This window comes from Actinophytocola oryzae, from assembly GCF_004364325.1.
Classification (GTDB): domain Bacteria; phylum Actinomycetota; class Actinomycetes; order Mycobacteriales; family Pseudonocardiaceae; genus Actinophytocola; species Actinophytocola oryzae.
The window spans coordinates 114,137-575,509 of sequence record NZ_SOCP01000001.1; the positions used below are offsets into that span (position 1 = coordinate 114,137).

Here is a 461,373-nt window from a genome sequence, read left to right on the forward strand (position 1 = left end):
CGCCAACGCGGGCGTCACCCAGCTCGACCGGGCCGCCACCCTGCGGGTCACCGCCGCACTGTCCCACCAGAGCACCGACGCCCTGACCGGCCGGGAGACCGACGTCCTGCGCATGGTCGCCTCGGGCGCCACCAACCGCGAGATCGCCGCGCGTCTCTACCTCAGCGAGGGCACGGTCAAGAACCACGTCTCCCGCATCCTCGGGCGCCTCGGCCTACGCGACCGCACCCAGGCCGCCATCTACGCCCGCGACAACGGCCTACTGTGACGTGAGCGGGTGCGCGGCCACCAGGTCGTCCGGCGCTGAGAGCCGCCACGCCTCGTAGACCAGCTCGGTCAGCTCGTCCAGCTCGATCCTGCGCAGGTGGACCACCACCCAGCCGAAGCCGCCCGCCGTGAACTGGACCTCGAACACGTCCGGCCGCTCGGACACCAGCGCCAGCTGCTCCGACAGCGTCTGCTTCAGCCCCACGGTCCTCGTGCGGGGCCAGTAGTAGCCGAAGCGCTTGCCGCACACGCTGTAGGACGTGTAGTCACGCGCCTTCGCCGCCGTGACCTCGGCCAGCTTCTCGACCATGCTCAGGAACTGACGATCGGGCACACCCACGCCGGACATTGTGGACCACGCCACCGACACTCCCGCCACCGCTCACGCGGACCGCGGTGGCGCGCCGTTAGGCTCGGCACGCCGGGAACGCCGAACAGGGGAGTGGTCGTGCGGGAGATCGCCGTCTTCAGCGGCAGTGCCCATCCGGAGCTGGCGGCGGAGATCTGCGAGCACCTCGAGGTGCCGCTGCTGCCCGTCCGCGTCACCAGGTTCGCCAACGACTGCCTCGAGGTCCAGCTCCAGGCGAACTGCCGCGAGCGCGACGTCTACCTCATCCAGCCGCTCGCCAAGCCGGTGCAGGAGAACCTGGTCGAGCTGCTCCTCATGATCGACGCGGCCCGCGGCGCGTCGGCCGCGCGCACCACCGTCGTGATGCCGCACTACGCCTACGCCAGGTCCGACAAGAAGGACGCGCCCCGCATCTCGATCGGGGGCCGCCTGGTCGCGGACCTGCTCGTCGCCGCGGGCGCGAGCCGGGTGCTCACGATGACCCTGCATTCCCCGCAGGTGCACGGTTTCTTCAGCGTCCCGGTCGACCACCTGCACGCGTTGCGGGAGCTGGCCGCCTACTTCCGGCGCTACGACCTGTCCAACACGATCGTCGTGTCCCCGGACCTGGGCAACGCCAAGGAAGCCTCGCACTTCGCGCGGCTGCTCGGCGTGCCGGTCGCGGCGGGGGCCAAACAGCGCTTCGCCGACGACCGGGTGGAGATCACCTCGATCATCGGCGACGTGAGCGACCGCGACGTGATCGTGCTCGACGACGAGATCGCCCGCGGCAGCACGGTCGTGGAGCTGCTGTCCAAGCTCGCCGACCGCGGTGTGCGTTCCGTGCGGGTCGCGTGCACCCACGGCCTGTTCGCCGACGGCGCGCTCGGCCGGATCGGCGGACGGCCCGACGTCGCCGAGATCGTCTGCACCAACACCGTGCCGATCGCGGAGCGCTCCGACAAGCTGACCGTGCTCTCCATCGCGCCCGCGCTGGCCGAGGCCGTACGCCGCATCCACGACGGCGAGTCGGTCAGCGCGTTGTTCGACGCGCCTATCGCTGCTGGTTCTGGCGGTTGACCACGGAGGTCGCGCTCTCCCCGTTGTAGAGCGGGTTCTGGGCCTGCTCCGGGATGACCGTGCCCTGTGCCCGGACGGCCGCGTCGTTGGCCTGCCTGCGCGCCTCCCGCTCCATGGTGACGTTCTCGTACCCCTCGCGGTCGCGGATCCGCGCCAGCGTCGACACCGCGATCCAGTGTGCGACACCGAGGACCAGCAGGATGATCCCGAGCCGCACCACCACACCCTTGGTGGGGTTGTCCGTCGGCACGTCGATCACGGAGATCAACGCCAGCACGCCGAGTGTGCCGAGGTGGAACAGCACGGAAACGAGCTTCGTCAGCGACTCCGCCGACGCCTTCGGGGCGGCCTCCTGCAGGAACCGCCTGCCGTTGCGGTAGATGAACTGCCCGTCGATCAGGACCAGCACGACGCCGATGACGAGATAGGCAACAAGACTGCTGTCCATGGCACACGCACCCTCGTTCTGTCAGGTAGTCAGGCGGTACGGGTACCCGGGGCCCGAGCGGGAGAAACCGAGCTTCGCACGCGTTTACCGGATGGTGTGGGGGGTAGATCAGTGGCCGGGGCACATCCGAAGAGAGAAAGGCGCGGTAATGCTTCCTCTTGTTCTCGTTCTGCTGCTCGTCCTGGTGCTGTTCGGCGTCGGCTTCGCGGTGAAGGCGCTGTGGATCGTCGCCGGCGTGCTGTTGGTCCTGTGGCTGCTCGGGTTCGTGATCCGGCGGCCCGCGGGCGGGGGCACTGGTCGCTGGTACCGCTGGTAGACGAGGTCAGACGTGCCGCGGTGGCGGCCGGGTCGCGCGGACCCGGCCGCCACCGCCATGTTTGGCCGATCACGTGCCTGGGCATTCCGACGATGTCCCGACTTCCTGAGGGAGAACCAACGATGCGGAGCGACGACCCGGAGGCCCAGGCCACCGCTCACCAGCTGGTCCACTGTGTACTCGACGCCGACTCGGACGGCCTGACCGAGACGCTGGAGACCGTGGTCGACCACCCAGGCGACGAACTGCGGCCGTACGTCCGCGAGGTGGTCGCGGAGCTCATCAACGTGGCCACGGCGGCGGTGCGCAGCAGCGCGGGACGCCTCTACGGCAACGCGGCGTTCGCGGTGGACCTGCGCGACGACGCCAACGACAAGGTCGGCATCGACGAGCTGGACCCGCCGGTGCGGGCGACCATCCGCGCGATGCTCGCCGAGCTGAACGGCAGTCCCGACGACGCGTTGTTCCAGCTGGACCTGGCCGTGCGCGGCGTGGACCGGCGGACGGGGCTGGACACCGTGCGACGTGCCCTGACGATGACCATCGGGCTGCTGCACTGGAGCGAGCAGTCGGACCCCCTGGAGGCCCTCATGGACCCCGATCCCACCGCCGACGAGGCGGATCTGCTCGAACAGCACCTGAACGCGGTCCCGGACGACGACCCGCTCGTGACCGGTGACGCGATCGAGGCCGACCCGACCGACGTGCACGAGCAGCACCAGCAGATCCCCGGAGACGATGACGAGGACCGCCGCTGAGCGTCACCAGACGTCGCCGGCCCGCCAGTCACAGGCGAGGCCGGCTTCGCTGTTCACGGGGGCGTCCGCGAGCACGAAGATGCCGTCGTCGTCGTCCTCGGTGCGCACGAGGCCGTCGGGAGTCATCGCCCATGACGGGCCCCGCAGTCGTTGCCAGCCGCGGCCCTCGTAGAACGGGACGGCCAGGTGGGAGCTGCTCAACGCACCCAGGTCGTAGGCGTCGCGGATGATCCGCTCCAGTGGTGCCATCAGCGCGCCGCCCACGCCGCGGCGGCGGTGGTCGGCCCGCACGGCGACGGCCTCGATGTAGCCGACCCGCAGCGGCCGCTCGTCGAGGCGGAACTGGCGCCGCACCACCGAAGCGTGGCCGACCAGCGTGCCGTCGTGCCAGGCGGTGGCGTGCATGCCGCCGAGGGCGTGGTCCCAGTCCTCGTCGTCGAAGTCACCGTCGAACGCGGCGTCCAGCAGTGCCCGGATCCCGGCCAGGGTCGCCGGTGGCAGGTCGGCCGTGTGATAAACGCGGATGTCCATGTCAGGACCACACCTCGAAGGGTTCGTCGACCGGCTCGCCCGCGAGGAGCGCGGGCAGCAGCTCCGGTAGCCGGCCAGGGTAGCAGCGTTGCGTGGTCGCGAGCAGCTCGTCGCGTGGCCACCAGCGGAGGCCGAGGTACGAGGCGCGTTCGTAGTCGAGCTGGGCGCTGACGTCGACCGCGGGTTCGACACCCGCCACGTCGACCAGTACCACGACCTCGTCCTGGATCCGGCGGTTCTCCCTGACCAGGAAGGTGGCCGTGCGCCGCCAGGTCGGCGGTCCGACACGCAGCGGGACCAGGCCCGTCTCCTCGCGCAGCTCGCGGTGGGCGGTGTCCAGGTAGGACTCGCCGGGGTCGACGCCGCCGCCCGGCAGCTCCCACCACAGGCCCAGCTCGGGGCGGGTGACGCTGCGGGTCCGGAACAGCAGGACGTGCCCGCCCTCGTCGACCACCACGAGCCGGACGGCGTCACGCCGCTCGACCGGGAGGTCGTCGGGCAGCTCCACTAGCCGTTCTCCTGGCAGCGGTTGGTGAGCGCGGCGCGGGTGGTGGCCCACCGCTCGTTCTCGGCGACCTCCTTGGTGGCGTGGAAGTCCATGGGCCGCAAGGGGATGCCGAGGGAGTCACGCTTGTAGTGCGCGAGATGGCAGACGTAGACGGTGAAGTGCTCGTACTCCTCCGTGTCGTGCACCCGGAGCTTGGCGTAGTGCGCGGCGGCCCCGTCGGCGGCGATCAGGGTCGCGACGCCGTTCCGCGCGAGGTTGGCCCGCCCGTTGGCACTGGCAACCGCGACGAGCAGCGCACTCCGGTCGTTGGTGGCGAGCAGTTCCGCCGTGCACAACAACATGACGTGCGGAAACCCGTCCTCGTCGACGGTGACGAAGGGAAACGCCTGCTCGTCCTGTTCCGGGCGGGGCCAGGTCTCCAGCAGCAGCGCGAGTTCCGCGGGCACGCTCATTCCGTCCACACGCGAAACTCTAGTGTGACAGGACCCTCAGAAGACATCCCGTGTCCCGGAGACCCCGAGGGCAGTCGGCGAACCGCCGAGCGAAGCTCGGCCGTGTTACAACCGCACTCGGCTCAGCATTCTGGCGACGAGGTCGGGTAGTGCTTCCTCGCCGGAGCGCTCCAGCCACAGCGCGCCGGCCGTGCGGAAGGCGGCCATCAGGGTGGCGGCCATCAGGCGGGCGAGTTCCTCGTCGGTGTCGTGGCCCCGGTCGACCAGTACGGCCGCCAGCTCCCGCTCCAGCGCGATCTGGTCGGTCGCCTGGCGGGCCACCAGCGACGGGTGGCGCCGGAGAAGTCGGAGCTGTTCCACCCACTCGACGTCGGGCAGGTCGCGGCCGACGAACAGGTCCGCCACGGCGTTGCGCAGCGCCTGCCAGGGAGCTTCCTCCACCGGGCGGTTCACCAGGAGTGACAGCAGGCGGCCGGTGCGTTCCCGGTCCGCATGGAGGATCGCGTCCTCCTTGTTGGCGAAGTAGTTGGAGAAGGTCCGCCGGGAGACGCCCGCGTCGTCCGCTATGTCCTCGACGGTGACCCCGTCCAGGCCGTAGGCCATCGCCAGGCGCAGTGCTGCCTCGTGCAGCGACTGCCGGGTCGCCGCCTTCTTGCGGTCCCGGAGTGTTTCGACGGCCTCCACACGCACCAGCCTAGAGCCGCGCTCGTGTCCGGCACTCCCGGAGACCGGGGTCGATGACCGGGGGAATATTCTGCTCATTGCGCAAGTTTGCACAGTGCGCAAGAATTAACCTTGAGACTGAGGAGGGGGCACGCATGGTGTCGTCGGACCTGGCGGCCAGCCGAGCCCAACACAGGCGGACACTCGAGTCACTGTCCGGCCTGCTGCTGGCGCTGTTCGTGGCGATGATCAGTTCGACCGTGGTGTCGACGGCCCTGCCGTTGATCATCGGCTCGCTGAACGGCACGCAGACGCAGTACACGTGGGTGGTCACGGCGACGCTGCTCACCGCGACGGCGACCACGCCGATCTGGGGCAAGCTCGCCGACCTGTTCAACAAGAAGACCCTGGTCCAGATCGCGATCGTGATCTTCGTGGTCGGGTCGATGATCGCGGGCTTCAGCCAGGACGCAGGCCAGCTCATCGCCGCGCGCGCGTTCCAGGGTGTCGGCGTCGGCGGCCTCCAGGCGCTGGTCCAGGTCGTGATCGCGGCGATCATCGCGCCCCGCGACCGCGGCAAGTACAACGGCTACCTCGGCGCCGTCATGGCCGTGGCCACCGTCGGCGGACCGCTGCTCGGCGGCCTGATCGTCGACGTGTCGTGGCTCGGCTGGCGCTGGTGCTTCTTCGTCGGCGTGCCGATCGCGGCCATCGCGTTCGTCGTGCTGCAGCGCACCCTCAAGCTCGTGACCGTGCGTCGTGAGGACGTCCACGTCGACTACCTCGGCGCGGCCCTGATCGCCGCGGGCGTGAGCGTCCTGCTGATCTGGGTGTCGTTCGTCGACAACACCTTCGGCTGGCTGTCCTGGGAGACCGCGCTCATGGTGGGCGGCGGGCTCGTGCTGCTCGCGCTGGCCGTGCTGGTGGAGACCAGGGTCCGCGAACCAGTCGTGCCGCTGAAGATCGTCGTGCAGCGCACGCCGGCACTCGCCATCCTCGCGAGCCTCGCGGTCGGCATGGCCATGTTCGGTGGCGCGGTGTTCCTCGGCCAGTACTTCCAGATCGGCCGCGGCTACACGCCGACCGAGGCGGGCCTGCTGACCATGCCGATGATGGCCGGTGTGCTGGTCGCCTCGACCGTGTCCGGCCGGATGATCAGCCGCTCCGGGCGGATCAAGCCCTACATCGTCACCGGCGCGAGCGTGCTGGTGCTCGGCTTCCTCGGCCTCGGCATGGTCGACCACGACACCTCGCTGGTGCTGGTCGGCATCGCGATGGCGGTCGTCGGCATCGGTGTCGGTATGACCATGCAGAACCTGGTGCTCGCGGTGCAGAACACCGTCGCGCTCAAGGACCTGGGCGCGGCGAGCGCCTCGGTGACGTTCTTCCGCTCGCTCGGCGGCACGATCGGGGTGTCCGTCCTGGGCGCGGTGCTCGCCAACCGGGTGGCCTCGGGGATGTCGGAGGCGCTGCACGTGCCCGCGGGCACGTCCTCGACGGGTGACATCAGCGCGCTGAACCTGACGGCGCTGCCGCCCCAGGTGCAGACGATCGTGCACACGGTCTACGGGGACGCGACGGCGCACATCTTCCTGATCTCCGCGGCCGTCGCCGTGGTGGGTGTGATCGCAGCCCTTCTCCTGAAGCCGATCACGCTGCGTACGACGATCGACCTGGAGAAGAAGGAAGAGAAGCCGGTGTCGGACCCCGTCGCGGGATGACCTCGGGATAGGTGAGGAAGATGAGCGGCAGCGCGGCCGCCTTCGAGTCCACGGTGGAGCACATGGGCCCGCGCCCCGATCCGGCGGCGCGGGCCATCCTCGTCGGGGTCGACGGCTCCGACACCGCGATGCGGGCGGCGGCGTTCGCGATCGGCCTGGCCAGGCGTCAGGGCTACCGGCTGATCGTCACGTTCGTCGCCGCGCACTCCGCACTGACGGTGCTCGGCCCCGGCGTGGCCGCGGCCCAGGAGGCGGTCGAGGAGCTGGACTGCGACCTGCGCGCCGCCGCCCGCAACGCCGCGGACGAGCTGCGGGTCCCGATCGCGTTCCTGCGGACCTACGGCGACCCGTTCACCCGTCTGCGCGAGGCCGCGGACGACTGCCAGGTGGACACCGTGGTCGTCGGCGCGTCCATGAGCGCGGGCCACCGGTTCGCCGGGTCGGTCGCGACGAAGCTCATCCGTGCCGGCCACTGGCCGGTGCTCGTGGTGCCCTGACCGTCGGTTAGAAAATTTTCGACCTTCCGATACTATGGGTTATCGTTACCCTACACAGCGTTCGGGAGGAGCCATGCACAGGCGACGGTTGATGACGGGACTGGTCGGACTCGTGCTCGCCGGAGGCGTGATCAGCGGGACCGCTGTGGCGGACGACCAGGGCGTTCTCGCCGTCGCACGGGAAGCGGCGGGCCAGCGGGTGATCTACTCCTACCCGGGGCTCACGCCGCCCGACAGCCTCCTCGCCCGCATCCGCGCCGGGGAGGCCGCCGGGGTGATCTTCTTCGGGGAGAACATCTCCAGCCTCACCCAGATCCACGACGTGATCACGAAACTCCGTGCCGCGGGTGCGCAGAGCCCCAACCGCAACCCGCTCCTGCTGATGACCGACCAGGAGGGCGGGGTCGTCCGGCGGCTGCCCGGCGAACCCGCACTGTCCCACAAGGACATCGGTGCGTCCGCCGACCCCGGTGCCGCCGCGACGAACGCCGGGCGCGGGGCGGGCAAGAACCTCGCAGGCGTGGGCATGAACGTCAACCTCGCGCCCGTGCTCGACGTCTTCCACGCGCCGGGTGACCTCATGGACCAGTACGAGCGGTCCTTCAGCAGCTCGGCCTCGGTCGTCGCGGACCTCGGCGCCGCCTACGTCACCGCCCAACAGGCGGAGGGCGTCGCCGCGACCGTCAAGCACTTCCCCGGGCTGGGCAAGGCGAACGCGGCCGACAACACCGACACCAAGCCCCTCACCCTCACCACGTCGCTGACCACGCTGCGGACCGTCGACGAGGCGCCCTACCAGCAGTCGATCGCCGCCGGGGCGAAGCTCGTCATGCTCTCGTGGGCCGTCTACTCCTCACTCGACCCCGACCGGCCCGCCGGGCTCTCGCCGACCGTCGTGGGGCAGGAGCTGCGGTCCGTCCTCGGTTTCACCGGGGTGACGATCACCGACGCGCTCGAGGCGGGCGCACTGCGGGACTACGGCTCCACCGCCAACCGGGCCGTACTGGCCGCGGCGGCAGGCGCGGACCTCATCCTGGCGTCGGCCAGGGACGTCGGCCAGGGCGACGCGGCAGGCGATGCCCTGGCCGACGCGCTCACCGCTGGCACGCTCGACAGCGGTGCCTTCGGCGAGGCGCTGGCCAGGGTCAACGCCCTGCGCGCGAGCCTGAGCTAGTGCCGCGTCCAGGCGAGGAGGGCACGTTTCTCCGCGGCCCAGGCGGCCGCTGGCGGCGTTGCCGGAAAGCCCGAGTACAACCCGGTACGAGCGGCTTCCCGGCGCCTTGCCAGCGACCACCTGGATCCACGGATAAACGACCCTCCCCACCTGGACACGGCACTAGACGGTCGCGGGAACCCGCTCCCTCGGCGGCTCGCCGCCGCCGGGGGACTCGACCAGCCCTGCGCCCTCGACGTCCACGTTCGGCAGCACCCGGTCCAGCCAGCGCGGCAGCCACCAGGCCCGGCCGCCCAGCATGGACATCACCGCGGGCACGATCGTCATCCGCACCACGAACGCGTCGACCGCGATGCCGACCGCGAGCGCGAAGCCGATCGACTGGATCAGCGTGTCCTCGGCGAAGACGAAGCCCGCGAACACGCTCGTCATGATCAGGGCGGCCGCGACGACCACCCGTGCGCCGTGGGAGAAGCCGGACACGACCGCCTCGCGCGGCTCCGTGCCGTGCACGTAGTCCTCACGCATCCGCGTGACCAGGAACACCTGGTAGTCCATCGCGAGTCCGAAGAGGACGCCGATCATCAGGATCGGCAGCATGCTCATGATCGGGCCGGTCGACTCGACGCCGAGCAGGTCGGTGAGCCAGCCCCACTGGAACACCGCGACCACCGCGCCGAACGTCGCCGCGAGCGAGGCGAGGAACCCGATCGTCGCCTTCAGCGGCACCAGCACCGACCGGAACACCAGCATCAGCAGCACGAACGCGAGGCCGACGATCAGTGCCAGGTAGGGGATCATCGCGTCGGACAGCTTCTGCGACACGTCGATGTTCGCCGCCGTCTGGCCGGTCACCGAGATCGTCGCGCCGGTGCTGTCATGCAGCTCCGCCCCGACGGCACGGATCCTCGCCACGAGGTCCTCGGTGGCCACCTCGCTCGGCCCGGTCCTCGGGATGACGTTCAGGATCGCGGTGTCGCCGGCCTTGTTGACGCGTGGCGGCAGCACGGCCGCGACGCCGAGGTCGTCGACGCGCTTGGCCGTGTCGGTGACCGCGGTCCGCGGGTCACGGGCGAACGAGGTGTCGACCACGACGATCAGCGGCCCGTTCGCTCCCGGCCCGAAACCCTCGCTGACCAGCTCGTACGCCTTGTGCTGCGAGCTCTCCGGCGCGGCGGTCGAGTCGTTGGGCAGGCCGAGCTGCATGCTCGCGGCCGGGATGGCGATGACGGCGACGCCGACGACCGCGAGGCCCAGGGCCGCGACCCGGTGCCGGCCGACGAACCGTGCCCAGCGCTCGCCCATGCTGGCGCGACCGGGCTTCGGGCCACCACGCAGGCCGGGCAGCCTGCCGCGGACCCTGTCGCCGACGAAGCCGAGGATGGCGGGCAGCAGTGTGGTCGCGATGAGCACGGCGATCACGACCGTGGCCGCGGCGGCGAGGCCCATCTCGCCGAGGAAGGGGATGCCGACGACGGTCAGGCCGGCGAGCGCGACGATCACCGTGAGCCCGGCGAACACGACGGCCGACCCGGCGGTGCCGACCGCGCGGCCGACGGCGTGCTCGTGGTCGAGGCCGGTCCCCAGCTCGTTGCGGTAGCGGGACACGATGAACAGCGCGTAGTCGATGCCGACGGCAAGGCCGATCATCAAAGCGAGGACCGGGGTGTTGTTGTTCAGCTCGGTGAAGCCGGTCAGGACGAGCAGCCCGCAGAGGCCGATGCCGACGCCGACGAGCGCGGTGAGCAGCGGCAGCCCGGCGGCGAGCAGCGAGCCGAACGTGATCACGAGCACGATCGCGGCGACCGCGACGCCGAGGATCTCCGTCGCACCCGTCTCGGGCGCGCCACGCACGGCGTCACCGCCGATCTCGGCGTGCAACCCGGTGCTGTGCGCCGCCGCGACGAGGGCCTCGCGGTCGGCGTCGGTCAGCGCGAACGCCTGCTTGGCGTAGCTGACCTGGACGAGCGCGAGGCGGCCGTCCCGCGAGATCGACTGCATCTGGAACGGGTCGGCCGCCCCGATGACCTCCGGCGCGTCGTTGAGGGCCGCGACGACCTTCCTGACCTCGGCCTGGTTGGCGGGGGACCGGACGAAGTCCTGGCCCTCCGGCGCCTCGAGCACGACCCGTGCCGTGCCACCCCCGATGTGCGCCTCCGGGAAGGTCTTCTTGAGGTGGTCGATGGCCTGCTGGGACTCCGTGCCCGGGATCGTGACCGCGTTGGACATCGTGCCGGACAACCCGAGCGCGCCGATGCCCACGATGATCAGTACGGCGGCCCAGATCCCGGTGACCAGCCACCGTCGTCTGAAGGACGCCCGTCCGAGTCGGTACAGGAATGTCGCCATCGCCGGCCCCCTTGCTCGTCTGTTCAGTCGTAGCCGAAACTAGCCGATCGGCAGGTAAGGTGCTAGCCGATCGACAAGTATGTGACTAGCCGAACAGCAAGGGCTCAACTTGCCGAACGGTAAGCTGAGGAGGTACCGTCGAACTCTCAGCGAGGAGGCGGCCATGACGGCGACCAGGGGTGAGACCCGCGCCAGGTTGCTCGACACCGCACTCGGCCTGTTCACCGTGCACGGTGTGGAGGGCACGTCACTCCAGATGATCGCGGACGCGCTCGGCGTCACGAAGGCCGCGGTGTACTACCACTTCAGGACGAAGGACGAGATCACCGAGGCGGTGGCCGAGCCCGCGGTGCGCGAGCTGGTCGGGATGCTGGACCACGCGGCCACGATGGCCCGACCGGGTGCGCGGGCGGACTACCTGATCGACGGTTTCGTGGATCTGGTGGTACGCAACAGGGTGCTGGTGGCGGTGCTGTGCAGCGACCCGGGCGTGATCCGCACGATAGACCGCATCATGCACGGCGACGAGAGCGTGATGCTGCGCCTGCCCGCGATGCTGATAGGCCCGGACGCGGACGAGTCGGCCCTGGTCGCGGCCCACGTGGCACTGGCAGGCGTAGCGATGGCGGGCGGCTCCCCAGCCCTGGCCGTCCTGGACGACGAGGCACTGCGCCACCACCTCGCCGCCGCGATGCGCCGCCTGACTGGCCGCCCCCGCCGCCCCTAGCCCTCACCCCTTGTACTGAAGGACGCCTTCGGTGCGTGGGGCGTTACGAAGGACGCCTTCGGTGCGTGGGGCGTTACGAAGGACGCTTTCAGTGCGTGGGGCGTTACGAAGGACGCTTTCAGTGCGTGGGGCGTTACGAAGGACGCCTTCGGTGCGTGGGGCGTTACGAAGGACGCCTTCGGTGCGTGGGGCGTTACGAAGGACGCCTTCAGTACGTTGGGTCGGGGCCGGGGAGGTTCCGGTCAGCGGCGTTTCAGCAGTTGCCGCAGCAGGACCAGCAGCGCCACCAGTGCGGCCAGCGTTATCACGGGTTTGCGCGTCGCCGTCGTCACGACGGGGCGGACCGGCTCGGGGAGCTTCTCGGCCAGTTCGTCGCCCTTGGTGCGCAGCTCGGCGACCTTCCCCTGCGCACGCGCCTTGATATCGGCCTTGTCCGACAGTGCGGAGACGGTCTGCGCCAGCTCCTGGCGCGTCAGCTCCACGTCCGTCCGCAGATCCTCGTCCGTCGGCGGCTGGCCCGGCATCGTCAGGCGGTCCTTCTCGGTCCTGTCGGTCATCGCCGGGCCTCCTTGACCGCCTGGATGTCTTCCTTCGCGCTCTCGATCGCCTCGGCGGGGATCGGGGGCGTGCCTTCCTTCAACTGCTTGCGCGCGACCAGCACCGCGACGCCCGCGATCACGAACAACACCCCCGCGATGATCAGCGCCGCGGCCCAGGCCGGCAGCACCAACGCCAGCGCCAGCACACACGCGGCGACCAGCACCGCCCCGCCGTAGAACGCGAACACGCCGCCCGCGCCCGCGATCGCGGCGCCCAGACCGGCGTGCCGCGCCTTGTTCTTGAGTTCTCTCGTGGCGAGGGCGACCTCGTCACGGGCGAGCCGGCTGACCTGTTCTGTGAGGTCATGGACCAGCTCTGCCGTGGACTTGTCGGCTCGGCCCGTCGTGGTAGTCATGGTTCGGGCGTACCCGGGGCCGTGACCTGCAAACAAGGGATTCGTCCGGTCACTGTCGGGTACCCGTGACATCATCGGCGACCTGCCGGACATGGAGGAGTTTCGCGGTGAATGTCAACAAGATCCTGTACAAACCCGTCGGCATGGTCGTCGGTGTGCTCGGTGGCTTACTCGCCAGCGCGGTGTTCAACAAGGTGTGGGGCAAGGTCGCGGGCACCGACGAGGCACCCGACCCCACCGACAAGAAGGCGACGTGGGGCCAGGTCCTGCTCGCGGCGACCATCCAGGGCGCGATCTTCGGCGTGGTGAAGGCGGCCGTGGACCGCGGTGGCGCGGTCGGCTACCGCAAGGTCACCGGCGAGTGGCCCGACGACTGAGCCGCGCGAGTCACGTGAGTGGCGTGGTCACGTACTGCTCCGGGATCGCGAACGCGTCGACCAGCGTGCGCGCGCACGGGCGCAGCTCCTTGCACAGCACGTTGACCTCCGCCACCACCTTCTTCGCGAGCGGTGCGGACAGGCGGCCGTGCTCCAGGAACCACGCACGGTCCGCCTCGATGTTCGCCAGCGCGTAGAGGTCGCACACCTGGTTCAGCAGTGCCTTCGCGGCCGGGTCCGCGCAGCCGTCGATCGCCTTGGTGAACGCTTCCAGCACCAGGCGGTCGATGTGTGCGCGGCCCGCCCGCAGCACGTGGTCCTGCGCGTCGTTGAACACCTCGAACGGATCCGCCTCCGACGACGCCGCCGCACGCAGCCGCCGCGCGAGGCCGTCCAGCACGTGCTCCTCGCGGTCGGCGAACAGGTCCCGGTGCCACGCCCGGTCCCTCGGTTCCGGACTCGCGATCGAGCGGGCGGGCAGACGTTCCAGCACCGCACCCATCAGCTGCTCGGCCACCAGCTTCGCGGTCGCCAGCGGGCTGAGATCGGCGAAGTTGTCGCGGTAGTCGGTGAGCAGCCCCTTCGCGACCAGCTGAAGCAGCACGGTGTTGTCACCCTCGAACGTGGTGAACACGTCCGTGTCGGCCTTCAGCCCCGGCAGCAGGCTGTCCGCGAGGTAACCCGCACCGCCACAGGCCTCGCGCGCCATCTGGATGGCCGACGTCGCGTGCCACGTGGCGACCGCCTTGATGCCGGCGGCACGCGACTCCAGCACCCGCTGCGCCCGCTCGTCCGGCTCCGCCTCGCTGTGCACCTCGTGCAGCATCGCGACCAGCTCCTCCTGGGCGAAGTGCAGTGCGTAGCTCGTCGCGAGGGCGGGCAGCAGCTTGCGCTGGTGGGCAAGGTAGTCCAGCAGGACGACCTCGGTCTCCGCATCGGGACGCCGGAACTGGCGGCGTGACTCACCACGCCGCACGGCGATCGCGAGCGCCCGCTGGGTCGCGCTGCCCGCACTGCCCGCCACGCTCACCCGACCCCGGACCAGCGCCCCCAACGTCGTGAAGAACCGCCTGCTGTCGCTCTCGATCGAACTCGTGTACTCACCGTCGGCCGACACGTCGCCGTACCGGTTGAGCAACGCCTCACGCGGCACCCGCACGCCGGAGAACCACAACCGCCCGTTGTCTACCCCGTTCAGGCCGCCCTTGGGCCCGCAGTCCTCGATGCGCACACCCGGCATCGGTCGGCCTGTCTCGTCGCGGATCGGCACCAGGAACCCGTGCACGCCGTAGCTCCGATCCCCGATGACGAGCTGCGCGAACACCACGGCCATCCGCCCGTCCCGCGCCGCGTTGCCGATGTAGTCCTTGCGTGCGTCGTCGTCGGGGGTGTCGACGACGAACTCGCCGTCCACATAGGTCGCGGTGGTCCGCAGGTGCTGGACGTCGGAGCCGTGGCCGGACTCCGTCATCGCGAAGCAGCCGGGCAGCGCCAGCGAGATGATGTCCGCCACGTACTTCTCGTGGTGGCGGGCCGTGCCGAGCATCTGCACCGCGCCGCCGAACAGGCCCCACTGGACGCCCGCCTTGACCATCAGGGACAGGTCGCCGTAACCGAGCAGCTGGAACGAGACGACGGAGCCGCCGATGTCGCCCTCGCCGCCGTACGCCCTGGCGAACCCCAGCTTCGGGTGCCCGGTGTCGACCAACTCCGCGAGCTGCTCCCACACCCGGGCGCGGTGGGTCTCGCGGTCGAGGTCGTAGGAGTCGGCCAGCTTCGTGGCGGCCATCCGGTCCCGCAGCCGTCCGCGCAGTTCGGCCCACCGCCCATCGAGGACGGTCGTGAGCGCGGCAGGGTCGACGTGGTCGTTCATGATGCATCAATACCCCACGTCAGGACAGCTCACACGGTGGCATTGGCTCTGTGGCATTGGCCTCGCTCCGCTCGGCGGCTCGCGGCCTTTACCCGACGCCTTCCCTCCTGCGCGCGAAGGTCCCTGGGCTCGTTCCTCGCGCAGGGATCTTCGTGCTCGTCAGTCCAGGCGTCGGCGGCCGCTCGCGGTGGCATTGGTCTCGCTTCGCTCGGCGGTTCGCGGGCTTTACCCGACGCCTTCCCTCCTGCGCGCGAAGGTCCCTGGGCTCGTTCCTCGCGCAGGGATCTTCGTGCTCGTCAGTCCAGGCGTCGGCGGCCGCTCGCGGTGGCATTGGTCTCGCTTCGCTCGGCGGTTCGCGGGCTTCATCCGGTGTCTTGCCTCCTGCGCGCGAAGGTTCCTGGGGCTCGTTCCTCGCGTTGGGGCCCTCGTGCTCGTCAGTCCAGCTGTCGGTGGCCGCTCACGGGACATGGCCTCGCTCCGTGAGGTGGACGCGGGCTGTGCCGGTGGCCGTTCACCGGGTAGCCGGGAGCCTTCCGTGGGCCACGAGGCTCTCGCCGCATGCGATCACTGCTTCGGCCCCGGGGCGGGGGTGCCAGCCGAGGAGGCGTTCGGCCTTTGCTGTGGTGTGGCGGGCGCGGCGGCCCAGGGCGGGCATGATCTCGCGCAGGGTCGGGTCGGTGATGGAGGCCAGGCGGACGGCCAGGTTCGGCAGGGTGCGGGTCGGTACCCTGCTCGCCGCGGCGCCGAGGCCCGCACGCAGGGCCATGGCCATGTCGTGCATCCACATGAACTCGCCGGTGGCCAGGAAGCGTTCGCCCGCGGCGGCGGGAGCCGTCATCGCGCGGAGGTGGATGTCGGCCACGTCGCGGACGTCGACCACCTCGAAGCCGATCCTCGGGGTGCCGGGCATCCCGGACAGCAGCCGCGCGACGATCTGGACCGAACCCAGCGTGTCCGGGTTCAGGACCGGGCCGAACACCGCGCCGGGCAGGACCGTGACCAGCTCGGTCTCCTTGTCCGCCATGAACTCCCACGCCGCCCGCTCGGCCAGCGTCTTCGACCGGCGGTAGGCGGGCAGCGACCGGTCGGCCGGGTCCGTCCACAGTGTCTCGTCGCTGACACTCTCGTCACGGTAGGACGACGGGCTCGCCGCGTTCGCCGCGGACGTGACCACCACCCGTGACACCCCCGCCGCCACCGCCGCGCCCAACACCCGCAGCGTGCCGTCGCGCGCCGGGCCGACGAGGCCGTTCGCGTTCGTGTCGATGCCCAGCGGGGACGCGACGTGCAGCACGTGGGAGCAGCCCTCGGCCGCCGCGCGCCAGCCCTCGTCCCCGGTCAGGTCCGCGACGGCGAAGGTGAGCCGTCCGTCGGCGTCCAGCATGCGGCGGACCGCCTCGGCCTTCGCGGCGGAGCGCACGGTCGTCCGCACCTCGTGGCCGCGGTCCAGCAGCTGCTTCACACACCAGCCCGCGACGTAACCAGTCCCGCCGGTGACGAGGACCGTCATCGTGCCTCCCAAATTCGTTAGCCATACGGCTAACGAAAATGCTAGCACGGTACCGCGTGCCCCGGGCGCCGACGGTCCGGCACCCGTGGCACGGACGGCTCAGAGCCGGTAGAAGTCGACGTAGTGGTTGGGGGAGAACCAGACCACGCCGGTGTTCAGGTCCACGATGATCCGGTAGGCGTCACGCGCGGCGCCACACGACCGCGGGAACACGTCGAACTCGCGGAACGAGTGTCCGCTGGGCAGCTCACCCTCGAGGTTGCGGTAGGTGCCGCCCGCGAAGTTGCACTGGCCGTTGGGCCAGTCGTACCACCCTCGGCTGCCCGGGTAGCCCTTCGACTGCCACGTCGTGTTGGCCGAGCGGGCGTTGGAGCAGCGGGAGATGTTGCAGGAACTGTAGACGGTCGCGTCGGCGGCGGGCGTGGCGACGACCGACACGCCGACCATCGACGCCATGGCCATCAGCGTGACGGCGAGCCGCCTCGGCCAGGCGAGCCGTGTGCGTTGCAGGGTGCGCACGATTTCCTCCTTGGCAGGGAACAAGGACACTGACGATGGTGACTTCGTTTCCGCGCCGGGCACATGAGGAGGCCCATCAAGGTTTGGTGAACGTCCTTCCCTGGGAACGTGTTACCTGGGAACCCCGCGCCCGGCCCGGAACGCACTGAAGGCGTCCTTCGTAACGCTGGGCGCACTGAAGGCGTCCTTCAGTGCGGTCGCGGCGTCAGCGGCCCGGGCGGACCACACCGCTCTCGTAGGCGAGGACCACGGCCTGCACGCGGTCGCGGCAGCCCAGCTTGGCCAGCACGTTGCCCACGTGCGTCTTGACCGTCGACGCGCTCACCACGAGTGTGTCCGCGATCTCCGTGTTGGACAGGCCCTTCGCGACCAGCAGCAGGATCTCCCGCTCCCGCTCGGTGAGGCCGGCGAGCGCCCCCGGCACCGGCGGCGGCTCGGACACGCGCGAGAACTCGGCGATCAGCCGCCTGGTGACCGCGGGCGCGACCAGCCCGTCCCCGGCCGCGACCACCCGGACCGCCGCGACGAGGTCGTCGGGTTCGGTGTCCTTCAACAGGAACCCGCTCGCCCCCGCCCGCAGCGCCGCGAACACGTACTCGTCGAGGTCGAACGTCGTGATCACCAGCACCGGCACCGGATCGGCCACCGAGGCGCCCGCCAGCTCGCGGGTCGCGGCGATGCCGTCGGTCACGGGCATCCGCACGTCCATCAGCACCACGTCCGGGCGGTGGCGTCGCGCGGCGGTGACCGCGGCCGACCCGTCCGCGGCCTCGGCGACCACCTCGATGTCCACCTCGGACTCCAGGATCGTGCGGAAACCGGCCCGCACCACGGCCTGGTCGTCGGCGACCACGACCCGGATCGTCACGCCGACTCCTGCCGGGCCAGCGGCAGCCGCGCGGCGATCTCCCACCCGCCGCCGTCCGCGGGCCCGACACGCAGTTCCCCGCCGCAGTGCCGGATCCGCTCACGCATCCCGACCAGCCCGTGCCCGCCACCGCCGGTACCCGGCGCCTCGGCCCGTCCGTTGCGGACCGTCACCGACACGCCCGCCGCCCGGTACACAACCGCGATCGAGACGGCCGCGCCCGGCGCGTGCTGGCGCGCGTTGGTCAGGCCCTCCTGCACGAGCCGGTACGCGGCGATGTCCGCGGCGGGCGACAGAGGTGCCACCGTGCCCGTGACCTCGACCGTGACGGTCATCCCCAGGTCCCGCGACGCCGTCACCAGGCCGTCCACCGTGGACAGTGAGGCGACGTCCGTGTCACCTGCCCGCATGATCCCGACCAGCTGTCGCATGGCGGTCAGCGTACGGCGCCCCTGTGTGCGGATCGCCCGCAGCGCGTCCCTCGCCTGCGCGGGGTCCCGTTCGACGAGCCGGTCGGCGGCACCCGCCTGCACGACGATCGCGGACAGGTCGTGCGCGGCCACGTCGTGCAGCTCCCGCGCGATCCGCGCCCGCTCCTGCGCGGCGGCCGCCTCGGCACGCAGCTCCCGCTCCTCCTCCAGCCTGCCGACCCTGGCGGCCAGCTCCGCCGCGTACGCACGCGTGGTCTGGACGTACAGGCCGACCAGCCCGGGGAGCGCGAACGTGCCTGCCGAGATCAGCACCACGCTGGCCGGCGCACCGCCGTCGTAGGCCCAGAACGTGGCCACGAGGTGCAGGTGCCCGCCGAGCGCCGTCGACACGATCCCGCCGACGGCGTGCGCGGCGGCGGCGACGGAGAGCGCGACGACCGCCTGCCCTCGGGGGAGCAGCGTGGCCACGGTGTACGCGCACACCACCACGCCGATCCCGGTCAGCCAGTAGGCGGCGGGCAGGGCGGTCGCGGCCAGCACCACGGCCACGGCACCGCCCAGCGCGGGCAGGGGAGTGCGGCGCCGCAGCGCGATCGCCGCGAAGTCCAGTGTGGACAGCACGGTCGCGGTCGCGACCACCCAGCCCGCCGAGGGGAGCCTGCCGTCGTTCAGCAGCAGCGCGAGCGGGATCCGGCCGAGGCCGAGGACCGCGAGCACGGCGGCGACGACGGTGTCCCGCCCGGCGGGCGTGTGACCGCCGAGCCGGGCGAGCGACCGCCGCCACCGTGTCATCGAGAGCCCGCCTCCCGCCGGATCGGGATCCGCCGCCAGTACGTCACCGTCCGCCACGACCATTCCAGCGGACCATAGCCGAAGCCGCGCAGCCACAGCGGACTCCACACCGCCTGGACGACCAGGATCGCGGCGCCGAGCAGTCCCACGGTGCCCCACTCGTTCGACCAGCGCAGGCCCAGCAGGCCGCCGAACAGCACGAAGAGCACGGTCGCGGACAGGTAGTTCGTCAGCGCCATCCTGCCGAGCGGCGCGAACACCGCCGACAGCACCGGCCCTGCCGGTGTGCGCAGCAACAGCAGGAACGCGGCGGCGTAGGCGCCTGCCATGCTCATCGAGAACAGCAGCCCGAACCAGCGGCCGACCAGCTCGCCACCCGTGTCCGTGACCACGACGAGGTAGGACACCCCGGCGAGGACCGCGCAACCCGCCACCGCGACGCCCAACGCCACGCCGAGCTGCTCGAGCCGTTCGGCGAAACCGTTCTGCGCCAGCGCGAAGCCCAGCACGAAAAGCCCTGGCAGCACGCCGAAACCGCCCACGCCCGCCAGTACGCCCGCGACCGTCAGCACCGCACCGGCGATCAGGTTCACACGTGCCGGTGCGTAGCTCAGCGGCAGCAGCACGACCAGCCCGGTGATCGCGAACGGCAGCAGCACCTCGCCCGGCTGCAGGAGGTGGTGCAGCACGCCGAGAACGCCGAGGAACACGAGCCTGCGTGCCATCGGCACCCTCGGCTTGTCCGTGCGGCGGGTCGCGGACCGCAGGAACAACCCGAAGCCGAGCCCGAACAGCAGGTAGAAGATCGGGTAGAACCGGCCGAGCACGAACAGCCTGATGCCGGCAGGCGCCTGCGACAGGTCGTGCATCATGTCCATGGTCTGGGGGATGTTGATGAAGATGATCCCGCACAACGCGAAGCCACGCAGGGCGTCCAGCGCCGCGATGCGCCGGGTGGTCGGTGCCGCGCCGGTCTCTCTCGTCGATGCCGTCATCGCCTCATCGTGGCGCGACGACGGTGCCCGCCACCTCCACCCGCGTAACGGAGTCGGCCTCGTACCTCAGGACGAGGCCGACTCGCCTATCTGGGTGAGGCGGCGTGCGTGTCGGTCTTCCCCGGCCCGCTCGGCGGCCCGTACGCGGCCAGGAACCTGTCGCGGAACTGGTCCATCGGCCAGACCGGCGCCTTCGGGCTCGGGTTCAGGCCTTCGTCCCAGCCCCACCCCCGCATGTCCCTCATGACGGCCGGGTCCTTCGCGACGATCGTGATCGGCACGTCGCGGGTGCCCTCTTGGCTCGCGATGATCGGCGCGGGCTGGTGGTCGCCGAGGAACACGACCACCAGGTCGTCGTCGCCGTAGGTCCTGATGTAGGAGATCAGCGACTGCAGCGAGTACTTGATCGACGCCGTGTACGCGGCCCGCACCTTCGTCGGGTCCGGCCACACGTCGCCCGCCTGCGGGCCCTTGGCGGGCATCGGGTCGTAGACCGAGCCGTCGCCGACCTTGTCCCAGTCGACCATGGTCGGTATCGGCGTGAACGGGGTGTGGCTCGAGACCAGGTCGATCTCGGCCATCACCGGGCCGTACCTGCGCCGCTCGTCGTGCTCGAACCGCTGGAGCGTGTACTGGTCGGGCACGGGGCCGTAGCCGAACTTCGGGCCCTCGTAGCCGACGTTGCGCGAGTCGTACACCTTGTCGAAGTGGTACATGTCGCCGTCGGGCCAGTCCTCGGTGTTGGCGGGCACGACGCCGGAGGTGCGCCAGCCCGCGCGGTTGAACGCGATGGACAGCGTCATCCGGTCCAGCTCGTTGAGCGTGAAGCGGCGTTGCTGGTTGTCGACCCAGAGGCCGGTCTGGAGCGTCGCGTGGGCGAGCCAGCTGCCGCCGCCGTAGGTCGGGGAGGTCAGGAACGCGCTCGCCGAGTCGAATCCCGCCGACTTCAGCTCCTCGGTGCCCTCGTCGAGCACCGGGTCGATCACCGGCGCGGAGTCGGACTTCTCGACGGCGACCCGCCCGTAGCTCTCGACGAACACGAACAGGACGTCCTTGCCCCGCAGGGAGGTGAGCAGGTCCTTGCCCGGGGTGTAGCGGTACTTGTCGTCCGCGGCCTGCGCGGCGAACGTCTTGCCGTCGGTGAGGCCCTCGCGGACCTGGCGCACGTCGTCGTAGACGTGGTCGGCGGCACTGCGGGACGCGATCGGCTCCTGCGGTGTGAGCTGGACGCCGGAGAGCGCGGCGACGAGCCAGACGACACCGAGCGCGGCGAGGAGGTGCGTGGCGCGGCTGCGGTGCCCGAGCCCAAGGCGGGTGAGCCGCCGGACCGCGAAGACCATCAGCACCATGATCGCGAACACGAGCAGGATGACGGCGATGACCGCGAGCACCGCGCCGACCTGCCCGACGGAGGTGACCACGAAGTCGAGTGCCGGGCCGAAGAACGTCCAGTCGAAGATGACGTGGAACGGGCGGTCGAACACCTCGTAGAAGCCCATGTCGAGGAACTTCACGATCATGAGCAGGCCGAGGCCGGCGCCGATCACGATGACGGCGACACGCCGTGCCCTGGTGCCGAGGACGAGCACGAGCGCGGCGGCCATCAGCCCCTCGACGGGGATGCGGGCGTACGCGGCGAGCCCGAGCTGACCGAGCTGGTTGGGCCCGACGAGCGCGGCGAGCACGAGCAGCCCGGCGAGGGCGGTGAGCACCCACCTGGTCTTCGTGCGGGGTTCCTCGGCGGTGTCGGTCTCGGTCTCGGGCGCGGTCTCGCGGTGCTGGTGGAGCCACCGGACGTCCTGGACGTGGAGGACGGCGAGGGTGCCGAGCGCCAGCGCGGTGACGATGATCGCGACGACGGTCGGGAGCAGCCCCGTGGCGACGGCGGTGAGCACGAACCCCTGTGCCGCCGTGACGATCGTGCGGGTCCGCTGCGGCGGCAGGTCCCCGCGCAGCCAGGTGAACCACCGTCCCGCGGCGAGGAGCAGGTAGTGCGCGAGCCCGATGGCCATGACCCACACCCCGAGCCGGGTCGCGACGAAGGCGCTGAGCGCCAGCACGAGGAAGGCGTCGACCTCGTCGGCGAACCTCCTGGCGAACTCGTCCTCCGCCCGCCTGACCAGCCCCAGCGCGAGGGCGACCACCGAGATGACGACGAGCGCGAGCACGGGGTCGGGCCGGGGGTCGGTGGTCTCCACGACGAGCGCGGCGACCCCGCCGACCGCCACGGCTCTGGCGAGCGTGACCCGCGAGGCCGTGTCGAGCCTCTCGATGCCGTAGCGCTGGATTCCGTCGGCGAGCACGGCCCACCCCAGCACCGCGTACGCGATGCCGGCGAGCCAGCCCGCCGGTCCCAGCCGGACGGCGACGGTCAGCACGACGAACAGGACGATCAGTACGTCCACCGCCGTGACCATCGCCCGAACCGGGGATTGCCCTCGTCCCGCCACGCGTTCCTCCCGAGCTTCGGTCCCTCGTACTCGATACGAGCGATCACCGGGTCCGGTTCTCACCGGACGTCCGCGCGGTGCCGACCGGGGGCGGCAGGGGATGGTTCGCCGAGGTCAGCGGCTTGGCAGGCATTCGCCGGGGGCGCCGGCAGTCCATGACCGATTTGGACGGGTGGTACCCGCTTGTCCGTCACATGCGCTTACGGGGCAAAACCGTTCGCCGAACTGTCCGAAAAGGACGGTGAGCGTGGTGGGCTTGTCTGCCCCGATACGGTGTGTTAACGTTCACATCACTTGTGCGATGGCGTTCCCTGCATCTAACCGCCATCGGATAGTTGTCTCAGCGGTCGGAATCGTCGCGGGCCTGGTGCTCTGCGCGGCCGCCGCCGCGCGCGTTCATGCGTAGGTGTTAGCGATCACATGTGGGTTTCTCAACGTGGAGGAGCTTTGGTGATGTCTCGTTCCCTCGTATCCCGGTTTTCCGGAAGTCTTCTCGCGCTCGCGACGGGCCTGGCCGGTGTCGTGTTCGCCCCGGCGACCGCCCAGGCGGCGACGCTCACCGTCGCGGCCGACGGGTCGGCCACCTACCGGACCGTCCAGGCCGCGGTCAACGCCGCGCCGACCAACAGCACCAGCCGCACCACCATCACCATCAAGGCGGGCACCTACCGGGAGATCGTGACCATCCCCGCCAACAAACCCCTGATCACGCTGCAGGGGCTCGGGTCGTCGCCGTCGCAGGTGGTCATCGTCAACAACCACTCCGCCTACAACAACGGCGGCACCTTCAACAGTGCGACCGTGTTCGTCTACGGACGTGACTTCCTCGCCACCAACCTCACCTTCTCCAACGACTTCAACGAGAGTTCCGTACCAGCCGACCCGCAGGCGCTCGCCCTGCACCTCAACTCCGACCGCGCCGTGCTGAACAACGTCCGGCTGCTCGGCGACCAGGACACCTTCCTCATCAACGACTCCGCACGCGCCTACGTCGTCAACTCCTACATCGAGGGCACCGTCGACTTCATCTTCGGCGGCGGCACCGCCGTGCTCAACGGCTGCGACATCTACGAGAAGCGCTCCACCGGCGCACCCATCACCGCCGCCCGCACGGCCTCCGGCAAGACCTACGGCTTCCTCGTCTACAAGTCCCACATCCGTGGTGGTTCGGCCGCGGGCACCACCCAGCTCGGCAGGCCGTGGGGGCCGACCGCGCAGGTGCTCTACCGAGAGTCCACTCTGGACAACGTGATCAAGACCTCGCAGCCGTGGACCGACATGTCCGGCAACGCCTGGCAGAACGCACGCTTCACCGAGTACCGCAACACCGGTGCCGGTGCGGGCACGGGCAGCAACCGCCCGCAGCTCGCCGACTCCCAGGCCGCGAACTACACCCCCCAGCGGTACCTCGCGGGTTCCGACGGCTGGAACCCCGTCGGCTGAGTGCTCCACACCCGATACTGGTCGTATGCCTGAACCGGACGACCGGGAACTGACGACGCTGCTCGACAGGCTCTCCCTCGAGGAGAAGGTGGGCCTGCTGACCGGCCGGGACTTCTGGACCACCTGGCCGTCCGAGACGATCGGCCTTCGCGCGATGCTCGTCTCGGACGGCCCGTCCGGCGTGCGCGGCGCGGTGTGGGACGAGCGCGACCCGTCCCGTGGCCACGACCGCGCTTTCGCCGACTGGCGAGCGGTGGCTGGCACCACGAGCCGGGCGGGTTCGACGTGCTGGTCGGCACGTCCGTGGAGGACCTGCCGCTGCGTGCCCGGGTGACGAGGCCCGCGGCGCCGGGCACGTAGGGCGCGCTAGTCGTGGTCGGGAAGGTCCGCGACCTGGTGTTGGGCGGTCCCCAGCGCCTCGGCGAGCATGCGCCGGACGTGGTCGCCACGCACGCGGTACAGGGCTCGCCTGCCGTCGCGGCGAGTGGTCACCAGCCCGGTCAGGCGCAGCTTGGCCAGGTGCTGTGACACCGCGGGCCGAGCGATGCCGACCGCGGCCGCGAGGGTCGTGACGTCGTACTCCCCGCCGGACAGCAGCCACATCATCCGCAGCCGTGTCGGGTCGGCCAGCATGCGGAAGGACTCCACCGCGACGTCGATCTCCTCGGCAGGCGGCAGCTCCCCCCAGTGCGGCGCGTCCGGCCCGGCGTCACGTGCGTACATGAGCAACCATCCTGCCACTGCCAGTCGCTGGCAGTTGCATCGTTGTCGCGTGCGTACATGAGCACGTATTGTGCCCGACATGCACGGACACGGTGACGGCCATGGTCACGGTCACGGACACCGGGAGCTGGAGAGCACCCGGGACGGCATGCGCGCGCTGTGGATCTCCTTCGCCGCGTTGCTGGTCACGGCGGTCGCGCAGGCGGTGCTGGTCGCGGTCACCGGCTCCGTCGCACTGCTCGGCGACACCCTCCACAACTTCGCCGACGCGCTCACCGCCGTCCCGCTCGGTGTCGCGTTCGTGCTCGGCAAGCGTGCGGCGACCCGCCGGTTCACCTACGGCCTCGGCCGCGCCGAGGACCTGGCCGGTCTCGTGATCGTCCTGGTCATCGCGTCCTCGGCGGCGCTCGCCGCCTGGCAGGCCGTCGACCGGATCGTCCACCCCCGCGACATGACCCACGTCGGCTGGGTCGCGGTCGCGGGTGTGGTCGGTTTCGCGGGCAACGAGCTGGTCGCCCGCTACCGCATCACGGTCGGCAGACGGATCGGGTCGGCCGCGCTCGTCGCCGACGGCCTGCACGCCCGCACCGACGGCTTCACGAGCCTGGCAGTCCTGGTCGCCGCGGGCGGTGCCGCGCTGGACCTGCGGTGGGTCGACCCGGTCGTCGGCCTGGCCATCGCGGCGATGATCCTCACGGTGCTGTGGGGTGCGGCGAAGGAGGTGTTCGGCCGCGTGCTCGACGCGGTCGACCCGGAGCTGACCGCCAGGGCCGAGGACGTCGTCCGCGGCACGGACGGCGTCCGCGCCGCGGGCTGGCTCCGCATCCGCTGGCACGGCCACAGCCTCACCGCCGAGGTCGACGTCGAGGTCGACCCGGCCCTGACGGTGACGGACGCCCACACCATCGCCCACCACGTCGAAAGCCGCCTGATCAGTGCCGTGCCGAGGCTGGCGCGGGCGACGGTCCACACACAGCCTGCCGGCGCCCGTCACTGACCGGGCCGAGGACACGTTTACAGTCGTCGCAGCGATTGACTCCGATGACAGGTGACCATTCCCCGTGGAGCGTGAGCCGACATGGCTGTTATGCCCGGTGTGGAGTATCTGCCCGTGGTAGGGGCCGGAGCACTCCGGATGAGCCGTTTCGACGTCGTCTGTCTACACACGATCGTGGGTAACCCACCCGCGTCCGCCGCGCACTTCTCCACGAGGGCGGACGGGCACATCTACCAGTCGCGGGACACCGTGTACCGGAGTGTGGCCAACGGCAACGGCAACCACCGGGTGATCGCGGTCGAGAACGACGACTCCGGCCCGGAGTTCGGCCCGTGGAACACCGCGGACGGGCACGCAGTCCCGGCGTTCACCCCCGAGCAGGTCGAGGCCATCGCCCAGATCTGCGCGTGGGCGTACGCGACGCACGGCATCCCGCTCGTCGCCTGCCCGGACAGCAGGCCGGGCAGCCGGGGCATCGGCTACCACCGCCAGGGCATCCCCGGGAACTTCGCGACCTACGCCTTCCCCGGGCTCGTGTCGGGCGGCGAGGTGTGGACCGAGGACTACGGCAAGGTCTGCCCCGGCGACGCACGCATCGCGCAGCTGCCGCAGATCATCACGCGTGCCCGGGTCATCGCCGGCCTCGAAGCAGACGAGATGGAGGACGACATGCAGTTGATCAAGGGCGACAAGAGCGACGCCGTGTTCGTGGTGGTGTGGAACCAGGCAGGCGCGATCGCCGTCCGCAAGCGCATCCCCAACGAGAACGACCCGGGCTTCCGCGCGGCCCGCGCCATCGGCTACGCCGTCCGCACCGTCCCCCAGGACGTCATCGACGCCATCCCCGACATGACGTGACCGCCCCGACGCACTGAAGGACGCCTTCAGTGCGTCGGGGCCCACGGTTCGTCGTCCTCGTCGCCGAGGATCGGGTCGAGGGTGGGATCGTTCGCCCGAGGTTCCGGCCAGGTCTCGCGGGGTGGGGTGGCGGGCTCGCCGAGGCCGGACGGATCGGGCCGAAGGCGGGCCCTGCCGTTGCGGAAACCCCGGTACGGCCGGATCGCGTCCTCCTGGTGCCACGGCGGCGTCCGGGGTTGCGGGCCGGGGAGCAGCCAGCGAGCCAGCTGGTACCAGGGTGCGGCGTCCGCCTCCGACTCCACGGCCGCCCGTTCGGCTCGTTCGCGCTGCCGCCGTCTCCCGAACCGCATGAACCGACCGTACCGGACGTCACACCCGACCGGGCGCGTTCCGCTAGCATCGCCGCACGCGGGCGCGGGCATGCGTCCACAGTGGAACGAGGGGCGCCAGGTGAACCCGCTGACCAAGGTGGCCCACTGGCTGGGCCGCCACCCACGATCCATGAAGCTCGCCCCGGTGATCATCCCGGTCGACCGGGTGTTGCACCGGGTCAGCCGGGGCAGGCTCAGCCTCGTCGGGCTCGCCGGGATGCCGTCGCTTCGGCTCGTCACCACCGGCCGCAGGACCGGCCTCGCCCGCGCCAGCGACCTCGTCTACACCCCCTACGGCGACGACTACGTGGTGATCGGCTCCGGCTGGGGCCGCCCCGCGCACCCGGCGTGGACGGCCAACCTCACGGCGGACCCGCACGCGACGATCATCGTGCGCGGGCGGACCCTGCCGGTGGTGGCCCGCAGGGTCGACGACGCGGCCGAGCGGGCCGAGATCTGGGCGCTGGCCGTGCGGAACTGGCCCGGCTACGAGATGGAGCGCCGCATCGCAGGCGGCCGGGAGTTCCGCTTCTTCGTCCTCACGACAGCTTGAGCACCGGCCGGTACATGTCCAGCCACAGCGCGAGGTCCAGCGTCCGCTCCAGCGCGTAACGCATCGGCCCGACCACCTGCCCGGCGGCCGCCAGCTGCGAGACCAGCGTGCGGTCGACGATCTCGAACACGGGGTGGTCGGCCGCGATGCCGCGGACGTGCTCCTGCAGCTTCCTCGCGTACGCCGGGTCCTGTGTGGACGGATACGGCGACTTCACCCGCTCCACGACCGACCGCGGCAGCACGTCGGCCGTCGCGGCACGCAGGAGCGACTTCTCCCTGCCGTCGAAGCTCTTCAGCGCCCACGGCGTGTTGTACACGTACTCGACGAGCCGGTGGTCGCAGAACGGCACCCGCACCTCCAGCCCGACCGCCATCGACGCACGGTCCTTGCGGTCCAACAGGATCCGCACGAAGTGCGTCAGGTGCAGGTAACAGATCTCCCGCATCCGCGACTCGAACGCCGACTCGCCGGGCAGCGGCTCGACGCGGGACACCGACGTCCGGTAGGCGTCGTGGACGTAGTCGTCCAGCCGCAGGTTCTCGAGCAGCCCCGGGGCGAGCAGCCCGCCCCGCTCGCCCCGGTGACGCGCGAACCGCACCAGCCACGGGAACGTGTCGGCCTCCCGGGCCTCCGGGTTGAAGAACTGCCGGTACCCGCCGAACACCTCGTCGGCCGACTCGCCGGACAGCGCGACGGTCGAGTGCCCTCGGATCGCCCTGAACAGCAGGAGGAGCGACGCGTCCATGTCGCCGAGCCCGGTCGGCAGGTCACGTGCGCGGACGACCCGCCTACGCACCTCCGGGTCGGCCAGCTCGTCGGCGCTCAGGACGATGTCCTGGTGGTCGGTGCCCGCCAGCTCGGCGACGTCGTGCACGTACGGCGTGTCCGGCGTCGAGCGCATCTCGTCCGGCACGAAGTTCTCCGCCTGCCCGGCGAAGTCGACCGCGAAGCTGCGCACCCGCTCGTCGTGCTCGCCGAGCTGCTTCGCGGCGATGGCCGTCAGCGCCGACGAGTCGAGGCCCCCCGAGAGCAGGACGCAGCGCGGCACGTCCGCGACGAGCTGGCGCGCGACGATGTCCTCGAGCAGCTCCCGCACCCGCGCGACGGTCGTGTCCCGGTCGTCGGTGTGCTCGCGTGTCCGAAGGCTCCAGTACCGGGTCGTGCGCGGCCCGCGGCGGTCGACGGTGACGACCGTGCCCGGCTCGACCTCGCGCATGCCGTCCCACACCGCGTGTCCCGGCGTCTTGACGAACCCGAACAGCTCGCGAATGCCGTCGAGCGTGACGGTCGGCTCGACGGCCGGGTTGGCGAGGATCGCCTTGGGCTCTGACCCGAAGAGCACGCCGTCGGGTGTCTCGTAGTAGTAGAAGGGCTTGATCCCCATCCGGTCGCGCACCATGACGAGCTTGTCGTGGCGCCCGTCCCAGATCGCGAACGCGTACATCCCGTTCAGCCGCTCGGCGAGGGCCGTGCCCCATTCGAGGTAGGCGTGCAGCACGACCTCGGTGTCCGACGACGTGTCGAACCGGTGGCCGCGCCTGCGCAGCTCGTCCCGCAGCTCGGTGAAGTTGTAGGTCTCACCCGAGTAGACGAGCGCCACGGGCCCGTCCGGCAGGTCCACCCGCATGGGCTGCCGCCCGCCGGGCAGGTCGATGATCGCGAGCCGCCGGTGCCCCAGGGCGGCGTGGTCGGTCGTGAACGTGCCCCGGTCGTCCGGCCCCCGGCAGGCCATGGTCTCGGTCATCGCGTCGAGCGCGTCCCGTTCGGTCCGCAGGTCCTGCCGGAAGGCCACCCAGCCGGTGATCCCACACATCGGATCCCTCCTCCGTACACGGTCTGTCACTGAACGTGCAGGTCCATTAGACACCTATGTAACTGTCTGGTATCTGCGGTGTTACGTCGGCATGTCGCAATTGCCGGGAACCCGGTCCTGTGACGTGAGCCATAGCGGGGTGGCGGGTCGCGGGAGAGTGGTTGGTCCGGCGGGCTCACGGGCTGCGGCCGGCCGGCGGAGTGGATCACGACGTTCGGCCGAAAACTCACCGAAATCGGGACTCGGTGCGGCCAGGCCGTTACGGGTGGGGTCGATGGTCAGACATTAGGGCGACGCCGGGGCCGCTGGTCGATCTTCGGATGTGTAGTGCCATCCACGCCATTCTTTTTCCTTCTGGAGGAAATAGTGATACGAGACGAGTCGTCTCCCAGCTATGCGGAGCTCTTCGGGGCGCTGGACTTTCGGGGAGACGACGACGCCAGGTCGGTGTACTCGCCGGCGGCCTACTTCGTTGACCTACTTGCCTTGTTGGATGGGACGTTCGACGGGCGGGCGCTCCTGGAGCGGCGGCCGGACCTCGGGCAGGTCCTCCTCGACGCCGAGCACACCTTCACCGAGACGCCCTATCTGGATATTGTCAACGAAGTACTGGAACGTCTCGTCGGAGAGTCTCCGTACGACATTCTCCGTAAGCGGGTCCACCCGCTCGTGCTGCCATTCTCGCTACACGACGAGGAGATCCGGAAATACCTGCACTATCTGCAGGTCACGCCGCTGGAACTGTACCGGCTGTTCTCCCCGGTGATCGACCACGACATCGCCGCCCGGGAGTTCCTGGGGCTGTCCGCCGACGACGTGGCCGTCGTGACCACGTCCGTCACCGACGACGCCGGGCTCACCGCCCGCTACGGCGCACCGCCCGCCGAGCTGCGCGACCCGCGCCGGTTCGCCGAGGCGACCGGGCTCACCGGGCCCGAGGTGCGGGAGCTGATGACCGAAGGGCTGGAGGTCACCAACGCCTGGCTCGACCTCGCCAACCGGATCATCCGGCTCGCCCGCCTGACCGGTCTCGGCCTCACCGACCTGAGCGCGGTGGTCGCCCACTGCTGCCGGGGCAGGCTCGACTCGCTCCGCACGGTCGCCGTCGTCGTCCGGCTGCACCGCGAGCACGGCCTCGCCGTCACCGACGTCTGCCGGCTCGTCGTCCCCATCGAGGACGAGGAGGTCCAGGGCTGTTCCGGCGACATCCTCGCCGCACGCAACGACGACTACCGCTTCCGCCTCGCCAACTGGATCGAGGTCGCCGAGGCCGACATCGCCACCATCGTCCGCCGCTACCGCGAGCACTACGCCGGCACGAGCCCGAGCCCCTTCGACCAGGGTGACGTCGGACTGGCGGCCATCGGGCTCCTGCGCCGCGCCGGGCAGCTCGCGTCCGCGCTCGGCGTCGGCACCGACGAGCTGTTCGACGTGCTCGTCGCCATCGACAGCGACCCCGCGCTGCGCCGGCACACGAGCTTCGCCGTGCTCGGTGACACCGCCCCGGCACGTGACTGCTTCTCGATCCTCGCCGGTGGCGACCCGGCGGAGGGCCTGTGGCTCGCCCAGACCCTCTTCGCCGTCGTCGCCTGGGCGCAGGCCGCCGGGTTCGGCGGCCGGGAGCTGACCGAGGTGCTCGGTGGCCGCCCCGACACCGACGAGGACGCCGTGACGGCCCTGGTGGACGGGCTCGTCGAGGCCTTCGACCAGGTGTCCTTCGACGACGCGCTGTTCACCGGCGACCGGTTCGGCGAGCGCGCCTCGAAGGTCGTGCACGACGTGCTCACCGCCCACGACGACGCGGTCGTCGCCCCCGCCGACGACCGGCTGCTGCGGCTGGACCTGGCCAGGACGCCGGCCGCCGCCTACGACGCCGTCACCGACCTCGGGGTGCTCGCCGAGGAGGACTTCCAGGGGCTTGGTCTCGGGGAACGCATGCGGGACAAGCTCTTCGGCAACATGGTCCACATCGGACACCTGTACGACGACGGGGTGCTGGCGGTCGTCGACACCGAGGGCCTCCAGCTGGCGAGCGACTTCGAGCCCTACCGCGAGACCCTGTTCAAGACGATCAGCTCGGTCGTCAACGGCACCGCCGCGTTCTTCCCGTCCGACCTCACCCCGCTCGGCCTGCTGCCCGAGCGCGAGGTCGAGCTGTACGACAACCTCGTCTACAACGGCTACCTGGACGAGAACGGCGACCTCACCGACCCCGAGTTCTTCCTCGACGCGGACAACGTCGAGCTGTTCGAGGTCAACGCCGACCTCGCCGACGCGACCGAGGGCGTGCGCGCGCTCATCGACGACCGCCTCACCCGGTTCCGGACCGACCCGCTCGCCATCGACCCGGAGATCTTCGCCGACCTCCGGCTCACCACGGCCGAGCTGCTCGACCTCACCGACAGCCTGACCTTCAACGGCTACCTGGACGAGAACGGCGACTACCGCGACAAGGCCGCCCTGGTCTCCCTGCCCCTCGCGGACTTCGCCCTGGCCATCGCGTTCTACCCGCGCCGCCGCGCCGTGCTCGACGCGGTGCAGACCCAGCTCCGCGCCTTCCAGAGCGAGCTGGACACGTTCACCGTCGAGGACTTCACCGGCGTCGCGGACGTGGCCATGAGCAAGCGGGTCGTCGACGCGCTGGCCGGCCCGTACACCACCGGCGGCCGGGTGGTCGACGAGACGGCGGTCCCCGACCTCGGCGGCGGGTTCACCCAGGCCGAGCAGGACCTGGTCGCGGCCAGGATCGCGGTCGTGCTGGAGGACGAACTGCCCTACCGGCTCGACGTGGCGACGCTCGCCGACCTCGGCTTCACCGAGGAGGAGGTGGTCGCGGTCAAGGCCCACCTCCTCGAGACCGGCTACGTCACCGAGGCGCTCGCGGTCGACGAGGAGTGGCTCCCGTACTTCCGCAACGTCAACAACGCCTTCAGCTTCGCGCTCCCCGGCCTCGGCGACTACGCACAGGACGTCTTCTTCGCGCTGCACTCGGTCGCGAACGAGCTGACCGGCGCCGTCAACGAGGTGGTCGACCGGCTCGACGTCCGCGCGGCCGAGCAGCGCCGGGCCGTCGACGACGTCCTCGCCGACGCGTTCGGCATCCCCGCCGAGACGGCCGCGGCCATCGCCGACGCCGTGACCGGCGGCCGGGACGAGACGTTCGACGTGCTCGTGGCACCCGCGCTCGACGCGGGCGTGCCGCCCACCGACCCGCACTTCCGCAACGCCTACCGCAGGATCCGCCGGTTCGCGGCCCTCGCCGCGAAGCTCGGTCTCGACCCGACCGAGGTCGTCGCCGTCTTCCGCGACCAGGACCTCGTCGGCAAGTACCCGGAGAACCTGACGCTCCCGCCGGGCGTGAGCTCCTTCGACGCCCTGCTGGAGGGCCACGACAAGACGATCTACCTGTTCGAGGGCGAGGGCTACTGGACCTACGCGGCCGGCACGTTCACGCTCACGAGCCCGGCGAGACGGCCACTGGGGGAGCTGTCGCCGAGGTTGGCGGGTCTGAAGGGCGTCGACGCCGCCTTCACCCTCCCGTCCGGGGTCGAGTGGCTCGTCGGCCACACCGACAACGGCACGTCCCTGGCCTTCACGCGGCAGCGGGGCGGCACCCGGTGGGCGCCGCAGGAACAGGTGTGGGGCAAGGTCAGGAACAACTTCACGGCGCCGGCCAGGATCGACGGCGCGTTCACCGACGCCGACGGCCACACCTTCCTGTTCGCCGGCGACCAGTACATCCGCTACTCCACCCCCGACTACACCCACGTCGACGAGGGCTACCCGCGCCCGGTCGCGGAGTGGCGCGCGCGTGAGGGCGTGGCGGCGACGCTGACCGGCCCGCTCGACGCCTTCCAGGCACCCGACGGAAGTGTGCACGTGCTCACCGGCTCGGCGGGGTGGGGTCGCGTCCGCAGCGACTTCGACGGCCTGACCTCGGTGGACGCCGCGTACTCCGGCGCGTCGGCCGTCCACCTGTTCGCCAAGGGCCAGGTCGTCCGGTACTCGGACAGCATCGAGAACGCCGGTGTCCGGGTCGACGAGGGCTACCCGCGCCGCATCCACGACGTCCCTGCGCCGTTCGAGGGCGGGGTCGAGGCCGCGTTCACCGGCCCGGACGGCGTCCTGCACCTGTTCAAGGGCGGCCGGACCTCCTCGGGTGGCACCGAGATCGTGCCGACGGCCGACCGCTGGGGCGTGCTGCCCCCGGTCCTGCCGAGCGGCACGGTCGACGCCGCGTTCGCCGGTCTCGACGGCCGCACCTACCTGTTCAGCGGCGACTCCTACCTGCGTTACTCCACGGCCGACTACTCGCTGGTCGACGCGGGCTACCCGAGGACGATCGGCCCGGACTGGGGTGGACTGTCCACAGTGGACACCGCGTTCGTGATGGACGGCGGCACCTACCTGTTCGGCACCGGCGGCCTGCTGTTCGACCTCACCACCGAGCTGCGCGACGACCTGACCACCGGCACGCTGACCCCGAGGCTGCGCAACCGGTTCGCCGAGCACGGCCTCGCGCTCACCGGCGTCGAGGGCACGGCCGCGCCGTGGCGGCTGCGCACCCAGGAGGGCATCACCCTCACGGTGAAGGTGGAGGGCCTGCGCACCAAGGTGTTCGGCGAGGGCACCCGCTGGTACGTCCGCTACGGCACCAGCGACTACCGCACGCCGGACGCGGGCTTCCCGAAGCCGCTGTCCGACAACTGGTGGAACATGCCCGCCGGCCTGAACCTCGGCACGGTGGACGCGGTGTTCACCGGCCGCGACGGCCACACGTACCTGTTCGCGGGCGGCACGTTCGTCCGCTTCGACGCGCGGCACCGCTGGTGGTCGGAGCCGATGTCGTTGCGGGAGAACTGGGACAGCGTGCCGTTCGAGAAGGTCGACGCCGCGTTCGTCGGCGTGGACGGCCGCACGTACCTGTTCCGCGGCAACGACTTCATCCGCTACTCGACCGCCGACACCACCGAGGTCGACGACGGCTACCCGGCGCGGGTCGCCGGCCACTGGGACAACGTGCGCAACAACATCCAGCGCACCGGCCAGGTCGACGCCACGCTCGTCACCGAGGTGACCGAGAAGGTCGACGGCGTCGACGTCGACCGCGTCTACACCTACCTGTTCTCCGGCGACCAGTACGTCCGCTACCTCGGCGCCGACTACGCCCGCGTCCAGCCCGGCTACCCGCGCCCGCTCTCCGCGCTGAACACCGAACCGGGTCTGGCCGCGCTCGACACCCGGCTGGACCGGGTCGACGCCGCGTTCGCCGACCGCCGCACCGCCTACCTGTTCAGCGGCGACCGCTGCCACGCCGTCTCGGCGCTGCCCTACCGCCGCTACGACGACCTCGGCGTCACCGAGGTCCGCTGCGCCTTCATCGAGAACGGCAGCGTCATCACCAACGGCTACTACGACGGCTGGGAGAAGCGCTCCGCACTGGAGAACCGCGGCGCCCCGGTCGCGAACACCTTCCGCCCGAGGACACTGCGCACGGTCCCGGCGGAGTTCCAGGACCACCTGGACTCGGTCCTCACGGGTGCGGACGGGAACACCTACCTGTTCAAGAAGGAACGCTGCTTCAACACCCAGCTCAACCACGCCTACCCGCTCGCGGAGGAGTGGGGCAGGCCGCGCAACACCATCTACGAACAGGGTCGGGTCGACGCCGCGTTCGTCGGTCGCGACGGGAGGACCTACCTGTTCAGCGGCGACCAGTTCGTCGTCTACCTCGACGACGGCACCACGATCGACGGTGACCCCAAGCCGATCGCCGACCACTGGGGTGGTCTGGAGAGCGTCGCGCTCGCGTACGTCCACGGCGAGAAGACCTACGTGTTCGAGCACCCGGACGTGGAGGGGATGGTCCGCCACCTCGTCTTCTCCGGCACCGACTACACCAGGCCGGACGCGGGCTACCCCGCCGTCGCCGACGACGGCCTCCTCGGCGCACCGGACGGGTTCCCCTTCCCCGACGCGGTTCTCGTCGAGGGCGACACGCTGATCCTGCTGAGCGGCGAGGACTGCGTCTCCCACCACTCGAAGACCGGCAACTGGTCGGTGGTGCGCCCGATCGCCCGGCTGTTCCCCGGTTTCGCCGACGGTGTCGACGCGCCGGACACCCTGCGCTCGGCGTTCGCCGCGAAGGACGGCACGACCTACTTCTTCTTCGACGACACCTACGCCGCCTTCACCGCCGGCGCGTTCGCCCCGCTCGCCCCCACCCGCGACCGGTGGGGTCTGTCCCGCAACCCGTTCGTCACCGACGGCGGCACGGTCGACGCCGCCTTCGTGTGGCGCCAGTACACCTACCTGTTCGCAGGCGACCGCTACGTCCGCTACACCGGCCCGTCCTACCGGGCGATCGACGCCGGGTACCCCAAGAAGATCGCCGTGAACCTGCGCACGGAGGAGCCGTTCGGGAACCTGCCGGAGTCCTTCGAGGACGCGCTCGACCGGCCGATCTCCGCGGTCGTCGGCAACGACCGCACCATCAACGTGCTCGTCGGCGGCGTCTGCCACACCGTGTCGCCGCGCCTCACGGGCAGCTACACCCTGGAGGGGCTCGGCAGGCCCCGCAACACCTTCGTCGAGTCCGGCGCGGTCGACGCGGCCATGGTCGCCGACCGCCGCGTGTACCTGTTCTCCGGGGACCAGTACATCCGCTACTCGACCGCCGACCACTCCCACGTCGACGACGGCTATCCGAAGCCGCTCACCGCGCTCGCGGACGAGCTGGGGCTGCCGAGGCTGCCCGACGCGTTCACCGACGGCGTCGACGCCGCCTTCCGCGCCCCGGACGGTACGACGTACCTGTTCCGCGGCAAGGAGTTCGTGCGCGGCCAGGGCGCCGAGCGGGTCGACGCCGTGTGGGGCAGGGTCCGCAACGACCTGACCGCGGGCGGTCTCGACGCCGCGTTCGTGGCGCCGACGGGTGAGCTGTACGTGTTCCGTGGCGACCAGTACGTCCGCTACCCGGCGAACGTGCCGCTGGAGTACGTCGACCAGGGTTTCCCCCGCACGGTGAAGGACGACTGGGGCGACCTGCCGTGGGAGTTCGAGGAGGGCGTGGACGGCGCGTTCACGTTCGAGGGCCGCGCCTACCTCACCAAGGGGGAGCGGTACGTCCGCTACTCGGGCGCCTACGAGGTGGTGGACCGCACCTACCCGCAGGACTTCCGGCACCGCTGGGCGGGCACCGCCGACTACCGGCTGTCCGACCTGCACACGACCACCCGCTTCGTCGACCTCGTCCGCTCCCGGCCGGAGGGCCTCGCGGCGCTGTTCGTCGAGGGCGCCGACGACCCGTACGAGCGGCTGACCGAGCTGTTCGGCTGGGACGCCGAGGAGCTGCGCTGGGCGCGGCGCAACAGCGGGCTGCTCACCGAGCGCACGCCGGAGGAGCAGGTCTTCGAGATCGAGTTCGTGCTCGCGCTCGTCGACCTGTTCGCCACCGCGCGCAAGATCGGCGCAGGCCCGTCACGCCTCCACGCCGAGGTGTGGTCGAAGCTCCACGACCTCGACGAGCCCGCACTGGCCGAGGCCTCGGCGGCCCTGTACGGGATGCTCGAACGCCACACCGCGCCCGCGGAGTGGCCGAAGCTGGCCGCGCAGGCGCACAACGAGCTGAACGTCCTGCGGCGGGACGCGCTCGTCGCCGCCATCGCCCCGGAGCCCGGCGGCTCACGTGAGCTGTTCGAGCGGTACCTGATCGACGTGGACATGGGGCCGGCCGGCACCACGTCCCGCGTCCGGGAGGCCATCGCCGCCACACAGCTGTATCTGCACCGCTACCTGCTCGACCTCGAGACCGTCACCTTGCCGGCGGACGCGGACCCGGACGAGGTCCGCGCGCGGATCAAGACCTGGTGGTCCTGGATGCGCAACTACCGGATGTGGGAGGCGAACCGGAAGGTCTTCCTGTACCCGGAGAACTACCTGCGTCCCGAGCTGCGTGACACGAAGACGCCTGCGTTCGCGGCGCTGGAGGACGAGCTGCTGCGCACCGAGATCACCAACGAGACCGCGCAGGCGGCGTACAAGCGCTACCTCGACGAGTACACCGAGGTGTCCCGGCTCGCCATCGCGGGCGGCTACGTGTACGCCGAGGACGGCGCGCCCGACGGCGAGCGCAGGCTCGTGCTGTTCGGCCGCACCAGGACCACGCCGCGCCGGTACTACTACCGGTCGGCGCAGTTCCGTGACGGCGAGAAGCTCTCGGCCACCTGGGAGCCGTGGCTGAAGGTGGACGTGCAGATCGACGCGGAGCGGGTCGACCCGGTGCACGCCTTCGGCCGGGTGTTCGTGTTCTGGCCGGTGGTCGAGGCGGTCACGCTCGACGACCCCTCCAACACGACGATCACGACGAAGCCGAAGGACGGCGGACAGGCGGTCTCCGCGCCGCCGCCCGTCTACCAGGTGAAGATCTACTACTCGTTCTACAACCTGAACCGGGAGTGGGTGCCAGCCCAGCTCCTCGCGGTCGACACCGAGCAGACCGGGCAGGTCACGAACCTGGGGCTGTACGTCCAGGCCTCGCGGACCGTGCCGGGTGTGAGCGCGCACGACTCGATCATCGTGCAGTGCACGTACAGGGCCGGCGAGACCGACGTCACCTCGGCGTTCACGCTCACCCCGGAGCTGTACGGGATGCGCGCCACGGAGACCGTCCCGCCGCCCCGTCCCGCGGACCTGTCCGGGCTGTTCGACGAGCCGGCCACCACCCCGATCGACCCGGTCGCGGTCGTCCGCTTCAACGCGCCGGCCGACACCGTGGACGGCTCGTGGTCGGCCGTCGACCACAAGGGCGGCAGCTTCCTGTGCCGCCCGGTGTCCGCGCCGGTCGCCCCCGCGGAGCTGACCCCGGCACAGGGCAACGCGCACCTCCTGCCCACCACGTGGTCGGGGGTCGCGGCAGGCTTCCAGCTGCGGGACAAGCCGGGCACCAGGTACTTCTTCGACACGGCCGACAAGTACGTCACCGCGCCCGACGGCGAGGCGGCGGCCGGGCGGACGAGGAAGAACACCGTCGAGCGGTTCGGCATCGTCGGCACCGCGCTGCTGCGCACCGGCGTGGTCGACGCCGTCTTCGTGCGCGGCAACCAGGTCTACCTGTACTCCGGTGACGAGTACTACTCCTACTCCCGCACCGCGTTCGGCACCCTCGACGGCGGGTTCCCGAAGCTCGTCATGAGCAACCTGGACAACCTGCCGAAGCTGCGGCGGGTGGACGCGGAGAAGCTGGTCGTCGGTGGCGCGATCGACGCGATCGTCGAGCTGGAGAGCAAGATCTACCTCCTGTTCGGGGACTACTACGTCACGCTGAACGACCAGCTGAAGCCGGCACACGACCCCCGCAAGCTGTCCGGCGAGGGCGGCCTGCCCAAGGACCGGGTCGCCGGCCCGTTCGCCGACCTCGGTCGCACCGTCGGTGTGCTCTCGTTCGACAACTCGGCCGGCGGCTACCGGATCCGGCGCGGCAACGACAGCTCCAGCGGCAACAACAAGGACCTCGGCCGGGTCGCGAACGCGTTCAACACCAAGGGCAAGATCGTGTCCGCGCACATCGCCGACGGCAAGCTGTACCTGACCGGCGACAAGGAGTTCATCCGCTACACCCTGAACACCGACGGCACCATCCCGGACTACGTCGACCCCGGCTACCCGAAGACCCTCGCACAGCCGGTCAGCGCGGTGTTCACGAGGGACGGGTTCCGTTACGTGTTCAGCGGTTCGAGCTACGGCATCCTGCCGAAGGACCAGGAGCTGGACACGAAGCCGGCAATGCGGCCCATCGCAGGCAGCTGGCGCTGCCTGCCCGCCGGGTTCCCGAAGGACTTCTCCGGCGTGGTGGAGACGACGTCGTCGCTGTTCTTCTTCATGGGCACCAACTACTCCGCCTACCCGGCGACCGACGCGGTCTCGCGGCCGTACGAGATCTCCGCGCTGCCCAACGAGATCGTCCGGCTGACCTCGTCCACGGCGTACGAGCTGAACCGGCGGCTGCTGGTCGGCGGCATCGACGCGCTGCTCGCCCCGGACACCCAGGAGATCGACGAGCTGCCGGCGTTCAGCTCGACGAGGTCGGACGCGACGACCGTGCGGGTGCTGCCGAGGACCGCGACCGCAGGCGTGCCCGTCGGGTCGCACCTGGACTTCGACAGCTCGAACGGCATCTACTACTGGGAGATCTTCTTCCACGCACCGATGCTGATCGCGCGGGCGCTGAGCGCCGCGCAGCGGTTCGACGACGCCCGCCGCTGGTACGAGTACGTGTTCGACCCGACCCAGCGGGAGCGGTACTGGCGGTTCCTGCCGTTCCTCGCGGTCGACGTCGACGCGCTCGTCCTCGGCTGCCGCGCGGACGCGGCCGAACTCGCCGACGCCACGCTCACGAGGCTGCTCGAAGACGTGCTCGCCGTCGTCGAGCCGATGGCGCCGGCGTTCCGGCAGGTCCGCGACCTGACCAGGCAGGAGCTGGACGACCTCGCCGGACTGGCCGCGACGGGCCTCGACGCCCTGCGCGCCAGGCTGGCCACCCTGGCGGCCGGCGAGGCGAGACGCGGTCTGGCCGAACGGGTGGACATGCTCGGGTTCCTCGGCAGGCAGTACCGCCTGATGGGTGACCGTGCCGGCCTCATGGCCGCCTACCGCGACGACCCGTTCGACCCGCACGCCATCGCGGCGCTGCGCCCGGCCGCCTACCGGCGCACGGTCGTCATGGCCTACCTCGACAACCTGGTCGCGTGGGCCGACATGCTGTTCGGCCAGTACACCGGGGAGAGCATCGACGAGGCGCGGATGCTCTACATCCTCGCCCACGACCTGCTCGGGCAGCGGCTGTACGACGCGGGCCTGAGGGCGTTGCCCGCCGCCACGTCCTACGACGGGCTGGACGGCGACGGCGGTGACGAGGTCGCGCACCTGACGGCCAACGGGGCGTTGCTGGAAAGCTCCGGTGCGGTCCACGCGGGCGTCGCGAACCCGTACTTCTACGTGCCGGACAACGCCACGTTCGTGGAGTACTGGAACCGGGTCGCCGACCGGCTCACGAAGATCAGGGCGTCGCTGGACATCATGGGCATCAGCCGTCCCGTGCCGCTGTTCGAGCCGCCGGCCGACGTCATGGCGCTGGTCGAGGGCGTCGCGAAGGGCGCGTCCCCGGAACAGGTCATCGCCGCGCTCGCGACACCGCTGCCTGCCTACCGGTTCACCTTCCTCTACCGCAGGGCACAGGAGCTGGCCGAGCGGCTCAAGCAGCTCGGCGGCGACCTGCTCGGCGCGTTCGAACGCCGCGACAACGAGGAGCTGTCGCTGCTCCAGACCAGGCACGAGGCGGAGATCCTCGACCTGACGAGGGCGATCAAGGAGAACCAGGTCGCGATCGCCGAGGAGGGGGTCGCCGAGGCGCTGGCGTCGCTCGCCGGCGCGGAGGAGCGCGTCACGCACTACACGCAGCTGATCGCCACGGGCATGTCCCCGATGCAGATCGCCCAGCTCGCGATGATGTCGGTCGGCGCGACCGCGCACTTCGTCGCGAGCGGCCTGAAGATCGGCGCCGCGATCGCGGCCGTGGCGCCGCAGGTCTACATAGGACCGTTCATCATCGGTACCGCCTTCGGCGGCGACCAGCTCGGCGACTCGCTCTCGACCGGCGCGGACGTGTCGTCCACGCTCGGCGAGGCGTTCAGCATGCTCGGCGAGGTGCTGGGCGTCCGGGCGGACTACGAGCGGCAGGAGGAGGACTGGCGCATCCAGCTGGCGTCCGCGAAGGCCGATGTCGCCCAGCTCGGCCACCAGGTGACGAGCGCGCGGCTCCAGGTGGCCGTCGCGCAGCGGGACCTGGCCGTGCTGGAGCGGCAGGCCAAGCAGAACCAGGAGATCAGCACGTTCCTGACGGGCAAGTTCGCGGGGGAGCGGCTCTACAGCTGGATGGTGGGCCAGCTCTCCGGGCTGTACTTCCAGACCTACCACCTCGCCCACGACATGGCCCGCGCCGCCGAGAAGGCCTACCAGTTCGAGCGTGGCGGCGGGACGTTCATCCGACCGTCCTACTGGGACAGCCAGCGGGGCGGCCTGCTCGCGGCCGACGGCCTGACGATGGACCTCGACCGGCTCGGGCAGGCCCAGGTGGCCGGCGACACGCGTGGGCTGGAGATCACCAGGCGGGTCTCCCTGCTCGCGCTCGACCCGATGGCGTTGCTGGCGCTGAAGAACGAGGGTCGGTGCGAGTTCGCGTTGACCGAGGAGCTGTTCGACCGCGACTTCCCCGGCCACTACCGCCGGCAGGTCCGGACGGTCAGCGTCACCTTCGACACCGAGGACGGTCCGGTCGGCGTCAACGCGACGCTCACCCAGCTGGACAACAAGACCGTGCTGTCCGCGGACCCGAAGGCGGTGAAGTACCTGCTGGACCCGAAGGGCACCATGCCGGACTCGCTGCGTGGCGACTGGCGCCCGAGCCAGCAGATCGCGCTGTCCGACCTGGAGGACGGCCGGGACAACAACGGCCTGTTCGAGCTGCGGTACGACGACGACCGCTACCTGCCGTTCGAGGGCACCGGCGCGGTGTCACGCTGGCGGCTGGACGCGGGCCGGGTGCCGGCGTCGCTGCTGGACGTGCTGGTCACCGTGAAATACACGGCCGTGCAGGGCGGCGACACGTTCGCGACCGCCGTGAAGGGCATGCTGCGGCCGTACCCGACGGCGCGGTACTTCGACGTGGCCGAGGAGTTCCCGGACGAGTGGGAGGCGTTCGTGGACGGCGACTCGACGCAGCTCGACCTGCCGATCACGCCGGACCAGCTCCCCGGCCTGGCGGGCCGGCAGATCACCGGGGTGCTGGCGCGGTACGAGCGGGCCGGGGAGGGCGAGGCGGAGTTCCTGCTGAACGGGGACAAGCGCCTGGCGCTGGCGGACGGCACGCTCCTGCGCACACCGGGCCTCACGACAGGTGGGTGGACGCTCGTGTTCTCGGGCGACAAGAGCGTCCTCACCAACCTCGGCCTGGTCATCACCTACCGCGCAAGCGTCCGCTGACGGGAGACGAACGGCATGACTGACAGGGTTCAGAAGAGGAAGCGGAAGCTCTCGCCGGACTCGAGCCGAAAGAAGGCCCGCGAGGGCGTCGACTCGCCCGAGCGGAACTCCAGCGACGACGAGGGCACCACGACGGCACTCGCGCTGAGGACGAGAGCCGAGTTGAAGTCGGAGGTCGAGCCCAAGTCGAACCTCGATGTGGAGTTCTCGCTCGACGACAACTCCGACATCGGTGCCCCGCGCCAAGTGACCACGACGACGGTGCCGAAGCCGGCGGTGAAGGCCGTGACCACCAAACCGGCGAATCCTTTCGTCGGTCAGGTGGCCGCCCTGCGGGGCAACTTCCCGAGCGGTTACCACGACACCGCGCACTTCGCCCCGACGACCAAGAAGCCCAAGCACGGGGTCTGGGGCAAGAAGGGCAGCAAGCCGCTGCGCAAGTGGGTCAAGTTGGCGCTGGACAGCATCAACGCGAACGACGACTTCGTCGTGGACTCGAAGCGGGGGGAGAAGGGCGGGTGGATCTACCTCGTCTCCATGGATGGTGAGACGGTCGGCTACCTGAGCGGCAGCAAGGCGCCGCCGGGGAACCCGCCGGCCAAGTACATCGAGATCTTCCTGGATGCCAAGAAGAACACGGTGTCCGCCTTCCCGTCCGACCCGAGCATGTTCTGAGAGGCACCCGTCATGAGCAGCGGTCTGCAGGCGCCCCACAAGAAGAAGAGGCCCAACTCCCCGACCCACCTGCGGAAGAAGGTGACGGAGACCCCGGAGACCACCACGACGGACACCTCCCCACCGGTGGAGACCGAGACCAAGGACCTCAAACGCAAGGCGACGGAGGACCCGTCCCCGAATCTGGACTCACCGGACGCGGTGAACAAGCGGCAGCGCATCACGCCTCCGCTGACCAACTCGGACCGGGTGCGCCTGGACGCCGAGAACAACCCGAACCGCCCGGCGATGGAGAAGATCTACAAGGAGTTCTTCACCGACGACGGCACCAGGAAGAACTCGGGCAAGGCGCTGACGGACCAGCTGGCGAAGCTGTACAAGATGATGGGCGACGGCGACGCCGAGTACGCGAGGAAACCGGTGACCAAGGACGAGTTCGTGAGCTTCCTGAGGACGCCGGACGCGGTGGTCAACTCGCAGTCGCTCCTCTTCAAGAACCCGAACGCGACCCAGTCGACCGTGGAGCGGGTGGAGAGGTGGCGCACCAAGGGTGACTACTTCTACGTCCGCAACACGAAACGCAAGTTCCCGAAGGCGGAACGGCGGATCGCCGTGAACGTCCAGACGCAGCAGGCGGCGCTGAAGGTGTCGAAGAGCATCTCCGGCCTGCACACGGACCCGGAGGTCGGTCCTTTCCTGAAGGACCACAAGATCTACCTGACCGCCGCGCCGAACCCGGGTGACGTCAAGCACGACAAGCTGGTCGCCTACTACACCCCGAACCCCGACGCGATGGACGACGACGACACGGTGGGCAACCGCATCGCGGAGACGATCGAGAACGCGGTGGACCCGGACGACGTGGGTGGCGAGTTCGCGCCGTTCTACTCCCACATCGGCCCGCACACGGCGTGGGGCGAGGAACCGGAGGCGTTCACGGAGAGCCTGAAGGGCAGCTTCACGCAGTCGAGGGAGCAGACCATAGCGAAGCTGATCCAGGCGGACACCAGCGCGAACGTGCCCGACCTGCAGACGTTCATCACCCGGATAGCGTCGGCGTTCCAGGGCGCCTACATCGACCCCGACGCCCCGCACACCCACCTGGAGAAGTGAGGACGACGTGCTGAGGCCGCGCCGGGGCGGCCGTCAGCCGTCGACGCGGTCCCGCAGCTCGTCGGACACGTCCGGGTCCACGAAGTCCGGGTAGGCGAGAGCCTGCGGCTGGTACCGCGTGGGGATGACCACCTTGATGCGGTCGGCGTAGGTGGCATCCGGGTCCTCGGGCATCGCCTTCTCCGGCAGCACCAGCGTGTCCGGTATGCCCAGACGCACCGCCACCGGCCCGGTCTCGCGGAGGGAGGCCGGCCACGCGAGCCCCGGGCCGACCGCCGCGCAGGTGCGGTGGGCGTAGACCACCGTCACCTCGTCGACAGCCGTGGCACCGGCCGGGTCGTGGCCGAAGACCCTGGCGACGCACACCAGCTCGTTGCCGTCGATGTCCGTGCGCTTGGTGGGGTTGGCGGGCTTGGCGTGGCCGTGGGCAGGGGTGACGCCGGGCTGGGCACGTTCGAGCGCCGCCACCGCGCGGCGCCCCAGCTGATCGTCCAGCGAGGGGTCGGCCGTCAGCACCACGCCGGCCACCACCACGCCCGCCGCCACGACCGCGATCCCGGCCGCCGCCGCCCAGCGCATCACCCGGCGACGCTGCCGGTCCGCGATAGGCATGCGTCGATGGTCGCACCGGTCCGGTGCTCACCGCCAGTGTCTGGGAAGTTCCGGAAGGTTACGGGAATCCCAGCATCCGGAAACCTCCAGGCAGGCTGTCGGTGGTCTCGCGGAGGATGCCCCCATGGTCACCGTTCACGTCGATCGAGCTGGGTCGCGCCCGTTCCCGAGGGTCGGCCTGGTCGCACTGGCCGGCCGCGCGCTCGGCGCGGTTCCGCCGCCCGCACAGGTGCTGGCGGGCATCATCAGCGTCCAGGTCGGGGCGGCGCTCGCCAAACAGCTCTTCGGCGCGGTCGGCAGTGCTGGCGCGGTCGCCCTGCGGCTGTTCTTCGCCGCGCTGGTGCTGGTGGCGGTGTGGCGGCCGTCTGTGCGGATGGGACGGCGCGCGTGGACCGTGGTGATCGGCTACGGCGTCGTGCTCGGCGTCATGAACCTGTGCTTCTACCTGGCGCTGGCGAGGATCCCGCTGGGTGTCGTGGTGACGATCGAGTTCCTCGGCCCGCTGGCGGTGGCCATCGGCGGCTCCCGCCGCTGGCTGGACGGCCTGTGGGCGTTGCTCGCGGCGGCCGGCGTCGTCCTGCTGACCGAGAGCGGCGGCGACCTGCACGTGGCCGGCATCCTGTTCGCCCTCGCGGCGGCGGCGTGCTGGGCCGGGTACATCCTGCTGAGCGCCGCACTGGGCCGGCACACCACCGACGGCGGCGGGCTCGCACTGGGCATGGTCCTGGCGGCGGTGGTCGTCATGCCGGTCGGTGTCGTCGACAGCGGCACGGCACTGCTCCAGCCCTGGGTGCTGATCGTCGCGCTGGGCGTGGCACTGCTCTCGTCGGTCATCCCCTACTCGCTGGAGCTGGAGGCACTGCGCCGGATCCCGCCGAAGGTGTTCGGCGTGCTGATGAGCCTGGAGCCCGCGGTCGCGGCGCTGGTCGGCCTGGCGGTCCTCGGCGAGGCACTGGGCCCACCGCAGTGGCTGGCGATCCTGCTGGTGGTCACGGCGTCGGCAGGCGCGACCCGCACGGCCCGCGGCTAGGCCGGCTCAACCGGTCCGCCTCCGCGTGCCGGTGAGGTAGTGCTGCAGCGTCGGCGCGAGCCAGTCGACGACCGTGTCCCGGTCCATGGCGACGATCGGCGGTAGGCGCAGCACGTACCGGGTGAGCGCGAGCCCGAGCCCGAGTACCTGCGCGGCGACGAGCCCCGCGCGGGCGGCGGCGTCGTCGGGGGCGATCGCCACCACGGCCGGACCCAGCTGCGTCGCGAAGATCTCCCGCGTGCGCTGGGCGGCCGCCGGGTTGGTGACGGACGCGCGCAGCAGTGCCATGAGGGTCTCGTCGCCGTCGCAGCGGTCGAGGACGTGGCGGGCGATCCTGCGTCCGACCTCCTCGCGGGGCGTCGCCGACAGGTCCGGCAGACGCAGGTCGGGCGACGCGGCCCACGTGCACTCGCCCGCCGGCGGCCAGGGCATGAACACGGGCATGCAGGACGCGGCCAACCTCAGCTGGAAGCTGGCGGCGGTCCTGCGCGGCGCTCCGGAGGCGTTGCTGGACTCCTACCAGTCCGAACGCCACCCGGTGGGCCGCGCGGTACTGCGCAGCAGTGGCGCGATCATCCGCGCGGCCATGATCCGGTCCTCGTTGGGACGGGCGGTCCGCGGCTTCCTGGGCGACCACGTCCTGTCGGTGCCGAGGATCCGCGAGAAGGTCACCGGCCAGCTGACCGGTATCGGCTACCACTACCCGGCCCCGTCGGGTGCCCACCCGTCGGTGGGTACCCGGGCGCAGGACCGGACCTTCGCGGACGGCACCCGCCTGTACGAGGCGCTGCGGGGCCAACACTTCGTCCTGACCGGTGCGGAGGACGTGACCCCGTGGTCCGACCGGGTGCGGACGACCGGCCCGACCGACGGCCCGATGACCCTCGTCCGCCCGGACGGCTACGTCGGCTGGGCAGGCACGGACCCCGGGGACCTACGCGAAACCCTCACCGCCTTGGTCGGGAAGCCCTAGCAGGCGATGGCGGCACCGTTCGCCGGTTGGTGGAAGGCGTTGTCGCGGGCCGCGCGGAAGTCGGTCAGGTACTGGCCGAACACGGTCGAGTCCTCGAGCTGCAGGATGGTCTCGTCGCTCTGGCGCAGGGAGTTCGTGCTGAAGTTGGCGCTGCCGGTCCAGACGATCTTCCGGTCCGCCACCCCGTAGTACTTCCCCTCCACCATCACGTACTTCGAGTGCGTCCACACCGCGTCGGCCTCGCAGTAGTACCGCACCACCACCCCGCCGTACACGCTGCTCGTACGCGCCAGCAGGTCCTTCAGCGACTCCTCCGCCAGTGACACCCCGGGATCGTTGTCCGGCGCGTAGTTCATGACCACCTCGACATAGCACCCGGCCGCGTCCAGCTCAGCCAGCTTCGTCGCCAGGTACGGGCGGGTGAAGGCGAGCTGGTTCACGCGGATGATCGTCCGGTGGTTGTCCGTCGTGCCGGTGGACGTGTTGCCGAAGCAGTCGATGTGGTCGAGGACCGTGTACATCGTGTCCTCGCTGGGATCGCGGTACTGGCTCGACGCCGTGGTCGACCTGGGGTAGAAGTGGATCTTCGCGGTGCCGTCGGTCACCGGGGGCCGGCCCGTGTCGTAGTAGTTGTTGTTGCTCCGCAACGCCGCCATGTCCCCGAAGTAGCCCTCGTACGCCGAGAACACCGCGTTGTGACCCGTCAGGATCAACGCGTTGTTGTACCCCTTGGTGCCGTCCCGCCCGTTGTGCAGGTTCGCCGACGACTGCACGACCACGTTCGACGTCCCGCTCGTGTTCGAGAACAGGAAGAACTTGTTGTGGTTGATCGCCGCGACCGTGCCGATCTTCAGCGTGCCGACGCAGCCCCGCCCGGCCGGGCACGTCATCACCCACGACGACGCCGACCTGTCGGTGCCGAGGCCGCTGGTGAGCTGCGACCACACCGCCTTGATCGCCGCGCTCTCACCCGTGTCGGCCATCCGGTGGTCGAAGATCGCCTGCACGCTCACGCCGCGGTTCTTCGCCGTCACCAGTGCCGTGGGGATCGCGGGATCGTCGGCGTAGAACAGCGCGACCCGGATCCGCGAGCCCGCCGCGGCGCCGTCGATCAGCGAGATGACCCGGTTCACGATGGCCCGCTGCTCGGCGTCGGTGCCGGTCGGTTTCGTGAACACCGCCTCCGTGCTCACCGCCAACGGGCCGACAGCCGCGTCCGAAGGAGTCGAAACGCCCATACCGGCCACGATGGCCAGCAATCCAGCCACTACACCAACACGCACGGTGACCTCCGATCGTCAGGGCAAGATTTTGCAGCCCAAGAGGTCATTTCGTCAAGAATTCACTTGCGCCTCCCTTGGGGAGCGTGCGCTAGTCTGGGAGCGCTCCCAGACCTGTAAGGGGTGGAACAATGGCCGTTCTACGCCGCGTCCTGCTGCTCACCGCCGTGGTACTGGCGCTCGGCGCGGTGCCGGGGGTCGCCGCTGCCGCGCCCGTCACGGGCAACGCCACCTGGTTCGACGCGCTCGGCTCGCCCTACGGCGGCTGCGGGATGCCGCAGTCGGTGCTGGACAGCCAGGACTTCGTGGCACTCAACGTGTACAACACCCCGCGCGACTACAACTGGTACCCACGCCCCCTTCCGCCGGGCGATCCCAAGACCGGGGCGTGGGACAACGGCCACAACTGCGGCCGCTGGGTGCGGGTGACGGTCAGCGACTACTGCACCGGCGTCAACGACGGCGCCCCCAACCAGGCCTTCTGCCGCAACGGTTCCTTCGTCGTCGACCGCTACAACGGCGCCACCATGGACATGGTCGTCGCCGACAGCTGCGGCGACTCCAACGCCTGGTGCCGCGACGACCCGAACCACCTCGACCTGTCACACGCGTCGCTGAACAGGTTCCGCCTCAACGGCACGGCGGTCGGCGACATGGATCCCGGACACTGGAACAACCGACATGTGACGTGGGAGTTCATCCCCGCGCCGGGCTACACGGGTGACATCAGGATCGGTTTCCTGCAGGGCGCGCAGGTCTGGTGGGGTGCGGTCTCGATCTCCCACCTGGCCAACGGCATCCACGGCGTCGACTACTTCGCGGGCGGGACGTGGCACGCCGCCCAGATGAACGGCGACATGGGCCAGTCGTACGTGCTGTCCCCGACCGTCCAGGCAGGCACGCAGTTCCAGATCCGGGTGTACGACGTCGACAACGCGCTGATCAACGGTGGTCGCGTGTACACGTTCACGCTGCCGTGCCAGTCCCGGTGCTCGACGGCCTACACCCCCGTCACGTACACGACCAGCTGATACGGACGACTCACGAGGGACACACCCGCCTGTTGCTTGACTGGCTGTTCGGTCTGCCGGTCTGGGGGTGTGAGTGAGTCTCAGCGGTTTCATCGCTCCGTGGTGGTTGCTGCTGTACCTGGTGGTCGCCGCGTTGGTGGTCGGGTACGTCGCGGTGACCAGGGGGCGCAAGAAGCAGCTGCTCCGGTTCGCGAACCTGGAGCTGCTGGAACGCGTCGCGCCCGGGAGGCTCGGGTGGAGCAGGCACCTGCCCGCCGCGCTGCTGATCGTGGCGCTGTCGCTGTTCACCCTGGGCATGGCCGGACCGACGGCCGAGGAGAAGGTGCCCCGCAACCGTGCGACGGTGATGCTCGTCATCGACGTGTCGCTGTCCATGGAGTCCGTCGACGTGCGGCCGACACGGCTGGCGGCGGCGCAGGCGGCGGCCACCACGTTCGTGAAGGACATGACACCGGGCATCAACCTGGGGTTGATCTCCTTCGCGGGCACGGCGACCGCGCTCGTGGCGCCCACGACCGAGCGGGCAGGCGTCGTGCGCGCGATCGACCACCTGGAGCTGGCCGAGTCCACCGCGACAGGCGAGGCGGTCTTCGCGGCCATGAAGGCGATCGACGGTTTCTCCACGATCGTCGGCGGCGCCGAGGGTCCGCCACCGGCTCGGATCGTGCTCATGACGGACGGGAAACAGACCGTTCCGAACACGAACCCCGAGGACCCGCGTGGCGCGTACGTGGCGGCCCGGGAGGCGCAGAAGCGCCACATCCCGATCTCGACCATCTCCTTCGGCACGGAGATCGGCACGGTCACCATCAACGGCAGGGAGGTGCTGGTCCCGGTCGACGACAACGCCATGCGGGAGATCGCACGCCTGTCCGGCGGCGACTTCCACAAGGCGGCGTCGGCGGACGAGCTGAAACGCGTGTACGGCACGCTGGGCGAGCAGATCGGCTACGAGATCAAGAACGCGGACGCCAGCCGTCCGTGGCTGATGTTGGGCACGTTGGTGCTTTTCGCCGCGGCGGGCACGTCGCTGCTGATCGGCCAGCGCCTGCCCTGACCGCGGCCTGTCGGCAGTCCATCACTCGTGTCCAACCGTGAAAGAACTGCGGTGCCGTGAGCCGATGGGGTGGACTTGGCGTGGCGCGCACGCGTTTGCGCTGGCGGCGGACTTAGCGTGACGTGCCATGGGCAATGGTTACGAGTCGGCCGCCTACCGGGAGCTGGGCGGCATGCTGCGACGGGTGCGGGAGAACGCCGGACTGTCGGGCACGGAACTCGCACGCAGGATCGACTGGCCGCTGACGAAGATCTCCCGCATCGAGCACGGCAGGCGGCCGTCCTCCACCATCGACGTGATCCTCTATGTGGTCGTGTGCGGGTCGACGATGACCGCCGCACAGCCCTACCTGGAACTCGCCAGACGAGCCGAACGCAAACAGGGCTTGTACCTCTCGGACAAGCGATCGGTGGTTCGCTCCAATCCCTCATCTTTCACGAGTCAACAGCCAACCACTCGATCATCTACGAGCCCGACCTCGTTCACGGCCTGCTCCAGACTCCCGCCTGTGCCCGCGCGCGCATCCTCTCTCTCGAACCCGGCATCACCCCGGAACGGGTGGCAGCCTCGGTTGGCACCCGAATGGAGCGGCGGCAGGTTCTTTACCGTTCCCATGCCGCGCGATTCACCTTCTATCTCCACGAGCAGGCGCTCCAACTCCGGGTCGGCACCGATCAGGAGATGCACGAACAGCTACTCCACCTCGTGCTCACCGCCGCGCTGGCCAACGTGACAGTGCGAGTCGTGCCGACCGCCGCCGGCGTGTTCGGCGACGCGTTCCATCTGATGGAACTTGATCAACACTGGCCGATCGTCTATCTCGGCGGCCTCAGGTTCGGGGGCCTGATCCTCGAAGACCCCGACTACGTGAACAGCTACCGCGGTGCACTGAAGGACGCCTTCCTGACGCTGGGCGTACTGAAGGGAGCCTTCATTACGTTGGGGCGGAGGGCTCGCCACAGGCCTCACCGCGAGGTGTTCAACGGCGCGGCCCTCGGCCGCGGCGGCCGCGCCTCTTCAGACGGCCCGCCACCGCGTCGTCTAGCAACCCGGTCACGGTCTCGGCGGCGCACGACTTGTTGACCCCGATGCCCCCGGTCGCGCCGCGTTTGATCCAGCCGACCACGTACGTGCCCGCCGCCACCCGTCCCGACTCGTTCGGGATCGTGCCGGTGGTCTCGTCGAAAGGCAGGCCAGGTACGGGAGTGCCGTGGTGACCGACCGCGCGTACCACCTGCCCCGCCGGGATCTCCGTGCCGTCGGTGAGGCGGATCGCCCGAACCTGCGTGTCGCCGACGATCGACTCGGGCGTGGCGTGGAAGCGGAACACGATGCGCCGGCCGTCCGGGGGAGTGGCCGTCCAGTCGACGTCGCCGCCCACGACAACCTCCGCCTCCCGATGCCTCAGCGCCTCGAACTCCGGCCGGGTGTACGCAGCCGACTCCGGCCCTCTCCGCCCGAGCAGCACCACCTCACGGACCTTGCTCGACCGCAACGCCGCCAACGCGTGCGGGGCGATCGTCGTGCCCGCCAGGGACTCCGGCTCGGCGGTGAGGATCCGCGCCACGTCCAGCGCCACGTTGCCCGTACCCACGACCACGACCCGCTCCGCCGACAGGTCGACCGCGCCGGGCGACACGTCCGGGTGGCCGTTGTACCAACCCACCACCGTCGCCGCGGCGAGACTCCCCGGCAGGTCCTCGCCGGGAATCCCCAGTCGCCGCCCGTTGAACGCACCCACCGCGTAGATCACCGCGTCGTGGCGGCCGGCCAGCTCCGACACCGACACGTCGACCCCCACCTCGACCCCGAGCCGCAGCCGCAGCCGAGGGTGGTGGTGAAAACGGGAGAAGACCTCGCCGATCCGCTTCGTCGACGGGTGGTCCGGCGCGACCCCGAACCGCACCAGACCACCCGCGACCGGCAGCCGGTCCATCAGCGTCACCCGGGAGTTGGTGTGCAGCAACAGGTCCTGCACGGCGTACATCCCGGCGGGCCCGGTACCCACGACCGCGACGTCCAGCGGCGCGAAGTCGCTGGGAAGCACGCGGTCGAACGAGGGCGGCCCCCAGGCGTGGAAGTTGGGCGCATGAGTGTCCACAGTGGATCTGTCGGCGTAGTACGCGGCGTTCAGCTCCGCATAACCCCGCAGTGGCGCGGAAAGCGCGTCGACCGGGAAGATCGCGTCGACCGGGCACGCGTCGGCGCAGGCGCCGCAGTCGATGCACGTCGCGGGGTCCACGTACAGCGTGTCCGTACGCCCGAAGTCCGGCTCGTCCGGCGTCGGGTGGATGCAGTTGACCGGGCACACCGCGACGCAGGACGCGTCGTTGCAACAGGTCTGCGTGATCGCGAACGCCATGGCCGTCAGATCAGGTTCGCGCGCTGGTAGAACCAGAGCGCGGGCCGGGTGAGCAGGCCGCAGGACTCGAGGAACTCCATCAGGCCTGCACAGCTCGACCGCAGCATCGACCGGTGGTGCTCGTTGGCCTTCGCCTCACGGAGCGCGCGATCCCGGTCCAGGCCGGCATTGGCGTAGACGTCGTCGTGCACCATGCTGGTGACGATGTGGTAGGCGGCCACCGCCACCACGAAAGCGTTGACCTGCCGACGAAGCAGGCCGGCTCCACGTAACCGCTCCCGGGTCTCCTCCCGGGCGAACTTCATGTGCCGCGACTCCTCCACGACGTGGATGTTGTTGATGGTCCGCACGAACGGCACCACCCGCTCGTCACGCATCCAGTCGCGCTGCATGACGTCGAGAACCTCCTCGGCGACCAGGATCGCCGCGTACGCCGCCTCACCGGAGGCGACCGTCTTGAAGAACCGGCCCAGCTCGACGACGTGCCGCCGCGGCCGGTACGCGGGTGCGCCCAGCTTCGCGGCACCCCGGGCGAACATGATCGAGTGGCGGCACTCGTCGGCGATCTCGGTCAGGGCCCACTGGAACGCGGGATCGGTCGGGTCCTTCGCGTAGAAGTCCCGCAGGACCATCTGCTGGAGGATCATCTCGAACCAGATGCCCGTGCTCGCGACCGAGGCGGCCTCCTGGCGGGTCAGTTCGCGCTGCTGGTCAGGCGTCATCTCCGCCCAGTAGGAGGTGCCGTAGAGCGTGCACCACTCCGGGCTCGCACCGTGCAGGCCGGTGTCGAGCGGCGTATCCCAGTCGACCTCGCGCACGGGGTCGTAGGACAACTCCTCGGACGAGTCCAACAGCCGTCGTGCGATCTCATGTTGCACCATGGGACGCTCTCCCTGTGACTCGGATTAACTGTTACCAACGGTAACACATACTTCGGTGTCCCTACACTCGGCCGTATGACCTGTCCAGGTAGTCGCTGATGGCGTACCTGCCCGCCGACGAGCGCAGGCGGACCATCATCGACGCGGCCGTCGAGGTGATCGCCGCGGAGGGCCTCACCGGCGCCACCACCCGGCGGATCGCCGACCGCGCGAACGCCCCGCTCGGCGCCCTGCACTACTGCTTCCGCGACAAGCAGGAGCTGCTCGGCCACGTCGCCGACCGCGGCGCGGACCGGCTGCGGCAGTGCTTCGCCGTGATCGACCCCGACCGCGGCCTCGAGGCCACCATCCGCGGCAGCGTGGCCGCGTACTGGGCGTGGGTAGAGGAGAACGTCGGGTTGCAGCTCGCGCTGCTGGAGCTGGGCATGTGGCGCATCCGCCGGGCGGCGGGGGAGAGCGTGTACGACATGTACGACCGCTTCGGCACCGATCTGCTGACCGCCAACCTGACGCGTGCGGCCGAGGTCGACGAGGCGACCCCGGCCATCAGCGTCGCGGACATGACCCGCTTCATCACCCACCGGTTCGACGGCATGATCCTCGAGTACGCCGCCTCCCGGGACCGGGCGGCGTGCCAGCGCCAGGCCGACCTGCTGGCCGACGCGGTGGTGGCGCTGGCACTGCCCGTCAGGTGAACGTCACCAGCCGAAGGTGTACCGTCCCGTCATGCCGGTGAAGACGACCCTGTCGCCGTCGAGGTGAGCGCTCACACCCGCGACCGCCCCGCCGTTCCGCCAGACGACCCGGCCGTCACGCGTGATCGTGCGTTCCCTGCCCAGTAAGGGGACCGCGATGTCGACCCGCATCGGTGAGGTGACTGTGAGCATGAACGTGTCGTGCTCGTGCCGCCAGCTGACGGAGGTCGTCCCGTCGGGCACGGGGACGTCGCCCCGCGCCCACGTCAGGTCGACCGGGTCCGGCGCGACGACCCAGCCGTTGGCCTCCGCGCGCACGCCGAGGACGTTGGCCGACAGCGCTGGTATCGCCGTGCTCCAGGCGTGGACGAGGTCGACGAACGAGCCGTCGCCGAGCGGGGTGCCCGGGCGGGCGTTGTGCGGCGTGCCGTCGACGCCGATCTCCTCCCACGGCGTACCGGGTCCGTTGTCCAGCATGTGTGTCCACGACCGGCGGATCAACGCCAGCGCCCCGGCGCCGTCGCCGTACTGGAAGCGGCCGAGCGCCTCCTGTGCCATGAGGTAGGGGGACTCGTAGCGGGCCATGAAGGGGTTGTCGGCGAACTCGGACGTGGCGGTGCCGTAGGGAGTGCCGAGCCGGTTCGCCAGGAATGCCATGGCACTGCGGGCTTTGTCGTCATCGAGGAGACCGAACAGGAGAGCACCCGCGTTGGCGTCGGCGGAGTGGTCGCGTCGGGGGTCGTCGAGGTTGAGCAGCATCGCGCCCGCCGCCGGATCCCAGAGCGTGTCCAGCAACGCGGTCCGGACCTGGTCGGCGCGGTCGTCGTGCGCGGGTGCCCGCGCCGGGTCGCCGACCTCCCGCTCCAGCTCGGCCAGTGCGCGCAGAGCGCCGAAGTAGGCCTCGTTGGTGTAAGCGTCGATACCGACGGCCTGGTCCGGCGGATGCCAGTTGTAGGCGGGTTTGCCGCTGTAGTCGTCGGTGCGGAACAGGCCGTCCCGGGTGTGGGCGCCGAAGAACCCGACCGCCCGGCGCGCGACCGGCAGCATCGCGGCGGCGAACGCCCGGTCGCCGGTGTGGCGCAGGTAGTCGGCGACGTCGATCACCCACCAGGCGGTGAAGCTGTCGATCCGCGCGAGCCCCGCCTCGGCGGGCGGCTCGAACCCCGGCGGTGACCCGTCCGGCGGTCCCGGGTCACGCGGGTCGCACGGCACGTCGACGCGGCTGGCGGCCGGGAAGGTGCCGTCGGGTGCCTGCTGGCACGCGAACAGGTTGATGGTGTCCCGCACGACCCGCCGGTACCCACCGCCCTGGTAGTAGGCGGAGCGGGCGACGACCTGGAGGTCACCGGCGTAGGCGACCCGGTCGCGCTTGGGCCCGTCGATGATCACCCACGGCTTGCCTGGCGTGCGGATCGTGGACAGGTCGACCGCGTAGGCGCTGGCGTACCAGGCCCGGTCGAGCGCGGGATCGCTGGAGCGGAAGGACCCGTCACCCGAGCCGGGGAAGTTGGTCTGCCGAACCCGGACGAAGTCGATCTCGGCCGTGCCCGCGCCGTCGAGCGAGATCGCGACGTACCGCTGCGAGCCCCGCAGGCCGGGGGAGCGCAGCACTGTCTCGCCGTCCGGTGGTGGGTAGACGTCGGCGCGGCCGTCGGGATCGTCGTCGGTGCCGAGCGTGCGGCCGAGGTAGAAGAAGTCGTCCGGGCTGGTGGAGGCGTCGCCCTCCCGGCCGAGGAACGGCAGGTACTCGGCGTAGGCGGCCCGGATCGGCGCGCCGGTCGCGTGCCGGACGCCGACCTCGACGTACCCGCTGACCGGCACCCCGAAGTCGACGACCAGCCTGCCCCCGGTGAGCGTGGCCGCGTCGCCGTCGTCGGCGAGCGCCCCGTCCGGGTCGACCCCGCCGGCCACGTGTCGCGGCCACGCGTACCGGCCCGGCACGTTCAGTCGCTGCCCGGTATCGGCTGGTCCCGGCCCCGACACCGGGGTGGGCGCCCCGCACGCCGCCGCGACCGCGCACACGACGCAGACCAGGGCGACCCGTGTGGATCTCATGGTGTTCGGCTTCCCTCCGCTGAAGTTGGTCACATGACCTGTTTGCGTGACCAAGTCTCGGGCAGGGTGACCGGGCCGACAATGGTGCTGGCCCCACCATCGAGCGCACGCCGTCAGCCGGGGAAACAACGCCCAATAGTTACCGGAAACCTGAAACGCGGCGGTGTTCTTGTCGTCGTCGCACGTCAGGCGAAGGGTTGCTGGTTGTTGTCTTCAGTGCATTGTTGGTTCCATTCTTCCAGTATTTGGGCGGGAATCATCCTTTCGAGTGGTGAAGGCCATGCGCAACCGCCAGACGGGGTTCTTCTTTGGACGCGCTGAGTAACGAGACTGCCGGTCATCGCGAGTTCCTGAGGGAGCGGGTGATGCCTCGTTCACAGGCGTCTTTCTGGAGGATTCGGTGAATCGCTACTACGAGCCACGCGGTCGGCGGCGAAGTCGTCAGGGGCTGACCAAGAACCACAAGATCGCCATTGCTTGTGCGGGGGTCGTGGTGCTGTTCGGCGGTCTCATGTACGCGGTCGGCGAGCCGGAACAGCCGCAGGCACAGGAGATCATCTGGATCGCGGAGAAGACCACGAGGTCGCCGGGGGTGATCCCGTCGGCGTTGCGGCGAAGAATCCAGGAAGCCGCGGACGAGGGCGGCGCGTCACTGACGGCGTACGCGGTGGGCCAGCGCGCGGAGAAGATCGGCTCGGTCAGCCTCGACGCCACCCTGGACGGCGACCGCATCGACGACCCGGTAAGACGTGCCTCGGTCATCGACGGCCGCGTGTCCACCCTGGCCGGCAGGCTGGCGCAGTCCCCGGCGGGCAGCGACGGTTTCTCGCTGTACCAGGCACTTCGCGTCGGCGCGGACGAGGGTGCGAGCGCCGGTGTGCCGGTCGAGGTGTGGCTGTCCACGACCGTCCTGACCGGCTCCGTCGACCCACTGAGCATCCCGACACTGACGGAGAACGAGGCCGACCCGAGCCAGGCGGTGGACGAACTGAAGAAAGGCTCCCTTGGCCGGTTGGACCTCGGCCTGGTGAACCTGCACGTCATTATGCTGAGCCCGGTCGGCGCCGGTCAGGAACCCCTGTCACCGCGCTCGGAATCCTGGCGAGCCACATTCGTCAAAACGCTGGCAGAACAACTCGGCGCGACCGTGACGGACCCGCTCCGCGAGAATTCGACCCGCCCGGCGTGGCCGAACTCGTCAGCGGTGCCGGCGATTGTGCCGATGCCGGAGCCGACCCCGGTGACACCACCGCCACCGGTGGTGAAGGACGAACCACCACCGCCGCCCCGAATCGACAACGCGGCTTTCGAACCGGACGAGGCGACGCTTCTCGACCCGGCGGCCGTACACGTCGCGGTGAGCGCGGTCGTGGCGGCGTACAAGGCCCAGCCAGGCCGGTACCGCGTGGTCGTCGTCGGCTACTGCGCACGCATCGGTGGACGCGACGGCGCGGTCCGGCTGTCGAAGGAACGTGCCGAGGCGATAGCTGCCCTGCTGCAGAACGACGGCATCGATCGGGCTGACGTCGAGACACGGGGAGCCGGTTTCGACGAGCTGGCCGACCCCACCCAACCACCCGTGTCACCGGCCCAACGCGTCGTCGTGATCCAACTCGTCACCCGCTGAGACCAGAGGCAGAACATGAAGATGTCGAAGACGACGGTGCCCGACTACCCCGGGCTGCCGCAGGGCGCGTTCCACGCCGACAACACCCCGCCCCAGGCCCTCGCGGTACTGGGCTCGGTCGACCCCGGCGTGTGGTCGGCGGCCCTGTCGACCTACGTGAGCGTGGCCGACCCGCAGACAGGCAGGCCCTACAACGGCCAACCGCTGGAAGACGCGGCGAGCGGCGCCATCCCACTGGCCGCGTCGAGTTGCAGGAGCCTCGCCGTGACGTACTCCACCAACATCGACAAGCAGGTCACCGAGCTGGAGGTCGCGGCGGCGACGCACCTCGCCACGGCCGTCGACCACATCGAGCACGCGTCCGGACTGCTGGACGAGCCGATGATCGGCCCCGACGGCGAGACCACCGACGGCAGGCGGTTGCAGGCCGTGCAGCACGCCGACGAGGAGCTGGCCAGGCAACGCAGCGCGGAGGGCGACTCCCGGCACACCGAGCAGGCGTGGGCGAGTGGATGGCGGGTGTTGGCGGCCACGCTGCTCGGCGCGCTCGACATCCTCCTGCTGTGGAAGCCGCTGCTGAACCTGTCGTTCGAGAGCAGCTCGGGCGGCATGTTCCGGTGGGCGATCGGCATCGGCCTGACCGGCCTGCAGATCCTGGCGATCGAGTGGTGCGCACGCTCCTATGTGGACAAGGAGCGGCAGAGTGTGGACAGACGGGGTTCGGTCGGCGACTACAACCGGCCGCTCAAGAAGGGCCGGATCGTCTCGGACCGGCCGACCCCCACCGTGCAGGAGGTCGCCGAGGCCGACAAGGCCATGGCGAACGCGTACCGGATGCTCGTCCTGCTGGCGTCGTTCATCGCGGCGATCGGCGGGGTCCGGGTCGCGGTGCTCGGCAAGCGTGCCGCACTGTCGATCTTCGAGGCGGCACTGTTCGGCGTGATCGTGGGGCTGATCCTCGGTGTCCTCGTGGTGCTGATGGCACGCATGTACTGCCGGGGCAACCTGCTTGGCGACCGCCTGCGGATCGAACGCGAAGCCATGGACGAGGTGAACGAGAAGCTCCAGCAGGCCCGCGAGGCGGTCGCGCAGGAGCGGGAGAACGCACTGGGCGCACTGGCCGAAGCCGAGCTGCTGTCGGCGACCGCGGCCCGGATCCGCACCCAGACGGTTGCCGACTACTGGCGTGCCGTGCAGCTCGCGTGGACGTGGTTGGGCCTCCCGCACAGCCGCCTGGACTTCGAGTCCTTCGAACGCGAGGCCCTCCCGGACCTGACCGACAGCGAGCCGATTCGCAACGACCTCCGGATGAAACTGGCCAGGGTCAACGAATGGCTGGCCGACCGCCCCACGGTGTTCGACCATGCGCTGACGGTCCCCATGCTGCCGGCCGCCACCCCACCGGCGCCGGGGACCTCACCGGCCAGGTTCATGCCGCTGATGCAGCCGAAGGACGGCCAGCTCATGATCGCCGGGCCGCAGCTGATCACGTTGCCGCCCGTGCCCGAGCCGCCGCACCTGTGGATGTTCGTCGGGGTCGGGTGCACCGTGGTTGCGGTCATCTTGTCCGCCTTCCTCAGTCCGGACACCGAAGGCCCCGGCGAAGAGGCAGCGGCGCCGGTCGTGAGTCGATACCTGGGACAGTGAGAAGGCCATGGTGACTTCGGGAACGACAGAGTACGTCGCCGCGCGACGAATCGAACCCGCCCACAGGGCGGCGATCACCTCGGTGGCGTTCACGACACTCTCGGACAGGAGCACGGTCATCGCCAGCGCCGGTGACCGCGTGATCCGGTTGTGGAACGGCGAAACCGGCACCCCGGATGGTCTGCTTCGTGGACACGGCGGGCAGGTGCGGGCGCTGGCCTTCGCACCACGGTTCGACGGCAACACCATTCTGGCGAGCGGTGGCGCCGACGAGACCGTCCGGTTGTGGAACATGGACACGAGATCGCCTACCGACGCGGTGCTCGCCTGTGGCAGTCCAGTGTGGAGTGTCCAGCTCCACGCACTTCCGGATGGCCGAACACTTCTTGCCGCGGGTCTCGCCGACGGCACGGTGCGGGTCTGGGACCTGAGCAAGGACGACCGGGACGGCAGGTCGTTGAAGGGACACACCAAGCGCGTGACCGCACTGGCGTTCGGTACTCTGGTCGATGGCAGTACCTTCCTGGCAAGCGGCAGCGAGGACAGCACCGTCAGAGTGTGGCTGCCCGAGACGGGCAGCGCTCACGGTGATCTGGTCGGCCATCAGAACTCGGTGACGTCGTTGGCGTGCCACGCCCTGCCGGGCGGTCGTCCCGTTCTCGCCAGCGGCAGCACCGATGGCACGGTGCGAACCTGGGATCCTGACGACTGCACCAAGGTGCACGTCCTGCGGGCAGACGGAGAGCAGGTCTGGTCGGTCGCGTTCGGGAAGCAACATGACGGTCGAGTTCTTCTCGCGTGCGGCGACGACTCGACCGTTCGGCTCTGGGACACGGTAGACGGCGTTTCCGTCGGGGACCCGCTGGGCGACCACGCACAGCCGGTCTACTCCGTCGCGTTCTCTCCCCGGCCCGGCGGTGTGCTCGTGAGCGGCGGGCAGGACGGCTCGGTCAACGTGTGGGACCAGACCACGGGCGGCCTGCTGCGTGGTCCGCTGTTCGCCCACGCGAGCCCGGTCAGGTCGATCACGGCGCGCCGGCCCGCCGCCACTGACATGACGAGCTTCGCCAGCTGCGGGGACGACGGGGCGGTACGGGTCTGGCATGTGCGGGACGACACCTACTCGGGCAGCGCGCTGACGGGCTACGGCGGCACCGTTCGGTCGGTCGTGGGCCTCGACCGTCTCGACGGTCGCCCCTGGTTCGTCAGCGGGGACGACGGTGGCACGGTACTGCTCTGGAACGCCGGTGACACCGACCATCCCGGCGATGTCGTCTTCGAGGACGACTCCGCGGTGCTGGCCATGGACTGCGTGACGCTGCTCGACGGACGCGTCCTCGTGGCGACCGGACACGAGGACGGCGCGGTGCGCGTCTGGGTGAAGGACCAGGGTCTGCTGGCCGAACAACCCTCCGGCCACGACGGGCCGGTGCGGTCACTCGCGTTGGCGCTTCTCAGGAGTGGTGCTCCGGTGTTGGTTACCGGCGGCGCGGACCGGACCGTTCGCGTCTGGGACCCACTCGAAGGCGGATCGGCCAAGGCCGAGCACAACGGGTTCAACGGTGTGTGGTCGGTGGCTTTGACGACACTGGCCGACGGTCGGGTGCTGTTGGCGAGCGGAGGTGAGAGGGCCATTCGCCTCTGGGAGATCGACCGCGCGCCGTCCACACCACGAAACCTCACCGGTCACAGCAAGCCGGTCCGGTCCCTCACCTTCACCAAGGGGGCAGACGGACAGGTGCTGCTGGTCAGCGGCAGTGACGACGGCACCGTTCGTCTGTGGGACACCGGCGAGTGCGAACAGCTCGGCCGCGACCTGAAAGGGCACGACGGCGCGGTCCTGGCCGTCGAGGCCATCGCCGGGAAGACCGGTGCGCCGGTGATAGTCAGTGGCGGCGAGGACGGTGCCATCCAGATCTGGGCGCCCCCCGGTACGTTTCCCGTCTCGGACGAAACCTGGACGGCCCCGGGGCCTCCGATGCCCGCGCGGACGAACATGCCCGCGGCGCGGGACGATGTCGAGACCAACGACCTGCTGCACCGATCCATCCTGGTCGAGCACCTGTACGGTCAGCTCAAGTGCCTGACGTCCGGCCGGAAGGTCAACGACGGCAGCCGCGGTACCGCCGTGGTCCACATCGAGGGACCGTGGGGTGCCGGGAAGACGACGATGGTCAGCCTGCTGCGTGAGCGGCTGCGGCAGTGCTCGCCGAGCAACGGGGCCAAGGACCGGAGCTCGCTCACGGACGCGGTCGTGGTCGAGTACGACGCCTGGCGTGAGAGCGCGGTGGCCCCGGAATGGTGGTCGCTGGCAACGGCGATCAACCGGGCGGTTCGTGGCGAACGTGCCGGAGTCACCAGAGCGGTCATGAGCGTGCTCGGCACGGCGGCCCGCGTGCTGGGCTCCCGGCCGGTGCTCGTGGCCTTCGCGTTGCTGCTCGGTGTGATGACCGCTCGTGTGCTGGGGATGTGGCGTCAGGCCGGCGATGTCAGCGGGTTGCTGACCGCGCTCACGGCGGTCACCGCGATTGGCCTATCCGCCGGGCGTGTGCTCTTCTGGACCTCCCCGACGTTCGGGAAGCTGTACGTGAAGTCCGACGGCAACCCGCTCGGTGACATCGCGAAGATCATCGAACGCCTTCGTCGCTGGACACCCCGCCAGGGGCGCCGGCACCGGATGGCCGACACCCTGGCCGCGCTGTGCGGACTCTCGGCGTTGGTCGTCGCCTGCCGCCTGGTCGTCGGGAACGACAGCTCGGGGTTGGTCGCGACCAGAGACTGGCTTTTCGGGCGCTGGGGCCTGGTGTTGCTCGTGTCGGTCGCGGTGGTCATGGTGTGGACCAGTTGGCCGAGGCGGGCCACACCGGAGGACGGTCCGGCCGACATCGCTGGGAAAGAAGGCGATTCCGGTTGGTCACCGGCCGACAGACTGGCGGGTTTCGCGAGTACCCTGCGGTGGCTGACGTTTCCGGTGAGAGTCGCGTCGGTCGTCGGTGCGTGTGCTCTGGTCTGGGGTAGCTGGTTCGTCGCGCTGCCGGAACGGATGCTCCAGAGTCCCGTCGTCTCCTCGGCCGGGCTGCTCGCGTTGGTGGTCGGCGGACATGTGGTCTGGACGTGGCGTGGGCTCGCACGCGAGCGTCGCCCGGTCATCCTGGTCATCGACGACCTGGACAGGTGCACCATCGAACGAGCCGTCAAACTCCTGGAAACCGTCCACACCCTGCTGCGACAGCGGACGCCGGTGCGGCTCCTCCGGCGCTGGCGGACACCTGCTCCACTCGTCGTCCTGGTGCTGGCGGACGGCCGGTGGATCCGAGCCGCCTTCGAGTCCACCTACCAGACCTTCAGCTCCATCGGCTCGGAGGTGCACGGCCTCGGCGCGGACTTCCTCCAGAAACTGTTCGACCACACCGTGCTCGTCCCCGCGTTGGCGGATGACCAGGTGCGCAGGCTCGTCAGGGACGTGACGGACTCACCGGACGACGAGCAGGCGAACACCGGTTCCGAGCAGGCGACGAAGGACGCGTCCGACTTCGTCGACCGTCGCGACCCCGGGCAGCTGCGGACCCGGGACGTGAACTGGAAGCTGTTCAGCGAGCCCCTGACCAGGAAGGACGCGGCCGAGGTCGAACGGCGTCGGGTCGAGAGGGAGTCAGGTCCGACCGCGACAGCAAGGCGTGTCGCGCACCTGCTCGGGAAGTACGCGCACCTGATGCCCGCCAACCCGCGGCTGATCAAACGCGTGGCCAACACGTGGGGGATGCTCCTGGCGGTGCAGAGCCATCTCCACGTCGGGCAGTGGCGGGACGTGCCACCCGAGGACCACGTGGCGCGGGCGGCCATCATGTTCGTCCGGTTTCCCAAGTTGGTCGACGAACTGCTGTCGTGTCCGACCCCGCCGAAGGTGGGGAGTCGTGCCGTCCTGGCTCCGGCGGACACGTCGGCGCCGTGGCAGCGGCCCGACGTCCGGGAACTGCTCACCTCCGAGTACGGCGAACGCATCTCTCCCGAGGAGATCGCGCGGTGCTACGGCCGCACGTTCCCTCCCGAGCAGTTCCGCCAGTGAACAGTGCCGCCCTCGGCGGGTGTCCATGACCGGGTCCGTCTACCGTGGTCACTGTGTCGGACCGTCAGATCTCTCTCAGTCGTACGGTTGCCGCGCCGGCCGGACAGATCTTCGACCTCCTCGCGGACCCCGCCCGGCACCCGGAGCTGGACGGTTCCGGCAGTGTCCGCGGTTCCCTCAGCCAGGGCCCGCGCCGACTGTCCCTCGGTGCGAGGTTCGGTATGCGGATGCGTCTCGGCCTCCCGTACACGATCCAGAACACCGTCGTCGAGTTCGAGGAAGGGCGGCTCATCGCCTGGCGGCACTTCTCGGGGCACCGGTGGCGTTGGCAGCTGACCGACCTCGGGGACGGACGCACCGAGGTCACCGAGACGTTCGACTGGTCGACCGCGGGCTCGCCCCGTGCGATCGAGCTACTCCGCTTCCCCGGCCGCAACCGTCGGGGTATCGAGGCCACGCTCGACCGGCTGGCCACCCGGTTCGGTTGACGCGCACCTCGTCAACCGCTCGGCCAGGCCGACGACCTCGGTCCGCAGCTCGTCCGGGTACTCGATCTCGAACGTGCACCCGAGCCACGCCAGGACGGCCGCCGCCCACACCCAGCTGTTGCCGCGCAACAGGACCCGGACACCGTCGGGTGTCTCGGTGACCGTCGCCACCGAGGCCGGGAGCTTCGTCCGGACGTCCTCGACCGTCGTGTGCAGCAGCACCGACGCCTCGCACGGATAGCGCACGTCGGCCAGCCCGGACAGGACCCGCGCGATCGGGTCGAAGTCAGCCGGGACCGCGAACGTCCCGGGCACCAGGGCGGCCGACGCCACGCGGTCCAGGCGGAACGTTCGCACCTCGCCGCGTCGTGAGTCCAGGCCCGTGACGTACCAGCGGCCCGAGTGGAACACCAGCCCGTACGGCTCCACCCGGCGCTCGCTCACCCCGCCCCGCCAGCTCGTGTACGTGATCTCCACCGGCTGGTGGCGGCGCGCGGCGTCCGCCAGGACCAGCAGCTGCGCTGTGCCGGGCGGGGTCGCCGACCACTCCGGGGACGTGAAGTCCGCCGCCGACTGGAGCGCGTCCAGCCTCCTGGCCAGCTCCACCGGCAGCACTCGCCGTACCTTCGCCGACGCGCTGTCCGCCGCCGCCTCCGTCGCCGCCACCAGCCCCGTTCGGCGGCCCGCTACCAGGCCCAGCACCACCGCCACCGCTTCCTCGTCGGTCAGCATCAGTGGTGGCAGCTTGTAGCCGGGCGCCAGCTGGTACCCGCCGTAGCGACCGCGGCGTGACTCGATCGGGATGCCCAGGTCCGTCAGGTGTTGGGCGTAGCGGCGGAGCGTGCGTTCGTCGACACCCAGACGGGTGGCCAGTGACGTGACCGTGTGAATTCCGCCGCTCTGCAGCAGCTCCAGGAGTGCCAGCACTCTCGCTGTGGGACGGGTCACAACCCTCATGATACCGGGCGGCTTCTGCCCGGTATTCGGCCTAGCGTCCCTGCCATGACGACCTACGTGCTGATTCCCGGTTTCTGGCTCGGCGGCTGGGCGTGGCGGCCCGTGGCGGACACACTGCGTGCTCGCGGCCACGACGTGCACACCCTCAGCCTCACCGGCATGGGCGAGCGCGTCCACCTCGCCCGACCGGACACCGACCTCGAGGTCCACGTCACCGACGTGGTGAACCTGTTGCGGTACGACGACCTCCACGACGTCGTGCTCGTCGGCCACAGTTACGCGGGCGCGGTCGTGACCACCGCCGCCGCGGACCGGATGCCCGACCGGGTCGCGAAGCTCGTCTTCGTCGACACCGGGCCGCTGCCCGACGGGGTGTCGCAGTCCGAGTTCGAGGAGCCCGACGCGCGGGCGGCTACCGCGAGGACTGTTGCCGAGCACGGGGACGGCTGGCGGATTCCCCCGCCGCCGTGGGCGCAGGTCATACCCGACCTCGACGCGGAAACCCTTGCCACACTGGAAGAACGCTCTACGCCCCAGCCCTACGCCACCACCACGCAACCCGTGTCGCTCACCGGCGCCTGGGAGAAGCTGCCCCGCCTCGGCATCCTGTGCACGTTCACAACCGAGCAGGCCCGTGCGATGGCGGGCGCGCCCCTGTTCCGGCACATGACTGACCCGCAGTGGGAGTACGCGGAGCTGCCCACCTCTCACTGGCCGATGTTCACGCGCCCAACCGAGCTGGCAGACCTCCTGTCCTGCCCCGAAGTGCACTGAAGGACGCCTTCGTAACGCTGGGCGCACTGAAGGACGCCTTCAGTACGTTCGGCCGCGGCGGTCCTAGGTGGACAGGTCCAGCTCCGCCGCGGCCACCGGGCGGCCCAGGTGGAACCCCTGGGCCGCGTCACAGCCCAGCGCACGCAGGATCCCGAGCTGGCTCTCCGTCTCCACACCCTCCGCGACCACCGTCAGGTTCACCGCGTGCGCCATCGCGATGACGCTCTTCAGGATCGCCTCCGCGTCACGGGAGTCGCCCAACCGAGCGGTGAAGGTCTGGTCGATCTTGAGCATGTCCAGCGGCAGCGTCAACAACTGCGCCAGCGACGAGTAACCCGTGCCGAAGTCGTCGATCGCGAGCTGGGCACCCATGTCCCGCAACGCGGTCAGCGTGCTCGCGGCCCGCTTCGGGTCCCGCATGATCGCGCTCTCGGTGATCTCCAGGCACAGCGCACCCGGCGGCAGCCCGGCCACCAGGGTCGCGTCCCGCACGATCGGCACCAGGCGGTCGTGGTCGAGCTGGCGCACCGACAGGTTCACCGTCAGCCCGAGGTGGGAGTTGCGTGCCCGCAGGTCGATGATCTCCTCGGTCGCGATGCGCAGCACGTGTTCGCCGAGCAGGTTGATCAGGTCGCTCTCCTCGGCGAGCGGGATGAACTCACCCGGCGAGATCGCGCCGAAGCGCGGGTGGTTCCACCTCGCCAGACCCTCGACGGCGGTGGCGCGGCCGGTACGCAGGTCCACGATCGGCTGGTACGCGAGCCACAGCTGACCCAGCGCAGGCGCCGCCCGCAGGTCCTGCTCCAGCCGGAGCCTGCGCTGGCTGCGCTCCCGCAGCTCGATGTCGAAGAACGCGTGCTGGCCGCGGCCCTGCGTCTTCGCCTGGTACATCGCGAGGTCCGCGTCCGACAGCAGCGCCTCGCCGTCGCGCGGGTCGTCCGCGCGTGCGATCACGATGCCGAGGCTCGCGTCGATGTGGAGGACCCTGCCGTCGACGCTGACCGGGCGGTTCAGCTCGGCGCGGATGTGCTCGGCGAGCGCCCGCGCGTTGTCGGGGCTCGTCATGTCGTGCGCGATCACCGCGAACTCGTCGCCGCCGAGCCGACCGACGATGTCCGTGCGGCGCGTGCTGCCCCGCAGCCGCTCGCCGATCACCTGCAGGACCCGGTCGCCGACGCCGTGGCCGAGCGAGTCGTTGATGACCTTGAACTTGTCGAGGTCGATGAACAGGACCGCGGTGGAGCCGGGGTGGCGCGCTCGTGACGTACGGCTCAGCTCGTCGATCGCGACGGTCCGGTTGACCAGGCCGGTCAGCGCGTCGTGGGTGGCCTCGTGCTCGCGGCGGCCCTCGATCTGGCGGCGCTCGGTGATGTCGGAGAACGAGATGACGACCGTCGCGGGCAGGCCGTCGTCCGGGTTGAGCGCGCGGGTGCTCATCGACAGCCACACGCGGCTGCCGTCGGGGCGCACCGAGCAGACGATCCGGCCGTTGCGTGGCTCGCCGGTGCGCCGGGTGTGCGCGGTGGGGTAGTCCTCGTACGGGATGCGCACGCCGTTCTCGTCGTACAGCTCGGCGAGTGTCGACGGCGCGCCGAGCGTCTCCTTCTCGTTGATCGCGAGGATGCGCTCGGCGGCCGGGTTCACCGACTCGACCTCGCCGTTCGCCCCGATCACGATCACGCCCTCCTCGATGGCCGCGACCACGGTCGTGAAGTACTGCTCGGCCCGCCGCCGCGCGGTCTCGTCGGCACAGATCAGCACGTAGCCGTCGGACATCCTGGCGACCGAGACGCGGACCGCGAGCGCGCCGCCGTTCGCGTCCCGGTGGTCGGCCTGCACGACACCGCCCATCTCCAGCACCGTCGCCGGGTCGAGGTCCGCGCCCACCAGCTCGTGGATCGGCTTGCCGATGGCGTCGACCGCGAAGTGGCCGTAGATGGTCTCGGCGGCGGGGTTCCAGCTGGTCACCACGCCTTGTGAGGTGGTGGCGACGAGCGCGTCACTCACATGGGTGACAAGAGCGGCCTGGTAGCGGAGTGCCGCCGCCGCGGCCTTCTGCGCGGTGACGTCCCGCATGATCACCTGGAAGGCCGGCCTGCCCTCCCACGTGGTGCGCACGGACACGGACGCGACGGCGATGCTGCCGCCGTCGAGACGACGAAGCAGGACCTCGGTCGTCTCCGTCGCGGCACCCGGTTCGGACAGGTCGGCGATCCGCCGCAGCATCGCCGCCACCGAGTCGGGGTGGACGAAGTCGACGATCGGCCGGTCGACCATCTCGGCGGCGGAGGCGGCCCGCACGAACCGCACGGCGGCCGGGTTCGCGTAGACCAGCCTGCCCGCCTCGTGCACGACGATCGCGTCGGGGCTGAGGTCGACCAGGAGCCGGTAGCGGTCGGTGATGTCGGAGAGCGCCTGGCGCTCGGTGCGTCTGCCGGTCACGTTCGTGATCACGCCGACGAGCCTGCGGCAGCCCGCGTGCGAGGTGAGCCTGGCCCGGATCTGCAGCCACCTCGGCACGTCGCCGTGGCCGGTGCAGCGCTGCTCGAGGTCGAACTCCTGCCACACCGCGGCGGTCCGCGCGGCGACGGTCAGCGGCGCGACCAGTTCGGACAGCCGGTCGCGGAGCTCGTCCGGCGGTGCGCCGGACACGCCGAGCATGTCGTCGAGGCCGCGGGTCCAGATGAGCCTGTCGGCGGTCAGGTCGAACGACCAGGCGACGGCGGTGCCGACGGACAGCGCCAGGTCGACCAGCAGCTCGGCGTCCGCGTTGGTCTCGTCCATGAACTCGTGGAAGTCATGGCGTCCGGGCCCCATGTTCTGTCCAATCCGTCGCGGGAGCGGCCACTGTGGATATTTACCTGGTCGTGGTCAACCTGACCACCCTAATCAGGGTGGGCGGAGGTACGCCGGGAGGCTCCGTTGTGGAGCAACTAAAAATCATTGTGACCACTTTGGTTCACGTGTGGATCAAAGGGCGGCTTAATTGGGACGGGGGATCTCCGTGGCGGGAGTTACGATTGGGGTACAGGGGCCGCGAGTGGGAGGGACCGCGGGATGGCCGCGCAACACGTGGGAATCTGCGGTATCGGCGTCGTGAGCGGTTACGGGTGGGGACGTGAGCTGCTGTGGGACGGTCTGCTCGCGGGCAAGCCCGCGGCGGTCGCGACCTCCGGCCTCGGTGACCCGATGTGGATCGCCCGCGTTCCCGGTGGCGGCAGCCCCGGCGACGGGGACAGCCGGTTCGCGCGCGCCATGCGTGCCTCGGCCCGCGAGGCCGTCGAGAACGCCCGCTCCCGGGGTTGGCGCCCCGGCCGCCGTGTCGGCCTGCTGCACGCGGTGGTCCTCGGCGAAGTGGATCTCTGGAAGGATTTCTACACCGTGCGGGACGGCGACGTGTCCGTCCGAGAATATCTCGGACTGATGCCGTCCACCCCGATGTCCACCCTGATGCAGGAATACGGCTTCCACGGCCCGGCGATGACCGTGTCGGCGATGTGCGCGTCCGGCAACGCGGGTTTGCTGACCGCGAAGTCGTGGTTGGACGGCGGCATTGTCGACGACGTGGTGTTCGTCGCGACGGACCTGTCCCTCACCCCCGAGAACGTCCGCCATTTCGTCCGGCTCGGGGTCGCGGTGGTCGACGCCGACCCGCTGGAGGCGTGCCGCCCGTTCCAGGAGGGCAGCCGCGGTTTCGTCATGGGCGAGGCGTCGGTGTCGTTCGTGCTGTCCCGCGGTTCCGGCCGCCCCTACGCCTACACCCTCGGCGGCGCCATGACCCACGACGCCCACCACGTGACCTCGATAGAGCCGTCGCATGCCGAAGTCTTCGCGTGTGTGCAGGAAGCGTTACGGGCAGCGGGCGTTTCCGCGGGTGACGTGCGGTACTTCAACGCCCACGGCCCGGGCACCGCCCAGTGCGACGCGGCGGAGGCGGCGGTGGTCGAGCAGCTGTTCTTCGCGGACACGGGCATCTACTCGGTCAAGCCGCTGACCGGCCACTGCCAGGGCGCGGCGTCGGCCATCGAGGTCGCGGCGGCGGCACTCGGCTACGACCGCGGCCTGATCCCGGCCCCGCCGACGGTCGCGGCGGCGCACCCCCAGCTGCTCGACGGTCCGACCCCGACCAAGGGGGGCATCACGGTGAAGTCGTCGCTCGGCATGGGCGGCCACAACTCGGCGGTGGTACTGGCGTCACCGGACGCTCCGTAGCGGCGCCAGGCCCTCCTTCCGCGAGCAGGCTGCCGAGGACATCCGCTACCGCGTGCGGGGCAGGCGCAGACGGAACGTGGCACCCTCGCCCGGCACGCTCTCGACGGTGGCGGTGCCGTGGTGGGACTCCGCCAGCTTGCGGACGATCGCCAGGCCGAGGCCGCTGCCGCCGGTGGCCCTGTTGCGTGACTTCTCCGCGCGCCAGAAGCGGTCGAACACGTGCGGGAGGTCGTCGGGGGAGATGCCGGTGCCCGTGTCGCTCACCTCCAGCACCCCGACGTCACCCGACGGGTACGCGCGGAGCGTGATCGTGCCCTCCGGCGGGGTGTGGCGGACCGCGTTGGCCACCAGGTTCCCCAGCATCTGCCGCAGCCGCATCGGGTCGGCCCGCACCGTCAGCGGCTCGGCCGCCACCACCGCGTTCGGCGGGAGCGGCAGGTCGGCGAGCAGCTCCGGCACGTCGACGTCCGCGACGTGCAGGCGCAACGTGCCCGCGTCGGCCAGCGCGAGGTCCTGGAGGTCGTCGATCACGTGCTGCAGGAGCCTCGCCTCCTCCAGCAGGGAGGCGACCAGCGGTGGGTCCAGTGTGGACACGCCGTCCTGCGTGGCCTCCAGCCAGCCGCGGATGTTCGACAGCGGGGTGCGCAGCTCGTGGGCGATGTCGCCGACCATGTCGTTGCGCTGCCGCTCCATCCGCTCCCTGGTCACCGCCATGTCGTTGAACGCGGCCGCGAGGCGGGCGATCTCGTCGTGGCCGCGGACCCGCACCCGCGTGTCCGGCACGCCGTCGCGCATCCGCTGTGCCGCGGCCGTCAGCGCACGCAGCGGACGGGTCAGGCGCCGCCCGGCCAGCACCGTGATGGCCACCGTCACCACCAGGACCGCCGCCGCGGCCAGGGCGATCCGGCCCTGGTTGCCTGCCGACAGGTCGAACGGGCTCGGCGCCGCCGCGCCTGCCTCCGTGGTCACGAACAGCATCGCCGCGGGCGCGACGAACGGGGTCAGCTGCTCGTGCCGGGCGCTCGCGACGCACCCGGTCACCGTGTTCTCGATTCCCGCCTGTGCCGGGCCGGGCGCCGTCCACGTCCACGACCGGTCCAGCGCGAGCCGCACCGGCGGCAGGCCGTTGCGGTCCAGGCACCCGTTGACCAGCGCGGACAGCTGCGTGAGCGCCGCCTGCTCGGTCGGGGTCGGGTCGTCGAGCGCGGCACCGCCGCACGAGGCCGCGGTGTACCCGTTGGGGCCCGCCACCCGGGGACGGCCGGTCGGGGTCGTGACGATCTCGCCGCCGCCGGAGCGGGTCCGCACACACTGGAGCGCCTCGGCGGCCAGACCGTCGAGGTAGGTCTTCTCGTTGTCCGGCAACCGGAACGGGCCCACCGCGCGGCTGTCGATGCGGTCGGCGGCCGCGTCGGGCACCAGCGCGGGGTCGACGGCGAGTGGGTCGACGACGGCCGAGGCGATCGAGGGCAGCGGTCCGGTCGAGGAGTCGGCGATCGGCGTGCGGTCGTGGGCGAGCAGCGTGATCCGGCGGTCGGTGTGCTGGGCCAGCGTCTCCAGTGTCGGGCCGACGCCGTCCCACGACGGGTGGGTGGCCGCGTACCCGAGCAGCGTCGTGTAGATCTGGTTGTCGGTCGCGAGGGTCCTGCCCTGCTCCTGCTCGATCGCGTTGGTCGTGGTCCTGGTCGCGAGCCACGCGGTCGCCGCGATCGCCAGCACCGCGATCAGCACGGACGCGCCGAGCAGCCGGGTGAGCAGGCTAACCCGCACCGGGACCGCCCGTGAGCTTGTAGCCGACGCCGTACACCGTGACCAGGTGCACCGGCCTGCGCGGCTCCCGCTCGATCTTCTTGCGCAGGTTGAGCACGTGCATGTCGATGGTGCGGTCGGTGAGGTAGCTGTCGAAGCCGTGCATGCTGTCGAGCAGCTGCTCGCGGGTGAACACCCGGTCGGGTTGCGCGGCGAGCGCGGCGAGCAGCCGGAACTCGCCGGGCGTGCACGGCACGGGCCGCCCCTCGCTGGTGACCTCGTGGCGCAGCGGGTCGACGGTCAGCGGCCCCACCCGCAGCACCGGGTCCGGCGTGGTGAACGGGCGGGCCCGGCGCAGCAGCGTGCGCACGCGGGCCACCAGCTCACGCGGGCTGAACGGCTTGGTCAGGTAGTCGTCGGCGCCGTGGTCGAGGCCGCGCAGCAGGTCGTCCTCCGTCGAGCGGGCGGTGAGCATCATGATCAGCAGGCCCGCACCCTCGCCGCGCAGGATCCGGCACACCTCCAGCCCGTCGAGCACCGGCAGCATCAGGTCCAGCACCAGCAGGTCGAAACGTTCGCGGCGGACGGCCTCCAGCGCGGCCCTGCCGTCGGCGGCGACGATCACGGTGTGGTGCTCGCGTTCGAGGTAGCGGCGCACCAGCTCGGCCTGCTTGACGTCGTCCTCGGCGAGCGCGATGGCTGCCATGGCGCCGATGGTAGAGCCGTCCCGCGAACACTGACGGGACCCGAACCGGACCCTGACAGCTCTCTGACAATCCTGCGACAGTCTTCTCGCCATGACCAAGCGCATCCTCCTCGCGGTCGCCGCCGCCGCCCTGCTCGGCGCGTGCTCGTCGCCGCCCTCGGCAGAGCCACCGGTAGCGTCGCTCTCGACGGCGAAGGGCACGGCGACCTCCGCCACCACCGCGCCCGCCGGTGACGCGGGCCGCCCGCAGCTCCGCCTCGACAGCTCGGACGAGGAGGTCAACCTCGCCTGGCAGGGTTACTACCTCTGCCTGGAGGCACACGGCCACAAGATGCTCGACGGGCGCACCGACGAGCACGCGGGCCCGGCGGGCAACACCAAGGTCACCTCGCCGGACATGGAGGACGACAGCCCGCAGTCGGTGCGGGCCCGCAAGGAGTGTGCGAACAAGCTCCCGTTACAGCCGCCGGAGCTGGAGCCGGAGACCAACCCGCACTACCTCGACGACTACCACGAGTACATGACCTGCCTGACCGACGGCGGCCTCAAGGTTCACCCGATCGAGCCGTTCGGGACTGGCTGGACCTACGACGACGGCGTCACCCAGACCCTGCCGGAGGACCAGCAGCGCAAGCTCGAGCACGACTGTCAGGTGGAGGCCTTCAGTGCCTGACCGGCGGGTGTTCCTGACCGCGGTCGCCGTGGTGGTGGCGGGCGGGGTCGGCGCGGGAGCCGTGGCGCTGGCCGACCACGACGACACCGCGCAGGCCGCCCCGCCCACGCCGAAGGTCGCGACGACGAGGGTGGTGCGGACCGACCTGGCCGACACGCAGAGCTTCGGTGGCACCCTCGGCTACGGCGGCGTGACCACGCTGAAGGGCACGGGGGCAGGCACGGTCACCAAGCTCCCGGCCGTCGGCGCGGTCGCGGCCAGGGGCGACGCGCTGTACTGGGTGGACGGCCGCCCGGTGCCGGTGTTCTTCGGCGACACACCGCTGTACCGGCCGGTGGACAACCCGGACCTGGTCGGCCCGGACGTGGCGGTGGTGGCCGCGAACCTGGCCGAGCTCGGCTACGCGGTCGGCGCGCGGGCGAAGGACGCGACGAAGGCGCGGGCCAACCCGACCCTGCTGGCGTCGCTGAAGAAGTGGCAGGACAGGGTGGGCATGGAGCCGACCGGGACGCTGGCACCGGGCCAGGTCGTGGTGCTCGCCGGACCCGTTCGGGTCAACTCTGTCACCGCCCAGCTGGGTGACCCGGTCGCGGAGGAGTTGCTGACGGTCACCGCCACGACCAAGGTCGTCACGATGCCGGTCGAGGCGGGCGAGGTCAGCAAGCTCACCACGGGCATGCCGGTGACGGTGGTGCGGCCGGACGGCGGGAACGTGCCCGCGACGGTCGCGTCGGTCAGCACGACCGTCACCGGCAGTGAGGACAATTCCCAGACCGGGGGACCTCCGAAGGTGGAGGTGCTGGTGACGCCGGCCGACCAGCAGGCGGTGGCCGATCTCGAGAGCGCCTCCGTGCGGGTCACCGTGACGACGGAGACCCACAAGGGCGTGCTGGCGGTGCCGGTCGGCGCGCTGGTCGCGTTGCGGGAGGGCGGTTACGCGGTCCAGCTGCCGAACGGGACCTACCGCGCGGTGACCACCGGGATGTTCTCCCGCGAGCTGGTGGAGATCTCGGGCGACGGGGTCACCGAGGGCATGACGGTGGTGACGACGTCGTGATCCTGTCGCTGAAGGAGGTGAGCAAGCACTACCCGGGTGGTGTCGTGGCACTCGACCGGGTGTCGCTGTCGCTCGACGAGGGGGAGATGCTGGCGATCGTGGGCCCGTCGGGGTCGGGGAAGTCGACGCTGCTGTCGATCGTGGGCACCCTGGACCGCCCGACCAGTGGCCGGGTGGAGATCGGGGGCGTGGACGTCACGGACCTGCCGGACCGGCGGCTGTCCGCGCTGCGCGGCCGCCGGCTGGGGTTCGTGTTCCAGCAGTTCCACCTGAGCGACGGCCTGTCGGCGGTGGACAACGTGGCCACGGCACTGCTGTACGCGGGGGTGCCACGCAGGCAGCGGCGCGACCGTGCGGTGGCCGCGCTGGAACGGGTCGGGCTCGGGCATCGCCTGTCACACAAGCCTTTCCAGCTCTCCGGCGGCGAGCGGCAGCGAGTGGCGATAGCGCGGGCGGTGGTCACCTCGCCGACACTGGTGCTGGCCGACGAACCGACCGGCGCGCTGGACAGCGACAACGGCGCGGCGGTGCTGGCACTGCTGCGTTCGCTGAACGCCGAGGGCACGACGGTCGCGGTGATCACCCACGATCGCGACATCGCGGCGTCGCTACCGCGCCGGGTGGAGCTGCGAGACGGGCGGGTGGTGGCATGACAGCGGTCAGACCGGTCCGGCTGGGCCTGGGTGACGTGCTGCGCCTTGGCCTGCTGGGCATCACGGCCCGCCGCTTCCGCGCTGCACTGTCGGCCCTGGGCATAGCGATCGGCATAGCGACGATGATCGTGGTCACGGGCATCCCCGCGACGAGCCAGCGCGCGCTGCTGGACGAGCTGACCGCACTGGGCACGAACATGCTGCGTGCGGAGCCGACCCCGGGCGACCCGCCGGTGGAGCTGTCCTCGGACGCGGTGGAACGGGTGGCACGCATAGGCCCGGTGACGGGAGCCGCGGCCGTGGCCAACACGCACACGATCGTGCGCCGCTCGGACCGCGCGCCACTGGGCGACGGCTCGGGCCTGTCGGTGCTGGCGAGCACGACGAACCTGTTGTCCCAACTGAACGGCACGGTGGCCGACGGCAGGTTCCTGGACGCGTCGACGTCCCGTTTCCCGACGGTGGTGCTGGGCTACGTGGCAGCGGGCAGGCTGGGAATAGACCGCCTGACCCCGAACCAGGCGCCGCAGGTCTACATAGGACAGACGTGGTTCACGGTGATCGGCATCCTGGCCCCGATGCCACTCGCCGCCGACGTGGAACGGGCGGTGCTGGTCGGCTGGGACGCGGCCCGCACGTGGCTCGAGTTCACCGGCCACCCGACAGTCGTCTACGCGAAGGCGAGGGAGAACGCGATCGAGGACGTGCGCGCGGTACTGGCACCCACGCTGTACCCGCGACTACCCGGGTTGGTACAGGTGTCCCGCCCGTCCGACGCACTGGCGGCGAAACGTGCGACGGAGAACAACTTCTCGGCACTGCTGCTCGGGTTGGCCGGCGTGGCGCTGCTCGTGGGCGGCATCGGCGTGGCGAACACGATGTTCATCTCGGTACTGGAACGCAGAAGGGAGATCGGACTGCGCAGGGCACTGGGTGCGACGAGATCCCACATCCGGTCGCAGTTCCTGACCGAGGCGGTGGCACTGTCCACAGTGGGCGGAGCCGCGGGCACGGCGACAGGCGCACTGGTGACGGCGGCCTACGCGCTGTACCAGGACTGGCAGGTGGTGATCCCGCCACTGGCCGTACTGGGCGGCGTGGTGGGCGCGATCGTGGTGGGCGCGGTGGCCGGCCTGCACCCGTCGATCCGCGCGTCCAGACTGACTCCGACCGAGGCTCTGGCCGCCGCGTGAGAACCGGGTGCCCCAGCGTCGAGGCGAGGGCACCCGGTACTTCGACTACGGCGTGGCGCAGGAGACGGCGGGTGTCGCCCACTGCCCGTTGGCCATCACGGTGAAGCCGAACGTGGTGCTGGCGCCTGGGCCGAGGTTGCCGTTCCCGTTGGGACGCATGGTCATGACGATCCCGCTGGAGTCCCAGCTGGGCGTGCCGCTCCACGTGGTGGAGACCCGTTGCGGGGAGGTGAGCCGCACGGTGGCGGTCCAACTGGTGATGGCGGCCGACCCGGCGCGGATGGTCACCTCACCGTTGAACCGGTCGCCCCACTGCTGCGAGGTGCGATAGGTGGCGGTGCAGGACCCGCCGGAAGGCGGCGGGTTGCCGGGGTCGCTACCGCCGGTGGGCGCCACGGCCCGACCGGTGGCCGTGGAGATCATCCCGGCACAGAGGCCGCGGCTGTTGAGGTTGGCCACGATCTGCGGGATGGCGCTGATCGTAACGAAGGACGCCTTCGTAACGCCCGGCGCAAGGAAGGGGGTCCTTCGTGACGTCCGGTGTAACGAAGGACGCCTTCGTGACGCCCGGTGTAAGGAAGGCGTCCTTCGTAACGCTTTGTCCGCCCCGCCCCGCCCCGCTGCCCCGCCCCGGCTCGGCCCACCGTGTTGCCCCGCCTGGCCGCCGCCCAAGGTCGCATCGCTTTGCCGCCTCGCGCTGCCTCGCCTCGCCGCGTCCCTCGCCGCCGCCATGCGCCGCCTCGCCGCCCGGTCTCGCCGTGCCGCCCCTGGCCGCGCCACGTCGCCCCGCCGCTTCGCCCCGCCGCCGCGTGGCCCTGTCGCGGTGTCGCCGTGCTGGTAGCGCTGCCGCGCCGCCTGGCGCGACACGCTGACCCGTTCCGAACGCCTCCGTCGGCGCGTCGGTGTTGCCAACGGCAACGTGAACCTGCCTGCTGCCCAGCACCGAAGGCGCCCTTCCCGACGTCGAGTGTCAGGAAGGGTGCCTTCAGTGCCGCCTCGGCCCCGTGAGGTGTGCCCCCTACGCGACTCGGAACGACTGGCTCGCCCCGCCGTTGCAGGTGGTCTGGGTCAGCTGGACGCTGTCGGCGGTCGAGGAGCCCGGTACGGTCAGGCACTTCGCGCTGTTGCGGTTCACGAAGTGGTAGTAACCGCCGCCCTCCGTGACCCACTGCCACTGCTGGTTCAGACCACCGCCGTACGCCCACAGCTGGATCGCGGCGTTGTCCGCCACCGACACGTCCTTGACGTCCAGCACCTGCGCCGCGTTGAGCTGGCTGTTGATCCGGCCGAAACCGCCGGACGTCGGCTGGAACTGGAAGCGTTGTGCGTTGGTGCCGTTGCACGCGTACTGCTGGACCACGGTCCCGTTCGCCGACGCCGCGGCGCGGATGTCGACGCACTTTCCACTGGCGCGGCCGGTCACGGTGTACCACGCGGTGGGGGAGATCTCGCCGGGGTCGGGCGGGGTGGTGCCGCCGCCACCGCCGAGCCACTTCAGGCCGTCGAGGATGAAACGGTTCTGGTTCGGGCTGTCGAAGGTGGACGACAGCTGCTGGTTCGTGTCGTAGTTCATCCTGTTGTGGCCGAAGTTCGCGTACAGCATGCGGAAGTTCGTGTTCGTCCACATGATCGGGTAGTAACCACTGTGCCACTGCTGCGCCGGGTCGTCACCCACCGGGAACGTCGACGCGTCCAGCGACGCCAGGACCTGGATGTTCGGGTTCTGGCGCAGGTCCCGCTCCCACGAGTACCACTCGCTCACCGACGACTGGATCGTCGTGGGCAGGTTGACCGTCGACGGGTGCGTGCGGTTGTCGATCCTCAGCGTCTCTGCGGTCGGGCCCCACGTGTTGGTCGCGAACCGGCCCGTGCCCAGGAAGTCGTTGTGGAACCAGTTCGCGTACGACGGGGTCGTGTTGTCGTTGTAGGCGGTCACGTGGAAGCCGAAGAAGCCCCCGCCCGCCTGCACGTACCGCTGGAAGCCCTGGAACTGCGCCGACGACTGCGGCTGGTCGTCGAGGAACATCACGACCTGGGCCTGCGCCGGGGTGAGCGAGGTCAGCCGGTTCCAGTCGGTCGTCGACGAGTACGTGTACCCGTTCGCCGACGCCTGCTGTGCGAACCAGACGTTCGCCTCCTTCTCGAAGGCGATGTGCGCGGCGTCCCACGTGCCGCTGTAGAACGCCAGCACGCTGAACGGCGCGGCGCTCGCCACCGGAGGCGCCAGTATGCCAAGACCGAGGAGTACGGCCGACAACAGGACCTTCACCGATCTGGACACCATGGCGGCTCCTCCCCGACGAGGTAAATACACGCCTTAAATTAACCCATGGACCGGGAGTTGGTCTAGACCTGTTTGCACGAACCTCGCGGGCCGGTAAGCCGCAAGGTAAGCGCATGCCTGGCTGGTGCGAACAAGGCGAAGCCGGCGCCCGTGGGCGCCGGCTCGAGGGTGGTCAACGGGTGGAGGTCAGCCGTCGTAGGTGGCCTGCTCGACCGCGAACACGTTGCGGCTCCCGGCGCTCTCCGTCAGCGACCACAGCAGGTCCGGGTTCACGTCGTCCTCCCAGTAGGAGATGCTCTCGGCGCCGCTCACCCACGAGTAGGTGGCGGAACCCGTCGCCGACGTCCAGTAGTACAGCTGCTTCTGGCCCGACGACGCGAACCACCAGCGTCCGTTGTGCGAGGCCACGCCGTTGAGGTTGTACCAGGGCAGCTGAAGCGCCTGGCTCGCCGTGGTCGACGCGGCGAACGTGCCGCTCGACGCGAACGGGTAGCGGATCGCCCTCGGCGCGCGGTTCGGGTAGGACGTGCAGCCCGACTGGCAGGTGTACTCGGTCATCACGATCGACTTGCTGACCCGGTCGAGCGAGATCGTCGACCACGCGAGGTTCGTGCCGGACGTCGTGCCCGCGGTGATCGTGCCGATCTGCGGCAGCGCGTAGGCGTAGTTGTGCGCGTAGTACACGCCGCTGGACTGACGGCCGATCTGGTCGGCGGTGCCGCCGGTGTTCGTCTTGAGGATCTTGCGCATGTCGAACACCCGCATGCCGCGGCCGGTGTCGGCGACGTACAGGTAGTCGCCGTACCAGGAGACCCCGCCCGCGTGGACCGGGATGTCCTTGAAGTTCGGCGTCGTCGCGGAACCGGTCGGCTCGACCAGCAGGACCTTGCGGTACTTGTTGGGGTAGGTGGCGTCCCAGTCGACGAGCGTGATCCTGCTGCGGGACTGGGCGCCGTCGCACCCTGCCTTGGTGTACCAGCTGACCACGACGAGCTGGTGGCCGTCGTAGTTGCCGCTGTTGGCGGTGCCGATCGCATCGCGGCTGGTCGTGATGCCCTGCGGGAAGTTCGTGCAGTCGGAGTTGTCGCCGCTGTCGAACCGGAACCCGGTCTCCAGCCCTGCCGGGGAGAACGAGGACGGCAGCCCGGTGCGGTCGTGGTTCGCGTTGTCCATCACCGTGTGGACGGGCGCCGTGCCGAGCGTCGACACGAGCGCGGCGTTTACCGCGTCGAACTGGTTGTAGTTCGCGCTGAGCGTGTACTGGCCGGCCGGCAGGGTCGTCGGCCCGGCCGCGGCGTTCGCGGCTCCCGGGACGGCGAACAGGGCGGCGATGAGTGCGCCGGTGGCGGCGATGGTGAGGCGGCGTCGTCGCATGAAGCCTCCGTAGTCGGAAATTAACCGAACGTGGGGCATCATAGTGAGACTCTGGCCGGTCGATCAACCGCCGGTATCCGTGTCGGCCGGGGGGACCGGGAGGCCGCGAGCGGACGAGGGCGCCCGTACGCGCGCCGGGGGTGACCTCAGCTCCGCGCCTCGTGGCAGGCCCTCGTCGCGTAGGGCCAGTCCACCCCGGCCTGGTGGAGCCCTTCGGTGCATTCCTGCAGGTCCCCCTCCTCACCGGCCGCGCAGGCGGCGTCGGTCTCGGTGTCGGCGTAGTAGCCCATCTCCTCGAGATAGCTCGTACAGGCCGCGACATCGGCCTGCGCGGGCGCGGCGACCATGGTGGGGCCCACAACGGCCACCGCCACCGCGAACATCGTGGTGATCACCCGGGAAATTCGGCTCATCGTCGAGTCTCCTTCCGCTGTCGAGACGGTTCCCGGTCATCACAGCACCCGATCACCCACGTCACCGCGATGATCAGTCACGGGAGTGACACCCACCCGACCGACGGGTGGCCCGGCCACCTCGACGGCCCCGGGACTAGTGGTGTGGCGGAGGCGGGATCGTGGCCAGGTCGGGCGCCGGTGCCGGCCAGACCAGCAGGACCGGGCACGGGGCGTGGTCGACGACGAAGCGGGTCGCGGGGCCGAGGCTCTTCGGCCCGAGGCGGTCGCGGTCGCCGTCGCGGGCCAGCACCAGCAGGGCGGCGTCCTCCAGCGCCGCCACCACCTCGCGTTCGCGGCGGCCCGTGCGGGTTTCGCGCCGGCACGGGCGGTCCAGGCGCCCGGCCGCGGCGTCGAGGAGCTCGCCTGCCGAAGCCGCGGCCAGGCCGGCCAGGCGGGTGCCGGGGTCGCGGTCCGGACGGGCGCGGCCGAGCAGCCCGGCGAACGCCCCGTGGGCGGCACCCGAGACATCGCTGACGTGCAGCAGCACGAACTCCGCGTCGCTCGGGGCATGCGTGCGGGCAGCGTCCACACAGGACCGCCACGTGCCCTCGACGACCCACACCACCACAGCGGCCATGGTCATCCTCCGATCACCTGCAGCGACCCCCACAGTGCCACCACGGCCAGCACGAGCCCAGCGGGCACGGTGAGCAGGCCCAACCTCGTGAACTCACCCAGGTTCACCTCGTGGTCGTGCGCACGCACGACCCGCCGCCACAGCAACGTCGCCAGCGAGCCCGCGTAGGTGAGGTTGGGTCCGAGGTTCACGCCGAGCAGCACGGCCAGCACCGGCCCCGGACCCGTGACCAGCGGCAACAGCACCAGCACCGCGGGCAGGTTGTTGATCACGTTCGCCAGCACGGCCGCCACCCCCGCGATCGCCAACAGCGTCGGGAACCCCGCCCCGGACGGCACCACGTGGCCCAACGCGCCACCGAGCCCGTTGTCCACGACCGCCCGCACCACGATCCCCAGCGCGAGCACGAACGCCAGGAACGGCAACGCCGCCGCCCGCACGATCCCCGTCACCCTGGTGCGCCGCCGGGCCAGCGCGCGGGCGCCGAGCACGAGCGCGCCGCCGAGCGCCGCCCACGCCGGGTCCAGCCCGACGGCCGCCGCGACCACGAAACCCACGAGTGTCCCCGCGACCGTGACCAGCGCGAACACCGGCACCTCACGGGGTTCCGGCGCACGCTCCTCGCCGGTGCCGCCGAGGTCGTTGGCGAAGAACCGCCGGAAAACGACGTACTCGACGGCGATGGCCACCAGCCACGGCAGCGCCATCAACGCCGCGAAACGCGTGAACCCCAGCCCGCTCGCCGCGAACGCCAGCAGGTTGGTCAGGTTCGACACGGGCAGGAGCAGCGACGCGCTGTTGGACAGGTGGGTGCAGGCGTAGACGTGCGGCTTCGAGCGCACCCCGACCCGCGTGGCGGTCGCGAACACGACCGGCGTCAGCAGGACGATCGTGGCGTCGAGGCTCAGGACGGCGGTGACCAGGGCCGCGGTCACGAACACCCCGCCGAGCAGGCGCTTGGGCCGCCCGCGCGTGGCGCGTGCGAGCCACGCCCCGCAGGCGCGGAACAGCCCCTCGTCGTCGCAGAGCTGTGCCAGCACGAGGATCGCGGCCAGGAACCCGATCACCGGCGCCAGCCGCCGCACCTCGCCGAGCGCGTCCTCGCCGGAAACGGCTCCGGTGAGGACCACCAGGACGGCGGCGGGCGCCGCGACCACGACCTCCGGCCATCCCCACGGCCGCACGACCGCACACCCCAGCACCAGCACGAGCAGCGCGGCGGCCTCGACGAGCGACGCGTTCAGGACGGCTCCCTCCGGATCTGAGGCCCTGACGCTACGCCACCCGCATCGGCTCCACAGAGGACTTCCGTGCCCGCCCCGGGTGGCGCGCCCGGATGCCCGGGGAGGCACACGTTCGGGTCATTCGGGCGGTGTGGGATGGCCGACCGCCGAAACGCTCGGGAAGATCGTTGCGGTGCGTTCTCGACGCAACCACGGAGGAACCATCGGGGAGTGGACATGACCGCGGTCGCCGGGCAGGGCAACAGGACTGTCACCGAGTTGTTGTCGGTGTCCGACGAGGACACCGACGTCAGGTGGCTCCGGTCCGCGCTGCAGACCGCGATGGTCATGGAGCTGGCGACGATACCGCCGTACTCGTGCGGACTGTGGTCGATCGTCGTGCCACCGCAGGCACGGGAGTTCCACCGGACGATCCGGGAGATCATCTTCGACGAGATGGCCCACTTCGGCCTCGTCGGCAACATGCTCTCGGCCATCGGCGGCGTCCCCGACCTCTCCCACCCGCCCACCTATCCGGGACAACTGCCGGGTGGCGTGCGACCGGAGCTGACCGTGTCCCTGTCCGGGCTGACCACCAAGAGCCTCGGCATGTACGCCCACATCGAGGCCCCGGAGGACCAGCACTTCCCCGAGTCCGCCGCGCAGGAGACCTACCCCTCGATCGGCGCGTTCTACCAGAAGATCAGCAGGACGTTCGAGAGGTGCCGGCCGGAGCTGAACAAGGGACCGCAGCTGGAGTTCCCGCTGTCGGGAAGGCACGGCACGGGCAACGACATCGTCGTCATGAAGGACCTCGACACCGTGCTCGACAGTCTGGACATCGTGATGGAGCAGGGCGAGGGGACCTCGGCGACACCGGGCAACCCGTACCCCGGCTACGAGGACGAGCTTGCCCACTACTACTCGTTCCGGCAGCTCGAGCTGGGGCGCAAGCTCGTTCGCAAGGACGGCGAGTGGGTGTTCGAAGGGGACAGGATCACCCGGCCGAAGGCCTATCCCGCCGCCGAGGTCCCCGCGGGTGGGTGGGCGAAGGATCCCCGGAACAAACCGGAAGCGGGCAGTGAGGCACGTCAGTACCTCGACTGGTTCAACGCCGCCTACAGCTCCTTGCTGAACAGTTTCCAGAAGGCGTGGGGCACAACGGACAAGGCGACGCGGGACAGGTTGGTCGGCGACGCGATCCAGGCCATGGCGGACATGCGGGAGTACGCCCGTCTCATCATGGCCATCCCGCTGAAGGCCGGGCCGGGGAACTACTGCCCCGAGTTCCTGTACGTCCCGGCGGGCCACTGACCCGACCGCGGTGCTTCACGGTCGGAAAGAAAGACAACGGATGACAGCGATTCGTGCCATCGCCCGCTTCGTCACGGCCGCCGCCGTCGGCGCCACACTGGCCACCGCCGCCCCGGCACAGGCGCAACCACCCGTCGGCGTGCGGGACTACGTGGTTCCCGACGGGGCGTACCGGATCAAGGACCCGGCCACGACCCTGCTGCTCACCGCGCAGGACGAGGAACCGCGTCAGCGGGTCACGATGTCCGAGCCGTCCGACGGAGAGGCGGGGACCTACCAGGTGTGGGACCTCACCTGCAGGGAAGCCCTCGGTTGCGCGCTGCGTAACAGGAAGACCACGACCTACCTCGCCCTCACGGGCCTCCCGAGCGTCGGCAAACACGTGATCACCAAGCCCACTCCCTACCAGTGGCTGATCACCGGGAGCGTCGGGCAGGGCGGCTGTGTGATCTCCCGCGCGGTCGCACCCTCGGGGCACCTGAACGTCTCCCGGTCCGACGCCCTGGTACGACCACCGCTGGTCGACCTCCAGGAGCCGAACCCGTCCGACGCCCGGCAACAGTGGGAGGTCGTCCCTCTCACCGAGTGAGCCGCGGCGGCGGCCTCACGAGGGCGGCGTCACCTGCCGGAGGCCCTGAGCGGTCGTCGCCAGTACGCCGGTGTCGGGGTGCGACGCCAGCGCGTTCACCCGGCCGGGAGACGGGTCGTGCGCGGCGGGGGTGCCGGTTTCCGCGTCCAGCCACAGGACTCCCGTGTCCAGGCCCACCGCCAGCCAGGCGCCGTCCGCCGTGAAGGACAGCCGGGCCGACGTCACCTCTCCCGGGACGCCGACGGTGTCGTCGTCCACCCGGCGGTGCCACACGGTCGCGCCGGTGTCGGTGCGGGTGGCGACCGCCATGCCCCGGTAGCCGGACTCGCCCGCGCCGTGGTGGTCGGGGCGCACCCACGTCGCGAACCGGAGGCCGTTCGGGGTGAACGCCACGTCGGAGACGATCTCCGGGACACTCGCGTTCGGGAGGTCGGCCGTGTGTTCGTAGCGGAGACTCAGCGTGCCGTCGGCCACGTCGAGCACGGTCAGCCACCACGTGCCCTGCATCGAGTTGGCCACCGCGACCGTCGCGCCGTCCGGGGAGAACCGCGGTAGCACGCTCCAGTCGCCGAAACCCGTGAGCCGCGTCGTGACCACGTCCTTGACCAGGTCGAACACGTGCAGCTCCTCGCTGGAGGGCAGCAACGTGAGGTGGCCGTCGGGGGAGACGACCGGGTGGGGGTGCAGGTCCTCGGGAAGGGCGTCGGCCGGCAGGGTGCGCACGCTGTCGAGGTCCACCCAGTCCCGCAGCCACACCGACTCGCGGTCGGAGAACGCGAGACCCGCGTCCGCCGGGCCCCACACCCGCCTGCGGTCCCCTGACCGGAGCACCTCGACCGGGGTGGTCGACGGCGACAGCGTCCAGCGCACGAGGACGGCGCCCGAGTACATCGTGGTCACGGCCTCCGTCCCGTCCGGGCGGATGGCCAGCTGTCCGTGTGCGCCCTCGGCGGTCAGCTCCGCCGACACCAGACCGTCTCGCAGCGGGTGGTCGCCAAGCAGGTCTCCCGGCAGCGCGCCGAACTCGTCACGCAGGGCGGAGTCGGCGCCGCGCTCCAGCAGCAGCGAGACCACCGGGGACCACGACGGGTCGCCCGCGGCCCGGCGGCACGCGTCGTGCAGCGGGGTGCTCGGGCGGGCCGTCCGCAGCGGGGCACCGGACTCCACCAGGAGGAGCGCCACAGCCGGGTTGTCCGCGAGGTCCAGTGGGGTGTTGCCGTAGCGGTCGAGCGCCGCGGGGTCCGCGCCCTCGGCCAGGAACGCGGCCACCACGTCCGCCCGGCCCTTGTCCGCGGCGACGTGCAGTGGCGTGTGGTCGAACAGGTACCGCGCCGCCAGGCCGGGCTTGCCCGCCGCGGTCGCGAGCAGCGTGGCCACCTCGCCGCTCGCCGCCCAGTGCAGTGCGCCGTCCCCGTTCGTCCGCACGGCGAGGGGGTCCGCGCCCGCGTCGAGCAGCAGCCGGACGACGTCGGGCGAGTCGCCCTCCCACGTCGCCGCGATCAGCGGGGTGATGTCCATCCAGCCGCGGACGTCCACCGCGTCGGGCTCCTCGGTGAGAAGGGACGTCACCTCGGAGACGTCCCCGGCCTTCGACGCGATGATCAGGGGGTGGTCGTTCTGCACGCCGGGAACCTATCGAGAGGTTAGGATCCCCGAACCCGGCCCCCGAGGAGATGTGTCGTGACCGTGGTGGTCGGAGTCGACGGCGCTGGGCGGACCCACCGCCTCCGCCGCATCGCCGACACTGCCGGCACGCCCGCGTTGTGGCTCGGTACCGACACCACAGGGCTGTCCGGTGCCGCACTCGTCATCGCCGACGACGTGCACCGGCTGGGCGCGGAGGTCCTGCGTGCCCTCACCGCGGCGGCGCGGTCCGGTGTCCGGGTGGTCGTCGCGAGGCGGCCGACCATCGGCGGCCCGGAACTGGCGGAGCTCGACGAGGCCGCCGCGGTCGACGGCGTGGAGGTGCTCGCCCCGCTCACGCGTGACGAGATCGGCACGCTGGTCGCGACCGTCACCGGGCGGCCCGTGTCCCCGGACGTCGCGGCGGCCGTGCACGAGCGGTCGGCTGGACTGCCTGGCGTCGCGGTCGCCGTCGCGTTGGGCGGCAACGACTCCCCGGCCCTGCTGGCCAGGGTGCAACGCCGGTTCGCCGTCCTCCCGCGGCAGGCCGGTGCCGTGGCACGTGTGCTGGCACTGCACCTCGACCCGTCCGACGACGCGCTGGCCGCCGCCGCCGAGGTGCCGCACGCCGAGCTGCCCGGCGTCCTCCGCACGCTGCGGGACGAGGGCATGCTCGTCCCCGGTGGCGAACGGATGGTCCCGGCGGTCGCCGACGCCGTGCTCGCGGACCTGTCCGGCGCGGAACGCAGGCGCCTGCACGACATCACGGCCCGCGCGCTCATGGCCACCGGGGCGGACCCGCTGGTCGTCGCGGGCCAGCTGCGGGCAGGCCGGGTCCGCACACCGGCCGCCGCCGACGTGTACCGGCAGGCAGGCGAGCTGACCCGCTTCACCGACCCGGCCGCGGCCCTGGCCTGGTTCGACGACGCGACCGAGGCGGGCGCCGAGTCCGCCGACGTCGTCGCCGGTCGTGCCGAGGCGAACGCCCTGCTCGGCCTGCCGCCCGACACCGACCTCCCGCACGACACCCCGAGACTGGCTCTCCTCGCGGGTGCCGCCGCGGCCCACGACGGCCGCGCCGACCGTGCCGCCGACCTGTTGGCGGCGGCGTCGCCGGCCATGGCGGTCCCGGTCCTCGTGGCGACGGGCCGACTCGTCGGGACACCCCAGGGCCCGGCGCCCGCGGTCCGGCTGGCGGAGGCGGTCCTGACCGCGGTCCGCGACCCGGACGCGGCCGTACCGCTACTGATCGAGGCCGCGGAACTTGCCGAACGCACCACGCCGACAGCGGTTCTCCCCGACACGCCCCACGCCGTCGGCGCGGTCGTGGCCGTGCTGGCAGGCGACGTGGCGGCGGCCGAGTACCTCCTGGACCGCCCCGCGCAGAACCCGGCCGCGGCCGAACGCCACCGGCTCCTGCTCGCCTGGGCGCGGATGCGTGCGGGTCAGTACGACACAGCACTGCGGGAACTGGCCAGACAACCAGGAGAGCTGCCGGCGAGGGAACGTCTGCTCCGCGCAGCGGTCGCGGCGGGCATGGCCAGACGACGCGGCGACATCGCGGGACTGCGTGCGGTGTGGAGCAGTGTCGAGCCGGTTCTGGCCCGGCGCGCGGTGGACCTGTGGCAGCTGGAGGCGGTGGAAGAGCTGCTGGTCGCGGCGGCCCGCCTGCGTCAGACCCGCCGCATCGCCCCGATCCTCGACGTGCTGGACGGCATCGTCGCCCAGCTGGGCCACCCGCCCACGTGGACGGCCGCTCTCTGTTGGCTCCACACGCAGGTGGCGGTCGCCGCCGACGATCCGGCGGCCGCGGCCACCGCGGCCAGGCGAGCGCGGGACGCGGGCCGGGGTGGACACCGGGCCGCCGCCCAGGTCGCCGCGGCCGAGGTCTGGGCGCGGCTCCTCGCGGGCGACCCCGTGGCACCCGACCACGTTCTGGCCGTCACCGAACAACTGGTGACCGCGCAGCTCCCCTGGGAAGCCGGCAGGCTCGCCGGACAGGCCGCCATCCACGCCACCGACCCCGTGACCGTCCGGCGGCTGCTCGAAAGGGCACGCGAACTGTCCGAACCGGACTCCCCGGAGGGCAGCCAGACGGCACAGACGGGCGGCCTCTCCGAGCGGGAGCTGGCGGTCGCGAAGCTCGTCCTCGCGGGCAGCACGCACCGCGAGATCGGCGCCCAGCTCTACATCTCACCCAAGACGGTCGAGCACCACGTGGCCAGGATCAGGGCAAAGCTCGGCGCGGGCTCGCGGGCGGAGCTGCTCGCCACGCTCCGCGAGATCCTCGTCGACCAAAAGTGATCTTTCGGTTTTCCCGCGCCACACCGACACACAGTGCCCCCTCCTGCCGATTACCCCCTAGCGGCCCCCCATCGTCATGGGGGTCTCCCCGATGCCCGGAGCCGGTTGCCGACCGCATTCTTGGTCTCGAGCCCGACGAAGTGACGGGCCGCACCGATCGAGGAGGAACCCGAAATGCCCATCAACGTCGGCGAAGAGATCCAGAACTTCATCCGCAGCCTGCTCACCGACCGCGGCTTCGCCGCCCAGTACGCGGAGGACCCGCGCGGCATGCTCGCCGCGCAGGGTGTCACCGACCACGACCTGTCCGGTGTGGACATGCCGGGTGCGGTCGGCGCCGTCTGCGGCGACCCGTCGGTGGCGCCGGAGACCCGCTCCGCGCTCCAGAGCTACACCGGCGGCGGCGCGGGCCCCGCCCACTCCGCCGCGAACCACAGCGTCGAGCAGGTCGTCCAGCACCTCAACTACGTCACCTACCAGACCTACGAAGGTGACGACTACATCACGAACATGATCGACCAGAGTGTCGACAACAGCGTGGACGTCGACGTGGACGGCAACGTCTTCGGCGACGTGGACGTCGACGCGGTCACCGGCGAGCAGGGCCAGATCATCGACGGCGACAACTTCGGCCAGGCCAACACCGGCGACGGCGCGGTCCAGGCGGGCGACGACGCGAGTGGCGTCAACACCGGCGTGAACACCGGCATCAACGCCGGTGACGACGTCGAGAACGCGGTGGTCGGAGACGGCAACGAGACGGCGCAGGTCTCCGGCAGCGCCGACGGGTCGGCCTTCGGGTTCGGCGACGGCGACGTCAACAACCTGCCCAACGCCGACATCGACGACAGCTCGGTCAGCTTCGGCGGCGGCGACGCCACGAACGTCTCCGGCAACACCGTCGACGACGGCTCGGCCATCGCGGTCGGCGGCGACGCGAGCGGCTCCAACGTCGAGGACAACGACACCTTCGAGGACAACGACACCACGGTCACGACCTCGTTCGAGGACAACGACACGACGGTCAACGACAACGACACGCACGTCGAGGACAACGACACCACCGTCGTCGCCGTGCAGGACAACGACACGATCGAGAGCGGCGACGACACCGAGTTCGCCAACCAGTAACCACGATGTCCGAGAAGCGAAGCGGGCCGGTGTGATCGGGAACCCGGCCCGCTGTCGCGCGTCCAAACCGCACCGTCCATCCGGGAGATCTCATGACCACCAAGGCAGGCACCGCCTCGCCCGCGGCGCGGGCCGTGGACCTGGTCGACCTTGGGCTGCGTGCGTGTGAGGCGTTCGACCGACCGGACCTCGGGGCCCGGCTGACCGAGGCCGGACGCAGGCTGGCCGACCCGGTGATCCACGTCGTCATCGCGGGCGAGTTCAAGCAGGGCAAGAGCTCGCTCGTGAACGCACTGGTCGGGGCGCCGGTGTGCCCGGTCGACGACGACGCGGCCACCGCCGTGCCGACGTTCGTCCGCCACGGCGAGAAGGCGGGCGCGCAGGTGTGGCACGAGGGAGTCGAGGGGCGCGCGTCGATCGAGCTGGCCGACGTCCGCAAGCACGTCGTGGAGAACGCGGCGGGCGACCCCCGCGTCGGCGGCGTCGAGGTCCGCATCCCCAGGGCACTGCTCGCGACCGGGCTGGTTCTCGTTGACACACCGGGGATCGGCGGCCTCGGCTCCGCGCACGCCGCGGCCAGCCTCGCCGCCATCTCCATGGCCGACGCGGTGCTGTTCGTGACCAGCGCGGCACAGGAGCTGACGCGCAGTGAGATGGACTTCCTGCGCAGGGCCCGCTCGATGTGCCCGACGGTCGCGTGTGTACTCACCAAGACCGACTTCTACCCGGCGTGGCGGCGCATCCGCGACATCGACGCCGGACACCTCGCCGCCGAGGGCGACATCCCGCTGCTGGCGGTGTCCTCCGCGCTGCGTGCCCGCGCGGTGAAGAACAGCGACGGCGAGCTGAACACCGAGTCCGGGTTCCCCGACCTGATCACGCTGGTGCGCGAGCAGGTCGGCGGGTCGGCGGAGCAGCGGCTCGCGACCGAGGCCGCCGCCGAGGTCGTGTCGCTGTGCGACCACCTGGCGACGTCGTTCGGCGCGGAGCGGGAGGCGCTGGCCGACCCCGCCAACGCACAGCGCGTGGTCGACGAGCTGACCTCGGTGAAGTCCCATGTGGAGCGGCTGACGACGGCCGCGGCCAAGTGGAGCCAGACACTCGGCGACGGCATCGGCGACCTCACCTCCGACATCGACTTCGACCTCAAGGCGCGGATCAAGGAGGTCACCGCCGAGGCCGACGCGGCCATCGAGGCGGGCGACCCGGCCGACACGTGGGCCGAGTTCGGGCCGTGGCTGCAGGCGAGGACCGCGGAGGCGTTGCTGTCCAACTACGAGCTGCTGCGGGGCCGGGCCACCGACCTGTCGGAGCGGGTCGGCGAGCACTTCCGGGAAGCGGCGGGCACCATGTACACCCGCCCGTCGGTCAACGATCCGACGCCGCTGGCCGCCGCACACGTCGACGACGACCTCGACCTGCGGAAGATGCGTGCCGTCAAGCAGGCGCTGGTGGCGATGAAGAGCGCCTACGGCGGGGCGATGATGTTCACGCTCGTCGGCAGCATGGTCGGGATCATCCTGGGGCCCATCGGGATCGGCATCGGGCTCGTGCTCGGGCACCGGGGGCTGCGCGAGGAGAAGAAGCGACAGGTGCAGAAACGCCGTGCGGACGCCAAGAACGCGGTGCGCAGGTACTGCGACAAGGTCACCTTCGTGGCCAGCAAGGACTCCCGCGACACGCTGCGCCGCGTGCAGCGTGAGCTTCGGGACCACTACACGGCCCTGGCCGAGGAGCTGAACCGGTCGAACACGCGCGCGCTGACCGCGGCGTCGGAGGCGGCGAAGCGCTCGCAGACCGACCGGGCGCAACGCCTCAAGGACGTGGACGCCGAACTGGCGCGGATCAGGCAGCTGCGGCAGCGTGCGGAGGCGGTGGCGTCATGACGTTGGTCGACCGGACCAGGTTGGTGCTCGAGCGCGGGATCGAGGTGTATCGCGGGACGCCGCACGGTGCTCGCCTCGCTGCCTTGCGTGACCGGCTGGACCAGCCGCTGCGGGTGGCCGTTGCCGGGCGGGTGAAGGCCGGGAAGTCCACTTTGCTCAACGCGTTGGTGGGGGAGCGGCTCGCGCCGACCGACGCGGGCGAGTGCACGCGGATCGTGACCTGGTACCAGGACGGGCATTCCTACCAGGTGCGCGCGCAGGTCGGGCGGGAGCAGCGGCAGCTGCGGTTCAGCCGGGAGGACGGCCAGCTCGACATCGACCTCGGCGGGCTGAACGCGTCCGAGGTGGACGAGCTGGTGGTGACGTGGCCCGCACAGGCGTTGCGTGCGGTGACCCTGGTCGACACGCCCGGAATCGGGTCGCTGACGGAGTCGGCGGCGCGGCGGACGTGGGACCTGCTGGTGCCGGACGAGGAGGAGACGCCCGCCGACGCGGTCGTCTACCTGATGCGTCACCTCCACTCCGGCGACGTCGAGTTCCTGCGTGCCTTCCACGACGCCGAGGTCTCGCGGCCCAGCCCGGTGAACGCGATCGGCGTGCTGTCGAGGGCCGACGAGATCGCCGTCGGCAGGCTGGACTCGATGGCGTCCGCGCGACGGGTGGCCGCCCGGCTCGGTGATGACCCGAACGTGCGACGGCTGGTGCAGTCCGTCGTCCCGGTGGCCGGGCTGCTGGCCGAGACCGCGGTGACGCTGACCGAGGAGGAGGTCGGGCAGCTGCGCCGCATCGCCGACCTGCCGCCGCGCGAGGCCGAGGAGCTGCTGCTGTCGGCCGACCGTTTCGTGCGGACGCGTCAGGAGCTGGGACTCACCGAACCGGAGCGCGAGAAGCTGTTGGCGCGCTTCGGGGTGTTCGGCGTGCGGCTCGCGAGCACGATGCTGCGGCGCAAGGTGGCGGGCACGGCGACGGAGCTGGCCGGGGAGCTTGCCGAGCGCAGTGGCCTCAACCAGCTGCAGGACCTGCTGTCGTCGCTGTTCTTCGAGCGCAGGGACGTGTTGAAGAGCCGCTCGGCGCTGCTCGCCGTGTCCGACCTGGTGCGGACGTTCGCGCGACCGGGCAGCGAGGCGCTGGCGGGCGAGGTCGAGGCCGTCGTGTCGTCGGCGCACCCGTTCAACGAGCTGCGCGTGCTGTCGGGGCTGCGCGCGGGCTGGGTGTCGGGCAAGGCCGAGGTCGTCGCCGAGCTGGAACGTGTGATCGGCGGGTCGGGCGGCGCGACCCACCAACGTCTGCGGCTGCCGCCCGACGCGGGCACCCGCGAGCTGACCTCCGCCGCCACGGACGCGTTGTCCCGCTGGCAGAGGCGGGCAGAGAACCCAATGACCAGCTACGAGCTGACGGTCGCCGCGAGGGTGGCCGTCCGTTCGTGCGAAGGCATGTTGGCCGACCTTCTATCGGAGCACAGTCATGTACGCACTCGGAATTGACCTGGGCACCACCTACACCGCGGCGGCGACCTGGCGAGACGGCCGGGCGCAGATCGTGTCGCTCGGTGGCCGGGGTGCCGCGATCCCGTCGGTGGTGTTGTTGCGGGCCGACGAGACCTTCCTGACGGGCGAGGCAGCCAACCGCAGGGGGTTGACGGAGCCGAACCGCGTGGCCCGCGAGTTCAAACGCCGCCTCGGTGACACGACACCACTGATGCTGGGCGGGTCGCCGTACTCGGCGGAGGCGTTGATGTCGCAGCTGCTGCGGGCGGTGGTCACGGAGGTGACGACCCGTGAGGGCGGTGCGCCGTCGGCGGTGTGCGTGTCGCACCCGGCGAACTGGGGGCCGTACAAGATCGACCTGTTACGCCAGGCCGTGCGGATGGCCGACCTGCCGTCGGTGACATTCGTGTCGGAACCGGAGGCGGCGGCGGTCAACTACGCGCAGGAACAGCGCCTCGGGGTAGGCGCGGTGGTCGCGGTGTACGACCTGGGCGGGGGGACCTTCGACGCGGCGGTGCTGCGTCGCACGCCGACGGGTTTCGCGATCCTGGGGCAGCCGGAGGGCATCGAGCGGCTGGGCGGCATCGACTTCGACGCGGCGGTGTTCAACCACGTCCGGACCACGCTCGGGGACAAGCTGGACGACCTCGACGACGATGACCCGGCCGTGATCTCGGCGGTGGGGCGGTTGCGTGAGGAGTGTGTGGAGGCGAAGGAGGCGCTGTCCGCTGACACGGACACGTCGATCCCGGTGCTGCTGCCGTCGGTGACCACGGAGGTTCGGCTCACGCGGGGTGAGCTGGAGTCGATGGTCCGGCCCGCGTTGCACGGCTCGATCGAGGCGTTGCGCAGGGCTGTTCGGTCGGCGGACCTGACGCCTGACCAGCTGCAGGCGGTGCTGTTGGTGGGGGGTTCGTCGCGGATGCCGTTGGTGGGCCAGCTGGTGAGCGCGGAGCTGGGGCGGCCGGTGGCCATGGACACCCATCCGAAGCACGCGGTAGCCCTTGGCGCCGCACGGTTGGCGGGCGGCGGCTTCAGCGCGCCGGGTATCGCCGGTGGCGCCGCCGGCATGGGCGCGGCGGCCGTCGGTTTCGGTGGAGCAGGCGGGCGGGGAGGCGCAGGTGGTGACGCGGCAGGTTCCGCCGCCGTCGGCGGACCGATGGGGCCTGGTGGTGGGGGTCCGGCCGCACCTGGTGGTGGGGCCGGTTTCGGAGCAGGCCCGGGGTCGGCTGCGGGCGGCACCGGCGGCCCTGGCGAGGGGACGCGGTTTGGTTCGGGTCCGGGTTCGGGCGGTGGTGGGGCGGGTTCGGCTGTCGGTGGTTCGGCTGGAGGGCCCGGTGGTGCTGGGTTTGGCTCTGGTCCGGGTTCGGCCGGTGGTGGGGCGGGTTCGGCTGTCGGTGGTTCGGCTGGAGGGCCCGGTGGTGCTGGGTTTGGTTCGGGTCCGGGTTCGGGCGGTGGTGGGATGGGGTCGGCTGTGGGTGGTGTCGCTGGTTCGGGTGGTGGGCCTGGTGGTGCGGGGTTGGGGAGTGGTCCGGGATCGGGCGGTGGCCGGGCGGGATCGCCCGCCGGTGGTTATGGCGCGGCTGGTGGTGGAGCCGGCGGGGCTGTCGGTGAGGGAGCTGGTTCGGCGGCTGGTGGGTCCGGGGGACCGGTTCCAGCCGGGGCTGTCGGCGGTTTCGGTGGTGCGGCGGGATTTGGCGGCCGTCAGGGGTCGTCTGGTGGTCCTGCGGCACTGGGCGCGGACAGCGGGCGGGCCGGTGGATTCGGTGACGGCCCGACCGGCAGGGTCGGGCGGCAGAACCCGGGTGCGTCGGGTGCGGGTGCCGGGCGTGGGTACGAGACCCGTGGGTCCGGGCCTGGTCGTGCTTCTGGTGGTGGCTGGGAAGGGAACCGGGCCGAACGGTCGGGCGTCACCCATCCGGTCGACCGGGACGGCGACCGGGTCGGTCCGCCGCCCACCGGGAAGAAGCGCCGGGGCGTTGTGGTGGCCGCAGGGGCCGTCGCGCTCGTACTGCTGGCCGGCGTGGGGATCGGTTTCGCCGTCCTCAACGGGAACGACGAAGGCGACGACAAGACCCGCGACGTCGCGGCCAGTACCCCGTCGACCGCGGCGTCCTCCCTGCCGGCGGACGAGCAGTGCACCGACGCGATCATGAGCAACCCGCGGTGGGTGTGTCTCACCTCGGCGATCATCGCCGACGGCAGGATCACCATCGACTACCGCAGCGACGGGGCGCCCATGAACGTCAACGGCGGCATCCACATGCACGTCTACGGCGGCGACGGTGTGACGCCACCCGCCGAGGTCATGGGCATGCAGGCACCCGAGAGCGAGCAGGGCAGGTGGTACGTCGAGGACCGGCGCCCGGCCGTCCTCGACCTCACCGACCAACGGTTCGTCATGGCCATCGGCGACGCGCCCAAGGTCTGTGCCCGGATCGCCACCGCCGACCACCGGCTCGTGCCCGACGCCGACGGGCACTTCGCGACCGGTAACTGCGTGCCGATCACCCGGACCGCGGAGACCACCACGACGGTCACCCAGAAGGCTCCCACCCACACCAAGAAGCCCACCAGAACAACAACCACCGAGACGACCACCACCACGGACACGACCACCACCGACACCACGACCACCACCACGGAGATCCTCGCGTCGACCACGACCCACTGAGACCCCCGGTCCGCCACAACGCACCGGGGCCCTCGGTTCGTCGCGACGCGCCGGGGCTCGCGCCTCCGTCACGACTCACTGGGGCCCCGGGTCCGTCACGAGGCGGGCCCCTCGCGCCTTCATCACGACCCACCGAGACCCTCGCGCCCGTCGCGGCGCGCCGGGGCTCGCGCGCCCATCACCGAGCCCCCGCGCGCCGGCCGCGACCCGCCGGGACTCTCGCGTTCACCACGACGCACGGAGACCCGCGGTGAGCCCAGCCAAGGGCTTGCCGCGGGTCTCAGTCGAACAGCTCGGCTCAGTCGAACAGGTCGTCGTCCGAGTCATCGCCGTCATCGTCCGTCAGGACGTCCGGCGACGGCTCGGGCGGTTCGGTGTCGTCCGGTGCGGACCAGTCCGGGGCGTCATCGTCGGCGTCGGAGTCGGCTCCGGGCGCGTCGTCCGACACGTGGGTCGGGACGTGGTCCACCGACGGGTCGTCGTCGAAGGCGCCCGCGCCGAAGTCCAGGGACAGGTCGGGGTCCGCGTCGACATCGCCCAGGGGTGCGTCGTCCAGGTCGTCCAGGTCGTCGGCGGGGTCCACCGGCGCCGACGTCAGCAGGTCGAACCAGTCGGCGGGCTCCTCGCCCGCGGTGTGGGCCGTCACGAACGGTGCCAGGTGCTCCGCCACCTCCGGCGGTGCCGTGTCCGCGAAGCTCACCACCGCCTCCGCCACCAGGTCGGGGGGCAGGTCGTGGCCGTGCTCGGCCAGGTAGGCCTCGGGGCCGCCGGCGCGTGCGCCTGCGTCGCCCACCAGGTCGGTGAGCAGCTCCCGGAGCGGACGCGCGGAATCCATGCACCCAACTGTAGAGACGCCCCGCCCCGCCGGCTTCGGGGAAACCCCCAACCGACCCCCATCCCGAGGCGACGTCAGACGCGGACGTTCTCGCGGGTCGGGGTTTCGGTGGACTTCGTGTCCACGTCCCTGGCACGGGTCAGCTGGATCACACCCAGCCCGCTGAGCAGCGCGCACACCACCGCGATGACGATCTCGACCGGCGTCGTGGCGAGGTGCTCGCCCAGGAGCAGCACGCCGATGGCGGCGGCGGTGGCCGGGTTCACCAGGTTGGTCACCGCGAGCGGCGCGCCGAGGCCCGCGCGGTAGGACCACTGCGTCAGCACCGTCGCGGCGATCGCGAACGTGACCGTCGCGGCCATCGCCACGACCATGATCGGGCTCAGCAGCTCGCCGACGCCCTTCTCGCTGGCCGTGACGACCACCGTCTTGCACATGGCCGAACACACCGAGTAGGCGATTCCCCCGGCCGTGGCTTCCCAGAGGGGTGACGCACCCCGACGGCGGCCGAACGCGCCCAGAGCGCTCACGACCACGGTCGTGGCCACCAGCAGCCAGACCAGCTCACCGGAGTCGAGGGTCCGGCCCGAACCGGACGTCGTGATGATCAGCGCGAGACCGGCGAGGCCGATCACCGTGTTGGTCATGCCGCGCAGCTCCAGCGGCGTCACCTTGCGCCTGGCCGACATCGCCGCGAACGGGACCGCGATCACCAGCGTGAGCACGCCGAGCGGCTGGATCAGCGTCAGCGGGCCGAAGCCGAGCGACGTGACGTGCAGTGCCGCGCCGAGCGCGTTGAGCGCGAGCGCCACCCACAGGATCGGCATGCGTGCCAGGGCCGAGATCGCCAGGTGGGCGTGCTTGGCCTGGATGAGCGCCGCCGCCGCGTACGCGATCGAGCACGCGAGGCACAGCGCGATAGTGATGATCAAGTTGACCAATACGTCGTCATTTCTCTCGGTCGCCCGGCGGAACGTCGTCCTCGTCGGACGTGCCGATGGCCCGGTGACGGCGACATGGACCTGGTCCCAGGTTACCGGCTTTGTCGATGCGGTGTGGTCGGAACCGGTTGAACTGGCATCCTGGAACACATGGGTCGTGACGAGATGCGGGCCGCTGACAGCGACCGACAGGCTGTGGCCGACAAGCTGAAGAAGGCGCTCGACGAGGGGCGTCTCGACCTCGGCGAGTACGACGAGCGGCTGCAGAAGACCTATGCGGCCAAGACCTACGGCGACCTGAAGGGCCTGCTCGAGGACCTGCCGATGCAGCAGCAGGCCGTCGCGGCACCCCAGGGGCCGCCACCGCTGCCCGCGAGCGTGTCCTCACGCACCGGTCAGCTCGTCAGGATGACGATGGGCGGCTTCGGCGGCATCTTCGTCGTCTGCACGGTGATCTGGCTCCTCACGGGCCTCGGGTACTTCTGGCCGGTCTGGCTGCTCATCCCGCTGGTCATGAGCATTCTCGGCCAGTTCGGCGAGGACCGGGGCCACCGCGACCGCCGCGAGCGTCGCAGGCGGGACTGAGCACTCAGGACCAGGCCGCGAGGATCGGGCCGGCGAGCAGTCCGATCGCGACCGACGCCGGGGCCGCGACGTACGCCGTGACCCCGCCCGCCACACGGGTCGTCCCCGTTCGTGCACGGAGCGTGGGCATCAGCCACCGCAGGTAGTAGAACAGGCTCGCGACGGTGTTGACGGCCGCGACGACCGCGAGCCAGCCGAGGCCCGCGTCCAGCGTCGCGGTGAACACGGTGAGTTTCCCGGCGAACACACCCGTCGGCGGCGTGCCGACCAGACCGAGCAGGCACACGGCCAGGCAGGCCACCAGCCAGGGGCGGTGCCGGGCCAACCCTGTGTAGTCGTCGATGGTGTCGGCCTTCGGGAGAGCGCAGACCACCGCGAACGCGCCGAGGTTGGTGACGGCGTAGGCCGCCAGGTACAGCAGGAGGCTGGGTAGGGCGTGGCCCGCCGCGACCGCCATCAGGAGGTAGCCGACCTGGCTGATCGTCGAGTAGGCGAGCAGGCGCCGCACGTTCTGCTGGAAGAACGCGGCGAGGTTGCCGAGCGTCATGGTCGCGGCGGCGATGATCGCGACCAGCAGCGACCAGTCCAGCGGGACGGTGGTGACGAACCGGTAGGTCGCGACCACCGCGCCGATCTTGGGGATCGTGGTGACGATCGCGCCGACGGCGGGCATCGTCCCCTCGGTGACGTCCGGGACCCAGAAGTGGCCGGGCACCGCGCCTGCCTTGAACAGCAGGCCCGCGAGCACGGCCACGGCGCCGACCGCGACCGCTTCCGTTGGGGCGTCGGGAAGTGCGTGGCGCAGGGTGGGGTAGTCGCTGCCGGTGCCCACCCCGGACACGAGCATCACGCCGAAGAGCATCGTGGTGCCCAGCAGTGCGCCGAGCAGGTAGAACTTGAGGGTCGCCTCGGTGCCGGGAGCGTCCTTGGCGAACCCGGTGAGCGCGTAGAGCGGCACACTGGCCAGCAGGTACGCGGCCGCCAGGAGCAGCAGGTCTCCCGCGCTTGCCAACAGGACCGCGCCGAGCGCGGCGAGTAACAGCAGGACGACGAACTCGGTTTCCCTTGCGTGGCCGCCGATCCTGGTCATGGCGAGTACCAGCAGGACGGACACCAGCACGATGACGCGGGTCGCGTCGGTCGCGGCGTCGACCGTGTAGGTCGCCGCGAACACCGGACCTGTCTCGCCGCCGACCGTCCACACCAGACCGGCGACGCAGGCCAGTGCCGCGACGACCCTGACGAGCCACTGGCGGTCCTTCGGCAGGAACGAACCCAGCAGGAGACCGGCGACGGCCGTGGCGGCCAGGATGATCTCGGGCAGCAGCGGGCCGAGGTCCATGTCGTTGTTCATCTGCCGACCAGCGTGCCGAGGACGCGGGCGGCCGGTTCGACGAGGTCGAGGAGGAACCTCGGGAACAGGCCGATGACCACCGCCAGCACCATGAGCGGGGCGATGGACAGCGTCTCGGTGACGGTCAGGTCGCCGACCGCCGTCTTCGGGGTGCCCAGGAACAACCGCTGGTAGGCGCGGAGGAACAGGGCGGCCGTGACGAGAATCCCCAGGAACGCCAACGCGGTCGGGACCGGCGCGCCGGGCAGCGAGCCGGTGAGGATCTGGAACTCCGCGACGAAGCCGGAGAACCCGGGCAGCCCGAGCGAGGCGAACGCGGCGACGGCCGTGAGGCCCGCGAACCGCGGCGCACCGGCCGCGATGCCGCCGTACGCGTCGAGGTCGTAGGTGCCGCCCCGCTCGTAGAGGACACCGGCGAGGAGGAACAACGCGCCGGTGACCAGGCCGTGGCTCACCATCTGCGTGACGGCGCCGGTGACCGCGAGCCCCTGGGCCTGCTCGTCCGAGGTGGACGACAGGCCCGCGGCGCCGACGGCCAGGATGACGTAACCCATGTGGTTGACCGAGGTGTAGGCCACCATGCGCTTGAAGTCCCGCTGCGCCAACGCGACCAACGCGCCGTAGAGCACGCTGACCACGCCGACGACCACGACCGCGCCTGCCCAGTCCCGCCACGCGGCCGGCAGCATCGGCATGGCGATCCGCACGAAGCCGTACGTGCCCAGCTTCAGCAGCACGCCGGCCAGGATCGCGGAGCCCTCGGCGGGTGCCTCGGTGTGCGCGGGCGGCAGCCAGGTGTGGAACGGCACGGTCGGCGTCTTGACCGCGAGGCCGACCACGACGGCCAGCAGCACGAGCGCAGAACCTGTCGGGTGCCCGGCAAGCGCGACCATGTCGAACGTGTGCGGCTCGGCGGCGAGGTAGAGGCCGATGAAGCCCAGCAGCAGGGCGAGCGAGCCGAGGAACGTGTAGAGGAAGAACTGGAGTGCCGCCCTCGCCGCGTTCCTGTGTCCCCAGCAGGCGATCACGAAGTACATGCCCACGATGGACAGGTCGAAGAACACGAAGAACAGCACCAGGTCCAGCGACACGAACACGCCGAGGCAGACGGTTTCGAGGAACAGGAACAACGTCGCGAAGGAGCGGACCCGGTCGGTGCGCCCGAACGCGTGGACCGCGCAGGCGAGGAAGATCACGGCCGTCACCGCGACCAGCGGGAGGCTGAGCCCGTCGACACCCAGGTGGTATCCGGAGCTGACGCTGGGAATCCACCGCCGCTCGACCTCGTACTCGTAGCCGGGGCCCCGGTAACCCAGCCACAGCACGGCGACGAGGGCCAGTTCCGCCGCGCTCGTGGCGATCCACGCCCAGCGCACCACGGCGTCGGTGACCCTCGGCACGGCCAGCAGCACGACGGCCACCGCGACCGGTAGGAACACGACGATGCTGAGCACGCTCACCTCTCGTTCATCGGATCAGGAGCAGCAGGGCGGCGAGGGCGGCGAGCGCGACCACGGCCTGTGCGTAGTAGTGGTGGAGCCGGCCGGTCTGGGGACGCCTCGCGAGCCTGCCGAGGGTGCGGAACCCGTGCGTGACGAGCCGTACGGCGCCGTCGATCGACCATTCGACCCGTCGGTCGACCAGCCTGGCGACGGTGGCGCCGATCCTGGCGGTCGCGTGCACGGTCCCGGCGACGGCCCTGTCGTCGAACCGTGCCAGGTGTCGCGCGGTGGCGAGCGTCGGCCGGACGACGACGGTCCGCGCGAGGTTCTCCAGGCCCAGCCAGTGAAGGAGGGGAGCCGGGGCGGTGAGGTCGCGGCGCCGCACGGCGGCGACGGTCGCGCCGGTGACGAGCAGGGCCAGCGCTCCCGACACGACCGGTTCCCACCACCCGGAGTCCGGCCGGAACCCGGGCAGGACACCGATGACCAACGCGCCGGCGGCCAGCGGGAGCAGAACTGCCTGCTGTGCCGGGGGAACGCGTGTTCGGTCCGTTGTGGAGGGTGTCCAGACCAGTGCCAGTGCGCGGCCCGCGTAGGCGGCGCTGAGCGCGGCGGCGGCAAGTCCCACCAGGTAGAGCGGCAGGGACGCGGTGAGTGCTCCCGTGAGGACCCGGTCCTTGGTCGCCCACAGGGAAAGCGGCGGGATGCCCGCGAGGGTGAGCGCGCCGGCGGTGAACGCGACGCCGGTGACGCGGTGCCGTCCGGCCACACCCCGCAGCTCGTCGAGATCCCTGGTGCCCACCGCGGTCAGCCAGGCACCCGCGCACAGGAAGAGCAGGCTCTTGGTGAGTGCGTGCGCGACGAGGTGCGCGGTGCCCGCCGACGCGCCCGCGGTGCCCGCCGCGAAGACCATGAACCCGACCTGGGCGCAGGTCGACGCGGCGAGCAGCTGCTTGAGGTCACGCTGGACCACCGCGACCGCGCCGAGCAGCAGGGCCGTGGCCGCCCCGGCCCACGCGACGACGACCGCCGCCCACGGGGTCGCGCCGAGGAGCGGTTCCGTCCGCAGCAACAGGTAGGCGCCGGCCGCGACCATGGTCGCCGAGTGGAGGAACGCTGAGACCGGGCTCGGGCCGTCCATGGCGCGGGAGAGCCAGAAGCTGAACGGCAGCTGGGCCGACTTCCCGAGCGCCGCGACGACGAGGCCCGCGGTGGCGAGGTCGCGCCAGCCGTCGGGTAGGTCCGGCAGCCGGGTGAGGTCGAGGCCGTGCGCGCCACCGGCGAGCGCGGCACCCGCGGCGAGGTAGAGCCCGAGGTCGGCGGCCCGGGTGGTGAGGAACGCGACCAGGCCGGACCGCACCCTGCGGGGCTCGCGCCACCAGTAGCCGATGAGCGCGTAGGAGGCCGCACCCATGACCTCCCACGCCATGAGCAGGGTGACCAGGGTGGTGGCGGTGACGGTCACGAGCATCGCGGCGGCGAACACGAGCATCAGCCCGTGGAAGCGGTGGTCGAGCCCGGGCTCGCCGGTGGCGAACACGAGCACCGCGACGAGCACGACCGCGACGGTGACGACCATGGCGGCCGACAAGCCGTCCACGGCGAGTCCGAAGGAGATCCCGTCGAGGAAGGCCACGCTCGCCGCGGGCCGGGCGACCGCCGCGACGACCGCGAGCACGGCCGTGGCCACCGCGGCCATGACCGCGACAGTGTGCGGTGCGCGGGTCACGAGCAGTGCCACGCCCGCGCAGAGCGGGAGTGCGACGAGGAACCAGAGCAGCACGTCAGTCCCTGAGGTCCGCGGCCATGTCGGTCATGTCGATGTCCCGCGCCCGGAAGATCGCGGTGGTGACCGCGAAACCGGCGGCCATCTCGATCGCCATGGCCGTGAGCGCCACGACGATGACCACCTGTCCGTCCGGGCGCTGCGGCGCGGTGTAGTACCAGAAGGCGGCGCCCCCGACGATGACGGCGTTGATCATCAGCTCGAGCCCCATCATGACCATCACGACGGACTGCTGGGAGAGGGCGCCGTAGAGCCCGATGCAGAAGAGCGCGGAGGCGAGCAGGAGGTACTGGGTCATCGCGGTGGTTTCCGTTCGGGCCGGTCGTACCGTCCCCGGTGGGTGGCGAGCACGACGGTGGCGACGATCGTGGCGAACAGGGCGAGACCGAGCACGACCATGGTGAGCATCTTGGGGCCCATGAGCGCCTCGCCGAGGGCCCGGGTGGGGTCCGGTGGCGGTTCGTCGGTGGTGGTGGGCCAGTCGACGAGCAGGCTGCCCGCGCCGAGGAGGAGGAAGACGCCGACGGAGATGGCGAGGGCGCCCTTCTTGTTGTGCACCATGGACATGGGCATGAGGCCGCCGGGGTTCATCATGTACATGACCATGAAGACGACCATGATCACCATCTCCATGACCATCATGAGGACGACCAGGACGCCGAGGTAGGAGAGGTCGACGAGCAGCACGGTCCCGGCGGCGAACACGAAGGACGCGAGCAGGGCGAAGGTGGCGCGGGCCATGGAGTCGACCAGGAAGACGGCGAGGCCCGCGCCGGCTGCTCCGGCGGCGCAGACCCAGAAGACGATGTCGCGCATCAGATGACCACCAGGGAGACGAGGAGGGCCTGTAGGAGGGTGGCGGGGACGAGGAGCAGCCAGGCGACCTCCATGAACCGGTCCATCCTGATGGTGGGGGTCCGGCGGCCGACCCGGACGAGGGCGGCGAGGACGAGGGCGGTCTTGACGAGGGACCAGGCCCAGTCGGGGAGGAAGGGGCCGGCGCCGCCGCCGAGGAAGAGCGGGACCGCCATGGCCGCCCCGGAGACGAGCAGGATCCGGCGGCCTGCGAGGAGGACCAGCCGGTCGACGCCGGAGGTCTCCGCCGCGGCGCCGCCCGCGAGGTCGCGTCCGAGCGCGTGGTCGAACGGCGGGGAGAACGACATGGCCAGCACGGAGAGCAGGTAGGCGAGGAAGGCGACGGGCTGCCAGACGACGAACCAGAGGCCGGTCTGGGCGTCGACGACGTCCCCGATTCGCAGCGACCCGGCACCGATGGCGACGGAGGTGAGGGCGAACATGTGGGGCAGTTCGTAGGCCAGGCCCTGGGCGACGAAACGGTAGCCGCCGACGAGGGAGAAGGCCGAGTTGGCGCTCCAGCCTGCGCTCCAGACGGCCGCCCAGGCGACGATCTCCATGGCGTTGAACCAGACGATGCCGACGGAGAGGTCGCTGACGACCCAGTGGCCGAGCGGTGTGACCGCGGAGGCCAGGACGGCGGCGGTGAGGAGTACTGCGCCGGAGGAGCGCCACAGGAGGCTGTCGGCGCTGAGCGTGCGCCTGCGTTGCTGGACGAGCAGCCCGGCGACGGTCCGGAAGGCGTCACCACCTCCACCGCGACGACCTGCCGCGCGGGCGGCGAACACGTTCTCCAGGGCCGAAGTCCCTGCGGCGAGGAGGCCCAGCACCCCGAGCAGGACGAGGCTGCCCCACCACGCTGCCTCAGTCATGGGGGTCTCCGGGGTGTGGTTCGCGAGGGGATGCCTGGTCGGTGTGCGGGCCGGGGGTGTGGTGCTCCGGCCGGGGTTGGTGGTGGGTGGTGTGGTTGGGGTTGGGTTGGTGGTGGGGTTGGTTGTCGGCACCGCGCTCGGGGCGAGGTTGGTCGTTGGTGCTGTCGTCGGGTTGTCGGAGTGATGGGTGGGGGTTGTGCTGGTGGGTCTTGGGGTGTTGGTGGTGGGGCTTTTCGTGGGTGCTGTGTTCGGGTTCCTGGGTCTCGTGGTGGGGTTCTCGGTTGGGTTGGGTGGGGGTTTCGGAGTGGGGGGTTTCGTGTTCGAGGTGGGGGTCTTGTTGGGGGCCGCGGTGGGACTGTTCGTGTGGCCTGTGGTCGAGGTTGTCGTGGGGGTCGTGGTGTGGTTTCGGGCGGGGGCGCTGATGAGGTTCGTGGCGGGGGAGTAGGTCCGGGTCGGGGTCCAGGCTTGCCACTATGAGGCGGGCGGTGGCCAGTTCCGTGCCTGCCAGCAGGGTGGGGAGAACGTCGATCGTCCACTGTGGAGACTCGGGAACGTGGTGGTGGGGTTGCGTCGTCGCGGCCAGGCGGTGGTTCAGGCGGGACAACGCGTCGCCCGCCAGAGGGGGTGGGGCGTTCACCGTCTCGCCTACTCCTTCGAGCAGCCGGCGCAGTGTGCGGGAGCCTCGGATCCTTCTCACCCACCTGTGCAGGGCTTCCGTGGGGGTGGCGTCCCTCAGTGAGTCGTCTCGGAGGCGTTGGGCCGTGGTCGCGGCGTCCGACCAGCCTGCGACGGCCAGAAGTCGGGCGGTTGAGTCGAGCGCTCGCGCCACCGGGTGCTCCGGCCAGAACGACTCGCCCGTCCCCTCGATCACCTCCACCGACGCCTCTCGGATCACGTCGCCCTGGAGGGTGGTGTGGATGATCAGGCCCGCCGGCCACAGCGGTAGTGCCGGGCCCAGCGGGACGTGCAGCTGGTCCAGCTCGAGGCCGTCGCGGTCGTCGGCGCGGTCCGCCATGGGGATCCCGCCCGGCATGGCCGTCATGTGGTCCGTGTGATCGTGTGCCATGGCGGCGTGGTCGGCGTGGTCGGCGTGGTTGGTGGGTGTCGCGGGGGTTGCTGTGGTGGCGGGTAGCCGTTGGGTCGTCGCGTCGTGGAGGGTGTTCACGGCCTCGGTCAGGTCGGTCGGGACCGTTGCCGCGGACGTCACCCGGACCCGTACCTTCGGCGCCGGCATCGCCTCCCACACCCGTGTGGCATACGGCTCGAGGCCCTCGCCCGTGATCACCAGCAGATTGGCCTCCGCCGGGCTCGACGCCGGGTGCCAACCCCGTTCTCGGGTGAGGCGCTCCACCGCCAGACGTGCCCGCGTGCCACCGGGCCCGGCCAGCAGCAGCGGGCGCGGCGGGGTGAGGCGCAGCAGCCACGACGTCAGACCCACCGCAGGGCGCCCTCCCGCCACGCGTAGACCACGCCCGCGAACAGGATGGCCAGGAACACGAACATCTCCACCACCGCCGGCGTCCCCTCCTCGGCGACGACCAGCGTCCACGGGTACATGAACACCATCTCCATGTCGAACGCCAGGAACAGCATCGTCACCGTGTACCAGCGCACGTGGAACCGCGACAGGGCGTGTTCCTTCGGCTCGTGGCCTGACAGGAACGGGCGCACGTCGGTCATCGCGCGGCCGAGGCGCGCCAGCGTCGCCACCCCGTACGCCGCGCCGGTCAGTAGCAGGACGGCCGCCAGCAGGACGAACACGCGGCCCCCTCCGGCGTTGTCGGTATACCCGGTGGGGGTAAAGGTACTCCCGTTGCGTGCTCGGCGCGCGTGGCGACACCGCGCACGTGATGTTCACGCTCACATAGCGACCCTGGCGCGGCTGTTCAGGCCGTTGTCGGCAGGCAAACAGCACGGGTTAGCGTTCACATCGGCAGCTACTGAATCGTTGACTGAACGAACCGGGCCTGGCTACATTGAGTCGCACACCGAGCACCCCCTGCTGACAACGACGTCGAGGACTGTGCCATGCCCCGCAAACCCCTGAAGCTGGTTGCCGCCCTTGTCGTGGCGCTGTCGGCAACGCTCACCCTCACCACCGGAGCCGCGCAGGCCGAGTCCAACGGGGGCGTCAGAGTGATGCCGCTCGGCGACTCGATCACCGACGGGTTCGGTGTCCCCGGCGCCTACCGCACCGGGCTCTGGCAGCGGTTCGTCAACGCCGACTACCGCGTCGACTTCGTCGGGTCCGGGTACAACGGGCCGTCGAACCTCGGTGACCACGACCACGAGGGCCACTCCGGCTGGCGCATCGACCAGATCGACGCCGCCGTCGTCGCCTGGCTGCGTACCTACACCCCGCACACCGTCCTGCTGCACATCGGCACCAACGACATCATCCAGAACCGCGACCTGGCCAACGCCCCGGCTCGACTGTCCACTGTGGTCGACAAGATCACCGCGACCGCGCCCGACGCCGAGGTCTTCGTCGCCACGCTCATCCCTCTGGGTGACGCCACGCAGGAGGCGAACGTGCGTGCCTTCAACGCGGCCGTCCCCGGCATCGTGCAGAGCAAGGTCAACGCGGGCAGGAAGGTCCACCTCGTCGACATGCACTCCGCGGTCAGCGCGGCCGACCTCTACGACGGCATCCACCCCAGCGCCGCCGGCCACGACAAGATGGCCGCCGCCTGGTACGCCGCACTCCGGGCCGTGCCGGGCAGCATCGGCAGCCCCGGTGACGATCCCACGCCGCCGACCGGCACCTGCGCCGCGACCTACGCGCTCACCGGGCAGTGGTCCGGCGGCTTCCAGGCTTCGGTCACCGTGACGGCGGGCTCCTCGCTCACCGGCTGGGCGGTCACGCTGCGGTATGGGAACGGCCAGACCGTCAACCAGGCGTGGAACGCGACCATCACCCGGACCGGCGACACGTTCACGGCCCGCGACGCCGGCTACAACGGCACCCTCGCGCCGGGTGCCAGGGCGGAGTTCGGCTTCCTCGCCAGCGGCGCGGCCGAGACCCCGACCCTCACCTGCGCCGCCGCCTGACCTGCCCCGCACACAAGGGAGAGGGGACGAGCGTGTTCCTGCGCAGAGGACTGCACGCCGCGGCGGCGGCCCCCGCTCGCCGTCGCGGCGGCGCCTGCCCCGGCCGCGCCGCCGACGAGCTTGCGGTGGTCCTCCGGCGGTGTGCTGATCAGCCCGAGGACCGACGCCTCGCCCCCGATCGTCTCCGTGCGGGAACCGACCGTGGCGCGCCACGACACCCGTTGGCTCGTCTACCTGACGACGGCCGACACCCGGGGCGCGCGTACCCGGTGTACCAGCAGGGATCGCCCGCGTTCTCGACGGCGAGCGACCCGACGCAGCCGGACAGGCGGTACTTCCGCTCGTGGACCACCGGCCGCAACGACCAGACGCTCGAGATCGGCCCGTGCCGGCCGCGATACCAGGGGATGAATCCGTCCGCCGGCGGCGACTGCTCGCAGCAGCCCCGGCGCCTCGGTCTTCTCACCCGGACCAACTCGAACTGCTGACCTGGAAGGAAAGCACCGTGACCATCAGCAGACGCACGTTCACCCGCGCGGCGGTCGCCGCCGTCGCGGCGGGTGCTGCGGCAACGACACGGGCGGGCGCGGACACCCGCGCGAACTCCGCCTACCTCATGACCTACTTCACCGAGTCGCCGCAGATGGTGGGCGCCGACTACGGGCTGCACCTCGCGGTCAGCAGAGACGGCCTGAACTGGACCCCGCTCAACCAGAACAACCCCGTGGTCACGCCGACCGCGGGCGAGCTCGGCCTGCGCGACCCGTTCGTGCTCCGCAAGCAGGACGGCACGTTCGTCGTGCTCGCGACCGACCTGCGTGGCACGGACTTCAGCCGGATCAGCCAGTACCTGCACGTGTGGGACTCGACGAACCTGACGAGCTTCTCGAACTACCGGCGCATCCGCATGCACACGCTCAACACGCACACCTGGGCGCCGACCGCGTTCTGGGACGCCGCGCGCGGGCAGTACGGCATCGTCTACTCGGCCAACAACGGCCAGGACGTGTTCATGGTCAACTACACGAGCGACTTCCGGACCGTCAGCTCGCCGCAGGTGTTCTTCAGCCCCGGTTTCGGCGTGCTCGACGGCGACATCGTGGTCGACGGCGGCACGACCTACCTGTACTACAAGAACCTGGGCAACGGGTACCTGTACGGCGCGCGGTCCACCACGGCCGCACCCAACAGCTTCACGACTTACACGAGCGGCCTGCGGCAAGGCAACTCGATCGAGGCGCCGCTGCTGCTCAGGACGAACGAGGGCGGCTGGCGCCTGTGGGGCGACTCGTTCAGCCCCGTGAACAACGACTACTACGCCTGGAGCTCGGGCAACATCACCGCGAACTCGTGGTCGGTGCTCAACCAGCGCGACTACACCCCGCCGCTGAACGCCAAGCACGGCTCGATGGTCGGCATCACCGACGCCGAGTACAGCGCGGTCGTGAGCCGGTGGGGGAGCCCGGGCTGGGTGCGGCTCAAGTCGTCGAACTACCCGGACCGGTTCGTGCGGCACGCCGACAACGTCGGCAGGCTCGACGCCTACCCGTTCGACCCGTACCAGGACCAGCTGTGGCGCATGGTCGCGGGCCTCGCCGACTCGTCGGGTGTGTCGTTCCAGTCGGTGAACTACCCGGACCGCTACCTGCGGCACTACGACTACGCGATCCGCCTGGACGTGAACGACAACACGGCGGCCTTCCGCGGCGACGCGACCTTCACCAGGGTGGCCGGTCTCGCCGACTCGTCGTGGACGTCCTTCCGCTCCTACAACTATCCGGACCGTTACCTCCGCCACGCCGACTTCCTGCTCCGCGTGGACCCCGTCGGCACCGCGGCGACCGACCGCCAGGACGCGACGTTCCGCGTCACGTCGTAGTCCCGGTGCTGTCACTGCCGGTCAGGGCGGGTCATACGGGCTGTCGCGACCCGGCCGGAAGGCGACTCCTTCCGGGTGATGCACGTGCATATGCCTTCTGCAAATTGCACATGCATTCTACAGTCACCTTCCGTGGTGGAAAACACGACTCTCCTGGGTCCCCAAAGTGACAGAAGTGACGTGAACGCGAGACGGGTGCTGCGCGACGCCGTGCGGTTCGCCCAGGACCACGTCTTACACCGCGGGTGCGACCTCGCGAACGTCAACGAGGCACTCGCGCACCTGTTCGTCACGGTGATTCCGGTGTTCGACCGGCTGAAGGCGATGGCGGCGGTCGCGCCGACCGGTCCCGTGGCGCTCGTGCTCGGGCACCTGCGCACCGCGTTCGGCAGTGCCACCCGTGGCCTTCCGGAGCCCGCGGTGGCCTCCATGATCACCGCGGCGGCGACGTCGTTCCGGCTCGACGAGGACTGATCCCGCGCGGCACGGGCCGATCGTGTTCACTCGATGTTCCGTGAACCCGATCGGAAAGGCCGTGATGAGCACCGACGCCGGCTCCCTGACCGCCGACGACCTCGACTTCCTCGGCCGTCCCCTGCACGGGTTCCTGTCCGTGGCCGCGGGACCGGTCCCGGCGCAGCCCCGGCCCGTCTGGTTCGAGGCCACCGACGAGGGCACCGTCCAGCTGTTCACCGGCCCGGACACGCTCAAGGTCCGCCGCCTGCGCCGCGACCCCCGGGCCTCGATCGTCGTCGCCGCCCCGGTCGGTGAACGCGAGCGCTGGGTGTCGGTCGCGGGCGCCGTCACGGTCGAGCCCGACGGGGCCCACGACCTTGCCTCGCGCCTGGCCGCCCGCTACTGGGACCTCGACGACCCGACCCGCGCCGCCGACCTCGCCGAGATCCTGGCGCAGGACCAGGTCCGCCTGGTTCTCCGACCGGACACCGTGAGCCGCTACCGGTACTGACCGCTCAGCGACCCAGCCGGGCCGCGAGCCCGTCGAGCACGCAGTCCAGGCCGAACGCGAACTCGACGTCCGGGTCGGGTTCCTCGGCCTCGACGACCCGGCGGGCGAGCATGGGGTGTTCGCCCGCCGCGAGCACCTCGGTGATGTAGGGGCCGACGCTGTGCTGCCACTGCTCCTCGGTCATCCCCGTGCGCTGCTCCGCGCGTCGAAGGGCCAGCTGGGTGGCGACCGAGCCCAGCACGTACGCGTGCACGGCGCCGAGCGCACGCGAGGCGAGCGTGATGTCCGGCGTCAGCGCGACGGCGGCACGCAGCGCGGACTCCGACCGCCGCAACGAGTTCGGGCCGAGCGCGGGTCTGCCCGTCAGCTCGCCCGCCAGCCACGGGTGCCGCAACAGCGTCGCGCGCGACGCGTGCGCGACCGCGCTCAGGCCGGCCCGCCAGTCCTGTGTGGACTCCGGCAGGGGGTTCTCGCCGTGCGCGGCGTCGATCATCAGGTCCACCAGCTCGTCGCGGTTGGTGATGTACCGGTAGAGCGAGGCGGTCCCGGAACCGAGGTCGCCCGCGACCCGCCGCATCGACACCGCCGCCAGTCCCTCCGCGTCCGCCACGGCCAGCGCGGCGGCCACGTACTGGTCCACCCCGGGGGCGCGTCTGCGTGGTTCGGGGCGCGGCCGTGTCCAGACCGACGAGGGAGCGGGTTCGGTCATCGGGGCGGTTCCTTTCCTCGTTGACCGGCATCCTAGCTTATGGCTACGGTGTAGCCATGACGGAAACAGCGTATCCAAGAGTGCTCGTGGTCGGTGGCGGCAGTGTCGGGCTGCTCACCACGGCACTGCTCACCCACCACGGCGTGCCCGCGGTGCTGGTCGAACGCCGCTCCGGTCCGTCGGTCCACCCGCGTGCCACCGGCATCGGGGCACGCACCGTCGAGATCCTCCGCGAGCTGGGGCTCGATGCCGCCGTGGACGCCGTCGCGGTCGACCTCAGGGGCAAGGCGGGCAAGGCGGTCGCGCGGACCGTCGTCGAGATGGGCGCCGGCGACGTCGTGACCGTGCCCATGCCGACCCCGGCCGCCGACGAGTTCGACGTGACACCGTTCAGGCTGCGCGGCGTCTGCGCACAGGACCGGCTCGACGCCGTCGTGGCCGCCGACCTCGCGCGCCGCGGCGCGGACCTGCGCTGGTCGACCCGCCTGGTCGGCATCACGCAGGACGCGTCCGGGGTCGACGTCGAACTGGAGGGACCCGAGGGCCGCTCCGCGCTGCGGTGCGCGCACGTGGTCGCCGCCGACGGCACGCACAGCACCGTGCGGACCGCACTCGGCGTCGGCATCACCGGTCCGGGCGACCTCGGCAAGTCGATGATCAACATCCTGTTCCGCGCCGACCTCCGGCCACACCTGCGCGGCACGTCCTTCGCCACCTGCACCATCACCACGCCGGAGGCACCCGGCCTGCTGGCCACGGTGGACGGCGAGGAGAACTGGGTCTTCCACGTGGCCTGCGACGTCGACGCGGGCGAACGCCCGGAGGACTTCACGCCGGAGCGCTGCGCCGCGATCGTGCGGACGGCGGTCGGCGACCCCGGCCTCGACGTCGAGGTGCGCAGCGTGCTCTCCTGGCGCCCCCGCAGTGCGGCGGCCGAGAAGTTCGCCGTCGGGCGCGTGTTCCTCGTCGGCGACGCCGCGCACACCGTGTCGCCCCTCGGTGCGTTCGGCCTCAACACCGGCGTCGCCGACGCGCACAACCTGGCGTGGAAGCTCGCCGCCGTCCACCACGGCGAGGCGGGCACCGGCCTGCTCGACACCTACGCGCGGGAACGCGAACCGGTCGCCGCGGCGACGCTGGACCAGGCGATGCGCCGGGCCGCCGACCCGGCACTGCACTGGGGCCGCGGCCCGGAGGCCGACGCGGCACGGGCGGCGGCGGGGGTGTGGGCGGCACCGGTCGTGCACCTCGGCCAGCGGTACGACTCGGCCGCCGTCGTCGACCCTCGGCCGGCGCCCCCGTCCACAGTGGACCTGGCGGCGGCACTGGACGGTTCACCGGGTTCGCGGGTGCCCCACGCGTGGGTCGACGGGGTCTCGACCCTCGACCTGGTGGCGTCCCGGTGGACCCTGCTGGTGGGCACCGAGGGCGAACGCTGGCTCACCGCGGCGGCGGAGGTCGGACTTCCCGCGCACCGCGTCGACGTCCCGTGGCTCTCGGCGCACGGCGCGATGCTCGTCCGTCCGGACGGGATCGTCGCGATGCGGACCACGACCGCCACCCCGGACCCGGCGCGGTTCCTCACCGAGGTCCTGGACCGGGTACTGGCCAGGCCGGTACCGGTGCCCAGCACGTGAAAAGCACTAGTCGTGCGCCCGGGTGCGTAGTTCGGCCGCGAGCGCGGCCGCCTGCGTGCGGCGTTGCATGCCGAGCTTGCTGAGCAGGCGTGAGACGTAGTTCTTGATGGTCTTCTCCGCGAGGAACAGCTTCTCGCCGATCTGGCGGTTGGTGAGACCCTCGCCGATGAGGTCGAACACGGCACGTTCCTGGTGGGTCAGCTCGCGGAGCGGGGCCCGGACCGAGCGTTCGCGGTGCAGCCGGCTCATCAGGGCCGCCGTGGTGCGGGGGTCGATCAGCGTGCCGCCCGCGCCGACCGTGCGGACGGCGGTGACCAGGTCGAACCCGAGCACCTCCTTCAGCACGAACCCGGACGCGCCTGCCATGACCGCGTCGAACAGGGCCTCGTCGTCGGCGTAGGAGGTGAGCATCAGGCACGCCAGGTTCGGGGTCGCGGACCGCAGCTCCCGGCACAGCTCGATGCCGCTGCCGTCGGGCATCCGCACGTCGAGCACGGCGACGTCCGGGCGCACCTGCGCCGCTCTGGTCAGCGCGTCCGCGACGCAGGACGCCTCGCCGACCACCTCGAGGTCGTCCACGTCGCCGATGATCTCCGCGAGTCCCCTGCGCACGATCTCGTGGTCGTCGACCAGCAACACGCGTACGGTCATCGCCGCCTCCTCGTCGCCACCGCAACAGTAAGCCCCCGGGAATCACCCGTTCCCCGGGGTGTGCGCGATGATGGCCGACGACGGCACTGTCCGCGACCCGAACGGACGCCGGTCAGCGGGTGCCCGACAGCGCCTCGGCTTCCGCGTCGTAGCCGAAGAGGGCCGCCTGGGCGCGGAGGTTGGCCTCGCCGTCGTCCGGCCCTCGCTCGTCGTCGGACAGGTGGAACTGCTGCTGGTTGCTGCGTGAGCGCAGCTGGACGTCGCTGGTGCGGGGGCGGCGGAACGACTCGTAGCGCAGCAACGCCTCGGGCACGGTGTCCCGGTTCGTGTCCCGCAGGCACGCGGCCAGCACGAACGCGTCCTCGACCGCCTGGTTGGCGCCCTGCGCGGCGAAGGGCAGCATCGGGTGGGCGGCGTCGCCGACCAGCGTGACCCGCGCACCGCTCCACGTGTCGAGCGGGTCGCGGTCGTGGAGCGCCCACTGGTTCACCGCGTCGGCCGCGGTCAGCAGCGCGTGCACGTCCTCGTGCCAGCCCCGGTAGCCGGTGCGCAGGTCGTCGATGCTGCCCGGTGCGGTCCACGACTCGGTGGCCCAGCCGTCGGTCGGCGCGGTGGCGCCGAAGCTGATCAGCTCGCCGCCCGCGACCGGGTAGGACACGCAGTGCCTGCCGGGACCCACCCACAGCATGACCTTCGGGTCCGCGGCGAGCCGCGGGACGCGCTCCGCGGGCACGAGACCACGGAAGATCGACTGGCCGGAGTAGCGGGGGTGGTCGTCGGCGAGGAGCCGCCGCGCGACGGAGTGGATGCCGTCGGCGCCGATGACCAGGTCCGCGGTGACCGCGCTGCCGTCGGCGAACCGGACCTCGGCGCCGTCCGCCGTCTCGTGCACGGCGACGCAGCGGTGGCCGAGCACGAGTGACTCGGCGGGCAGCAGGTCACGCAGGAGGCGGTGCAGGTCGGCGCGGTGGAAGGTGTAGTAGGGCGCGCCGAAGCGGTCGAGGCAGGCCTGGCCGAGCACGGTCGTGCCGAGCACGTCGCCGTCGTCCCACCGGTGCATCTCGATGGCCTCGGGCGCGACACCCCGGTCCTCGAGGTGGATCGACCCGAGACGCTGGAGCAGCCGGGTCGCGTTGGGCGCCAGCTGGATGCCCGCACCCACCTCACCCAGCTCGCCCGTCTGTTCGTAGACGGTGCACGGGACACCGGCGCGGGCGAGCGCCGCGGCAGTGGTGAGTCCGGCGATCCCCGCGCCGACGACGACGATGTTCATGATGACCCCCTCGTTCCTGCTGCGAGCGCATCATACGTAGTACGTGCTGGTCCAGGGCCTGACGAGAGAATCACACCGAGCCGTCCCGGCCGCCACCGTCCAGCTCCGGCGAGCAGAACCCGCCGCCGAGGTAGCGCAGGAACTCCTCGTCGGCCGCGGGCACCTCGTCGGCGTAGCGTTCCGAGTCGTCCCGCGGGTGGTAACCCAGCTTCTCCGCCTCGGCGAGGCTCCACCAGCGGCGCGTGTTGTCCGAGACCCCCCACACGACCGTGAACAGCGGCCCAGGGGCGGACAGTGCCGCCTCGACCAGGCGTGCCGCGTCGGCGGGGGAGAGCCACGTCTCGAGCATCCGCGTGTCGAGGGGTCTGGCGAAGCAGCCGCCGATGCGCAGGCACACCACGTCGAGCCCGTACCGGTCGTGGTAGAGGCTGCCGAGCGCCTCACCGGCCACTTTGGACACCCCGTAGAACGTGTCCGGCCGGGGGAACAGGTGGTCGGGCGCCTCGTGGCCGTCGCGGGGGTGGAAGCCGACGGTGTGGTTGGTGCTGGCGAACACCACACGCGGCACCCCCGCGCGCCTGGCCGCCTCGAGGACCTTGTAGGTGCCGTCGATGTTCGTCGGCAGGATCTGTTCCCACGGGTGCTCCGTCGAGAGCCCGCCGAGGTGCAGGACCGCGTCGACGTCCGCACACGCCGCCGTCATCGCGTCCAGGTCCGTGACCGACGCGGCCACCAGCTCCGCGCCGTCGCCGGTGTCCGTGAGCGCCGCGACGTCCAGCAGGCGCAGCACCCGGCCGTCCCGCGCCAGGAGGGGCCGCAACAGCGTGCCGACCCCACCCGCCGCACCGGTGATCAGTAGACGCACCCTCGTCCTCCTCCACGTGCCGCTCCCGGTGTGGCGAACTGTAGGCGCACCACGCGGGAAACCTCAGGCGGGCGCCCGGGTCTGGCGTCGCCTGCGCAGGAGGAGGGCGACGACGAGCCCCACCACGGCGACCGCGACCGGGATGGCCACGAGCGTCGCCGTCGAGAGGCCGCTCGGGGCCGGGGTGCGCGAGGTGCCGACGGGCGGCAGCTCCTCGGAGGTTATCGAGATCGTCTTCTGCGCCGCGGACGGGCTGGTGGAGGTGACCGTCACCGTCCAGTCGCCGAGCGGCAGCGGCTTCTCGCTGACGTAGAACGACTGTCCCTCCGACGAGGCCCGCAGCCGCACCGGCCCGATCGTCTTCTTCCCCGACCGGTCGACCGCCGTGTAGGTCATCACCACCTCGACCGGGACGTAGTGGTGGTCACGCAGGTAGACGGCGGTCACGGTGATGCCCTGGCCGCCGTCGCTGCGCACGTCCAGGTCGATCGGCCCGCCGTGGGCCCATGCCGGCGAGGCGCCCAGCAGCACGGTGGCGACCACCGCGACGAGGAGAGTGAGTGCTCTGCGGATCATGGTGAGTCCGTTCGGGAGGGGGTGCCCCCGCCGTGCCGGGCGGGGGCACCCCTGGTGAATCAGGACAGTCGTGCGATCAGGTCGTCGGTGTCACGGGCCAGCGTGTCCCGCACCTCCGCGACCTTGACCTTGTTCGGGTCGGTCGCGAGGGTCCGGAACTGGCCCAGCAACTTGACGACCTTCGTGTCGTTGCCGTTCGCCTCGGCCTTGCGGACCTTGGTCAGCTGGTCCTGCAACGACTTCTGGGTCGCCTGGTTGATCCAGCCGACCGCCTTGAAGCGGTCCACCAGGTTCACCATGTCCCGGGTGGACGCGCTGACCCCGAACGTGACCGTCTGGTTCGTCCGGTTGCCCGCGTTGTCCACCGCGGTGACCGTCAGCGAGTGCGTGCCGAGCGACGACGTGTACAGCGGCAGCAGCGTGCCGGTGGCGAAGTTCGCGCCGTCCAGCTTGCCGGTCAGCGTCCTGACCCCGGACGTCGAGTCCACGGCCTGCCAGCTGATCCGCAGGTCCTGGCTGTCGCCGTAGACCTGCCTGTCCGAGATACCCGAGATCAGGACCGTCGGCTTGGTGCCGTCGATCTTGACGGTGGCCGCCTTCTCCGTCTCCACGTTGCCGGCCTTGTCCGTCGACCGGTACGCCACCGTGTGCGTCCCGTCGCCGGTCACGTCCACGGCCTGCGTATAGGGCGCCCAGGCGCCACCGTCGAGCGAGTACTCGGTGCCGGCCACGCCGGACGTCGCGTCCGTCGCCGCCAGGGTCACCGGGATCGCGCCCGCGTGCCACCCGTTGTCGTTGCCCGGGGCGAACTGCGCGGTGGTGAGCGGCGCCGTGGCGTCCACGGAGACCGTCAGCGACTTCGCCTCCTCCACGTTGCCCGCCTCGTCCACCGACCGGAACCGGACCTGGTGCGCGGCGTCGCCACTCACCGGGAACGGTGCCGTGTAGGCGGTCCAGGCGCCGCCATCCACTGTGTACTCGGTGCGGTCGACGCCGCTCTCCTCGTCCACACCGGCCAGCGTCACCGTCACCGGACCCGTGTACCAGCCGCTCGCACCCGGGTTCGCCGGGTCCGTGGTCGCGCTGGTCACCGGTGCCGTCTCGTCCGGCTGCTCCGTCGTCCAGGACGCGTGGAAGTAGTCGAACTTGGCGGTCGCCGACGCCGTCTGGTTGACCCCGAAGGCGAACAACCCGACCTTGGCGTTGCCGACCGCCGAGTTGGTGACGGCCTCACCGACCTCGGTCCAGGTGACCCCGTCCGCGGAGTAGAACCCGTGGTAGGTGGTCCCGGACTTGGTGAGCCGGAGGTACCAGACGCCCTGTGTGAGGTTGTTGGCCGTCGGCTGCGGGTTCTGTACCGCGTCCCCGACCTCGCTGCGCAGCTCGATCCGCTTCGTCGTCGCACTGTCGGCGACGAAGTCGAGCTTCACGTAGTTCGCGTCGTCGGTGTACGCGATCAGGCCGCCCTGGTGGTAGGCCTGGTTGAACGCGCTGCCGTCCACCTTCGTCTCCACCGTCCAGTCCCCGGCCGGCGGGGTCTGCAGGGTGAAGTTCTTCGGGCCGGAGTTGTCCGTCCCGTAGATGTCACCGGTGCTGGTGTCGATCTCCAGGTTGCCACCGGTCACCCGGGTGGCCGAGGCGTCCGGCCGCACGACCGTCGTCCACCGGCAACCGTCCACACTGGACCCGTCGAACTCGTCGTCCGGGTCCGTCGGACCCGTCGCCGAGTCGTCCGGCGTCAGCTGGAACCAGTCGAACGCCGCGTCGACCACCGGGCGAGCGCCCGTGCCCGAGAGCGAGACCAGGCCGATGCGCGGGTTCGCGATCCCCGCGATCAGCTTGTCCGTCTGCGGCATGTTCGTCCACGACAACCCGTCCGCCGAGTACGACGCGGTGAGGCGGGTGCCGTCACTGGAGAGTCGCACGTACGCGGTGTCCGGGTAGGCCGCGCCGAGGTTCGCCGTGTTGGAGTCGGCCACCTCGTTCGGCTGACCGGCCTCCTCGCGGATGTACTGGAAGATCCGCGCCCCGGCGTCCGCCGTGCCACGGCCCTGCAGCACCATCTTGGCGTAGTTGTCGTCGTCCCCGTAGAGGATCAGACCGGCCTGCTGGTAGGCGTCCCTGGCCGTCAGCGACACCTTCGTCGTGGCCTGCCACGCACCACCGGGTGCGGGCTGGAGAACCAGGTTCGGCGTGGGCTGGCTGTTGTCCGTGCCGTAGATGTCGGTGTTGGTCGTCGGGATGTGCAGCCCGCCGTCCCGCACCACGAGGTCCTGGTTCTGCCGGACCACCTGCCACCGGCCCGCGTCGAGTGACGTCCCGAGGAAGTCGTCCGACCTGCCCGAGAGACACGTGACGCTCGGGCTGTCGACCACGACCCCGACGTGCTGGGTCGTCGCCGCGCCACGCGTGTCGGTGACCGTCACCGTCGCGTCGTAGCTGCCCGGGGCGGTGTAGGTGTACGACGCGTCCGGCGTGTTCGCCGTCGCGCCCGCCACACCGAAGTTCCACTGGTACGTCAGGGGGTTGTCGCCCTCGGCGTCCGTGGCCTCGGAGTGGAAGTCCACCGTCAGCGGGGCGGTGCCTCGGGTCGGGGTACCCGACGCGGTGACCTCCGGGCGCTGGTTGTCTGTGACACCCTTGCCGTTGAAGTCGACCCAGTTGACGTTGAACATGCCGCCGGTGTTGGTGCTGCCCTCCGGCCTGCGTGCCACGAAGTACAGCCCCGCGGTGCCGGTCGGTGGGTTCTCCAGCTGCAGCGTCACGTCGGTGTAGGTCTGCCAGTCACCCGTGACCGGCACGTTCACCCTGCCGACCAGCGTGCCGTCGGCCGCACCGGAGTGCACCTCGATGACACCGCCACCGCCGTTGGACGCGACCCGGAACCCGATCGAGTCGATCTGGGACAGGTTCGCGGGGTCGAACGACCACCAGTCGCCGTCCTCGATGAACCCGATGTCCCGGAACCCGCCAGCGGTGTCGGACGCGGTCTCCACCGTGACACCGGGGTCACCGGTGCCCGCGCCGTCGGCCACGCGGCCGGTGGCGGTGAAGAACTCGGCCTGCTTGTGCTTGGGTTGCAGGATCGCCTGCGCCCGGCCGGTCAACGGCGATGCGCCACCGGCGCCACCCTTGTCCGTGTAGCTGGCCTCGAACACCGCGAACACGTTGTCACCCTCGGAGTGCCCGGAGGACAACGTGGTCTGCACGGTCCCGTCACAACCGGTGTACTGGTCGAGCGGGTGGCCGTGCGTGTCGTGACCCAGGATCGACTGCAGCTGCACGTCGTCGCAGTCGACTGTGCCGTCTTCCGGGTCGGTGACCGTGATCGTGAACTTCACCTGGTCACCCCAGTCGAAGAACCCGCCGTTGGGCGGCAGGTTCAACCGTACTGTCGGTGCGGTGTTGCCGACGACGACAGGCACGTTCGCGGTGGCCGTTCGCCCGTCGGCGTCGGTCACCGTCAGCGTGGCGCTGAAGTTCCCGTTGGCCGTGTAGGTGAACGACGGGTTCGCCTCGGTCGAGTCGACGGTCCCGTCGCTGGTGAAGTCCCAGGCGTACGTGACCGGCGTGCCGTCCGGGTCGAGCGAGCCGTCACTGGAGAAGTTCACCGTCAGGGGAGCGACGCCGGACGTCTTGTCCGCCTTGGCCCGCGCGATCGGCGCCCTGTTGCCCTGCACGTAGTCGATGCGGTAGACGCCGGAGTCGGTGTTGTCGCCACCGAAGCCGGAGCCCCACTCGATCAGGTACAGCGCGCCGTCCGGACCGAACTTCATGTCCATCGGCTTCAGGAAGCTGAACGTCGGGAACATCCGGTTGATGTCCACGAGCTTGCTGCCGTCCTCGTCGAGCTGGAACGAGAACAGGTTGTTCTGGTTCCACTCGCCGAAGATCGCCTTGCCGTCCCAGTAGGCGGGCCACTTCCGGTCCGACGCCAGGTTCTCGTCGTACCGGTAGACCGGACCGGCCATGGGTGCGCCGCCGCCACCGATCTCCGGGAACAGCGGGTTGGCGTTGTAGTGGTAGTCGACCGTGGCCGGGATCGCCGGTGGCAGCTCGGTGAGCCCGGTGTTGTTGGGCGAGTTGTTCACCGGGTGCGCGCAGTCGAACTTCGCACCCGAGGTGGCGGTGGCGAAGTCGTAGTCGTTGTACGCGGCGTTGTTGCCGATGCAGTACGGCCAGCCGTAGAAGCCCGGCCGGTTGAGGATGTCCCACTCGACCGTGTTCTCCGGCCCCCGGTTCGGGTTCGCGGTGCCCGCGTCCGGCCCGTAGTTGCCGACCATGATCTTGTGGGTCTGCGGGTCGACACCGATCCGGAACGGGTTGCGGAAGCCCATCGCGTAGATCTCGGGACGGGTCTTCTCCGTGCCGGGTGCGAAGAGGTTGCCCTCCGGGATGGAGTAGGTGCCGTCGTCCTCCGGGTGGATCCGCAGCACCTTGCCGCGCAGGTCGTTGGTGTTGGCCGCGGACTTCTGCGCGTCCCAGTCGGAACGGCCGGCACGCTCGTCGATCGGGGCGTAACCGTCCGAGTCGAACGGGTTGGTGTTGTCGCCGTTGGCGAGCCACAGGTCGCCGGTGCCGGGGTCGAAGACCATGCCCCCGCCGTGGTGGCAGCACTGCGACCGCTGGACCGGGACCTTCATGACGACCTTCTCACTCGCCAGGTCCAGCGTGGAGTCGGTGTTCACGGTGAACCGGGACAGCTGGTCGACCGACTCGGCGGTGTTCGGCGAGTAGTACAGGTAGATCCACTTGTTCGTGGCGAAGTCGGGGTCGAGCGCCATGCCGAGCAGGCCGCTCTCGTTCGCGGTGAACACGTCCATGTGTGCCGAGGTGGCGACAGAACCGCCTGGCTGCACGACCTTCACGTCACCGAGCCGGTCGATGTAGAACACCCGGCCGTCGCTCGCGATGTCCAGCATCATCGGGTTCGACGTGTTGTCGTCGAGCGTGACCTTCTCGAAGCTCGTGTCCTGCGACGCCGAGCAGTCCGCGGGCACCACGCCCGCCGCGGTCTGGATGCCGCCGAGCAGCAGGTGCAGGAAGTTCGGCTCGACGTAGCTGTCCTTGGTGTGGCCGAGGCCGGTGTACCAGGACCGGCCGCCGTCGTAGTCCTGGCACCAGGTGTTCGGGTGGTCGAAGCCCATCGAGCCGCCCGTGTAGGTCTTCTCGTCCAGTGAGGTCAGGACGTGGACCTTGCCGCGCGGGTTCGTCTGGTAGTCGTACCACTCGTCGGTGCGTGACCAGGTGGTCGGCAGGCCCTCGGTCGAGGGGTGCGCCGGGTCTTCCACCTTGACGGTCGCCTGCTGCTCCGCCGGGTGCTGCTTGAAGTAGGCGCCGACCAGGCCGCCGTACCACTCCCAGTTGTAGCCGGAGTCAGCCGCCGCGTGCACGCCCGCGTACCCGCCGCCGTGCTGGATGTAGCGCTGGAACGCGTCCTTCTCCTCCTGCGTGCCCAGCGGGTCGCCCGTGGTGGACATGAAGATCACGACGTTGTACTGCGCGAGGTTCGCGTCGGTGAACAGCGACGAGTCCTCGGTGGTGTCGACCGTGAAGTTGTGCTCCTGGCCCAGCTTCTGGACCGCGGCGATACCGTCGGGGATCGAGTCGTGACGGAAGCCGGTTGTCTTGGAGAACACGAGTGCCTTGAAGGCCGGATCGGCCTCCTGCGCCGCGGCCGTCGGGGCCACTGACGCCATACTCGCGGTGACCGCGGCGGCGACGAGAGTCGCCGCCAACGGTCTGCCGAGTCGAGCGAAACGACGTAACCGCGGCTTGACAGCCGCGGACGCCCTGCTCGTCAGGGACATCTACTAACCTCCCAAGGGGTGCCCGGGAATACGGGCGGGGTGTGACGTGGCGTTGCTTCCCCTGAACAGGTGGGGATTCGTTGTCCCTCCTTTTCGCGTCCGTGGTGCACCTGCCGTGGTGCGGGGCGCTGCCACGCTCCGCACCACGGCCCGTCTCATCTGGTGGGATGTCGCAGCGGGGCCAGCGTCGGGTCGTCGAGCACGGCCTCCAGGGCGACGTGCGCGCCACCGCGTGCGGCGGCCGTGAAGCCGAGGGTGGACAGGACGACCTCGCAGGCCTCCGGCGCCATCACGCGGGCCCGCAGCTCGGCGAGCATCGGCGCCAGCAGGTAGCCGCCCAGGCTCGCGAAGTAACCCCCGAGCACCAGGACGCGGGGGTTGAACACGTTGAGCAGGATGGAGGCGCCGAGGCCGAGCGCCTCGCCGACCAGCTTCAGCGCGTCGAGGGTGCGCGGCTCGCCTTCGTCGGCACGGTCCCGCACGACGGCCAGGCGCTGCTCGAGGTCCAGTGACGGGTCGCGCACCGGGTCGTCCGGCGTCGCGGCCATCCGCAGCAGCGCGGCGAGGCCGACCATGGTCTCCCAGCAACCGCGCCGCCCGCAGCCGCACAGGTCGCCGCCGGGGTTGAGCGGCATGTGCCCGATCTCGCCGGAGAACCCCTCCGCGCCACGCAGGAGCTGCCCGTCGACCATGACCCCGCCGCCGACGCCCGTCTCGCCGGTGAGGTAGACGAGGTGGGCGGTGCCCGCGCGGCAGCCCATGGCGAACTCGCCGAGCGCGGCCAGGTTGGCGTCGTTCTCGACCCGGATGGCGAACCCCGGCCGCCCGAGGCGGTGCCGCAGCCCGTCGACGGCGTTCACCTGCGTCCAGTGCAGGTTCGGGGCGAACGCGACCACGCCGTCCTCCCGCTCGACCAGCGCGGGGATGGCGAGCGTCATGCCGACCGCCATGATGTCCCGTTTGTCGCATACCGCGAGTGCCATGATCGAAAGCTCGGTGACGGCGTCGAGCACGGCCTCCGGGGGGAGCGCCTGCACGTCGAGGGCCACGCGGTGCTCGAAGACCGGTGTGTTGGAGAGGTCCAGGACGATCGCGGTCACGTAGTCGACGTTGATCTCCACGCCGATGCCGCCGATGGTGCGCCCGTCCAGCTCGACGGTCTGCCCCGGCCGACCGACCGAGCCCTCCCGCTGGACGTCGCCCTCGCGGACCAGACCGCGGTCGATCAGCTCACTGACCAGGCTGGACACCGTGCCGCGGTTGAGCCCCGTCTCGACGGCGACCGTGGCACGACTGCGCGGGCCCGCGTCCCGCAGGTGCCGCAGCACCAGCGCGAGGTTGTTCCTGCGCACCAGCGCCAGATCGGCAGGCTGCCGCCCGTCCGGCCGTCGCACTGGTCGAGCCGCGTCCACCAAGGCCACACCGCCCTGCCGATAATTTGTCCGTTAGCCGGACAAATTAAGACGGCGTGAAGAGGCGGTCAAGGGTTAATCGAAAGTTTCGTCGAGGTAACCCGACAAGCCGCCGCCGAGTGGACAAACCGCAGGTAAGGCACTGGGCCGAACGGCCGTACTATGGCTGTCCCCGATGGCCCAATGGTCAAGAGAGTGCATTCTCGGGGAAACCGCCGACCTATGGCGTCAGAGGTCACACCACTGTGCCGGTTCCCGGGCGGGCGAGAGTGATGTCCACGCGGTGCCTGCCGGTCAGGCCGGCGGGGATCGAGAACTCCGGGCGGGGTGTGCCGTCGAGGTCGAGCCGGGTGATGGTGCCGGTGCCGGTGATGCGGAGGTCGAGCGTCATCGCGCGGTGGGGGAGGTTCGACAGGCGGACGCTCGTGAAGCCGGGCGGGACCACCGGCTGGAAGTGGATCTCCTCGTCGAAGGAGATGCCCAGCAGTCCGTGGTGGACCATCGCGAGGTAGCCGGCCGCGCTCCACAGCTGGCGGGCCGAGCCGCCGGGGCGGGCGGTGTCCGGGTGGTAGAACTCGTGGTAGGTCGTCGCCCTGGCCGCCAGTGTGGCCAGGGTCGTCAGTTCCGTCGCGAAGACGGCCGCCGCGCCCCGGCTCGCCGCCGCCCACGCCCAGTAGCCCTGGACGAACGGCCACACCATTCCGTTGTGGTAGAAGTACTCGTCGCGCAGCAGCCTGCTGGTCCACAGTGGATACGGCGGCCACAGACAGGGCAGTCCGTTGCGGGTCGGCCTGACAGTACGGAAGATCGACGCCGCCTGGTCGTCGTCGGCGACGTGCCACAGGGCGGCCAGCGCGTTGCCCAGTCCCTCCCAGCGGTCCGACGGCCGATCGTCCTCGTAGTAGGCGTAGTGGCCGCGGTCCGGTCGCCACAGCCTGTCGTCGATCGCCTTGCCGAGTGTCGTCGCCCGTGTCTCGAACGGGTCCGGGTCCTCGCCGAGCAGCCGTGCCGCGCGGGCCGCCAGTGTGTAGGCGCGGTGGTAGAGGACGTTGGTACTCAACGCCGTCGTCGCGCCGACCGCCCTGCCGCGGAACGCGAACCGCGGGGGATAGGCACTGTTGGACTCCATGAAGCTCGCGCAGCCGAGGAAAAGCCCGCCGTCGAGGACCTCCCGCTCGGCTCTCGCCAGCGTCGTCCTGGTCACGTCATGGCTCCACCGCAGGAAGTCCAGGTCGCCCGTGGCCGTGTAGCACGCCCACGCGCCGACCGCGCCCACGATCGAGTCCGTCAGGCGGGGCCACCCGCCGAAGTGCGCCGCCCGGTCCTGGGGCCACACGCTGCCCGTGCCGACGACGCCTCGCAGCGAGGCCGCGGCCACCGAGGGGTGCAGGAGCCCCGCGCCGAGGTCGATCGCGTACGCGGCGTCACGCACCCACACCGTCGGCCACGACTCGCCGGCCACGAACGTGTTGTCCGTGACACTGCCCGCGACGTCCCGGACCGCCTTGGCGTACGCGGTGTCGTGCAGTGCGTGTCCGGTGTGGAGGGTGGGGGTCAGGTGAGCCACCTGCGGCCCTGCCCGGCGAGCACGCGGCCGAACCGCAGCTCGGGGAAGTGCGCGCCCGCACCGAAGGTCACCCCGTCCTCCAGCTCGCGCCACAGCCGTTCGCGGACCCGCCCGGCCAGCTCGGGATCCACGTCGCCGATCGACTGCCACGTCGGCTCGTCCAGCTGCACCGGGCAGACGATCGCGTCGCCGAGCAACAGCGCCCGCCGGCCCCTCGACGACACGACCACGCTGAGGTGACCGGGAGTGTGCCCCGGCGTCATCATCAGGGTGATGCCCGGCGCGACGGTCGTGTCCCCGGCCACCAGCCGCAGCCGGCCCGCGGCCTCGCGGAGCCCGTGCCGGATGTGGTCGAACATCCACACGTCCGGGTCGGTGACGAAGTGGTCCCAGTCGTGGGCGCCGAACCAGACCGTCGCGTTCGGGAAGACCGGCGCCGCGTCGAGGTCGTAGAGCCAACCGCAGTGGTCGGCGTGCAGGTGGGTGCAGACGACGTCGGTGACGTCCGGTGGCGTGACCCCGGCGGCACGCAGCCCGACGAGCAGCTGCCCACCGACGAGGAGCCGCCGGGGACCGCTGTCCCGCACGGCGGGCCCCAGCCCGGCGTCGACGAGGACCGTCCGCTCACCGGTCCGCACCAGGAAGCACCCGATCGGCAGCCACGCCATGCCGTCCCGGGTGAACAGGTCCTCGTGCCCGTCCGGCGTGGCGTGCTCGCCGAAGTAGGCGGGCGACGCCCGGAAGGTCCCGTCCGCGACCGGATGGACGTCGATGTCGCCGATCAGCATGCGTACTCCTCCTGACCTGCCCGAACCCCAGTCCGACGGTACCCAGCCGAGGACCCCGGCGCCCGCCGTGGGGGTGGCGCGCGCCGAACGTACTGAAGGCGTCCTTCAGTGCGCCCGGCGTTACGAAGGCGTCCTTCAGTGCGCCCGGCGTTACGAAGGCGTCCTTCGGTGCGCCCGGCGTTACGAAGGCGTCCTTCAGTGCATGAGGCGGGCGCGGGGCCGGGGCGCGGTCAGGGGGTCAGGGTTGGGGTGGTCAGGTCGTGTAGCCGCGCCAGGGTCGCCGTGGCGCCCCGGGCGGTCGCCAGGGTGAACTCCTCCGGGGTGAGTGCGGCACGGGTTGCCGCCGTCACCTCCGCCGTGTCCTCACGCGACAGGTCGGCGGTGCCCCGGATCGCCACCTCCGCGCCCAGCAACACCGCCGCCTGCGTCGCGTCGCCCTGGTGCAGGGCCAGGTTCGCGATGCCGACGAGGATCTGCGCGACGACCGGCGCGTCCATGGACTCGATCGCCCACCCCAGTGCCGTCACGTAGTGCGCGTGGGCCGCCGCGACGTCGCCCTCCGCGACCTCGACGTAGCCGAGCGAGTCGAGGACCGTCGCGTGGAACTGGGACGCCACGGACAGGTTCTCCGCCATCGTGCACGCGTCGACCAGGTACGTGCGGGCCGCCGCCAGGTCACCGTCGCGGCGGGCGAAGTCGCCCCTCAGGTGGGCCACGGCGCTCGTGGCCGTCGGCAGGCCGAGGTGGTCGGCCTCCGCCGACGCCTCCGCGAGCGCCGTGAGCGCACCCGGCAGGTCGCCCGCACGCCTGCGCAGGGCCGCCAGCTTCACCCGGATGTGCACGACCTCGTCGCTCGACAGCAGCTCCGACAGGGCCGCGAGCGCCTGTGCGTGGTGTTCGACCGCCGTCGCCAGGTCGCCCCGCCACGCGACCAGGTCCGCGAGCGACGTCAGCGCGAACGAGGTGCCCCAGCGCTCGCCGAGCTGCCGGTACTCCGCGAGGGCCGCCTCGAAGTCGGCCTCCGCCGCCGCGTGCTCGCGGCCGACGTTGAGCAGCAGGTGTCCGTGCATCAGCCTCGCCGTGCCGCGGACCCACGGGTCCGGGTCGTCCGCCAGCGGCTCGGTCACGCCGACCGAGATCTCGGTCGTGCCGTCCTGGTAGGACGCCAGTATCTGCTCGATCGGGCCGAGCAGGCGCAGCAGCGGGTGTGCGTGCACCGTGCGACTGGCCAGCTCGTGTGCCGTGTGGAACCACCGGGCCGCGGCCTTCTCGTCCCGCAGCCCGTCCAGGACGAGCAGCGCCGCCATCGCACACGCCGCCGCCCTCGGCTCGTCGTCGACCTCGCCCTGCAACGCCAGCGCCTCACCGGCGAGCACGGCGCCCTCCGCCTTGTGCCCGCTCAGCCACCAGTACCACCCCGCGACGGCCACCAGCCGCACGGCGCTCGCCGGGTCCCCTGCCGCCACGGCGTGCCGGATCGCCGCGGTGAGGTTGTCGTGGTCGGCGGCCAGCCTGGCCAGCCACACCAGCTGGTCGTGCCTGCGCAGCCGGGGCTCGGCGGCCTCGGCGAGGTCGACGAAGTACGCCGCGTGCGCCTGCCGCACCCGTTCCCGCTCCCCGGCCTCCGCGAGCCGCTCGAGGCCGTACGCCTTGATCGTCTCCAGCATCCGGTAACGCGGCCCGTCCCCGTCCGACACGGTCAGCAGCGACTTGTCCACCAGCGCGGACAGCAGGTCGAGCACGTCCACGGCCGCCACCGGACCACCGGCGCACACGTGTTCCGCGGCGTCCTGGGTCGCGCCGCCCGCGAACACCGACAGCCGCCGCCACAGCACCCGTTCCGGCTCGGACAGCAGCTCCCAGCTCCAGTCCACGACCGCCCGCAGCGTCTGGTGGCGGGGCAGCACGACCCGGCTGCCGCCGGTGAGCAGCGGGAACCGGTCGTCGAGCCGGGTGGCGAGCTGCGCGGGGGTCATGGTCCGCAGTCGTGCCGCGGCCAGCTCGATGGCGAGCGGCATGCCGTCCAGTGCCCGGCAGATCCGCACCACCGTGGCCGGGTCGTCGACCGCGAACCCCGGACGTGCCGCGCGGGCCCGGTCCACCAGCAAACGCACCGCCGCGTAGCCGGTCCCGTCGGTGCCCGCAGGCGGCAGCGCCAGCGGCTCGACCGGCCACAGGGCCTCCCCGGTTATCCCGAGCGGCTCCCGGCTCGTGGCCAGGATCCGCAGCGCGGGACACGCACCGAGCAGCCGGTCGGCGAACTCGGCGACCGCGCCGACGACGTGCTCGCAGTTGTCCAGCACCAGCAGCACCCGCCGGTTGCCGAGCGCGGCGACGAGCAGGTCGACCGGGTCGGTGGCCGTGGGCTCGGCCCCCAGCCGCCCGCCGTGCACGTGCTCGCGGACCCCGAGCGCGGCCAGCACGGCCTGCGGCACCCCGGCCGCGTCGCCGACCCGCGCCAGCTCCACGAACCACACGCCGTCGGGCATCGCCGCCAGCAGTGTCCGCGCGGCCTCGACGGACAGCCGCGTCTTGCCTGAGCCACCCGGCCCGATCAGCGTGGTCAGGCGGTACTCCTCGACCAGCCCGCGCACCCGGACGAGGTCGTCGTCGCGTCCGACGAAGCTGGTCAGCTCCGCCCGCAGGTTGGTCCTCGGCGTGTCGGCACCGCGCAGCACCGAGACGTGCAGTGCGGCAAGCTCCGGCGACGGGTCGGTGCCCAGCTCGTCGGCGAGGACCTGCCTGGCCCGCTCGAACACGGTCAGCGCCTCGGCAGGCCGCCCCGCGGCACACAGCGCACGCATCAACGCACCGACCAGCCGCTCCCGCAGCGGGAACTCGGCCACCAGCGCGGTCAGCTCGGTGACCAGCTCGCCGCCCCGCCCCAACCGCAGGTCGGCCTCGACCCGGTCCTCCACGGCGGCCAGCCGCAGCTCGTCGAGCCGCGGGACGACCGACGCCGCGAGGTCCGACCCGGCCACGTCGAGCAGGGCCGGCCCGCGCCACAGCGCGAGGGCGTCGCGGAGCAGGACCGAGGCGGTGGCGGGATCACCGGCCAACGCCCGCCTGCCGTCGGCCACGAGCCGCTCGAACCGCGTCACGTCGACGACCTCGGGCCCGACGACGAGCCGGTACCCGGCCGGATGCGACTCGACGGTGGCCTCGGGCAGTGTGCGCCGGAGCCGGGACACCAGTGCCTGCAACGCGTTCGCCGCGCCTGCGGGCGGGTTGGCGCCCCACACGCCGTCGATCAGCCGCTGGGTCCCGGCCACGCCGTCGGTCAGGGCGAGCAGGATCAGCAGCGTGCGCAACCGCGTCCCGGCCACCTCGACCGGGGCGCCGTCACCGGCCCGCACCTCCAGAGGGCCGAGCATCGCGATCCGCACGCCCGTGATTCTGCCCGTCCCGCCGACAACCCGGATGCCCGAACCACCGGGCTCGCCTATCGTGGCCGACCAGCGCCTCCCGCTGGCCCCGACCGACATCGTCGGCGACCTGGTCGACCTCGAACTCTCGACGGTCCGCGCCGCACTGGCGGCGGCCGAGGCCCTCGACGCGTGGGACGCCGACCGCCGGGTGGCGGTGTCGCTGGCCGCGCTGAACGCCGTGTCCGACCGGACCCGGCCGCTGGGGACGCTGTCGGTGGGGCAGCGTCACCGGGTGCGCCTCGCGTGCCCGCTCGGTGCGCGCCACGCGGTCCTGCTGCTGGACGAGCCGACCAACCACCTGTCGGCGACGCTCGTGGACGAGCTGACCGCCGCCCTGGCGACCACCGAGGCGGCCGTGGTCGTGGCGACCCACGACCGCCAACTCCTGCGCGACACGGCGTCCTGGCCGAGGCTCGAGCTGTGAGCGCCGGCGTCCTCAGAGGTCGAGGACCAGGTCCGTCTCCGGGTGGCTGCAGCAGATCAGGGTGTCGCCCGGCGCCGGTGGTTCGAGTGGGTCGGGGTCGTAGCCGAGGTCACCCGACAGGACCGGGGTCACGCAGTTGTGGCAGACGCCCGTGCGGCAGCTCCAGCGGGTCGGCACGTCGCAGGCCTCGGCCAGCTCCAGCAGGGACCGGAAGTCCTCGCGCCACGGGATGGTCAGGCCGCTCCTGGCGAAGGTCACGCTCGGACCCGTGCCGACCCGACCCTCCGGCGCGTGCGGCGGGGTCCTGGACGCGCCGACCACACCGGGGTTCAGGGACGGCAGGGCACCGAACAGTTCACTGTGGACGTTCGCGCGGTTCAGCCCGGCGGCGACCAGTGCGTCCCGCATCGCGGTCATGAACGCGTCCGGGCCGCACAGGTACGCCGTCGTGTCGGGCGGCAGGTCAAGGGCGGCAAGGGTTTCCGCGCCGAGCCGGCCCTCGGTCGCCGTGTAGTGGACATGTTCGTGGCCGTGGGGGAGGGTCGCCAGCAGGTCGTGTGCCTCCGCCGCGAAGGCGTGTGTCCCGGCGGAGCGGGTGGTGTGCAGCCACCACACCTCACGCCTGCTGCCCGCCGCGGCCAGCGTGTGCAGCATGGCCAGCACCGGGGTCACGCCGATGCCCGCCGACAGCAGCAGCACCGGCGTGGTCTCGTCCTCGGCCAGGAAGAACTCACCCCGCGGCGCGGCTACCTCCAGGGACGCGCCGACGGCGAGACCCGTGTGGAGGAACGTGCTCACCACGCCGTCACGCTTCACGCTGATCCGGTACTCGGTGTCCGACGGGGTCGCGGACAGGGAGTAGCTGCGCACCGGCTGCGGCGTGCCCGGTGTGCGCAGTGTCAGGTACTGGCCCGGTCGCGGTCGCGGCAGCGGGCCGTCGCCGGACAGGTAGATCGACGTCACGGTCGTGCTCTCGGGGACCACCCGCGACACCCGCAGCGGACGGAACCCCTGCCACGTCTCGACCGTGGCCCGCGGGCCGGCGAGCAGGTCCCGGAACGAGCCCTGCCAGCCCGGGCTCAGCGCCGAGATGTCGAGCGCCCTGCGCAGGTCCTCGACGTCCCGGTCCGGCAGGTACAGCAAGGCGTCGACCGCCGCCACGCTCATCCGGTGGGGGCCCTGCCTCGTGCGGACGATCTCGTCGCCTGCCTGGACCCGCCCCTCGGTGATGACGCGGAGGTAGAAGCCGGGCCGGTGGTGCGCGACCAGCAGTGACGGCATCCTCGGCTCACCCAGTCGCATGCCGACGCGGAAACAGGTCACCCTCGGCTGGGTGACCTCGAACTCCGCCTCGCCGACGCGGTACCGGTCGCCGATGTTGACCTCGTCGTCCGGGAGCCCGTCGACGGTGAAGTTCTCGCCGAACTGGCCGTACTCGAGGTCGTCGCGGTGCAGGTGCGCCCGCCAGAAGTCGTAGGACTCCCGCTGGTACACCAGCACGGCACGGATCTCGCCGCCGTGGCCGCCGAGGTCGCCCTGGCCGTCGCCGTCCACGTTGAGCCTGCGGACCATCCTCGGGCCGTCGACCGGGTACTTGAAGATTCCCGTGTGGACGGTCCGGTCCGACCAGGCCACGTCCCTGGGCATGCCGACGTTCAGTGACAGCAGACGTGCCATCACGCCTCCCTCAGTCCTCGGAGTCCGGGCGGGTCCGTTGGTAGTGCCTGCGTGCCTTCATGCGGTTGCCGCACACCGCCATCGAGCACCAGCGTGCGCTGTTCGGCTTGCTGTGGTCGATCAGGAACAGCCGGCACTCCGGGTTGGCGCACGGGCGCAGCCTGCCGGGGCTCGTCCTGGTCAGCTCGTCCCAGGCGAGCACCGCCCGCGCCGCCGTGGACCGGCCCGCGGGCAGTTCGAGCGTCCACGTGACGCCACCGTCCACGAAGGACGCGCGGGAGAGGACGCCGTCGACGAACCGCTCCACCGGCGGGACCACGCCCTCCCGCACGGCGTCCTGCAGTGCCGCGCGGGCCGCCAGCGCGGCACGCCACTCCTGCTCCGACGCGGGCTGGTCGTGCTCGGCGAGCCAGCGCAGGCCGGCCTCCGCGTCCGCGAGGTCGTCCTGGGGCGTCCCGCCGCGGACCGGAGTGCTGTTCAGCAGGTCCAGCAACAGCGTCTCGTCCATCTCTAACCTCCAAACAACTGCTTGACAGGTTACAGCACGTCTGCCTAACCTTCAAACATTGCTTGTAAGGGTTAGAGAGGAGAGGGTCATGGGACTGTCCTGGCAGCAGGGGCCGCTGGGCGCCAAGCCGGTCGGGCACTTCCTGGTGCCGGAGCCACTCCCGGAGCGGCTGCTGTTCGCCGAGCCGCTCCGCAGGCGGATGCGGGTGCGCCTCGCCGACGAGTGGGTGGCCGACAGCGAGGACGTCGTGCTGCTGCACGAGCCGAACCGCTACCCGGTCGCGTACTTCCCGCTCACCGCCGTCGCGGACGGCGTGCTCGTGGCGGAGGACCGCGTCACCGAGCACCGCGATCTCGGGCCAACGGCGTGGTTCACCGTGCACGCCGAGGGCGGGGACGCCGCCCGTGCCGCCTGGCGGCACACGGACCTGCCGAAGCACGCGGACGTCCTGCGCGACCGGGTCGCCTTCGCGTGGCGGGCGATGGACGCCTTCTACGAGGAGGACGAGCGTGTCCTCGGGCACGCGGCCGACCAGTACCACCGCGTCGACATCCGGCAGACCTCGCGGCACCTCGTCGTCCGCGACGGGGACCGGGTCGTCGTCGACACGCACCGGCCGGTGGCGCTGTACGAGTCGGGCTTCGCGCCGCGCTGGTACGTGCACCCCGACGACGTCGACCGGGCCGCGCTGACGCGGGTCGACGGGCAGACCTTCTGCCCCTACAAGGGTGTGGCCGACTACTACGACATCGGCGACCGAGGGCGCGCCGCGTGGTCCTACCGGGACGCGTGGCCGGAGGTCGGCAGGGTGTCCGGGTTCGTGTCCTTCGAGCCGGACGTCGTGGACGTGTACCTCGACGGCGTGAAGCTGGCGCTCGAGCCGGGCCAGACCGTGACGCCCCACGGCATCGACCGGGGACTCGACGCCGGGGAGGCGAGGAACTGATGCGCGTGCTCGTCGTCGGCAGGGGCAGTGGCATCGCCCGCGCCGTCACGCAGGCGGTCCTGGCGGCGGGCGGCACCGTCGTGGTCGCGGGCCGCGACCGGGACGCCCTCGCCGGCTCCTACGCCGACACTCCCGACGTCACCGCCGAGCGGGTCGACCTCACCGACGAGGACAGCATCGCCGCCCTCGCGGCACGCCTCGGCGCCGTCGACCACGTCGTGTCGACCGCGTCGTCCCGCGCTCGTGGCACGGTCGGCGACCTCGACCACGAGACCGTGCTGAGGTCCTTCGACGTCAAGGTCCTCGGCCCGATCTTCCTGGCCAAGCACTTCGCGCCGCGCATGCCCGCCGACGGGTCGTTCGTGTTCTTCTCCGGCACGTCGGCGTCGAAGCCTGCCGTCGGCATGCTCGCGGTCGGCGCGACCAACGGGGCCGTCGACGTGGTCACCAGGAGCCTCGCGGTCGAGCTGGCGCCGATCCGCGTCAACGCGGTCTCGCCGGGCACCGTCGACACCGGCGCCTACGACGGCCTCGGCGAACAGAAGAAGGCCGAGCTGTTCGCGTCCCGCCGCGCGACCGTGCCCGCGCGGCGCGTGGGCCGGGCCGAGGACATCGCACAGGCCGTCGTCTTCGCGCTCACCAACACCTTCGTCACCGGCGTCTCCCTCGCCGTCGACGGCGGCGAACCGCTCGTCTGAGTCTCCCAGGAGGAAACCGTGGACTACCGCATCGAGGTCGTCACCCTGCCGGTCACCGACGTCGACCGTGCCGTCCGCTTCTACACCGAACAGGTCGGCTTCACCCTCGACCTCGACTACCACCCCAACGACGGCTTCCGGTTCGTCCACCTCACCCCGCCGGGCTCGCCCGCGTCCGTCCGGTTCGGCGTCGGGCTCACCGACGCGCCACCCGGGTCGGCGCTCGGCACCTACCTCGTCGTTGAGGACATCGAGCAGGCACACCGGGAGCTGACCGCACGCGGCCTCGCCGTGAGCCCCATCCGCCACAAGACCCCCGGCGAGAGCTGGCAGGGCGACTTCCGCCCGGGGGTCGACCCGGCGCGGCGGCCGTACGCGAGCTTCCTGGACTTCGCCGACCCGGACGGCAACACGTGGCTCGTCCAGGAACGTGCCTGATTTCGTCAGGTAGTCGTCAGGTTGGGAGAGCCGTTCCGCGGCGAGGATGGGCCCGAGAACCGTTTCGGGAGGGGACCCAGCCGATGAGGGGGAGCGAGCGGCGTGCCCGCGTCGCCGGGGAGGTGGCGTGATCTCGCCGCCTGCCGGCGATCCGGCCGTGCTGGTCATCCCGACGGGCGAGAACCCGTCGCCGAACGTGCTGCGGTACTGGGTGGACAGTGCGCTCACCGGAGTGCCCGTACTGCCCGGCCTGCACGTCGCGATCGTCGTCGAGGAGCTGGTGGCCAACGCCCGCGAACACGGCCGCATGCCCTGCGTGCTGCGGCTGTCCCCCGACGAGACGGGCAGGCACCTGCTGGTACTCGTCGAGGACACCGACCCCGACGACGGCGAACGCTGGCCGACCGGCGCGGGCCTGACCCTCGTCGACGCCCTCTCGCTCGACTGGGGCGTCGACCCGAGGCCGAGCGGCAAGACCGTGTGGGCCGAGATCGCGATGACGACCCGCCGGGTAGGCCTGGTGGTCCCGCCCCAGTCGTGGCCCTCCCCGGACCCGCGTTAGTCCTCGACCCACTCGAGCAGATCGCCCGGCTGGCACTCCAGCACCCGGCACATGGCCTCCAGCGTGCTGAACCGCACCGCCTTCGCCCGCCCGTTCTTCAGCACCGCCACGTTCGCGGGCGTGAGCCCGACCCGTTCCGCGAACTCCCCGACACTCATCTTCCGCCTGGCCAGCTCGACGTCGATGCGCACGACGATCGGCATCAGATCACCGCTTCCATGTCGGTGCGCAGGGTGGTGGCCTGCCGCAGCAGCGCACGCATCACCACCATCACCAGCCCGACCACGCCGACGCCGACCGCCGTCAGGAACAGCAGCAGCGGCAGCCCGGGATCGTCCGCGTTGAGGCCCACGTAGCAGAGCACCGCCGCGAGCACCACCCACCCCGCGGCGACCGCCCACACGATCGCGTCTACCCACACCATCGACGCCCGCGTGAAGATGCGGTCCTCCTTCACCAGTGTCAGCAGCTTCCAGGTCGCCACGATCACGACCTGCACGCACAGCACCCAGAACACCGACACCGCGGTCGCGGGCCACCGCAGGTACGCCATGTCCGGCGACTCCTGCGCCATGTACCTGAACTGCCCCGGCAGCGACAGGGTCTGGAACACGACCAGCACCCCGAACAACACCACCAGGAAGACCCGTAGGAGGGCGACGACACGACCCGTAGTGACCATGTGTCGAGTATCGGTCGTTATCTATCGAAAGTCAATCGACCATCGACAGTGCGGCGACGCATACCGGTGATGCGGTGTGATGGCCTCCTGACCACCCTGCTGCTCGTGGAGGACGCCCCCCGGATCCGGGGGCACTGCGCCTCGCGCTGACCGACGAGGGCTACCGCGTCATCGAGGCCGGGACCGGCGAGCAGGCACTCACGTTGCTCCACGGGGACGGCGCCGAGCCGGACGTCGTGCTGCCGGACCTGATGCTGCCGGGCGACCTGCGCCGCGTCCGCAGGATGGTCGACGACCTGCTGGAGATCTCCCGCTACGACCAGGACCGCTCGACGTTCGAGCTGGTCGACCTCACGGAGCTGGTGCTCGCGGTGACCAGGCACCACGGCGCGGTCGCGCCCGACGCGGTCGACGTGGCGGCGCGGCCGTGGATCGTGGGGAACCGCAGGCGGCTGGAACGGGTCGTGGTGAACCTGCTGGACAACGCCACCCGCCACGGGAACGGCCTGGTACGCCCGGGAATCACGCGTGCAGGCGGCCGGGCCCGCGTCGAGGTGGACGACGCGGGCCCCGGCGTGCCCGCCGCCGACCGGGAACACGTCTTCGAACGCTTCTCCCGAGGCTCACCGGCAGACCGCGAGGCGACCGACAGCGGCCTCGGCCTTGCCCTTGTCGCCCAACACGTCCACGACCACGACGGCCGCACGTGGGCGGAGGACCGCCCCGGCGGCGGCGCGCGTTTCGTGGTCGAGCTGCCGGAGGCGCCGCCACCCGCGACGGGTTAACCCTCCTCGCTCCCGGCACGCAGCCGAAGGATCCGCACGCCGACCAGCAGCCCGGCGATGGCCACCCCACCGACGGTCGCGATGAGCCGGTTCACGTCGATGGCGGGCTGCCACCACACCTTCCCGTCCTGGATCACGAAGGCGCCGACCGGCCTGGCGACGAGCCCGAGCCCGCCACCCTCCGCCTCCTGTCCGAGCTTGTCCTGGCCGTTCCCGCCGCCGCCACCCCCGAAGACCCGAGCCGCCGGGATGACCGTGATCCCGTCCTTCTCGACGGGCTCGGCGTAGACCACCCGCGCGTCCATCGTCTCCTTGGCCCGCGCGAACAACTCGGCGATCTTCATGCTCGGCTCCCTGGTGGTCGTCGGACAGTCGAGGACAACCTTGCCACGACCCGCCGGTCGACCGATCGCGCCACAAGCAAGGCCGCGCGATTTCCGAAATGTTTCGGACGGTTTTTACATTCCGGTATTAACCATTGACCGATGGTGACAATTCGTCGTAAACTATTACCGGAATATTTATGAAAGTTTCGGGGACGTTTCAGCGTCCAACAAGTCTCCGTCCATTGTGGACAAAGAGGTCCTGGTGGCCCCGGAACGCAATCGTTGCGTGCACCGGAAGGAGAGCCTGTGAACACGAGATGGGCCCGCTCCACGATCCGCTCCGCCCTGGTACTGCTCGCCGTGGCGGCGCTCGCGATCGCTGGGGTGGTGACGGTCGTCGTGGCGAGAACCGCGCCCGCGGCGGCCGACGTGTCGATCGCGGCGGTCGAGGACGACGGCGCCAACTGCCCGGTCACCCTGCCCGGCTCGCTGCCGGCCAACTCGCGGCTTCCCGATCCCTTCAAGAAGATCGACGGGAGCCGTATCACCTCGAAGGCCGACTGGCGGTGCAGGCGGGCCGAGATCAAGAGGATGGAGGAGCGGTACGTCTACGGTGAGAAGCCGGCGAAACCCGCCAGCGTCACCGGCACGGTGTCCAGCACCAACATCACCGTGAACGTGTCGCAGAACGGCCGCAGCGCCAGCTTCTCCGCCGGCGTGCAGCTGCCGACCGGCACGGGGCCCTTCCCGGCCGTCGTGGTGCTCGGCGGGTTCGGCGCGGACACGGCGACCATCCGGTCGGCGGGCGCGGCGGTCATCAACTACGACCCGCTCGCGGTCGGGCGGGAAGGCACGCCGCGCAACAACAAGCAGGGTGCCTTCTACACGATCTACGGCAACACCAGCACCACCGGCATCCTCGCCGCGTGGGCGTGGGGTGTCAGCCGGATCATCGACGTGATCGAGTCGTCCGGCGGGTCCGTCCTCAAGGCCGACTCCGTCGGTGTGACGGGATGTTCCCGCTACGGCAAGGGCGCGCTCGCGGTCGGCGCGTTCGACCAGCGCATCGCGCTGACCATGCCGATCGAGTCCGGCAGTGCCGGTGCGCCGATCTTCCGCGGCATCCCGGGCGAGTCGGGCGCGCAGCCGCTGAGCAGCGCCTACAGCGAGCAGCCGTGGCTCGGTGACGCGTTCAGCTCCTTCACCGGCAACCCGAACACGTTGCCGGTCGACCAGCACGAGACCGTGGCGATGATCGCGCCGCGCGGGTTGTTCATCATGGAGAACCCGCACATCGACTGGCTGGCCGCGCGGTCGGGCAGCGTCGCCGCGCTCGGTGCGGCGGAGGTCTACAAGGCACTCGGCGCGGGCGGCAACATCACGTACTGGTCCGACATCTCGGATGGCACCCACTGTGCCACCCGCTCCGAGTGGCGCACCCCGCTGCAGCAGAACATCCAGAAGTACCTGCTGCGCACGGGAAGCAGCACGGGTGTCTTCCGGATCTCCAGTCGCAAGCCGGGCAACCTGGCCGAGTGGCGGGACTGGACGACGCCGACCCTGTCCGACAGCCCGAGCGATCCGCCGCCGGACGACCCGGAGGACCCGGACGACCCACCGCCCACCGATCCGCCGCCTACGGGTGGCTGCGCGGCGACGGTGTCGGTCAACCAGTGGACCGGCGGCTTCACCGCCACGGTCCGGGTCACCGCGGGGTCTTCGGCGATCACCGGCTGGACCGTCTCCGCGACACTGCCGTCCGGAGCGACGATCACCAGCGGGTGGAACGCCAACCGCAGTGGTAACTCCGGCGCGGTCCAGTTCACCAACGTCGGGTTCAACGGCGCGGTGGGCGCGGGCCAGTCGGTCGAGTTCGGCTTCCAGGGCACCGGAACCGGCACCGGCATGACACCGAGCTGCGCGGCAAGCTAGCTCGGACCGGCCCAACGCACTGAAGGACGCCTTCGTAACGCCTGGCGTAAGGAAGGCGTCCTTCGTGACGGCCGACGCACTGAAGGACGCCTTCGTAACGCCGGGCGTAAGGAAGGCGTCCTTCAGTGCGGGTCTGCGGAGGGCTCGGCCGTTGCGTCGGGTCCTCCGTTCCCCAGCAGGACGCCCATGATGCGGTCGAGGTGGGCGATGTCCTGTGCGGGCAGCGCGCTCAGCGTCGCGGGCGGCTCGTCGAGGATCCGCCCGGCGCGACGGGCGAGTCGGCGGCCCGCGGCGGTGATCGCGACGATCTTGCGGCGCCGGTCGTGCGGGTCGGGCCTGCGCTCGACGAGACCGCGTGACTCGAGGTCGTCCACGACGACGGTCGTGTAGGGGGCGTCGACGGCGAGCAGGGCCGCCAGCTCGCGCATGGTCATCGGCGCGCGGTCCAGCTTGCCGAGCGCCTTGAGGCGGATGAAGCTCATGCCGAGGCGCGCGCTGACCTCGCCGCGGCGGTCGTTCAGCTCGAGCACGATCGTCCGCATGGCCTGCCACGCACTGCGTGCCGCGTCGTCCCGGCTCGGTGGGGTGCCCATGGCGCTAGCCAAGCACAGGGTCGAGAGTGGCGGCGGTGCGGTCGGCCGTGCGTTTCGCGTGTGCGGTGCTGGTCAGGAGCCCGAGGACGGCGACGGCGATCCCACAGCCGACGACGATCCCCTCCGCGAGGCACGCGTTGGCCAGCACACCGGCCCCCAGCTCGCCGTCCGTACCCGTGTTCACCAGCGACCCGATCACCGCCACGCCGAGCGACGAGCCGAGCTGACGGCTCGTCGACGCGAGCGCGGCCGCGGTGCCCGCCTGTGCGTTGGGCATCCCGGACACGGCCGCGTTGGTGATGGGCGGGTTGACGAGCCCGATCCCGGCACCGAACAGGACGAAGCTCAGCACGAGGTGGCCGTAGCTGGTGGTGTCGGAGAGGCCGAGCAGCATCGCGGCGCCGCCCGCCATGCCGAGACCGGCGAACACGAGCGGTAGCCGTGGCCCCCGGGTGCCCACGAGCCGGCCGGACAGCGGCGCCGCGACCAGCACCATCGCGGCCATGGGCGCGGTGAGCAGCCCCGCATCCAACGGCGACAGTCCACGCACGTCCTGCAGGTAGAGCGTGGCGAGGAACAGGAACCCGCCGAAGCCGCCGAGCGCGCACACCGCCGTGAGGCTCGCGCCGGAGAACGGCAGACTGCGGAAGAACCGGAACTCGATCAGCGGTTCACGCACGCGCGGCTCGTACCACAGGAGCCCGACCAGCGAGACGAGCGAGATCCCCAGCGGCACCAGAACACCCGGTGCTCCCCAGCCGGCGCGGGGCGACTCGATGATCGCGTAGACGAGCGCCGCCACCAGGGCGATGACGAGCACCTGACCGACGGGGTCGATGCGGCGTGGCCGCGGCGCCCGCGAGTCGGGCACGAACAGCGCGGTCAGCACGAGCGCCCCGATCCCGATGGGCACGTTGATCCAGAAGATCGACTCCCAGCCGACGCCGTCGGTGAGGGCGCCGCCCACGATCGGCCCGATGCCCATGCTCAGGCCCAGCACGCTGGCGAAGATCCCGATGGCCCGCGATCGTTCGCGCGGGTCGGTGAACACGTTGGTCACGATCGACATCGCGATCGGGTTGAGCATCGACCCGCCGACGGCCTGCACCATCCGGAAGGCCACAAGCCACCCGAGGCCCGGCGCGATGCTGCACAGCAGCGACCCGGCGGTGAAGACGACCAGCCCGGTCTGGAACGTGCGCTTGCGCCCGAGCCGGTCGGCCGTCGAGCCGGAAAGGATCAACAGGCCGGCGAGCACGACCGTGTAGGCGTCGATCACCCACTGCAGGTCGGCGATCCCCCCGTGCAGCTCCCGCCCGATGGACGGCAGCGCGACGTTGACGATCGTGATGTCCATGCCCACGATCAGCAGGCTCAGACAACAGATCCCCAGGACGACGTAACGCCTGCGAGAACTCAGTTCCGGCACGGATACCGCTTCCAATCGTTGTAGGACTACAACCATTTTAGTCCTACAAGTACCCGGGGTGGTGGGCCGCCTGCGCTCAGGGGCTGCGGTCTACAGGTTGGGAGCGGTCCGGGGTGGTCGGGGACGGTTCGTGGTTGGTGGCGGCGGGTGGGTTTGGTGATGGCTCGCGGGGTTGGCTGCGGTGGGTGGGCGGTGGTGCGGGTGGTGCGGGTGGGGTTGGTTGCGGTGGGTGGGCGGTGGCGGTGGTTTGTGGGTTGGTGACGGCCCGCGGGATTGGTTGCGGTGAGTGGGCGGTGGCGGTGGTTTGTGAGTTGGTGACGGCCGGCGGGCTGGCTGCGGTGAATGATGCGATGGAGGCGTTGTGCGAGGCGGGTGGCGGTCATGGGCCTGGTGGCGGCGAGTGGGGCTCGGGGCTGTGTGTGGCGTTCAAGTGCGGGCGGGTGAGCAGTTGGTGGGGCTCCAGGGTTGGCGGCGGCCTGCGCGGCGGGTGGCGGCGAATGGGGCTGATGGCGGTCTTCGGGTAAGCGGGGCTGCGGTTTGGAGGTGGGGGCGGTTGCGGTTGGTGGGGCTGCATGGGTCGGTCGCGGCCTGCGGGGGCTGGCGGTGGTATGCGTGGCTGGTGGCCATCTGCGATGTCGGGTGGTGCGATCGGTGGAAGTCGGCGGGTCTGCGAGGGTCGGCGGCGGTCTGTGGGCTTGGCTGCCGTCAGGGGCTCGGGGCTCGGGGCTCGGGGCTCGGGGCTCGGGGGCGCGTCAGCGGCGGTCGGCGCAGTGGATGCAGAGGGTGGTCGAGGGGAGTGCCTCCAGGCGGCCCGCCGCGATCGGGTTGCCGCAGCGGGTGCAGGTGCCGTAGGTGCCTGCGGCGAGCCTTTCCGTCGCCGCGTCCAGGGCGCGCAGCTCCTCGCGTGCCTGGTCGAGCAGGGCCGCGACCTGGGCACGTTCGAACGCCGTGACGCCGTCGGGATCGTGCTCGTCGTCGTTCGTGGTGTGCGCCGAGGACTCGATGATGCCCTCCAACTGCCTGTCCAGCGCCTCGATCAGCTCGATCGTCTCCCTGCGACGGGCGGCGAGCCGGTCCGGGCGGCCTGAGCCAGACTCCCCTGAGGCTGGCTCGAGCGGCGCGTCACCTGATCTCGGCGCAAGGTGTTCCATGCCTCCATTGGAACACCGCCCGCCAGCCACGGGCGCCCGTCCGGACATGCCTCATCCAGACATGGCGTTCAAGGCATGCCTGAACCACCAAAAACCAATCAATTGAAAACTATATTGATGTCCAATTTGAGTTGGGTGGGCCCACGGGTTTCCAGCGGAGCTTGCACTCCGCCGCAATGGGACTACGACGGCCGATGCACCACGCACCCGACCGACGCCAGGCGGAAGGACCCCTCGTCCGCGTTCACCCGTCTGACCTGCGCGGAGGTGGGGTGGGGTTGGCCGCCGCACTGTCCGGTCCCTAACGTTCGCTGCATGAGGAGTCGTCGCGTCGGGGTCGTGCAGGGCGCGCCCCGTCTGTTCGAGCCGGCCGAGACACACCGGCGTTTCGAGAGCCTTCTCGGCCGCGCCGTCGAGGCCGGGGCCGAGCTGGTCGCCTTCCCCGAGGCCTTCGTCGGCGGATATCCCAAGGGTGCGACCTTCGGCGCCACAGTCGGCGCGCGGACCACCGAAGGACGCGCCCTGTTCGCCCGCTACCGGCGCGCCGCCGTCGACGACTTCGCACCCCTCCAGGCGATCGTCGCCCGACACCGCGTACACGTCGTCGTGGGAGTGGTCGAACGGGCGGGCCACACGCTCTACTGCGCCTCCCTGCTCATCGCCCCGGACGGCACCCTGCTCGGCCATCACCGGAAACTCCTCCCCACCGGCACCGAGCGGCTCATCTGGGGCCAGGGCGACGCCTCCGACGTGACCGTGGTCGCCACCGACCTCGGACGGATCGGTATGGCCATCTGTTGGGAGAACTACATGCCCCTCTACCGCGCCGAGCTGTACCGCCAGGGTGTCGAGATCTACTGCGCCCCCACCGTCGACACCCGCGACACCTGGGCGGCCACCATGCGCCACGTCGGCGTCGAGGGCCGCTGCTTCGTCCTCTCCGCCACCCAGTTCGCCGTGCGCGACGACTACCCGGCCGACTTCCCCCTCGGCGACGAACCCGTCGTCATCCGTGGCGGCAGCTGCGTGGTCGACCCCTTCGGCACGTTGCTCGCCGGCCCGGTGTTCGACCGCGAGGACGTGCTCGTCACCGACCTCGACCTCGATCTCCTCGACGGTGCCTACCTCGACCTCGACGTCTCCGGTCACTACGCGCGCCCCGACCTGTTCCAGCTCACCACCACCGAAGGGACGCCCCGTGTCTGACCGGCTCGAAGAGGCACTCCACCGGGCTGCGGAGTCCACCGCGTTCATCACCGTCACCGCCGAGCGGGCCCGCCGTGAAGGGCCGGGGCCGCTCGTGGCGTGGAAGGACCTGTTCGACGTCGAGGGCACCCGCAGCACCAACGGTTCCGCCACCCGCAAGGACGCCCCGGTCGCCACGCAGGACGCCCCGGTCGTCCGGAACCTCGCCAGGGCGGGTGCGGTCTGCGTCGGCAAGACCAACCAGAGCGAGTTCGCCTTCTCCGGCCTCGGCCTGAACCCGCACTTCGGCAACCCCGTCAACCCGCTCGCCCCCGACCGGGTGCCCGGTGGCTCGTCGTCCGGTTCGGCGGTCGCGGTCGCCGACGGGATCGTCGACCTCGCCGTCGGGACCGACACCTCGGGCTCGGTGCGCGTCCCCGCGGCCTTCTGCGGCCTCGTGGGCTACAAGGCGAGCATCGACCGCTACGACCTGTCCGGCATGCTGCCCCTCGCGCCCTCCCTCGACACCATGGGTGTCCTCACCAACGACGTCGCCACCGCGGTCCAGGCCGACGCCTGGCTGCGGGGACAGCCCTGGACACACCGGGATGCCGACGCGCGGTTCGTGGTCCCGGCAGGCGAGCTGGTCGACGACTGCGACCCGGACATCCTCGACGCCTTCGAGGACGCACTGTCCACACTGGACCACGTCGAGCGGCGGACCCTGCCGGCGCTCGTCGAGGCGCAGCTGCTGATGGACCGCCACGGCACGCTCGCCGTCGCCGAGGCGCACGCGCGGTACGGCCACTTCGTCGACGACCCGAGGGGCGTGGACCCCCTGGTACGTCGGCGTCTCGCCGACTTCGACGCGGGCGGTGAACCGGTGGTCCGTGCCGCGCACGCGAGGCTGCGGGCACAGCTGGTCGACGAGTTGGCAGGCGCGGTCCTCGTCTGCCCGACGGTCCGCGACCCGGCACCCGAGGTGGCCCCGCTGCTCGCCGACCTCGACGTCATGGCGACGGCCAACCGCCGTGCCCTCCGCACCACCATGACCCTGAGCTACTTCGGGCTTCCGGGTGTCGCTCTGCCGCACGGGTCGCTGCCCGGTGGCCTGCGCGGCAGCGTCCTGCTGTCCACCCTGCCCGGCGACGACGACCGGCTGCTCGCCGTGGCCGGTGTCGTCGAGTCGTTACTGGCGGGGGAGTAGCGACATGCGTCCACGTCTGCTGCTGGTGACCGACCTGGACTACCCCGCCGCCGGGCGCCCCGAGTACCGCGACGAGGACCTCGGTCTGGCCGCCCGGCTGCGTGCCGACTTCGACGTCGCTCTCTGCCACCCGGTCGACGCCTCGGCCCTGATGGCCGGGTTCGACCTGGTCCTGGTCCGCAACAGTGGGCCGGTGCTGCGTTACGTCGACCAGTACGCGCAGTTCCGCCGCGAGGCGCTCGCGGCCGGGGCGAAGGTGTTCACGGAGCTGTCCGGGAAGGCCGACATGGCAGGCAAGCAGTACCTGTTGGACCTGACCGAGGCCGGCTTCCCGGTGATCCCGACCGTCGACCGGGCGCAGGACGCGCACCGGCTTCCCGAGTCGGCGGAGTACGTGGTGAAACCCAAGCTGGGCGCGGACTCCGTCGGTCTGCGGTTCCTCCCGCGCACGGAGCTGCCCGACGGCACGGACCACCTCATCCAGCCCAGGATCGACTTCGCCTACGAGGTCTCCTTCTACTACGTCGACCAGACCTACTGCTACGCCCTCCACACCCCGGATCCCGCCCTCCGCTGGGACCTGGCCCCCTACACGCCGACGGACGCGGACCTGGCGTTCGCGCGGCGGTTCGTCACCTGGAACGCGGTCGCACACGGTATCCAGCGCGTGGACGCCTGCCGCACAAGGGAAGGCGAGCTCCTGCTGGTCGAGCTGGAGGACCTCAACCCGTACCTGTCGCTGGACCGCGTGTCCCCCGCGACGCGCGAGACGTTCGTCGCGGCTCTGACCGACTCCCTGCTCAGGATGCTCGACTGACCGCGTAACACTTCCGCTCGGGGAGCGTTATCAGAAGAATGCGCGGAGGGGGTGTCGGTGGTGCGGGTTCTGGTGCTGGGTCCGGTCGAGCTGCGTGGCGCCGCCGGCGAGATCAACCTCGGTGGCCCGAAGCCGAGGACGCTGCTGTCCGCGCTGCTCCTGCGTCCCCGCCAGGTCGTGTCGATCGACCGGCTGATCGACCTCGTCTGGGACGAGTCGCCGCCGGTGTCGGCCACGGCGCTCGTGCACACCTACGTCTCCGCGCTGCGGCGCGGGTTCGTGGCCGCCGGGTTGGAGGGGGCCGTGGTCACCCGTGCCCCGGGCTACCTGCTGGACGTGTCGCGTGACGACAGTGACCTCGAGGTCTTCGAGCGTCACCTCGACACGGCGCGCCGGGCGGAACGCGGGGACGACCACGAGTCCGCCGCCGCGCACTACGAGTTGGCGCTGGGGCTGTGGCGCGGGCCCGCGTTCGGTGGTGTGGACGCGGTGTTCGCGCGGGTGCGGGCCGACGGCCTTGCCGAGGAGCGGCTCGGCGCCGAGGAGGGCTTCGCGCGCTGCCGGCTGGCCCAGGGCAGGGCCGGTGAGCTGACGCAGCCGTTGCGTGCGCTGGTCGCCGCGCATCCGCTGCGTGAGGAGGCCCGCGGTCTGCTGATGCGGGTCCTCTACGAGACGGGCAGGCAGGCCGACGCGCTCGCCGCGTACCGGGACGGCAGGGAGCGGCTGCTCGACGAGCTGGGCATCGAGCCGGGGGAGCGGCTGCGTGACCTGCACGGCGCGATCCTCAACGGCTCGCTGACCACGGCCCGGCGGGTGCGCACCGCACCGGTGCGGGCGGGTGGGGACCGGGAGGTGCCGAGGAACCTGCCGCCGGACATCGGTGACTTCACCGGCCGCGAAGACGCGCTGGAGACCGTGCTGCGCCTGGCGACGGCCGACGCGAGCACGCGGACGAACACGCCGACGGTCGTGGTGTCGGGGTTCGGCGGGGCGGGCAAGTCGGCGCTGGCGGTGCACGCCGCCTACCGGCTGCGCGCCGGCTACCCGGACGGGCAGCTGTTCGCGGACCTGCGTGGCTACGACCGCGAGGCGGGGGCGTTCGAGGTGCTCGGCCGGTTCCTCGCCGCGCTCGGCACCGGCACGGCCGACCTTCCGTCCACAGTGGACGACCGGGTGGAGCTGTTCCGCCGCACGGTGTCCGGGCGTCGGTTGATCATCGTGCTGGACAACGCGCGTGGCGAGCACCAGCTGCGTCCGCTGCTGCCCGGTGACCCGCGCTGTCTGGTGCTGATCACGAGCCGCTCGCGGCTGACCGGCCTGGAGAGCGCCGAGCCGGTCGAGCTGGACTTCTTCTCGACCTCGACGGCCGTCGAGATGCTCAGCAAGATCATCGGGGCCGGGCGGGTGGCGAGCCAGCGGGTGGCGGCCGAGCGGATCGCGGACCTGTGCGGTGGCGTGCCGCTCGCGATCAGGGCGGCAGGGGCGAAGCTCCTCGCCAGGCCGCACTGGCCGCTGAAGTCGTTGGCGGCGCGGCTGTCCGACGAGCGGCGCAGGCTCGACGAGCTGGCCGTCGGCGACCTCGCGATCCGCTCGACGCTGCGGATGAACTACACGGAGCTGACCGCGGCGCAGCGCCGCGCGTTCCACCTGCTGTGCGTGCTCGACCTGCCCGACTTCGGGTGGTGGGTGGCCGCGCCGCTGCTCGGGGTCCCGTTGGAGGAGGCGGAGGACACCGTCGAGCACCTGGTGGACCTGCGGCTGTTGGACGTGGCGGGCGTCGACGGCATCGGCCGGGTCCGCTACCGCTTCCACGACCTCGTGCAGCTCTTCGGCGCCGAGCAGGCGGTCGAGGCGCCGGAGGACGTCGCGGCGGCCGTGTCCCGGGTGCTGGCCACGTGGGTGGCGCTGGTCGAGGCGGCCGCGCGGCGGCTGCCGAGGGCCACGCTGGGGCTGCGGCTCCCCGTCGACGCGGCGGTCGCGGTGGACGGGCGACTGGTCGAGGAGGTCGAGGACGACCCGAGCGGCTGGTTCAAGTCCGAGACCGCCGCGGTGGTGCGGGCCGTGGAGCGGGCGGGGGAGCTGGGCATCGACACGGTGACCACGCTGCTGATCACCACGCTGCTGTCCTCGCCGTTCGCCGCCCGCAACGAGTTCGACGGCTGGCAGCGCACCCACGAGGTCGCGCTCGCCTCGGCCCGTGCGGCGGGCAACCGGCACGCGGAGGCGATGGTGCTCGTGGGCCTTGGTCAGCTGTACTACGAGAAGGACGACTTCGCGACCGCACTCACCCACTTCACCTGCGCCGAGGAGCACGCGGTGGCCGTCGGGGACGACGCGACCAGGGCCGTCGCGCTGGTGGGGATCGGCACGGTCCGCCGCGACCTCGCGGAGTTCGCGGACGCGCGCCGGGACCTGGAGGCGGCGGCGACACTCGGGACGCGGACCGGCGACGACGGCGTCGTGGCCGCGGCCAGCTACGGGCTCGGCGGGATCAGCCGTGACCACGGCGGGATCGACGAGGCGGCGGCACTCCTGACCCGGTGCGCGACGCTCTACCGGGCGGGCGGCGACCAGCGGGGCGAGGCGTTGGCGTTGCGGGGGTTGAGCCTGTGTCACCGCGCCCGCGACGAGCACGCCGAGGCGGCCGGGCTTTCCCGGCAGGCGATGGAGATCCTCGTCGCGGTGGGGGACGAGCTCGGCGCGACGTACGCGCGGCAGTCCTCGGCGAAGGCGTTGCTGCGGCTGGGCCGCACCGAGGGGCTCGCCGCGGTGCTGGCGGACTGCCTGGACACGTGCACCCGCCACGGCGACCGGTTCGGGATCGCGCTGGTGACGAGGACGCTGGGCGAGCTGCACCTGGCCGTCGGCGACCGGGACCTCGCACGCGGGACGCTGACGGCCGCGTTGGCGGACTGGGAGGCGTTGCGGCTCCCGCTGTGGCAGGCCAGAACGCTGCGGGACCTCGCGGCGGCCGATCCGGGACACGCGGCGGCACACTGGCAGCGGGCGGGGGAGCTGTTCGCCGCGTTCGGTGGCCGCGAGGTGGCCGAGCTGGCCTGCCACACGCCGGCGAGCTGGTACGAACACGTGCGCTTGTAGGCGTTCTATAGGCGGTGCGGGCCTCGTGGACACCGGTTTGCAGACGACTTGCAGCCGGGCGCGCGAGCCTTGTCCTGTCAGCGAATTCGGACAGGAGAAGGAGGCACAGGGGATGGCCACTCCGCAGAAGGTCGAGACCAGCGCCCGGCTCGGGTCGCCGATCCGGCGCAGCGAGATCATCGAGCGTGCGGAGAGCTGGTTACGGCCGTCCGTTCCGTACCACACCACGAAGTTCCACCACAACGAGTTCGGCATCTACCGCACCGACTGCTCGGGCTATGTCTCGATGGCGTGGGGCCTGCCGGCCCGCCGAGGCGGCCTGGACACCCTCGGGCTCGCGTCCGTGAGCGAGCCGATCGAACGCGACGAGCTGCGCGCCGGGGACGTGCTGCTGCGCACCGAGGGAAGCCGCCTCATCCGCCACGTCGCCGTGTTCCACGAGTGGACCGGCGAGGATCGGACAGCATACTGGGGGTTCGAGCAGTCGGGCGGTGCCGGCACGGTGCACCGCATGGTCACCTACCCGTACGGCGGGCTGGAGCACTACCTGCCGCGCCGGTACCTGAACGTCATCCAGTACTGACAACGCGTTGCGGCAAGCCCCGCCGGAGCCGTACATTTGAATTTGGGAGCGCTCCCAGAGTTGTGTACGCTCACCGACAGGAGCTCACGCATGCGCCGCAGGTCCGTATTCGCCGTGCTTTTCGCCGCGGCCGCCGTACTGATCGGGATCAGCCAGACCCCCGCCCACGCGGGCGAACCGAGAGCCGCCTGCCCGACAGGCGCGTTCTGCGACGGGTTCGAGTCCCAGACCGGCACGACGCCGGCCGGTGACTGGTCGCTGGTCTTCCCGAACTGCTCGGGCACCGGGACGGCCGCCGTCGACACCACCACCGCCCACGCGGGCACCCGCTCGATCCGGGTCAACGGCGGGACGGGGTACTGCAACCACGTCTTCGTCGCCACCACCCGGGGCGTCGGCGGGTCCACTCTGTACACGAGGTTCTTCGTCCGGCACACGACCGCGCTGCCGGACGCGCACGTGACGTTCCTGGCCATGCGCGACAGCGCGGACGGCAACCGCGACCTGCGGATGGGCGGCCAGAACCGGGCCATGCAGTGGAACCGCGAGTCCGACGACGCGACCCTGCCGGAACAGAGCCCGAACGGCGTGGCGCAGAGCGTGCCGTTCCCGCTGAACACGTGGACGTGCGTCGAGTTCGCCATCACCGGCTCGGAGCTGCGGACGTGGGTCGACGGCACCGAGGTGGCCGGCCTGCACGCCGACGCCACTCCCACCCAGGACGTCGACTCGCAGTGGCTGCGCCGGGGCAACTGGCGCCCGTCGTTGACCGACTTCCGCTTCGGCTGGGAGAGCTACGGTCAGGGCTCCGACACCCTCTGGTTCGACGACGTGGCCCTCGCACAGTCACGGGTCGGCTGCGCCTGACGTTCGCTACCGGTCGCTCCGCCAGGCGACGGACGCCGACGGCTCACCGTGCTCGACGATGTGTGCGACCGCGTCCAGCGCCTGGTCGAGCGGGACGGTGTCCCGGTCGGGGTAGGTGTCGGACTGGCCGTTGCCGAGCACGTAGCCGTCCTGCTCCCCGGGCGCGTCGGGGTCGACGGCGTGGCGGCCGGGATCGTCGGGGCCGTCCAGCAGCATGACCATCGCCCGGGCGCGGTTGGTGACCAGGGTGAGGGCGCGGCCGTCGTCGTGCGTCAGCCAGGTCTCCAGCTGCCCGTCGTCGATCCGCCGCCGGACCAGCGCGAGCGCCTGCTCACCGTTCAGCGTCGTCGTCTCGTCCTTCAGGTGCCAGCTCCCGGTCATGCGCGGACACGCTACCGGTGCGGCCGGGCAGCAGGTCCAGCGTGCGGGCCCGTTCGAAGCGGGCGTCGATGCGGGCCCACTGGTCGGCGGCGTCGGCCACCAGGGCCTCGTCGCGGGTCAGGCGGGCCCGCGCACGGGTCAGGGTCGCCGCCGCCCAGTCGTTCTCCGACGCGGCCTGGGCGGCGGCGGCCAGGAAGCGCTCCGCGTCCGGCAGGGCCGCCGTTACGGCCAGTTCGGCGCCTGCGGCGTGGGCGTAGGGCTGCCACCACGGCTCGGCGAACGGTGCGAACGCGCGTGCCACCAGGCCTGCGGCTTCCGTGAAATCGTCGGTGTGCAGAGCGAAGCGTGCGTCCACGAATGCCGCGCAGGCGGTCAGTGACGGGGAGTCCGCGGAACGGGCGACCTCGACCGCGCGGGCGCGCCACACCGCGAACTGGCCGTCACCGCGCAGGCCGTGGGCCAGGGCAGCCGCGGCGACCGCCGTCGACATCCACTCCGCAGGCGGGCAGCCCGCGGCACGCCAGCCCTCCCACATGGTCGTCGCCCAGCGGGCGGCCTCGTCGAGGCGGCCTGCGAGGGTGAGCACCCGCACCTGGCGCGGCGCGGCCACGTAGGGGTGGCCGGCGACCGGGTCGTCGGCGGGCGCACGGCGTGCCAGTGCCAGCGCAGCAGGCAGGTTCCCGACCGCGACAGCGGTGGTCGAGGCGACGTGGAAGGCGTCGACGACCTCCGTCACCGCGCCGGGTTCGTGCCAGGGCAGCGTGTGTGCGAGCGCCAGCCGGTCCTCCGCGATCCGGTACGCCTCGCGGAGCCGTCCTGCCGCGGCCGTGGCGAGCCCCAGCACGTCGAGGGCGCAGAGCCGGTCGACGACGCCCCCGGCCGACTCGACCGCCGCACGGGCCAGGTCCACGTCGTGCCGGTGCGCCCAGGCCCGCGCCGCGGGATGCCCGGAGTAGGCGGTGGGGGTGTCGGCGCCGACCATGTCGTACCGGTTGACCACCACCACCGTGTAACCGTCGGCCGCCAGCCGGGTGGCCTCGTCGCCCTCCGCCTCGGCACGGGCCGCCGCCACACGCAGCAGCCGGTAGGCCTCACCACCGTCCGCGACGACCAGTGCCGCGTCGGCACCGTCCCGGAGGTCCCGGTACGCCGTCGCGGCGTCGGCGGCCCGGCTGGCGGCGGTCTCGTAGTGCCCGCACGCCTCCACGAACCGGCCCCGGGCGAACGTCAACCGCGCCAGTCCCCTCGCGAGCCGGTGCCCGGGCCCGCCACCGACCGCCAGCCCGCCGCCGGCTGGTGGGGCGGTGCCCGGGTTGTCGTCGACCGCCAGTGCGGCTCGCAGGTCGTCGTCGACCGCGTCGAACGTGGGGCGCCACTGGTCGTCAAGACGTGCCACCAGGGCCGTCGCCAGGTCGGCTGCCCACAGCAGGTGGCGGGCCCTGACCTCGTCGGTGAGCTGTTCGGCCGCGAACGCCCGCACGGTCGCGAGCATGTGCCACCGGTCGCCGCCGCGGCGGAGCAGGCTCTTGTCGGTGAGCCTGCCCAGCAGGTCCGCCGCCTCGCCGAGGGGCACGTCGCCGACGAACGCCGCCGCGGCCAGGTCGAACCCGCCCGCGAACACCGACAGCCGGCAGAACAGCGTCCGTTCCGCGTCGTCCAGCAGTTCGTGGCTCCAGCCGATCACCGAGCGCAGCGAGCTGTGCCGCTGGTCGACGCCCCTGCTGCCGGCCAGCAGCCGCAGCCGGTCGGCCAGCCCGGCCGTCAGGCCCGCCATCCCCAGCGACCCCGCACGCGCCGCCGCCAGCTCGATCGCCAGCGGCATCCCGTCCAGCCCCGCGCACAACGCGGCCACCTCGTCCGGCGTGGCGTCGAGCGCGGCGCGGTCCACGAACAGCCGTTCGGCGTCCGAGCCGAGCGGCAGCGGCGCCACCAGCACCGGCCTCTCGCCCGCGACACCCAGCCGCTCCCGGCTCGTCACGAGGACCGTCGTGTCCGGCGCCCGCTCGAGCACCCGCGCGACGAGCACGCTGACCTCGTCGACCAGGTGCTCGCAGTTGTCCAGCACGAGCAGCGTCCGGCCCAGCCGGAGCCGGTCGAGCAGCGTGTCGGCGAGCGGCTGCGGCGGCCGGTCCGCCACCCCGAGCGCCGCGGCGGTCGCGGCCTGCACGAACCCGGCCCCCACCGGCACGAGGTCGACGAACGCCCCACCCGCGGCGTAGTCGCCCGCCACCGCCCCGGCGACGGCGACCGCCAGCCGTGTCTTCCCGACCCCACCCGGGCCGAGCAGGCTCACGAGACGGTTGCTGCCCAGCGCTCTGCGCACCTCGGCGAGGTCCCGCTCCCGCCCGACGAACGTGGTCGTCGGCGCGGGCAGCCCCGCGAACCCACCCGCCCCGGCCAGCCGCGCGAGCGCCCGCCGGTCGGGCACGTCGAGCTTGCGCAGCAGCGCCGACACGTGGCTCTCGACCGTCCGCACGCTGATCCCCAACCGCCGCGCGACCTGCGCGTTCGACCGGTCGCCCGCCAGGGCGGCCAGCACGTCGGCCTCCCGTGCCGACACGTCCATGGGTCTCGCGTTCACCCGCCCATGATGCCGTCTCAGTGGTGGTTCCGTGGTGGTTCCGTGGCGCTCACCGAGGACACCGGGTGGCGCGGCCGGGCAGGCTCGTTCGCACCGAAGGACGTACCGAACGAAAAGGAACACCGGATGGGCACCGTGGCCATCGACATCACCGTCTCGCTCGACGGGTTCGCGACCGGACCGAACGCGGGCATGGACGGCGCCCTCGGCATCGGCGGCGAGCCGCTGCACGACTGGGTGCACGACCGCCGCACCGACGTCGACGCCGCCATCCTCGACCGCGCCGACACCGCCTCCGGCGCCCTGCTGATGGGCAGGCACACCTTCGACGTCGTCGACGGCCCGAAGGGCTGGTCGGACGAGCCAGGCCCGCCGGTGTTCGTCGTGACGTCGAACCCGCCGACCAGCACCCGGCTCGGCGACCGGTTCCGCTTCGTCGGCGACCTCGAGGACGCCCTGACCCGCGCGAAGGCCGCGGCGGGCGACAAGGACGTGATGGTCATGGGCGGCGCGCACCTGTGCCGCCAGTACCTCTACGCGGGCCTGGTCGACGAGGTGCGCCTCCACGTGGCCCCCATCGTCCTCGGCGACGGCACCCCGCTGTTCGAACGCACCACGATGACGCCGATCGGTCTCGTCCAGCAGGACGTGACGGTCACCCCGGCCGCCACCCACATCACCTACCGCGTCAATGGGTGAGCACCCACTGGAGGCACGCGCCGACGCGGTCATCCAGGCCAACAAGTACCTCACGCTGTCCACAGTGGATGAACAGGGGAGACCGTGGGCGACCCCGGTCTACTTCACCCCCGACGGCCACACCCACCTCTACTGGGTGTCCTCGCCGGACTCCCTCCACTCACGCAACATCACCGCCAACCCCGACATCTCGGTCGCGATCTTCGACTCGACCGTCGCGATCGGACAGGCCCAGGGCGTGTACCTGACCGCGCACGCCCACCTCGTGCCCGAGGCGGAGCTGGCGGACCGCGCCCGGTTGTTCAGCAGCCGGTATGCGGAGCTGCGCCACCTCCCGGCCGAGGAGCTGCGTGCCCCGGCCGACCTGCGCCTCTACCGGGCGACCGTCACGCGGGCGTGGGTGCTGATCCGCGCGGGCGACCCCGACTACGGCACCGGCATCGACACGCGTCACCCGGTCTGGCCCGCCGAGTAGGGGACCATGGGGGTGTGGACTGGTGGCGTGGACTGAGCAGACGGCGACGCGGGCTGGTGGCCGTCGTGGCGGTGGTGGTGGTCGCCGTGGCCGCGGTCGTCGCCGTCCGCGTGGCGAGCGGTGGCCGGGAAGGCACGCCCGCGCAGGACCGTCCTGGCCCGATCCTGCTGGTCCCCGGCTACGGCGGCGCCCGCGACGCGCTGTCCACCCTCGCCGACCGCCTGCGCCGCGCCGGACGGGACGCGCGGGTGCTGACCCTGCCGGGCGACGGCACCGGCGACCTCAACGCCCAGGTGCGCGTCCTCGCCGACGCCGCCGAGGCGACCGGCGCCCCGTCGGTCGACGTGATCGGCTACTCGGCGGGCGGCGTCGTGGCCCGGCTGTGGGTCGGCGGTGACGGCGCCCGGCTCGTGCGGCGCGTCGTCACCCTCGGCTCGCCGCTGCACGGCACGGAGATCGCCGCGGCGGGCGGGGTGCTCGCCCCCGGCGCGTGCCCGGTCGCCTGCCGCCAGCTCAGCCCCGGCAGCGCGCTGCTCGACGGCATCGGCGACCCGGCGGGCGTGCCGTGGCTGTCACTGTGGACGGAGGACGACCAGACCGTGGTCCCGCCGGACTCCGCACGCCTGCCCGGCGCGGTCAACGTCTCACTGCAACAGATCTGTCCCGACGCCGTCGTGTCCCACTCACAGCTGCCGACCGACCCGCTCGTCACCGGCATCGTCCTGGAGGCCCTCGACGACCAACCCCTGACCGCACCCGCCGCCTCGGACTGCGCGCGGCTGCGGGCCGGTTAGCGGGTCACGTCGAGGAAGAACTCCCGGACGTCCTCGGCGAGCAGCTCGGGTACCTCCATCGCGGCGAAGTGGCCGCCCCGGTCGAACTCCGACCAGTGCCTGACGTCGTAGCGGCGTTCGGCCAGCGGACGCACCGACTGGGTGATGTCGTGCGGGAACACCGCGACGCCGAGCGGCACCGCGCACGGCTCGGACCGCCGGGGGGTGTCGCGGTGCAGTCGTGCCGAGGAGGCCGCGGTGGCGGTCAGCCAGTACAGCGAGACGTCGGTGAGCATCCGGTCGTCGCTGATCGGCGAGCGCGGGTCGGTCCACTGCGCGAAGCGTTCGGCGATCCAGGCCAGCTGGCCGACCGGTGAGTCGGTCAGCGCGTAACCGATGGTCTGCGGGGTGAGGGCCTGCAGGGCCTGGTACGGCGGGCGGTTCGCCATCAGCCGCCTGACCTTGTCCAGCCGGGCCTCGTCCGTCGCGGACAGTGCGATGCCCGCGTCGGGGTCCGGTCGGGTCGGCAGGTAGTTGACGTGCACGCCGACGACCTGTTCTGGTGCCACCGCGCCGAGCGCCATGGAGATGCCCGCGCCGAAGTCGCCGCCGTGCGCGCCGTAGCGCTCGTAGCCGAGGCGGCGCATCAGCTCGGCCCAGGCCCGTGCGATCCGGACGACGTCCCAGCCGCGTTCGTGGGTCGGCCCGGAGAAGCCGTAGCCCGGGATCGACGGGACCACCAGGTGGAAGTCGCGTGACAGCGGCTCGATCATGTCGAGGAACTCCAGGAACGAGCCGGGCCAGCCGTGGGTGAGGACCAGCGCGAGCGCGTCCGGGTTCGCGGAGCGGACGTGGACGAAGTGGACGCGCTGGCCCTCGATCTCGGTGGTGAGGTGCGGCAGTTCGTTGAGCCTGGCCTCGTGCGCGCGCCAGTCGTAGCCGGTGCGCCAGTACTCGGCCAGCTCACGCAGCCGTGTCAGCGGGAAGCCGTAGTCCCACCCGGCGTCGGCGACCTCGTTGGGCCAGCGGGTGCGGGAGAGCCGGCCGGCCAGGTCGTCGAGGTCGGCCTGGGGGATGTCGATGCGGAAAGGCTTGATCATGGTCGTTGCTCCGGAGATTCGTTCGGCACATGAACGTTTGTGTCACTAATGTTTGTGCTCCGAACGGTATCACAGTCGTTAGTGCGCCGAACGGTTCGTTAGACTCGGCGCATGGAGAACCCGTCCGCCGCCTGGGCGAGCCTGCCGAGCTGGCTGCTCACCCAGACCGCCCACCACGCGCATCGCCTGGTGGGCGAGGGATTCTCGGCCGCGGGCGCCCGCGGCTACCACTACCGCCTGCTGGCCACCCTCGAGGAGTGCGGCCCGGCCAGCCAGGCCACGCTGGGTCGCCGCAGCGGCATCCACCTCAGCGACATGGTCGCGGCGATCAACGAGCTGGCCGACCAGGAACTGGTCGAGCGTGCCCCGGACCCCGACGACCGGCGGCGCAACATCGTCTCGCTGACCGCCGCGGGCAGGCGACAGCTCCGGCGGCTGGAGAAGCGGCTGGCCGCCACCCAGGACGAACTGCTGGCTCCGCTCTCACCCGAGGAGCGACACCGGTTGACCGAGCTGCTGTCCAGGGTGTTGGCCCACCACGACGGACGAACCCCCGGGGCTAGCTCGTGACGTCCTTCGTGCCGAAGTTCGCCCACGCGGCACCGAAGAAGACCACGACGTAGCCGGCCTGCAGGAGCAGCCCCCGGTCGATGTTGGTCCACAGCACCGGATCGCGGAAGAAGTCGATCCACGACAGCCAGTAGTTCGTCGGCAGGTACGGCTTGATCGGGGCCGCCGCGTCGAGGGTCTCCAGGATGGAGCTCGCGATCAGCACCGCGAGCGACGACAGCGCCGCACCCAGCGCCGAGTCCGACAGCGTGGAGAAGAACAACGCGATCGTGCCGAACCCCAGCATCGACACCACGATGTAGCCGATCGCCGCGAGCAGCCGGACCGCCAGCTGCGCCGGTTCGAGCGTCGCGCCCGACAGCGACGTCACCGCCCCCGCCTGCCCGACCGCCTCCGCGCCCGTGCCGAACAACGCCACCCCGACCGCCAGCGACACCACGACCACGATCAGCACCGCGAGCACGATGTAGATCGCGAGCGCCACGAGCTTCGCCGACAGCAGCCTCGGCCGCCCCACCGGCCGCACGAGCAGGTACCGCAGCGTCCCCGTCCCGGCCTCGCCCGCGATCGCGTCACCCGCGTACACCGCGACGGCCAGCGGCAGGAACACCGGCAGCACCATCGCGAGCGCCGCCGCCGGGTACAGCGACCCGTTGTCCAGCACGGCCGACAGGAACGCGCCGCCCTGCCCGGGCGGGGGCGCCAGGTCCGACACCGCGAGCAGCACCGCGACGAGCGCGGGCACCGCGCACAGCAGGAAGATCGACAGCCACACCCGCGGCCGCAGCACCAGCTTGCGCAGCTCGACGACGATCATGGTGCCACCCGGTCGCTGCCGTGTCCGGTCACCTCGAGCACGACGTCCTCCAGGGTCCTGCGCCGTGTGCCGATCGCCGACACCCGGATCCCCTCGGCGACCAGCGCCGCGTTGAGCGCCGCCGGGTCCGCGTGCCGGACCACCAGCCGCTCGCCGTCGCGGTCGACCACCCGGCCGTCGAGCATGGCCACCACCCGTGCCGCGTCCGGCGTCGCCACCTCGACGTGCCCGGTCGGCGCACGCAGCGTCGCGAGGTCGTCCTGCACCACGAGCCGCCCCCGGTCCACGATCCCGACCCGCGTGCACAGCTGCTCGACCTCGGCGAGCAGGTGGCTGGACAGGAACACGGTCGTCCCCGCCTCGTTCAGCCCGGTCAGCAGGTCGCGGATCTCCCGGATGCCGCGCGGGTCCAGCCCGTTGGTCGGCTCGTCGAGGATCAGCAGGCTCGGTCTGCGCAGCAGCGCGGCGGCCAGCCCGAGCCGCTGGCGCATCCCCAGCGAGTAGGTCCGCACCGGCCTGCGGTCCACCCCCGACAGGCCCACCTGTTCGAGCGCGTCCTCGATCCGGCTCTTGCGGGTGCGCCGGGACCCGCCCGGGCCCGCCGCGTCGAGCAGTGCCAGGTTCTGCCGCCCGGACAGGTGCGGGTAGGCCGCGGGCCCCTCGACCAGCGCGCCGATCCTCGGCAGCACCGACCGCGAGCGCGCGGGCACGCGCTCGCCGAGCACCTCGATCTCCCCGCTGGTCGCGTAGACCAGCCCGAGCAGCAGCCGCACCATCGTGGTCTTGCCGGACCCGTTGGGCCCGAGGAAGCCGTACCGGTCGCCCTCCCGGACGTCCAGGTCGACCCCGTCGACGGCCAGGACCCGGCCGTACCGCTTGGTGAGGCCACGGGTGACGATCATCGGCGGCTCCACGGCCGTGCGGCGAGGTCGCTCGCGGCGGCGAGCAGCACGTCGCTGTCGGTGAGCCCGGCGAGCAGCCACGAACGCCTGCTGACGTCCGAGCGGACCACCGCGACCGACAGCGGCGCGATCGTCAGGCGCGTCACCTCACCACTCGGCACGTCCTCGGTGCTCCCGCCCGCCTTGGTGAACGCGTCCACCGCCTCGCCCCCGATCTCGCCGGGCACCGGCACCGCGATGAAAGCCGACAGGCCGCTCCCGTACACACCGACACCGCGCACGCCCGCCGCGTTGGCCTGGCGCAGGTCCCGCCCGGCCAGCTGACCCGGCAGACGGGCCCGCCCCAGCGCGCCGAGCACGTCGGCGATGCCGGGGGCCGCCACCACGCCGAACCCGCTGCCCTCCGGGTGCTTCGGCACGAGCACGTCATCGGGCGGCGTCGTCGGGTCGTACTCCACGAACGTACTGGTCAGCACTGGTCGGCTCGCGCCGCGGGGGACCACCTCCACCGCGAGCGGCACGCCGGTGTCCGGTAGCGCCCACAGGTCGACGTACCCGATCGTGGTGTCCGGGTCGCGCGGGGTCACCCGCAGCCCGGCCGCGTCCCGGCCCGCGACCCGCCGGGCGGGCAGCGCCGTGACCGGGTCGCCCTGTCCCGTCGACAGGATCCGCCTGGCCAGCTCGGGCGGGGTCAGGTCACCGGCGCGTGGCACCCGGACCGGCACCTCGCCGACGAGCCTGGTCAGCTGGTTCGCGCCGTAGTCCCATGTGTACTCGCCGTCCGGGGTGCCGTAGACGTCGCGCTCGGCGACCGGCGAGACCACGTCGAACCGCCACCGCGAGGGCCCCGCGTACCAGGTTCGCACCCGCGTCGTGCTGGTGAGCAGTGCCGTGAGGTCACGCAGGTTGGGCAACTCCGGCAGCGCCAGTGTGCCGCTGACCTCGGCGAACCCCTGGTAGGGCCGGTCGGTGGAGCCCTGGACGCGCTGTCGCAGCGTCGCCGGGTCGACCTGTGCCGCCGACACGGGCAGCCAGCCGGGCACCTGCGGGACCAGCACCGCGACCACCGCGACGGCGGCCACCACGGTCCACGCGCGCAGTGTCCTCGACCGCACCACGGACAAGGCCACCACCCACCCCTGGTCTCCCGTCGGACGCCGTCCCTGCCCTTTGTACGCCTCCCGCGCCGGACGGGTTCAGGACCGACGCACAGGTCGTAGACCTGATTGGTTCCAGAACTTGATTGATTCCAGAAAATAGGCAAGGATCGGACGGGTGCCCGCCACTTCGGACTTCGAACACCTGCTGCGCGGGGTCGCGCTGCGCGTGACACGTCCCAGGGTCGCGGTACTGGCCGCGGTGCACGACCGTCCACACGCCGACACCGATACGATCATCGGCATCGTACGCGAGGGACTGGGGGCCGTGTCCCACCAAGCGGTCTACGACGTGTTGCGAGTGCTCACCGACGCGGGTCTCCTGCGGCGCATCGAACCGCCAGGCTCGGTGGCACGCTACGAGGCGCGAGTGGGGGACAACCACCACCACGTCGTCTGCCGGTCGTGCGGTGTGATCGCCGACGTCGACTGCGCCGTGGGCGAAGCGCCCTGCCTGACCCCGTCCGAGGACCACGGGTTCGTCATCGACGAGGCCGAGGTCGTCTACCGGGGTCTGTGTCCCGACTGTTCCACTGCCACTTCCCTTGCCACACAACACTGATCCGGAAGGTAGTACCTGTGTCTGAGCGTCCTGACGCCCCCAACGCCGAAGTCGGCGAGATGAACGAGGAGAGCGCGGGCGGGTGTCCGGTCCACGCCGGTCGCTTCAACCACCCGACCGAGGGTGGGAGCAACCGTGACTGGTGGCCGAACCAGCTCAACCTCTCGATCCTGCGCAAGCACTCCGCCGTCGCCAACCCGATGGGCGGGGACTTCGACTACGCCGCCGCGTTCAAGACCGTCGACCTCGACGAGCTGGCGCGTGACGTCGACGAGGTCATGACGGCGTCGAAGGAGTGGTGGCCCGCCGACTTCGGCCACTACGGCCCCTTCATGATCCGGATGGCGTGGCACAGCGCGGGCACCTACCGCGTCGAGGACGGCCGGGGTGGCGCCGGTGCGGGCATGCAGCGCTTCGCGCCGCTGAACAGCTGGCCGGACAACGGAAACCTCGACAAGGCCCGCCGCCTGCTGTGGCCGGTCAAGAAGAAGTACGGCCGCCGCGTCTCGTGGGCCGACCTGATGATCTTCGCGGGCAACCGCGCCCTGGAGACCATGGGCTTCAGGACGTTCGGCTTCGCCGGTGGCCGCGCGGACGTGTGGGAGCCCGACGAGGACATCTACTGGGGCCCGGAGCGCACCTGGCTCGGCGACGAGCGCTACACCGGCGACCGCCAGCTCGAGGCGCCGCTCGCGGCCGTCCAGATGGGCCTCATCTACGTCAACCCCGAGGGCCCCAACGGCGTCGCGGACCCGCTCGGCGCGGCCCGCGACATCCGCGAGACCTTCGGCCGCATGGCGATGAACGACGAGGAGACCGTCGCGCTGATCGCGGGCGGCCACACCTTCGGCAAGACCCACGGCGCCGCCGACCCCGACCAGTACGTCGGCCCGGAGCCGGAGGGCGCGCCCATCGAGGAGCAGGGCCTCGGCTGGACGAACAAGTTCGGCACCGGCAAGGGCCGGGACGCCATCACCAGCGGCATCGAGGTCACCTGGTCGCAGACGCCTGCCCAGTGGAGCAACAACTTCTTCGACAACCTGTTCGGCTACGAGTGGGAGCTGACCAAGAGCCCCGCGGGCGCCAACCAGTGGAAGCCCAAGGACGGCGCGGGCGCCAACACCGTGCCCGACCCCGAGGACGGCTCGCTGGTCCGCACGCCGACCATGCTGACCACCGACCTGGCGCTGCGGTTCGACCCGATCTACGAGCCGATCTCGCGCCGCTTCCACGAGAACCCCGACCAGTTCGCCGACGCGTTCGCCCGCGCCTGGTTCAAGCTCACCCACCGCGACATGGGCCCGATCGAGCGCTACCTCGGCGCCCAGGTGCCGCAGGAGGAGCTGCTCTGGCAGGACCGCGTCCCGGCCGTCGACCACGAGCTGGTCGACGAGACCGACCAGGCCGACCTCAAGGCGAAGATCCTCGAGTCGGGGCTCTCGGTCGGCCGGCTGGTCGCCACCGCGTGGGCGTCGGCCTCGACGTTCCGCATCGGTGACAAGCGCGGCGGTGCCAACGGCGCACGTGTCCGCCTCGAGCCGCAGCGCGGCTGGGACGTCAACGAGCCGGAGAACCTGGCGCAGGTGCTGCGCACGCTCGAGGGCATCCAGGAGGCCTTCAACAGCGCGCAGACCGGCGGCAAGAAGGTCTCGATCGCCGACCTCATCGTGCTCGGCGGGTGCGCCGCGGTCGAGCAGGCCGCCAAGGCCGCGGGCCACGACGTGCGGGTGCCGTTCGTCGCGGGCCGCACCGACGCGACCCAGGAGCAGACGGACATCGAGTCGTTCGCCTACCTCGAGCCCGCAGCCGACGGGTTCCGCAACTACCGCGGCAAGGGGACCCGGCTGCCCGCCGAGTACCTGCTCGTCGACCGCGCGAACCTGCTGAACCTGACCGCGCCGGAGCTGACCGTCCTGGTCGGCGGCCTGCGGGTGCTCGGTGCCAACTACCGGCAGTCCACGGACGGCGTCCTCACCACGAACCCGGGGACCCTGTCCAACGACTTCTTCGCGAACCTGCTCGACATGGACGTCGAGTGGAAGCCGGTGTCCGAGGACGCGGAGACCTTCGAGGGCCGCGACCGCGCCACCGGCGAGGTGCGGTGGACCGGCAGCCGCGTCGACCTGGTGTTCGGCTCGAACTCCGAGCTGCGTGCCGTCGCCGAGGTCTACGCCTGCGACGACGCGAAGGAGAAGTTCGTGACGGACTTCGTCGCCGCGTGGGACAAGGTCATGAACCTCGACCGGTACGACGTCACCGCCTGATCCGTTCGTCGTGACGGCCCGGCCGCGCCACTACCCGGCGCGGCCGGGCCGTTCCCGTCGGGCCGCCTCGGTCGCCAGCACCGCCAGCTCGCTGGTCGCGGCCACCAGCTCCGGCGGGGACTCCACGCGGTAGGGGACACCCACCGCGGCCAGGATCGCCGCCAGCCACGGCCAGTCGTCCGGCGGGTGCTGTAGCGGCAGCTGTGCTCGTCTACCGCCTCCAGCCTGCCCGCCGTCGCGGCCAGGCGGGTCGAGACCTCCGCCCGCGGCGCGAGATCGTCACCCGCTGGAGGGAGCACCATCGGTTCGTGCGATTGCCGGTCTGCCGCAGTCTGAGGGCACGGGTTCGTCAGGTTCAAGCGCGGTTCCGTGACGAGGTGGCGGGGTCCCGCTTCGCAGGCCGTCCCGGCCGTCCCGGCCGTCCCGGCCGTCCCGGCCGCGAGGCCCGTTCCACCGAGCGAAACGGTCAACCCGCAGTTGGAAGCCCCAGGTTGGCGCGAGCCCAACGTTATGAAGGCGTCCTTCGGTGCGCCCAGTGTTACGAAGGCGTCCTTCAGTGCGTTCGGCCGTGAGCCGCCGAGGGTCCACGTCGGCGTCGGCGCGTGACGCTCGCGTTGCGACAGGAAGCACCCGCTGCGCGGGTGCCGGGCGCGTAGCGCCCGTCCCCGAGTTCTCACAGGCTTCACACCGGAACGCTCAACCCACTCGGGAGACCACTGGCGGGTGCGAGCCGTACGTTATGAAGGCGTCCTTCGGTACGCCCAGCGTTACGAAGGCGTCCTTCAGTGCACTGGCTTGGCTGTTACGAAGGCGTCCTTCAGTGCGGTCAGCCGGAGGGTTCGCGGTCCTGGCGCATGGCCCGGTCGGTGATCAGGTACTCGGACGTGCCCGTCCGCTCCAGCATGCGGTCCAGTGCGAGCGGCCGGTTGACGATCCGCAGGTCCAGCCCCAGCGACTCCGTGTGGCGGCGCAGCATGAGCAGCGTCGAGAGCCCACGCGAGTCGCAGATGTCGAGGCCTGCGCAGTCCAGGCGTAACTCACGCAGCCCGGGATCATCGGAGAGCAGATCGGTGACCACGCGCAGCAGCTCGTCGGCGTTGGTGTGGACGATGTTGCCCGCGAGCACGACCCTGCCGACGTGGTTGGCGGGGCGGTCCCACGTGAAGGTTAGTTCTGGCAGGGACGTCATGCGGGCCCCTCCTTCTGCACGAGTCGGTCGAGGTGGCTCGCCCCCTCGGTCAGCAGCTCGCTCGCACGGGGGAAGTCCCGGAGCTGTGCCGTCAGCAGGTCGAGTCCCACCCGCAGCGTGTACGGCGGGACGCCACGTGCCGCGAGAATACCGGTCGTCCAGCCGAGGAACCCGGTGAACAGCTCGCTGTCACCCACATAGAGCGCCGCGGCGAGGAACTCGACGATGTGCGCGAGGTCCTCCGCGGTGTACTGGCGCTGCTGCTCGGTGTACTCCCGCATCGCGGGCACCCGCTCGGCCAGCCCCGAGTACATCCCGGCGACCAGCGTCGTCGACGTCCGCATGACCAGCGAGTACTCCTGGTCGGCGAGGTGCGGCAGGTCGTCGATCGGCTGGTGCACGGCCAGTGGCCGGTCCAGCGGCTCACCGGCCAGCCGGTCGGCCGCGGCCCTGGCGTCCGGTGCCCACGCCTGCGCGCCGAGCAGCTTCGCGTAGCGGCCGTCCGGGCCGAACGCCGCGCCGCCGACGATCACCGGCACCCCGGCGGCCTGGCACGCGGTGATGGTGGCGTGCGCGGTCGGCAGCCGTGTGGGGATGGAGCTGGACAGTGCGACGGCGTCCGGCGCGGTGCGGTGCAGGTGCGCGATCAGGTGCGGGGCGGGCACCTGCGCGCCGAGGTAGTCGACCGCGAACCCGCGCAGCGTCAGGGTCTCGGCGAGCAGGCGGGCGGGCAGCGCGTGCCACTCGCCGTCCACGCACGCCACGGTCACCCGCCCGTGCCGGATCTCCCGGCGCCGCACCGGCAGCGACGCGATGACCCGCTCGTTGATCGCCGTCGCCGCGTGCTCCTGTGCCACGTTGATGCGTGCCTCGGCCCACGCCTCGCCGACGCGCCGCTGCACGGCGCCGATGACGTCGAGCAGGACGGACTCGGCGGGCAGTCCCGCGTCCAGCGCGCCTGCGACGACCTCCCGTGCCGCGTACTCGTCGCCCTCGATCACGGCGTCCCACAACAGGTCGACGTGCTCGTGTGTGTCCGTGGTGATCGTGCTGGTCATGCGGTGTACCGCCCTCGCCCGTGGCCGCCGACGGCCGTCAGGTGCTGGTTGCGCGGCGCCGTGATTGCGAGCACCGCCATGTCGTCGTGCGAGTGGCGGCCCGCCCACTGCATGGCGAGCATCTGGATGCGTTCGGTGACCGCCTCTGCGGGCATGCCCGCGCACTGGGCCAGCGAGTCGCGCAGCCGCTGCTCCCCGTACATCTCGCTGCCGAGCGGCCCGCCCCTGGCCTCGGTGATCCCGTCGGTGTAGAGCAGGCAGGTCTCGCCTGCCGCGAGCGTCACCGCCGCCGACCGCGACCGCATCGTGGACAGCGCGCCGACCAGCGTGCCCCGGGTGTCGACCTCCTCGACCTCCCCGTTGGCGCGCACGACCAGGGGCGGCGGGTGGCCTGCCGCGGTCAGGCGCAGCCGGACGGTGCCGCCGTCACGGGTGACCGAGGCGAGCACGAGCGTGGCGAACCGGGTGCTGTCGCCGCTGATCAGCGAGTCGTTGAGCAGCGTGAGCAGGCGCTGGTGGTCGGTGGACAGCGGCAGCAGCGCACGTACCGTCGTGCGGATCTTGCCGGTCAGCACGGCCGCCTCGAGGCCCTTGCCGCACACGTCACCGAGCACCGCGAGGGTCTCGCCGTCCTCGGTGGGGTGAACGTCGTAGAAGTCGCCACCGACGCGGTCGGTGTCCAGGGCGGCCCGGTACCGGCCCGCGAAGTCGACACCGGCGACCTCACGCAGCGTGGGTGGCAGCAGCTCGCGCATCAGCACCTCGGCGACGAGCGACTGCTCCGCGTAGACGTGCGCGGCGGACATGGCGACCCCGGCCCGCGCGGCGAACAGACGGGCGAAGAGCTCCTCGTCCTCGCTGAAGGCGGACTGCTCGGCGTGCCGCAGCAGCACGAGAGCACCTGCGGGCACCCCGTGGCCGGGCAGCGGCGTGACCACGAGGGAGCCGACCGTGCCGAAGTCGTCCGGCACCAGCCACTCCGGCGCCGACGCCGGATCGATCCAGCGCGAGGGCACGGGAGGAAATCCCTGCAGTGCCTCGCCGAGTCCCGGCACGTCGTCGGGCTCGAGCCTGCGGCGCCTGTGGGCCAGCCGCCCGTCCCGCGTGCACGACACGGTCGGGAACCACCCGTGGCGCCCCGGTGCGATGACCATCGCGGCGTCGGCCAGCTGGGTGGCCGCGAGCTGCGCGGTGACCTCCATGCAGCGCCGGGGGTTCAGCGACGACAGCAGTGCGGTGGACGCGGTGGCGAGGAACTCGGTGCGCTGTCGTTCCAGGCGCAGTGCTTCCTCGGCGGTGTTGTCGACGAGCCACCAGGCGACGCCGCCGTCCGGCAGGCGCACCGGATGCGCCGCGACACTGCGTTCCCCGAGCGGGCCCGTGCTGGTACCCGGCTCACCGGCGACGACCTCACCGTGGGCGGCGTGGAGCCACGAGGGCACGGTGTCAGCCAGTAGCGTGCCGGCCACCGCATCGGGTAGCGCCTCCCGACACCTGTCGTTGGTGTCGGTGATCATCCCGTCACGGTCGGCGACGACGATGGGCAGCGGGGCAGCGAGCCACCCCGGATCGGGTTCGACCCGACCTGGTGACGTGTCCAGTTCTCCCTGGTTCACGGCAGTGGCACACCTCCTTCCCGTGCCACCTACTTTTCGTCAGACTCCTCCCGAAATCAAACCGCACCGCCGGACGGCGTGCACAACCACCGGTCCCCAACCTCCGGCACGAGCCGCTGATCAGCGGCGACGAGGCCCGAAGCGCAGTGTGAAGTCCGTGGCGGCCACGGTCAGGAACGGTTCGTACGGCCGCAACCACGCGAGAGGACCGTCCACTTCCCAGGTCGCGCGGGCCGTGTGGACCCGGCCGCCCGCACGCAGCGGAGTGTGCGCGAGCCGGCCGCGCAGGGCCTGTGACGCCCTGCCCAGCAGGGGGAACGGCAGCCGCAGGCCGCGACGCCCCCGCGTGCCGTGGGCGGAGGCCACCACGGTCTTCCCGAGCCGTGCGGTGGCGTCGAACGACGGCTCGTGCGCCATCTCGAACTCCGCCATGTCCTTCGGGATGCCCCACAGCTCCCGGCCGCCCGCCATCGACGCCGCGCTGTCCACCCAGATGTCGGTGATCGAGAGGCCGGGCCGCGCACCTTCCCGGACCAGCGGCGCCACCAGCAGCTCGTGGTAGGCCAGCAGTCCACCGGGCAGGTAGTCCACGAACGCCGTCGCGACCACGGTCCGCCCGAACGTCGACACCGGCCGCAGCCCGGCGGGCAGCGGCGGCAGCTCGCGGGTCGGCACGAGCCACAGCGAGACGTACCCGTGTCCCCGCAGGTCCCACGGCTCCGGTGGGTAGCCGGCCTCCGTGGCGGACTGTTCTGGAGCGGTCATCCGGCACCTTCCTCCCGCGTGATCGTCAGGTGGAGCGCGGCGGGCGCCGCCGCGGGCACCACCGGTCGGTTCGGCGCGACCGGGGGCACCCGCTCGTAGGCAGAGCCGAGCGGCGGTCGCGGGTCTGGGTCGCCCTTGTTGGGCCACAGGGACATCGCCCGTTCGGCGAGTGCCGTGATGGTCAGCGCGGGGTTCACCCCGAGGTTCGCGCAGATGGTCGAGCCGTCCACCACGTGCAGGCCGGGGCGCCCGAACAGCCGGTGGTACGGGTCGACCACGCCGTCGGCGGCGGTCGCGCCGATCGGGCAGCCGCCGATGAAGTGGCCGGTCAGCGGGATGTTCGCCAGGTCGGGCCACGCGCCGCCGGGGATCCCGTCGAGCCTCGCGGCGACGCGCCTGGTCACGTCGTGTCCCGCCGGGATCCACACCGGGTTCGGCTCCCCGTCGCCCTGCCGGGTGGTCATCCCGCGCCCGAACAGGCCGCGGCGGGTGTAGGTGGTCAGCGAGTTGTCGTGGCTCTGCATGACGAGCAACGCGATCGTGCGCTCCGACCAGCGGCGCGGCGACAGCAGCCTGCGCAGGTCCCTTCGGCGGCGGAACAGCTCACGCAGGCCGAGCACCCAGCGGCGCCTGCCGGTCTCCGGGTCGACGAGGACCGTCATCAGCAGTCCCATCAGGTTGCTGCCCCGCCCGTACCGGACCGGCTCGACGTGCGTCGCCGCGTCGGGGTGGATCGACGACGTGATCGACACCCCGGTCGAGTAGTCCACGTCGTCGGTGCGGGATTTGGCCGCCAGCACCGCCTCCGAGTTCGTCCGCGCGAGCGTGCCGAGCCGGTCGGACACGCCGGGCAGCCGTCCCCGGTCGCGCAGCCGGTGCAGAAGTCGTTGTGTGCCGAGGGCTGCCGCCGCGAACACGACCTGCCCGGCGGTGACGGTCCCCGACCGCAGGGGGGAACCCGTCCGTCGCGTGTGGACGGTGAACCCGCCGGAGGCCAGCGGCACGACGTCGGTCACGGTGGTCAGCGGGTGGACCACCGCACCCGCCTTCTCCGCCAGGTACAGGTAGTTCTTGACGAGGGTGTTCTTCGCGCCCCGCCGGCAGCCGGTCATGCAGGCACCGCAGTGCGTGCAGCCCGTCCGTGCCGGCCCCGCACCGCCGAAGAACGGGTCGGGCACCCGCTCTCCCGGCTCCGCGCCGAAGAACACGCCGACGTCGGCGGGGTGATACGTGCCCCCGACGCCCATCTCCTCAGCGACCGCACGCATCACCTCGTCCGCCGCCGTCGTGCGCGGGTACGTGGTGACCCCCAGCATCCGCCGCGCCTGGCCGTACCAGGGCGCCAGCTCCTCCTGCCAGTCGGTGATGTCCGCCCACCTCGGGTCCCGGTAGAACGCGGCAGGCGGCTCGTACAACGTGTTGGCGTACACCAGCGAACCGCCACCGACCCCCGCGCCGCTCAGCACCAGAACGTCGCGCAGCAAGGAGATCCGCTGGATCCCGAAGCACCGCAACGCCGGCGCGAACAGGTAGTCCCGCACCCGCCAGCTGGTCCTCGCGAACTCGTCGTCGGCGAAGCGCCGCCCCGCCTCCAGCACGCCGACGCGGTAGCCCTTCTCGGTCAGGCGCAACGCGGTGACGCTGCCGCCGAAGCCGGACCCGACCACCAGCACGTCGAAGTCGTACACGTCACGCCCCCTCGACCTGAGGTGTCCGCGTGGTGACGAGCCGGTAGTCGGCGGCGTCGGCCCGTGCCGTGCGCCTGCGGTACTCGCGCACCAGGCCCGGCCAGTTGGTCGTGATCCGGCCCCGGTCGTCGCGGTACCAGCTCGCGCAGCCCGCCCACGCACTGCGCCCGAGCCGTTCGCGCATCTCGGCGTCGAACCGGTCCGCCGCCTCCCGCCGGACGTCCACACCGGACCCGGGGACGATCCGTCGCACCACGTCGAGGATGTAGGCGAACTGGCCCTCCAGCATCGCGATGACGGAGTTGCCGCCGAGGTTCGTGTTGGGCCCGTAGACCAGGAACATGTTGGGGAACCCCGGCACGGTGAGGCCGAGGTAGGCGCTCGCGCCCCCGGCCCACTCGTCTGCCAGCTCCCGGCCCTCCAGGCCGCGGATCCGCATCGGGGCGAGGAAGTCGGTCGCGGCGAACCCCGTGCCGTAGACGACCACGTCGGCCTCGTGCGCGCGGCCGTCCGCGGTCCGCACCCCGGTCGGCGTCAGCTCGGTGATCTTCTCGGTCACCACGTCCACGTTCGGGCTGGTGAGTGCCGGGTACCAGTCGTTGGAGAACAGCAGCCGCTTGCAGCCGATCTCGTAGTCGGGCACGAGCCGTTCCCGCAGCGCGCGGTCGGGCACCTGGCGTCGCAGGTGCACGCGGAACAGCAGGTCGACGAGCCGCGCGAGCGACCGGTGGCTGGTGAGCGCGCTGGTCAGCAGCTCGCCGACACCCCACGTGGCGAGCCGCCCGAGCTGTTGGACCAGCGGGTACCGCTCGAACGCGTGCCGGTGCCACGGCCGGTAGGCGCGGTCCGGCTTGGGCACCACGTACGGCGCGGACCGCTGGAACACGGTGACCCGGGTCGCGCGCGGCTGGATGCGGGGCACGAACTGGACGGCGCTCGCCCCGGTGCCGATCACCGCGATCCGCCTGCCCGCGAGGTCGACGCCGTGGTCCCACCGCGCGGAGTGGAACGTGGGCCCGGCGAACGTGCCGGGGATGTCCGGGATCGCGGGCCGGGACAGCTGTCCGACGGCCGGGACGAGCACGTCGGCGGTGACCGTGCCCGTGCTGGTCTCGATCCGCCACCGGCCGTCCTCGAAGGTCGCGCCGGTCACCTCGGTGCCGCACCGCACGCGCAGGCCCTCGGTCGCCACCGTGCGGCGCAGGTAGGCGTGGATGTCGGGCTGCCCGGCGTAGCGGCGCGGCCAGTCCGGGTTGGGGGAGAAGGAGTACGAGTACAGCGAGGACGGCACGTCGCAGGCGGCGCCGGGATAGGTGTTGTCCCGCCACACACCGCCGACGTCGTCGGCCCGCTCGAGGACGGTGACGTCGGCGAACCCGGCGCGCCGCAACACGCTGGCGACGCCGAGGCCGCCGAAACCCGCGCCGATGACGGCGACACTGGGCTTCCTCGGCGCACGCATTCCGCGAAGGTAGGGAGTCGGCGGGCACCCGGGCCAGACAACCGCGGCCAGCCGATCCATAATTCCGGCCATGACGCAGCTCGCGGAGCCGGTGATCCGGCACTGGGACTTCCCACGGAGCATCGCGGGAACCGGTCTGCTCGTCCGGTTCGGCACGGACCGCGGCGTCCCGCCGGAGCGGTTGCTCGCCGGCAGTGGTCTGACCACGACGGGTCTGTCGAACCCCAGGGCGGAGGTGACCGCGCACCAGGAGCTGCGGGTCGTGCGCAACCTGGCCGCCGCGCTGCCGGAAGCGGGCCTCGCCGTGGGCCGCGAGTACCACGCGACGACGTTCGGCATCCTGGGGTTCGCGTTCATCAGCAGCCCGACCATGCGGGACGCCGTCGCGGTCGCGTTGCGGTACCTGGATCTCAGCTTCACGTTCAGCATCCCCAGTGTGTCCATTGTGGACGGTGAGGTGCTGCTGACGATCGACGACCGACTGCTGCCCGACGACGTCGCACGCTTCCTGGTGGAACGGGACCTGGCCGCGATCCACACGGTGATCGACGAGCTGGTCCCCGGTGGGGTACCGCTCACGGGCGTGGACTTCCGTTTCCCGCCACGGGTTTCCGACGAGGAGTACCGCGAGGTCTTCGGTCTCGCACCGGAGTTCGGGTGCCGGGCGACGGTGGCCAGGTTCGCCGCCGCCTACCTCGACGAGCCGCTGCCGCAGGCAAACCCGCACACGGTCGCGATGTGTGAGGCGCAGTGTCGCGAGCTGGTGTCCAGCAGGCGGGCCCGCACGGGCATGGCACACGAGGTCCGCGAGCTGCTGTCGGGCTTCGGCGCGGTGAGCGCGCAGATGACCGACGTGGCGAGGCGGCTGGGTGTCAGCACCCGCACGCTGCGCCGCAGGCTGGAAGACGAGGGCACGAGCTTCCGGGCGTTGCTCGACGAGGTGCGGGAGGCGCTGGCCGAGGAGCTGCTGACGAGGGGAGCCGTGCCGGTCGAGGACGTTGCGTACCGGCTCGGTTACGCGGAGGCGTCGAGCTTCATCCACGCGTTCAAGCGCTGGAAGGGTGTGACACCGAGCGCGTTCCTGCGAGGTCGCTGACCGGCGTCTACTCCGGGTAGGGTAGGCGGTACGCGCCAGTACCATGCTGGGAGGGACCATGACGCGAGTAGCGGACGTGGCGAAGCCGGTCGTGCGGTGGGGCCTGAACCACGGTATGCCCCGCACCGCGCTGCGGCTGGCCGCGAGGCGGGGCGACCTGCAGGCGCGGCTGTTCACGGCTGGCGGCACGACCCCCACACTCGGGATGACCGACCTGTTCGACGAGATCCGCGCGAGGGGCGCGGTGTCGAAGGGCGCGTTCACCTACCTGACGGCGAGCCACGCCGTGGTGCGGGAAGTGCTGGGCCGCAACGACTTCCGCAGCGGGATCACCCCGGCGGCCGGGTTCTGGGGCAGGCTGGCGCGGTGGTCGTCGGTGGCGTTCCTGCACCCGATGGCGCCGCCGTCGCTGCTGGTCACGGAGCCGCCGGACCACACCCGCTACCGCAGGCTGGTGACGCGGGTGTTCACGGTGCGTGCGGTGGAGAACCTGCGCGGACGCACCGAGGAGATAGCGAACGAGCTACTGGACACGATCGACCCGACCGATCCGGTGGACCTGGTGGAGACCTACTGCGGTCAGCTGCCGGTGACCGTCATCGCGGAGATCCTGGGTGTTCCGCCCGAACAGCGCGGCACGGTGTCGACGCTGGGGTCCGCGGCGTCGCCGAGCCTGGACATGGGGTTGTCGTGGGGCCAGTTCCGGCGGGTGGAGTCGGCGCTGGCGGCGTTCGACGCGTGGCTCGCCGAGCACCTGGAGAAGCTGAAGGCGAACCCGGGGGACAACCTGCTGAGCCGGCTCGTGGCGGCACGCGAGGACGGGGTGGGCCTGACCGATCTGGAACTTCGTGCCACGGCAGGGCTGGTTCTGGCGGCCGGCTTCGAGACGACGGTGAACCTGCTGGGCAACGGCACCGCGCTGCTGCACGACAACCCGGCGGAGCTGGCCGTGCTGCGCGAAGACCCGGCGCTGTGGCCGAACGCGGTGGACGAGATCCTTCGCATCGACCCGCCGGTCATGCTGACGGGCCGGACGGCCACGCACAACACGGAAGTGGCCGGGGTCCCGGTCCCGGCGGGCGCGCTGGTCACGACGATCCTGGCGGGGGCGAACCACGATCCGGCGGTGTTCCCGGAACCGAGGCGGTTCGACGTGCGGCGGCCCAACGCGCGTGAGCACATCTCGTTCTCGGCGGGCAGACACTACTGTCTCGGCGCGGCCCTGGCCCGGATGGAGGGCGAAGTCGGCCTGCGGACACTGTTCGACCGCTACCCGAACCTCCGCCTCATCCCCGGCGCGACCCACCGCAACACCCGAATCCTGCGTGGTTTCGAGCGCCTACCGGCCCGCCTGACCCCCTGGCCCATGCACTGAAGGACTCCTTCCTGACGCCGAGCGCAAGGAAGGAGTCCTTCATAACGATGGGTCGAGCACGTTACTCGCTGTCGGTGTCCTGCGCGTCTGGTTCCTCGAGGTGCCCGAGGTCGTGCCCCAGCTCGGCGAGCAGTTCGTCGAAGATCGGTGTCGTCATCACACCTTGATCCGGCATCTGGTCCTCCCCGGTCCAGCATGGGCGCGTCGGGCTCCCACACCCCCACGCCATCCCCGAATGTTACTGCTCCCGACCCCCCACGTGCACGCGACGCACCGAGTGTCCAACTTTTGACCTGATCGACATTCCAGGCAGCGCACCCACAAGACCCGAAGCCCCGCCACCGAACCGTGCACTGACCAGGCGTTTCTCCCGTGCGCCCGGCAAGGCCGCTGCCGGACGCGTCGCCGAGCCCCCGAAATCGTGCGGTGCGCCCGGGTGACTGTCCACAAGAACGTTACCGGACAGTCCGTGTTCAGCCGGGAACACTGTGTCGCGGCCGGAAGTCCTCATCGGACAGGGTCAGACTTCACGCTTCCTGCCAGGGAACCACCACGCCCACGAGCCGAGCAACCGCATCACCGCCGGAACGACCAGACACCGGATCACCAACGCGTCGACCAACACGGCGACCGCGAGCCCGAGCCCGAACTGACGGAGCATCCGGTCCTGGTCGAGCAGGAACGCCCCGAACACCACGATCATGATCGCCGCCGCCGCGGTGATCACCCCGCCCGTCGTGGCAAGGCCCTCACGCACCGCCCGCGACGCATCCCCGGTACGACGCCACTCCTCGTGCATCCGCGTCACCAGGAACACCTCGTAGTCCATCGACAACCCGAACACGATGGCGAACACCAACACCGGCACGAACGCCTCGATCGGACCCGGCTGCTCGCCGAGCAGACCGTGCTGGAACACCAGCGTCATCGCCCCCAGCGCGGCCCCGATGCTCAGCAGGTTCAACAAAGCGGCCTTCAACGGCACCAGCAGCGAACGGAACACCACCATCAGCAGCAACGCCGACAACCCGACCACGACCAACACGAACAACGGCAACCGATCCCCGACCGCGCCGGCGAAGTCGGCGGCCGCCGCGACCGACCCACCCACCAGACAGGTCGCACCCGTCCGCGAAGCCAGTCCCGGCAACACCTTCTCCCGAAGCCGCGTCACCAACCCGGACGTCGCCGGGTCCTGCGGCGCCGTGTCCGGGTACACCATCAACACCCCGAACCCTCCGGTCATGCGCGGCTCACCCGTCCCTGCCACGCCGTCCACATCGGACACCGCCTCGGTCAGTTCCGCCATCGCCGAAGGAGAACCCTCGACCACCACGACCAACGGACCGTTGAACCCCGGCCCGAACCCCTCGGCGAGAAGGTCATACGCCTGCCGGGTCGTGGAGTCCGGCGACTCCGTGCCCTCGTCGGCGAACCCGAGATGCGTGCCGAGCGCGGGCAGCGCGAGCCCGGCCAACGCGGCGAGCGCCACCACGAGGGCCGGCCACGGACGCCCCTGCACCAGCGTGGCCCAACTCCGCCACCTCGCGCCCCGGTCACGGTCCGCCCGCCTGCGCACCGCCCGCTCCAACCGCCTCCCGAACAACGTGAGCAGTGCGGGCAGCAACGTGATCGACGCGACCATCGTGACCAGCACCGTGAGACTGACGGCCAGCGCGACGCCCCGCAGCGACCCGAGCCCGAGCGCGAGCAGGCCCAGCAACGCGATCATCACCGTGCCGCCCGCGAACAACACCGACCGGCCGTCCTGCACCGGCTCACCCCGCTCGGGGCGGTGCTCCTGTCCCGGGCCGGCTAGGGTTCCCGCAGCCGGGCTCTGAGCACGTCGAACTCGCAGCCTGGCGCGTCGGGATCGAAGCCGTGCTCGATCAGCCAGTGCGCTGCCGTGAGGCTGCGCAGTGACCACCAGGCGCGGATCACGTCCCGGTCGGCGTCGGGGCCGTAGCCGGTGAGCAGGTCGTCGAGGCGTTCCTCGTGTCCGAGGGTCAGGATGGCGAGGTCGAACATGGCGTCGCCGGGGGCGGCCTCCGACCAGTCGATGACGCCGGTGACCTCGTCTCCGTCGACGAACACGTGGGTGATCTGCAGGTCGCCGTGGATGAACGCCGGTTTCCACGGCCGGAGCGCGATCTGCGCGATCTCGCGGTTGCGCCGGATCACCTCGGCGGGCAGGACGGCGTTGGCGTGGAGCCACGCGCACTCCCTGTCCAGTTCCGCCGCGACGTCCTCGAGCGTGCGCCCGGGCCACGGCGGCAACGGCGCGTCGTGCAGCCGGCGTACGGCGGCGCCCGCCGCGGCCCACGCCGCCGGTGACGCGGTTGACGGTTCGCCGAGGACACCGAGGGCCTTGCCCGGCACGGCGGCGATCGCGAGCGCGGGCGGCTCGCGCCAGAGGACCGCCGGGGTCGGTACGGGGGCCATGGCCATCGCCGCCACCTCGACGTCGGCGTGCGCCGGGTCGACGTCGACCTTCAGGAACACCTCACCCACACGCAGCGTCGCACGCTGGCTGTGAGCGACGACGACTTCGACCCCGTCCATACCGGCCATCCTGGCGGGGACGGCAGCCGATGTCGCCGGATTTAGGCGGCTTCGGTCCTGGCCGGCTCGTCGGTGGAAACCGGCCGTCCTCGCCGACTGCGCGGTCAGCTCTCAGCGGCGGCGTCGGTCAGCCACGCGGCCAGGTAGTGGGCGAACGAGTTCCGGACCAGGAGGTGGTAGGTCGGTTCGTCGGTGGTCTGCCACAAGATCACCTGGGTTCTCGCCAGGGTGGTTTGCGCGCAGTTGCCCGCCGAGAACGATCTCGGGTGTAGGTCGAGCGTGCAGCCCTTCTCCAGGATGTCCCGGGCGTGCGGGCCGCTCAGCTCGATCGTCGTCCGGTTCGCCGAGACGTCCACCCCGTTCGGGAGTTCGAGCGGCGGGCCGTCCAGCACCAGCCACTCCGACGGCCCCAGCCACAGGACGTCGTGCTCCTCCCACCGGATGGCAGTGTTGGCGGCGGGCTTGGGAAACGGGCCACCACCCTGCACGTTCGCCGCCCTGCGGAACGGGAGTTCTCTCATGCCCGCGGGCAGGGGGTGGTCGGCCAGTGGGCTGCGGCGCAGGGAGTCAGCCGTCACGGCGCAGGCCTTCCTTGTCGTAGAACACCGGGTCCGTGATCGTCGCCTCAGCCAGGCTGTCGCCCAGTGGGGCCAGCACCTTCTCGCCAAGGCGTGATCGGCCGCCCTTGACCAGGGCCAGCGCGAACGTTCTCGACAGCGCGGCGCTGCGATAGCTCGACGTCACGTGGCCCAGCATGGGAACGGGCGGCGTCAGCGGCGTGTTCGGCGCGATCAGCTGTGTCCCTTCCGGGATCAGCAGGTTCGGGTCCGTCGGCAACAGGCCCACCAGCTGCTTCCGGTCCGGCCGCCTCGTGTCCCGGCGTCGCAGCGACCTCCTGCCCACGAAGTCCTTGCGCGTCGACACTATCCACGACATCCCCAGGTCGTGCGGAGTCACCGTGCCGTCGGTGTCCTGCCCGACTATCGGGAAGCCCTTCTCCGCCCTCAGCACGTGCATGGTTTCCGTGCCGTACGGGACGATCGCCAGGTCCTCACCCGCCTCCAGGACCGCCTCCCACGTCGCCAGGCCGTACCACGACGCCACGTTGACCTCGTACGCCAGCTCACCCGAGAACGAGATGCGGGCTATCCGCGCCGGGACCTCGTTGTGCAGCACCACGTTCCGGAACGTCATGAACGGGAAGCCCCCGGCGGACACGTCCTCCGACACCAGCCGGGAGACCACCGTGCGGGACTCCGGACCAACCACGGCGATCGTCGACCACTGCTCGGTCACCGACGTGAACGTCACGTCCAAGGTCGGCCACTCCGTCTGCGCCCACTCCTCGAACCAGTCCAGCACCTTGGCCGCACCGCCCGTCGTGGTGGTCACGTAGTAGCGGTCCTCCGCCAGGCGCATGGTCACGCCGTCGTCCATCACCATGCCGTCCGGGCCGCACATCATGCCGTAGCGGCACGCGCCGACCGCCAGCTTCTTGAACGCGTTGGTGTACATACGGTTCAGGAACTCGCCCGCGTCCGCGCCCACCACCTCGATCTTGCCGAGCGTCGACGCGTCCTGGACCGCCACGCCCGTTCTCGCGGCACCGCACTCCCTCAGGACCGCTTCTTCCATGCTCTCACCGGGCTTCGGGTAGAACCTCGGGCGCCTCCACTGTCCCACGTCCTCGAAGACCGCGCCCGCCGCCACGTGCCACGGGTGGATCGGGGTGGTACGGACGGGGTCGTGCAACGCGCCCCTGTTGCGCCCGGCCATCAACGCGAACGACACCGGCACGTACGGGGCCCGGAACGTCGTCGTGCCAAGGTCTCCCGGCGAGCCGAGGTCCAGTGCGGCGGCCAGCACCCCCAGCATCGGCAGGTTCGAGGTCCTACCCTGGTCCGACCCCGTGCCGATCGTCGTGAAGCGCTTCACGTGTTCGGGGGAGCGCATGCCCGCGCGGGTGGCGCGCAGTACGTCCGCCACCGTCGCATCTCGTTGCAAGTCAACGAAACAGCGGTCGGGCTCGAGTGGCACCCGCCACACCGGGCGCGGCGGCACGACGTCCCGGTGCGCCACGTGCGGGAGGTCCGGCAGCGATCCCGGAAAACCCACCGCTGCCGCCGCCGTCACGCCCGCTGCCGCGCCCTCCGCGCGGGCCTCCGCCGGCCCGTACACGCCGTTGGCCGCGCCCACCACCTGGTTCGCCTGTGCCGCGCGGTCCGGCACGAAAGCCGCAAGGGTGTCATCCCACCGCAGTGTGCCGCGGGACTGGCTGAACAGGTGGACCACCGGGCTCCATCCGCCCGACACCGCCAGCAGGTCGCACTCCAGCTCGACGTCCCCTGTGGACACTCCGATGACCCGGGCGTTGCCCAGCGCCCGCTCCACGAGCTGGTTCGCCCGTACCTCGATGTCCAGTGACGCCGCCCGTGTCGCGAGGTCTTCCGGTGGCGTCGCCCTGGCGTCCAGGACCACCACCCGCGCACCTGCCGACGCCAGGTCGAACGCTGTCTCGTACGCGCTGTCGTTCGTCGTGTGCACGACCACGTTCCGGCCCGGCAGCACCGCGTACCGGTTCACGTACGTCCGCACGGCCGACGCCGACATGACGCCCGGCAGGTCGTTGTCCGCGAACACCAGCGGCAGCTCGTGCGCGCCCGTCGCCAGCACGACACGCCTCGCCCGCACGTGCCACAGCCGCCGCTTCTGCGCCACCAGCACGTAGTTGCTGTCGTAGTAGCCGAAAGCCGTCGCCCCCGCCAGCATCCGCACCTCGGCGCGCCCGGCCAGCTCGGTCACGGTCGACGAGACCCACGGCAGCACAACGGGATCCGACAGCAGGCTCCCCCCGGGCGCCGGCTGGTCGTCCACCAGCAGCACCCGCGCCCCACCCGACGACGCCGCCAGCGCCGCCGCGAGCCCGGCCGGGCCTGCCCCGACCACCAACACGTCCGTGTGCACGAACTTCTTGTCGTGCACCATTTCCCCGAGCGGCTCCAGCCGGCCGACGCCGCTCAGCAGCGACACCGACAGCCCTTCCGCCAACGGGACGGTCGTCGCGGTCAGCGACGGCTCGCCGTCGACCTGTACCAGCGCGTTGGGCTCCTCGACGCCTGCCGTCACGATCCCGCGCGGTCTGCCCCTGTACTGCGACGGCCCGACTGTCACGAGACCGTCGGCCAGCATCGCCGACGCCACGGTGTCGCCGGCGAAACCCGTGCGTGCCACGCCGTCCAGGGTGTACCGCAGGGTGACCGTGCGGTCGATCCGGCCGCCGGTGGGCAGTCTCATCGGTCCTCCACGAACTCCGACGTGGTCGTGTCGCGGACCGTGTCGAACCAGCGACGGCAACCCGCGGCGTGCACCCACCGCTCGGCGAACGCGCCCTTCGGGTTGTCACGGAAGAACAGGTACTCCGCCCATTCCCTGTCGGACAACGCATCCGGGTCCGCCGGGTACGCGACACCGGCCTGTCCGCCGTAGCGGAACTCGATCTCCTCGCGCTCACCGCACCAGGGACACTTGATCAGCAGCATCTGCGGTCCAATCAGTGCGCCACGGCAGCCGCGCCGTGCTCGTCGATCAACGCCCCGGTGGTGAAGCGTGCCAGGCTGAACGGCTCGTTCAGCGGATGCGGCGCCCCGGTCGCGATGGTGTGCGCGAACACCCACCCGACCCCCGGCGTCGCCTTGAAACCCCCTGTGCCCCAACCACAGTTGACGTACAGGTTCTCCAGCGGCGTCAGTCCCACGATCGGCGACGCGTCCGGTGTGACGTCCACGATGCCGCCCCACGAGCGGATCACGTGCGCACCGGCGAAGATCGGGAACAGCTCGAGCGCCGCGGCCGTCTGGTCCTCGATGACGTGCACCGAACCCCGTTGCCCGTAGGAGTTGTACGAGTCGATGCCCGCACCCATGACCAGCTCTCCCTTGTGCGCCTGGGAGACGTACACGTGCACGTGGTTCGACATCACCACCGTCGGGTGGATCGGCTCCAGCAGCTCGGACACCAGCGCCTGCAACGGATGGCTCTGCAGCGGCAACCGCAGCCCCACGGTGTCGGCCAGCACACTCGAGTGCCCGGCCGCCGCCAGCCCGACCGAGCCCGCGTGGATCGGGCCGAGGCTCGTCTCCACGCCGACCACCCGGTTGCCGTCCCGCAGGAAGCCCGTGACCTCGCAGTGCTGGATCAGGTCGACCCCGCACTCGTCGGCCTTGCGCGCGAACGCCCACGCCACGTGGTCGTGCTTCGCGATGCCCGCACGCGGCTGCCAGGTGCCGCCAAGCACCGGATACCGGGTGTGGGGCGAGGTGTTGAGGATCGGGCACACCTTCACGACGTCCTCCGGCGAGAGCCACTCGCCGTCGATCCCGTTGAGACGGTTGGCGTTGACGCGTCGCATCGAGTCGCGGACGTCCTGCGGCGTGTGCGCGAGGTTGAGCACGCCCCGCTGGCTGAACAGGATGTCGTAGTCGAGGTCCTCGGGGAGCGTCTCCCACAGCTTCAGCGCGTGCTCGTAGATCCCCGCGCTCTCGTCCCACAGGTAGTTCGACCGGATGATCGTGGTGTTGCGGGCCATGTTCCCGCCCGCGAGCCAGCCCTTCTCCAGCACGGCGACGTTCCTGATGCCGTGGTTGCGCGCGAGATAGTACGCGGTGGCGAGACCGTGGCCGCCCGCCCCCACGATGACCACGTCGTAGGACGGCTTGGGTTCCGGGTTGCACCACAGGTGCTCGCTCATCCGCGCAGCCTCGTCATGGCCGGGTCGAACAACGGCTCCTCGGCGACCGTCGCGAGGATGCGGCGACCGAAGTATCCGATGTGGACGGTCCAGCCGGGTGTCGCCAGCTCAGCGGGAAGCCACGCGTAGGCGATGCCCGTGCCGATGGTGTGGCCGTAGGCGGCGCTGGTGACGTAGCCGACGGGATTGTCCCCGTCGTACACGGGTTCCTTGCCCAGCACGTACGCGTCGAGTGTGAGACAGGTCAGCTTCCGCGTACTCTGCCGGGTCGCGTCCTTGCCGACGAAGTCCGGTTTCGCCTTCTTCACGGCGAAATCGAGCCCGGCCTCGGACGGCGTGTGCTCGTAGGTCATGTCCGTGCCGAACGACCGGTAGCCCTTCTCCAGGCGGAGGCTGTTGAACGCCCCACGGCCCGCGGCGATCACGCCGTGCTCCCGACCGGCCGCCCACAACGTGTCCCACAGCTTGAGGCCCATGTCAGCGGTAGTGTACAGCTCCCAACCCAGTTCGCCCACATAGGACAGTCGCAGGGCGGTCACCGGGACGTTGCCGACATGGCCCCGCGCGCCACGGAAGTACCTCAGCTTCACCAGGTCCAGGTCGGTCAGCGGCTGCACGAGGTCGCGTGCCCTCGGCCCCCACACCCCGACGCAGCACGTCCCCGCCGTCGTGTCGCGGACCTGGACCGTGCCGTCCGGCGGGAGGTGGCGGGCCAGCCAGTCCAGGTCGAGCATCCCGTTGACACCGACCTGGAACGTGTCCCGGCCCAGTCGCGCGACGGTGACGTCGCTGCGGATGCCGCCGTCGTGGTCGAGCAGCAGGCAGTAGGTGACGGAGCCGACGGACTTGTCGACGTCGCCGGTGACCAGCCGCTGCAGGAACTCCGTGGCGCCGGGCCCGGTGACCTCGACGCGTTTGAGGGCGGTCATGTCGTAGAGCGCGACGGCCTCCCTGGTCACCTGCGCCTCGGCCGCGACGATCGGGGACCAGTAGCGGGCGGCCCACTCGTCGGGCCGCGGGATGTCCCTGCCGGCCACGAGACCGGCGTTGGCCTGGTACCACTGCGGCCGCTCCCAGCCGCCGGCCTCGAGGAAGGAGGCCCCCAGCTCCTGCTGCCTCGGCCGGAACGGACTGGTCCTCAGTGGACGCGGGTCCTCCATCGGCTGGGCCGGGTGCTTGATGTCGTACACCTCGACGAAGTTCTGGCACGCCCGCTCCCGCACGTACTTCGGCGCGAGCTGGTGCGGCTCGAACCGGTTGACGTCGCACTCGTGCAGGTCGAACGACGTGCAGTACCCGTCGGCGATCCACTCGGCCATCGCGCGGCCGACCCCGGCGGAGTGGGTGACCCAGACCGCCTCCGCGACCCAGAACCCGCGCACGTCACGGGAAGGGCCGAGGAGCGGCATGTCGTCGGTGGTGAACGAGAAGAGGCCGTTGATGCCCTCCTCGACCTTCGCGTCCCGGGTGGCGGGCAGGAGTTCGTGGGTCTCGCGCCAGGCCTCCGCGAAGTCCTCCTCGGTGAAGGGCTGCACGGACGGCATGACGTCTGCGGCGTCCACGCTCGGGATGTCGTCGGCCGACACGGGCATGGGCCGGTGGCCGTAGTAGCCGATGCCGATGGTGTCGAACCGTTCGCGGTAGTAGAGGTCGGCTTCCTGGTGGCGCAGGATCGGCCGGGTGATCTCCGCCGTGTGCCCGGTCAGCGGGGCGACGCGGCCGGTCCAGGCGAGTTGGTGGGCCATGGGGGACAGTGGCAGGGACATGCCGACCATGCCTGCTATGCGCGCACCCCAGATCCCGGCGCAGCACACGACGATGTCCGCGGGCAGCTCACCCCGGCTGGTGGCGACACCGGTGACGCGGTCGCCAGTGACGAGGACGTCGAGCACCTCGGTGCGGTCCAGGACGGTCACGCCGCGCTCCCGCGCGCGGTCGACCTGGGCGGCGACGGCACGGACGGCCTTGGCGACGCCGTCGGTGGGGGTGTGGAGGGCGCCGAGCGTCCTGTCGGGGTCGAGGAGGGGGAAGAGGTCGAGGCACTCGTCGGGGCCGATCACGGTGGCCGGGATGCCCCAGGAGGTGGCCCAGCCCTGGCGGCGGTGGAGGTCGTTCAGACGGGCGGGGGTGGTAGCCACCTCGAGGCCGCCGACCTGGAGGAAGCACGGCTCACCGCCTGCGGACAGGCCCGTGAGCTTCTCGACGGTGTAGCGGGCCATCTCGGCCATGGCCTTGCTGGGGTTGGTCTGGAAGACGAGGCCGGGGGCGTGGGAGGAGGAACCGCCCGGGGCGGGCAGCGGACCCTGGTCGATGATCGTGATGTCCCCGAAACGCCGTGCGGACAGCTCGTCGACCAGCGCGGCCCCGACGACACCCGCTCCGACCACCACGACCCGGGGTCCGGCCATGCCACCCTCCACAGTGCGCGATCCGCAACAGCACGCAGGCTACGCAACTCAGCGTCGTGGCCCGGATGGCCCTTGTCAAGTGCCCGAGCCCCGTCTGCACTGAAGGACGCCTTCGTAACGCTGACCGTAAGGAAGGCGTCCTTCAGTGCGTTGGGGTGGGTCGGGTCGGGGCGGTCAGGACTTCGGGAGCCAGGCCTGGATCTTGTCCTTGTTCGCGTCCACCCACTTCTTGGCGGCGGCCTCCGGGGACAGTTTGTCCTCGGCGATCGACTTCGCGACCTCGTTCTGGTCGTCGTTGGTCCACTGGAAGTTCTTCACCAGCTGGTAGGCGGGCCCACCGGCGTCGGCGAACTTCTTGCTCACGATCTTGTCCAGGTCGTAGTCCGGGTAGTCGCAGGCGATCTTCTCCGGGTCCGCGTCACACCCGGCCGTGTACTTCGGCAGGTCGACCTTCACCAGCTCGATCTCCGCGAACAGCCACTGCGGCGAGTAGAAGTACCCGATCACCGGCGTCTTGTTCGCCTCGGCCTGCCGGAACGCCTGAATCAACGCCGTTTCGCTGCCACCGTAGACGACCTTGTAGTTCAGGTTCAGGTTCTTGACCAGCGCCTCGTCGTTGGTGACGAACGACGGGTCACCGTCGAGCAGTTGCCCCTGCGCACCCGACTCCGACGTCCTGAACATGTCCGCGTACTTGTTGAGGTTGTTCCAGTCCGTGATGTCCGGGTACTTCTCGGCGAGCCACGGCGGCACGTACCACCCGATCTGCCCCTCGACCCCCGTGGAACCCGCCGACACAGCCGTCTTCTGCTCGTCGATGTACTTCTTCCTCAGGTCGTCGTGGCCCCAGTTCTCGACCACGGCGTCCACCTCGCCGGTGCCGAACCCCTGCCACGCGACCTCCTCCTTGAGGTCCTTCTTCGTTACCGTACAACCGAGTTCCGTCTCGGCCACATACGCGAGCACCGCCGCGTTGGCCTCGTAACCCACCCACGGGTTGATCGCGATGTTGAAGTCACCGCAGTCCCCGGAACCACCGCCGGACGACGACTCGCCGACCTTCGCCCCGCCGCACCCTGCCATCGCCATCGCCGCCAGCAGGACGCCGGCGCGAACCCAGGTCGAACGTGTCACTTGCCACTCCTTCGTTCTCGGTGTCACTGGGCGCGCCGTGCCGCCGCCTGCGTGAGACGGTCGAGCATCACGCCGAGCAGGACGATCGCCGCTCCTGCCGCGAGGCCCTTGCCGTAGAGCTGTGCCTGGGAGAAACCCGCCACCACGTCGTAGCCGAGCGCACCCGCGCCAACGAGACCGCCGACCACCACCATGGACAGCACGTAGATCAGCCCCTGGTTCGTCGCCAGCGTCAACGCGTGCCGTGCCATCGGCAGCTGCACCTTGGTGATCAGCTGCCACGTGCTGGACCCCGCCGACGTCGCCGCCTCGACCGTCGTCGGGGACACCCCTCTGATGCCGTCGGCCACGACCTTGATCGTCACCGGCGCCGCGAACACCACCGCCGCCACGATCGCCGTGAACCGGCTGGCGCTGAACAACGCCAGGAACGGCACCAGGTAGACGAACGGCGGCATCGTCTGACCCGCGTCGAGCAGCGGGCGCAACACCCGGTCGACCGTGCGGTTGCGGCCCATCCACACGCCGAACACGACACCCAGCGCCAGCACGATCACCGTCGCGACCAGCGTGGACGCCAGCGTCGCCATCGAGTCGGCCCACAACCCCGTGCCCCACAACAGGAGCAGACATGCCGCCGACACGATCGCCGCCCGCACCGAGCCGACCACGGCCGACACCGCCACGACCGCCGCCGCCAGCAGCCACCACGGCGACTCCGTCAGCAGCGTCTGCAGCGGGTCGATCAGCACGAGCGTGACGAAGTCCTTGACGCCACCGGTCACCGACGACAGGTTCGTCTGCACCCAGTCCGTCGCGGTCGTCGTGAACTGCGCGATCCACCGGCCCACCGGCACGTCCGGCGGGAACTCCGCCGCCCACACGTAGGTCGTCGACAGGTACACGGCGACGACCGTCAGCACGGCACCCGCACCGAGCACACCCCGTCTGACCATTGTGGACATCCGAGGGGTGTCGACCCGCGCGCGGGCAGCCGCACCGGTGGTGACCCGGTCCAGCACGATCGCCATCACGACGATCGCGAGGCCCGCGTTGAACGCCGTGCCGACATCGAGGGTCTGCAACGCCTTCACGACCGTCTTGCCGAGGCCGGGTGCGTCGATCAGCGCGGCGATCGTGACCATCGCCAGCGCGGCCATGATCGTCTGGTTGACACCGAGCACGATCGTCCGCTTCGCCGTCGGCAGCAACACCTTGAACAACGTCTGGTTCGTCGTGGCGCCAAGGGACTCACTCGCCTCGACCGTCTCGCGCGGCGCGTTGCGGATGCCGTGCGCGGTGAACCTGATCACCGGGGGCGCGGCGTAGATCAGCGTCGCGATCGTGGCCGACGCCGGACCGATGAGGAACACCAGTGTCAGCGGCGCGAGGTACACGAACGACGGCATGATCTGCATGAGGTCCAGCACCGGCGTGATGATCCGGTGGAACCGGTCGGACAACCCGGCCCAGACCCCCAGCGGCAGCCCGATGAGCAACGCGATGAGCACCGCCGCGAGCGTCAGCGCCAGCGTGTCCATGCTCTCGCGCCACAATCCCTGCAGACCAAGGAAGGTGAAGCCCGCGGCGGCCAGCAGCGCCATCCGCCACGACGCGACGGCATACGACACGTACCCGACGATCGCCACCACCCCGAGCCAGCCGATCAGCGGCACCGGCCGCCCGAACGACGGCTGCGCGATCAGCGCCTGGACGAACGACGTGAACTCGTCGACGACGAGCCGGATCTCGTTGAAGAAGTACAGGAACACCGGGTTGGTGTTGCGGCTCGCGCCGAGCGAGTCGTTGAAGTCGTTGATCGTGTGGTGCAACGGGGTCAGCTGCGCGGCGCCGAGGGACAGCGTGTGCATCCCACGCAGCACCGCCCACAGTGCCAGGAACACCACCAGGATGCCGACGACCAGCGCACCGCGGCCTGGGCGGCGCAACGACGCGGCACGAGGAAGGGCCAGCTGGGCCATCACTCACCCGCCACGGCGCTGAGGATCTCCTCGTGGCTCACGACGCCGAGCAGCTCACCGTCCCGCACGACCTTCACGGGCCGGTCGGCGGCGAGCACAGCACGCACCGCCTCCCGCACCACCACCTCAGGCGCCAGCTCCGGCCCGTCCAACACGTCGTCGGGCCGCGAGGGACGCATGATCGACCGCAGCGTGAGGACGTCCGCGCGCGGCACGTCCCGGACGAAGTCGGACACGTACTCGTCGGCAGGCGAGCGGACCAGCTCCTCGCCGGTGCCGCACTGCACGGCCTTGCCGTCACGCATGATCAGGATGCGGTCGCCCAGCTTCAGCGCCTCGGACAGGTCGTGGGTGATGAACACCATCGTCTTGCCGACCTCGCGGTGCAGGCGGATGACCTCGCTCTGCATGTCCCGGCGGATCAGCGGGTCCAGCGCGGAGAACGGCTCGTCGAAGAACAACACGTCCGGGTCGCCGGCGAGTGCGCGGGCCAGTCCGACGCGCTGCTGCATGCCGCCGGAGAGCTGGTCGGGGTAGGACCGCTCGTTGCCGTCGAGGCCGACCAGCTCGATCACCTCGAGCGCCCGCCGGTGCCGCTCCGCCCTGCCCATGCCGCGGATCTCCAGCCCGTAGGCCACGTTGTCGATCACGCGGCGGTGCGGTAGGAGCCCGAAGTGCTGGAACACCATGGAGAACTTGTCGCGCCGCAACGACCGCAACCGCCTGCGGTCCGCGGCGAGGATGTCCTCGCCCTCGAACACGACCTCCCCGGCCGTCGGCTCGATGAGCCGGGTCAGGCAGCGCACGAGTGTGGACTTGCCCGACCCGGACAGGCCCATCACGACGAAGACCTCGCCGGCGGCGACCTCGAAGTCGATGCCGCTGACCGCGGCGACGCAGCCGGTCGCGTCCATCAGCTCGCGGCGGGACAGGGCGGACAGCTCCGGGGACTCGGGCACCCGCTCCGGCCGCACGCCGAACACCTTCCACAGCGCGCGGACGGCGATCACCGGGTCGCCGGGGATCTTGGGGGTGGGTTCGGTGACTTCGGTCGGTGCGGCCACGGTTCACCTCTGCCGTGTTGCGTATGGTGCACTTCGTACCTGTTAATGGAACAGAATTGACCCTGGGTGAGTGAGCGTCAAGGGTGCGGCGTGTTTCAGAACGGTGAGGAATGTGCGGCGAGCCCGTGCCAGCCCAGCTGCCGCGAGATCTCCCGGGCCGCCTCGACGACCTTCGCGGCCACCTCGGACACTCGCTCGGCCGGGATGCGGAACGTCGGCCCCGACGCGCTCACCGACCCCGCGACCTCGCCGTCCGGCCCGGTGATCGGCGCCGCGACCGCCGTCAGCCCGACCTCCAGCTCGTCGACCGCGACCGCGTAGCCGTTCCGTCTCGTGGCCGCCACCTCGGCCAGCAGGGCGGTCACGTCGGTCTTGGTGTGGTCGGTGAACCGGCGCAGCGGCTGCGCGGTCAGCTCGGCGAACCGCGCGGGCGACACGTGCGCGAGGTGCACCTTGCCGTTGGACGTGGCGTGCAGCGGGACGCGCTGGCCGACCCAGTTGTACGGCTGGAGCGTCGAGGCCGCCGCGGTCTGGTCGAGGTAGAGCGCGTCGTGTCCGGACAGGACGGTGATGTTGACCGTCTCGCCCAACTCGTCGGCCAGGCGTCTGGTCACGGGCCTGCTGCGCTGCACGATGTCCAGGCGCGCGGTGGTGGCGCCTGCGAGCTGGAGCACCCCGACACCCAGCCGGTACTTGCCGCGGTCGGTGGTCTGCTCGACCAGTTCGTGCAGCTCCAGCGTCGTGACCAGCCGGAACGCGGTGGACTTGTGCACGTCCAGCAGGCCGGACAGCTCGGTGACGCCCAGCGGGCCGTGCTCGGCGAGCAGGGTGAGGATCGTGAGCGCCCGGTCGACCGACTGGATCGTGCTGCCGGTCATGAGCTGCTCGAATGCCGGTGGAACGGGGTCTCGAGCGGGGCCAGTGGGGTGTTGCCGAGGATCAGGTCGGCGGACTTCTCCGCCACCATCATCACCGGCGCGTAGATGTTGCCGTTCGTGACGTACGGCAGCACGGACGCGTCGACCACCCGCAGCCCGGTCAGGCCGTGCACCCGCATCGAGGCCGGGTCCACGACGGACAGCTCGTCGACGCCCATGCGTGCCGTGCACGACGGGTGGTAGGCCGTCTCGCCGTCACGGGCCACCCAGTCGAGGATCTCGTCGTCGGTCCGCACCGAAGGGCCCGGCGACAGCTCGCCGCCGCTGAATTCGGCGAACGCGGGCTGCGCCAGGATGTCCCGTGCCACGTGGACCGCCTCGACCCACTCGCGCCGGTCCTGGTCGGTGGACAGGTAGTTGAACCGGATCGCCGGGTGCTGTTTCGGATCACGCGACGTGATGCGCACGCTGCCGCGGGCGTCGGAGTACATCGGGCCGACGTGGACCTGGTAGCCGTGCTCGGCGCCGACCGGCGTGCCGTCGTAGCGGACCGCGATGGGCAGGAAGTGGAACATGAGATTCGGGTAGGCGACGGTGTCGTTGCTGCGCACGAACCCACCGGCTTCGAAGTGGTTGGTCGCCGCGGGCCCGGACTTGCCGAGAAGCCATCGCAGGCCGATCGCGGGACGGTTGCGAAGCTTCAGCGCCGGGTTGAAGGAGATCGGCTTCGTGCACGCGTGCTGGACGTAGACTTCGAGGTGGTCCTGGAGGTTCTCACCGACGCCCCGCAGCTCGTGCACCGGTTCGATGCCCAGTGGGCGCAGGTGGTCCGGGTCGCCGACACCGGAGAGCTGTAACAGTTGCGGCGTGTTGATCGCACCGCCGCACAGGATGATGTCGCCTGCCCGCACGCGATGGGTTCGCCCGCCGCGGCCGTACTCGACGCCCACCGCCCGCTTTCCGTCGAACAGCACGCGGTGCACGAGCGAGTAGCACCGCACGGTCAGGTTCGGGCGCTTCTCGACGGGGTGCAGGTAGGCGCGGGCGGCCGACCATCTTCTGCCGTCACGGATGTTGCGGTCGAACCGCGCGAAACCCTCCTGCTGGAAGCCGTTGACGTCCTTGGTCAGCGGGTAGCCCGCCTCCTGCACGGCTCCGAAGAACGCGTCGAACAGCGGGTTGGCGGCAGGGCCGCGTTCCAGGTGCAGCGGGCCGTCGTCGCCGCGCCACTCGTCGCCGCCCGCCGTGCAGTTCTCCATGCGCCGGAAGTAGGGCAGGCAGTGCGCGTAGTCCCATGTGGACATACCGGGGTCGGCGGCCCAGCGTTCGTAGTCCATCGGGTTGCCGCGCTGGAAGATCATGCCGTTGACGGAGCTGGAGCCGCCGAGGACCTTGCCCCTGCCCTGCGTGATGCGCCGGTCGTGCATGAACGGCTCGGGTTCCGAGACGTAGCGCCAGTCGTAGAACCGGTTGCCGATGACCATGGTCAGGGCGGCGGGCATGTGGATGAAGAGGTCCCAGCTCCAGTCGGGGCGTCCCGCCTCCAGGACCAGCACGGTGGTCTTCGGGTCGGCGGAGAGCCGGTTGGCCAGTGCGCAGCCGGCCGAGCCGCCGCCGACGATGATGTAGTCGTAAGACTGGTCCATTGTTGCATAATGCGGCTAGAGTGCCGGATAGTGCAACGGTGGGAGGTCATGTGTCGAAGCGTGACATCATCAACCCGTTCAACCAGGCGGTCATCGCCACGCTCGAGGACGCCACTCCGGCGGACGCGCTGGCGGCGGTCCGGGCCGCGCGTCGGGCCTTCGACGCCGGCGAATGGCCACAGTGGACTCCCGTGCATCGGGCCGAGCTGTTGCGTGAGGTAGCGGACCTGTTGGCGCGCAACAAGTCCGACCTCGCCCGCTGGGAGACCGTCGACACCGGCAAGACCCTGGTCGAGAGCGAGATCGACGTCGACGATGTCGTCTCGGTGTTCCGCTACTACGCCGACCTCGCGACGCGGGACCACACGCGGACCGTGGACGCCGGGCCGGGTGTCGTCAGCCAGGTCCGGTACGAGCCGGTCGGGGTGTGCGTGTTGATCACACCGTGGAACTATCCGCTGCTGCAGGCGTCGTGGAAGGTCGCTCCGGCGCTGGCCGCGGGCAACACGATGGTCGTGAAACCCAGTGAGGTCACGCCGCTGACCACGATCAAGCTGGTGGAGCTGATCGAGCAGGCGGGTGTACCGGCCGGGGTGGTGAACCTGGTGCTCGGCGCGGGGCCGGAGGTCGGACCGGTGCTGACGAGCGCGCCCGAGGTCGATCTGGTGTCGTTCACCGGCGGGTTGCGCACCGGGCAGACGATCATGCGCTCGGCCGCCGACACCGTGAAGAAGATCGCGCTGGAGCTGGGCGGGAAGAACCCCAACATCGTCTTCGCCGACGCTGATTTCGAGGCCGCCGTCGACCACGCGCTCACGGGGGTGTTCCTGCATGCGGGGCAGGTGTGCTCGGCGGGCACCCGGCTGATCGTCCACGAAGAGTTGCACGACGCGTTCGTCGCCGAACTGGTCCGGCGAGCCGAGAACATTCAACTGGGCAACGGTCTGGCGCCGGACAGCCGCAGTGGCCCGCTCGTTTCGGCGGAACATCGCGCGAAGGTCGAACGGCACGTGGCGCAGGGGCTGGCCGAGGGCGCGACTCTGCTGACGGGCGGCAGGCGCCCTGACGACCCGGAGTTGCAGGCCGGGTTCTTCTACCTGCCGACGATCTTCGACCACTGCCGGCGCGACATGAGCATCGTGCAGGAGGAGACGTTCGGCCCGATCCTCACGGTCGAGACTTTTACTACCGAGGACGAGGCCGTCGAGCTGGGCAACGACACGGACTACGGCCTGGCCGGGGCCGTGTGGACGGCTGATCGGGAGCGTGGGCGGCGGGTGGCGCGGCGGTTGCGGCACGGGACGGTGTGGATCAACGACTTCGGGCCGTACCTGCCGGGGGCGGAGTGGGGTGGGTTCAAGCGGTCCGGCATCGGGCGGGAGCTGGGGCCGACAGGGCTGGCCGAGTACCAGGAGGCCAAACACGTCTACGAGAACACGTCTCCGTGTGCGGAGAACTGGTTCGGCTGAGCCGCCTGGCGTGGCCTGCTACGCGATCAGTCGCCGAAGTAGCCGATCCGGGCGGAGATCTCGTCGGCGCCCGCCCGAAGCTTGTCCGTGATCGACGGGAACGAGTCCACCGTCAACCGGTACGCCGGCCCCGACACGCTCACCGCGGCCACGACCGCCCCACCCGTCCCCCGGATGGGCGCCGCGACCGCGTTGAGGCCGACCTCCAACTCCTCGTTGGTCGACGCCCAACCGCGCTCGCGCGTCAACTTCAGCTCGGCGAGCAGCCGGGACCTACTGGTGATCGTCTTCGGGGTGAAACGCTCCAAAGTGTCCAGTGCCTCCTCGAGGACCGTCCCGTCCGCCCAGGCGAGCAGGACCTTCCCGCTGGAGGTGGCGTGCAGCGGCGTGCGCTGCCCGATCCAGTTGCGGGTCGTCACGGCCGCGGAACCATACGACTGGGTGATGTTCGTGGCCGCGCCGGTGTCCAGAATGGCCAGGTTGACCGTCTCGTCCAGCTCGACCGCGAGCCGCTCACACACCGGCTGCCCCTCGCGCGGCAGGTCCAGCCGCGCCGTCGTGGCCCCCGCCAGCCGCACGATCCCGAACCCCAACCGGTACTTGCCCCGGTCACTGACCTGCTCCACCAGCTGCCGGTTCTCGAGCGCGCCGACCAGGCGGAACGCCGTCGACTTGTGGACCTCCAACTCCGCGGCGATCTCGGTGACGCCTGCCTCGCCGCGGCGGGCCAGCATGTCCAGGATCGCCAGCGCCCGATCCACGGACTGCACCTGCACCACGGGCTGTTCGTTCCCCATGCCGCAACTTTACTCAGGACTCGCCATTTTCCCCTGGTGAGCCCCTTGACGCGTGTCTGACCAAGCCTCAAAGTGTTGCGTATAGCAGCACCAGTTGTGGATAGCACAACGGAGGTCTTGCATGATCCCGGTTTGCGCGGTGGACGACCTCCCCGTCGGCGAGGCGGTCCGCGTCGAGGCCGAGGTGCCGATCGCGGTGTTCAACGCCGACGGCGTCCTCTACGCGATCGACGACACGTGCACCCACCAGGACGCGTCCCTGGCGGACGGCTGGCTGGAGGGCTGCGTGGTCGAGTGCCCGCTGCACGCCTCCTGCTTCGACCTGCGCACCGGCCAACCGACCGGCCCACCCGCGAAGAAACCGGTGCGCACACACGAGGTCGAGGTGCGGGAAGGTGTCGTGTACGTGAGACCGTCGATGTCGGCGGTCGCGTGATGCGGTCGGTGACGATCGTCGGCGCGTCGCTGGCCGGCCTGTCGACGGCACGTGCGCTGCGGGCCCTGTCCTACGAGGGCCGGATCACGGTGGTGGGGGAGGAGCGGCACGAGCCGTACGACCGGCCGCCGCTGTCGAAGGAGTTCCTGGCGGGCACGATCGGTGTGACGGACCTCGCACTGTCCACGGAGGACGACGGGGTACTGGACATCGAGTGGCGCCTGGGCCAGAAGGCGGTCGGCCTGGACCGAGGCCGCCGGGCGGTCGCGCTGTCGGGTGGCGAGGAGCTGGTCTCGGACGGGGTGGTCCTGGCGACGGGCGCGCGGGCGCGGGCCCTGCCGGGGTCGCTGCGGGGCGTGCACACACTGCGGACACTGGACGACGCGCTGGCGTTGCGCTCGGCCCTGCTGAGAGGTGGCCCGGTGGTGGTGATCGGGGCGGGGTTCGTCGGCGCGGAGGTGGCGTCGACGGCGCGAGGGCTGGGCTTGGACGTCACGGTGGTGGAGGCGTTGCCGACCCCGCTGGCCGGGCCGCTCGGCGTGGAGATGGGGGCCCACGTGGCCGCCCTGCACACCGACCACGGCACGCGCCTCGTGACGGGAGTCGGCGTGACGGGGTTCGTCGGCGGCGCCGGGGTCGAAGGGGTGCGCCTTGCCGACGGCAGGGTCCTGCCCGCCGCGACGGTGGTCGCGGGAGTGGGCGCGGTGCCGAACGTGGAGTGGCTGACCGGGTTCCCGCTGTGTCCGGGCGTGCGAACCGACGCGAGAGGCGCGACGGACGTGCCGGGCGTGGTGGCGGTGGGTGACTGCGCGTCGGCGTACAACCCCTTCGCGGGCGAGGTAGTGCGGCTGGAGCACTGGACGAACGCGTTGCGTCAACCGGCGGTGGCGGCGGCGACATTGCTGGGCAAGCAACCGTCGACACGCCAGGAGCCCCCGTACTTCTGGTCCGACCAGTACGGAGTGCGACTCCAGTTCGCAGGCCATCACCGGGTGGGGGACACCGTCGAGGTGATCGAGGGCGACACGGAGTCACGATCATTCGTGGCGGTCTACCGGCGGGAGGGCCGCGAGGTGGCCGTGCTGGCGATCGACCGGCCCAGACCGTTCGGCCGCAGGCGCCGGACGTTGGCCGTTCCGGAAGCGGAGGTAGTCGGATGACCCTGCCCGCGAGCCTGCTGGCGACGCTACCCGGAGACCACTACACCGACCCCGGGATCTTCGGGCTGGAGCAGTCGAGGATCTTCGAGTCGCACTGGATCGCCGCGGCACGCTCGGCGGACCTGCCGACCCCGGGGGTGTTCCGCACGGTCCACATAGGACGAGAGAGCATACTTCTGGTGCGGGGCAGGGACAACGGGCTGCGGGCGTTCTTCAACGTGTGCAGGCACCGCGGGGCGAAGCTGTGTGTGGCGGAGGCGGGGGAGGTGCGGCGGAACCTCCAGTGCCTGTACCACGCGTGGACGTACGGACTGGACGGCAAACTGGTCGCGGCGCCGAACCTGACGAAGATGCCGGACATAGACCGGGTCGAGTACGGCCTGGTGGGGGTACACCTGCGCGAGTGGCTGGGTTACGCGTGGGTGTGCCTGGCCGACGAGCCGCCGTCGTTCGAGGACACGGTGATGGGCGCGGCGACAACCCGCCTTGGCGACCCGGAGCTGATAAACCGGTGGGAGATGGACGAGCTGGCGGTGGGCCGACGCATAACCTATGACGTGAAGGCGAACTGGAAGCTGATCGTCGAGAACTTCATGGAGTGCTACCACTGCGCGACGATCCACCCGGAGCTGACCGACGTGCTGCCGGAGTTCGCGGACGGGTACGCGGCGCAGTACTACGTGGGTCATGGCGCGGAGTTCGCGTCCGAGGTGCGGGGCTTCACGATCGACGGCAGCGAGGGCTTCGCGAAGCTGGCGCAGCTGACGCAGGACCAGGACCGCCGCTACTACGCGGTGACGGTCAACCCGCAGGTGTTCATCAACCTGGTGCCCGACCACGTGATCTTCCACCGCATGTACCCGATGGCGCCCGACCGGACGATCGTGGAGTGCGACTGGCTGTACAGCAAGGAGGTAGTGGCGGCCGGCAAGGACGTCACCCACTCGGTGGAACTGTTCCACCGGGTGAACGAACAGGACTTCGAAGCCTGCGAACGCTGCCAACCGGCGATGTCCTCCCGCGTCTACGCGCGAGGTGGCGTCCTGGTCCCGACCGAGCACCACATAGCGGCCTTCCACGAGTGGGTGACCAGTCGCATCAGCTAGTCGACGGAGATGGCGGCGACTGCGCGCACGATCCGGCTGATGCCGTGCGTCGGTCGTCGGTCAGGGCGGCGGCGCAGCGAGCCGCGAGCTCGGCCATGGCGGCGCGTAGTTCGGGGCCGCCCTGGACGTGGAACGGGAACGGCGCGGTGGCCAGCCATTCCTGCGCGTACATCGCCGGGTTGCGGGTGCTGCCGACGAGTACGCATCCGACGCCGGACCGCTCGAGGGTGCCCATCGGCGGCCGGGCCCACCGGCGTACCTCCTCGAGCGGGGCGTCGAACGCGACCCGGGTGGTGTACTGCCACCCGGTGCCGAGGTTTTCCTCGAGGGTGACGACCGGGTCGAGGTTCTCGGGCGGGGTGAAGGACCGGGCGGTGCGTCGCACTGCTCGTACGCGGTCGATCCGGTAGGTGCGGGTGGCCGCGGCGCGGTGGGAGTGGCACAGCAGGTACCAGCGACCGTGGCGGGCCACGATGGCCCAGGGGTCCACCTCGGCCTCCCAGGAGACTCCTCGTTCGCCGCGGTAGGTGATGATCACCCCTACCCGGGCCGCGACGGCCCCGACCAGTGCGCTGGTGGTCGCCGGGTCGGGGGTGGCCGCGTAGCGGTCCGGTGCGGCCGCGGCGTGGTCGCGCAGCGCGGTGGCCTGCCTGCCCACGTCCTCCGGCAGCGCCCGGATGACCTTGGCCAGGGCGCCACCCACCAGGTCGTCACCCGAGGCGGCGGCGGGCCGGCCGTCGAGCACGGCCATCACCAGGCCGAGCGCCTCGGTCTCGGTGAACACGACCGGTGGCAGGCGGGTGCGGCGGCTGAGCCGGTAGCCACCGTGTGGGCCGCGTACCGACTCGACGGGGATGCCCGCCTCTCGCAGTATGCCGACGTAGCGGCGTGTCGCGCGTGGCGTGACCTCGAGCCGGGTCGCCAGCTCGGCTGCCGGGACAACGGCACGGGTCTGCAGGACCTCCAGCGCGCGCAGGGCCCTTGCGGTGGGACTCGGGTGGGCAGGCATGACCGGAGAGTAGAGGAAGCAGAACGTCCGCTACTGGGTCTAGCGTGGCCGCCGACCCCCGCAAGATCCATCCCGGAAGCGAGAAACACCGTGGACATCCTGCTCATCGCCGGCCTGTGGCTGGACGGCTCCGCCTGGGACGAGGTCCTACCCGGACTCGTCGAACGCGGGCACCGCCCGGTACCCGTCACCCTTCCCCAGCACGGCGCCGCCACCCTGGACGACCAGCTCACCGCGGTGCTCGCCGCGCTGGCCGAGACGACGGGCCCGGCGCTGGTCGTGGGGCACTCCGCGGCCTGCACGCTGGCCTGGCTCGCCGCTGACGCCCGGCCGGACGAGGTGGCAGGCGTCGCGTTCGTCGGCGGGTTCCCGGTCGCCGACGGGCGGGTCTACTTCGATCTGATCGAACCGGTCGGCGGCATAGTCGACTTCCCCGGTTGGGAGCCGTTTGCCGGGCCGGACTCCGCGGACCTCGACGATGCCGCCCGGGAGCGGTTCGCGACCGCCGCGATACCCGTGCCAGAGGGAGTCGCGACGGCCGTGGTGGGGCTGACTGACGCACGCCGGTACGACATTCCGGTCACCGTGGTGTGTCCCGAGTTCGGCCCGGACGACGCCCGTGGCTGGATCGCCGCCGGGCAGGTGCCGGAGCTGGCCAAGGTCTCCACCCTGGCCTACGCCGACATCGACTCCGGGCACTGGCCGATGATCACCAGGCCCGCCGAGCTCGCCGAGCTGCTGGCCGACGCGACACGCGTGTCGGGAAAGCACCCGTGACCCGCACCGTGGTCGCCCTCGGCGCGTCGAGCTGGGACGCGTTCGCCGAACTGGTCGAGCGGAACAACGGCGTGTTCGGCGGCTGCTGGTGCGTCGGCTTCCACCCCGAGGGCGCCATGCGCGGCGCCGGGCGGCGGGACGTGAAGCGTGACCGGGTGCTCGCCGGGCGCTCGCATGCCGCCCTGGTGGTCGACGGGGACGGCCGCGCCCAGGGCTGGTGCCAGTTCGGCAGCCCGGAGGAACTGCCCCGGATCAAACACCGGCGCGAGTACGACAAGTCCCCGCCCGCGGTACCCGACTGGCGGATCACGTGCATCTACGTCGACCCCAGGCACCGGGGCCAGGGCATCGCGCACGCGGCGTTGGAGGGCGCGCTGACCGCCATCGCGCGCGCCGGTGGCGGCCGCACCGAAGCGATCACGGAGGCGACCGCGGGTCGGCAGGCACAGGGCCGGTTCCTGTTCAGCGGGACCGCGGAACTGTTCGAGCAGAACGGCTTCCGCCGCGTCCGGCCGGTGGGCAGACACGCCTGGATCGTCACGAGGACCATCGAACCGTTCTGATCATCGCGGGCCGTCCCCGGCGGATCTGGGCGGCTGCGCCGCGAGGCGTCGGTCGGGGAGTGGTGGTCGGACTGGCGTCGGCCGTGGCTGGGCGCTACCTTGCTGAGTAGAACACGTTCTACTTTTTGCGGGGTGGTCATGCGGTTCGGGATCGTGTTGTTCAGTAGTGACCGGGGTATCGCGCCCGCTGCCTGTGCCAGGGCGGCCGAGGAGGCCGGGTTCTACTCGTTCTACGTGCCCGAGCACACCCACATCCCCGTGCGGCGGGACGCTGCCCATCCCCGCACCGGGGGCGCCGAGCTGCCGGACGACCGCTACCTGCGGACCCTCGATCCCTGGGTCGCCCTGGCCACCGCCGCCGCCGTGACCTCGACCATCCGGCTGTGCACGGCCGTCGCCCTGCCTGTCGAGTCCGATCCGATCACCCTGGCCAAGACGATCGCCTCCCTCGACTTCCTCTCCGGGGGGCGGGTCACGCTCGGGGCCGGTTTCGGGTGGAACACCGACGAACTCGCCGACCACGGGATCCCCGCCAGGTTCCGCTACACCGCCCTGCGCGAGTACGTCGAGGCCATGCGTGCCCTCTGGACCCAGGACGTCGCCTCCTACGACGGGCGCTTCGTCTCCTTCGGCGGCAGCTGGGCCTATCCGAAGCCCACCCAGTCGCACCTCCCGCTCCTCGTCGGCGCCAACGGGACCGAGCGGACCTTCTCCTGGCTCGCCGCCAATGCCGACGGGTGGATCACGGGTCCCTCCGAGATCGAGATCGACGACCAGGTCAGCCTCCTCGCCAAGCACTGGGTCGAGGCCGGTCGTGATGGCAGGCCCTACATTGTCGCTCTCGGTGGGCGGGCTGATCCCGATCGGGTGGCGCGGCTTGCCGCGCTCGGGGTTGACGAGGTCGTGATCGGCGTACCGGACAAGGACGAGGACGCCGTCCTCGCGTTCATCACCAAGATGGGTGGGCGCTTGCACTCGGAAACGTACTGAAGGACTCCTTCAGTACGCCCAGCGTTACGAAGGACGCCTTCAATGCATTTGGGCCGCCGGTGCGTACGGCAGTCGGAACCGCTCGACCCGGTACGGCGCCAGCCGCTCCTGTGCCACCCCGTCGCACACCTCGCGTGCCGCCAGTTCGCCCAGCAGCGGCGCCAGCGTCACCGCGCTGTGCGCCACCACGACATACCCGGCACCGACCGGGCCGACCACCGGCAGGCCGTCCGCGGCGATCGACCGGAGGCCGACATACGCCGACGCCAGGGCCACCGGGAGGCCCACCCGTTCGTGGATACGGTCGCGTAGCGTCGTCAGCACCTCGGGCGGCACCGGGTCCGACGGCGACACCAGCGGGTCCTGGTCGAGTGCGTGCACCAGCAACGCGCCGCCCCCAGCAGGACGCAGGTTGAGACTTTCCGTCGTCACCACCCGTGACAGCCGGACCGGCGCGGGCACCGTCCTCGCCAGCACACCCACCGCCGCGTTGCCGCGCACCGGCTCCACCATCGGCACGTCCGGGTGCAGCCGGCCCGTGTGCCTCCCCAGACAAGTGATCACCCGATCGGCGGTCCGGACCGTCCCGTCGGCCAGCTCCACCCCACCCGCCGACACCGCGACCACCGACGCACCCGTCTCCACCGTGACCCCGGCCGTGCCCAGCATCTCCGCGACGAACACCTCCGGGTAGCAGTGCGCCTCACCCGGGAACCACGCCACCAGCGCGTCCGGCTCCACCCGCACATCCGGTTCCAGCAAGGCGGCCGCCGACACGCTCACGAACGACGCCGGATACCCCGCCGCCTCCAGGCCCTCGACCCGGGCGGTCAGCTCCTCGCGGTGCTCGTCCGTCGACGCGAACTCCAGGTGCCCGTTCGGCACCAGCCAACCCCGCTCGACCCCCTCGAGCCGGTGGTGCTCGGCGATCGCGGACGCGTTCAGCTCCCGGTAGGACGCGGGGCGCTTCTTGTTGCCGTTGACCCACGCGTAGCTCGTCGCGGACGTGCCGGACGCCGGCGTCGGCCCGGCCTCCAGCACATGCGCCTCGTGTCCCCGGGCAGCGACCCGCGCGGCGACCGCGGCACCGAGAACTCCCGAACCCAGCACGAGAACTCGCACGACAACCTCCTCCTTCACTGCCGCCCCACGTTCGACCGCGGCGAGGAGCTTGCCGGGCACACACCGTGACGGCCCGCGCGGCCCGTGCCCCGATGCTCGACGGCGGCGTCGAGGAACGCAACCGCACCAGGGCGACGGGGACGGGCGGGTGACTGGCACCATGATCGCAACCCGGCTCGCACTGCTGGTCGGGGACCGCGGGCGACACGGGAGGGTCTCGACCCGCGACTGGGGTTGTCGGGCACACCGGTGCCGCGACCGGGGCTGACGCGCGTGCCGCCGTCGATGAGCATGACGCGACAGGGCGAGGGGACAGGCGAATGACTGACACCATGGTCTCGAGCCGGCCGACGTCGCTGGTCAGCGAGCTGGAACCGGTCGCCGCCGTGGTCGGCTCAGGCGCCGGCGGAGGTGTTGCGGGACAATGAGATCGCACCGGGCGAGTTGACGTACGTCACCCCGGGCACCCTGGAGATCCCGGCCCAGGAACACCACGCGGGCCGAGCCGGGGGCAGGACTGCGCGGATCAGCCTGACGAGCCCTTACGTGTTCGCGGCTTCGGCGGTGGTCGGGGAGATCACCGACCCCGTCCGATCCGCGCGAGGGAAGGAGCCGGTCATGCCCGTCGTCGGTGCGGTGCCGCGCGGCACGGTCCGGAAGTCTCGAGGTGGCATGCTGAGCCACCCGCCCGCACCCAGGGCGCGGCGGGCGTCGGTCGTCGAGCCGGCCGGCGCCGCGTTCGTCCGCCGCTCGTTCGACGCGGGCGGACTCGTCCCGTGCCTCGGGCGAAACCTGGTGGGTGAGACCAGTGCCTGACCTGAACCGGCTCATCAGGCCGAAGTCCGTCGCGATCATCGGCGCGTCGGACAACGAGCGCCGCATCGGTGGTCGCCCGCTGCGCATCCTGCGCCGGCGCGGCTACCCCGGCGAGATCTACCCGGTGAACCCGGAGTACGAGACAGTGCAGGGCATCCGCTGCTACCGGGACATCGAGTCACTGCCACAGGACATCGACCTGTACCTGATCTGCGTGCCCGCCGGGGCCGCGACCGACTCGTTCGAGCGCGCGGCGGCCCGGGGCGCCGGTGCGGCCGTCGTGTTCGCGGGCGGCTTCGCCGAGACGGGCGCCGAGGGCAAACGGTTGCAGGAACGGCTGTCGGAGGCGGCGTCCACCTACGACGTCGCGCTCGTCGGCCCGAACAGCCTCGGCTACGCGTCGATCGCGCCGAGGACCTACGGCACGTTCGCCACGATGCTGGAGACACTGCCCGACCTGCCCGCCGGCAACGTGGCGCTGGTGTCGCAGAGCGGCGGGACCGCGTTCAACCTGCTCACCGAGGCGCACTGGTCGGGCGTGCGGTTCTCGCACGTGATCGCCACCGGCAACGAGGCCGGGCTGACGTTCGCGGACTACGTCGAGTACCTCGCGGGCGACGACGTGACCGAGGTGATCGTCGGCTACCTGGAGGGCACGGTCGACGGCGGCCGTCTCGGCGACGCGTTCGAGGCGACGCGGCGCGCGGGCAAGCCCGTGTTCGTGCTCAAGGCGGGTGCGTCCGCGCGGGGCAGCGACTCGGTGGCGTCCCACACCGCGCAGATCTCCGGCGACGACGACGCGTTCGACGCGCTGTTCGAGCGGTACGGGGTCGTGCGGCTGCGGACCATGGACGAGGCGGTCGACGTCGCCAGAGCCGCCGCGCTGGGCACCCCGGCGGACGGGGTGGCGATCGCCAGCAACTCCGGTGGCGCCGCCGCGTACCTGTCGGACGCGGCCGAGCGGCACGGCGTCCCGCTGGTCGACTTCTCCACGCACACCATCGACGAGCTGAGGGCCGTTCTCCCGCCGTTCGCCGGTGTCCGCAACCCGCTCGACTTCACGCCGCAGGTGATCAACGAGCCCGCGCTGCTGGACAAGGTGCTCAGCATCATCGACGGCGAGGACCGCGTCGACCTGCTGCTGCTCTACCTGGGCGGCATGGAGTACCTCGCAGGCGACCTGTTACCCGCGGTGGCGGGCGCCGCGAGGCGGCTGCGTGTGCCGATCGGACTCGCGTGGTACGGGGTCAACGACGAGGTGCGCAGGAAGGCCTCCGCGGCCGGGCTGGTCGTGTGTGCCGATCCCGTGCGGCTGCTGGCCGGCGCGGGACTGCTCCGCCGCGGCTGGCAGGCGGTGGCCACCGCTCCGGGGCGGCCGGCGTCCGGCAAGGTGCTGGTGCCGGTGGCGCGGCCGGCGTTCACGCCGCGACCGGTGGGGGACGGCCGGTCGGCCGTCGACGAGGCGCAGGTGATGCGTGCGCTGGCCGGGTTCGGCCTCACCACGCCGCGCCACCGCCAGGTGAGCACGGCCGACGAGGCGGTCGCCGCGGCACGCCAGGTCGGCTTTCCCTGTGTGCTCAAGCTGATCGAGCCGATGCTGGCGCACAGGGCGAAGGTCGGTGCGGTCCACGTCGGACTCGACGACGCGGACGAGGTGCGTGCGGCCTTCGAGTCGCTCGTGCGCGACCACGACGCGCGGCAGGTCCTGGTGGCCCAGCAGATCGCCAGGAAGGACGGTGTCGAGCTGATCGCGGGAGTGGTCGCGGATCGCGTCTTCGGCACGCGGGCACTGCTCGGCGCGGGCGGGGTCGACGCCAACGACGCCGCCGACTCGCGTTCGCTGGTGCCGCCCTACGACATGGAGTCGGTGCGGCACACGCTGACCCGGCTTCGGGTGGCGGGCAGGATCCCTCGGGACCTCGACACCGTGGCCGCCGATCTCGCGGCGGTCGTGCGTGGGCTCGCGGTGCTGGTGGCCGACCCGGTCGGCAGGCCGGTGACCGAGGTGGAGTGCAACCCGATACTCGTGACCGCGTCCAGCACGATGGCGCTCGACGCGCTCGCGTTCGTGGCGGACGACGATGAGTGAACCAATGCGTGCCGAGGTCGGTCACGCGAACACCGAGCGGATCGTGTTGCGTGGCCACGACGTGGTCGAGGAACTGGTGGGGCAGGTGTCGTTCACCCAGGCCACACTCCTCGCCATCACGGGGAAGATGCCGTCGCCGAGCGCGGTGCGGGTCGCCGACGCGGTGATGGTGACGTTCATCGACCACGGCATGCAGCCCAGTGCGCTGGCCGCCCGGCTCACGTATGCCGTCGCGCCCGAGGCGATCCAGGGCGCGGTGGCGGCCGGGCTGCCCTGGCGTACCGAAGGAGGCCGTGGTGCGTGGCTTCGAGCTGCCGCTCGCGGAAGGCCTGTGCCTGGAGGGTGAGCTGTCGAGTCTCCTCACCTCGACGAAGGACCGCGTCGAGGGCGCGGCCGCTTTCGCCGAGCGCCGGGCGGCCGTCTACACGGGACAGTGACCGCCCTCCGGCAGGGAACACACGCCTACTTTCACTTATCCGCAGAACTCTTTCGGGTTAACCGTCCATGTCGGCTCGTTGTCGCGGCACGAGCGTCGTCATGATCACCTACCCTGAGTTGCCGGTGCGGTGTGGACGGAAGGTGTGGAGTGATCAACTTCGGGCGTGGTGCCCCTTCCCACGATCTCGTTCCCACGGAGTTGGTGGCCGAGGCGGCGAGCCGGGCGCTGGCCGATGCGGGCGCGAGAACACTGTCCTACTGCCCTCCCCAGGGTTACGTGCCGCTGCGTGAGTGGATCGCGCAGCGCCATGGTGTCACCGTCGAGCAGGTTCTGGTCACCAATGGCGCGATGCAGGCGGTCAGCCTGGTGCTGGACGCGACAGCGGCGAGCACGACAGGAGTCTGGGTCGAACAGCCCACCTACGACATCGTGCTGCGGGCTCTCGCTCGCCGGGGCATGCCGGTCCGCTTCGGCGAGCCGGACGGACCGCCCGCGTCGCTGCGTTATGCGATCCCGACCTTCCGCAACCCCGACGGCGCGACCATGCCCCTGTCGCGACGTCAGGCGCTGCTGGAGCAGGCCGAGCAGGACAGGGCGGTGGTCCTGGAGGACGACCCGTACGGACACCTGCGGTTCACGGGCGACCATCTTCCGACGTTGCGGGAACTGCGTGGTGGACAAGGGGTTCTGTACGTCTCGTCGTTCTCCAAGGTGATCTGCCCCGGTCTCCGCGTCGGATACCTGATCGGTGAGCCCGACCAGGTCGCGCGACTGGTCCCGGTCGCCAACACCACCTACGTCACCCCGAGCGCGTTCACCCAGGCCGTGACCCACCGCTACCTGCTCGACAACGACTTCGACGCCACGGTCAAGCGCACCAGCGAGATACTCGGCGAGCGAGCCCGTCTCATGGGCCGCCTCCTGTCCGAGCAGTTCCCAGAAGCCCGGTTCGTGATGCCCGAGGGCGGCTACTTCCTGTGGCTGCGGTTGCCCTACGGTGTGAACGCCACGGTCGTGGCCGGCGCCGCGTCCGAGTCGGGGGTGACGGTGGCTCCCGGGGCACAGTTCACGGTCACCGGCGGCGAGGACCGGCTGCGGCTGTGCTTCGCCGCCGAACCTCCGGAGCGGATCGTCGAAGGCGTGGAACGGCTCGTCGCCGGGGCGGTCAGGGCCATGGGAACCCAAGCCGCCCCGGTCTGACGACCGCTCACAGCAGACAGCGGGCCGACCACAGCTCCGGGAAGAAGCGGTGCTCGTTGACCCGCCGCAACCAACGGATCCCGCTGCTGCCTCCCGTGCCCGGCTTGGCGCCGATGACGCGCTCCACCGTGAGCAGGTGCACGGCCCGCCAGCGTGACATGCCCTCGGCCAGGTCCATGAGCGCCTCGGCGAGTTGGAAGTCCGGCGCGGCAGCCTCGGACGACCGGTAGATCTCGACCCAGGCCCGCTCCACCGACGGCGCCGGCCGGTAGGGCCGTGTCAGGTCGCGGTCGAGCACCGCCGCCTCGATGGGCGCCCCGCGGCGGACGAGCAACGCGATGGCGGCGTCGTACAGGCTCGGTCCGGTCAGGGCCGCCGCGACCTGCTCCCGCACGCCCGGCACCTTGGCGTACGGGCGCACCAGCGCAGGATCCTTGTTGCCCAGCACACACTCCACCATCCGGTACATGTACGACTGGACCCCGGACGCGTGGCCGAGGTAGTCCCGGAAGGAGTTGAACTCGGTGGGCGCCAGCGTGCCGAGCACATCCCAGGCCCGAACCAGGAGGTCCACGACCGTGCGGACCCGCCGCAGCTCACGCAGCGCGTCGGCGACCCGGTCGAGGTCCAGCAGTCCACGGACCTGGCACAGCTGCTCGTACAGCAGCTTGAACAGGAGCTCCTTGACCTGACCCATGATGTAGAAGGTCATCTCGACGGGCGCGTCGGAACGCGGATGTTGCAGCGAGAGCAACACGTCGATGCTCTGGTAGTCGATGTACGGGGTGCTCTGTCCCGCGAACCGGGTGATCGGACAGCCGCCGCCGGACGCCGCGTTCGCGGCACGCTCGGCGTCGCTTGAGGAGCCGATGTCGGGTACTTCTCTGATCATGAAGGCGCGACCGCCCGGTCTGCCAGCGGCCAGCGGTCGTTGGCCTGTGCGTAGAGCCGGACGAACAGCGGGTCGTGGACGTGCGCGTTCTCGAAGCGGTGGCCGAACCTGTCGCGGTAGCAGTCGAACCACTCGCGGTCGTCAGAGAGGAACAGGACGTCGTGGAAGGCCATGTGACGTATCGCCAACAGTGGGAGCGGCGACCGGGAGACAGGGAACCGTTCGTTGCGGGCGGCTCTCTCGTCGCAGGTTGGGTGGAACTGGCCCAGCATCAGGCCGCGCCGCACCAGGCCGGTCTTCGCGGTGGCGTGTGCCTCGTCCAGCAGCCGGTGCCGCTCCGGGACCAGTCCCGGCAGTGCCACCACGACCGCGTGCAGCGCCGCGTTGCCGCCGTTGTGTGCCGAGGTGAGGAACGCCTCCGCCATGCGGTCGATGACACTCAGCAGTTCGGTGACGGTGCACTCTGTCGTGACCGGCCATTCCCGCAGTGTCAGTGCGTCGACCCTCATCGACGGCTCCACGAACGGGCAGATCGCACCCGGCCTGCCGATGTCGTCGTGAGGTTGGGTGACATACCCGGCCAACCAGGTTCGTACCTCGTCGAGGCAGCTCGTGTTCGTCGACATCTCACCACACCACCGGCAGACTGCGCGGCCCACGCAGCAGAGAGCCGGTACGCCACGGCACATCCTGTTCGGCAACCGCCAACCGGACCCCCGGCAGGCCTCGCAGCACGGCAGTGATGACCGTGTGCAGCTCCACTGTGGCCAGAGCCGCGGCCGGGCAGTAGTGCGGCCCGTAGCCGTAGGCCACGTGCGAGTTGTCGGACCGGCCCAGGTCGAGCTGGTCGGGCTCCGGGAAGACCCGTGGATCCCGGTTGGCGGCGGCGTAGGAGACGTAGACGGCTTCCCCACGCGCGACCGTCACCCCGCCCACCCGCACGTCCTCGGTCGCGATCCGCTCCACCCCGACACCTCCCATGCGTGGAATGAACCTGAGCATCTCCTCGACAGCGGCATCCAGCCCGGCTGGCTCGGCTCGCAGCCGCTCCATCTCCCGGGGCCGGGTCAACAGGAGGTACAACATGTTCGCGCTGTGGTTTCGAATGGCCTGCCAACCCGCGTGGGTCGTGTGGAAGGCCGCCGCCGTGATCTGCTCGTCCGTGAGTCGGTCGACTCCGTCCGTCGCCAGCACACCGATCAGGTCGTCGCCGGGATCGCGTCGGGCCGCCGCGACCAGCGACGCGAACCGCTCCGCGAGGTCCTCACGAGCCCGCAGGGCGTCCCGCGCCGCGGTCGTGGTCTCGAAGACCTTCTCGAGCCCGTCGCACACGGCCGGCCACATCTCCCGCGGCACCCCGACGGTGTCGCAGGCGATCTCCAGGGCGAAGGGCGAGGTGAGTGACTCGACGAGGTCGGCCCGTGTGCCTCGGTCGCGCATCCGTTCGACCAGGCTCGTGGCGACGGACTCCACACGCGCCCGCGACCGGTCGATCCGTGCGCGAGTGAAGACCCTGGCCATGGCATGCCGAATCCGGGCGTGGGTGGCACCGTCCTGGTAGGTCGCGTCATCGTCGAGCAGCGGACGCACGACCACGTTGCGCCCTGCGTCGGCCGTCAGTACCGCCCGGCGGCTGAAACGCGCGTCCGAGGTCACGACCCTGACATCGTCGTGATGGGTGAAGACCCAGACCGGTGCGGAGCCGTGGGTCAACGTCAGGCGCTCGGCACGTGGCGCGTCCACCAGTCTCCGCAGCACCGGGTCGAAGTCGAGGGCGTGCATTCCTATTGCCGCCCAGCGGGACGGGCACTGCCCCGTCACACCGACGTCCTCGTGGGTGGGAGCACCTGGGTCCTGGTCGGTTCTCGTTGCCGCGTCTGAGCCCGTGGAGGTCACGGTATCCAAGTAGAAGCGGATCGGGCGGTGACGGCCACCGGCCGCCGCTCACATCACCCCGGAGAACGACCCATTGCACCTGAACCGGTGACCACCGTCCAAAACGGACACGCGGTCAGCCGATCAGCGCGGCGACGGCGTCATTCAGCGCCGTGCCGTCCTCGACGAGGTCGAAGCAGATGTCGAAGTGGTTGCGACCGGCGGCGACGATCTCGGCGGCCAAGCTCCCGCGCGAGGCCACTTCGGCCGCGAACTCACGGCTCTGTCGGGTGAACTCGGCGGTCTCGACCTCACCGACGGCCACCACGGTCGGGGGCAGCTCGCGCGGCAGTGTCAGCAGCGGGCTGAGTCGCCGCGCCTGCGCGCGAGTCAGGCCGAGCACGTCGTTGACATAGGTGTGCCGGAGTGGCTCGAGGTCGTACACCCCGCTGAGCAGGGCGACGCCGGCCAGCGGCACATTCAGGCACGACGCGGCGAGATGTGCCCCTGCGCTGCTGCCGGCGAGCACCACGCGCTGTGGGTCGCAACCCAGCCGTTCCGCGCTGGACACCAGCCAGCGAACCCCTCGCCTGACCATCGACACGATCACACCAAGCGGGTGTTCCGGCGCCAGGCCGTAACCCAACGCCGCGTAGGCAGTGCCACGAGCGTGCAGTCCGACAGCCGGGAACGACGCGTCCCGCTTGTCCAGCTGCTGCCAGTAGCCGCCGTGGACGAACACCACGAGAGGAGCGTTCGGGACGTCGGCGGGAAAGAAGTCCAGTCGTTCGCACGGTCTTGCGCCGTAGGGGATCTCGCGCCATGACAGAGCCTGTCGGGCTGCCTCGCTTCGTTCGGAGTAAGCGGCCAGTTCCGCACGCAGGTCGGCGACCAGTGAGCTCGGCGAGTACTCACGGGACAACTCCGCCGCCGGACCGTCGTACAGTCCGTGAGCCGTGCTCATACCTCGTTCCAGTCCATCGCGGACACCATAGCGAGCGGAGGGTCCATACTGGACGATCGTCACCTGATCCGGTAACCGCGGATCACCGTCTGGGTCACGGTGTCGCCCGCCGAGTCGGTTGCGTAAGCGCGTAGTGACACGTACCGGCCGCCGTTCGGGTGGGTGACGGTTACTGTTCCGTTCGGTCCGTCCACTGTGACCGGTGCTGGTCGCCATGTGTGGCCGTCGTCGAAGGAGACGTCGACCGTCAGTGTTGCCAGGGTGGTTTCGGGGGCGTTGTACGGTTGTTCGACCGTGACCGGGATCCGGAGTGTGGCGGCTCGGGTCTCGTTGTGTGCGGTCAGGTTCGGTGGGGCGAAGCGCACGGCCTGCAACGCCAGGCCGGTGCCGCCCTTCCCCTTGCCCTTCGGATCGTCCGGTGGGCGGGCCGACGTGAACGTCCACACGCACGACACCCGCGTCGACAGCTCCGACACGCCGTCCCGGTTCGCCGTGACCTCCAGGCGGTAGTTCGCGGGCTCCGGCGGCACCTCGAACTGGGCTACTCCCGGTACGGCCGTCTCACCCACCCTGACGCCCTCCCGGTGCAGTACCGTCCTCCCGCTGTCCACTTCGGAGGTTCCGTAGCGGTTCTCGCCCGCGTCGCCGTACAACGGGACAGTCAGGGCTATCGTGTCGCCGAAACGGCTCGCGAACTCGCCGTCAAAGGTGAAACCCGGACCGAACACGGCAGAGTTCCACTCCTCCTCGGTGGTTCTGCCGGGAGGTTGGTCGACCACGCCGCCGGTCACCACCGTGTCCGTGTGCACCTGTTTGCGCACCATCGACCACTGCTGGAACTCACCCGACCACGCCAGGCCGTCGACGTTGTGGAACTCCGTGCGTTCCAGCGGCAGCCGGAAGCCGAAGCCGAAACCGTTGGTGTCGCCGAACCTCGGCTCACGTGCTATCCACACCTTCGTGCCTCGCTTGCGGTCCGCCTGTGCTCGGTACGTGGCGTGCACCTCCGCCAGGTCGCGGTCCGCGATATGCCTTGTGAACCCCGTGGGTGCCGCGCCGTAGCCGAACCAGGACAGGTTGTAGGACACGGCACTGCGCAGCACCTCGCCGTTCGAGTCCGGCACTGCCCACACCCCGCCGACACTCGTCGTCAGCTCCTCGTCGGGTACCGGGCCGCCGACCTGGCCGATGCCGATGCGGTCGAACGTGTCGCCGAGCACGCCCGTGGTGACAGCGCTCTCCGGTGTGGCACGGGTGTACGCGACGGCCACTGCCTGCGGCTCCACGTTCGCGCGGTCGAATGTCACCCTGATCGGTCGCGCCGTGCGGGCGTCGAGTACCACCGTGGTGTCCGCGCGGACATCGACCGTGGGGTGCACGACCTTCGCGGAGTCGAACAGGCCGTCCGGTCGCGGTGTGCTGATCGCGGCGTCCACGTGGTAGCTCCCCGCCCGCACCCGTAGCGTTCCGCTGCCGCCAACGCCGGGTACCGGCCGGTATCGCACCCGGTCCAGTCCGAACACGAACGAGTAGTGGCTGTCGGTCGGTTCGCCGTTGGCGTCGACCGTCTTCAGGGTCAGGTCGTAGCTTTCCGGCTCCCGGTCCACCGCTACCGGGGTGGTGACCCGCACCGTCCCGTCGGTGGCCAGGATGTGCGCCCCGAACGCGCCCTCGGCCGCCGGTACGGCCGTGTCGACCGTGACTGTCACGTTTGCCGTCCCTCGTGGGGGAACGGTCAGGTCGTGTGTGGACAGTCGGAACATCGCCTCCGGCGCGGGTTCACCGTCGGGGCCCTTCGTCGGCAGTTCGAGGTGAAGGAGCCGCGGCTGGTTGCCGGTGTTGTGGTAGGTGACTGTTCTGGTCGCGGCCTGGTCGTCCTCGTGCGGCCAGCTCGTTCGTCCTGTCGAGACGGTCGAGGGCTCCGCGTACACGTCCTGCCCGACCGCCCGGCCCGCGTCCACCCGGCCCGCGCCCTGCTCGTAGACGCCTGCGTCGATCGGTTCGGCCGAGCCGACCAGTGCCGCCTTGAGGGCGGGCCCGGTCCAGTCCGGGTGGCGTTGCGCCAGTAGGGCCGCGCTGCCGGCCACGTGCGGGGTCGCCATCGAGGTGCCGCTCAACGCGACGTACCGGTCGCCCTTCCTGCCCAGCACGGAGAACCGGGACCTCGCCGCGGTGATCTCCACGCCCGGTGCGGTGATCTCCGGCTTCAGCGCGGCGTCCTGCACACGTGGTCCCCTGCCCGAGAACCCGGCGAGCGCGTCCTGGTCGTCCACCGCGCCCACGGCCAGCGCGGCGTCGGCGCTGGCGGGGGAGGAAACCGTTTCGGGGCCGTAGCTGCCGTCGTTGCCTGACGCGACCACGAACAGCGTGCCGTAGCGGGCGGTCAGCCGCTCCACCGCAAGCTCGAGTGGATCGTCGGCCGCGGTGTCGGGGCCGCCCAGGCTCAGGTTCACGACCTTCGCGCCTGCCGCCGCGGCCCACTCCATGCCTGCCAGGATCGCCGACTCCGGGCAGCCCATGCCACCGCACACCTTGCCCACCAACAGCTTCGCGCCTGGCGCCACCCCTGTGTACCTGCCGCCGGACGCCTTGCCGGTGCCCGCGATGGTGGAGGCGACGTGCGTGCCGTGTCCGTCGGTGTCGCGGACGCCGCCGGTGTCGGTGGTGAAGTTCCTCGTCGCGGCGATCTGCCTGCGCAGGTCGGGATGTGTGTCGTCGATCCCGGTGTCCAGCACGGCGATCTTCACGCCCGCCCCGGTGTAGCCTGCGTCCCACGCCTCGGGCGCGTGGATCTGCGGCACACTGACCTCCAGGCTGGGCCTGCGGATGCCGTCCAGCCAGACGCGGCCCGTGTGCGCCTGCCAGAAGTCCGCGGCGGTCTCCTTCGGTTGCCTCACCGCCACCGCGTCCACCGTGGACAACGCCATCGCACCCGCCGTCGGCGGGCCACCCTGGATGATCAGCGGGATCTGCGTGCTGCCCGCGTCGCCGAAGCCGTCCCGCAGCAACCCGGCCACGTCGAACAGCCGCTCGTCGACCTGGCCGTCCCGCACCGCCGTCCACGCGTCGTTCGGCACCACCAGCAGCGAGTCTGCCACCCGCGTGGTCGCGAAGTGCACGTGCTCGCGGCCGACAGCCGGTTGGACCTGCGGCACGAGCCGCTCGCCGACCTGCCGGACCGTCACGTGGTCACCGGTCACCAGCGTGACCGTGCCGACGAACCGGCCGGCCGGCGCCGACACGGTCTCCGCCTGTGCCGGCACCGGCCACCAGCTCGCCGCGACCACCGCCGCGAGCACGACCTTCGACAGCTTCGCCCCGACCGGCATGGCGCCTCCCAGTTTGCTCGTACTCCCAAACAAACCGGTCGGCGCCGCCGCGTCAAGCCGCGGAAGGTCAGAACGTGAACGCCTGCAGCTCCGAGATCCGCACGGTCTGCGCCACCGTCGGGTTGCCCGTCGTGCAGTCGCTCGTCGAGCGGGGGTCGTTGTCCTGGTCACCGGCGTACTCGGGCGCGCCGGTGCACTGGTTGGTCACCACCCTGATCATCAGGTGGGTGGCCACCGTCGGCACGATCCGGAACGACCGGGTCGTGAGATCGGGTGCCGTCGGCCTCGGCACCCCGGCCGGGTCAGGCTCGGCGCACCCGTCGCGGGGTCGATGTCCCACGCCGCACCGGTGTCCGCCGTGCTGACCGCGCGGTCGCAGCCGCGCGCCGACGTTCGGCACCACCGCTCGCGGGTGTCCCTCGACGAGTAGTCGGTCGGCGGGTTCGCCGGGAAGGCGTCCCACTCCGGGTTGTCGTTGTCGTGGTCGACGAGGTCCTCGCGGAGCAGCACGGCGCCGGTTCGCGCGTCGACGTACGTGGCGTAGCCGATGGTGTCTCCGGCCAGCAGTACCACCTGGTAGGCGCTGCGGGGTGCGCCGGACGGCATCGGTACCGCGCCGAGCCTGACGCGGGTCGTGTCCAGTGCCGCGGCGGGGACTCCTGCGTCGACCGCCGCCGAGGCGAGTGCCGCGTCCGGCGGGATGGTCGGCGGGGCAGGGGTTTCCTGGTTCGGGCTGATGGTGGCGCTGAGGTAGACCACCGCGCCGTCGTGGATGCCGAACGCGGCCAACCCGTCGACGACCGACGGCAGCTCGCCGAAACGCTGGCGCAGCAGGACGTAGGCTCCCTCGCCCATCGGGCGGCTCACCAGCACGTCCATGGCGTCGACGTCGCTGATGCGGAACGTTTCCCGGTTGTCGGCGAGGAAGTTCCTCGCCACGGCAACGGGATCGGCCGCCGTGTCGCGCCGCCGGCCGTCGGGCTTCGGCACCAGGGTCGCCGGGGTGCCGTAACGGTTCCAGCGGACCGTCGTGCCGCGTTCCTCGGCGAGTGACCGCTGCCGCTCGTTCGGCGCCGCCGAGGCGCCTCGGTTGTCGATGTCGCCGGTGCCGACCGTGTCGCCCTGTACGGCAACGGGTTCCGGGGCCGCCGGCGCGCTCGACGCGGTGCCGTTCGCGAACGACCCGGTCAGGGCCGCCGCGGCCACGAGCACGCCGGCTCTTCGGAGATGGTGTCTCCGCATGGTGTTCACGCCTCTCTGCAGGGGGAAGGGAACGGTGAACGTCCCCAGCCTTCCCTCAGAGGCCTGCGCGGACCAGACCCGAACGGTAGGCGATCACCACGAGCTGGGCGCGGTCACGGGCGTGCAGCTTGGTCATGGCGCGCTGGATGTGCGTGCGGACCGTCAGCGGGCTGACGACGAGCCGGCTCGCGATCTCCGTGTTGGACAGGCCTTCCGCGGCCAGGACCATGACCTCGCGTTCCCGCGCGGTGAGGTCGGCCAGCCGTTCGGCGGGCGCCGGTTCCGGGGTGGCCAGGAAGCGGGCGATCAGGGACTTCGTCGCGGTGGGGGACAGGAGCGCGTCGCCCGCCGCGACCGTGCGGATGCCGGCCAGCAGGGCGTCGGCGGCGACGTCCTTGCCCAGGAAACCGCTTGCTCCGGCACGCAGTGCCGTCGCCACGTACTCGTCGGTCTCGAACGTGGTCAGTATCAGGACGCGTGTCGCGGCCAGGTCCTTGTCGGCGCAGATGGTGTGCGTCGCGTCGAGGCCGTTGGTGCCTGGCATTCGGATGTCCATCAGCACGACCGTCGGGTGGTGCGTGCGGGCGAGCGTGACCGCCTCCGCGCCGTCCGCCGCCTCGCCGACGACCGCCATGTCGGCGTTGGCCTCGATGAGCATGCGGAACGTCGTGCGCAGCAGCGCCTGGTCGTCGGCGAGCAGTACGCGGATCGTCATGGCCGCGCCAGGATCGGCAGCTGCGTGGTGACCAGGAAGCCACCGTCCGGGTGCGGGCCCGCGTGGAGGTGGCCGCCCGCGGCGGAGGCGCGCTCACGCATGTCGACGATGCCGAAGCCGGGGTTGGCGGGTCGCGTGGCGGCGGCGTTGGTGACGGTCATCGTCAGCCGGTCCTCGCCGTAGGTGAGGCGCACGTGCGCGGTGTTCGTGCTGGCGTGCCTGGTGACGTTGGTGAGGGCCTCCTGCAGGATGCGGAACGCGGTCAGGTCGACGTTCGGGGTCAGGGGGCGTTCCGTGCCGTCGACGGTCACGTCGACCGCCAGGCCCGCGGAGCCGAACGCGGCCGTGAGCGCGGGCAGTTGCCCGAGCCCCGGCGCGGGTTCCAGTGGCGAGTCGTGCCGCAGGACGCCGACGGTCGCCTTCAGCTCACGCAGCGCGGAGGACGTGGTGGTGGTCAGGTCCGCGAGGATCTTCCGCACCTGGTCGGGATGTGAGCGGGCCAGGTACGCGGCCGTGCCCGCCTGCGCGTTGGCCAGGGCGAGGTGGTGGGCCACCACGTCGTGCAGGTCGCGGGCGATGCGTACCCGCTCCTCCGCGACGCGGTGGCGGGCCTCCTCAGCGAGGAAGGCGTGTCGCAGACGGGCGGTCTCGCCGAGTGCGACCGGCAGCAGCAGGAACAGGGTCGGGTTGAGCACCGCGAGCGGCCACGGGTTGCCGTAGCGGTTGCCGAGCAGCGCCGCGACGACGATCGCCGCCGTCGCCGCGGCGTAGTGCAGCCTGGTCGTCCGGCCCGGCCTGCGTACGGCCAGCTCGTACAGCGCGACCATCACGGGCGCCAGGTTGACCGGCGAGACCAGGTAGCCCAGCCCTCCCTCGGCGGCGACGCACAGTGCCGTCACCGCGACCACCGCGCGGGGATGGCCGCGCCGCCACAGCAGCGCCACCCCGGCGAGCACGGCCAGCGGCAGGGCCGACCGCCAGCCGAGGTGGCCGACCGTGTCAGGCAGGCTGCTGTTGAGCGTCGCCTGCCCGGCCGCCGCGCACAGCAGCAGCGCTATCAACACCGCGTCGACGATCCGGGGATGGTCGTTGCGCCAGCTGCTCGTCATCGCACGCTCCTCCGGCCTACATGATGCCCGTCAGCCGGGCACCGGCTCCGGGTTTCCCCTCGACGTCGACGTGCGGCAGCAGCCGGTCCAGCCATCCCGGCAGCGTCCAGGCCCGCTCGCCGAGCAGTGCGAGCACGGCGGGCACGAGCGCCATGCGGACCACGAACGCGTCGAACAGGACCGCGGCGGCCAGGCTGAAGCCGATCATCTTGATCATGGGCAGGTCGGCGCCGACGAAACCGGCGAACACCGCGATCATGATCAGCGCGGCGGCCACCACGACCCTGGCGCTGTGCCCGAAGCCCGTGCTGATCGCCTGACGGGCGGGCTCGCCCCTGGTGTGTGCCTCACGCATCCTCGTCACGAGGAAGACCTGGTAGTCCATGGCGAGGCCGAAGACGATACCCACCAGCACGATCGGCATCGTGCTGATGATCGGGCCGGTCTGCCGCAGCCCGATCAGATCGGCGGCCCAGCCCCACTGGAAGACGGCGACGACCGCGCCGAGTCCGGCGAGCACGGACAGCAGGAAGCCGAGCACGGCCGTCAGCGGCACGAGCAGGGATCGGAAGAGCACCAGCAGGAGCAGGAACGCGAGGCCCAGCACCATCGCGAGGTAGGGGACGAACGCGTCGAGCACCTTCTGCGCGACGTCGAGGTCGACCGCCGTGGTGCCGCTGACCAGGAAGGTCGCGCCGGTGCCTGCCACGGTGTCCTGCCGCTGGCCGCGGATGAGCCGGACGAGGTCCCTGGTCTGCTCGCTGGTCGGGGCGGTGGTGGGGGTGGCGGTGAACAGGGCGGTGTCGCCTGCCTCGTTGAGGCGGGTGGGGGAGACGGCGGCGATCCCGGGGGTGTCGCCGATCCGCGTGGCGATGGTCTGGACGGCTCGTCCGGTGTCGTCGGCGCCCCTGGCGTCGACGACGATGGTCAGCGGGCCGTTGACGCCGGGGCCGAAGCCGGCGGCGAGCTCGTCGTAGGCGCGGCGCTCGGTGGTCTCGGTGGACCTGGTCTCGTCGCCGGGCATGCCGAGGCGCAGGTGCAAGGCGGGGACGGCGAGCAGGACCAGGCCGAGGACCGACGCGAGGAGCACGGGCACGGGACGGCGTAGGACGTGGTGTGCCCAGCGGGTGCCCGCGCTCCTGCGTGGTCGGGGGTTGGGCAGGAAACCGAGCAGTGCCGGGACGAGCGTGAGCGCGACGAACACGGCGACGACGACGGCCCCGGCCGCGGAGACGCCCATCCTGGCCGCCGCCGGGATGCCGATGGTGGCGAGCCCGGCGAGCGCGATGATCACGGTGAGGCCCGCGAAGACCACCGCGCCGCCCGCGGTGCTCACCGCCAGGCCCGCCGCCGCCTCGGGCCGGTGCCCGTTGGCGCGTTCCTCGCGGAAGCGGGAGACGACGAACAGGGCGTAGTCGATGCCGACCGCGAGGCCCAGCATGGCGGCGAGGGTGCCACTGGTCGTGGACAGGCCGAAGAGACCGCCGACGGCGAAGATCGTCAGCATGCTGACGCCGACCCCGAGGAGGGCGGTCACGAGCGGCAGCCCGGCGGCGACGACCGAGCCGAACGTGACGAGCAGGACGAGTGCGGCGAGCACGACACCGACGACTTCGCTCACCCCGCCGACCTGGGGTTTGCTCGCCAGTACCGGGCCGCCGACGTCGACGGTGAGGCCGGTCGTGCGGGCTCGGTCGACGGCGGTGCGGAGCTGGTCCCTGCCGGCGTCGGTGACCCTGCCCGCGTAGGTGACGACGGCGTAGGCGGTCCTGCCGTCCCTGCTCACCGCGCGTGCCTGGAAGGGGTTGACGGCGGCGGCGACCAGGCTGCCCTGGCCGACCTCACGGACGACCCGCTCGACGGTCGCCCGGTTGCGGGCGTCGGTGACCTTCTGCCCGTCGGGCGCGACGAACACGATCCGCGCGGTCGGCGCGTCCGCCGCGGTGCCGGGGAAGCGTCGCTGGGCGAGGTCGAACGCCGCCTGCGCCTCGATCCCCGGCATCGAGCGGGAGTCCTCTGGCAGCTGGTCCGCCGCGCCTGCCGCGAAGGCGGCACCGCCCAGCACGGCCAGCCAGACGACGATGACGTACCAGCGGCGCCGGAAGGCAAGGCGGCCGAGCCGGTGGAGAAGGGTGGACACGGACGGGGACCTCCGGGGGCGTGAGCGGTTGCCCCGTCAGGTTCGTCGTCGCCGGCCGTCGTGTCGTCGTGCGGCTGCTGTCGGTTCAGGTACTGAAATCGCAGTACAGGACCAGGTCAGCCGTTGGGGTCGTGGTCGGGGTCCTCGCTGTAGGTCGCCTTCGCGTCGATCCAGCGCCCGGCGGGTTCCCCGTCGTCGTAGTTCAGCTCAAGGGGTGGCGCGCGGTCGTGGTGCCTAGGGTGGCCGGGTGACTCAGGTGATCGTGTTGAACGGCGGGTCCAGCTCGGGGAAGTCCGGCATCGCGCGGTGTCTGCAGGCGGTGCTGCCCAGGCCGTGGCTCGTGCTCGCGGTGGACGGGCTGGTGGACGCGATGCCCGCGACCAGGCGCGGTATCGAGTTCGCGGCGGACGGCGGTGTGGTCGTCGGGGCGGAGTTCCGGGAGCTGGAAGGCGCGTGGATGGTCGGGGTCGCCGCGATGGCCCGCGCGGGTGCCAGGGTGATCGTGGACGACGTGTTCCTCGGCGGGGCGGCGTCGCAGGAGCGGTGGCGGGGGCCTCTCGACGGCCTCGACGTGCTGTGGGTCGGCGTCCGCTGCGACCCGGCGGTCGTCGAGGGCCGGGAGATCGCCCGGGGGGACCGGGTCCGGGGCATGGCCGTGTCGCAGGCCGAGCTGGTCCACCGGGACGTGCGGTACGACGTGGAGGTGGACACCACGCACACCGAGGCACTCGCGTGTGCGCGGACCATCGCCGAGCACGTCGGCAGCTGACAGGCCGGTTTCACTCGCGCGGCGGTGCCCGGATGCCCGACGCGTTGGGTAGTTTCCGCTGAATACGCGCGTATGCCGCGCCCGGCACGGACACTGGATCCGCGTCGGTCGCCCGGCGGTGGCGGGGCCCGGGCACGTCAACGGCAGTGCGTTCGACTGGGGTCCAGCCGACATGGTCACCGTGCCCGCTGGGAAGGTGCACAAGCCATGCGCATCAACGTTCTCGCCGCGATCGTCCTCGCCGCGGCACTCACCGGGTGTGGGTCCGGGAGCGCGGCGGGAGACACCGTCACGCTGCGGGTCGTGAGCTGGAAGGGCGGCGGCGCCGAACTCGCCGACATGGCCGAGGTCAACGCCGCCTTCGAGAAGGCCAACCCGAAGATCCACCTGGACTTCGCCTACGTCCCACCCAACGACGTCTACCTGCAGAAGGTCCAGTCCCAGCTGCTCGCGGGCAACGCGGCCGACGTCGTCATGGTCGACCCGCAGAAGGTCCGGTCCTGGGGCCGGTCCGGCTACTTCGCCGACCTCGGCCAGGAACCGTGGGTCGGCCGGATCTCCCCGCCGGTCAGGGACTTCGTCAGCTACCAGGGCAGGGTCCTCGCCTCGCCGATGGAACTCACCCCCATCGGCGTCTACGTCAACCTCGACATCCTCGCCAGGGTCGGCGCCACCGCCCCCACCGACTTCCCCGGTCTCCTGGACACCCTCGCCAAGCTCGACGCCGCCGACCAGCCCGGCCTCGCCTTCCCGAACGCCCAGGGCTACATGGCCGAGTTCGTCATGCTCATGTCCGCCGCCACCACCGTCTACCGCGACACCCCCGACTGGGACCGGCAGTTCATGCGCGGCAAGGTCACCTTCCCGACGTCCTACCGCGAGCCCCTCGAACAGCTCCGGCGGCTCGGCGACGACGGCCACGTCGACTTCGCGCAGGCCGTCGGGACCGACGAGGCCACCACCGGGCAGCCCGACTTCCTCGCGGGCAGGTCCGCGTTCTTCGCGGGCGGCTCCTGGCAGGCCGCCGCGATGAAGGAGGCACCGTTCAGGCTCGGGTTCGTCCCCTGGCCGGGCGGCGACGCGGGCACCAAGCCCAGCGCGCTGCTGTTCCCCGGCACGATGTGGGCGGTCAACGCACGCGGCGAGCAGCAGGACGCCGCCAGGAAGTACGTCGACTTCTGGTCGGAGAACCTCGCGCCGTTCCTGTCCTCGGAGGCCGCGCTCAGCCCGTTCGGCGACACCCCGGACGCCGACGCGCTGCTGGCCCCCATGGTCGACGCCTACGCCGACGACCGCTACGCCCTGTTCCCGGCGAACACGTGGAACCTCGCCGAGCCCGAACAGAAGATCAGGTCGATCCTGCAGGCCTTCCTCCTCGGCAGGACCGACGTCGGCGAGACCCTCGACGCCATCCAGGACGCGGTCGCCGTTCGGTGAGACGGACTACCGGAGGGGCCACACCTGGTCGTCCCGCACAAAGACAGGCGTGAGCTCGGCGGGCAGGCTGCGCCTCCAAGGGGACACCTCTTGGAGGCGCCATGAAGACCATTCCGACGATCGCCACCGCCGGTGTGCTTGCCCTGGCCCTGGCCGCCTGCGGTGGGGGTGGTGGCGGGCAGGCGGGCGGCGGGACCCCCGTCGAGGGCGGCACGTTCACGTTCGTCATCAGCGCGGACCCCGGCAACCTCGACCCGCACTTCACCTCGCTGTCCAGCACCTACCAGGTGGACCGCTTCCTCTACGACACCCTCGTGAATATCGACACCAAGGGTCGGATGGTCGCCGGGCTCGCCGAGAAGTGGACCGCGACGGCGACCGAGGCGACCTTCACCCTCCGGGACGGCGTCACGTGTGCCGACGGCACCCCGCTGACCGCCACCCAGGTCGCCGCGAACATCAGCTTCGTGGGTGACCCCAAGAACGCGTCGTCCCGCATCGGCGTGTTCGTCCCGGCGGGCGCCACCGCCACCGCCGACGAGAAGGCCAGGACGGTCACCGTGACCTCCTCCTCGCCCGACGCCTTCCTCGACCGCAACGTCGGTGGTCTGCCCATCGTGTGCGCCAAGGGGATGGCCAACCGCGACCTGCTCAAGGAGAGCGCCGACGGCACCGGCCTGTTCACCGTCAAGGAAGCCGTCGCAGGCGACCACTACACGCTCCAGCGGCGCGAGGACTACAAGTGGGGGCCGCCCGACGCCGACGGCAAGGGCCTGCCGGACACCGTCGTGATCAAGGTCGTGCAGAACGAGAGCACCTCGGCGAACCTGCTGCTGTCCGGTGGCGCCAACGCGGCCGCGTTCGTCGGCCCCGACCAGCAGCGCCTGCGCTCGCAGAAGCTGTTCCAGCGCGACCTCCTCGCGGTGCTCGGCGAGATGTGGTTCAACCAGAAGGCAGGCCTGCCCGGTGCCGACGACGAGGTCCGGCGCGCGCTCGTGCAGGCCACCGACCTCGACCAGCTGTCCACGGTGCTGACCGGCGGCACCGGCAAGCGCGCGACCGGGCTCGTGCCACCCGGCATGGGCCCCTGCCCCGGCGACAAGGTCGGCGACTCCCTGCCGAAGTACGACAAGGACGCCGCGAAGTCCGTGCTGGAGAAGGCGAAGCCCGCGATCACGCTCTTCTACCCGACCACGCTCGGCCCGACCATGCAGGCAGGCGCTGAGCTGCTGCAGAAGGAGTGGAGCGAGCTGGGCGTCCAGGTCACCCTCAAGGGCGGCGGCGACGCGGAGACCGGTCAGCTCGTCGGCGGCCAGCTGCAGTGGGACGTGGCGTTCCTGCCGCTGAACGTCTCGCTGCCGAGCCAGGCCGTCTCGTTCCTGTCCGGACCGTCGGCGCCGGACGGCACCAACTTCGCGAGCATCGACAACGCCGACTACACGGCGAAGGTCGGCGAGGCGTCGAAGATCCCGGGTGCCGACGGCTGCGACACGTGGGGCGAGGCCGAGAAGGCGCTCTACGAGCAGGCCGACGTCGTGCCGTTCGCCAACTCCAACCGCCCGATGTTCGGCAAGGGCGCCGAGTTCGAGCTGTCCGAGGGCAGCCTCGACCCGGCCACTATCCGCATGGTCGGCTGATGACGGCCGCGCTCGCCGTCCGCGCCGGGAGCCCGTGGGCGCGGTTCACCGCACGCAGGCTGGGGCGGCTGCTCGTCTCGCTGTGGGTCGTGGTCACCGCCGCGTTCCTGATGCTCCACCTGATCCCCGGCGACCCGGTGCGGGCCGCGCTCGGGCCGACGGCGTCCGCTGAGCTGGTCGCCACCCGGCGCGCGGCCCTCGGGCTCGATCAGCCGCTGTGGCACCAGTACCTCGACTACCTGCGTGGCCTGTTCACCGGCGACTTCGGCGTCTCGATGTCCTCCGGGCTGCCGGTGTCGCAGGTGATCGGCGACCGCCTGCCGCCGACGCTCGAGCTGGCGGTCGGGGCGTTCGTGCTCGCGATCGTCCTGTCGGTGCCGCTCGGGCTGCTGTTCGCCGTGCTGACGCGTGGCGGTCGGCGGCGGCCGGCCGAGCTGACGTTCACCTCCGCCAGCGTGGTGGTCGCCGCGATCCCGGAGTTCATGCTGGCCGTCGGGCTGGTGTGGGTCTTCAGCGTGAACCTCGGCTGGGTGCCGGTCGCCGGGCGCGACGGGTTCGGTTCGTACGTGCTGCCGGTGGTGGCGCTGGCGCTCGGCCCTGCCGCGATCCTCGCGCGGATCGTCCGGGTCGAGACGCTGGCGGTGCTGCGTGCCGACTTCGTGCGGACCGCGCGGGCGAAACGGCTGCCGACCAGCGCCGTGTACCTGCGGCACGCGCTGCCCAACGCGCTGACGGCGACGATCACGTTGTGCGGCCTGCTGTTGGGGGCGCTCGTCGCCGGGACCGTGCTGGTGGAGAACGTGTTCGCGTGGCCGGGGCTGGGCAGCACGATCGTCTCGTCGATCCTCGCCAAGGACTACCCGGTGGTGCAGGGGATCGTCCTGGTCTACGGCGTCGGTGTGCTGCTGGTGAACCTCGTGGTCGACATCGCGCTCGCGCTGATCGACCCCCGCTCGACGATCAGGGAGAGCTGAGTGGCTCGGCGGTGGGGTGCGGTGCTGCGGACACCGCTCGGCGCGAGCGCGGCGACGTTGCTGGTGGCCGTGCTGGTGCTCGCGGTCGTGGCACCGCTGCTGTGGACCGACCAGGCGAACGCCGTCGACACCGGGCAGATCATGCAGGGCGGGTCGGCGGAGCACTGGGCCGGGACGGACAGCCTCGGGCGGGACATCTTCTTCCGCGTGCTGGTCGCGACCCGTCTCACTGTGCAACTCGCGCTGATGGCGACGGTCCTCGGCGTCACCGTCGGGTTGCTGCTCGGCACGGCACAGCTCATGCTGGGGCAGTGGCTCGGGCGCGTGATCACGGCGGTCGTGAACATCGCGGTCGCGTTCCCCGGCCTGCTGCTGGCGCTGTTCTTCGCGGTGATCTTCGGCGTGGGCACGGTCGGTGCGGTGCTGGCCATCGGTCTCGCGATCGCCCCCGCCTTCGCGCGGCTCACGCAGACGTTGATCGCGGGTGTCGCCGGGCTGGACTACGTCGCCGCCGCGCGGATCGCGGGTGTCGGCCGGTTCCGGGTGCTGTTCCGGCACGTGCTGCCGAACGTGGCGGAGCCGCTGGTCGTGAGCGCGACGGTCGGGGCGGGCAACACGCTGCTGGCGTTCGCAGGCCTGTCGTTCGTCGGGCTCGGTGTGCAGGCGCCGGACTACGACTGGGGCAGGCTGCTCGGCGAGGGTCTCGGCGGGCTGTACGTGCACCCGGAGGCGGCGCTCGCGCCGGGGATCGCGGTCGTCCTCGCGGGTCTGGCGTTCAACCTGTTCGGCGAGGCGATCGCGAAGGGCGTCGGCCACGCCACCCCGCGCCCGCGCCTGCGGCGGCGCCGGCCTGTGGCACCCGCACCCGACGACTCGGCGATGCTCGTGGTCGACGACCTCTCGGTCGGCTTCCCCGGCACCACGCCGGTACGCGGCGTCAGTTTCACAATGCAACGAGGTGATGCGGTCGGTCTGGTCGGCGAGTCGGGTTCCGGCAAGAGCCTGACCGCCCTCGCCGTGGCACGGCTGGTGGAGGAACCCGGCGAGGTGACGGCCGCGCGGTTGTCGTTCCAGGGCGCGGACCTTCGGGTCGGCGACCACCGGCGCCTGCTCGGCACGTCGTTCGCGATGGTGTTCCAGGACCCGATGACCTCGTTCAACCCGACTATGCGCGTGGGCAGGCAGTTGGCCGAGGTCGCGGTGCGGCACCAGGGCCTGTCCCGCCGGGCCGCGCTGGCCAGGGCCGTCGACCGCCTCGGCGCGGTGCGCCTGAGCGACCCGGAGCGCCGGGCGAGGCAGTTCCCGCACGAGTTCTCCGGCGGCATGCGCCAACGGGCGATGATCGGCATGGGCCTGATGGGCACGCCCGCGCTGATCGTCGCGGACGAGCCGACGACGGCGCTGGACGTGACCGTGCAACGCCAGGTCCTCGACCTGCTCGCCTCGATCAGGGCGGCCGACGGCGTGGGGCTGCTGCTGATCAGCCACGACCTGACCGTGGTCGAGCGGGTGTGCGACCGCGTGCTGGTCATGTACGCGGGCCGGATCGTCGAGGACCTGCCCGCGACCGCGCTCCGTTCCGGCGCGATGCACCCGTACACCCGGGCGTTGCTCGCCGCGGTCCCGGACATGACGACGGACCGCTCGCTGCCCCTGACGGTGATCCCGGGCCGCCCGGCCGACCCCGCGGACCTCCCGCCCGGCTGCGCGTTCGCCCCGCGCTGCCCACTGGCCACCGACCGGTGCCGCGAGACCGACCCGGCCCTGACCACGACCGACGACGGCCGCCGGGTGGCGTGCTGGCACGCCGAGATCCCGGCCGAGGTGGGGAAGCGATGAAGGAGCTGCGGTTCGAGAACGTCAGCGTGCGGTTCGGGTCCCGGCGGCACGCGGTCACCGCCGTCGACGGGGTCGACCTCGTGGTGCCCGCGGGTGGCGTGGTCGGGCTGGTCGGCGAGTCCGGGTGCGGCAAGTCGACCCTCGCGAGGGCCGCGGTCGGGCTCGTGCCGCTCACCGGCGGCCGGATCCTCCTGGACGGGAACCCCGTGCCCACGCGTGGTCGGCGACCGCTCCAGATGGTCTTCCAGGACCCCTACTCCTCACTCGACCCACGCATGTCCATCGGCGACACCATCGCGGAAGCCGTGGCGGACAAGGGAAACCGCCGCGCCGAGGTGACCAGCCTGCTCGAGCTGGTCGACCTGCCCGCCGAGCAGGCGAGCCGGTACCCGGCCGAGCTGTCCGGCGGGCAGCGCCAGCGTGTCGCCATCGCACGGGCGCTCGCCGCGCGGCCGGAGGTGCTCGTCGCCGACGAGATCACCTCGGCACTCGACGTGTCCATCCAGGGCACGGTCCTCAACCTCGTCCGCGAGCTGCACCAGCGGCTCAACCTCACGATCCTGTTCATCTCGCACGACCTCGCGCTCGTCAGGTACGTCAGCGACGCCGTCGCCGTCATGTACCAGGGGCGGATCGTCGAGCACGGACCCGTCGACGACGTGCTCGACGCGCCCCAGGACCCCTACACCCGTGAACTCATCTCCGCCGAAGGGAGAAGCCGGTGACCCGACGCCAGCGCATCGAGGACCTGACCGGGTTCGCCGTCCCGGAACAGCCAACCCTGTCCCCGGACGGCACCCGCACCGCCTACGTCCTGCGCACCACGAAGGACGACGAGACCCAGCGCGCGATCTGGCTCGTCGACGACGAGTTACGCCAGCTCACCAGGGGCGCCAACGACTTCGCCCCCGCGTGGTCGCCGGACGGCACGAAGCTCGCCTTCCTCCGCGCCAAGGACGGACCGCCCCAGCTCTGGGTCCTGCCGGCCAGCGGCGAGCCAGAGCAGCTCACCACCCTCGCGCTCGGCGCGGGCGCCCCGCGGTGGAGCCCGGACGGCACCATGATCGCCTTCGCCGCCGCGGTCGAGACCGGGGACAGCGACCAGAAGACGCCGATGGTCACCGAGCGCCTCGACTACCAGGCAGACGGCGCCGGCTACCTGCGCACCATCCGCAAGCACCTGCACGTCCTCGACCTCGACTCCGGCGACGTCCGCCAGGTCACCGAGGGCGACTGGCACGCCGGTGAACCGGCCTGGTCACCCGACTCGACCAGGCTCGCCTACGGCGCCGCCACCGCACCCGACGCCGACCTCGAGGCCAGGGCGCCGGTGTACGTCCTCGACGTAACCGACCCGCTCGCCACCCCGAAGCTCGCCGGCCTGCCCGACGGCATCGCGGCCTGCGCCACCTGGGTGGACGACGACACGCTCCTGGTCGTCGGCATGGCCGACTCGCCGGTCGGCCACGCGCGCCTGCTCCGCCTGCCCGTCGGTGGCGAGCCGACCGACCTGACCGGCCTCGACCGCAACCTCATGCCCGGTGGGCCCGGCTACCCGGGCGCGGAGCCGCAGCTCGGCGGCGACGGCGTCCTGTACTGCGTCCGCGACCGCGGCTGCACGCACCTGTACACGGTGTCCCTCGCCGGCGGCACGCCGCGACCGGTCGTCACCGGCGCCGGGCGTGTCGTGTCGGGTGTGTCGGTCGCGGGTGACAAGGCGGCGATCGTGCTGGCCACGCCGACGTCGTTCGGCGAGGTCGTCACCGTCGACCTCGCGACCGGCGCGGAGACCGTCCGCACGAAGCACACCGACACCGAGACGGAGCTGTTCGTCCGCGAGGAGACCGAGTTCACGATCTCCGACGGCACCACCGTGCACGGCTGGCTCGTCCGCGACCCCGCCACCACCGGCCCGAGCCCGTTGCTGGTCGACATCCACGGCGGCCCGCACAACGCGTGGAACGGCGCCGCCGACGAGGCCCACGTCTACCACCAGGAGCTGGCCGCGCTCGGCTGGACCGTGCTGCTGCTCAACCCGAGGGCGAGCGACGGCTACGGCGAGGAGTTCTACAACGCCACCATCGGCGCCTGGGGGGTGGCCGACGCCAAGGACTTCCTCGAGCCGGTCGACAAGCTCGTCGCCGAGGGCGTCGCCGACCCGGACCGCCTCGCCGTCTCGGGTTACAGCTACGGCGGCTTCATGACCTGCTACCTCACCAGCCGCGACACCCGCTTCGCCGCGGCCGTCGCCGGTGGCGTGGTCGCCGACCTCACCAGCATGGCGGGCACCTCCGACGCCGGGCACCTGCTGGCCGTCCACGAGCTGGGCGGCGGCGACTCCTACGCCGAGATGTCGCCGTTCGCGCGGGTCAGGGATGTCCGCACGCCGACCCTCGTCATCCAGGGCGACGCCGACTTCCGCTGCCCCGTCGGCCAGGCACAGCAGTGGTACTCCGCGCTGCGGGAGCAGGGTGTGCCGACCCGTCTCGTGCTCTATCCCGGTGGCACGCACCTGTTCATCCTCGAAGGGCGGCCGTCGCACCGCGTCGACTTCAACCGGCGGATCGTGGACTGGGTCGAGCAGCACGCGAACGGGCGCAAGGCGCAGTTCGACGTCGCGCACTGGCAGCGCAGGCTGGACATCCTGGCGGAGAAGCACCACGTGCCCGGCGCGACGCTCGGCATCCTGCGGGTGCAGGACGGCCACGACGACGACCTCGTCGAGGCCGCGCACGGCGTGCTCAACGTGGACACCGGCGTCGAGACCACGGTCGACTCGGTGTTCCAGATCGGGTCCATCTCCAAGGTGTGGACCACGACCGTCGTGATGCAGCTCGTCGACGAGGGCAAGCTCGACCTCGACGCGCCGATCGCCGAGGTGCTGCCGGACCTGCGGCTGTCCGACCCGGACGTCACCAAGAGTGTCACCATGCGCCACCTGCTCACCCACACGAGCGGTATCGACGGCGACGTGTTCACCGACACCGGCCGGGGTGACGACGCGCTGGAGCGTTACGTCGCGCTGCTCGCGGACGTAGCCCAGAACCACCCGCTCGGCGCGACCTGGTCGTACTGCAACTCGGGCTTCTCGCTCGTGGGCAGGGTGATCGAGAAGGTCACCGGCATGACCTGGGACGCGGCCATGCGGGAGCGGATCTTCACTCCACTGGGGCTCACCCACACGGGCACGTTGCCCGAGGAGGCGTTGAAGTTCCGTGCCGCCATCGGCCACAGCGGCGAGAAGGAGCCGGTCGTCGCGCACGCGTGGGGGCTGCCGAGGTCGGCGGGACCTGCCGGGCTGATCAACTCGACGGTCCGGGAGGTGCTCGGGTTCGCCCGCCTGCACCTCACCGGCGGCCTCGCGCCGGACGGCAGCCGCCTGCTGAGCGAGGAGAGCGCCGAGGCGATGACGTCCTTCCAGGCCGACCTGCCCGACAAGCACAGCCTCGGCGACTCGTGGGGTCTCGGCTGGATCAGGATGGGCTGGGACGGCAGGCGTCTCATCGGCCACGACGGCAACACGATCGGCCAGTCCGCGTTCCTGCGACTGCTGCCGGACGCGGGCCTCGCGGTCACGCTGCTCACCAACGGCGGCAACACCCGCGACTTCTACGAGGACCTCTACCGGGAGATCTTCGCCGAGCTGGCCGGTGTCGCCATGGCCGAGCCGATCGCGCCGCCCGCCGAGCCGGTGGAGGTGGACGCCTCGCCGCACTACGGCACCTACGAGCGCGCCAGCGTGCGGGTCGAGGTGTTCGCCGGTGAGGACGGGCCGGTCATGCGGTCCACCGTGACCGGGCCGCTCGCCGAGCTGATCCCGGAGGAGGAGCGCCAACAGGAGTACCCGATGGTGCCGGTCGACCAGAACCTGTACGTGATGCGGGAACCCACGGCACGCACGTGGATGGCGGTCACGTTCTACTCGCTGCCGACCGGCGAGCGGTATGTCCACTTCGGCGTCCGCGCGACTCCGAAAGTCGCCTGATGCTGGCCGAACTCCTCGCCGACACCGAGGAACTGGTGCGGTGCGAGTCGCCGTCCAGTGACCCCGAGGCCCTCGCCCGCAGCGCCGACGTCGTCGCCCGGGTGGGGGAGCGGCGGCTCGGCGTGGCACCGGAACGGCTCGGCATCCACCTGCGCTGGCGGCTCGGCGACGGGTCGGGAGTCCTGCTGTTGGGCCACCACGACACGGTGTGGCCGCTCGGCACGCTCGACACCCATCCGTACACGGTGGACGGCGGGGTCATGCGCGGTCCCGGCTGCTTCGACATGAAGGTGGGCCTGGCCATGGCCTTCCACGCCGCCGCGGGCCGCTCCGGCGTCACCGTCCTCGTCACCGGCGACGAGGAGATCGGCTCCCCCGGCTCCCGCGAGCTGATCGAGGAGGAGGCGCGGAAAGCAGGCGCCGCACTGGTCCTGGAGGCGTCGGCGGACGGCGGGGCGCTCAAGACCGAGCGCAAGGGCGTGTCCAACTACGAGGTCGTGGTGACCGGCCGCGCCGCACACGCCGGTCTCGAACCCGAACGCGGCCACAACGCGACGATCGAGCTGGCACACCAGATCCTGGCCATCGCCGCACTCGCCGACCCGTCCAGGGGCACGACCGTGACACCGACGCTCCTGTCCTCGGGCACGTCCGTGAACACCGTGCCCGCCAGGGGATCCGTCGCTGTGGACGTGCGGGTCCTCGACGAGGCCGAGCAAACGCGGGTCGACGTGGCCATGCGTGCGCTGCGGCCGGTCGTCCCCGGCACCACGCTCGAACTACGCGGCGGCCCCAACCGGCCGCCGCTCCAGGCGTCGGCGTCCGAGGCACTGTTCGCACGGGCCGCGGCCCTGTCGAAGGAGCTGGGGCTGCCGGACCTGCGTGGCGTCGCGGTCGGCGGCGCGTCGGACGGCAACTTCACCGCGGGGGTGGGCACACCGACGCTCGACGGGCTCGGCGCCATCGGCGGTGGCGCGCACGCCGACGACGAGCACGTGCTGGTCGACGCGTTGCCGGACCGGGCGCGGCTGCTCGCGGCGCTGGTCGAGGACCTACTGGCCGGAGCGACAACGCCGTCGGCCAGGACTGGTGCGCCTCGACCATGACGAACACCGACGGGGCCACGAGCATGGACGGCGTGACCAACCTGATCGCGGCCGACCCGCACGCGGACCGTGCCGCCCGAGCGGCAGGCGTCTCGGTGCGCGAACTCGTGACCATCGAGGACTTCGTCGCCGTCAGCCGGCTGTTTCACGGCATCTGGCGTCCGGCGGCCGACAGCCCCCTCGTCACCACCGAGCTGTTGCGGGCACTGACGAAGGCAGGCAACTACCTGGCGGGCGCGTACGACGGGGATACGCTCGTCGGCGCGTGTGTCGGGTTCTTCGGCGCCCCGGCAGACGGCACGATGCACAGCCACATCGCGGGCGTCGACCCGTCGATGGCCGGCCGCAACGTGGGTTTCGCGCTGAAGCTGCACCAGCGGGCGTGGGCGCTGCGGCGGGGCGTCGGGGTGATCGCGTGGACGTTCGACCCGCTCGTGGCCCGCAACGCCTACTTCAACCTCGCGAAGCTCGGCGCCACCGCGGCCGAGTACCTGCCGGACTTCTACGGCGGCATGGAGGACGAGGTCAACGGCGGCGACGAGACCGACAGGCTGCTCGTGCGCTGGGACCTCGGCGCGCCGGAGGTCGTCGCGGCCTGCGCGGGGCGCCCGCACCTCGTCACGCACCACCAGGCGGTCGTCGCGCTCGGCCGCACCGCGGCGGGGGCCCCGGAACCCGGGGTGCTCGACGGGTCGCCGCTGCTCGTGGGGGTGCCGCCGGACGCGGCCACGCTGCGGGGGGCCGACCCCAGCGTTCGCAAGGAATGGCGCATCGCCGTGCGGGACGTGCTCGGCGGGCTGCTCGCCGACGGCGCGCGGGTGTCCGGGTTCGACCGGGCCGGGTGGTACGTCCTGACACGGGAGGACCGATGAAACTGCAGGGTGTCGAGCTGCGGCGGATCAGGATGCCGCTGGTCTCGCCGTTCCGGACCTCGTTCGGGGTCGAGACCAACCGGGACGTGCTGCTCCTGCGCGTGGTCACCGACGACGCCGAGGGCTGGGCCGAGTGCGTCGCGATGTCCGACCCTCGCTACTCGTCCGAGTACGTCGACGCGGCCGAGGACGTGCTGCGCCGCTTCCTCGTGCCCGCCGTCGCGGCCCGCCCCGCGCTGGACGCGCACGGAGTCGCGCCCGCGTTGCACCAGTTCAAGGGCCACCGGATGGCGAAGGCGGCGCTGGAGACGGCCGTCCTCGACGCGGAGCTGCGTGCTGGGGGGCGCACGCTCGCGCGTGAGCTGGGCGCGGTCCACGACCGGGTGCCGTGCGGGGTGTCGGTCGGGATCATGGCGTCGGTGGACGAGCTGCTGGACGCGGTCGCGGGCTACCTCGACGCGGGCTACGTGCGGATCAAGCTGAAGATCCAGCCAGGCTGGGACGTCGAGCCGGTGCGGGCCGTGCGGGAGCGCTTCGGCGACGACGTGCTGCTGCAGGTCGACGCGAACACCGCCTACACGCTCGCCGACGCCCGCCACCTCGCCAGGCTCGACCCGTTCGACCTGCTGCTGATCGAGCAGCCGCTCGACGAGGAGGACGTGCTCGGCCACGCCGCGCTGTCCCGCGTCCTGACCACCCCGGTGTGCCTGGACGAGTCCATCACCTCGGCGAAGGCCGCCGCGGACGCCATCAGGCTCGGCGCCTGCTCGATCGTCAACGTCAAGCCCGGCCGGGTGGGCGGCTACCTGGAGGCGAAGCGCGTCCACGACGTGTGTGTCGCGCACGGCGTGCCGGTGTGGTGCGGCGGGATGCTCGAGACGGGGATCGGCCGGGCCGCCAACGTCGCGCTGGCCGCGCTGCCGGGCTTCACACTGCCCGGCGACACCTCCGCGTCGGACCGCTACTACCGGACCGACATCACCGAGCCGTTCGTTCTCCAGGACGGTCACCTGCCCGTGCCGACCGAACCGGGAGTGGGTGTGACGCCCGTGCCCGATGCGCTGCGTGAGACCACGACCAGCACTGAGTGGCTGTCGTTGTCCGACTGAACAACTTTCGGCGCGTACGTTGTGCACTTCGACGAACTAGGCTGGACGTCAGGCTCCTAACTTCGGGATGGTGCTCGACGCGATGAACCTCCGGCCGCGCGCCAGCCTGCGCCGCGTGCTCGACGACCTCGGCGCGACGCTGCTGGCCGTGGTCCACGGCGACGTGGACCGGGTGGCCGAGCTGGGTGGGATCGTGGTCCACGACCCGCTCGAGGAACAGGAGCTGCCCCGGCACGCGCTGGTCCTCGGCGTGGGGCTCCGGGATGTCGGCGAGATCGTCTTATTGTTGGACTCACTTGGTAGACATGGGGCGGCCGGGCTGGTGTTGCGTGCCCCGGTGCCGTCGGGCCTGGCGGAGGCGGCGACCCGGTCGGGCGTAGCGGTGCTGGCCCTGACACCCGGCGCGACCTGGGCCCAGCTGTCGGCACTGCTCCGCTCGCTCCTGGCGGAGGACCTCGGCGACGCGGGTGCGGAGACCCTCGGCGGGATGCCGTCCGGCGACCTGTTCGCCCTGGCCAACGCCATAGCCGCGCTGATCGACGCGCCGGTGACGATCGAGGACCGCAGCTCCCGCGTGCTGGCGTTCTCCGGTCGCCAGGACGAGTCGGACCCCTCCCGCGTGGAGACGATCCTCGGCAGGCAGGTCCCGGAGCGGTACACGCGCCTGCTCGTGGAGCGGGGCGTGTTCCGGGAGCTGTACCGCAGTGACCGGCCGGTGTACATCCCGCCGCTGATCGAGGGGCTGATCCTGCCGCGCGTGGCGGTGGCGGTGCGGGCAGGCGACGAGGTGCTCGGCTCGATCTGGGCGTCCGTGGGCGGCCCGCTGTCTGCCGACCGCACGCAGGCGTTCAGCGACGCGTCCCGTCTCGCGGCACTGCACATGCTGGCACTGCGGGCCGGGGCGGACGTGGCCAGGCGGTTGCGCACGGACCTGGTGAGCACGGCGTTGGAGGGCGGCCCCGGCACGCGTGAGGCGCTGGACCGGCTGGGGCTGGGGGAGCAACCGCTGGTGGTGCTGGCGCTGGGGCTGGAGCGGGCGGGGGACGACGCGGCGCTGGTGTCCGAACGGCAGCGGCTCGCGGACGGGCTCGCGATGCACCTGAGCGCGGTGCACCCGCGCAGTGCCGCGGCCCTGGTCGGCCACGTGGCGTACGGGCTGGTCCCGGTGCGGGACACGGAGGCGGCGGTGCGTGTCGCGACGGACTTCCTCGATCGGGTCGGCGACCGGGTCCACGCGGTCATCGGCATCGGCCCGGTCGCGGAGGGCACGTCGGACCTGGCGTCGGCGCGGGCGAGTGCCGACCGGGCGCTGCGGGTGCTGCGGGCGGGCACGAACGGTGGCCGGAGTGTGGCGCGCCTGGAGGACGTGCACGTCGAGGCGCTGGTGCTGGAGCTGCGTGACCTGGTGGCGGCCCGGGGCGACCGGCCGACCGGCCCGGTGGCGCGGCTGTTCGCGTACGACGAGGAGCACAACACGAACCTGGTCGCCACGCTGCGGGCGTGGCTGGACTGCTTCGGCGACGTGATCGCGGCGGCGGCGACCTTGTACGTGCACCCGAACACGTTCCGCTACCGGCTGCGGCGCCTGTCGGAGGTCGGCGGCATCGACCTGACCGACCCGGAGGCACGCTTCGCCGCGATGCTCCAGCTGCGTGTCGTGTCCCCCGCGAAGCTTGCCACGTAATTGTCGGTGCCCGCCGCTACCGTTGTCCCCATGGCCGAAAACCTGTCCCTACCAGCGCTGTTGTCCCGTGCACTGGTGGCTTTCACGATCGAGCTCGACGACGAGCTGGAGCACCGCATGCCGCACCGGACGGCGGCCGGACCGCAGGCGCGGTCCGGCCGTGGCCCGTGGCTGACCTCGCTGGCGATGTGGGCGAACTTCCTGCGTTACCTGACCGGCGGTGGCGCTCCGTTACGTGAGCTGGAGTACCGGGCCGGGCTGGTGAACCTGGCCGGGCTGGAGCGGTGGGGGTACGTGACGGTGGCCCCGGCCGACACGTCGGTGAAGTCCCGCAAGGACTTCACGGTCGAGCTGACGCGCGCGGGCAGGCGCGCGTGCGAGGCGTGGGAGCCGTTACCCGAGCTGGTCGAGACCAGCTGGCGAGAGCGCTTCGGCGAAGCACAGATCGATGCCCTGCTGACGTCACTGCGAGCGGTGGCGGCCGATCTGGAGGAACTGGAGTGGCCGTACTGCCTGCCGGTGATCCCCTTCGCCGACGGAATGCGGTCACCGGTACCCCGCGCAGGTCGACCGGACGCCGACACACTGCCCGCGCTGCTGTCGCGGGTACTGCTGGCGTTCACGCTGGAGTACGAACGCGAGTCGGAGCTGTCGCTGCCGATCAGCGCGAACGTGCTGCGGGTACTGGACGAGAAGGGCGTCCGGGTACGCGATCTGCCGGGCCTGACGGGCGTGTCGAAGGAAGCGGTGAACGCGACGCTGACGTTCGTGACGAACAGGCAGTACGTGGTGGTGGAGCCACCACCCGACGGCGGCCGGTTCAAGCTGGCCCGCCTGACGACGAAGGGCAGAACGGCGCAGACCAACTACCACACCCTGATCGAGTCGATCTCGGAACGGTGGGAGAAGGAGTTCGACCTGACACCACTACGAAATGCCCTGACGGCGCTACCGGAAGAGATCCTGCGCGCAGGAGTAGGCCGACACCCGGAAGGCTGGCGAGCCCAACGCGGTGCACCGTCGACGCTGCCGCACCACCCGATGGTGCTACACCGGGGAGGCTATCCGGACGGGAGCTGAACGTCCCGATCGCTTGTCGCTGAGTAGCCTCTGTACCCGCCTTGACCGGTTTGTGGCGTGCTGGTGTGGTCGGGGTAGGGAGCTACTGGGGAGAGGTGCGACGTGGCGACGACGAACCCGAGGGACAAACTGACGTACACCGAACCACTGGCAACGGGCGAGGTGACGTTGGAGGCATCGCCGGAACAGGTCTACCGCCTGGTCAGCGACCCGGTGGCGATGGCGGACCTCGCCGAGGAGTTCTACAAGGCAAAGTGGATCAGGGGCGCGAAAGAGGCCGCGGTGGGCAACTGGTTCTCGGGCACGAACCGAAACGGCTGGCGCCGCTGGGTGACCCACGCGGAAATCACCGAAGCCGATCCCGGCCGACGCTTCGCCTACCGAGTACGCACCCCGTTCTACGTCCCGATCTCCCGCTGGGAGTACGAGATAACCCCGACCGAGGAAGGCTGCCACCTGGCGGTGACCAACTGGCTCCGCGTCCCAGGCTGGTTCGTACCCGTGGCCATCTTCATCACCGGCCAACCAGACCGCGCGGGCACCAACAACACGAACATCGCGACAACCCTGACCCGCCTGAAACAACACGTCGAGTCCCGCCCGTAGAAGGTGTTCCAGCTCGGGACGACCAGCCATGCCGGCACCGACCGAGCTGTGCGGATCCTCCGGCAGCGCCCGGGTGAGGGACTCGCAACTCCGCTCCCGACGCGCTCGTGCTCCGAGGCGGCGACGTTTCACAGACGTTCCGACGACGGTCTTCCACCAGCGTAGGAGTCGTCGAATCCACAGGAACGAGTGAGAGGCAGTGCCATGCGCATACTCCGCCGAACCGGCACCGCGATCGCGAGTGCGATTCTCGTCATCGCCGGCTCAACGCTGACCGCATCGCCCGCCTACGCCGCCGACTACGACTGTCCGGGTGGCAGCAACCCGAACGCGCTTCCAGGCACGGCCACGACACCGGTCTCGCCGGTGCACATCGGCGGTCGGGCGATCGAGCTCCGGTACAACCGGACCGCTCGGTGCGCGTGGGGACGCATCACCCTGGGCGCGCCCGGCGACAAGATCTGGGTGGACTGGTCGAGGACGCTGACCGGTGACCACGCTCCGTGGGCACAGCTGGGGGTCACGCAGATCGCCACCGGCACGAGCAAGTTCACCAACGCCTACAACGACGCAGGTTACGTCATGCGGGCCTGCGGCCAGCCGGTCGGCTACGGCCTCGTCTGCACCGGCTGGTACTGACTTCACCGAAGTGGTGGTCCCCTGCCCCGGCGGGGACCACCACCATGCCGGTCGTTCCTGCACACATCGGGATCGTGGTGAACCACAGAATTCTCGGTAGCGGCGCCGGTTGACACCGTTGGATCAGAAACAAGCCCTTCAGGTGACCCGCAGCGTCACGACTCCGCCCGGCCATGGGCCGGCGGGTGTCTCGACGGTGAACGTGTCGGTGATGTCGAAGCCGAGGCTCTCGTAGTGGCGGAGCACCGCACCGTCCGCGCCTGCCCAGCAGTCGCCGCGTAGTACGCCGACGCCACGCGATCTCGCCAGGTCCTTGGCGCACTCCATCATCATCCCGCTGATGTTGTGGCCCTTGTGGGTCCGGTCGACGACCTGGATCGTCAGGTACAGCTCGGGCTCGGTGGGTGGCGGCACGAACGGGGGTGGGTCGCCGATGGCGAGTGCGCCGACCACCTCGCCGCCCAGGTACGCGAGAAACAGCGTGTCCTCGGTCGCCCAGCCGGTGGCCTGCTCGACCCCGCCGGGATCGGTCGAGAACGGTCTCGTGCCCCACTGCCCGGTGTGCCCGTCCGCCGCGAGCCACCGCACGGCGCCGTCCAGCAGCCGCAGCAACGCGCCCAGGTCACCAGGTCCGCCCGTGCGGACGACGAGGTCAGTCATGAGTCCCCTCCCGCTCCAGCAAGAAACGCCGCGGCCGACGCCGCCATCACAAGGCCGCACACCAGCAGCACACCGCCCGGCGAGCGCACCGCGACCAGTCCGAGCGTCGCGAACCCGACCGTCCGGCACACGAACGACGCCCACGCGTCGCCGGCCAGCACCCGCCCCATCAGCTCACCGGGCACTCTGCCCTGCAGGTACGCGGCCCACCGCACGTCGAAACCCGCTACGCAGAAACCGATCCCCGCCGCCAGGCAGTACCGCGCGGCATCGGGCGCGGACCCGAGCAGTGCCGTCCCGACCCCGGCCAGCAGCAGGAACGCCAGCGCCGCCCGCATCGGCCGCCGCCTGGCCACCAGCCCCGCCTCGGCCGCACCCAGCACCGAACCCGCCGTGAACAACGCGAAGAAGCCGCCCAGCGCCGTGCTGCCGAGCGACCCGACCATCGTCGGGACACCGACGAGCAGCGGCACGGTGACCAGCAGGTTGCCGAGGCCCGCCGCCACCATGCCCGTCCACAGTGGCCTTCGGCCCACGACGAAACGCAGGCCCGCCGCGGCCTCCGCCAGGCGCCTGGGCGCACCCTCCTCCGGTGCACGGCGTGGTGGCGGCAGGAGTGCCGCGGCGAGCAGGAACGTCACCGCGTCGACGAGGAACCACGCGTGCGCACCGAACCCGGCGATCAGCACCCCCGCCGACACCGGCCCCAGCACGGCCGCCGCGTCCAGTGCGATGGTGCGCAACATGTTCGCGGGCCCCAGCCGCCGATCGTCCACTATGGACACCATCAGCGCGCCGGTGACCGGCTGGGCGAGCGCCACCCCCGTGCCGGCCACCGCCACGATCCCCGCCACCCCGGCGGCACTCCCGGCGCTGAACAGCCACAGCGCCAGCAGCGCGCCACCTGCCGTCAGATGACCCGCACGGCTCAGCGCACGCGTCCCGTACCGGTCGGCGAGCGCGCCGCCCACGAGCCCCGCGACGAACTGCGGCACGGTGTAGGCGGCCAGGACCAGACCCAGCCGGTCGCCGTCGCCCTGCTCGACGGCGACCAGCCAGGTGAGGGCGACCAGTGTGCCGGAGCTGCCCGAGGCGGACACCGCCATGGACAGGAGCAGTCGCCGGAACCGGCCGTCCCGCAACGGTTCCAGTCCGGCGGCCAGTGCGGTGGCCGCCCGGCCGGTCACCGCGTGACGCTTCCGATGCCCCGCACGACGCGGTCCACGAGGATCTCCGTCTCCCGCTCGTCGATCACGAGCGGCGGGTAGATCACGATGTACTCGCCGCCGTGCTGGACGAGCACGCCCAGCTCCATGCACGCGGCCTGGATGCGCCGCGTCGTCTCGTACACCGACGGCGCGCCGTCGAGCTGCAGCAGCTCGAACCCGAACAGCAGCCCCACGCCGCGGATCGGCCCGACTGCCGGGTTGTCGGCCAGCCCCTCCCGCAGCCCCGCGACCGCCTGCGCGCCGCGCTCGCGTGCGTTCTCGAACACGTTCTCCGCGTACATCGCCCGCAGGGCAACGGAAGCGGCCGCACACGACACCGGGTGCCCGTCGGAGCTCGAACCGTTCGGGAAGTGTATCCCCGTCTCCTGGTCGAACGCCTGGTACACGTGCTCGGCGACCAGCACGGCGCCGAGCGGCGCGTACCCGGCCGTGATTCCCTTGGCACTGCACAGGATGTCCGGCGAGACGCCGAAGTGGGTCGCGCCGAACAACGCGCCGAGCCTGCCGAAGCCGGTGGTGACCTCGTCGTAGATCACCAGGAAACCCAGCTTCCTGGCCAGATCCCGCACGCTCTCCAGGAAGTGCCTGGTCATCGGCTGGACCGGGCCCTCCATCATCGGCTCGACGATGAACGCGGCTACCTGGCCCGCGCCGATCCCGTCGACCGTCGCACGCAGCGCCGCGGTGCAGTCACCCGTCTTCGTGGGGTCACCGGTGCAGCCGGGGCAGTCGGCGAAGGCGGGGACGGGGGTGCGTGCGAGGTGCGGCGGGGGGACCGGCACGACCTTCTCCACGAAGTCGTCCCCGGACGCGGCCAGCGTCAGGTAGGTGCTGCCGTGGAAGCTGTAGCGCAGCGAGATGATCCACGTCCGCTCCGGCTGGCCCGCGTTGAGGTGGTACAGCCGCGACATGTGCAGTGCGTTCTCCACCGACGCGCTGCCCATGTGCGTGAACCGCACGCGGGTCAGGCCCGGCGGCGCCGCGGCGACCAGCTCCGCCGCGTAGCGCACGGTCGTCAACGCGGGCTGGTCGTAGCGGATCACGCAGCTGAACGGCAGCTCGGCCGCCTGCTTGGCCATCGCGTCCACGATGTCCACCCGGCTGTAACCCAGCGCCATGTTGCATGCCCCGGACCGCGCGTCCAGGTACCTGCGGCCCGCGATGTCCTCCACCCAGCAGCCGTCGCCGCGCACGAGCAGGTGCGTCGGGTCCGAGCGGTCCAGCCGTTGCCGCATCTTCGACTGGCCGTGCCACAGCGGGTAGGCCGCGTGGTCGAACTCCGTCCGTTCCGCGACGTCCTTGTTTGCCCAGTAGGCAGTCGCGGCGTCTATTGCCGACAACTCGTTCGCTGCCGTGATCTCCACAGCGGTCACCGCACGATCTCCACTTCTGTCGCCTCTGGCACGTGTGGCGTGCGGGGCGACCGCACGCCACACGCGTCGGTCACTCCGTTCCCTTCAGGCTGCTCTTGTCGGCGCAGAACGCACCGCGAGCAGTCGTCGTCCACCGCACGTAGTTGAGCGACGCGCCCCTGGTGTTCACGAGCTGGGCGTCCTCGGTGCCGGCGTCGGGCACGGCGATGTCGAGCACGTCGGCCTCGTCGTAGCCGTAGTCCGGCCGCAGGTCTGCCATAGTTGTCACCTCCTCCCGGCAACGGGTTGGACAGGTCAGCCGGACGAGGACCAGGCGATGAGGTTGTCGTAGAACGACTCCTTGTAGCGGTTCGAGCACGCGACCTGGCCGAGCCGTCCGTCGCCGCGCAGCTGGCCGAGGTGGCAGCGACCGCCGCACACGTGCCGCAGGTCGCACACCCGGCACTCGGCCATCTTGTTGACCTGCAACAGTTCCCGCTCCTGGTCGATCCGGTCGATGAGGCCCTCGGCGCCGTCGGCGAACACGTTGCCCCGGATGAACCGGGGTGTGAGGCAGGTCGACACGTCGCCGTTGCTGTAGATCGTGAGGGTGTCGCCGTAGCCGCAGCTCTGCCGTGGCCGCACGGGAACCCCGGTCCACAGCGCGCTTCCGTCGACCCCGACCGACGACGGTTCACCTGCCGTGCCACCGGTCAGCGACGCGGAGATGGCGGCGAGGGTCTCGCGGAACTCGTCCTGGGGCAGGCCGAGGTCGAACACCTCGGCGCCGCGCCCCTCCGGCACGAGCGTGCCGAGGTCGACGTCGGTGCGGAACGGCAGCCCGGCGAGGAACGGGCGCAGGTCCGCCACCAGCTCGTCGCGGTTGCTGCGCAGCACGGTGATGTTGAGAACCTTGCGGAAGGGCGTGTCCGCGAGGCCCTGTAGGTTCCGGTACGTGCGGCGGAAGGCGTTCCTGCCGCGGACTAGGTCGTGCGTCTCCGGCGAGATCCCGTCGAGGCTGATCGCGCACACGTCGAGCAGCGGCGCGACCCTCGCCAGCCGCGCGCCGCGCAGCAGCAGCCCGTTGGTGATCATCGCCGTGAGGATCGTGCTGCCCTGCAAGGACTTCACGTGTTCGAGCAGCGGGATCAGCGACGCGGACAGCATCGGCTCGCCGCCGGAGAAGCTGACGTGGATGGGGGAGTAGCGGGCGGCGAGCTCGTCGAGGAGGCGCCGCCACCGGTCCAGCTCGGTCTCCGGCGTGATGCGCACGGCGCTGTCCATGTAGCAGTGCGTGCAGGTGAGGTTGCACCGGTTGGTGAGGTGGATCTGCACCTGCCGGTAGCGGTCCAGCTTCGCCAGGTCGGGCGGCTCCGCGAGAAAACCGGCCCGCACCAGGCGTCCGACCACCCCGAGGAGCGACTCGCGGTCGGCGGCGTCCAGGCCGTCCAGCGCCGCGCGGACGGTGGGTCTCGACCGCAGCCTGCGCAGCAGCTCGGCCTCGGCGTGATCGAGCGCGAGCCATGCCGGCCGCTCGGCGTCGATGACCAACGTCTTGTCGCCACGGGAATGCTCGGTCAGCTGTCCGAGCGGCAACGGAGAGTCAAGCGAAACACGGTGACTCGTGCCCATCGGTTCCCCACTTCCCAGGTGCGGTGAGTCCGCCGCCACGAGTATGTGTGCGGGAACTGCCTGGCACGCAAGGAAGTTGGGTACTTGTACCTACGCTAGCCGGGGTTTGGGCGCCGTTCCTCAGCGGCGGGGCGGCCGTTCGCCCGCCTTCGCGCCGTGTACGACGGCGAGGACGAGGCACGCCAGTCCGGAAAGCCAGCGGCCCGTGCCGACGTCGGTGTCCTCCGGGTCGTAGAAACCGTCCGGTTCCACCTGTCCCACGAGGAAGACGATCGCGATGATCGTGACGAGTGCGGCCACCACGAAGAAGATGTGCGTGGCCCGGCCCGACTCGCCGGTGAACGCGGCCAAGGAGCCACCGGCCGTCAGGAGCACCAGGGCGAGCGTCACCACGGCCTGCCAGCCCTCGGGAACCATGCCCCAGAGCGTGGTGGCCTGGTCGAGGTGGCCGTCGCTGTCGCTGGCCGACCGCCACGTGGTCGCGGTCAGCACGCCGAGCGCCCCCGCGACCGTGCACGCGGTCAGCGCGTAGCCGAGGGCGCCGCGGTCGTGCCGCTGCCCGCGTTCGACCTCGTCGAGGCGTTTGCGCAGGTAGGCGAGCGACTTCTCCAGCTTGTCGATCCGATCGTCGGGCACGTCGGCACCATAGCCGCCGCCGGGTCGCCGTGCGGGTGGAACGCGCGGGTCACCACTGCGCGAGACGCAGGCGACTCTCGAACCGGCGTGGCTCGCGGGTGACCGGGTCGTCGAACTCCAGCACCTTCGCGAGCAGCTGCAGCGGGCGGGTGTAGTCGTCGAGGGGGCGGTCCTCCAGGACCGGGTAGAACGGGTCGCCGATGATCGGTACGCCGAGGCCGCACATGTGCAGCCGCAGCTGGTGGGTCCGGCCGGTGGTGGGCTGCAGCCGGTACAGCCCGCGGCCGTCCCGGTGGTCGAGCAGCTCCACGCGGGTCTCCGCGTTGGGCTCGCCGGGCACCTCCCGCGCGGTGACCACCCCGCGCTCCTTGACGATCCTGCTCCGCACGACCGTCGGCAGCGCCAGGTCCGGGCGGTGCGCGGCGACGGCGACGTACTCCTTGCGCACCAACCGGTCCCGGAACATCGTCTGGTACCTGCCCCGTAGCTCGGGCCGCACCACGAACAGCACGAGCCCGGCGGTGGGCCGGTCGAGCCGGTGTGCCGGCACGAGCGCGGGCAGGTGCAGCTCCCGGCGCAGGCGCACGAGCGCGGTCTCCGTGACGTGGCGCCCGCGCGGGATCGTCGACAGGAAGTGCGGCTTGTCGGCGACGACGATGGCCTCGTCGCGGTACACGACGTCCACCTCGAACGGCACCGGCGCCTCGTCGGGCAGGTCGCGGTGGAACCACACGAACGTGCCCGGCGCGTAGGCGGCGTCGGCCGTGACCGGGCCGTGCTGGTCGACGAAACGCTCCTCCGCGAACATGGCGTCGATGCGGTCCGGGTCCACCCTCGGCAGCCGTGCGGCGAGGAACGCCCGCACGGTCGGCCACGTGCCGTCCTCGGGGAGCCGCAGGCGCGCCGGGTCGAGGCCGTGGCGTTGCGGCAGTGGAGCGGGGACGGTGCGGCGCATCCCGCCAGCCTACGGACCGGCGAGCCGCGCCAGGCCGGCACGCGCGGCGTCGAGCACCCGGTCGACCAGCGGCACCAGGTCCTCGGTGGTGTGGGCCTCGCGGGTCATGTACAGCTCGCGCAGGCCGCCGACCACGGTGTAGGCGGTCAGGCGCGGGGCCAGCGCGTCGGCGGGGAGCCCGAGGTCGGCGCCGATGGCGGCGGCGAGCAGGCGTTCCAGCTCGTAGTAGCCCGCGCGGGCACGGCCACGCAGGTCCTCGTCCTGGGCGATGAGCGTGGCGCGCTGGGTGCGCCGGGCCCAGACCGCGCCCGGCTCGGCGGCCTGGTCGTCGAGGGCATGCATGGTGTCGCGCATCCACGCGCCCACCACGTCGAGGGTCGGGCCGCCGTCGAGCCGGGCGGCCAGCGACTCCGGCGTGAACGGGTCGTCGGCGAAGAGCAGGTCCTCCTTGGTGGGGAAGTGCAGCGTGACCGTGCGGACCGCGACGTCCGCGTGCTCCGCGATAGCCGCGATCGTCGTGTTGCGATAGCCGTGCGCCGTGAACAGCTCCACGGCCGCCGACTGGATCCGCTCGCGCGTCTGCTGCTTCTTCCGCTCTCGCCTGCCTTCCACGGCTACGAACGATACCACTCGACACATTAATACCGACCGTACTACTATTGCTAGTGAACGCATCGAAGGGAGAGGGCGCGATGTCCAGGACGTGGTTCATCACCGGCACTTCGAAGGGGTTCGGCCGCGAGTGGGCGGAGGCCGCGCTGGAGCGTGGCGACCGGGTCGCGGCGACAGCACGTGACGTCGACCGGATCAAGCCGCTGGTCGACGCGTACGGCGACGCGGTGCTGACGCTGGAGCTGGACGTCACCGACCGCGAGGCGGTGTTCGAGGCCGTCGGGCAGGCGGTCGCGCGGTTCGGCGGGCTGGACGTGGTGGTCAACAACGCCGGGTACGGCCACTTCGGCATGGTGGAGGAGCTGACCGAGGCCGAGGTGCGTGCGGAGCTGGAGACCAACTTCTTCGGCACGCTGTGGGTGACGCAGGCGGTCCTGCCCGTGCTGCGTGCGCGGGGAGGCGGGCGGATCATCCAGGTCACCAGCGAGGGTGGTGTGCGGGCGTTTCCCGGGATCGGTGCCTACCACGCGTCGAAGTGGGCGGTGGAGGGTCTTTCGGACTCGCTGCGCCAGGAGGTCGCGGGCTTCGGCGTGTACGTGATCTGCCTGGAGCCCGGCCCGTACGCCACGGACTTCGGCGGCGGGAGCATGGGCACCAGCCCAGAGCACCCGGACTACGCGGAGGTCCGCGCGGCCACCGCCCCGGTGTGGGACCTCGGCGACCCGAAGGCCACCCGGGGCCCGATCCTGGAGCTGGCCGACACCGACGACCCGCCGGCCAGGGTCTTCTTCGGCAACTCGTTCGAGGCCGTCGCCGCCGACTACGAGGAGCGGCTCGCGACGTGGCGGAAGTGGCAGCCGGTGGCGGTGGCGGCGTTCCGCTGACGACCTAGGATGGTCGCCAGAGGGTCAGGGGAGGGTCGATGTTGCGTGTGGCCGTGCCTGCCGACCTGCCGATGATCGAGGCACTCATGCGGCGGTCGGTACTCGACGTGTTCCCGTCGTTCCACGACGAGACCGAGACGGCCGCCGCCGCGCGGTACCTGGCCGAGCCGGACAAGGTCCTGGTCGACGACGGCACCTACTACGTGCACGAGACGGCGGGCGAGATCGTCGCCTGCGGTGGGTGGAGCAGGCGCGACCGGCTGCACGCGGGTGCGGGGGCGGCCCCGTCGGACGACCGGCTCCTCGACCCGGCCACGGAACCGGCACGCGTGCGGGCCATGTTCGTCCGAGGCGACCAGACTCGCCGGGGTCTGGGCCGGGGGATCCTGGAGCGGGCCGCGGCGGATGCTCGCGCGGCCGGGTTCCGCACGCTGGTGCTGATGGCCACGCTGCCGGGGGTGCCGCTGTACCGCGCGTTCGGGTTCCGCGAGGTGGAGCGGGTCCGGTTGCCCATGCCCAACGGCGTGGAGCTGGGCGGGGTGTCGATGGAGTACACCCTGCCCTGACCGGCCCCCGACCGGCCCCCGCCCCTCGTGCACTGAAGGACGCCTTCCTTACGCTGGGCGTTACGAAGGACGCCTTCAGTGCATTTGGGGCCCCGCGCTCAGTCGGCGTCGTCGTCCTTGCCCTCGCCGCGGCGGCGGAGGAAGTCGAATCCGGGGATGCCCAGGATGGCCTGGCGGACGTCGTTGGCGACCTCCAGCAGGTCGTGCAGGTCGGGCCCGACCTGGTTGAGGGTGGTGAGGATGGGCAGGATGTCCTCGTTGAGGTGTTTGGACAGTCGCGGCAGCTCGTCGACCAGCTTGATCGCGGCCTGGACCTCGTGCGCGCTGAACTCCTTCATGAACTCGACCAGCGGGCGGGTCGCGGCCACCTGCACCTCGACGGCCTCGGTGACCCGGCGTGCGCGCACGACCGTGTCCTCGGCGTCGGCGACCACCTGCTCGGTGCGGCGCACCAGCCCGTCGGCCCGCTCGACGATCGACTCGGCGGCGGTCAGCAGGTCCAGCACCCGGCGCGGCACGGAGGTGGCGGTGTCGACGGACCAGCGGAACACTTCCGGCGGCCACAGACTACGGGGTAACGGCATGGCTACATCTCACACGAAAACCGCGTCGCCGGCTTGTCCAGCCACCCGTCAGGCGCTGTAGCCCTTCGGCGGGATGAGGGTGGCGAGCTGGTTGAACGTGAGCCAGTAGAGCTGGTGGCCGCCGAAGCCGGCCGGGTCGGCGATCTTCACCGTCCGGTTCGCGTCGTTGTAGCCGATCACCGTGAAGTAGTGGTAGATCGTGTAGTTGGGGTAGCCGGGCGGGTGGTTGTTCGCGGGCGCCACGATGTTCGCGACGATCGGGTAGTTGTTGTCGATGTTCAGCACGATGTCGCGCCACAGCAGGTCGCGCTGCGCCTGCGTCGGGGGATCGTCGGGCATCTCCTTGGTCTCGTACCAGCCGACATACCCGCTCAGGACGTTCGTGACCTGGCCGATCCAGTCGGTGCCGTTGGTCGTCGTGCCGAGCTGGGAGGCGAGCTGGGACTGGGTTCGATGGACGCCGCGGGCGGACAGCGCGATCCTGGTGGCCGCCGGGCCGCACCAGTAGCCGGTCTGCTGGACCTGGTACTCGACCCGCAGGACGTGTTCGCCCTGGACGCCGACGTCCGACGGCGTCATGCCGGCCGGGTTGGCGCCCGCGAGCGGCGCGGTGAGCACCGGTGCCACGGCGACCGCCGCGGTGACCAGGGCAAGGAGGGTCCTACGCATGGGGATCTCCTGACGGCAGGGGGTCGGCGAGAATTCACCAACTGTCTGGAATTTCCGTTACGTTGATGGTGGCAGCGGCGTGCGACCAGGGCCAGACCTGTCCACTGGCTCACGTGCGCCATAGCGCATCTGAGCCACGCCGGGAGGTTCCGTGTTCGACGTACTCGATCCGGACAGTGCCCAGGGTCAGGTCTACCGCGCGCTGACCCGCGTCGGTCGGTCCGATGTGGACACACTCGCGGATGTCGCCGGACTGTCCACGTCGGACGTGTCCCGGGCGCTGGGCGAACTCGCCGACCTCGACGTGGTGGTGCGCGAGCCGTCCGGTTGGGTGGCGCGACCGCCTGCGCGGGTGATGTCGGAGCTGCTGCGTGCCGAGGACGCCCGCCGGACCGCGCTGTGGCGCGCGGGTGCCGAGCTGGACGAGCTGTACCACCTGGCGCGCCATGCCGAGGGCAGACCCGAGGTGGAGCCGGTCGCGGACCTGGCCGAGCTGTTCACGTTGACGGCACGCGTGCAGGAGCGTGCGACCGAGCGGGTCCGCTGGCTGGACAGACCGCCGTACCGCAGCAGTCCGGCGCGGTTCGTGGCTCAGGAGTCTTTGCAGGTCAACAGAATGGCGGCGGGTGTGGCCTACCGGGTCCTGTACCACCGGGCGGTCTACGACGACGCCGCGCTGTTCGCCGGCATGACCAGGATGATCGAACGGGGCGAGGACGCGCGTGTGCTTGCCGGACATCCGGTGAAGCTGCTGATCGGTGACGACCGGACGGCGTTGCTGATCCCGGAGCCGGAACGCGTCGGCGCGGAGGGCTCGCTGGTGATCCATGCCTCGAGCCTGCTGGCGGCGTTCGCGGGCCTGTTCGAGACACTGTGGACACTCGGCGTGCCGGTCTCGGCGGCCGACCCGTCCGCCGCGCTGTCCGAACAGGACAGAAAGATCATCACGTTGATGGCGGCGGGCCTCACCGACGAGGCGATTGCCCGCCGCCTCAAGCTTTCTCGTCGAACTGTCGTTCGGCGGATCGCCGTGTTGCTCGACCGGTTGGGTGCCACGACGCGCTTCCAGGCCGGTGTGCAGGCGGCGAACCGCGGCTGGCTGTGACCGGTCAGCTCACCGTCAGGTTGGACAGTACTGGTTAGGCAGCGCTACGAGGGACTCCGACCGGCGTACTCACCACGGCGCAGTGTTGGTGCGGCGAATGCACTGAAGGGGCCCTTCGTAACGCTGGGCGTTACGAAGGGCCCCTTCAGTACGCCCAGTGTCAGGAAGGCGTCCTTCAGTGCACGGGGTCTCAGCCGATGGCGTCGATGATGCGGGGGCGTAGCTCCGCCGCCGAGATCACCGCGTCCACCGACCCGACCTCCACCGCGCGGTAGACGCTGTGGACGCGGTCGAACTCCGTTGCCACGTCGGACATCTTCTCCGTCCGCACCGTGCCGCGGACCTCCGCCAGCGTTGCCGCCAACTCGGCTCGGGCCGGGCCCGTGGTCTCCGCCAGGCGGGCCTCCAGCTCGGCCACCCTCGGATCCTTCGCCGTGCGGCGGTTGACCTCGCCCGTGAAGACCACCGCCGCCGCGGGGGCACCGCCGATCACCGACGCGAACGAGCCCTCCACCGCCAGCACGGTCATGTTCGGGTTCAACGCCTTCGAGAACACCACGAACGCACCGCCGTGGTACCGCGAGATAACGCAGAACACGATCGGGCCCGCGAAGTTCACGATCGCGCGGCCGATCTCCGCACCGTATTCGAGCTGCAGCTTGCGCATCGACTCCGGTGAGCCGTCGAAGCCCGACAGGTTGGCCAGCACCACCAGCGGGCGGTTGCCGCTCGCCGCGTTGATCGCCCTTGCCGCCTTCTTCGACGACCTGGGGAACAGCGTCCCCGCCGTGTACGTGTCCGGGCCGTCCGTGGGCGGGAACCCGCGCCTCGGCACCGACCGCGACTCGATCCCCAACAGGCACACCGGCCGCCCACCCAGGTGCGCGTCCTGCACCACCGCGGTGTCCGCGTCCGCCATGCCCGCCCAGCGCTCCAGCACCGGGTGGTCCTGGTCGGACACCGCGCGCATCACCGTGCGGATGTCGAACGCCTTCTTGCGGTCCGGGTTCGCGGTGACCGAGAAGATCTCGCCGACGGTCGTGAAGTCGCTGCCCGCCAACGTGTGCGGGTAGTCCGACACGTCCCGGTCGCGCGGGTCGGTCGTGGTCACGTGCCGGGGGCCCGACTCGCCCGGTGCCACGTACGTGTGGTCGTAGTGCGCCATCAGCACGTCACGCGCCGCGCTCAGGTTCGGCGCCCAGTACTGCGCCTGGCCGTTCGGACCCATCACCCGTTCGTAGCCGCCGATGCCGAAGTTGTCCTCCGCCGACACGCTGCCGGAGAAGTCCAGCGCCTGCTTGCCCGTCAGCACCATCGCCGAGTCAGGCGTCATCACCAGGATTCCCCTGGTGTGCATGAGCATCGTGGCCTCGGCGTTCCAGTACGGCTGGGCACCGACGTTGATGCCCGCCACCACGATGTTGATCTCGCCGCCCGCCTGGGTGAACGTCACGATGCGCTTGAGCGCCGCCGCGACCCAGTCCATGTTCTCGACACCGGAGTCCATCGAGATCCGCGCGCCCGCCGACACCGAGAACCACTCCACCGGCACCCGCATTCGCTCCGCGAGGTCCAGTGCGGCGATCACCCGCGAGCACTCGGCCTCCGACAGCGCGCCGAGCGCCTTCGTCGGGTCGCCGAGCAGGGCCACCCGGTACATGCCCTCCGGGTGCCTGCTGGTCGGCGTCGTCACCACGCCGACCACGATCCCCGCGGTGTTCTGGCCGGGCGCCCTGGTCACCGCGACCAGCGTGCCGCTCTCGTCGAGGTCGTACTCCGTGAACGTGCCCGCGCCGGCGAGCACCCTGGTCAGCTCGTACGGGTACACGGTGCCGCGCAGCCGCGCCCGCAGCACCTTCAGCCGGTAGTCGTCCAGCGGTTCGACCGGCTCGCTCGGCCGCTCGCCGACCTCCAGCCGCACCTTGGAGCCGACGTCGTAGGTGATGCGCAGCGCCAGGTCGGTCAGCGCGCCGGTCTCGGGGTCCCTGCGGCGCGCGAGGATCAGGATCTCCTCCAGCCCGAGGCCCGCGGTGGTCGGCAGGACGCGCTCGGCGATCATGCCGAGCTCGTCGCCTGCCAGCTCGTTCGGCGGCCACACGTAGATGACGACCCGGTTGGTGTCGAGCCGCGTGTTCGCCGGCCGCGCGGCCTGGGCGCCCCGGATCGCGTCGAGGCACGCGGCCAGCGCGTCCTCGGCCGCGGGCAGCGCGACGAGCCTGCCGTCGCTCTCCCGCAGCGGCGTCAGGTCACGCACCTGCGCCATCGCGACGAGCCGCTCGTCCGCCGGGTTCCTCGGCGCGACGCACCGGAACAGGTACACCTCCTCGTCGGCCGACGGCAGACGGGTGAGGTCGAAGTTGCGGAACCGCTCCAGCCGCAGCCGCTGCGCGATCAGCGGGTGCAGGCCGCGGATCAGGCGCTCCTCGGTGATCCCCGTGGAGGACGGCCGGAACGTGACGTGGTGGTACAGCACCGCGCCGCCGCGGCCTGCCACCGTGATGGTGATCCGGTGCAGCTGGCTGGGCAGCGGCTGCGCGGCCAGCACCGCCCGCAGCTCCGTTGCCATCGCGTTCGAGTCGTCCGGCTGGTCGTCCCACGTCACGTAGATGTCGGCGACCATGTCGTCGGCCGAGGTCAGCTCGGCGATGGCACGCATCGCGGCGGGCAGGGCCGAGAAGTCGACACCGGTGGTGACCACGGCCGACGGGGCGGTCGGGCCCCGGTAGCCCGCGACGACGACCGTGCAGCCCGCCACGTCGGTGGTCCGCACGTCGTAGAGCCGCTTGTTGCCGTAGTACCGCCGCAGCAGCACCTCCAACATCGGCGCGATGCCCGCGTCCTTGCGGCCGATCCGCTGCGCGAGCAGCCGCACCAGCGGCTCGGTGCTGGTCACCATCGAGGCGATGCGCTCGGCGCGGTCCGGCGCGGCCGGGTTCGCGTCGAGGTAGGTGAGGTGCTTGCGGACCCCCGCGTACACGCGGGCCCGGTTGCGGCGCAGCAGCGGCTGGGCGAACCAGCGGAACACGACCGAGCGCGCCAGGTCCGACACGACCGGGAAGCGCAGCTGCGTGGCCGCGACCAGGTGCTCCAGCGTCAGACCCGCGGTCTCGCGCAGCGGCTCGGCGGGCGGCGGCTCGACCAGCCACCGCCGCAGCAGCGTGGTCACCACCGCGACGTCGCCCGCCGCGCGGCGCTGCGCCAGGAAGATCCGGAGGACGGCGTTCTCGAGCTCCGGCGTGCGCTCCAGGTCCGGCACGCCGTAGTGGGCGAGCACCGTGGTGAGCCGCTGCTGGAACGACTCCGGCACCCCGGCCCGGTCCACGTCGAGGCTCTGCAGGTAGGTGTGGAAGTACTCGCGGTGGCTGTGGACCTCGCTGGCCGCGTCGGCCGGGTGGTTGCGGGTCAGCTCCGACAGGTCGGCGAACACCTCGAGCAGCGCGACCTCGCCGGCCACCGGCCGCGCGGCGCCGCCCTCGGACCGCGCCGCCAGGTAGTCGGTGAGCACCCGGTTCTCGTCGCGCGGGTCGGCGTCGAAGCCGAGCAGCACCCCGCGCAGGTCCCGCAGTCCGGCCGCGATCCGCTCGGCCGCGGGCACGCCGGCAGGTACGGCGGGCAGGTCGATCTCGACCTCGGTGGCGGCGTCCTGCTCGGCCTCCGCGCCCTCGCCGTCGCCGAGCGGCTCCAGCCGAAGCAGCGGCGCGCCGGTCTCGACCAGGGAGCCGACCTTGACCGAGCACTCCCGCAGCCGTGCGCGGAACGGCGCGCGCAGCACGTTCTCCATCTTCATCGACTCGAGCACCAGCACCGGCGCCCCGGCCTCCACCTCGGCACCCACCTCCAGCGGCGTCGCGACGACCAGCGCGGGCGCGGGGGCACGCACGACACCGCCCTCGTCGTGGCTGACGCGGTGCGCGACGCCGTCGACCTCGACCAGGTAGGTCGGGCCGTGCGCGTGGGTGACCACCCTGAACCGGGTGCCGTTGACCACGACCTGGCCGGTCTCCCGGTCGAAGCGCTCCAGCTCGACGTCCGCCGTGTGCGGCTCGCCGCCACCGGCGGTGATCGCGACGCGGAAGCGGTCCGGGACGACCCGGCTGACGTGCACGCGGTAGCCGACGCCACGCAGCTTGAGGTCGGCCGGCCTGCTCGTGTCCAGCTGGACCTGCGGGCGTCCGCCGTGCGCGGTCGACAGCAGCTGCAGACGCGCGACCTCCTCCGCGTCCTCGTACGCCTCGATCGCGGCGACCGCGAGCGCGACCGCCGAGCCGCGCTGCGACACCAGCCTGCCCTCGCCGCGCACGCGGTCGATCCAGCCGGTGTCCGCGCTCGCGTCGATGACCTCCGGCTGGGCGAGCAGGTCGAGCACGAAGCTCTTGTTGGTCGCGCCACCGGCGATGATCACCGTGGTCTGCGCCATCGCGCGACGCAGCCTGCCCAGTGCCTCGTCGCGGTCGCGGCCGTGCGCGATGATCTTCGCGATCATCGAGTCGAAGTCGCCCGGGATGGTGTCGCCCTCGCTGACGCCCGTGTCCACCCGGATGCCGGGGCCGCTGGGCAGGTCGAGGCGGACGATGCGACCAGGTGACGGCGCGAAGTCGCGGTCCGGGTCCTCGGCGTTGAGCCGCGCCTCGATGGCGTGCCCGATCTCGGCCGGCGCACCACCCTCGAGCTTGCCGCCCGATGCGACGTGCAGCTGGGCCTTGACCAGGTCCGTGCCGGTGGTCAGCTCGGTGATCGGGTGCTCGACCTGCAGGCGGGTGTTGACCTCGAGGAAGGCGAACCGCTTCTCGCCAGGGTGGTAGAGGAACTCGACGGTGCCCGCACCCCGGTAGCCGACGGCCAGCGCGAGCCGCTCGGCGGCGGCCTTCAGCTCACCGGCCTGCTCGGCGGACAGCACCGGCGACGCGGACTCCTCGATGATCTTCTGGTTGCGGCGCTGCACGGAGCAGTCCCGCACGCCCAGCGCCCACGCCGTGCCCTGGCCGTCGGCGATGACCTGCACCTCGACGTGCCGTGCGCCGGTGACCAGGCGCTCGAGGAACACGACGCCGCTGCCGAAGGCACGCTCGGCCTCCATGCGGGTGCGCTCGTAGGCCTCGGTCAGCTCCTCCGGCGAGCCGATCTTGCGGATGCCCCGGCCGCCGCCGCCTGCCGTCGCCTTCAGCATCAGGGGGTAGCCGACCTCGTCGGCCACGCGCAGCGCGGTCTCCAGGTCGTCGACCGCACCCCGGCTCCACGGCGCGACCGGGACGTCGACCTCCTCGGCGATGAGCTTCGAGCCGATCTTGTCACCGAGCTTGCGCATGGCCTCGGCGGTCGGCCCGACGAACGTCACCCCGATCCGGTCGCACAGCTCGGCGAACGCCGGGTCCTCCGCGACGAACCCCCAGCCGACCCACGCGGCGTCCGCCTCGCTCTCGATCAGCGCCTGCTCGAGTTTGGCCAGGTCGAGGTAGGGGCGGGCCGACGCAGGCCCGAGGTCGTACCCGAGATCGGCCTCGCGGACGAACGTGGAGCCGCGATCCGCGTCGGTGTAGAACGCGACGGTCTCGATCCGCGTCCCACTCTCCGCGGAGAGCTCCTGGACGGCATGGATCAACCGCATCGCGGCTTCTCCACGGTTGACGATAGCGACACGACTGAACACCGACCGAGCCTCCTGCGGAAGACAACTGTTGGGCGGACACACCCACCGTGAACATTCTCGTGTACGCGCCAGTAGGGAAAGGCTGCGAGCAACTGTGTCGCCCGAAGAAATTTTGTGGGGTCCGGACAAAAGCTCAGTCGAACCTCCCTAGGACCGCCTACCGCATGGCCCACTTCTGGTTGGTGCCGCTGCCGCACGCCCACAGGACCAGCTTCGTCGCGTTCGCGGTCCCCGAGCCCGTCGCGTCCAGGCACAGACCGGACTGGACACCCCGGACCGTGCCGTCACTGCCGAGCGTCCACCGCTGGTTCTGCTGGCCGTTGCAGTCCCAGACCACGGCTTTCGTGCCGTTCACGGTGCCCTGGTCGAGTGCGTCGAGGCACTTGCCGCCGAACACCCGCAGCTGCCCGGCGGGTGTGTGGGCCCACAGCTGGTTGCCCTGGCCGTTGCAGTCCCAGAGCTGAGCCTGCGCCCCATTGGCGCTCGACCAGTTGTCGATGTCGACGCACCGGTCGGACTGCCTGCCGACCAGCGCGCCGACCCGGTTGCCGCCCTCCGTGCCGGTGACGGTCAGCAGGACCGCCTCGCGCGGCGGCACGGTGAGGGTGACGGCCGTGGTCGCGCCGCTCTGGGTCGCGGCCCACACGTTCCTGACGGTCGCGGTGTCGCCGAGGCCGAGGTCGGCGAGGCGGACGGTGATGCTCGCGGCCGAGGTCGTGCGGTTCAGCGCCACCACCGCGCGGCGGCCCGTGCCGTTCAGGACCTTGCTGTAGACCTGCCGCCCCGGCTGGTCCTCGGCGACCTTCACGCCCTGGCGACCCAGCGGGTCCTGGTCGATGGCGATGACCTCGCGGTTGGCCAGGACGTCCCGGGTCGTGGTGCTCATCGTGGCGAGGTTGTTGCCTGCCAGCAGGGGAGCGCCGGACACGGCCCACAGGCCCAGGTGCGTGCGGTTCTGCGCCGTGGTGAAGCCGGGCATGCCGGCTATCAGCATGTCGGGGTCGTTGTAGTGGCCGGGGCTCTGCGCGGCGGGGTGCTGGGCGGCGTCGAAGTTGCCGAGCACGCGGTCCATGGACGGGCTCTCGCCGTAGTAGATGATGTCCGTGCTGGTGCGCCACATGGTCGACATACCGGGTGCCCAGTCCCACGGGTTCTGCCTGCCCCAGTTGCAGACCGACAGCACCATCGGCCGCCCGGTCGTCGCGGTCGCCCTGGCGACGGCGTCACTGATGGCCCGGTAGGTCGTGCGTGCGTCGAGCCCCTCGGCGTCGCCGCCGCACCAGTCCACCTTGACGAAGTCGAAGCCCCACCGCGAGAACTGCAGGAAGTCCTGGTCGTAGTGCCCCTCGCTGCCGGAGCCGGGTGCGGCCGGGCGGCCGGTGGGGTAGTAGTAGCCGCAGCCGTCGCGGCCGGCGTCGGTGTAGATGCCCGCCTTGAGGCCCTTGCCGTGGATGTAGTCGGCGATGGCCTTCATGCCGCCCGGCCACTCGGCGGTGTCGACGGTGATGTTGCCCGCCGCGTCGCGGGTGCCCTGCCACCAGCCCTCGTCGATGTTCACGTACTGGTAGCCGGCGCCCGCGAGCCCGCTGCTGACGAGCGCGTCGGTCTGCGTCCTGATCACGGAGGCGTCGATCCGGGCAGCGAAGGTGTTCCACGACGCCCAGCCCATCGGCGGCGTCGTCACGGCTGCGGCGACGTCCACCGAGGCGGCGACGTCCCCGGCCGAGGCCTGCTCCTCCCCGGCGACGAGCACGGCCAGCACGGCCGTGACGACCATCGTGATCCCGCGACCTCGTCGACGCAGCCCCATGACTGTCGAGTGTTAGCGCTCACAACGGCTCGTGTCAAGGCCGAGTAAACGTCGAGGGTGAACGTGCACACTCGAACCGAGTGCCGTGACCCGGTCCGAGTGTGCGGCGGTCAGGTCAGGTGCACGTGCCGCCGTTGAGGGTGAACGCGCCCGGCGCCGCGTTCGAGCCGGAGTAGGTGCCCTGGAAGCCGAAGCTCTGGTTGCCTCCCGGTGGGATCGAGCCGTTGTGACCCGCGTTCCGTGCCGTGACGGCGGTCCCGTCCTGGGTGACGGTCGCGTTCCAGGCGCTGGTGATCCGCTGGTTGCCCGCGAAGCTCCACGCCAGCGTCCAGCCGCTGACCGCCGCCGTGCCGGTGTTCGTGACCGTCACGTTGGCCGTGAAGCCGTCCTGCCAGGTCGTCGGGGCGTAGGTGACCCGGCACGCGCCGGTCGCCGGGGGCGGGTCGTCCGGCGGGGGTTCCGAGCCGAACGTCAGGCGCAGGATCCGGTCGTCGCCAGGACGCGGTGTGCCTCGGCCGTCGGTGTTGTTGGTCATCAACCACATCGAGCCGTCCGGTGCGTTGGTCACCAGGCGCAGCCGGCCGTACGTGCCGTTGAAGAAGTTCACCGGCGTGCCGTTCAACGCGCCGTTGCTCACCGGCACCGCCCACAGCCGCGTGCCGCCCAGCGCCGCGAGCCACACCGTGTCACGGGAGAACGCGATGCCCGACGGTGACGCCGCGCTCGTCGCCCACTGCACGATCGGGTCGACGAAGTTCGGGTTGCCCGCCTGGCCCTCGACCGTCGGCCACCCGTAGTTGCGGCCCGCCTGGATGAGGTTCAGCTCGTCCCACGTGTTCTGGCCGAACTCGCTCGCCCACAGCCGTCCGGCCCCGTCGAACGCGAGGCCCTGCACGTTGCGGTGCCCCATGCTCCACATCCGGTTCCCGGACACCGGGTTGCCCGGCGCCGCGGCACCGGTCGCGGGCGTGACGCGCAGGATCTTCCCGTTGGGGGAGTTCGGGTTCTGCGCGTTCGAGGACGTGCCCGCGTCACCCGTCGAGATGTACAGCAGGCCGTCGGGCCCGAAGGTCATCCGGCCGCCGTTGTGGATCGACGACTTCGCGATGCCCGAGACGAGCACCTGCGGCTGGCCGAGCGAGGTGTTGTAGGCCATCCGCACGACGCGGTTGTCACCCGACGCGGTGAAGTACGCGTACACGAACCGGTCGGTGGCGAAGCTCGGCGAGACCGCGATGCCGAGCAGGCCGCCCTCGCCGCCCGCGACCACGCCGGGCACGGTGCCGACCGAGGTGGCCGTGCCGTTCGCGATCCGCTTGATCTGCCCGGAGTTGCGCTCGGACACCAGTGCCGAGCCGTCCGGCAGGAACGCGATCGCCCACGGCGAGTTGAGGCCGGTCACGACCGTGCCGGCGACCTGCGGGGTCGGCGGCACCGCCTGGACGCCGACCGGCTCGGCCGCCGCACCCGGTGCGGCCAGCGCGGTCAGCAGTGCGACGAGCAGGGTGAGTCGTTTCATGGCGGTCATCCGTTCGCGCACGCGGTGCCGTTGACCGTGAAGGTCGTCGGCGACGCGTTGTTGCCGGAGTAGGTGCCCTGGAAGCCGAAGCTCTGGCTGCCGTTCGGTGGGATCGACCCGTTGTGCCCGGCGTTGCTCGCGGTGACCGCGTTCCCGTTCTGGGTGACGGACGCGTTCCACCCGCTCGTGATCTGCTGGTTGCCGGGGAACGTCCAGCTCAGCGTCCAGCCGTTGAGGGCCGTGGAACTGGTGTTGGTGACGGTCACGTTGGCGGTGAAGCCTCCTCCCCAGGTGGTCGGAGCGTAGGTGACCCGGCAGCCGCCGCCGGCGGGCGGCGGGTCGTCCGGCGGCGGTGTCGTACCGCCCGAGGTGACGGAGAACGAGTTCACCGCGAGGCCCGCGCCGCCGATCCACGGCTCGAACCCGGCCTGGATGCTCGTCAGGTACCAGGCGCGCTGGGCGTAGCCGCGGCTGATGGCGTCGGTGAGGAAGTCGTTGACCGCGTAGCTCAGCGACGAGGTGCCCGAGGTGCGGACGTAGGAGATGACGTTCCAGCCGATGTTGCCGTACCAGACGTCCCAGGTGCCGCCCGCCAGGCTGACCGAGGCGATCCGCGAGCCGACCGGCTGGATCGAGCCCTGGTGGTTGAGCCAGACCATGATCTCGGCGCCGGTGTTCTGCCCGTCGGTGCGCGGGGTCGGGTCGAACCAGATGTCGTAGGCGGCGTCCCAGGTGCCCGAGGACGGGTAGGTCATGGACACGCTGGTGCGCAGGCCCGCGAACGTGCTGGTGTCGGCCCGCAGGGGGAGCCCGCTGCCGCTGGTGCAGTTCGCGTAGTGGCACCCGAAGTAGACCGACGGGTACGACGCCGGTGCGCCGTTGGTCGGCTTGTTGTGGTTGGCCTGCGTGACCGTGAACCCGGTGGTGGTCACGTCGATGCACTGCGCGGTGTCCGCGCCCCACAGGTTGTTCTGGACGTTGTACCGCCCGTTCTGGATGGGAACGGTGGCGTACTTCTGACACGTCACGGCGGCCTGGGCGGCCGGCGGCGCGAGGCCGGCTGACAGGCCGCCGGCAAGCACACAGACTACGATCAATGCCCGGACGAGACGCCTCATCGCAACTCCTCGTTGACCGCGGTGGGCTGATTCCATTTGGGAGCGCTCCCAGACTGGATTGCCTTCATCGTCACCCATGGGTCACGGAATGGCAATACCGGACATGCCCCGCAAGTTTCGCCCGGTGGTACGTGCCAGGGCGCGACCGGCCCCCCGAGGGCCGGCCGCGCCGATGGGGAGGGGCCTCAGCCCGTGGCGCAGGAGACCGACGGCCACGTCGTGTTGCCGTTGGTCCTGATCGTGACGCCGAAGTCGTTGCCGCCGCCGTTGGGGGTCCCGACCATCTGCTGCGCCGTCGGCCAGGTGGCGTTGACGTTCCACGTCGAGATGATCGTCGCGGGGGACGGCACGTTCATCGTCACGGTCCACGTGCTCGAGCCGGAGACCGCGACGTTCAGGTTGTAGCGGTCGCTCCACTGCTGGCCGGCGGACAGGGTCGCGGTGCAGGCACCGCCGCCGCCCCCGCCGCCCCCGCCACCGGTGCCGAGGGTGATGTTCGAGCTGCCGCTGCTCTGGTAGCCCTCGGTCGCGAGGATCATGTAGTCGAAGCTGCCGAGGCTCATCCCGTTGCGGGACCACGCGTCGAAGTGGTTGCCGGTCGTGATGGTGCCACCGGTTTTCTTCGACTGCCGCACGCTCCAGTACTGGTTGAACGTGCGGTTGCCGTCGATCGACGGGGCGTTGTAGCGGGTGGTCTGGTAGATGTCGTACGTGCCGCCGTCGCTCGTGACCGTGCCCTTGTACGTGCCGGTCGGGCGGTAGGTGCCCCAGTTGTCGACCACGTAGTACTCGACGAGCGGGTTCCTCGTCCACCCGTACAGCGCCAGGTACGCGTTGCCCGACGGGTTGAAGCTGCCCGAGTACGCCACACTGCGGCGACCGCCGGTGGCCCAGCCCTTACCGGCCACGAAATTTCCGGTTCCGCCACGAGGTGCTGTAGTTGCCGCCCGAGCCGAGCTCCATCGAGACCGTGCCCTGGCTGTCGGTCCAGAAGGAATAGAAGTACCCGTTGTTCGTGCCGGTCCCGTTCGTGTTTATCGCGGCGGCGACACCGGGCACGACCATGGTCAGCAGGACCGCGCCCGCTGCCGCCAGTAACAGCCGCAGACGTCTCCTGGGTCGGGGTTCCATGTGCGTGCTTCCTCCTCGTCGAGGCCGGCTGACGCCGGGCAGCGTGAATACGACCCGATGGCGCGTGAAAGCGCGGATTGGGCGGCCGGGTGGTCCACCGACCGGAGATGGCGAAAGTATGAGTTCGCCGAAGTCGCACTGTCAACGATTTTCGGTGATGTTTCGGAACAGAATCCTGGTCAATGGATTCCGTCACCGAAACATTGGCCGATTACCGATAATTTCGGCACCTTTCGCGGAGTGCCGGTGCCGGAGAGGGCAGGTCGGCGACGACGGACCGGCGGAGACACCCGGGTCGCGGCAGGTGGTACCAATGGCGCCGATCGCCTGATTGACGCGCGTCGATCAACGGGCAGAGTGTGTGCGTGACGAGGAAACGCCGAGGTCTGCTCGCCATCGCGACGATGGTCATCACGGTCGGTCTGGTGCCGGTCCCGCCCGCCTCCGCGGCGCCGGACACGGTCTACGTGCCCGGCTCGCACAACAGCGCGATGGGTTGTCCCGGCGACTGGCAGCCGGACTGCCCGCAGGCGGGGCTGACCCTCGACCCCGCGGACGGCGTCTGGAAGGGCGCCTACCAGCTGCCTGCCGGTACCTACCAGTACAAGGCCGCGATCAACGGCACGTGGGACGAGAACTACGGCGCGGGTGGCGTGCCGGGTGGCGCCGACATCACCTACCAGACCGCGGGCGGATCGGTCTCTTTCTACTACTCGCCGGACACGCACTGGGTCACGAACGACGCCGAGGGGCCGATCGTCACCGCGGCGGGCAGCTTCCAGAGCGAGCTGGGCTGTCCCGGGGACTGGGCGCCGGACTGCATGCGGTCCTGGCTGCAGGACCCGGACGGCGACGGCGTCCACACGTTCTCGACCACCGCGATCCCGGCGGGGCAGTACGAGGTCAAGGCCGCGCACGGGCTGTCGTGGGCGGAGAACTACGGGGTCGGCGGGGCACGCGACGGCGCGAACATCGCGTTCACCGTGACCGCCGACGGCGACCGGACGTCGTTCTCCTACGACCAGGTCACCCACCTGCTGACGATCTCCGCCGGCATCGCGCCGCCTGACCTGCGGTCCGCGCGTGCCCAGTGGCTGCGCCGCGACGTGGTGGCCTACGACGTGCCGTCCGGCGCCGAGACGTTCCGGCTCTACCACGCGCCGGACGGCGGTCTGGCGGCCACGGGGGAGGGCGTCTCCGGCGGCGAGTACGTGTCGCTCACCGCAGGCACGCTGCCCGCGGACCTGGCCGCCCAGTACCCGCACCTCGCGGGCTACGAGGCGTTGCGGGTCCCGGCCGTGGCCGCCGGTGACCTGCTCACCGGCCAGCTCGTCGTCGCCGCCTACGACGCGAACGGCCGCCTGGTCGACGCGACGGGCGTGCAGCTCCCCGGCGTGCTGGACGACCTCTACGCGGGCGCGGCGGGCGAGCGGCTCGGGCCGGGGTGGGAACACGGCAGGCCGTCGCTGGCACTGTGGGCGCCGACGGCCCGCCGCGTCGACCTGCTGCTCGACCCGGCGGGTCCCGCGAGAGAGCGGTCGGTCGCGATGTGGCGTGACGCCAACGGTGTCTGGCACGTCCGGGGCGACAAGAGCTGGCGCGACGCCAGGTACGCGTTCGCGGTCACCGTGTACGTGCCCTCACTCGACGACGTGGTGACCAACGTGGTCACCGACCCGTACTCGCTCGGCCTGAACACGGACTCGGTGCGGTCGGTGCTCGTCGACCTCGACGACCCGGCCTTGGCGCCCGCCGGCTGGGACCACCTGCGCAAGCCGACGCTCGCCCAGCCGGAGGACTCGACGATCTACGAGCTGCACGTGCGGGACTTCTCGATCGGCGACCGGACCGTGCCGGCCGCGCACCGCGGCACGTACCTCGCGTTCACCGACCGGGGCAGTGCGGGCATGCGGCAGCTGCGCGACCTCGCCGACGCCGGGCTCAACACCGTGCACCTGTTGCCCACCAACGACATCGCGAGCATCGAGGAACGCAGGTCCGCGCAGCGGACGCCGGCCTGCGACCTGACGTCGTACGGCCCGGCCGCGCAGGACCAGCAGGCGTGCGTCGAGCCGGTCCGCGACTCCGACGGCTTCAACTGGGGCTACGACCCGCTGCACTACACGACACCGGAAGGCTCCTACAGCACGAACCCGGACGGTACGGCAAGGACGCGTGAGTTCCGGCAGATGGTCGGTGCCCTGAACGACACCGGCCTGCGGGTGGTGATGGACGTCGTGTACAACCACACCCCGGCCGCCGGCCAGGACGAGAACTCCATCCTGGACCGGATCGTCCCGGGCTACTACCACCGGCTGTCCGCCACCGGCGCCGTGGAGACCTCGACCTGCTGCGCGAACACCGCCACCGAGCACCGCATGATGGGCAAGCTCATGGTCGACTCGGTCGTCACCTGGGCGCGCGAGTACAAAGTGGACGGCTTCCGGTTCGACCTGATGGGTCACCACAGCAGGGCGAACATCCTCGCCGTGCGTGCCGCCCTCGACCGGCTGACGCCCGCGAAGGACGGCGTCGACGGCAGGAGGATCTACCTCTACGGCGAGGGCTGGAACTTCGGCGAGGTGGCGAACGACGCGCGGTTCGTGCAGGCCACCCAGCTGAACATGGCGAACACCGGCGTCGGCACGTTCTCCGACCGCCTGCGGGACGCGACGAGGGGCGGCGGCCCGTTCGACGAGGACCCGCGGATCCAGGGCTTCGCGACCGGCCTGTACACCGACCCGAACGGCGCGGCGGTGAACGGCACGCCCGACGAACAGCTGTCGCGCCTGTTGCTGAGCCAGGACCAGATCAAGGTCGGGCTGGCAGGCAACCTCAGGGACTACCGGTTCGTCGACCGCCAGGGCCAGGTCGTGTCCGGCTCGCAGGTCGACTACAACGGCCAGCCCGCCGGCTACGCGGGTGACCCGAGCGAGACGATCACCTACGTCGACGCGCACGACAACGAGACGCTGTTCGACGTGCTGCAGTACAAGCTGCCGGTCGCGACCTCGATGCCGGACCGGGTGCGGATGAACACGGTCGGCCTGGCCACGGTCGCGCTGGCGCAGGGCCCCGCGTTCTGGCACGCGGGCAGCGACCTGCTGCGGTCGAAGTCGATGGACCGCAACAGCTACAACTCCGGCGACTGGTTCAACCGCGTCGACTGGACGGGCACGCACACGACGTGGGGCTCGGGCCTGCCGCCACAGGGCGACAACGAGGCCAAGTGGGACTACATGCGCCCGTTGCTGTCCGACCCGGCACTGGCCCCGCGCCGCTCCGACATCGGCACGGCCCACGACCGGGCGCTGGACCTGCTGCGGATCAGGTTCTCCTCCCCGCTGTTCCGCCTCGGCTCGGCTGAGGCGATCCAGCGGCGGGTGAGCTTCCCGACCGGCGGCCCCGCCCAGAGCCCCGGCGTGATCGTCATGGCGCTCGACGACCGGGGCGGGGCCGATCTGGACCCGAGGTGGGAGGGCGTCGTGGTGGTGTTCAACGCGTCGGACGAGGCCACCACGCAGTCGGTGCCGTCACTGGCGGGTGCCCGCTACCGCCTGCACCCGGTGCAGGCAGGCGGCACGGACCCGGTCGTGCGACGGTCGGGCTACGACGCGCGGTCCGGCACGTTCTCGGTGCCTGCCCGCAGTGTGGCGGTGTTCGTCACGACCTGACGGCGTTCGGCGGAGCGCCTTGCCGCGAGGAGCCGCCCGAAGGGGCCGAAGTCGGTGCCCCTCGGGCGGGCATCCCGTGCGACCACCGACGTTGACCTGACACGATCCAGCCGCGCGGCGCGGACCCCGGCGGCACCCCGGCGAACGATCTCGTTATGCGCGACCGGGGTCCGGCCGATTACAGCGATCGTGACGACTACAGACACCTTGACGGAAGGCCGACTCGTCCTCGGCGCGCCCGACGACCCGAGTGAGCACGAGGCCCACCACGCGGCACACCGCGTGGTGGTCGGCGGCGCTGCCCGTGTCCTCCCCGTCGAACGCGAAGTCCGGGGGACGGAGTTCGTCGATCCGGACGTGCAGCGGCGGATCGCCATGGCGTGCAGGCACGGCAGCAGGCTGTCCGACGTGGACCGGGTGCCGCTGGAGCGGGCGTTCGGCGCCGACCTCGGCGCGGTCCGGCTGCACACCGGCGCCGAGTCGAGCGACCTGTGCCGAGCGTTGGACGCGCACGCCTTCACCGTGGGCGACCACGTCTTCCTCGGCGACGACTACCGGCCCGGCACCGAGGAGGCACGCGAGCTGCTCGCCCACGAGCTGGCGCACGTGCTGCAGCGGGAGACCGGCGTGGTGCGCCGCGTGGTGTATCGCATGGGAGTGGGCCAGCGGGTCGTCGAGATGACCGAGGAGCAGGTGCTCGAAAGGGTCAGCGGCTACGAGGACGGTGAGCTGTACACGGCCGCAACCGGGGTGTCCCTCGACCTCGTCGGCTGGATCTCGCACTTCGTGACCGGCGAGCGACGGTGGCCGCTCTCGGACGTCTACGCCGAGATCCGGCGGCTGGTCGACGACGCCCAGTTCCAGGAGGACATGCCGATGGGCATCTCCGGCGTGCGCCTCCAGTACAAGGAACACGGCGCGGAGGGCACCGACCAGTCGTTCGCCGCCGTGGAGTCGGGCGACGGGCAGAGCCTGGACGTGCATCCCGCCAGGATCATCTTCCGGGCGTCGGTCGCCGCCAAGCTCGGGGTGGACGACGGCGGTGAGAGCCAGGTCGGCAAGTGGACACTGGGCCTGGTGCAGACGGTGCTGTCCTCGGACCGGTCGCTGCGCTTCGGGCGGCCGGACGGTTCGGCCAGGACGGTGACGATGACGCTCGCGTCCGCGCACAACGACCGGCGCGAGGACGACGAGGTCCCGTGGTACGACAAGCTGCAGTCCAGGTACGCGCTCGACGCGGACTACCAGGTGGCCGACGTGCTCCTGGACGACCAACCCGGCTTCAGGGTGACCAAGCACGCGGCGGAGGTCCTCGACGAGATGTCGGGTACCGACGTGTTCCGCACGTGGCTGATCCTGCGCGGCGACTCCGACGCGTCGATCGCGTGGCTGTACTACTGGGACTGGCAGATCGACTACTCGGTCGACGGCGGCACGGTGAGCCTCACCGATGAGGGCTGGTACCCGGACGGCTCCGGCGCCGTGCTCGACGGGCCGAGGGCCAGCCAGTCGATCGTGCCCGTGTTCACCGACATCCCCGCCCCGTCAGGAGAACAGCAGCCCGACGACAGCTGGTGCCCGTCCTGCACCTGCGTGATCGTCTGAGCTGACGTGTCGCGGCTGCCGCGAACCGCGGCAGCCGCGACGCGACCGTCAGTCGATGGCCATCCAGCCGAGGACCGGGGTGCTCTGCAGGAACACCAGCACGCACATGAACAACAGGAAGACCAGGCTCCAGCCGAGCACGCGGCGGAACAGGTCACCCTCCTTGCCCTCCATGCCGACCGCGGACGCCGCGATCGCCAGGTTCTGCGGCGAGATCATCTTGCCGAGCACGCCACCCGAGGAGTTGGCCGCCGCCATGAGGGTGGCCGACAGGTCGGCGTGCTGGGCCGCGGTCACCTGCAGGACACCGAACAGCGAGTTCGACGACGTGTCCGAACCCGTCACGGCGACGCCGAGCCAGCCGAGGATGGGGGACAGGAACGCGAACGCGCCGCCCGCGCCCGCGACCCACAGGCCCAGCGTCGTGGTCTCGCCCGACTGGTTCATGATGAAACCCAGTGCCAGCACCAGCATCACGGTCAGGATCGCGAACTTCAGCTGGTCGAGCGTGCGCCCGTAGGCGCGGGCGGCACCGCCGAGGCCCATCCGCAGCAGGGGCAGCGTCAACAGGCCCGCGAACAGCAGCAGTGTGCCCGCCGCGGACAGGTAGTTGAGCTTGAACGTCGTCGCGACCTTCTCACCCGCGTCGTTGAAGATGTGCAGGCCCGGCCAGTTGACGATCTGCGTCACCGACTCCAGGCCGGTGCCGGACTGGCCCGGTTTCGTCGGCGGCTTGCCCGTGATCGCCGGGACCCGGGTGGCGAGCACGAACACGACGATGATCACCAGGTACGGCGCGTAGGCCCGGAACACCTCCATCGGCGTGTCCCGCACCTCGGTCCTGGCCTCGACCTTCGTGGTGCCGCCGGTCTGTTCGGCCGCGTGTTCCGCGCCACTGGTCTCGGTGTAGCTCTCGGCGGGATGCCAGACCCGGCTGAACAGCAGCACGGCCAGCGCCGACGCGAGCGCCGCGACGATGTCCGCGAGCGGGATGGACCAGTAGTTCGAGGCCAGGAACTGGAAGACGCCGAACACGACACCGCACAGCAGGGCAGGCGGCCACATCTGCCGCAGCCCGCGGCGCCCGTCCACGATGAACACGAGTGCCAGCGGCACGAACACCGACAGCACCGGGGTCTGGCGGCCCACCATCGAGCCGAGGTCGTCCAGCGGCAGCCCGGTGACCCCGGCGAGGGTGACGATCGGGGTCGCGAGCGCGCCGAACGCGACCGGCGCGGTGTTGGCCACCAGGGCGAGCGCCGCCGCCTTGATCGGCCGGAACCCCAGCGCTATCAACATGACCGACGAGATCGCGACCGGCGTGCCGAAGCCGGCCAGCGCCTCCATCAACGCCCCGAAGCAGAAGGCGATGATGATGGCCTGGACCCGCTGGTCGTCGCTGATCGACGCGAACGAGCGGCGCAGCACGTCGAAATGCCCGGTCTGGACGGTGAGGTTGTAGATCCAGATCGCGTTGATGACGATCCACATGATCGGGAAGAACCCGAACGCGGCACCCCACAGACCGCTGTTGAGCGCGTCGAGCACGGGCATGGAGTACACCCACACGGCGAGCACGACGGCGACGACCACGGAGACGAGCGAGGCGAGCCACGCACGGACCCGCAGCACGCCCATCAGGACGAACAGAACGAGCAGCGGCAGGATGGCGAAGATGGACGAGAGTCCCAGGGAGTCGGCGACAGGGCTGTAGTCCTGCTGATGATCGGCGAGAAACATGAAACACCCCTTTGTGCTGGCAGGGACGGGGGTTCCGCCACGATCAACATAGACCCACTGCCAAGCCCGCACACCCACTCGGCGCAGCCCGACCACGCCTCGTTGCGGTGTCCACAAAGGACACGCGGTCGGTCAGCGGTGCCGGGGCCTGCCGCGACGCCCGCCCTGCGCCGCCTTCCTCGCCGGTTTCTCCGCGGCACGGGGCTGCTTCTTCCTGGCGGCGGGCGGGGTCGGGGCGCGGCCGCGTGTGCTGTTGACGGTCCGGCCACGCACGATCCCGATGAGCTGCTCCATCAGGTCGGTGGTCTCGTCCGCCAGCCAGGCCAGGGCGACACCGGACTCCGGGGCGAAGCCGACCGGCCGGTACGTCAGGTCCCTGCGGTGGTGCAGCCGCGCGAGGGACTGCGGCACGACCAGCAGCCCGACACCGGCGGCCACCAGTTCGACGGCGTCCGCGGTCGTCGCGGGACGGTCGAGTGCCTCCCGTCCCGGCGGGCGCGCCCAGTCCAGGGTGTCGTCACGCGGGTGCAGGACCACGGCGTCGCCCAGGTCCTCCTCGGACACCTCGTCGGCCGCGGTCAGGAGGTGGTCCTTCGGGAGGACGACCACGGTCGTCTCCGTGTAGAGCGGGATGGCGGACAGGCCGGTCCTGTCGACGGGCAGGCGCAGGAGCGCGGCGTCGGCGGCCCGGTCGCGCAGCGTGCCGACGGCGTCCGCGGCGGGTACCTGGTCGAGGATGAGGGGTACCCCTGGCTCGCGTTCCTGCCAGATCCGGACCCACTTGCCCGGCGTCACCCCGGGGACGTACGCGAGCCGGAACGATGGAGATGAGCCCGTCACGAGGGCAGATTACCGGGCGTGAGCGTACCGGATACCCTCGGCCCATGACGTCGCGCAAGACCGTCCAGACGATGAAGCCCGCGACCGCGGCCAAGAAGCTGGGCGTGTACCTCGAGGCCACCCCGGCGGAGTTCCAGGAGGGGGCCGTCTCGCGCGACGAGCTGAACGCCCTGCAGGCCGACCCGCCGGAGTGGCTGCGCGACCTGCGCCGCAACGGCCCGCACCCCCGCTCGGTCATCGCGGCGCGGCTGCGGGTGTCCATCAGCGGCCTCGCCAGGGCCGGGATCACCGACGCGCTGACGAGCGACCAGATCGAGGCGCTGAAGGCCGAGAACCCCGACTGGCTGCAACGTGAACGCGCCACCCAGGTCGAGGCCCGCAAGGAGGCGGCCCGCGTCCGGCCGGACGCTCCCAGCCAGGGGCATCGTAGGTCCTCGTGACCCGACCGACCTCTCGAAGGTCACTGTTCTCCCTGTTCAGGTGATTGTCGGGTCGCCCGACGGCGCCCGGGGTGGTTCGCTGAGACACTCCGTGCCATGTCGGACGTTCCCAGGCTTGGTCGCCCGTGGGCGATGCTGGTCGGGGCGGCCCTCGTCATCGCCGCCGTGTCGTGGTGGGTGCTGCAGTTCGGGTTCCTCGCCCCGGAGGAGCAGACCCAGGCGAGCGGGTACGGGCAGTTCGTGCTCGCGGCCGTCGGGTTCGTGATCATGGTCGCCGGGCCCGTCGCGAAGGCGTTCATGGACGACGCCGTGCTCTCCGAGGGCGAACGGCTGGACATCCTGGCCGACGAGGTGCGTCTGCAGTGGGACGACGCCGCCGTGGAACGCGGCCTGGTCGGGACGACACCGGTGTCGATCCGGTGGTGCCGGTCCCGGCGGCCGGTCGCCGGTCCGGTCGGCGCGGTCGCCACCCTCGCCCTGCCGGTGCGGTTCGGTCCGCTGCCCGGGGTGAGCACAGTGGACCCCACCGATCTCGGCGAGGGGGACCAGACCGGCCTGCACGACGTGTACGGCGGCCTCGGCTCCGGCAGGCTCATGCTGATCGGGCCACCGGGTGCGGGCAAGAGCGCGGCGGCCGTCCTGCTGCTGCGTGACGCACTGCGCTTCCGCCAGGCCGCCGCCCCGGAGGACCGGAGGAACATCCCCGTGCCGGTGATGTTCCCGCTGCACGGGTGGGATCCGACGAAGGTCGGGGTCGTCGACTGGCTGGCCGGTGAGCTGGCCCGCCTGTACCCGCTGCTGCGCAGCCCCGCCCGCGCGGCCCGGCTGCTGTGGGACGGCCGCCTCGCGGTGTTCTTCGACGGCCTCGACGAGATCGACGTGTCAGCGCGGCCCGAGGTGCTGAAGGCGCTCGGGACGGCGCCGTTCCGGGTCGTCCTCTCGACACGGGCGAAGGAGGCGGAGCTCGCCGCGCGGGAGGCGCCGCTGTACGGGGCCGCCGCGCTGGAGCTGCGTCCCGTCGCCCCCGCGGCGGCGGTCGCCTACCTCCGGCAGCGTTGCGTCGACCCGCCGCCCCCGGCGTGGCAGGCCCTCTTCGCGCACGTGGTGAGCGTGCCGTGCGGCGTCGTCGCGCAGGCACTCGACACCCCGCTCGTGCTGAGCCTGGTCCACGACGTCTACTCGGACTCGGACGCGGTCGACGAGCTACTCGACGCGGACCGGTTCCCGACCAGTGCCGCCATCGAGAACCACCTGCTCGACCAGCTCGTGACCGCGACCTACACCCCGCGTCCCGGCCGACCCGCGCCGCGCTACGACGTGGCCGTCGCGCGCCGGACGATGACCTACCTCGCCGCCGTGCTGGCCGAGGCGGGCACCCGCGACCTGCGCTGGTGGCACCTCGACCAGCTGCCGCACCACGCCAGGCGGAAGCTGTTCCTCGGGTTCGTCTTCACCCTCGCGCTCAAGCTCGGGATCGTCACCAGGCTGGGTGAGAAGCCGAGCAGTCTGCTGCTGCCGCGCCTTCGCGACCTGTTCTCCGAGCGCAGGCTCAAGGTCGTGCTCGCCTTCGGGCTGGTCGGCAGCATCGCGGGAGGTCTCGTGCTCGACGCCGCGGGCGGGATGTGGCCCGTCCTCGGCGCGCTGAGCGGGTTCGTCCTCGGCGCCCTCGCGACCCTGGTGACCCTGTTCGACATCAGGCGCGAGTACGGCAGCACGGAGTTCCTCGATCCGGCGCAGGCGTGGCGCCACGACAGGAACGTCCTGCTCGTCCACGCGTTCACCGGCGCCTTCATCGGCTCGGTGTACGGCGCGATCATGGCGGGTGGGCTCCGGTTCGACCTGGTGACGGTCACGATCGGTGTTCTGGCGGGATTTCTCGTCGGATTCCTGGTCGGGGTGAGCGCCGCGTCCGCGACCATATCGACGGCGATGTTCACGTTCATCCGGATCTCCCGCACGCACCGCACCCCGCTGCGGCTCGTGGCATTCCTCGAGGACGCGCGCAGGCGCCACATCCTGCGTGTCACGGGGGACGCGTACCAGTTCCGCCACGCCAAGCTCCAGGACCGCCTCGCGGAGAGCTATCGGCACGCGTAACCACCGCACGGCGCGAATACCGGGAAAACAATCGCCTGTCGGGCAGGAATTCGGGACACTGGGCGATATGGGAAACCCGGTCGCGTCACTGCCGACTTTCGATCTTCTCGGCGCGGAGGACTCGCTCGAAGCCCTGGCTCGGGCGAGTGCGAGGACGTCGTTGAGCTGGGTGCCCGCGCTGGGGGCCTATCTCGTCACCGGGTACGACAACGTGGTGGCCGCGCTCAAGGACGGCCGGCTCCTCGCGGCCAACGCCACCCAGGGCTTCGAGCGGCTCACCGCGGCCGAGCAGGAGACCCTGCGGCCGTTGCGGATGTCCATCGACATGTGGATGGGGCACACGACCACCGAGGGGCACCACCGGTTCCAGCAGCTGCTCAAGCGGTACTTCACGCCGTCGACCGTCAACGGCCTGCGGCCGAGGGTGCGTGCACTGACCGGGGAACTGCTCGACGCGGTGGCGGACCGGGGGCGGATGGACGTCGTGCGGGACCTCGCCTACCCGCTGCCCGCCGACATCATCGCCGAGATGTTCGGGATGCCCCGTGGCGACCGCGAGCGGTTGCGTGCGTGGTCGCGGCAGCTCGGGGTGGTGTTCCGCAACCCGGACACGGCGCAGTTCCTCGTCAGCCAGGACAACGTGCTGGAGATGCAGGACTACCTGCGGGGGATCGTGGCCGCGCGGCGGGCCGAGCCGGGGGACGACCTCATCAGCATGTTCGTCGGCGCGGAGCGGGAGGGGCTCGTCACCGAGGACGAGATCGTCGCCAACTGCGGCCTGCTCCTGTTCGCCGGGCACGAGACCACGGCCAACCTCGTCACCCGGGGGCTGCACACGCTGCTGAACCACCCGGACCAGTTGGCGTTGCTGCGAGCCCGGCCCGAGCTGAACCGGTACGCGGTGGAGGAGATGCTGCGCCACGCGGGTCCGGTCGTGACCGTCGTGCGGCAGACCGTCGCGCCGGTGGTCGTCGACGGGCACGAGATCCCGGTCGGACAGCACCTCTTTCTCGCCGTGTACTCCGCGAACCACGACCCGGCGGTCTTTCCCGACCCGATGCGGTTCGACATCACCCGCAAGAACAACAGGCACGTCGCGTTCGGCATCGGTGCCTACTACTGCCTCGGCGCGGCGCTCGCCAGGGTCGAGACCGACGAGTGCCTCCGCCTCCTGCTCGACCGCTTCCCGGACCTCCGGTTCGCCGCCGACGACGCGCCGGTGATCGTCCCGGCCCCGCCCATCGGCTACCGCGTCGCGGCGTTGCCGGTGGAGTTCTGACCGGACCGTTGCGGCTGGGTGACGTCTCGGTTACGCTCAGTTCGACCCCGCAATTGAAACGTTTGAATTCACGTCGTCGGTTCGTCGAGTGGGAGCCCTGCCATGCCCCGCAACAGCCGCCGCGCGGTTTTCGCCGTGCTCATATCGTCTCTGGTCATGACCTTTCTCGCGGTGCCGGTGGCGAGTGCCGCCCCGGTGAGCCTCACCGGAGCGCACTGGATCTGGTTCGCCGAGGGCGATCCACGCGTCAGCGCACCCGCCGCGCACCGCTACTTCCGCTCGACGTTCACCGTCCCGGCAGGCGCCGTCAGCGACGCCCAGCTCGTGGTGACCGGTGACGACACGGTCGACATCTGGCTCAACGGCACCCCGCTGGCGGCCTCACCCCGCCAGACGGACGCCTGGAAGCGCGCCACGTACGTCGACCTGGCGCCTGCCATCACCCCCGGCGCCAACACGATCGCCATCGCGGCCCGCAACACGTCGCAAGGACCGGCCGGGATCGTCGCACGCGGCCGGGTCGTCACGTCGGGCGGCGCGACCGACCTGGTCACGGACGGCGGCTGGCACGCGAGCCAGACACCCGCCCAGGGCTGGGAACAGCGCGGGTTCGACGACGCGAGCTGGCCCGCCGCGGCCGACCTCGGCGCCTACGGCATCGCGCCGTGGGGGAGTGACGTCGCGGCACCGGACATCGCGGCCGCCTCGCCCCTCCGCGTCGCGGACGGGACGGTAGAGCACCGCGCCGAGCCGCTCGGCGTCGACACGCAGCGGCCTCGCTTCGGCTGGGTGCTCGCCGCGTCGGCGAACCAGCAGCGGCAGGCGGCCTACCAGCTGACGGTGTCGTCGGTGGCCGGTCCGCTGTGGGACAGCGGTCGGGTCGCCTCCGGCCGGCAGGTGGACGTCGTGTACGGCGGCCCGGCCCTGCGGTCGATGACCCGCTACACGTGGCGGGTCCGGGTGTGGGACGGCCAGGGCCGCGCGAGCGACTGGAGCGCGACGCGGTCGTTCGAGACCGGCCTCCTCGCCCCGTCCTCGGAGTTCACCGGGGCGTTCATCGGTCAGGGCGCGGTGGCGCCGGACCTGTCCGGTGCGAGCTGGATCTGGTACCCGGAAGGCGATCCGGTGGCCGGTGTGCCGCCCGCGACCCGCTACTTCCGCCGCACGCTCGACCTGACGGCCGCGCCGACGCGGGCCACACTCGTGCTCACCGGCGACGACGCGGCCGATGTGTGGGTCAACGGCACGCAGGTCAGCTCCTCGCCCCGGGTCGTGGACTCCTGGAAGACCGCGGCGGTGATCGACGTGACCGCCCGGCTCTCCACGGGCCGCAACGCGATCGCCGTGCGCAGCGAGAACACGACCGACTCGCCCGCCGGTGTCATCGGCAAGCTCGTCGTCCAGGGTGGACAGACGATCGTCACCGACGCGGCGTGGAAGGCGAGCCAGACCGGGCCGGACGGCTGGCAGCAGAACACCTTCGACGACAGCGCCTGGCCCGCCGCGCGGGCACTGACCGCGTACGGGAGCGGACCGTGGGGCTCGAACGTCCGGGTGCGTCAGCCCGCGCCATTGCTGCGCAAGGGTTTCACGGTCGACAGGCCGGTCGCGTCCGCGCGACTGGTGACCACCGCGCTCGGCCTGCACGAGACCGTGCTCAACGGCAGGCGCGTCGGCACGGACGTGCTCGCACCAGGCTGGACGGACTACGACAAGCGGGTCCAGTACAAGGTGCACGACGTCACCGGCCTGGTCAGGCAGGGCGCGAACGCACTCGGCGCCTGGCTCGGCAACGGCTGGTACTCGGGCAGCGTGGGGATCGGCGGCGCACAGCGGTACGGCACACAGCCGTGGTACGCCGCGCAGCTGCTGCTGACCTACACCGACGGCACCAGCGCCACGGTGCGGACGGACGGCAGCTGGAAGGTCACCAGCGGCCCGATCCTCGCCGACGACCTGTACGACGGCGAGACCTTCGACGCCCGGCTGACGCCCGCGAACTGGGACCAGCCGGGCTACGACGACAGCGCGTGGGCGGCCCCGGTCGTGCGCGGCGGCACCAAGCCGACGCTGGTGTCGCAAGTGGACAACGGCGTGACCGTGCAGCAGGACTTCCGCCCGGTGGCGATCACCCAGCCACGGCCGGGTGTCTGGGTGTTCGACCTCGGCCAGAACTTCACCGGCTGGAACCGGCTCGCCGTCCGGGGCCCCGCGGGCACGACCGTCACCATGCGCCACGCGGAGGTCCTCAACCCCGACGGCACGATCTACACCACCAACCTGCGTGCCGCCCAGGTCACCGACCGGTTCACCCTGGCGGGCACCGGGAGCGTGGAGACCTACGAACCGCGCTTCGCCGTGCACGGCTACCGGTACGTCGAGGTGACCGGGCTGCCGGCAGGCACCACCCCGACCGCCGACGCGGTCACCGGCCGCGCGGCGTGGGCGTCGGGCGGGCAGCCCGGCACGCTGACGACGTCCAACCCGCTCGTGAACCAGTTGCAGCACAACATCCTCTGGGGTGAGCGCGGCAACATGCTGTCCATCCCGACGGACTGCCCGCAGCGGGACGAGCGGCTCGGCTGGACCGGCGACATCGGCATCTTCGCCGCCACGTCGACGTTCAACCTCGGCACGCAGAACTTCCTCGACAAGTTCGCCGACGACCTCACCGACGCCCAGCACGCCGACGGCGCCTTCACCGACGTCGCGCCGGCCGTGCTGGACACCGCGGGCCGGGCGGGCTGGGGCGACGCGGGCGTGATCGTGCCCTACACGATCTGGCAGCGTTACGGCGACGTCGGGGTCGTCGACGAGCACTTCGCCGCGATGGCCAGGTGGGTCGACTACCTCCGCTCGACCGCGAACGCCGACCTGATCCGCGACCAGTGGACCTACGGCGACTGGTTGAACGTCAACGACAACACGGCCCAGGATCTGATCTCGACGGCGTTCTTCGGCTGGTCGGCCAGGCTGGTGTCCCGCATGGCGGCCGCGACCGGCCGCAGCGCGGAGGCCACGTCGTACGGCCGGCTCGCCGACCAGGTCGGGGCGGCGTTCACCCGGCGTTTCCTCGCGTCGGACGGGACGGTCGGCGCCAACACCCAGACCGGGTACGTGCTGGCGCTCGCGTTCGACCTGCTGCCGCCCGACCGCCGCCAGGCCGCGGCGGACAGGCTCGCGGCGAAGGTCGCGGCGAGCGGCGGTCACCTGACGGTCGGGTTCCTCGGCGTGGAGAACCTGCTGCCGGTGCTCGCCGACCACGGCCACGCCGACACCGCCTACCAGGTGTTGCTGCAGCCGGACTTCCCCGGCTGGGGCTACATGATCGCCCACGGCGCGACGACGATCTGGGAACGCTGGGACGGCATCCGCCCCGACGGCTCGTTCAACGACCCCGGCATGAACTCCTTCAACCACTACGGTCTCGGCTCGGTCGGCGACTTCCTCTACCGGCAGGTCGGCGGTCTGAACCCGGCGAGCCCCGGCTACGCGAGCCTGCTCGTCGCCCCGAAACCGGGCGGTGGCCTCACGTCGGCCCGCGCGGCGTACCAGACCCCGTACGGCGAGGCGGTGAGCGACTGGTCGACGTCGGCGGGCACCCTCACGCTGCGGGTGACCGTGCCGGCAGGCGCCACGGCGACGGTGAAGGTGCCTGGCCAGACGGCCACCTACCCGCCGGAGGCGGTCCCGTTCGGCACCGGGACCTTCCACGTGCCGTCGGGAACGTACGTGTTCACGGCAAGGTAGAGAAGTCCGGGCCGGGTCTGTCGATCCGGCCCGGGGTTGTTCGACGCACTGGTGAGAGCAAGCCACCGGAAAGGACGAACAGCCATGACCACCACCCTGCACACCACCGAGCCGACCAGGACCTCCTCCCGCACCGAGAAGATCCCCGCACTGGTCATCGCGGCGACTCGCGTGGTGGTGTCGTTCCTGTTCGTCCTCCACGGCGCCGTGGGGTTGTTCGGCGTGTTCGGCGGCGTCGACACCCAGGGCGGCACCGTCGAGGTGCTCAGCTGGCCGGGTTGGTGGGGTTCGGTGATCCACCTGGTGGCGGGCGTGTTCGTGCTCGTCGGCCTGTACACGCGTCCCGCGGCGCTGCTCTGCTCCGGCGCGATGGCCTACGCGTACTTCACCGTGCACCAGCCGATCGCGCTGTTCCCCATCCCCAACGGTGGCGAGCCCGCCGCCCTGTTCTGCTGGATCTTCCTGTTGATCGCCGCCATCGGCCCGGGCAGGTTCGCCCTGGACGCACTGCGCCGCCGCTGAACCACGCACGAGGCCCGGGTGGCAAGCGCGCCCGGGCCTCATGCGGTTCTGGTCCAGCTCTCGTCCAGGGGCGGCGGGCATGATTCGCTACCGATGAGAGCCTTTGTCAACTACCGCACCAAGGACGAGGCCGCCACCGCGCAGCTGGTCTCGCGCCACCTCTGCGACCGCCTCGGCGAGCGGAACGTCTTCCTGGACAACAGGTCGATCGAGCCGGGCACCCTGTTCGACGACGAGCTGCTGAGAAACGTCTGGCGCAGCAACCTGATGGTCTCGGTCATCGGCGAGCGCTGGCTCGATTTCCCCGGTTCCGCGGGACGGGCGATCGACGACCCTGACGACTGGGTCCACCGTGAGCTTGCCGAGGCCTTCACCCACCAGGTCCGTGTCGTGCCACTCCTCGTGGGCGCGGCGCGGTTGCCTTCGGAGGCCGAGCTGCCGCGGCCGCTCGCCACGTTGGCCCACCGCCAGTTCGTGCGGTTGGACCTCGGCATGCCCGAGACGGGTTTCGCCCGCCTCGACCGCGTCCTGGAGCTGCCGTCCCGGGGCGAGGAGCCGAAGCCGACGGGTGGCCAGTCGGGAGGGATCGGTTCGGTGCGGGGCAACCGCAACATCAGCATCACCGATCCCGGTGGAGCGGTGAACATCGGCGACCGGATCAACCTCGGACGGGATGGCGTATGACCGAACCCGACCCACCGGTCGACGAGGCCGTCGACGACTGGGACGACGACGAGCCCGACGACGAGCAGACAGGCCAGTCGGGTGGGATCGGCGTGGTGCGGGGCGACCGCAACATCAGCGTCACCGACCCGCGTGCCGCGGTCTCGATCTTCGACAGGGTGCGGGTCTACCTCCAGGCCAACGCAGAACCCGGGACCGGGCGACCGCCCAGGCTGGTGCCGGAGGACATTCTCACCGACCTCGTCGAGCGGTTCGTGCCGCCACCAGGGTACGGCGACCTGGTCGCACGGCTGCGTGCTCCGGGAACCGTTGTCGTGTCGGGAAGTCCCGGCTGCGGCCGACGCTCGGCCGCGCTCATGGTGCTGAAGGAGTCCGGCGACGGCGCGACCCGGTTCCGCGAGCTGCCGGACGACGGCGCCGACGGCGGGCTCGTCCTCGACGCCGAGGTCGTCGAGCCGGGCGAACGCCTGCTGCTGGACCTGTCCGGCCACGCGGAGCCGATCACGCGTCACTTCCTCGCGAACCTGCGTGCCTATCGCGCCTCGGTGGCCGAGCGGCAGGCCTACCTCGCGGTCGTCCTGTCGACGGAGCTGCGGTACGTGGCCGCCGAGCTGGGCACGGAGGCGGTGCTCGTCGGGCGGCCCGACGGCCGCAAGGTCTTCCTGCGCCACCTGGAGGCTCTCGGCGTCCCGGTACGTGAGCGGCTGGACGAGACGCTGGTGCGGCACCTCGACCACGACCCGATGGGCCACATCGCGGCGCTCGCCGGCCGGGTGCGGCGTGCGTGGAGCGTGGCCTCGGGACAGGGCGACTGGACCACCTGGCTCGTCTCGGCGCTCGACCCCGACGCCGAGCTGGACGCGGTCGCCCGGTTCGTGCGGGAGAACCCGGACGGCCGGGTGCGGGCGCTCCTGCTCGCCGCCGCCGTGTTCGAGCACACCACGCCCGAGGTGGTGGAGTCCATGGCGGCGGCGTTCCTCGACGTCGTCGGCTACCCGCCGCACGAGGGCCACCGCCTGGACCTGCCCGACCTCAGGGAGGCACTCGCGAGGGTCGAGGCCACCATCGACGCGGGCCGCGTCCGGTTCACCTCCGTGGCCTACGCGGATGCCGTGCGGACGCACTTCTGGCGCACCTTCCCCGACCTGCGCCAGAGCCTGCGCCGCTGGTTCGACCGAGGTGTCCGGTCCCGCGCGCTGTCCCCGGCGGACCGCACGGACGCCCTGCTCGGCTACACCACCCAGTGCCTGCGCACGGGCCATCCCGGCGATCTCTGCGGGCTCGTCGAGCAGTGGGCGAGGCGGTCACCCTCCACAGTGGACTACCTGCTCGACGCGGCGGGGGCCGCCCTCACCCAGGGTCTGCTCAGCGAGTCGCACGGTTCGTGGTTCCGGCGCCGCTTCTACGACTGGTCGACCGACCACCGGCTGTCGCCGAGCCTCGCGATACTGGTGGCCGGGTTGTGCGAGGGGGTGATCGCGCCGGCACGGCCGCACCAGGCACTCGTGCGGCTGCGCCACCTCACCCGGCACACGCGGCCGGAGGTCGTCGCCGAGGCACGTGCCGTGCTCGGGAAGCTGTGCCGGGACGGCAGGTTCGCCCGCCGCATGCTCACCCGCGTGCACGAGGACCTCACCGGCGAGCACCCGAGGGCCGTGGACTACGAGCTGTTCACCGACGTGGCCGACCCGGTGCGCCTGACCGCGGGCGCCACGTCGACCAGCCCCGGCATGGGGTCGTTCCCGCGCCTCGCCGAGCAGTCGGTCCGGGCACTGCTCGTCGACGGGTGGGCGGCGTACCTGGCGGCGGCGCTGCCGTACGAGACCGTCGTGGCCGCGGTGACGCGCTGGCTCGACGCCTCGGTGACGGAGACCGTGCTGCTCGACGTGCTCGCCGCCGCGACCCGTGGCCGGGCCCGGCCACGTGCCCTCCTGTACGCCGTGTCGCGTGACTGGGTCGCGGCGGCCACGGCGGAAGCGCGGCACGACCGGACACGCACGGCGGCACTGCTGCGGCAGGCGTGTGCCGACATCCGCCAGGAGACACAGTCCCCGGTCGCACAAGGAGCGACGTTCTGATGTTCAGTGACAAGGCCTACCTGACCACGACCATCGCGGCGTCGGTGGTCATCAACGCGTTCATGCTCGTGGCGGGCACGCCGTGGTGGATCGGCGTGGTGGTCTGCGTGCCGATCATCGTCGGCGGCCTGCTCGTGAAGCAGCGGATCGAGAACGAGCGCCTTGCCGAGGCGCCGCCGCAGGAGCACCACGAGCCGCCGCCACCGCCGCCGCCTCTGCCTCCCGGGCGGGCGCCGGTGTACGAGCTGGTGCTGCCGAGCGCCAACCCGGACTACCGGTTCCTGTTGAGCGCCAACGTGTTGTGGCGTCAGCACGGGTCGGCGCACCTGCGGCCGGACCAGCTCGCCATCGACGCCGTCCGGGAGCGGGCGGCGAGGTTCACCCAGGGCGAGAACGCCAGGGACAGCGATCTGCTGGCGCCGCGGCTGGCCGCGGACCTGTCCGTCGCCAGGCCCGATCGGACCGGGCACCTGGAGGCGTGGGCACAGGACGTCGTGCTCATGATCCCCGACGCCGATCGCAGGCGGCTCGACAAGCTCGCGGAGCTGCGCAAGGACGAGGAGGTGTGGGAGCACGAACGGGCCCACGAGAAGAACAAGCGGGCCTACCTGCGTGACGACGTCCTCACCACGACCGGCAGTGCCGTGGTGTGGTGGCTGGCCCGGGACGCCTCCCGTGTCGAGGAGGCGGTCGGCCTGATCGGCACGCTGGCGAGGCTGGTCGCCGCGGCCCAGGACCGCGACGTGGAGCCGGTGTTCCAGACGCTGATGACCGACACGCGCCAGGATGTCGACCCGATGGAGCGGGTGATGGGGATGCTCCTGCCCGAGGGGTCGGAGCCGGAGCGTGCCGACCTCGCGGACCGCCTGGCCACGATCGCGACCGAGATGGGTGCCGACGACGTGGCCCGCAGGATCCGCGAGCAGTACGACGCCCCGGACTTCGCGGAACCGGTTCCGTCACTGTTCGACGAGGCCGTGCACCCGAACGGGCAGCCCGAACCGGAGTCGCCTCACCCCGTGTGACCCTTTGTACGTGTCTTGTACGTCCGCTTGTCAGCATGTCCGGCAAGCGGCGAACGGAGCGTACTGATGGTTCAGTCACCGGACAGGGCGACCTACTCGAGGCGACGGCTGCTCTCCCGCGGTGTGGCGGTCGGGGCGGCGTTGGCGGTGCCGGCGCTGGCGGGCACCGGGAGAGCCGCCGCGTTGGCGGCGGTGGACATGGAGCAGGTGCTGATCGCCTGCCAGGTGGACCCGCCCAAGCCGGGCACGGACACCACGCCGGGCGCGGCGTCGCACGTGCTGCTCGTCGAGCAGGCGTTGCAGGCCAAGGGTTTGCTGGCCGCGGCGCAGGTCGACGGGCACTACGGGACCGCGACGCTCGACGCGTACGCGGCCTGGCAGCGCAGCCTCGGCTACACCGGCCTCGACGCCAACGGCGTGCCAGGGCGGACGTCCCTCACCCAGCTGGGGTCCGGGCGCTTCGACGTGACCCGGCCCGTGACCGCCGGTTCCCGCACCGCGACCTACGGCGGCAAGCGGGTCAACACCAGGACCGCGGACATGCTGCGTGCCGCGGACGCGACCTTCTCGTGGAACCTGACGCTGTCGCAGGGTTCCTACACGTCGAGCAACCCCGACTCGGCAGGCACGCACGACGGCGGGGGAGTCGTCGACATCAGCGTCAGCGGCCTGTCGACCACCCAGCGGTGGCAGACCGTGCAGGCGCTGCGGACGGTCGGGTTCGCGGCGTGGCTGCGCACCCCCGACGACGGGTTCGCCTACCACATCCACGCCAACGGCATCTCCGACCCGGACATGTCCCGGCAGGGGCGTGACCAGGTCAACGACTACTACTTCGGCCGCAACGGGCTGGCCGACAACGCCGCGGACAACACCCCGGCGCAGTACAAGGTCGCGTTCACGTGGTGGGAGAAGCACCTGCGCGGCTGAGCGGACCGAGACGACCACGGAGCGAGGTAGGCGATGTCATACAGGAAAGCATTCGTGACCGGCGTGGTCGCGGTGCTCACGGCGGTGCTCACGGCCGCGCCCGCCCAGGCGCGGACCCCGGCCGACGTCGGCATCACGGCTGCGCACAAGAGCCCGTTCAGCTGCGGCAAGACGTTCTACGCCAACAACTGGTCGCCAGGCCACAGCCCGTCGGGGGCGATCGACTGGCAGACCTACGGCAGCGACGCGGTCGGCGGCGAGACGGTGCGTGCCACGGCGAGCGGCACGGCCCAGTTCTCGACGACGCTGTCGCTGACCGGTGACGTGGGCATCCTGGCGTACGGCAACTACGTCGTCATCACGCACGGGGACGGCACCAGGACCCGGTACGCGCACCTCGCCACGATGGTGCGCAGCCCAGGCCAGTCGATGTCGGTGAGCCAGGGCACGGCGATCGGGACGGTGGGCGGCACCGGCGGCGACTACGCGCCACACCTGCACTACGAGCAGATCACCGCGAGCGGCGCGCTCGACACGAGTCCGACCGTCGAGGGCGTGACCGTCTCGTTGGGGCAGAAGAAGGCCGTCACGAGCACCAACAACTGCGGCGGCAACCCGTACACGCCGGAGGAGGTCTGCGGCAGCGGATTCGGCGTCGTCGACTCGGCCGCGCTCACGGGTGGTCGCGTGTACCTGTTGTACAACTCGGGCAGCAGCGACAACTGTGTCGTGACGCTCAAGTCCACGAGCCTGGGCACCGCGTCGGCGACGTCGGCTTTCCTCGAGCCACAGGGGAGCACGAGGACGACCGACTCCGGCAGTTATGCCTACTACGCCGGGCCGGTGAAGCGCCACGCCCCGAGCGTGTGCGTGAAGTGGGGCGGCTCGGTGGGCGCCAGCACCTACACGAGCCCGTTCGAACACTGCGCCTGAACCACCACGAAAAAGCCGGGTGTGGCACGACATCGTGCCACACCCGGCTTTGTGGGCTCTGTGCCCCGCGCGGCAATTGACGAACACGAAGGGCCGCCGCACCCTCCCGGCCGCGCGTTCACGCTCGTCTCCGGCATACCCACGCGAATCAGGTCGACCTGGAAATACAGATCTGGTCAAGCTCTGATCCAGGTAGCCCAGGCACGCTCTCCACAGGCAACGCAAGCGCTGACCTGGGGGCGCGATGACAACGATACGACTTCTTCGAGTCGGCGCCGGGCCCATTCCGCGCCCGGCCGGGTCGGACACCAAGATCAATTGAGTTGGTGAATTCCGACCCGTTCACACAGGCGACGAGGCCGATATGGACAACTCCTGGACAGAATCACACCCCCGCCCGCTATCGGGTATGACGGCGGCTACACTCCCGTCTACTTCGCAGGTCGAATCAGAGAGTATTCGCGTTCATTTGTCCAAACCACCGAACCTCGCCTCCGGAACCCTGCCACGGGTTCTGCGCCGGATTGCCGTAGTCTGCCTGTCGGTCGTATTCATGCTGGGTGGCGACCTGTGTTTCGCGGCAGCGCAGCCGAACACACCCAACCCGCCGTGGCCTGCCAGGTGCCCGCTGCGACTGGGTCTCGTCGTCGACCAGTCCAGTTCCATGGCGCAACGGTTCGGTGACGTCCGCGAGGCCGCACGTAACGTCGTCGACTCGTTGCGCGACAAGCATTCCGAGGTGTCGATCATCGGCTTCGACGCCGACGCCGAGGTCGTCGCCAGGGCCGTGGACGTTTCTGACGACGACGCACGCCACGACCTGAAGGACCGGATCGACGAACTCGAGGCCAACGCGGGCGCGGGCGGCGCGACGAACTGGGAAGCGGCCCTCGTCGCCGCCCGTTCGCTCGATCCGGACGTCGTCATCCTGGTGACGGACGGATTTCCCACCGTGTACGGGGACCCGGTCCGGGAGGGCGAGGAAGCCGTCGCCGCGGCAGCCGCGGCCGCCGACCAGCTGAAGAACGACGGCACACGAGTCTCCGCCGTCGGGGTCGACCTGGCGACCGGCGCCGAGGAAAACCTGCGGACCATCACCGGCCCCGCCCGAGGCAATGACTACTACACCACCGACACGACCGGCCTGCTCCGTCGGCTCTACGAGATAGTCGCGAACTCGTGCGGCGTGTCCGTGGCGGCACTGCCCCGCCCGGAACCGCCCGAGTTCCCACTGGCCCGCACGATCCTGGGGTCGCTGGCCGGGCTGGCACTGCTCACGTTCGTCGCCTTCCTGTTCCGCCGACGCCGTGGCGCGGCCACCGGCGCACGTGGCCCGGCCAGAGGCGGCAGGGCGGTCGTCGCCGACCAGCGCATCGACCACGGCCACCTGACCAGACAGTTGCGTGGCGACAGGAACCCACCCTCCACGAAGGACCAGTCATGAGCCGTCCCGTACTCGGTATCGACCTCGGAACCACGTACTCGTGCGTCGCCGCTCTCGACGAAAGCGGGCGGGCCACCGTGCTGCCCAACCAGGAGGGCGACCTGACCACGCCGTCCGTCGTGTTCTTCGAGGACAGCGGCAACGTGGTCGTCGGCAAGTTCGCGAAGAACGAGCTGGGGCACGACTCCGGCCGCGTCGTCGACCTCATCAAGCGGCACATGGGTGAGGAGGGGTTCACGGTCGGCATCGACGACAGGGAGCGGTACCCGCAGGAGATCTCCGGCCTGATCCTGCGGCAGGTCGTCGAGGACGCGCTGAACGTGCTCGGGGTGGAGGTGCCCGCCGACGGCCCGCTCGCCGACGTGGTTATCACCGTGCCCGCCTACTTCGGCGCCGCCGAGCGCCAGGCCACGCGTGACGCGGGTGAGATGGCCGGGCTGAACGTGCTCAACATCGTCAACGAACCCACCGCCGCGGCCATCGCCTACGGCCTCATCTCCTCGGGCGAGGACCGCAGTGTCCTGGTGTACGACCTCGGCGGCGGCACCTTCGACGTCACGATCATCAACGTCACGGAGAACGAGATCCGCGTCGTCGCCACGGGCGGCGACCACCACCTCGGCGGCGCGGACTGGGACAGCAAGCTCGCGGACCTCGTCTGTGAGAAGTTCGCCGAGCAGCAGTCCGGGCAGGACCCGAGAACGGACCTCGACGCGGCGGGCGCCGTCGAGCTGTTCGCCGAGGAGGCCAAGAAGGCGCTCACCCGGCGGGACACCTACAGCGGCACCATCGTCGCCCACGGCCGGCGCGCGAAGATCGAGATCACGCGCCGGGAGCTGGAGGAGACCACCGCCGACCTGCTCGGCAGGACCCTCGACTTCACCAGGGACGTCCTGGGGCACGCCAGGGAGAAGGGCGTCACCAGGATCAGCGAGCTGCTGCTGGTCGGCGGCATGTCCCACTCGCCCGCGGTGAAGCAGCGGCTCGTCGAGGAGTTCCCCGACCTGCCGACACCCCAGCTCGCCGACCCCGACCAGATCGTGGCCAAGGGCGCGGCGTTGTTCGCGGCCAACAGCGTCGCCGAGGCCGACGGCACCGCGTCGCCGGTCGCGGGCCTGCCCGGCAGGGCCGCACTGCCCAAGATCGTGGACGTCACGTCGAAGGGGTACGGCATCGCGGCGGTGCGTGACCGGCACAAGTCCGCCGACGAGCTGATGGTCGCCTGGCTGATCCGCCCCAACGACGAGATCCCCGCCTCCCACCGCGAGACGTTCTACACCATCTCGGACGGGCAGGAGACGGTCAACGTCTCCGTGTACGAGTCCACGACCGACGTGCTGAGCGACGAGCTGGAGGACAACCTCAAGCTCGTCGAGGGCGAGCTGACCGGCCTGCCGCCGAACAAGCCCGCGGGCCAGCCGCTCGAGGTCTCGTTCATCCTCGAGGCCGACGGCATCCTCCGCATCACCGCCGTGGCGAGCAACGGCAAGGAGCTGACGCTGGAGGCCAAGATCAGCGGCCTGGTGCCGGAGGAGGTGAAGCGGTCGCCGCTGCCCGCCATCCAGCGGTGAGCGAGTGGCGCTTCGACAGCGACCGGTTCGTGGACGAGGTGCTCAAGCCGGTGCAGGACGGCTGGCGCCCCGACGGGGACCTGTTCCGCGTGTACCTGCTGTCGCCGGAGGCCACCGACAGCGGCACGATCCGTGCCGCGCTCGCGGAGGTCAACCGCAGGCTCGGCGGCCAGCAGTACCGCGGCTTCAAGCGTGCCTGCGAACAGCTGCGCGCACAGCACGCCGCCGCGACGGCGACGCTCACCGACCACTCGAAGCTGACCGCCCACCGGCGCGAGGTCGCCGCCCACCGGCGCAAGCTCGGCGCGAGCCTGCGCCAGGAGCTGCGTGGCGCGCCGGGGATGTCCACGGCCGACGTGCAGGCACGCGTCCGGCAGTCGAAGGGCGCGCTGACGCCGACGACGGTGCGGGCGGCGCTGGAGGAGATCGGTGCACGCGAGCTGGACCCGGTGGAGCTGCCCGCCACGCCGGAGCCACGCCAGTGGACCGACACCCCCAACCTGCTCTCGCAGCTGCACCACAACTCGCTGTGGGAGTACTTCGCCACCACCCTCGGGAGCGCCACCCCCACCGCCCGCGACCTCGAGACCCGGCGGGAGCGGCTGCGGGTCTCCCGTGACGCGAGCACCAGCGCGGAGACGACGCTGCTCAAGCGGGTCCAGCAGTGGCTGGAGGCGGGCGAGCTGGTCACGGTGCTCCGCCACGAGCTGCTCGCCGCGCTGGCGGCACAGGTCACCTACGGCTACGCCGAGGTCGCCTCGGCCGCCGCGGGCGCCGCCGAGCGGCTGCGGCCACTCGGTCTGCCCGCCGACGCGGGCGCGGTCGCCTACGCGACGTGGTGCCGCCACCTCGCGAGCGCGGCCGCGGCGGAACCCGCCTGGCACGACGACTACCGCGCCGCGACCAGGGACCTGCGGCTGCGACATGCGCTCGCCGTGCTCGACGGGCAACCGGGACTGAGCGACGAGTGGCGCACCCGGCGCGACGAGCTGACCGCGCAGCTGGCCGCCCTCGACGCCGAGGTGGCGACGTACAGGGCGATCGAGGGCACCGACGTGGAGGCCGCCGTCGCCGGGTACCACCGGATCCGGGAGCGGCTCAGCGACCGCGAGGTCGACACCGCGATCGAACGCTGCCGTCCGGCGCCACCCGGGTCGGCGTCCGCCGTCGCGACCGGCGGCCGGGTGGTCGTGTCCTGGCGGCCGAGCACGGCGACCGAGGGTCGCATCGGCTACCGCGTCACCCGCGGCGGCACGGTCGTGTGCGAGGAGACCGCAGGCCTCGAGACCGTCGACGAGGACCCGCCGGGCGGGACGCCGCTGACCTACCAGGTCCACACGCTCCGCGAGGGCAGCCCGTCCGCGCGGGCGGCCCGCACCGGCACGGTCACGGTGCTGCGTGACGTGCTCGACCTGGACCTGCGCGGCGAGCCGGACGGCATCACCGGCCGCTGGCGGCTGCCCTCGGGTGCGTCGGGAGCCGAGGTGACCCGCGACGGCAGGCCGATCCGCGACGTGGGCTCGTCGAGGTTCGCCGACCGGGACGTGCGGCCCGGCCGGTCCCACGACTACGTGGTCCGTGCGACCTACCGCCTCGCCGACGGCACCACGGCCAGAAGCGGCGGCGTGCACGCCTCGGCCCGCTGCCAGGAGGTCCCCCTCCCGGTCACGGACCTCGCCGCCGAGGTCGACGGCGGCGAGGTGACCGCGTCCTGGACACCTCCGGCACGAGGCGACGTCGAGGTGCTGGCGCTGGCGCCCGGAGTGGACCCACCCGGCCACGACGTGCTCCCCGTGGCGAAGGCACGCTCGTACGGCACCGTGGTGAGGTCCGTCGGCCCCGCGGGCACGGGCAGGCTGCGCGGCAGGCTGGACGCGGCCGACAAACGGCAGCGGCTCGTGCCGGTCACGGTGCTCGGCGAGCTGGCCGCGATCGGCACACCGTGCACGGTGGACGTCCGGCACGGCTCGGTGCGGTCGCTGCGGACCGGCAGGCGCGGCGCGACCGTGCAGCTCACCTGGGAGTGGCCGGCGGGTGCGACGGCGGCACGGGTCGTGTGGCGCACCGCCGCGAAACCCACGGGCCCGACGGACCCCGACGCGTCGGTGCTCGACGTCACGAGGGTGACCTACGACAGCAGCGGCGTCTCGCTCCCGGTGCCCGACGGCGACCACTGGTTCGGTGTCTGCACGGTCCTGACCGACGGCAGGGCGCGGAGTTTCGGCCCGCTCGTGCTCAAGCGGGAGAAGACGCGGGCGACCGTCGACTACACGATCGAGCGAGGTCCGTTCTGGCGGCCACGCCTGCGGGTCCTCGTGGTGCGTGGCGAACCGGGTCTGGAGCTGCCCGCGATCGTGGTGACCGCCAGGTCGGGCCTGCGCCCCCTCGACGCGGACGACGGCGAGCACGTGCTGCGGGTCGAGGCGGGCACCGCGCCGGTCCGCGCGGAGTTCACCGTGCCCGCCGGGCTGCGCAGGCCGGTGCACGTGCGTGCCTTCGCCCGCGACGACCGTACGGTCCTGGTCCCCTCCCGGCCCGACCAGCTCGTACTGACCTGACCGCCGAGACCCTGGTGTCCGAGGACGAGTAGATGGCCACGACGAAATGTCCCTACTGCTGGACGAGCCACCGGCGCAACCAGCTGCACATGCGCTGCGGCGAGAGCTGCGAACACCGCGGCACGCCCTTCCCCGAGCGCGAGCTGAAGAACGAGCGCTGCCCGCACGGCAGGCTGCCGCAGAGCAGGCGGGTGTGCCCGAGCTGTGGCCGGGACCTGCTGCGTGAGTACGTCGACGGCGGCGGCCGCAACATCGCGGTGATCGGGTCCGCCGACTCCGGCAAGAGCACGTGGGTCGGCGTGCTGGTGCACGAGTTCCAGCGCGGGCAGGTGAGCGAGCGGTTCGCCGGGATGTCGCTCGACCTGCTCGGCGAGGAGTCCCGCACCCGGTACCACCGGGACTTCGACACGCCGCTGTTCGAGGAGCGCAGGCCACTGCGGCAGACCGCGTCCGCGCGCGTGAAGGCACCGGAGCCGCTGATGTTCAGCCTCCGGTTCCGCCGCACGGGGATGTTCGGCGCGACCCACGTCGCGCCGGTCGTGACCGTCTTCTACGACACCGCAGGCGAGGACGTGGCCCGTGCGGACGCGATGGACCAGCTGATCAGCTACCTCGACGCGGCCGAGGGGATCATCCTGCTGCTCGACCCGCTGCAGATGGCCAAGGTCCGCGAGCACGTCGGCTCGAACGGGGCGAGATCCGGCTACACCGAACAGCTCCACGTGCTCAACCGGCTGAGCGAGCTGCTGCGCGAGCGTGGCGGCACGAAGGCGGGCAGGCGGCTGCGGACCCCGCTCGCGATCGCGCTCACCAAGTTCGACCTGCTGTCGGACATGTTCCCCGAGGAGTCCCCGCTGCACCAGCCGTCGGGGCACGTCGGCGTCTACGACGAGGCCGACGGGCTCGACGTGCACGAGGAGGTGCGTGCGTGGCTCAACCAGTGGTACGACCCGGCCTTCGACCGCAGCATCGCCAACGCGTTCGAGACCTACCGGTACTTCGGCATGTCCGCCCTCGGCGCGCCACCCGTCGACGGCAACCACCTCGCCCCGCAGGGCGTTCACCCCTACCGCCTCGAGGACCCGATGTTGTGGCTGCTGGCCCGTTTCGGCGCGATCAGGATGACGAAAGGCAAGCGATGACCATGCACCAGCTGCACTACACCTCGTGTGAGGACGGGCTGGAGGGCATCCAGGGTTTCCAGGTCAGCGCCATGACGGCGGGTTCGCCCAGACCACTGGTGGAGCTCGCGGTGCGGGCGAGTGCCTACGAGGCAGGCCCGGGCCTCGCCGCGCAGGGCGACGGCGGCGACCTCGGCGCGTTCCCCGTCGCCTTCGGCTACGTGCCGTCCGGTCAGGCCGCGACGCTGTTCCAGAGCCGTTACACGGGGTCGGACTTCACCGGCAGGACGGGCAACTACTTCGCCCACGCGGTGCTGCTGGAGGACGCGGACCGCCAGCTCGGCAAGGCGCTGCCCATCGACATGTGGCGCAGCCCGACCTGGGTCCACACCCGGCCGGGCGGCACCGAGCTGCCCGCGCTCGACACCGTCACGCCGGGTGGCACCACGACCCGCCCCAAGGTCCGCCGGTTCCTGTCCGAGCCGGGACGCACCGGCAGGCTCGCGCTGATGACCAGCGCCGTGCAGCGGGTGCTCGCAGGCGGCCGTGGCCGGGTCGTACTCGTGGTGCGTGACGACCAGACGGCCGCGCTCTGGCTCGCCGCGCTGTGCCAGTCCTTCCCCCGCGACCTGGTCCTCGGCATCTCCTTCCTCACCTACACCTCGCGTCCCGAGGACGCGGGCGTGCTCGTCAGCTGCACGACGCCCGACGTCCACCTGCCGACGTACGGGGACTTCACGGTCGTCGACATGACCACCAACTCGGCGGAGGAGGACCCGACCCGCTACGCCGTGCTGCTGTCCCGGCTCTGGGCGACAGGGGACGTCACGTCGGCGAGCCTGGTGGGGTGGGACCGCGTGTCCCCGCCGCTCGCCGCGGGGGAGCTGGACGCGTTCGCCGTGCTCGTCGAGTGCGCGACCGGCGACCCCGTGTCCGACGTGCCGGGCCCGCTCCTGCTGGACGCGGTCGAGCTGGCCGTGCGGCGCGCACCCGGTGTGCTCGGCGACACCGGGTGGCGGCGGCTCGCAGGCCTGCTGCGGGAGGCGGGCGGGCCCGTGGACCTGACCCGCTGGTCCGACCTCGTGCGGGAGGCCGTGGACAGGCGGGAACCCCTGCCCGCCGACCTGCTGAGCGCCTACTACGTCGCGGCACTGGGCGCACCGGAACGGCTGTGGCTGCCCCGGCTCGACGCCGCGCAGCTCGACCACGTCGCGACCTCCGCCGTGCTGCCCGCCATCACCGGTACGGGATCGGACGTTCTCCTCGACCGGCTCGCCGACGACCCGAGCCTCTGCGCCGCGACGGCACGCGCGCTCGAACAGCGCCTCGCCGCGCGGGACGAGCTGGTCCCGCTCGTCGAGGCGCTGCCGCCGCGTGCGGCCGCGCTGCTGCGCCGGTGCCGGCCGGGGACGCGGGTCGCGATGCTGACCGATCTCGTGCTGGCGCGTGCGGGCAAGGAGGACCGGGTCGACGTGCTCGCCAAGGTGGCCGCGGGCGGCGACGTCGACCTGTCGCGGCTCGGTGCGGTCCTGTGGCCGGCCGAACCGTCCACACAGGACGCCGTACGCGTGCTGCGGACGCTGTCGGTCGAGGTGTTGACCCACTCCCGGCTCCTCGACCGGATCGCGGGCGCGGTGCTGCGTGAGGCCGACCGGGACGAGCAGGCACCCGAGCAGCTCCGCCTGGTCGACGCGCTGCTCGAGCCCCGGATCGCGGCAGGCCTGGCACCGACGGACGTCGTGGTGCTGCGGGCGGCCAAGCTCGCAGGCCACTTCCGCCAGGCGTCGCCGAGGAACGGGTCGGGCCGGATGGTCGAGGACAGCCTGGAGCTGTACCAGTCGCTGCCGTCCAAGGTCGGCGACCGGCTCCTCGGCAGCCTCGCGATGTTCATCCTGCGTGCGGACGCCGCCCAGCACCGCGAGCTGTTGGAGCAGTCTCTCGACGTCGGCGGCAGGCGGTTCCTCGCCGCCTACGGGGAGAAGGCGGGCGCCACGCTCGCCAAGGCGTCGCCGAACCTCGTGGCTCCCACGATCGTCGTGTGGTGGAGCATCTCCGACACGCGCGCCCGCCAGCAGCTCATCAACGAGACCCTCGCGGCGGCACTCAAACGCCGCAGGCCCAAGCAGCTCGACAAGATCGGCGACCTGCTCAAGCCGACCGCGGGCAGGCTGACGGTCGACGTGAAGCCGCCGAACGACAGCTGGGCCAAGTGGTGGCGGAACTGGCGTTCGACCCACCAGCGCAGGAGCCTGCTGGACCGCCTCGGGCTACGCAGGGAGCGCTGACCGTGCCGATCATCTACCTGGGCCTGGCCGCCGTCGCGGTCATCGTGGTCATCTCCATCGGGATGTACCTCCTCGGCTTCCTGCTCGCCGTGCTCGGCTTGGCCTTCCTGGCCGGTGCCGCGCTCGCGCTCGTCCTCGGGACCTACAAGTACATCGTCGCGTCCCTGGACGGCTTCGTGCCGAACGGCCCGATCGAGCACCTGCGCATCGGACCCAGGCAGGAGAAGGGCGCCGACCCCGCCTACCGCAGCTACTACGCGGGGCCGGTGCTGCGCGACTACCGCATGGTGCTTGCCCAGACCTACCGCGAGATGTGGACCACGCTCATCGGCGACATCGACTCGAGGAAGGCGCACCGGCCCGGCCCCGAGTCCTGGGCGTCGAAGGTGTGGGGGTGGGCGGAGAGCTCCATGCTCTACCCGGCTCTCAAGTACCCCGCCGCGGTCGTGGTGATCGCCGGGTTGTTCTTCGGCGCCCTGGCCGCCAGCACGTTCGTCGCGGTCGCCTCCCTGGTGTTCGCGGTGCTGCTGGTCCTCCTCGTGCTGTCCGCGGTGGCCACCGCGGGCGGGTCGTGGGTGTTCGAGGTGGGCGTGCTGTGGGTGCGTGGCATCACGATCGAGTGCGGCACCTGTCACGTCCGCGCGACGCGGCCGATCTACCGGTGCCCGGACTGCCGAAGCGAGCACCGGCGGCTGCTGCCGGGGATGGCGGGCGTGCTCCACCGCACGTGTGCGTGCCAGACGGTCCTGCCGACCCTGCTCGCGAACGGCAAGGCGAAGCTCCCCGCCCAGTGCGCCGAGTGCAAGGCGCAGCTGCCGATCCACGGGCTCACCGCGCCGACGGTGCACATCCCGGTGATCGCGGGACCGACCGCGGGCAAGTCGGTCTACATGCAGACGGCGGTCAGCAGGCTGATGCTGCGGGACGACGGTTTCGAGTTCGCCGACGAGCGCGCGAAGCAGGACTTCGAGCGCAACCTCAAGCTGGGCGTGCTCGAGGATCCGCGCCGTGCCGTCAAGACCGCCGTCACCCGGCCCCGGGCCTACAACGTCTACGTCGGCGCGGAGGGAAGCAGGTCCCGGCGCCTGCTGTACCTGTACGACCCGGCCGGCGAGATCCCGGAGAGCGCCGACCAGCTCGCGGAGTCGCAGTTCCTCAAGCACACCAAGGGGATCGTGTTCATCGTGGACCCGTTCTCGCTGCGGCAGGTGCGGTCGGACACCGACCGCGCGGTGCTCGGGCGGGTCGGCGCGTCCAACACGGCGCCCAAGGAGGCGCTGGAACGGTTCACCGAGGCACTGCGTGAACACCTGCGCGTCAAGTCGAGCGAGCGCATCAAGGTCCCGGTCTCCGTCGTGCTCACCAAGGCGGACGCCTTGCTGGAGCCGTCGGGACCGACCCACCCGTACGCGGGGCGGGTGCTCGGGAGCCGGGCCGACCACGACGCGGCGGCACGGGACTGGCTCACCGAGATGGGACAGCGCGACCTGCTGTCCTCGATGGACAACCAGTTCGCGACCGTGGCGTACTTCGTCGTGAGCTACCAGGACGCGCGGGACCTCGGGTCGACGGCGGGCGAGGTCGTCAACGACGACCCGGCCGCCCCGGTGCTCTGGTTACTGGACAGGAAGGCGTTGCGATGAACGACATCCCACGCGCGGTGATCACCGGCAGGCGGGTCGCGATGGCTGGACTCATCATCGCGATGGTGCTCACGGTGCTGGCCGTCGTCATGCTGATCGCCCTGTGGGCCACGCGGCCCGTGGTCGTCTAGTCGGCCGCGGCGAACTTGAACACCACGACCTCCGCGAACCGCACGACCTTCTCCTCGGTGCGGTACCCGGGCCTGCGTGCGTCGCAGACGTGCCCGTCGAGCGCCTCGTCGTCCGTCGGCCGGGTACCGACGGCGCGGTGGCGGCGCCGGTCGAACTCGCTGCCCGGCTCGGCACGGAACTCCTCGACGCCCTGGCGTTCGAGGATCATCGTGACGTCCTCGACGACCTCGCCGCACAGTCGGACGAGGTCGTCGTTCTCACGCATGGCGACCGTCCTGCTGCGCCAGTCGTCTGCCAGCTTGATCAGCTCCCGCACGGCCGACCGCGTCTGCGCGGGCGTGGGAGGTTCGGTCTCGGTCTCGTTCTCCACGGTTCGAAAATAGTAAGCGCAGGCGAGGTAATCAAGCTCATCCGAGAGAAACCATGTACCGCATATTCGTGAACTACCGGCGAGGTACGCACTCGATGTCGGTCGCGGCCCTCGCCCAAAGTCTTGCCCACCATTTCGGCGACGACGAGGTTTTCCTCGACGTCGGTATTCCGTCGGGGGAGCAGTATTCGGGGGAGATCAGGAACCGGCTGCTCGGCTGCGACGTCCTGCTGGCGGTGATCCACGACGGCTGGCTCGAGACGTTCGGCCGGACGCGCTGGAAGGACTGGGTCCTCTACGAGATAGCCACGGCGCTCGAGAAGCCCATCACCGTGATCCCGGTCCTGCTGGAGGACGCGAAGCCGCCGGTGTGGGAGGAACTCCCCGAGCAGATCGCGGACCTCTCGCTCATCCAGACCGCACGCATCCGGTCCGCCGAACTCCGTTCCGATGTGGACAACCTCATTCGGCGAATCGAACACCACATCGACGTCGACGACCCCGTACCGCCGAAAGAACGGGCGGGATCCGGGCGGAAGAGAACGGGGCTGAGAATCGCCGGGCTGGCATTTCTGCTGTTCCTGGTGACACCGGTGCTGTTCTTCGACGCCGGACCGCTGTGGCGGATGTTCGCCCTGCCGGCGTTCGCGTCGGCCGCGTTGCTCGCGCTCGCCTCCGCGTTCACGGTCGTCACGTCGTGGTCGCTGAGAAGGGTGGGGGTCCGCCTCGACCGGAACGCCGGCCGCCGATCACACCGCGAGGCGCTGTCGAGGAGCTGGCTCCTGCCGGCACTCCTGGTCCTCTTCACCGCTTTCTCCGTGTCGAGGGCCATGACCCAGGACGGTGGCTGGCAGGAGTGGGAGTGGTGGTACGTCGCCGTGATCGTCCTGGTCACCGTCTTCTACTTCCACCGCTGGTGGCGCCGGACCACCGAGGACGACGACGCGTGGCCACCGCCCGTGTCCCCGGACCACTGGGTGTTCCGGCGGGCGGCCCTGCGGCTCCACGACAGGCTGACGACCGACAAGGAGTGGCGCCATCCGCGGTCGAGGAAGACCCAGCGGCAGGCCGTGTCCGTCTACCTGGACCTGGCCCAGGCGCGACAGGACCTCGTCGACAGGGCCACGATCCCCGTCACCCGCTGGATCCGCAACGGGTACGACGGACTGACCAAGGTCTACCTCGCGTGGTTCACCAGCGTCGTGCTGCTGGACCTGGCGGCCACGGCGGCACTGGTGTTCGGCGACCCCGTGCGGGGGACGCCGTTCCGGGTCATCGCCATCACCCTCGCCGGAGCCGCCGCCTTCACCGCGGCCATGGTGACGACCTGCTTCCTCCTCGACCGCTACCGGGTCACCAGGTGGATCGACGAGCTGACGGAGTGGCAGTCGAGACTGGGCCCGTTGATCTTCTGTGCCAACGAGTCCGCACCCGTGCAGACCCGATAGGACGCGCGGTCACCGGGTCACCCTGCGTTCGCGTACGGCCGCCACGGCCTTGGCGACCTGGGCGTCGAAGGCGTCGAGCTGCTCGGCTTCCGCGGCGCTCGCGACGAAGGCGCGTCGGTCGCAGGCCGTGCCCGCGCGCCAGATCCGGTCGATCCCGCGGGTCGCGGTGATGTCGGTCAGCGGGTCACCGGACACGAGGACCAGGTCCGCGCGCTGTCCTGGCGCGACACGTCCCCGGTCGGCGAGGCCGAACACCCGTGCCGGTGCGGTCGTGGCGGCGGCCAGGGCCTGCGTCGGGCTGATGCCGCAGCGGACGAGTAGCTCCAGCTCCCGGTGCAGGCTCGCCCCGAACACCGTTCCCGGGTTCGGGGCGTCGGTGCCCGCCAGCAGGGTGACCCCAGCCTCGGCCAGTCGCCGCACGTTGTCCTCGGCCCGCGAGTAGGGCGGCATCCGGCGGCCGTTCCAGCCCGAGACACTCGTGGCCAACCGGCGTGTCCAGGCTTCCCCGAGCGCGTCGGCGAGCCTCGGGTCAGCCACCACGGCCGCGCCACCCGACTCGCCGAGGGTGTTCTCGACGGTCGCCAGCGTCGGGCCGACCGCTATGCCGGCGTCGGCGATGCGTCCGACCAGGGCCTCGTCCAGCTCGGCGTCCACGGGCACGTGGGCCACCACGTCGACACCGGCCGCCACGACCTCCCTGACCCCGGCCACCGAGGACACGTGCGCGACGACGACCAACCCGCTGGCGTGTGCGGCGGTGGTCAGCGCGGTGATGGTCCCCGCGTCCAGCGAGGGCCACAGCCCCCCGGTGCCGGAGAAGATCTTCAGGTAGTCCGAGCCCGCCGCGATCCGTTCCGCGACGAACCGCTCGGCCTGGTCGGTGGCGGTCAACGTCGGGAACGGGGCGTACATGATCGACGGGTGTCCGCCCGGTGCGGTGGCGCCGACACCCGACGACCGCACGTCGGCCACGTCCGGACGCGAGCCTGCCTGGTCCTTGGCCTCGGCCACCAGGTCGGGTTTGCTGAACATGTCGAGCACGGTGGTGACGCCGAAGGTCAGCGACTGCGCGAGGGCACCGGGTACGAGGTGCACGTGCGTGTCGATCAGCCCGGGAAGCACGGTCCCGCCACCCGCGTCGATCACCTGGTCGCCGTCACGGGTGGCCGAGGCGGCAGAGCAGTCGGCGATCACGCCGTCCGCGAACCGGACCGACGTCCAGTCCCGCGATCTGGTCCCGTCGAACACCTTCGCGTTCACGATCGTCGTCGCGGCCACGACACCCTCCCCCCGCACGCGGGCGAGTCTACGACGCCATCGCACCCGCGCCGGCCGGAACACGCAGGTCGGCCAGGAAGGGACGGTACGACGCGGAGTGGTCGTGCCCGCACGCACAGCGGTCCGGCGCGCCGAGCAGCTCGCGCGGGGTGAGGCCGGTGAGGCGCAGGCACTCGCGGCACAGGTGTGCGTGGTCGGCGTACCCGGCGTCGAGCGCCATACCCGTGAGCCCGTCGCCGACACCGGCCTGCGCGAGCGCGAGGAAGCCCTGGAAGCGGAGCGTCCGCTGGAGTGGCTTCGGTCCGATGCCGACGCGCCGCAGGAACCGGCGCCGCAGCTGGCTCGCCGAGATGGCGAGGTCGTCGGCGAGCGAGGCGACCTCGACGGGCCGCCACGGCATCAACCGCCGCACCGCCTCGGCGACCAGGGGGTCGGCGGCGCCCGGTCGCAGTCGCGACGCGAGGTGGTCCTGGACGAGGTCGAGCGTCGCCCCGGCCGGTGCGTCGGCGATGGCCTCACCCAGGCGGGACGCGTCGTGCCCCCACAGCTCGTCGAGCCCGATCCGCTGGTCGGCCAGCTCGTCGAGCGCCACCGGCAGCCGCAGCGTGCCGGGGGAGAACCGGACCCCGACGACGGTGGTGTGCGGCGCGATCACGTCGACGTCCGGCCTGGTCAGTGGTCCGGTCAGGCGTGGGAGGCCGCCGAGCCGGCAGACCAGCTCGACGCCGCCGGTGGGGAGGTTGCGCTGCGCGTACGGCTCGGCCCCCGTGTGCTGCACCCACACGGTCCGCACCACGCCGGCCAGCGCCGGCCGCGGTGCCGACTCCACATAGGTCGATGTCGGGGACCGCGGCACGCGCCCAGGGTAGTGCGCTCTCCCGGGAGTCGGCGCACCTACCGGTCCGGTGGTCGGTCCAGTACGGGGCGTTACCACTTTCGCTAGGCGGCGATTCGGATTGTGTGAGCCTTATTGTTCGGGCAACCAAATCGAGGGCCACGGTTCTGGTCAGCGGAATATGCAACGTGCAATCGGCAGTTTGATGCCCCAACCACAGCCCTCGTCACCAGCGGAAAGCGGTCGAAAACGGACTATGCGACTACGCTCTGTGATCAGGGGGGCCGGTTGTTTACTCTCGTCCTGAATGGTCTTAGAGTGGCCGCGCGGCGGGACTCCATCGATTACTGCGAATGCCGGTGATGATGTGATTTGTGCTGCGCCGAATGTCGTACCGAGGGCTGGGAGTGCTCGTCTGTGAATAGGAGAGCGAGTGGCATGAATGTCGAAACCTCTCTCAAGGAGGCCATGTCCATCGACGGCGCGGTGGGTGTCGCGCTGGTGGACTACGAGAGCGGCATGTCGCTCGGCACGATGGGGGGCGGCGACTGGCTCGAGCTGGACGTCGCCGCCGCGGGCAACACCGAGGTGGTGCGGGCCAAGATGCGCGTCATGGCCGCCCTCGCGCTCGACGACACCATCGAGGACATCCTCATCACGCTCGGCCGCCAGTACCACCTGATCCGGTTGATCAGCGACAACGTGAGCAGCTCCCCGTCGCTGTTCCTCTACCTCGTCCTCGACCGGTCGCGGTCGAACCTGGCGCTCGCCCGCCACCACCTCAGGCGCATCGAGGGTGACCTGACGGTATGAGTGACGCGGCGCGGCTGCCGAGGCGTCGGGTGTCCTCGGCATCGGGTGACATGACGCGGTCCACCCGCGGTGGGCAGGCGGACCTGTCGGTGGTGGACGACGCGCTGCGCAGCGTGAGCGGCAAGGACGCCAACATCTACGGCATGCTGGTGGCCAGCGCGGACGGGTTGGTTCTCGCCACCGACACCCGCGACATCCACGTCGAGACGGTCGCGGCGATGGCCGCCGCGGCCGCCAGCATCGCGATCCAGTTCACCAGCCAGGCCGACATCGGCGACTCCAGGGCGTCGATCTTCGAGGGCGCCACCGGGTACGTCGCCGTCTTCCCGGTCGAGCCGAGCGTGCTGCTGGTCGTGTTCGGTCAGAAGGACCTGACCATGGGCATGTTCAACATCGCGGCGCGCAACGCGCTCGCCGCGCTGCAGGAGGCGATCCGCCGCCGTCGGATGATCAAGGCACGCGAGATCTAGAACCGCAGCCAGGTGCCCGCGAGGCCCTGCTGTGCCACGCCCGGCCGGTCGTAGTCGCAGACACCGGTCGGGAACACGGCGCCCAGCCGGTCCCACTGGGCGTCGGTGAACGCGGGGTAGTCACCGCGAACCGGCTGGGTCAGCACGCACTTGACCACGTCCGCCGCGATGTCCGCGCCCGCGACCTCGCGGGGGAACGACGCCGACGGGTAGAGCGCCTCGCACGTGCTCGCCGGGTCGCGGTCGAGGGGTTCGGCGACGAACGCCGGGTTCGCCGTCCGCGTCATGCAGCCCTCCCGCAGCTCGGCGGGCTTCGCGTGGACGATCCTGTCGATGCGTGGCGCGGTCGAGGTGTCCCGCGAGAGCGCCGTCAGCCACCGGTCCATCTGGACGATCGCGTGCCGCAGCAGCGGGCTGTCCGTGCTGTACAGGCCGTAGCGCGCGTCCTCCAGCAGGCTGACCCGGTTCGCCGAGGTGCCGTTGGCCTTCTCGAGCCGCGCCTGCATGGACAGGCTGTGGTAGCGCACATGGATGTCACCGCCCGGCTGGTCGTCGACGTAGGCGCGGTAGTCGATGATCGGCACGTCCTTCAGGCCGCCGCCCCCGTTGGTGAGCCTGCCGGTGCGGTAGGCGGTGCGCACGGCCGCGAGATCCGCCTCGATGCGCCCCGGCACGATGTTCGCGTCCGCGTCGAAGCCGCCGACCCGCTCGTTGAGGTCGAGGAACTGGTCGGGGGTGACGACCCCGTCGCGCAGGGCGGCGAGTCCGTACTGCACGCCGACGTTGTCGAGCGGCCTGCGCGGCAGGCCCGTGGCGGGGTCGGTGCCGTAGACGTTGACGGCGTGGGAGAACACGTCGCAGCGGGCGCCGTCGGGGTTGGTCTCCGGGTCGTAGCGCAGTTCCTCGGGCAGCACGCCGCAGAACGCACGCGGGTCGATGCGCCGCGCGCCGACCGCCACGTTCGGCGCGGTGGCGTAGGTGGCGAACCCGGTCACCGCGCGCTTCTGCTCCGCGGACCAGCCGGTCGCGGTGGCGAGGTAGTTGTCGAGCAGCCACGCGTCGGTGATCATCGAGACGGTGCCGAAGCCGACCTCGGGGAACGAGCAGCCGGGGATGATGCCGTCGAAGATCCCCGGGTAGTCGTCGACGATCTGGTGCGCCTGGTACGAGCCGCCGGAACAGCCGAAGCCGATCGTGTGCGCGACCGTCCCGTACCGCTCGACGAAGCGCTCCTTGACCGTCATCGCCGTCTCGGCCGACGTCAGGTCGTCGCAGTTGTTGCCGAACACGTTGAGCGAGCTCGACGCGACGGCGAAGCCCTGGCCGAGCATGAACGCGTCGGTGACGCCACCGGTCGTGTTCCCCTGCCGGTACCAGCCACCCGTGCAGCCGCCACCGAGGGTGTAGATCAGCCGCCGGTTCCACCCGGCCGGGCGGGCGAACGGGCTCGGCTCGGGCTCCGCGAGCGGGTCGTGCAGCACGGCCGTCTGGTAGATGCCGCGGTTGGCCGTGCCGGTCTCCATCCGCACGACGAACGGGACCGTGACGCCCAGCGACGTCGTCGTGGTCGCCAGGTCGTCCGGGTACCGGCCGGTGTCCGGCCACGGCCGGAAGGCGCCGGAAGTGCTGCGGTAGAAGTGGTCCACGCGCGTCGCGACCGAACAGTCGTCGTCCAGCGGCTCGCCCAGGGTCCCGCCGATGACGGGCAGCGTGAACTGCTCGGTCTCACAGATGAACGGATGCTCGTGCGGGCCGGAGAACACCGGGCCCGTGAGGGGGTGGTCGAGCACCGCGAGCGAGTCGGACCCGGCGCCGGGTGCCGTCGCGCGGATGACGCTGAGCCGCAGGCCGCCGACGAGCGCGGTGATGCCGTGGACGTCCGGGTCCGGCCGGAACAGGCTGGTCACGTCCCGGGCGCCGACCGCCACCCGGATCCGCCCGAGCGGCAGGTGCGGTGGCGCGGAGACCCTGACCAGCGCGTCGCCGCCGGTCACGGTGTCCGGCCTGCCGGACAGGACGGTGACGGAGAGCCGCCCCGTGCCGTCCGGCCCGGCGAACGCCGTCTGGGGTGCCACCAGCAGTGCCAGCAGCGCGACGATCGCCGAGCCGACGATGTTCCGCATCGAACCTCGCTCACGAGCGCCGAAGGACGACCCGTAAGCAACTTACAAACCGCGTCGAGCGACGGTCAACGGGTGCCGTTGGCGCCGTCGTCCGGGGTGGTGTCCTGCGGGCCGCCCCGGCGGAACCCGCTGAACACCTTGTCCGCGACGTCGGTGATCGCGCCACCCACGTTGCTGAACACCTTGACCAGCGGGTCGGTCGAGTTGTTCCAGGCGTCCTTGTAGGACTTCGCGGCGTCCTGCATGTCCTCGGACAGCGGGTTGCGCTCGTCCTCGCCGTCGCGGCGCCTGTAGTCGCCGGTCAGGATGGTCCGGTACTCCTCCGACGCGGCCCACTGCTGGAGCTGCGAGGCACGCACGACCGCGAACGGGTGCGTCTGGCTCTCCACCGCGAGCAGCTTGATGACGCTGTCGCGGATGTCCTCGATCTCCTCGTACTCCCTGGCCTGCGCCAGGAAGGACGGGATGTCGATCTGGCTGAGGTCGGTCGCGCCCGCCAGGTACAGGTGCGCACGCAGTGCGGCCTGCGGGTCCTGGCCGGCGAGCAGCCCGGCCCGGTCACAGCTCAGCTCGGACTTGCGCTGCCACTCGTGCAGCGCCGCGATCACCGCGCGCAGGCCGATCACGCCCATCGGCACCCACGCGACCGAGCGCTGGAGGCGCAGCAGCCGGTCGAGCAGCGTGAGCAGGACGGCGTGCCCGGAGAGCACGTGCCCCATCTCGTGGCCGATGACGAAGCGCAGCGCCTCGGTGTCCAACGCCTCGACGAGCCCGGTCGACAGGACGATGAACGGCTCGTCGATGCCCCTGGTCCGCGCCACGGCGTTCGGGTCGCGGGCCACGTAGACGTTGGGCACCCTCTCCAGGTCGAGCACCTCGGCCGACTCGACGCGCAGCCGGTCGAGCACCGGGTACTGCGACGGCCCGACCCGCACGTGCGACGCGACCGCCACCAGCCGCTCGGCCCGCTCGTTGAACAGCGAGTTGAGCGTCTTCAACACGTCCGAGACCCCCGGCACGGTACGCAGGGTCGCCATGGCGCCCCTGTCGGCCGGGTGCTCGTAGGCCCGGGGGCTGATGCCCGGGAACCGCACGCGCTGGGAACCCTGCTGGACATCGGATTCAGTCACTGTTTCCCCTCCCTGTGGTTGCTGGCCAACGTACGCGGGAAAACACGCCAGACGGCCCAACGAGCCCGCATACCGGGCGAAAATCAGGGATCACCCTGAGTGGGGACCAGGGACCACTTCAGGGGATGTGCCCGTCCTTCCATACCGGCAGCGACGATCGGGCACGTCGATCGGCGCGCGGGACCTGCCGTGCGGCTTCGCCGTCCCGCCGGGCGTGGCTCCCACCCTGCTGGTCCTGAGCCTGGCGATGTGCTTGGTCTACTTCTTGACGGCCGGTGTCCGTTGGAGTCACAGTTAGGCGAACGTTCGCCTTCGCTGGGGAGGGTCGGTCGTGTACGTGTCGCTGAGGGATGTCGCGGCACGGGCAGGCGTGAGTTTCCAGACTGCGGGCAAGGTGCTCAACGGGCGGTCCGGGGTCGTGTCGGCCAGTACGCGCGAACGCATCCTCAAGGCCGCCGCCGATCTCGGGTACGTGCCCAACGCCATGGCCAGAGGGCTCGTGCGGCAGTCCTCCGTCACCGTCGGGGTCGTCGCCGACGACTTCGCGGACCTCGCGGTCTCGCAGTTCGTCCTCGCCGCCCAGCGGGCCGCCGCCAGCCGGGGCCACGCCGCACTGATCAGCAGTGTGCACGCGGGCGTCGACGCCGCGACGGCCGTCCGCAAGCTCCTCGAGTACCGGGTCGACGGGATCCTCGTCGCGGCGCCGACGCTCGAGGACGACCCCGTCCTCGGGGAGGTGCTGCGCGGCCGGCTGCCCGTCGTCAGCTTCAATCGGGTCCACGGCGGCGGCATCCCGACCATCGGGTCCGACCACGCCGTCACCGGCACGCTCGCCGCGGAACACCTCCTCGGCCTCGGCCACCGGCGGATCGGCACCATCACCGGGCCGCAGAGCCGCCAGGTCGTCGGCACCCGCACGCGGGGGTTCCGCGCGGTGCTCGACGCCGCCGACGTCCCGCTGCCCGACCAGCGGGTCGTCGAGGCCGACTGGACCTACGAGGGCGGCTGGTCGGCCACCCACCGCCTCCTCGACGCCGACCCGAGCGTCACGGCCGTCTTCGTGCACAACGACACCATGGCCGTCGGTGTGCTGAAGGCCCTGCACGAGCGCGGCCTCGACCTGCCCGCCGAGTGTTCCGTGGTCGGCTGCGACGACCTCTCCTTCGCCGGCTACCTCGTGCCGCCGCTCACCACCGTGCGGATCCCGTTCCAGGAGACCGGCGAGCGGGCGGCCCAGCTGCTCGTCGACCGGATCGGCGGCAAGGCCATCCCCAGCCGCAACCTGTTGCCCGTCGAGCTGGTCGTCCGCGAGTCGACCTCCCCACCCAACCGCTAGGGACACCAATAGGACGGTGAACGCATGTACCCTGTACCGGCGAGGAACGCGCTTTCCCGACGCGCGATGCTCCGCGCCACCCTCCTGGGCGCCATGGCCACCACCGGCTGCTCCGCCGTCGGCGCCGGTCTCCTGGACGCCGACCCGGACCGCGACACCATCGCGTACTGGAACCTCTTCGGCGGCGGTGACGGCGTCCGCATGCAGGACATGGAAGACGGGTACCGCGAGGCGAACCCCGGCATCGACCTGCAGGCCGTGACCCTCGCGTGGGGAAACCCCTACTACACCAAGCTCGCGCTCTCCACCGTCGGCGGCCGTCCGCCCGACGTCGCGGTGTCGCACCTGACCAGGATGAAGACCCTCGCGGCGGGAAACCTGTTGCAGGAACTCAAGCCCGAGGACCTGGAACGGCACGGCATGACCGCCGAGCGGTTCAACAGCCGTGCCTGGGACGCGGGCCTCGTCGACGGGAAGATCTACGCGATCCCCATCGACACCCACCCGTTCGTCCTCTTCTACAACACGAAGATCTGCGACGAGGCCGGCCTGCTCGACGGGTCCGGCAACCTCAAGCCCATCAAGGGCCCCGACGGGTTCGAGGACGCACTGACCAAGGCCAAGGCGGTCACCGGCAAGTACGGCGCGACACACGGCATCAACTCCGACACGGCGAGCCCGTGGCGCCTCTTCCAGACCCTGTACGCGCAGCTGGGCGGCGAGATCCTGGCCGAAGACGGCACCCGGATCGTGCTCGACGACGCCAGGGCGACACAGGTGCTCGACTACCTCCGGGCGCTGACCGTCGAGAAGGACCTGATGCCGGGCAGCATCGACTACCAGGGCGCGATCGCGTTGTTCGCCAGCGGCGCGGCCGGGTTCCACCTCAACGGGGAGTGGGAGATCTCCACGTTCCAGACCGCGAAGATGCCCTTCAGCATGACGTTGGTGCCCAACGTCTTCGGCGGCGACTACGCCATACAGGCCGACTCGCACACCCTCGTCCTGCCGGTCCGTCCCGACGACGACCGGGCACGGCTCGACATGTCGCTCGGCTTCGTCAGGTCGATGCTCGACCAGAGCCTCACCTGGGCCGAGGGCGGGCACGTGCCCGCGTGGCAGCCGTTCGCGACGAGCGGCGCCTACAAGGAGCTGACGCCGCAGTCGAACTACCGCGCAGCGGCCGACGCGGCCGTCTACGACCCACCGGGCTGGTACTCCGGGTCCGGCTCGAACTTCGAGAACGTCATGGGGGCGGCGGTCGGCGCCGTCGAGGCAGGCGACTTCACGCCTGCCGCAGCGATTGCGCAGATCCGTTCGAAGCTGTCCGAACTGGCCGCCACCGCGCCGCCGGTGTGACCCTCGTCGAGGAGGTTTGGCCGTGACCGTCACCGAACCGCACACCACCCACCCGGCGCCGAGTGCCCGCCGGACACCGGCCGCGAAGCGCGTGTCCACGATAGATGGACACGGGCGTCCGGCATTGCTGTTCCTCGCCCCGTTCCTGTTGCTGTACTTACTCTTCATCGTCGGGCCCGCGTTGTACGGCCTGGTGATGAGCTTCTTCGACACCAGCATGGTCTCCTCGGGTCTCGGCGGGTTCGCCGGGTTCGACAACTACGCGGAAGCGTTGTCCAGCCCCGACTTCTGGGCCGCGCTGTGGCACACGATCTGGTTCACGATCCTCACCACGCCACCGCTCATCGTGCTCGCGCTGGTGTTCGCGCTGCTCGCCGAGCGGGCGAGCCGCGGCCGGTGGTTCTTCCGGCTGGCGTTCTTCCTGCCCTACATCCTGCCCTCGGCCGTCGTCGCGCTCATCTGGATCTGGATGTACACGCCCGCGCTCGGCCTGCTGAGCCGCACGATGACCGCGCTGGGCTTCGACGAGCCGAACTGGCTCGGCGACCCGGACCTGGCGATGGTCTCCCTCGCGGTCACCACCGTGTGGTGGACGCTCGGCTTCAACTTCGTGCTGTACCTCGCGGGTCTGCAGGAGATCCCGCGCGACCTGTACGAGGCGTCCGCGATGGACGGCGCCGGGCCGTGGCAGCAGATCCGCTCGATCACGCTGCCGTTGCTGTCGCGCACCACGTCGCTCGTGGTGGTGCTGCAGGTGATCGCGTCGCTGAAGGTGTTCGACCAGATGTACATCATGACCCAGGGCGGCCCGAACTTCGCGACCCGCTCGCTGCTGCAGTACGTCTTCGACGTCGGGTTCACCGACTTCCGCACCGGCTACGCGGCCGCCGCGTCCACGCTGTTCTTCGTCGTGGTGCTCGCGGTGTCGACCGTGTGGCTCGTCATGACCCGCCGCCAGGAACCGGAGCTGTGACATGGCAACCCTCGCCCTCGAAGCACGATCGCTGACCGCCGCGCAGGCACGCCGCTACGCCGACGCCGCCGACCGCCGCACCAGGATCTTCAACCGCTGCTGCACCGGGGTGCTCGTCGCGTTCGCGATCCTCTGGCTGGTACCGCTGGCCTGGGCACTCGACACGGCGCTGAAACCCAACGGGGAGACCACGAACCCGACCTGGGCGATCGACAGTCCCACGTTCGCCTCGTTCCGGGCGCTGCTCGCCGAGGGCGACATCGTCAACTGGTACGCGGCGAGCTTCATCACCTCCGCGCTCGCGGCGGTCGGCACGGTGCTCACCGCCAGCCTCGCCGCGTACGCCCTGTCGCGCATGCGGTTCCGGTTCCGCTGGCTCGCGTTCTGGTTCATCCTCATCGGGATCATGATCCCCAGCCAGGTGCTGATCGTGCCGCAGTTCCGGGAGCTGGGCAGCGTCGACCTGCTGAACACGTACTGGGCGGTGATCCTGCCGCAGATCCCCACGGCCATCGCGGTGTTCGTGTTCAAGCAGTTCTTCGACGGCATCCCGAAGGACCTCGACGAGGCGGCCCGCATCGACGGCGCGGGGTTCTTCCGCATCTACCGCCAGGTCGTGATGCCGCTCGCGCGGCCCGCGGTGTCGGCGGTGGCGATCTTCAGCTTCGTCTGGACGTGGAACAACCTGCTGTGGCCGCTGCTCGCGCTCAGCAACCCGAAGATCATGACGATCCCGGTCGGCCTCGCGACCGTGCAGGGCACGTACGGGATCCGTTACGCGGACACCATGGCGTCCGCCATCCTCGGCGCGATCCCCCTGGTGCTGGTGTTCCTGCTGTTCCAGCGCCGCATCGTCGAGGGCATCGCGGGAACCGGACTGAAGGGATAGCTCATGCACCACGCCGCCCTGACCATCGACCCCGCCTTCCGCGTCGGCGACGTCGACCCACGGCTGTACGGGTCCTTCGTGGAGCACATGGGCCGCTGTGTCTACACGGGAATCTTCGAGCCAAGGCACGAGAGCGCCGACGACGACGGCTTCCGGGGCGACGTCGCGGCACTCGTCCGCGAGCTGGGCACGCCGGTGCTGCGGTACCCGGGCGGGAACTTCGTGTCCGGCTACACGTGGGAGGACGGCATCGGCCCACGCGAGAACCGCCCGACAAGGCTCGACCTCGCGTGGCGCTCGGTGGAGACCAACGAGATCGGCGTGGACGAGTTCACGACGTGGGCGCGGCGGATGGGCAGCGAGCCGATGATGGCGGTCAACCTCGGCACCCGGGGCATCGACGCGGCACGCAACCTCGTCGAGTACGCGAACCACCCCGGTGGCACGTACTGGTCGGACCTGCGCCGTGGCAACGGTTTCGCCGAACCGCACGGGATAAGGCTGTGGTGTCTCGGCAACGAGATGGACGGCCCGTGGCAGATCGGCCACAAGACCGCGACGGAGTACGCGCGGCTCGCGGCCGAGACGGCGAAGGCCATGCGCCGCATGGACCCGACGATCGAGCTGGTCGTGTGCGGCAGCTCGCACCAGCGGATGCCGACGTTCGGCGACTGGGAGGCGACGGTCCTGCGTGAGACCTACGACCTCGTCGACTACGTCTCACTGCACAGCTACTACGAGCAGCGCGGCGACGACCGGGGCAGCTTCCTCGCCAGCGGCGCCAACATGGACCGCTTCATCGAGTCGGTGATCGCGACGTGCGACCACGCGAGAGGGGTGGGGCAGCACAGGAAGCGGATCAACCTGTCGTTCGACGAGTGGAACGTGTGGTACCAGTCGAGGTTCCCCGGCGAGGACAACCTGGACTGGGGCGAACGGCCGAGGCTGATCGAGGACCAGTACTCGGTGGTGGACGCGGTCGTGGTCGGCAGCCTGCTGATCTCGTTGCTGCGGCACGCGGACCGGGTGCGGATCGCCTGCCTCGCCCAGCTGGTCAACGTGATCGCGCCGATCCGGTCCGAGCCGGGCGGACCGGCGTGGCGGCAGACCACGTTCCACCCGTTCGCGCTGACGTCCCGGCACGGTCGCGGCACGGTGCTGCGGGTGGAGCCGACCGGCCCGACGTACGAGACGTCGTGGATGGGCGAGGTGCCGGTGGTCGACGCGACGGCCGTGCGGGACGAGTCGGGGGTGGTGACGCTGTTCGCCGTGAACCGCGACCAGCACGAGCCGGTGACCCTGACGGTGGACGTGCGCTCGCTGCCCACGCTCGTGACGGGCGAGCACGTCGGCGTGTTCGACACCGACCCCGAGGCGACGAACACGGCCGGCCACCCCGACCGGGTCACCCCGACCCGCGTGGCCGACGTGAAGGTGGCCGACGGGACGGTCACCGCCGTGCTGCCCGCCCTGTCGTGGAACATGATCCAGCTGCGCACCGGGTGACGCGGTCACGTGTGGGAGGCGCCGGTCTCGATCGGGGTGTTCGGCTCGGGTGCCGTGCCGGGCAGTGGGGTGGTGTCGTAGTAGCGGACCTCGTAGACGCGTTCGGCGAACCGCCAGCCCTCGGGGGTTCGCCGGTACGTGTCGTGGTAGAGGGCGTAGTTGAGGTGCGAGGTGCCGTCGCGCAGGCGGCCGAACTCGACGACGTAGGCCCGGCCGGTGGCGGTGTCGCCGTCGAGGCGGACCGTGCCGGGGTGGGTGTTCTGGACGAAGAACTCCCACAGCCCCCGCAGGCGCGTGACGGCGGCCCGGATCTCGGCACGTGTCTCGAACTCCGCCGGGAGGTGCGGCATGCGCCACGCTCCGTCCTCGGTGAACAGCGACGCGAGCCTCTCGAAGTCGGCCTGCATCCCGGCGTCGGTGAACTCGGCGCACAGCGCCTGGATCTCGACGCGGTCGGCCGGCGCCTGTAGGTCCGTCATGGGTTCCTCCCTGGTCTCCTGCCAGGTCCGACGAAGTACGGCGCGGAGATGTGCGGCGCTGTCACCCACAGGAGGGAACTTGCCGGTGCGCTGGTGTGGCCGGCAGGCGCGGCGGTACCTCGGGGGAGGCGAGTCGCACTCGACCGCGGAGAGGGAGCGTCGATGGTGTCCGGGAACCAGCAGGTCGCGGAGCCACCACGTGTGGGGAGGTCGTGGCCGGCCCTGGATGAGGAGTTCGTCGCGCAGATGTCCACACTGGAGGACGAGTGCGGGCGGATCCGCGCGAGGTGCGGGTGGACGAGGGGGTCGGCATCCGGGGCGTGCCCGTCCGCTGCGCCTACGCCAAGATCAGCATGCGCGACCTCGCCCGCCTGCGGCCGGAGATCGGCCCGTACCTGGTGCGGTCGGCTCCGGTGCGCTGTTCGTGCAGAACGGCCTGCGCGGAAGGCTGATCGGCGACAACAAGCTGTGCCTGGCCGTGCTGTCCGACCCCCGGTTCGCCGACCTGTTCACACCGGCGGACTACACCAGGGTGCAGGCCGCCATCCCGTGGTCACGCAACATCGCCACCTGCGACGCCGCGACCCTGCGCACGATCCGTGACCGTCCGGAGGACTACGTGCTCAAACGGCCGCTGGACACCCGAGGGCGAGGCGTGGTCATCGGCCGTGAAGCCACTGACTGGGCCGACGCGGTGAACACGGCACTCGTCGAGCGGTGGCTGGTCCAGGAGTACTGCTCGACCACCGTGTTGCCCGTCGACTCCGGCGGCTTGCGCCACGACCTCACGCTCGGTGCCGTGAACGGCCGTCTGGCCTCGGTGTTCGCGCGGGTGGGCACGGAGGAGCGGCTCAACATCGCCCGCAGCAGCCGCCCACACCCCGTCTTCCTGTAACCGCTTCCTGGGAGTTGGCTGGGAGTGCGTGCCTGTTCGGCGGCGACGCCGCACGCACTCCCAGCGCGTCGTGACATCGTCCCGACAACGTGGCTCTCATGAGCAACACGATCGAAGCGCGTGGCCTCACCAAGCGCTACGGCGACAAGCTCGCCGTGGACGACCTCGACTTCACCGTCGAGCCGGGGCGGGTGACCGGGTTCCTCGGGCCGAACGGGGCGGGCAAGTCGACGACCATGCGGCTCGTGCTCGGGCTGGACGCGCCGACCGCGGGCACGGTCACCGTCGGCGGGCGTCGGTACCGTGACCTGGAGCGTCCGCTGCACACGGTCGGCGCGCTGCTCGACGCCCGTGCCTGCCACCCGGGGCGGACCGCCGCAAGCCACCTGCTCGCCATCGCGCAGACGGCGGGCGTCGGACGGGCACGGGTGGACGAGGTGCTCGGGTTGGTCGGACTGGAGAGCGTGGCGGGCAAGCGGGCGGGGACGTTCTCCCTCGGCATGAGCCAGCGCCTCGGGATCGCCGCCGCGCTGCTCGGCGACCCGTCGGTGCTGATGTTCGACGAGCCCGTCAACGGCCTGGACCCGGAAGGCATCCGCTGGATCCGCACCCTCATGCGTGACCTGGCCGAGGAGGGCCGCACGGTGCTGGTGTCGAGCCACCTCATGAGCGAGATGGCGTTGACCGCGCAGCACCTGCTGGTGATCGGTCGCGGCAGGCTCATCGCGGACACCGGCATCGAGGACTTCCTGCGTGAGTACGGCACCGAGTCCGTCCTCGTCCGCGCCGACGAGCTGGACCGGCTGGCCCGCGTGCTGCGCAGGGCAGGCGCCGAGCTGGCGTCCGAGACCGACGCGCTGCACGTCCACGGCGTCACCGCGACCGAGATCGGCAAGCTCGCGGCTGGCGAGGGGATAGCGCTGTCCGAGCTGACCCCGCACCGCGGCTCGCTGGAGGACGTGTTCATGGCTTTGACGAACGACGCTGTCGAGTACGGGGTGGGCGCGTGAACCTCATCCGTTCGGAGTGGACGAAGTTCCGGAGCCTGCGGTCCACGTGGCTGACCATGGCGGTGACGGCGTTGCTGGGCGTCGGCATCGGCGCGATGGCGACGGCGGGCCAGGCCCGCGAGTACACCGGCGAGGACTGGGACCCGACCGCGCTCAGCCTGACCAGCGTCACCGTCGCGCAGCTCGCGATCGGGGTGCTTGGGGTTCTGGTCATCACGGCGGAGTACGCCACGGGCACCATCGGGCCGTCGGTCACCGCGGCACCGCGCCGGGGTCGCCTGCTGGCCGCGAAGCTCGCGGTGCTGGCGGCCGCGTCGGTCGTGCTCTGCCAGGCCATCGGGTTCGCGTCGTTCTTCGCGGGCCAGGCCGTGTTCGCGGGCGCCGACGTGCCGTACGCGACCCTCGGCCAGCCGGACGTCCTGCGGGCGGTCATCGGCAGCGGCCTGTACCTGACGGCCATCGGACTGCTGGGCCTGGGCATCGGCGCGATCCTGCGTTCCACCGCGGGGGCGATCGGCACGCTGGTGTCGGTCACGTTGCTGATCCGGCTGGTGGCACAGGCCCTGCCGGAGTCGTGGGCGGACTGGATGAACCGCTACTGGCCCACCGTCGCGGGCGAGCGGATCCTGTCCGTGCTCCGCGTCCCCGGCGACCTGAACCCGTGGTGGGGCTTCACCATCCTGTGGGGCTTCGTGGCCATGGTCGTGGCCGCCGGCTACACCGTCCTCCGTACGAGGGACACCTGACACCTCGGCCCCGGGAAACGCACTGAAGGACGCCTTCCTGACGCTCAGCGTTACGAAGGCGTCCTTCAGTGCATGCCGGTGGCGAGCGTCAGGCCGCGCCGAGGGCGACGAACGACCACGCGGTGGCCACGGCGACCGGGTCGGCGGGGGTGGTGGCCCTGGCGGTGGCGAGGGCCTCGCCCAGTGTCGTGTTCCCGGCGTTCAGGGCGGTGTGCATCGCACGCATCACGGACACCGTGGCCGTGTCGTTGACCGGGACCACGGTGGCCGCGATGCCCGCGGTGCCGAGGGGGAGCAGGGCCGCGGTCAGGCCGAGCAGCTCGTCGGCCCCGACCGGCTGCACGGCACCGGAGTCGCACGACGGCAGGATCATCCGGTACGGGGTCCTGCGCAGCTGCTGGAAGTCGTACACCGTCAGCGGTCCGTCGGCCAGGCGGATCGACGAGAACATCGGGCTGTCCGCGCGGAACCGGCCGTGCGCGGCCAGGTGCACCAGCGAGCTGCCGTCGATCGTCCTCAGCACCGCCGACGCGGTCGCGGCCTCGTTCTCGATGACGTGCGCGTCCGGGTAGGCGGCGGCGAGGTGGGGGATCTCGCCGCCGCTGCTCGCCAGACCGGGGCCGCGCACCAGCACGACCTTGCCCCCGGCCGGACGCGGCGCGCGGCGGGCGTTCACCCACGTCGTCGCCGACGGCGCCACCGAGTGCACCCGGTCGCGCAGCCCGGGCAGCAGCGCCCACGGCACCGCCTGGAAGCGGCCGGGCGGCACGATCACCACCGGTCCGTCGCCGAGCCGCGCCCCGCCCAGCAGGTGCTCCTCCAGCTGCCTGCCCACGACCTCCAGCCTGGCCAGCAGCCGCTCGGCCACGCCGGGCACCGGCCCGTACGCGAGCCTGCGCAGCAGCCAGCACGCCGTCTCCACGTGTCCCGCCGCGACCGACACCTTCCCCGCCACGGTCCTCGTGACCCGACCCCCACCGCACACCAGCACGTGCAGGTCGCCGTCGATCGGCACTATCGCGGCAAGGCGGCCGTCGCCCAGCTCGTCCAGCAGCGGGCGGACGATGCCGTGCGCCGTACCCGGCGCGCCGTCGAGTGTGCCCGGCTGGCGGCGCACCCGGTCCCTGATCCGCCGCTCCAGCCGCTGTGACCTCGTGGCCAGCGCGCCGAACGGTGTGCCGTTGACCAGTGCCTCGTCCAGGCGGCTGGTCGTCGCACGCAGTGTCGCCAGGTCGTGCAGCACGTCGTTGTCGGTCGGCGGGCGCACGGCGGGCACCGCACACACCGTCGCCCGCCAGCGTTCGCTCCACATCAGCAGCCTGCGTGCTCGGGAACCACGCAGGCACGTCCGCAGCGCCAGCTCGGCCAGCTCGGCGCCGTGGTCGGTCGCGCGGGCCCGCAGCTCCGACGCCCCCAGCGTCAGCCGGTGCTCGTCCAGCACGTCCAGGCCGCGCCTGCATGCCTGCAGCACCAGGCGGGTGTTGTCGTCGACGGCCGCCAGCAGCGCCTGCGCCAGCCAGCCCTCCGCCCTCGTGATGGCCGAGCCGCCGTGGCGTGCGGTGGCCGCCGCCCTCAGGTGCTCCCGTGCCGGGCGGCGCATCGCGAGCGCGACGCGGCCCGCCAGCAGGTTCGCCTCGATCAGGTCCGGCGCGTGCAGTGCGCCGAGGCCCTTCACGACCTCGCGGACCTGCGCGAGCTGCCCCGCCTCACCCGGCTCGGTCGCGAACCGTGCCTGCAGCGCGAGCAGCCGCGCGTGCTGGCGCCACCACTCGCGGCGCTGCGCGGTGAACAGGCGCACGGCCTCACTCGCCCGTTCGAGTGCCGCGCGGGGCTTCTTCGCCGCCAGCGCCGCACGTCCCGCGACCAGGAGCAGCTCGGCCCTGCGGGTCGTCTGGCCGTTGCGGTCGGTCACCTCCGCGATGGCCGCGTCCGCCTCCAGCAACGCCTCGTTGGGCAGCCCGGCCGCCAGCAACACCGCGCACCGGTCGGCGACCAGCTCGGGCATGGGCGTGTCCAGCCGGTGGAACCTGCGGTCGGCGTCCTCGAGCCTCGTCAGCGCGGCGGGCAGGTCGCCGGTGCGGAACGCGGTCAGCCCCAGGTTCTGCACGGCCACCGCGGAGTCGTGCTCCTGGTCGGTCTCGGCGAACAGCCGCGCGGCCTCGGTGAAGTCCGCGTCCGCCCGCTCGACCGCGCCGAGCGCGAGGTGGACCTGCCCACGCACGGCGAGCACCCGCCCGGTCCAGACGGTGTCCTTGGCGCGTCGCAGGACCATGACCGCCGCACGCAGGTCGTCGAGCGCGTCCCGGTGCCGTCCCAGCACCCACAGCGCGCCGCCGCGCCGGAACCGCACGCGTGCGCCGTGCGTGCCGGTCGACGCGGCCACCGCCCGGTCGAGCGTGGCGAGGCCGGTGCGGGTCCGTCCGTCGTGCACGAGCGCGATGCCGAACGTGGCGAGTACGTCGGCCTCCCGTTCGGTCGAGCCGGACTTCCTGGCGAGCGTCAGCGCGAGGCGCAGCTCGGTGATCGCCGACGTGAGGTCCCCGAAGTCACGCTGGACGATGCCGATGGCCTGGTGGGCGATCGAGGCGGCGAGCGGGGTCGGTGAGCAGGCCAGCACGGCGTTGGCCTGTCTGATGGCCTCGTTGGGGTCGGCGAAGACGAGCTGGAGCAGGTGGTGCGGGGTGCGGTCACCGTCCCGCCGTTCGGGCTCGCCGGTGCGGGGTGACCAGCTGACGGCCTCGCTCACGTCGCCATATTACGGATTGGCAACAGTCCGGCGCACGACCGCGGCAGCGGTATTTGACCGCCGGGGTGGCGCATCCACTTGAGAGACATGTTCTCCATGGGGGGAGGCAACGTGCCGCAGTATGACCGGAACAGGAATGTCGAAGATCGTCAGGGGGGAATCCAGGCGATCAGCAGGGCGCAGTTCGCGGCGATCGAAAGGGCCGCGGAGCAGGAACAGGTCCGGTTCGAGTCCGAGCCGGCCAACGGGTCACCGACCCACATCTGGCAGAAGGACCACCTCCTGGTCAGTGGCGATGTCGTCGAGTACGGCATCGAGGGGCTGAGCAGGTTCGCCACCGAGCCCGTCCGCCACCTGGACGGCACCGAGCAGTCGAACGCACCTGGGCGCGCGAGGCTGCTGCGGATCAACGAGAACGAGGGGAGGAGCGCGTGGCAGGTCGCGGCGTACCTGAACAGCCAGCGGGGGCTGGCGGGGAAGGTCGCCGTCAACAACGTCGTGCACGTGGCGCACCAGGACGGCGCGAACCTCTGCCCGGCCGACGAGCCGGTGCCGGGTAGGCCCTTCCCGGAGACGATTCCCTATCCACCGCCGATGGCAGGCGACGCGGGCCTGGGGGTACGCGTCGAGGTCGTCGACACGGGACTGTCTCCGGGCTGGTCCGCCAACCACCCCTGGCTGCACGTCGACGGGCGTGCGGCCGAGGTGTCCGGTGACAGGGAGGACGGCACCTACCGGCCGGACGGCCGGATAGCCGCCCACGCGGGCCACGGCACGTTCATCGCCGGCATCGTCCGCTGCGTGGCGCCCGGTGCCACCGTGCACGTGTCCAACACGTTGCGGTGGGCGGGCGCCATGCTCGAGTCGGAGGTCGCCCGCGCGATCATCGACGCGGCGGACAGGAGCCCGGCGCCGCACGTCATCAACCTGTCGGCGGGCTTCGTGCCGATGCACGACCACGCGGAGAAGTCCGCGCCGCTCGCGCTGGGGATGCTCGACGTGATGCGGCACCTGACGCGCCGGGGCTGCCGCACGCTCCTGGTGGCGGCGGCCGGCAACGACGGCAAGGGACCGGACGACGTCTGGTTCTACCCGGCGGCGTTCGCGGGCGAGAAGGAGTTCGACGACGTCGTCGTCGCGGTCGGCGCACTGCAGCAGGACCGCGAGGGCCGGGCGTGCTTCTCCAACTTCGGCGACTGGGTGACGGTCTACGAGGACGGGGAGAAGCTGGTCAACGCGTTCCCCGAGGGCATGTTCAGGTACCAGGAACCGCTCCTGGGCAAGGACGCGTCGGTGTGCGTCTACGGCGACCCGCCGCTGTACGACGGGTGCTCGTGTGTGACCGCGCCACAGCAGGGGACGGTCGTGCGCTCGCGCGGCATGGCCGAGTGGAGCGGCACGTCGTTCGCGGCACCCGTGGTGGTCGGCAGGCTCGCCGAGCGGATGTCCCACAGGTTCGCCGACCGCCCGAGGGCGGCGATGCAGGACCTACTGAAGGACACGATCGAGATAAAGGACGCGGGCGACCGGGTCCGGCTCCCGATCTTCCCGAGGCCGGTCGGCGGGTGAACCAACCGCTCCGCAGGACAAGCAGAAGGTATAACCCCACGACGCTGGACGTACAGATGGTGCAACCACGCAACGCGTGGCCGGGTGAAGGCCCGGTCACCCGTGAGCGGAGCGAGTCAATGTCTCCGTGAGCGGAGCGAGCCAAATCCATCACAGCGAGCCAATAAAACACCGCTAGACGAGGATCCACTGGGTGGTGACGACCACCCCGTCCGGTGCGGCCACGCGAAACCTGGCCGCACCCCGATGGATCTCGGTGGTGAACATACCGTCGGTGCCGACCGGCAGTGCCCAGCGTTCACCACCGAGGTCCATTTCGGCTGTCCCGGAGATGCCGTCGACCAACCCGCGCACGGTCACCCGCTCGTCCACGTACTCGAGCTGTACCTCCAGCGAGAATTCACCCAGCTGGAACGACAGCAGGCGCAGCTGGTCCTGGTCGCCACGCACCTGGGCGAACTCCGAGGCCGAGTCGAGCAGCAGTTCCGCGAGCTGCTCGTCGAAACGTCTGCTCAGCAGTGCGCCCCGGGCGTTGTCGAGCACGGACTCCGGCACGGGGTCGACTCGGGAACAGGCACTGCGCAGCTCGTCCATGAGCTCCTCGTCATTCATCCGCGGTCACCCCGTTGTCCGTCGGTGTCCATCGACTCACGCAGCTTCTGCAGGCAACGCTGCCGGGTCGGGCCGAGGCTGCCGATCGGCATGTCCAGTGCGGCGGCGGCTTCCCGGTAGCTGGGTGGCGGGGACGCCATCAACACCCGCAGCAGCCGGAAACACGTCTCGCCGAGTGCCGCGACCCTGCGCCACAGTGCGATGTCGCGCTCGGTGGTCAGCATCGCGTGGTCGACGGGCGGAGCCGTGTCGGGCATGTCGTCGACCGGTTCGGCGTGGCGGACCAGCTGCTGGCGGCTCGTGCGGCGCAGCAGCTGCATGCACTCGCGCCGGACCGTGACCGCGAGCCAGGCGGGGAGCGCCTCCGGCTCCTTGATGTGGTCCACGTTCTCCACCAGCCGTAACCAGGTGATCTGGACGACGTCGGACGCGTCACGCTGGTCGAGCCGGAAACTCCGGGCGATGGACCACAGCAGGCTGCTGAACTCGTTCACGATCGCGTCCCACGCAGCCTGGTCACCTTTGCCTGCCGCGGCGAGCAAAGACCGCAACTCCACGTCGTCCTCCGTTGCATACCCTTACAGATACCTGTCGACACGACGCTGATTCACCGTGACCCGATCGTGCCCGCGCCATGGGCTACTCAACCGTCATGTCTCGCTTTAGCAGATCGGCGACGGTGGCGATACCGGAGTCGATCGAGCGTCGTGGGGTGTCGCCGAACCCGAGTACGAGCCTCGGCGCCGGCGGCGTCGCACGGCACATCCCGGCCATCCCGTAGAGCCCGACACCGCGCTCACTCGCCAAGTCGACCACCTCTGCCTCGTCCGCGCCCGCCGACAGGTGCAGCACCGCGTGGAAGCCCGCGGCGAGCCCGGTGACACGCAGGCCGGGCGCGTGGGTGGCCAGTGCGGCGAGGAGGGTCTCGCGCCGGGCCGCGTACTCGGCACGCACGCGGCGCAGGTGCCGGTCGAAGCGGCCGGACTCGACGAGCAGCGCCAGCGCCAGCTGGTCGAGAACGGGACTCCCGCGGTCGGCGACGAACTTGCCGCGCGTCAGCGCGCCGAGCAGCCGGTCGGGGGCGACCACCCAGCCGAGCCGCAGCGCCGGTGTGAGCGACTTGCTGACCGTGCCGAGCGAGACGACGTGGTCGGGGCCGAGGCCCTGCAGCGAGCCGACCGGGTCGCGGTCGTAGCGGAACTCGGCGTCGTAGTCGTCCTCGATGACGACGCCGTCGCGCCGGCGGGCCCACGCGAGCAGCTCCTGGCGCCGGTGCCCGGCGAGTACGACACCCGTCGGCCACTGGTGGGCCGGGGTGACGAGCACGGCCCGCGCCCCGGTGCGGTCGAGCGCGGCGACGTCGAGGCCGTCCTCGTCGACGGGGACGGGCACGGCCGCCATGCCCGCCGCGTTCGCCTGCTCGGTCGTCGAGCCGATGGCGCCGGGGTCCTCGACCGCGAGGGTGTCGACGCCGTCGGCGGCCAGTGCCCGCAGCACCAGCCCGAGTGCCTGCGCCATGCCCGCGCAGACGATGACCTGGTCGGCGGTGGCCGAGACCGCCCGCACCCGCCGCAGGTACGCGGCGAGCACCTCCCGCAGCCGTCGCTCGCCTGCCGGGTCGCCGTAGTCGAAGGCCGCGTTCGGCGCGCCGCGGCAGACCTCGCGCACGGCCCACGCCCAGTCCTCGCGCGGCGCGAGTCGCAGGTCCGGGACGCCGTGGCGGAAGTCGGCGACCGGGTGTCTCGGCCGGTCGGGCCGGGTCGGTGGCGGTGGTGCGGCCCGGCGGGTGGCGGCGTCGGCCGCGACGCGTGTCGCGGACCCGGGTCGGCTGGTGAGGTAGCCCTCGGCCTGCAGCTGCGCGTAGCAGTCCTGCACGAGCCCCCGGGACAGGCCGAGGACGCGGGCCAGCTCGCGTGAGGACGGCAGGCGTTCCTCCCCGGCGAGCCGCCCGGTGCGGATGGCGTCGCGGAGCTGGTCCTCCAGCTGGTCACGCAGTCCCGCGCCGCCGTCGCGGTCGATCGTCACGAGCAGCTCCGGACCCAAACCGGCCCACTCCACAGGCATGGAACTGGACCTTACCGATGACCCGGTTGGCTCGTAGCGTTCCCCGCATGACCACCGACCTCCGCACCCGACCGGCCAGGACGACCCTGGTCACCCGGGCGCTGCTGCTGCGCTTCGTGTCGATCGTCGGCTCGTCGATCGGCTTCTACCTCCCGCTCTCGGTCGTGCCGCTGTTCGCGGCGCAGGCAGGCTCGGACGGCGGCGCGGGGACGGTCGCCCTGCTGCTCGCCACGGTGGCGTGCGAGCTGGTCACGCCGCGCCTGATCGCCGTGCTCGGCTACCGGTGGGCGCTGGCGCTCGGGTTGTTCCTGCTCGGCGCGCCCGCGCTCGTTCTGACGGTCGCGTCGAGCACGTGGGTGATCATCGCGGTGAGCGTGGTGCGGGGGGCGGGTTTCGCGGTCAGCGTGGTGGCGGGCGGCGCCCTGACGGCCATGCTGATCCCGGCGGAGCGGCGCGGCGAGGGCCTCGCGCTCGTGGGGATCGTCGGGGGAGTGCCGGGCATGCTCGCGCTGCCCGCCGGTGTCTGGGCGGCGGCCCACTGGGGTTACGAGCCGGTGTTCGTGGTGACGGCGGCGGCCACGCTGCTCGCCATGCTGTCGCTGCCGGGCCTGCCCTCGCGGACACCGGTCGCGGCGACGGGTGACCACCACGGTGTCCTCGCCGGACTGCGCAACGGGCTCGTCATGCGGCCCGCGGTGGTGTTCGCGGCGTCGGCGGGGGCGGCGGGCGTGCTGGTCACGTTCCTCCCGCTCGCGACGGGCCCGGTGTGGGTGGTGGCGGCGGCGCTGCTCGCCCAGCCCGCCGCGTCCACGGCTGCCCGTTGGGTCGCGGGACGGCTCGGCGACCGCTTCGGCCCCGGCAGGCTGCTGTCCTACGGGCTCGTGCTGTCCGCGGTCGGGATGGCGGCGATCGCGGTCACCGGCTCGGCCGCCGCGGTGGTCGGCGGGGCGCTCGTGTTCGGCGCGGGCTTCGGCGTGCTGCAGAACGCGACGCAGGCGTTGATGTACGCGCGGGTGCCCGCCGGGGGAGCGGGTGCGGTGAGCGCGATCTGGAACGCCGCGTACGACCTCGGCATGGCGGCGGGTGCGCTCGGCGCGGGCCTCGCGGTCGCGTCGGTCGGCACTCCGGCGGCGTTCGTCCTCACCGCCGTCGCGATGCTGCCCGGGCTGGCCGTGGTCCGCCGCGACCGCCGCCCTTGACATTCCGTCATACGGCGCTTACTTCTGGTCAAGGCGATCAAGGGCAGATCGCGACCCTGCAACTTCTCAATGGCGAGGACACAGTCATGCGAGTGAACATCCGGCGGTTGGCCGCCGCCGCGGTCGGGTTGGTGCTTGCGCTCGGGGTGGCCACCGCCCCGACGGCGCAGGCCGAGTCGAACGGCGGCGTGCGGGTCATGCCGCTCGGCGACTCGATCACCGACGGCTTCAACGTGCCCGGCGGGTACCGGATCAACCTGTGGCAGCGCATGGCCACGGGCGGCTACACCGTCGACTTCGTGGGCTCGGGCTTCAACGGCCCGTCCTCACTCGGCGACCACGACCACGAGGGCCACTCGGGCTGGCGCATCGACCAGCTCGACGCGAACATCGTGGCGTGGCTGGGATCGTCGGCGCCGCGCACGGTCCTGCTGCACATCGGCACCAACGACATGAACCAGAACTACGACATCGCGAACGCTCCTGCCCGCCTGTCGGCGCTGATCGACAAGATCCGCGCGAACGTGCCGAACGTGGAGCTGTTCGTCGCACAGATCACCCCGGAGACCGACCCCACGCTGGAAGCCCGCGTGCGAGCGTACAACGCCACGATCCCCGGCATAGTCGCGCAGAAGGGCCCGCAGACCCACCTGGTCGACATGCACTCGGCGATCACGACGGCCGACCTCGCCGACGGCGTGCACCCGACCGCGGGCGGCTACGACAAGATGGCCGCGCGGTGGTTCTCCGCCCTGCAGTCCGTGCCGGGCAGCCTCCAGCCCACCCTGCCCCCGGTCGGCACGGCCGTGAGCCTGGTGAACCCGCAGTCGAACCGTTGCATGGACGTGAGTGGTGTCAGCACGGCCGAGGGCGCGCAGATCCACCTGTGGGACTGCCACGGCGGCACGAACCAGCGCTGGACCCGCACGGCGTCGGGTGAGGTGCGCGTGTACGGCAACCGGTGCCTCGACGTGAACGGCAACGGCACGGCCAACGGGACCAAGATCCAGATCTGGACCTGCAACAACTCGGCGGCGCAGCACTTCACGTTCAACGCCAACGGCTCGATCGTCGGCCAGGGCTCGGGCAAGTGCCTGGACGTGGCGTCGAGCGGCACCGTCAACGGGACCCTGATCCAGCTCTACGAGTGCAACAACTCGGGCGCCCAGCGCTGGTCCGCGCGCTAGCCGAGCCCCACGCTGGGCGTACTGAAGGACGCCTTCGTAACGCTGGGCGCAAGGAAGGCGTCCTTCAGTGCACGGGGGTCAGCCCAGCTCCTGGAGTAGGCGGGCGAAGTCGGCGGGGAAGTCGGTGACGACGTCCTCGCCGATGACGCCGTCACCGTCGGCGGCCCTCGCGACCGGTTCGAGGTAGGAGGCCTCCGGGGCGAGCCAGTACACCACGGGGCTGACCGGGGCCTGACTGTCCGCATAGGACGCGGCAGTCACGCGGGCGATCTCGGACAGGGCGTACCGGGCGCCGGGGCCGTCGGCCAGTACGTGGAAGACCAGTGTCGCGTGCTCCGGCATCGCGACCAGGATGCCGTGGGGATGGTCGGGGAGACCGGTCACCGCCTCGACCACCCACGGCAGGATCAGCACCGTCGACGCGACGTGGTCGCTGCCGTTGAGGACGTACACACCCTCGGCCGTCGCGTAGGTGTCCGGCAGCTGGCCCGCCAGGTTGGCCATGCCCGCGTCGAGCAGCCGGTCCAGCCCGTGGCGCCGCACCTGCTCGTCGTTCAGGATCGCGACGTGGTCGGGGTGGTCCATGGCGAGCACCACGAGCAGCCCCGGCGCGACCTCCCGCGCGTAGGTCCACCACTCGACCGGGCTCCCCTCGGCGGGCCGCAGCCGCGCGTACACGCGGTCCAGCACCCCGTCGGTCGGGCCGTCCAGCTCGGGGGTGCCCGCCCGCATCGCGGCGAGCAGCCGGGCGAGGCAGTCGTCGACCAGGTCGGGCCACTGGTCGGCCGGTGCGCCCGCGACGGCGTCGGCCACCGGCCCCAGGCCGAACCCGAGGTCCTTGCCTGCCTCGACGTGGTCCTCGTGCACCACCACGCGCAGGCCGGTGAAGGCCGGGCTGCGCCGGACCAGGTCGCGCAGGCGCTCGTGCTCGCTCGTCGTCAGGTTCCGCACCACGGGCACGGTACAGAGCGGGAGGCCCACGCGGTGTGACGGCCGCAACGACGAACATGTTCGTCACGACCTTGTTCGGAACGAACATGTTCGTTAGGCTGGGGGCATGACCACGCGCCCGAGGAACCCGATCAGCCGTCGCGAGCGGCCCGCCAAGGCGGCACTGTCCCGCGACGGGATCATCGCGACCGCGGTCGCCGTGATGCGGGCCGAGGGGCTGGAGAAGGTGACCATGCGTCGCCTGGCGCAGGAGCTGGACACCGGCGCGGCCTCGCTCTACGTGTACGTCGCCAACACCGCCGAGCTGCACGCGGCGATCCTCGACGAGTTGCTCGGCGAGGTGGACCTCGACACCGAGGCGCGGGACGGGGACTGGCGCGACCGCGTGGAGGCCGTCCTGACCTCCTACATGCGGGTCCTGTTCGCGCACCCCGCCCTGGCCCGCATGGCCCTGTCGGCGCGCCCCAGCGGCAGGCACTTCCTGCGGCTCGCCGAGCGCCTGCTCGCACTGCAGGTCGAGGGTGACGTGCCGCCCGCGCGTGCCGCCTGGGGTGTCGACATCCTGCTCCAGCTCGCCACGGCCAGCGTCGCCGAGCACGCCACGCAAGCCCAGTCGGGCGACAGCGAGGCCGACTGGGACGCGCTCACCCGCGCCATCCGCGAGGTGCCCGCCTCGACACACCCCCACCTGCACGCACTGGGCGCGAGCGTCCTCGGCGGGTCGCCGCAGGACCGCCTCACCTGGGGCCTGCGCGTGGTCATCGACGGCATCACACACACGCCCGTTCCGGGCGTCGAGAACTGAAGGAGTACCACCGTGACCCACTACCCGATCGCCATCATCGGCGCGGGCCTGAGCGGCCTGACGCTGGCGCGAGTACTGCACGTGAACGGCATCGAGTCGGCCGTGTTCGACCTCGAGCCCTCGCCGGAGGCCCGCGCCCAGGGCGGCATGCTCGACATCCACACCGACTCCGGGCAGGTCGCGCTGCGGGCGGCCGACCTGTACGACGAGTTCCGCGCGCTCGTCCACACCGGCGGCGAGGCGCTGCGGATCCTCGACAGGCACGGCGTAGTCCACCTGTCCGAAGAGGACGACGGCGACGGTGACCGTCCCGAGGTGGACCGGGGGCAGCTGCGTGACCTGCTGCTGCACTCGCTGCCGCCCGGCACCGTCCGGTGGGGCAGGAAGGCGACCGCGATCGCCGCGGTCGGCGGCGGCCGTCACGAGGTGACCTTCGCCGACGGCACGGTGATCACCACCGACCTGCTCGTCGGCGCGGACGGCGCCTGGTCGCGCGTGCGTCCGCTGGTCTCCGACGCGGTCCCCGCCTACACCGGGATCTCGTTCGTGGAGACCGAGCTGCTCGACGCCGACACCCGCCACCCGGCGAGCGCGGCCGTGATCGGCGGCGGCTTCTTCTTCTGCCTCGGCGACCGCAAGGGCATGCTCGCCCACCGCGAACCCGACGGCAGCCTCCACGTCTACACCGCGGTCGAGGCCGATGCCGGCTGGCTCGACGGCATCGACTTCACCGACCCCTCGGTCGCGAAGAAGGCGGTGCTCACCCGGTTCGACGGCTGGGCGGACGAGCTGCGCGCGCTGGTCGCCGACGCCGACGGTCCCCTGGTGCCGCGCCGCGTCCACGCTCTGCCCGTCGGCCACCGCTTCGACCGCGTGCCTGGCGTGACCCTCCTCGGCGACGCGGCGCACCTCATGTCGCCGTTCGCGGGCGAGGGCGCCAACCACGCCATGCTCGACGGCGCCGAGCTGGGCCGTGCGATCGTCGCGCACCCCGGCGACACCGAGGCCGCGCTGGCCGCCTACGAGGGGGACATGTTCCCGCGTGCCGAGCGGTCGGCGGGCGGGTCGGCCGCGAGCCAGCGGCTGCTGTTCGGCGACGACGCGGTGGCCGCCCTGCTCGACCAGTTCACGTCCCACGCGGACAGTGCCGTGCCGACCATCGCCGTCGTCCTCGCCAGCACGCGCCCGGTCCGCGTCGGCGAGGCCGTCGCCCGCTGGGTGCTCGACCGGGCGGCCACGCGCACGGACGCCCGCTTCGAGCTGGTGGACCTGGCCGAGGCCGACCTGCCGCCGCTCGACGAGCCGCTGCCACCCGCGCTCGGCCGGTACACCCAGCCACACACGCAGGCCTGGGCCGCGACCGTCGCCCGGTACGACGGCTTCCTGTTCGTGACGCCCGAGTACAACCACGGGCTACCCGGCGCGCTGAAGAACGCGCTCGACCGGGTGTACGCGGAGTGGAACAACAAGGCGGCCGCGTTCGTGTCCTACGGCCACGACGGCGGCGTCCGGGCGGTCGAGCAGCTGCGGCCGGTCATGGCGGCCCTCCAGCTGGCCGACGTGGGTGCGCAGGTGAGCCTGAACCTGCGCACGGACTTCGTGAACCGCGAGCTGGCGCCTGCCGCCCACCAGGACGCGGCACTCGCGACGACCCTCGACCAGCTCGTCGCGTGGGCCACGGCACTCGCCCCGCTGCGTGTCGCCGCCTGATCGACACGCCCGCCAGAAAGAGTGCAGACTCGCCTCATGACCGCAACTCTCGTGACACCCGCCGTGTCAGCTTCAAGCTCGGAAGCAGGCCGGGTGCTTCTCGACCGCACCTCACGGGAACGTGACGCAAGCCAGCCACAGGTACATGACCAAACGGGACCATTCCCGGCCACGGTGACCAGACAGTGAATTCCGAGGAGGCGGACCAGGTGCGTTGACGTGCGTTCGGCAGGTCTGGTGCTCCACCCCCGGCGCGACTCCGCGGCGGCGGTCGCCGCAGTGCTCGACTGGGCGGGGAGCAGGCACATCGAGATCCTCGGCATCGCGGACGAGGTCGTGCGGCTCGACTGCGCGGCGGTCGCGGTCTCGGCGGCGGAGCTGGGCAGCCGCTCGGACCTGCTGGTGAGCCTCGGCGGGGACGGGACGATGCTGCGTGCGATGCGGCTGGCCGACGGGCAGCGCGCGCCGGTGCTGGGTGTGAACCTGGGCAAGCTCGGGTTCCTCGCGGAGGTGGACGTGCCCGACCTGCCCGGCGCGCTGTCGGCCATCGACGAGCACGCCTTCACGGTGGAGCCGCGCCTCGCCGTGGACGCCACGCTCGGCGAGCGGACGGTCACCGCGTTCAACGACGTCGCGGTGGTGCGGGTGCCCGGCGACGGCAGCGCGGTGGTGGCGGTCCGGGTGGCGGAGCACGAGTTCGTCAGCTACGCGGCCGACGCCGTCATCGTCGCCACGCCGACCGGCTCGACCGCCTACAGCTTCTCCGCAGGCGGCCCGATCACGAGCCCGGCCGTCGAGGCGCTGCTGGTGACGCCCGCCGCGCCGCACTCCGCCTACAGCCGGGGCGTGGTGCTGTCCGTCCACGACGCGGTGACGCTGGACATCCTGCCCAGCAGCGGTCGGCTGGCGGTCGAGGTGGACGGCGAGGTGGCGGGCTACGTCCAGCCGGGCGACCGCATCGAGCTGCGTGGCAGGCCGAGCGCTGCCCAGGTGGTCCGCCTGGGCATGACGACGTTCTACCAGCGCGCCCGCCGCAAGCTCCGCCTGACCGACTCCGCCGAGATCCCGTAAGCCCCTCCGTACCGAAGGACGCCTTCCTAACGCCTGCGGTACTGAAGGCGTCCTTCGTAACGCCTGCCGTACTGAAGGACGCCTTCATTACGTTCGGCACGCGGGCACGAATTATCCGACGTAACCCCGCCGACCTCCACTCGGCCGCGTCGACACCCGGTCACGCGACGCAGTCGCTCTCTTCTTTGATCACCCGACCTGACGTCGCAATAGGTCGATGTGCGACACGCAGTATTGGCCAACCGACGCAAATCCCACGACGGGGGTACGGAATTCACCCATCGGCCTTCTCCGTCAGGTGATGTGGGTTTCCCGAGCGCGTGCACGCGCACGCGCTGGTAATTTGCGGGTCACCAAAATACCGCGAAAGCAGGGAGGTTGGCATGCGTTGGACAATCAGCGCGCTCGTGGCGGACGAGTGCGCGGGAAGCTTCTCGGGTTGAGCCCGGCCACGCGTTTCGACGTCGTCGTGGTCGGGGTCGGGCACGTCGGCCTCCCGCTCGCCAGGCAGGCCGACACGGCGGGCCTCACGGTGGCCGGGCTGGACGTCAGGGACACCGTGGTCGACGGGCTCGCCGAAGGCCGTTCGCACGTCGCGGAGGTGTCCGACCTCGACGTGAAGCTGATGCTGTCCAACGGCTTCCACCCCACCATCGACCCCAGGATCCTCAACGAGGCCGACGTCGTGGTGATCTGCGTGCCGACCGGGCTGGACGCCAGTGGCACGCCCGACCTGGGCGCCGTGCGTGCGGCGACCGCGACCGTCGCGGCCAACCTGCGGCCGAACGCGCTCGTCGTGCTGGAGTCCACGACGTACCCGGGCACCACCGACGAGGTGGTGCGGCCCATCCTGGAACGGGCCACGGGATGGACGGCGGGGGACGAGTTCCACCTGGCGTACTCGGCCGAGCGGGTCGACCCCGGCAACCGGCGGTTCGGCGTCAAGAACACGCCGAAGATCATCTCCGGGCACACCCCGCTGTGCGCCAAGCAGTGCGCCGCGTTCTACGGCCAGTTCGTCGACTCGCTGGTGGTCGCACGCGGCACCCGCGAGGCCGAGTTGGCCAAGGTGCTGGAGAACTCCTACCGGTACGTGAACATCGCGCTCGTCAACGAGGTGGCGATGTTCTGCGACCGGCTCGGCATCGACGTGTGGGACGTGCTGTACTGCGCGGGCACCAAGCCGTTCGGCATCGCGCCCTTCGTGCCGGGGCCCGGCGTCGGTGGCCACAGCATCCCGGTCGACGCCCGCTACCTCGCGAGCAAGGCGGAGGCGGAGGGCTTCTCGTTCGGCCTGCTCGACGCGGCACACGCGGTGAACGCGGGCATGCCGGTCTACGTGGTGGACCGCGCCGCGGCACTGCTCAGTCACTACGGCGTACCCGTGCGGGGCGCACGGGTCCTGTTGCTCGGGGCGACGTACAAGCCGAACGTCTCCGACACGAGGGACTCGCCCGCCGCCGGTGTGGCCGAGGGGCTGAGCCGGCTCGGCGCCGAGGTCCGCTACCACGACCCGTACCCGGTGACCCTGCCCGGCGTCGCGCGGGTGGCCGAGCTGTGGCCGTCGGTGGCGGCGGCCGACCTGACCATCCTGTTGCAGGACCACCGCGAATACGACCTGGGACACCTCGCGCGGTCGGCAAGGCTGCTGTTCGACACGCGCGGGGAGTGTTTCGGTGAACGTGTGCACCGGTTGTGACCACGAACCCCACGGTGCGACTGGGTAAGCCGAAGAACATCCGGTGGCAATTGACTGTTGACCCTCAATCATGAACCAGAAGGAGAAAGTCCGACATGACGACCGCGGTCCAGAACGACCGGCTTCGACAGCGTTTCCAGAAATGGGACGTGAACGGCAACGGGGTCATCGAACGGTCCGACTACGAAGCCGAGGCGCTACGCATTCTCCAGGCCTTCGGCGAGCCGCCCTCCTCACCCAGGGGACGGTCGCTCATGGAGGCCTATTTCGAGTTGTTCGACCGGATGGCACGCGCCGTCGGCTCGGCGGAGATCACCGAGGACCAGTTCATCGACTACATCGAGGAGCAGGTGTTCAGCCACGGTGACGCGGGCTTCAACCGCGTGCTCCGCCCCACGATCAGCGCGATCGTGAACATCTGCGACACCGACGGTGACGGCGAGGTCAGCCCCGCCGAGTTCGGCCGCTGGCTGTGGGCCGTCGGCGTGCCCGACGCGCAGGCGGTGGAGACGTTCCGCAGGCTGGACAAGTCCGGCAACGGGCGCTTGAGCAGCGACGAGCTGGTCGTCGCCGTGCGTGACTTCCACGCGGGAAAGCTCGACATACCGCTGCTCGGCGACTTCTGCTGACCCTCAGGGCCGGCGCGCCCGGGGCGCCTGCCCTGGGCGCGTTCCTCTGCGGACGCGCACCCGCCGCTCGCGGTCACCGACACCAGAGCGCGAGCGTCTCGTGCATGAGGCGGTGCAGCGCGATCCCGGTGTCGGCGAACCGTGCGGCCGCGTCGGGCGTGTGCCGCCCGACCCCGTGCGGAACGACGCCGAGACGCGGCTCGAGCGAGAACGACCCGCGGTAACCGTTGTCCAACAGCAGTCGCAGGCAGTCACGCACGCGTGCACTTCCTTCACCCGGCAGTGTGTACCGGGGTCCCTCGACCGCGTCCTTGACGTGTACGTGCGCGACACGGTCGACGAGGGTCATCAGCGTGTCGAACGGGCAGTAGCCGTGCGCCACGCCGTTGCCGATGTCGAACAGCACCCCGAACGCGGGACTGTCCACCGCGGCGAGAAGCTCCAGTGTCCGGTCCGCGTTGCCGCCGGCCCAGCCCGCCGAGTTCTCGTGGAGGAGCGTGACACCGGCCCGCTCCGCCCGGTCGGCCAGCACCCGGAGGCGTTCGATGACCCGTCTGCGCCAGTCCTGTTCGGACAGTCCGGCGTTGGGGTAGGACATGACGCTGATGTAGGGGCAGTCGAGCATGCGGCACCGGCGGGTCAGCACGTCCAGCTCCTCGAGATCGTCCTCGAACGGCGTGGTGACCGGCCGGCCCGCCCCCCGATCCGCGAGTCGACACACACGACGTCCTTGTCGGCCTGGCTGATCGAGCGCGCGACGAGAGCGAAGGTGGCGTCGTCCACTTCGGACAGCGGAACGCCGTCCACGGTCCGCAGCTCGATCGCGCTGAGACTCGCCGCGTCGAGGGCGGCCAGCTGGCCACGCAGGTCGGGTGCCGCCTCGTCGCCGATGCCGGCGAGGGTGACCGGGTCAGCCGGCATCGGACCGCCTCTCGTGGGGATCGCGTCGCAGAGTCGCCGCATGGCCTCCGTTTGCCGGCTGGTGGTTCCTGCGCCCGACATTTCCGGGACCGCCGCAACGTCAAGATGGCTGTGGTGGGCGTCCCGTAGAGAGTGAACGTACCGCCGGCACGGCCCCGACGGCGGTGGTTGAGAGCTGGTGAGGCCACCAGACAAAGGCGGCCTCACGGCCGCCGCATCATCCGAGTGTGGTGGGACTCTCCTCATAGGACCGGATTCATCGCTGTTGATCATCGATTCCACGGGGCTTTCCGCAATACGCCCTCCTGGATGATGATCGTCGTGAGATATCGGGAATTTTCGTGCTGAGCCGTGTTGTGGCCAGGCGGGGACAACTACCCAACGTCACTTGCAAGTCACGCTGAACCTGCATTTACTCCGAGGTTGAAGAGGGCTAAGGTCTCTACCTGGCAGCCGGGTCGGACCAATTGCCGTGAATACCGGCGAACCGCGTGTCGAATTATGCACAGCTGAATGCTGCGCTGATACAGGGAGTTTCCCCCGATGGCCAGGAGAACGAACAGCATGAATGTGGAGACGGCGCTCAAGGAGGCAATGAGCATCGACGGTGCGGCAGGCGCCGCGCTGGTGGACTTCGAGAGCGGCATGTCGCTCGGCACGCTCGGTGGCGGCGACTGGCTCGACCTGGAGGTGGCGGCGGCCGGGAACACCGAGGTCGTGCGGTCGAAGATGCGGGTGATGTCCGCGCTGGCGCTCGACGACACCATCGAGGACATCCTGATCACGCTCGGCAGGCAGTACCACCTGATCCGGCTGATCGGCGAGACCGGCAGGGGTGGTGGCCCGACCCTGTTCCTGTACCTGGTGCTCGACCGAGGCCGCGCCAACCTGGCGCTCGCACGTCACCACCTCAGGCGCATCGAGGGTGACCTGACGGTATGACCGCGGAAGTCGCCGACATGCCGAGAAACGGGCGGATGAAGGACATGATGCGACCTGCCCTCCCGGCCGGTCATCGTGGCCCGCCGCCCAAGGAGGCGGTGGCCGAGGCCCTGCGCGCGGTGCACGGCGAGGACGACGACATCCTCGGCGGCATGCTGGTGGCGGGCGTCGATGGCATGGTCCTGGCCGCCGAGGTGAACGGGTTCCAGGCCGAGACGCACGGACACCAGGTCGACATGCTGGCGGTCATGGCGGCGGTCGCGGCAGGCATCTCGGGCCAGATCGCCGCACAGGCGGTCGTGGGGGAGGCCGCGGCCTGCATGATCGAGGGCACGTCTGGTCACGTGGCGGTCTTCCCACTGGAGCCGGCCATGGTACTGATCGTGTTCGGCCAGACAGAGGCCAACACCGGCCGCTTCAACCTGGCCGCCCGCAGCGTCCTGACCCGCCTACGCGCGACGATCGCCGAGGCCCCGAACCAAACTTAGCCCGCGATGGCGTCATTCGCAGTGTCTGCGGCGACCGTCGGCACGGCGTCACCGCCGGTTCGAGTTGGCCGCTAGAAGTGTTCTGGGTTCGGCTTCGAGGCGATTCGGTGGGATCACCGACCGGACCTGGCTCGCGGTGGTGTCGTTTCGTCTGGAGCTGGTGTCGGGGCGAGACCGGCCGTTTTAACCTAGCCGGGGTGACGTTCTGGCCGCCACATGCCTCGATTGCCGAGGCCACGAACAGAATCTGGTTAGCGGTGGTGTTCGGCCAGGGCGAGGTCAACAGTGGCCGTCTCAACGTCGCAGCACGCGGAGTTCGGGTCGTGTGCGTGGGGCCTGCTGGCCAGAGTTGGTTGGTGGTGTCGGTTGTAGTGCTGATGGTGTTCGGCTGTCGGGGCGAACGCCGGTCGGGTCGACTTCGCTGCGCGCGGGGTTTTGTTCGTGTGCGTGAGGTGATTGTCCAGGTTGCCGACCAGATCTGACCGGTGATTCTGATGGCATTCGCGCGGAGTGAACCTTTTTGTCCTGTGGTGGTTTCGTAGTTGTGTAGTACGTGGATGGCTTTGGCGAGTCTGTCGATGCGGCGCGGGCTGATGCGGACTTGGTGCAGGATGCGCCAGTACTTCAGTTGGGCGTTAGCGCGTTCACCCGGACCGCGGAGCCGGGCGGGGGTCCGGTTGGCGTCCTTCTGCGACTCGGGTTTGTTCTTCCCCTTGTACGGGGTGATCACTCGTTCCCGGGTCGTGTCGTAGCCGTGGTAGTCCTTGTCGCCCAACGCGATCGGGCCAGCTTCCTCGAGTGTCGCGAGGATGTTCCAGGTCCGTGCCGCGGCGGTGTCGTCACGCTTCGCCTCGCGTGGCGCGTCCCGCAGCTTCGGCGCTCGCCTCGCGAGCAGTTCGACGGTTTCGTTCACATACCGCCGGCACGTCGTGGTCGACACCCCGATCCCGGCCCCGACCTGCGCGAACGGCTTACCTTTGCGCAGGTAGACCAGCACCAGCAGAGCCTGCTGCCCGGGGTTGAGCGCCCGCCACACCGACCCAATCTCTCGACGATGGGCATGGAGCAGGCCGGACACGAAGGTGAGGGTCTGATGTGACGACGGCAGCGCGGCACGGTAGAACAACACCTGAAGCCCCTGGATACTCGGCAGAACGATCTTGGTCGAAAGCGCTGCTACCAGGGGCTTCACCACGTCCGGCGCCGGCACGCCGACGATCATCAACCTGTGATCAACAAGAAGCCCAGCCTGCCAACGCATCCGAACCAGGATGAAACGACTCAGTGAACTTGGGTCGGGTCTTCGCGGCATGAGGTGTTCTGGTTTGTCTGCGCGTGACGATCGGCAGGGGTTGTCGACCGGCCTAGGCTGGCGTGGTCGTGGCGCTGACGGTGTTCGACCAGAGGTCGACACCGGCCGTTTCAACCTCAGATCGGTGGTGAGGTTTCTTGTCCACCTCTGGTGGGGGAGTCCCTGCCTCGACCACGTGCGTCATTCTGTGCGTAGGGACGTGAGTCGGGTTGCGCCGCGTAAGAAGGGGAGGGTCATCGTGGTTATCAGTAGGGACAACGCCGTGGCGCCTCCGGAGAGTAGGGCTATGCCGGGCCAGTCGATGTCGACCGGCTGGTTGGTCAGGCGCATGATCAGCCATGCCAGGCTTACGCCCGTGGCTACGGCGATGACCACGCCCAGTGCGATCGGCAGGGTGATCTGCCACAGCAGCGACCTCACCAGTACGCCCCGCTGTACGCCCGTCGCCACGAGGATGGCCAGTTGTCGTCGGCGTTCGCGGATGTGTTCCAGTGCCAGCACCAGCAGGCTCACCCCGGCCAGCAGGAGGGTGAACACCGCGCCCGCGTACATGGCTGCGCGGATGGACTGGAACATCTCCTCCTCGTGTGGTGGCACCGGGTCGAACTCGTACGCCCACACCTGTGTGCGCCAGCGAAAACCCGCCAGTGCGTTGCGAACGCGCTCGGTGTCGTCGGCCGTGCCTGTCCCGTCCAGGTTCGCGTAGATCGTCACTGTGGTGTCCGGGAGCGTTGTGTTCGCCAGCGCTCCCGGGGTCACGATGATCGAGCCCCGCACCAGGCCGTCGGGGAGTGGTGTGTCGATGGTGTTCAGCTCGGTTGGCGTTGTCCACGTGCTCGTTACCGTGTAGTTGCTCGAGCCTGTCGGGTAATCGCGGAACTCGACCGTCTCGCCGGGTGTCATGGGTGTCGTGTCTTGTTCGCCTGACTGGTAGACCTCGCCGTCTGTGCAGTGGTGGACTCCGATGACCGCACGCATCGCCGGGCAGTCCAGTACCTGGAGGTCGTAGTAGGCCGTGTCGTCGACCGCGTACGCGGATACGTTGCGCACCTTGTGAGCGGCCTTTACCGCGTCCACTGTGGACAGTTCGGACAGTACGTTGTCCGCGTCTGCCGCGTTGGTGCTCACCTCCAGGTGTGGGTTCGCCTCCGCGGCCCGTGCGGCGGCGGGGTCGGTGTTGCCCTGCACGGTCATCAGTACCGTCTGGACGGCGATCGCGCCCGCCAGGATGACCGTGACGCCGCTGACCACCCTCGCGGACGTACCGCTGTCGAGCCGCAGCCTGCGGACCGCCAACTGCCACGACGGCGGTCCGCCCTCGATTCGGCCTGCCACCCGTTCGACCAGCCACGGCAACAGCACTGGCACGCCGACCAGTAGCAGCGTCGCGCCCGACGCCACTGCCCACGCCCATACGAACGAGTTCCTGTCGGCACCTGCCCTGGTCGCCAGCAGCGCGATCCCCGCCGCGACGATCGCCAGCCGCCACCACAGGCGGCGGCGCACCGGTCTGGCCTGTCGGACCACGCCGAGTGGCTCGATGATGGTGCCGCGTAACGCGACCAGCGCGGTCAGCACCGACACTGCCGGGACGGCCAGCGCGATCACCGCCGCCGCAAGCGGGTCGGGCACCACGTCGCTGGGGTAGGAACGTATCCCGAACAACTCGACGTGTTCGGCGAAGAGGCGGGCTACGGCGAACAGGGCGGTGCCCAACACGAGCCCTGCCGCGGTCCCCACCAGCGACTCCGCCGCCGCGATTCGTCGTACCTGGTGCGCGCCGGACCCGACCAGCCGCAATGCCGACAGCCGCCGATCCCGTTCGGCACCCGCGATCCGGCTTACCGCGCTGACGAACACGAACACCGGTAGCAGCACCGCGACCCCACCGAGCAGTGCCAGCGCCATGAGACCCGGGTCGAGCGATCTCGGGTCGGTCGACCCGCCGAACCGGTAGACCTTCAGTGCGTCGGTGTCCTCGGCGAGCGTGGCGTCGGCGCCGACCCACGTCGTGAGGTCGTCGGGCGTGGGCACCAGGTCCTGGCCCAGGACGCCGGTGACCCGGTCCGGGAAGCGCGGCCGGAGCAGTGCGCCCTCCGGTCCGTCGAGCAACTCGGCCAGCGCCGGGGACACCAGCATCTCGCCGGGGCGCGGCAGGTCCCGCAGGCCTGCCGGCACGGGAGGGTGCTCGCCCGTCGCGTGGACGTAGGCGATGTCGATCGGCTCGTCGCGGAAGTTGGTCTGACCCCTCGTGTAGTACACCGGGTCGACGCCGGCGATCTCCTCGGTGTTCGCGAGGTCGGCCGCCTGTCGCGCGTCGGCCTCGGCCGTCATCCGGTTCACCGACGCCGCCACGAGCAGCACGAACGTCGCGATCGCGATGCCGACCGCGCCCAGCGCGAAGCGCACGAGCGAGGTCCGACCGCCGCCTACCGCCAGCCGGACCCCGAGTGCGAGGTCCCCCATCCAGCCCTTCATGACGGTGACTATACATTGAGTGTATAGTTGGCGACAGTGGGGTCCGAGGAGGTGATGGCCGGTGGGTTAGAGAGGGGTTGCCCAGTCCAGCTGCCTGTGCAGCTCGTCCTCGTCGACGGGTGGTGAGCCCGGGCGGCTGGGGCCGGTGGACAGCTGTGCGCTCGCGGCGATGTTGGCCGCCACCCTGGGGCGGCGGAGGCGTTCGTACGTGGTCAGTGCCTCGGTCGTCGACCCGGTGTCGCGGAAGGACTTGGCGAGCACGACCGCGTCTTCCAGCGCCATCGACGCGCCCTGGCCCGTGGCGGGTGACGCGGCGTGCGCGGCGTCGCCGATGATCAGGACGCGGTCGGTGTGCCAGCGGGGCACGTCCGGCAGGTCGTGGGCGTTGGTCACCATCAGCTGGTCGGTGGCCGCGACGATGTCCGCGGCGGCCGTGGTGTCTCGGCGCAGCAGCGGGACGAGCTGGTCACGCCACCCGGTCGGGGTGCCGTGGGCGATCTCGTCCTCGGTGAGCCGCTCGTCGGTGACCCTGGCGAACCAGTACGTCTCGCCGTCGGGGGAGACCGCGTAGCCGAACGCGGCGGTGCTGCCGCGGATCATGTCGATCCTCGCAGGCGCGGTCGGTGGAGCGGCCTTGGTGGTGTAGCCGTAGAACACGCGCTGCCCGACGTACCTCGGCGCCACCACGGCCGGATCGAGCAGCGGTCGCACCGTCGAGCCCAGCCCGTCGGCGCCGACGAGCAGGTCCGCCTCCGCCGTGCGACCGTCGCCGAACCGGGCCGTGACCCGGCCCGGCGCCTCGTCGACGGCCGCGAGGCGGGCGCCGTGGTGGACCGGGATGCCGCGCGCCGCCACGGTCGACCGCAGTGCCCGGCCGAGGTCGGCACGGCGAAGGCACTGGTACCGCGTCAGCCGGTCGGCCCCGGGGTTCAGCGGCGCCGTCGCCACCTCCTCACCGGTCGCCGCCGTCAGCCGCAGGCTCGTCAGCGGGAACGCGAGGTCCGCCACCGGTTCGGCGGCCCCCAGCTGCGTCAGCGCGAACATCCCGTTGCCCGCCAGGGTCAGGAACGCGCCGATGTCCGCCCCGCTGTCGGGGTGCGCCTCGTACACCGCCACGTCGTGCCCGGCTTTGTCCATGGCCAGTGCCGCCGCGCAACCGGCGACTCCGCCACCGATGATCATGACTCGCCCCATCGAACCTCCTCGCGCCCGAGGGCAAGGCTAGAGCGAGGCCGAGCGCCACGCGGGCCGCCGGGCGGTCGTGACCCCTCGCCCCCAATGCATCGAAGGCGTCCTTCAGTACGCCCAGTGTTACGAAGGACGCCTTCAGTACGCCCAGCGTTACGAAGGCGTCCTTCAGTGCATTGGGCCGTGGTGGTCAGCTGACCGACTTGACCCACTCGTCGACGGTGACGACGTCCGCCTGGTGCGGGAAGACCTTCTCGGTCAGGACGCGGTGTACCTCGGGGTCGCCGTCCAGGCAGCCGTCGGACAGGACGGTCAGTGCGAAGTCCAGGTCGGCGGCCTGGCGCAGCGTCGACAGGACCACCCCGCTCGTCGCGATGCCCGTCAGCACGAGGCTGTCGATCTCGCCCGCGCGCAGGACCATCTCCAGGTCACTGCCGGCGAACGCGCTGACCCGCTTCTTGGTGACCACGATGTCCCCGGGCCGGGGCGCCACGTCCGCCGGGACCTCCATGGCGTCGCCGGAGAACCCGCCGGCGCTCCGGGTCGCGTTGAAGATCTTGTTGCGGGTGCTGATCTCCGGGAAGCCGGGCCGGAAGCCGATGACCACGTAGATCACCGGGACGCCCGCGCCTGTGGCGGCGTCGATGGCGCCCCGCAGCCGCGGCAGGTACCCGTCGTCGCCCGTGAAACGGTCCACGATGGCCTTCTGGACGTCCATCACGAGCAGCGCCTGCTTGGTCATGCGTTTCCCTTCGTCGGTTCGGATCGTTGGTGGCGGCCACGCAGCACCGAGGCGATCGCCCCGACGACCGCCATGGCCGCGGCCAGGGTGAAGACGGTGATGAGGCCGTTGTGGAACGGGCTGGAGACCAGCTCGGGGAAGAACGTGCTCCCGGTGAGGGTCTGGGCGTTGTGCGCGGGCAGGCTGTCCAGGACGCCGCTCGGCCCGAGCAGCCTGCCGATCGGGTTCTCGCCGAGGAACGTCGCGAACAACGTGCTCACCGGCGGCAGGTCCGCCACCTGCCCGGCCGCCGCCGCGGACACGCCCTGTGCACGCAGCCCGCTCTCGAGCGCGGTCGGCAGCGAGGTCGCCAGGCCGGTGATCATCAGCGAGAAGAACACGCCGATCGACAGCGCCGTGCCCGAGTTCTGGAACGTCGAGCGCATGCCGGACGCGACCCCGCGTTGTTCGGGCGGCACGCTGCCCATGATCGCCGAGGTGTTCGGCGCGGAGAACATGCCCTGGCCGAGCCCGCTGACCAGCAGCAGGGCCGCGAACACCGGGTAGGAGAAGTTCACGGGCAGCATGAGCAGCCCGACGAACGAGGCCGCCACGAGGAGCAGCCCGGTCGTGGCGAACAGCCGCGCGCCGAACCGGTCGGACAGGTAGCCGGAGGTCGGGCCGCCGAGGAGGAACCCGATGGTGAGCGGCAGCATGAAGATGCCCGCCCACAGCGGCGTGTCCTCGTAGGCGTAGCCACGCAGCGGCAGCCAGATGCCCTGCAGCCAGATGATCAGCATGAACTGCATGCCGCCGCGTGCGATCGAGACGAGCAGCGCCGCCAGGTTGCCCGCGGCGAACGCGCGGATCCGGAACAGGCCGAGCCGGAACATCGGCTCGGCGATCCTGGTCTCCACGACACAGAACGTGATCAGCAGCAGGACGCCGGCACCCAGGCCGCCGAGCACGATCGGGTTGGTCCACCCGGTCGAGTGGCCGCCGTAGGGCTGGATCCCGTACGTGATGGCGGCGAGCAGTACACCGGAGCCCGCGGTGAAGGTGAGGTTGCCGACCCAGTCGATGCGCCCCGGCCTGCGGACCCCCGTCTCACGCAGGCTCCGGTAGGACCAGATGGTGCCGAGGACGCCGATCGGGACACTGACCCAGAAGACGGCCCGCCAGTCGATGGTGGCGAGGAGCCCGCCTGCGAGGAGCCCGAGGAACTGGCCGGCGAGGGCGGTGATCTGGTTGACGCCCAGTGCCATGCCGCGCTGGCGGGACGGGAACGCGTCGGTGAGGATCGCCGCGGAGTTCGCGGTCAGCATGGACCCGCCGACGGCCTGGACGATCCGGAAGCCGATCAGCCACAGCGCGCCGGAACCGCCGGTGAACGGGTCGACCGACAGCAGGACCGACGCGGCGGCGAAGATCGCGAACCCCATGTTGTACATCCGGACGCGGCCGAACATGTCGCCGAGCCGCCCGAGGGCGACCACGAGCACCGCGGAGACCAGGATGTAGCCGAGGATCATCCAGAGCAGGTAGCCGATGTTGCCCGGGGCCAGCGGATCGAGGCCGATGCCCCGGAAGATCGCGGGCAGCGAGATGATCACGATCGAGCCGTCGATGGAGGCGATCAGCACGCCCATCGTCGTGTTCGAGAGCGCGACCCACTTGTAGCGGCTGTCCTCGGGTGCTGTGGTGTGTTGGGTGGCTGTCACATGCGCTCCGCGAGCCGGTCGAGAAGGGGCAGGACGGCGGCGAGCTCGACGCGCTCGGCGGCGGTGAAGTCCCGTTCGAGGGAGGCCGCCAACCGTCGCACGGAGACGTTCCGCCGGTCGGCCACGACCTTCTGCCCCGCCGACGTGACCGCCATCACGGCCCGGCGTCCGTCCGCCGGGTCGGGGGTGCGGCTGACGAGCCCACGCTCCTCGAGCGAGCCGAGCGTGGTGGCCATGGCCTGCGGCCGCACCCCTTCGAGCGCGGCCAGCGAGGTGGGCGAGTCCGGCCCGTAGCGCTCCAGCCTGGCCAGCACGGACGCCTCGGACAGCGTCACGTCGCCGACGGCGCTCTTGCCCTGGCGCAGCTTCCGGACGATGCGCCCCATGGTCAACCTGAGCGCCGCGGCGACCTCGTCGGGGTCGTCGGCCGGTGTGCTGATCTCGTCCACAATTACTAACGGTACAATAATTAATCTACCGTAACTACTTGAAGTGAGACGTACCTCAGGGGACGGTGGGGGAGGGGATGGCTAGTCGGTGACGCGGTGGTGCGCGTTGCCGACGATCATGCGGAGGGTGAAGCCCTCCTCGGTGTCGCTCAGTGCGACGTGGTCACACAGCTGGTGGGTCAGCCACAGGCCGAAACCACCCGCCGGGGCGTGGTCCGCGGCCTGCAGGCCGGCGAACGGGTCCTTCGGGCCCTGTCCCCGGTCGGTCACCGTCACCACCAACCGGTCGGGCCCCGACCAGCAGCGGACGGTCACGGGCGGTAGCCCGTGCGTCAGGCCGTTCGCGACGACCTCGGTCAGCGCGAGGCGCAGGTCGTCGAGCCGCTCCGCCGGGAGCACGCCACCGGGCGCCGCCTCGTTCAGGTGACTGACGGCTCTTCTGGCCTCGGCGGGCGCCGGGTTCTGCAGGGTGACCGCCGGTGGGGTCAGCTGGAGGGGGTCGGGTGTGGCCGATGCGTGCACGGACAGGAACCGCTCCGGGTCCGTGTAGTCGGCGCTGCGCAGGTGCCGGTCACCGACGGCCGCCGTGTGCGGGTGGGTCCTCGCCACGTCCGCGAGCACCGCGGCCGGCGTCGACGTCGTGGAGTACGCGCACATGCTCCACAGCGGGAACTCGTCGTACGCCTGGTTGATGGCCGACTCGTACCTGGCCCACCAGTCCCAGGTCGCGCCCAGCTCGGTCGGCGGCAGCTCGCCGATGATGCGGATCTGCCCGGCGCCCCCGGCGACGAAGTCGGCCATCAGCGAGCGGTAGGAGCGGATGGCGGAGGCCGGTCGGGCGTACATGTCGCCACCGGCCAGGAACGTCACCCCGTCGGCGCAGTCGGACGGGAGCGCGTCGCGCACCAGCTCCGCGTTCGGCTCGGTCAGCGACACGACCGTCGGCTCGCCCGCGGCCACGCCGCCACGCAGGAACGGGATCACGATGCCGAGCAGTTCGTCGTCGGAGCCGTAGTAGGCGGCCTCGTGGAAGTAACCCGTGTGCCCCGCAGCGGCGCCGGTCCTCATGGCAGCGGCCAGAGGAGGCGCACGTCTATCACCACAACGGACAGTCGCATCACCGATGACGGTATCAGCCCGAATGGTCGCACGTCGCTACCCACACGGCGGTGCCGTGTGGCCGCCGAGCACCTCGGCGGCCAGCCGTGCGAACGCCACCGCCGTGTGGTCGTGCAGACGCGACGCCACGACCTGGACCCCCACGGGCAGCCCGGCGGCCGTGAAGCCGACCGGCATGACCACCGTCGGCAGGCCGAGCACGCTGAACAGGCCGCACCAGCCGACGGTCGTCATGTGCGGACGGTCCTCGCCGTCGACGGACAACGTGCGGGTGCCGATGTCGCCGTCCTGGTCGTGCGGGAACGCGGGCATGGCCGTCACGGGGCACAGCAGCACGTCGTACCCCTCGAACCAGCGCGCCCACACCTGTCTGGCCACTGCCCGGTCCTCCGCCCGCGCGAGCCAGCCGCGGTGGGTGGCCGTCGCGGGCGGCACCCCGTCCTCGGGCAGGTTGTACGCCACCGCCGCGAGCACCATGTCCAGGTGCAGCTCGAACAGCTCGTCGAACCCGCTCGGCGGGGTCGGGGCGGACACCCGCGCGCCCGCGCCGGCCAGTGCGGACACCGCCCGCCCGAGCACCGCCGCCGACTCACTGCCGACCCGGCACGACGGGTCGTCCAGCCACGTCGCGACGCGGCACTCCCGCAACGACCCGACCGTGGGTGCGGGAGCCGACGCCAGCACGTCGAGCACCAGCGCCAGGTCGTCGGCCGTGCGGCAGATCGGGCCGAGCACGTTGCCGTCCGGCGGGAGGGCGCCCGCGCCGACGTGGTCGACGTAGCCCTCGCCCGCCACCAGCCCGACCGACGGCTTGAGCCCGTACACCCCGCAGAAGTGCGCCGGGATGCGGATCGACCCGGCGATGTCCGACGCCAGGTCGAACCCGGTCAGCCCGGCGGCCACGGCCGCGGCGCTGCCACCCGACGAGCCGCCCGGGGTGCGGTCGAGGTCCCACGGGTTGCGGGTCGTGCCGAACACCTCGTTGTAGGTCTGGATGTCGCCACACCACTCCGGCAGGTTCGTCTTGCCGACCACGACGGCACCCGCCGCCCGCAACGCCGCCACGGCCGGCGCGTCCGAGTCGGGCACGTGGGACGCCAGCGACGGCGAGCCGCCCGTGGTACGCAGGCCCTCGGTCGCTATCGCGTCCTTCACCGTCACCGGCACCCCGTGCAGCGGCCCGCGCCGCTCGCCCCGGGCCGTCTCGTCGTCGAGCGCCGCCGCCGTGGCCAGTGCCCGCTCGGCGTCCAGCGTGACGACGGCGTTCAGCTCGGAACGGGTGATCCGGTCGAGGTAGCCGCCGACCAGCTCGCGGCTGGACACGGACCGTGTCGCCACGGCCCGTGCCAGCTCGCGTGCGCCGGCGTGTGCCGGCTCCATCAGCTCTTCTGGGCCTTCTGCCAGTTGCCGAGCTTGCCGCCGTTGTCGATCAGCGGACCGGACTGTTCGAAGTGGCCGGTCGCGGCGGGTGTCGCGCCCGAGTAGGTGTACATGCCGCCCGCCTCGAACGGGTAGGCGTCCTGCACACCGGACACGCTGCCCTCGACACCCTTCACCATGAGCGGATAGGTGGACTTGTACGAGTGCGACGCGATGTTGATGTTGGCCCGGGTCAGGCCGCCCTTCATCACCGAGGCGTCCTGCAGTGCCTGCACGATGTACCAGGCCCAGAACCAGCCGTTCGCGAACTGGGCGTTCTTCGCGTCGAGCCCCGCGGCGGTCACGGTGTCGGTGTACAGCTTCGCGAAGTCCTTGTTCGTGTTGTCCGGGTCGGTCGGCGCGTAGTAGTAGCGGACCACGTTGGTGCCGTTGCCGGTCAGGCCCTGCTTGCCCAGCGGCGCGAAGGTGGTCTGGATCTGCGCGCACGGCTGCGCCACGACGACCGTCGGCTTCCACGAGCTCTTCTCGATCGCGCCGATGGCCTGCGTGCAGAACGTGCCCGCCTCGGCGATCACGACCACGTCGGCGTTGGACGCCGCCGCGCTGGTGACCTCGTTGTCCACGTTGGGCGCGGACACGTCGTTGGTCTGCTCGTCGACGATCGAGAGGCCGTCGTTCTGCTTCACGGCCCGCTTGAAGCCGTTGATGTAGGACTGGCCGAGTGCGTTGCCGATGGAGATGGTCGCGATCTTGGCGCCCTGCGGGAACTTCTCCTTGATCCAGGTCGCCCAGATGCCGCTCTCGTTGTAGTAGTCGAGGCCGAACCCGGTCGTCCACGGGTACTTCTGCGGGTCGCCGAACTGGTTGTCCGACGCGGCGACCATGAACTGCCCGACGCAGTTCTTGTTCGTGTAGTCCATCAGGTTGAGGTTGTTCGGCGAGCCGAGCACCGCGAAGCTCGACGCGTACTCGTTCGACTGCGCCGCTTCCTCGACGTTCTTGCGCGTCTGGTCTGGCTGGTACTGGTCGTCCTTGACGTCGATGCTGACCTTGCGGCCCTGGACGCCGCCGTGGTCGTTGACGTAGTCGAGGTAGGTCTTGATGCCGTCGCTGATCGCGCCGTAGGCGGCGAGTGCGCCGGAGTGCGGCATGCTGGTGAACAGCTTGATCGCGTCCGCGGTGATGCCCGCGTTGTTGTCCCAGGTGGACGGGCACTTGGACAGGTCGAGCGTGAAGTCGCCCGGGCCGGTGTAGGTGCAGCCGTCGGACTGGCCCCAGTTCTTGGCGTCCGGGTTGGGGGTCGGGATCGTGCCGTCGTCCGGGGTGCTGCCGGAGTCCTTGGGTTTCGACGTGGCGGCGCCACACTTCTTGTCGTTCGCGGCCTGCTTGCTCGCCTCGTGCGAGCAGGAGGCGAGTGATACCGCCGTGGCGGCCGCGATGACCACTGTCACGAGGCGCCGTTGCCAGGAGGAACGGATCATGGGTTCAGCTCTCTCTCAAAGCCGGTTGGTCGGACCGGGCGCGCGCGGTGAGGCGGTACCGCGTCCAGTCGCGTGGGGGCCGGGGGACGATCTCGAGCACGCGGCGGCGTAACCGCCCGAGCCCGTCGACCACCCCGCCGGGCAGGAGGAACACGAAGGCGATGAGCAGGGCGCCGGACGCGATGCCGACGATCTGACCGCCGTCCGGCCTGCCGCTGAGCAGGTTGAGCGACTCTGCCCAGTCGGCGATGTAGGTGCGCAGGACCACGAACACGATGGCGCCCGGGATCGCACCGAGGATCGACGCGCTGCCCCCGGCGATCAGCGCGACGAGCAGGAAGATGGACAGGTACAGGTCGAACCGCGTGTCGGACACGGAGGGGACCTGGATGACGAGCAGTGAGCCCGCGACCCCGGCGAACGCGGCGCTGACCGCGAACGCGAAGATCTTCACCCGCGCGACCCCGATGCCCGACGCCGCCGCCGACAGCGGTGCGTCGCGCACGGCGTGCATCGCGCGGCCGATCCTGCTGCGGATGATGTTGCCCGCCACCAGGAAGCACAGCGCGGCCACCGCGAGGATCGCGTAGTAGTGGTCGGTCGCCGGGCCGGTCGCCGTGTACGGGTCGACGAAGAACCAGTCCGGCGCGGTCATCTCATCCGGTGCGAACTTGCCGTTGGGACCTCCCGTGAAGCTGGGGAACTTGTTGACGAGCACGGGGAACAGCGCCGCGACGGCGAGGGTGACCGTCGCGAGGTAGAGCCCGCGGATGCGCAGCGCCGGGATGCCGACGAGCGCCCCGGCCAGCAGGCAGACCACCACGCTGACCGGGATCGTGGCGAGGTAGGGCCAGCCGTGGTCGGCGACCAGGATGATCGTGGTGTAGCCGCCGAGGCCGACGAACGCGCTGTGCCCGAGCGAGATCTGTCCACAGTGTCCGGTGAGCAGCCCGAGCCCGAGGATCGCCACGCTGTAGCAGACGATCTGGGTGATCGTCTCGATCTGCGCGATGGACGGGATCACGAGCGGCAGCACGACCAACACGGCGGCGGCGAGCAGTGCCGTGCCCCACCGCAGGTTCCGGTGCGCGGTGCTGCCTTCCTGGATGGTGAACCTGGCCATCACACACGATCCTGTGATCGGCGGCCGAGCAGGCCGGAGGGCTTGAACTGGAGGACCGCGACGATCACGAAGAACGCGCAGCCGAGGCCGAACTGGCCGCCCAACGCGGGGATGTAGCCGGTGAGCAACGCGATCGAGAGGCCGACGACGACACCGCCGACGAGTGCGCCCGCGATGCTGTCGAGCCCGCCGAGGGTGGCGGCGGCGAACGCGTAGATCAGGATCTTGTCCATGAACGTGGGGTCGAGGTAGGTGGTCGGTGCGGCGAGGCAGCCTGCGAGCGTGCCGACCGCCGCCGCGATGGCCCAGCTGCCCTGGACCGTCCGTCCGATGTGGATGCCGAGGAGCTTCGACGACTCGACGCTCGTTGCCACGCAGCGGAACGCGAGGCCGAGCCGGGAGCGGGACAGCACCAGGTGCAGGACGATCACCAGCACGATCACGAGCAGTGCGGTGCCCAGGTTCGTGTAGTACAGCCGGGCTCCCGCGATCGAGAGGTAGTCGTCGGCGTCGTGCGGGAACAGTGTCGGGAACCCGCGTGGGTCGAAGCCCCAGATCAACGCGGCGAGCGCGTTGAAGGCCAGGTACAGCGCGAGCGTCACGATCGTGATGGCGAGGTGGTTGCCCGGGTCGAACGGGCGGATCAGCGTGCGTTCGATGCCCGCCGCCGCACCCGCCGAGACGACCATGCCGATGACGATCGCGATGACCAGCGGGACTCCCCACTTGTCCACCGAGGTGAACGCGAGGAACGTGCCCACCATCGCCATCGCGCCCTGCGCGAAGTTGATGACGCCCGTCGCCTTGAACACCAGCACCAGCGCGAGCGCGACCATGCCGTAGAGCACGCCGTTCATGGCGCCGTCGATGACCCGCTGGAGGTAGAGCGTGATGCCGCCGTCGGCGATGGCATAGACGGAGAACGCCGCCAGCAACGCGACGACGACACCGATGCCGCGCGTGGCGGACCGGCGGCGCCGTGCGGCGAGCACGTCACCGCCCCGGGGTTGCCGGCCGGCCGGGGACTCCGGCAGGCCGGTGGTCGTGATCGCCACTGGCACCCTCCTTCGGGTTCGTCAGTAACCTTCGTCAGTAACCGAGGTAGGCGCGGCGCACCGTCTCGTCGTCGCGGAGCCGGTCTGCGGCCCCGGTGACGGCGACGGTGCCCGCCTCGAGGACGTAGCCGCGCTGGGCCATACCCAGTGCGAGCGCGGCGTTCTGCTCGACGACGACCATCGCGACCTCGCGTTCGGCGCAGATCTTCGCCAGCACGTCGAACAGCTGCCGCACCACGATCGGCGCGAGGCCGAGTGAGGGTTCGTCGAGCAGCAGGAGCTTCGGGCGGCTCATCAGGGCCCGTGCGATGGCGAGCATCTGCTGTTCGCCGCCGGACAGGCTGCCTGCCGAGGTCGACCGGCGCTGCCCGAGCCGGGGGAAGACCTCGTACCAGTATCTGACGTCGTCCTCGACACCCTTGTCCCGCCGGACATAACCGCCTGCCCGGATGTTGTCGTCCACGGACAGGTCGACGAGCGTGCCTCTGCCCTGCGGCACCATCGAGACACCGCGCCGGATGACGTCGTAGGTGTTGCGGTTGCCGATCTCCTTGCCGTCGAAGGAGATCGAGCCGTCAGTGCGGACTAGTCGGCAGATCGACCGCAACAGTGTCGTCTTGCCCGCGCCGTTCGCGCCGAGCACGACGACCACCTCGCCGTCGTCGACCGTGAGGTCGATGCCGTGCAGGCACTCGACGTCTCCGTAGAAGGCGTGGACGTCCTCGAGTTCCAGTAACGTGGTCATACCGCCCCCTCGCCCGCTCCGTGGCACCGGGACGCTCCGCAGGCTCCGCTCATACCGCCGTCCCCAGGTAGGCCTCGACCAGCTCGGGGGAGTCCCGCAGCTCGGCCGGGGTGCCGGAGACGAGGTTGCGGCCGAAGTCCAGCGCCACCACGTAGTCCGAGATGCCCATGACGAACTGCATGTGGTGTTCCACGAGCAGCAGCGTCATGTCCTGCTCGTCGCGCAGGCGGAGCAGCACGTCGCCGAGTTCGCGGACGTCGCCGTGGGTCAGGCCGCTGGCAGGCTCGTCGAGCAGCAGCAGGCGTGGTTCCGCGACGAGTGCGCGGGCCAGCTCGACCCGCTTGAGCGTGCCGAACGGGAGGCCCTTGCACTCGCGGTGCGCGACGTCGGCTATCTCGAAGTAGTCCAGCATCGCGTAGGCGCGTGCTTGCAGTTCGCGGTCCTCCCTGCGTGCTGGCCAGCCGAGGACCGAGGACGCGAACCCGACCCGGCCGCGGTGGTGCCTGCCGACCATCACGTTCTCCAGCACGGTCATGCCCGGCCACAACGCGAGGTTCTGGAACGTGCGGGCGACGCCGAGACCGCTCAGCGCGGCGGGGTCACGGTGGCCGAGGTACTCGCCGGCGAAGGTGATCCGGCCGGACGCGGGCTTCACCAGACGGCTGATCGCGTTGAAGGCGGTGGTCTTACCCGCGCCGTTCGGGCCGATGAGGGCACAGACCTGCCCCTCCCGAACGACGAAGGAGACAGCGTCGAGGGCCGTCACCCCGCCGAAGCGGACGGTGACGTCTTCCAGGGTAAGCAGATCGGTCATATGACACCGTCCGCGTGTAACTGGGCCAACGTGTCGCTGTTCACGCCGGCCAGCTCGGTCAGCACGTCGTCGGTGTCCGCGCCCAGTTCCGGGCCCACGCGGTCGATCTCGCCGGGGGTGCGGGAGAACTTCGGCACGACGCCGTTCATGGGCACCTCCGTGCCGGTGTTGCTGCGCCGCCACAGGATCATGTCCCGGGCGGCGAACTGCGTGTCGGTCAGGATCGAGGCGGCGGTGTTGATCAGTCCCACCGGGACGCCGTGGTCGCGCAGCAGCTCGACGAGGTCGTCGCTCTTGCGTGTCGAGGTCCACGACGAGATCAGGTCGTCCAGTTCGGTCATCGCGGCGCCGCGGGCGTGGTGTGTTGCGTAGCGCGGGTCGCTCGCCAGCTCCGACCTGCCCATCGCCTCGGTCAGGCGGGAGAACACGGAGTCGGCGTTGGCCGCGATGACCACCTCCGCGTCGTCGGCCGTCGGGTACACGTTGGACGGTGCGACGCCGGGGAGTACCGATCCGCTCCTGGTGCGGAGCACGCCGCCGACGTGGAAGTCGGCGAGCATCGACTCCATCAGTGCGAACACCGCCTCGTAGATGGCGACGTCCACCTCCTGGCCCTCGCCGGAACGCGAACGCTCCGCGAGTGCGGCGAGGGTGCCGATGACCGCGAACAACGCGGCGAGCGAGTCGCCGAGGCTGATGCCCGAGCGTGCGGGGGCGTCGTCCGGTGAGCCGGTCGTGTACCGGATGCCGCCGACGGCCTCCGCGACGCTGCCGAAGCCCGCGTGGCCGGCGTTCGGTCCACTCTGGCCGAATCCGGAGACGTGTACGACGACCACACCGGGGTTGGCCGCGCGGAGCTGTTCGTAACCGAGTCCCCAGCGGGACATCGTGCCCGGCCGGAAGTTCTCCAGCACCACGTCGCAGTTGGCGACGAGGTCGCGCACGAGTGCCTGACCGCGCTCACCACGCAGGTCCACGGTCACGGACTTCTTGTTGCGTGCGATCGCCGGCCACCACAGTGACTCGCCGTCGTGCGTGATTCCCCAGCGGCGCATGGGATCGCCGGTGTGGGGTGGCTCGATCTTGATGACCTCTGCGCCGTAGTCGGCGAGCAGCTGCCCGGCGAACGGGCCGGCTATGAAGCTACCCAGTTCGAGAACTCTGATACCACGGAGGGGTCCCAACGCCGCGTCCACCTTCCGACTAGACGGTGCGCACATATTGCACACAATCTCTTGCTCGAAACAAGTGCTTTTCCCATTTTTATGGTTCAGCGAGACTAAATTGTATGCCAAACGCTACTGCGGTAGGCGTTCGCGATTCCCCGGCGTCACCTGTGTCGCCGGTCGCGTAACCTTTACGTCCACGTGGGATTCGAGGTGGAGAGGGGTGGGCGGATGGGTGGGAAGCCGCACGGCGACGAGGGTTTCGCTGCCGCTTACGGCGGTGGTCCGATGCCGGACGAGGCCATGGCGGGGCCGATGCTCGCCTACGCCTCAGTCCGGACGTGGATCGTGGAAGGCAGGCTGCGGCCGGGAGAACGGCTGATCGAGGCCCGTATCGCGGCCGAGCTGAACCTGTCCCGCACGCCCGTCCGCGAGGCGGTGCGTATGCTCGCCGCCGACGGACTCGTTGTCACGGAACGGAACCGTGGTGCGGTCGTGCGTGCGCTCGGCCGCCACGACGTGCTCGACCTCTACGAGCTGCGTGCCCGGCTGGAGTCCTACGCGAGCGAGCTGGCCGCGTCCCGTGCGACACCGGAGGACATCGCCGCGATCGACGAGGGCATCAGGGACTTCGGCCGCGCGATCAAGCGCCGCGACCTCGACCACGTGGCCCGCACCCGGCTGATCGGCGAGGCGAACCGCCGCGTGCACGCGGCGATCATCGCCGCCAGCAGGCACTCCCGGCTCGGCCACCTGCTCAGCAGTGCGGTGGACGCACCACTGGTCTTCGAGGCGTTGCGGGAGTTCACGAACCGTGAGCTGGAGCGGTCGAACCTGTTCCACCAGCTCATCCGGGACACCATCGCCAAGGGCGAGCCGATGCGTGCCGGTCAGCTCATGCACGAGCACATCATGCAGGGGCGGGACCAGATCCTCGAGAACCTGGGTCAGGACGAGTGACGGCCGTCCACTGTCGCATGGCCCGCGGATTGCATACCATCGGGCGTCATGGTGGCACTTCCTGACTACACACGTATTAGGACCGAAGTGGACGGTGGCGTCGCGACGCTCACCCTGAACCGGCCGGAGCACGGCAACGCCGTCGACGACGCCATGCACTCGGAGCTGACGTCCGTCTTCGCCGACGTGCGCCGCGACGACCGGATCCGGACGGTGGTCCTGACCGGTGCGGGCGAGTCGTTCTGCGTCGGCGGCGACAGCAGCCCGAGCCGGACGTTCACCACGCTCACCGGCCTCACCCCCATCCAGGAGGCACGGCTCATCGTGGAGACGTTGCTGGACCTGGACAAACCGGTGATCGCGGCGGTCGGCGGCGACGCACTCGGGCTCGGCGCGATCCTCGCGACCCTCGCGGACGTGGCGTTCCTCGCCCCGTCGGTCAGGCTCGGTGACCGGCACGTGCTCGGTGGTGTGACCGCAGGCAACGGAAGTGCCGCGCTGTGGCCGGTCCTGGTCGGGTTGAGCCGCGCGAAGTACCTGGTGCTCAACGGAGAGGTGCTGAGCGCCGAGCAGGCGGTCTCGGTCGGCCTCGCACACCAGGTGGTGGACGACCCGCTCGCCGCGGCGCACGCACTGGCGACACGGTGGGCTGACCTGCCGCCCTTCGCGTTGCAGAGCACCAAGTCCGTGCTCAACGTGCACCTGAAGCAGGCCGCGAGCCACGCACTCGGCTACGGCCTGGCCCTGGAGGAACAGGCGATGGCGGGACCGGAGTTCGCGGCCGTGCTGGCCGCCCGGCGCGCGAAGCGCTAGTCCTCGACCAGGTCGGGCAGGTTCTCGGTGTAGCCGAGCAGCAGCAGACGTGCTCCCGTGAGGACGGTGGCCAGCTCGACCCAGCTCGCCGAGTCGGGTGCCCCGTAGAGGTGGACGAGGTCGGCCACCACAGCCCGGGCACCGGACTCGGACAGGCCCTCCTGCCGGTCGAAGCCGAGCAGTGACGCCCCGACGCCGAAGTGCCGGTAGCCGTGCGCCGCCATCCGCCGGATGACCGCATGGTTCTGGAACGTGTCCCAGTCGGACGTGAAGTAGCCGTTCGGGACCGCCGCTATCACCAGGTCGTCCCTGGCCACCGACGCACGCCGAACCAGGACCACGTCGTCCAGCCAGCGGTCCGGGGTGCTGTTGACCGTGACGAGGGCCGCCACGTCGGCTCCGCCACCGATCCGTTGGCCGGGAAGCGTTTGCCACTCGACCCCGTGCTCGGGATTCTCCAGCGCGGAGGCAACGTGGGCCACCTCGGCCTCGGGGTTCTCGTCCCCGTAGTACGCGATGCGCTCGTCCTCCGAGGCGTGCGCACTCGTGTACAGGCACTGGTTCACGTCGTCGAGGGTGCAGACGAGCCGCGCCGGGGCGTACTCGGCACGCAGCTGGTCGAGCGCGCCGAGCAGCTCCGCGAACGTCGCCACCTCGACGAGCTTCGCTGTCGTCTCGTTCCGGACCACTCGCACGCCCGGATGATAGGGGACTCACCCTGTCTCGATGACACAGAGGAGGTCGCGGACCTCCACGACGTCGCCGCTGTCGCCCGCCAGCTCGCGGACCGTGCCGGTCTGGGGCGCGGTGATGACCTGACGGGCCTTCTCCGCCTCGATCTCCACCAGGTCGGCGCCCTCCGCCACCTCTTCGCCGTCCTCCACGTACCAGTCGATGATCTCGGCGTCGCTCATGCCCATCGACAGCTGAGGGAGTCGGACCTCGTGCCGTGCCACCGTGTTGTCTCCTTCAGGCGAGTGCGCGTCGCACCGCGGCGACGACCTTGTCCTTGGTGGGGTAGATCTGCTTCTCCAGCGCCGGGCTGAACGGCACGTGCGTGTCGTCGGTGGTGACGCGGACAACGGGTCCGCGCAGGGAGGCGAAGCACTCCTCGACGACGCGGGCCGAGATCTCGCTCGCGGCACTGCACGTCCGGTTCGCCGGGTCGACCACGACGAGCCGACCGGTCTTCGTGACGGACTCGAGGATCGTCGGCCAGTCCATCGGGACGAGCGTGCGCGGGTCGACCACCTCGGCGGAGATCCCGTCCGCGGCCAGCTCGTCCGCCGCCTGTCCGGCGAGGAACGCGCCGAGCCCGATGCCGACGACCGTCACGTCCGTGCCCTCCCGCCGCACCGCGGCCGAGCCGAGCGGCACGACGTGCTCCTCGGCAGGGATCGGTCCTCGACCCTTGCGGCCCCACAGGTTCGCGTCCTCGAAGCACAGCACGGGGTTGTCGTCCCTGATCGCGGACTTCAGCAGCCCCAACAGGTCCGGTGCCGTCGAGGGCAGGATGATCTTCAGGCCGGGCACGTTCATGAACATCGGGTACGGCCGGTCGGCGTGGTGTCCGGCCGTACCGCCGTGGTAGTACAGCGCGGCCCGCACGACGACCGGCAGTGTCGCCTGCCCGCCGAACATGTACCGCGCCTTGGCGAGCTGCGAGACGAACTGGTCCATCGCGCCGAACACGAAGCTCGCCACCGTCAGGTCGACGACCGGCCGCAGCCCGGCCATCGCCGCACCGGCCGCCACCCCGATCGACGCGGCCTCGGCCAGCGGCAGGTCCCGCACCCGCGACGGCCCGAACGTCTCCAACGCCCCGGCCGCGGCCCCGAACACGTTGGCACGCAGGTCCTGCCCCATGAGGACCACCCGCTCGTCGCGGGTCATCTCCTCGGTCTGCGCCCGGTTGATGGCCTGCAGGAACCCCAATTGCTTCGCCCGAGTCGCGGTGGTCACGCGGACACCTCCGAAGGGGCGTACACGTCGGCGTAGGCGGCCTCGGGCGGGGGATGGGGCGAGTCCTTGGCGAACTCGACCGCCGCGTCCACTTCGGACTGGACCTCGTCACGCAATGACGACAGCTCTGCCTCGGACAGCAGACCCCAGTCGAGCAGCCGAGCGTGGAAGAGCTGCACCGGGTCCACGGTCTCGAACCAGCTGTCCACAACGGACTGGTCGCGGTAGGGCCGCGGCACGACCAGCCCGTAGGCGTGCTCGTGGAACCGGTAGGTCTTCGCCTCGACCAGGCTCGGCCCGTCACCCGCCCGCGCCCGTGCCACCGCCTCGGCCGTCGCCCGGTACACCGCGAGCACGTCCTGGCCGTCCACGGTGATCCCCGGCATCGAGTACCCGGCCGCCCGCATCGACACGTCCGGCACCGAGAGCGACTCCGACGCGGTCACGCTCACCGCGTAGCCGTTGTTCTCGCAGAAGTAGACGACCGGCAGCCGCCAGATGCTCGCGATGTTCATCGACTCGTGCAGCACGCCCTCGCTGGCCGCGCCGTCCCCGAAGAAACACAACGCGACCTGCCCGGATCCCTTGACCTGCGCCGCGAGCCCCGCCCCCGTCGCGACCGGGATGGCCGAGCCGACGATGCCCGACTCGCCGAGGCTGCCGACCGAGAAGTCGGCCAGGTGCATGCTGCCGCCCTTGCCGCCGCACACCCCCGTCGCCTTGCCGAGCAGCTCCGCCATCAACGCGTCGAGCTGTGCGCCCTTCGCGATCGGGTGGCCGTGCGAGCGGTGGTTGCCGGTCATGTAGTCCGAGGTCTCCGTGGCCAGACACGCGCCGACGACCGCGGCCTCCTGCCCGATGGACAAATGGACCATCGCGGGCAGATCGCCCGCGTGGAACAACGCGACGGTCGCCTCCTCGAAAAGGCGGACGCGCTGCATCCTGCGCATCATCTCGGTGGCGAGAGCGCGGCCCTGCTCGCCTGCGAACTCGGCGGGCAGCGCGGTTGGCTCGGTGCTCACGGTCATGGTTCGGGACCCCTGTCGTCAGCGACGTGGAACGGGCTTCGGTGCGTGGCCGTGTCGCCAATCTAGGTCCCCACCTGCGCGTATCGCAATAGTCAGCGTAAACGTTGACGCAGTAATCTTCGGGAGCTACCGTCATTGTCAACACAAACGCTGACGCGAGGAGTCGCGTGATGGTTGGCAAGTTGCACGACGCGCTCGACGCCGTGGCCCACGGCGAGTTCGTGGTCGTGGTCGACGCGGCGGACCGGGAGAACGAGGCGGACCTCGTGCTCGCGGCGACGCACATGACGCCGGAGAAGATGGCCTTCCTCCTGCGACACTGCTCGGGGATCGTGTGCGTGCCGATGCCGGCCGAGCGCGCCGACGCACTCGACCTGCCACTGATGGTCACCGACAACACCGAGCGTCACAGCACCGCTTTCACGGTCACCGTCGACGCACTCGACCGGACGACCACCGGGGTGTCCGCGGGCGATCGGGCGATCACCGCCCGCAAGCTCGCCGACCCGGACGCGCGGCCCGCCGACTTCTCCCGGCCCGGCCACATGTTCCCGCTGCGTGCGCACGTCGACGGGGTCCTCGGCCGCACCGGTCACACCGAGGCCGCCGTCGACCTCGGCCGGATGGCCGGGCTCGACCCGGTGATGGTGATCTGCGAGCTGACCCGCCCGGACGGCGCCATGATCCGCGGCGAGGACGTCGCCGACTTCGCGGCCCGCTTCGACCTGCCGGTGGTGAAGATCAAGGACGTCGTCGCCGCCCGCGAGGCGGAGCGCGAGGTGCCGAGCATCCCGCTGCCCTCCACCTACGGCGAGTTCACGGCCACCCTCAAGGCCGAGGCGGACGGCACCGAGCACCTCGTGCTGTCGCTCGGCGACCTGTCCGGGGCGGCGCCGGTGCTCGTGCGTGTCCACTCCGAGTGCGCGACCGGCGACCTGTTCGGCTCACTGCGCTGCGACTGCGGCGAGCAGCTCCGCACCGGGCTCCAGACGATCGCCGAGGCAGGCCGGGGTGTCCTCGTCTACGAGCGCGGCCACGAGGGCCGGGGCATCGGTCTCGCCGACAAGTTCCGCGCCTACGCGCTCCAGGACCGCGGTGCGGACACCGTCGACGCGAACCTGCGCCTCGGTCACCCCGCCGACGCCCGCGACTTCGCGCCGGCGGCCAAGGTGCTGACCGGGCTGGGCCTCACCGACGTCGTGCTGCTGACCAACAACCCCGACAAGGTGCGTGCGCTGCGTGCCGCCGGGCTCCGGGTGACCGCACGTCCACTGAGGACGATTCCGGCGCCGGAGAACGTGCGTTACCTCCACACCAAGCAGGTCCGGCTCGGCCACGATCTCGCCGTGCACGGCGAGCTGGCCTCGACCGGGACCGCCGACGGAAGGGAGCCGTGGTGACCGCGATGGCCGAGGACGTGACCCCTGACCAGTTCCGGTCCGTGATGCGACACGTGCCGACGGGTGTCGTCGTGGTGGCCTCCACCATGCCGGACGGCCAGCCCGTCGGCCTCGCCGTCGGCTCGTTCGTGTCCGTGTCGCTGAACCCGCCGCTCGTCGGCTTCTTCGTCGCCCACGCGTCCACGACGTGGCCGCTGATCGAGCCGCTCGGCCGGTTCACGGTCAACGTGCTCGCCGAGGACGACGAGGCCACGTGCCGGGCGTTCGCGATGTCCGGCGGCGACAAGTTCGCGGGCGTCACCTGGCACCCGTCGCCGACGGGGTCACCCGTGCTGGACACCGCGCTGGCCTGGTTCGACTGCACGGCCAACACGATCAGCGACGCGGGCGACCACCGGTTCGTCCTCGCCGACGTCCACGACCTGTCGGCGCGCTCCGCCGGGCGCCCGCTGGTCTTCTGCCACGGCGTCTACCAGCGGCTGGGCGACTGGCCACAAGAACTACGGAAGGGCTGAAGCTCGATGCGAGTCGGATACACCACGATCTTCCAGGGCGGCGGGGACGCCGACGACGACCAGCGCGTCTACACCGACGAGCTGGCGCTGTGCGACCTCGCCGAGCCGCTGGGCTTCGAGATGCTGTGGGGCGTCGAGCACCACTTCACCTCGTACACGATGTGCCCGGACCCGGTGCAGTTCCTGTCCTACATGGCCGGTCGCACGAAGGACATACTCCTCGGCTCCGGTGCGGTGATCCTGCCGTGGCACGACCCGGTGCGCGTGGCCGAGCAGGTCACGATGCTCGACCTGATGTCCGGCGGCCGGTTCGTCTTCGGCATGGGCCGTGGCCTCGGCCGCATCGAGTTCGAGGGACTGCGGATCCCGATGGACGAGTCGCGGGCGCGGTTCGTGGAGTCGGCCGAGATCGTGCTGCGCGCGCTGGAGACGGGCGTGCTGGAGGCGGACGGCAAGTACTACCAGATCCCGAGGCGTGACCTGCGGCCAAAGCCGGTGAAGAGCTTCCGCAACCGCCTGTACGCGGCGGCGGTGTCGCCGGAGTCGGTGCGGATCATGGCCGACGTCGGCGCAGGCATCCTCATCAACCCGCAGAAGGACTGGGAGGAGGTGTCCGCCGACATGCGGACCTACCGCGACCAGTTCCGCGAGCTGAAGGGCATGACCGCGCCCGCGCCGATGGTCACCGGCTGGGTGTGCTGCGACCCCGACCCGGTCAAGGCCAGGGACATGGCGCAGGAGTACATCGGCGCGTACTACGAGTCGGTGATGACCCACTACGAGCTCGGCGGGCGCCACTTCGAGAACACGCAGGGCTACGAGTACTACCGCAACCTCGCGTCCTACATCCAGAACAAGGGCAGCTCGAAGGTCGTGGACAACTTCATCGAGCTGCAGATCTACGGCACGCCCGACCAGTGCTACGAGCGGATCATGGACATCCGGTCCAAGGTGGGCAACGACGGGTTCAACGCCGTGTGCTCGTTCTCGGGGATGACCCACGAGATGGCCGAGGCCAACATGCGGCTGTTCGCGGCGGAGGTCATGCCGCGCCTGAAGGAGGTGCCGCCGGTGGACTTCGCCGAGCTGGACGCCGCGGGAGCGCGGTCGTGACCGAGCCGAGGGTCGTCGCGAGCGGGCTCCGGTTCCCGGAGGGGCCGAGCCGGCTCGTTGACGGCGCGGTCGCGGTGGTCGAGATGAAGGGCGAGTCGGTCAGCCGGGTCTCGCCGGACGGGACCGTCACCGTGGTGGGTGACTGCGGTGGCGGTCCGAACGGCAGTGCGCTGGGCGCGGCGGGGGAGCTGTACGTCGCGAACAACGGGGGCCTGTCCGCGGAGGGCACCGGGTACTGGCACGCGCCGCGTGAGTTCGACGGGTGCGTCCAGCGCGTCGACCCCGACGGCACGGTCACCACGGTCGGCGGCGAGCTGCCCGGACCGGCGCCGCACCGGCCCAACGACCTGTGCTTCGGGCCGGACGGGACGCTGTACGTCACGGACAGTGCCAACTGGGAGGACCTGCGCGACATCAGGCCGGGTCGGCTCGTGGCGATCAGTTCCGACGGTGCCCAGCTGGGGCACGTGGAGGTCCCGGCGATGCCCAACGGGGTCGCGTTCGGACCGGACGGGCGGTTGTACCTGAGCCAGTCGCTGACCAGGAAGGTGCTGGCGTTCGAGGTGTCCGGTGGGGAGTTCGGGGTGCCGGAGCAGGTCCTCAAGCTGGCCTCGGGCATGCCGGACGGCTTCTGCTTCGACGGCGACGGGTTGCTGTACGTGTGCGGGAGCATCGGCAACGCCGTCCACGTGTACGCCGACGGGGAGCTGAAGGAGTCCATCGAGACCGGGGACGGCACCCAGCCGACCAACTGCTGCGTCGGTGCCGACGGCGCCCTGTATGTCACCTTCGGACTCGCCGGGCAGCTGGTCGCCTACGACCTCGGGCTGACGCCGGGCCCTGTCCACACCGGATCGATCGCGGGAGGTGCCGCATGAGCGGAGCTTGCGGAGCGAATCGTCAACACTCGGGCGAGGGGGCGGCGTGAAGCTGGCTTTGATGTACGAGCTGCCGGTGCCTCGGCCGTGGGCCGTGGACAGCGCCTACAACGCCTTCGAGAACGCGCTGCTGCAGATCGAGCTGGCCGACCGGCTCGGGTTCCACAGCGTGTGGACCGTCGAGCACCACTTCCTCGACGAGTACTCGTTCTCCTCGGCTCCCGGCGTGTTCTACGGTGCCATCGCGGCCCGCACGGAGAACATCCGCATCGGCCACGGGGTCCGGTTGCTGCCGTTCCCGTACAACCACCCGGTGCGGGCGGCCGAGGCCGCGGCCACCGTGGACATCCTCTCCAAGGGGCGCCTCGAGTTCGGCACCGGCCGCTCGGGTACCCGTCGTGAGATCGAGGGTTTCGGCATCAGCCCGCCGGACACGCGGCCGATGTGGGAGGAGGCCCTCGAGGTCATCGTGGGCAGCTGGACCGAGGAGGAGTTCTCCCACGACGGCGAGTTCTTCACGCTGCCGCCGCGTGGCGTGGTCCCCAAACCGATGCAGCAGCCGCACCCGCCGATCTGGGGCGCCAGCTCCAGCGCCGACAGCCACGAGATCATCGGGCAGAAGGGCCTCGGCCTGCTGTCGTTCTCGGTGGCGGTGCCGCCGGAGGCCCTGATCAAGCGGATCGGCCGGTACCGCGACGGCCAGGAGAACATGAAGCCGGTCGGCAAGTTCGTCAACAACCGGATCGCGACGTTCGCCCAGGCCCACTGCGCGGAGACCACGGCCCAGGCCCACGACGACTCGCGTGAGGCGTTCCCCTGGTACATCCAGACGTCGCTGAACCAGATCGCGGAGCTGGGTGCCTGGCAGGAGGGCACGAACCTCGGCAGCTACGAGTACGCCCGCAAGCTGCTCGGCGGCATGGAGCTGTCCGACCTCACGTTCGACTACCTCGTCCGGAACGAGACCGTCCTGTGTGGAGACCCGGATCACTTCGTGTCCATGTGCCGGCGCTACGAAGCCGTCGGCGTCGACATCTTGCTGCTCCTCGTGCAGTCGTACAACATCCCGCACGAGAAGGTGATGCGCTCCATCGAACTGATCGGCACCGAGGTAATGCCGAAGCTCGCCTAGAGTCCCTTTTAGCTCAACCCCGGGAGTGGACAATGGGTGTCCAGGTTAACTCGCGCATCTCGGACTGGATCCGCATCAACGCCAGCACGGTGCCCGACCGGGCCTGCTTCGTCACCGACACCGACAACTACTCGTTCCGCGAGGTCAACAGCCGGGTCAACCGCCTCGCGTGGGAGCTGCGGCGGATGGGGGTGGCGAAGGGCGACCGCGTGGCGCTCTTCGCCACCGACTCGCCGCAGTACGTGGAGACGCTGCTCGCCTGCATGAAGCTCGGCGCGGTGTACGTGCCGCTGAACTTCCGTCTCGCACAACCCGAGCTGCAGATGCTGCTCGCCACGGCCGAGGCGAAGGTCCTTTTCTTCTCCGACCGCTACACGGCCATGGTCCGCGCCCTGGACGTGCCCTGTCTCAAGGTGACCGTCAGCTACGACTCGAAGTCAGGGGACGAGTCGTACGAGGCACTGGTCGAGGCGGGCGAGGACGTCGAGATCGACGTGCCGGTCGGCGACGACGAGCTGGTGTGCCTCGCGTTCACCAGCGGCACGACCGCCCTGCCCAAGGGCGTCATGCACTCGCAGCGCATGGCCAAGCACATGGTCATGCAGTGCATCGTCGAGCGGCGGATGACCAACATCTCGTTCCACTACTCGGCGGCGCCGCTGTTCCACGTCGGCGGCATGCTCTACACGCTCTCCGGTGTCGCACGTGGACACACCTCGCTCGTGCTGCCCGCGTTCGACCCGGCGACGGTCGCGCACTGGATGGCCCACCGCGGCCTCGACGGTGTCTTCCTGGTCCCGACCATGATCGACACGCTGCTGCACGAGCCGGCCGTCATCGAAGGTGACTTCTCGAAGCTCGGCTCCATCGGCTACGGCGCCGCCCCCATGTCGCCAGCGCTGCTGAGACGGGCGATGGACCGGTTCCACTGCGACTTCATGAACATGTTCGGCGCGGGCACGGAGGCGGGCCTGCAGACGGTACTCACGCCGGAGGACCACCGGCGTGCGCTGGCCGGTCAGGAGCACCTGCTCGGCTCGATCGGCAAGGCGGGCATGGGTGTGGTGCTGCGCCTGTGCGACGACGATCTCAACGACGTGCCGGACGGCGAGGTCGGCGAGATCGTGACCCGGTCGGACGCGGTCATGTCCGGCTACCTCGGCCAGCCCGAGGAGACCGCGAAGGTGATCGTGGACGGCTGGTTCCGCGGCGGCGACATGGCCTGGCGCGACGACGACGGCTACCTGTACCTGTCCGGGCGCAAGAAGGACATGATCATCCGCGGCGGGGAGAACATCTACCCGATCGAGATCGAGGACGTGCTCGGCCGGTACCCGGGGGTGCGGGAGGTCGCCGTGGTCGGGGTGCCGGACGAGCACTGGGGTGAGGTCGTGCGGGCCCACGTCATCCTCGAGGCGGGCGCGCGGCTGGACGAGGAGCAGGTGCGGGCGTACTGCCGCGAGCGGCTGGCAGGCTACAAGGTGCCCGCCGTGTTCTCGGTGGACGCGGAGTTCCCGCGCAACGCGAGCGGCAAGGTCCTCAAGCGCGAACTGCGTGCGGTCTAGGGTGGGGGCGACCAGCGCCCTGACCAGGCCAGGGCGTCACCGACCGCGAGGGAGTTCGATCGGGAGTGGCCGCGCCACGTCAACGCCGCAAGCCGGAGGAGCCGCCGAGCGACATCGCGCGCAGGCGGCTGGAGCGGCGGCAGGCCGGCGGCCGTCGCTCGGACGCCCGCTGGGCGGAGATCCTCGCGGGTGCCGGGAAGGTGTTCACGCGGCTGGGCTACGGCCAGTCGACGCTGGAGGACGTGGCCACGGAGGTCGGCATCCGGCGGGCGACGCTGTACTACTACGTCGGGACGAAGGAGGAGCTGCTGGTCGGGCTCCTGCACGACCCGATCGAGACCATGCGTACGCGGCTGGAGGAGGTCGCGGCCCAGCCGGTGCCGGCGCCGGAGCGGCTGGCCAGCGCGCTGCGCGAGTACGTGCGGACGATGACCGAGCTGCCGGAGCTGTTCATCTTCATGGGCGAGAACGTGCACCAGGTGATGTCGGGGCCGGAGGCGGACCACATCCGCGAGAACGCCGACCGGTACGGCCGGGTGCTGGCGCAGGTGATCCGGTCGGGCGCGGAGGCGGGAGAGTTCCGCACGGACATCGACCCGTCGGTCGCGGTCCTGGGCATCATCGGCATGTTCAACTGGATGCACCGCTGGTACAACCCGAACGGCGACCGCAGCCTGTCCGACTTCGGCGAGGTGTTCATCGAGATGGCGCTGTCCTCGTTGTCGCCTCGGTAGACCGCGGGCTCGCCGTCGGTGAGGTGGCCCGCGTGCGCCTGACCGGCGTGCCGATCGACGTGGCCGTGCCGGCATGACTCGCCGGGTCGCGTTCGTCACCGGCGGCGGCCGGGGCATCGGCGCGGCGACGGCCCGTCGGCTGGCGGCGGCCGGGGTGGCGGTGGTGGTCGCGGACCGGGACCTGGACGCGGCCCGTGCGGTCGCGGCGGCCGTGGACGGGCTCGCGGTCCGGGTCGACGTGTCCCGCCCCGACGAGGTCGACGCTGCGGTGGACGAGGCCGTGGCGTGGGGTGGCGGGTTGCACTTCGCGTACAACAACGCCGGTGTGCCGGGGGTTCGGGCGGAGCTGGGCGTGTATCCCGACGAGGTGTTCTGGCGGGTGCAGCGGGTCAACGTCGGCGGGGTGTTCGCGTGCATGCGGGCCGAGCTGCGGCACATGCTGGCGGCGGGCGGTGGCTCGATCGTGAACGCGGCGTCGGGGGCAGGCGTCGGCGGGGTGGCGGGTGCCGGGGCGTACGTGGCGAGCAAACACGCGGTGATCGGACTGACGAGGACGGCGGCGGTGGAGTACGCGTCACGAGGGGTGCGCGTGAACGCCGTGGCGCCCGGTCTGGTCCGCACCGCGATGGTCGACGGCCTGGAGGACTTCGAGGCGGCCCACCCGATCGGCCGGGCCGCGACTCCCGAGGAGGTGGCGGAAGCCGTGTGGTGGCTCCTGGACGGTGGTTCGTCGTTCGTGACGGGCGCTGTGGTCCCGGTGGACGGCGGCCTGACCGCCCAGATCCCGGGGTTGTCGTGATGACGGCGTCGCGGTTACCGGAGGCCGGCTGTCGGGTGTTGCGAGCCTGGGCAAGGGATGGGCGGTCTGCTCCGATGGCGGGTGTGGCGGTGTTGGTGGGCGGTGTTGTCGTGGCTCGGGTTGCGGGGTTGTCGTGACTGCGGCGCCTCGCCCGGCCGAGGCCGAGTGCCGGGTGTTGCCTGCCGGGGCGTTGGCGGGGCGGCTCGCGTTCGTGACCGGGGCCGGGTCGGGGATCGGGCGGGCTGTGGCCCTGCGGCTGGTGTCGCTCGGGGCTTCGGTGGTCGGGGTCGGGCGGCGGGAGGAGCGGCTGGCCGAGACCGCCGCCCTGGCCGGTGAGGGGTTTCGGTTCGAGGTGCTCGACGTGCGTGACCGGGATGCCGCTTCGGCACTCGTCGGCTCGCTCGGGGGGCTCGACCTGCTGGTCAACAACGCAGGCGGCCAGTTCGTCGCCCCTGTGGACAAGATCTCTCGGCGTGGGTTCGATGCCGTGGTCGACCTCAACCTGACCGCGCCGGCGTCGCTCGTGCGGGCAGCCCGGCCGGGGCTCGTCGCGCGGCGGGGCCGGGTCGTCAACCTGTCGTTGTCCGCGCCGGAGCGGGGCATCGCCGGGCTCACGCACTCCGCCGCCGCCCGGGCCGGGATCGCCGCCCTGACGAAGGCACTCGCCGGTGAGTGGCGGGCCGACGGGGTCCGGCTCTTCTGTCTCGCGCCCGGGACCGTCCTCACGGCAGGCGTGGGGGAGGAACTGCCCGCCGAGGCACTCGACCGGATCGTCGAGGCCACCCCGCTCGGGCGGGACACCTCCCTCGCCGAGGTCGCCGAATGGGTGGCCGCCCTCGGTTCCGGGGTGGCCGACGCGGTCAGCGGCGCGATGATCGAGCTGGACGGCGGTTCCGGGCTGGTCGGCGCCGCGTCCCTGACGACGGGCCCGTCATGATCCACGCACTCCTGATCCCCAACGCCGGCTGGACCGAGCTGCTCGCGCGGGCGCGTCGCCTCGAGGACATGGGCGTGGCGACGGTGTGGGTGGACGACCACGTGCTCAACCCCGCCCACCCCGAACAGCCCTGGCTCGACGCGTGGAGCCTCCTGCCGGCCATCGCCGCGTCGACGAGCCGGATCCGGCTGGGTCCTTTGGTGGCCAACGGGGTCCTGCGCTCACCCGCCATGCTGGTTCGGCAGGCACTGTCGGTCGCCCACATCTCGGACGGTCGCCTCGACCTCGGCCTCGGTGCGGGATATGCGGCAGCCGACCACGCCACCGGTGACGCGACCCCGTTCGCCGACCTGGTGTCCACAGTGGACGACGCGTTGAAGGGTGAGCCGATTCTCGACGGGTTCCCCTCCCTCGCCCCGCTCGAACACCGCATCCCGCTCACGATCGCCGCGCACGGCCGCAAGGCCCTCCGGCTCGCCGCGACGTATGCGGATCGCTGGGTGTCCTACGGCGGGTTCGGCCTCGCGACGGACGAACTCCTCACGTTGACCCGTGAGCGCGTCGGGATCCTCGAGGAGGCCGGTACCCGACGGGTGACCCGCATGCTGCTCGCCGGCAGCCCTGCTGTCACCGCCGAGCCGATCTGGCAGTCCGTCGACGCCGCCGAGGACTTCGTGGGCCGCTACCGTGCGGCGGGGATCGACGAGTTCACGTTCTACTACCCGCCCGGCCCGATGTGGTCGGATCCCCAGGCCGACAGGGTGTTCGAGGACTACGTCACCAGCTGATCCAACAGTGGCCACACCTCTTCTGGCACCGGGTCGGCCAGCAGGGCCAGGTTCTCCGTCACCTCCGCGGGCGACCGCATACCCGTCACCACCAGCCGCACAGCCTTGTGCCGCAACGGGAACTGGAGCGCCGCCTGCGGGAGGCGCACGCCGTGGTCGTGGCACACCCGCGCCATGGCCGCCACCCGGGCCGCCACTTCCGGCGGCGCCTCGCCGTAGAGGTACCGAGCGTTCGACGAGGCCAACAGGCCGGAGTCGAACGGCGCCGCGGCCAGTACCCCGACGCCCGCCGCGAGGCACTCGTCCAGCAGCACGCCCGCCTGGCGCCGGGTGAGGCTCCACGCGTTCGCGATCATCACCACGTCCACCACGCCGACCGCAACCAACCGTCGGGCGGTCGTCACCGAGGTCGTGCCGACGCCGACCGACCGGACCACGCCCTCCGATCTCAGCCGGTCCAGCGTGGGAAACGTCTCGGCCAGCGCGAGGTCGAGGTGTGCGTCCGGGTCGTGCACCAACACCGTGTCCAGAAAGGACAGACCCAGCCGGCCGAGCGAACCGAGGACACCTCGCCGCACGCCGTCGCCCGCGAAGTCGAACAGCGGGTCCCGTCGCGTACCGGACGCGCGCTGGTACGGGTCGGCGATCGCCATCCGCACCCGACCGACCTTGCTCGACACCACCACCTCGTGACGGGGCCACGTCCGCAACGCCTCGCCCAGCAACCGTTCGCCCGCGCCGTCACCGTAGCTCGGTGCCGTGTCGAAGTGCCGGATCCCGCCCTCCCACGCGGTCTCCAGCGCGGCCAGCGACTCGACGCGGCCCGCGTCGCCCCGCCCGCCGATCGGCCCGCAGCCGAATGCCAGTGCGCTCACGACAGCTGCCGCAGCTCGGCGTCGTACTCCCGCGCCTGCTCGGCGGTCGACCGTGCCGCGACCCGCAGCGACCGCACGACCAACGCCGCCCCGGGCGAGTCGACCCGCGCCGCCGCGGGGTCGCCCCGCCGCGCCAGACCGCTGTCCCGCAACGGCGCCGCGTCCAGCGTGCCGCCGAACAGCAACGCCCGCGCGGGCACCGCACCGACCGCGGCCGGTAGCGACGAGGTCAACCCCAACGCCAGCACCGTGTCCGCGTCGACCGACACGGCGACGTCGTCGGTGACGAAACCGAGCGTCGCCGTGGCCAGCAACGCCAACGCGGACGCGTCGCACTCGCCGCTGACGACCACGACCGACGGCACCGACTCCAGCTTCCGCAGGAACCGGTCCGTGCCGCCATCGTGCCGAACGCCCGCCGCCGACACGAACGCCGCCGACCGCAGTTCCTTGGCCGCCGAGGACCAGTCCGAAAGAGACAGCTCACGCATCACGAACCCCTGTCTTCCGTTGTCGCCGTCCGGTCCGAAAGGGACGCTTCGTGCATCGGGACTCCCTACCGTCCCGTGAACCGCGGGAATCGCTTCTCCAGCAACGCGTCGATTCCCTCGACGTGGTCCTCGGTGGCCAGCATCGCCAGCAGCTGCGCCCGCTCGTGGTCCAGTGCCGCCGACAGCGGCAGCTCCTCCGCGCGCCGCAACGCCCCGCGTGCCGCCCGCACCGCCAGTGGGCCGTTGGCCGCCACCGAGGCCGCCACCGCCACGGCGGCGGGCACCAGCCGCTCGGCAGGCACGATCCTGTGCACCAGCCCCAGCGAACGTGCCTCGAACGCGTCCACGTCGCGTCCCGTCAGCACGATCCCGGCGGCGGCGTAGCGCCCGGCGGCCCGCGCCCACCGCTGGGTGCCACCCGCCCCCGGGACCAACCCCAACCGCACCTCCGGCTGCCCGAACACGGCCGTGTCCGCCGCCACCACCAGGTCCGCGGCCAGCGCCAGCTCGCACCCGCCGCCCAGCGCGTAACCCGCGACGGCCGCCACGAGCACCGTCTCGACCCCGCCGATCCGGCGCCAGCTCGTCGCCCTGGCCGACGCCGCGTACTCGACCGGCGAGATCGAGCGCAGCAGCCGCACGTCCGCGCCCGACGCGAACAGCGACGGCCCGCCGGTCAGCACCGCGGCCCGGACGTCGGGATCGGCATCGAGTGACTCGAGTGCGTCGGCCAGCTCGACGAGGACGTCCGTGGACAGTGCGTTGCGGTTCTCCGGCGAGTCCAGCGTGACGATGCCGACCACGTCAGAGCGGTCGACGGTGACGTTTCCCATGCGTGGCAGCCCCTTGACTTCATAGGTGCCCTGTGTACCGTTGTCAGCATCTACGTCGACGTTGATTTTGGCAACCCGACAGAGGAGTCGCGACCATGACGGTGCTGTGGGAACCGACGCTGGACGCCGAGGCCACGCGGTGGCGCGACGTGGCCCGCAAGGTCGCGACGGAACGCTTCGCGCCGCTTGCCGAGGAACTCGACCGCGAGCAGCGGTACCCGAGCGAGCACATCGAGACGTTCGTCGAGACAGGACTGTCCGGGATGCTCGTGCCGGCCGAGTACGGCGGCGCAGGCCTGACGATGACCGCGATCTGTGCGGTGGTCGAGGAGGTCTCCGCCGCCTGCGCCTCCACCGGCGCGATCCTCGCCGCGCACGCCCTCGGCGCGGTCCCCCTGCTGCTGGCAGGCACGGACGAACAGAAGCGTGACATCCTCGGCCCGCTGCGTGACGGCCAGGCCGTCAGCTTCGCCCTCACCGAGCGGGGCGCGGGCAGTGACGCCGCCGCGCTCAGGGCCCGCGCCGAGGAGGACGGCGACGGTTTCCGCCTGTCCGGCGAGAAGATCTACATCGGCAACGGCAGCATCTCCACCCGGTACGTGGTCTTCGCGAAGACCGACCCGGACGCGGGTGCCCGCGGCATCACCGCGTTCATCGTCGCGGCGGACGCGCCCGGTGCGGTGGTGGACCACATCGAGGACAAGATGGGCATTCGCGGCACGCGCACCAGCAACCTCAGGCTGGACAACGTGCGTGTCGAGAGGACGGACATCCTCGGCAGGCGCGACCGTGGCCTCAAACTCGCGCTGCGGACCCTCGACCTCGGCCGCGTCACCGTTGCGGCACAAGGACTCGGCATCGCCCACGCCGCCTACCAGCTCGCCGCGCGCGAGGCCGCCCGGCGGCACACGTTCGGCAGGCCGCTCATCGAGAACCAGGGCATCGGCTTCCGCCTCGCGGACCTCGCGGTCGAGCTGTCCGCCGCCCGCATGCTCACCTACCAGGCCGCCGCGGCCCACGACGCCGGACAGCCCGTGTCGATGCCCGGCGCGATGGCGAAGCTCTACACCAGCGAGGTGGCCCACCGCGCGGTCGACCTCGCCGTGCAGGTGTTCGGCGGTGAGGGTTTCTGCAAGCCGTGCCCGGCCGAGCGGCTCTACCGCGACCAGCGCGTGCTCGAGATCTACGAGGGCTCCTCGGAGATCCAGCGGCTCGTGCTGTCCCGCGCGATCGCGGCGGAGGTGGCGCAGGCGTGACCACGCAGGTGGTCATCGAGGTCGACGGCGCGGGCGATCTGGATGCCGCGGCGGACGGTGGCGTGGCTCGGCGGCTCGGCGACGCGTTCGCGGCTGTCCGGGAGGCGTTGCCACGTCTGGAGTCCGGCGACGGCGTGGTGATCCGGTGCACCAGCCCGGACGGCGCGCTGACCGGTGCGGTGGGGTCGTTGTGCCGGAGCCTCGCCCGTGAGGCCGCCCCGCGTGGTGTGCGTGTCAACGCCGTTCTCGCCACCGCCGAGGCCGATGTCGACGCCCTGATCGCGTTTCTGGGTAGTCCGGTGGGCGTGATGTGCACCGGTGCCGTGCTGGAGGCTGTCTGAAGTGGACACACTGCATGCCTTCGAGAGCTGGCCGGAGGACCGCATCCGCGAACACCAGCTGGCGAGGCTCCACAGCCAGCTCAAGCGGGTCCACTCGATGAGCGGCCACTACCGGCGCCAGTGGGACGAACTCGGCTGGCACCCCGACGAGCTGACCTCGCTCGACGACCTCGCCGCGCTCCCGACCACGGACAAGGCCGACTACCAGCGCGCCATCGACGCCGACCCGCCCTACGGCGACTTCCTCGCCGTGCCAGGGGAAAGGCTCGCCAGGCTGCACTTCTCCTCCGGTACCACCGGTGCGCCGACACCGGTCGGCTGGACCCGCGACGACCTCGACCGCTGGGCAGGCCTGTACGCACGCGCCGCCTACAGCCAGGGGGTGCGGCGCGGCGACGTCTACCAGTGCCTGTTCTCCTTCGCCTGGTTGGTCGGCGGGCTCGGTGGCACGCTCGGCTACACCGAGCTGGGCGCGACCGTGATCCCCGGCGGCTCGGGCGACACCGAACGCCAGGTCGAGACGATCTTCCGGTACGGCACCACCGCGGTCGGTGGCACGCCGTCCTTCCTGCTGCACCTGGCTTCCCGTGCCCGCGACCTCGGCACGCCCCTGTCCGAGTCGAAGGTCCGCCACGTCATGGTGGGCGGCGAGCCCGGCGGCCAGATCCCGGCGACCCGCGCCCTCATCGAACGCGAGTGGGGCGCCCGCTGCTACGACGGCTACGGCTGCCTGGAGTTCCAGCCCATCGCCTGGGAGTGCGTCGCACAGGCAGGCGGGCACCTGGCCGAGGACTTCACCTACGCCGAGGTCGTCGACCCGGTCACGAAGACGCCCGTGCCGGACGGTGAACCCGGTGTCCTCGTGCTCACCCACCTCGACAAGCAGGCCTGCCCGCTCGTCCGCTGGTGGACCGGCGACGTCGTGGTCCGCGACGCCACGGTGTGTGCCTGCGGCCGCACCCACGCGCGGCTGGCGGGCGGGGTCCGGGGCCGCGCCGACGACATGCTCGTCGTGCGTGGCGTGAACGTCTTCCCGTCCGCGGTGGAGAACGTCGTGCGGCGCACGGTCGGCGACCTCGCGGAGTTCCGCGTGGTGCTCGACCCGGCGCTCGCCGATCCCGCGACCGGGTACCCGACCGCGTTGCGGCTGCGGGTCGAGGCGCCGGACGACCGGGTCGGGGGCACGCTCGCCGACGCAGTGCGCGCGGAGCTGAAGGTGCGCGCGGTCGTCGACATCGTCTCGCCAGGCGCGCTGCCCCGCACGACACACAAGGCGCGGCGTGTGGTCCGCGCGAACGACCCGGAGGTGGCCAACCGTGTCCCATGACGTGTTCCTGCTCGGCGCCGTACGCACGCCCAACGGGCGCTACGGCGGCAGCCTGCGTGCGACCCCGGTGGTCGAGCTGGCGACACTCGCCGCCCGCGAGGCCGTGAGCCGCGCCGGTGTCAGCCCCGAACTGGTCGAGGAGCTGGTGCTCGCGAACTGCCGCCAGGCGGGCAACGGGCCAAACCCCGGCCGACAGGTCGCGTTGCGGGCCGGGTTCCCCGAGCAGGCACCCGCGCAGACCGTCAACATGGCGTGCGCGTCGGGGCTCAAGGCGATCCAGCTCGCCCGGCAGTCCATTGTGTCCGGTGACGCGGACATCGCGGTGGCCGTCGCGGCCGAGTCCATGAGCACCATGCCCTACCTCGCGTCCGGCGCACTGCGCTGGGGTGGTGTGAAGCGCGGCGACATCCTGCTGGCCGACGGCTGGCGTGACGGCGGCACCGATCCCGTGTGCGGCCTGAACATGGGCCAGACCGCGGAGAACATCGCCGCCCGCTACGGGGTTTCCCGTGAGGACCAGGACGCCTGGTCGCTGCGCTGCCACCAGCGCGTGGCGAACGCCTGGGAAAAGGGGTGGTTCGCGAGGCAGGTCGTCGACGTGCCGCTGCCCGACGGGGACGTGCTCGACCGCGACGAGGGGTTCCGCACCGACACGACCGCCGAACGGCTGGCGCGGCTCAAGCCGTCCTTCGTGGACGGTGGCACGGTCACCGCGGGCAACGCGAGCCAGATGGCAGACGGTGCCGCGGCCGTGGTGCTCGCGAGCGCGGACGCCGTCGCCGCACACGGGCTCACGCCCCAGGGCCGGATGCGGTCGTTCAGCGCGGTGGGTGTGGACCCGACGGTCATGGGCGTCGGCCCGACCTTCGCCGTGCCGAGGGCGCTGGAGCGGGCCGGGGTGTCCACATCGGACCTCGACCTCGTCGAGATCAACGAGGCGTTCGCCGCGCAGATCGTGCAGAACGTGCGGGAGCTGAAGCTCGACGAGGAGCGCGTGAACGTCAACGGCGGCGGCATCGCGCTCGGCCACCCCACCGGGCAGAGCGGCTGTCGGCTCGTCGTGTCGCTGTTGCACGAGCTGGGCCGCCGAGACGGCACACTGGGAGTGGCGAGTCTGTGTGTCGGCGGCGGTCAGGGCGTCGCCGCGGTGATCGAACGGGCGGCGTGATGGCATTGCGGGTGGCGGTGGCGGGTCTCGGCCCGATGGGACGCGGCATCGCGAGGGTGTTCGCGGAGTCCGGTGCCTCGGTGACGGTGGTGGACCTCGACGCCGCGACCACCGCGGCGGGCCACGAGAAGATGCTGGCAGACGGGCCGGTCGACGTGTCCACCTCGGACAGCGTCGCCGACGCGGTGCGGGACGCGGACCTGTTCGTCGAGGCGATCGTGGAGCGGTTCGAGCCGAAGCGGGCGTTGCTCGCGCAGGTCCGCGCGGCGGGCAACGACAAGCTGGTGGTCGCCTCCAACACGTCGTCGCTGAGCATCGGCGAGCTGGGCGTCGCCTACGGCGACCCGACCCGTGTGCTCGGCATGCACTTCTTCAACCCGCCGACGAAGATGCGCCTCGTCGAGGTCATCCGCGGCGCGCGGACCGATCCGGAGATCGTCGCCAGGGCACGGGAATGGGTCGAGGGGCTCGGCAAGACGGCCGTGCTGTGCGCCGACTCGCCGAACTTCGTCGTCAACCGGGTGTGCCGGCCGCTCTACTACGAGTCGCAGCTCCTGGTCACGCAGGGGATGACGCCCGCGGTGGTCGACGCGGCCGTGAAGAGCGCGCTCGGCCACCGCATGGGCCCGTTGGAGCTGCTGGACTTCACCGGCCTGCACACCCACCTCGGCTCCTCGGAGACGGCGCTGCGTGAGTTCGGCGACCCGCGTTACCGGCCGATCCCGCTCACCCGCCAGCTCGTCCGCGCGGGCACGACCGGCCGCGCCGCGGGCCGCGGTTACTACGACTACTCCCAGGGCAAACCCCGTGAGGCGCAGGTGGCGGTCCTTCGCGAGCCCCGGCCGTCCGACGCCCGCGTGCAGGTCTACCGCGCCGTCGGCTGCACCCCCGAGGACGTCATGGCGGTGCGTGACCTGGGGAAGTCCGGCCGGGTGGTCGTCGACTCGTCGGACGGCGCCTGGCGCGAGCACCTGCCACCGGGCGCGGGCTGGCTGCGGCTGCACGGCGGGTTCGCCGAGGTCGTGGCCGACGAGGTCGCCCGCATCGAGCCCGCCTACGACGCCGTCGACGCGCTCGGCGTCACGTCCGTGCCGGTGCTCGCGCTGCCGGGCCTGGTCGTGGACCGGCTCGCGCACACCATGGCCAACGAGGCGCTGACGGTGGTGGAGGAGGGCACGGCGGGCGCGGGCGACGTCGATCTCGCGCTGCGGCTGGGCATGAACCACCCGGTCGGGCCGCTCGAGTACCTGGCGAGCGTCGGCGCGCGGGACGTGCTGACGAGCCTGCGCGGCATGCTCGACGGGTTCGGCGACCCGCGTTACCGGCCCGCGCAGCTGCTGGTCCGGCAGGCCGCGGGGAGCCGGGGGTGACCACGCTCGCCGACACCGTCGAGGCCCTCCGGCCCGGCGACACCGTCTGGCTCGGCAACTTCGGCGCGCAGCTGTTCGCGGTCGGCGAGGAGCTGGTCCGCCAGGAGAAGCGGGACCTGCACGTGGTCCTCGCGTCCGGCGGCCTGCTGCTCGACCGGCTGGTCGGCGCGGGTGTGGTCGCCGAGGCCACGTTCGCGCACTGCTGGTCGGCCGTCGGACCCGCGCCTGCCTGGCACTTCCGGCGTGCCTGGCAGTACGGCAGCGACATCCGCTGGCACGAGCTGCCCATGGGCGTGCTCGCCGCCGCTCTGTCGGCTGCCGCGCAGGGGCTGCCGTTCGCGCCGGTGCGCGTGCACCCCGACACCGGCTACCTCGCCGACGGCTGGTCCGGGGGCATGCTGGCCACCGTGGACTCCCCGTTCGGCTCGACGACCGTGGTCCGCGCGCTGCCGCTGGACGTCGCGTTCGTGCACGCGGCCGTGGCCGACGAGCACGGCGACTGCTCGTTCGGGGCGCCGTCGGGTGAGGCCGTCGCCGCGGCGGGGGCCGCGCGGCGGGTCGTCGTGGTGGCCGAGCGCGTCGACTCGCCCGCGCGGGTGGACCTGCTCGGCATCCTCGTCGACACCGTCGTCGAGGTGCCCGGCGCGGTCGCCCCGGACGGCGTCCCCTGGCTCTACGACCGCGACATCGCCGCCTACGAGGCCTACGCCGAGCAGGGGAGGCGGGCGTGAACGAGGACGTGCTGGCATTCCTGGTGCGGGCGGCCCGCGAGTTCCGCCGCGCGGGCTGGGTGTTCACCGGCTTCCACTGGCCGGTGCTGGCCGGCGAGGTCGCGGCCAGGCTCGACGACGACGTGCCCACGTTCCGCCAGCTGTTCGAGGCGGGGTTCGCCACCGAGGGGCCCGCCGACGTCCTGCCGTCCTCGACCACGGACTTCGCCGCGTTCGGCGACGCGGTCGTCTGGCGGGGGAGCACCGCCGACGTGCTCGCCACGCTCGTGCCGCGTGCCGACCTCGTCGTCCTCGACGCGGCCAACGTCGACCTCGCCGGGCGGCTCAACTCGACCGCGGTCGGCGACTACCGCTCGCCGACCGTGCGGCTGCCCGGCGGGGGCGGCGCCCCCGACGCCGCTGCGGGTGCGGGCGAACTGCTCCTCCTCTTCGGCGGCACCGACCCGAAGCGCCTGGTCACGCGCGTCGAGCACGTCACGGCGGCGCCCGCGCCCGACGCGTCGGTCCGCCTGCTGACCAGGTGGGGCACGGTCCGGCTCGGCGCCGCGCCGTCCCTGGTGACCGCGGCCCGTGACGAGGGCGTGCTCGCGGCCCGGCTGAGGGACCTGGGTGTCGACCCGGCGGGCGCGGCGATGGAGAAACCCCCGACCGACCGGGAGCTGTCGGTGGCCGCCGAGGTGCTCACCGAGGCGGCCGGGCGGGGATACCTGGTGGCCAGGGAGGCTGTGCGTGGGTGAGCTGGACGATCTTCGCCGCACGGTCCGCGGGCTGGTCGCGGACTGGGACATCACCCCCACCTGCGACAGCTGGATGCGCGGCCACGACCCGGCGTTCAGCCGCGCCATGGCCGAACGCGGGCTGATCGGCATCACCTGGCCGGAGCCGTTCGGCGGCGGCCGGTCCAACCTCGCGCGCCTCGTGGTGACCGAGGAGCTGCTGCGTGTCGGCGCACCCGTCGGCGCGCACTGGATCGCCGACCGCCAGATCGGCCCGGCCGTCCTCCGCAACGGCTCGCCCGCGCTGCGCCGGGAGGTGCTGCCCGGCATCGCGGCGGGGGAGATCACGTTCTGCCTCGGCATGAGTGAGACCGAGGCAGGCTCGGACCTCGCGTCCGTGCGCACCCGTGCGGTCCGCGACGGCGACGGCTGGCGGATCACCGGCAGCAAGATCTGGACCACCGGCGCGCACTTCGCGACGCACGCGTACGTCCTGGCCCGCACGGGCGACGGCGCCGACAAGCACGAGGGCCTCACCGAGTTCGTCGTGGAGATGTCGGCACCCGGTGTCACCGTGCGGCCGATCGAGGACCTCGGCGGCGGGCACCACTTCAACGAGGTCACCTTCGACGACGTCCTCGTGCCTGCCGGGCGGGTCATCGGCGCCGAGGGCGCGGGGTGGAAGCAGGTCACCGAGCAGCTGTCGTTCGAGCGCGGCGGGATGGAGCGCGTGCTGTCCACCTACCCGCTGCTGGCCGCGGTCCTGGGGTCCACTGTGGACGACCGGGTCGCGGTGGGGACGCTGGCGGCGCGGCTGATGACGTTGCGGGAGCTGGCCTGCCGGGTCGCCGAGGCGATGGACGACGGCCGCGCGCCCTCCGGCGAGGCGGCGGTGCTGAAGTTCCTGGGCACCACGTTCGAGCGTGACGTCATCGACGTGGCGCGGACGGCACCCGGCCGCGCGGCGTTCGCGCCGCTGCTCGCGCAGGCACAGCTCGCCGCGCCCGGCTTCTCGATCCGCGGCGGCACGGACGAGATGCTGATGACGGTCGTGTCCCGGCAGGCACCCGCACCGGTCGTGGACGACATCGGGCGGATGGCCGACGACGTGCTGGCCTCGGCACCCGACCCGTGGGCCGCGGCCGTCGAGCTCGGCTGGACGTCGGTCGGGGTCGACGAGGCGGCGGGCGGCTCGGGCGGCACGTTCGCCGACCTCGCCGCGCTGGTGCGTGCGCTCGGGCGGCACGGCCACGCGGTGCCGCTGGCCGAGGTGGCGGTGGCACGCATGCTGACCGGGACCCCGGCGGTGGCCGCGCTCGGTCCGGACGACGTCTGGGCGGGACACGGCGCCGCGGTGGTGCTCGGCGAGTCGTCGGCCGCCCTGTACCCCTCGGACGGCGAGCCCTGGCACGGTCTGGCGGGCCAGCCGCGGAGGCGGATCGCCGGGGAGCCGACCGAGCTGCCGGTGCCGGAGGGCCTCGACCCCGTGGCACGGCTGACCGTGCTGCGGGTCCACGCCGCGCTCGGCACGGTCGAGGGCGCGTGCCGGCTGACGCGCGAGCACGTCACGACACGCGTGCAGTTCGGCAGGCCGCTGAACCGGCTGCAGGCCGTCGCGCACCGGCTCGCGGAGATGGAGTGCGCGCGGGTGCTGCTCGAGGTCGCCGCGTCGGCCGCGCTGGGCCTCGAACCGACGCGGGTGGCCGCCGCCGCGACCGTGCTCGACCCGGTCGCCACGCTCGTCGCCCGGTTCGCACACCAGCTGCACGGCGCGATGGGCATCACGCGGGAGAGCCCGCTGCACCGGTACACGACGCTGCTGTGGTCCCTGCGTGACGAGGTCGGGGCCCGGGAGTGGGCGCCGCGGCTCTGCCTGGACGAGCCGGCGCTGTGGCACGCGGTCACGACGCGGCCGGTGTCGTCGTGAGCCTGATGGACGGCCGGGCGGTGGTGGTCACGGGTGCCGGCCGCGGCTTGGGTCGCGCGTATGCCCGTCACCTGGCCGAGTCGGGCGCCTCGGTGGTGGTCAACGACGTCGACGCCGCCGAGGCCGCGGCGGTGGCGGCCGGGATCACGGCGGCCGGCGGCACCGCGACGGCGAGCGACCACGACGTGAGCGCCGACGCCGACGGGCTCGTCGAGCTGTGCCTGTCTGCCTACGGCCGCCTCGACGGCCTGGTCAACAACGCCGGCCTGTACCACGAAGCCCTGCCGTGGGAGGAGGATCCGGCCCGCATGCGCCGCACCGTCCTGGTGAACGTGCTCGGCGCGCTCAACTGCCAGGCCGCCGCGACCCGCGTGATGGGCGAGGGCGGCGCGATCGTCAACGCGTCCTCCGGCGGCATGTTCGGCTTCCCGCAGGTCTCGACGTACGCGGCGACCAAGGGCGCGCTGGCCGCGCTCACGTACAGCTCGGCGCTGGACCTCGACGAGCGGGGTATCCGGGTCAACGCCGTCTCCCCGATGGCCTACACCCGCATGACCGCCAGTGCACTGGGTCGTTCGTCCACACTGGACTCACCGCCGCTGGCCGGCATCGAGGACAGGCCGCCGGAGGCGATCGCGCCACTGGTCACGTTCCTGCTGAGCGACCTGGCGGCAGGCATCACGGGCCAGTTCCTCCGCTTCGACGGCCAGAAGGTCTCGGTCGTCACGACGTCGGCGTTCACCGACCACCCGAACGTGACCGCCGACGAGTGGACCCCGCAAGCCCTGGCGGCGGCGTTCGACGGCCCGCTCGCCGCGGGCCTCCAGCCCTACGGCATGACCCGCCGCGAACCGGCACGTAAGTCGCGTCACACCCGTGCGGGTCCCTAGCCCGGCATAGGATCCCGGGTCATGAGTGAGCGGACCGACCTCGCGGAGTGGCGTGCGTGGCGCTCCGGCGTGGCGGCGGTGGACGAGCTGGTCGGCACGTTCGCGGTCGAGCGGCTGTCGGAGTCGACGTTCACCGGGCACAGCACCTCCGTGCCCGAGAACCGCGTCTTCGGCGGGCAGATGCTCGCCCAGAGCGTCGTCGCGGCGACCATGACCGTCGCGCCGCCCTCGGTCGCGCACTCGCTGCACGCCTACTTCGTCCGTGCCGGGCGCCAGGACGTGCCGTTCCGGTTCGCCGTGACCACGTTGCGGGACGGGCGGTCCTTCGCCGTGCGGCGCGTGGACGCGTTGCAGGACAACGAGGTCGTGACGTCGATGACCGCGTCCTTCCACCTGCCCGAGGACGGGCTCACCCACCAGGACGCGATGCCCGACCGGCCGGCGCCCGACGATCTCCCCGCCCGCACCCCGTTCCTCATCTCCTCCGACGGTCCGGCCCGCGCGGGTGCGGTCGACCTGCGTGCGTGCCCGCAGGAACCCGGCGCGGCGGAGTCGTCGGTGTGGCTGCGGGTCGCCGCGCCGCTGCCCGACGATCCCCTTCTGCACCAGGCGATGCTGGTCTACCTGTCGGACTTCAGCATCCTGCACGGCGCGTTCAACCGGCACCGCGTGGCCCGCGAGCAGGTGCGCACCGCGAGCCTCGACCACAGCATCTGGCTGCAGCGCCCCGGCCGCGCAGACGACTGGCTGCTCCACGACAGCCGCAGCCCCGCCGCGGCCGGTGCCCGTGCCGTCGGCAGGGCGAACCTGTTCACGGTGAAGGGCGAGCTGGTGGCCACGGCCGCGCAGGAGATGCTCGTCCGCAGGATCCCGGGCGCCTAGGCACCCGCCGCGCGCCGCACCAGCCCGCCGCCGATGATGAGCCGCTGGATCTCGCTCGTGCCCTCGTACAGGCGCAGCAGGCGGACGTCGCGGTAGATGCGCTCGACCGGGATGTCCCGCATGTAGCCGGCGCCGCCGTGGACCTGCACCGCCAGGTCGGCCACCCTGCCGACCATCTCCGTGCAGAACAGCTTCGCCGCCGACGGCGCGATCCGGCGGTCCTCGCCGCTGACGTAGGCACGGGCCGCCTCCCGGACCATCGCCCGTCCCGCGAGGACTCCGGTCTGCTGGTCGGCCAGCATCGCCTGCACGAGCTGGAAGTCGCCGATCCGCGTGCCGCCCTGGGTGTTGGCCGCGGCGTAGGCGACCGACTCGTCCAGTGCCCGCTGCGCGGTGCCGACCGCGACCCCGGCGATGTGGAGGCGGCCGCGGGCCAGTGACGTCATGGCGGCCCGGTAGCCGGTCGCCTCGTCGCCGCCGACGAGCGCGTCGGCGGGCACCCGGATGTCGTCGAGGATCACGTCGGCGGTCCAGGCGCCCTCCTGGCCCATCTTCGCGTCCTTGGGGCCGACGCTGAGACCTGGCGTGTCCGACGGCACGAGGAACACGGCGATGCCGGGGTCCTTGGGCTTGGGCTCGGCGGTGCGGGCGAACACGACGAACAGGTCCGCGACGGGTGCGTTGGTGATGAACTGCTTGCGCCCGTCGATGACCCAGCCGTCACCGTCGCGGCGCGCCCGGGTGCGCAGGCCGGCCGGGTTGGAGCCCGCGCCGGGCTCGGTGAGGGCGAAGGAGGACACCACCTCACCGGAGGCGAGCCTGGGGAGCCACTGCTCGCGCTGCGCGTCCGTGCCGAAGCCGACCAGCACCTGTCCGGCGATCCCGTTGTTGGTGCCGAACATGGACCGCAGCGCGAGGGTCGTGTAGCCGAACTCGATCGCCAGGTCGACGTCCTGGACGAGGTCCAGCCCGAGGCCGCCCCACTCGTCGGGGATGGCGTAGCCGAACAGACCCATCTCGGCGGCGGCCGTGCGCAGGTCGTCCGGTACCCGGTCCTCGCGCATGATCTCGGTCTCACGCGGCACGACCCTGTCGCGGACGAAGTCGCGGACCTGCCTGCGGATGAGGTCGAAGTCGGCCGAGGACACCTGTGTCTCGCTCATACCGTCGAGGATGCAGGGGATTTGATGCGAGTCCAATACCAGTAGTCGGAGGATTCATCTACCATTCGCATAAGTCGAGGTGATGTGGATGGACGTGCGTCAGCTGCGGGCGTTCCTGGCGGTTGCGGAGGACCTGCACTTCGGGCGTGCGGCGCAGCGCCTGCACGTGGCGCAGCCCTACCTCAGCCGCACGGTCCGGGGCCTGGAGGAGGAGCTGGCCGCGCCGCTGTTCGAGCGCACGACCCGGCGCGTCGAGCTGACCGCGGCCGGGCAGGCGCTGGTGGCGCACGCCCGCACGATGGTGTCGGCGGCGGACGCGGCACGGGCCGCCGTGGCCGCGGCACACGGGGGCCGCAGCGGGCGGGTGCGGATCAGCTTCGCGGGGCCGTCGTCGCACGGGCCGGTCGGGCAGCTGGCACGTGCGGTCCGGGAGCGGCACCCGCTGATCGACCTGGTGTTCCTGCCGGGCCGCTACGGCGCGACGGCCGTGGCCGAGCTGGTGCGTGGCGAGTCGGACCTGGCGCTGGCGCGTTTCACGGAGGCACCCGTGGGCGTGGGCAGCCGGGTCGTGGCGCGGGACCGGTGTGTGGTCGCGGTGCCCGCGGACCACCGCCTGGCCGCGCGCGAGACCATGCGGTTCACCGACTTCCGCGACGAGCCGTTCGTCGCCTTCCCCGAGTCGTTCGGGTCGACGGTCCGCGAGGTGTTCGTGTCGAGGTGCCACGCGGCCGGGTTCGCCCCGGCCTTCGCCCAGACCGCGCCGGACTCGTGGACCTGCGTCGCCCTGGTCGCGGCGGGTGTCGGCCTGCACTTCACCACCGCGAGCGCCGTCGCGAGCCTGCCGCTGGACGGCGTGGTGATCCGCGAGGTCGTCGACCCGGTCCCGCCGGTCCTCGTGTACCTGGCGTGGCGGCGGGCCGGCGAGAACGGCGCGTTGGCCCACGTCCTGCGGACCGCGGCGGAGCTGCTCCCCGACGTCGACCCGACTTGAGGACGACCGCCCCCGCCCGGATGATCATGGAACTACGATGCGTCCATGGCGATCCTTCACAAAGCCACGCTGCACCCGACCAAGCTCGAGCTGCTGGCCGCCTGGCTGCCCGGTCGTGGCTGGTACGCCGAGCCGGACGGGGAGCTGACGCGGGTGGCGTCGTACCGCTTCGACGACCCGGCCGGTGTCGTCGGCATCGAGACCTCGCTGGTCCGCGTCGGGGACGGCCCGGTCTACCAGGTGCCGCTCACCTACCGCGAGGCGCCGCTGGAGGGTGGCGACGGGTGGCTGCTGGGCACCGCCGAGCACTCGGTGCTCGGCAAGCGGTGGATCTACGACGGCTGCGGCGACCCGGTGTACGTCACGGCACTGGCCGGCGCGGTCTTCGGCGCCGTGGGTCAGGCCGAGGAGTTCTTCGACGGCGGCACCGACCGCCGCGAGCCCAGCATGAGGATCGCGGCCACCCCCGGCGAGGCTCCCTCCGTTACCACGATCAGACACGTCGTCGGCGACGACCCCACCCTGATCGTGACGGACGACGTCGAGCTGACGCTCGCCCGCAGGCTCGGCGCCGCCGCACTCACCGGCGCCCTGCTGACCGCCACCTGGCCCGGCCAGGAGACCCCCGTCGCGCTGGCCTCCGCGTCGCAGTAGACGGTCCAGTTCGGATTGTATGCAACGAGTCTCACGATCGTTGACACCCGCTGTCGGGCGCCCTAGTTTTTCGAGACGGGCGTCAGAGTTGTCAGCGCTCGTTGTATGCAATTGCGTGGATGAGGTGGGCGGATGAGCAACCGTTGTCCCCGGACGCCGCGATGACGGTCTCGATAGTGGAGATGTCCCCGAGGGACGGCCTGCAGAACGAGGAGAAGGTGCTCTCGACCGAGGCCAAGGTCGAGCTGGTCTCGCGAGCGGTCCGGGCCGGTGTCCGGCGCGTGGAGGTGACGAGCTTCGTCAACCCCCGCCGGGTGCCGCAGATGGCGGACGCCGACGAGTTGATGACCGCCCTGCCGAGGTTCGACGGCGTCCGGTACGCGGGGCTGGTGATGAACGAGCGCGGTCTCGACCGGGCGCTCGCGGCCGGTGTGGACGAGATCGACGTCGTGGTGGTCGCGACGGACACGTTCTGCACCCGCAACCAGGGCATGACCACGGCACAGGCCTGCGAGACCGCCGCGTCGCTGGTCGCGGCGGCGCGGGCGGCGGGTGTCTTCACGACGGTCACGATCGGCGCGTCCTTCGGGTGCCCGTTCGAGGGCGAGGTCCCCCTGGGCCGTCTGCGTGAGGTGCTCCGGCGGGTCACCGACACCGGGCCCGACGAGCTGGCGCTGGCCGACACGATCGGCGTCGCGGTTCCCTCCGGCATCACCGAACGCCTCGCCCTGGCCCGCGAGGTGGCAGGCCCGGACCTGCCGCTGCGCCTGCACCTCCACGACACCCGGCACACGGGCGTGGCCAACGCGGTCGCGGCGGTCGAGGCCGGAGTGTCCACACTGGACGCCAGCATCGGCGGCGCAGGCGGCTGCCCGTTCGCTCCGGCGGCCACCGGCAACGTGGCGACCGAGGACCTCGTCTACCTGTTCGGCCGGATGGGGGTCGGCACGGACCTCGACCTCGACGAGACCATCGCGGCGGCCGGCTGGTTGGAGGAGCAGCTGGAGACCAGGCTGCCGAGCGCACTACTGCGAGCGGGCGGGTTCCCGACGGCGTAGCCGCACTCCTCAACAGGCGTTCAGTTTTTGGCTCTGGTGTTCCGCCTGCTCGACCGGCACCATGGTTGGAAACTATCCGGTTGAGGTTGGAGCTGGCAATATGTCCACGAAGGTGACTCGGCGGGCGCTGCTCGCCGGTGCGTCCGCTGGTCTCGTGCTTGGTCTGCCCGGAGTCGCCGCTGCTCAGGAGCTTGCCTACGCGGCCTTCCGTGTCGTGCGGGTGCGGCCGGGAGAGCCCGCCCAGCCGGAGATCACCCTGCCGGCGGGATACGAGATCCTGCCCGGTGCCAACTACTCCGTGGCCAGCCGGGCGGAGTACTACACCTTCGTGCGGGGGCCGAAGGCGGCGGGGATCGACGTCCGCGTCAGCTGGCCCGGCGTGCCGGTCCGTGCCGTCGTCCACCAGGAGACGCGGCTGGACCTGCGCCGAAGCCGCGACGGTGTCTCCTTCACGCTGCCGATGACCCAGGTCTCCGCCGACGCCAACCAGCCGACCCTGCAGGTCTGGAGCTCCGTCGACATCTCGCCGGGGATGTACTTCGAGATCGAGCACAACGACCCCGACCGGGTGGCGGGCCCGTGGGCCTCGGTCGCGTGGCCCGAGGGGGAGACGCGGTCGGTCGTGCACCAGCTCATTGCGAGCTACGCGATCTGGAAGGACTCCGGGATGACCGCGGTCGCCGCGGCAAAGGGGCACCGGTTCGCCCTGATGGGGTTCGAGACCAACAACACCCTGCACGCGGACAACCCGCCGCACTGGCACATCTCGTACAACTCAGGGCCGGACTTCAACTCCAAGACCCACAACCCGCACCTGTGGCTGGACACCGAGGGCCGCAACTTCTACAACGGCATGGACGTCACGGGGCTGGGGCGGCTCAAGTACCACGCGAACGAGCCCGCCCCGATCTACGACTTCGTGGGTGACGCCAACGGCGGGCGGGGGAACCTCGTCGTCACGATCACGATCCGCGACGACGGCGGGCTCGACATCACGCCGCCGGACGGCCCGACGTACTCGATGACCGCCGGTCGCGACGGGACGCTCCTCGACGAGGTCGCCGTGCTGCGGGACAACGTGCCGTGGCTGCGGGTGGTCACGAGGGACCTGGTCAAGCTCGGCGTCACCACGGTCCAGGTCGAGGGCCTGGCGCACCACGCCGACTCCCGCTTCGAGATCCTGCGCTACGACCCGCTGACCGGCGTCCTCGCCCGGTAGCCCGCGAATGCACTGAAGGCGTCCTTCGTAACGCTGGGCGTTAGGAAGGAGTCCTTCAGTACCAACGGGATCCGTGCCTCTCACCTCCGGTTCAACGAGGCACTCCGCGTCCGGTGACGGCTCGATGTAAAAATTCGCATTTCCACGCAGGCCCGCCACCGGAGTGGCGGGCCTGCGTATTCGAATACGTTCTCCGGAGGCGTGTGGATCGCCCGGAAAGGTGATGACGTTCGTCACTGGAGGGCCTAGTTCATTCTTGTTAGCTTGGCTCTCGTAGTCACCAAGTAACGGCATCGTGTCGACCGATGGTAGCGCTCCACATAGTCCGGTCTGGTCGGGGAAGCAGAAAGGTATACGCAGGTCAACCTAGTGTTGACTGGTTCTTGCTGTCTTTTCTCCCCGATCTGGAATTGTTTCTTCCGCTTTGCCCGGGAAATTTCCCGGAAATGCTCGTGGTTGACGCAAGGAAATGTCTCATCAGGTGGACGCCAAATGCGTCCCGTTGATCGTCAGTCGGGGAACAAATGAAGAACTCACTGCTCGCCGCGTGTTTGGCCGAGCTGGTCACCACGCACGGGGTACCCGGGGCGCAGTTCGCCGTGCACCACGGCGGCGCCACCTGGACCTGGAACCACGGACTCACCCGTGTCGGCACCGGCACACCGATGACCACCGAGGTGCCCGTGCCCGTCGGGTCGATCACCAAGGTCGTCACCTCGGCCGCCGCGATGGTCCTCGTCGACGACGGCGACCTCGAGCTGGACGAGCCGCTGGCCGAACTCATCCCCGAGCTGCGCGAACCGCGGCTCACCCTTCGACACGTCCTCAGCCACACGGGCGGTCTGCCCTGCGACCCCGCCGACACCCGTGCGGTCACGCCCCGTCGGCACGTCCTGGACTGCTGCCGCACCCTGCGCCCCCTCACCGGACCCGGCGAGGTCTTCTCCTACTCCAACATCGGCTACCTGCTCGCCGGGCACGCCGTCACCGCGGTCACCGGCATGAGCTGGTGGGAGGCCGTGACCACACTGGTCCTCGACCCGCTCGGGGTGCCGTCGCGCTTCATCGCGGGCGGCGACATCCCGACCGGTCTGGTGAGCGGGCACTCGGCCCGGCGCAGACCGGTGGTCCAGTCGCTGCGGGTGCCCGAGGCCGCGGCCGGCGCGTTCGCCGCCAGCGCCCTGGACCTGGTGACGCTCGGGCGGGGTCTCCTCGCGACCGGGTTCCGCGACATGTGGACACCGGTGCCGGGTGCCGAGCCGTTCGGGCTCGCCGACGGCTGGGGGCTGGGACTCGCCACCTACCGGTCCGGCGACACGGCCGGCCACGACGGCAACGGCGACGGCACGTCCTGCCACCTGCGGCTCAACCCCGCGACCGGCACCGTCGTCGCGCTGACCACCAACTCCAGCTCCGGTTTCGCGCTGTGGCGCGACCTCGCGCCCCGCCTGGCCCGGCTCGGGCTGCCCATCGAGGACTACGACCCGCTCGCGGTGGCCGGTCCGCCGGTCGCCACCCGCGACGAGCACACCGGCGACTACGCCAACGGTGATCTCGAGTACTCGGTGCGGCACAACAGGAACGGCGGCCTCCGGCTGACCGTCGACGGCGCGCCCTTCGCGGACCTCACCGTCCACTCGGGACACGAGTTCACCATGCGCGACTGCGACACCGGCGTGACCGACCAGGCAGGCCGGTTCGTCCTCGACCGCGACGGCCGCGTGGCCGGGCTCCAGGTCGGCGGCAGGCTCGCACGCAAGCTGGCCGGGCGCGAACGCCTCGTCGGCTGACAACACCCCAGCACACTCCCCGAAAGGGCCCCACCGTCATGGGTTCCACGACCCTGCTCGACCTCTTCGCCCTGCGCGTGGCGGACGACCCGGACTCACCGGCCGTCCTCGCGCAGGACGTGACCCTGAGCTACGCCGAACTGGACCGGCGCGTCAACCGCCTGGCACACAAGCTCGTCGCGGACGGTGCCGGTCCGGAGAAGGTGGTCGCCCTGCTGCTGCCGAGGTCCGTCGAGATCGTCGTGGCACAGCTCGCGGTCCTCAGGGCAGGTGCGGCGTACGTCCCCGTCGACCCGGCGTACCCGGCCGAGCGCGTCGAGGCGATGCTGGCCGACGCGCGGCCGTGCCTGGTCGTCGACGACCCCGCCTGGGTGCGGGACGACGCGGGCGGTGAGGACACGCCACCCGGCGGTGGGAGCCCTCGGCCGGAGTACGCCGCCTACGTCATCTACACCTCCGGCTCGACCGGTCGGCCGAAGGGCGTCGTGGTGACCCACAAGGGAATCGCCACGTTCGCGCTCGCCGAGGTCGAGCGGTTCGGCGTACGGCCGGGGGACCGGGTGCTGCAGTTCTCCTCGCCGAGCTTCGACGCGTCGGTGCTGGAGCTGTGCATGGCCTTCGCGGGCGGCGCCGCGCTCGTCGTGCCGCCGCCGGGGCCACTGCTCGGCGACCACCTCGGCGAGGTGCTGCGAGAGCGGCGGATCACCCACGCGCTCATCCCGCCGGTCGCACTGTCCACAGTGGCCGAAGCGGACCTGCCGGACTTCCGCCTGCTGATCGTCGGCGGCGACGCGTGCCCGCCGGAGCTGGTCCGCAAGTGGGCCCCGGGCAGGCAGATGGTCAACGCCTACGGACCCACCGAGTCCACTGTGGTCACCAGCTGGAGCGACCCGCTGCACCCCGCCACGGTCGCGCCGCCGATCGGTCGCCCGATCCCGGGCACGACCGTGCACCTGCTGGACGAGGACCTCCGCCCCGTGCCGGACGACACCGCGGGCGAGCTGTACGTGGCGGGGGTCGGGCTCGCCCGCGGCTACCTCGACCGGCCGGGCCTCACCGCGCAACGGTTCCTGCCCAACCCGTACGGCGTGGCGGGCGAGCGGATGTACCGGACCGGGGACGTCGTGCGCCGCCGCGCCGACGGCAACCTCGAGTTCGTCGGCAGGGCGGACCACCAGGTCAAGATCCGGGGCCACCGGGTCGAGCCGGGTGAGATCGAGGCGGTGCTCGCCGAGGACCCGACCGTGGGACAGGCGGTCGTGGTCGCCAGGGAGGACAACGGGCTCAAGCGTCTGGTCGCCTACGTCGTGCCCACCGGCGACGGGCGCCCGGCGCCGGCCAGGCTGCGTGCGCAGGTCACCCGCGTGCTGCCCGCGTACATGGTGCCTGCCGCGTTCGTCGTGCTCGACAGCTTCCCGTTGAGCCCCAACGGGAAGCTCAATCGTGACATGCTGCCCGCGCCGGTGTTCGGCAGTGTCGCCGACGCCGGGTTTGTCGCACCGCGCGACGACCGGGAACAGCTGCTCGCCACGGTCTGGGCCGAGGTGCTCGGACACGCCGACATCGGCGTCACCGACGACTTCTTCGCGCTCGGCGGCGACTCGATCCTGGCCGCGCGGGCACAGGCACGCCTGCGGGCGCTGGGCATCCCGGTGACCGGCCGCGCGATCTTCGACGCCCGCACGGTCGCCACGCTCGTCGAGTCGCTGCCGGGCACGGAGCGGGTGGCCGAGCCGATTCCCCTCGTGCGGCGGGACCGGCCGGTGCCGCTCGCGCCCGCGCAGCGCAGGCTGTGGCTGGAGGAGGTCACGCGCGGCGGCGCGGCGAACAACACCGGCGCGGCCGTGCGGATGACCGGCCCACTGGACCACGTCGCCCTGCGTGACGCGCTGGCCCGGCTCGCCGAGCGGCACGACGCGCTGCGCACCACGTTCGACGTGGTCGACGGCCGACCGTGCCAGCTGGTGCACCAGAACGGCGCGCTGCCGCTGCGGACCGTGTCGGCTCCGGAGGAGGGCCTCGACGCGGTCCTGGTCAAGGAGCTGGCCAGGCCCTACGACCTGCGCACCGGCCCGCTGACCCGCGCACTGCTGGTCAGGCTCGGTCACACCGACCACGTCCTGCTGCTGGCCCAGCACCACCTCGTGACCGACGGCTGGTCCGTCGCGATCCTCCTCGACGAGCTGGCCGCCTGCTACGCGGAGGCCGCGGGCGGACCGCGGGCCGGTTTCGCCGCCCGGCCGCTGGACTACCCGGACTTCGCCGCGTGGCAGGCCGCACGCACCGACGACAGCCGCGACCTCGACTACTGGTGCGACCGGCTCGCCGGTCTGCCGGTGCTGGACCTGCCGACCGACCAGCCGAGGCCGCCCCTGCGTGCCGGTGCGGGTGCTGTGCACCGCCGCCGCCTGCCCTCGGCGCTGGTCGAGCGGCTCACCACCCTCGGCGCCGCCCACGACGCGACCCTGTTCATGACGCTCACGGCCGCCGTTCAGGCCGTGCTGGCCGGGAGCACGGGACAGGACGACGTCGCCGTCGGCACGGTCCGCGCCGGACGGCAACGCGCGGAGCTGGAGGACGTGGTCGGCTTCTTCGTCAACACTGTCGTGCTGCGTGCGCGGGTCGCGGCGGACCAGCCGTTCAGCGAGTTCCTCGCCGACGTGCGCGAGACCGTGCTCGCCGCCTTCGAGCACGACGGCGTCCCGTTCGACCGCGTCGTGGAAGCCCTTGCCCCGCAACGCGACCCGAGCCGCACCGCGCTCGTGCAGGCCGCGGTCGCACTGCACCAGCCGCTGCTGCGCACCCGCGAGGCCGCCGAGCTGCGCCTCGCCGAGCACCAGCTGCCCCGGCCCGCGTCCCGGTTCGACGTGACGGTCGAGTTCTGGCCGGAGGGCGACGACCTCGTGCTGACCGTCGAGTACGACGCCGCCCTGTTCGACACGTCGCGCATCGAGGCGCTGGCAGACGACCTGGACGCCTTGCTGGTGGCCGTGACCGAGCGGCCGGACAGTCCACTCGGGACACTCGTGCCGCTCGCCGGGACCACCGGCCGCACCGTCCGGGAGGTGCCGGACGAGGTGCCGTACGTCCCGCCGAGGACCCCGGTCGAGGCGACCCTCGCGGTCGTGTTCGCCCAGGTGCTGGGCGCGGCGCGGGTCGGCGTGCGGGACAACTTCTTCGCGCTCGGCGGCGACTCCATCCTGAGCATCCAGCTGGTGACCGCCGCCCGTGAGCTTGGCCTGGTGTTCACCTCCCGCGACGTGTTCGCCCACCAGACCGTCGCCGGGCTGGCCGCACACGCCCAGCCCGCCCACGGCCACCTCGTCGAGCACGGTCCCGTCGAGGGAGACGTGCCGCTCACCCCCATCCAGCGCTGGTTCCTCGACGGCCACACCGTGCACCCCGACTGGTTCCACCAGGCGTGCCCGATCGACCTCGGCATGCCGGTCCATCCCGAGGCACTGGCCGCCGCGGTGCGCGCGCTCACCGAGCACCACGACGCACTGCGCATGCGGTTCACCCGGGAACCCGGGTGGCGCCAGGAGAACGCGCCGTCCGGTCTGGACGGTGCGGTGGCCGGTCACGGCCCGCTCTTCGACGCGCGGATCATCGGCGAGCGCGGCGTGCGACTGCGGGCCCACCACCTCGTCGTGGACGGCGTGTCCTGGCGGGTCATCGCCGAGGACCTGCGCACCGCGCACCGCCAGGCCGTCGCGGGCACCGAGATCCGGCTGCCCGCACGCACGTCCGCGTTCCGCGACTGGGCGCACCACCTCGCCGACCACACCGCCTCGGGCGGCTTCGCGACCGAACGCGACTACTGGGCGGCCGTGGCCCGCGAGGACGGGACCGTCCCGCGGGACCGCGACGGCGCCAACACCACCGCCTCCGAGCGGTCGGTCGAGGTCGCGCTGGACCGGGAGACCACGGCCGCGTTGCTGCGGGACGTGCCGCGTGTCTTCCGCAGCGAGGTCAACGACGTGCTGCTGACCGCGCTCGCCGCCGCGCTGTGCCCGTGGGCCGGCCGCGACCGGGTGCTCGTGCACCTGGAAGGACACGGCCGCGAGGAGCTGTTCGACGGCGTCGACCTGTCGCGGACGGTCGGCTGGTTCACCACGCTGTTCCCGGTCGTGCTTTCCACGCCGGGCAACGAGTGGGCAGGCGCGCTCACCGCCGCGAGGGAACGCCTCGGCGCCATCCCCAACCGGGGCATCGGCTACGGCGCACTGCGCTTCCTGACCGGCGAGGACGGCCTCGCGACCGACGCGGCCGTGAGCTTCAACTACCTCGGCCGGTTCGGCGCCGACACCGGCGAGCTGGAGCTGGCCGCCCACCCCGACGCGCCACGCGCGCACCTGATCGACATCGTCGGGCAGGTCCAGCAGGACGAGCTGCTGCTCACCTGGCACTACAGCGCGAACCGGCACGACAAGGCGACCGTCGCGGCGCTCGCGGCGGCCATGGCGGACGCGTTGCGCCACATCGCGGCACAGTGCTCGAGGCCGAGCGCGCTCACCCGGTCACCGAAGGACTTCCCGCTGGTGCGGCTCGACCAGGCCGCGGTCGACCGGCTCGCCACCCCCGAGGTGGCCGACATCCTGCCGCTCACCCCGATGCAGGCCGCGATGGTGTTCCACAGCCTGTCGCAGGACGGCCGGGGCGCCTACTTCCAGCAGACGTCGTTCGTCCTCGACGGCGTCACCGACCCCGGCAGGCTGGCGGGGGCGTGGCGGCGCGTGGTCGACAGGACACCCGCGCTGCGTGCCGCCGTGGTCTGGGCGGACGTGCCCGAGCCGGTGCAGCTGGTGCACGCGCGGACCGAGCTGCCGGTGCGGCTGCTGGACTGGACGGGGCAGGACCGCGTGGCCCGGCTCGCCGAGCTGCTCGCCCACGACCGGGCCGAGGGCATCGACCTCACGCACCCGCCGCTGACCCGCGTGACCATCGCACGGCTGTCCGACACCGAGGTCGCGGTGCTGTGGACGTTCCACCACGTGCTGCTCGACGGCTGGAGCGCCTTCCACGTCCTGGCCGACGTCGCCGCCGCGTACGCCGGTGAGCCGCTGCCGGAACGCCCGCCGGTCAACGGCTACCTGCGGCACGTGGCGAACCAGGACGTCGCCGCCGCGGAGCGGCACTGGCGTGGCGTGCTCGCGGGCATCGAGGCGCCGACGCCCCTGCCCTACGACCGGCCGAGGTCCACGGTCACCGAGGTCAGCACGTCCGCCAGGCTCGAGTGTGGACTGTCCGAAGAGGAGAGTGCGGCGCTGTACGCGTTCGCGCGAGCCAACCGGCTGACCCCCGGCGCGGTCGTGCAGGGCGCGTGGGCACTGCTGCTCGCCTGCTACAGCGGGCAGCGCAGCGTGTGCTTCGGCGCCACCGTGGCGGGCAGGCCCGCGGGTGTGCCCGGGGTGGACGCGATGGTCGGCATGTTCGTCAACACCGTCCCGGTGGTGGCGACGGTCGACGGCGCCGCGTCGGTCGGGGAGTGGCTGCGCGGGCTGCGTGACGCCCAGATGGCGGCCCAGGCCTACGAGCACACCCCGCTGACGAGCGTGCGGGCGTGGAGCGACGTGCCGCCCGGGGTGGACCTGCTCGACAGCGCGGTGATCTTCGAGAACTACCCGGTCGCCGAGCTGAGCGGGCTGCGCATCGGTGAGCTGGCCGCGGTCGAGAGCACCACGTTCCCGCTGAGTGTCACCGTCTACCCGCGCGAGCGGCTGTCGCTGCTGCTCGGCTACGAGCCCGCGTTGTTCGACGCCGCCACGGTCCACACCCTCGCCGGGCACCTGACGCACCTGCTGCGGGAGCTGCCCGCCGACCCGGATCGCCCGGTGTCCTCGGTGCCCGCCCTCACCGCGGCCGAGCGGACTCGGGTCCTGACCGACTGGAACGACACGGCCGTGCCCGTGCCCGTGACGACGCTCGTGGCACTGCTCGCCGAGCAGGCCGCCCGCACGCCCGACGCACCCGCCGTGGTCGCCGGGGGCCGCACGCTCACCTACGCCGAGCTGCACGGCCACGCGAACCGCCTGGCCCGCGACCTCGTCTCCCGCGGCGCGGGTCGCGGCCAGGTGGTCGCGGTTGCCCTGCCCCGCTCGGCGGAGCTGGTGATCGCGCTGCTCGGCGTGCTCGCGTCGGGTGCCGCGTACCTGCCGGTCGACCCGGACCTGCCGAGGGACCGCGCCGAGTTCCTCGTCGCGGACGCCGGTGCCGTCGCGGTCGTCGACGACCCGGCCTCGGTGTACGCCGAGGGCGACGGCACGCCACCGGAGGTATCGCTCACGCCGGCCGACGCCGCCTACGTGATCTACACGTCCGGGTCGACCGGGAAGCCGAAGGGCGTCGTGGTCCCGCACGAGGGCGTGGTCAACCGTCTGCTGTGGACACAGGCCCGCTTCGGGCTGACCGAGCTGGACCGGGTGCTGCAGAAGACACCCGCGAGCTTCGACGTGTCGGTGTGGGAGTTCTTCTGGCCGCTGGTCACCGGCGCGACACTGGTGGTGGCGCGCCCGGACGGGCACCGCGACCCCGGCTACCTCGCCGACCTGATCGAGCGGGAGCGGGTCACGACCGTCCACTTCGTCCCGTCGATGCTGCGTGCCTTCCTGGCCCACGCCGACCTGGCGCGGTGCGCGGGCCTGTTGCGGGTGCTGTGCAGTGGCGAGGCGCTGCCACCCGACCTCGCGGCCGAGTGCCACGCCGGGCTGGCCGCCGAGCTGCACAACCTGTACGGGCCGACCGAGGCGTCGATCGACGTGACCCACTGGCAGTGCCGGGCAGGCGACCTGACCGTCCCCATCGGACGTCCGGTGTGGAACACCCGGCTCTACGTGCTGGACGCGGACCTGATCCCGGTCCCGCCAGGCGCCACCGGCGAGCTGTACCTGGCCGGCGTCCAGCTGGCACGCGGCTACCTGAACCGTCCCGGCCTGACCGCGAGCCGGTTCGTGGCCGACCCGTTCGGGCAGGCGGGCGCCCGCATGTACCGCACGGGTGACCTCGCGCGGTGGACCGGCGACGGCGCCGTCGAGTACCTGGGTCGCGCCGACGACCAGGTGAAGATCCGCGGGTTCCGCATCGAGCCGGGTGAGGTGGCGGCCGTGCTCGCCGAACAGCCCGGCGTCGGCGAGGCCGCGGTGCTCGCCAGGGACGGCAGGCTCGTCGCCTACGTCACGCCGAGCACGGCCGACCGCGCGGGCCTGTGGGCGGCGGCCGCGGCCACGCTGCCCGAGCACATGGTGCCCTCGGCGATCGTCCCGCTGGACGCGTTGCCGCTGACCTCGAGCGGCAAGCTCGACCGCCGCGCGCTGCCCGACCCCGACCACGTGCCGTTCGTCGCCTCCTACGAGGCGCCCGGCACCGCGACCGAGCAGGTCGTGGCCGACATCTGGGCGGAGGTGCTCGGGCTGCCCCGCGTCGGGGTCGGGCACAGCTTCGTCGCCCTCGGCGGCGACTCGCTGTCGAGCCTCGGCGTGACCGCACGCGTCAACGCCGCGTTCTCCCTCGACCTGACCCCGAGGGACGTGCTCGCCGCCCGCACGGTCCGCGCGCTGGCCGACCTCGTCGAGGAACGCGTGCTGGACCAGCTCGAAGCCGTCGCCCTCGGCGACCGCTGAACCGGAGGAAGTGCGAACCGATGACCTCGTCCCGACAGCACCGCATCGACGCGCTGCCAGCACACCTGCGTGCCAGGATGGCGCAGCGCCTGGCCGGAAACTCCGCGCCCGCCCCGGTCTCCGCCGTGCCGCAGGCCCCGAGGGGCGGTCCGCTGCCCCTTTCCTCGGCACAGCAGCGGCTGTGGTTCGCGAGCGAGTTCACCCCGGGCGGCAGCGACTACAACAGCGGCGTGGCGCTGCGGCTGTCCGGCGAGCTTCGGCTACCCGCACTGCGTGCGGCGGTCGCCGGGCTGTCGCGGCGCCACGAGTCGCTGCGGACCACGTTCGCCGGGACCGACGGCAGGCCGACGCAGGTCGTGCACCCGGACCGCGTGACCGGACTGTCCGAAGTGGACTGTAAGGACGGCCTGGACGCGTTGCTGGACGAGGAGTTCGCGCGACCGTTCGACCTGCGCACCGGACCGCTGTTCCGCGCGACGCTGGTCCGCGTCGCGGAAGGTGAGCACGTCCTCCTGCTCACCGCCCACCACATCGTCGTCGACGGCTGGTCCCTGCGGGTGCTGCTCGCCGAGCTGGCCGCCGAGTACGCGGGCACCACACCGGCCGCGCCCACGAGGCAGTACGCGGACTACGCGGTGTGGCAACAGGACCGGCTCGACGGCTCGGCCATGACCGAGCACACGGAGTACTGGCGTCGCGTGCTCGACGGCGCGGCGCCGCTCGACCTGCCCACCGACCGGTCACGCCCCGCGATGCGCTCGACGCGGGGTGCGGCCCACGAGTTCACGGTGCCCGGAGCGCTCTTCTCGCGACTGACCCGAGTCGCGAGAGCCTGCGACACGACGCTGTTCAGCATCCTGACAGCGGCCTGTACGGTTCTGCTGGCCCGCCACAGCGGCCGGCCGGACGTGTCGCTGGGCACCGTGACCTCGGGGCGGACCCGACCCGAGCTGGACGGGGTCGTCGGCTTCTTCGTCAACACCGTCGTCCTGCGGTCCACAGTGGACGACACGCTGTCGTTCACCGACTTCCTCCGGCAGGCCGCCGCGGACTGGCTCGAGGCGTTCGGCCACGACGAGGTGCCGTTCGACCGCCTCGTCGAGGCGGTCGGCGCACCACGCGACCCCAGCCGCAACCCGCTGTTCGACGTGCTGGTGACCCTGCAGAACGACCGGCGCGGCCTGCCGTCGTTCCCCGGCCTGCGGGTCGAGGAGGTCACGCTTCGACGCGACACGGCCAACTTCGACCTCAGCTTCGACTTCACCGAGCACGCCGACCGCGTCGACTGCCTGCTGGAGTACAGCACCGACCTGTTCGACCGGGACACCGTGGAGCGGCTGGCGGGTCACCTCGTCACGCTGCTCGACGCCGTCACCTCGGCACCCGACCGCCCGCTGGCCGCACTGGAGCTGCTGTCCGAGCAGGAACGCGACACGCTGCTGCACACGTGGAACGACACGGCACACGACGTGCCCGACACGACCTTCCCCGCGCTGTTCGAGGCGCAGGCGACGCGCACACCCGACCGGGTCGCGCTGGTCTGCGGCGACGAACGGCGGACGTTCGCCGAGCTGGACCGCGAGGCCAACCGCCTGGCGCACCGGCTCGTCGCACAAGGCGCGGGGCCGGAGCGGGTCGTGGCCGTCGCACTGCCGAGGTCGGCCGCCGCGATCGTCGCGATGCTGGCCGTGTTCAAGGCAGGCGCGGTGTACCTGGCGGTCGACCCGATGCTGCCTGCCCGCCGCCGCGAGCAGCTCGTCGAGGACTCCGGTGCCGTGCTCGTCCTCGACAGTCCACAGGAGACGGACGGCTTCCCGGACACCCCGGTGCAGACCGGGCTCCGGCCCGACCACGCCGCCTACATCATCTACACGTCCGGCTCGACGGGCCGGCCCAAGGGCGTGCAGGTGGAGCACCGGCACCTGGTGAACCTGCTGCACAACCACCGCGCCGGGTTCGTCGCCGACGCGGGCGGCCGGCCGCTGCGGGCCGCGCTGTCGGCGGTGTTCTCGTTCGACACCTCGTGGGAGGGCATCGTCCTCATGGCCGACGGCCACGAGCTGCACGTGCTGACCGACGACGTGCGGCTCGACCCGGACGCCTTCGCCGACTACGTGGCCACCCACCGCGTCGACTTCCTCGACCTGACCCCGTCCTACCTGCGCAGGCTGCTGCCCGCCGGACTGCTCGCCGACACGAGGCACCGCCCGGCCGTGCTGATGCTCGGCGGCGAGGCACTCGACGAGCCGCTGTGGCGGGAGCTGGCCGCGCTGCCCGACACGGCCGTCCACAACTTCTACGGCCCCACCGAGGTCACGGTCGACGCACTGTCCGCGCGGGTCGCGGGGGAGCGGGCCGTGATCGGCCGTCCACTGTGGAACCTGCGTGCGTACGTGCTCGACGACCGGCTCCGGCCTGCGCCCGTCGGCGTGCCCGGCGAGCTGCACCTGGCCGGCGCGCAGGTCGCCCGCGGCTACCTCGGCCGGCCCGGGCTGACCGCGACCCGGTTCGTCGCCGACCCGTTCGGGTCGGCGGGCACCAGGATGTACCGCACCGGCGACGTCGCGCGGTGGCGGTCCGACGGCACGGTCGAGTACCTGGGCCGCGCCGACGACCAGGTGAAGATCCGCGGCTACCGCATCGAGCCGGGCGAGGTCGAGGCGGCTCTGCTGGGCTGTGCCGGAGTCGCCGAGGCGTGCGTGGTGGCCCGCGAGGACGGCGGCCACCCGAGGCTCGTCGGCTACGTCGTGCCGTCCGGCGACGACGTGCGCCCGGCCGATCTGCGCACCGAGCTGAAGCGCACGCTGCCCGACTACCTCGTGCCTGCCGCGTTCGTCGTGCTGGACCGGCTGCCGCTCGCCCCGACCGGCAAGCTCGACCGGCGCGCACTGCCCGCCCCGGAGACCGGCGTCGACGTGGACTCCGCGTACCAGGCACCGAAGGGCGAGACCGAGGTCCGGCTCGCCGCGCTGTGGGCCGAGGTGCTCGGCGCGGAACGCGTCGGCGCGCACGACAACTTCTTCGGCCTCGGCGGCGACTCGATCCTCAGCATCCAGCTCGTGTCCCGCGCCCGCCAGGCGGGACTGCGGTTCACCACCCGGGACGTGTTCGCCAACCAGACGGTCGTCGAGCTGGCGACCGTCACCGGCACAGCCGACGCCGAGGTGCTCACGACACCCGTGCCGTCCGGGCCCGCGCCGCTGACGCCCATCCAGTCGTGGTTCTTCGCCACCCACGGCCCCCGCGCGCACTTCACCATGTCCCTGCTGGTGGAGCTGGCCGACGTGGACCGCGCGGCACTGGGCACGGCACTGTCGGCTGTCGTCGCGCACCACGACGCCCTGCGGACCCGGTTCCTGTCCGACGGCGACGGCTGGCGGCAGGTTCCCACCGATGCCACCGTGGACATCGAGACCGTCGACCTCGGCAGCGTGGCCGGGGCCGACGTGGAGGCACGCGTCGCCGCAGCGGCCGACGCGGCGCGGGCCTCGCTTGATCCGGCGGCCGGCCGGGTGCTGAGGGCCCTGCTGTTCGACCTGGGCCCGGACCGGCCGCCGCGTCTGCTGCTGGTGGCACACCACCTCGTGGTGGACGGGGTCTCCTGGCGGGTGCTGACCGACGACCTGCGCACCGCCTACCGGCAGGCCGTCGCGGGTGAGCCCGTGCGGCTCGCGCCCGTCGGCACCGGGTTCGGCGAGTGGGCGCACCGGCTGGGTGCCCACGTCCTGGCCGGCGCCTTCGCCGACGAGGAGCCGTACTGGTCGGCCCTGCCCGAGCCGACGCCGCTCCCGACCGACCACGACGGCGTGGCGACGGCCGCCACCGCCCGGACGGTGACCGCCCGGCTGGACCGCACGACGACGACCACGCTGCTGCGCCTCGCCGAGGAGCGCTACCGCGCGCACGCCGACGAGGTGCTCCTGACCGCGCTCGGTCGCGCCCTCGCCGACTGGACCGGCCGCGAAACCGTCGGGGTCACGCTCGAGGGCCACGGCCGGGAGGACGTGGTGCCCGGCGTCGACCTGTCCCGCACGGTCGGCTGGTTCACCACGCAGTACCCGCTCGTCCTGACGCTGCCCACCGGCGGCTGGGACGCGACGCTCAAGTCCGTCAAGGAACAGGTCAGGGCACTGCCCCGCAAGGGGATCGGCTACGGCAGTCCCGGGAAACCGTTGCCGGAGCTGTGTTTCAACTACCACGGTCGCTGGGAGGACGACGCCGACTCGCAGTTCCGGACGTGCCACGAGCCGACCGGCGCCGAGGTCGACCCGGCCGCGCCGCTCGACTTCCCACTCGAGATCAACGGCCTGGTCGAGCGTGGCGAGCTGGTCCTGAACTGGCAGTACTCGACCGCCAGGCACGACGAGCGGACCGTGCGGTCGCTGGCCGACGCCATGACCGCCGCCCTGCGTGACCTCGCCGCGGTCTGCGCGGCCGGTGGCGGACGCACCCCGTCCGACTTCCCGCTGGCCCGCCTCACGCAGGAGCAGGTCGACGCGGTCGCGGGCGACGGCTCGAACGTCGCCGACCTCTACCCGCTGACCCCGCTGCAGGCCGGGATGCTGTTCCACAGCCTGGTCGACCCGGACGGCGGCGCCTACGTCGACCAGGTGCGGCTGGTCCTCGACGGGGTGCCCGATCCGGTCGCGCTGGAGGAGGCGTTCCGCCAGACCGTGGCACGGACCCCGGTCCTGCGCACGAGCGTGGTCTGGGAGGGCGTCGAGGAGCCGGTACAGGTCGTGCACCGCGAGGTCGACCTCACCGTCGCCCACCACGACCTGCGTGGCCGTCCCGCCGCCGAGCTGGCCGAGCTGGTGGCCCGCGACCGCGCACACCGCATCGACCCAGCGCAGACGCCGCTCACCAGGCTGACGATCGCGCGGACCGGCGAGGACCGGGTGGTGCTCGTGTGGTCCACCCACCACGTCCTGCTCGACGGGTGGAGCACCGGACAGGTGTTCACCGAGGTGGTCGCCCGCCACGCCGCCATCGGCCGTGGCACGCCCGCCGCACTGCCGGCCCGCAGGCCGTTCCGCGACTACCTCGGCTGGCTCGCCGCTCAGGACACCGAGGCCGCCGACGCGTACTGGCATTCCGTGCTGGCCGGCTTCGACACACCGGTCGCCGTCCCCTACGACCGGCCACCCACCCAGGCCCACCGCACCGAGTCCAGCGCGAACGTGGCGGTCGAGCTGGACGCCGCCGCGGTGCGCGACGCCGCGCAGCGGGCCGGACTCACCGTGAACACGCTCGTGCAGGGCGCCTGGGCACTGCTGCTGTCGCGCTGGGCCGGCACGGCCGACGTCGTGTTCGGCAGCACCGTCTCCGGGCGGCCCGCCGAGCTGCCGGGCGTCGAGGCGATGGTCGGCATGTTCATCAACACCGTGCCGACACGGGTCGCCGTCGATCCCCGGCGCGTGGCCCGGGAGTGGCTGCGGGAGCTGCAGACCACGCAGAGCGAGGCACGCAGGCACGACTTCCTCGCGCTGACCCGCGTCCAGTCCCACGCCGACCTGGCGCCAGGTGCCGCGTTGTTCGACAGCGTCGTGGTGTTCGAGAACTACCCGTTCGAGGACGTGTCCACTTCGGACGGTCTGCGGGTGACCGAGGTCCACACGGTCGACACCACCAACCTGCCGCTGACGCTGTCGGTCAACCTCGCCGACCGGGTGCGGTTCGAGCTGGCCTACGACCCGGCCCTGCTCGACGCCACCACCGCGCGCCGCGTGTCGGGTTGGCTGCTCGCCATCGTCACCGGCCTCACCCAGGACATGGCCCGCCCACTCGGCGAGCTGCCCTGGCTGTCCACGGAGGACCAGGCGCTCGTCCCGGCACCCGCGCACGGGCTGCTCCCGCCGACACCGCTGTTCCACGAGACGTTCCAGCGCCGGGCCGCGCTCACCCCGGACGCCGTCGCGGTGGTGTTCCAGGACACGAGGCTGACCTTCGCGCAGGTCGAGGCCGCGGCCAACCGGCTCGCGCACCGTCTGGCCGAGCACGGCGCCGGTCCGGAAACCGTGGTGGGGCTGCGGTTGCCGCGCTCGGCGGACGTCGTCGTCGCCATCCTCGGCGTGTTCAAGACCGGAGCCGCCTATCTGCCGATCGACCCCGGTCTGCCCGCCGACCGCGTGGAGTTCCTGCTCGACGACGCCCGGCCCGTGCTCGTGCTCGACGAGCTCGGCGACCTGTCGGCCTACCCGGACACGGCCCCGTCCGCCGAGGTCCGGCCCGAGCACGCCGCGTACGTGATCTACACGTCCGGCTCCACCGGCCGCCCCAAGGGCGTGGTGGTCGACCACGCGAACCTCGCCGCACTGCACCACGACCACAGCACCGAGCTGGCCGAACTCCTCACCGGTCCGCAGCGGTTCGCCCTGACCGCGGCGTTCTCGTTCGACACCTCCCTCGAAGGCCTGCTGTTCCTGGCCGAGGGCCACGAGGTGCACGTGATCGACGAGGACCTGCGGCTCGACCCGCCCGCGCTCGTCGAGCACCTGCGTCACGAGGGCGTCACCGCCGTCGACCTCACCCCGACCTACGCGACCCAGCTCATGGCCGCCGGGCTCGCGGACGCCGGCCTGCGACTGGTCATGATCGGCGGCGAGGCCGCGACCGACACGCTGTGGCGGGCGCTGGCCGCGTCCGACCTGGCCGCCGTGAACTACTACGGCCCCACCGAGGTCACCGTCGACGCCACCAAGGCCGTGGTGGAAGGGGAGCACCCGCTCATCGGTCGTCCACTGAGGACGGTCCGCGCGTACGTGCTGGACGGTGAGCTGCGGCCGGTACCCGTGGGCGTGCCGGGCGAGCTGTTCCTCGCCGGCCCGCAGGTGGCCAGGGGCTACCTCAACCGACCGGGACTGACGGCGAGCCGGTTCGTGGCCGACCCGTTCGGCCTGCCGGGCGCCCGCGTCTACCGCACGGGCGACCGCGTCCGCTGGACGGCCGACGGCGAGCTGGACTACCTCGGCCGCGTCGACGACCAGGTCAAGATCCGCGGGTTCCGGGTGGAGCCCGGCGAGGTGGCCGCCGTGCTGCGCAGGCTGCCCGGTGTGCGGGACGCGGCCGTCGTCGCACGGGACGACGGCGCGGGGACGCGCCTCGTCGCCTACCTCGTCGGCGCCGCGGACGAGCCCCGTGCCGCGCTGGCGATGACGCTGCCGGACTACCTCGTGCCCGCCGCGTTCGTGACCCTCGACGAGCTACCGCTGACCGTGAGCGGGAAGCTGGACCGCCGCGCGCTCCCCGTGCCGGACCTCGCCGCGGGCCTCGACACGTTCGTCCCGCCCCGCACCGAGGCCGAGCGGGTCGTGGCCGCGGCTTGGGCCGACGTGCTCGGGCTGGAGCGGGTCGGCGCGTACGACAACTTCTTCGCCCTCGGCGGCGACTCGATCCTGAGCATCCGGGTCGTGTCCCGTCTGCGGGCCGCGTTCGGCACCCAGGTCTCGCCGCGTGCCGTGTTCGAGCACCCGACCGTCGCCGCGCTCGCCGCCGCGATCCCCGGCGGTGACACCACGCCGATCCCGGTCACGGGCGAGGGCCCGGCGCCGATGTCCTTCGCCCAGCAGCGACTGTGGTTCCTCGACCGGTTCGAGGAGAACGGCAGCGAGTACGTCACGCCGACCATGCTCCGGCTGACCGGCGACCTCGACGTCACCGCCCTCACCGACGCGCTCACCGAGCTGATCGCCCGCCACGAGTCGCTGCGCACCACCTTCGACGACGGCGTCCAGCTCGTCCACGACCCGTCACCCGCGGACCTGGCACTCGTCGACCTGACGACCGACCCGGCGCGGCTCGACGACGTGCTGGCCACCGAGTGCACGCGCCCGTTCGACCTGCGCCAGGGCCCGCTGCTGCGCACCACGCTGGTCCGCCTCGGCGCGACCGAGCACGTGCTCGTGTTGGCGCTGCACCACATCGTCACCGACGGCTGGTCGACCGCCGTGCTCACCGAGGACCTCGCGGCCCTGTACCGCGGCGCCGAGCCGGCGCCGCTTCCCCTGCGGTACCGGGACTTCGCGGCCTGGCAGCGTGAGCAGCCCGAAGGCAGCCTCGACCACTGGCGCACGGCGCTGGCCGGCGTCGAGCCACTCGACCTGCCGACCGACCGGCCCCGCCCGGCGGTCCGCACCACCTCGGGTGCCGTGCACCGCTTCACGTTGGCGGGCAAGGAACTCGTCGAGTTGGGCAGGGGCCGCGACAGCACCCTGTTCGTGACCCTCCTCACCGCCTGCCAGGTCCTCCTGGCCCGCTACAGCGGTCAGCGGGACATCGCGGTCGGCACCGTCACCGCGGGCCGTGACCGCGCCGAGCTCGACCGGATCGTCGGGTTCTTCGTCAACACCCTCGTCCTGCGCACGACGGTCGAGGACACCGAGACGTTCGCCGGGTTGCTGCACCGCGTCCGGGGCACCGTGCTGGCCGCGTTCGCGAACCAGGAGGTGCCGTTCGAGCGGGTCGTCGACGCGCTGGCCCCCGTCCGCGACCCGAGCCGCAACCCGCTGTTCGACGTGATGGTCCTGCTGCAGAACACGCCGGACGAGGTGCCGGACCTGCCGGGGCTCGCCGTGTCCGAGGTGACCCCGCCGGTGGTGACCTCGACCCACGACCTGACGTTCGAGTTCCAGCAGTCCGGCGACGAGCTGCTGGCCGGCATCGAGTACAACCCCGACCTGTTCGACGCGACCACGATCACCCGGCTCGCACACCACCTCCGGGTGCTGCTCACGGCCGTCGCCGCCGACCCGGACCGTCCACTGTCGACGGTGGACCTGGCGGACGACGTCGAGCTGGCCAGGCTGCTGGACGAGTGGCAGGGCGACGACCTCGACGGCCCGCACCCGTTGCTGCCACAGGTGTTCGCGGCCCAGGCCGCCCGCACCCCGGAGGCCGTGGCGGTCGTGTGCGGTCACGTGTCCCGCACCTTCGCCGAGGTGGACACCGAGTCGAACCGGCTCGCCCACTGGCTGCTGGCCCGCGGCGCAGGCCCGGAGCGGCTCGTCGCGCTGCGAATGCCACGCTCGGTCGACCACGTGGTCGCGATGCTGGGCGTGCTGAGGTCGGGTGCCGGCTACGTCCCGGTCGACCCGAAGCTGCCTGCCGACCGGCAGACGTTCCTCCTCGCCGACACCGACCCCGCGGTGGTACTCGACGCACTGCCCGACCTGGCCGGACTTCCCGACACGGCACCGGACGTGGCACCGCACCCGGGCCACCGCGCGTACGTCATCCACACCTCCGGGTCCACGGGCGTGCCCAAGGGCGTCGAGGTGGACCACGCCAACCTGGCGGCCCTGTTCGCCACGTTCCGTGCCGACCTGATCGACCCGCTGGCCGGTCCCGACCGCCTGCGTTACGGCCAGACCTCCGTGTTCTCGTTCGACACCGCGGTCGAGGGCCTGCTGTTCCTCGCCTCGGGCCACGAGCTGCACGTCATCGACGACGACACCCGCCTGGACCCGGTCGCCCTCACCGCCTACCCACTCGACGTGCTGGACGTCACCCCCGCCCACGCCCGGCGGCTGGTGGCGGCGGGTCTGCTGGACACGGACCTGCGTGCCGTCACGGTCGGCGGCGAGGCCGTCGGCGCCGACCTGTGGCGCGAGCTGGCCGGGGCAGGGATAGCGGCGCACAACTTCTACGGCCCCACCGAGGCCACCGTCGACGCCACCCACGCCGAGATCGCGGGCGACCACCCGCTCATCGGGCGTCCACTGAGGACCGTCCGCGCCTACGTGCTGGACGACGCCCTGCGACCCGTGCCCGTCGGTGTGCCCGGCGAGCTGTACCTGGCGGGCCCGCAGGTGGCCAGGGGCTACCTCGACCTGCCCGCCCTGACCGCACGCCGGTTCGTCGCCGACCCCTTCGGCGCCCCCGGCACCCGCATGTACCGCACCGGCGACCGCGTCCGCTGGACGACCGACGGCGAGCTGGACTACCTCGGCCGTGCCGACGACCAGGTCAAGATCCGCGGCCACCGCGTCGAGCCCGGCGAGGTGACGGCCGCGCTGCTGACCCACCCCGACGTGCGGGACGCCGTCGTCGTGCCCCGCGCGGCGGGCGACCACCTGCGGCTCGTCGGCTACGTCGTGGGCGGCGACCCAGCCGAGCTAACGACGCACCTGCGCGCGACGCTGCCGGACTACCTCGTCCCGGCCGCACTCGTGCCGCTCGACCGCCTGCCCACCACCGCCAACGGCAAGGTCGACCACCGCACCCTCCCCGAGCCGCCCACCCGCCCGGACGCCGGTTACGTGGCCCCGGCGCAGGGCGTCGCGACCGAACTGGCCGCGATCTGGGCGACCGTGCTGGGCGTCGAACGCGTCGGCGCGCACGACAACTTCTTCGCACTCGGCGGCGACTCGATCCTGAGCATGCAGCTCGTGTCCACCGCGCGGGCGGCCGGGATCCGCCTCACGGCCAAGGACGTCTTCGTCCGGCAGACCGTCGCCGACCTCGCACTGGTCGCCGTCCGCGACACGGGTGCCGCGACGGTCGCGGACACGGGCGGCCCCGCGCCGCTCACCCCGATCCAGCGCTGGTTCCTCACCACGCACCCGCCGGAGCACCACGCCCACTACACGATGTCGATGACGGTCTCGGTGCGGCCGGACGTCGACGTCGACCGCCTGCGCCGCGCACTGACCGCTGTCGTCGAGCACCACGCCGCGCTGCGCAGCCGGGTCACCGAGATCACCCAGAAACCGTTGGCCGCGAGGTACGTGCTCGACGTCGTGCCCGGCATCGACCGGGACCGCGCCGCACGCGCGGCGCAGACCTCGATGTGGCCGGCGGGCGGCGCGGTGTTCCGCGCGGTCCTGTTCCCGGGCGATGACCCCGTGCTGTTCCTGACCGCGCACCACCTCGTGGTCGACGCCGTCTCCTGGCGGGTGCTGCTCGCCGACCTCGAGCGCGCCTACCAGGACCCGGACGCGCTCGGCGACCGCACTGTCTCGTTCGGACACTGGGCGCGGCTGCTCGACGAGCACGTGGCCGCGGGCGGCTTCGACGCGGATCTGCCGTACTGGCAGGCGGTTCCGGCCGTGCCGCCGCTGCCCTTCGACCACGCGGGCGGCCGCAACACCGCGGCGACGGCCCGCACGGTCACCACGACGCTGACCGCCGCCGAGACCGACGCCCTGCTGCGCGGGGTGCCCGACGCCTACCGCACCCAGGTCAACGACGTGCTGCTCGCCGCGCTGGGCCGCGCACTCGCCGACTGGACCGGGGAGTCACGCGTCCTGCTGACCCTGGAGGGACACGGCCGCGAGGACGTGCTCGACGGCGTCGACACCAGCCGCACGGTCGGCTGGTTCACCAGCCAGTTCCCCGTCGCGCTCGACGTGCCGCCCGCCGACTGGGGCACGGTCCTCAAGTCCGTCAAGGAGTCCCTGCGTGCGGTGCCCCGCCGCGGCATGAGCTTCGAGGCACTGCGTTACCTGCGTTCGGGCGACGACCTCGACCACGTGCCGGACCCGCAGGTGTGCGTCAACTACCTCGGCCGCTTCGACGACACCGCCACGCCGGACGGCCTGCTGCGCGACACGGCCGAGCCGCTGGGCCAGGACGTGGCGCCGGCGTCGCCACGCAGCCACCTCCTCGACGTCACCGCCGCCGTCGAGAACGGCCGCCTGCGCATCGAGTGGGAGTACTCCCGCGAACTGCACGACGAGGCCACCGTGCGTGCCCTCGCCGACAGGACGACGGCCGCGCTGCGGGAGATCACCGCCCACTGCGCGTCCCACGGCGGCAGGACCCCGTCGGACTACCCGCTCACCACGCTCACGCAGTCCGAAGTGGACGGGCTGGTCGGCGACGGGAGAGATGTCGAGGACGTCTACCCGCTCACCCCCATGCAGGCCGGCATGCTGTTCCACAGCCTGGCCGACGGCTCCGGCGCGTACGTGACCCACACCCGCGTCCGGCTCACCGGCGTCGACGCACACGCACTCGGCGACGCCTGGCAACGCGTCGTCGACCGCACCCCGATCCTGCGCACGGCGTTCGTCTGGCGCGGCGTCGGCACCCCGGTGCAGGTCGTGCACCGCGGCGTCCGGGTTCCGGTGGCCTACCGGCCGGTCACGGCGGACGAGCCAGGCGACCTCGACCCGGCCACCGCGCCACTCGTGCGCCTGGTGGTCGACCAGGTCGAACCCGGCACCGTCGACCTGCTGTGGACGTGCCACCACCTGTTGCTCGACGGGTGGAGCACCTCGCAGGTGTTCGCCGACGTGCTCGCCGAGTACGCGTCGGCAGGCGCGGCGCAGGCGCGGCGCCCGTTCCGCGACTACCTCGCCTGGCTCGCCGACCAGGACACCACCGCCGCCGAGCACCACTGGCGTGACACCCTCGCGGGCATCACGGGTCGCACGCCGCTGCCGTTCGATCGCCCGCCCGTCGCGGCCCACGAGTCCGAGACGACCGCGACCGTCGGCCTGACGCTTCCCGCCGCGGGCCTCGAACGCGCGGCCCGCGACCACGGCCTGACCGTCAACACGCTCGTGCACGGCGCGTGGGCACTCCTGCTCGCCAGGCACAGCGGCGAACGCGACGTCGTGTTCGGCACCACGGTCTCCGGCCGCCCGGCGGACCTGCCCGGCGTCGAGTCGATCGTCGGCATGTTCATCAACACCGTGCCGACGCGGGTCCGCGTCGACCGGACCGCGCGGCTGGTCCCGTGGCTGCGTGCGCTGCAGGAGGCACAGGCCGAGTCGCGCCGGTTCGACTTCCTGTCGCTGTCGCAGGTCCAGGCGTGCCCGGACGTGCCGGCGGGGGAGCCGCTGTTCGACAGCCTCGTCGCGTTCGAGAACTACCCGATCGGGGCCGAGCAGGACGGCGGCCCGAGGGTCGTCTCGGCCGACAGCGTCGAGACCACCAACCTCGCGCTCAGCCTCGCCGCGCACGTGGACGGCACCGACCTGCGCGTGGAGCTGGGTTACGACCCGCGCCTGTTCGACGAGGGCACCGCCGAGGCCATGACCGCCCGGCTCGGCCGGGTCGTCACCGCGATGGCCTCGGGTCTGGATCGCACGTTGGGCGAGCTGCCAGTGTTGTCCGCTGCCGAACGTGACCGCGTGCTGGTGGGGTGGAACGGCTCCGCCACCCCACCAGCACCCACCACCGTCGTCGAGCTGTTCGCGCGCCAGGCCGCCGCCACCCCCGGCGCGGTCGCGGTGACCGACGGGGACCGCGCCCTGACCTACGCGTCGCTGGACGGGCTGTCGAACCGGCTCGCGCACCTGCTGGTGTCCCGGGGCGCCGGGCCGGAGCGCCTGGTGGGCCTGTCACTGCCGAGGTCGGCGGACCTCGTCGTGGCCGTCCTGGGGGTGCTCAAGTCGGGGGCCGGGTACCTGCCGCTGGACCCGGACTACCCGGCCGAGCGCATCGCACGGACCGTCGCCGACGCCCGCCCGGTCACCGTCCTGGACGCCCTGCCCGACCTGACCGGGCAGCCCGCCGAGCCGGTGTCCGCCGACGTGCGACCCGACCACCCGGCCTACGTCATCTACACGTCCGGGTCGACCGGGGTGCCGAAAGGTGTGGTGGTTCCACACGCCAACGTCACCAGGCTGTTCGCCGCGACCGACCACTGGTTCGGCTTCGACGGCGACGACGTGTGGGCGTTGTTCCACAGCTACGCCTTCGACTTCTCCGTGTGGGAGCTGTGGGGGCCGCTGCTGCGCGGCGGTCGGCTGGTCGTCGTGCCCCACGCGGTGTCCCGCGACCCGCGTGCGTTGCTGCGGCTGCTCGCCGAGGAGCGGGTGACCGTGCTCAACCAGACGCCGTCGGCGTTCTACCAGCTCATGGCCGCCGACACCGGGGAGCCGCTTGCCCTGCGCTACGTCGTGTTCGGCGGCGAGGCACTCGACCTGTCCCGCCTCGCGCCGTGGTACCGGCGGCGCCGCGACGACGCGCCGGTGCTGGTGAACATGTACGGCATCACGGAGACGACCGTCCACGTCACCTACGCCGCCCTCGACGCGGCGACGGCCGCCGCGGCACGCGGCAGTGTGGTGGGCGAGCCGATCCCGGACCTGCGGACCTACGTGCTGGACGCCGACCTCGAGCCGGTGCCGCCCGGCGCGACGGGGGAGCTGTACGTGGCGGGCGCCGGCCTGGCCCGCGGCTACCTGGACCGGCCCGGCCTGACCGCGTCCCGGTTCGTCGCCGATCCCTTCGGCGCGCCGGGGACCCGCATGTACCGGTCGGGCGACCTCGTCCGCTGGACGTCGGACGGGGTGCTGGAGTACCTCGGGCGCGGCGACCACCAGGTCAAGATCCGCGGCTTCCGGATCGAGCTGGGCGAGGTCGAGGCCGTGCTGGCCGCCGACCCCGAGGTCGCCCAGGTCGTGGTGATCGACCGTGAGGACGAGCCGGGCCACCGACGTCTCGTCGCCTACCTCGTGACGACCGCCGACCCCACCGCGATCCGCGACCGCGCGGCGCGGGTCCTGCCCGCGCACATGGTGCCGTCGGTGTTCGTGGTGGTCGACTGGTTTCCTCTGACACCCAACGGGAAGCTGGACCGCCGGGCACTGCCGGTGCCGAGCGCGGGCGGCACGGACACCTACGTCCCGCCCCGCACGGAGGCGGAACACGCGGTGGCCGCGGTGTTCACCGAGGTGCTGGGTGCCGAGCGGGTGGGCGCCACGGACAACTTCTTCTCACTCGGCGGGGACTCGATCGTCGCCATCCGCGTGGTGTCCCGGCTGCGGGACGCGCTGGGCGTCGAGTTGTCGCCGCTGACGCTGTTCACGAAGCCCACGGTCGCGGACCTCGCCGCCGCACTGGGCGACCGGCTCGCCGAGCCCATCCCCGCGGTGCCCGACGGGGTCGACCAGCCGCTGTCGTTCGCCCAGCAGCGGCTGTGGTTCCTGCACCAGCTGGAACCGGGCAGCACCGAGTACACCGTGCCGCTGGCCGTGCGGCTGCGTGGCCGGCTCGACGTCGACGCCCTGTCCGACGCGCTGACCGCGCTGGTCGCCAGGCACGAGTCGCTGCGGACCACCTGCCACGAGATCGACGGCCGCGGCGTGGCGCGGGTCCACCCACCCGGCCCGGTCCCGGTCCCGGTCGTCGACGTCACCCCCGATGACCTGGACGCCGTGCTCGCGGCGGTGGAGCCCTTCGACCTGAGCACCGGGCCGCTGTTCCGGCCGGCGGTGTACCGGCTGGGCGACGACGACCACGTGCTGGCGCTGACCGCGCACCACGTGATCACCGACGGCTGGTCGGCAGGCGTGCTCGCGGGTGACCTCGCGTCGCTGTACGAGGCGCGGATCACCGGTACCCAGGCGGAGCTGCCTGCGCTTCCCGTGCGGTACAGGGACTTCGCGGCATGGCAGCGTGGCCGCACCGAGGTCGTGGCCGAGCAGCTGCGGCACTGGAGGACGGTGCTGGCGGGTGTGCCGGTGCTGGAGCTGCCCACGGACCGGCCCCGGCCGCCGACCCACACGACGGCGGGCGCGCAGGTCGGGTTCACGGTGTCGCCTCGGGTCGCCGAGGCACTGCGGGCGGTCGCGAGTGGGCAGGACGGCACGCTGTTCATGGCGCTGGTGGCGGCGTGCACCGTGATGTTGCACCGGTTCAGCGGTCAGGACGACGTGGCCGTCGGCACCGTCGCGTCGGGTCGGGAGCACCCGGATCTGCGGCGCGTGGTCGGGTTCTTCGTCAACACGATCGTGCTGCGCACGCCGGTCGACGCGCGTGGCTCGTTCGCGGCGCACCTGGGGCGGGTGCGGGAGACCGCGCTGGCCGCGTTCGCGAACCAGGACGTGCCGTTCGAGCGTGTCGTCGACGCGGTGGACCCGGACCGCGACCCGAGCCGGACGCCGCTGTTCCAGGCGATGGTCGTGCTGCAGAACGCGGCGGAGCGGGCCACGGACTTCGCCGGGCTGCGTGCCGAGGACGTCGAGCACCCGGTCGTGACCGCGGGCTACGACCTGACCTTCGAGTTCCACGAGCCCGGAGACGGCTCACTTGACGCGGTCCTCACGTACAACACCGACCTGTTCGACGCCGCCACGGCGCGACGGTTCGTCACGGGTCTCGACAGGGTCCTCACGGCCGCGGCCGCCGACCCCGACGAGCCGGTGGGCGCGATCGACGTCGTGACGGGGGAGGAACGCGCACTGGTCGAGTCGTGGCACGAGGCCGGACCGGACGTTCGGCAGGTGACGTTGATCGAGCTGTTCCGTGCCCAGGTGACGAGGACACCGCACGCGCCCGCGCTGATCGCCGGGGAGTCGGTGCTGACCTATGCCGAGCTGTCCGCCCGCGTCAACCGACTGGGCCGGGTGCTGGCCGCACGCGGCGCGAGGCCGGAAACCGTGGTGGCACTGGTACTCCCGCGCTCGCCGGAGCTGATCATCGCCCAACTCGCGGTGGCCGCGGCCGGTGCGGCGTACCTGCCGGTCGACCCCGACTACCCGGCCGACCGCAAGGCCCTGATGCTGGCCGACGCCGCACCCGTACTGGTGATCGACGATCCCGCACAGGTGACCACCGACGGACTGGGGATCGAGCCGGCGGTCGCCGAGCTGAGCAACCCCGCCTACGTCATCTACACCTCCGGCTCCACCGGCGTCCCGAAGGGCGTCGTGGTCACCCACGAGGGGTTGGCGAACTTCGCGTTCGCCGAGGCCGACCGGTTCGCCGTGCGGGCGGGTGACCGGGTGCTCGCGTTCTCCTCACCGAGCTTCGACGCCTCCGTGCTCGAGCTGTGCCTGGCCCTGCCCCACGGCGCGGCGATCGTCGTGCCCCCGCCCGGCCCGCTGGTCGGCGACCACCTCGCCACCGTGCTGGCCGACTGCCGCATCACCCACACCCTCGTCCCACCGGTCGCGCTGGCCACCGTGCCCGACACCGACCTCCCCGACCTGGCGACCCTCGTCGTCGGCGGCGACGCCTGCACGGCCGCCCTCGTCCGGCAGTGGGCACCCGGCCGCCGACTGATCAACGCCTACGGACCCACCGAGGCCACCGTCGTGGCCACCTGGTCGCAGCCCCTCGCACCCGACCGGGGCACACCGCCCATCGGCCGTCCCATCTGGCACACTCGCGCCCACGTGCTCGACGCCGACCTGCGCCAGGTGCCCGTCGGCGTCCCGGGCGAGCTGTACGTGGCGGGCATCGGCCTCGCCCGCGGATACCTCGGCAGGGCGGGACTCACCGCGTCCCGGTTCGTCGCGAACCCGCACGGCGTCCCGGGGGAGCGGATGTACCGCACGGGCGACCTCGTCCGCTGGAACCGGGACGGCGAGCTGGAGTTCCTCGGCCGCGCCGACGACCAGGTCAAGGTCCGCGGCTTCCGCATCGAGCTGGGTGAGGTCGCGGCGGCCCTGCGCGAGCACCCCGACGTCACCGACGCCGTCGCCGCCGTCCGGCCCGACGACGCGGGCCACAAGCGGCTCGCCGGGTACGTCGTCGCCGGCCGCGAGCTGTCCGGCGGCGAGCTGCGCGACTTCCTCTCCGCCCGGCTGCCCGAGTACCTGGTGCCCACTGCCTTCGCCGTGCTCGACGCGTTGCCCATGTCCCCCAACGGAAAGGTCGACCGGCGAGCACTCCCGGAACCCGACCTCGCCGCCGCGGCCGAGTTCGTCGCACCGACCTCACCGGTGGAGACCACGCTCGCCCGCGTCTGGGCCGACGTGCTGGGCATCGACCGGGTCGGCGTCACCGACAACTTCTTCGCACTCGGCGGCGACTCGATCCTGAGCGTGCAGGTCGTCGCCAGGGCCCGCCGTCACGGGCTGCACCTGACCACCAAGGACCTCTTCCACGCCAGGACGATCGTCGAACTGGCGCGTGTCGTCACCGTCGAGACCGGCGTCGAGGACCACGCCGAGGTCACCGGCCCCGTGCCGCTCACCCCGATCCAGCACTGGTTCCTGGCCGCCGACCGCGAGCACCCGCACCACTTCAACCAGGCACACCACATGGAGCTGTCCGCGGAGCCAGACCTCGCGGCCCTGCGCACCGCGCTCGACGCCCTGCTCGCCCACCACGACGCCCTGCGGCTGCGGTTCCACCACGACGACGCCGGCTGGCACCAGGAACACGCCCCGCACGAGCCCGTCGACGTGCTCGAGGTGCACGACGTGTCGAGCCCCGACGACCCCGCGGTGACCGAGCTGGCCGACGCCGCACACGCCGGCTTCGACCTCGCGACCGGACCGCTGCTGCGTGCCGTGCTCTTCCGGTTCGCCGACGGTCTTCCCAGGCTCCTGCTGGTCGCGCACCACTTCGTCGTCGACGGCGTGTCGTGGCGCCTGCTGCTCGACGACCTCGACACCGCCTACCACCAGGCCGGCCGCGGCGAGCCGGTCGACCTCGGCGCCAGGACCACGTCGTGGCAGCAGTGGTCGACCGCGCAGACCGAGCTGGTGGCGTCCGGCGGCCTGGACCACGAGCTGGCCTACTGGAGGGCGTCGGGTACCGGCGCGGAGCTGCCGTGCGACCGCGCGGACGGTCCGGTCGGGACGGACGCCGTCGAGATCGCACTGGACGCGGTGGACACCGACGCGCTGTTGCGTGCCGCGCCCGCCGCCTACCGCACGAGGGTCAACGACGTGCTGCTCGCGGCGCTGGCGTGGGCCCTCGCGCGGTGGACCGGCCACGACCGGGTCGCGATGACGCTGGAGGGACACGGCCGCGAGGACGTCCTCGACCTCGACGTGTCCCGCACGGTCGGCTGGTTCACCACGATGTTCCCGGTCGCGCTGACCGTCCCCGACGGCGACTGGCACACGGTCGTCCGTGACGTCCGCAAGCAGCTCCGGTCGTTGCCGGGCAACGGTTTCGGCTACGGCGCGCTGCGCTACCTCGGCACTCTCGACCCGCCGGGCCCGCTGCCGAGGCTGTCGTTCAACTACCTCGGCAGGTTCGACTCGCGAGCCGAGGAGGACGACGGCCTGTTCGGCGCGGCGCTGCCCGTGATCGGCGCCGACCACGACCCGGCCGACGTCGGCGAGCACCTCGTGGACGTGGTCGGCGAGGTCGCGGACGGGAGCCTGTCGTTCGTCTGGTACTTCCGGACCGACCACTTCAGCAGGGCGGCGATCGAGGCCGTGGCGGCGGACTTCGCCGAGGCACTGCGCGGGATCGCCGGGGCCGTCCGATGACGACGGTCGCCGACGTCCCCCTGGCACGCAACAGGAACTTCACCCTGCTGTGGGTGGGGCAGGGTGCGGCCGAGGTCGGGTTCAGCGCGTCCATGCTGGCGTTCCCGCTCGTGGTGCTGGCGGTGACGGGGTCGGCCGCCGCGTCGGGTCTGGTGCTGGCCGCCGACGCGGTAGCGCAGGCCGTCCTGGCGCTGCCGGGCGGTGCGCTGGTCGACCGCTGGGACCGGCGGCGGATCATGCTCGCCTGCGAGGTGGCGCAGGCGGTCGCGCTGGCGAGCCTGGTAGCGGCGTTGCTGCTGGACGGTGTGTCCCTGCTCCACCTGGCCGTGGTGGCCGCGGTGCTGGGCGGGTGCCGGGCGTTGTTCGAGCCCGCGGAGGACGCGCTGCTGCCGTCGCTGGTGCCGGAGAGCAGGCTGGCGACCGCGGTGGCGACGAACAGCGCACGCTCGTCGATCGGCCAGATGGCGGGCACGGCGCTGGGTGGCGTGCTGTTCGGCGTCGCGCGGTGGGCGCCGTTCCTGCTGGACCTGGTGACCCACGTGGTCGCGTTCGTGATGCTGGCGTTCCTGCGTGCGCCGACCCGTCCGCCTGCCGAGTCACCGGCGCTGGGCAGGGAGATCGCGGAGGGTCTGCGGTGGCTGTGGCAGCGCGGGGAGATCCGCGTGACGACGGCGTGTGCCGTGGCGCTGAACCTGTTCTTCGCGGCGTACTACCTGGTGGTCGTGGTGCTGGCGGAGCGGCAGGGCACACCGGCGGGCGAGATCGGCGTGATGGCGGCGATGCTGGGCGTGGGCGGGGTGGTCGGCGCGATGATGGCACCGTGGCTGCACCGCAGGCTGTCGCCACACGCGGCCATCGCGGGCGTGTTCTGGGCGCTGGCGGCACTGTGCCCGCTGGCGGTGCTGGCCGACAGCGGCTACCTGCTGGGCGCCCTGTTCGCCGCGATGGCACTGCTGGCACCGACCGCGAACACGACGATCATCACCCACCAGCTGCTGCTGACGCCCGATGCCCTGCGTGGGCGGTTGAGCGGCACGTTGAACGTGGCCATGGGCGGCGCCGCGGCCGCCGGCCCGGCGCTTGGCGGAGTGCTCGCCGAGGCCGCCACCCCGACCGCCGCCGTGCTCGTGTGCGCGGCGGGCATGACGGTCGCCGCGATCGCGGTGACGGTCAACCGGACCCTGCGTTACTACCCGAGAGAGGAAAGCCAGTGCGCGACGACATCACCTACCGAGTCCTGACCAACGACGAGGCGCAGTACTCGCTGTGGCCCGCACACCTGGACGTCCCGGCGGGTTGGCGGCCGGAGGGACCGACCGGCACGCAGGAGGAGTGCAGCGCGTACGTGGACGAGGTGTGGACGGACATGCGCCCCCGCACGCTGCGGGAGCACATGGACGCGAACTGAGCCCTCGCGGCTCCGAGGGCCGCGCCGTCCGCACCCCGGCGCCTGCCGCGGGGTGCGGACGGCGACCAGTGCCCGACGCCTCGGCCGGCTCGACCCGCAGCCAGTGCAGCTCGAGGTCGCCCGCCAGGGGCGGGCTCGGCTACCGGCAGCGGGGCCGTCCTTCACTGGTGGCACGTCGTCCACTGCGAGGCACCGCCACCCAGAAGGGGGCTCTTCCCGAGAAGTGGCACTCCCTCGCGCCGCCTCAGCCCGGAGGTGAGCGGGGATCAGCTCCGTCGGGCGGGCCTCACAGCCGGGTCCCCCCGAGCTCGGCGAGCATCGCGCGGGCCTTGTCCTCTGCCTGGTCGTAGCGTTCCGGGCAGCACGAGTGCTGGACGCTCTGCGCGAGAAGGCCCGAGGTGTCGTCGGGGTGGAGCGGCTCGTTCCTGATGGCCTCGTCGAAGAACTTCGTCGCGGCGTACTCGACGTCCATGATCTGTTCGGTCGTGCCCCACCCCTGGCTCGGGCGTTGCTGGAACACGCCGAGGGAGTCCTGGTCGCCGCACGGCAGGTTGTTCATGTGCGACTCGACCCACCCGGCCTCGAACGCGGCGAGCATGACCTTGTCCGAGGCACCCAGCTCGACCCCGACGTCGTGGACGACGCGGATCACGGCGGGGTCGTGTTCCGACGGGATCGACTCGCAGTCCGCCCTGTCGACGGAGAGTGGCACGTGGTCGTCCGGTCCGGCGGCGGCCACGCCGCTTGTGAGCCCGGTCGCCGCGACGGCGCAGGCCAGCGCGAAGCCGACATCACGCAGGGTGGTTGACACGGTCATGGGTGGCCCTCGCCTCTCGTGGTGGTTGGCCCGAGTACCACGCAGCGCGACGGCGTGAACACTTGTACTGTCTGATATGTCTGTTCTGTCGATTTAAGGGAGTTCGCCGTGGGCTTGTTCGACGCCATCCGTGAGAAGGCGGGCGAGTTGTTGTCCGGTGCGACCGAGAAGATCGGCGACGTGGCAGGCGAGGTGCCCGGCGTTCAGGACCTCTCCCAGTCGGCGACCGACATGGCCGGCCAGGCCGGTGACGTCGCGGGCCAGGCCGGTGACGTGGCCGGGCAGTACGCGGGCCAGGCCGGTGAGTACGCAGGTCAGGCGGGCGACTACGCCGGTCAGGCAGGCGAGCACGTGACGGGGGCGGCCCAGGACCTCGGCGCCACCGCCACCGACGCCGCAGGCTCGGTCGCCGGCACCCTCCCCGACCTGCCCGAGCCCTACCGGCCCTGAACCCGCCGAGGTCGGGCGGGGGCCACAGGAGGCCCCCGCCCGACCTGTCAGAACGCCTGGTTCGCGAAACCGCGCTGCGCCACCGTGTTCAGCATCGACACCCACACGCTGCTCGTCGTGTGCGGATCGCCCGTCACGCCCAGCCGGGACTTCGCCGTGTTGAACGCGCTCTGCGTCAGCGGCCCCCAGTCACCGTCGACCGCCAGGCCGGAGTTCAGGAAGTTGTTGCACATCGACTGGACGAACACGGTGTCGCTCACGGAACCCTTCACGCACCTCGGCGGCAGGTCCTCGAAGTCCGAATGGATGTGGTCCGCGTGCTCCGAGTTGTACCAGCCGTCCAGCACGTACCGGAAACGCCTGCGGCACGTCGCGTCCACCGCCAGGTAGCGCCTGCGGATCTGCTGCGTGCCCGACGCGTGTGCCCGGTCGATGGGCGAGATGGTGGTGCCGCTCGACCACCGCACGTGGTCGAGGTCCATCGCCGTGCCCGCGCCGTGCTGGCCTGCCTTGTTGACGTAGAAACCCGCCGACACCAGGTACGTGATCGTGCCGTACGCCGACGACAGACTGCGCAGGTCGCGGATCCACAGGACCATCCGGTCGTAGAACGCCTGTGTCACCTGCCAGTTGCGGCTCGACGTGTCGCCGTAGGTCGAGCGCCAGTAGTAGACCGGAGTGCCGTCGATGTTGCTGAACGTGATCATCTTCTGCTACCCCTCAGATCGTCGCCGTCACGAGCGTGCCGTCCACCAGCCAGTACGACTGGCTCCCCACGACGCCCACCGCCTGGGCTCGCGCCGCGCGGCGGGTGGGCCCCTCGGTGCCGCTCATGCTGTTGGCGACCCACTTCGCACTGTCGAACGCCTTGATGGCGGTGTCGGTGTGGGTCTCCTTGGCCGTCCACGCCAGCCCGTCGGGGGAGCGGTGGATCGTGGCACCGGTGGCGTCCACTGTGGACAGCAGCCACTCGCCGTCGTGACCGACCGCCGTGGCGGTCACCTGGTTGGTGTCCTCCAGACCGGTCGTCGCCACGGTCTTCCAGGTGTTCCCGGTGCGCCGGGCGACGATCCGGGTGTGCGGCGCCCGTTCGAGTGTCAGCAGGGCGCCTACGGCCAGCGTGCCCTCCACGGCCGTGAGGTGGCCATCGCCGTCCAGCGTCGCGGCCCGCGACCACCTCAGGCCGTCGCTCGACTCCCAGACGGTGGGTGCGGTGCCGGTCGCGCCCACGGCCACGAGCCGCTCGCCCGTGGCGGACAGGTCGAGCACGTCGGCCTTCTCCAACCCCTGGGTGGCACGGCTCTCGCCGGTCGCGGGGTCGACGAGCACCCAGCGCGCACCTGACCGGCCGAGCACGTACACGGTGTCACCGAGCCGCGCGGCGCCCGCGGCCCTCGACAGCGTCGGCGCCGCGGCTGCCGTGCCGGCCATGACGGCGGCACCCGCGGCAGCGACCGCGCCGATGAAGACCCTTCTGGACAGTGTGGACGTCATGGACAGACTCCTCGCGTCACGGGTGGCCGCGGCAGGCCGTGCAGGGGACGAACGCCGCAAACACACCCAACCGTGTCGCAAGTAAGTTGGCAACTAACTGTCTGGAGTAACTTGTGGTCAATTTTCCCTGAGGTGGTCGTAGCCGACGAAGGTGAACATCCGTTCGCCTGCGACGAGCGGGCGCGGCTCGCCCGCGAACCGGTGCACGCCGACGCCGAAGTCGAGCGCCGGGGAGGACACCCACTCGCGTTCGAAGCCGACCTCCTCGAACCACTCGCAGATCGTGGGCACGAGGTCGGGCTCGTCGCGGCGGTGACGGGTCCAGACGACGGTCCCGCCGGTGCGGCACAGCCCGGTGCAGTACCCGACCGTGCGGTGGATGTCGTCGTCGGTGATGTTGCCGAAGACCCCGCAGACCAGGACGAGGTCCGCGGGCGCCATGTCCAGGTAGTGGTCGGTGAGGGAGGCGTCGGCGGTCACGACGTCCACGCCCGCCACGCCGGACTCCCGCGCCACGGCGGTGTTCCCCGGGTCCAGCTCCACGAGCCGGGCCCGCACGTCGTCCCGGCGTGGGTGGTCGGCGAGCACCTCCAGGAGGTCACGCCCCTGCCCGGCGCAGAGGCTCACCACCCGGACGGATCCGGGCGGGCAACGGTCCAGAGCCTCCCGAACACGCCCTTGGACGGCGCGCAACCGCTGGGCCAACCACGAGTCGGGCTGGTCGTAGTCGTCGTGCCAGCGTCGCCAGTCCACGACGAGACCCTACGCCGACCGCACTGAAGGACTCCTTCGTAACGCTGGGCGTACTGAAGGACGCCTTCAGTGCGTTGGGCCCAGGCCTGGCGTGCAGGTCAGCGTGTCCACGGGGCGCCGAGGGTCGCGAAGGTCGCGCCCTCGGTCGCGGCCCGCAGGCACCAGGTCTCGACGTCGGTCACCACCGGGTGGCGGTCGTCGCCGTCGCCCTCCCAGCTGACGTGCTCGCCGGCGATCGGCGTCGGGTCCTTCGCCGCGCGCACCGCCTCCACGACGTGCGTGAAGCCCGCCGTGTCCTCGACCGGACAGCGCGGCCGCCTGCCGGTCTCGCGGGCCGTGACCAGGTCCTCCAGCAGGTCGACCCGACCGAAGGGCAGCGTCCGGCCCGCCACCTCGACGGTGTCCGACTCGTAGGCCAGCCGCAGCGTGCCCTTGCTGCCGTGGACGAGGACCAGCGCGGGGGAGCGGCTCGGCGCGCACAGCGTGAACCCGAACCCGAGCCGCCGCCCGTCCTCGAGCGTGACCACCCCGGACGACGTGTCGTCGGCCTCGATGTCGTTGGCGCGGTACAGGTCCGTCTCGACCTCGGCCACACCCGCCCCCGCGACCAGCAGCGCCGTCGCGACGGCGTGGGCAAGCGGGTTGGTCACGACACCGTCCACGACGTCCCGGCCGTCCATCCGCCGCCTGCCCGCCCACGCCGACCGCGCCCAGTACCCGGCCGTGCGCACCCACGTGCCGACCGCCCCGAACCCGGTCACCGTGCCGATCTCGCCGTCGGCGACGATCCGCCGCACCGCCTCGACGGCCGCCGAACCGTAGGTCTGGAACCCGATCTGGCACAGCCGGCCCGTCTCGGCCGCGGCGGCCCGCACCTGTTCGAACTCCGCCAGCGACGGCGTGGGCGGCTTCTCCAGCAGCACGTCGCAGCCCGCGCGCATGGCCGCCACCGCAAGCTCGCTGTGCGTGTGCGTCGGCGTGGCCACCACCACGACCTCCGGTCTGGCACCGGGGTCGGCCAGGAGCTCCGCCAGGCTGTCGTGCCAGGTCGCGCCGTTCAACCGGGTGGCGAGCGGGCCCGGCGGACGCGGGTCCGCGACGGCCACGAGCCGGGCCAGCCCCGCCGAGGCGAGCCGGTCCAGCCGGTCGAAGTAGGACGCGCCGTGACCGCGTGCGCCGACGATCGCGACCCGCTTCACCGCACACCCCGCCGGGCCGTCGCGACCCGGGCCAGCGCCAGCTCGGCGAGGTCCGCCGCGTCCTGGGTGGTAAGCCGCCGGTCGACCACCAGCGCCACGAGGCCCAGCTCCAGGTCCTCCCCGGCGCCGATCACGCACGGGGTGTCCCACGCGAGCGCGGGTCCCGCGCCGACGTAGTCCGCGACCCGGACGAACCACGGCCTGGGCTCGGCGCGGTCGTCCTGCACCAGGACCACCGAGGTCCACTCCCTGCCGTACCGGCCGCCGAACGCGAGCCACGACGAGCGCGACCCGTGCGCGCCTGACTCCGCCGACGCGTCCGCCGTCAGCACCTCGGTCGACTCGGCCGACACCAGCCGGCAGAAGATCCCGCCGTAGCCGGCACCGGGCCTGCCCCGCAGCGCCGGGCTGGAGATCGTCGCGCCTGCCGGGGCGGTCAGCCTGCTGTGCCAGCCGAGTGCCCACGCCTGCGCCTCGGGGATGATCACGCCGGTCAGCTCGCGGTGCTCGACGAGCTGCTGGCGGTCGTGCTGGTCGGCCCAGGTGAGCGACTCGTGCAGGCGCGACCCGTCCTCGTCCAGCTCCACCCCGGTGCTGATCTGCCGCCCGTGGTTGCGCAGCAGCGTGGGGCCCTGGCCGGGCAGGAACGTGCGCCCACCCCAGTAGGACGTCCCGTCGACGTCCGCGATCGTGAGCGAGAGGCCGTAGTGGTGGCGGTGGTCGACCGGGCTGAGGTCGGTCACCGTGCGGCCGGTCAGCGACCGCATCGGGTGCAGGTAGGGCCGGGGGCTGTGCACCTGCGGCATGCCCGTGCCGTCGGAGTACCGCGTGAGCGGCAGGTCCTGGTGTTCGAGCACGGCGCCGACGGCGTCGATCCGCCACCGCGCCTCGCCGACCGCCCGCTCCAGCTCCGCCCCGCCGGGCCCCGGCGCGGGCATCCCGAGGCGCCGCGCGGGCGGCACCGGACCGCTGCTGGCCCGCACGACCAGCTCGGGCGCGATCGTCTCCGGCGGCGACTCGGCGTCGGCGTCCTCGATGGCCAGCACGAGCCGCTCCCACGCACGCCTGCCGAGCGCGAACTGCGAGACGCTCGCCGTGGTCAGCGACGGGGTCGCGTAGCGGGACAGCTCGATGCCGTCGAACCCGGTGACCGAGATGTCGCCGGGCACGGCGACACCCGTCTCGTTGAGCCTGGCCAGCAGCCCGAACGCGACGAGGTCGTTGAACGCCAGCGCACCGGTGGACCGGCTCTCCAGGACCTCGTCGGCGACGCGGTAGCCGTCCTCGATCGTGGTCCCGGCGGGGATCACCCGCACGCGCAGGAACGGGTGGCGCCGCTGCGCCTCCTCCAGCCCGGACAGGCGGGCCCGGTTCGACGCGGCGACCGGCGGCCCCGCGAGGTAGGCGAGGTCGCGGTGGCCGAGGCCGACGAGGTGGTCGACGATCGCCGCCATGCCGTGGGCGTAGTCGACCGAGAGCGTCTGCGCGCCCTCGACCGGCCGGTTGAGCACGATGAGCGGCGCCGCCCTGGCCAGGAGGGAGTTCAGCTCCTCGTCCGGCATGCGGGGGCTCGCGAGGATGAGGGCGTCGCAACGCAGCCGAGCCTCCAGCGCGGCCTCGGCCTCCTCGTTCGGGATCTCGCCCGTCTCCGCGACGAGCACCCGGTAACCGCTCTCCGCGGCGGCCGCCATGGCCCCGCGCAGCACTTGCTGGAACATCGGGTTGCCGAGGTCGGGGACGACGAGTGCGACCGTGTTGGTGCGCCCGAGCGACAGGCTGCGCGCGATGTTGCTCGGCCGGTACTGGAGCCGGTCGGCGGCGGCGTGGACGCGCTCGGCGATCTCCGGGGCGACGGAGGTCCTGCCGTTCATCACCCTCGACACCGTCGCGCGGGACACCCCCGCCGCGGCGGCGACCTCCTCGATGGTGCTCGCACCCTTGAACGACCGTGCCATTACTTCGCGACCTCTTCCGAGTTGACCAGCTCGACCGACACCCCGGCGAACGCTACGTGGTCCTTCCCGTCCGGCAACCCGAGCGGGGCGGTCGCGAACAGCCCGACATCCGCGCCGATCCAGTGCCCGGCCCTGGCCGGGAACACGCTGTCGACCGGCCGCCACGCGCCGTGCACCCGCCAGGCGAAGGCGATCACGCCCTCGGCGTCGCAGTGTGCCCGGACCGCCACGGTGCGCGTGCCGGGTGGCAGGACCTCCTGGGCGAGCGTGACCTCCCGCCTGCCGCCGGTGGAACGGCGGCAGACCACGTGCAGGCCTGCCGGGGTCTCCTCGAGGCCGACCCAGGCGTACTCCCCGCCGAGCACGACCAGACCGGCCCTGGTGCCGGGCTCCGCGGGACCGAGCGTCAGCGACGTCGTCCACGTCGACGGCCGCCCGGGCAGCTGCTGGCCGAGGACCCGCGGCAGCAGCCGCAGGTCGCCGACGTCGTCCGGGAGCACCCGCAGGTGCAGCGTGCCGTCGCCGGGCAGCAGGCACCAGTCCGGGTCGGGGTTGGCCTGCCAGTACCACCTCGGCGCGAGGGTCGTCGTGGTGAAGTCGTCGCCGCGTTCCGGTTCCCGTTGCGGCAGCACGGATCCCGTGGGCCGGGGGTGGGTGCGCACGGGCTCGCCGCTCGTCGCGTCCGGTGCGGCGGCGCCGATGACGGGCCAGCCGTCCGGCCGCCAGGTCATCGGCTGGAGGTGCACGACGCGGCCGAACACGCCGCGGTCCTGGAAGTGCAGGAACCAGTGCTCGCCGTCGGGCGTCTCGACCCACGCGCCCTGGTGCGGCCCGTTGACGTCGGTGCCGCCCTGCGTGAGCACGACCCTGCCCTCGTACGGGCCGGTGATGTCACGGGCGCGGAACACCGACTGCCAGCCGGTCGTGACCCCGCCGGACGGGGCGAAGATCCAGTACCAGCCGTCGCGCCGGTGGATCTTGGGCCCTTCCAGGGTGTGGTGGCCGGGCAGCTCGTCGCCGTCGATGACCGTGCGGGGGGTGCCGACGAGTTCCGTCAGCCCGGGGTCGACCTCGACGAGCGTGAGCCGGTTCGCGAGGCCGCTGCGGCTGTGTGCCCAGCCGTGCACGAGGTAGGCGCGGCCGTCGTCGTCCCAGAACGGGCACGGGTCGATGAGCCCGATGCCGGCGAGCAGCAACCGGGGCGGCGACCACGGACCCCTGGGGTCCGCCGCGCTCAGCACGAAGATGCCGTGGTCGGGGTCGGGGTAGGTGATGTGGAAGGTCCCGTCGTGGTGGCGGATGCTCGGCGCCCAGACGCCGGAGCCGTGCCGGGGCAGGCGGTAGTGCGCCTCGGGTGGCAACGCGGGCAGTGCCCTCGCGACGACCTCCCAGCCGACCAGGTCGCGCGAGTGCAGGACCGGGAGGCCGGGCGCGCGGTTGAAGCTGGAGACGACCATGTAGTAGTCGTCTCCCACCCGTACGACGTCCGGGTCCGGCCAGTCGGCGTTGAGCACTGGGTTCGTGAAGTCCATCGACGAGCCTCCTGCCAGAGGTTTGCGCCCTTTGCGCCTATAGGAAACCGGTTCCCCAGCTGTTACCGTAGCCGACGGTAAACCGGTTTCCCAACCGGCGAGCAAGTCAACTCAAAGACGAGATGAGGTGCGTGACCATGGGACTGCGAGGGCGGCTGGTCGGCCTGGCCGCAGTCGTGGCGGCACTGGTGATCGGCGGCTGCGCCGGCCCGGGCAGCGGTGACCAGGCTCCCCCGAAGGCCGCGACGGCGGACTGGGGCAAGGCCGAGGGCACCGTCGAGTTCTGGGACACCAATGCCAACCCCCGGCTCACCGAGGAGTGGCAGGGGCTGATCTCGGACTTCCAAAAGGAAAACCCGAAGATCAAGGTCAACTACGTCGGCCTGCCCAACTCCTCCTACCTGCAGAAGGTGCAGAACGCGCTGGCCACCGGGGAGATCCCCGACGTTCTGCTGATCGGCAACGACATCGCGAGCCTCATCGCGCAGAAGGCGCTGGTGCCACTGGACGACGCGCTGAAGGAGGGCAAGCTCTCCGACAAGATCGACAAGGACATGGTCGAGAACGAGCGGGTCAACTCGGCCGACCGCAAGATCTACAAGGCGCCGCTGACCGCCCTCTCGGACGTCATCTGGTACCGCAAGGACTGGCTCACCCAGGCGAACCTGAAGGCACCGAAGAGCTACGACGAGTTCTTCGCCGACGCCGAGAAGCTCACCGACCCGGGTGCGAACCGGTTCGGGTTCGCGTTCCGCGGCGGCCCCGGCTCGATGCCGCCGATGATCGCCATGACCTACGGCCAGTCGGGCGTCGGGGAGTTCTTCACCAAGGACGGCAAGGCCACCCTCGACGACAAGGCCAACATCAAGGCCTTCAAACGCTACGTGGGGCTGTACGGCACGGTAAGCGCGGCGGCCGACATCTCGAACGACTACCCCAAGATCGTCGCGGCGTTCGACGGCGGCTCGGCGTGGGCCATGCACCACAACCTCGGTTCGTTCCAGGACCACGTCACGGCCCTCGGCGCGGACAACGTCGAAGGCGTGGCGCCGTTCCCGAACAAGGACGGGGTGATCACGTCGACGAGCCCGTCCATCTCCGGGCTGAGCATCCTGGCCGGCAGCAAGCAGAAGGCCGCGGCCTGGAAGTTCGTGGAGTACATGAGCACCACGGGCAACTCCGAGTGGGCCGAGACGGTCGGCCAGGTGCCCGCCAACCTCGACGCGCAGAAGGACCCGTGGGTCACGCAGGCGCAGCCACTGGAGGCGGTCGTCAAGACGGCGGCCAACCCGAAGACGCAGTTCGTGCGGCTGCCGACCTACCTGCCCGACTGGGGCTCGATCCTCAAGACCGAGATGGAGCCGGACTTCCAGGCGGTGCTGCAGAAGACGATGACACCGGAGGACTTCCTGTCGAAGTACGCCGACCGCTTCGAGAAGGCGTTGGCCGAGTACAAGGAACACGGCGGGAAGTAAGCCGCGCCGGTGCCGCTGGTTTGTGCTGAAGGGCGCCTCCGTGACGCTGGGACCTGGATCCCACAACCGGCTTGGGCGTTTCGGTGGTGCGACCAACTCTTCCCGGGCCGGGCGCTTCGCGCCCGGCCCGGAGCGGTGGTCTGCCGGGATGCAGGCGGTGGTGCGCCGTCACCGATGCGCCGACCCGTTGCACTGAAGGACGCCTTCATAACGTTCGGCTCGCCCCAGTGCACTGAAGGGCGCCTTCGTAACGCCCAGCGCACTGAAGGGCGCCTTCGTAACGTTCGGCTCGTCCCTGTGCACTGAAGGGCGCCTTCGTAACGCCCAGCGCACTGAAGGGCGCCTTCGTAACGTTCGGCTCGTCCCTGTGCACTGAAGGGCGCCTTCGTAACGCCCAGCGCACTGAAGGGCGCCTTCGTAACGTTCGGCTCGTCCCTGTGCACTGAAGGGCGCCTTCGTAACGCCCAGCGCACTGAAGGGCGCCTTCGTAACGTTCGGCTCACCCCTGTGCACTGAAGGGCGCCTTCGTAACGATTGGCTCGCGTCCGCTGTGGACCTTCCACCTGGGGTTTACCGTTCGGCGGTTGGAAAGTGCGTCGTGGACGGGCGGGGCGCGCAGTGCCCCGCCCGCGAAGCGGTCCGGCAGCCCGTCGCGGATCCAGGCCGAACGGTGGATCCACGCTGGGGCGACTGTGGCTCCGCCGTGGGGCGACGAAGGCGTCCGTCAGTGCAATCGCCGGCACGCGGTGAGGAACGTGGTCGCCAACTCCTGCATGGGCCCGTCAAAACGGTGGGGACCGGCCACGGTGACCCCCACGTAGTTCCCGACCGCTCCGGCGAACCGCCCACGCAGCAAGGCGTCGGCGCGAGCCATGCCCTCGGCCGGGAACAACGCGTCCTCGGCGGCATACAGCACGAGCTGGTCGTGCTCCCCCCTGGCGAAAGCGACGTCGGGCCAGTCCCGGCCGTCACACAGCCCCGGGGCCGCGAACAGCCACGAGTGCGCGTCGAGGTAAGCGGGCAACAGCTCGTCCACAGTGGACATCATGCACGCGATGACACTGGCCATTATCCGCGTGTCCAGCGCCGTCAGCACGGCCGCCCGCCCACCCCCACCGGAGAACCCGACCACCCCGACACCGTCGACATACGGAAGACCGTCCAGAACCTCGAGCGCGGTGAGGTCGTCATGCGCGACGGCACCCGCGAACGACGTGCCCATCACCCCGGCGTACTTGGCGACCGTCGACTCGTGCAGTGCCGCCGCGGCATCGTAGTCGGCTTCCTGGCCGGCCGCCCGGAGAGTGTCGCGCAACCGCCACGGCGGCGTCGACAGGTCGAAACGACGTGAACCCCACGAGAACGCGTCGTGCGCGAGCACCGCGAAACCCGCCCGGGCAAGCCGTTCCGCGAGTGCCGAGCCGCCGTAGTGCCCACGGCGCAGCCGTTCCGCCACCGGCGACGACGAGGTGATCAGCCGCTCGGCGCCGACGCTCTTGACCCCCGCGTGGCAGTGCAGCGCCAGGATCCCGGGCAGCCTCGACGGCCTCGGTGACGGGACGACCAGCCACGCCCGGGTCGGCGGCCCGAAAGCCGTCCGCCAGCGCAGTTCCGTCGTCTCCAGCCCCTCGGACCGCCACGCACGTCCCGGTTCCGGCGTGGGGCTCGTCGGCGCCAGTACGCCGAGTCGCCCGGCCAGTTCGCCGTCGAGGCGCTCACCCGTTCGCCACGCCGCGGGCCAGTCCTCGTAGCCGCCGATCGCGGACGGCCGTGCGGTCAGCCCTTCACCGCCCCGGCCGAGAGTCCCTGCACCAGGTAGCGCTGTACATAGGCGAACACGAGCACGACCGGCACCACGGCCACGACCCCGCCCGCGGCGAGCGCGCCGAAGTCCACACTGTACTCACCGAGCATGTAGCTCAGCCCGACCGGCACCGTGAACTGGTCCTGCGAGTTCAGGAACATCAGGGCGAACAGGAAGTTGTTCCACGCCGAGATGAACGCGAACGAGCTGATGGCCACGATTCCCGGGCGCAGCAACGGGAGCACGGTCGCCAGGAACCCGCGGAACCGGCCGCAGCCGTCGATCCACGCGGCCTCCTCCAGCTCGATCGGGATATTCCTGACGAACCCGGCCATCAGCATCAGCGACAGCGGCAGGTGGAACACGACGTCCGCGACGACGATGCTCCACAGCGTGTTGATCAGGAACGTCGCGCGGAAGATGTCGAACAGCGGGATCAGCATCATCGCGCCGGGGATGAACTGCGTGCACAGCATCAGCATCATGAACACGCCCTTGCCCCGGAACGAGAACCGGGCGAGCGCGTAGCCGCCGAACAACGCGATCGTGGTGCTCAGGAACACCGTCAGCACCGCGATGATCACGGAGTTCTTGAAGAACACGGAGAAGCCCGCGCCGTTCCAGACCGTCGAGAAGTGCTCGAGTGTCATCGGCCACGGGAACAGTGCCGTCGACCCGGCCTCGCGGAACGCGAACAGCAGGATCCAGTAGAACGGCACCAGCGTGAACAGCAGGAACAGTGCGAGCGGCACGTAGATGGCCCAGCGCGGGGTGCGCCTCGGGTCGGTGTTGCGGCGGGACCGTGGCCTCGCCGCCGGCGGGACCGGGGGAGCCGAGGTGGTCATGGTGAGGCTCATGTGTTCTGGTCCTTCCCCATGCGCACGAGCCAGAGGTAGGTGAGGGAGAACAACGCCAGTAGCACGAAGGTCGCCATGGTCAGCGCCGAGCCGTAGCCGAACTCCTTGGCGTCCACGGCAAGGCGCGCGACGTACAGCGGCAGCGTCACCGTCGCGTTGCCGGGGCCGCCGCCGGTCAGCGTGTAGAGCAGGTCGACGTTGTTGAACTCCCACACCACCCGCAGCAGGGTCGAGATCGCGATGGCGGTGCGCAGGTGCGGCAGCGTGATCGACCAGAACCGGCGCAGGCGGCCCGCGCCGTCGACCTCGGCCGACTCGTACTGGTCGCGCGAGATCGACTGCAGGTCGGCGAGGATGAGGATGGCGAAGAACGGGATGCCACGCCACAGCTCGGCGATCACCGCCGCCCAGAACGCGGACCCGGCCTCGGCGAGCGGGCTCGTCCCGTAGGAGCCGATGCCCGCGTCGGCGAGGTAGCGGCCGAACCCGGTGGTGGGGTTGTAGATGAGCAGCCAGATCGTGGTGGTGAGCACCCCGCTGACCGCCCACGGCGCGAAGACCAGCGCCCGCCCGACGGCCCGCCCGACAAACGTCTCGTTGATCACCAGCGCCAGGGCCAGCCCGAAGACGAGCTGCAGCCCGACCTCGACGAACACCCACTGGGCCGTGAAGACGAGCGACTGCCAGAACAGTGAGTCCTCGGCCATCGTGACGTAGTTGTCGAGCCCGACGAACCCGTTGCCCCACGGCTTGGTGACGTTGTAGTCGTAGAGGCTGTAGTAGACGACGCTGCCGATCGGGTAGACCAGGAACACCGCGACCAGGATGCCGGCGGGGGCGATCAGCAGGTAGGGCGTCCACCGCTCCCGCCGAGGTCGCCGCCGCCCCGGCGCGACCCCGGCCGTCGCCGGCGCGTTGAGCACGGCCATTGTGCTTCTCCGCCTCTCGGTAACCGGTTTCCCGTCAGTGAAACGTACCGGCCCGCGAAGGTCAATCCCTAGGCTGACGAACGCAGTGGTCGATTGAGAAACCGGTTGCTCGGGGCGGCCGCATGGCCTGATGCCGCCAACGGTCCGCGACAACCGCCCGCCGACGTGCCTATCCTCGGGGGAGAGGCGTCGACTGGGGGGAGACGGACATGAACGGACCGTTCGGCTTGCCCGTGCCCATGTTCCTGCTGCTGTACGGCATCGCGATCCTGGCGTCGGTCGCCTACGCGGAACTCCTGCGCCACCGGCTGTGGGCGCCACGCGTCACCGACACCTCGGCGGTCGACCGCCCGGCGCTGCTCGCCTACCTCGACCACGGCGCGGACCGGGTGGTCGAGGTCGCGCTCGTCAGGCTGGTCGGGAGCGGCGCGGTGCGGGTCAGCAGGAAGGGCAACGTCAGCGCCACGACGAAGGAGGTGTCGAACCCGCTCGACCAGGTGGTGCTGGACGCGATCGGCAGGCGACCACGTCCGGTCCACCAGGTGGTGGAGCGGACCGTGCGGCTCCCGTCGATGACCGGACTGGACGACATGCTTCGGCGCAAGCGCCTGCGGGTGCACTACGCCGACTCGGACCGTGCGCTCAGGCGTGGACTGGTCGCCCCGTTCGTGTTGCTGGGGATCGGCGTGGTGGCGTTCGTCATGGGGCTGTTCGCGGACTACCCGGTCGGGTTCCTGCTGCTGGAGATCGTGGTCGGCGCCGCGGTGGTCGGGCTGCCGTACCTGCGTCAGATGCCGTACGTGACGGTGCACGGCGAACGGCTGCGGGCCGCCGTGCGCGAGAGCGCCGGCCCGGCGGACCTGGTGGCGCTGCACGGGTTGGCCTGGTATCCCGATGCCGAGGTCGCATCGGCACTGCAGGCCACGCGCTACCCGCCACCGCCGCCGCGACCCGCCTACCAGCCCGCGCCGCCGGCCCCCAGGCCGCCTGCCGCCAACCCGCACGGCTCGACCGCGTTCGACGGCGCCTACGGACGCCATTCGGGTTTCTACGGCGGTGGGCTCGGTGGCGCGGGCGGGTGTGGCGGCGGCGGGGCCGGTTGCGGTGGCGGCGGGGGTGGCGGATGAGCCTGTCCAGGTTGGGCATCGGCATCGGCTGGCGCGCGGAGATCGACCTGACCGTCGAACGGCTCCCCGGCGTGGACTTCGTCGAGGTGCTGGCGGAGAACGTGCCGCTCGACCCGCTGCCGGAGTCGCTGCGTGTGCTGCGTGCGCGTGGGGTTCCGGTCGTCGTGCACGCGGTCTCGCTGTCGCTGGGCGGTGCGGAGCCGCTGGACCCCGCACGCGTCGCGCACCTCGCGGCGGTCGCGGAGGCGGTCGAGGCGCCGCTCGTGAGCGAGCACGTCGCGTTCACCGGCGCCGGTGGGCTGGAGTCCGGGCACCTGCTCCCGGTGCCACGTACCCGCGCGGCACTGGACGTGCTGGTGGCCAACGTGCGGGACGCGCAACGCGAGCTGCCGGTGCCGCTGGCGTTGGAGAACGTCGCCGCGCTGCTGGACTGGCCGGACGCGGAGCTGTCCGAGGGCCGGTTCCTCGCGGAGCTGGTCGAGCGCACCGACTGCCTGCTGCTGGTGGACGTGGCCAACCTGCACGCCAACGCGGTGAACCTCGGCACGTCCCCCACGCGGTTCCTCGACGAGCTGCCGCTGGAACGCATCGCCTACGCCCACGTCGCGGGCGGCGTCGAGCACGACGGCCTCTACCACGACACCCACGCACACGCGGTCCGACCGGAGGTGCTGGAACTGCTGGGGGAGCTGTGCGGCCGTGTCACCCCGCCGGGTGTCCTCCTCGAGCGTGACGACGACTACCCGCCGGACGCCGAACTCGCCGCCGAGCTGGCCGCGATCCGCGCCGTGGTGGCGTCGCGGTGACCCCGGACGGCCGGGCCGAGCTGGCCGCGAGCCAGGCCGCGCTGGTGCGTGCCCTCCTCGCCGACGGCCCGGTGCCTCCCGGTTTCGACCCGCACCGGGTGCGGGTCGAGGCGGCGTCCCTGCGCGCCAAACGTCGCCGGGTCGCCGAACAGCTCCGCCCCGACCTCGCCGACGCGCTGGACGACCGGTTCGCGGAGCTGTTCGACCGTTGGGCGGCGGACAACCCGCCCACGTCCGTCCACGCCGACCTGGCACGGTTCGCGGCCTGGCTGGCCGAGGAGGGACACCGGACTGTCTGACCCCTCTGGCAGCATCAGCCCGTGCGCCATGTGACCGATGACGAACGCCGTGCCCGGCTCGCCGCCCGGCACGCGCTGGCCCCGGCGTCCCGGGTCGCCACGCCGGAGGACGCGGTCGCGGCGATGACCGTCCTGCACGCCACCGAGGCGGCGACGGTCTACCTGTCCTGCCACGCCAGGGTCGCCGACCTCGAGGTCGGCGACCTCGACCGGGCGCTCTACGACGACCGGACTGTGGTCAAGCAGCTGGCCATGCGTCGCACCCTGTTCGTGTTCCCGCGCGGGCTGCTCCCGGCGGTGTGGCCGAGCGCGTCCGCCCGGGTCGCGACCCAGGAGCGGGCGAGGATGTCGAAGGAGGTCGTCAAAGCCGGCGTCGCCCGTGACGGGGAAGGGTGGCTCGACCGGGCCTGTGCTGAGGTCCTCGTCGTGCTGGCCGACGAGCCTGCGGGCCGCACGGCCCGCGACGTGCGCGCGGCGGCGCCGACCGTCGCCGCCGTGCCGTCGGGCATGACGTTCACGGCGTCGAACGTGCTCGTGTACCTGGGGCTCACCGGCGAGATCATGCGTGGCGCCAACACCGCGCGCTGGTACACGTCACGGCCGCGCTGGACCCTGACGCGGCACTGGCTCACCGACGTGCCCGAGCCGTGGTCGGCCGCCGACGGGTACCGCGAGCTGGTGCGCCGCTGGCTGTACACGTTCGGCCCGGGCACCGAGGACGACCTGGTCTGGTGGCTGGGCGCCACGAAGTCCGTCGTCAGGGCGGCGCTGGCCGCGCTCGGCGCCGTGCAGGTGTCGCTCGACGGCGGCGCCACGGGCTGGCTCCTGCCCGACGACCTCGTCGAGGTGCCCGAGCCCGGGACGTGGGCGGCGCTGCTGCCGGTGCTCGACCCGACGGTCATGGGATGGCGGGGTCGCGACTTCTACCTCGGCCCGCACCGGGAGCCGCTGTTCGACCTGCGGGGCAACGCGGGCACCACGGCGTGGGCCGACGGGCGGGTCGTGGGTTGCTGGGTCCAGGACGCCGCGGGTGTCGTGGAGGTGCGGTTGCTGGAGCGGGTGGGCGCCCGAACCCGCCGCGCCCTCGACGACGAGGCGGCCCGGCTGACGAAGTGGCTCGGCGGGCTGCGTGTCGGCAGCGTCTACTCGTCCGCGGCGATGAAGGGGCCGAGTTGACAGGCGTGGCCGTCCGTAGGAGCGTATTCATCACCGGTTGAGTTTTTGGGTCGAGGGGGTGTGATGACGCGGGATCAACGGCTCGATGTCGATTTCGAGGACGTCTACCAGGGGCGTTCACTGGTCCCCGGCGCGGAGGTGCCGATCGACGTGGCGCCGTGGGACATCGCGGGTCCGCAGCCCGAGGTGGTCGCGCTCGCCGAGTCCGGGGCGTTCCGTGGTGCCGTGCTCGACGCGGGCTGCGGGCTGGGGGAGAACGCGATCTACCTCGCGAGCCGGGGCCTGCGGGTGACGGGCGCCGACGGTGCCGAGACCGCGCTGCGGAAGGCTCGGGAGCGGGCGGCCCGTGCCGGCGTCGAGGTCGAGTTCACGCAGGTCGACGTGACCACCTTCGACGGTGTCGAGCAGCGGTTCGACACCGTGCTGGACAGTGCGCTCTACCACTGCCTCGGCGACGAGCAGCGCCTTACATATGCCGGGGCGTTGTGGCGGGTGACGGCGCCGGGTGCCACGCTGCATCTGTTGTGCTTCGCGGATGTCGGCAACGAGGGGTTCCGGTTGCCCCTGAGCGTCACCCAGGACGACCTGCGTGACCACCTGGGCGGGTGGTGGGAGATCCGGGAGATCGAACCTGCTGACTACACCATGTCGATGACGCAGGACGCCGTCGAGCGGATGGGTGTCGAGAACCTCCGCCGGACGGGCGTCACCCATGCCCCGGAACACCTCCGCACCGACGACCGGGGCCGGATCGTCGGCCGCATGTGGCGCCTTCGTGCCGACCGGGCGCCGACCCCAGCGCACTGAAGGCGTCCTTCGGTGCGCCCGGTGTTATGAAGGCGTCCTTCAGTACGCCCGGTGTTATGAAGGCGTCCTTCAGTGCGTTGGGGTGGGCGCGGCTATGTGCGGAGTACCGTGAACCCGCCTGCCGCGACCGTCGCCGTCACCGTCGGCCCACCGCGGGTCGACGTGTTCAGCAGGCGGCCGCGGCCGTCGTAGCTCAGCACCGTCACCCGGTGGGCGCCGGTCATCGTGATCGTTCTCGTGCGTGGTCCCGGCGCGGCGCTCTGCGGCAACGCCGTGTGGTCGAACACGACCTGGCTCACCTCCGGCCGCAGCAGCAGTGCGTCCACAGAGGACTCACCGGCCGTGAACCGTGCCGTGAGCGTGGTCGCGCCGGGCCGCAGGGTGTCGGCCAGGATGACCGGGAGCAGCGCGCCCGGTGCCGGTGAGCCGCCCTGGGGGCCCGCCCGTCCGGCGTCCACTGTCCCCAGTGGACGGTTGGACGACCACGACGTCCTGCCCGCACCCGGAATCCGGTTCACCACGGGCATGACCAACCGCGGCTGGTCGGACGCTGGCACGGACCACCGCGCCTCGGCACCCACCCCGCCGTCCAGGTACGCCCCGCCGCTCCACTGCGACTCCCCGGTCACTCGCGCCCCACGCCGCTGTGGCGTCCTATGTGGACGACCGACAGCTGCGCGGGGTGTTCGACTTCGCGTTGATGGAGGCGCTGTGGGAGGCGCGGTCGTGGCGGACCCGTATCGCGGAGGCGGAGGCGGCGTACGGGCCGAGCCGGGCGCCTGCGTGGGTGCTGTCGAGCCACGACCAGCCGAGGCATCGCACGCGCCACGTCGACCGCGAGGACCGGGCCCGGGTGGCCGCGGCGGTGCTGTTGACGTTGCGGGGCATGCCGTTCGTGTACGCGGGCGAGGAGCTGGGCCTGGGTGACGCCGTGGTCCCGCCGGAGCGCCGCAGGGACCCGCTGGGCCGCGACGGCTCACGTGCGCCGATCCCGTGGACCGCGGCGGCGGGGCACGGTTGGGCGTCACCCGACCCGTGGCCGCCGTGGCCGCCGCACGCGTCGACCCGTAACGCGGAGACACTGCGGGCGGACGAGCCGAGCATCCTGTGGCTCTACCGCCGCCTCATCGCGCTCCGCCGCACCCACCCGGACCTGGTCAGCGGCGACCTGACCCTGCTTGACGGGCCGCGGGAGGTGCTCGCGTACCGCCGAGGGGACTTCACGGTGCTGGCCAACTTCGCCGACCACCCGGTAAGGGTGCCGTACCGGGGTCGCGTGCTGCTCACCTCCGGGCGGGAGGGTCTCACGGACGACACGCTCGCCCCGTGCACGGCCGTGGTCGTCGCCGGCACCCGGTAGCCGCGCGGGTCGAGTGTTATCGCGCCTTCTTGGCCAACTCCTTCGGGAAGTCCTCCTCGAGAACCCCGCCGTTGTTGAGTGCTCGGATCAGGCCCTTGCGTAGCTCCTTGCTGAACTCGGTGTAGTTCGGGAGAAACGGGCGGGGGCGCGCGTCGACCACGGCGCCTCTCAGCATGTCCTTGTACGGGCGCGTCGAGTCGTCGTAGGCCGAGTTGCGGGTCGGGGCGAACCCGCCTGCCTCGAAGAGAAGCAGTTCGCTCGCGGGGCTGGTGAGGAACTCGATGAACGCCTGTGCGGCGGGCGCGTTCTTCGTTCGGCTGGAGATGGACAGGTTCTGGCCGCCGAGCACACTGTGGCCAGGGAGCCTCGCCACTCCGAACGAGACGGTCCCCTTGTCGGTGGCGGACGTGAGGTTGTCGTACATCACCGGCCAGTTGCGCATGTACAACGTCTGCCCGTCCTTGAAGGCGTTGGCGGCCTTGCCCTCGTCCATTTCTCCCGACTCGGAGTGGGTGATGGACCGGTCGTGGTAGGCGGTCGCCAGTTTCTCCAGGCCAAGCCGGGCGTTGTCGTCGAACGCGATCTCGCGGTGGTTGAACACCGGCTGGCCGTCGGTGTTCACGACCTCGCCACCCGCCGCCCACATCGCCTCGAGCGCGGTCACCGTGAGCACTTCCTCGTTCTCCAGCTGAGCGGCGTTCGCGGCCACCAGACCGGGGGAGGCGCCGGGTTCTTGCCGGGCGGCCGCCAGGGCCGTCCTCGCCGACCCGCCGAGGACGTCGTCCCAGCTGATCGGTGCCGAGGTCAGGTCGTCGCGGTAGAATATCAGGCCTGCGTCGGTGTTCAGCGGGAGCGCCCACAGGCCCTCGCGGCCGCGATAGCCGTCCTTGCTCAGGTCGAGCACGTTGTCGATGAAATCGTCGGTCTTCAGGCCGGTCTCGTCAAGTGGCCGGATGTAGCCGTTTTCGATGAACTCGGTCATCCACACGACGTCCAGCAGGTAGACGTCGATCTGCTCGTCGCCGTTCGCGGCGTCGACCATGTCGCCGTGCTGTACGTCCGGCTCACCGGACACGGGCCTGACCGTGACCCGGTTCCTCGGGTGCTCGTAGTTCCACTGCCTGATCAGCACCTGCCGGGGATCGCTCGGGCTCTCGTCGATGGCGCTCATCATGACCAGCTCGCCCGGTTCGAACTCCGGTACGGCCCTTGGCGTGGAGAACACCGGCGGGGCGAGGTACGCGACCACGAGCCACACCACCGCGAGGACGAGGACCGCGGCGACGCGTCTCGGCCGGGCCATCGCCGCGATGAACCGGTCGAGCAGCTCGAGGGTCTTCTGCGTGCGCCCGTCCCGCGACGGACGGCGGGAGTCGCGAACGACGCGGATCAGCAGTTCGGTGCACAGCAGGGAGAAGGTCAACAGGACCGCGCCGAGCGCGACCCGCAGCCATGTCAACGGGCCGTCCGGCCATTCCACGTTGACGAGTACCGAACCGAGCATTGTGCATGCGATCAGAACGATCGTGATCGCCGTCAACCCGATCACGCGTGATCTTGTCACGATGACTGCTTCCCCCGCGTCTAAATCCCCCCGATATTGCACAAGCAGCCTATCGGAGGTGGCGGCGAGAGTAGATCACACGTTCGGGTTAAGTCACAGTGGGATGTTGCTGTGCTTCCTCGGGGGCGACACCACGCGTTTGGTGCGCAGTGCCCGCAGTGCCCTGGTCACCGCGACCCGGGTCTCGGACGGGGCGATGATGTCGTCGACGCAGCCGTACTCGGCCGCGACGTACGGGCTCGTCAGGGTTTCCTGGTAGCTCTCGGTCAGTTCGCGGCGGGCCGCGACCGGGTCCTCGGCCGTGGTCAGCTCCCTGCGGAACAGCAGGTCCACGCCGCCGCGCGCGCCCATCACGCCGATCTCCGCGGTCGGCCACGCGAAACAGATGTCCGCGCCGAGTTCTTTCGAGCCCATTACCGCGTAACCGCCGCCGAATGCCTTTCTCGTGATTACCGTGATCTTCGGGACCGTGGACTCGATGTACGCGAACCCCAGTTTCGCGCCGCGCCGGATGATGCCCGCGTGTTCCTGTACCGAACCCGGCAGGAATCCCGGCACGTCCACCAGCGTCAGGATCGGGACGTTGAAAGCGTCGCAGAAACGCACGAACCGCGCGGCCTTCTCCGCCGCGTCGATGTCCAGCGCGCCCGCCAGGTGAAGCGGCTGGTTCGCCACCACGCCAACGGACGCGCCCTCGATCCTCGCGAACCCGCACAGGATGTTGCGGGCGAAGTCCTGGTGGATCTCCAGCAGGTGGCCGTCGTCCACGATGCGTTCGACCACGTCGCGGATGTCGTAGCCGCGCTCGGGTGCGTCCGGGACCAGCGTGTCCAGCTCCCTGTCCGAGGTGGACAGCTCCAGGTCGGCCGTCGCCGGGAAGCGGGGCGCCTCGTCCAGGTTGTTGCTCGGCAGGAACGACAGCACGTCCTGCACGTAGGCGATCGCGTCCTTCTCGTCGGCGGCACGGTAGTGCGCGTTGCCGGTCCGTTCCGTGTGGACGGTCGCGCCGCCCAGCTCCTCCAGGCCGACCGACTCGCCCGTCACCGAGCGGATCACGTCGGGGCCGGTGACGAACATGTGCGACGTGCGGTCCACCATCACGATCAGGTCGGTCGCCGCAGGCGTGTACACCGCACCGCCCGCGCACATGCCCATGATCATCGAGATCTGCGGGATCACCCCGGACGCGGTCACGACCCGGCGCGCCACCTGCCCGTACGCCGACAGCGCCAGCACGCCCTCCTGCACCCGCGCCCCGCTGGAGTCGCTGATGCCGACGACCGGGCACCCGATCGCCATGGCCATGTCCAGCAGCTTGCCGACCTTCTTGCCGAACACCTCGCCGACGCTGCCGGTGTGCGAGGTCACGTCCTGCGCGTAGACGCACACCTGCCGCCCGTCGACCGTGCCGAAACCCGTGAGCACGCCGTCGCCGGGTGGGCGCTTCGCGTCGATGCCGAAGTTCGTCGAGCGGTGCCGCGCCAGCGGGTCGGTCTCCACGAACGACCCGTCGTCGAGCAGCAGCTCCACACGCTCCCGCGCGGTCATCTTGCCGAGCACGTGCTGGCGCTTCGCCGCACGGGGCGAACCCGGTTGCCGTGCCGCGTCGCGCCGCCGGTGGAACTCGGCGATCCTGGCGGCGGTGGAATCCAGTGGTGGGACGGGCATCGCGGTCACGTGGCGACACCGACCGGGCTGCTGAAGGCCGCCGCGAACTGGACCACCTGCCTGCCCACCAGGTGCAGCTGCGCCACCGGACGGTCGCCGTCCAGCGGCCGTTCCGTCGTGTTGAGCGTGACGCCGAGCGGCGTCGGCCAGCCACGCAACGCGTGCACGATCGACCGCAGCGCCGCGAGCGTCGCACCCCCGGCCTGCCAGCCCGCCGAGGTCACCACACACCCGACGGCACGCCCGTCCAGGTAGGGCCTGCAGTCCTCCCGCAGGTCCTCCAGGTAGTCCAGCGCGTTCTTGACCAGCGCGGAGACCCCGCCGTGATAGCTCGGGCTCGCGACGACCACGCCGTCCGCCCTCGCCACGAGCGACAGCAACTCACGCGCGTTGCCGTCGCGGTGGACGTGTTGCGGCAGGTACAGCGGCAGCGCCGACAGGAACGCGCCGCCGAGCAGGTGGACCTCCGCCCCGTCGCCTTCCGCCGACGCCAGGGCCAGCTCCAGCGCCCGCTCGGTCGTCGAACCCGGTCTTCCTGTGCCGCCGATCCCGACGACGAGCGGCCGGCGCCCACCCACCGGGCGTAGCGGCATCTGGACTTCGGTCAACGGTCCACCTCCAGCCAGGCACGCCGAAAGGCGGGCACGGCGAACCAGGGCCCGCGCTCGCGGACCCGACGGCACGCCGTGCGTTACTCCGGCGCCTGCAGTGTCTTGTAGATCGCGCGGGTCTCCTCGGCCCACGGCGCGGGCCGGAAGGTCTTCGGATCCAGGTGGATGTGCACCCGCCTGCCCTCCGCGTGCACGGTGGCACCGGAGGTGTCGAGCACCCGGAACCCGTAGACCACGCTGCTCTCGCCGACGCGCTCCACCACGATGTGGATCACGATGTCGCCGGTGCCGCGGACGGGGGTCCGGTAGGTGATCGAGAACTCGGCCACGCCGACCGACGCGTCCGGGTGCCCGAGCTTCCCGTCGTGGTAGCCGTAGCCCTGCCGGTCCCAGAAGACCGACAGGGCACGCTCGACGAGCACCGCGTACCGGGTGTTGTGCACCATGCCCATCGAGTCGAGGTCGTCGAAGTGCACGAACATCGTCTCGACAAGGCCGTGTTCCGGCAGCGCGTTCATCGCGGTTCCCCCTCGGTGTTCCCCAGTGAAGTCGTACGAGGATACCGATTCTCAGTCGGCGAGGACGGCTTCGGTGACCGACATGTTCGACGGTGTCGGCAGGATCCGCGACAGCTTCAGACCCGCCTTCGACAGCAGCTCGGTCAGCTCGGCCTCGGTGCGTTCCTTGCCCTCGAACACGGCCATCATCAGCACGTCCGACATGATGCTCGGCCCCTGGATGCCACCCGGGGGTGCCACGAGGTCGAAGATCAGCAGCTTCGAGGACGCCGACATCGCCTCGCGCACGGTCGTGAGGATGCGCACCGCGTCCTCGTCGGACTTGTCGTGGATGATCCGCTTCAGGAGGTAGATGTCGCCGCCGGCGGGCAGCTCCTTGAAGAAGTCCGCCTCGGCGGTCTCCCAGCGGCCCGTGGTGGTCTCGTCCTCGAGCCGGTGGCGCGCCAGCACTTCCGCGCGGTCCACCAGCACGCCACGCAGGCCCGGGTTGCGGGTCAGCACCGCACGCAGCATGCCGCCGAGGCCGCCTGCCACGTCGACCACCGTGCCGGACTCCGGGAACTCGTAGCTCTCGGCCATCCCGTCGTGCTCCAGCACCGACATGTCGGCCATCGCGTCGACGAACAGGCGGGTGGCGTCGGCGTCGCTGGGCAGGTGCTCGAAGATCTGGCCGTCGAACACCTTGTCGAACACCGAGTTCCCGCGCAGTACGGACTCGTCGAGCCGCCCGGCGGGCTTCCAGTACATGTCGTCGGTGAACAGCAGGACGATGTTGCGCATCGACACCGGGAAGTCCGCCTTCAGCACGCTGGCGGCGGTGGTGAGGTGGAACCGGCCCTCCTCGTCCTCCCGGAACACGTCCCGGGTGGCGAGGAAGCGCAGCACGCGGCGCAGGTGGTCGGCGTGCGTGCCGGACCGCTCGGCCAGCTGCTCGGGGGTCAGCGGCCCGTCGGACAGGTGCTCGGCGATCCTGGCGCTCGCCGCGACCCGCAGCGCCGCCGGGAGGAGGTAGCCGAGCGCGTCGCCGAGGATCTGACGGACGGCCGCCCCGATCTCGGCGGGGCTGGTAGTCGCAGTGCTCACGGAAAGCCTTTCGTGGTAACGGTTCTCACCAGGTGACGGGGAACTGCTCGAAGCCGCCGAGCGTGGCCGTGTTGCGCCACTTCAGGTCGTCGATCGGCATGTCGAGCGCGAGTGTCGGCAGCCGCTCGAACAGCTCGCGCAGCCCGAGGTACAGCTCGGCACGCGCGACCGGCGCACCGAGGCAGAAGTGCGGGCCGTGGCCGAACCACAGCGGGTTCGGGTGGCGCCGGTGGATGTCGAACTTCTCCGGCTCCGGGTACACCCTCGGGTCACGCAGGCCGGCCTCGTAGTTGGCGACCACCGCCGTGCCCGCCGGGATCTCCACGTCCTGGAGGGTGAGGTCGGTCAGCGCGATCCTCGGGAACGGCGACAGGCCGGGGATACCGACCCGGTTGATCTCGTCCGCCGCGCCGACCCACAGCTCCGGGTCGGCGAGCAGCTCCTTGAGCTGGTCGGGGTGGCGCAGCAGGCTGAGCACCCCCGCGGTCAGCAGCGTCGCGCTCGTCTCGTGGCCCGCCACGAACACGAACGTCGCGACGGCGATGGCCTCCTGCTCGGTGAGCGGGCCGCCCTCGGCGGACGCCGTGCCCAGCTCGGAGAGGAAGTCGTCGCCCGGGTCGTCGCGCTTGGTGGTGATCAGGTTGACGAAGTAGGCCCGCATCGCGACGTACGCGGCGCCGATGTCCTGTGGCGACGCGTGGACGTTGAGGATGACCTCGGTCCACTCGTGGAACAGCGCCCAGTCGGCGAACGGGACGCCGAGCATGTCGCAGATGACCCGCAGCGGCAGCGGCCGGGAGAACATCTCGTTGAGGTCGACGGGTTTGCCTGCCGCGACCATGGCGTCGACCAGGTCGGCGGCGATCTCGCCGATCCTGGGCATCAGCCGTTCGAGCCGCTTGGGGGTGAACGCCTGGGCCGCGATCCGGCGGATGCTGCCGTGCCGGGGCGGGTCCATGTTCACGAGCGTGTCGGGGTTCGGCGGCACGAGCGTGGTCTTGGGCGCGTCCTCCTTGCACACCGCCGCACGGCTGAACCGGCGGTCGCTGAGGATGGTCTTGATGTCCTCGTGCCTCGTGACCAGCATCGCAGGCGCGCCCGTCACCAGCGTGATCGGGCACACCGGCCGGTTCTCCCGCAGCTCGCCGAGCACCGGCGCGACCTCGACGGCGATCTCGCGATGCAAGGGCATCGCGATCCGCGCCTGTTCCGCCTCCCCCGAATTCACTGTGTTGGTCGCGTTGGCGATGGATGCCTCTGTTCGGTCACGTACTTGTGGCTGGGTTGCGTCACGTTCCCCTGAGGTGCGGTCGGGGAGCGCTCGGCCTGCGCTCGATGTCGAGGTTGGCGCGTTTGTGGTCATCTCAGGCCGCGATCGCCTCGACGATCGACACGGAACCCGAGGTCGGGATGACCCTGGCGAGCTTGAGGTCGGCCTCGGCGAACAGTGCCTCCAGTTCGGCCTCGGAGCGCTCCTTGCCGTCGAAGACGATCATCATGGCGAGGTCGGAGAGCTTGCTCGGGTGCGGGTCGTTGCCCGAGGGCACCACGGTGTCGACCACGACGACCTTGCCGCCCTCGGCCATGGAGTCGCGGCAGGAACGCAGGATGCGCACGCAGTCGGCGTCGTTCCAGTCGTGGAGGATCCGCTTGAGCAGGTAGACGTCGGCCGTCGGCACCTTCTCGAAGAAGCTTCCCGCCTCGATCTCCCAGCGGCCCTTCAGGTCCGGCGTGTCGAGCCCGTGGTCGGCCACGACGGACTCGTGGTCGAACAGGATGCCGTTCACCGTCGGGTTCTTGGTCAGCACCTCACGCAGCAGACCGCCCTTGCCGCCGCCGATGTCGGCGACCGTGCAGGACTCCGGGAACGGGTAGGTCGTGACGATGCCGCCGTGCTCGGTGGCCGACAGCTCGTCCAGCGCGGTGTGGAACACCTCGCCGCGCTCCGGGCGCTCGGCCAGGTAGTCGAACAGCGGCGCGCCGAAGATGTCCGGGAACGCCGTGGTGCCGTTGCGGACCGTGTCGTCGAGCTTGCCCGCGGGCAGCCAGTACAGCTCGTCGGTCAGCAGGTTGACGATGGACGCCATCGGCAGCGGCGAGTCCGACTTCAGCAGCCCGGCGGACACCGTGAGCCCGAACGTGCCGTCCTCCTCCTCGTGGAACATGCCCCGCGTCGCCAGGAAGCGCAGGGTGCGGCGCAGGTGGTCCGCGCTCGCCCCGGACTTCGCGGCCAGCTCGTCCGCCGTCTTCGGGCCGTCGGCCAGCTGGTCGGCGATGCCGAGGGTGACGGCGGTGCGCATCGCGGCCGGGTACAGGTAGGCGAGCGAGTCGCCGAGCACCTGGCGGACCGCGGCTCCGATGTCGTTCTGCTTCTGGTTCAAGGAGAAACTCCGTTCCACTGTGGACGTTCCACGCACACGGTCGCCACGAAGTCTCTGCCGGGCGCCTGACCAGCCGGTGACCGATCGCTGACGGGTCCGGTCAGCGCCGGGTAACCGGCCGGTCAGCACGGGCAGGGAGCCTCGGCGTGGGTTCTCATCATGGAGGCGACATGGCCGAGTCGTTCGACGGCGTCCTGCGGCACGACGGGCTCGACACCTGGTATCGGGTGGTGGGGGAGCTGGACCAGGCGGCGCCACTGGTGGTCTGCCACGGCGGCCCCGGCCTCACCCACGACTACCTGGAGTCGCTGTCGGCACTGGCCGACGGTCGCGCGGTCGTGTTCTACGACCAGCACGGCACCGGCCGCTCCGGGCACCGGCCCGACGCCCCGGACGGGTTCTTCTCCGTCGAGCTGTACGTGCGCGAGCTGGCCGCACTCCTTGACCACCTGGGCATCGCGGGCGGCTACCACCTGCTCGGCCACTCCTGGGGCGGCCTGCTCGGCCTCGAGCACGCGGTGCGCAGGCCCGCCGGGCTGCGGTCACTGACCGTGGCGTCCGGCTTCGCCCGTTCGGACACCTACACCGCCGAGGTCGGCGCCCTGGTGGCCGCGCTGCCCGACGACGTCCGCACGGTGATCGAGACGCACGAGGCGGCAGGCACCACCGACTCGCCCGAGTACGACGAGGCGGTGCGGGTCTTCTACCGGCGTCACGTCTGCCGCGCGAAGCCCGTGCCCGGCGAGGTGATGCGTACCCTCGTCGCGCTCGCCGAGGACTCGACGGTCTACCGCACGATGGCCGGGCCGAGCGAGTTCCGGCTCACCGGCACCCTCGCGGGCTGGGACATCACCGACCGGCTCGACGCGATCGAGGTCGACGTGCTGCTGGTGTCCGGCGAGCACGACGAGGTGACGCCGGGCGCGGTCGGCGAGCTGCACCGCGCGCTGCCCGGGTCGCGGTGGGAGCTGATCCCCGACGCCAGCCACATGGCGCACGTCGAGCACCCGGAGCGGTTCCGGGCACTGGTCGGGGAGTTCCTCGCGAGCGCGGGTGCCCGCGTCGATACCGTGGGTTCGTGACGCTGACGATCGGACTGTACGGGGCCAACCTGCGGGTGCTGGCCGCCCCCTCCGCCGCGGCCGGGATCGCCCGGCTGGCCGAGGACCTCGGGTACGACTCGCTGTGGGTGGGCGACCACGTCGTCCTGCCGACGCCACGGGTCGAGCCCTCGCCGATGGAACCCGCCGAGCCGTTGCTGGACCCTGTGGTGTCGTTGGGTTTCCTCGCCGCGCACACCAGTCGGATCGCGTTGGCTGCTGGTGTCGTCGTGCTGCCGCAACGGAACCCGCTCGTGCTGGCCAAGCAGCTGGCGACCGTCGACGTGCTCAGCGGCGGCCGGCTCGTGTTCGGCGCCGGCGTCGGCTACCTCGAACCGGAGCTGACCGCGATCGGCGTGCCGCTCGCGCGTCGCGGGGCACGCACCGAGGAGTACCTGGCCGCGATCCAGTCACTCTGGTACGACGAAAAACCGGAGTATCACGGCGAGTTCGTCGACTTCGCCGGCGTAGACGCGCACCCTCGGCCGGTGCGTCGCGTGCCCGTCGTGCTCGGTGGGCACAGCACGACCGGGCTCCGCCGCGCGTTGCGGCTGGCCGACGGCTGGTACGGCTACCTGCTCGGCCTGCGTGCCACGAAGGAACGTCTCGCGGAGCTGGCCAGGCTCGCCACCGAGGTGCCGCGCGAGACACCGCTGCACGTCAGCATCACGCCGTCGCGCCTGCTCACCCCCGAGATCGTCGCGGACTACGCCGAACTGGGGGTGGACCGGCTCGTCGTCGCGCCCCTGCCCGAGTTCTCGCTGGAGCAGGTGCGCGACTTCGTCGAGGCCAACGCGCCCGGGCGGCTGCTCAGCCGATGAACTCGGCGACCCGCTCGCCGATCATGATCGCGGGCGTGTTCGTGTTGCCCGTCGGGACGCCCGGCACCACGGACATGTCGGCCACCCGCAGGTTCGCCACACCGTGCACCCGCAGCCGCTCGTCGACCACGGCGTCCGCGTCCGCGCCCATCCGGCAGGTGCCTGCCTGGTGGTGGTAGGTGCTGACGGTCCGGCGGACGTAGTCGCGCAGCTCCTCGTCGGACTTCACGTCCGGCCCCGGGTACACCTCGGCAGCACCCCATTCCTCACGCAGCACCGAGGTGCGGCCGATCTCCCGGCACAGCTCCACCGCGGCGACCAGTGCCCGCACGTCCGCCTCGGTCCGGAGCACACCGAGGTCCACGAGCGGCTCGTCCTCGACGTTCGGGCCGGACAACCGGACCCGGCCACGGCTCGTCGGCCGCACGATGCCCGCCTGCATGGTGACGCCGGCCTGCGGTCCCGACATGCCCGGCCCGTACATCGGCACGGGGAAGTTGAGCGGCTGCACGTCCGGGGTCGCGAGACCCGGCCTGCTACGCCAGAACAGGTGGGTCTGGGCGGGACCGAGGCCGGCGGAGGGGCGGCCGGGGTTGCGGGTCATACCCACGATCACGGGTGACAGCAGGTGGTCGTGCAGGTTCTCACCCACACCGGGAATCCCGGCGACGACCGGGACACCCACGTCCCGCAGGTGCGCCGGGTCGCCGATGCCGGACAACATCAGCACGCGCGGCGACTCCAGTGCGCCGGCACACAGCACGACCTCGCCGGTCGTGGCGGCGGAGGCGACCTGGCCGTCGCTGACCCACTCGGCGCCGACGCAGGTGCCACCGTCGAACAGGAGGCGGCGGACACGGGCGCCGGTGACCACGGTCAGGTCGGGGGAGCCCAGGACGGGCGCGAGGTAGGCGTCGAAGGCGCTGTGGCGTCGGCCGTCCGCGATCGTGAACTGCACGCGGGAGACGCCGTCCGGCTCGCCGGTGTTGTAGTCCGGGTTGTAGCGGATGCCGGTCTCCTCGGCGGCCTTGATCAGCGACTCGTGCACGGGGTCGGTGCGGTAGCGGGTGGTGATCCGCAGTGGGCCGCCTGAGCCGTGCCACTCGTCGGCGCCGGCGTCGAAGTCCTCGATCCGCCTGAAGACCGGGAGCACGTCGGCCCAGGACCAGCCCGCGTTGCCGAGGTAGGCCCAGTGGTCGTAGTCGGCGGCGGCGCCACGGGTGTTGATCATGGCGTTGAGGGCGCTGGACCCGCCGAGGACCCGGCCCCTCGGCAGGTGCAGCCGCCGGTCGGCGGCGGCCTCCTGGGGGGTGGTCCGGTAGGCCCAGTCCTGCTCGCCGAACCACAGCTCGCCGAAGCGCAGCGGGTCGTGGATGGCGGGGTTGGTCGCGGGACCACCCGCCTCGAGCAGCAGCACCCGCGCACCCCGGTCGACGAGCCGCCTGGCCACCACGCACCCGGCCGACCCCGCACCGACGACGATCGTGTCGAACTCCACCCTGTTCTCCTGTGTTCGTGAGACCGCCCTGGCCGTACTGATGGACGCCTTCGTAACGCTGGCCGTACTGATGGACGCCTTCGTAACGCTGGGCGCACTGATGGACGCCTTCGTAACGCTGGCCGTACTGATGGACGCCTTCGTAACGCTGGCCGTACTGAAGGACGCCTTCGTAACGCTGGGCGCACTGAAGGACGCCTTCAGTGCACTTGGCCGCGTGATCGGCTAGGCCGTGAACGCGAGCACCGCGTTCTGGCCACCGAAGCCGAACGAATTGCTGACCGCGACGTCGACCCGCTGTGCCCTGGCCGCCTTGGCCACCACATCCACGTCGACCTCGGGATCCTGACTGTCGAGGTTCGCGGTCGGCGGCACCTGCCCGTCGCGCACGGTCAGCACGGTCAACGCAGCCTCGATCGCACCGGCCGCCCCGAGCGTGTGACCAACCACGCCCTTGGTAGAGGTGACCGTGGCGCCGCCGGGCAGCAGACCCCGCAGGACCTTGGCCTCGACCGCGTCGTTGAGCGGCGTCGACGTGCCGTGCGCGTTGACATGGTCGACATCGGCGGGACTCAGCCCACCGTCGGCGAGCGCGGCGAGGATCGCCCTGCGGGCACCCGTGCCCTCCGGATCCGGCGCGGTCAGATGGTGGGCGTCGGCCGACGCGCCGTAGCCGGCGAGCCGCGCGTGGACCCGCGCGCCACGTGCCCGCGCGTCGGTCTCCCGCTCCAGCACCAGGATCCCGCTGCCCTCACCGATGACGAACCCGTCCCGGTCCGTGTCGAACGGCCGGGACGCGGCACCCGGATCGCCTAGCCGCTTCGACAGCGCACCCATCTGCGCGAAGCCCGTGACGATCAGCGGGCTGACCCCCGCCTCGGCGCCGCCGGTGATCACCACGTCACACCGGTTGCTGCGCAACAGGTCCAGCGCGGTCCCGATGGCCGTCGCGCCGGACGCGCACGCCGTGGCCGTGACCAGGCACGGGCCCTTGGCGCCGAACCGCATGGCGACGTTGCCCGCCACCATGTTGGGCACCAGCATCGGGATCAGCAGCGCCGACACGGCTTCGGCGCCGCGGTCGAGCAGGTTGCGGTGCTGCTTCTCCCAGGTGCTCACCCCGCCGAGGCCGCAGCCGATGACCACGGCGACCCTGGGTGCGTCCCAGGACTCCGGGTCGAGGCCGGCGTCGGCGACGGCCTCCCGGGTGGCGGCGATGGCGAGTTGGGTGAACCGGTCCTGGGTGAGGTTCGCGCGCCTGCCCGAGTGCTTGTTGGGCTCGAAGCCCGGGACCGTGCAGGCGAAGTCCACCGGCAGCCCGGCCAGGTGCTCGGTGCGGGCCGCGGTCGGCGTGCCGGACCACACCCGCTCCTGGGTGGCCGCCACGCCGATCCCGGCCGCCGTGACCAGGCCGAGCCCGGTGACCGCGATCGACGGAGAAGTCACGATGCCCCCTCGCCCGCCCTGCCCGACGCTATCCACATGGCAACGAGCGGAGCGTCCGTTCTGCTCCCTGAGCCCTTATGAAAGTCCCATTCGTTGCTACCTGAACCCGTGTGAGAGTCCCATTCGTGCGTCCGGTCGCAGGTGAGTGGCCATTGTGGACGTTCTTTGGCCGCTCCGCAAGCCTGGCTCACGGCGTCTCCGTTCCGCTGCGTTGCGCCCAGACGCTTCGCAGGCTCCGCTGCCCTGCGCGGGCTCGGTGGCGTCGTGAATATGGACCGTTCGCTCCGCAGGCTCCGCTCACGACGCCTCCGTTCCCGCTGCGTGGCGCCGGAACGCTTCGCAGGCTCCGCTGCACCGGCGCCCTCCGCGGGCTCGGTGGCGTCGTGAATATGGACCGTTCGCTCCGCAGGCTCCGCTCACGACGCCTTCGCCTCCGCCATCTGCTGGCTGATCAGCTCCGCCGCCCGCTCGATCGTGTCGCGTGGGGACGCCGTGTCCTCCTCGATGGAGACCCCGATCTCGGTCTGCACCACCAGTAGCAGCTCGACCATGAACAGCGAGTCCATGTCCAGGTCCTCGAAGGTGATGCCCGGCTTGATCTCCGCCCGGTCCACCTCGAAGCGGGTCACCAGCAGGTCCACCAGGCGGTCGTACATGTCACTCATCGGTTGGGCTCCTTCGTTGTGTCAGGCCCGGCTGAGCACGGGCCACGTCAGTACGGTCGAACCCCAGGTCAGCCCGCCGCCGAACGCGGTGAGCAGCACCCGTTGGCCGGCACGCAGCTCGCCGTTCGCGTGTGCGTGGTCCAGCGCGAGCGGGATGGACGCCGCCGCCGTGTTGCCGACCTCGGCCAGGTTGCCGAGACAGCGCTCCCGGGGCAGGCCCAGCGAGTCGGCCAGGCTGGCGAGGATGCGTTGGTTGGCCTGGTGCCCGACCAGCGCGTCTACCTCGCCGATCGCGGTGCCGGTCGCGTCCAGCACCGCGCGGCACGACTCCGTCATGCGTCGCACGGCCCGCCAGAAGACTTCCTTGCCCGCCATGGAGAAGTACTCGTCGCCTGGCTCCGGCGCCTTGCCGGACAGGCGTTGACGGGACCCGCCCGCACGCACGGTGATGAGGTCCTGCCCCTCGCCGTCGCTGCCCAGGTCGCACGGGCCCAGGGCGCCCGCCTCTTCGGGGTCGCCTGCCCGCAATACCACCGCGCCCGCGCCGTCGCCGAAGATCACCGACGTGGCGCGGTCGTCCGGGTTGAGGATGCTCGAGAACGTCTCGGCGCCGATCACCAGCGCCGAGGACGCCGTGCCGGCCGCGATCAGGCCCGCGGCGTTCGCCAGGCCGTACAGGAACCCGGTGCAGACCGCCGCGACGTCGAACGCCGCCACACCCGTCATGCCGAGCTGGCTCGCTACCAGCGGCGCGGTGCCCGGACAGGGGCGGTCCGGGGTCGTGGTGGCCACGACGACCACGTCCACGCTCGTCTGGCCTGCCGACTTGAGTGCCTGCGCACCCGCGCCGACCGCGAGGTCCGAGGTGGCGCTGCCCTGGTCGGCGTACCGGCGGGTGCTGATGCCGGTCCGCGAGCGGATCCACTCGTCGGTGGTGTCCAGGCGGGTTGTCAGCTCCGCGTTGGACACCGACCTGGCGGGCAGGCAGCTGCCGATGCCCGCGACGACCGCCGCACGGTTCACCTTGCCCCCTACGGAATCCGGCTGTGTGTCCTGTCGATGCTGGGTGCGCGGGCTGACCGACCGCTGACCGGCGGCTGACCTGACCCGTAGGCGATCGGTCACCGGCCGGTCAGCGCGACGGTTGATCGTGGTCGCATGCGGGTTTTCGACGGTGCGGCCGAGCTGGCCGGTGAGGTCGGCAACGACCTCGGCGCGTGCGCGTGGCGGGAGCTGACCCAGGCCGAGGTCACGGCGTTCGCCGAGGCGACCGGGGACCTCCAGTGGATCCACGTCGACCCCGAACGCGCGGCGGAGGGACCCTTCGGCGGGCCCGTCGCCCACGGCTTCTACCTGCTGTCCCTGCTGCCGGCGCTGCTTGCCGAGGTGTTCACGATCGAGGGCGTCGGCGCGGTGGTGAACCTCGGTGTCGACGCCGTCCGCTTCCACCGCCCGGTTCGCGTCGGCGCGCGTTTCCGTTACGTGGCAACGGTCGACGCGGTCGAGGTGCGCAGGCGCGGGGTCGCGGACGTGACGCTCGGCGCCCGGCTCGAGGTGGCGGACATGGCGGAGCCCGCGCTGACGGCAGTGCTTCACCAGATGGTGCGCCCGCCCCGCCGGGTCCCTCAGCGCGAGGCGGCCACCACGCGGTGAGGGCCGGCCAGTACCGGGTCCTGCGCCAGGATGTCCTCGTGGCAGCGGCGCAACCGGGCCCCGGGCTGCACGCCCAGCTCCACGTCCAGCCTGTTGCGGATCCGGTGGAACGCCGACAGCGCGTCGCTCTGGCGCCCGCACCGGTACAGCGCGACCATCAGCAGCTCGCAGAACGACTCGCGCAGCGGGTTCTGCGCGACCAGCCTGCCGAGGTCGGCCACCGCGGTCGCCACGTCGCCGACGGCGAGGCGTGCCGCCGCCAGATCCTCCCACAGGCTCAGGCGCCGCTCCTCGAACAGCGTCGCGGCACCCCGGCAGCGCAGGCCGTCACCCGCGTCGAGCAGCGCCGGACCACGCCAGAGGCTGAGCGCCTCGGTCAGCACCTCGACCGCCCGCTCCGGCACCGTGTCGACCATGGCCGCGCCACGCGAGGCGAGGTCGAGGAACCGGGTGGCGTCGACCTCGCCCGAGGGCAGCCGCAGGAGGTAGCCGTTGGGCACCGCGGCCAGCTCGATCTCGCCGTCGCCGAGCACCTTGCGCAGCCTCGTGGCCTGCGCCTGTAGGGCGTTGCGCGGGTTGCCGAGGCCGCGGTCGGACCACAGCTCGTCGGCCAGCTCGTCGTAGGACACCGGGCGGCCGGGGTCGAGCGCGAGCACCGCGAGCAGTGCGCGTGTTTTCGCGGCACGAATGTCGCGGGCGGTGCCGTCCACCGTCACCGAGACGGTGCCGAGAAGTCCGATGAGCACGTTCTCCCCAATCCGATGCTGTCGGGCATCCTTTTCGAGGAGTAGCACAATCACGGCGGCGAAAGCCAGGAATGGTTGCTTCTCCCGGGGGCCCCAGGGCCGCCCCAGGGGATTCCCTAGTGCCCTCTCACACCGCGGTCGCGGCAGACTCGGGAATCGATCGACGCCTGCGAATTCCCTGGATCGGAGCGACGCGTGAAGCCGGAGACCGACACCCTGCGGGCCACCCCGACGCCCTACCTCGACCACGTGATGGTCCTGGTGGACCGGGACACCTACGGGGCGGTGCTGGCCGAGGAGCACCTCGGCGCGACGTTCGGCAGGCGCAAGCACAAGCAGGCCGACAGCTCCATCGCCGGCTCGTACTCCACGCTCGGCATCGCCGGCCGCGAGACCCTGGTCGAGCTGTTCGAGGAGGTGCCCGGCGGGTCCCCGATGCGAGGCGGGCTCGTGTTCTCGTTCGAGCGCACCGGGTCCGCGCAGGCCGCCAGGTCGGTGCTCGACGGCGCCGACGACGTGAGCTACTACTACGACCTGGTCAGGCGGGCGGTCGACGGCGCGGACGAGCCGCAGCCCTGGTACCACCTGATCAACGTCGACCTCGGGCCGGGCAGCCCGTTCGTGTTGTTCCTCAACGAGGTCACCCCCGAGTACTTCGCCTCGCTCGGCGCGAAGCCTGCCGACGACGGTGCGCTGCGGCGCCGCGAGTACCTCGACGCGGCACTCGGCGAGACCGACGGCGGCGACCGCGTCTTCGGCGACATCCGGGGCGTCACGATCGACGTGACCGCCGACCGGGCGAGCCGGATCGCCGCCGCGCTGACCCAGTTCGGCTTCACCGAGGCGCGGACCGACGGCGGCGTCGAGCTGTCCAGGGCCGACCTCACCCTGTCGCTGCGGATCGCCGAAACGGAACGCGTGACCGGACTGCGCCTGGAACTGTTCGGCGCGGATCCGGGCACGGAATTCACGTTCGGCGGCGGCAGCAAATTGGTCGTCGATTCCGAGGAGTCGGCGAGGTGGCTGTTCTTCTGATCCCGGTGTGTGAATTCCTCCGATTCCGTGCAGGCTGAGGGAGCAGCGGAGTACATGAGCTTTCCCAGGATCTTCGACGAGATCGTCGCCGCGACCCCTGACGCGGTCGCCGTCGAGTACCTCGACCACACGCTGACCTACCGCGAGCTGGACGCGCACGCCGCGAGGATCACCAGCGCGCTGCGTGACCACGGCATCGGGCGCGGTGACGTGGTCGGTGTGTCCGCCCGCCCGTCGCAGTACCTGCCCGCCGCGATGCTCGGCATCGTGCGGGCGGGTGCGGCGTGGCTGCCGCTCGACCCGTCCTATCCCGAGGACCGCCTGCGTTACATGGCCGCCGACGCGGGCATCCGCCTGCTGGTCGGCGATCCCGGCGTGGACCCGGCCGCCGACGTCGAGGTGCTCAGCGCCGCCGACCCGGGCACCGCGGCCGGTACCAGCACCGAGGTCACGTCCGCCGACACCGCGTACGTCATCTACACCTCCGGCTCCACCGGCAGGCCCAAGGGCGTCGCGGTCACCCACGGCGGCCTCGCGAACCTCATCACCGCGCAGGCCGAGACGTTCGGCGTCGGGCCGGGGGACCGGGTGCTGCAGTTCGCCCCGACCAGCTTCGACGCGTCGGTGTTCGAGATCGTCATGGCGCTGGCCACCGGCGCGACGCTCGTGCTCGCCCCCCGCGACGACCTCGGCCCCGGCCCCGCACTCGCGGACCTGCTGGCACACAGGCACATCAGCCACCTGACCGTCCCGCCCTCCGTGCTCGCGACCCTGCCGGAACCAGGCGCGGCACGCGGCGCCGCCCTGCCCGACCTGCGGGTGCTCGTGTGCGCGGGTGAGGCGCTGCCCGCACACCTCGTGGCGGCCTGGCAGCCGGGCAGGCGCATGTTCAACGCGTACGGCCCCACCGAGACCACCGTGTGGGCGACAGTCGCCGAGGTCTCCGCCGGAGCGACCAAACCCACCATCGGCGCCGCCATCCACGGCGCGACGGCCGCGGTCGTCGACGAGCAGCTCCATCCGCTCCCCCCAGGCTCCCCGGGTGAGCTGCTCGTCGGCGGCCTCGGCGTGGCACACGGCTACCTCGACCGGCCGGGCCTGACCGCGCGCCGGTTCGTGCCGGACCCGGCAGGCCGTCCGGGCTCGCGCCGCTACCGCACCGGCGATCTGGTGGTGGCCCACGAGGACGGCGCGCTGGAGTTCCTCGGCCGCGTCGACAACCAGGTCAAGATCCGCGGCATCCGGATCGAGCCGGAGGAGGTCACGAGCGTCCTCGCCGGCCACCCGTCGGTCACCGACGCGGTGGTCGTCGCCCGCGACCTCGGCCGGGGCGCGGAGCTGCACGGCTATGTCACCGGCGACGCCGACCCCGACACGCTGCGGGCCTGGCTGCGTGACCGGGTGCCCGACCACCTGGTGCCCGCCACGGTCACCCGGCTCGCCACGCTGCCGCTGACCCCGAGCGGCAAGGTCGACCGCGACGCGCTCCCGGCACCCGTGAGCACGGGACCGGCGGACTACACCGCCCCGGTCACCCCGACCGAGGAGGCACTCGCGGCGTTCCTCGCCGAGCTGCTCGGTCTGGCGCGGGTGGGCCGCACCGACGAGTTCTTCGCCCTGGGTGGCACGTCGCTGCTCGCGGGCAGGCTCGCCGCGAAGGTCCGCGTGGACCTCGGCCGCGAGCTGTCGCTGCCCGCGATCTACCGCGGTCGCACGGTCGCGGGCATGGCCGCGCTGCTCGACACGGGCACCACGCCCGAGGCCGTGCCGCCGGTGCCCACGACCACCGGCGACGAGCCCGCGCCGCTGTCGTTCCCGCAGGAACGCGTGTGGTTCCTGGAGAAGCTCGCGCCGGGCAACCTCGCCTACAACGCGCAGGCCACGATACGGCTGCGCGGCCAACTCGACGCCGACGTGCTGCGGGCGACGCTCACCGAGATCGTGCGCCGCCACGAGGTGTTCCGCTGCGCGTTCACCGCGGAGGGCGGCGCCCCGTCCCAACGGCCGGTGCCGCCGATGCCCGTCGAGCTGCCACTGCACGACCTCACCGACGCGCCGGACGACGACGAGCGGACCGAGCGGATCGTCGTCGAGACGGTGCGCGAGCCGTTCGTCCTCGACCAGCCGCCACTCGCGAGGTGGGCCCTGATCCGGCACGCGCAGGACGATCACACGCTCGTCCACGTCGAGCACCACATGGTGCACGACGGCTGGTCGTTCGCCCTGTTCCTCCGGGAGCTGCAGGCGATCTACCCGGCGCTGTCGGCGGGCGGGCCGCCCCCGCCACCACCGGCGGCGGCCCGTTACACCGACTTCGCGCGCTGGCAGCGCGACTGGATCAGCGGCCCGGTGTTGGACGCGGGTGTCGCGCACTGGCTCGCGGAGCTGTCCGGCTGCCAGACCGTGCTGGACCTGCCGACCGACCGGCCACGGCCGCGCGGGCAGAGCTTCCGCGGTGACGCCCTGCGTGTCCAGCTGCCCGCCGCGCTGTGCGAACGCCTGCGGGACTACGCCAGGGCACGCGGCGTCACGCTCTACAGCACGCTGCTCACCGGGTTCGCGACCGTGCTCGCCCGCCACAGCGGCCAGTACGACATCGTGATCGGCAGCGGCGTCGCCAACCGCAGGCTCGCGGAGCTGGAGTCGCTGATCGGCATGGTGGTCAACACCCTGCCGCTGCGGGTCAACCTCACCGGCGCGCCGAGCTTCGACGAGGCGGTCGCCGCCACGCACGCCGGTCTCGGCCGGGCGGGCGAGTGGCCGGACGTGCCGCTGGAACGCCTGGTCGACGCGATGAACCTGCCGCGCGACCCGAGCCGCAACCCGCTGTTCCAGGTCATGTTCAACGCACACGACTCCGCGGTGCCCGACGTCGACTTCGCGGGCATCACAGGCGCGGTGCTGGAGCGGCACAACGGCTCGGCGAAGACCGACATCAACATCGTCGTGATCCCCAGGGCCGAGCAGCGGGCGGGGCGCGCCGTCACCGGCGAGTCCGACCCGATCACGCTGATCTGGGAGTACGCGACCGACCTGTTCGACGCCGCCACCATGCGTGCGCTCGTCACCCGCTTCACGACCGTGCTGACCGAGGCCATGGCCGACCCGACCGCGCGGATCGACCGCCTGCCACTGCTCGGCGCGGGTGAGCGGGCCGCGGTCGTGGCCGCTTCCTCGGGCCCGGCCAACCCGTACCCGGCGGAGAGGACCATCGGCGAGCTGTTCGCCGAGCAGGTCGCGGCCCGTCCCGACGCGGAAGCGCTGGTGCACGGCGAAGTCTCGTTGACCTACCGCGAACTGGACGACCGGGCGACGCGGATCGCCCGCGTGCTGGCGCATCGCGGGGTCAGCCCGGACGTCCCGGTCGGGGTCCTGCTCGAACGCGGCGCCGACCTCGTGGTGGCCCTGCTGGCGGTGATCAAGGCGGGTGGTGCGTACGTGCCGCTCGACCCCGGCTACCCGGCCGAGCGGCTGGCGGCCATGGTCGCCGACGTCGACACCCCGGTCGTGGTCACCCGCGCGGGACTCGACGGCCTCGTCGACGTGCCCGCGGTCGTGATGATCGACAACCTGCCGGAAGTCCCCGACACCCCGGCGAACCCGCCGCGGCCGGGCAACCTCGCGTACATCCTCTTCACGTCCGGCTCGACCGGACGGCCCAAGGGCGTCGAGGTCGAGCACCGGTCCGTGCTGCGGCTCGTGTTCGGCGCCGACTACGCCGGCTTCGGCCCGGGGGAGCGGTTCGCGCAGGTCGCCGACGCGTCCTTCGACGCGCTCACCTTCGAACTGTGGGGCGCGCTCCTGCACGGTGGGGCGGTCTGCGTGATCGACACCGACACCCTGCTCACCGCGGGCGGCCTGCGCACCGCGCTACGAACCACCGCGGTCACGCAGATGTTCCTCACCTCGGCCCTGTTCACCGAGGTCATGGCCGACCACCCCGACACGTTCGCGGGCATGACCACGCTCATGGTCGGCGGCGACGCGCTCAACGCGGGCCGGGTCCGCAAGCTGCTCGACCAGCCCGCCGACCGGCGCCCCGCGCGGCTGGTCAACGGCTACGGCCCGACCGAGACCACGACGTTCGCGGTGTGCCACCACATCGAGGCGCTGCCTGCCGACGCGCCGGGCGTGCCCATCGGCAGGCCCATCGCGAACACCACCGGCTACGTGCTCGACCGCCACCTCGCGCCGGTCCCGGACGGCGTCGCGGGCGAGCTGTACCTCGGCGGCCCCGGCGTCGCCCGCGGCTACGCGGGCCGGCCGGGCCTTACGGCGCAACGGTTCCTGCCCGACCCGTTCGCCGGCGACGGCAGCCGCATGTACCGGACCGGGGACCTCGTCCGGTACCGCGACGGCGTGGTGGAGTTCCTCGGCCGCGCCGACAACCAGGTCAAGATCCGCGGCTTCCGGGTCGAACCCGGCGAGGTCGAGGCGGTCCTCGGCGAACACCCCGGCGTCGCGCAGGCGTCGGTCGTGGTCGACGACCACCCGTCGGGCAAACGGCTCGTGGCCTACGTCGTGCCGACCGGCTCGGACCCGACCGACCTGCGTGACTACCTCGCGAGCAGGCTGCCGCCCTACCTGCTGCCCTCGGCGTACGTCGTGCTGGCGGCCCTGCCCATGACCGCCAGCGGCAAGGTCGACCGGGCCGCCCTCCCACCGGTCGACGACACCGCCGTGGTCCAGGACGGCTACCGCGAACCCGGCACCGACACCGAGCGCGTCGTCGCGGGCCTCGTGTCCGAGCTGCTCGGCGGCACCCGGGTCGGCGCGGACGACGACTTCTTCCGCCTCGGCGGCCACTCGCTGCTCGCGATGCGGCTCGTCGCCAGGGCCAACGAGAACTACGCGACGGAGGTGCCGCTGCGCCGCTTCCTGCTGGCGCCGACGGTTTCCGCACTCGCGAAGGAGCTGGACGCGGCACGTGGCGGCGCGGCCACGGCAACGGAGACGGAGAGCACCGAGCAGCTGCTCGAGCGGTTGGACCAGATGTCCGCCGACGAGATCGAGCGCCTGCTGGCCACCACGGTCGAGAGCGAGATCGAGCGTTGACTGAGACGACCAACCCCGAGACCGACGCCGACACCGTTGCCGAGCGGCGGGAACTGCTGGCGGCACGGCTGCGCGACCGCGTCTACGGCCGCACCTACCCGCTGTCCTACCCGCAGCAGCGGCTGTGGTTCCTCGACCAGCTCGACCCCGGCAACCCGGTCTACGTGGTGCCGCTGGTCTACCGGATCCACGGCAGCCTCGACGTCGCCGCGCTGGAGCACGCGCTGAACGGCGTGGTCCGCCGCCACCAGGTGCTGCGCACGGTGTTCCCGGCCGTCGGCGGGCTGCCGCGCCAGGCCGTGCGGCCCGTCCCCGAGATCACCGTGCCCGTGCACGACGTGTCGACCGAGGACGACGTGCGGGAGGCAGCCGGACGCGTGTGCGCCGAGCAGGCACGCACGCCGTTCGACCTGACCGAGGACCTGATGATCCGCCCGGTCGTCGTGCGGCTGGCCGCCGACGAGCACTGGCTGTGCCTGACGCTGCACCACATGGCGTGTGACGCGTGGTCGCTCGCCGTGCTCGGCCGCGAACTGTCCACCCTGTACCGCGCGTACCGGGGCGAGGGCGGCACGCTGCCGTCGCTGCCCATCCAGTACACCGAGTACGCGGCGAAGCAGGAGGAGCTGCTGTCCGGCCCGGATGTGGCCGACTCGCTCGCCTACTGGCGCGAGCGGCTCGCCGGCGTGCCCGCGCTCGCCACGCTGCCCGCCGACTTCCCGCGCCCGCCGACCCAGAGCTATCGGGGCGCGCACGTCACCACGCTCGTGCCCGCCGAGACCTCGGCCGCGGTCGAGGCACTCGCCAGGGACAGCGGCGCCACCCCGTTCGCGGTGCTGCTGGCCGCGTTCGCGGTGTTCGTCCACGGCTACACCGGCGAGGGTGAGGTCGTCGTCGGCTCCCCGGTGTCCGGCCGCTCCAGCGAGGCCGTCCTCGCGATGATCGGGTTCTGCACGAACACGGTCGTCCAGCGCCTGGACCTGTCCGGCAACCCGACCTTCCGCGAGCTGGTCGCCGCGGCCCGCGACGAGAGCCGCGCCGCGATCGCCAACCAGGACCTGCCGTTCGAGCGGCTCGTCGAGGAGCTGCACCCCAACCGCGACCCCGCGCACAACCCGTTGTTCCAACTGATGTTCAGCTACCACGACGGCGACCACGGCGGCCTGTCGCTGCCGGACTGCGAGGTCGAGGTGGTGCCGGGCGACACCGCCACCGCCAAGTTCGACGTCACGCTCGGCGTCTCCCGGACCGGGGACACGCTGTCGCTGCGCCTCGAGTACGCGACCGACCTGTTCACCGCGGGCACCGCGGCCCGCATGGTCGAACACTTCCGCACCGCACTGACCGCGGCGGTCGCCGACCCGGACCTGACCGTCGGCGCGATCCCGCTGCTCGGCGAGGAGGAGCTGGCTCGGACGGTGGCCGCCGCGCCGGCCGTCCCGATGCCGGACGCGCTCGTGCACGAGCTGGTCGCCGCCGCGGCCGCCCGCACCCCGGACGCCCCGGCACTCGTCGGCGCCTGGGAGTCACCGGATGAGGCCATCACCTACCGCGAGCTGCTCGACCGCGCCGAGGTCCTGGCCGACCGGCTGCTCGCGCACGGCGTCGGCCCCGACACCCCGGTCGGCGTCTACCTCGACCGCGGCCCCGACCTGGTCGTCGCGCTGCTCGGCACCATGCTGGCCGGCGGCGCCTACCTGCCGCTGGACCCCGGCTATCCCCGCGCCCGCCTCGCGTTCATGGTCGACGACTCGCGCGCACCCGTCGTGGTGACGTCCGCGCCGCTGACCCACCGGGCCCGCCGCCTGCCCGCGACGCTGATCCACGTCGACGACCCCGGCACCCGCACCGGGGCGCCCCGACCGACACTGTCGCCGGACAACCTGGCCTACGTCAACTACACCTCCGGCTCGACCGGCAAGCCCAAGGGCGTCATGGTGTCCCACCGCGCGGTGGCGAACTTCTTCGCGGGCGTGGACGCCGTCGCGGAGGGCGACGCACCCCAGACGTGGCTCGCGGTCACGAGCGTGTCGTTCGACATCTCCGTGCTGGAGCTGCTGTGGACCCTGTCCAGGGGACACCGGGTGGTCGTCCGGGGCGACGAGCCGACCGTGTCCACCTCGGGTGGGATGGCCGTGCCGGCCGCCGCCCAGGCCAGGCACATGGACTTCTCCATGTTCTACTTCGGCGGCGACCAGGGCGGCGACCCCGCCGAGAAGTACCGGCTGCTGATGGCGGGCGCGAAGTTCGCCGACCGCAACGGTTTCCGCGCGGTGTGGACGCCGGAGCGGCACTTCCACGAGTTCGGCGGCCTCTACCCGAACCCGTCGGTCACGGGTGCCGCGATCGCCGCGGCCACCGAGCGGGTCGAGGTGCGGGCGGGCAGTGTGGTGCTGCCGCTGCACGACCCGCTGCGGGTGGCCGAGGAGTGGTCGGTCGTCGACAACATCTCCGGCGGGCGCGTCGGCATGTCGATCGCGTCCGGCTGGCAGCCCAACGACTTCGTGCTCGCCCCGGACGTCTACGCCGACCGCAAGGAGCTGATGCTCCGCCAGATCGAGGAGCTGCGGCACCTGTGGCGCGGCGGCTCGGTGACGCGCCGCAACGGCGTCGGCGCCGACACCGAGGTGCGGATCTTCCCGCGCCCGGTCAGCGAGGACCTGCCGATCTGGGTCACGAGCGCCCGCAACCCCGAGACGTTCAAGGCGGCGGCCGAGCTGGGTGCGGGTCTGCTCACCCACCTGCTCGGCCACTCCATCGAACAGCTCGCCGACAAGGTCGCGCTCTACCGCAAGACCTGGCAGGAGAAGGGACATCCGGGCGACGGCCAGGTGACCGTCATGGTCCACACGTTCGTCGGCCAGGACACCGACGCGGTCCGCGAGCTGGTCCGCAAGCCCCTGTCCGGCTACATCAAGTCCTCCTTCGACCTGCTGTCCGGCCTCGGCCAGGCGATGGGTGAGGAGAGCGACCCGCGCAAGCTGCCAGAGCCCGAGCTGGACGCGCTCGTGGCCCGCGCGTTCGACCGGTTCTTCGAGACCTCCGCCCTGCTGGGCACGCCGGAGCACTGCGCGGACGTGATCGACCAGCTCAAGGCGATCGGCGTGGACGAGGTGGCGTGCCTGGTCGACTTCGGGGTCGGCCACGACGACGTGATCTCCGCGTTCGACCAGCTGCGGATCGTGGAGCGGATCAGCGCGGACCGGCAGCGCAGGGCGCTGGCGGACGAGCCGATCCCCGTGCAGCTCGACCGGCACGCGGTGACCCACCTGCAGTGCACGCCGTCGGTCGCAGGCCTGCTGGTCGACGAGCCGGAGGCCCTGCTGGGGCTCAACACCCTGCTCGTCGGCGGTGAGGCGTTGCCGGAGCCGCTCGCCGCGCAGCTGTCCGAGCGGGTGCCTGCCGTGCACAACATGTACGGGCCGACCGAGGCCACGGTGTGGGCCACGACGTCCCGTGTGGACGGTCCGGTCGCGATCGGCAAGCCCATGACGAACGTGCGGACCTACGTCGTCGACACGCACTTCCGGCCGACGCCACCGGGCGCGCCCGGCGAGCTGCTGATCGGCGGTCTCGGCATCACCCGTGGCTACCACGGCAGGCCGGGCCTGACCGCGACGAGGTTCGTGCCCGACCCGTTCTCCGGCGAGCCCGGCGCCCGCCTGTACCGGACGGGCGACCTTGTCCGCCGCGACGCCAACGGCACGCTCTGGTTCCTCGGCAGGCTCGACCACCAGGTCAAGATCCACGGCCACCGCATCGAGCTCGGCGAGATCGAGAACACCGTGCGGGCTCATCCCGCGCTGCGGGACGCCGTGTGCGCGGTCCGCGGCTCGGGTGCCCAGGCACGGATCGTCGCCTACGGCGTGCCGGCCGACGCCGAGCCCACGGCGGCGGACCTCCGCGCGTTCTGTGCCGAGACCCTGCCCGACTACATGGTGCCCGCCGACGTCGTGCTGCTGTCCGCGTTACCCACCACGCCCAACGGCAAGGTGGCGCGGGACGAGCTGCCCGACCCGGCCGACCGGCCCGTCGCCGAGTACCAGCCACCCGGCAACGACCTGGAACGCGAGGTCGCGAAGATCCTCGCCGAGATCGTGAAGGTCGAGCGGGTCGGGGTGCTCGACAACTTCTTCGACATCGGCGGCAACTCGCTGCTCGCCGTCCAGGCCCGCGGCCGACTCCAGCCGGTGCTCGGTGAGGGTCTGTCCCTTGTGGACATCTTCCGGTACCCGACCGTGCGTGGCCTGGTCGCCGCGATCGGGGGCGGCGAGTCGGGCGGCGGCGCGGAGCGGGCACGGGAGTCCGCAGGCAAGCGGGCCGCCGCGCTCGCCAAGCGGCGCCAGGAACGGAGCCGCGCGTGAACGCGGAAGAGGAGCTTGGCGCGGAGCCGATCGCGATCGTCGGCATGGCCTGCCGGGTGCCCGGCAGCGACACGCCACGCGCGTTCTGGCAGAACATGCGTACCGGCACCGAGTCGATCACCTGGTTCACCCGCGACGAGCTGCGTGCGGCGGGCACCGACGAGTCCACACTGGACGACCCGGACCACGTGCCCGCCTCCGGCTACCTGCCCGACGCCGACCGGTTCGACGCCGAGTTCTTCGGCTTCACCCCGGCCGAGGCCGAGACCATGGACCCGCAGCAGCGGATCCTGTGCGAGACGGCGTGGGCCGCCATGGAGGACGCCGGCCACGACCCGGCCCGCTTCGACGGCGACGTCGCCGTGTTCGCGGGCACGTTCATGACCAAATACCTGCTCAACAACCTCTCCACCAATGCCCGTTTCCAGCGCTCGCCGATGGCCCCGCTGGCAAGGATGTTCAACGACAAGGACTTCCTCGCCACCCGGGTGTCCTTCCTGCTGAACCTGACCGGCCCCGCCTACACCGTGCAGACCGCCTGCTCGACCTCGCTCGTGGCCACCCACCTCGCGTGCCAGTCGCTGCTGAGCTACGAGTGCGACGCGGCGATCGTCGGCGGGGTGACCATCAACCTGCCGCTGCGCAGCGGCTACCCGGTCGCCGACAGCGGGTTGTTCTCCGCCGACGGCCACTGCCGGCCCTTCGACGCGGCGGCCGGTGGCACGGTCCCCGGCAACGGCGCGGTGACCGTGGTCCTGCGCAGGCTGTCGGAGGCACTCGCGGACCGCGACCACATCTACGCGGTGATCCGCGGCTCGGCCGTGAACAACGACGGCGCCGTCAAGGCGGGCTTCGCCGCACCGAGCGTCGACGGCCAGCACCGCGTGATCACCTCCGCCCTGACCGTCGCGGGTGTCGACCCGTCGACCATCGGCTACGTCGAGGCACACGGCACCGCGACCCGCGTCGGCGACCCGATCGAGGTCACCGCCCTCACCCAGGCCTACGGCTCGGCGCCGGGCACGGTCGCGCTCGGCTCGGTGAAGGCCAACATCGGCCACCTCGACGCGGCCGCGGGCCTCGCCGGGCTGATCCGCGCGGCGTTGTCGCTGCACCACGGCGAGATCCCGCCGAACGCGAACTTCACCGCGCCGAACCCGGACCTCCAGCTGGAACGGTCCCCGTTCTACATCCCGGACTCCGCGCGCCCGTTCCCCGAGACGGGCGGGCCCCGGCGCGCGGCGGTCAGCTCGTTCGGCGTCGGCGGCACCAACGCCCACGCCGTGCTGGAGCAGGCACCCGAGCGGCCGACCCCGGGCACCGCGCGTCCGTGGCAGCTGCTGCCGATCTCGGCCCGCACGAGAGCGGCTGTCGAGTCGGCCACCACGCGGCTCGCCGACGTGCTCGACGGCCCGGAACCGCCCGCGCTCCACGACGTCGCGTTCACCCTGCAGGACGGCAGGCGCGCGTTCGGCGTGCGGCGGTTCGCCGTGGCCGCCGACACCGCGGACGCCGTCGCGACGCTGCGCGAGGGCGGTCAGCGCGGTCTGCCCACCCGCACCGCGCCGGAGACGCCGCACGAGGTCGTGTTCACCTTTCCCGGCGGCGGCACCCAGCACCCCGACATGGGCCTGGACATCTACCGCGCCGAGCCCGTGTTCCGCGCGGAGGTCGACCGGTGCGCGGAACTGCTCGAGCCGCGGCTCGGGTTCGACCTGCGCAGGCTGCTGTTCCCGTCGGCGTTCACCCCGCTGCCCGGCCGCGAGGTGTCCGGTGGGGCCGCCACCATGGGTCGCGACCAGGGCGCCGGGGTCGTGTCCTCGCTGTTCGTCATCGAGTACGCCCTGGCCCGCCAGCTCATGGCGTGGGGCATCACGCCCGCCGCGATGCTCGGCCACAGCCTCGGCGAGTACGTGGCCGCGTGTGTCGCGGGCGTGTTCAGCCTCGAAGACGCTCTGGAAATCACCCTTGCGCGTGGCGAACTGTTCGAAGCCATGGACAGAGGGCGCATGCTGGTTGTCGGTCTGCCGGAGGACGATGTCCGCGCCGAGCTGACCGACCGGTTGTCGGTCGCCGCCGTCAACGCCCCCGACCTGACGGTGGTGGCCGGCCCGGACGAGGACATCGCCGCGCTGCTGAAGTCGTTGCGGGGCAGGGGAGTGGACTGCCGCAAGGTCAGCGTCCCGGTCGCGAGCCACTCGTGGATGGTCGAGGCGCACCTGCCCGGCTTCCGCACCCGCGTCCAGGCACTCACGCTGTCCGCCCCGACGATCCCCGTGGCGTCCAGCGTGACCGGCACGTGGCTGACCGCCGAGGAGGCGACCGACCCGGAGTACTGGGTCCGCCACCTGCGCCGGCCCGTGCGCTTCGCCGACGGCGTCCGCCAGGTGCTCGCCGACCCGGCGCGCGTGCTGCTCGAGGTCGGCCCCGGCCGCTCCCTCACGGCACTCGCCGCCGCACAACGGCTCGCGCCGACGCCGGTCGCCGTGCCGACCATGGCGCTGCCCCGCGACCAGCTGCCCGACCTCGCGCACCTCGTCACGGCCGTCGGAAGGCTGTGGCAGGCGGGTGTCGAGGTCGACTGGACCGCCTTCCACGGCGAGGCCGAGCCCCACCGCGTGCCGCTGCCGACCTACCCGTTCCAGCGCCGCCGCCACTGGGTGCCCGCCGGGAACGTGACCGTGACCGACGTGGCGGACACCGAACTCGACGAGCTGGACCCGGTCGACCTCACCGACGGGTTCGTCGCGCCACGCACCGACCGTGAACGCCGGATCGCCGCGATCTGGTGCGACCTGCTCGGCCTGGAGCGGGTCAGCGTCGAGGACGACTTCTTCGACCTCGGCGCACACTCGCTGATGGTCACGCAGGTCACCAGGGAGCTGCGCCGGATGGGCGCGACCGAGCTGAGCGCCAGGGACGTGCTCGGCGCCGGGACCGTCGCGGGCATGGCCGCACTCGTCGAGGCCGCACTGGGTGGCGCCCCGCCGCCACCGGTCGCGCGGGTCGACCTGGCCGCCGAGGTGGTCCTCGACGAGACGATCACCGCGGACGGCCTGACCCTCGACGTCGACCCGGCGAACCCCGGCACGGTCCTGCTGACCGGCGCGACCGGCTTCGTCGGCGCGTTCCTCCTGGCCGAGCTGCTGGAGCGGACGTCGGCGACCGTGCTGTGCCTGGCCCGCGCCACCGACCCGACCGAGGGCCTCGACCGCATCAGGGCCAACCTCGACACCTACGGCCTGCGGTCCACCTGGGGCGACCGGCTCCGCGTGGTCACCGGCGACCTCGCGCGGCCGAGGTTCGGGCTGTCGGAGGCGGACTTCGCGGCGCTGGCGGCGGAGGTCGACACCATCCACCACTGCGGTGCGTGGGTGAACTTCGTCCGCCCCTACCGCGTGCTCAAGGCCGCCAACGTCCTGGGCACGCAGGAAGTCCTGCGCCTCGCCACGACCAAACGGCTCAAGCCCGTCCACTACGTCTCGACGCTCGCCGTGCTGGCCGGTGCGATGGGCGGGGACGTCCCGCACCTCGCGGAGACCGACCCGCTGCCCCCGCCGGTCGGCCACGACACCGACTACAGCCAGAGCAAGTGGGTGGCCGAGGGCCTCATCGGCCTGGCACGCGAGCGCGGGATCCCCGTCTCGATCTACCGGGCGGGCGGCGTGCTCGCCGACCACCGCACGGGTGCGGCGAACCGCGAGGACTACGTCACGAAGGTGCTCCAGGGCTGCGTCCAGCTGGGCCTCGCCCCGCTACGCGAGTACGAGCTGTCGGTGGGCACCGTCGACCACTTCGCCACCACGGTGGTCGCGCTGTCGACGCAGGCCGCCGCACTGGGCCGCACCTTCCACCCGGTCGACCCGGAGCCGCTGATGTGGAACTCGATCTTCGAGCGCGTCCGGGAGTTCGGCTACCCGGTGAAGAGCGTCCCGTTCGACCGGTGGCGTGCCGCCCTGGTCGAGCGGGTCGACCAGGAAGGCGACGACAACGCGCTCGCGCCCCTGATGGCGATGATCGGCGAGACCCCCGACCGGGCCATGCCCACCATCGGCTGCGCCGAGGTGGTCGACGTGCTCGGCGGGACCGGGGCGCCGCCACTGGACGGCGCCTACTTCGAACGAATGCTGGCTTTCTTCGTGCGCGGGCGGATGCTGCCGCCCGCACACGAGGCCGAGAGGACTGGAGGCTCCCGATGACCATGCTGCTGACCGGGGCGACGATCATCGACGGTCTCGCCGACGACCCGCGCCAGGGACACGCGGTCCTCGTCGAGGACACCAAGATCACCGCCGTCGACCGGATCCGCGACACCCCGCCCGACGCCGAGGTCATCGACCTGTCGGGCCTGACGCTGCTGCCGGGCCTGATCGACGCGCACGTCCACATCGGACACTCCAGCGAGATGCGCGCGGTGCTGAACAACGAGGTCTCGGTCGCCGAGCGGGCGGCGGACATCTTCCGCACCCTGCGCCAGACCCTCGACGCCGGCTTCACGGCCGTGCGTGACTGCGGCGGCATCGACCACGGCGTGATGCGGACGGTCAAGCGCGGCCTGGTCCCGGGGCCGAGGATCTGGGCGTCGGCGTCGCCACTCGTGCAGTGCGGCGGCCACGGCCACCTCGGCTCCCCGCTGCTGCCGCCGGACGAGACGTTCCACTTCCGGGTGCGTGGCCTCACCGCGGTCGGCCGCGTCTCCGACGGCTACGCCGAGGTGCTCAAGGCCGCCCGCGAGTGCTTCCGGCAGGGCGCGTCGTTCCTCAAGATGGCCGTCACCGGCGGCGTGGTGTCGCTGTCGGACAACCTCTCCGACACGCAGTTCACCATCGAGGAGATCGCCACCGCCGTCGCGGAGGCCCACGCCCGCAACACCTACGTGACCGTGCACGCGCACAACGTCCACGGCATCCGCAACGCGGTGAAGGCCGGCGTCGAGTGCGTCGAGCACGGCACGGGCATCGACGAGTCGACGGCCGCGATGATGGCCGCGAACCGCGTCAACCTCGTGCCGACGCTGGCGATCGCCAAGGTGATGGACGAGCACTTCGACGAGCTTGGCCTGCCGCCCCAGATCCACGACCGCATCGGCGACACCATGCAGGGCATGATCGACGCGATCCACGCCGCGGTCGCCGCGGGTGTGCCGGTCGGCTCCGGCTCCGACCTCATCGGCCCCAACCAGAACCGGCGGGGGCTCGAGCTGGTGCTCAAGGCCGAGGTGCTCGGCGCCATGGCCGCCATCAAGTCGGCGACCTCGGTCAACGCGGGCATCATGCGGGTCGCCGACCGCATCGGCAGCATCGCGCCGGGGCGGTTCGCCGACGTCATCGCCGTCGACTTCGACCCGCTCGAGCGCCCCGAGCTGTTCGACGACCCCAGCCGCGTCGTGCTGGTCGTCAAGGACGGCCGGATCGTCAAGGACACCCGCAAGTGAGGAGCGAACGGATGCACGTGGTCGTCGTCAACGACGAGGAGCAGTACTCGATCTGGGACGAGGCGCTCCCGGTCCCGGCGGGCTGGCGGCCCACCGGCTTCACCGGCACCGAGGACGCCTGCGTCGCCCACATCGACGAGGTCTGGACCGACATGCGCCCGGCGAGCCTCCGCGCGGCGGGCTGACCCCCTGACCACCCCGCCCCCACCGCCCCCGGCACCCGCACTGAAGGACGCCTTCGTAACGCCGGGTGCAACGAAGGACGCCTTCGTAACGCCGACCGTTCTGAAGGGCGCCTTCGTAACCCTGGGCGTAACGAAGGCGTCCTTCGTAACGTTGGGCGTTACGAAGGACGCCTTCAGTGCGTTGGGCCGGCGCCGACGGGGGTCAGCCTGTTCTCGAGCGTTCCAGGTGGGCCGCCACCCCGGCTCTGTTGCCGACGCCGAGCTTGCCGAACAGCTTCGTCAGGTGCATCTCGACGGTCTTCTCCGCGATGAACAGCGTGCGCGAGATCTGCCGGTTGGTCAGCCCGTCGCGTACCAGCTCGGCGATCTCGCGTTCCCTCTTGGTGAGCGTCGCCGCCTCCTCGACCGGCTGGTCCTCACGGGTACGGCAGCCGAGGGCGATGACGCGCCGCCGCTCCCGGCTCGTCGCCTTCGCGAGGTCGACGGCGCCGACCCGCTCGTAGCCGACCTGGACGTACCGCAGCTCCCGCAAAGCCTGGTCGTGCTGGCCCGCGTGCCACATGGCCACCCCGAGCGCCGTCCTGGCCCTGGCCTCGTCCATGGTCGCGCCGGTGGTCGCGAGCCCGGTCACCGCGGCCCTGGCGTGGGGGAGCGCGGCGGCCGGGTCCGTGGCCAGCAGCACGTTCGCGGTCGCCAGCTCGGCGAGCGCGGTGCGGCCCGGTCTGCCGAGCCGTGCGGCGGTCTCCACGGCCGACCGTGCCCACGACGCCGCGGCCTCCGGTCTGCCCACCGCCAGCTCGGCACGGGTCATGATCTCGTACCAGCTGACCCTGGACACGCTGTTGCTGAGCTTGGGCAGCTCGGGACCGCCGACGTAGTTCAACGTCTCGAGCGTGCCCTCCGGGTCGTCGGACAGTAGCCGGGCCTCCGCGACCATGCGCAGCGCCAGCATCCCCTGCCAGCCGACGACGGCGTCGCCCCGGATGAGTGCGTCCACCCGCGTCGCGGTCGTCCTGTCCACGTGGCCGACCTGGGCGTCGGCCCACAGCCGCATGGCGGCGGCGCCGAAGAGCTGTTCCTTGCTCCCCGCCCGTTCCGCCAGGTACACCCCGTACCGCGCGGCGGCGCGTGCCTCGACCAGCCTGCCCCTGCTGCGCAGCGCCATGACCTGCCCGACGAGCAGGTTGGGCAGCACCAGCCCGTTGCTCGCGCGCACGGCCAGGTCGACGGCCTTGTCGTAGTGGCGGGCCGCGTCGTACCAGTGGTCGAGCAGGATCTCGCTCCAGCCGACCCACAGCACGGCGTCGAGGTTCTCGGTCAGCTCGTCGTCGAGCATGCTGTCGAGGACCGCGGTGGCCTCGGCCAGCCGGTCCTCGGCGGCCACCGAGTCGCCGACCGTGCCGTCCGCCTTGCTGATCAGGCCGAGGCAGGACGCGACGAGCGCCCGGTCGTCCGACGTGGACAGCGAGTCGAGTGCCTCGACCGTCAGGCGCCTGCATTCCCGGGCGCGACCCTTGACCAGCTCGTTGTGCGCGATCTCCAGCCGCAGCGCGGCCGACACCCGTGGCCGGTCGCCGGGACCGCGTGCGTCCAGCTCGGCACGCAGCATGGCGTCCGCGGTGCCGTGGACCCCGAGCATGCGCTCCACCGCCGCGATGAGGGCGACGCCTTCCGCCCGCAGGTCGGCGCGGTCGGGCGACAGTGCCCGCAGCGCCGCGTGCATGGTGTCCCAGCACTCCGCGAGCCTGCCGCTGTTGCCGAGCGCCCTTGCCAGCGACAGGAGCAGCTCCGCCCGGCTCGGGTGTGTGTCCGGCAACGCCTGGAACGCGGTGGTGAGCCAGGTGACGGCGGTGTCCGGCCTGGCGGCGAGCACGGCGTTGGACGCGTCGACCAGCACGGCCACCTCCGGGAGGTCGCCGTGGCGGATGGAGTGGCGCACGTGGGGTGCCCGCTGCGTCGCGGCGGCACCGCGTACTCTCAGTGCTGCGTCGGCGCGGCAGTGCAGCTCCACGCGGGTGCTGAACTCGCAGCCCTCGTAGAGCGCCCTGCGCACCACGGGATGGCGGAACGCGAAGAGCCTGCCGACCTCACGCGGACGCACCAGGTCCAGACCGATCAGCTCGTCGACCGCGACCAGCACGGTCGCCTCCGGCTCGTCCATGATCTCGGTGAGCAGGTCGAGGTCGAACTCGTCGCCGAGCACCGAGGCCGCACGGGATACCGCCTCCGCGGCGGCGCTCACGCCGGACAGCTCGGCCCGGACGGTGGCGTCGAGGGGATGGCGGTGTGCGTCCGGGTCGTCCTCGGTGAGCAGGGCGTCGAGGTAGGCGGGGTTGCCGCCGCTCTCCTGGTGCATCATCCGGCGCCAGGCCGGGATGCCCCGGTTGGCGAGCAGCTCCTCGGTGTCCTGCTCGGTGAGCGGGGCGAGCCGGATCTCGGTGGCCGCGACCCGTCTCGACCGGCCGGCGAGTGCCGCGCGCAGCTCGCTCGTGGCCTGCCGGTCACGGAACCCGAGCACGAACAGCACCGGCACGTCCGGTGGCTTGCGCAGCAAGGCCCGCAGCGGTGCGAGCGCCTCCGGCGACGCCAGATGGCAGTCGTCGACGATCAGCACCAGCCCGCGGGCGCCGATATGTTCGAGCACGGCGCGTGCGCCGCGCCGTGTGACCTCCTTGGGGGGATTCGGCCGGAGGTCCTGGTCGAGCGCGTCGGCGAACACGCCGAACGGGTTGTCCGTGTCCCTGGTGGCCGTGCCGATCAGCACGGTCGTCCCGGTGAGCGCCGCGGCGCGCTCGGCGAACTCGTTGAGCAGAGTGGTCTTGCCGATCCCGGCATCGCCGGTGACCTCGACCAGCCCGGTCGGCCTGCCTCGGCCGACCGCGCGCAGCGCGCGAAGCAGCTCGTCGAGCTCCTCGGCACGTTCGGCGAGCCGGGGCAGGCCCGTCCACGAATCTGATCTGAAGTCCCTGTCAGCGGATCGTGAAGATAATGTGCCGGTTATTCGTGTTAGCCGCAAAAACATCCCCCCACCGACGCAACTGGACGACATAGCACAAATTCCCCCCGCTGGGTGTGAACGCCAACGGTGTCTCTATCGCTCACTCCGCTGTGAACATAAGTGCCACCACACGGAAGCGTATGGCGGAGTCGGTGTCAAGGGAGGTGCCGCTGATCAGCGGTTTGGGTCGCCGACCTGCGGGAGTGTGCTTATGATGATCATTGATTCGATTTCCGGGACACCCCCTGGGGCAGGGGGCCAGGGTATTCCCTACTGCCGCCGGGGACCGGTGCGGCCGCACACTGTGCTGACACAGGCGCACGGCGAAAGCCCCAGGTGGAGGTGCGGTGAGCACGCGTATGTACGCGCTGCCGGTCGAGCAGACGCGGTGGCAGGTCCCCGGTGGGGGCACGACCGTGTTCGACTGGGAGTACGACGAGGGCCGGGACCGCCTGCTGAGCCTCTACGAAAAGGGGAAGCAGAAACAGTGGGACGGCGCGGAACGGTTGGACTGGTCAATTGAGATCGACAAAGGGAACCCGATGGGGGTGCCCGAGCAGACCATTGCCATCTACGGTTCGCGTGTTTGGGACTCGTTAGGAGAAAAGGATCGGGGGATGGTTCGCCACCATCTCGCCTCCTGGCAGTTCTCTCAGTTCCTGCACGGCGAGCAGGGCGCGCTGATCTGTTCTTCCAAGATCGTGCACACCGTTCCGGGGCTGGACGCGAAGTTCTACGCGGCGACCCAGGTGATGGACGAGGCGCGCCACGTCGAGGTCTACTCCCGGTACCTGCGGGAGAAGCTCGAGCTCGCCTATCCCATCAACCCCGGGCTGAAGTCCCTGCTCGACGAGGTGATCACCGACTCGCGGTGGGACATGACCTACCTCGGGATGCAGGTGCTGATCGAGGGGTTGGCGCTGGCCGCGTTCGCGCTCATCCGCGACATCGCCACCGAGCCGCTCGCCAAGACTCTCAACGCATATGTGATGCAGGACGAGGCACGTCACGTGGCCTTCGGACGCCTCGCACTGCGTGACTTCTACCCCGAGCTGACGCAGGCCGAGCGTGCCGAGCGCGAGGAGTTCTGCGTCGAGGCCTGTTATCTCATGCGGCAGCGTTTCCTCGGCGAGGAGGTGTGGCGCAACCTCGACATCGACGCCGACGAATGCATCGATTACATGCGGCACTCCGAGCATTTCAAGCGCTTCCAGAGCCACCTGTTCTCCCGGATTGTGCCGACGTTGAACGACATCGGCCTGTTCGGTGACAAGATGCGGCAGACGTTCGCCGACATCGGGATCATCGGCTACGAGAACGCCGACCTCGACCAGATGATGGAGCAGGACGAGAAGATCGCCGACGACCTCGACCGCGCGCGCATAGAGCAGGTCGACCAGGCCATCGCCGTCGGCCAGCTGGCGGACGACTGAGCATTCCCCCCGGTTCTTCGCGGCGCGGCGCCCCACGGGCGTCGCGCCGTTCGTCGTGCACCCGTTCGGGTGGTTCGGCACGCGGACAAACAATATTTACGACCGGTCGGACGGTTTGTTGCTACGCTCCTCCCGTGCGCACCGACGGAAGGCTGGCACGGGGGGACCGCACCCGTGCGGCCGTGCTCGACACGGCGGTCACCCTGGCCACGGAGAACGGCCTCGACGGGTTGTCCCTCGGACAGCTCGCCGAGCAGCTCGGCGTGAGCAAGTCCGGACTGTTCGCCCACTGGCGAACCAAGATGGACCTGCAGCTCGCCACGATCGAGCGGGCCAAGGAGAGCTTCAAGGAGCGGGTCGTGGCAGTGGCCATGGCCGAACCCGCCGGTGTGCGCAGGCTCTGGACCATGCACGAGGCCAGGCTGACCTACATCGGCGACAAGACCCTGCCCGGGGGCTGTTTCTTCGTCAACGCACAGGTCGAGTTCGACGCGCGGACCGGACCGGTCCGCGACCAGCTCGCCGTCGTGCTCCGCGAGTGGCTGGACCTGCTCAAGCGCCTCGCCGTCGAGGCGGTCGCGGAGGGCCACCTGCGGGCCGACGTCGACACCGGACTGCTGGCCTACGAGGTCAACGCCGCCGGGGCGGCCACCGTCTACCAGTCACGCCTGCTGCCCGACTCGTCGGCGATGGCGTTGGCCAGGGCGGCGGTGCTCGGCAGGCTGCGTGCGCTGTGCACAGATCCCGGCCTGCTGCCGGCCGAGTGAACCCGTAAACCACACACCCGCCGCAGAAAGCGAGTGGCACCACCATGACCGCATCCGTGCCGGACCGACCACGCAACCGGGCCGTAGTGCTCACCGCGTGCGGCGGGACCTTCCTCGCCATGCTCGACTCCACGGTGACCAACCTCGCCGTGCCGGACCTCCAGCGCGCGTTCCCCGACTCGACCGTGCCGGACCTGTCGTGGGTCGTGAGCGGCTACGCCATCCTCTTCGCCGCACTGCTCGCCCCGGCGGGCCGGCTCGCCGACGCGCTCGGCCGCAGGCGCCTGTTCGCCACGGGCGTCGCGATCTTCACCGTGTCGTCGCTGGTGTGCGCGCTGGCGCCGGTGCTGCCGGTGTTGGTCGCGGCCCGGTTCGTGCAGGGCGCGGGAGCCGCGGCGATGATCCCGGCGGCGCTGGCGATCCTGCTGCTGGACGGGCCGGAAGGCAACCGTGCCGGTTCGATCGCGTTGTGGAGCACGGCGGGTGCCGCGGCCGCGGCCTTCGGCCCGAGTGTCGGTGGCGTGCTGGTCGGGCAGTTCGGCTGGCCGTCGGTGTTCCTGATCAACGTGCCACTGGGCATCGCGGTGCTGGTCGCCGTCCGGCGGGTCCTGCCGCCGACGCCGGCCGCCGAGGGCGCGCGGGTGCCCGACCCGCTCGGCACGGTGTTGCTGGCACTGGGAGTCGGCGGTCTGACGGTGGCGGTCACGCAGGGCCCGGCGTGGGGCTGGGTCGACGTGCGCACGGTGGTGGCGGCGGTCGTCGGGGCGCTCTCGCTCGTCGTGTCCGTCCTGCGGTCCCGCAGGCACGAGGTCCCGGCGGTCGACACGGCGCTGTGGTCCAACCGCACGTTCGCCGCGACCAACGTGGTGTCCCTGTTCTACGGGATGGCGCAGTTCGCGTGGATGCTCGGCTCGGTGCTGTACCTGACGGAGGTGTGGGACTACACGGAGCTGGAGGCGGGCCTCGCGAACACGCCGGGTGCGTTCTTCGCCGCGGTGGCCGCACTGGGCCTGGCCAGGATCGCCGCGAGGATCGGCGGCCCGCGCGGTGCCACCCTGATCGGGCTCGGCGCGTTCACCGCGTGTGGCCTGTGGTTCAGCGTGGGGTTGATCGACCACGCGGCGTTCCTGGCGTTCTGGCTGCCCGCGTCGTTCCTGGCGGGCGGCGGCATGGGCGCGGCGACGATGGGCACGTCCTCGGCGGCCGCGATGTCGGCGCCGCCGACGAAGTTCGCGGGCTCCAGCGGCCTGAACACCACGGCCCGCCAGTTCGGCGGGGCGCTGGGCATCGCGATCATGGCCGCGGTCCTGGCGCTGACCACGGGCCCGGACGGCGTCCGCGACGTCGACGCCTACCGCACGATGTTCATCTACTGCACGGCGATGATGGCGATCGCCCTGACCGTCGCCGCGATCTGGCTGCGGTTCCCGGCACCGGCACCCACCCCGGCCCCGGTTGCCGCGCAGAACACGGAGGCGAGCCCGGCACAGCGTTGATGTCCGGTCGGCGTGCCGGCGTCACCGGCACGCCGACCCACCGCCCTACGGCGTCGGCACGACCGCGGAGCCGCTGAGCCAACCGCCCGCGATGGCGCTGACCCCGGTCAACCCGGTGACCCGCACCGGCACCGCCGCGTAGTTCCACACGTCGTCGTTGCCGAGGCTGCGGTAGGTGTTGTCGCCCCACGCCCAGACCGTGCCGTCGGCACGAAGCGCGTACGCGCCGAACTCGAAGCTCGCCACCTGTGTGACGTCGTCGAGGCCCGAGACGGGCACCGGGACGCGGGACTCGCACGTCGCCGGGTTCGGCAGGCACTCGACGCCGTTGCCGAGCCTGCCGTACTGGCTCGCGCCCCACGCCCACACCGTGCCGTCCTCGCGAACCGCGTACCCGTTGTCGGAGCCGGCGGCGACGGCGGTCGCCCCGGTCAGTCCGGAGACCCGCACCGGCTCGCGCGCCACGCACGCGGTCGCCGGGTCGCACGGCTGGCCGTTGCCGAGCTGGCCGGTGTGGTTGGAGCCCCATGCCCAGACGGTGCCGTCCGTACGGACCGCGTAGACGTTGCTGGCGCCGCTCGCGATCGCGGTGACGCCGGTCAGGTTCGCCTGCACGGGCACCGGCAGCTGCGTGACCTCGGAGCCGTTGCCGAACTCGCCGGAGCCGTTGCCACCCCACGCCCAGACCGTGCCGTCGGCGCGCAGCGCGTAGCCGGTGATCGGGCCGCTGGCGATCGCGACCACGCCGGTCAACCCGGTCACCCGCACCGGCACGGCCGAGTCCTCGGTCTGCCCGTTGCCCAGCCGCCCGTAGAAGCCCGAGCCCCACGCCCAGACGCTGCCGTCGGAGCGGAGTGCGTAGGCGCCCCAGTTGTCACCCGCGATCGCCGTGACCTCCGTCAGACCCAGCACCGGGACCGGCGCCGCCGACCCGCCGCCGAAGCCGCCGGCCGCACCGACCGACCAGCCGTTGCCCAGCTGCCCGGCCTCGTTGTTGCCCCAGGCCCAGACGGTGCCGTCGGTGCGGAGGGCGTAGCCGTTGTGGTAGTCGCCACCCGACGCCGCCCGCACCCCGGACAACGCCGCCACCCGCGTCGGTGTCGGCGACCCGAACGTGGCCTCGGCCGTGCCCAACTTCCGGTCGAGGGCGTTGTCGCCCCAGGCGAGGAGGCAGTCCGCGGTGCAGGGCGCGCCGGTCACCGCGAACACCCCGGCGAGGTCGGCGAGCAGGTGCACGCTGCCGCTGTTGTTGTAGAGCCGCACCGCCGGCTGCTGGGCGAGCGCGACCACGGCGGCGTTCGGCGTGGTCTGGCCGGGCGCGATGTTGAGGGTCGAGGTGTTCCCCCTGCTTCGGTAGGGCCCCCACGCGGTCACGTAGGTCGCGGCGGTCGCCGCCACCCCCGTGACGTTGAGGACCAGGCCGGTCATCGTCGGCGGCAGGCCGCTGTCGCCGAACCACACCTCGATCTCCGCACCGGGCCCGACCGGGCCCGAGAAGCCGCCGGTGCCGGTGCCGTTCCTGGTGTCCAGCACTCGCGTCGGGGACAGTGGCAGGAAGGAGGCGCCGTAGTCGGGCGTGTAGAAGCCGGAGAGGTCCACGACGAGGTGCGCGCTGCCCGCGTTGTTGTAGAGGCTGACCTTCCGGTCGGCGCCGACGGCCACGGTGACGAGGTTGGGCCGCGTCTCACCCGCGGTGAGGTTGACGTTCGACGCGTTCGGGCGTGGTGTGCCGGTGGGCCACGCCGTCACGAACGTGGTCGAGGTGACGTCGGTGGCGGTGAGGTTGAACGTCACCGCGGTCGCGGACGCGGGTACCCGCCCGGCGAGGTCGACCACCAGCGTCCCGCCCGCACCGACCGGGACGCCGTCCCAGCGGGTGTCGGTGAGCCGGTTGGCGGGCAGCGCGGTGTACTTCGCGCCCGCGCCCGTGGCGTAGTAGCCGGCGAGGTCGGCGACCAGGTGTGTGTTGCCCGCGTCGTTGTACAGGTTCACGATCCGGCCGGCCCCGAGTGTGACGGTCACCTGGTTGGCCCGGGTCTCGCCGGCGACCAGGTTGAGGCTGGACGTGTTCGGCCTGTTGGCGAGGGTCGGGAAGACCGTGACGAACGTGGGTGCGGTCGGCGACACGCCGGTCACGTTGAGCACGACGGCGGTCGCTGTCTCCGGGACGTGGGCCGCGAGGCTCACGCCGACGGTGGTGTTGGGGCCGACGGGGAACCCCGTTCCGGTGCGGGTGTCCAGCACCCGCACCGGTGACACGGGCGTGAAGGTCGAGGCCTCGTCCACCGCGGCGGGCGAGGCGGCGGGTTCGGCGCCCGCGGGTGGACTCGCGGTCAGCAGAGCGGCGGCCAGGAACGTGGGCAGGGCGGCGAGAAACAAGCGACGCATGTGAAACCCCCAGTGGCACAGAAGATCCCCCGACCCGGAAGCCGATGCTAGGGAAGGGGACGTGGGGGGAGCTACCGCCGTTCGGCGGAGCCGCGTGTTTCACTGTGCCCGTGTGGCGTGAGCTGTTCGACGAGTCGCCTGGCTATCTGGACTTCGCCAGGGTGGGTCCGCCGTCCCGGGCGGTGGTCGAGGAGAGTGCGGCGCTGCTGCGCAGGGTGGCGTCGGCCGGGATGTCCACAGTGGACGAGGTGATGACGTGTGACGCCCGTGCCCGTGCGGCGGTGGCCCGGCTGTGTGGCGGCGCGTCCCCCGACCGTGTCGCGTTGTTGCCGCACACCAGCCAGGGCCTGTTCCAGGCGGCGTTCAGTGTGCCGGCGGGCGAGGTGGTGGTGTCGGCGGCGGAGTTCCCGGCCAACACCTATCCGTGGGTGCGGGCCGAGCAGGCGGGCAGGCTGACCGTCCGCAGGCTGCGCACGGCCCGGGTCACGCCGGAGGCCGTCGCGGACGCGCTGACCGGGGACACGACCGTGGTGTCGGTCAGCGCGGTCGACTTCCGCACCGGGTATCGGGCCGACCTCGCCGCGCTGCGTGACGTCGTGGGGGACCGGCTGCTGGTGGTGGACGGCATCCAGGGCGTCGGCGTGGTGGACGAGCCGTGGGAGGTCGCCGACGTGCTCGTGTGCGGGGGCCAGAAGTGGCTGCGGGCGG

Annotated in this window: 364 protein-coding genes and 9 pseudogenes (2 of these 373 only partly in view); 192 read left to right on the forward strand and 181 right to left on the reverse strand. The window is 71.3% G+C overall.

Annotation, left to right across the window (positions count from 1 at the left end):
• Window positions 1–268, forward strand: partial view of a response regulator gene (locus CLV71_RS00505; RefSeq protein WP_133900553.1) — the final stretch only. The gene continues 362 nt to the left of window position 1, outside the view; only the last 268 of its 630 coding nucleotides appear in the window; its start codon lies beyond the left edge, outside the window; its stop codon occupies window positions 266–268.
• On the opposite strand, the gene CLV71_RS00510 is transcribed toward CLV71_RS00505, so the two are convergent.
• Window positions 260–616 (reverse strand): MmcQ/YjbR family DNA-binding protein, encoded by a 357-nt coding sequence (locus CLV71_RS00510; RefSeq protein ID WP_208297363.1) that lies wholly within the window; start codon window positions 614–616, stop codon window positions 260–262. The two genes, CLV71_RS00505 and CLV71_RS00510, sit on opposite strands and share 9 nt — an antisense overlap.
• A gap of 99 nt (window positions 617–715) precedes the next feature.
• On the opposite strand from CLV71_RS00510, the gene CLV71_RS00515 reads away from it, so the two are divergent.
• Window positions 716–1,675: a ribose-phosphate diphosphokinase gene (locus CLV71_RS00515; protein ID WP_133900555.1), complete on the forward strand. Its 960-nt coding sequence runs from the start codon at window positions 716–718 to the stop codon at window positions 1,673–1,675.
• Here CLV71_RS00515 and CLV71_RS00520 read toward each other — a convergent pair.
• Complete coding sequence (locus CLV71_RS00520) at window positions 1,650–2,123, reverse strand: hypothetical protein (protein WP_133900556.1); 474 nt, start codon at window positions 2,121–2,123, stop codon at window positions 1,650–1,652. The genes CLV71_RS00515 and CLV71_RS00520 overlap by 26 nt on opposite strands.
• 148 nt (window positions 2,124–2,271) lie before the next feature.
• Between CLV71_RS00520 and CLV71_RS00525 the strand changes: the two genes are divergently transcribed.
• Together CLV71_RS00525 and CLV71_RS00530 are read left to right on the forward strand one after the other, a co-directional pair.
• Complete coding sequence (locus CLV71_RS00525) at window positions 2,272–2,439, forward strand: hydrophobic protein (RefSeq protein WP_133900557.1); 168 nt, start codon at window positions 2,272–2,274, stop codon at window positions 2,437–2,439.
• A 122-nt stretch (window positions 2,440–2,561) separates the two neighbouring features.
• Window positions 2,562–3,197 (forward strand): hypothetical protein, encoded by a 636-nt coding sequence (locus CLV71_RS00530; protein ID WP_133900558.1) that lies wholly within the window; start codon window positions 2,562–2,564, stop codon window positions 3,195–3,197.
• A 3-nt stretch (window positions 3,198–3,200) separates the two neighbouring features.
• Here CLV71_RS00530 and CLV71_RS00535 read toward each other — a convergent pair whose 3' ends face one another.
• The 5 genes and pseudogenes from CLV71_RS00535 to CLV71_RS50565 all read right to left on the reverse strand — a co-directional run.
• Window positions 3,201–3,728, reverse strand: coding sequence for a GNAT family N-acetyltransferase (locus tag CLV71_RS00535; RefSeq protein WP_133900559.1), 528 nt, complete (start codon window positions 3,726–3,728; stop codon window positions 3,201–3,203).
• Between the two features lies 1 nt (window position 3,729).
• On the reverse strand, window positions 3,730–4,236 hold the full coding sequence (locus CLV71_RS00540) for an NUDIX domain-containing protein (protein ID WP_133900560.1): 507 nt from the start codon (window positions 4,234–4,236) through the stop codon (window positions 3,730–3,732).
• A complete protein-coding gene (locus CLV71_RS00545) occupies window positions 4,236–4,697 on the reverse strand; it encodes a hypothetical protein (protein WP_133900561.1) in 462 nt (153 codons plus the stop codon). Before CLV71_RS00545 ends, CLV71_RS00540 begins: the two co-directional genes overlap by 1 nt.
• A gap of 96 nt (window positions 4,698–4,793) precedes the next feature.
• A complete protein-coding gene (locus tag CLV71_RS50560; protein ID WP_424923862.1) occupies window positions 4,794–5,141 on the reverse strand; it encodes an acyl-CoA-like ligand-binding transcription factor in 348 nt (115 codons plus the stop codon).
• A gap of 63 nt (window positions 5,142–5,204) precedes the next feature.
• Window positions 5,205–5,450, reverse strand: a pseudogene (locus CLV71_RS50565) (TetR/AcrR family transcriptional regulator); the annotation flags it as partial.
• A gap of 56 nt (window positions 5,451–5,506) precedes the next feature.
• Here CLV71_RS50565 and CLV71_RS00555 point away from each other — a divergent pair.
• From CLV71_RS00555 to CLV71_RS00565, 3 genes are all read left to right on the forward strand, one after another.
• Window positions 5,507–7,072 carry an MDR family MFS transporter gene (locus CLV71_RS00555; protein ID WP_133900563.1) on the forward strand — a complete coding sequence of 522 codons (1,566 nt, stop codon included), beginning with the start codon at window positions 5,507–5,509 and terminating at the stop codon, window positions 7,070–7,072.
• Window positions 7,073–7,092: 20 nt separating this feature from the next.
• Window positions 7,093–7,569 (forward strand): universal stress protein, encoded by a 477-nt coding sequence (locus tag CLV71_RS00560; protein WP_133900564.1) that lies wholly within the window; start codon window positions 7,093–7,095, stop codon window positions 7,567–7,569.
• 91 nt (window positions 7,570–7,660) lie between these two features.
• Complete coding sequence (locus CLV71_RS00565; protein WP_208297318.1) at window positions 7,661–8,743, forward strand: glycoside hydrolase family 3 N-terminal domain-containing protein; 1,083 nt, start codon at window positions 7,661–7,663, stop codon at window positions 8,741–8,743.
• A gap of 162 nt (window positions 8,744–8,905) precedes the next feature.
• On the opposite strand, the gene CLV71_RS00570 is transcribed toward CLV71_RS00565, so the two are convergent.
• Window positions 8,906–11,092: an MMPL family transporter gene (locus CLV71_RS00570; protein WP_133900566.1), complete on the reverse strand. Its 2,187-nt coding sequence runs from the start codon at window positions 11,090–11,092 to the stop codon at window positions 8,906–8,908.
• Window positions 11,093–11,255: 163 nt separating this feature from the next.
• On the opposite strand from CLV71_RS00570, the gene CLV71_RS00575 reads away from it, so the two are divergent.
• On the forward strand, window positions 11,256–11,819 hold the full coding sequence (locus tag CLV71_RS00575; protein ID WP_133900567.1) for a TetR/AcrR family transcriptional regulator: 564 nt from the start codon (window positions 11,256–11,258) through the stop codon (window positions 11,817–11,819).
• A gap of 242 nt (window positions 11,820–12,061) precedes the next feature.
• On the opposite strand, the gene CLV71_RS00580 is transcribed toward CLV71_RS00575, so the two are convergent.
• Both CLV71_RS00580 and CLV71_RS00585 read right to left on the reverse strand, forming a co-directional pair.
• Entirely contained in the window at window positions 12,062–12,376 is a 315-nt protein-coding gene (locus CLV71_RS00580) for a DUF3618 domain-containing protein (RefSeq protein WP_133900568.1), read from the reverse strand.
• Window positions 12,373–12,774: a phage holin family protein gene (locus CLV71_RS00585; RefSeq protein WP_133900569.1), complete on the reverse strand. Its 402-nt coding sequence runs from the start codon at window positions 12,772–12,774 to the stop codon at window positions 12,373–12,375. Before CLV71_RS00585 ends, CLV71_RS00580 begins: the two co-directional genes overlap by 4 nt.
• Before the next feature lie 107 nt (window positions 12,775–12,881).
• Here CLV71_RS00585 and CLV71_RS00590 point away from each other — a divergent pair, with 107 nt between their 5' ends.
• Window positions 12,882–13,151 carry a DUF4235 domain-containing protein gene (locus CLV71_RS00590; protein ID WP_279588701.1) on the forward strand — a complete coding sequence of 90 codons (270 nt, stop codon included), beginning with the start codon at window positions 12,882–12,884 and terminating at the stop codon, window positions 13,149–13,151.
• A 10-nt stretch (window positions 13,152–13,161) separates the two neighbouring features.
• On the opposite strand, the gene CLV71_RS00595 is transcribed toward CLV71_RS00590, so the two are convergent.
• The 7 genes from CLV71_RS00595 to CLV71_RS00625 form a co-directional block, all read right to left on the reverse strand.
• Window positions 13,162–15,024: an acyl-CoA dehydrogenase family protein gene (locus CLV71_RS00595; RefSeq protein WP_133900570.1), complete on the reverse strand. Its 1,863-nt coding sequence runs from the start codon at window positions 15,022–15,024 to the stop codon at window positions 13,162–13,164.
• Between the two features lie 511 nt (window positions 15,025–15,535).
• Window positions 15,536–16,534 (reverse strand): NAD-dependent epimerase/dehydratase family protein, encoded by a 999-nt coding sequence (locus CLV71_RS00600; protein WP_133900571.1) that lies wholly within the window; start codon window positions 16,532–16,534, stop codon window positions 15,536–15,538.
• Window positions 16,535–16,633: 99 nt separating this feature from the next.
• Window positions 16,634–17,053: a ribonuclease domain-containing protein gene (locus CLV71_RS00605; RefSeq protein ID WP_243866118.1), complete on the reverse strand. Its 420-nt coding sequence runs from the start codon at window positions 17,051–17,053 to the stop codon at window positions 16,634–16,636.
• 205 nt (window positions 17,054–17,258) lie between these two features.
• On the reverse strand, window positions 17,259–17,921 hold the full coding sequence (locus tag CLV71_RS00610; protein WP_133900572.1) for a response regulator: 663 nt from the start codon (window positions 17,919–17,921) through the stop codon (window positions 17,259–17,261).
• Window positions 17,918–19,207 carry a sensor histidine kinase gene (locus CLV71_RS00615; RefSeq protein WP_133900573.1) on the reverse strand — a complete coding sequence of 430 codons (1,290 nt, stop codon included), beginning with the start codon at window positions 19,205–19,207 and terminating at the stop codon, window positions 17,918–17,920. Before CLV71_RS00615 ends, CLV71_RS00610 begins: the two co-directional genes overlap by 4 nt.
• Window positions 19,141–20,139 (reverse strand): DUF418 domain-containing protein, encoded by a 999-nt coding sequence (locus CLV71_RS00620; RefSeq protein WP_166663856.1) that lies wholly within the window; start codon window positions 20,137–20,139, stop codon window positions 19,141–19,143. Before CLV71_RS00620 ends, CLV71_RS00615 begins: the two co-directional genes overlap by 67 nt.
• 86 nt (window positions 20,140–20,225) lie before the next feature.
• Entirely contained in the window at window positions 20,226–22,544 is a 2,319-nt protein-coding gene (locus tag CLV71_RS00625; protein ID WP_133900574.1) for an LTA synthase family protein, read from the reverse strand.
• A 498-nt stretch (window positions 22,545–23,042) separates the two neighbouring features.
• Between CLV71_RS00625 and CLV71_RS00630 the strand changes: the two genes are divergently transcribed.
• Complete coding sequence (locus tag CLV71_RS00630; RefSeq protein ID WP_243866119.1) at window positions 23,043–24,032, forward strand: pectinesterase family protein; 990 nt, start codon at window positions 23,043–23,045, stop codon at window positions 24,030–24,032.
• A 25-nt stretch (window positions 24,033–24,057) separates the two neighbouring features.
• Entirely contained in the window at window positions 24,058–24,366 is a 309-nt protein-coding gene (locus CLV71_RS00635) for a hypothetical protein (RefSeq protein ID WP_208297319.1), read from the forward strand.
• 32 nt (window positions 24,367–24,398) lie between these two features.
• Here the strand turns inward: CLV71_RS00635 and CLV71_RS00640 are convergent, their stop codons facing one another.
• Window positions 24,399–24,755, reverse strand: a complete 357-nt coding sequence (locus CLV71_RS00640; RefSeq protein ID WP_133900576.1) for an ArsR/SmtB family transcription factor — start codon at window positions 24,753–24,755, stop codon at window positions 24,399–24,401.
• A gap of 79 nt (window positions 24,756–24,834) precedes the next feature.
• Here CLV71_RS00640 and CLV71_RS00645 point away from each other — a divergent pair, with 79 nt between their 5' ends.
• Both CLV71_RS00645 and CLV71_RS00650 read left to right on the forward strand, forming a co-directional pair.
• Entirely contained in the window at window positions 24,835–25,752 is a 918-nt protein-coding gene (locus CLV71_RS00645) for a cation diffusion facilitator family transporter (protein ID WP_133900577.1), read from the forward strand.
• Between the two features lie 138 nt (window positions 25,753–25,890).
• Window positions 25,891–26,610: a peptidoglycan recognition protein family protein gene (locus CLV71_RS00650; protein ID WP_166663857.1), complete on the forward strand. Its 720-nt coding sequence runs from the start codon at window positions 25,891–25,893 to the stop codon at window positions 26,608–26,610.
• A 26-nt stretch (window positions 26,611–26,636) separates the two neighbouring features.
• Here the strand turns inward: CLV71_RS00650 and CLV71_RS00655 are convergent, their stop codons facing one another.
• Window positions 26,637–26,960 carry a hypothetical protein gene (locus CLV71_RS00655; protein ID WP_133900579.1) on the reverse strand — a complete coding sequence of 108 codons (324 nt, stop codon included), beginning with the start codon at window positions 26,958–26,960 and terminating at the stop codon, window positions 26,637–26,639.
• A gap of 70 nt (window positions 26,961–27,030) precedes the next feature.
• Here CLV71_RS00655 and CLV71_RS00660 point away from each other — a divergent pair, with 70 nt between their 5' ends.
• Complete coding sequence (locus CLV71_RS00660) at window positions 27,031–27,534, forward strand: nitroreductase/quinone reductase family protein (RefSeq protein ID WP_243866121.1); 504 nt, start codon at window positions 27,031–27,033, stop codon at window positions 27,532–27,534.
• On the opposite strand, the gene asnB is transcribed toward CLV71_RS00660, so the two are convergent.
• On the reverse strand, window positions 27,521–29,350 hold the full coding sequence (asnB, locus tag CLV71_RS00665; protein ID WP_133900580.1) for an asparagine synthase (glutamine-hydrolyzing): 1,830 nt from the start codon (window positions 29,348–29,350) through the stop codon (window positions 27,521–27,523). The genes CLV71_RS00660 and asnB overlap by 14 nt on opposite strands.
• A 366-nt stretch (window positions 29,351–29,716) precedes the next feature.
• Here asnB and CLV71_RS00670 point away from each other — a divergent pair, with 366 nt between their 5' ends.
• Genes CLV71_RS00670 through CLV71_RS00680 form a run of 3 tightly spaced genes read left to right on the forward strand, consistent with a single transcriptional unit; the run spans window position 29,717 to window position 44,176 of the window.
• Window positions 29,717–42,388 carry a Tc toxin subunit A-related protein gene (locus CLV71_RS00670; protein ID WP_166663858.1) on the forward strand — a complete coding sequence of 4,224 codons (12,672 nt, stop codon included), beginning with the start codon at window positions 29,717–29,719 and terminating at the stop codon, window positions 42,386–42,388.
• A gap of 15 nt (window positions 42,389–42,403) precedes the next feature.
• Window positions 42,404–43,063, forward strand: coding sequence for a hypothetical protein (locus CLV71_RS00675; protein ID WP_133900582.1), 660 nt, complete (start codon window positions 42,404–42,406; stop codon window positions 43,061–43,063).
• 12 nt (window positions 43,064–43,075) lie between these two features.
• Complete coding sequence (locus tag CLV71_RS00680) at window positions 43,076–44,176, forward strand: hypothetical protein (RefSeq protein ID WP_133900583.1); 1,101 nt, start codon at window positions 43,076–43,078, stop codon at window positions 44,174–44,176.
• A 33-nt stretch (window positions 44,177–44,209) separates the two neighbouring features.
• On the opposite strand, the gene CLV71_RS00685 is transcribed toward CLV71_RS00680, so the two are convergent.
• Complete coding sequence (locus tag CLV71_RS00685; RefSeq protein WP_133900584.1) at window positions 44,210–44,788, reverse strand: hypothetical protein; 579 nt, start codon at window positions 44,786–44,788, stop codon at window positions 44,210–44,212.
• A 124-nt stretch (window positions 44,789–44,912) separates the two neighbouring features.
• On the opposite strand from CLV71_RS00685, the gene CLV71_RS00690 reads away from it, so the two are divergent.
• Window positions 44,913–45,818, forward strand: coding sequence for an EamA family transporter (locus tag CLV71_RS00690; protein ID WP_133900585.1), 906 nt, complete (start codon window positions 44,913–44,915; stop codon window positions 45,816–45,818).
• 6 nt (window positions 45,819–45,824) lie between these two features.
• Here CLV71_RS00690 and CLV71_RS49090 read toward each other — a convergent pair whose 3' ends face one another.
• Complete coding sequence (locus CLV71_RS49090; RefSeq protein WP_279588702.1) at window positions 45,825–46,262, reverse strand: TetR/AcrR family transcriptional regulator; 438 nt, start codon at window positions 46,260–46,262, stop codon at window positions 45,825–45,827.
• On the opposite strand from CLV71_RS49090, the gene CLV71_RS50040 reads away from it, so the two are divergent.
• Complete coding sequence (locus CLV71_RS50040) at window positions 46,249–46,791, forward strand: FAD-dependent monooxygenase (protein ID WP_279588703.1); 543 nt, start codon at window positions 46,249–46,251, stop codon at window positions 46,789–46,791. The genes CLV71_RS49090 and CLV71_RS50040 overlap by 14 nt on opposite strands.
• Here the strand turns inward: CLV71_RS50040 and CLV71_RS00700 are convergent.
• The gene (locus tag CLV71_RS00700) at window positions 46,788–48,029 is read right to left on the reverse strand and encodes a phospholipase D-like domain-containing protein (protein ID WP_133900587.1); all 1,242 of its coding nucleotides are present in this window, start codon (window positions 48,027–48,029) and stop codon (window positions 46,788–46,790) included. The two genes, CLV71_RS50040 and CLV71_RS00700, sit on opposite strands and share 4 nt — an antisense overlap.
• Window positions 48,030–48,202: 173 nt before the next feature.
• On the opposite strand from CLV71_RS00700, the gene CLV71_RS00705 reads away from it, so the two are divergent.
• The 4 genes and pseudogenes from CLV71_RS00705 to CLV71_RS49105 all read left to right on the forward strand — a co-directional run bounded on the left by CLV71_RS00705 (window position 48,203) and on the right by CLV71_RS49105 (window position 51,242).
• Window positions 48,203–49,102, forward strand: coding sequence for an expansin family protein (locus CLV71_RS00705; protein WP_133900588.1), 900 nt, complete (start codon window positions 48,203–48,205; stop codon window positions 49,100–49,102).
• A 73-nt stretch (window positions 49,103–49,175) separates the two neighbouring features.
• Window positions 49,176–50,159, forward strand: coding sequence for a VWA domain-containing protein (locus CLV71_RS00710; RefSeq protein ID WP_133900589.1), 984 nt, complete (start codon window positions 49,176–49,178; stop codon window positions 50,157–50,159).
• Between the two features lie 172 nt (window positions 50,160–50,331).
• Window positions 50,332–50,418, forward strand: a pseudogene (locus CLV71_RS50570) (hypothetical protein); the annotation flags it as partial.
• A gap of 56 nt (window positions 50,419–50,474) precedes the next feature.
• Window positions 50,475–51,242, forward strand: a complete 768-nt coding sequence (locus CLV71_RS49105) for a DUF5753 domain-containing protein (RefSeq protein WP_243866127.1) — start codon at window positions 50,475–50,477, stop codon at window positions 51,240–51,242.
• On the opposite strand, the gene CLV71_RS00720 is transcribed toward CLV71_RS49105, so the two are convergent.
• Window positions 51,139–52,521, reverse strand: a complete 1,383-nt coding sequence (locus CLV71_RS00720; protein ID WP_133900591.1) for an FAD-dependent oxidoreductase — start codon at window positions 52,519–52,521, stop codon at window positions 51,139–51,141. The genes CLV71_RS49105 and CLV71_RS00720 overlap by 104 nt on opposite strands.
• Before the next feature lie 5 nt (window positions 52,522–52,526).
• Window positions 52,527–53,402, reverse strand: coding sequence for an AurF N-oxygenase family protein (locus CLV71_RS00725; RefSeq protein WP_133900592.1), 876 nt, complete (start codon window positions 53,400–53,402; stop codon window positions 52,527–52,529).
• 98 nt (window positions 53,403–53,500) lie between these two features.
• Between CLV71_RS00725 and CLV71_RS00730 the strand changes: the two genes are divergently transcribed.
• A complete protein-coding gene (locus tag CLV71_RS00730) occupies window positions 53,501–54,097 on the forward strand; it encodes a TetR/AcrR family transcriptional regulator (protein WP_133900593.1) in 597 nt (198 codons plus the stop codon).
• A 3-nt stretch (window positions 54,098–54,100) separates the two neighbouring features.
• Here the strand turns inward: CLV71_RS00730 and CLV71_RS00735 are convergent, their stop codons facing one another.
• Complete coding sequence (locus CLV71_RS00735) at window positions 54,101–56,152, reverse strand: alpha-L-rhamnosidase-related protein (protein ID WP_133900594.1); 2,052 nt, start codon at window positions 56,150–56,152, stop codon at window positions 54,101–54,103.
• A gap of 400 nt (window positions 56,153–56,552) precedes the next feature.
• Here CLV71_RS00735 and CLV71_RS00740 point away from each other — a divergent pair, with 400 nt between their 5' ends.
• Genes CLV71_RS00740 through CLV71_RS00755 form a run of 4 tightly spaced genes read left to right on the forward strand, consistent with a single transcriptional unit; the run spans window position 56,553 to window position 63,980 of the window.
• On the forward strand, window positions 56,553–57,779 hold the full coding sequence (locus CLV71_RS00740; RefSeq protein ID WP_133900595.1) for an OmpA family protein: 1,227 nt from the start codon (window positions 56,553–56,555) through the stop codon (window positions 57,777–57,779).
• A gap of 21 nt (window positions 57,780–57,800) precedes the next feature.
• The gene (locus tag CLV71_RS00745; RefSeq protein ID WP_133900596.1) at window positions 57,801–59,426 is read left to right on the forward strand and encodes a hypothetical protein; all 1,626 of its coding nucleotides are present in this window, start codon (window positions 57,801–57,803) and stop codon (window positions 59,424–59,426) included.
• A gap of 7 nt (window positions 59,427–59,433) precedes the next feature.
• Entirely contained in the window at window positions 59,434–63,492 is a 4,059-nt protein-coding gene (locus CLV71_RS00750) for a P-loop NTPase fold protein (RefSeq protein WP_133900597.1), read from the forward strand.
• Window positions 63,493–63,545: 53 nt separating this feature from the next.
• On the forward strand, window positions 63,546–63,980 hold the full coding sequence (locus CLV71_RS00755; RefSeq protein WP_133900598.1) for an SRPBCC family protein: 435 nt from the start codon (window positions 63,546–63,548) through the stop codon (window positions 63,978–63,980).
• On the opposite strand, the gene CLV71_RS00760 is transcribed toward CLV71_RS00755, so the two are convergent.
• Window positions 63,906–64,928 (reverse strand): helix-turn-helix transcriptional regulator, encoded by a 1,023-nt coding sequence (locus CLV71_RS00760; protein WP_133900599.1) that lies wholly within the window; start codon window positions 64,926–64,928, stop codon window positions 63,906–63,908. The genes CLV71_RS00755 and CLV71_RS00760 overlap by 75 nt on opposite strands.
• Before the next feature lie 54 nt (window positions 64,929–64,982).
• On the opposite strand from CLV71_RS00760, the gene CLV71_RS00765 reads away from it, so the two are divergent.
• A complete protein-coding gene (locus CLV71_RS00765) occupies window positions 64,983–65,711 on the forward strand; it encodes an alpha/beta fold hydrolase (RefSeq protein ID WP_133900600.1) in 729 nt (242 codons plus the stop codon).
• Window positions 65,712–65,774: 63 nt separating this feature from the next.
• Here the strand turns inward: CLV71_RS00765 and CLV71_RS00770 are convergent, their stop codons facing one another.
• The gene (locus CLV71_RS00770) at window positions 65,775–68,528 is read right to left on the reverse strand and encodes a sensor domain-containing protein (RefSeq protein WP_243866128.1); all 2,754 of its coding nucleotides are present in this window, start codon (window positions 68,526–68,528) and stop codon (window positions 65,775–65,777) included.
• A 240-nt stretch (window positions 68,529–68,768) separates the two neighbouring features.
• Between CLV71_RS00770 and CLV71_RS00775 the strand changes: the two genes are divergently transcribed.
• Window positions 68,769–69,923 (forward strand): beta-ketoacyl synthase N-terminal-like domain-containing protein, encoded by a 1,155-nt coding sequence (locus CLV71_RS00775; protein WP_133900601.1) that lies wholly within the window; start codon window positions 68,769–68,771, stop codon window positions 69,921–69,923.
• 45 nt (window positions 69,924–69,968) lie between these two features.
• On the opposite strand, the gene CLV71_RS00780 is transcribed toward CLV71_RS00775, so the two are convergent.
• On the reverse strand, window positions 69,969–71,693 hold the full coding sequence (locus tag CLV71_RS00780; RefSeq protein ID WP_133900602.1) for a sensor histidine kinase: 1,725 nt from the start codon (window positions 71,691–71,693) through the stop codon (window positions 69,969–69,971).
• Window positions 71,683–72,378, reverse strand: a complete 696-nt coding sequence (locus tag CLV71_RS00785; protein ID WP_133900603.1) for a response regulator transcription factor — start codon at window positions 72,376–72,378, stop codon at window positions 71,683–71,685. The genes CLV71_RS00780 and CLV71_RS00785 overlap by 11 nt, the downstream gene beginning before the upstream one ends.
• A gap of 91 nt (window positions 72,379–72,469) precedes the next feature.
• On the opposite strand from CLV71_RS00785, the gene CLV71_RS00790 reads away from it, so the two are divergent.
• From CLV71_RS00790 to CLV71_RS00805, 4 genes are read left to right on the forward strand one after another with little or no spacing between them, the layout of a single operon-like run.
• Window positions 72,470–73,051, forward strand: a complete 582-nt coding sequence (locus CLV71_RS00790; protein ID WP_133900604.1) for a hypothetical protein — start codon at window positions 72,470–72,472, stop codon at window positions 73,049–73,051.
• Window positions 73,044–74,108, forward strand: coding sequence for an efflux RND transporter periplasmic adaptor subunit (locus tag CLV71_RS00795; protein ID WP_133900605.1), 1,065 nt, complete (start codon window positions 73,044–73,046; stop codon window positions 74,106–74,108). Before CLV71_RS00790 ends, CLV71_RS00795 begins: the two co-directional genes overlap by 8 nt.
• On the forward strand, window positions 74,105–74,761 hold the full coding sequence (locus CLV71_RS00800; RefSeq protein WP_424923858.1) for an ABC transporter ATP-binding protein: 657 nt from the start codon (window positions 74,105–74,107) through the stop codon (window positions 74,759–74,761). Before CLV71_RS00795 ends, CLV71_RS00800 begins: the two co-directional genes overlap by 4 nt.
• The gene (locus CLV71_RS00805) at window positions 74,758–75,954 is read left to right on the forward strand and encodes an ABC transporter permease (RefSeq protein WP_133900606.1); all 1,197 of its coding nucleotides are present in this window, start codon (window positions 74,758–74,760) and stop codon (window positions 75,952–75,954) included. Before CLV71_RS00800 ends, CLV71_RS00805 begins: the two co-directional genes overlap by 4 nt.
• Before the next feature lie 45 nt (window positions 75,955–75,999).
• Here the strand turns inward: CLV71_RS00805 and CLV71_RS49110 are convergent, their stop codons facing one another.
• The 6 genes from CLV71_RS49110 to CLV71_RS00835 all read right to left on the reverse strand — a co-directional run bounded on the left by CLV71_RS49110 (window position 76,000) and on the right by CLV71_RS00835 (window position 81,828).
• A complete protein-coding gene (locus CLV71_RS49110; protein WP_243866130.1) occupies window positions 76,000–76,413 on the reverse strand; it encodes a cellulose binding domain-containing protein in 414 nt (137 codons plus the stop codon).
• A 559-nt stretch (window positions 76,414–76,972) separates the two neighbouring features.
• Window positions 76,973–78,238 (reverse strand): RICIN domain-containing protein, encoded by a 1,266-nt coding sequence (locus CLV71_RS00815; RefSeq protein ID WP_133900607.1) that lies wholly within the window; start codon window positions 78,236–78,238, stop codon window positions 76,973–76,975.
• A gap of 186 nt (window positions 78,239–78,424) precedes the next feature.
• Window positions 78,425–79,612: a hypothetical protein gene (locus CLV71_RS00820; RefSeq protein WP_133900608.1), complete on the reverse strand. Its 1,188-nt coding sequence runs from the start codon at window positions 79,610–79,612 to the stop codon at window positions 78,425–78,427.
• A 146-nt stretch (window positions 79,613–79,758) separates the two neighbouring features.
• Window positions 79,759–80,025: a hypothetical protein gene (locus tag CLV71_RS00825; protein WP_133900609.1), complete on the reverse strand. Its 267-nt coding sequence runs from the start codon at window positions 80,023–80,025 to the stop codon at window positions 79,759–79,761.
• Between the two features lie 136 nt (window positions 80,026–80,161).
• The gene (locus tag CLV71_RS00830) at window positions 80,162–80,650 is read right to left on the reverse strand and encodes a universal stress protein (RefSeq protein WP_208297321.1); all 489 of its coding nucleotides are present in this window, start codon (window positions 80,648–80,650) and stop codon (window positions 80,162–80,164) included.
• Window positions 80,647–81,828 carry an SLC13 family permease gene (locus tag CLV71_RS00835; RefSeq protein WP_243866132.1) on the reverse strand — a complete coding sequence of 394 codons (1,182 nt, stop codon included), beginning with the start codon at window positions 81,826–81,828 and terminating at the stop codon, window positions 80,647–80,649. The genes CLV71_RS00830 and CLV71_RS00835 overlap by 4 nt, the downstream gene beginning before the upstream one ends.
• 276 nt (window positions 81,829–82,104) lie before the next feature.
• Between CLV71_RS00835 and CLV71_RS00840 the strand changes: the two genes are divergently transcribed.
• Window positions 82,105–83,181 (forward strand): ferritin-like domain-containing protein, encoded by a 1,077-nt coding sequence (locus CLV71_RS00840; RefSeq protein ID WP_166663860.1) that lies wholly within the window; start codon window positions 82,105–82,107, stop codon window positions 83,179–83,181.
• 40 nt (window positions 83,182–83,221) lie between these two features.
• Complete coding sequence (locus tag CLV71_RS00845) at window positions 83,222–83,770, forward strand: hypothetical protein (RefSeq protein ID WP_133900611.1); 549 nt, start codon at window positions 83,222–83,224, stop codon at window positions 83,768–83,770.
• A 15-nt stretch (window positions 83,771–83,785) separates the two neighbouring features.
• On the opposite strand, the gene CLV71_RS00850 is transcribed toward CLV71_RS00845, so the two are convergent.
• Window positions 83,786–85,393 carry an ankyrin repeat domain-containing protein gene (locus tag CLV71_RS00850; RefSeq protein WP_133900612.1) on the reverse strand — a complete coding sequence of 536 codons (1,608 nt, stop codon included), beginning with the start codon at window positions 85,391–85,393 and terminating at the stop codon, window positions 83,786–83,788.
• A 57-nt stretch (window positions 85,394–85,450) separates the two neighbouring features.
• Between CLV71_RS00850 and CLV71_RS00855 the strand changes: the two genes are divergently transcribed.
• The 5 genes from CLV71_RS00855 to CLV71_RS49115 all read left to right on the forward strand — a co-directional run bounded on the left by CLV71_RS00855 (window position 85,451) and on the right by CLV71_RS49115 (window position 94,875).
• Entirely contained in the window at window positions 85,451–87,697 is a 2,247-nt protein-coding gene (locus CLV71_RS00855; RefSeq protein ID WP_133900613.1) for a helix-turn-helix transcriptional regulator, read from the forward strand.
• Between the two features lie 174 nt (window positions 87,698–87,871).
• A complete protein-coding gene (locus CLV71_RS00860) occupies window positions 87,872–88,828 on the forward strand; it encodes a hypothetical protein (protein ID WP_133900614.1) in 957 nt (318 codons plus the stop codon).
• Between the two features lie 92 nt (window positions 88,829–88,920).
• Window positions 88,921–90,714: a dynamin family protein gene (locus CLV71_RS00865; protein ID WP_133900615.1), complete on the forward strand. Its 1,794-nt coding sequence runs from the start codon at window positions 88,921–88,923 to the stop codon at window positions 90,712–90,714.
• Window positions 90,711–92,198, forward strand: a complete 1,488-nt coding sequence (locus tag CLV71_RS00870; protein ID WP_133900616.1) for a dynamin family protein — start codon at window positions 90,711–90,713, stop codon at window positions 92,196–92,198. Before CLV71_RS00865 ends, CLV71_RS00870 begins: the two co-directional genes overlap by 4 nt.
• Window positions 92,179–94,875: an Hsp70 family protein gene (locus CLV71_RS49115; protein ID WP_243866133.1), complete on the forward strand. Its 2,697-nt coding sequence runs from the start codon at window positions 92,179–92,181 to the stop codon at window positions 94,873–94,875. The genes CLV71_RS00870 and CLV71_RS49115 overlap by 20 nt, the downstream gene beginning before the upstream one ends.
• A 298-nt stretch (window positions 94,876–95,173) precedes the next feature.
• On the opposite strand, the gene CLV71_RS00885 is transcribed toward CLV71_RS49115, so the two are convergent.
• Window positions 95,174–95,710: a hypothetical protein gene (locus CLV71_RS00885; protein ID WP_133900617.1), complete on the reverse strand. Its 537-nt coding sequence runs from the start codon at window positions 95,708–95,710 to the stop codon at window positions 95,174–95,176.
• A gap of 74 nt (window positions 95,711–95,784) precedes the next feature.
• The gene (locus CLV71_RS00890; protein ID WP_133900618.1) at window positions 95,785–96,642 is read right to left on the reverse strand and encodes a DMT family protein; all 858 of its coding nucleotides are present in this window, start codon (window positions 96,640–96,642) and stop codon (window positions 95,785–95,787) included.
• 159 nt (window positions 96,643–96,801) lie between these two features.
• Between CLV71_RS00890 and CLV71_RS00895 the strand changes: the two genes are divergently transcribed.
• Window positions 96,802–97,236 carry a DUF1707 SHOCT-like domain-containing protein gene (locus tag CLV71_RS00895; protein WP_208297322.1) on the forward strand — a complete coding sequence of 145 codons (435 nt, stop codon included), beginning with the start codon at window positions 96,802–96,804 and terminating at the stop codon, window positions 97,234–97,236.
• 4 nt (window positions 97,237–97,240) lie between these two features.
• On the opposite strand, the gene CLV71_RS00900 is transcribed toward CLV71_RS00895, so the two are convergent.
• The 8 genes from CLV71_RS00900 to CLV71_RS00935 are packed head-to-tail and all read right to left on the reverse strand — an operon-like array spanning window position 97,241 to window position 105,306.
• Complete coding sequence (locus CLV71_RS00900; RefSeq protein ID WP_243866135.1) at window positions 97,241–98,590, reverse strand: NADH-quinone oxidoreductase subunit N; 1,350 nt, start codon at window positions 98,588–98,590, stop codon at window positions 97,241–97,243.
• Complete coding sequence (locus CLV71_RS00905; protein WP_133900619.1) at window positions 98,587–100,044, reverse strand: complex I subunit 4 family protein; 1,458 nt, start codon at window positions 100,042–100,044, stop codon at window positions 98,587–98,589. The genes CLV71_RS00900 and CLV71_RS00905 overlap by 4 nt, the downstream gene beginning before the upstream one ends.
• A gap of 13 nt (window positions 100,045–100,057) precedes the next feature.
• Window positions 100,058–101,815, reverse strand: coding sequence for a proton-conducting transporter transmembrane domain-containing protein (locus CLV71_RS00910; RefSeq protein WP_243866137.1), 1,758 nt, complete (start codon window positions 101,813–101,815; stop codon window positions 100,058–100,060).
• A 1-nt stretch (window position 101,816) separates the two neighbouring features.
• Window positions 101,817–102,116, reverse strand: coding sequence for an NADH-quinone oxidoreductase subunit NuoK (nuoK, locus tag CLV71_RS00915; protein ID WP_133900620.1), 300 nt, complete (start codon window positions 102,114–102,116; stop codon window positions 101,817–101,819).
• Window positions 102,113–102,634 carry an NADH-quinone oxidoreductase subunit J gene (locus CLV71_RS00920; RefSeq protein WP_424923859.1) on the reverse strand — a complete coding sequence of 174 codons (522 nt, stop codon included), beginning with the start codon at window positions 102,632–102,634 and terminating at the stop codon, window positions 102,113–102,115. Before CLV71_RS00920 ends, nuoK begins: the two co-directional genes overlap by 4 nt.
• Window positions 102,634–103,545 (reverse strand): complex I subunit 1 family protein, encoded by a 912-nt coding sequence (locus tag CLV71_RS00925; protein WP_133900621.1) that lies wholly within the window; start codon window positions 103,543–103,545, stop codon window positions 102,634–102,636. The genes CLV71_RS00920 and CLV71_RS00925 overlap by 1 nt, the downstream gene beginning before the upstream one ends.
• Window positions 103,538–104,983: a hypothetical protein gene (locus tag CLV71_RS00930; protein WP_208297323.1), complete on the reverse strand. Its 1,446-nt coding sequence runs from the start codon at window positions 104,981–104,983 to the stop codon at window positions 103,538–103,540. The genes CLV71_RS00925 and CLV71_RS00930 overlap by 8 nt, the downstream gene beginning before the upstream one ends.
• Complete coding sequence (locus CLV71_RS00935) at window positions 104,974–105,306, reverse strand: NADH-quinone oxidoreductase subunit A (RefSeq protein ID WP_243866139.1); 333 nt, start codon at window positions 105,304–105,306, stop codon at window positions 104,974–104,976. The genes CLV71_RS00930 and CLV71_RS00935 overlap by 10 nt, the downstream gene beginning before the upstream one ends.
• Before the next feature lie 267 nt (window positions 105,307–105,573).
• Here CLV71_RS00935 and CLV71_RS00940 point away from each other — a divergent pair, with 267 nt between their 5' ends.
• From CLV71_RS00940 to CLV71_RS00960, 5 genes are all read left to right on the forward strand, one after another.
• Window positions 105,574–106,596, forward strand: a complete 1,023-nt coding sequence (locus CLV71_RS00940) for a cellulose binding domain-containing protein (RefSeq protein ID WP_133900622.1) — start codon at window positions 105,574–105,576, stop codon at window positions 106,594–106,596.
• A 221-nt stretch (window positions 106,597–106,817) separates the two neighbouring features.
• Window positions 106,818–107,084 (forward strand): hypothetical protein, encoded by a 267-nt coding sequence (locus CLV71_RS48325; protein ID WP_208297324.1) that lies wholly within the window; start codon window positions 106,818–106,820, stop codon window positions 107,082–107,084.
• 17 nt (window positions 107,085–107,101) lie between these two features.
• Entirely contained in the window at window positions 107,102–108,475 is a 1,374-nt protein-coding gene (locus tag CLV71_RS00950) for a glycoside hydrolase family 43 protein (RefSeq protein ID WP_133900623.1), read from the forward strand.
• Between the two features lie 180 nt (window positions 108,476–108,655).
• Window positions 108,656–108,949 carry a hypothetical protein gene (locus CLV71_RS00955; RefSeq protein ID WP_133900624.1) on the forward strand — a complete coding sequence of 98 codons (294 nt, stop codon included), beginning with the start codon at window positions 108,656–108,658 and terminating at the stop codon, window positions 108,947–108,949.
• 64 nt (window positions 108,950–109,013) lie between these two features.
• Window positions 109,014–109,442, forward strand: a complete 429-nt coding sequence (locus CLV71_RS00960; RefSeq protein ID WP_133901181.1) for a pyridoxamine 5'-phosphate oxidase family protein — start codon at window positions 109,014–109,016, stop codon at window positions 109,440–109,442.
• 4 nt (window positions 109,443–109,446) lie between these two features.
• Here the strand turns inward: CLV71_RS00960 and CLV71_RS00965 are convergent, their stop codons facing one another.
• Window positions 109,447–110,151, reverse strand: coding sequence for a TetR/AcrR family transcriptional regulator C-terminal domain-containing protein (locus CLV71_RS00965; protein WP_243866140.1), 705 nt, complete (start codon window positions 110,149–110,151; stop codon window positions 109,447–109,449).
• A gap of 56 nt (window positions 110,152–110,207) precedes the next feature.
• Here CLV71_RS00965 and CLV71_RS00970 point away from each other — a divergent pair, with 56 nt between their 5' ends.
• Window positions 110,208–111,788, forward strand: coding sequence for an FAD-dependent monooxygenase (locus CLV71_RS00970; RefSeq protein WP_133900625.1), 1,581 nt, complete (start codon window positions 110,208–110,210; stop codon window positions 111,786–111,788).
• Between the two features lie 6 nt (window positions 111,789–111,794).
• Here CLV71_RS00970 and CLV71_RS00975 read toward each other — a convergent pair whose 3' ends face one another.
• From CLV71_RS00975 to CLV71_RS01015, 9 genes are all read right to left on the reverse strand, one after another.
• Window positions 111,795–112,439 (reverse strand): response regulator, encoded by a 645-nt coding sequence (locus CLV71_RS00975; RefSeq protein ID WP_133900626.1) that lies wholly within the window; start codon window positions 112,437–112,439, stop codon window positions 111,795–111,797.
• A gap of 112 nt (window positions 112,440–112,551) precedes the next feature.
• A complete protein-coding gene (locus CLV71_RS00980; protein WP_133900627.1) occupies window positions 112,552–113,712 on the reverse strand; it encodes an FAD-dependent monooxygenase in 1,161 nt (386 codons plus the stop codon).
• Window positions 113,713–113,782: 70 nt separating this feature from the next.
• Entirely contained in the window at window positions 113,783–114,577 is a 795-nt protein-coding gene (locus tag CLV71_RS00985) for an NAD-dependent epimerase/dehydratase family protein (protein WP_133900628.1), read from the reverse strand.
• Window positions 114,578–114,640: 63 nt separating this feature from the next.
• Complete coding sequence (locus tag CLV71_RS00990; protein ID WP_133900629.1) at window positions 114,641–115,153, reverse strand: hypothetical protein; 513 nt, start codon at window positions 115,151–115,153, stop codon at window positions 114,641–114,643.
• A 59-nt stretch (window positions 115,154–115,212) separates the two neighbouring features.
• The gene (locus CLV71_RS00995; protein ID WP_208297325.1) at window positions 115,213–120,843 is read right to left on the reverse strand and encodes a ThuA domain-containing protein; all 5,631 of its coding nucleotides are present in this window, start codon (window positions 120,841–120,843) and stop codon (window positions 115,213–115,215) included.
• A 275-nt stretch (window positions 120,844–121,118) separates the two neighbouring features.
• Window positions 121,119–122,357, reverse strand: coding sequence for an ROK family transcriptional regulator (locus tag CLV71_RS01000; RefSeq protein WP_208297326.1), 1,239 nt, complete (start codon window positions 122,355–122,357; stop codon window positions 121,119–121,121).
• 253 nt (window positions 122,358–122,610) lie between these two features.
• Complete coding sequence (locus tag CLV71_RS01005; RefSeq protein ID WP_133900631.1) at window positions 122,611–123,942, reverse strand: MGH1-like glycoside hydrolase domain-containing protein; 1,332 nt, start codon at window positions 123,940–123,942, stop codon at window positions 122,611–122,613.
• Window positions 123,930–124,730 carry an MBL fold metallo-hydrolase gene (locus CLV71_RS01010; RefSeq protein ID WP_208297327.1) on the reverse strand — a complete coding sequence of 267 codons (801 nt, stop codon included), beginning with the start codon at window positions 124,728–124,730 and terminating at the stop codon, window positions 123,930–123,932. Before CLV71_RS01010 ends, CLV71_RS01005 begins: the two co-directional genes overlap by 13 nt.
• A 230-nt stretch (window positions 124,731–124,960) precedes the next feature.
• Window positions 124,961–128,116 (reverse strand): ATP-binding protein, encoded by a 3,156-nt coding sequence (locus tag CLV71_RS01015; protein WP_133900632.1) that lies wholly within the window; start codon window positions 128,114–128,116, stop codon window positions 124,961–124,963.
• A gap of 49 nt (window positions 128,117–128,165) precedes the next feature.
• Between CLV71_RS01015 and CLV71_RS01020 the strand changes: the two are divergent.
• Window positions 128,166–128,582 (forward strand): annotated as a pseudogene (locus CLV71_RS01020) (ATP-binding cassette domain-containing protein); the annotation flags it as partial.
• A gap of 12 nt (window positions 128,583–128,594) precedes the next feature.
• On the opposite strand, the gene CLV71_RS01025 reads toward CLV71_RS01020, so the two are convergent.
• Both CLV71_RS01025 and CLV71_RS01030 read right to left on the reverse strand, forming a co-directional pair.
• Complete coding sequence (locus CLV71_RS01025) at window positions 128,595–130,259, reverse strand: MOSC and FAD-binding oxidoreductase domain-containing protein (RefSeq protein ID WP_133900634.1); 1,665 nt, start codon at window positions 130,257–130,259, stop codon at window positions 128,595–128,597.
• A 10-nt stretch (window positions 130,260–130,269) separates the two neighbouring features.
• Entirely contained in the window at window positions 130,270–130,767 is a 498-nt protein-coding gene (locus CLV71_RS01030) for a CGNR zinc finger domain-containing protein (protein ID WP_133900635.1), read from the reverse strand.
• An 88-nt stretch (window positions 130,768–130,855) separates the two neighbouring features.
• Here CLV71_RS01030 and CLV71_RS01035 point away from each other — a divergent pair, with 88 nt between their 5' ends.
• The 4 genes from CLV71_RS01035 (at window position 130,856) to CLV71_RS48330 (ending at window position 133,411) form a co-directional block, all read left to right on the forward strand.
• A complete protein-coding gene (locus tag CLV71_RS01035; protein ID WP_133900636.1) occupies window positions 130,856–131,713 on the forward strand; it encodes a DUF427 domain-containing protein in 858 nt (285 codons plus the stop codon).
• Entirely contained in the window at window positions 131,713–132,411 is a 699-nt protein-coding gene (locus tag CLV71_RS01040; RefSeq protein WP_133900637.1) for an SDR family oxidoreductase, read from the forward strand. Before CLV71_RS01035 ends, CLV71_RS01040 begins: the two co-directional genes overlap by 1 nt.
• A gap of 18 nt (window positions 132,412–132,429) precedes the next feature.
• On the forward strand, window positions 132,430–132,849 hold the full coding sequence (locus CLV71_RS01045; protein WP_133900638.1) for a VOC family protein: 420 nt from the start codon (window positions 132,430–132,432) through the stop codon (window positions 132,847–132,849).
• A gap of 127 nt (window positions 132,850–132,976) precedes the next feature.
• Window positions 132,977–133,411: an ATP-binding protein gene (locus tag CLV71_RS48330; RefSeq protein ID WP_208297328.1), complete on the forward strand. Its 435-nt coding sequence runs from the start codon at window positions 132,977–132,979 to the stop codon at window positions 133,409–133,411.
• Here the strand turns inward: CLV71_RS48330 and CLV71_RS01055 are convergent.
• On the reverse strand, window positions 133,408–133,614 hold the full coding sequence (locus CLV71_RS01055; protein ID WP_131892691.1) for a helix-turn-helix domain-containing protein: 207 nt from the start codon (window positions 133,612–133,614) through the stop codon (window positions 133,408–133,410). The two genes, CLV71_RS48330 and CLV71_RS01055, sit on opposite strands and share 4 nt — an antisense overlap.
• Window positions 133,614–134,093 carry a DUF2975 domain-containing protein gene (locus CLV71_RS01060; RefSeq protein ID WP_133900639.1) on the reverse strand — a complete coding sequence of 160 codons (480 nt, stop codon included), beginning with the start codon at window positions 134,091–134,093 and terminating at the stop codon, window positions 133,614–133,616. Before CLV71_RS01060 ends, CLV71_RS01055 begins: the two co-directional genes overlap by 1 nt.
• 203 nt (window positions 134,094–134,296) lie before the next feature.
• Here CLV71_RS01060 and CLV71_RS01065 point away from each other — a divergent pair, with 203 nt between their 5' ends.
• Entirely contained in the window at window positions 134,297–134,878 is a 582-nt protein-coding gene (locus CLV71_RS01065; protein ID WP_133900640.1) for a sensor histidine kinase, read from the forward strand.
• On the opposite strand, the gene CLV71_RS01070 is transcribed toward CLV71_RS01065, so the two are convergent.
• A complete protein-coding gene (locus CLV71_RS01070) occupies window positions 134,875–135,222 on the reverse strand; it encodes a spore germination protein GerW family protein (RefSeq protein WP_133900641.1) in 348 nt (115 codons plus the stop codon). The two genes, CLV71_RS01065 and CLV71_RS01070, sit on opposite strands and share 4 nt — an antisense overlap.
• Before the next feature lie 288 nt (window positions 135,223–135,510).
• Here CLV71_RS01070 and CLV71_RS01075 point away from each other — a divergent pair, with 288 nt between their 5' ends.
• Window positions 135,511–137,136 carry a glucuronyl esterase domain-containing protein gene (locus CLV71_RS01075; protein ID WP_243866142.1) on the forward strand — a complete coding sequence of 542 codons (1,626 nt, stop codon included), beginning with the start codon at window positions 135,511–135,513 and terminating at the stop codon, window positions 137,134–137,136.
• A 122-nt stretch (window positions 137,137–137,258) separates the two neighbouring features.
• On the opposite strand, the gene CLV71_RS50045 is transcribed toward CLV71_RS01075, so the two are convergent.
• The 3 genes from CLV71_RS50045 to CLV71_RS01090 form a co-directional block, all read right to left on the reverse strand.
• Window positions 137,259–137,729: a MarR family transcriptional regulator gene (locus CLV71_RS50045; protein ID WP_279588704.1), complete on the reverse strand. Its 471-nt coding sequence runs from the start codon at window positions 137,727–137,729 to the stop codon at window positions 137,259–137,261.
• 4 nt (window positions 137,730–137,733) lie between these two features.
• Window positions 137,734–139,158, reverse strand: a complete 1,425-nt coding sequence (locus CLV71_RS01085; RefSeq protein ID WP_133900642.1) for an MFS transporter — start codon at window positions 139,156–139,158, stop codon at window positions 137,734–137,736.
• A gap of 752 nt (window positions 139,159–139,910) precedes the next feature.
• Entirely contained in the window at window positions 139,911–140,309 is a 399-nt protein-coding gene (locus tag CLV71_RS01090) for a TraR/DksA family transcriptional regulator (RefSeq protein ID WP_133900643.1), read from the reverse strand.
• Between the two features lie 315 nt (window positions 140,310–140,624).
• Here CLV71_RS01090 and CLV71_RS01095 point away from each other — a divergent pair, with 315 nt between their 5' ends.
• From CLV71_RS01095 to CLV71_RS01120, 6 genes are all read left to right on the forward strand, one after another.
• Window positions 140,625–141,515, forward strand: coding sequence for a carbon-nitrogen hydrolase family protein (locus CLV71_RS01095; RefSeq protein ID WP_166663861.1), 891 nt, complete (start codon window positions 140,625–140,627; stop codon window positions 141,513–141,515).
• Window positions 141,508–142,701, forward strand: a complete 1,194-nt coding sequence (locus CLV71_RS01100) for an amidase family protein (protein ID WP_166663862.1) — start codon at window positions 141,508–141,510, stop codon at window positions 142,699–142,701. The genes CLV71_RS01095 and CLV71_RS01100 overlap by 8 nt, the downstream gene beginning before the upstream one ends.
• 4 nt (window positions 142,702–142,705) lie before the next feature.
• Window positions 142,706–143,518: a hypothetical protein gene (locus CLV71_RS01105; RefSeq protein ID WP_133900646.1), complete on the forward strand. Its 813-nt coding sequence runs from the start codon at window positions 142,706–142,708 to the stop codon at window positions 143,516–143,518.
• A 60-nt stretch (window positions 143,519–143,578) separates the two neighbouring features.
• Window positions 143,579–146,617: an AfsR/SARP family transcriptional regulator gene (locus tag CLV71_RS01110; protein ID WP_166663863.1), complete on the forward strand. Its 3,039-nt coding sequence runs from the start codon at window positions 143,579–143,581 to the stop codon at window positions 146,615–146,617.
• A 112-nt stretch (window positions 146,618–146,729) separates the two neighbouring features.
• Window positions 146,730–147,200, forward strand: a complete 471-nt coding sequence (locus tag CLV71_RS01115) for an NlpC/P60 family protein (protein WP_133900648.1) — start codon at window positions 146,730–146,732, stop codon at window positions 147,198–147,200.
• 90 nt (window positions 147,201–147,290) lie between these two features.
• Window positions 147,291–148,067 carry a hydrolase gene (locus CLV71_RS01120; protein WP_133900649.1) on the forward strand — a complete coding sequence of 259 codons (777 nt, stop codon included), beginning with the start codon at window positions 147,291–147,293 and terminating at the stop codon, window positions 148,065–148,067.
• 6 nt (window positions 148,068–148,073) lie between these two features.
• Here the strand turns inward: CLV71_RS01120 and CLV71_RS01125 are convergent, their stop codons facing one another.
• The gene (locus CLV71_RS01125) at window positions 148,074–148,448 is read right to left on the reverse strand and encodes an Imm1 family immunity protein (RefSeq protein WP_133900650.1); all 375 of its coding nucleotides are present in this window, start codon (window positions 148,446–148,448) and stop codon (window positions 148,074–148,076) included.
• Window positions 148,399–151,029 carry an ATP-binding protein gene (locus CLV71_RS01130; RefSeq protein ID WP_133900651.1) on the reverse strand — a complete coding sequence of 877 codons (2,631 nt, stop codon included), beginning with the start codon at window positions 151,027–151,029 and terminating at the stop codon, window positions 148,399–148,401. The genes CLV71_RS01125 and CLV71_RS01130 overlap by 50 nt, the downstream gene beginning before the upstream one ends.
• Before the next feature lie 42 nt (window positions 151,030–151,071).
• On the opposite strand from CLV71_RS01130, the gene CLV71_RS01135 reads away from it, so the two are divergent.
• From CLV71_RS01135 to CLV71_RS01145, 3 genes are read left to right on the forward strand one after another with little or no spacing between them, the layout of a single operon-like run.
• Entirely contained in the window at window positions 151,072–151,728 is a 657-nt protein-coding gene (locus CLV71_RS01135; protein WP_243866144.1) for a dihydrofolate reductase family protein, read from the forward strand.
• Window positions 151,721–152,203: a pyridoxamine 5'-phosphate oxidase family protein gene (locus CLV71_RS01140; RefSeq protein ID WP_133900652.1), complete on the forward strand. Its 483-nt coding sequence runs from the start codon at window positions 151,721–151,723 to the stop codon at window positions 152,201–152,203. Before CLV71_RS01135 ends, CLV71_RS01140 begins: the two co-directional genes overlap by 8 nt.
• Window positions 152,204–152,217: 14 nt before the next feature.
• Window positions 152,218–152,997, forward strand: a complete 780-nt coding sequence (locus tag CLV71_RS01145) for an esterase/lipase family protein (protein ID WP_243866146.1) — start codon at window positions 152,218–152,220, stop codon at window positions 152,995–152,997.
• Here the strand turns inward: CLV71_RS01145 and CLV71_RS01150 are convergent.
• Window positions 152,994–154,076 carry an epoxide hydrolase family protein gene (locus CLV71_RS01150; RefSeq protein ID WP_133900653.1) on the reverse strand — a complete coding sequence of 361 codons (1,083 nt, stop codon included), beginning with the start codon at window positions 154,074–154,076 and terminating at the stop codon, window positions 152,994–152,996. The two genes, CLV71_RS01145 and CLV71_RS01150, sit on opposite strands and share 4 nt — an antisense overlap.
• Window positions 154,077–154,187: 111 nt before the next feature.
• Here CLV71_RS01150 and CLV71_RS01155 point away from each other — a divergent pair, with 111 nt between their 5' ends.
• A complete protein-coding gene (locus CLV71_RS01155) occupies window positions 154,188–154,646 on the forward strand; it encodes a MarR family winged helix-turn-helix transcriptional regulator (protein ID WP_133900654.1) in 459 nt (152 codons plus the stop codon).
• Here the strand turns inward: CLV71_RS01155 and CLV71_RS01160 are convergent.
• Genes CLV71_RS01160 through CLV71_RS01170 form a run of 3 tightly spaced genes read right to left on the reverse strand, consistent with a single transcriptional unit; the run spans window position 154,636 to window position 157,495 of the window.
• Window positions 154,636–155,463, reverse strand: a complete 828-nt coding sequence (locus tag CLV71_RS01160) for an ABC transporter permease (protein ID WP_133900655.1) — start codon at window positions 155,461–155,463, stop codon at window positions 154,636–154,638. The two genes, CLV71_RS01155 and CLV71_RS01160, sit on opposite strands and share 11 nt — an antisense overlap.
• Window positions 155,460–156,365: an ABC transporter ATP-binding protein gene (locus tag CLV71_RS01165; protein WP_133900656.1), complete on the reverse strand. Its 906-nt coding sequence runs from the start codon at window positions 156,363–156,365 to the stop codon at window positions 155,460–155,462. Before CLV71_RS01165 ends, CLV71_RS01160 begins: the two co-directional genes overlap by 4 nt.
• The gene (locus tag CLV71_RS01170) at window positions 156,362–157,495 is read right to left on the reverse strand and encodes a LolA-like protein (protein WP_133900657.1); all 1,134 of its coding nucleotides are present in this window, start codon (window positions 157,493–157,495) and stop codon (window positions 156,362–156,364) included. Before CLV71_RS01170 ends, CLV71_RS01165 begins: the two co-directional genes overlap by 4 nt.
• 145 nt (window positions 157,496–157,640) lie before the next feature.
• Here CLV71_RS01170 and CLV71_RS01175 point away from each other — a divergent pair, with 145 nt between their 5' ends.
• Together CLV71_RS01175 and katG are read left to right on the forward strand one after the other, a co-directional pair.
• The gene (locus CLV71_RS01175; RefSeq protein ID WP_133900658.1) at window positions 157,641–158,084 is read left to right on the forward strand and encodes a Fur family transcriptional regulator; all 444 of its coding nucleotides are present in this window, start codon (window positions 157,641–157,643) and stop codon (window positions 158,082–158,084) included.
• Window positions 158,085–158,143: 59 nt separating this feature from the next.
• Window positions 158,144–160,348 (forward strand): catalase/peroxidase HPI, encoded by a 2,205-nt coding sequence (katG, locus tag CLV71_RS01180; protein WP_133901189.1) that lies wholly within the window; start codon window positions 158,144–158,146, stop codon window positions 160,346–160,348.
• An 826-nt stretch (window positions 160,349–161,174) separates the two neighbouring features.
• Here the strand turns inward: katG and CLV71_RS01185 are convergent.
• The 6 genes from CLV71_RS01185 to CLV71_RS01210 all read right to left on the reverse strand — a co-directional run bounded on the left by CLV71_RS01185 (window position 161,175) and on the right by CLV71_RS01210 (window position 168,126).
• Window positions 161,175–161,537 (reverse strand): STAS domain-containing protein, encoded by a 363-nt coding sequence (locus CLV71_RS01185; RefSeq protein ID WP_133900659.1) that lies wholly within the window; start codon window positions 161,535–161,537, stop codon window positions 161,175–161,177.
• Complete coding sequence (locus CLV71_RS01190) at window positions 161,534–162,595, reverse strand: cobalamin B12-binding domain-containing protein (protein ID WP_133900660.1); 1,062 nt, start codon at window positions 162,593–162,595, stop codon at window positions 161,534–161,536. Before CLV71_RS01190 ends, CLV71_RS01185 begins: the two co-directional genes overlap by 4 nt.
• On the reverse strand, window positions 162,592–164,211 hold the full coding sequence (locus CLV71_RS01195; protein WP_243866148.1) for a PP2C family protein-serine/threonine phosphatase: 1,620 nt from the start codon (window positions 164,209–164,211) through the stop codon (window positions 162,592–162,594). The genes CLV71_RS01190 and CLV71_RS01195 overlap by 4 nt, the downstream gene beginning before the upstream one ends.
• A 120-nt stretch (window positions 164,212–164,331) precedes the next feature.
• Window positions 164,332–164,976 (reverse strand): acetoacetate decarboxylase family protein, encoded by a 645-nt coding sequence (locus CLV71_RS01200; protein WP_133900661.1) that lies wholly within the window; start codon window positions 164,974–164,976, stop codon window positions 164,332–164,334.
• Window positions 164,973–166,664 (reverse strand): GMC oxidoreductase, encoded by a 1,692-nt coding sequence (locus tag CLV71_RS01205; RefSeq protein WP_133900662.1) that lies wholly within the window; start codon window positions 166,662–166,664, stop codon window positions 164,973–164,975. Before CLV71_RS01205 ends, CLV71_RS01200 begins: the two co-directional genes overlap by 4 nt.
• 1 nt (window position 166,665) lies before the next feature.
• Window positions 166,666–168,126, reverse strand: a complete 1,461-nt coding sequence (locus tag CLV71_RS01210; RefSeq protein ID WP_133900663.1) for a flavin-containing monooxygenase — start codon at window positions 168,124–168,126, stop codon at window positions 166,666–166,668.
• 70 nt (window positions 168,127–168,196) lie between these two features.
• Here CLV71_RS01210 and CLV71_RS01215 point away from each other — a divergent pair, with 70 nt between their 5' ends.
• Window positions 168,197–169,222, forward strand: a complete 1,026-nt coding sequence (locus CLV71_RS01215) for an AraC family transcriptional regulator (RefSeq protein ID WP_133900664.1) — start codon at window positions 168,197–168,199, stop codon at window positions 169,220–169,222.
• 58 nt (window positions 169,223–169,280) lie between these two features.
• Window positions 169,281–170,597: a cytochrome P450 gene (locus tag CLV71_RS01220; RefSeq protein WP_243866150.1), complete on the forward strand. Its 1,317-nt coding sequence runs from the start codon at window positions 169,281–169,283 to the stop codon at window positions 170,595–170,597.
• Window positions 170,598–171,117: 520 nt separating this feature from the next.
• Here the strand turns inward: CLV71_RS01220 and CLV71_RS01225 are convergent.
• The 12 genes and pseudogenes from CLV71_RS01225 to betA all read right to left on the reverse strand — a co-directional run.
• Window positions 171,118–172,362, reverse strand: a pseudogene (locus CLV71_RS01225) (MMPL family transporter); the annotation flags it as partial.
• Between the two features lie 50 nt (window positions 172,363–172,412).
• A complete protein-coding gene (locus CLV71_RS01230; protein WP_133900666.1) occupies window positions 172,413–173,159 on the reverse strand; it encodes a phosphotransferase family protein in 747 nt (248 codons plus the stop codon).
• 104 nt (window positions 173,160–173,263) lie between these two features.
• A complete protein-coding gene (locus CLV71_RS01235) occupies window positions 173,264–173,737 on the reverse strand; it encodes a sarcosine oxidase subunit gamma (protein ID WP_243866154.1) in 474 nt (157 codons plus the stop codon).
• A complete protein-coding gene (locus CLV71_RS01240) occupies window positions 173,727–176,453 on the reverse strand; it encodes a 2Fe-2S iron-sulfur cluster-binding protein (RefSeq protein ID WP_133900667.1) in 2,727 nt (908 codons plus the stop codon). The genes CLV71_RS01235 and CLV71_RS01240 overlap by 11 nt, the downstream gene beginning before the upstream one ends.
• On the reverse strand, window positions 176,450–176,698 hold the full coding sequence (locus CLV71_RS01245; RefSeq protein WP_133900668.1) for a sarcosine oxidase subunit delta: 249 nt from the start codon (window positions 176,696–176,698) through the stop codon (window positions 176,450–176,452). The genes CLV71_RS01240 and CLV71_RS01245 overlap by 4 nt, the downstream gene beginning before the upstream one ends.
• A gap of 11 nt (window positions 176,699–176,709) precedes the next feature.
• Entirely contained in the window at window positions 176,710–177,906 is a 1,197-nt protein-coding gene (locus CLV71_RS01250; protein ID WP_133900669.1) for a sarcosine oxidase subunit beta family protein, read from the reverse strand.
• Complete coding sequence (locus CLV71_RS01255) at window positions 177,903–180,314, reverse strand: GcvT family protein (RefSeq protein WP_133900670.1); 2,412 nt, start codon at window positions 180,312–180,314, stop codon at window positions 177,903–177,905. The genes CLV71_RS01250 and CLV71_RS01255 overlap by 4 nt, the downstream gene beginning before the upstream one ends.
• Window positions 180,315–180,488: 174 nt before the next feature.
• Window positions 180,489–181,448 (reverse strand): ABC transporter substrate-binding protein, encoded by a 960-nt coding sequence (locus CLV71_RS01260; RefSeq protein ID WP_208297330.1) that lies wholly within the window; start codon window positions 181,446–181,448, stop codon window positions 180,489–180,491.
• Window positions 181,449–181,471: 23 nt separating this feature from the next.
• The gene (locus tag CLV71_RS01265; protein ID WP_133900671.1) at window positions 181,472–183,430 is read right to left on the reverse strand and encodes an ABC transporter permease; all 1,959 of its coding nucleotides are present in this window, start codon (window positions 183,428–183,430) and stop codon (window positions 181,472–181,474) included.
• Window positions 183,430–184,494, reverse strand: a complete 1,065-nt coding sequence (locus CLV71_RS01270) for a quaternary amine ABC transporter ATP-binding protein (protein WP_133900672.1) — start codon at window positions 184,492–184,494, stop codon at window positions 183,430–183,432. Before CLV71_RS01270 ends, CLV71_RS01265 begins: the two co-directional genes overlap by 1 nt.
• A gap of 95 nt (window positions 184,495–184,589) precedes the next feature.
• A complete protein-coding gene (locus CLV71_RS01275) occupies window positions 184,590–185,372 on the reverse strand; it encodes an IclR family transcriptional regulator (RefSeq protein WP_208297331.1) in 783 nt (260 codons plus the stop codon).
• Window positions 185,369–187,018: a choline dehydrogenase gene (betA, locus tag CLV71_RS01280; protein WP_133900673.1), complete on the reverse strand. Its 1,650-nt coding sequence runs from the start codon at window positions 187,016–187,018 to the stop codon at window positions 185,369–185,371. The genes CLV71_RS01275 and betA overlap by 4 nt, the downstream gene beginning before the upstream one ends.
• A 50-nt stretch (window positions 187,019–187,068) precedes the next feature.
• Here betA and CLV71_RS01285 point away from each other — a divergent pair, with 50 nt between their 5' ends.
• The gene (locus tag CLV71_RS01285) at window positions 187,069–188,487 is read left to right on the forward strand and encodes an aldehyde dehydrogenase family protein (RefSeq protein ID WP_243866156.1); all 1,419 of its coding nucleotides are present in this window, start codon (window positions 187,069–187,071) and stop codon (window positions 188,485–188,487) included.
• Window positions 188,488–188,513: 26 nt separating this feature from the next.
• Here the strand turns inward: CLV71_RS01285 and CLV71_RS01290 are convergent, their stop codons facing one another.
• Entirely contained in the window at window positions 188,514–189,284 is a 771-nt protein-coding gene (locus tag CLV71_RS01290; protein ID WP_133900675.1) for an IclR family transcriptional regulator, read from the reverse strand.
• A gap of 121 nt (window positions 189,285–189,405) precedes the next feature.
• On the opposite strand from CLV71_RS01290, the gene CLV71_RS01295 reads away from it, so the two are divergent.
• The 3 genes from CLV71_RS01295 to CLV71_RS01305 are packed head-to-tail and all read left to right on the forward strand — an operon-like array spanning window position 189,406 to window position 191,986.
• Entirely contained in the window at window positions 189,406–189,720 is a 315-nt protein-coding gene (locus tag CLV71_RS01295) for a bifunctional 3-phenylpropionate/cinnamic acid dioxygenase ferredoxin subunit (RefSeq protein ID WP_133900676.1), read from the forward strand.
• Window positions 189,720–190,880, forward strand: coding sequence for an NAD(P)/FAD-dependent oxidoreductase (locus CLV71_RS01300; protein WP_133900677.1), 1,161 nt, complete (start codon window positions 189,720–189,722; stop codon window positions 190,878–190,880). The genes CLV71_RS01295 and CLV71_RS01300 overlap by 1 nt, the downstream gene beginning before the upstream one ends.
• Window positions 190,877–191,986, forward strand: a complete 1,110-nt coding sequence (locus CLV71_RS01305; protein ID WP_133900678.1) for an aromatic ring-hydroxylating oxygenase subunit alpha — start codon at window positions 190,877–190,879, stop codon at window positions 191,984–191,986. The genes CLV71_RS01300 and CLV71_RS01305 overlap by 4 nt, the downstream gene beginning before the upstream one ends.
• Here CLV71_RS01305 and CLV71_RS01310 read toward each other — a convergent pair.
• A complete protein-coding gene (locus tag CLV71_RS01310; RefSeq protein WP_133900679.1) occupies window positions 191,979–192,995 on the reverse strand; it encodes a helix-turn-helix transcriptional regulator in 1,017 nt (338 codons plus the stop codon). The two genes, CLV71_RS01305 and CLV71_RS01310, sit on opposite strands and share 8 nt — an antisense overlap.
• A gap of 90 nt (window positions 192,996–193,085) precedes the next feature.
• Between CLV71_RS01310 and CLV71_RS01315 the strand changes: the two genes are divergently transcribed.
• The 3 genes from CLV71_RS01315 to CLV71_RS01325 all read left to right on the forward strand — a co-directional run bounded on the left by CLV71_RS01315 (window position 193,086) and on the right by CLV71_RS01325 (window position 195,325).
• Window positions 193,086–193,772 carry an alpha/beta fold hydrolase gene (locus CLV71_RS01315; protein ID WP_133900680.1) on the forward strand — a complete coding sequence of 229 codons (687 nt, stop codon included), beginning with the start codon at window positions 193,086–193,088 and terminating at the stop codon, window positions 193,770–193,772.
• Complete coding sequence (locus CLV71_RS01320) at window positions 193,769–194,335, forward strand: GNAT family N-acetyltransferase (protein ID WP_133900681.1); 567 nt, start codon at window positions 193,769–193,771, stop codon at window positions 194,333–194,335. Before CLV71_RS01315 ends, CLV71_RS01320 begins: the two co-directional genes overlap by 4 nt.
• A gap of 138 nt (window positions 194,336–194,473) precedes the next feature.
• Entirely contained in the window at window positions 194,474–195,325 is an 852-nt protein-coding gene (locus CLV71_RS01325; RefSeq protein WP_133901195.1) for a TIGR03619 family F420-dependent LLM class oxidoreductase, read from the forward strand.
• Window positions 195,326–195,364: 39 nt separating this feature from the next.
• Here the strand turns inward: CLV71_RS01325 and CLV71_RS01330 are convergent, their stop codons facing one another.
• On the reverse strand, window positions 195,365–196,447 hold the full coding sequence (locus CLV71_RS01330; protein ID WP_166663865.1) for an NAD(P)/FAD-dependent oxidoreductase: 1,083 nt from the start codon (window positions 196,445–196,447) through the stop codon (window positions 195,365–195,367).
• Window positions 196,448–196,861: 414 nt separating this feature from the next.
• Here CLV71_RS01330 and CLV71_RS01335 point away from each other — a divergent pair, with 414 nt between their 5' ends.
• On the forward strand, window positions 196,862–197,263 hold the full coding sequence (locus tag CLV71_RS01335; protein WP_133900683.1) for a hypothetical protein: 402 nt from the start codon (window positions 196,862–196,864) through the stop codon (window positions 197,261–197,263).
• Window positions 197,256–199,352, forward strand: coding sequence for an acetate--CoA ligase family protein (locus tag CLV71_RS01340; RefSeq protein ID WP_166663866.1), 2,097 nt, complete (start codon window positions 197,256–197,258; stop codon window positions 199,350–199,352). The genes CLV71_RS01335 and CLV71_RS01340 overlap by 8 nt, the downstream gene beginning before the upstream one ends.
• Before the next feature lie 21 nt (window positions 199,353–199,373).
• Here the strand turns inward: CLV71_RS01340 and CLV71_RS49120 are convergent, their stop codons facing one another.
• Window positions 199,374–199,532 carry a hypothetical protein gene (locus CLV71_RS49120; protein ID WP_243866158.1) on the reverse strand — a complete coding sequence of 53 codons (159 nt, stop codon included), beginning with the start codon at window positions 199,530–199,532 and terminating at the stop codon, window positions 199,374–199,376.
• A 116-nt stretch (window positions 199,533–199,648) separates the two neighbouring features.
• On the opposite strand from CLV71_RS49120, the gene CLV71_RS47390 reads away from it, so the two are divergent.
• Together CLV71_RS47390 and CLV71_RS01350 are read left to right on the forward strand one after the other, a co-directional pair.
• A complete protein-coding gene (locus tag CLV71_RS47390) occupies window positions 199,649–199,789 on the forward strand; it encodes a hypothetical protein (RefSeq protein ID WP_166663867.1) in 141 nt (46 codons plus the stop codon).
• A gap of 149 nt (window positions 199,790–199,938) precedes the next feature.
• Window positions 199,939–200,991 carry an aminotransferase-like domain-containing protein gene (locus CLV71_RS01350; RefSeq protein WP_166663868.1) on the forward strand — a complete coding sequence of 351 codons (1,053 nt, stop codon included), beginning with the start codon at window positions 199,939–199,941 and terminating at the stop codon, window positions 200,989–200,991.
• A gap of 7 nt (window positions 200,992–200,998) precedes the next feature.
• On the opposite strand, the gene CLV71_RS01355 is transcribed toward CLV71_RS01350, so the two are convergent.
• The 10 genes from CLV71_RS01355 to CLV71_RS01400 form a co-directional block, all read right to left on the reverse strand.
• Window positions 200,999–201,883 (reverse strand): tryptophan 2,3-dioxygenase, encoded by an 885-nt coding sequence (locus tag CLV71_RS01355; protein ID WP_133900687.1) that lies wholly within the window; start codon window positions 201,881–201,883, stop codon window positions 200,999–201,001.
• Window positions 201,880–202,509: a DUF6875 domain-containing protein gene (locus tag CLV71_RS01360; RefSeq protein ID WP_133900688.1), complete on the reverse strand. Its 630-nt coding sequence runs from the start codon at window positions 202,507–202,509 to the stop codon at window positions 201,880–201,882. Before CLV71_RS01360 ends, CLV71_RS01355 begins: the two co-directional genes overlap by 4 nt.
• 1 nt (window position 202,510) lies before the next feature.
• Window positions 202,511–203,704: a cytochrome P450 gene (locus CLV71_RS01365; protein WP_133900689.1), complete on the reverse strand. Its 1,194-nt coding sequence runs from the start codon at window positions 203,702–203,704 to the stop codon at window positions 202,511–202,513.
• 190 nt (window positions 203,705–203,894) lie between these two features.
• On the reverse strand, window positions 203,895–204,722 hold the full coding sequence (locus CLV71_RS01370; protein WP_133900690.1) for an alpha/beta hydrolase: 828 nt from the start codon (window positions 204,720–204,722) through the stop codon (window positions 203,895–203,897).
• A gap of 59 nt (window positions 204,723–204,781) precedes the next feature.
• On the reverse strand, window positions 204,782–208,051 hold the full coding sequence (locus CLV71_RS01375) for a S8 family peptidase (RefSeq protein WP_133900691.1): 3,270 nt from the start codon (window positions 208,049–208,051) through the stop codon (window positions 204,782–204,784).
• A 67-nt stretch (window positions 208,052–208,118) separates the two neighbouring features.
• A complete protein-coding gene (locus tag CLV71_RS47395; protein ID WP_166663869.1) occupies window positions 208,119–208,286 on the reverse strand; it encodes a hypothetical protein in 168 nt (55 codons plus the stop codon).
• Complete coding sequence (locus tag CLV71_RS01380; RefSeq protein ID WP_166663870.1) at window positions 208,271–209,293, reverse strand: hypothetical protein; 1,023 nt, start codon at window positions 209,291–209,293, stop codon at window positions 208,271–208,273. Before CLV71_RS01380 ends, CLV71_RS47395 begins: the two co-directional genes overlap by 16 nt.
• A 55-nt stretch (window positions 209,294–209,348) precedes the next feature.
• Entirely contained in the window at window positions 209,349–210,008 is a 660-nt protein-coding gene (locus CLV71_RS01390; RefSeq protein WP_133900694.1) for a response regulator, read from the reverse strand.
• The gene (locus CLV71_RS01395; protein WP_133900695.1) at window positions 210,005–211,117 is read right to left on the reverse strand and encodes a sensor histidine kinase; all 1,113 of its coding nucleotides are present in this window, start codon (window positions 211,115–211,117) and stop codon (window positions 210,005–210,007) included. The genes CLV71_RS01390 and CLV71_RS01395 overlap by 4 nt, the downstream gene beginning before the upstream one ends.
• 16 nt (window positions 211,118–211,133) lie before the next feature.
• Entirely contained in the window at window positions 211,134–213,257 is a 2,124-nt protein-coding gene (locus tag CLV71_RS01400; RefSeq protein ID WP_133900696.1) for an MMPL family transporter, read from the reverse strand.
• A 247-nt stretch (window positions 213,258–213,504) separates the two neighbouring features.
• Between CLV71_RS01400 and cpt the strand changes: the two genes are divergently transcribed.
• From cpt to CLV71_RS01470, 14 genes and pseudogenes are all read left to right on the forward strand, one after another.
• Window positions 213,505–214,026, forward strand: coding sequence for a chloramphenicol phosphotransferase CPT (gene cpt, locus CLV71_RS01405; protein ID WP_243866159.1), 522 nt, complete (start codon window positions 213,505–213,507; stop codon window positions 214,024–214,026).
• Between the two features lie 207 nt (window positions 214,027–214,233).
• Complete coding sequence (locus tag CLV71_RS01410) at window positions 214,234–215,463, forward strand: ABC transporter substrate-binding protein (protein ID WP_166663871.1); 1,230 nt, start codon at window positions 214,234–214,236, stop codon at window positions 215,461–215,463.
• Between the two features lie 101 nt (window positions 215,464–215,564).
• Window positions 215,565–217,100: an ABC transporter substrate-binding protein gene (locus tag CLV71_RS01415; RefSeq protein ID WP_133900698.1), complete on the forward strand. Its 1,536-nt coding sequence runs from the start codon at window positions 215,565–215,567 to the stop codon at window positions 217,098–217,100.
• Window positions 217,100–218,074, forward strand: coding sequence for an ABC transporter permease (locus CLV71_RS01420; protein ID WP_133900699.1), 975 nt, complete (start codon window positions 217,100–217,102; stop codon window positions 218,072–218,074). Before CLV71_RS01415 ends, CLV71_RS01420 begins: the two co-directional genes overlap by 1 nt.
• Window positions 218,075–219,913, forward strand: coding sequence for a dipeptide/oligopeptide/nickel ABC transporter permease/ATP-binding protein (locus CLV71_RS01425; RefSeq protein WP_133900700.1), 1,839 nt, complete (start codon window positions 218,075–218,077; stop codon window positions 219,911–219,913).
• Window positions 219,910–220,620: pseudogene (locus CLV71_RS01430) on the forward strand (ABC transporter ATP-binding protein); the annotation flags it as partial. The gene CLV71_RS01425 and the pseudogene CLV71_RS01430, both read left to right, overlap by 4 nt.
• Before the next feature lie 14 nt (window positions 220,621–220,634).
• Window positions 220,635–223,898 (forward strand): serine hydrolase, encoded by a 3,264-nt coding sequence (locus CLV71_RS01435; protein ID WP_133900702.1) that lies wholly within the window; start codon window positions 220,635–220,637, stop codon window positions 223,896–223,898.
• The gene (locus CLV71_RS01440; RefSeq protein ID WP_208297333.1) at window positions 223,898–225,004 is read left to right on the forward strand and encodes a M20 family metallopeptidase; all 1,107 of its coding nucleotides are present in this window, start codon (window positions 223,898–223,900) and stop codon (window positions 225,002–225,004) included. The genes CLV71_RS01435 and CLV71_RS01440 overlap by 1 nt, the downstream gene beginning before the upstream one ends.
• 23 nt (window positions 225,005–225,027) lie before the next feature.
• On the forward strand, window positions 225,028–225,876 hold the full coding sequence (locus tag CLV71_RS01445) for a GNAT family N-acetyltransferase (RefSeq protein WP_133901198.1): 849 nt from the start codon (window positions 225,028–225,030) through the stop codon (window positions 225,874–225,876).
• Entirely contained in the window at window positions 225,873–226,985 is a 1,113-nt protein-coding gene (gene menC, locus CLV71_RS01450; protein WP_133900703.1) for an o-succinylbenzoate synthase, read from the forward strand. The genes CLV71_RS01445 and menC overlap by 4 nt, the downstream gene beginning before the upstream one ends.
• A gap of 82 nt (window positions 226,986–227,067) precedes the next feature.
• Window positions 227,068–228,669, forward strand: a complete 1,602-nt coding sequence (locus CLV71_RS01455; RefSeq protein ID WP_133900704.1) for a PucR family transcriptional regulator — start codon at window positions 227,068–227,070, stop codon at window positions 228,667–228,669.
• Between the two features lie 30 nt (window positions 228,670–228,699).
• Window positions 228,700–229,749, forward strand: coding sequence for a MarR family winged helix-turn-helix transcriptional regulator (locus CLV71_RS01460; RefSeq protein WP_133900705.1), 1,050 nt, complete (start codon window positions 228,700–228,702; stop codon window positions 229,747–229,749).
• 102 nt (window positions 229,750–229,851) lie between these two features.
• On the forward strand, window positions 229,852–230,355 hold the full coding sequence (locus CLV71_RS01465; RefSeq protein ID WP_208297334.1) for an SRPBCC family protein: 504 nt from the start codon (window positions 229,852–229,854) through the stop codon (window positions 230,353–230,355).
• Between the two features lie 204 nt (window positions 230,356–230,559).
• Window positions 230,560–230,994 carry a DUF2690 domain-containing protein gene (locus CLV71_RS01470; RefSeq protein ID WP_133900706.1) on the forward strand — a complete coding sequence of 145 codons (435 nt, stop codon included), beginning with the start codon at window positions 230,560–230,562 and terminating at the stop codon, window positions 230,992–230,994.
• Between the two features lie 138 nt (window positions 230,995–231,132).
• On the opposite strand, the gene CLV71_RS01475 is transcribed toward CLV71_RS01470, so the two are convergent.
• The 8 genes from CLV71_RS01475 to CLV71_RS01510 all read right to left on the reverse strand — a co-directional run bounded on the left by CLV71_RS01475 (window position 231,133) and on the right by CLV71_RS01510 (window position 238,070).
• A complete protein-coding gene (locus CLV71_RS01475) occupies window positions 231,133–231,654 on the reverse strand; it encodes a GNAT family N-acetyltransferase (RefSeq protein ID WP_133900707.1) in 522 nt (173 codons plus the stop codon).
• Window positions 231,651–232,841: an MFS transporter gene (locus CLV71_RS01480; RefSeq protein WP_166663872.1), complete on the reverse strand. Its 1,191-nt coding sequence runs from the start codon at window positions 232,839–232,841 to the stop codon at window positions 231,651–231,653. The genes CLV71_RS01475 and CLV71_RS01480 overlap by 4 nt, the downstream gene beginning before the upstream one ends.
• Complete coding sequence (locus tag CLV71_RS01485; protein WP_133900709.1) at window positions 232,838–234,256, reverse strand: aminotransferase family protein; 1,419 nt, start codon at window positions 234,254–234,256, stop codon at window positions 232,838–232,840. Before CLV71_RS01485 ends, CLV71_RS01480 begins: the two co-directional genes overlap by 4 nt.
• Window positions 234,257–234,326: 70 nt before the next feature.
• Window positions 234,327–234,515: a hypothetical protein gene (locus tag CLV71_RS01490; RefSeq protein WP_133900710.1), complete on the reverse strand. Its 189-nt coding sequence runs from the start codon at window positions 234,513–234,515 to the stop codon at window positions 234,327–234,329.
• Window positions 234,516–234,550: 35 nt separating this feature from the next.
• Window positions 234,551–235,831 (reverse strand): radical SAM/SPASM domain-containing protein, encoded by a 1,281-nt coding sequence (locus tag CLV71_RS01495; RefSeq protein ID WP_133900711.1) that lies wholly within the window; start codon window positions 235,829–235,831, stop codon window positions 234,551–234,553.
• 156 nt (window positions 235,832–235,987) lie between these two features.
• Complete coding sequence (locus CLV71_RS01500) at window positions 235,988–236,503, reverse strand: hypothetical protein (RefSeq protein ID WP_133900712.1); 516 nt, start codon at window positions 236,501–236,503, stop codon at window positions 235,988–235,990.
• Window positions 236,504–236,552: 49 nt separating this feature from the next.
• A complete protein-coding gene (locus CLV71_RS01505) occupies window positions 236,553–237,458 on the reverse strand; it encodes an RluA family pseudouridine synthase (RefSeq protein WP_133900713.1) in 906 nt (301 codons plus the stop codon).
• Between the two features lie 9 nt (window positions 237,459–237,467).
• Window positions 237,468–238,070, reverse strand: coding sequence for a TetR/AcrR family transcriptional regulator (locus CLV71_RS01510; RefSeq protein ID WP_243866161.1), 603 nt, complete (start codon window positions 238,068–238,070; stop codon window positions 237,468–237,470).
• Window positions 238,071–238,150: 80 nt separating this feature from the next.
• Here CLV71_RS01510 and CLV71_RS01515 point away from each other — a divergent pair, with 80 nt between their 5' ends.
• A complete protein-coding gene (locus CLV71_RS01515) occupies window positions 238,151–238,954 on the forward strand; it encodes an SDR family NAD(P)-dependent oxidoreductase (RefSeq protein ID WP_133900715.1) in 804 nt (267 codons plus the stop codon).
• Between the two features lie 38 nt (window positions 238,955–238,992).
• On the forward strand, window positions 238,993–239,520 hold the full coding sequence (locus CLV71_RS01520; RefSeq protein WP_133900716.1) for a GNAT family N-acetyltransferase: 528 nt from the start codon (window positions 238,993–238,995) through the stop codon (window positions 239,518–239,520).
• 98 nt (window positions 239,521–239,618) lie between these two features.
• Here CLV71_RS01520 and CLV71_RS01525 read toward each other — a convergent pair whose 3' ends face one another.
• The gene (locus CLV71_RS01525; RefSeq protein WP_133900717.1) at window positions 239,619–240,104 is read right to left on the reverse strand and encodes a hypothetical protein; all 486 of its coding nucleotides are present in this window, start codon (window positions 240,102–240,104) and stop codon (window positions 239,619–239,621) included.
• Window positions 240,105–240,152: 48 nt separating this feature from the next.
• Window positions 240,153–240,773, reverse strand: a complete 621-nt coding sequence (locus CLV71_RS01530) for a C39 family peptidase (protein ID WP_133900718.1) — start codon at window positions 240,771–240,773, stop codon at window positions 240,153–240,155.
• A 151-nt stretch (window positions 240,774–240,924) separates the two neighbouring features.
• On the opposite strand from CLV71_RS01530, the gene CLV71_RS01535 reads away from it, so the two are divergent.
• Window positions 240,925–241,878: a helix-turn-helix transcriptional regulator gene (locus tag CLV71_RS01535; protein ID WP_133900719.1), complete on the forward strand. Its 954-nt coding sequence runs from the start codon at window positions 240,925–240,927 to the stop codon at window positions 241,876–241,878.
• A 190-nt stretch (window positions 241,879–242,068) separates the two neighbouring features.
• Here CLV71_RS01535 and CLV71_RS01540 read toward each other — a convergent pair whose 3' ends face one another.
• The 6 genes from CLV71_RS01540 to CLV71_RS50055 all read right to left on the reverse strand — a co-directional run bounded on the left by CLV71_RS01540 (window position 242,069) and on the right by CLV71_RS50055 (window position 253,103).
• Entirely contained in the window at window positions 242,069–247,525 is a 5,457-nt protein-coding gene (locus tag CLV71_RS01540) for an ATP-binding protein (protein ID WP_133900720.1), read from the reverse strand.
• A 157-nt stretch (window positions 247,526–247,682) separates the two neighbouring features.
• The gene (locus CLV71_RS01545; RefSeq protein WP_133900721.1) at window positions 247,683–249,335 is read right to left on the reverse strand and encodes a glycoside hydrolase family 27 protein; all 1,653 of its coding nucleotides are present in this window, start codon (window positions 249,333–249,335) and stop codon (window positions 247,683–247,685) included.
• A 115-nt stretch (window positions 249,336–249,450) separates the two neighbouring features.
• Complete coding sequence (locus tag CLV71_RS01550; RefSeq protein ID WP_133900722.1) at window positions 249,451–250,854, reverse strand: PQQ-dependent sugar dehydrogenase; 1,404 nt, start codon at window positions 250,852–250,854, stop codon at window positions 249,451–249,453.
• A gap of 5 nt (window positions 250,855–250,859) precedes the next feature.
• Window positions 250,860–251,972, reverse strand: coding sequence for a glycoside hydrolase family 12 protein (locus tag CLV71_RS01555; protein WP_133900723.1), 1,113 nt, complete (start codon window positions 251,970–251,972; stop codon window positions 250,860–250,862).
• A gap of 185 nt (window positions 251,973–252,157) precedes the next feature.
• Window positions 252,158–252,880: a glycoside hydrolase family 11 protein gene (locus CLV71_RS50050; RefSeq protein ID WP_279588705.1), complete on the reverse strand. Its 723-nt coding sequence runs from the start codon at window positions 252,878–252,880 to the stop codon at window positions 252,158–252,160.
• Window positions 252,870–253,103, reverse strand: coding sequence for a glycoside hydrolase family 11 protein (locus CLV71_RS50055; protein ID WP_279588706.1), 234 nt, complete (start codon window positions 253,101–253,103; stop codon window positions 252,870–252,872). The genes CLV71_RS50050 and CLV71_RS50055 overlap by 11 nt, the downstream gene beginning before the upstream one ends.
• Window positions 253,104–253,468: 365 nt before the next feature.
• Between CLV71_RS50055 and pulA the strand changes: the two genes are divergently transcribed.
• Both pulA and CLV71_RS01570 read left to right on the forward strand, forming a co-directional pair.
• Window positions 253,469–256,777: a pullulanase-type alpha-1,6-glucosidase gene (pulA, locus tag CLV71_RS01565; RefSeq protein WP_208297335.1), complete on the forward strand. Its 3,309-nt coding sequence runs from the start codon at window positions 253,469–253,471 to the stop codon at window positions 256,775–256,777.
• A gap of 207 nt (window positions 256,778–256,984) precedes the next feature.
• Window positions 256,985–258,382, forward strand: a complete 1,398-nt coding sequence (locus CLV71_RS01570) for an eCIS core domain-containing protein (RefSeq protein ID WP_133900724.1) — start codon at window positions 256,985–256,987, stop codon at window positions 258,380–258,382.
• A 48-nt stretch (window positions 258,383–258,430) separates the two neighbouring features.
• Here CLV71_RS01570 and CLV71_RS01575 read toward each other — a convergent pair whose 3' ends face one another.
• Window positions 258,431–260,122 (reverse strand): L-lactate permease, encoded by a 1,692-nt coding sequence (locus CLV71_RS01575; RefSeq protein WP_133900725.1) that lies wholly within the window; start codon window positions 260,120–260,122, stop codon window positions 258,431–258,433.
• Window positions 260,123–260,254: 132 nt separating this feature from the next.
• Complete coding sequence (locus CLV71_RS01580) at window positions 260,255–260,962, reverse strand: LysR family substrate-binding domain-containing protein (protein WP_133900726.1); 708 nt, start codon at window positions 260,960–260,962, stop codon at window positions 260,255–260,257.
• 44 nt (window positions 260,963–261,006) lie between these two features.
• Between CLV71_RS01580 and CLV71_RS01585 the strand changes: the two genes are divergently transcribed.
• The 17 genes from CLV71_RS01585 (at window position 261,007) to CLV71_RS50060 (ending at window position 285,453) form a co-directional block, all read left to right on the forward strand.
• Window positions 261,007–261,402: a DUF5997 family protein gene (locus tag CLV71_RS01585; protein WP_133900727.1), complete on the forward strand. Its 396-nt coding sequence runs from the start codon at window positions 261,007–261,009 to the stop codon at window positions 261,400–261,402.
• 96 nt (window positions 261,403–261,498) lie between these two features.
• Window positions 261,499–263,499, forward strand: a complete 2,001-nt coding sequence (locus CLV71_RS01590; RefSeq protein WP_133900728.1) for an NACHT domain-containing protein — start codon at window positions 261,499–261,501, stop codon at window positions 263,497–263,499.
• A gap of 67 nt (window positions 263,500–263,566) precedes the next feature.
• The gene (locus CLV71_RS01595; RefSeq protein ID WP_133900729.1) at window positions 263,567–264,778 is read left to right on the forward strand and encodes a cytochrome P450; all 1,212 of its coding nucleotides are present in this window, start codon (window positions 263,567–263,569) and stop codon (window positions 264,776–264,778) included.
• 156 nt (window positions 264,779–264,934) lie between these two features.
• Window positions 264,935–268,528 carry a family 78 glycoside hydrolase catalytic domain gene (locus CLV71_RS01600; protein WP_243866163.1) on the forward strand — a complete coding sequence of 1,198 codons (3,594 nt, stop codon included), beginning with the start codon at window positions 264,935–264,937 and terminating at the stop codon, window positions 268,526–268,528.
• Between the two features lie 84 nt (window positions 268,529–268,612).
• Window positions 268,613–269,050: a DoxX family protein gene (locus CLV71_RS01605; RefSeq protein WP_133900731.1), complete on the forward strand. Its 438-nt coding sequence runs from the start codon at window positions 268,613–268,615 to the stop codon at window positions 269,048–269,050.
• Window positions 269,051–269,143: 93 nt separating this feature from the next.
• Window positions 269,144–269,734 carry a toll/interleukin-1 receptor domain-containing protein gene (locus tag CLV71_RS01610; protein ID WP_133900732.1) on the forward strand — a complete coding sequence of 197 codons (591 nt, stop codon included), beginning with the start codon at window positions 269,144–269,146 and terminating at the stop codon, window positions 269,732–269,734.
• A complete protein-coding gene (locus CLV71_RS01615; protein ID WP_133900733.1) occupies window positions 269,731–271,812 on the forward strand; it encodes a hypothetical protein in 2,082 nt (693 codons plus the stop codon). The genes CLV71_RS01610 and CLV71_RS01615 overlap by 4 nt, the downstream gene beginning before the upstream one ends.
• Window positions 271,812–272,837, forward strand: a complete 1,026-nt coding sequence (locus CLV71_RS01620; RefSeq protein WP_133900734.1) for a hypothetical protein — start codon at window positions 271,812–271,814, stop codon at window positions 272,835–272,837. Before CLV71_RS01615 ends, CLV71_RS01620 begins: the two co-directional genes overlap by 1 nt.
• Before the next feature lie 66 nt (window positions 272,838–272,903).
• Window positions 272,904–273,767 carry a peptidoglycan-binding protein gene (locus tag CLV71_RS01625; RefSeq protein WP_133900735.1) on the forward strand — a complete coding sequence of 288 codons (864 nt, stop codon included), beginning with the start codon at window positions 272,904–272,906 and terminating at the stop codon, window positions 273,765–273,767.
• A 33-nt stretch (window positions 273,768–273,800) separates the two neighbouring features.
• Window positions 273,801–274,700, forward strand: a complete 900-nt coding sequence (locus tag CLV71_RS01630; protein ID WP_133900736.1) for a M23 family metallopeptidase — start codon at window positions 273,801–273,803, stop codon at window positions 274,698–274,700.
• A gap of 553 nt (window positions 274,701–275,253) precedes the next feature.
• The gene (locus tag CLV71_RS01635; protein ID WP_166663873.1) at window positions 275,254–276,144 is read left to right on the forward strand and encodes a vWA domain-containing protein; all 891 of its coding nucleotides are present in this window, start codon (window positions 275,254–275,256) and stop codon (window positions 276,142–276,144) included.
• A complete protein-coding gene (locus CLV71_RS01640) occupies window positions 276,141–277,715 on the forward strand; it encodes an Hsp70 family protein (protein ID WP_133900738.1) in 1,575 nt (524 codons plus the stop codon). The genes CLV71_RS01635 and CLV71_RS01640 overlap by 4 nt, the downstream gene beginning before the upstream one ends.
• Complete coding sequence (locus CLV71_RS01645) at window positions 277,712–280,273, forward strand: hypothetical protein (protein WP_133900739.1); 2,562 nt, start codon at window positions 277,712–277,714, stop codon at window positions 280,271–280,273. Before CLV71_RS01640 ends, CLV71_RS01645 begins: the two co-directional genes overlap by 4 nt.
• A gap of 32 nt (window positions 280,274–280,305) precedes the next feature.
• The gene (locus tag CLV71_RS01650; RefSeq protein ID WP_133900740.1) at window positions 280,306–281,415 is read left to right on the forward strand and encodes a TRAFAC clade GTPase domain-containing protein; all 1,110 of its coding nucleotides are present in this window, start codon (window positions 280,306–280,308) and stop codon (window positions 281,413–281,415) included.
• Window positions 281,412–283,679, forward strand: a complete 2,268-nt coding sequence (locus CLV71_RS01655; protein WP_133900741.1) for a GTPase-associated protein 1-related protein — start codon at window positions 281,412–281,414, stop codon at window positions 283,677–283,679. Before CLV71_RS01650 ends, CLV71_RS01655 begins: the two co-directional genes overlap by 4 nt.
• Before the next feature lie 2 nt (window positions 283,680–283,681).
• Window positions 283,682–285,322 (forward strand): TRAFAC clade GTPase domain-containing protein, encoded by a 1,641-nt coding sequence (locus CLV71_RS01660; protein WP_133900742.1) that lies wholly within the window; start codon window positions 283,682–283,684, stop codon window positions 285,320–285,322.
• Complete coding sequence (locus tag CLV71_RS50060) at window positions 285,319–285,453, forward strand: hypothetical protein (RefSeq protein WP_279588707.1); 135 nt, start codon at window positions 285,319–285,321, stop codon at window positions 285,451–285,453. The genes CLV71_RS01660 and CLV71_RS50060 overlap by 4 nt, the downstream gene beginning before the upstream one ends.
• Here CLV71_RS50060 and CLV71_RS01665 read toward each other — a convergent pair.
• Entirely contained in the window at window positions 285,450–285,824 is a 375-nt protein-coding gene (locus tag CLV71_RS01665) for a nucleotide exchange factor GrpE (protein WP_166663874.1), read from the reverse strand. The genes CLV71_RS50060 and CLV71_RS01665 overlap by 4 nt on opposite strands.
• A gap of 53 nt (window positions 285,825–285,877) precedes the next feature.
• Between CLV71_RS01665 and CLV71_RS01670 the strand changes: the two genes are divergently transcribed.
• Window positions 285,878–287,272, forward strand: coding sequence for a TIR domain-containing protein (locus tag CLV71_RS01670; protein ID WP_133900744.1), 1,395 nt, complete (start codon window positions 285,878–285,880; stop codon window positions 287,270–287,272).
• 9 nt (window positions 287,273–287,281) lie between these two features.
• Here CLV71_RS01670 and CLV71_RS01675 read toward each other — a convergent pair whose 3' ends face one another.
• Window positions 287,282–288,568, reverse strand: coding sequence for an amidohydrolase family protein (locus CLV71_RS01675; protein ID WP_243866165.1), 1,287 nt, complete (start codon window positions 288,566–288,568; stop codon window positions 287,282–287,284).
• Between the two features lie 10 nt (window positions 288,569–288,578).
• Entirely contained in the window at window positions 288,579–289,406 is an 828-nt protein-coding gene (locus tag CLV71_RS01680; protein ID WP_133900745.1) for a DUF6597 domain-containing transcriptional factor, read from the reverse strand.
• A gap of 417 nt (window positions 289,407–289,823) precedes the next feature.
• Here CLV71_RS01680 and CLV71_RS01685 point away from each other — a divergent pair, with 417 nt between their 5' ends.
• Both CLV71_RS01685 and CLV71_RS01690 read left to right on the forward strand, forming a co-directional pair.
• On the forward strand, window positions 289,824–290,198 hold the full coding sequence (locus tag CLV71_RS01685) for a hypothetical protein (protein ID WP_133900746.1): 375 nt from the start codon (window positions 289,824–289,826) through the stop codon (window positions 290,196–290,198).
• Window positions 290,195–290,668, forward strand: coding sequence for a roadblock/LC7 domain-containing protein (locus CLV71_RS01690; protein ID WP_133900747.1), 474 nt, complete (start codon window positions 290,195–290,197; stop codon window positions 290,666–290,668). The genes CLV71_RS01685 and CLV71_RS01690 overlap by 4 nt, the downstream gene beginning before the upstream one ends.
• Here CLV71_RS01690 and CLV71_RS01695 read toward each other — a convergent pair.
• Window positions 290,665–292,791, reverse strand: a complete 2,127-nt coding sequence (locus tag CLV71_RS01695) for a DUF6351 family protein (RefSeq protein ID WP_133900748.1) — start codon at window positions 292,789–292,791, stop codon at window positions 290,665–290,667. The genes CLV71_RS01690 and CLV71_RS01695 overlap by 4 nt on opposite strands.
• A gap of 65 nt (window positions 292,792–292,856) precedes the next feature.
• On the reverse strand, window positions 292,857–293,921 hold the full coding sequence (locus tag CLV71_RS01700; RefSeq protein ID WP_243866167.1) for a M48 family metallopeptidase: 1,065 nt from the start codon (window positions 293,919–293,921) through the stop codon (window positions 292,857–292,859).
• 331 nt (window positions 293,922–294,252) lie between these two features.
• On the opposite strand from CLV71_RS01700, the gene CLV71_RS01705 reads away from it, so the two are divergent.
• The 5 genes from CLV71_RS01705 to arfA are packed head-to-tail and all read left to right on the forward strand — an operon-like array spanning window position 294,253 to window position 299,984.
• The gene (locus tag CLV71_RS01705) at window positions 294,253–295,257 is read left to right on the forward strand and encodes a LacI family DNA-binding transcriptional regulator (RefSeq protein WP_133900749.1); all 1,005 of its coding nucleotides are present in this window, start codon (window positions 294,253–294,255) and stop codon (window positions 295,255–295,257) included.
• A 24-nt stretch (window positions 295,258–295,281) separates the two neighbouring features.
• Window positions 295,282–296,616, forward strand: a complete 1,335-nt coding sequence (locus CLV71_RS01710) for an extracellular solute-binding protein (RefSeq protein WP_133900750.1) — start codon at window positions 295,282–295,284, stop codon at window positions 296,614–296,616.
• 22 nt (window positions 296,617–296,638) lie between these two features.
• Window positions 296,639–297,589: a carbohydrate ABC transporter permease gene (locus tag CLV71_RS01715; RefSeq protein WP_208297336.1), complete on the forward strand. Its 951-nt coding sequence runs from the start codon at window positions 296,639–296,641 to the stop codon at window positions 297,587–297,589.
• A 1-nt stretch (window position 297,590) separates the two neighbouring features.
• Window positions 297,591–298,478, forward strand: a complete 888-nt coding sequence (locus CLV71_RS01720; protein WP_133900751.1) for a carbohydrate ABC transporter permease — start codon at window positions 297,591–297,593, stop codon at window positions 298,476–298,478.
• 3 nt (window positions 298,479–298,481) lie between these two features.
• Window positions 298,482–299,984: an arabinosylfuranosidase ArfA gene (gene arfA / locus CLV71_RS01725; RefSeq protein WP_133900752.1), complete on the forward strand. Its 1,503-nt coding sequence runs from the start codon at window positions 298,482–298,484 to the stop codon at window positions 299,982–299,984.
• A gap of 5 nt (window positions 299,985–299,989) precedes the next feature.
• On the opposite strand, the gene CLV71_RS01730 is transcribed toward arfA, so the two are convergent.
• On the reverse strand, window positions 299,990–300,463 hold the full coding sequence (locus CLV71_RS01730; RefSeq protein ID WP_133900753.1) for a nuclear transport factor 2 family protein: 474 nt from the start codon (window positions 300,461–300,463) through the stop codon (window positions 299,990–299,992).
• A gap of 266 nt (window positions 300,464–300,729) precedes the next feature.
• Here CLV71_RS01730 and CLV71_RS01735 point away from each other — a divergent pair, with 266 nt between their 5' ends.
• From CLV71_RS01735 to CLV71_RS01750, 4 genes are all read left to right on the forward strand, one after another.
• Window positions 300,730–300,915, forward strand: coding sequence for a hypothetical protein (locus CLV71_RS01735; RefSeq protein ID WP_133900754.1), 186 nt, complete (start codon window positions 300,730–300,732; stop codon window positions 300,913–300,915).
• Window positions 300,888–301,358, forward strand: coding sequence for a hypothetical protein (locus tag CLV71_RS01740; protein WP_133900755.1), 471 nt, complete (start codon window positions 300,888–300,890; stop codon window positions 301,356–301,358). The genes CLV71_RS01735 and CLV71_RS01740 overlap by 28 nt, the downstream gene beginning before the upstream one ends.
• Before the next feature lie 98 nt (window positions 301,359–301,456).
• On the forward strand, window positions 301,457–302,368 hold the full coding sequence (locus CLV71_RS01745; RefSeq protein ID WP_133900756.1) for an ABC transporter ATP-binding protein: 912 nt from the start codon (window positions 301,457–301,459) through the stop codon (window positions 302,366–302,368).
• Window positions 302,365–303,114: an ABC transporter permease gene (locus CLV71_RS01750; protein WP_133900757.1), complete on the forward strand. Its 750-nt coding sequence runs from the start codon at window positions 302,365–302,367 to the stop codon at window positions 303,112–303,114. The genes CLV71_RS01745 and CLV71_RS01750 overlap by 4 nt, the downstream gene beginning before the upstream one ends.
• A gap of 88 nt (window positions 303,115–303,202) precedes the next feature.
• Here CLV71_RS01750 and CLV71_RS01755 read toward each other — a convergent pair whose 3' ends face one another.
• On the reverse strand, window positions 303,203–305,860 hold the full coding sequence (locus CLV71_RS01755; protein WP_208297337.1) for a CHAT domain-containing protein: 2,658 nt from the start codon (window positions 305,858–305,860) through the stop codon (window positions 303,203–303,205).
• A 111-nt stretch (window positions 305,861–305,971) separates the two neighbouring features.
• On the opposite strand from CLV71_RS01755, the gene CLV71_RS01760 reads away from it, so the two are divergent.
• Complete coding sequence (locus tag CLV71_RS01760) at window positions 305,972–307,429, forward strand: S8 family peptidase (protein WP_166663876.1); 1,458 nt, start codon at window positions 305,972–305,974, stop codon at window positions 307,427–307,429.
• 174 nt (window positions 307,430–307,603) lie between these two features.
• On the opposite strand, the gene CLV71_RS01765 is transcribed toward CLV71_RS01760, so the two are convergent.
• The 3 genes from CLV71_RS01765 to pdxR form a co-directional block, all read right to left on the reverse strand.
• Window positions 307,604–308,041, reverse strand: a complete 438-nt coding sequence (locus tag CLV71_RS01765; RefSeq protein WP_133900759.1) for a hypothetical protein — start codon at window positions 308,039–308,041, stop codon at window positions 307,604–307,606.
• The gene (locus tag CLV71_RS01770) at window positions 308,038–308,598 is read right to left on the reverse strand and encodes an RNA polymerase sigma factor (RefSeq protein ID WP_133900760.1); all 561 of its coding nucleotides are present in this window, start codon (window positions 308,596–308,598) and stop codon (window positions 308,038–308,040) included. The genes CLV71_RS01765 and CLV71_RS01770 overlap by 4 nt, the downstream gene beginning before the upstream one ends.
• Window positions 308,599–308,680: 82 nt before the next feature.
• Entirely contained in the window at window positions 308,681–310,105 is a 1,425-nt protein-coding gene (gene pdxR / locus CLV71_RS01775) for a MocR-like pyridoxine biosynthesis transcription factor PdxR (protein WP_166663877.1), read from the reverse strand.
• Between the two features lie 47 nt (window positions 310,106–310,152).
• Here pdxR and CLV71_RS01780 point away from each other — a divergent pair, with 47 nt between their 5' ends.
• Window positions 310,153–311,304 carry an MFS transporter gene (locus tag CLV71_RS01780; RefSeq protein WP_133900761.1) on the forward strand — a complete coding sequence of 384 codons (1,152 nt, stop codon included), beginning with the start codon at window positions 310,153–310,155 and terminating at the stop codon, window positions 311,302–311,304.
• A gap of 86 nt (window positions 311,305–311,390) precedes the next feature.
• On the forward strand, window positions 311,391–312,491 hold the full coding sequence (locus CLV71_RS01785; RefSeq protein ID WP_133900762.1) for an RICIN domain-containing protein: 1,101 nt from the start codon (window positions 311,391–311,393) through the stop codon (window positions 312,489–312,491).
• Between the two features lie 78 nt (window positions 312,492–312,569).
• Here CLV71_RS01785 and CLV71_RS01790 read toward each other — a convergent pair whose 3' ends face one another.
• Entirely contained in the window at window positions 312,570–313,442 is an 873-nt protein-coding gene (locus CLV71_RS01790) for a hypothetical protein (protein WP_133900763.1), read from the reverse strand.
• A 106-nt stretch (window positions 313,443–313,548) separates the two neighbouring features.
• On the opposite strand from CLV71_RS01790, the gene CLV71_RS01795 reads away from it, so the two are divergent.
• The 6 genes and pseudogenes from CLV71_RS01795 (at window position 313,549) to CLV71_RS01815 (ending at window position 319,356) form a co-directional block, all read left to right on the forward strand.
• The gene (locus tag CLV71_RS01795) at window positions 313,549–314,247 is read left to right on the forward strand and encodes a TetR/AcrR family transcriptional regulator (RefSeq protein ID WP_133900764.1); all 699 of its coding nucleotides are present in this window, start codon (window positions 313,549–313,551) and stop codon (window positions 314,245–314,247) included.
• Between the two features lie 12 nt (window positions 314,248–314,259).
• A pseudogene (locus tag CLV71_RS01800) lies at window positions 314,260–315,384 on the forward strand (FAD-dependent oxidoreductase); the annotation flags it as partial.
• Window positions 315,385–315,396: 12 nt separating this feature from the next.
• Entirely contained in the window at window positions 315,397–315,957 is a 561-nt protein-coding gene (locus CLV71_RS49130; RefSeq protein ID WP_166663919.1) for an NADPH-dependent FMN reductase, read from the forward strand.
• A gap of 219 nt (window positions 315,958–316,176) precedes the next feature.
• Entirely contained in the window at window positions 316,177–317,028 is an 852-nt protein-coding gene (locus CLV71_RS01805) for an NAD(+)/NADH kinase (protein ID WP_133900765.1), read from the forward strand.
• 418 nt (window positions 317,029–317,446) lie between these two features.
• On the forward strand, window positions 317,447–318,727 hold the full coding sequence (locus tag CLV71_RS01810) for a nucleotide sugar dehydrogenase (RefSeq protein WP_243866168.1): 1,281 nt from the start codon (window positions 317,447–317,449) through the stop codon (window positions 318,725–318,727).
• Window positions 318,728–318,822: 95 nt separating this feature from the next.
• Window positions 318,823–319,356, forward strand: a complete 534-nt coding sequence (locus tag CLV71_RS01815) for an EF-hand domain-containing protein (protein ID WP_133900767.1) — start codon at window positions 318,823–318,825, stop codon at window positions 319,354–319,356.
• Window positions 319,357–319,429: 73 nt separating this feature from the next.
• On the opposite strand, the gene CLV71_RS01820 is transcribed toward CLV71_RS01815, so the two are convergent.
• A complete protein-coding gene (locus CLV71_RS01820; protein ID WP_243866170.1) occupies window positions 319,430–320,002 on the reverse strand; it encodes a sugar phosphate isomerase/epimerase family protein in 573 nt (190 codons plus the stop codon).
• Window positions 319,996–320,277: a hypothetical protein gene (locus CLV71_RS49135; protein ID WP_243866171.1), complete on the reverse strand. Its 282-nt coding sequence runs from the start codon at window positions 320,275–320,277 to the stop codon at window positions 319,996–319,998. The genes CLV71_RS01820 and CLV71_RS49135 overlap by 7 nt, the downstream gene beginning before the upstream one ends.
• A 564-nt stretch (window positions 320,278–320,841) precedes the next feature.
• Here CLV71_RS49135 and CLV71_RS01825 point away from each other — a divergent pair.
• Both CLV71_RS01825 and CLV71_RS01830 read left to right on the forward strand, forming a co-directional pair.
• Window positions 320,842–321,219 carry a hypothetical protein gene (locus tag CLV71_RS01825; RefSeq protein ID WP_133901206.1) on the forward strand — a complete coding sequence of 126 codons (378 nt, stop codon included), beginning with the start codon at window positions 320,842–320,844 and terminating at the stop codon, window positions 321,217–321,219.
• Entirely contained in the window at window positions 321,216–321,707 is a 492-nt protein-coding gene (locus CLV71_RS01830) for a hypothetical protein (RefSeq protein ID WP_133900768.1), read from the forward strand. The genes CLV71_RS01825 and CLV71_RS01830 overlap by 4 nt, the downstream gene beginning before the upstream one ends.
• A gap of 523 nt (window positions 321,708–322,230) precedes the next feature.
• Here CLV71_RS01830 and CLV71_RS01835 read toward each other — a convergent pair.
• The 14 genes and pseudogenes from CLV71_RS01835 to CLV71_RS01900 all read right to left on the reverse strand — a co-directional run.
• Window positions 322,231–322,836, reverse strand: a pseudogene (locus CLV71_RS01835) (transposase); the annotation flags it as partial.
• Window positions 322,837–323,199: 363 nt separating this feature from the next.
• Window positions 323,200–325,497: an FtsX-like permease family protein gene (locus CLV71_RS01840; RefSeq protein WP_133900769.1), complete on the reverse strand. Its 2,298-nt coding sequence runs from the start codon at window positions 325,495–325,497 to the stop codon at window positions 323,200–323,202.
• Between the two features lie 66 nt (window positions 325,498–325,563).
• On the reverse strand, window positions 325,564–326,691 hold the full coding sequence (locus CLV71_RS01845; RefSeq protein WP_133900770.1) for an FAD-dependent oxidoreductase: 1,128 nt from the start codon (window positions 326,689–326,691) through the stop codon (window positions 325,564–325,566).
• A 184-nt stretch (window positions 326,692–326,875) separates the two neighbouring features.
• Window positions 326,876–327,427: a cysteine hydrolase family protein gene (locus tag CLV71_RS01850; protein WP_133900771.1), complete on the reverse strand. Its 552-nt coding sequence runs from the start codon at window positions 327,425–327,427 to the stop codon at window positions 326,876–326,878.
• Window positions 327,424–329,055, reverse strand: coding sequence for an MFS transporter (locus tag CLV71_RS01855; RefSeq protein ID WP_133901208.1), 1,632 nt, complete (start codon window positions 329,053–329,055; stop codon window positions 327,424–327,426). The genes CLV71_RS01850 and CLV71_RS01855 overlap by 4 nt, the downstream gene beginning before the upstream one ends.
• A 68-nt stretch (window positions 329,056–329,123) precedes the next feature.
• Window positions 329,124–329,576 (reverse strand): MarR family winged helix-turn-helix transcriptional regulator, encoded by a 453-nt coding sequence (locus tag CLV71_RS01860; protein WP_243866173.1) that lies wholly within the window; start codon window positions 329,574–329,576, stop codon window positions 329,124–329,126.
• 81 nt (window positions 329,577–329,657) lie between these two features.
• Window positions 329,658–330,644: a sensor histidine kinase gene (locus tag CLV71_RS01865; protein ID WP_133900772.1), complete on the reverse strand. Its 987-nt coding sequence runs from the start codon at window positions 330,642–330,644 to the stop codon at window positions 329,658–329,660.
• Window positions 330,645–330,731: 87 nt separating this feature from the next.
• Complete coding sequence (locus tag CLV71_RS01870) at window positions 330,732–332,075, reverse strand: amidase family protein (protein WP_133900773.1); 1,344 nt, start codon at window positions 332,073–332,075, stop codon at window positions 330,732–330,734.
• A complete protein-coding gene (locus CLV71_RS01875) occupies window positions 332,075–333,556 on the reverse strand; it encodes an ABC transporter substrate-binding protein (protein WP_133900774.1) in 1,482 nt (493 codons plus the stop codon). Before CLV71_RS01875 ends, CLV71_RS01870 begins: the two co-directional genes overlap by 1 nt.
• A 4-nt stretch (window positions 333,557–333,560) precedes the next feature.
• A complete protein-coding gene (locus tag CLV71_RS01880) occupies window positions 333,561–334,679 on the reverse strand; it encodes a branched-chain amino acid ABC transporter permease (RefSeq protein WP_133900775.1) in 1,119 nt (372 codons plus the stop codon).
• Window positions 334,679–335,734: a branched-chain amino acid ABC transporter permease gene (locus CLV71_RS01885; protein ID WP_133900776.1), complete on the reverse strand. Its 1,056-nt coding sequence runs from the start codon at window positions 335,732–335,734 to the stop codon at window positions 334,679–334,681. The genes CLV71_RS01880 and CLV71_RS01885 overlap by 1 nt, the downstream gene beginning before the upstream one ends.
• A 34-nt stretch (window positions 335,735–335,768) precedes the next feature.
• Window positions 335,769–336,479 carry an ABC transporter ATP-binding protein gene (locus tag CLV71_RS01890; protein WP_133900777.1) on the reverse strand — a complete coding sequence of 237 codons (711 nt, stop codon included), beginning with the start codon at window positions 336,477–336,479 and terminating at the stop codon, window positions 335,769–335,771.
• A 49-nt stretch (window positions 336,480–336,528) separates the two neighbouring features.
• Window positions 336,529–337,293 (reverse strand): ABC transporter ATP-binding protein, encoded by a 765-nt coding sequence (locus CLV71_RS01895; RefSeq protein ID WP_133900778.1) that lies wholly within the window; start codon window positions 337,291–337,293, stop codon window positions 336,529–336,531.
• Complete coding sequence (locus CLV71_RS01900) at window positions 337,290–338,477, reverse strand: CaiB/BaiF CoA transferase family protein (RefSeq protein ID WP_243866175.1); 1,188 nt, start codon at window positions 338,475–338,477, stop codon at window positions 337,290–337,292. The genes CLV71_RS01895 and CLV71_RS01900 overlap by 4 nt, the downstream gene beginning before the upstream one ends.
• 213 nt (window positions 338,478–338,690) lie before the next feature.
• Here CLV71_RS01900 and CLV71_RS01905 point away from each other — a divergent pair, with 213 nt between their 5' ends.
• Both CLV71_RS01905 and CLV71_RS01910 read left to right on the forward strand, forming a co-directional pair.
• Entirely contained in the window at window positions 338,691–339,419 is a 729-nt protein-coding gene (locus CLV71_RS01905) for a GntR family transcriptional regulator (RefSeq protein ID WP_133900780.1), read from the forward strand.
• A 48-nt stretch (window positions 339,420–339,467) separates the two neighbouring features.
• Complete coding sequence (locus CLV71_RS01910) at window positions 339,468–340,232, forward strand: enoyl-CoA hydratase/isomerase family protein (RefSeq protein WP_133900781.1); 765 nt, start codon at window positions 339,468–339,470, stop codon at window positions 340,230–340,232.
• Here CLV71_RS01910 and CLV71_RS01915 read toward each other — a convergent pair.
• Genes CLV71_RS01915 through CLV71_RS01930 form a run of 4 tightly spaced genes read right to left on the reverse strand, consistent with a single transcriptional unit; the run spans window position 340,229 to window position 343,222 of the window.
• Window positions 340,229–340,927: a hypothetical protein gene (locus tag CLV71_RS01915; RefSeq protein ID WP_133900782.1), complete on the reverse strand. Its 699-nt coding sequence runs from the start codon at window positions 340,925–340,927 to the stop codon at window positions 340,229–340,231. The genes CLV71_RS01910 and CLV71_RS01915 overlap by 4 nt on opposite strands.
• Before the next feature lie 18 nt (window positions 340,928–340,945).
• The gene (locus CLV71_RS01920) at window positions 340,946–341,188 is read right to left on the reverse strand and encodes a lipoyl domain-containing protein (RefSeq protein ID WP_133900783.1); all 243 of its coding nucleotides are present in this window, start codon (window positions 341,186–341,188) and stop codon (window positions 340,946–340,948) included.
• Window positions 341,189–341,201: 13 nt separating this feature from the next.
• Window positions 341,202–342,194: an alpha-ketoacid dehydrogenase subunit beta gene (locus CLV71_RS01925; RefSeq protein WP_208297339.1), complete on the reverse strand. Its 993-nt coding sequence runs from the start codon at window positions 342,192–342,194 to the stop codon at window positions 341,202–341,204.
• Window positions 342,191–343,222: a thiamine pyrophosphate-dependent dehydrogenase E1 component subunit alpha gene (locus CLV71_RS01930; RefSeq protein WP_208297340.1), complete on the reverse strand. Its 1,032-nt coding sequence runs from the start codon at window positions 343,220–343,222 to the stop codon at window positions 342,191–342,193. Before CLV71_RS01930 ends, CLV71_RS01925 begins: the two co-directional genes overlap by 4 nt.
• A 170-nt stretch (window positions 343,223–343,392) precedes the next feature.
• Between CLV71_RS01930 and ribB the strand changes: the two genes are divergently transcribed.
• The 10 genes from ribB to CLV71_RS01980 all read left to right on the forward strand — a co-directional run bounded on the left by ribB (window position 343,393) and on the right by CLV71_RS01980 (window position 353,083).
• Window positions 343,393–344,622, forward strand: a complete 1,230-nt coding sequence (ribB, locus tag CLV71_RS01935) for a 3,4-dihydroxy-2-butanone-4-phosphate synthase (protein WP_133900784.1) — start codon at window positions 343,393–343,395, stop codon at window positions 344,620–344,622.
• A gap of 5 nt (window positions 344,623–344,627) precedes the next feature.
• Window positions 344,628–345,137 carry a flavin reductase family protein gene (locus CLV71_RS01940; protein WP_133901211.1) on the forward strand — a complete coding sequence of 170 codons (510 nt, stop codon included), beginning with the start codon at window positions 344,628–344,630 and terminating at the stop codon, window positions 345,135–345,137.
• A 6-nt stretch (window positions 345,138–345,143) separates the two neighbouring features.
• Window positions 345,144–346,250 (forward strand): LLM class flavin-dependent oxidoreductase, encoded by a 1,107-nt coding sequence (locus tag CLV71_RS01945; RefSeq protein WP_133900785.1) that lies wholly within the window; start codon window positions 345,144–345,146, stop codon window positions 346,248–346,250.
• Window positions 346,247–347,128: an SMP-30/gluconolactonase/LRE family protein gene (locus CLV71_RS01950; RefSeq protein ID WP_166663878.1), complete on the forward strand. Its 882-nt coding sequence runs from the start codon at window positions 346,247–346,249 to the stop codon at window positions 347,126–347,128. Before CLV71_RS01945 ends, CLV71_RS01950 begins: the two co-directional genes overlap by 4 nt.
• A gap of 46 nt (window positions 347,129–347,174) precedes the next feature.
• Window positions 347,175–348,260, forward strand: a complete 1,086-nt coding sequence (locus CLV71_RS01955; protein WP_133900787.1) for an LLM class flavin-dependent oxidoreductase — start codon at window positions 347,175–347,177, stop codon at window positions 348,258–348,260.
• A gap of 32 nt (window positions 348,261–348,292) precedes the next feature.
• Window positions 348,293–349,825, forward strand: a complete 1,533-nt coding sequence (locus tag CLV71_RS01960; RefSeq protein ID WP_133900788.1) for a class I adenylate-forming enzyme family protein — start codon at window positions 348,293–348,295, stop codon at window positions 349,823–349,825.
• 65 nt (window positions 349,826–349,890) lie between these two features.
• Window positions 349,891–350,559 carry a TetR/AcrR family transcriptional regulator gene (locus CLV71_RS01965; protein ID WP_133900789.1) on the forward strand — a complete coding sequence of 223 codons (669 nt, stop codon included), beginning with the start codon at window positions 349,891–349,893 and terminating at the stop codon, window positions 350,557–350,559.
• A 73-nt stretch (window positions 350,560–350,632) separates the two neighbouring features.
• On the forward strand, window positions 350,633–351,358 hold the full coding sequence (locus tag CLV71_RS01970) for an SDR family NAD(P)-dependent oxidoreductase (RefSeq protein ID WP_133900790.1): 726 nt from the start codon (window positions 350,633–350,635) through the stop codon (window positions 351,356–351,358).
• A gap of 133 nt (window positions 351,359–351,491) precedes the next feature.
• On the forward strand, window positions 351,492–352,295 hold the full coding sequence (locus tag CLV71_RS01975; protein WP_133900791.1) for an SDR family NAD(P)-dependent oxidoreductase: 804 nt from the start codon (window positions 351,492–351,494) through the stop codon (window positions 352,293–352,295).
• Window positions 352,292–353,083 carry an LLM class flavin-dependent oxidoreductase gene (locus CLV71_RS01980; RefSeq protein ID WP_166663879.1) on the forward strand — a complete coding sequence of 264 codons (792 nt, stop codon included), beginning with the start codon at window positions 352,292–352,294 and terminating at the stop codon, window positions 353,081–353,083. The genes CLV71_RS01975 and CLV71_RS01980 overlap by 4 nt, the downstream gene beginning before the upstream one ends.
• On the opposite strand, the gene CLV71_RS01985 is transcribed toward CLV71_RS01980, so the two are convergent.
• The 3 genes from CLV71_RS01985 to CLV71_RS01995 all read right to left on the reverse strand — a co-directional run bounded on the left by CLV71_RS01985 (window position 353,068) and on the right by CLV71_RS01995 (window position 355,282).
• Window positions 353,068–353,958: an aldo/keto reductase gene (locus tag CLV71_RS01985; RefSeq protein ID WP_133900793.1), complete on the reverse strand. Its 891-nt coding sequence runs from the start codon at window positions 353,956–353,958 to the stop codon at window positions 353,068–353,070. The two genes, CLV71_RS01980 and CLV71_RS01985, sit on opposite strands and share 16 nt — an antisense overlap.
• On the reverse strand, window positions 353,955–354,449 hold the full coding sequence (locus CLV71_RS47405) for a hypothetical protein (RefSeq protein ID WP_166663880.1): 495 nt from the start codon (window positions 354,447–354,449) through the stop codon (window positions 353,955–353,957). The genes CLV71_RS01985 and CLV71_RS47405 overlap by 4 nt, the downstream gene beginning before the upstream one ends.
• Before the next feature lie 65 nt (window positions 354,450–354,514).
• Window positions 354,515–355,282 carry an enoyl-CoA hydratase-related protein gene (locus tag CLV71_RS01995; RefSeq protein ID WP_133900794.1) on the reverse strand — a complete coding sequence of 256 codons (768 nt, stop codon included), beginning with the start codon at window positions 355,280–355,282 and terminating at the stop codon, window positions 354,515–354,517.
• A 95-nt stretch (window positions 355,283–355,377) separates the two neighbouring features.
• Between CLV71_RS01995 and CLV71_RS02000 the strand changes: the two genes are divergently transcribed.
• From CLV71_RS02000 to CLV71_RS02045, 10 genes are read left to right on the forward strand one after another with little or no spacing between them, the layout of a single operon-like run.
• The gene (locus CLV71_RS02000; protein WP_133900795.1) at window positions 355,378–356,538 is read left to right on the forward strand and encodes an acyl-CoA dehydrogenase family protein; all 1,161 of its coding nucleotides are present in this window, start codon (window positions 355,378–355,380) and stop codon (window positions 356,536–356,538) included.
• Complete coding sequence (locus CLV71_RS02005; protein WP_133900796.1) at window positions 356,535–356,879, forward strand: Rossmann fold domain-containing protein; 345 nt, start codon at window positions 356,535–356,537, stop codon at window positions 356,877–356,879. Before CLV71_RS02000 ends, CLV71_RS02005 begins: the two co-directional genes overlap by 4 nt.
• Window position 356,880: 1 nt before the next feature.
• Window positions 356,881–358,206, forward strand: a complete 1,326-nt coding sequence (locus CLV71_RS02010) for a phenylacetate--CoA ligase family protein (RefSeq protein WP_208297341.1) — start codon at window positions 356,881–356,883, stop codon at window positions 358,204–358,206.
• Window positions 358,196–359,374: a thiolase family protein gene (locus CLV71_RS02015; protein ID WP_133900797.1), complete on the forward strand. Its 1,179-nt coding sequence runs from the start codon at window positions 358,196–358,198 to the stop codon at window positions 359,372–359,374. The genes CLV71_RS02010 and CLV71_RS02015 overlap by 11 nt, the downstream gene beginning before the upstream one ends.
• Window positions 359,374–360,744, forward strand: coding sequence for a 3-hydroxyacyl-CoA dehydrogenase (locus CLV71_RS02020; protein WP_208297342.1), 1,371 nt, complete (start codon window positions 359,374–359,376; stop codon window positions 360,742–360,744). Before CLV71_RS02015 ends, CLV71_RS02020 begins: the two co-directional genes overlap by 1 nt.
• Complete coding sequence (locus CLV71_RS02025) at window positions 360,741–361,475, forward strand: CoA-transferase (RefSeq protein WP_133900798.1); 735 nt, start codon at window positions 360,741–360,743, stop codon at window positions 361,473–361,475. The genes CLV71_RS02020 and CLV71_RS02025 overlap by 4 nt, the downstream gene beginning before the upstream one ends.
• The gene (locus tag CLV71_RS50065) at window positions 361,472–362,212 is read left to right on the forward strand and encodes a hypothetical protein (RefSeq protein WP_208297343.1); all 741 of its coding nucleotides are present in this window, start codon (window positions 361,472–361,474) and stop codon (window positions 362,210–362,212) included. Before CLV71_RS02025 ends, CLV71_RS50065 begins: the two co-directional genes overlap by 4 nt.
• Complete coding sequence (locus tag CLV71_RS02035; RefSeq protein WP_133900799.1) at window positions 362,205–364,118, forward strand: acyl-CoA dehydrogenase family protein; 1,914 nt, start codon at window positions 362,205–362,207, stop codon at window positions 364,116–364,118. The genes CLV71_RS50065 and CLV71_RS02035 overlap by 8 nt, the downstream gene beginning before the upstream one ends.
• A complete protein-coding gene (locus CLV71_RS02040; RefSeq protein ID WP_243866177.1) occupies window positions 364,082–365,008 on the forward strand; it encodes an SDR family NAD(P)-dependent oxidoreductase in 927 nt (308 codons plus the stop codon). Before CLV71_RS02035 ends, CLV71_RS02040 begins: the two co-directional genes overlap by 37 nt.
• A 21-nt stretch (window positions 365,009–365,029) precedes the next feature.
• Window positions 365,030–365,890, forward strand: a complete 861-nt coding sequence (locus CLV71_RS02045; protein ID WP_133900800.1) for an acyl-CoA thioesterase — start codon at window positions 365,030–365,032, stop codon at window positions 365,888–365,890.
• Here the strand turns inward: CLV71_RS02045 and CLV71_RS02050 are convergent.
• Window positions 365,887–367,053, reverse strand: coding sequence for an acyl-CoA dehydrogenase family protein (locus tag CLV71_RS02050; RefSeq protein ID WP_133900801.1), 1,167 nt, complete (start codon window positions 367,051–367,053; stop codon window positions 365,887–365,889). The two genes, CLV71_RS02045 and CLV71_RS02050, sit on opposite strands and share 4 nt — an antisense overlap.
• 88 nt (window positions 367,054–367,141) lie before the next feature.
• On the opposite strand from CLV71_RS02050, the gene CLV71_RS02055 reads away from it, so the two are divergent.
• The 9 genes and pseudogenes from CLV71_RS02055 to CLV71_RS02095 all read left to right on the forward strand — a co-directional run bounded on the left by CLV71_RS02055 (window position 367,142) and on the right by CLV71_RS02095 (window position 400,916).
• The gene (locus CLV71_RS02055; RefSeq protein WP_166663881.1) at window positions 367,142–368,044 is read left to right on the forward strand and encodes a LysR family transcriptional regulator; all 903 of its coding nucleotides are present in this window, start codon (window positions 367,142–367,144) and stop codon (window positions 368,042–368,044) included.
• A gap of 45 nt (window positions 368,045–368,089) precedes the next feature.
• The gene (locus tag CLV71_RS02060; RefSeq protein ID WP_133900803.1) at window positions 368,090–368,698 is read left to right on the forward strand and encodes a CG0192-related protein; all 609 of its coding nucleotides are present in this window, start codon (window positions 368,090–368,092) and stop codon (window positions 368,696–368,698) included.
• Window positions 368,699–368,817: 119 nt separating this feature from the next.
• Window positions 368,818–369,756, forward strand: coding sequence for a hydroxymethylglutaryl-CoA lyase (locus tag CLV71_RS02065; protein ID WP_243866179.1), 939 nt, complete (start codon window positions 368,818–368,820; stop codon window positions 369,754–369,756).
• A 100-nt stretch (window positions 369,757–369,856) separates the two neighbouring features.
• Window positions 369,857–370,975, forward strand: a complete 1,119-nt coding sequence (locus CLV71_RS02070) for a hypothetical protein (protein WP_133900804.1) — start codon at window positions 369,857–369,859, stop codon at window positions 370,973–370,975.
• A 524-nt stretch (window positions 370,976–371,499) separates the two neighbouring features.
• Complete coding sequence (locus tag CLV71_RS02075) at window positions 371,500–372,765, forward strand: serine hydrolase domain-containing protein (RefSeq protein WP_133900805.1); 1,266 nt, start codon at window positions 371,500–371,502, stop codon at window positions 372,763–372,765.
• A gap of 50 nt (window positions 372,766–372,815) precedes the next feature.
• Window positions 372,816–380,384 (forward strand): annotated as a pseudogene (locus CLV71_RS02080) (amino acid adenylation domain-containing protein); the annotation flags it as partial.
• 20 nt (window positions 380,385–380,404) lie between these two features.
• The gene (locus CLV71_RS02085; protein ID WP_133900807.1) at window positions 380,405–399,508 is read left to right on the forward strand and encodes a non-ribosomal peptide synthase/polyketide synthase; all 19,104 of its coding nucleotides are present in this window, start codon (window positions 380,405–380,407) and stop codon (window positions 399,506–399,508) included.
• Entirely contained in the window at window positions 399,505–400,749 is a 1,245-nt protein-coding gene (locus tag CLV71_RS02090; protein WP_133900808.1) for an MFS transporter, read from the forward strand. The genes CLV71_RS02085 and CLV71_RS02090 overlap by 4 nt, the downstream gene beginning before the upstream one ends.
• Window positions 400,719–400,916 (forward strand): MbtH family protein, encoded by a 198-nt coding sequence (locus CLV71_RS02095; protein ID WP_133900809.1) that lies wholly within the window; start codon window positions 400,719–400,721, stop codon window positions 400,914–400,916. Before CLV71_RS02090 ends, CLV71_RS02095 begins: the two co-directional genes overlap by 31 nt.
• A 286-nt stretch (window positions 400,917–401,202) precedes the next feature.
• Here the strand turns inward: CLV71_RS02095 and CLV71_RS02100 are convergent, their stop codons facing one another.
• Window positions 401,203–401,733, reverse strand: a complete 531-nt coding sequence (locus CLV71_RS02100; RefSeq protein ID WP_133900810.1) for a hypothetical protein — start codon at window positions 401,731–401,733, stop codon at window positions 401,203–401,205.
• A 108-nt stretch (window positions 401,734–401,841) separates the two neighbouring features.
• Between CLV71_RS02100 and CLV71_RS02105 the strand changes: the two genes are divergently transcribed.
• The gene (locus CLV71_RS02105; RefSeq protein WP_133900811.1) at window positions 401,842–402,183 is read left to right on the forward strand and encodes a hypothetical protein; all 342 of its coding nucleotides are present in this window, start codon (window positions 401,842–401,844) and stop codon (window positions 402,181–402,183) included.
• 47 nt (window positions 402,184–402,230) lie between these two features.
• On the opposite strand, the gene CLV71_RS02110 is transcribed toward CLV71_RS02105, so the two are convergent.
• From CLV71_RS02110 to CLV71_RS02135, 6 genes are all read right to left on the reverse strand, one after another.
• Window positions 402,231–402,890 carry an extensin family protein gene (locus tag CLV71_RS02110; RefSeq protein WP_133900812.1) on the reverse strand — a complete coding sequence of 220 codons (660 nt, stop codon included), beginning with the start codon at window positions 402,888–402,890 and terminating at the stop codon, window positions 402,231–402,233.
• A 13-nt stretch (window positions 402,891–402,903) separates the two neighbouring features.
• A complete protein-coding gene (locus CLV71_RS02115) occupies window positions 402,904–403,677 on the reverse strand; it encodes a hypothetical protein (RefSeq protein ID WP_133900813.1) in 774 nt (257 codons plus the stop codon).
• Window positions 403,678–403,794: 117 nt separating this feature from the next.
• Window positions 403,795–404,430: an SAM-dependent methyltransferase gene (locus tag CLV71_RS02120; protein ID WP_133900814.1), complete on the reverse strand. Its 636-nt coding sequence runs from the start codon at window positions 404,428–404,430 to the stop codon at window positions 403,795–403,797.
• Between the two features lie 98 nt (window positions 404,431–404,528).
• Window positions 404,529–405,629, reverse strand: coding sequence for a Gfo/Idh/MocA family protein (locus CLV71_RS02125; protein WP_133900815.1), 1,101 nt, complete (start codon window positions 405,627–405,629; stop codon window positions 404,529–404,531).
• Entirely contained in the window at window positions 405,626–407,584 is a 1,959-nt protein-coding gene (locus CLV71_RS02130; RefSeq protein WP_133900816.1) for a DUF6807 family protein, read from the reverse strand. The genes CLV71_RS02125 and CLV71_RS02130 overlap by 4 nt, the downstream gene beginning before the upstream one ends.
• Complete coding sequence (locus CLV71_RS02135) at window positions 407,584–409,116, reverse strand: glycoside hydrolase family 43 protein (protein ID WP_133900817.1); 1,533 nt, start codon at window positions 409,114–409,116, stop codon at window positions 407,584–407,586. Before CLV71_RS02135 ends, CLV71_RS02130 begins: the two co-directional genes overlap by 1 nt.
• A 137-nt stretch (window positions 409,117–409,253) precedes the next feature.
• On the opposite strand from CLV71_RS02135, the gene CLV71_RS02140 reads away from it, so the two are divergent.
• A complete protein-coding gene (locus CLV71_RS02140; RefSeq protein WP_166663882.1) occupies window positions 409,254–410,591 on the forward strand; it encodes an ABC transporter substrate-binding protein in 1,338 nt (445 codons plus the stop codon).
• 724 nt (window positions 410,592–411,315) lie between these two features.
• Here CLV71_RS02140 and CLV71_RS02145 read toward each other — a convergent pair.
• The 3 genes from CLV71_RS02145 to CLV71_RS02155 form a co-directional block, all read right to left on the reverse strand.
• The gene (locus CLV71_RS02145; RefSeq protein WP_133900819.1) at window positions 411,316–412,047 is read right to left on the reverse strand and encodes a hypothetical protein; all 732 of its coding nucleotides are present in this window, start codon (window positions 412,045–412,047) and stop codon (window positions 411,316–411,318) included.
• 320 nt (window positions 412,048–412,367) lie between these two features.
• Window positions 412,368–413,252 carry a carbohydrate ABC transporter permease gene (locus CLV71_RS02150; RefSeq protein WP_133900820.1) on the reverse strand — a complete coding sequence of 295 codons (885 nt, stop codon included), beginning with the start codon at window positions 413,250–413,252 and terminating at the stop codon, window positions 412,368–412,370.
• The gene (locus tag CLV71_RS02155) at window positions 413,249–414,181 is read right to left on the reverse strand and encodes a carbohydrate ABC transporter permease (RefSeq protein ID WP_133900821.1); all 933 of its coding nucleotides are present in this window, start codon (window positions 414,179–414,181) and stop codon (window positions 413,249–413,251) included. Before CLV71_RS02155 ends, CLV71_RS02150 begins: the two co-directional genes overlap by 4 nt.
• A 209-nt stretch (window positions 414,182–414,390) precedes the next feature.
• Here CLV71_RS02155 and CLV71_RS02160 point away from each other — a divergent pair, with 209 nt between their 5' ends.
• From CLV71_RS02160 to CLV71_RS02180, 5 genes are all read left to right on the forward strand, one after another.
• A complete protein-coding gene (locus CLV71_RS02160) occupies window positions 414,391–415,308 on the forward strand; it encodes a TIGR04222 domain-containing membrane protein (protein ID WP_133900822.1) in 918 nt (305 codons plus the stop codon).
• A gap of 2 nt (window positions 415,309–415,310) precedes the next feature.
• Window positions 415,311–416,114 carry an MbnB/TglH/ChrH family RiPP precursor modification enzyme gene (locus CLV71_RS02165; protein ID WP_133901217.1) on the forward strand — a complete coding sequence of 268 codons (804 nt, stop codon included), beginning with the start codon at window positions 415,311–415,313 and terminating at the stop codon, window positions 416,112–416,114.
• Window positions 416,111–416,413 (forward strand): SCO6045 C-terminal-like domain-containing protein, encoded by a 303-nt coding sequence (locus CLV71_RS02170; protein ID WP_133900823.1) that lies wholly within the window; start codon window positions 416,111–416,113, stop codon window positions 416,411–416,413. Before CLV71_RS02165 ends, CLV71_RS02170 begins: the two co-directional genes overlap by 4 nt.
• A 21-nt stretch (window positions 416,414–416,434) precedes the next feature.
• Window positions 416,435–417,589 carry a winged helix DNA-binding domain-containing protein gene (locus tag CLV71_RS02175; protein WP_133900824.1) on the forward strand — a complete coding sequence of 385 codons (1,155 nt, stop codon included), beginning with the start codon at window positions 416,435–416,437 and terminating at the stop codon, window positions 417,587–417,589.
• Window positions 417,590–417,652: 63 nt separating this feature from the next.
• Window positions 417,653–418,396 carry a class I SAM-dependent methyltransferase gene (locus tag CLV71_RS02180; RefSeq protein ID WP_133900825.1) on the forward strand — a complete coding sequence of 248 codons (744 nt, stop codon included), beginning with the start codon at window positions 417,653–417,655 and terminating at the stop codon, window positions 418,394–418,396.
• Window positions 418,397–418,488: 92 nt separating this feature from the next.
• Here the strand turns inward: CLV71_RS02180 and CLV71_RS02185 are convergent, their stop codons facing one another.
• The gene (locus CLV71_RS02185; protein WP_133900826.1) at window positions 418,489–419,025 is read right to left on the reverse strand and encodes a hypothetical protein; all 537 of its coding nucleotides are present in this window, start codon (window positions 419,023–419,025) and stop codon (window positions 418,489–418,491) included.
• Between the two features lie 29 nt (window positions 419,026–419,054).
• Between CLV71_RS02185 and CLV71_RS02190 the strand changes: the two genes are divergently transcribed.
• Complete coding sequence (locus tag CLV71_RS02190; protein WP_208297344.1) at window positions 419,055–419,756, forward strand: alpha-amylase family glycosyl hydrolase; 702 nt, start codon at window positions 419,055–419,057, stop codon at window positions 419,754–419,756.
• A gap of 16 nt (window positions 419,757–419,772) precedes the next feature.
• Here the strand turns inward: CLV71_RS02190 and CLV71_RS02195 are convergent, their stop codons facing one another.
• The 7 genes from CLV71_RS02195 to CLV71_RS02225 all read right to left on the reverse strand — a co-directional run bounded on the left by CLV71_RS02195 (window position 419,773) and on the right by CLV71_RS02225 (window position 427,581).
• Complete coding sequence (locus tag CLV71_RS02195) at window positions 419,773–421,320, reverse strand: extracellular solute-binding protein (protein ID WP_133900827.1); 1,548 nt, start codon at window positions 421,318–421,320, stop codon at window positions 419,773–419,775.
• 93 nt (window positions 421,321–421,413) lie between these two features.
• Window positions 421,414–422,988: an acyl-CoA carboxylase subunit beta gene (locus CLV71_RS02200; RefSeq protein ID WP_133901219.1), complete on the reverse strand. Its 1,575-nt coding sequence runs from the start codon at window positions 422,986–422,988 to the stop codon at window positions 421,414–421,416.
• Between the two features lie 5 nt (window positions 422,989–422,993).
• Entirely contained in the window at window positions 422,994–423,596 is a 603-nt protein-coding gene (locus CLV71_RS02205; RefSeq protein ID WP_341771413.1) for an NADPH-dependent FMN reductase, read from the reverse strand.
• A gap of 83 nt (window positions 423,597–423,679) precedes the next feature.
• Window positions 423,680–424,117 carry an acyl-CoA thioesterase gene (locus tag CLV71_RS02210; protein ID WP_133900828.1) on the reverse strand — a complete coding sequence of 146 codons (438 nt, stop codon included), beginning with the start codon at window positions 424,115–424,117 and terminating at the stop codon, window positions 423,680–423,682.
• A 51-nt stretch (window positions 424,118–424,168) separates the two neighbouring features.
• On the reverse strand, window positions 424,169–425,200 hold the full coding sequence (locus CLV71_RS02215) for a methyltransferase (RefSeq protein ID WP_133900829.1): 1,032 nt from the start codon (window positions 425,198–425,200) through the stop codon (window positions 424,169–424,171).
• A 25-nt stretch (window positions 425,201–425,225) separates the two neighbouring features.
• Window positions 425,226–426,392, reverse strand: a complete 1,167-nt coding sequence (locus CLV71_RS02220) for a cytochrome P450 (protein ID WP_133900830.1) — start codon at window positions 426,390–426,392, stop codon at window positions 425,226–425,228.
• Window positions 426,393–426,564: 172 nt separating this feature from the next.
• A complete protein-coding gene (locus CLV71_RS02225) occupies window positions 426,565–427,581 on the reverse strand; it encodes a methyltransferase (RefSeq protein ID WP_208297345.1) in 1,017 nt (338 codons plus the stop codon).
• A 170-nt stretch (window positions 427,582–427,751) separates the two neighbouring features.
• On the opposite strand from CLV71_RS02225, the gene CLV71_RS02230 reads away from it, so the two are divergent.
• Both CLV71_RS02230 and CLV71_RS02235 read left to right on the forward strand, forming a co-directional pair.
• Window positions 427,752–428,663, forward strand: coding sequence for a proline iminopeptidase-family hydrolase (locus CLV71_RS02230; protein ID WP_133900831.1), 912 nt, complete (start codon window positions 427,752–427,754; stop codon window positions 428,661–428,663).
• Window positions 428,660–429,502, forward strand: coding sequence for a TIGR03619 family F420-dependent LLM class oxidoreductase (locus CLV71_RS02235; RefSeq protein ID WP_166663883.1), 843 nt, complete (start codon window positions 428,660–428,662; stop codon window positions 429,500–429,502). The genes CLV71_RS02230 and CLV71_RS02235 overlap by 4 nt, the downstream gene beginning before the upstream one ends.
• Here CLV71_RS02235 and CLV71_RS02240 read toward each other — a convergent pair.
• A complete protein-coding gene (locus CLV71_RS02240; protein ID WP_133900833.1) occupies window positions 429,492–431,000 on the reverse strand; it encodes a GMC family oxidoreductase in 1,509 nt (502 codons plus the stop codon). The genes CLV71_RS02235 and CLV71_RS02240 overlap by 11 nt on opposite strands.
• Between CLV71_RS02240 and CLV71_RS02245 the strand changes: the two genes are divergently transcribed.
• On the forward strand, window positions 430,987–431,229 hold the full coding sequence (locus CLV71_RS02245) for a hypothetical protein (protein WP_133900834.1): 243 nt from the start codon (window positions 430,987–430,989) through the stop codon (window positions 431,227–431,229). The genes CLV71_RS02240 and CLV71_RS02245 overlap by 14 nt on opposite strands.
• Here CLV71_RS02245 and CLV71_RS02250 read toward each other — a convergent pair.
• From CLV71_RS02250 to CLV71_RS02260, 3 genes are all read right to left on the reverse strand, one after another.
• Window positions 431,226–432,446, reverse strand: coding sequence for a beta-ketoacyl-[acyl-carrier-protein] synthase family protein (locus CLV71_RS02250; RefSeq protein ID WP_133900835.1), 1,221 nt, complete (start codon window positions 432,444–432,446; stop codon window positions 431,226–431,228). The two genes, CLV71_RS02245 and CLV71_RS02250, sit on opposite strands and share 4 nt — an antisense overlap.
• 416 nt (window positions 432,447–432,862) lie before the next feature.
• Entirely contained in the window at window positions 432,863–433,111 is a 249-nt protein-coding gene (locus CLV71_RS02255) for a phosphopantetheine-binding protein (protein WP_133900836.1), read from the reverse strand.
• Window positions 433,112–433,132: 21 nt separating this feature from the next.
• Complete coding sequence (locus tag CLV71_RS02260; RefSeq protein WP_133900837.1) at window positions 433,133–434,134, reverse strand: beta-ketoacyl-ACP synthase III; 1,002 nt, start codon at window positions 434,132–434,134, stop codon at window positions 433,133–433,135.
• A 135-nt stretch (window positions 434,135–434,269) separates the two neighbouring features.
• Between CLV71_RS02260 and CLV71_RS02265 the strand changes: the two genes are divergently transcribed.
• Complete coding sequence (locus tag CLV71_RS02265; protein WP_133900838.1) at window positions 434,270–434,764, forward strand: MaoC/PaaZ C-terminal domain-containing protein; 495 nt, start codon at window positions 434,270–434,272, stop codon at window positions 434,762–434,764.
• On the opposite strand, the gene CLV71_RS02270 is transcribed toward CLV71_RS02265, so the two are convergent.
• Window positions 434,737–435,510 (reverse strand): AfsR/SARP family transcriptional regulator, encoded by a 774-nt coding sequence (locus CLV71_RS02270; RefSeq protein ID WP_133900839.1) that lies wholly within the window; start codon window positions 435,508–435,510, stop codon window positions 434,737–434,739. The genes CLV71_RS02265 and CLV71_RS02270 overlap by 28 nt on opposite strands.
• Before the next feature lie 195 nt (window positions 435,511–435,705).
• On the opposite strand from CLV71_RS02270, the gene CLV71_RS02275 reads away from it, so the two are divergent.
• Genes CLV71_RS02275 through CLV71_RS02300 form a run of 6 tightly spaced genes read left to right on the forward strand, consistent with a single transcriptional unit; the run spans window position 435,706 to window position 451,583 of the window.
• On the forward strand, window positions 435,706–436,545 hold the full coding sequence (locus CLV71_RS02275; RefSeq protein ID WP_133900840.1) for a DUF5829 family protein: 840 nt from the start codon (window positions 435,706–435,708) through the stop codon (window positions 436,543–436,545).
• Between the two features lie 54 nt (window positions 436,546–436,599).
• Complete coding sequence (locus CLV71_RS02280; RefSeq protein WP_133900841.1) at window positions 436,600–441,600, forward strand: non-ribosomal peptide synthetase; 5,001 nt, start codon at window positions 436,600–436,602, stop codon at window positions 441,598–441,600.
• Window positions 441,597–445,964, forward strand: a complete 4,368-nt coding sequence (locus tag CLV71_RS02285) for a MupA/Atu3671 family FMN-dependent luciferase-like monooxygenase (protein WP_133900842.1) — start codon at window positions 441,597–441,599, stop codon at window positions 445,962–445,964. Before CLV71_RS02280 ends, CLV71_RS02285 begins: the two co-directional genes overlap by 4 nt.
• A complete protein-coding gene (locus CLV71_RS02290) occupies window positions 445,961–450,163 on the forward strand; it encodes a type I polyketide synthase (protein ID WP_133900843.1) in 4,203 nt (1,400 codons plus the stop codon). Before CLV71_RS02285 ends, CLV71_RS02290 begins: the two co-directional genes overlap by 4 nt.
• On the forward strand, window positions 450,160–451,398 hold the full coding sequence (locus tag CLV71_RS02295; protein ID WP_133900844.1) for a metal-dependent hydrolase family protein: 1,239 nt from the start codon (window positions 450,160–450,162) through the stop codon (window positions 451,396–451,398). The genes CLV71_RS02290 and CLV71_RS02295 overlap by 4 nt, the downstream gene beginning before the upstream one ends.
• 11 nt (window positions 451,399–451,409) lie before the next feature.
• The gene (locus CLV71_RS02300) at window positions 451,410–451,583 is read left to right on the forward strand and encodes an MbtH family protein (protein ID WP_133900845.1); all 174 of its coding nucleotides are present in this window, start codon (window positions 451,410–451,412) and stop codon (window positions 451,581–451,583) included.
• 202 nt (window positions 451,584–451,785) lie between these two features.
• On the opposite strand, the gene CLV71_RS02305 is transcribed toward CLV71_RS02300, so the two are convergent.
• Window positions 451,786–454,605 (reverse strand): helix-turn-helix transcriptional regulator, encoded by a 2,820-nt coding sequence (locus CLV71_RS02305; protein ID WP_166663884.1) that lies wholly within the window; start codon window positions 454,603–454,605, stop codon window positions 451,786–451,788.
• A 335-nt stretch (window positions 454,606–454,940) separates the two neighbouring features.
• Between CLV71_RS02305 and CLV71_RS02310 the strand changes: the two genes are divergently transcribed.
• The 3 genes from CLV71_RS02310 to CLV71_RS02320 all read left to right on the forward strand — a co-directional run bounded on the left by CLV71_RS02310 (window position 454,941) and on the right by CLV71_RS02320 (window position 458,277).
• Entirely contained in the window at window positions 454,941–456,014 is a 1,074-nt protein-coding gene (locus CLV71_RS02310) for a ferritin-like domain-containing protein (RefSeq protein ID WP_133900847.1), read from the forward strand.
• Window positions 456,015–456,148: 134 nt separating this feature from the next.
• Window positions 456,149–456,781, forward strand: coding sequence for a TetR/AcrR family transcriptional regulator (locus CLV71_RS02315; protein WP_133900848.1), 633 nt, complete (start codon window positions 456,149–456,151; stop codon window positions 456,779–456,781).
• A 44-nt stretch (window positions 456,782–456,825) separates the two neighbouring features.
• On the forward strand, window positions 456,826–458,277 hold the full coding sequence (locus CLV71_RS02320; protein ID WP_133900849.1) for a DHA2 family efflux MFS transporter permease subunit: 1,452 nt from the start codon (window positions 456,826–456,828) through the stop codon (window positions 458,275–458,277).
• Between the two features lie 45 nt (window positions 458,278–458,322).
• Here CLV71_RS02320 and CLV71_RS48345 read toward each other — a convergent pair whose 3' ends face one another.
• On the reverse strand, window positions 458,323–460,665 hold the full coding sequence (locus tag CLV71_RS48345) for an RCC1 domain-containing protein (protein WP_208297346.1): 2,343 nt from the start codon (window positions 460,663–460,665) through the stop codon (window positions 458,323–458,325).
• 44 nt (window positions 460,666–460,709) lie between these two features.
• Between CLV71_RS48345 and CLV71_RS02330 the strand changes: the two are divergent.
• A pseudogene (locus CLV71_RS02330) lies at window positions 460,710–461,373 on the forward strand (aminotransferase class V-fold PLP-dependent enzyme); its annotated part runs 488 nt beyond the window's last position; the annotation flags it as partial.

Excerpts from the sequence above, each read along its gene's own strand:
- CLV71_RS00510 (WP_208297363.1), bottom strand. The coding sequence starts at position 616 with ATGTCCGGCGTGGGTGTGCCCGATCGTCAGTTCCTGAGCATGGTCGAG.
- CLV71_RS00520 (WP_133900556.1), bottom strand. The coding sequence starts at position 2,123 with ATGGACAGCAGTCTTGTTGCCTATCTCGTCATCGGCGTCGTGCTGGTC.
- CLV71_RS00525 (WP_133900557.1), top strand. The coding sequence starts at position 2,272 with ATGCTTCCTCTTGTTCTCGTTCTGCTGCTCGTCCTGGTGCTGTTCGGC.
- CLV71_RS00530 (WP_133900558.1), top strand. The coding sequence starts at position 2,562 with ATGCGGAGCGACGACCCGGAGGCCCAGGCCACCGCTCACCAGCTGGTC.
- CLV71_RS00535 (WP_133900559.1), bottom strand. The coding sequence starts at position 3,728 with ATGGACATCCGCGTTTATCACACGGCCGACCTGCCACCGGCGACCCTG.
- CLV71_RS00555 (WP_133900563.1), top strand. The coding sequence starts at position 5,507 with ATGGTGTCGTCGGACCTGGCGGCCAGCCGAGCCCAACACAGGCGGACA.
- CLV71_RS00560 (WP_133900564.1), top strand. The coding sequence starts at position 7,093 with ATGAGCGGCAGCGCGGCCGCCTTCGAGTCCACGGTGGAGCACATGGGC.
- CLV71_RS00565 (WP_208297318.1), top strand. The coding sequence starts at position 7,661 with ATGACGGGACTGGTCGGACTCGTGCTCGCCGGAGGCGTGATCAGCGGG.
- CLV71_RS00570 (WP_133900566.1), bottom strand. The coding sequence starts at position 11,092 with ATGGCGACATTCCTGTACCGACTCGGACGGGCGTCCTTCAGACGACGG.
- CLV71_RS00575 (WP_133900567.1), top strand. The coding sequence starts at position 11,256 with ATGACGGCGACCAGGGGTGAGACCCGCGCCAGGTTGCTCGACACCGCA.
- CLV71_RS00580 (WP_133900568.1), bottom strand. The coding sequence starts at position 12,376 with ATGACCGACAGGACCGAGAAGGACCGCCTGACGATGCCGGGCCAGCCG.
- CLV71_RS00585 (WP_133900569.1), bottom strand. The coding sequence starts at position 12,774 with ATGACTACCACGACGGGCCGAGCCGACAAGTCCACGGCAGAGCTGGTC.
- CLV71_RS00595 (WP_133900570.1), bottom strand. The coding sequence starts at position 15,024 with ATGAACGACCACGTCGACCCTGCCGCGCTCACGACCGTCCTCGATGGG.
- CLV71_RS00600 (WP_133900571.1), bottom strand. The coding sequence starts at position 16,534 with ATGACGGTCCTCGTCACCGGCGGGACTGGTTACGTCGCGGGCTGGTGT.
- CLV71_RS00615 (WP_133900573.1), bottom strand. The coding sequence starts at position 19,207 with ATGGTCGTGGCGGACGGTGACGTACTGGCGGCGGATCCCGATCCGGCG.
- CLV71_RS00620 (WP_166663856.1), bottom strand. The coding sequence starts at position 20,139 with ATGACGGCATCGACGAGAGAGACCGGCGCGGCACCGACCACCCGGCGC.
- CLV71_RS00630 (WP_243866119.1), top strand. The coding sequence starts at position 23,043 with ATGTCTCGTTCCCTCGTATCCCGGTTTTCCGGAAGTCTTCTCGCGCTC.
- CLV71_RS00635 (WP_208297319.1), top strand. The coding sequence starts at position 24,058 with ATGCCTGAACCGGACGACCGGGAACTGACGACGCTGCTCGACAGGCTC.
- CLV71_RS00640 (WP_133900576.1), bottom strand. The coding sequence starts at position 24,755 with ATGTACGCACGTGACGCCGGGCCGGACGCGCCGCACTGGGGGGAGCTG.
- CLV71_RS00645 (WP_133900577.1), top strand. The coding sequence starts at position 24,835 with ATGCACGGACACGGTGACGGCCATGGTCACGGTCACGGACACCGGGAG.
- CLV71_RS00650 (WP_166663857.1), top strand. The coding sequence starts at position 25,891 with ATGAGCCGTTTCGACGTCGTCTGTCTACACACGATCGTGGGTAACCCA.
- CLV71_RS00655 (WP_133900579.1), bottom strand. The coding sequence starts at position 26,960 with ATGCGGTTCGGGAGACGGCGGCAGCGCGAACGAGCCGAACGGGCGGCC.
- CLV71_RS00660 (WP_243866121.1), top strand. The coding sequence starts at position 27,031 with ATGCGTCCACAGTGGAACGAGGGGCGCCAGGTGAACCCGCTGACCAAG.
- asnB (WP_133900580.1), bottom strand. The coding sequence starts at position 29,350 with ATGTGTGGGATCACCGGCTGGGTGGCCTTCCGGCAGGACCTGCGGACC.
- CLV71_RS00675 (WP_133900582.1), top strand. The coding sequence starts at position 42,404 with ATGACTGACAGGGTTCAGAAGAGGAAGCGGAAGCTCTCGCCGGACTCG.
- CLV71_RS00680 (WP_133900583.1), top strand. The coding sequence starts at position 43,076 with ATGAGCAGCGGTCTGCAGGCGCCCCACAAGAAGAAGAGGCCCAACTCC.
- CLV71_RS00685 (WP_133900584.1), bottom strand. The coding sequence starts at position 44,788 with ATGCCTATCGCGGACCGGCAGCGTCGCCGGGTGATGCGCTGGGCGGCG.
- CLV71_RS00690 (WP_133900585.1), top strand. The coding sequence starts at position 44,913 with ATGGTCACCGTTCACGTCGATCGAGCTGGGTCGCGCCCGTTCCCGAGG.
- CLV71_RS50040 (WP_279588703.1), top strand. The coding sequence starts at position 46,249 with ATGAACACGGGCATGCAGGACGCGGCCAACCTCAGCTGGAAGCTGGCG.
- CLV71_RS49090 (WP_279588702.1), bottom strand. The coding sequence starts at position 46,262 with ATGCCCGTGTTCATGCCCTGGCCGCCGGCGGGCGAGTGCACGTGGGCC.
- CLV71_RS00700 (WP_133900587.1), bottom strand. The coding sequence starts at position 48,029 with ATGGGCGTTTCGACTCCTTCGGACGCGGCTGTCGGCCCGTTGGCGGTG.
- CLV71_RS00705 (WP_133900588.1), top strand. The coding sequence starts at position 48,203 with ATGGCCGTTCTACGCCGCGTCCTGCTGCTCACCGCCGTGGTACTGGCG.
- CLV71_RS00720 (WP_133900591.1), bottom strand. The coding sequence starts at position 52,521 with ATGGCGTTCGCGATCACGCAGACCTGTTGCAACGACGCGTCCTGCGTC.
- CLV71_RS00725 (WP_133900592.1), bottom strand. The coding sequence starts at position 53,402 with ATGGTGCAACATGAGATCGCACGACGGCTGTTGGACTCGTCCGAGGAG.
- CLV71_RS00730 (WP_133900593.1), top strand. The coding sequence starts at position 53,501 with ATGGCGTACCTGCCCGCCGACGAGCGCAGGCGGACCATCATCGACGCG.
- CLV71_RS00735 (WP_133900594.1), bottom strand. The coding sequence starts at position 56,152 with ATGAGATCCACACGGGTCGCCCTGGTCTGCGTCGTGTGCGCGGTCGCG.
- CLV71_RS00745 (WP_133900596.1), top strand. The coding sequence starts at position 57,801 with ATGTCGAAGACGACGGTGCCCGACTACCCCGGGCTGCCGCAGGGCGCG.
- CLV71_RS00750 (WP_133900597.1), top strand. The coding sequence starts at position 59,434 with ATGGTGACTTCGGGAACGACAGAGTACGTCGCCGCGCGACGAATCGAA.
- CLV71_RS00765 (WP_133900600.1), top strand. The coding sequence starts at position 64,983 with ATGACGACCTACGTGCTGATTCCCGGTTTCTGGCTCGGCGGCTGGGCG.
- CLV71_RS00770 (WP_243866128.1), bottom strand. The coding sequence starts at position 68,528 with ATGGGGCCCGGACGCCATGACTTCCACGAGTTCATGGACGAGACCAAC.
- CLV71_RS00775 (WP_133900601.1), top strand. The coding sequence starts at position 68,769 with ATGGCCGCGCAACACGTGGGAATCTGCGGTATCGGCGTCGTGAGCGGT.
- CLV71_RS00785 (WP_133900603.1), bottom strand. The coding sequence starts at position 72,378 with ATGGCAGCCATCGCGCTCGCCGAGGACGACGTCAAGCAGGCCGAGCTG.
- CLV71_RS00790 (WP_133900604.1), top strand. The coding sequence starts at position 72,470 with ATGACCAAGCGCATCCTCCTCGCGGTCGCCGCCGCCGCCCTGCTCGGC.
- CLV71_RS00805 (WP_133900606.1), top strand. The coding sequence starts at position 74,758 with ATGACAGCGGTCAGACCGGTCCGGCTGGGCCTGGGTGACGTGCTGCGC.
- CLV71_RS00815 (WP_133900607.1), bottom strand. The coding sequence starts at position 78,238 with ATGGTGTCCAGATCGGTGAAGGTCCTGTTGTCGGCCGTACTCCTCGGT.
- CLV71_RS00820 (WP_133900608.1), bottom strand. The coding sequence starts at position 79,612 with ATGCGACGACGCCGCCTCACCATCGCCGCCACCGGCGCACTCATCGCC.
- CLV71_RS00825 (WP_133900609.1), bottom strand. The coding sequence starts at position 80,025 with ATGAGCCGAATTTCCCGGGTGATCACCACGATGTTCGCGGTGGCGGTG.
- CLV71_RS00830 (WP_208297321.1), bottom strand. The coding sequence starts at position 80,650 with ATGACCATGGCCGCTGTGGTGGTGTGGGTCGTCGAGGGCACGTGGCGG.
- CLV71_RS00840 (WP_166663860.1), top strand. The coding sequence starts at position 82,105 with ATGACCGCGGTCGCCGGGCAGGGCAACAGGACTGTCACCGAGTTGTTG.
- CLV71_RS00845 (WP_133900611.1), top strand. The coding sequence starts at position 83,222 with ATGACAGCGATTCGTGCCATCGCCCGCTTCGTCACGGCCGCCGCCGTC.
- CLV71_RS00860 (WP_133900614.1), top strand. The coding sequence starts at position 87,872 with ATGCCCATCAACGTCGGCGAAGAGATCCAGAACTTCATCCGCAGCCTG.
- CLV71_RS00865 (WP_133900615.1), top strand. The coding sequence starts at position 88,921 with ATGACCACCAAGGCAGGCACCGCCTCGCCCGCGGCGCGGGCCGTGGAC.
- CLV71_RS00870 (WP_133900616.1), top strand. The coding sequence starts at position 90,711 with ATGACGTTGGTCGACCGGACCAGGTTGGTGCTCGAGCGCGGGATCGAG.
- CLV71_RS49115 (WP_243866133.1), top strand. The coding sequence starts at position 92,179 with ATGTACGCACTCGGAATTGACCTGGGCACCACCTACACCGCGGCGGCG.
- CLV71_RS00885 (WP_133900617.1), bottom strand. The coding sequence starts at position 95,710 with ATGGATTCCGCGCGTCCGCTCCGGGAGCTGCTCACCGACCTGGTGGGC.
- CLV71_RS00895 (WP_208297322.1), top strand. The coding sequence starts at position 96,802 with ATGGGTCGTGACGAGATGCGGGCCGCTGACAGCGACCGACAGGCTGTG.
- CLV71_RS00900 (WP_243866135.1), bottom strand. The coding sequence starts at position 98,590 with ATGAACAACGACATGGACCTCGGCCCGCTGCTGCCCGAGATCATCCTG.
- nuoK (WP_133900620.1), bottom strand. The coding sequence starts at position 102,116 with ATGACCCAGTACCTCCTGCTCGCCTCCGCGCTCTTCTGCATCGGGCTC.
- CLV71_RS00920 (WP_424923859.1), bottom strand. The coding sequence starts at position 102,634 with ATGCGCGACATCGTCTTCTGGGTCTGCGCCGCCGGAGCAGCCGGCGCG.
- CLV71_RS00925 (WP_133900621.1), bottom strand. The coding sequence starts at position 103,545 with ATGACTGAGGCAGCGTGGTGGGGCAGCCTCGTCCTGCTCGGGGTGCTG.
- CLV71_RS00940 (WP_133900622.1), top strand. The coding sequence starts at position 105,574 with ATGCCCCGCAAACCCCTGAAGCTGGTTGCCGCCCTTGTCGTGGCGCTG.
- CLV71_RS00960 (WP_133901181.1), top strand. The coding sequence starts at position 109,014 with ATGAGCACCGACGCCGGCTCCCTGACCGCCGACGACCTCGACTTCCTC.
- CLV71_RS00965 (WP_243866140.1), bottom strand. The coding sequence starts at position 110,151 with ATGACCGAACCCGCTCCCTCGTCGGTCTGGACACGGCCGCGCCCCGAA.
- CLV71_RS00970 (WP_133900625.1), top strand. The coding sequence starts at position 110,208 with ATGACGGAAACAGCGTATCCAAGAGTGCTCGTGGTCGGTGGCGGCAGT.
- CLV71_RS00975 (WP_133900626.1), bottom strand. The coding sequence starts at position 112,439 with ATGACCGTACGCGTGTTGCTGGTCGACGACCACGAGATCGTGCGCAGG.
- CLV71_RS00980 (WP_133900627.1), bottom strand. The coding sequence starts at position 113,712 with ATGAACATCGTCGTCGTCGGCGCGGGGATCGCCGGACTCACCACTGCC.
- CLV71_RS00990 (WP_133900629.1), bottom strand. The coding sequence starts at position 115,153 with ATGATCCGCAGAGCACTCACTCTCCTCGTCGCGGTGGTCGCCACCGTG.
- CLV71_RS01010 (WP_208297327.1), bottom strand. The coding sequence starts at position 124,730 with ATGCTGATCGGCGACATCGACGTCCATCCGGTCGCGGACGGGACCTTC.
- CLV71_RS01025 (WP_133900634.1), bottom strand. The coding sequence starts at position 130,259 with ATGGCACGTCTGCTGTCACTGAACGTCGGCATGCCCAGGGACGTGGCC.
- CLV71_RS01030 (WP_133900635.1), bottom strand. The coding sequence starts at position 130,767 with ATGGACGAGACGCTGTTGCTGGACCTGCTGAACAGCACTCCGGTCCGC.
- CLV71_RS01035 (WP_133900636.1), top strand. The coding sequence starts at position 130,856 with ATGGGACTGTCCTGGCAGCAGGGGCCGCTGGGCGCCAAGCCGGTCGGG.
- CLV71_RS01040 (WP_133900637.1), top strand. The coding sequence starts at position 131,713 with ATGCGCGTGCTCGTCGTCGGCAGGGGCAGTGGCATCGCCCGCGCCGTC.
- CLV71_RS01055 (WP_131892691.1), bottom strand. The coding sequence starts at position 133,614 with ATGCCGATCGTCGTGCGCATCGACGTCGAGCTGGCCAGGCGGAAGATG.
- CLV71_RS01060 (WP_133900639.1), bottom strand. The coding sequence starts at position 134,093 with ATGGTCACTACGGGTCGTGTCGTCGCCCTCCTACGGGTCTTCCTGGTG.
- CLV71_RS01070 (WP_133900641.1), bottom strand. The coding sequence starts at position 135,222 with ATGAAGATCGCCGAGTTGTTCGCGCGGGCCAAGGAGACGATGGACGCG.
- CLV71_RS50045 (WP_279588704.1), bottom strand. The coding sequence starts at position 137,729 with ATGGGCACCCCACCGAGCCGGGACGACGCGGCACGCAGTGCGTGGCAG.
- CLV71_RS01090 (WP_133900643.1), bottom strand. The coding sequence starts at position 140,309 with ATGGAACACCTTGCGCCGAGATCAGGTGACGCGCCGCTCGAGCCAGCC.
- CLV71_RS01095 (WP_166663861.1), top strand. The coding sequence starts at position 140,625 with ATGAGGAGTCGTCGCGTCGGGGTCGTGCAGGGCGCGCCCCGTCTGTTC.
- CLV71_RS01105 (WP_133900646.1), top strand. The coding sequence starts at position 142,706 with ATGCGTCCACGTCTGCTGCTGGTGACCGACCTGGACTACCCCGCCGCC.
- CLV71_RS01115 (WP_133900648.1), top strand. The coding sequence starts at position 146,730 with ATGGCCACTCCGCAGAAGGTCGAGACCAGCGCCCGGCTCGGGTCGCCG.
- CLV71_RS01120 (WP_133900649.1), top strand. The coding sequence starts at position 147,291 with ATGCGCCGCAGGTCCGTATTCGCCGTGCTTTTCGCCGCGGCCGCCGTA.
- CLV71_RS01125 (WP_133900650.1), bottom strand. The coding sequence starts at position 148,448 with ATGACCGGGAGCTGGCACCTGAAGGACGAGACGACGACGCTGAACGGT.
- CLV71_RS01140 (WP_133900652.1), top strand. The coding sequence starts at position 151,721 with ATGGGTGAGCACCCACTGGAGGCACGCGCCGACGCGGTCATCCAGGCC.
- CLV71_RS01150 (WP_133900653.1), bottom strand. The coding sequence starts at position 154,076 with ATGATCAAGCCTTTCCGCATCGACATCCCCCAGGCCGACCTCGACGAC.
- CLV71_RS01155 (WP_133900654.1), top strand. The coding sequence starts at position 154,188 with ATGGAGAACCCGTCCGCCGCCTGGGCGAGCCTGCCGAGCTGGCTGCTC.
- CLV71_RS01160 (WP_133900655.1), bottom strand. The coding sequence starts at position 155,463 with ATGATCGTCGTCGAGCTGCGCAAGCTGGTGCTGCGGCCGCGGGTGTGG.
- CLV71_RS01165 (WP_133900656.1), bottom strand. The coding sequence starts at position 156,365 with ATGATCGTCACCCGTGGCCTCACCAAGCGGTACGGCCGGGTCCTGGCC.
- katG (WP_133901189.1), top strand. The coding sequence starts at position 158,144 with ATGAACGAGGAGAGCGCGGGCGGGTGTCCGGTCCACGCCGGTCGCTTC.
- CLV71_RS01185 (WP_133900659.1), bottom strand. The coding sequence starts at position 161,537 with ATGACGTCCCTGCCAGAACTAACCTTCACGTGGGACCGCCCCGCCAAC.
- CLV71_RS01190 (WP_133900660.1), bottom strand. The coding sequence starts at position 162,595 with ATGACCAGCACGATCACCACGGACACACACGAGCACGTCGACCTGTTG.
- CLV71_RS01200 (WP_133900661.1), bottom strand. The coding sequence starts at position 164,976 with ATGACCGCTCCAGAACAGTCCGCCACGGAGGCCGGCTACCCACCGGAG.
- CLV71_RS01210 (WP_133900663.1), bottom strand. The coding sequence starts at position 168,126 with ATGCGTGCGCCGAGGAAGCCCAGTGTCGCCGTCATCGGCGCGGGTTTC.
- CLV71_RS01215 (WP_133900664.1), top strand. The coding sequence starts at position 168,197 with ATGACGCAGCTCGCGGAGCCGGTGATCCGGCACTGGGACTTCCCACGG.
- CLV71_RS01220 (WP_243866150.1), top strand. The coding sequence starts at position 169,281 with ATGACGCGAGTAGCGGACGTGGCGAAGCCGGTCGTGCGGTGGGGCCTG.
- CLV71_RS01230 (WP_133900666.1), bottom strand. The coding sequence starts at position 173,159 with ATGGACGGGGTCGAAGTCGTCGTCGCTCACAGCCAGCGTGCGACGCTG.
- CLV71_RS01240 (WP_133900667.1), bottom strand. The coding sequence starts at position 176,453 with ATGAGACTGCCCACCGGCGGCCGGATCGACCGCACGGTCACCCTGCGG.
- CLV71_RS01245 (WP_133900668.1), bottom strand. The coding sequence starts at position 176,698 with ATGCTGCTGATCAAGTGTCCCTGGTGCGGTGAGCGCGAGGAGATCGAG.
- CLV71_RS01250 (WP_133900669.1), bottom strand. The coding sequence starts at position 177,906 with ATGAGCGAGCACCTGTGGTGCAACCCGGAACCCAAGCCGTCCTACGAC.
- CLV71_RS01255 (WP_133900670.1), bottom strand. The coding sequence starts at position 180,314 with ATGGCCGGACCCCGGGTCGTGGTGGTCGGAGCGGGTGTCGTCGGGGCC.
- CLV71_RS01265 (WP_133900671.1), bottom strand. The coding sequence starts at position 183,430 with ATGGCCCAGCTGGCCCTTCCTCGTGCCGCGTCGTTGCGCCGCCCAGGC.
- CLV71_RS01275 (WP_208297331.1), bottom strand. The coding sequence starts at position 185,372 with ATGACCGGCAGCACGATCCAGTCGGTCGACCGGGCGCTCACGATCCTC.
- betA (WP_133900673.1), bottom strand. The coding sequence starts at position 187,018 with ATGGACCAGTCTTACGACTACATCATCGTCGGCGGCGGCTCGGCCGGC.
- CLV71_RS01290 (WP_133900675.1), bottom strand. The coding sequence starts at position 189,284 with ATGGGGAACGAACAGCCCGTGGTGCAGGTGCAGTCCGTGGATCGGGCG.
- CLV71_RS01295 (WP_133900676.1), top strand. The coding sequence starts at position 189,406 with ATGATCCCGGTTTGCGCGGTGGACGACCTCCCCGTCGGCGAGGCGGTC.
- CLV71_RS01300 (WP_133900677.1), top strand. The coding sequence starts at position 189,720 with ATGCGGTCGGTGACGATCGTCGGCGCGTCGCTGGCCGGCCTGTCGACG.
- CLV71_RS01305 (WP_133900678.1), top strand. The coding sequence starts at position 190,877 with ATGACCCTGCCCGCGAGCCTGCTGGCGACGCTACCCGGAGACCACTAC.
- CLV71_RS01310 (WP_133900679.1), bottom strand. The coding sequence starts at position 192,995 with ATGCCTGCCCACCCGAGTCCCACCGCAAGGGCCCTGCGCGCGCTGGAG.
- CLV71_RS01325 (WP_133901195.1), top strand. The coding sequence starts at position 194,474 with ATGCGGTTCGGGATCGTGTTGTTCAGTAGTGACCGGGGTATCGCGCCC.
- CLV71_RS49120 (WP_243866158.1), bottom strand. The coding sequence starts at position 199,532 with ATGAACGTCACCATCACCGCGTCGGCGACCCGCACCGCGCTCGGCGAC.
- CLV71_RS01355 (WP_133900687.1), bottom strand. The coding sequence starts at position 201,883 with ATGATCAGAGAAGTACCCGACATCGGCTCCTCAAGCGACGCCGAGCGT.
- CLV71_RS01360 (WP_133900688.1), bottom strand. The coding sequence starts at position 202,509 with ATGTCGACGAACACGAGCTGCCTCGACGAGGTACGAACCTGGTTGGCC.
- CLV71_RS01370 (WP_133900690.1), bottom strand. The coding sequence starts at position 204,722 with ATGAGCACGGCTCACGGACTGTACGACGGTCCGGCGGCGGAGTTGTCC.
- CLV71_RS01375 (WP_133900691.1), bottom strand. The coding sequence starts at position 208,051 with ATGCCGGTCGGGGCGAAGCTGTCGAAGGTCGTGCTCGCGGCGGTGGTC.
- CLV71_RS01380 (WP_166663870.1), bottom strand. The coding sequence starts at position 209,293 with ATGCGGAGACACCATCTCCGAAGAGCCGGCGTGCTCGTGGCCGCGGCG.
- CLV71_RS01390 (WP_133900694.1), bottom strand. The coding sequence starts at position 210,008 with ATGACGATCCGCGTACTGCTCGCCGACGACCAGGCGCTGCTGCGCACG.
- CLV71_RS01395 (WP_133900695.1), bottom strand. The coding sequence starts at position 211,117 with ATGACGAGCAGCTGGCGCAACGACCATCCCCGGATCGTCGACGCGGTG.
- CLV71_RS01410 (WP_166663871.1), top strand. The coding sequence starts at position 214,234 with ATGCGCATCAACGTTCTCGCCGCGATCGTCCTCGCCGCGGCACTCACC.
- CLV71_RS01415 (WP_133900698.1), top strand. The coding sequence starts at position 215,565 with ATGAAGACCATTCCGACGATCGCCACCGCCGGTGTGCTTGCCCTGGCC.
- CLV71_RS01420 (WP_133900699.1), top strand. The coding sequence starts at position 217,100 with ATGACGGCCGCGCTCGCCGTCCGCGCCGGGAGCCCGTGGGCGCGGTTC.
- CLV71_RS01440 (WP_208297333.1), top strand. The coding sequence starts at position 223,898 with ATGCTGGCCGAACTCCTCGCCGACACCGAGGAACTGGTGCGGTGCGAG.
- CLV71_RS01445 (WP_133901198.1), top strand. The coding sequence starts at position 225,028 with ATGGACGGCGTGACCAACCTGATCGCGGCCGACCCGCACGCGGACCGT.
- menC (WP_133900703.1), top strand. The coding sequence starts at position 225,873 with ATGAAACTGCAGGGTGTCGAGCTGCGGCGGATCAGGATGCCGCTGGTC.
- CLV71_RS01455 (WP_133900704.1), top strand. The coding sequence starts at position 227,068 with ATGAACCTCCGGCCGCGCGCCAGCCTGCGCCGCGTGCTCGACGACCTC.
- CLV71_RS01460 (WP_133900705.1), top strand. The coding sequence starts at position 228,700 with ATGGCCGAAAACCTGTCCCTACCAGCGCTGTTGTCCCGTGCACTGGTG.
- CLV71_RS01470 (WP_133900706.1), top strand. The coding sequence starts at position 230,560 with ATGCGCATACTCCGCCGAACCGGCACCGCGATCGCGAGTGCGATTCTC.
- CLV71_RS01475 (WP_133900707.1), bottom strand. The coding sequence starts at position 231,654 with ATGACTGACCTCGTCGTCCGCACGGGCGGACCTGGTGACCTGGGCGCG.
- CLV71_RS01490 (WP_133900710.1), bottom strand. The coding sequence starts at position 234,515 with ATGGCAGACCTGCGGCCGGACTACGGCTACGACGAGGCCGACGTGCTC.
- CLV71_RS01505 (WP_133900713.1), bottom strand. The coding sequence starts at position 237,458 with ATGCGCCGCACCGTCCCCGCTCCACTGCCGCAACGCCACGGCCTCGAC.
- CLV71_RS01515 (WP_133900715.1), top strand. The coding sequence starts at position 238,151 with ATGTCCAGGACGTGGTTCATCACCGGCACTTCGAAGGGGTTCGGCCGC.
- CLV71_RS01520 (WP_133900716.1), top strand. The coding sequence starts at position 238,993 with ATGTTGCGTGTGGCCGTGCCTGCCGACCTGCCGATGATCGAGGCACTC.
- CLV71_RS01525 (WP_133900717.1), bottom strand. The coding sequence starts at position 240,104 with ATGCCGTTACCCCGTAGTCTGTGGCCGCCGGAAGTGTTCCGCTGGTCC.
- CLV71_RS01530 (WP_133900718.1), bottom strand. The coding sequence starts at position 240,773 with ATGCGTAGGACCCTCCTTGCCCTGGTCACCGCGGCGGTCGCCGTGGCA.
- CLV71_RS01545 (WP_133900721.1), bottom strand. The coding sequence starts at position 249,335 with ATGGGGCTGCGTCGACGAGGTCGCGGGATCACGATGGTCGTCACGGCC.
- CLV71_RS01550 (WP_133900722.1), bottom strand. The coding sequence starts at position 250,854 with ATGAAACGACTCACCCTGCTCGTCGCACTGCTGACCGCGCTGGCCGCA.
- CLV71_RS01555 (WP_133900723.1), bottom strand. The coding sequence starts at position 251,972 with ATGAGGCGTCTCGTCCGGGCATTGATCGTAGTCTGTGTGCTTGCCGGC.
- CLV71_RS50055 (WP_279588706.1), bottom strand. The coding sequence starts at position 253,103 with ATGGAACCCCGACCCAGGAGACGTCTGCGGCTGTTACTGGCGGCAGCG.
- CLV71_RS01575 (WP_133900725.1), bottom strand. The coding sequence starts at position 260,122 with ATGTTTCTCGCCGATCATCAGCAGGACTACAGCCCTGTCGCCGACTCC.
- CLV71_RS01585 (WP_133900727.1), top strand. The coding sequence starts at position 261,007 with ATGACGTCGCGCAAGACCGTCCAGACGATGAAGCCCGCGACCGCGGCC.
- CLV71_RS01590 (WP_133900728.1), top strand. The coding sequence starts at position 261,499 with ATGTCGGACGTTCCCAGGCTTGGTCGCCCGTGGGCGATGCTGGTCGGG.
- CLV71_RS01595 (WP_133900729.1), top strand. The coding sequence starts at position 263,567 with ATGGGAAACCCGGTCGCGTCACTGCCGACTTTCGATCTTCTCGGCGCG.
- CLV71_RS01600 (WP_243866163.1), top strand. The coding sequence starts at position 264,935 with ATGACCTTTCTCGCGGTGCCGGTGGCGAGTGCCGCCCCGGTGAGCCTC.
- CLV71_RS01605 (WP_133900731.1), top strand. The coding sequence starts at position 268,613 with ATGACCACCACCCTGCACACCACCGAGCCGACCAGGACCTCCTCCCGC.
- CLV71_RS01610 (WP_133900732.1), top strand. The coding sequence starts at position 269,144 with ATGAGAGCCTTTGTCAACTACCGCACCAAGGACGAGGCCGCCACCGCG.
- CLV71_RS01615 (WP_133900733.1), top strand. The coding sequence starts at position 269,731 with ATGACCGAACCCGACCCACCGGTCGACGAGGCCGTCGACGACTGGGAC.
- CLV71_RS01620 (WP_133900734.1), top strand. The coding sequence starts at position 271,812 with ATGTTCAGTGACAAGGCCTACCTGACCACGACCATCGCGGCGTCGGTG.
- CLV71_RS01625 (WP_133900735.1), top strand. The coding sequence starts at position 272,904 with ATGGTTCAGTCACCGGACAGGGCGACCTACTCGAGGCGACGGCTGCTC.
- CLV71_RS01630 (WP_133900736.1), top strand. The coding sequence starts at position 273,801 with ATGTCATACAGGAAAGCATTCGTGACCGGCGTGGTCGCGGTGCTCACG.
- CLV71_RS01635 (WP_166663873.1), top strand. The coding sequence starts at position 275,254 with ATGCTGGGTGGCGACCTGTGTTTCGCGGCAGCGCAGCCGAACACACCC.
- CLV71_RS01640 (WP_133900738.1), top strand. The coding sequence starts at position 276,141 with ATGAGCCGTCCCGTACTCGGTATCGACCTCGGAACCACGTACTCGTGC.
- CLV71_RS01650 (WP_133900740.1), top strand. The coding sequence starts at position 280,306 with ATGGCCACGACGAAATGTCCCTACTGCTGGACGAGCCACCGGCGCAAC.
- CLV71_RS01655 (WP_133900741.1), top strand. The coding sequence starts at position 281,412 with ATGACCATGCACCAGCTGCACTACACCTCGTGTGAGGACGGGCTGGAG.
- CLV71_RS50060 (WP_279588707.1), top strand. The coding sequence starts at position 285,319 with ATGAACGACATCCCACGCGCGGTGATCACCGGCAGGCGGGTCGCGATG.
- CLV71_RS01670 (WP_133900744.1), top strand. The coding sequence starts at position 285,878 with ATGTACCGCATATTCGTGAACTACCGGCGAGGTACGCACTCGATGTCG.
- CLV71_RS01685 (WP_133900746.1), top strand. The coding sequence starts at position 289,824 with ATGAATGTCGAAACCTCTCTCAAGGAGGCCATGTCCATCGACGGCGCG.
- CLV71_RS01690 (WP_133900747.1), top strand. The coding sequence starts at position 290,195 with ATGAGTGACGCGGCGCGGCTGCCGAGGCGTCGGGTGTCCTCGGCATCG.
- CLV71_RS01695 (WP_133900748.1), bottom strand. The coding sequence starts at position 292,791 with ATGCGGAACATCGTCGGCTCGGCGATCGTCGCGCTGCTGGCACTGCTG.
- CLV71_RS01710 (WP_133900750.1), top strand. The coding sequence starts at position 295,282 with ATGTACCCTGTACCGGCGAGGAACGCGCTTTCCCGACGCGCGATGCTC.
- CLV71_RS01720 (WP_133900751.1), top strand. The coding sequence starts at position 297,591 with ATGGCAACCCTCGCCCTCGAAGCACGATCGCTGACCGCCGCGCAGGCA.
- arfA (WP_133900752.1), top strand. The coding sequence starts at position 298,482 with ATGCACCACGCCGCCCTGACCATCGACCCCGCCTTCCGCGTCGGCGAC.
- CLV71_RS01730 (WP_133900753.1), bottom strand. The coding sequence starts at position 300,463 with ATGACGGACCTACAGGCGCCGGCCGACCGCGTCGAGATCCAGGCGCTG.
- CLV71_RS01745 (WP_133900756.1), top strand. The coding sequence starts at position 301,457 with ATGAGCAACACGATCGAAGCGCGTGGCCTCACCAAGCGCTACGGCGAC.
- CLV71_RS01765 (WP_133900759.1), bottom strand. The coding sequence starts at position 308,041 with ATGAATGACGAGGAGCTCATGGACGAGCTGCGCAGTGCCTGTTCCCGA.
- pdxR (WP_166663877.1), bottom strand. The coding sequence starts at position 310,105 with ATGCCTGTGGAGTGGGCCGGTTTGGGTCCGGAGCTGCTCGTGACGATC.
- CLV71_RS01780 (WP_133900761.1), top strand. The coding sequence starts at position 310,153 with ATGACCACCGACCTCCGCACCCGACCGGCCAGGACGACCCTGGTCACC.
- CLV71_RS01785 (WP_133900762.1), top strand. The coding sequence starts at position 311,391 with ATGCGAGTGAACATCCGGCGGTTGGCCGCCGCCGCGGTCGGGTTGGTG.
- CLV71_RS01795 (WP_133900764.1), top strand. The coding sequence starts at position 313,549 with ATGACCACGCGCCCGAGGAACCCGATCAGCCGTCGCGAGCGGCCCGCC.
- CLV71_RS01815 (WP_133900767.1), top strand. The coding sequence starts at position 318,823 with ATGACGACCGCGGTCCAGAACGACCGGCTTCGACAGCGTTTCCAGAAA.
- CLV71_RS49135 (WP_243866171.1), bottom strand. The coding sequence starts at position 320,277 with ATGCCGGCTGACCCGGTCACCCTCGCCGGCATCGGCGACGAGGCGGCA.
- CLV71_RS01825 (WP_133901206.1), top strand. The coding sequence starts at position 320,842 with ATGAATGTGGAGACGGCGCTCAAGGAGGCAATGAGCATCGACGGTGCG.
- CLV71_RS01830 (WP_133900768.1), top strand. The coding sequence starts at position 321,216 with ATGACCGCGGAAGTCGCCGACATGCCGAGAAACGGGCGGATGAAGGAC.
- CLV71_RS01840 (WP_133900769.1), bottom strand. The coding sequence starts at position 325,497 with ATGAAGGGCTGGATGGGGGACCTCGCACTCGGGGTCCGGCTGGCGGTA.
- CLV71_RS01845 (WP_133900770.1), bottom strand. The coding sequence starts at position 326,691 with ATGGGGCGAGTCATGATCATCGGTGGCGGAGTCGCCGGTTGCGCGGCG.
- CLV71_RS01850 (WP_133900771.1), bottom strand. The coding sequence starts at position 327,427 with ATGACCAAGCAGGCGCTGCTCGTGATGGACGTCCAGAAGGCCATCGTG.
- CLV71_RS01855 (WP_133901208.1), bottom strand. The coding sequence starts at position 329,055 with ATGGGCGTGCTGATCGCCTCCATCGACGGCTCGATCGTGATCATCTCG.
- CLV71_RS01865 (WP_133900772.1), bottom strand. The coding sequence starts at position 330,644 with ATGAGGACCGGCGCCGCTGCGGGGCACACGGGTTACTTCCACGAGGCC.
- CLV71_RS01870 (WP_133900773.1), bottom strand. The coding sequence starts at position 332,075 with ATGGAGCCGGCACACGCCGGCGCACGCGAGCTGGCACGGGCCGTGGCG.
- CLV71_RS01875 (WP_133900774.1), bottom strand. The coding sequence starts at position 333,556 with ATGATCCGTTCCTCCTGGCAACGGCGCCTCGTGACAGTGGTCATCGCG.
- CLV71_RS01880 (WP_133900775.1), bottom strand. The coding sequence starts at position 334,679 with ATGGCCAGGTTCACCATCCAGGAAGGCAGCACCGCGCACCGGAACCTG.
- CLV71_RS01890 (WP_133900777.1), bottom strand. The coding sequence starts at position 336,479 with ATGACCACGTTACTGGAACTCGAGGACGTCCACGCCTTCTACGGAGAC.
- CLV71_RS01895 (WP_133900778.1), bottom strand. The coding sequence starts at position 337,293 with ATGACCGATCTGCTTACCCTGGAAGACGTCACCGTCCGCTTCGGCGGG.
- CLV71_RS01905 (WP_133900780.1), top strand. The coding sequence starts at position 338,691 with ATGGGTGGGAAGCCGCACGGCGACGAGGGTTTCGCTGCCGCTTACGGC.
- CLV71_RS01910 (WP_133900781.1), top strand. The coding sequence starts at position 339,468 with ATGGTGGCACTTCCTGACTACACACGTATTAGGACCGAAGTGGACGGT.
- CLV71_RS01930 (WP_208297340.1), bottom strand. The coding sequence starts at position 343,222 with ATGACCGTGAGCACCGAGCCAACCGCGCTGCCCGCCGAGTTCGCAGGC.
- ribB (WP_133900784.1), top strand. The coding sequence starts at position 343,393 with ATGGTTGGCAAGTTGCACGACGCGCTCGACGCCGTGGCCCACGGCGAG.
- CLV71_RS01940 (WP_133901211.1), top strand. The coding sequence starts at position 344,628 with ATGGCCGAGGACGTGACCCCTGACCAGTTCCGGTCCGTGATGCGACAC.
- CLV71_RS01945 (WP_133900785.1), top strand. The coding sequence starts at position 345,144 with ATGCGAGTCGGATACACCACGATCTTCCAGGGCGGCGGGGACGCCGAC.
- CLV71_RS01960 (WP_133900788.1), top strand. The coding sequence starts at position 348,293 with ATGGGTGTCCAGGTTAACTCGCGCATCTCGGACTGGATCCGCATCAAC.
- CLV71_RS01970 (WP_133900790.1), top strand. The coding sequence starts at position 350,633 with ATGACTCGCCGGGTCGCGTTCGTCACCGGCGGCGGCCGGGGCATCGGC.
- CLV71_RS01980 (WP_166663879.1), top strand. The coding sequence starts at position 352,292 with ATGATCCACGCACTCCTGATCCCCAACGCCGGCTGGACCGAGCTGCTC.
- CLV71_RS47405 (WP_166663880.1), bottom strand. The coding sequence starts at position 354,449 with ATGCGTGAGCTGTCTCTTTCGGACTGGTCCTCGGCGGCCAAGGAACTG.
- CLV71_RS01995 (WP_133900794.1), bottom strand. The coding sequence starts at position 355,282 with ATGGGAAACGTCACCGTCGACCGCTCTGACGTGGTCGGCATCGTCACG.
- CLV71_RS02000 (WP_133900795.1), top strand. The coding sequence starts at position 355,378 with ATGACGGTGCTGTGGGAACCGACGCTGGACGCCGAGGCCACGCGGTGG.
- CLV71_RS02020 (WP_208297342.1), top strand. The coding sequence starts at position 359,374 with ATGGCATTGCGGGTGGCGGTGGCGGGTCTCGGCCCGATGGGACGCGGC.
- CLV71_RS02045 (WP_133900800.1), top strand. The coding sequence starts at position 365,030 with ATGAGTGAGCGGACCGACCTCGCGGAGTGGCGTGCGTGGCGCTCCGGC.
- CLV71_RS02050 (WP_133900801.1), bottom strand. The coding sequence starts at position 367,053 with ATGAGCGAGACACAGGTGTCCTCGGCCGACTTCGACCTCATCCGCAGG.
- CLV71_RS02055 (WP_166663881.1), top strand. The coding sequence starts at position 367,142 with ATGGACGTGCGTCAGCTGCGGGCGTTCCTGGCGGTTGCGGAGGACCTG.
- CLV71_RS02060 (WP_133900803.1), top strand. The coding sequence starts at position 368,090 with ATGGCGATCCTTCACAAAGCCACGCTGCACCCGACCAAGCTCGAGCTG.
- CLV71_RS02065 (WP_243866179.1), top strand. The coding sequence starts at position 368,818 with ATGAGGTGGGCGGATGAGCAACCGTTGTCCCCGGACGCCGCGATGACG.
- CLV71_RS02070 (WP_133900804.1), top strand. The coding sequence starts at position 369,857 with ATGTCCACGAAGGTGACTCGGCGGGCGCTGCTCGCCGGTGCGTCCGCT.
- CLV71_RS02075 (WP_133900805.1), top strand. The coding sequence starts at position 371,500 with ATGAAGAACTCACTGCTCGCCGCGTGTTTGGCCGAGCTGGTCACCACG.
- CLV71_RS02085 (WP_133900807.1), top strand. The coding sequence starts at position 380,405 with ATGACCTCGTCCCGACAGCACCGCATCGACGCGCTGCCAGCACACCTG.
- CLV71_RS02090 (WP_133900808.1), top strand. The coding sequence starts at position 399,505 with ATGACGACGGTCGCCGACGTCCCCCTGGCACGCAACAGGAACTTCACC.
- CLV71_RS02100 (WP_133900810.1), bottom strand. The coding sequence starts at position 401,733 with ATGACCGTGTCAACCACCCTGCGTGATGTCGGCTTCGCGCTGGCCTGC.
- CLV71_RS02110 (WP_133900812.1), bottom strand. The coding sequence starts at position 402,890 with ATGATCACGTTCAGCAACATCGACGGCACTCCGGTCTACTACTGGCGC.
- CLV71_RS02115 (WP_133900813.1), bottom strand. The coding sequence starts at position 403,677 with ATGACGTCCACACTGTCCAGAAGGGTCTTCATCGGCGCGGTCGCTGCC.
- CLV71_RS02130 (WP_133900816.1), bottom strand. The coding sequence starts at position 407,584 with ATGGCACGGTCGTTCAAGGGTGCGAGCACCATCGAGGAGGTCGCCGCC.
- CLV71_RS02135 (WP_133900817.1), bottom strand. The coding sequence starts at position 409,116 with ATGGACTTCACGAACCCAGTGCTCAACGCCGACTGGCCGGACCCGGAC.
- CLV71_RS02140 (WP_166663882.1), top strand. The coding sequence starts at position 409,254 with ATGGGACTGCGAGGGCGGCTGGTCGGCCTGGCCGCAGTCGTGGCGGCA.
- CLV71_RS02150 (WP_133900820.1), bottom strand. The coding sequence starts at position 413,252 with ATGAGCCTCACCATGACCACCTCGGCTCCCCCGGTCCCGCCGGCGGCG.
- CLV71_RS02155 (WP_133900821.1), bottom strand. The coding sequence starts at position 414,181 with ATGGCCGTGCTCAACGCGCCGGCGACGGCCGGGGTCGCGCCGGGGCGG.
- CLV71_RS02160 (WP_133900822.1), top strand. The coding sequence starts at position 414,391 with ATGAACGGACCGTTCGGCTTGCCCGTGCCCATGTTCCTGCTGCTGTAC.
- CLV71_RS02180 (WP_133900825.1), top strand. The coding sequence starts at position 417,653 with ATGACGCGGGATCAACGGCTCGATGTCGATTTCGAGGACGTCTACCAG.
- CLV71_RS02200 (WP_133901219.1), bottom strand. The coding sequence starts at position 422,988 with ATGCCCGTCCCACCACTGGATTCCACCGCCGCCAGGATCGCCGAGTTC.
- CLV71_RS02210 (WP_133900828.1), bottom strand. The coding sequence starts at position 424,117 with ATGAACGCGCTGCCGGAACACGGCCTTGTCGAGACGATGTTCGTGCAC.
- CLV71_RS02220 (WP_133900830.1), bottom strand. The coding sequence starts at position 426,392 with ATGCCCTTGCATCGCGAGATCGCCGTCGAGGTCGCGCCGGTGCTCGGC.
- CLV71_RS02230 (WP_133900831.1), top strand. The coding sequence starts at position 427,752 with ATGGCCGAGTCGTTCGACGGCGTCCTGCGGCACGACGGGCTCGACACC.
- CLV71_RS02255 (WP_133900836.1), bottom strand. The coding sequence starts at position 433,111 with ATGAGTGACATGTACGACCGCCTGGTGGACCTGCTGGTGACCCGCTTC.
- CLV71_RS02265 (WP_133900838.1), top strand. The coding sequence starts at position 434,270 with ATGCGGGTTTTCGACGGTGCGGCCGAGCTGGCCGGTGAGGTCGGCAAC.
- CLV71_RS02280 (WP_133900841.1), top strand. The coding sequence starts at position 436,600 with ATGAGCTTTCCCAGGATCTTCGACGAGATCGTCGCCGCGACCCCTGAC.
- CLV71_RS02295 (WP_133900844.1), top strand. The coding sequence starts at position 450,160 with ATGACCATGCTGCTGACCGGGGCGACGATCATCGACGGTCTCGCCGAC.
- CLV71_RS02300 (WP_133900845.1), top strand. The coding sequence starts at position 451,410 with ATGCACGTGGTCGTCGTCAACGACGAGGAGCAGTACTCGATCTGGGAC.
- CLV71_RS02305 (WP_166663884.1), bottom strand. The coding sequence starts at position 454,605 with ATGTTTTTGCGGCTAACACGAATAACCGGCACATTATCTTCACGATCC.
- CLV71_RS02310 (WP_133900847.1), top strand. The coding sequence starts at position 454,941 with ATGTACGCGCTGCCGGTCGAGCAGACGCGGTGGCAGGTCCCCGGTGGG.
- CLV71_RS02320 (WP_133900849.1), top strand. The coding sequence starts at position 456,826 with ATGACCGCATCCGTGCCGGACCGACCACGCAACCGGGCCGTAGTGCTC.
- CLV71_RS48345 (WP_208297346.1), bottom strand. The coding sequence starts at position 460,665 with ATGCGTCGCTTGTTTCTCGCCGCCCTGCCCACGTTCCTGGCCGCCGCT.